426 protein-coding genes, 3 tRNA genes, 9 pseudogenes and 4 riboswitches (2 of these 442 cut by a window edge) are annotated in these 461,373 nt (G+C 45.9%); of the genes and pseudogenes, 74 read left to right on the plus strand and 364 right to left on the minus strand.

The genetic code is table 11. The features are described 5' to 3' along the window. On the plus strand, positions 1–1,209 hold the 3' portion of the coding sequence (locus DCMF_RS29105) for a LysM peptidoglycan-binding domain-containing protein (RefSeq protein WP_214659147.1). The gene continues 123 nt to the left of window position 1, outside the view; 1,209 of the gene's 1,332 nt are visible here — the last part of the coding sequence; its start codon lies beyond the left edge, outside the window; it ends in the stop codon at positions 1,207–1,209. An 83-nt stretch (positions 1,210–1,292) separates the two neighbouring features. Here the strand turns inward: DCMF_RS29105 and ytaF are convergent, their stop codons facing one another. From ytaF to DCMF_RS06440, 29 genes are all read right to left on the minus strand, one after another. After that, positions 1,293–1,931, minus strand: a complete 639-nt coding sequence (gene ytaF / locus DCMF_RS06305; RefSeq protein ID WP_148133635.1) for a sporulation membrane protein YtaF — start codon at positions 1,929–1,931, stop codon at positions 1,293–1,295. A gap of 270 nt (positions 1,932–2,201) precedes the next feature. Beyond that, positions 2,202–2,915: a B3/B4 domain-containing protein gene (locus tag DCMF_RS06310; RefSeq protein ID WP_148133636.1), complete on the minus strand. Its 714-nt coding sequence runs from the start codon at positions 2,913–2,915 to the stop codon at positions 2,202–2,204. Positions 2,916–2,993: 78 nt separating this feature from the next. Next, entirely contained in the window at positions 2,994–3,209 is a 216-nt protein-coding gene (locus tag DCMF_RS06315) for a helix-turn-helix transcriptional regulator (protein WP_148133637.1), read from the minus strand. Between the two features lie 260 nt (positions 3,210–3,469). Then, positions 3,470–4,636 carry a sodium ion-translocating decarboxylase subunit beta gene (locus tag DCMF_RS06320; RefSeq protein WP_148133638.1) on the minus strand — a complete coding sequence of 389 codons (1,167 nt, stop codon included), beginning with the start codon at positions 4,634–4,636 and terminating at the stop codon, positions 3,470–3,472. Between the two features lie 53 nt (positions 4,637–4,689). After that, positions 4,690–4,788, minus strand: coding sequence for a hypothetical protein (locus tag DCMF_RS30440; protein WP_418219625.1), 99 nt, complete (start codon positions 4,786–4,788; stop codon positions 4,690–4,692). 12 nt (positions 4,789–4,800) lie between these two features. Beyond that, positions 4,801–5,214 (minus strand): OadG family protein, encoded by a 414-nt coding sequence (locus DCMF_RS06325; RefSeq protein WP_214659148.1) that lies wholly within the window; start codon positions 5,212–5,214, stop codon positions 4,801–4,803. Between the two features lie 310 nt (positions 5,215–5,524). Next, positions 5,525–5,980: a hypothetical protein gene (locus tag DCMF_RS06330; protein ID WP_148133640.1), complete on the minus strand. Its 456-nt coding sequence runs from the start codon at positions 5,978–5,980 to the stop codon at positions 5,525–5,527. A 302-nt stretch (positions 5,981–6,282) separates the two neighbouring features. Then, complete coding sequence (locus DCMF_RS06335) at positions 6,283–6,507, minus strand: hypothetical protein (RefSeq protein ID WP_148133641.1); 225 nt, start codon at positions 6,505–6,507, stop codon at positions 6,283–6,285. Positions 6,508–7,304: 797 nt separating this feature from the next. Beyond that, positions 7,305–8,462 (minus strand): mandelate racemase/muconate lactonizing enzyme family protein, encoded by a 1,158-nt coding sequence (locus DCMF_RS06340; protein ID WP_214659149.1) that lies wholly within the window; start codon positions 8,460–8,462, stop codon positions 7,305–7,307. 133 nt (positions 8,463–8,595) lie between these two features. Continuing rightward, positions 8,596–9,777 carry an acetyl-CoA C-acetyltransferase gene (locus DCMF_RS06345; protein ID WP_148133643.1) on the minus strand — a complete coding sequence of 394 codons (1,182 nt, stop codon included), beginning with the start codon at positions 9,775–9,777 and terminating at the stop codon, positions 8,596–8,598. A gap of 75 nt (positions 9,778–9,852) precedes the next feature. Next, positions 9,853–10,635: an enoyl-CoA hydratase-related protein gene (locus tag DCMF_RS06350; protein WP_148133644.1), complete on the minus strand. Its 783-nt coding sequence runs from the start codon at positions 10,633–10,635 to the stop codon at positions 9,853–9,855. Positions 10,636–10,655: 20 nt separating this feature from the next. Continuing rightward, the gene (locus tag DCMF_RS06355) at positions 10,656–11,486 is read right to left on the minus strand and encodes a 3-hydroxybutyryl-CoA dehydrogenase (RefSeq protein ID WP_236860306.1); all 831 of its coding nucleotides are present in this window, start codon (positions 11,484–11,486) and stop codon (positions 10,656–10,658) included. A 95-nt stretch (positions 11,487–11,581) separates the two neighbouring features. Then, the gene (locus DCMF_RS06360; protein ID WP_148133646.1) at positions 11,582–13,339 is read right to left on the minus strand and encodes an acyl-CoA carboxylase subunit beta; all 1,758 of its coding nucleotides are present in this window, start codon (positions 13,337–13,339) and stop codon (positions 11,582–11,584) included. A gap of 86 nt (positions 13,340–13,425) precedes the next feature. Continuing rightward, positions 13,426–13,638 carry an acyl-CoA carboxylase biotin carboxyl carrier protein subunit gene (locus DCMF_RS06365; protein ID WP_148133647.1) on the minus strand — a complete coding sequence of 71 codons (213 nt, stop codon included), beginning with the start codon at positions 13,636–13,638 and terminating at the stop codon, positions 13,426–13,428. Positions 13,639–13,849: 211 nt separating this feature from the next. Next, the gene (locus tag DCMF_RS06370; RefSeq protein WP_148133648.1) at positions 13,850–15,370 is read right to left on the minus strand and encodes a tripartite tricarboxylate transporter permease; all 1,521 of its coding nucleotides are present in this window, start codon (positions 15,368–15,370) and stop codon (positions 13,850–13,852) included. A gap of 34 nt (positions 15,371–15,404) precedes the next feature. Further along, positions 15,405–15,851 carry a tripartite tricarboxylate transporter TctB family protein gene (locus DCMF_RS06375; protein WP_148133649.1) on the minus strand — a complete coding sequence of 149 codons (447 nt, stop codon included), beginning with the start codon at positions 15,849–15,851 and terminating at the stop codon, positions 15,405–15,407. A gap of 52 nt (positions 15,852–15,903) precedes the next feature. Further along, on the minus strand, positions 15,904–17,019 hold the full coding sequence (locus DCMF_RS06380) for a Bug family tripartite tricarboxylate transporter substrate binding protein (RefSeq protein WP_148133650.1): 1,116 nt from the start codon (positions 17,017–17,019) through the stop codon (positions 15,904–15,906). Between the two features lie 26 nt (positions 17,020–17,045). Next, positions 17,046–19,220, minus strand: coding sequence for an acetate--CoA ligase family protein (locus DCMF_RS06385; protein WP_148133651.1), 2,175 nt, complete (start codon positions 19,218–19,220; stop codon positions 17,046–17,048). A gap of 60 nt (positions 19,221–19,280) precedes the next feature. Further along, positions 19,281–19,502 carry an acyl-CoA carboxylase biotin carboxyl carrier protein subunit gene (locus DCMF_RS06390; RefSeq protein ID WP_148133652.1) on the minus strand — a complete coding sequence of 74 codons (222 nt, stop codon included), beginning with the start codon at positions 19,500–19,502 and terminating at the stop codon, positions 19,281–19,283. Positions 19,503–19,549: 47 nt separating this feature from the next. Next, positions 19,550–21,085: an acyl-CoA carboxylase subunit beta gene (locus DCMF_RS06395; RefSeq protein ID WP_148133653.1), complete on the minus strand. Its 1,536-nt coding sequence runs from the start codon at positions 21,083–21,085 to the stop codon at positions 19,550–19,552. 320 nt (positions 21,086–21,405) lie between these two features. Then, the gene (locus tag DCMF_RS06400; RefSeq protein WP_148133654.1) at positions 21,406–22,191 is read right to left on the minus strand and encodes an IclR family transcriptional regulator; all 786 of its coding nucleotides are present in this window, start codon (positions 22,189–22,191) and stop codon (positions 21,406–21,408) included. Between the two features lie 162 nt (positions 22,192–22,353). Then, entirely contained in the window at positions 22,354–23,448 is a 1,095-nt protein-coding gene (locus DCMF_RS06405) for an Ldh family oxidoreductase (protein ID WP_214659150.1), read from the minus strand. A gap of 95 nt (positions 23,449–23,543) precedes the next feature. Next, positions 23,544–24,713 (minus strand): UxaA family hydrolase, encoded by a 1,170-nt coding sequence (locus tag DCMF_RS06410; RefSeq protein WP_148133656.1) that lies wholly within the window; start codon positions 24,711–24,713, stop codon positions 23,544–23,546. Beyond that, positions 24,710–24,997 (minus strand): UxaA family hydrolase, encoded by a 288-nt coding sequence (locus tag DCMF_RS06415; protein WP_214659151.1) that lies wholly within the window; start codon positions 24,995–24,997, stop codon positions 24,710–24,712. The genes DCMF_RS06410 and DCMF_RS06415 overlap by 4 nt, the downstream gene beginning before the upstream one ends. A gap of 105 nt (positions 24,998–25,102) precedes the next feature. Continuing rightward, positions 25,103–25,858, minus strand: coding sequence for a GntR family transcriptional regulator (locus DCMF_RS06420; protein WP_148133658.1), 756 nt, complete (start codon positions 25,856–25,858; stop codon positions 25,103–25,105). Between the two features lie 502 nt (positions 25,859–26,360). Further along, positions 26,361–26,684 (minus strand): type II toxin-antitoxin system RelE/ParE family toxin, encoded by a 324-nt coding sequence (locus tag DCMF_RS06425; protein WP_148133659.1) that lies wholly within the window; start codon positions 26,682–26,684, stop codon positions 26,361–26,363. 2 nt (positions 26,685–26,686) lie between these two features. Beyond that, positions 26,687–26,935 carry a type II toxin-antitoxin system prevent-host-death family antitoxin gene (locus DCMF_RS06430; RefSeq protein ID WP_148133660.1) on the minus strand — a complete coding sequence of 83 codons (249 nt, stop codon included), beginning with the start codon at positions 26,933–26,935 and terminating at the stop codon, positions 26,687–26,689. Positions 26,936–27,176: 241 nt separating this feature from the next. Further along, a tRNA-Leu gene (locus DCMF_RS06435) sits at positions 27,177–27,262 on the minus strand. 81 nt (positions 27,263–27,343) lie between these two features. Then, positions 27,344–27,934 carry a hypothetical protein gene (locus DCMF_RS06440; RefSeq protein ID WP_148133661.1) on the minus strand — a complete coding sequence of 197 codons (591 nt, stop codon included), beginning with the start codon at positions 27,932–27,934 and terminating at the stop codon, positions 27,344–27,346. Between the two features lie 298 nt (positions 27,935–28,232). Between DCMF_RS06440 and DCMF_RS06445 the strand changes: the two genes are divergently transcribed. Then, entirely contained in the window at positions 28,233–28,574 is a 342-nt protein-coding gene (locus tag DCMF_RS06445; RefSeq protein WP_148133662.1) for a 3D domain-containing protein, read from the plus strand. On the opposite strand, the gene DCMF_RS06450 is transcribed toward DCMF_RS06445, so the two are convergent. The 9 genes from DCMF_RS06450 to DCMF_RS06490 all read right to left on the minus strand — a co-directional run bounded on the left by DCMF_RS06450 (position 28,571) and on the right by DCMF_RS06490 (position 38,557). Continuing rightward, a complete protein-coding gene (locus DCMF_RS06450; RefSeq protein ID WP_214659152.1) occupies positions 28,571–29,110 on the minus strand; it encodes a gamma carbonic anhydrase family protein in 540 nt (179 codons plus the stop codon). The two genes, DCMF_RS06445 and DCMF_RS06450, sit on opposite strands and share 4 nt — an antisense overlap. 175 nt (positions 29,111–29,285) lie before the next feature. After that, positions 29,286–30,587 carry a glutamate-1-semialdehyde 2,1-aminomutase gene (gene hemL / locus DCMF_RS06455; RefSeq protein WP_148133663.1) on the minus strand — a complete coding sequence of 434 codons (1,302 nt, stop codon included), beginning with the start codon at positions 30,585–30,587 and terminating at the stop codon, positions 29,286–29,288. Between the two features lie 78 nt (positions 30,588–30,665). After that, positions 30,666–31,658 carry a putative heme d1 biosynthesis radical SAM protein NirJ2 gene (gene nirJ2 / locus DCMF_RS06460; RefSeq protein WP_148133664.1) on the minus strand — a complete coding sequence of 331 codons (993 nt, stop codon included), beginning with the start codon at positions 31,656–31,658 and terminating at the stop codon, positions 30,666–30,668. After that, positions 31,655–32,638 carry a porphobilinogen synthase gene (hemB, locus tag DCMF_RS06465; protein ID WP_148133665.1) on the minus strand — a complete coding sequence of 328 codons (984 nt, stop codon included), beginning with the start codon at positions 32,636–32,638 and terminating at the stop codon, positions 31,655–31,657. The genes nirJ2 and hemB overlap by 4 nt, the downstream gene beginning before the upstream one ends. Positions 32,639–32,690: 52 nt before the next feature. Continuing rightward, on the minus strand, positions 32,691–33,620 hold the full coding sequence (gene hemC, locus DCMF_RS06470) for a hydroxymethylbilane synthase (protein WP_148133666.1): 930 nt from the start codon (positions 33,618–33,620) through the stop codon (positions 32,691–32,693). A 1-nt stretch (position 33,621) separates the two neighbouring features. Further along, on the minus strand, positions 33,622–34,911 hold the full coding sequence (gene hemA / locus DCMF_RS06475; RefSeq protein WP_148133667.1) for a glutamyl-tRNA reductase: 1,290 nt from the start codon (positions 34,909–34,911) through the stop codon (positions 33,622–33,624). A 115-nt stretch (positions 34,912–35,026) separates the two neighbouring features. After that, complete coding sequence (locus DCMF_RS06480) at positions 35,027–35,995, minus strand: polyprenyl synthetase family protein (RefSeq protein WP_148133668.1); 969 nt, start codon at positions 35,993–35,995, stop codon at positions 35,027–35,029. Positions 35,996–36,062: 67 nt separating this feature from the next. Beyond that, a complete protein-coding gene (locus tag DCMF_RS06485) occupies positions 36,063–37,532 on the minus strand; it encodes an O-antigen ligase family protein (RefSeq protein WP_148133669.1) in 1,470 nt (489 codons plus the stop codon). Positions 37,533–37,768: 236 nt separating this feature from the next. After that, positions 37,769–38,557, minus strand: a complete 789-nt coding sequence (locus DCMF_RS06490; protein WP_148133670.1) for a hypothetical protein — start codon at positions 38,555–38,557, stop codon at positions 37,769–37,771. A 238-nt stretch (positions 38,558–38,795) separates the two neighbouring features. Here DCMF_RS06490 and DCMF_RS06495 point away from each other — a divergent pair, with 238 nt between their 5' ends. Both DCMF_RS06495 and DCMF_RS06500 read left to right on the plus strand, forming a co-directional pair. Beyond that, the gene (locus tag DCMF_RS06495) at positions 38,796–39,200 is read left to right on the plus strand and encodes an AbrB/MazE/SpoVT family DNA-binding domain-containing protein (protein ID WP_236860205.1); all 405 of its coding nucleotides are present in this window, start codon (positions 38,796–38,798) and stop codon (positions 39,198–39,200) included. Beyond that, a complete protein-coding gene (locus DCMF_RS06500) occupies positions 39,184–39,585 on the plus strand; it encodes a putative toxin-antitoxin system toxin component, PIN family (RefSeq protein ID WP_148133671.1) in 402 nt (133 codons plus the stop codon). The genes DCMF_RS06495 and DCMF_RS06500 overlap by 17 nt, the downstream gene beginning before the upstream one ends. Before the next feature lie 278 nt (positions 39,586–39,863). Here the strand turns inward: DCMF_RS06500 and DCMF_RS06505 are convergent, their stop codons facing one another. Continuing rightward, positions 39,864–40,118 (minus strand): hypothetical protein, encoded by a 255-nt coding sequence (locus DCMF_RS06505; RefSeq protein ID WP_148133672.1) that lies wholly within the window; start codon positions 40,116–40,118, stop codon positions 39,864–39,866. Positions 40,119–40,546: 428 nt separating this feature from the next. Here DCMF_RS06505 and DCMF_RS06510 point away from each other — a divergent pair, with 428 nt between their 5' ends. From DCMF_RS06510 to DCMF_RS06525, 4 genes are all read left to right on the plus strand, one after another. Next, positions 40,547–40,933 (plus strand): type II toxin-antitoxin system Phd/YefM family antitoxin, encoded by a 387-nt coding sequence (locus DCMF_RS06510; protein ID WP_214659153.1) that lies wholly within the window; start codon positions 40,547–40,549, stop codon positions 40,931–40,933. Between the two features lie 38 nt (positions 40,934–40,971). Beyond that, the gene (locus DCMF_RS06515) at positions 40,972–41,289 is read left to right on the plus strand and encodes a type II toxin-antitoxin system RelE family toxin (protein WP_236860206.1); all 318 of its coding nucleotides are present in this window, start codon (positions 40,972–40,974) and stop codon (positions 41,287–41,289) included. Positions 41,290–41,468: 179 nt separating this feature from the next. Further along, positions 41,469–41,678 (plus strand): hypothetical protein, encoded by a 210-nt coding sequence (locus DCMF_RS06520; protein WP_148133675.1) that lies wholly within the window; start codon positions 41,469–41,471, stop codon positions 41,676–41,678. Positions 41,679–41,732: 54 nt separating this feature from the next. Further along, positions 41,733–42,863 carry a GGDEF domain-containing protein gene (locus DCMF_RS06525; RefSeq protein ID WP_148133676.1) on the plus strand — a complete coding sequence of 377 codons (1,131 nt, stop codon included), beginning with the start codon at positions 41,733–41,735 and terminating at the stop codon, positions 42,861–42,863. Positions 42,864–42,957: 94 nt separating this feature from the next. Here DCMF_RS06525 and DCMF_RS06530 read toward each other — a convergent pair whose 3' ends face one another. Further along, entirely contained in the window at positions 42,958–43,842 is an 885-nt protein-coding gene (locus DCMF_RS06530; RefSeq protein ID WP_148133677.1) for a DegV family protein, read from the minus strand. A gap of 321 nt (positions 43,843–44,163) precedes the next feature. Between DCMF_RS06530 and DCMF_RS06535 the strand changes: the two genes are divergently transcribed. Both DCMF_RS06535 and DCMF_RS06540 read left to right on the plus strand, forming a co-directional pair. Beyond that, the gene (locus DCMF_RS06535; protein ID WP_236860207.1) at positions 44,164–44,460 is read left to right on the plus strand and encodes a type II toxin-antitoxin system Phd/YefM family antitoxin; all 297 of its coding nucleotides are present in this window, start codon (positions 44,164–44,166) and stop codon (positions 44,458–44,460) included. After that, complete coding sequence (locus DCMF_RS06540; RefSeq protein ID WP_148133678.1) at positions 44,447–44,779, plus strand: type II toxin-antitoxin system RelE/ParE family toxin; 333 nt, start codon at positions 44,447–44,449, stop codon at positions 44,777–44,779. The genes DCMF_RS06535 and DCMF_RS06540 overlap by 14 nt, the downstream gene beginning before the upstream one ends. A 26-nt stretch (positions 44,780–44,805) precedes the next feature. Here the strand turns inward: DCMF_RS06540 and DCMF_RS06545 are convergent, their stop codons facing one another. The 10 genes from DCMF_RS06545 to DCMF_RS06590 all read right to left on the minus strand — a co-directional run bounded on the left by DCMF_RS06545 (position 44,806) and on the right by DCMF_RS06590 (position 55,858). After that, positions 44,806–46,788, minus strand: coding sequence for a nucleoside-diphosphate sugar epimerase/dehydratase (locus DCMF_RS06545; RefSeq protein WP_148133679.1), 1,983 nt, complete (start codon positions 46,786–46,788; stop codon positions 44,806–44,808). Positions 46,789–47,042: 254 nt separating this feature from the next. Further along, positions 47,043–48,164 (minus strand): XRE family transcriptional regulator, encoded by a 1,122-nt coding sequence (locus DCMF_RS06550; RefSeq protein WP_148133680.1) that lies wholly within the window; start codon positions 48,162–48,164, stop codon positions 47,043–47,045. Between the two features lie 95 nt (positions 48,165–48,259). Then, positions 48,260–48,790 (minus strand): VanZ family protein, encoded by a 531-nt coding sequence (locus DCMF_RS06555; RefSeq protein ID WP_148133681.1) that lies wholly within the window; start codon positions 48,788–48,790, stop codon positions 48,260–48,262. Between the two features lie 469 nt (positions 48,791–49,259). Further along, complete coding sequence (gene galE, locus DCMF_RS06560) at positions 49,260–50,255, minus strand: UDP-glucose 4-epimerase GalE (RefSeq protein WP_148133682.1); 996 nt, start codon at positions 50,253–50,255, stop codon at positions 49,260–49,262. Positions 50,256–51,078: 823 nt separating this feature from the next. Next, complete coding sequence (rfbB, locus tag DCMF_RS06565) at positions 51,079–52,143, minus strand: dTDP-glucose 4,6-dehydratase (protein ID WP_148133683.1); 1,065 nt, start codon at positions 52,141–52,143, stop codon at positions 51,079–51,081. Continuing rightward, positions 52,140–53,012, minus strand: a complete 873-nt coding sequence (gene rfbA, locus DCMF_RS06570) for a glucose-1-phosphate thymidylyltransferase RfbA (protein ID WP_148133684.1) — start codon at positions 53,010–53,012, stop codon at positions 52,140–52,142. Before rfbA ends, rfbB begins: the two co-directional genes overlap by 4 nt. A 13-nt stretch (positions 53,013–53,025) precedes the next feature. Next, a complete protein-coding gene (locus DCMF_RS06575; protein WP_148133685.1) occupies positions 53,026–53,685 on the minus strand; it encodes an LbetaH domain-containing protein in 660 nt (219 codons plus the stop codon). Then, positions 53,678–54,508, minus strand: a complete 831-nt coding sequence (locus DCMF_RS06580) for an HpcH/HpaI aldolase/citrate lyase family protein (protein WP_148133686.1) — start codon at positions 54,506–54,508, stop codon at positions 53,678–53,680. Before DCMF_RS06580 ends, DCMF_RS06575 begins: the two co-directional genes overlap by 8 nt. Continuing rightward, complete coding sequence (locus DCMF_RS06585; protein WP_214659155.1) at positions 54,495–55,400, minus strand: HpcH/HpaI aldolase/citrate lyase family protein; 906 nt, start codon at positions 55,398–55,400, stop codon at positions 54,495–54,497. The genes DCMF_RS06580 and DCMF_RS06585 overlap by 14 nt, the downstream gene beginning before the upstream one ends. Beyond that, positions 55,397–55,858, minus strand: a complete 462-nt coding sequence (locus DCMF_RS06590; RefSeq protein WP_148133688.1) for a MaoC family dehydratase — start codon at positions 55,856–55,858, stop codon at positions 55,397–55,399. The genes DCMF_RS06585 and DCMF_RS06590 overlap by 4 nt, the downstream gene beginning before the upstream one ends. Before the next feature lie 158 nt (positions 55,859–56,016). Between DCMF_RS06590 and DCMF_RS06595 the strand changes: the two genes are divergently transcribed. Next, the gene (locus DCMF_RS06595; RefSeq protein ID WP_148133689.1) at positions 56,017–57,450 is read left to right on the plus strand and encodes a transposase; all 1,434 of its coding nucleotides are present in this window, start codon (positions 56,017–56,019) and stop codon (positions 57,448–57,450) included. A 511-nt stretch (positions 57,451–57,961) separates the two neighbouring features. On the opposite strand, the gene DCMF_RS06600 is transcribed toward DCMF_RS06595, so the two are convergent. From DCMF_RS06600 to DCMF_RS06685, 18 genes are all read right to left on the minus strand, one after another. Further along, positions 57,962–59,392 carry a lipopolysaccharide biosynthesis protein gene (locus DCMF_RS06600; RefSeq protein ID WP_148133690.1) on the minus strand — a complete coding sequence of 477 codons (1,431 nt, stop codon included), beginning with the start codon at positions 59,390–59,392 and terminating at the stop codon, positions 57,962–57,964. Between the two features lie 5 nt (positions 59,393–59,397). Then, complete coding sequence (locus DCMF_RS06605; protein ID WP_148137769.1) at positions 59,398–60,495, minus strand: DegT/DnrJ/EryC1/StrS family aminotransferase; 1,098 nt, start codon at positions 60,493–60,495, stop codon at positions 59,398–59,400. After that, positions 60,479–60,910 (minus strand): sugar 3,4-ketoisomerase, encoded by a 432-nt coding sequence (locus DCMF_RS06610; protein ID WP_148133691.1) that lies wholly within the window; start codon positions 60,908–60,910, stop codon positions 60,479–60,481. The genes DCMF_RS06605 and DCMF_RS06610 overlap by 17 nt, the downstream gene beginning before the upstream one ends. Positions 60,911–60,917: 7 nt before the next feature. Then, complete coding sequence (locus tag DCMF_RS06615) at positions 60,918–61,991, minus strand: glycosyltransferase family protein (RefSeq protein WP_148133692.1); 1,074 nt, start codon at positions 61,989–61,991, stop codon at positions 60,918–60,920. Positions 61,992–62,149: 158 nt separating this feature from the next. Next, the gene (locus DCMF_RS06620; protein WP_148133693.1) at positions 62,150–64,072 is read right to left on the minus strand and encodes an alginate lyase family protein; all 1,923 of its coding nucleotides are present in this window, start codon (positions 64,070–64,072) and stop codon (positions 62,150–62,152) included. Positions 64,073–64,111: 39 nt separating this feature from the next. Then, positions 64,112–65,233, minus strand: a complete 1,122-nt coding sequence (locus DCMF_RS06625; RefSeq protein WP_148133694.1) for a glycosyltransferase family protein — start codon at positions 65,231–65,233, stop codon at positions 64,112–64,114. 14 nt (positions 65,234–65,247) lie between these two features. Further along, positions 65,248–66,492 carry a hypothetical protein gene (locus tag DCMF_RS06630; protein WP_148133695.1) on the minus strand — a complete coding sequence of 415 codons (1,245 nt, stop codon included), beginning with the start codon at positions 66,490–66,492 and terminating at the stop codon, positions 65,248–65,250. Positions 66,493–66,553: 61 nt separating this feature from the next. Beyond that, positions 66,554–67,573, minus strand: coding sequence for a glycosyltransferase (locus tag DCMF_RS06635; protein WP_214659156.1), 1,020 nt, complete (start codon positions 67,571–67,573; stop codon positions 66,554–66,556). Positions 67,574–67,935: 362 nt separating this feature from the next. Further along, positions 67,936–69,156 carry a nucleotide sugar dehydrogenase gene (locus DCMF_RS06640; protein WP_148133697.1) on the minus strand — a complete coding sequence of 407 codons (1,221 nt, stop codon included), beginning with the start codon at positions 69,154–69,156 and terminating at the stop codon, positions 67,936–67,938. Between the two features lie 43 nt (positions 69,157–69,199). After that, positions 69,200–71,056 carry a heparinase II/III domain-containing protein gene (locus tag DCMF_RS06645; RefSeq protein WP_148133698.1) on the minus strand — a complete coding sequence of 619 codons (1,857 nt, stop codon included), beginning with the start codon at positions 71,054–71,056 and terminating at the stop codon, positions 69,200–69,202. A gap of 26 nt (positions 71,057–71,082) precedes the next feature. Further along, complete coding sequence (locus DCMF_RS06650) at positions 71,083–72,339, minus strand: glycosyltransferase family 4 protein (RefSeq protein WP_148133699.1); 1,257 nt, start codon at positions 72,337–72,339, stop codon at positions 71,083–71,085. 95 nt (positions 72,340–72,434) lie between these two features. After that, positions 72,435–73,562, minus strand: coding sequence for a DegT/DnrJ/EryC1/StrS family aminotransferase (locus DCMF_RS06655; RefSeq protein WP_148133700.1), 1,128 nt, complete (start codon positions 73,560–73,562; stop codon positions 72,435–72,437). Then, a complete protein-coding gene (locus DCMF_RS06660) occupies positions 73,562–74,200 on the minus strand; it encodes an acetyltransferase (RefSeq protein ID WP_148133701.1) in 639 nt (212 codons plus the stop codon). The genes DCMF_RS06655 and DCMF_RS06660 overlap by 1 nt, the downstream gene beginning before the upstream one ends. Before the next feature lie 15 nt (positions 74,201–74,215). Continuing rightward, positions 74,216–74,839: a sugar transferase gene (locus tag DCMF_RS06665; protein WP_148133702.1), complete on the minus strand. Its 624-nt coding sequence runs from the start codon at positions 74,837–74,839 to the stop codon at positions 74,216–74,218. Between the two features lie 366 nt (positions 74,840–75,205). Beyond that, positions 75,206–75,293, minus strand: a riboswitch (cyclic di-GMP riboswitch). An 823-nt stretch (positions 75,294–76,116) separates the two neighbouring features. After that, entirely contained in the window at positions 76,117–76,752 is a 636-nt protein-coding gene (locus tag DCMF_RS06670; RefSeq protein WP_148133703.1) for a hypothetical protein, read from the minus strand. A gap of 29 nt (positions 76,753–76,781) precedes the next feature. Further along, the gene (locus DCMF_RS06675; RefSeq protein ID WP_214659157.1) at positions 76,782–81,386 is read right to left on the minus strand and encodes an AAA family ATPase; all 4,605 of its coding nucleotides are present in this window, start codon (positions 81,384–81,386) and stop codon (positions 76,782–76,784) included. A gap of 166 nt (positions 81,387–81,552) precedes the next feature. Then, on the minus strand, positions 81,553–81,825 hold the full coding sequence (locus DCMF_RS06680; protein ID WP_148133705.1) for a Txe/YoeB family addiction module toxin: 273 nt from the start codon (positions 81,823–81,825) through the stop codon (positions 81,553–81,555). After that, positions 81,818–82,060: a type II toxin-antitoxin system Phd/YefM family antitoxin gene (locus DCMF_RS06685; protein WP_148133706.1), complete on the minus strand. Its 243-nt coding sequence runs from the start codon at positions 82,058–82,060 to the stop codon at positions 81,818–81,820. Before DCMF_RS06685 ends, DCMF_RS06680 begins: the two co-directional genes overlap by 8 nt. A gap of 160 nt (positions 82,061–82,220) precedes the next feature. Between DCMF_RS06685 and DCMF_RS06690 the strand changes: the two genes are divergently transcribed. Then, positions 82,221–82,508: a type II toxin-antitoxin system RelB/DinJ family antitoxin gene (locus DCMF_RS06690; protein WP_148133707.1), complete on the plus strand. Its 288-nt coding sequence runs from the start codon at positions 82,221–82,223 to the stop codon at positions 82,506–82,508. Then, complete coding sequence (locus DCMF_RS06695; protein ID WP_148133708.1) at positions 82,501–82,776, plus strand: type II toxin-antitoxin system YafQ family toxin; 276 nt, start codon at positions 82,501–82,503, stop codon at positions 82,774–82,776. Before DCMF_RS06690 ends, DCMF_RS06695 begins: the two co-directional genes overlap by 8 nt. A 207-nt stretch (positions 82,777–82,983) precedes the next feature. Here the strand turns inward: DCMF_RS06695 and DCMF_RS06700 are convergent, their stop codons facing one another. From DCMF_RS06700 to DCMF_RS06720, 5 genes are all read right to left on the minus strand, one after another. After that, the gene (locus DCMF_RS06700) at positions 82,984–83,412 is read right to left on the minus strand and encodes a HEPN domain-containing protein (RefSeq protein WP_148133709.1); all 429 of its coding nucleotides are present in this window, start codon (positions 83,410–83,412) and stop codon (positions 82,984–82,986) included. Further along, a complete protein-coding gene (locus DCMF_RS06705; RefSeq protein WP_148133710.1) occupies positions 83,405–83,725 on the minus strand; it encodes a nucleotidyltransferase domain-containing protein in 321 nt (106 codons plus the stop codon). The genes DCMF_RS06700 and DCMF_RS06705 overlap by 8 nt, the downstream gene beginning before the upstream one ends. Positions 83,726–84,102: 377 nt before the next feature. Then, a complete protein-coding gene (locus DCMF_RS06710; protein WP_148133711.1) occupies positions 84,103–85,314 on the minus strand; it encodes a BREX system ATP-binding domain-containing protein in 1,212 nt (403 codons plus the stop codon). Beyond that, entirely contained in the window at positions 85,314–86,534 is a 1,221-nt protein-coding gene (locus DCMF_RS06715) for a BREX system ATP-binding domain-containing protein (protein WP_236860208.1), read from the minus strand. Before DCMF_RS06715 ends, DCMF_RS06710 begins: the two co-directional genes overlap by 1 nt. 3 nt (positions 86,535–86,537) lie before the next feature. After that, a complete protein-coding gene (locus DCMF_RS06720; protein ID WP_236860209.1) occupies positions 86,538–87,413 on the minus strand; it encodes a hypothetical protein in 876 nt (291 codons plus the stop codon). Between the two features lie 103 nt (positions 87,414–87,516). Here DCMF_RS06720 and DCMF_RS06725 point away from each other — a divergent pair, with 103 nt between their 5' ends. Beyond that, complete coding sequence (locus tag DCMF_RS06725; RefSeq protein ID WP_148133712.1) at positions 87,517–89,106, plus strand: DEAD/DEAH box helicase; 1,590 nt, start codon at positions 87,517–87,519, stop codon at positions 89,104–89,106. Positions 89,107–89,133: 27 nt separating this feature from the next. On the opposite strand, the gene DCMF_RS06730 is transcribed toward DCMF_RS06725, so the two are convergent. From DCMF_RS06730 to DCMF_RS06750, 5 genes are all read right to left on the minus strand, one after another. Beyond that, complete coding sequence (locus tag DCMF_RS06730; protein WP_148133713.1) at positions 89,134–91,116, minus strand: polysaccharide biosynthesis protein; 1,983 nt, start codon at positions 91,114–91,116, stop codon at positions 89,134–89,136. 122 nt (positions 91,117–91,238) lie between these two features. Further along, on the minus strand, positions 91,239–91,454 hold the full coding sequence (locus tag DCMF_RS06735) for a helix-turn-helix domain-containing protein (protein ID WP_148133714.1): 216 nt from the start codon (positions 91,452–91,454) through the stop codon (positions 91,239–91,241). Positions 91,455–91,557: 103 nt separating this feature from the next. Next, positions 91,558–91,710 (minus strand): YvrJ family protein, encoded by a 153-nt coding sequence (locus tag DCMF_RS06740; protein WP_148133715.1) that lies wholly within the window; start codon positions 91,708–91,710, stop codon positions 91,558–91,560. A 104-nt stretch (positions 91,711–91,814) separates the two neighbouring features. Beyond that, complete coding sequence (locus DCMF_RS06745; RefSeq protein WP_148133716.1) at positions 91,815–92,045, minus strand: DUF2922 domain-containing protein; 231 nt, start codon at positions 92,043–92,045, stop codon at positions 91,815–91,817. 131 nt (positions 92,046–92,176) lie between these two features. Next, positions 92,177–92,404 (minus strand): DUF1659 domain-containing protein, encoded by a 228-nt coding sequence (locus tag DCMF_RS06750; protein ID WP_148133717.1) that lies wholly within the window; start codon positions 92,402–92,404, stop codon positions 92,177–92,179. Positions 92,405–92,629: 225 nt separating this feature from the next. On the opposite strand from DCMF_RS06750, the gene DCMF_RS06755 reads away from it, so the two are divergent. Then, positions 92,630–95,863, plus strand: a complete 3,234-nt coding sequence (locus DCMF_RS06755) for a DEAD/DEAH box helicase (protein WP_214659158.1) — start codon at positions 92,630–92,632, stop codon at positions 95,861–95,863. Positions 95,864–95,913: 50 nt separating this feature from the next. On the opposite strand, the gene DCMF_RS06760 is transcribed toward DCMF_RS06755, so the two are convergent. The 36 genes from DCMF_RS06760 to DCMF_RS06935 all read right to left on the minus strand — a co-directional run bounded on the left by DCMF_RS06760 (position 95,914) and on the right by DCMF_RS06935 (position 133,443). Then, entirely contained in the window at positions 95,914–96,216 is a 303-nt protein-coding gene (locus DCMF_RS06760; RefSeq protein WP_148133719.1) for a hypothetical protein, read from the minus strand. 110 nt (positions 96,217–96,326) lie between these two features. Beyond that, positions 96,327–97,316: a hypothetical protein gene (locus tag DCMF_RS06765; RefSeq protein WP_214659159.1), complete on the minus strand. Its 990-nt coding sequence runs from the start codon at positions 97,314–97,316 to the stop codon at positions 96,327–96,329. A 13-nt stretch (positions 97,317–97,329) separates the two neighbouring features. Next, the gene (locus DCMF_RS06770; RefSeq protein ID WP_148133721.1) at positions 97,330–98,736 is read right to left on the minus strand and encodes an MBOAT family O-acyltransferase; all 1,407 of its coding nucleotides are present in this window, start codon (positions 98,734–98,736) and stop codon (positions 97,330–97,332) included. 31 nt (positions 98,737–98,767) lie between these two features. After that, positions 98,768–99,637: a UTP--glucose-1-phosphate uridylyltransferase GalU gene (gene galU, locus DCMF_RS06775; RefSeq protein ID WP_148133722.1), complete on the minus strand. Its 870-nt coding sequence runs from the start codon at positions 99,635–99,637 to the stop codon at positions 98,768–98,770. Positions 99,638–99,739: 102 nt separating this feature from the next. Further along, positions 99,740–100,588, minus strand: a complete 849-nt coding sequence (locus tag DCMF_RS06780; RefSeq protein ID WP_148137772.1) for a UbiA-like polyprenyltransferase — start codon at positions 100,586–100,588, stop codon at positions 99,740–99,742. A 45-nt stretch (positions 100,589–100,633) separates the two neighbouring features. Next, entirely contained in the window at positions 100,634–101,398 is a 765-nt protein-coding gene (locus DCMF_RS06785; protein WP_148133723.1) for a polyprenyl synthetase family protein, read from the minus strand. 248 nt (positions 101,399–101,646) lie between these two features. Next, on the minus strand, positions 101,647–101,877 hold the full coding sequence (locus DCMF_RS06790; protein WP_148133724.1) for a hypothetical protein: 231 nt from the start codon (positions 101,875–101,877) through the stop codon (positions 101,647–101,649). Between the two features lie 227 nt (positions 101,878–102,104). Then, positions 102,105–102,482 (minus strand): adenosylmethionine decarboxylase, encoded by a 378-nt coding sequence (speD, locus tag DCMF_RS06795; protein WP_148133725.1) that lies wholly within the window; start codon positions 102,480–102,482, stop codon positions 102,105–102,107. A 93-nt stretch (positions 102,483–102,575) separates the two neighbouring features. Beyond that, positions 102,576–104,750 (minus strand): alkaline phosphatase family protein, encoded by a 2,175-nt coding sequence (locus tag DCMF_RS06800; protein ID WP_148133726.1) that lies wholly within the window; start codon positions 104,748–104,750, stop codon positions 102,576–102,578. Next, entirely contained in the window at positions 104,743–105,951 is a 1,209-nt protein-coding gene (locus DCMF_RS06805) for a glycosyltransferase family 4 protein (protein ID WP_214659160.1), read from the minus strand. The genes DCMF_RS06800 and DCMF_RS06805 overlap by 8 nt, the downstream gene beginning before the upstream one ends. Positions 105,952–106,079: 128 nt before the next feature. Beyond that, positions 106,080–106,343 carry a hypothetical protein gene (locus DCMF_RS06810; protein ID WP_148133728.1) on the minus strand — a complete coding sequence of 88 codons (264 nt, stop codon included), beginning with the start codon at positions 106,341–106,343 and terminating at the stop codon, positions 106,080–106,082. A gap of 82 nt (positions 106,344–106,425) precedes the next feature. Then, a riboswitch (cyclic di-GMP riboswitch) is annotated at positions 106,426–106,519 on the minus strand. Positions 106,520–106,697: 178 nt separating this feature from the next. Then, the gene (locus tag DCMF_RS06815) at positions 106,698–110,369 is read right to left on the minus strand and encodes a PolC-type DNA polymerase III (protein WP_214659161.1); all 3,672 of its coding nucleotides are present in this window, start codon (positions 110,367–110,369) and stop codon (positions 106,698–106,700) included. 44 nt (positions 110,370–110,413) lie between these two features. Then, positions 110,414–111,055: a glycosyltransferase family 2 protein gene (locus tag DCMF_RS06820; protein WP_148133729.1), complete on the minus strand. Its 642-nt coding sequence runs from the start codon at positions 111,053–111,055 to the stop codon at positions 110,414–110,416. Between the two features lie 57 nt (positions 111,056–111,112). Next, the gene (locus DCMF_RS06825; protein WP_148133730.1) at positions 111,113–112,813 is read right to left on the minus strand and encodes a proline--tRNA ligase; all 1,701 of its coding nucleotides are present in this window, start codon (positions 112,811–112,813) and stop codon (positions 111,113–111,115) included. 141 nt (positions 112,814–112,954) lie between these two features. Next, a complete protein-coding gene (gene ispG, locus DCMF_RS06830) occupies positions 112,955–114,031 on the minus strand; it encodes a flavodoxin-dependent (E)-4-hydroxy-3-methylbut-2-enyl-diphosphate synthase (protein WP_148133731.1) in 1,077 nt (358 codons plus the stop codon). A gap of 54 nt (positions 114,032–114,085) precedes the next feature. Then, complete coding sequence (rseP, locus tag DCMF_RS06835) at positions 114,086–115,102, minus strand: RIP metalloprotease RseP (RefSeq protein ID WP_148133732.1); 1,017 nt, start codon at positions 115,100–115,102, stop codon at positions 114,086–114,088. Next, positions 115,103–116,245 carry a 1-deoxy-D-xylulose-5-phosphate reductoisomerase gene (locus DCMF_RS06840; protein WP_148133733.1) on the minus strand — a complete coding sequence of 381 codons (1,143 nt, stop codon included), beginning with the start codon at positions 116,243–116,245 and terminating at the stop codon, positions 115,103–115,105. Between the two features lie 122 nt (positions 116,246–116,367). Beyond that, positions 116,368–117,444, minus strand: coding sequence for a sporulation integral membrane protein YtvI (ytvI, locus tag DCMF_RS06845; RefSeq protein WP_148133734.1), 1,077 nt, complete (start codon positions 117,442–117,444; stop codon positions 116,368–116,370). Positions 117,445–117,451: 7 nt separating this feature from the next. After that, the gene (locus DCMF_RS06850; protein ID WP_214659162.1) at positions 117,452–118,255 is read right to left on the minus strand and encodes a phosphatidate cytidylyltransferase; all 804 of its coding nucleotides are present in this window, start codon (positions 118,253–118,255) and stop codon (positions 117,452–117,454) included. 17 nt (positions 118,256–118,272) lie between these two features. Next, positions 118,273–119,055, minus strand: coding sequence for an isoprenyl transferase (locus tag DCMF_RS06855; protein ID WP_148133736.1), 783 nt, complete (start codon positions 119,053–119,055; stop codon positions 118,273–118,275). Positions 119,056–119,212: 157 nt separating this feature from the next. Then, positions 119,213–119,377: a DUF362 domain-containing protein gene (locus DCMF_RS06860; protein ID WP_236860210.1), complete on the minus strand. Its 165-nt coding sequence runs from the start codon at positions 119,375–119,377 to the stop codon at positions 119,213–119,215. Between the two features lie 15 nt (positions 119,378–119,392). Then, positions 119,393–119,650, minus strand: coding sequence for a PASTA domain-containing protein (locus DCMF_RS30445; RefSeq protein WP_148133737.1), 258 nt, complete (start codon positions 119,648–119,650; stop codon positions 119,393–119,395). Next, positions 119,619–120,176, minus strand: coding sequence for a ribosome recycling factor (frr, locus tag DCMF_RS06870; protein WP_148133738.1), 558 nt, complete (start codon positions 120,174–120,176; stop codon positions 119,619–119,621). Before frr ends, DCMF_RS30445 begins: the two co-directional genes overlap by 32 nt. Then, complete coding sequence (gene pyrH, locus DCMF_RS06875) at positions 120,148–120,897, minus strand: UMP kinase (protein WP_148133739.1); 750 nt, start codon at positions 120,895–120,897, stop codon at positions 120,148–120,150. The genes frr and pyrH overlap by 29 nt, the downstream gene beginning before the upstream one ends. A 106-nt stretch (positions 120,898–121,003) precedes the next feature. Next, entirely contained in the window at positions 121,004–121,657 is a 654-nt protein-coding gene (tsf, locus tag DCMF_RS06880) for a translation elongation factor Ts (protein ID WP_148133740.1), read from the minus strand. 139 nt (positions 121,658–121,796) lie between these two features. Next, complete coding sequence (gene rpsB / locus DCMF_RS06885; protein WP_148133741.1) at positions 121,797–122,495, minus strand: 30S ribosomal protein S2; 699 nt, start codon at positions 122,493–122,495, stop codon at positions 121,797–121,799. Positions 122,496–122,634: 139 nt separating this feature from the next. Beyond that, positions 122,635–124,029, minus strand: a complete 1,395-nt coding sequence (gene hslU / locus DCMF_RS06890) for an ATP-dependent protease ATPase subunit HslU (protein WP_148133742.1) — start codon at positions 124,027–124,029, stop codon at positions 122,635–122,637. A 66-nt stretch (positions 124,030–124,095) separates the two neighbouring features. Then, the gene (gene hslV / locus DCMF_RS06895) at positions 124,096–124,626 is read right to left on the minus strand and encodes an ATP-dependent protease subunit HslV (RefSeq protein ID WP_148133743.1); all 531 of its coding nucleotides are present in this window, start codon (positions 124,624–124,626) and stop codon (positions 124,096–124,098) included. 76 nt (positions 124,627–124,702) lie between these two features. After that, on the minus strand, positions 124,703–125,608 hold the full coding sequence (xerC, locus tag DCMF_RS06900) for a tyrosine recombinase XerC (protein ID WP_148133744.1): 906 nt from the start codon (positions 125,606–125,608) through the stop codon (positions 124,703–124,705). A 96-nt stretch (positions 125,609–125,704) separates the two neighbouring features. After that, on the minus strand, positions 125,705–127,015 hold the full coding sequence (trmFO, locus tag DCMF_RS06905) for a methylenetetrahydrofolate--tRNA-(uracil(54)-C(5))-methyltransferase (FADH(2)-oxidizing) TrmFO (protein ID WP_148133745.1): 1,311 nt from the start codon (positions 127,013–127,015) through the stop codon (positions 125,705–125,707). Between the two features lie 55 nt (positions 127,016–127,070). Then, the gene (gene topA / locus DCMF_RS06910) at positions 127,071–129,125 is read right to left on the minus strand and encodes a type I DNA topoisomerase (RefSeq protein WP_148133746.1); all 2,055 of its coding nucleotides are present in this window, start codon (positions 129,123–129,125) and stop codon (positions 127,071–127,073) included. 85 nt (positions 129,126–129,210) lie between these two features. Then, complete coding sequence (dprA, locus tag DCMF_RS06915) at positions 129,211–130,317, minus strand: DNA-processing protein DprA (protein WP_148133747.1); 1,107 nt, start codon at positions 130,315–130,317, stop codon at positions 129,211–129,213. 92 nt (positions 130,318–130,409) lie between these two features. Further along, complete coding sequence (gene ddlA, locus DCMF_RS06920; RefSeq protein ID WP_148133748.1) at positions 130,410–131,507, minus strand: D-alanine--D-alanine ligase; 1,098 nt, start codon at positions 131,505–131,507, stop codon at positions 130,410–130,412. A gap of 275 nt (positions 131,508–131,782) precedes the next feature. After that, a complete protein-coding gene (locus DCMF_RS06925; protein ID WP_148133749.1) occupies positions 131,783–132,820 on the minus strand; it encodes a polysaccharide deacetylase family protein in 1,038 nt (345 codons plus the stop codon). 116 nt (positions 132,821–132,936) lie between these two features. After that, the gene (locus DCMF_RS06930; protein WP_148133750.1) at positions 132,937–133,191 is read right to left on the minus strand and encodes a Spo0E family sporulation regulatory protein-aspartic acid phosphatase; all 255 of its coding nucleotides are present in this window, start codon (positions 133,189–133,191) and stop codon (positions 132,937–132,939) included. Beyond that, a complete protein-coding gene (locus DCMF_RS06935) occupies positions 133,192–133,443 on the minus strand; it encodes a helix-turn-helix transcriptional regulator (protein ID WP_148133751.1) in 252 nt (83 codons plus the stop codon). 160 nt (positions 133,444–133,603) lie between these two features. On the opposite strand from DCMF_RS06935, the gene DCMF_RS06940 reads away from it, so the two are divergent. After that, on the plus strand, positions 133,604–134,182 hold the full coding sequence (locus DCMF_RS06940) for a LexA family protein (RefSeq protein WP_148133752.1): 579 nt from the start codon (positions 133,604–133,606) through the stop codon (positions 134,180–134,182). A 123-nt stretch (positions 134,183–134,305) separates the two neighbouring features. On the opposite strand, the gene DCMF_RS06945 is transcribed toward DCMF_RS06940, so the two are convergent. Next, positions 134,306–134,563 carry a hypothetical protein gene (locus DCMF_RS06945; protein WP_148133753.1) on the minus strand — a complete coding sequence of 86 codons (258 nt, stop codon included), beginning with the start codon at positions 134,561–134,563 and terminating at the stop codon, positions 134,306–134,308. 104 nt (positions 134,564–134,667) lie between these two features. On the opposite strand from DCMF_RS06945, the gene DCMF_RS06950 reads away from it, so the two are divergent. Then, positions 134,668–134,937 (plus strand): hypothetical protein, encoded by a 270-nt coding sequence (locus DCMF_RS06950; protein WP_148133754.1) that lies wholly within the window; start codon positions 134,668–134,670, stop codon positions 134,935–134,937. On the opposite strand, the gene DCMF_RS06955 is transcribed toward DCMF_RS06950, so the two are convergent. The 3 genes from DCMF_RS06955 to DCMF_RS06965 all read right to left on the minus strand — a co-directional run bounded on the left by DCMF_RS06955 (position 134,938) and on the right by DCMF_RS06965 (position 139,037). Next, positions 134,938–136,560, minus strand: coding sequence for a methyl-accepting chemotaxis protein (locus DCMF_RS06955; RefSeq protein WP_214659164.1), 1,623 nt, complete (start codon positions 136,558–136,560; stop codon positions 134,938–134,940). Between the two features lie 189 nt (positions 136,561–136,749). Further along, on the minus strand, positions 136,750–137,337 hold the full coding sequence (locus DCMF_RS06960) for a hypothetical protein (RefSeq protein ID WP_148133755.1): 588 nt from the start codon (positions 137,335–137,337) through the stop codon (positions 136,750–136,752). Positions 137,338–137,543: 206 nt separating this feature from the next. Beyond that, complete coding sequence (locus DCMF_RS06965; protein WP_148133756.1) at positions 137,544–139,037, minus strand: sensor domain-containing diguanylate cyclase/phosphohydrolase; 1,494 nt, start codon at positions 139,035–139,037, stop codon at positions 137,544–137,546. A 257-nt stretch (positions 139,038–139,294) separates the two neighbouring features. Between DCMF_RS06965 and DCMF_RS06970 the strand changes: the two genes are divergently transcribed. Further along, on the plus strand, positions 139,295–140,152 hold the full coding sequence (locus tag DCMF_RS06970; RefSeq protein WP_148133757.1) for a methyl-accepting chemotaxis protein: 858 nt from the start codon (positions 139,295–139,297) through the stop codon (positions 140,150–140,152). A gap of 87 nt (positions 140,153–140,239) precedes the next feature. On the opposite strand, the gene DCMF_RS06975 is transcribed toward DCMF_RS06970, so the two are convergent. The 3 genes from DCMF_RS06975 to DCMF_RS06985 form a co-directional block, all read right to left on the minus strand. Then, complete coding sequence (locus tag DCMF_RS06975) at positions 140,240–141,346, minus strand: FIST signal transduction protein (protein ID WP_148133758.1); 1,107 nt, start codon at positions 141,344–141,346, stop codon at positions 140,240–140,242. Positions 141,347–141,360: 14 nt separating this feature from the next. Then, entirely contained in the window at positions 141,361–141,561 is a 201-nt protein-coding gene (locus DCMF_RS06980; protein ID WP_148133759.1) for a hypothetical protein, read from the minus strand. A 349-nt stretch (positions 141,562–141,910) separates the two neighbouring features. Next, positions 141,911–142,990, minus strand: a complete 1,080-nt coding sequence (locus DCMF_RS06985) for a DNRLRE domain-containing protein (RefSeq protein ID WP_148133760.1) — start codon at positions 142,988–142,990, stop codon at positions 141,911–141,913. A 243-nt stretch (positions 142,991–143,233) separates the two neighbouring features. Between DCMF_RS06985 and DCMF_RS06990 the strand changes: the two genes are divergently transcribed. Further along, the gene (locus tag DCMF_RS06990; RefSeq protein ID WP_148133761.1) at positions 143,234–143,557 is read left to right on the plus strand and encodes a hypothetical protein; all 324 of its coding nucleotides are present in this window, start codon (positions 143,234–143,236) and stop codon (positions 143,555–143,557) included. 352 nt (positions 143,558–143,909) lie between these two features. Here the strand turns inward: DCMF_RS06990 and DCMF_RS06995 are convergent, their stop codons facing one another. Then, a complete protein-coding gene (locus DCMF_RS06995; RefSeq protein ID WP_148133762.1) occupies positions 143,910–144,239 on the minus strand; it encodes a hypothetical protein in 330 nt (109 codons plus the stop codon). 115 nt (positions 144,240–144,354) lie between these two features. On the opposite strand from DCMF_RS06995, the gene DCMF_RS07000 reads away from it, so the two are divergent. Beyond that, positions 144,355–145,482, plus strand: a complete 1,128-nt coding sequence (locus DCMF_RS07000; RefSeq protein ID WP_148133763.1) for a GGDEF domain-containing protein — start codon at positions 144,355–144,357, stop codon at positions 145,480–145,482. 401 nt (positions 145,483–145,883) lie between these two features. On the opposite strand, the gene DCMF_RS07005 is transcribed toward DCMF_RS07000, so the two are convergent. Next, positions 145,884–146,069: an S-layer homology domain-containing protein gene (locus DCMF_RS07005; protein WP_214659165.1), complete on the minus strand. Its 186-nt coding sequence runs from the start codon at positions 146,067–146,069 to the stop codon at positions 145,884–145,886. Positions 146,070–146,413: 344 nt separating this feature from the next. Between DCMF_RS07005 and DCMF_RS07010 the strand changes: the two genes are divergently transcribed. After that, complete coding sequence (locus tag DCMF_RS07010) at positions 146,414–146,842, plus strand: hypothetical protein (RefSeq protein ID WP_148133765.1); 429 nt, start codon at positions 146,414–146,416, stop codon at positions 146,840–146,842. Positions 146,843–146,898: 56 nt separating this feature from the next. On the opposite strand, the gene DCMF_RS07015 is transcribed toward DCMF_RS07010, so the two are convergent. Beyond that, positions 146,899–147,477, minus strand: coding sequence for a BglII/BstYI family type II restriction endonuclease (locus DCMF_RS07015; protein WP_148133766.1), 579 nt, complete (start codon positions 147,475–147,477; stop codon positions 146,899–146,901). A 648-nt stretch (positions 147,478–148,125) separates the two neighbouring features. Between DCMF_RS07015 and DCMF_RS07020 the strand changes: the two genes are divergently transcribed. The 5 genes from DCMF_RS07020 to DCMF_RS29110 all read left to right on the plus strand — a co-directional run bounded on the left by DCMF_RS07020 (position 148,126) and on the right by DCMF_RS29110 (position 150,178). After that, the gene (locus DCMF_RS07020) at positions 148,126–148,572 is read left to right on the plus strand and encodes a hypothetical protein (protein WP_148133767.1); all 447 of its coding nucleotides are present in this window, start codon (positions 148,126–148,128) and stop codon (positions 148,570–148,572) included. 193 nt (positions 148,573–148,765) lie between these two features. Further along, positions 148,766–148,951, plus strand: a complete 186-nt coding sequence (locus DCMF_RS07025) for a hypothetical protein (protein ID WP_148133768.1) — start codon at positions 148,766–148,768, stop codon at positions 148,949–148,951. Between the two features lie 80 nt (positions 148,952–149,031). Continuing rightward, entirely contained in the window at positions 149,032–149,346 is a 315-nt protein-coding gene (locus DCMF_RS07030; protein WP_148133769.1) for a hypothetical protein, read from the plus strand. A gap of 20 nt (positions 149,347–149,366) precedes the next feature. Further along, on the plus strand, positions 149,367–149,879 hold the full coding sequence (locus DCMF_RS07035) for an ImmA/IrrE family metallo-endopeptidase (protein ID WP_148133770.1): 513 nt from the start codon (positions 149,367–149,369) through the stop codon (positions 149,877–149,879). Between the two features lie 161 nt (positions 149,880–150,040). Continuing rightward, positions 150,041–150,178 carry a hypothetical protein gene (locus DCMF_RS29110; protein WP_214659166.1) on the plus strand — a complete coding sequence of 46 codons (138 nt, stop codon included), beginning with the start codon at positions 150,041–150,043 and terminating at the stop codon, positions 150,176–150,178. 884 nt (positions 150,179–151,062) lie between these two features. Here the strand turns inward: DCMF_RS29110 and DCMF_RS07045 are convergent. The 8 genes from DCMF_RS07045 to DCMF_RS07080 form a co-directional block, all read right to left on the minus strand. Continuing rightward, entirely contained in the window at positions 151,063–152,172 is a 1,110-nt protein-coding gene (locus DCMF_RS07045; RefSeq protein ID WP_148133772.1) for a stalk domain-containing protein, read from the minus strand. A gap of 772 nt (positions 152,173–152,944) precedes the next feature. Next, complete coding sequence (locus DCMF_RS07050; protein WP_148132669.1) at positions 152,945–154,162, minus strand: IS256 family transposase; 1,218 nt, start codon at positions 154,160–154,162, stop codon at positions 152,945–152,947. Between the two features lie 26 nt (positions 154,163–154,188). Further along, positions 154,189–155,244 carry a type II toxin-antitoxin system antitoxin DNA ADP-ribosyl glycohydrolase DarG gene (gene darG / locus DCMF_RS07055; RefSeq protein WP_214659167.1) on the minus strand — a complete coding sequence of 352 codons (1,056 nt, stop codon included), beginning with the start codon at positions 155,242–155,244 and terminating at the stop codon, positions 154,189–154,191. A gap of 5 nt (positions 155,245–155,249) precedes the next feature. Continuing rightward, on the minus strand, positions 155,250–155,825 hold the full coding sequence (locus DCMF_RS07060; RefSeq protein WP_148133773.1) for a DarT ssDNA thymidine ADP-ribosyltransferase family protein: 576 nt from the start codon (positions 155,823–155,825) through the stop codon (positions 155,250–155,252). Between the two features lie 124 nt (positions 155,826–155,949). Further along, a complete protein-coding gene (locus DCMF_RS29115; RefSeq protein ID WP_214659168.1) occupies positions 155,950–156,102 on the minus strand; it encodes a hypothetical protein in 153 nt (50 codons plus the stop codon). A gap of 120 nt (positions 156,103–156,222) precedes the next feature. Next, positions 156,223–156,432 carry a hypothetical protein gene (locus DCMF_RS07065; RefSeq protein ID WP_148133774.1) on the minus strand — a complete coding sequence of 70 codons (210 nt, stop codon included), beginning with the start codon at positions 156,430–156,432 and terminating at the stop codon, positions 156,223–156,225. 237 nt (positions 156,433–156,669) lie between these two features. After that, the gene (locus DCMF_RS07070; protein ID WP_148133775.1) at positions 156,670–156,960 is read right to left on the minus strand and encodes a hypothetical protein; all 291 of its coding nucleotides are present in this window, start codon (positions 156,958–156,960) and stop codon (positions 156,670–156,672) included. 360 nt (positions 156,961–157,320) lie between these two features. Continuing rightward, a complete protein-coding gene (locus DCMF_RS07080; RefSeq protein WP_148133777.1) occupies positions 157,321–157,899 on the minus strand; it encodes a BglII/BstYI family type II restriction endonuclease in 579 nt (192 codons plus the stop codon). 248 nt (positions 157,900–158,147) lie between these two features. Here DCMF_RS07080 and DCMF_RS07085 point away from each other — a divergent pair, with 248 nt between their 5' ends. From DCMF_RS07085 to DCMF_RS07100, 3 genes are all read left to right on the plus strand, one after another. After that, a complete protein-coding gene (locus tag DCMF_RS07085) occupies positions 158,148–158,645 on the plus strand; it encodes a tetratricopeptide repeat protein (RefSeq protein ID WP_148133778.1) in 498 nt (165 codons plus the stop codon). Positions 158,646–159,320: 675 nt separating this feature from the next. Beyond that, positions 159,321–160,427, plus strand: coding sequence for an exonuclease domain-containing protein (locus DCMF_RS07095; RefSeq protein WP_148133779.1), 1,107 nt, complete (start codon positions 159,321–159,323; stop codon positions 160,425–160,427). Positions 160,428–160,560: 133 nt separating this feature from the next. Continuing rightward, positions 160,561–162,093, plus strand: coding sequence for a YifB family Mg chelatase-like AAA ATPase (locus DCMF_RS07100; protein WP_148133780.1), 1,533 nt, complete (start codon positions 160,561–160,563; stop codon positions 162,091–162,093). 26 nt (positions 162,094–162,119) lie between these two features. On the opposite strand, the gene DCMF_RS07105 is transcribed toward DCMF_RS07100, so the two are convergent. From DCMF_RS07105 to DCMF_RS07135, 7 genes are all read right to left on the minus strand, one after another. Then, positions 162,120–163,424 carry an HD-GYP domain-containing protein gene (locus DCMF_RS07105; protein WP_148133781.1) on the minus strand — a complete coding sequence of 435 codons (1,305 nt, stop codon included), beginning with the start codon at positions 163,422–163,424 and terminating at the stop codon, positions 162,120–162,122. Positions 163,425–163,440: 16 nt separating this feature from the next. Further along, positions 163,441–164,034: a M15 family metallopeptidase gene (locus DCMF_RS07110; RefSeq protein WP_148133782.1), complete on the minus strand. Its 594-nt coding sequence runs from the start codon at positions 164,032–164,034 to the stop codon at positions 163,441–163,443. A 69-nt stretch (positions 164,035–164,103) separates the two neighbouring features. After that, a complete protein-coding gene (locus tag DCMF_RS07115; protein WP_214659169.1) occupies positions 164,104–165,513 on the minus strand; it encodes a bifunctional diguanylate cyclase/phosphohydrolase in 1,410 nt (469 codons plus the stop codon). A 290-nt stretch (positions 165,514–165,803) separates the two neighbouring features. Next, positions 165,804–165,926 carry a cyclic lactone autoinducer peptide gene (locus tag DCMF_RS07120; protein ID WP_148133784.1) on the minus strand — a complete coding sequence of 41 codons (123 nt, stop codon included), beginning with the start codon at positions 165,924–165,926 and terminating at the stop codon, positions 165,804–165,806. 14 nt (positions 165,927–165,940) lie between these two features. After that, positions 165,941–166,513, minus strand: coding sequence for an accessory gene regulator ArgB-like protein (locus DCMF_RS07125; protein WP_148133785.1), 573 nt, complete (start codon positions 166,511–166,513; stop codon positions 165,941–165,943). A gap of 9 nt (positions 166,514–166,522) precedes the next feature. Further along, positions 166,523–166,963, minus strand: a complete 441-nt coding sequence (locus DCMF_RS07130; protein WP_148133786.1) for a hypothetical protein — start codon at positions 166,961–166,963, stop codon at positions 166,523–166,525. Positions 166,964–167,088: 125 nt separating this feature from the next. Beyond that, positions 167,089–167,532 carry a hypothetical protein gene (locus DCMF_RS07135; protein ID WP_148133787.1) on the minus strand — a complete coding sequence of 148 codons (444 nt, stop codon included), beginning with the start codon at positions 167,530–167,532 and terminating at the stop codon, positions 167,089–167,091. 637 nt (positions 167,533–168,169) lie between these two features. Here DCMF_RS07135 and DCMF_RS07140 point away from each other — a divergent pair. Continuing rightward, positions 168,170–169,450: a two-component system sensor histidine kinase NtrB gene (locus DCMF_RS07140; RefSeq protein ID WP_214659170.1), complete on the plus strand. Its 1,281-nt coding sequence runs from the start codon at positions 168,170–168,172 to the stop codon at positions 169,448–169,450. On the opposite strand, the gene DCMF_RS07145 is transcribed toward DCMF_RS07140, so the two are convergent. From DCMF_RS07145 to rimM, 8 genes are all read right to left on the minus strand, one after another. Continuing rightward, on the minus strand, positions 169,447–169,830 hold the full coding sequence (locus DCMF_RS07145) for a YraN family protein (protein WP_335582427.1): 384 nt from the start codon (positions 169,828–169,830) through the stop codon (positions 169,447–169,449). The two genes, DCMF_RS07140 and DCMF_RS07145, sit on opposite strands and share 4 nt — an antisense overlap. Before the next feature lie 55 nt (positions 169,831–169,885). Beyond that, on the minus strand, positions 169,886–170,263 hold the full coding sequence (locus DCMF_RS07150) for a hypothetical protein (RefSeq protein ID WP_148133790.1): 378 nt from the start codon (positions 170,261–170,263) through the stop codon (positions 169,886–169,888). A gap of 95 nt (positions 170,264–170,358) precedes the next feature. Continuing rightward, entirely contained in the window at positions 170,359–171,129 is a 771-nt protein-coding gene (locus DCMF_RS07155; RefSeq protein ID WP_214659171.1) for a ribonuclease HII, read from the minus strand. A gap of 81 nt (positions 171,130–171,210) precedes the next feature. Further along, entirely contained in the window at positions 171,211–172,077 is an 867-nt protein-coding gene (gene ylqF, locus DCMF_RS07160; protein WP_148133791.1) for a ribosome biogenesis GTPase YlqF, read from the minus strand. A 45-nt stretch (positions 172,078–172,122) separates the two neighbouring features. Beyond that, positions 172,123–172,662 carry a signal peptidase I gene (lepB, locus tag DCMF_RS07165; RefSeq protein WP_148133792.1) on the minus strand — a complete coding sequence of 180 codons (540 nt, stop codon included), beginning with the start codon at positions 172,660–172,662 and terminating at the stop codon, positions 172,123–172,125. Positions 172,663–172,811: 149 nt separating this feature from the next. After that, positions 172,812–173,153, minus strand: coding sequence for a 50S ribosomal protein L19 (gene rplS / locus DCMF_RS07170; RefSeq protein ID WP_148133793.1), 342 nt, complete (start codon positions 173,151–173,153; stop codon positions 172,812–172,814). Positions 173,154–173,288: 135 nt separating this feature from the next. Beyond that, complete coding sequence (trmD, locus tag DCMF_RS30320; RefSeq protein WP_148133794.1) at positions 173,289–174,590, minus strand: tRNA (guanosine(37)-N1)-methyltransferase TrmD; 1,302 nt, start codon at positions 174,588–174,590, stop codon at positions 173,289–173,291. Positions 174,591–174,604: 14 nt separating this feature from the next. After that, complete coding sequence (rimM, locus tag DCMF_RS07180; RefSeq protein WP_148133795.1) at positions 174,605–175,108, minus strand: ribosome maturation factor RimM; 504 nt, start codon at positions 175,106–175,108, stop codon at positions 174,605–174,607. A gap of 279 nt (positions 175,109–175,387) precedes the next feature. On the opposite strand from rimM, the gene DCMF_RS07185 reads away from it, so the two are divergent. Beyond that, positions 175,388–176,092 (plus strand): GntR family transcriptional regulator, encoded by a 705-nt coding sequence (locus tag DCMF_RS07185; RefSeq protein ID WP_214659172.1) that lies wholly within the window; start codon positions 175,388–175,390, stop codon positions 176,090–176,092. A gap of 153 nt (positions 176,093–176,245) precedes the next feature. On the opposite strand, the gene mce is transcribed toward DCMF_RS07185, so the two are convergent. The 27 genes and pseudogenes from mce to DCMF_RS07320 all read right to left on the minus strand — a co-directional run bounded on the left by mce (position 176,246) and on the right by DCMF_RS07320 (position 204,569). After that, entirely contained in the window at positions 176,246–176,647 is a 402-nt protein-coding gene (gene mce / locus DCMF_RS07190) for a methylmalonyl-CoA epimerase (protein WP_148133797.1), read from the minus strand. Beyond that, positions 176,647–177,885 carry an NAD-dependent dihydropyrimidine dehydrogenase subunit PreA gene (gene preA, locus DCMF_RS07195; protein WP_148133798.1) on the minus strand — a complete coding sequence of 413 codons (1,239 nt, stop codon included), beginning with the start codon at positions 177,883–177,885 and terminating at the stop codon, positions 176,647–176,649. The genes mce and preA (DCMF_RS07195) overlap by 1 nt, the downstream gene beginning before the upstream one ends. Before the next feature lies 1 nt (position 177,886). Beyond that, positions 177,887–179,236 (minus strand): FAD-dependent oxidoreductase, encoded by a 1,350-nt coding sequence (locus DCMF_RS07200; protein WP_148133799.1) that lies wholly within the window; start codon positions 179,234–179,236, stop codon positions 177,887–177,889. A gap of 53 nt (positions 179,237–179,289) precedes the next feature. After that, positions 179,290–180,495 (minus strand): CaiB/BaiF CoA transferase family protein, encoded by a 1,206-nt coding sequence (locus tag DCMF_RS07205; RefSeq protein ID WP_148133800.1) that lies wholly within the window; start codon positions 180,493–180,495, stop codon positions 179,290–179,292. 40 nt (positions 180,496–180,535) lie between these two features. Then, complete coding sequence (gene hydA / locus DCMF_RS07210; protein ID WP_214659173.1) at positions 180,536–181,921, minus strand: dihydropyrimidinase; 1,386 nt, start codon at positions 181,919–181,921, stop codon at positions 180,536–180,538. Positions 181,922–182,119: 198 nt separating this feature from the next. Next, complete coding sequence (locus DCMF_RS07215; RefSeq protein WP_148133802.1) at positions 182,120–183,718, minus strand: acyl-CoA mutase large subunit family protein; 1,599 nt, start codon at positions 183,716–183,718, stop codon at positions 182,120–182,122. Further along, on the minus strand, positions 183,711–184,139 hold the full coding sequence (locus DCMF_RS07220; RefSeq protein ID WP_148133803.1) for a cobalamin B12-binding domain-containing protein: 429 nt from the start codon (positions 184,137–184,139) through the stop codon (positions 183,711–183,713). The genes DCMF_RS07215 and DCMF_RS07220 overlap by 8 nt, the downstream gene beginning before the upstream one ends. Before the next feature lie 124 nt (positions 184,140–184,263). Then, positions 184,264–184,509, minus strand: coding sequence for an ATP-binding cassette domain-containing protein (locus DCMF_RS30325; RefSeq protein ID WP_335582391.1), 246 nt, complete (start codon positions 184,507–184,509; stop codon positions 184,264–184,266). Then, positions 184,506–184,973: an ABC transporter ATP-binding protein gene (locus DCMF_RS07225; protein WP_335582392.1), complete on the minus strand. Its 468-nt coding sequence runs from the start codon at positions 184,971–184,973 to the stop codon at positions 184,506–184,508. The genes DCMF_RS30325 and DCMF_RS07225 overlap by 4 nt, the downstream gene beginning before the upstream one ends. Further along, entirely contained in the window at positions 184,970–185,740 is a 771-nt protein-coding gene (locus DCMF_RS07230; RefSeq protein WP_148133804.1) for an ABC transporter ATP-binding protein, read from the minus strand. The genes DCMF_RS07225 and DCMF_RS07230 overlap by 4 nt, the downstream gene beginning before the upstream one ends. Continuing rightward, positions 185,740–186,708 carry a branched-chain amino acid ABC transporter permease gene (locus DCMF_RS07235; protein WP_148133805.1) on the minus strand — a complete coding sequence of 323 codons (969 nt, stop codon included), beginning with the start codon at positions 186,706–186,708 and terminating at the stop codon, positions 185,740–185,742. Before DCMF_RS07235 ends, DCMF_RS07230 begins: the two co-directional genes overlap by 1 nt. Positions 186,709–186,725: 17 nt before the next feature. Further along, positions 186,726–187,595, minus strand: a complete 870-nt coding sequence (locus DCMF_RS07240; protein ID WP_148133806.1) for a branched-chain amino acid ABC transporter permease — start codon at positions 187,593–187,595, stop codon at positions 186,726–186,728. Positions 187,596–187,662: 67 nt separating this feature from the next. After that, a complete protein-coding gene (locus DCMF_RS07245) occupies positions 187,663–188,844 on the minus strand; it encodes an ABC transporter substrate-binding protein (RefSeq protein ID WP_148133807.1) in 1,182 nt (393 codons plus the stop codon). Between the two features lie 253 nt (positions 188,845–189,097). After that, a complete protein-coding gene (locus tag DCMF_RS07250; protein WP_148133809.1) occupies positions 189,098–190,564 on the minus strand; it encodes an amidohydrolase family protein in 1,467 nt (488 codons plus the stop codon). 264 nt (positions 190,565–190,828) lie between these two features. Beyond that, entirely contained in the window at positions 190,829–191,824 is a 996-nt protein-coding gene (locus DCMF_RS07255) for a choline/ethanolamine kinase family protein (protein ID WP_148133810.1), read from the minus strand. A gap of 79 nt (positions 191,825–191,903) precedes the next feature. After that, positions 191,904–193,124, minus strand: a complete 1,221-nt coding sequence (locus tag DCMF_RS07260) for a phosphotransferase (RefSeq protein WP_148133811.1) — start codon at positions 193,122–193,124, stop codon at positions 191,904–191,906. Positions 193,125–193,356: 232 nt separating this feature from the next. After that, positions 193,357–194,877 (minus strand): annotated as a pseudogene (gene mttB, locus DCMF_RS29570) ([trimethylamine--corrinoid protein] Co-methyltransferase). A gap of 539 nt (positions 194,878–195,416) precedes the next feature. Then, positions 195,417–195,644 carry a KH domain-containing protein gene (locus DCMF_RS07275; RefSeq protein ID WP_148133815.1) on the minus strand — a complete coding sequence of 76 codons (228 nt, stop codon included), beginning with the start codon at positions 195,642–195,644 and terminating at the stop codon, positions 195,417–195,419. Positions 195,645–195,681: 37 nt separating this feature from the next. Beyond that, the gene (rpsP, locus tag DCMF_RS07280; protein ID WP_148133816.1) at positions 195,682–195,942 is read right to left on the minus strand and encodes a 30S ribosomal protein S16; all 261 of its coding nucleotides are present in this window, start codon (positions 195,940–195,942) and stop codon (positions 195,682–195,684) included. A 90-nt stretch (positions 195,943–196,032) separates the two neighbouring features. Beyond that, entirely contained in the window at positions 196,033–197,391 is a 1,359-nt protein-coding gene (gene ffh / locus DCMF_RS07285; protein ID WP_148133818.1) for a signal recognition particle protein, read from the minus strand. 8 nt (positions 197,392–197,399) lie between these two features. After that, a complete protein-coding gene (ylxM, locus tag DCMF_RS07290) occupies positions 197,400–197,753 on the minus strand; it encodes a YlxM family DNA-binding protein (RefSeq protein WP_236860211.1) in 354 nt (117 codons plus the stop codon). A gap of 159 nt (positions 197,754–197,912) precedes the next feature. Next, positions 197,913–199,223, minus strand: a complete 1,311-nt coding sequence (locus tag DCMF_RS07295; protein ID WP_418219626.1) for an amidohydrolase — start codon at positions 199,221–199,223, stop codon at positions 197,913–197,915. 94 nt (positions 199,224–199,317) lie between these two features. After that, entirely contained in the window at positions 199,318–199,977 is a 660-nt protein-coding gene (locus DCMF_RS07300) for a class II aldolase/adducin family protein (protein WP_148133820.1), read from the minus strand. Between the two features lie 294 nt (positions 199,978–200,271). Beyond that, a complete protein-coding gene (gene mtnA / locus DCMF_RS07305; RefSeq protein ID WP_214659387.1) occupies positions 200,272–201,306 on the minus strand; it encodes an S-methyl-5-thioribose-1-phosphate isomerase in 1,035 nt (344 codons plus the stop codon). Positions 201,307–201,387: 81 nt separating this feature from the next. Next, a complete protein-coding gene (mtnP, locus tag DCMF_RS07310) occupies positions 201,388–202,170 on the minus strand; it encodes an S-methyl-5'-thioadenosine phosphorylase (RefSeq protein WP_148137781.1) in 783 nt (260 codons plus the stop codon). A 3-nt stretch (positions 202,171–202,173) separates the two neighbouring features. Next, on the minus strand, positions 202,174–203,097 hold the full coding sequence (gene ftsY / locus DCMF_RS07315; RefSeq protein ID WP_214659175.1) for a signal recognition particle-docking protein FtsY: 924 nt from the start codon (positions 203,095–203,097) through the stop codon (positions 202,174–202,176). A gap of 323 nt (positions 203,098–203,420) precedes the next feature. Further along, complete coding sequence (locus DCMF_RS07320; RefSeq protein WP_236860212.1) at positions 203,421–204,569, minus strand: peptidase S7; 1,149 nt, start codon at positions 204,567–204,569, stop codon at positions 203,421–203,423. A gap of 397 nt (positions 204,570–204,966) precedes the next feature. Between DCMF_RS07320 and DCMF_RS07325 the strand changes: the two genes are divergently transcribed. The 11 genes from DCMF_RS07325 (at position 204,967) to hypE (ending at position 216,099) form a co-directional block, all read left to right on the plus strand. After that, complete coding sequence (locus DCMF_RS07325; protein WP_148133824.1) at positions 204,967–206,070, plus strand: hydrogenase small subunit; 1,104 nt, start codon at positions 204,967–204,969, stop codon at positions 206,068–206,070. Further along, complete coding sequence (locus DCMF_RS07330; RefSeq protein WP_148133825.1) at positions 206,067–207,962, plus strand: nickel-dependent hydrogenase large subunit; 1,896 nt, start codon at positions 206,067–206,069, stop codon at positions 207,960–207,962. Before DCMF_RS07325 ends, DCMF_RS07330 begins: the two co-directional genes overlap by 4 nt. A gap of 12 nt (positions 207,963–207,974) precedes the next feature. Then, positions 207,975–208,748, plus strand: a complete 774-nt coding sequence (gene cybH / locus DCMF_RS07335) for a Ni/Fe-hydrogenase, b-type cytochrome subunit (RefSeq protein WP_148133827.1) — start codon at positions 207,975–207,977, stop codon at positions 208,746–208,748. An 82-nt stretch (positions 208,749–208,830) separates the two neighbouring features. Beyond that, positions 208,831–209,172: a hydrogenase maturation nickel metallochaperone HypA gene (gene hypA, locus DCMF_RS07340; protein WP_148133828.1), complete on the plus strand. Its 342-nt coding sequence runs from the start codon at positions 208,831–208,833 to the stop codon at positions 209,170–209,172. Continuing rightward, positions 209,172–209,861, plus strand: coding sequence for a hydrogenase nickel incorporation protein HypB (hypB, locus tag DCMF_RS07345; RefSeq protein ID WP_148133829.1), 690 nt, complete (start codon positions 209,172–209,174; stop codon positions 209,859–209,861). Before hypA ends, hypB begins: the two co-directional genes overlap by 1 nt. 16 nt (positions 209,862–209,877) lie before the next feature. After that, positions 209,878–210,870, plus strand: a complete 993-nt coding sequence (locus tag DCMF_RS07350; RefSeq protein ID WP_148133830.1) for a 4Fe-4S binding protein — start codon at positions 209,878–209,880, stop codon at positions 210,868–210,870. A gap of 35 nt (positions 210,871–210,905) precedes the next feature. Next, positions 210,906–211,388 carry a HyaD/HybD family hydrogenase maturation endopeptidase gene (locus DCMF_RS07355; protein WP_148133831.1) on the plus strand — a complete coding sequence of 161 codons (483 nt, stop codon included), beginning with the start codon at positions 210,906–210,908 and terminating at the stop codon, positions 211,386–211,388. 125 nt (positions 211,389–211,513) lie between these two features. After that, on the plus strand, positions 211,514–213,781 hold the full coding sequence (hypF, locus tag DCMF_RS07360; RefSeq protein WP_148133832.1) for a carbamoyltransferase HypF: 2,268 nt from the start codon (positions 211,514–211,516) through the stop codon (positions 213,779–213,781). 2 nt (positions 213,782–213,783) lie between these two features. Beyond that, positions 213,784–214,014: a HypC/HybG/HupF family hydrogenase formation chaperone gene (locus DCMF_RS07365; protein ID WP_148133833.1), complete on the plus strand. Its 231-nt coding sequence runs from the start codon at positions 213,784–213,786 to the stop codon at positions 214,012–214,014. Then, entirely contained in the window at positions 213,995–215,092 is a 1,098-nt protein-coding gene (hypD, locus tag DCMF_RS07370; protein ID WP_148133834.1) for a hydrogenase formation protein HypD, read from the plus strand. Before DCMF_RS07365 ends, hypD begins: the two co-directional genes overlap by 20 nt. Then, positions 215,089–216,099 (plus strand): hydrogenase expression/formation protein HypE, encoded by a 1,011-nt coding sequence (gene hypE / locus DCMF_RS07375; RefSeq protein ID WP_148133835.1) that lies wholly within the window; start codon positions 215,089–215,091, stop codon positions 216,097–216,099. The genes hypD and hypE overlap by 4 nt, the downstream gene beginning before the upstream one ends. A gap of 102 nt (positions 216,100–216,201) precedes the next feature. Here the strand turns inward: hypE and DCMF_RS07380 are convergent, their stop codons facing one another. From DCMF_RS07380 to DCMF_RS30450, 16 genes are all read right to left on the minus strand, one after another. Then, positions 216,202–218,115, minus strand: coding sequence for a copper amine oxidase N-terminal domain-containing protein (locus DCMF_RS07380; protein WP_148133836.1), 1,914 nt, complete (start codon positions 218,113–218,115; stop codon positions 216,202–216,204). A 16-nt stretch (positions 218,116–218,131) separates the two neighbouring features. Next, positions 218,132–219,268: a S1C family serine protease gene (locus DCMF_RS07385; RefSeq protein WP_148133837.1), complete on the minus strand. Its 1,137-nt coding sequence runs from the start codon at positions 219,266–219,268 to the stop codon at positions 218,132–218,134. Positions 219,269–219,483: 215 nt separating this feature from the next. After that, a complete protein-coding gene (gene smc, locus DCMF_RS07390) occupies positions 219,484–223,062 on the minus strand; it encodes a chromosome segregation protein SMC (RefSeq protein WP_148133838.1) in 3,579 nt (1,192 codons plus the stop codon). A 298-nt stretch (positions 223,063–223,360) separates the two neighbouring features. Beyond that, positions 223,361–224,743, minus strand: coding sequence for a monomethylamine:corrinoid methyltransferase (locus DCMF_RS07395; RefSeq protein WP_148133839.1), 1,383 nt, complete (start codon positions 224,741–224,743; stop codon positions 223,361–223,363). A gap of 22 nt (positions 224,744–224,765) precedes the next feature. Further along, the gene (locus DCMF_RS07400) at positions 224,766–225,449 is read right to left on the minus strand and encodes a corrinoid protein (protein WP_148133840.1); all 684 of its coding nucleotides are present in this window, start codon (positions 225,447–225,449) and stop codon (positions 224,766–224,768) included. 20 nt (positions 225,450–225,469) lie between these two features. Then, positions 225,470–226,249, minus strand: a complete 780-nt coding sequence (locus tag DCMF_RS07405; RefSeq protein ID WP_214659176.1) for a dihydropteroate synthase — start codon at positions 226,247–226,249, stop codon at positions 225,470–225,472. 474 nt (positions 226,250–226,723) lie between these two features. Then, on the minus strand, positions 226,724–228,076 hold the full coding sequence (locus tag DCMF_RS07410; protein ID WP_148133842.1) for a nucleobase:cation symporter-2 family protein: 1,353 nt from the start codon (positions 228,074–228,076) through the stop codon (positions 226,724–226,726). Positions 228,077–228,349: 273 nt separating this feature from the next. Further along, the gene (gene xdh / locus DCMF_RS07415; protein ID WP_148133843.1) at positions 228,350–230,956 is read right to left on the minus strand and encodes a selenium-dependent xanthine dehydrogenase; all 2,607 of its coding nucleotides are present in this window, start codon (positions 230,954–230,956) and stop codon (positions 228,350–228,352) included. A 174-nt stretch (positions 230,957–231,130) separates the two neighbouring features. Continuing rightward, positions 231,131–233,410 carry a xanthine dehydrogenase family protein molybdopterin-binding subunit gene (locus DCMF_RS07420; RefSeq protein WP_148133844.1) on the minus strand — a complete coding sequence of 760 codons (2,280 nt, stop codon included), beginning with the start codon at positions 233,408–233,410 and terminating at the stop codon, positions 231,131–231,133. 61 nt (positions 233,411–233,471) lie between these two features. Further along, the gene (locus tag DCMF_RS07425; RefSeq protein WP_148133845.1) at positions 233,472–234,320 is read right to left on the minus strand and encodes an FAD binding domain-containing protein; all 849 of its coding nucleotides are present in this window, start codon (positions 234,318–234,320) and stop codon (positions 233,472–233,474) included. Between the two features lie 23 nt (positions 234,321–234,343). Further along, positions 234,344–234,808, minus strand: a complete 465-nt coding sequence (locus DCMF_RS07430; protein WP_148133846.1) for a (2Fe-2S)-binding protein — start codon at positions 234,806–234,808, stop codon at positions 234,344–234,346. 139 nt (positions 234,809–234,947) lie between these two features. Then, positions 234,948–235,991 (minus strand): BMP family protein, encoded by a 1,044-nt coding sequence (locus DCMF_RS07435; RefSeq protein ID WP_148133847.1) that lies wholly within the window; start codon positions 235,989–235,991, stop codon positions 234,948–234,950. A 24-nt stretch (positions 235,992–236,015) separates the two neighbouring features. Further along, positions 236,016–236,951, minus strand: a complete 936-nt coding sequence (locus DCMF_RS07440) for an ABC transporter permease (RefSeq protein WP_148133848.1) — start codon at positions 236,949–236,951, stop codon at positions 236,016–236,018. Continuing rightward, a complete protein-coding gene (locus DCMF_RS07445; RefSeq protein WP_148133849.1) occupies positions 236,920–238,026 on the minus strand; it encodes an ABC transporter permease in 1,107 nt (368 codons plus the stop codon). Before DCMF_RS07445 ends, DCMF_RS07440 begins: the two co-directional genes overlap by 32 nt. Positions 238,027–238,029: 3 nt before the next feature. After that, positions 238,030–239,547: an ABC transporter ATP-binding protein gene (locus DCMF_RS07450; protein WP_214659177.1), complete on the minus strand. Its 1,518-nt coding sequence runs from the start codon at positions 239,545–239,547 to the stop codon at positions 238,030–238,032. A gap of 397 nt (positions 239,548–239,944) precedes the next feature. After that, positions 239,945–240,163, minus strand: a complete 219-nt coding sequence (locus DCMF_RS30450; RefSeq protein WP_214659178.1) for a helix-turn-helix domain-containing protein — start codon at positions 240,161–240,163, stop codon at positions 239,945–239,947. A 116-nt stretch (positions 240,164–240,279) separates the two neighbouring features. Here DCMF_RS30450 and DCMF_RS07460 point away from each other — a divergent pair. Then, a protein-coding gene (locus tag DCMF_RS07460; RefSeq protein ID WP_148133300.1) for an IS3 family transposase occupies positions 240,280–241,393 on the plus strand; the annotation gives its coding sequence in 2 pieces (ribosomal slippage) (positions 240,280–240,549 and positions 240,551–241,393; 1,113 coding nt in all). Positions 241,394–241,612: 219 nt separating this feature from the next. On the opposite strand, the gene DCMF_RS07465 is transcribed toward DCMF_RS07460, so the two are convergent. From DCMF_RS07465 to DCMF_RS07490, 6 genes are all read right to left on the minus strand, one after another. Continuing rightward, positions 241,613–243,046: a PucR family transcriptional regulator ligand-binding domain-containing protein gene (locus tag DCMF_RS07465; protein ID WP_148133851.1), complete on the minus strand. Its 1,434-nt coding sequence runs from the start codon at positions 243,044–243,046 to the stop codon at positions 241,613–241,615. A gap of 142 nt (positions 243,047–243,188) precedes the next feature. Continuing rightward, positions 243,189–244,373: an NAD-dependent dihydropyrimidine dehydrogenase subunit PreA gene (gene preA / locus DCMF_RS07470; protein ID WP_148133852.1), complete on the minus strand. Its 1,185-nt coding sequence runs from the start codon at positions 244,371–244,373 to the stop codon at positions 243,189–243,191. Between the two features lie 585 nt (positions 244,374–244,958). Then, positions 244,959–246,072, minus strand: a protein-coding gene (locus DCMF_RS07475) for an IS3 family transposase (RefSeq protein WP_148133300.1) whose coding sequence is annotated in 2 segments (ribosomal slippage) — positions 244,959–245,801 and positions 245,803–246,072 — 1,113 coding nt in all. Because the reading frame shifts where the segments join, the coding sequence is not laid out codon by codon here. Positions 246,073–246,092: 20 nt separating this feature from the next. Then, positions 246,093–246,836, minus strand: coding sequence for an NAD-dependent protein deacylase (locus DCMF_RS07480; protein WP_148133853.1), 744 nt, complete (start codon positions 246,834–246,836; stop codon positions 246,093–246,095). 192 nt (positions 246,837–247,028) lie between these two features. Beyond that, complete coding sequence (gene pepV / locus DCMF_RS07485; protein WP_148133854.1) at positions 247,029–248,429, minus strand: dipeptidase PepV; 1,401 nt, start codon at positions 248,427–248,429, stop codon at positions 247,029–247,031. Between the two features lie 29 nt (positions 248,430–248,458). Then, complete coding sequence (locus DCMF_RS07490; RefSeq protein WP_148133855.1) at positions 248,459–249,217, minus strand: aspartate/glutamate racemase family protein; 759 nt, start codon at positions 249,215–249,217, stop codon at positions 248,459–248,461. A 373-nt stretch (positions 249,218–249,590) separates the two neighbouring features. On the opposite strand from DCMF_RS07490, the gene DCMF_RS07495 reads away from it, so the two are divergent. Both DCMF_RS07495 and DCMF_RS07500 read left to right on the plus strand, forming a co-directional pair. Further along, the gene (locus tag DCMF_RS07495) at positions 249,591–250,637 is read left to right on the plus strand and encodes a 2,5-dihydroxypyridine 5,6-dioxygenase NicX family protein (RefSeq protein WP_148133856.1); all 1,047 of its coding nucleotides are present in this window, start codon (positions 249,591–249,593) and stop codon (positions 250,635–250,637) included. Between the two features lie 32 nt (positions 250,638–250,669). Continuing rightward, positions 250,670–251,713: a 2,5-dihydroxypyridine 5,6-dioxygenase NicX family protein gene (locus tag DCMF_RS07500; protein ID WP_148133857.1), complete on the plus strand. Its 1,044-nt coding sequence runs from the start codon at positions 250,670–250,672 to the stop codon at positions 251,711–251,713. A 57-nt stretch (positions 251,714–251,770) separates the two neighbouring features. On the opposite strand, the gene DCMF_RS07505 is transcribed toward DCMF_RS07500, so the two are convergent. The 6 genes from DCMF_RS07505 to DCMF_RS07530 all read right to left on the minus strand — a co-directional run bounded on the left by DCMF_RS07505 (position 251,771) and on the right by DCMF_RS07530 (position 258,597). Continuing rightward, positions 251,771–252,739, minus strand: coding sequence for an ABC transporter ATP-binding protein (locus tag DCMF_RS07505; RefSeq protein ID WP_148133858.1), 969 nt, complete (start codon positions 252,737–252,739; stop codon positions 251,771–251,773). Between the two features lies 1 nt (position 252,740). Beyond that, the gene (locus DCMF_RS07510) at positions 252,741–253,712 is read right to left on the minus strand and encodes an ABC transporter ATP-binding protein (protein ID WP_148133859.1); all 972 of its coding nucleotides are present in this window, start codon (positions 253,710–253,712) and stop codon (positions 252,741–252,743) included. A gap of 13 nt (positions 253,713–253,725) precedes the next feature. Further along, positions 253,726–254,628 carry a nickel transporter permease gene (gene nikC / locus DCMF_RS07515; protein ID WP_236860213.1) on the minus strand — a complete coding sequence of 301 codons (903 nt, stop codon included), beginning with the start codon at positions 254,626–254,628 and terminating at the stop codon, positions 253,726–253,728. Between the two features lie 3 nt (positions 254,629–254,631). Further along, on the minus strand, positions 254,632–255,642 hold the full coding sequence (locus DCMF_RS07520; protein WP_148133860.1) for an ABC transporter permease: 1,011 nt from the start codon (positions 255,640–255,642) through the stop codon (positions 254,632–254,634). Between the two features lie 66 nt (positions 255,643–255,708). Further along, positions 255,709–257,298 carry an ABC transporter substrate-binding protein gene (locus tag DCMF_RS07525; protein WP_148133861.1) on the minus strand — a complete coding sequence of 530 codons (1,590 nt, stop codon included), beginning with the start codon at positions 257,296–257,298 and terminating at the stop codon, positions 255,709–255,711. Between the two features lie 240 nt (positions 257,299–257,538). Next, the gene (locus DCMF_RS07530; protein ID WP_148133862.1) at positions 257,539–258,597 is read right to left on the minus strand and encodes a 2,5-dihydroxypyridine 5,6-dioxygenase NicX family protein; all 1,059 of its coding nucleotides are present in this window, start codon (positions 258,595–258,597) and stop codon (positions 257,539–257,541) included. 218 nt (positions 258,598–258,815) lie between these two features. Here DCMF_RS07530 and DCMF_RS07535 point away from each other — a divergent pair, with 218 nt between their 5' ends. Then, positions 258,816–259,982, plus strand: coding sequence for a PucR family transcriptional regulator (locus DCMF_RS07535; protein ID WP_148133863.1), 1,167 nt, complete (start codon positions 258,816–258,818; stop codon positions 259,980–259,982). Positions 259,983–260,300: 318 nt separating this feature from the next. Here the strand turns inward: DCMF_RS07535 and DCMF_RS07545 are convergent, their stop codons facing one another. The 20 genes from DCMF_RS07545 to DCMF_RS07640 form a co-directional block, all read right to left on the minus strand. After that, the gene (locus DCMF_RS07545) at positions 260,301–261,890 is read right to left on the minus strand and encodes a putative ABC exporter domain-containing protein (protein ID WP_148133864.1); all 1,590 of its coding nucleotides are present in this window, start codon (positions 261,888–261,890) and stop codon (positions 260,301–260,303) included. After that, complete coding sequence (locus DCMF_RS07550) at positions 261,883–262,602, minus strand: ABC transporter ATP-binding protein (protein WP_148133865.1); 720 nt, start codon at positions 262,600–262,602, stop codon at positions 261,883–261,885. The genes DCMF_RS07545 and DCMF_RS07550 overlap by 8 nt, the downstream gene beginning before the upstream one ends. A gap of 260 nt (positions 262,603–262,862) precedes the next feature. Further along, positions 262,863–263,123 (minus strand): stage V sporulation protein S, encoded by a 261-nt coding sequence (locus DCMF_RS07555; protein WP_148133866.1) that lies wholly within the window; start codon positions 263,121–263,123, stop codon positions 262,863–262,865. A 22-nt stretch (positions 263,124–263,145) separates the two neighbouring features. Next, entirely contained in the window at positions 263,146–264,267 is a 1,122-nt protein-coding gene (locus DCMF_RS07560; RefSeq protein WP_148133867.1) for an elongator complex protein 3, read from the minus strand. Continuing rightward, entirely contained in the window at positions 264,224–264,961 is a 738-nt protein-coding gene (rnc, locus tag DCMF_RS07565) for a ribonuclease III (RefSeq protein WP_214659179.1), read from the minus strand. Before rnc ends, DCMF_RS07560 begins: the two co-directional genes overlap by 44 nt. A gap of 274 nt (positions 264,962–265,235) precedes the next feature. Further along, the gene (fabF, locus tag DCMF_RS07570) at positions 265,236–266,471 is read right to left on the minus strand and encodes a beta-ketoacyl-ACP synthase II (protein ID WP_148133868.1); all 1,236 of its coding nucleotides are present in this window, start codon (positions 266,469–266,471) and stop codon (positions 265,236–265,238) included. After that, positions 266,468–267,436, minus strand: a complete 969-nt coding sequence (locus DCMF_RS07575) for an NAD(P)H-dependent flavin oxidoreductase (RefSeq protein ID WP_148133869.1) — start codon at positions 267,434–267,436, stop codon at positions 266,468–266,470. Before DCMF_RS07575 ends, fabF begins: the two co-directional genes overlap by 4 nt. A gap of 77 nt (positions 267,437–267,513) precedes the next feature. Next, entirely contained in the window at positions 267,514–267,750 is a 237-nt protein-coding gene (gene acpP / locus DCMF_RS07580) for an acyl carrier protein (protein ID WP_148133870.1), read from the minus strand. A 31-nt stretch (positions 267,751–267,781) separates the two neighbouring features. Continuing rightward, entirely contained in the window at positions 267,782–268,537 is a 756-nt protein-coding gene (gene fabG, locus DCMF_RS07585; protein ID WP_148137785.1) for a 3-oxoacyl-[acyl-carrier-protein] reductase, read from the minus strand. Position 268,538: 1 nt separating this feature from the next. Further along, entirely contained in the window at positions 268,539–269,480 is a 942-nt protein-coding gene (gene fabD / locus DCMF_RS07590) for an ACP S-malonyltransferase (protein ID WP_148133871.1), read from the minus strand. Positions 269,481–269,590: 110 nt separating this feature from the next. Continuing rightward, positions 269,591–270,529, minus strand: a complete 939-nt coding sequence (gene fabK / locus DCMF_RS07595; RefSeq protein ID WP_148133872.1) for an enoyl-[acyl-carrier-protein] reductase FabK — start codon at positions 270,527–270,529, stop codon at positions 269,591–269,593. 17 nt (positions 270,530–270,546) lie between these two features. Further along, positions 270,547–271,539 (minus strand): beta-ketoacyl-ACP synthase III, encoded by a 993-nt coding sequence (locus DCMF_RS07600; RefSeq protein WP_148133873.1) that lies wholly within the window; start codon positions 271,537–271,539, stop codon positions 270,547–270,549. A gap of 3 nt (positions 271,540–271,542) precedes the next feature. Next, positions 271,543–272,532, minus strand: coding sequence for a phosphate acyltransferase PlsX (gene plsX / locus DCMF_RS07605; RefSeq protein ID WP_148133874.1), 990 nt, complete (start codon positions 272,530–272,532; stop codon positions 271,543–271,545). A 23-nt stretch (positions 272,533–272,555) separates the two neighbouring features. Next, entirely contained in the window at positions 272,556–273,131 is a 576-nt protein-coding gene (fapR, locus tag DCMF_RS07610) for a transcription factor FapR (RefSeq protein WP_148133875.1), read from the minus strand. A 161-nt stretch (positions 273,132–273,292) separates the two neighbouring features. Next, positions 273,293–274,012, minus strand: coding sequence for a diguanylate cyclase (locus tag DCMF_RS07615; RefSeq protein ID WP_148133876.1), 720 nt, complete (start codon positions 274,010–274,012; stop codon positions 273,293–273,295). Between the two features lie 5 nt (positions 274,013–274,017). Further along, a complete protein-coding gene (locus DCMF_RS07620) occupies positions 274,018–274,401 on the minus strand; it encodes a DUF1987 domain-containing protein (protein ID WP_214659180.1) in 384 nt (127 codons plus the stop codon). Between the two features lie 4 nt (positions 274,402–274,405). Continuing rightward, the gene (locus tag DCMF_RS07625; RefSeq protein WP_148133878.1) at positions 274,406–274,963 is read right to left on the minus strand and encodes a SiaB family protein kinase; all 558 of its coding nucleotides are present in this window, start codon (positions 274,961–274,963) and stop codon (positions 274,406–274,408) included. A 196-nt stretch (positions 274,964–275,159) separates the two neighbouring features. Further along, positions 275,160–275,339 carry a 50S ribosomal protein L32 gene (gene rpmF, locus DCMF_RS07630; protein ID WP_148133879.1) on the minus strand — a complete coding sequence of 60 codons (180 nt, stop codon included), beginning with the start codon at positions 275,337–275,339 and terminating at the stop codon, positions 275,160–275,162. Continuing rightward, entirely contained in the window at positions 275,311–275,871 is a 561-nt protein-coding gene (locus tag DCMF_RS07635) for a YceD family protein (protein WP_148133880.1), read from the minus strand. Before DCMF_RS07635 ends, rpmF begins: the two co-directional genes overlap by 29 nt. Before the next feature lie 101 nt (positions 275,872–275,972). Then, positions 275,973–277,166: an acetate/propionate family kinase gene (locus tag DCMF_RS07640; protein WP_148133881.1), complete on the minus strand. Its 1,194-nt coding sequence runs from the start codon at positions 277,164–277,166 to the stop codon at positions 275,973–275,975. Positions 277,167–277,455: 289 nt separating this feature from the next. Here DCMF_RS07640 and ylbJ point away from each other — a divergent pair, with 289 nt between their 5' ends. Next, on the plus strand, positions 277,456–278,646 hold the full coding sequence (gene ylbJ, locus DCMF_RS07645) for a sporulation integral membrane protein YlbJ (protein ID WP_148133882.1): 1,191 nt from the start codon (positions 277,456–277,458) through the stop codon (positions 278,644–278,646). On the opposite strand, the gene DCMF_RS07650 is transcribed toward ylbJ, so the two are convergent. The 16 genes from DCMF_RS07650 to DCMF_RS07730 all read right to left on the minus strand — a co-directional run bounded on the left by DCMF_RS07650 (position 278,636) and on the right by DCMF_RS07730 (position 299,348). Further along, the gene (locus tag DCMF_RS07650) at positions 278,636–279,097 is read right to left on the minus strand and encodes an ATPase (protein WP_148133883.1); all 462 of its coding nucleotides are present in this window, start codon (positions 279,095–279,097) and stop codon (positions 278,636–278,638) included. The genes ylbJ and DCMF_RS07650 overlap by 11 nt on opposite strands. Next, positions 279,097–279,645 carry a 16S rRNA (guanine(966)-N(2))-methyltransferase RsmD gene (rsmD, locus tag DCMF_RS07655; RefSeq protein WP_236860310.1) on the minus strand — a complete coding sequence of 183 codons (549 nt, stop codon included), beginning with the start codon at positions 279,643–279,645 and terminating at the stop codon, positions 279,097–279,099. The genes DCMF_RS07650 and rsmD overlap by 1 nt, the downstream gene beginning before the upstream one ends. 326 nt (positions 279,646–279,971) lie before the next feature. Then, positions 279,972–281,696 carry an NADH-dependent [FeFe] hydrogenase, group A6 gene (locus DCMF_RS07660; RefSeq protein ID WP_148133885.1) on the minus strand — a complete coding sequence of 575 codons (1,725 nt, stop codon included), beginning with the start codon at positions 281,694–281,696 and terminating at the stop codon, positions 279,972–279,974. A 32-nt stretch (positions 281,697–281,728) separates the two neighbouring features. Next, positions 281,729–284,458: an NADH-quinone oxidoreductase subunit NuoF gene (gene nuoF / locus DCMF_RS30210; protein WP_269467158.1), complete on the minus strand. Its 2,730-nt coding sequence runs from the start codon at positions 284,456–284,458 to the stop codon at positions 281,729–281,731. Positions 284,459–284,496: 38 nt separating this feature from the next. Continuing rightward, positions 284,497–284,856 carry a (2Fe-2S) ferredoxin domain-containing protein gene (locus tag DCMF_RS07670; protein WP_236860214.1) on the minus strand — a complete coding sequence of 120 codons (360 nt, stop codon included), beginning with the start codon at positions 284,854–284,856 and terminating at the stop codon, positions 284,497–284,499. A gap of 35 nt (positions 284,857–284,891) precedes the next feature. Beyond that, positions 284,892–285,371 carry an NADH-quinone oxidoreductase subunit NuoE family protein gene (locus tag DCMF_RS07675; protein WP_148133887.1) on the minus strand — a complete coding sequence of 160 codons (480 nt, stop codon included), beginning with the start codon at positions 285,369–285,371 and terminating at the stop codon, positions 284,892–284,894. Positions 285,372–285,932: 561 nt separating this feature from the next. Then, positions 285,933–286,154, minus strand: a complete 222-nt coding sequence (locus tag DCMF_RS07685; protein ID WP_148133889.1) for a hypothetical protein — start codon at positions 286,152–286,154, stop codon at positions 285,933–285,935. A 276-nt stretch (positions 286,155–286,430) separates the two neighbouring features. Continuing rightward, positions 286,431–287,111 carry an alkaline phosphatase PhoX gene (locus DCMF_RS07690; RefSeq protein ID WP_148133890.1) on the minus strand — a complete coding sequence of 227 codons (681 nt, stop codon included), beginning with the start codon at positions 287,109–287,111 and terminating at the stop codon, positions 286,431–286,433. A 97-nt stretch (positions 287,112–287,208) separates the two neighbouring features. Beyond that, positions 287,209–287,478, minus strand: coding sequence for a phage tail protein (locus DCMF_RS07695; protein WP_148133891.1), 270 nt, complete (start codon positions 287,476–287,478; stop codon positions 287,209–287,211). Between the two features lie 184 nt (positions 287,479–287,662). After that, entirely contained in the window at positions 287,663–288,706 is a 1,044-nt protein-coding gene (locus DCMF_RS07700) for a BMP family lipoprotein (RefSeq protein ID WP_214659181.1), read from the minus strand. Positions 288,707–288,861: 155 nt separating this feature from the next. Continuing rightward, positions 288,862–289,068, minus strand: a complete 207-nt coding sequence (locus DCMF_RS07705; RefSeq protein WP_148133893.1) for a hypothetical protein — start codon at positions 289,066–289,068, stop codon at positions 288,862–288,864. Positions 289,069–289,258: 190 nt separating this feature from the next. Then, positions 289,259–293,053 carry a helix-turn-helix transcriptional regulator gene (locus tag DCMF_RS30215; protein ID WP_148133894.1) on the minus strand — a complete coding sequence of 1,265 codons (3,795 nt, stop codon included), beginning with the start codon at positions 293,051–293,053 and terminating at the stop codon, positions 289,259–289,261. Between the two features lie 1,227 nt (positions 293,054–294,280). Further along, a complete protein-coding gene (gene cphA, locus DCMF_RS07715; protein WP_148133895.1) occupies positions 294,281–296,965 on the minus strand; it encodes a cyanophycin synthetase in 2,685 nt (894 codons plus the stop codon). 38 nt (positions 296,966–297,003) lie between these two features. Further along, positions 297,004–297,813, minus strand: a complete 810-nt coding sequence (locus DCMF_RS07720; RefSeq protein WP_148133896.1) for a cyanophycinase — start codon at positions 297,811–297,813, stop codon at positions 297,004–297,006. Between the two features lie 45 nt (positions 297,814–297,858). Then, the gene (iadA, locus tag DCMF_RS07725) at positions 297,859–299,001 is read right to left on the minus strand and encodes a beta-aspartyl-peptidase (protein ID WP_148133897.1); all 1,143 of its coding nucleotides are present in this window, start codon (positions 298,999–299,001) and stop codon (positions 297,859–297,861) included. A 179-nt stretch (positions 299,002–299,180) separates the two neighbouring features. Then, positions 299,181–299,348, minus strand: coding sequence for a DUF2197 domain-containing protein (locus tag DCMF_RS07730; RefSeq protein WP_148133898.1), 168 nt, complete (start codon positions 299,346–299,348; stop codon positions 299,181–299,183). A 132-nt stretch (positions 299,349–299,480) separates the two neighbouring features. Between DCMF_RS07730 and gpr the strand changes: the two genes are divergently transcribed. Next, positions 299,481–300,467 (plus strand): GPR endopeptidase, encoded by a 987-nt coding sequence (gpr, locus tag DCMF_RS07735; RefSeq protein ID WP_236860215.1) that lies wholly within the window; start codon positions 299,481–299,483, stop codon positions 300,465–300,467. A 261-nt stretch (positions 300,468–300,728) separates the two neighbouring features. On the opposite strand, the pseudogene DCMF_RS07740 reads toward gpr, so the two are convergent. The 5 genes and pseudogenes from DCMF_RS07740 to DCMF_RS07760 form a co-directional block, all read right to left on the minus strand. Beyond that, positions 300,729–300,929: pseudogene (locus DCMF_RS07740) on the minus strand (small, acid-soluble spore protein, alpha/beta type); the annotation flags it as partial. Between the two features lie 110 nt (positions 300,930–301,039). After that, positions 301,040–301,240 (minus strand): annotated as a pseudogene (locus DCMF_RS07745) (small, acid-soluble spore protein, alpha/beta type); the annotation flags it as partial. A 422-nt stretch (positions 301,241–301,662) separates the two neighbouring features. Continuing rightward, positions 301,663–303,738 carry an ATP-dependent DNA helicase RecG gene (gene recG / locus DCMF_RS07750; protein WP_148133901.1) on the minus strand — a complete coding sequence of 692 codons (2,076 nt, stop codon included), beginning with the start codon at positions 303,736–303,738 and terminating at the stop codon, positions 301,663–301,665. A gap of 117 nt (positions 303,739–303,855) precedes the next feature. Then, positions 303,856–305,454, minus strand: coding sequence for a DAK2 domain-containing protein (locus tag DCMF_RS07755; protein ID WP_148133902.1), 1,599 nt, complete (start codon positions 305,452–305,454; stop codon positions 303,856–303,858). Positions 305,455–305,468: 14 nt separating this feature from the next. Beyond that, complete coding sequence (locus DCMF_RS07760; protein ID WP_148133903.1) at positions 305,469–305,825, minus strand: Asp23/Gls24 family envelope stress response protein; 357 nt, start codon at positions 305,823–305,825, stop codon at positions 305,469–305,471. A gap of 287 nt (positions 305,826–306,112) precedes the next feature. On the opposite strand from DCMF_RS07760, the gene rpmB reads away from it, so the two are divergent. Both rpmB and DCMF_RS07770 read left to right on the plus strand, forming a co-directional pair. Then, entirely contained in the window at positions 306,113–306,301 is a 189-nt protein-coding gene (gene rpmB, locus DCMF_RS07765) for a 50S ribosomal protein L28 (RefSeq protein ID WP_148133904.1), read from the plus strand. A gap of 148 nt (positions 306,302–306,449) precedes the next feature. Beyond that, positions 306,450–306,677, plus strand: a complete 228-nt coding sequence (locus DCMF_RS07770) for a hypothetical protein (protein WP_214659182.1) — start codon at positions 306,450–306,452, stop codon at positions 306,675–306,677. A gap of 85 nt (positions 306,678–306,762) precedes the next feature. Here the strand turns inward: DCMF_RS07770 and DCMF_RS07775 are convergent, their stop codons facing one another. From DCMF_RS07775 to priA, 17 genes are all read right to left on the minus strand, one after another. Beyond that, positions 306,763–307,413 carry a thiamine diphosphokinase gene (locus DCMF_RS07775; RefSeq protein WP_148133906.1) on the minus strand — a complete coding sequence of 217 codons (651 nt, stop codon included), beginning with the start codon at positions 307,411–307,413 and terminating at the stop codon, positions 306,763–306,765. An 88-nt stretch (positions 307,414–307,501) separates the two neighbouring features. Next, positions 307,502–307,963, minus strand: a complete 462-nt coding sequence (gene ribH / locus DCMF_RS07780; protein ID WP_148133907.1) for a 6,7-dimethyl-8-ribityllumazine synthase — start codon at positions 307,961–307,963, stop codon at positions 307,502–307,504. A gap of 82 nt (positions 307,964–308,045) precedes the next feature. Next, positions 308,046–309,242 (minus strand): bifunctional 3,4-dihydroxy-2-butanone-4-phosphate synthase/GTP cyclohydrolase II, encoded by a 1,197-nt coding sequence (locus DCMF_RS07785; RefSeq protein WP_148133908.1) that lies wholly within the window; start codon positions 309,240–309,242, stop codon positions 308,046–308,048. 19 nt (positions 309,243–309,261) lie between these two features. Further along, positions 309,262–309,918, minus strand: a complete 657-nt coding sequence (locus DCMF_RS07790) for a riboflavin synthase (protein ID WP_148137788.1) — start codon at positions 309,916–309,918, stop codon at positions 309,262–309,264. A 40-nt stretch (positions 309,919–309,958) separates the two neighbouring features. Beyond that, entirely contained in the window at positions 309,959–311,065 is a 1,107-nt protein-coding gene (ribD, locus tag DCMF_RS07795) for a bifunctional diaminohydroxyphosphoribosylaminopyrimidine deaminase/5-amino-6-(5-phosphoribosylamino)uracil reductase RibD (protein ID WP_236860216.1), read from the minus strand. 113 nt (positions 311,066–311,178) lie between these two features. Then, positions 311,179–311,293, minus strand: a riboswitch (FMN riboswitch). 152 nt (positions 311,294–311,445) lie between these two features. Then, positions 311,446–313,923 (minus strand): hypothetical protein, encoded by a 2,478-nt coding sequence (locus tag DCMF_RS07800; RefSeq protein ID WP_148133909.1) that lies wholly within the window; start codon positions 313,921–313,923, stop codon positions 311,446–311,448. 342 nt (positions 313,924–314,265) lie between these two features. After that, on the minus strand, positions 314,266–315,009 hold the full coding sequence (rpe, locus tag DCMF_RS07805; protein WP_148133910.1) for a ribulose-phosphate 3-epimerase: 744 nt from the start codon (positions 315,007–315,009) through the stop codon (positions 314,266–314,268). A gap of 1 nt (position 315,010) precedes the next feature. Next, a complete protein-coding gene (rsgA, locus tag DCMF_RS07810; protein ID WP_148133911.1) occupies positions 315,011–315,886 on the minus strand; it encodes a ribosome small subunit-dependent GTPase A in 876 nt (291 codons plus the stop codon). A gap of 9 nt (positions 315,887–315,895) precedes the next feature. After that, on the minus strand, positions 315,896–317,761 hold the full coding sequence (gene pknB / locus DCMF_RS07815; RefSeq protein ID WP_148133912.1) for a Stk1 family PASTA domain-containing Ser/Thr kinase: 1,866 nt from the start codon (positions 317,759–317,761) through the stop codon (positions 315,896–315,898). A gap of 58 nt (positions 317,762–317,819) precedes the next feature. After that, complete coding sequence (locus tag DCMF_RS07820; RefSeq protein ID WP_148133913.1) at positions 317,820–318,533, minus strand: Stp1/IreP family PP2C-type Ser/Thr phosphatase; 714 nt, start codon at positions 318,531–318,533, stop codon at positions 317,820–317,822. Positions 318,534–318,616: 83 nt separating this feature from the next. Beyond that, positions 318,617–319,678, minus strand: coding sequence for a dual-specificity RNA methyltransferase RlmN (gene rlmN / locus DCMF_RS07825; RefSeq protein ID WP_148133914.1), 1,062 nt, complete (start codon positions 319,676–319,678; stop codon positions 318,617–318,619). Between the two features lie 4 nt (positions 319,679–319,682). Next, a complete protein-coding gene (rsmB, locus tag DCMF_RS07830) occupies positions 319,683–321,065 on the minus strand; it encodes a 16S rRNA (cytosine(967)-C(5))-methyltransferase RsmB (RefSeq protein WP_148133915.1) in 1,383 nt (460 codons plus the stop codon). Next, a complete protein-coding gene (locus tag DCMF_RS07835; RefSeq protein ID WP_148133916.1) occupies positions 321,058–321,750 on the minus strand; it encodes a zinc metallopeptidase in 693 nt (230 codons plus the stop codon). The genes rsmB and DCMF_RS07835 overlap by 8 nt, the downstream gene beginning before the upstream one ends. Beyond that, a complete protein-coding gene (locus tag DCMF_RS07840) occupies positions 321,750–322,544 on the minus strand; it encodes a DUF116 domain-containing protein (protein WP_148133917.1) in 795 nt (264 codons plus the stop codon). The genes DCMF_RS07835 and DCMF_RS07840 overlap by 1 nt, the downstream gene beginning before the upstream one ends. Then, positions 322,541–323,485: a methionyl-tRNA formyltransferase gene (gene fmt, locus DCMF_RS07845; RefSeq protein ID WP_148133918.1), complete on the minus strand. Its 945-nt coding sequence runs from the start codon at positions 323,483–323,485 to the stop codon at positions 322,541–322,543. Before fmt ends, DCMF_RS07840 begins: the two co-directional genes overlap by 4 nt. Positions 323,486–323,499: 14 nt before the next feature. Continuing rightward, entirely contained in the window at positions 323,500–323,946 is a 447-nt protein-coding gene (def, locus tag DCMF_RS07850; protein WP_148133919.1) for a peptide deformylase, read from the minus strand. 13 nt (positions 323,947–323,959) lie between these two features. Then, positions 323,960–326,191 carry a primosomal protein N' gene (priA, locus tag DCMF_RS07855; RefSeq protein ID WP_148133920.1) on the minus strand — a complete coding sequence of 744 codons (2,232 nt, stop codon included), beginning with the start codon at positions 326,189–326,191 and terminating at the stop codon, positions 323,960–323,962. A gap of 155 nt (positions 326,192–326,346) precedes the next feature. On the opposite strand from priA, the gene DCMF_RS07860 reads away from it, so the two are divergent. Both DCMF_RS07860 and DCMF_RS07865 read left to right on the plus strand, forming a co-directional pair. Continuing rightward, positions 326,347–326,421, plus strand: a tRNA-Thr gene (locus DCMF_RS07860). Positions 326,422–326,925: 504 nt separating this feature from the next. Further along, positions 326,926–327,918, plus strand: coding sequence for a Fic family protein (locus tag DCMF_RS07865; protein ID WP_148133921.1), 993 nt, complete (start codon positions 326,926–326,928; stop codon positions 327,916–327,918). A 28-nt stretch (positions 327,919–327,946) separates the two neighbouring features. On the opposite strand, the gene DCMF_RS07870 is transcribed toward DCMF_RS07865, so the two are convergent. The 19 genes and pseudogenes from DCMF_RS07870 to DCMF_RS30590 form a co-directional block, all read right to left on the minus strand. Then, positions 327,947–328,022, minus strand: a tRNA-Ala gene (locus tag DCMF_RS07870). Between the two features lie 54 nt (positions 328,023–328,076). Then, a pseudogene (locus tag DCMF_RS29595) lies at positions 328,077–328,430 on the minus strand (PDDEXK nuclease domain-containing protein). A 49-nt stretch (positions 328,431–328,479) separates the two neighbouring features. After that, positions 328,480–328,680, minus strand: a complete 201-nt coding sequence (locus DCMF_RS29600; protein WP_236860217.1) for a hypothetical protein — start codon at positions 328,678–328,680, stop codon at positions 328,480–328,482. A gap of 4 nt (positions 328,681–328,684) precedes the next feature. Continuing rightward, positions 328,685–328,807: a DUF1016 N-terminal domain-containing protein gene (locus tag DCMF_RS29605; RefSeq protein ID WP_236860312.1), complete on the minus strand. Its 123-nt coding sequence runs from the start codon at positions 328,805–328,807 to the stop codon at positions 328,685–328,687. Positions 328,808–329,324: 517 nt separating this feature from the next. Then, a complete protein-coding gene (mttB, locus tag DCMF_RS07880; protein ID WP_148133922.1) occupies positions 329,325–330,791 on the minus strand; it encodes a [trimethylamine--corrinoid protein] Co-methyltransferase in 1,467 nt (488 codons plus the stop codon). Positions 330,792–331,065: 274 nt separating this feature from the next. Then, on the minus strand, positions 331,066–332,532 hold the full coding sequence (locus tag DCMF_RS07885; RefSeq protein ID WP_148133923.1) for a sigma-54 interaction domain-containing protein: 1,467 nt from the start codon (positions 332,530–332,532) through the stop codon (positions 331,066–331,068). Between the two features lie 128 nt (positions 332,533–332,660). Beyond that, positions 332,661–333,512: a methyl-accepting chemotaxis protein gene (locus tag DCMF_RS07890; RefSeq protein WP_148133924.1), complete on the minus strand. Its 852-nt coding sequence runs from the start codon at positions 333,510–333,512 to the stop codon at positions 332,661–332,663. Between the two features lie 130 nt (positions 333,513–333,642). Further along, positions 333,643–334,440, minus strand: coding sequence for a methyltetrahydrofolate cobalamin methyltransferase (locus DCMF_RS07895; protein ID WP_148133925.1), 798 nt, complete (start codon positions 334,438–334,440; stop codon positions 333,643–333,645). A 12-nt stretch (positions 334,441–334,452) separates the two neighbouring features. After that, the gene (locus DCMF_RS07900) at positions 334,453–335,082 is read right to left on the minus strand and encodes a cobalamin B12-binding domain-containing protein (RefSeq protein ID WP_148133926.1); all 630 of its coding nucleotides are present in this window, start codon (positions 335,080–335,082) and stop codon (positions 334,453–334,455) included. Positions 335,083–335,309: 227 nt separating this feature from the next. Beyond that, a complete protein-coding gene (locus DCMF_RS07905) occupies positions 335,310–335,783 on the minus strand; it encodes a hypothetical protein (RefSeq protein ID WP_148133927.1) in 474 nt (157 codons plus the stop codon). After that, a complete protein-coding gene (pylB, locus tag DCMF_RS07910; protein WP_148133928.1) occupies positions 335,780–336,883 on the minus strand; it encodes a methylornithine synthase PylB in 1,104 nt (367 codons plus the stop codon). Before pylB ends, DCMF_RS07905 begins: the two co-directional genes overlap by 4 nt. Before the next feature lie 195 nt (positions 336,884–337,078). Continuing rightward, positions 337,079–338,032 (minus strand): DMT family transporter, encoded by a 954-nt coding sequence (locus DCMF_RS07915; RefSeq protein WP_148133929.1) that lies wholly within the window; start codon positions 338,030–338,032, stop codon positions 337,079–337,081. 100 nt (positions 338,033–338,132) lie between these two features. Further along, positions 338,133–339,611: pseudogene (gene mttB / locus DCMF_RS29610) on the minus strand ([trimethylamine--corrinoid protein] Co-methyltransferase). Between the two features lie 66 nt (positions 339,612–339,677). Continuing rightward, a pseudogene (mttB, locus tag DCMF_RS29615) lies at positions 339,678–341,147 on the minus strand ([trimethylamine--corrinoid protein] Co-methyltransferase). Between the two features lie 295 nt (positions 341,148–341,442). Beyond that, entirely contained in the window at positions 341,443–342,906 is a 1,464-nt protein-coding gene (locus DCMF_RS07940; protein ID WP_148133934.1) for a sigma-54 interaction domain-containing protein, read from the minus strand. A 140-nt stretch (positions 342,907–343,046) separates the two neighbouring features. Next, positions 343,047–343,339: pseudogene (locus tag DCMF_RS30455) on the minus strand (transposase); the annotation flags it as partial. A 634-nt stretch (positions 343,340–343,973) separates the two neighbouring features. Next, positions 343,974–345,029, minus strand: a pseudogene (locus DCMF_RS07955) (IS110 family RNA-guided transposase); the annotation flags it as partial. A 103-nt stretch (positions 345,030–345,132) separates the two neighbouring features. Then, a complete protein-coding gene (locus DCMF_RS07960; RefSeq protein ID WP_148133938.1) occupies positions 345,133–346,926 on the minus strand; it encodes a reverse transcriptase/maturase family protein in 1,794 nt (597 codons plus the stop codon). A gap of 527 nt (positions 346,927–347,453) precedes the next feature. Beyond that, positions 347,454–347,654: pseudogene (locus DCMF_RS30590) on the minus strand (IS110 family RNA-guided transposase); the annotation flags it as partial. 303 nt (positions 347,655–347,957) lie between these two features. On the opposite strand from DCMF_RS30590, the gene DCMF_RS07975 reads away from it, so the two are divergent. Next, positions 347,958–348,380 (plus strand): type II toxin-antitoxin system HicB family antitoxin, encoded by a 423-nt coding sequence (locus tag DCMF_RS07975; RefSeq protein WP_148133940.1) that lies wholly within the window; start codon positions 347,958–347,960, stop codon positions 348,378–348,380. A gap of 394 nt (positions 348,381–348,774) precedes the next feature. On the opposite strand, the gene DCMF_RS30460 is transcribed toward DCMF_RS07975, so the two are convergent. The 3 genes from DCMF_RS30460 to DCMF_RS07990 form a co-directional block, all read right to left on the minus strand. Beyond that, positions 348,775–349,155: a phage terminase small subunit-related protein gene (locus DCMF_RS30460; RefSeq protein ID WP_418219627.1), complete on the minus strand. Its 381-nt coding sequence runs from the start codon at positions 349,153–349,155 to the stop codon at positions 348,775–348,777. Positions 349,156–349,341: 186 nt separating this feature from the next. After that, positions 349,342–349,800, minus strand: a complete 459-nt coding sequence (locus DCMF_RS07985) for a hypothetical protein (RefSeq protein ID WP_148133941.1) — start codon at positions 349,798–349,800, stop codon at positions 349,342–349,344. A 112-nt stretch (positions 349,801–349,912) separates the two neighbouring features. Beyond that, the gene (locus DCMF_RS07990) at positions 349,913–350,095 is read right to left on the minus strand and encodes a hypothetical protein (RefSeq protein ID WP_148133942.1); all 183 of its coding nucleotides are present in this window, start codon (positions 350,093–350,095) and stop codon (positions 349,913–349,915) included. A gap of 158 nt (positions 350,096–350,253) precedes the next feature. Here DCMF_RS07990 and DCMF_RS07995 point away from each other — a divergent pair, with 158 nt between their 5' ends. Next, on the plus strand, positions 350,254–350,775 hold the full coding sequence (locus DCMF_RS07995) for a DUF3231 family protein (protein WP_148133943.1): 522 nt from the start codon (positions 350,254–350,256) through the stop codon (positions 350,773–350,775). A gap of 567 nt (positions 350,776–351,342) precedes the next feature. On the opposite strand, the gene DCMF_RS30465 is transcribed toward DCMF_RS07995, so the two are convergent. Beyond that, positions 351,343–351,471 (minus strand): ASCH domain-containing protein, encoded by a 129-nt coding sequence (locus tag DCMF_RS30465; RefSeq protein WP_148133944.1) that lies wholly within the window; start codon positions 351,469–351,471, stop codon positions 351,343–351,345. Between the two features lie 117 nt (positions 351,472–351,588). Here DCMF_RS30465 and DCMF_RS29625 point away from each other — a divergent pair, with 117 nt between their 5' ends. Continuing rightward, positions 351,589–351,795, plus strand: coding sequence for a DUF5652 family protein (locus DCMF_RS29625; RefSeq protein ID WP_257790967.1), 207 nt, complete (start codon positions 351,589–351,591; stop codon positions 351,793–351,795). A gap of 85 nt (positions 351,796–351,880) precedes the next feature. After that, entirely contained in the window at positions 351,881–352,132 is a 252-nt protein-coding gene (locus DCMF_RS08010) for a hypothetical protein (protein ID WP_148133945.1), read from the plus strand. 105 nt (positions 352,133–352,237) lie between these two features. On the opposite strand, the gene DCMF_RS08015 is transcribed toward DCMF_RS08010, so the two are convergent. From DCMF_RS08015 to DCMF_RS29120, 5 genes are all read right to left on the minus strand, one after another. Next, entirely contained in the window at positions 352,238–353,884 is a 1,647-nt protein-coding gene (locus tag DCMF_RS08015) for a deoxyguanosinetriphosphate triphosphohydrolase family protein (RefSeq protein WP_148133946.1), read from the minus strand. 483 nt (positions 353,885–354,367) lie between these two features. Continuing rightward, entirely contained in the window at positions 354,368–355,714 is a 1,347-nt protein-coding gene (locus DCMF_RS08020; protein ID WP_148133947.1) for a C45 family autoproteolytic acyltransferase/hydolase, read from the minus strand. Positions 355,715–356,170: 456 nt separating this feature from the next. Continuing rightward, positions 356,171–357,457, minus strand: a complete 1,287-nt coding sequence (locus tag DCMF_RS08025) for an IS110 family RNA-guided transposase (RefSeq protein WP_148133948.1) — start codon at positions 357,455–357,457, stop codon at positions 356,171–356,173. Between the two features lie 419 nt (positions 357,458–357,876). Beyond that, the gene (locus DCMF_RS08030; RefSeq protein ID WP_214659185.1) at positions 357,877–358,488 is read right to left on the minus strand and encodes a copper amine oxidase N-terminal domain-containing protein; all 612 of its coding nucleotides are present in this window, start codon (positions 358,486–358,488) and stop codon (positions 357,877–357,879) included. A gap of 353 nt (positions 358,489–358,841) precedes the next feature. Next, on the minus strand, positions 358,842–359,015 hold the full coding sequence (locus tag DCMF_RS29120; protein ID WP_214659186.1) for a hypothetical protein: 174 nt from the start codon (positions 359,013–359,015) through the stop codon (positions 358,842–358,844). A gap of 582 nt (positions 359,016–359,597) precedes the next feature. Here DCMF_RS29120 and DCMF_RS08035 point away from each other — a divergent pair. The 5 genes from DCMF_RS08035 to DCMF_RS08055 all read left to right on the plus strand — a co-directional run bounded on the left by DCMF_RS08035 (position 359,598) and on the right by DCMF_RS08055 (position 363,581). Beyond that, positions 359,598–360,182 carry a 2-oxoacid:acceptor oxidoreductase family protein gene (locus DCMF_RS08035; RefSeq protein ID WP_148133950.1) on the plus strand — a complete coding sequence of 195 codons (585 nt, stop codon included), beginning with the start codon at positions 359,598–359,600 and terminating at the stop codon, positions 360,180–360,182. Further along, positions 360,179–360,487, plus strand: coding sequence for a 4Fe-4S binding protein (locus tag DCMF_RS08040; protein WP_148133951.1), 309 nt, complete (start codon positions 360,179–360,181; stop codon positions 360,485–360,487). The genes DCMF_RS08035 and DCMF_RS08040 overlap by 4 nt, the downstream gene beginning before the upstream one ends. Continuing rightward, positions 360,484–361,674, plus strand: coding sequence for a pyruvate ferredoxin oxidoreductase (gene porA, locus DCMF_RS08045; RefSeq protein WP_148133952.1), 1,191 nt, complete (start codon positions 360,484–360,486; stop codon positions 361,672–361,674). Before DCMF_RS08040 ends, porA begins: the two co-directional genes overlap by 4 nt. Further along, positions 361,671–362,609, plus strand: coding sequence for a thiamine pyrophosphate-dependent enzyme (locus DCMF_RS08050; protein ID WP_148133953.1), 939 nt, complete (start codon positions 361,671–361,673; stop codon positions 362,607–362,609). Before porA ends, DCMF_RS08050 begins: the two co-directional genes overlap by 4 nt. A gap of 63 nt (positions 362,610–362,672) precedes the next feature. After that, positions 362,673–363,581 (plus strand): precorrin-6B methylase, encoded by a 909-nt coding sequence (locus tag DCMF_RS08055; RefSeq protein ID WP_148133954.1) that lies wholly within the window; start codon positions 362,673–362,675, stop codon positions 363,579–363,581. Between the two features lie 57 nt (positions 363,582–363,638). Here the strand turns inward: DCMF_RS08055 and DCMF_RS08060 are convergent, their stop codons facing one another. The 5 genes from DCMF_RS08060 to DCMF_RS08080 form a co-directional block, all read right to left on the minus strand. Beyond that, complete coding sequence (locus tag DCMF_RS08060) at positions 363,639–364,925, minus strand: anaerobic sulfatase maturase (RefSeq protein ID WP_335582394.1); 1,287 nt, start codon at positions 364,923–364,925, stop codon at positions 363,639–363,641. A 72-nt stretch (positions 364,926–364,997) separates the two neighbouring features. Then, complete coding sequence (locus DCMF_RS08065) at positions 364,998–365,786, minus strand: dienelactone hydrolase family protein (protein WP_148133955.1); 789 nt, start codon at positions 365,784–365,786, stop codon at positions 364,998–365,000. A gap of 23 nt (positions 365,787–365,809) precedes the next feature. Continuing rightward, the gene (locus DCMF_RS08070) at positions 365,810–368,125 is read right to left on the minus strand and encodes a sensor domain-containing diguanylate cyclase (RefSeq protein ID WP_148133956.1); all 2,316 of its coding nucleotides are present in this window, start codon (positions 368,123–368,125) and stop codon (positions 365,810–365,812) included. A gap of 138 nt (positions 368,126–368,263) precedes the next feature. After that, positions 368,264–368,527: a hypothetical protein gene (locus tag DCMF_RS08075; protein WP_148133957.1), complete on the minus strand. Its 264-nt coding sequence runs from the start codon at positions 368,525–368,527 to the stop codon at positions 368,264–368,266. Between the two features lie 12 nt (positions 368,528–368,539). Then, positions 368,540–369,793 (minus strand): DNA polymerase Y family protein, encoded by a 1,254-nt coding sequence (locus tag DCMF_RS08080; protein ID WP_148133958.1) that lies wholly within the window; start codon positions 369,791–369,793, stop codon positions 368,540–368,542. A gap of 337 nt (positions 369,794–370,130) precedes the next feature. Here DCMF_RS08080 and DCMF_RS08085 point away from each other — a divergent pair, with 337 nt between their 5' ends. Next, the gene (locus tag DCMF_RS08085) at positions 370,131–371,702 is read left to right on the plus strand and encodes a catalase (RefSeq protein ID WP_148133959.1); all 1,572 of its coding nucleotides are present in this window, start codon (positions 370,131–370,133) and stop codon (positions 371,700–371,702) included. Positions 371,703–371,736: 34 nt separating this feature from the next. Here DCMF_RS08085 and DCMF_RS08090 read toward each other — a convergent pair whose 3' ends face one another. The 25 genes from DCMF_RS08090 to DCMF_RS08205 form a co-directional block, all read right to left on the minus strand. Beyond that, on the minus strand, positions 371,737–372,072 hold the full coding sequence (locus tag DCMF_RS08090) for a cupin domain-containing protein (RefSeq protein WP_148133960.1): 336 nt from the start codon (positions 372,070–372,072) through the stop codon (positions 371,737–371,739). Positions 372,073–372,402: 330 nt separating this feature from the next. Continuing rightward, on the minus strand, positions 372,403–373,581 hold the full coding sequence (locus DCMF_RS08095; protein ID WP_148133961.1) for an ABC transporter substrate-binding protein: 1,179 nt from the start codon (positions 373,579–373,581) through the stop codon (positions 372,403–372,405). Between the two features lie 135 nt (positions 373,582–373,716). Continuing rightward, positions 373,717–374,421 carry an ABC transporter ATP-binding protein gene (locus DCMF_RS08100; RefSeq protein ID WP_148133962.1) on the minus strand — a complete coding sequence of 235 codons (705 nt, stop codon included), beginning with the start codon at positions 374,419–374,421 and terminating at the stop codon, positions 373,717–373,719. Then, positions 374,409–375,194 carry an ABC transporter ATP-binding protein gene (locus DCMF_RS08105; protein WP_148133963.1) on the minus strand — a complete coding sequence of 262 codons (786 nt, stop codon included), beginning with the start codon at positions 375,192–375,194 and terminating at the stop codon, positions 374,409–374,411. The genes DCMF_RS08100 and DCMF_RS08105 overlap by 13 nt, the downstream gene beginning before the upstream one ends. Positions 375,195–375,224: 30 nt before the next feature. Then, complete coding sequence (locus DCMF_RS08110; protein ID WP_148133964.1) at positions 375,225–377,102, minus strand: ABC transporter permease; 1,878 nt, start codon at positions 377,100–377,102, stop codon at positions 375,225–375,227. Between the two features lie 171 nt (positions 377,103–377,273). Beyond that, the gene (locus DCMF_RS08115) at positions 377,274–377,597 is read right to left on the minus strand and encodes a cupin domain-containing protein (protein ID WP_148133965.1); all 324 of its coding nucleotides are present in this window, start codon (positions 377,595–377,597) and stop codon (positions 377,274–377,276) included. Positions 377,598–377,794: 197 nt separating this feature from the next. After that, positions 377,795–378,193, minus strand: coding sequence for a hypothetical protein (locus DCMF_RS08120; protein ID WP_148133966.1), 399 nt, complete (start codon positions 378,191–378,193; stop codon positions 377,795–377,797). Then, positions 378,153–378,782, minus strand: a complete 630-nt coding sequence (locus tag DCMF_RS08125) for a GTP-binding protein (RefSeq protein WP_148133967.1) — start codon at positions 378,780–378,782, stop codon at positions 378,153–378,155. The genes DCMF_RS08120 and DCMF_RS08125 overlap by 41 nt, the downstream gene beginning before the upstream one ends. A 33-nt stretch (positions 378,783–378,815) precedes the next feature. Continuing rightward, positions 378,816–379,610, minus strand: a complete 795-nt coding sequence (locus DCMF_RS08130) for a dihydropteroate synthase (protein ID WP_148133968.1) — start codon at positions 379,608–379,610, stop codon at positions 378,816–378,818. Positions 379,611–379,688: 78 nt separating this feature from the next. Beyond that, a complete protein-coding gene (locus tag DCMF_RS08135; protein ID WP_148133969.1) occupies positions 379,689–380,840 on the minus strand; it encodes a uroporphyrinogen decarboxylase family protein in 1,152 nt (383 codons plus the stop codon). Continuing rightward, on the minus strand, positions 380,841–381,470 hold the full coding sequence (locus tag DCMF_RS08140) for a cobalamin B12-binding domain-containing protein (RefSeq protein ID WP_148133970.1): 630 nt from the start codon (positions 381,468–381,470) through the stop codon (positions 380,841–380,843). A gap of 72 nt (positions 381,471–381,542) precedes the next feature. Continuing rightward, positions 381,543–381,689 (minus strand): hypothetical protein, encoded by a 147-nt coding sequence (locus tag DCMF_RS29125; RefSeq protein ID WP_214659187.1) that lies wholly within the window; start codon positions 381,687–381,689, stop codon positions 381,543–381,545. Positions 381,690–381,728: 39 nt separating this feature from the next. Beyond that, positions 381,729–382,922: a uroporphyrinogen decarboxylase family protein gene (locus DCMF_RS08145; RefSeq protein ID WP_148133971.1), complete on the minus strand. Its 1,194-nt coding sequence runs from the start codon at positions 382,920–382,922 to the stop codon at positions 381,729–381,731. Continuing rightward, the gene (locus DCMF_RS08150; protein WP_214659188.1) at positions 382,915–383,565 is read right to left on the minus strand and encodes a cobalamin B12-binding domain-containing protein; all 651 of its coding nucleotides are present in this window, start codon (positions 383,563–383,565) and stop codon (positions 382,915–382,917) included. Before DCMF_RS08150 ends, DCMF_RS08145 begins: the two co-directional genes overlap by 8 nt. Positions 383,566–383,621: 56 nt before the next feature. Next, positions 383,622–384,032, minus strand: a complete 411-nt coding sequence (locus DCMF_RS08155; protein ID WP_214659189.1) for a cupin domain-containing protein — start codon at positions 384,030–384,032, stop codon at positions 383,622–383,624. A 36-nt stretch (positions 384,033–384,068) separates the two neighbouring features. Beyond that, entirely contained in the window at positions 384,069–385,295 is a 1,227-nt protein-coding gene (locus DCMF_RS08160; protein ID WP_214659190.1) for a homocitrate synthase/isopropylmalate synthase family protein, read from the minus strand. Between the two features lie 230 nt (positions 385,296–385,525). After that, a complete protein-coding gene (locus tag DCMF_RS08165; protein WP_148133974.1) occupies positions 385,526–386,701 on the minus strand; it encodes an ABC transporter substrate-binding protein in 1,176 nt (391 codons plus the stop codon). A 203-nt stretch (positions 386,702–386,904) separates the two neighbouring features. Further along, positions 386,905–388,050, minus strand: a complete 1,146-nt coding sequence (locus tag DCMF_RS08170; protein WP_148133975.1) for a glycerate kinase — start codon at positions 388,048–388,050, stop codon at positions 386,905–386,907. Further along, the gene (locus DCMF_RS08175) at positions 388,047–389,096 is read right to left on the minus strand and encodes an MtaA/CmuA family methyltransferase (RefSeq protein ID WP_214659191.1); all 1,050 of its coding nucleotides are present in this window, start codon (positions 389,094–389,096) and stop codon (positions 388,047–388,049) included. The genes DCMF_RS08170 and DCMF_RS08175 overlap by 4 nt, the downstream gene beginning before the upstream one ends. An 89-nt stretch (positions 389,097–389,185) precedes the next feature. Further along, on the minus strand, positions 389,186–390,160 hold the full coding sequence (locus tag DCMF_RS08180; RefSeq protein WP_148137794.1) for a D-2-hydroxyacid dehydrogenase: 975 nt from the start codon (positions 390,158–390,160) through the stop codon (positions 389,186–389,188). Between the two features lie 143 nt (positions 390,161–390,303). Next, entirely contained in the window at positions 390,304–391,461 is a 1,158-nt protein-coding gene (locus DCMF_RS08185; protein WP_148133976.1) for a helix-turn-helix domain-containing protein, read from the minus strand. Between the two features lie 25 nt (positions 391,462–391,486). Next, positions 391,487–392,512 (minus strand): MtaA/CmuA family methyltransferase, encoded by a 1,026-nt coding sequence (locus tag DCMF_RS08190; protein ID WP_236860218.1) that lies wholly within the window; start codon positions 392,510–392,512, stop codon positions 391,487–391,489. An 840-nt stretch (positions 392,513–393,352) separates the two neighbouring features. Further along, positions 393,353–394,720 carry a nucleobase:cation symporter-2 family protein gene (locus DCMF_RS08195; RefSeq protein WP_148133977.1) on the minus strand — a complete coding sequence of 456 codons (1,368 nt, stop codon included), beginning with the start codon at positions 394,718–394,720 and terminating at the stop codon, positions 393,353–393,355. Positions 394,721–394,921: 201 nt separating this feature from the next. Further along, positions 394,922–396,295 (minus strand): monomethylamine:corrinoid methyltransferase, encoded by a 1,374-nt coding sequence (locus DCMF_RS08200; RefSeq protein WP_148133978.1) that lies wholly within the window; start codon positions 396,293–396,295, stop codon positions 394,922–394,924. Positions 396,296–396,349: 54 nt separating this feature from the next. Continuing rightward, positions 396,350–396,994 (minus strand): cobalamin B12-binding domain-containing protein, encoded by a 645-nt coding sequence (locus tag DCMF_RS08205; protein WP_148133979.1) that lies wholly within the window; start codon positions 396,992–396,994, stop codon positions 396,350–396,352. 393 nt (positions 396,995–397,387) lie between these two features. Between DCMF_RS08205 and DCMF_RS08210 the strand changes: the two genes are divergently transcribed. Beyond that, on the plus strand, positions 397,388–398,491 hold the full coding sequence (locus DCMF_RS08210; RefSeq protein WP_148133980.1) for a LacI family DNA-binding transcriptional regulator: 1,104 nt from the start codon (positions 397,388–397,390) through the stop codon (positions 398,489–398,491). 404 nt (positions 398,492–398,895) lie between these two features. Here DCMF_RS08210 and DCMF_RS08215 read toward each other — a convergent pair whose 3' ends face one another. Genes DCMF_RS08215 through DCMF_RS08225 form a run of 3 tightly spaced genes read right to left on the minus strand, consistent with a single transcriptional unit; the run spans position 398,896 to position 401,436 of the window. Beyond that, a complete protein-coding gene (locus tag DCMF_RS08215; RefSeq protein WP_236860219.1) occupies positions 398,896–399,669 on the minus strand; it encodes an alpha/beta fold hydrolase in 774 nt (257 codons plus the stop codon). An 11-nt stretch (positions 399,670–399,680) separates the two neighbouring features. Continuing rightward, positions 399,681–400,532: a class I SAM-dependent methyltransferase gene (locus DCMF_RS08220; protein WP_214659192.1), complete on the minus strand. Its 852-nt coding sequence runs from the start codon at positions 400,530–400,532 to the stop codon at positions 399,681–399,683. 40 nt (positions 400,533–400,572) lie between these two features. Continuing rightward, positions 400,573–401,436 carry an SAM-dependent methyltransferase gene (locus DCMF_RS08225; protein ID WP_148133982.1) on the minus strand — a complete coding sequence of 288 codons (864 nt, stop codon included), beginning with the start codon at positions 401,434–401,436 and terminating at the stop codon, positions 400,573–400,575. Positions 401,437–401,625: 189 nt separating this feature from the next. Between DCMF_RS08225 and DCMF_RS08230 the strand changes: the two genes are divergently transcribed. Beyond that, on the plus strand, positions 401,626–402,183 hold the full coding sequence (locus DCMF_RS08230; protein WP_148133983.1) for a hypothetical protein: 558 nt from the start codon (positions 401,626–401,628) through the stop codon (positions 402,181–402,183). Here DCMF_RS08230 and DCMF_RS08235 read toward each other — a convergent pair. After that, positions 402,157–402,957, minus strand: coding sequence for a flavodoxin family protein (locus tag DCMF_RS08235; RefSeq protein WP_148133984.1), 801 nt, complete (start codon positions 402,955–402,957; stop codon positions 402,157–402,159). The genes DCMF_RS08230 and DCMF_RS08235 overlap by 27 nt on opposite strands. Before the next feature lie 672 nt (positions 402,958–403,629). Between DCMF_RS08235 and DCMF_RS08240 the strand changes: the two genes are divergently transcribed. Beyond that, positions 403,630–405,165, plus strand: coding sequence for an ABC transporter substrate-binding protein (locus DCMF_RS08240; RefSeq protein WP_148133985.1), 1,536 nt, complete (start codon positions 403,630–403,632; stop codon positions 405,163–405,165). A 235-nt stretch (positions 405,166–405,400) separates the two neighbouring features. Here DCMF_RS08240 and DCMF_RS08245 read toward each other — a convergent pair whose 3' ends face one another. The 9 genes from DCMF_RS08245 to DCMF_RS08285 form a co-directional block, all read right to left on the minus strand. After that, the gene (locus tag DCMF_RS08245) at positions 405,401–405,724 is read right to left on the minus strand and encodes a DUF4405 domain-containing protein (protein ID WP_214659193.1); all 324 of its coding nucleotides are present in this window, start codon (positions 405,722–405,724) and stop codon (positions 405,401–405,403) included. A 190-nt stretch (positions 405,725–405,914) separates the two neighbouring features. Next, positions 405,915–406,367 (minus strand): ferritin-like domain-containing protein, encoded by a 453-nt coding sequence (locus DCMF_RS08250; protein ID WP_148133987.1) that lies wholly within the window; start codon positions 406,365–406,367, stop codon positions 405,915–405,917. Between the two features lie 94 nt (positions 406,368–406,461). Then, complete coding sequence (locus DCMF_RS08255; RefSeq protein WP_148133988.1) at positions 406,462–406,689, minus strand: hypothetical protein; 228 nt, start codon at positions 406,687–406,689, stop codon at positions 406,462–406,464. 29 nt (positions 406,690–406,718) lie between these two features. Beyond that, on the minus strand, positions 406,719–407,933 hold the full coding sequence (locus DCMF_RS08260) for a Ger(x)C family spore germination protein (RefSeq protein ID WP_148133989.1): 1,215 nt from the start codon (positions 407,931–407,933) through the stop codon (positions 406,719–406,721). After that, entirely contained in the window at positions 407,930–409,030 is a 1,101-nt protein-coding gene (locus DCMF_RS08265; RefSeq protein ID WP_148133990.1) for a GerAB/ArcD/ProY family transporter, read from the minus strand. The genes DCMF_RS08260 and DCMF_RS08265 overlap by 4 nt, the downstream gene beginning before the upstream one ends. A gap of 20 nt (positions 409,031–409,050) precedes the next feature. Beyond that, positions 409,051–410,667, minus strand: coding sequence for a spore germination protein (locus tag DCMF_RS08270; protein WP_148133991.1), 1,617 nt, complete (start codon positions 410,665–410,667; stop codon positions 409,051–409,053). Between the two features lie 369 nt (positions 410,668–411,036). Then, positions 411,037–412,611 carry a sensor histidine kinase gene (locus tag DCMF_RS08275; RefSeq protein WP_335582395.1) on the minus strand — a complete coding sequence of 525 codons (1,575 nt, stop codon included), beginning with the start codon at positions 412,609–412,611 and terminating at the stop codon, positions 411,037–411,039. Positions 412,612–412,616: 5 nt separating this feature from the next. After that, positions 412,617–413,315, minus strand: coding sequence for a response regulator transcription factor (locus DCMF_RS08280; protein ID WP_148133992.1), 699 nt, complete (start codon positions 413,313–413,315; stop codon positions 412,617–412,619). 141 nt (positions 413,316–413,456) lie between these two features. Then, positions 413,457–414,170, minus strand: coding sequence for a GGDEF domain-containing protein (locus DCMF_RS08285; RefSeq protein WP_148133993.1), 714 nt, complete (start codon positions 414,168–414,170; stop codon positions 413,457–413,459). Between the two features lie 245 nt (positions 414,171–414,415). Here DCMF_RS08285 and DCMF_RS08290 point away from each other — a divergent pair, with 245 nt between their 5' ends. Then, entirely contained in the window at positions 414,416–415,135 is a 720-nt protein-coding gene (locus tag DCMF_RS08290; protein WP_148133994.1) for a poly-gamma-glutamate hydrolase family protein, read from the plus strand. A gap of 76 nt (positions 415,136–415,211) precedes the next feature. On the opposite strand, the gene DCMF_RS08295 is transcribed toward DCMF_RS08290, so the two are convergent. From DCMF_RS08295 to DCMF_RS08330, 8 genes are all read right to left on the minus strand, one after another. Then, positions 415,212–416,048, minus strand: coding sequence for a poly-gamma-glutamate hydrolase family protein (locus DCMF_RS08295; RefSeq protein WP_148133995.1), 837 nt, complete (start codon positions 416,046–416,048; stop codon positions 415,212–415,214). 28 nt (positions 416,049–416,076) lie between these two features. Continuing rightward, complete coding sequence (locus DCMF_RS08300) at positions 416,077–416,298, minus strand: hypothetical protein (RefSeq protein WP_148133996.1); 222 nt, start codon at positions 416,296–416,298, stop codon at positions 416,077–416,079. 15 nt (positions 416,299–416,313) lie between these two features. Continuing rightward, entirely contained in the window at positions 416,314–416,766 is a 453-nt protein-coding gene (pgsC, locus tag DCMF_RS08305; RefSeq protein ID WP_148133997.1) for a poly-gamma-glutamate biosynthesis protein PgsC, read from the minus strand. A 43-nt stretch (positions 416,767–416,809) separates the two neighbouring features. After that, positions 416,810–418,006: a poly-gamma-glutamate synthase PgsB gene (gene pgsB, locus DCMF_RS08310; RefSeq protein ID WP_148137797.1), complete on the minus strand. Its 1,197-nt coding sequence runs from the start codon at positions 418,004–418,006 to the stop codon at positions 416,810–416,812. Between the two features lie 518 nt (positions 418,007–418,524). Continuing rightward, positions 418,525–419,157 carry a cobalamin B12-binding domain-containing protein gene (locus tag DCMF_RS08315; protein ID WP_148133998.1) on the minus strand — a complete coding sequence of 211 codons (633 nt, stop codon included), beginning with the start codon at positions 419,155–419,157 and terminating at the stop codon, positions 418,525–418,527. 53 nt (positions 419,158–419,210) lie between these two features. Next, the gene (locus tag DCMF_RS08320) at positions 419,211–420,455 is read right to left on the minus strand and encodes a uroporphyrinogen decarboxylase family protein (RefSeq protein WP_148133999.1); all 1,245 of its coding nucleotides are present in this window, start codon (positions 420,453–420,455) and stop codon (positions 419,211–419,213) included. A 314-nt stretch (positions 420,456–420,769) separates the two neighbouring features. Beyond that, complete coding sequence (locus DCMF_RS08325) at positions 420,770–421,423, minus strand: cobalamin B12-binding domain-containing protein (protein ID WP_148134000.1); 654 nt, start codon at positions 421,421–421,423, stop codon at positions 420,770–420,772. A 19-nt stretch (positions 421,424–421,442) separates the two neighbouring features. Then, the gene (locus DCMF_RS08330) at positions 421,443–422,207 is read right to left on the minus strand and encodes a GntR family transcriptional regulator (protein WP_236860220.1); all 765 of its coding nucleotides are present in this window, start codon (positions 422,205–422,207) and stop codon (positions 421,443–421,445) included. A gap of 295 nt (positions 422,208–422,502) precedes the next feature. Here DCMF_RS08330 and DCMF_RS08335 point away from each other — a divergent pair, with 295 nt between their 5' ends. Further along, a complete protein-coding gene (locus DCMF_RS08335; RefSeq protein WP_257790968.1) occupies positions 422,503–423,390 on the plus strand; it encodes a DNRLRE domain-containing protein in 888 nt (295 codons plus the stop codon). 155 nt (positions 423,391–423,545) lie between these two features. Here the strand turns inward: DCMF_RS08335 and DCMF_RS08340 are convergent, their stop codons facing one another. Continuing rightward, positions 423,546–424,313 carry a TSUP family transporter gene (locus DCMF_RS08340; RefSeq protein WP_148134002.1) on the minus strand — a complete coding sequence of 256 codons (768 nt, stop codon included), beginning with the start codon at positions 424,311–424,313 and terminating at the stop codon, positions 423,546–423,548. Positions 424,314–424,549: 236 nt separating this feature from the next. On the opposite strand from DCMF_RS08340, the gene DCMF_RS30045 reads away from it, so the two are divergent. Beyond that, on the plus strand, positions 424,550–424,675 hold the full coding sequence (locus tag DCMF_RS30045; protein ID WP_257790950.1) for a hypothetical protein: 126 nt from the start codon (positions 424,550–424,552) through the stop codon (positions 424,673–424,675). A 127-nt stretch (positions 424,676–424,802) separates the two neighbouring features. After that, positions 424,803–425,666, plus strand: a complete 864-nt coding sequence (locus tag DCMF_RS08345; protein ID WP_148134003.1) for a divergent polysaccharide deacetylase family protein — start codon at positions 424,803–424,805, stop codon at positions 425,664–425,666. A gap of 123 nt (positions 425,667–425,789) precedes the next feature. Here DCMF_RS08345 and DCMF_RS08350 read toward each other — a convergent pair whose 3' ends face one another. The 10 genes from DCMF_RS08350 to DCMF_RS08395 form a co-directional block, all read right to left on the minus strand. Beyond that, entirely contained in the window at positions 425,790–428,570 is a 2,781-nt protein-coding gene (locus DCMF_RS08350) for an Ig-like domain-containing protein (protein ID WP_148134004.1), read from the minus strand. Between the two features lie 43 nt (positions 428,571–428,613). Continuing rightward, positions 428,614–429,309: a response regulator gene (locus DCMF_RS08355; RefSeq protein WP_148134005.1), complete on the minus strand. Its 696-nt coding sequence runs from the start codon at positions 429,307–429,309 to the stop codon at positions 428,614–428,616. 73 nt (positions 429,310–429,382) lie between these two features. After that, a complete protein-coding gene (locus DCMF_RS08360; RefSeq protein ID WP_148134006.1) occupies positions 429,383–430,465 on the minus strand; it encodes a type II secretion system F family protein in 1,083 nt (360 codons plus the stop codon). A 10-nt stretch (positions 430,466–430,475) separates the two neighbouring features. Continuing rightward, positions 430,476–432,125, minus strand: coding sequence for a GspE/PulE family protein (locus tag DCMF_RS08365; RefSeq protein ID WP_148134007.1), 1,650 nt, complete (start codon positions 432,123–432,125; stop codon positions 430,476–430,478). A gap of 3 nt (positions 432,126–432,128) precedes the next feature. Then, positions 432,129–433,268, minus strand: coding sequence for a type IV pilus twitching motility protein PilT (locus DCMF_RS08370; RefSeq protein ID WP_148134008.1), 1,140 nt, complete (start codon positions 433,266–433,268; stop codon positions 432,129–432,131). A 13-nt stretch (positions 433,269–433,281) separates the two neighbouring features. Continuing rightward, positions 433,282–433,965: a hypothetical protein gene (locus tag DCMF_RS08375; protein ID WP_148134009.1), complete on the minus strand. Its 684-nt coding sequence runs from the start codon at positions 433,963–433,965 to the stop codon at positions 433,282–433,284. After that, positions 433,962–435,722 carry a hypothetical protein gene (locus tag DCMF_RS08380; protein ID WP_148134010.1) on the minus strand — a complete coding sequence of 587 codons (1,761 nt, stop codon included), beginning with the start codon at positions 435,720–435,722 and terminating at the stop codon, positions 433,962–433,964. Before DCMF_RS08380 ends, DCMF_RS08375 begins: the two co-directional genes overlap by 4 nt. A gap of 60 nt (positions 435,723–435,782) precedes the next feature. After that, positions 435,783–437,669, minus strand: coding sequence for a type II secretion system protein (locus tag DCMF_RS08385; protein WP_214659194.1), 1,887 nt, complete (start codon positions 437,667–437,669; stop codon positions 435,783–435,785). 312 nt (positions 437,670–437,981) lie between these two features. Further along, entirely contained in the window at positions 437,982–438,932 is a 951-nt protein-coding gene (locus tag DCMF_RS08390; RefSeq protein WP_214659195.1) for a type II secretion system protein, read from the minus strand. A gap of 32 nt (positions 438,933–438,964) precedes the next feature. Continuing rightward, positions 438,965–440,626 (minus strand): substrate-binding domain-containing protein, encoded by a 1,662-nt coding sequence (locus DCMF_RS08395; protein ID WP_148134012.1) that lies wholly within the window; start codon positions 440,624–440,626, stop codon positions 438,965–438,967. A 551-nt stretch (positions 440,627–441,177) separates the two neighbouring features. On the opposite strand from DCMF_RS08395, the gene DCMF_RS08400 reads away from it, so the two are divergent. After that, complete coding sequence (locus DCMF_RS08400) at positions 441,178–442,386, plus strand: hypothetical protein (RefSeq protein ID WP_148134013.1); 1,209 nt, start codon at positions 441,178–441,180, stop codon at positions 442,384–442,386. Positions 442,387–442,406: 20 nt separating this feature from the next. Next, entirely contained in the window at positions 442,407–443,159 is a 753-nt protein-coding gene (locus DCMF_RS08405; RefSeq protein ID WP_148134014.1) for a prepilin peptidase, read from the plus strand. 24 nt (positions 443,160–443,183) lie between these two features. Here DCMF_RS08405 and DCMF_RS08410 read toward each other — a convergent pair whose 3' ends face one another. The 5 genes from DCMF_RS08410 to DCMF_RS08430 form a co-directional block, all read right to left on the minus strand. Beyond that, positions 443,184–444,623: a C4-dicarboxylate ABC transporter gene (locus DCMF_RS08410; protein ID WP_236860222.1), complete on the minus strand. Its 1,440-nt coding sequence runs from the start codon at positions 444,621–444,623 to the stop codon at positions 443,184–443,186. 178 nt (positions 444,624–444,801) lie between these two features. Continuing rightward, a complete protein-coding gene (locus DCMF_RS08415; protein ID WP_214659196.1) occupies positions 444,802–446,034 on the minus strand; it encodes a molybdopterin molybdotransferase MoeA in 1,233 nt (410 codons plus the stop codon). 214 nt (positions 446,035–446,248) lie between these two features. Next, positions 446,249–446,368: riboswitch (molybdenum cofactor riboswitch) on the minus strand. Positions 446,369–446,806: 438 nt separating this feature from the next. Further along, entirely contained in the window at positions 446,807–448,441 is a 1,635-nt protein-coding gene (gene pruA / locus DCMF_RS08420; RefSeq protein ID WP_335582396.1) for an L-glutamate gamma-semialdehyde dehydrogenase, read from the minus strand. A 153-nt stretch (positions 448,442–448,594) separates the two neighbouring features. Further along, positions 448,595–450,076 carry an aldehyde dehydrogenase family protein gene (locus DCMF_RS08425; protein WP_148134016.1) on the minus strand — a complete coding sequence of 494 codons (1,482 nt, stop codon included), beginning with the start codon at positions 450,074–450,076 and terminating at the stop codon, positions 448,595–448,597. Between the two features lie 470 nt (positions 450,077–450,546). After that, complete coding sequence (locus DCMF_RS08430) at positions 450,547–451,902, minus strand: methyl-accepting chemotaxis protein (protein WP_148134017.1); 1,356 nt, start codon at positions 451,900–451,902, stop codon at positions 450,547–450,549. A 243-nt stretch (positions 451,903–452,145) separates the two neighbouring features. On the opposite strand from DCMF_RS08430, the gene DCMF_RS08435 reads away from it, so the two are divergent. After that, positions 452,146–452,769, plus strand: coding sequence for a hypothetical protein (locus DCMF_RS08435; protein ID WP_148134018.1), 624 nt, complete (start codon positions 452,146–452,148; stop codon positions 452,767–452,769). Between the two features lie 33 nt (positions 452,770–452,802). Here the strand turns inward: DCMF_RS08435 and DCMF_RS08440 are convergent, their stop codons facing one another. The 3 genes from DCMF_RS08440 to DCMF_RS29130 all read right to left on the minus strand — a co-directional run bounded on the left by DCMF_RS08440 (position 452,803) and on the right by DCMF_RS29130 (position 454,483). Then, positions 452,803–453,486, minus strand: coding sequence for an NAD-dependent epimerase/dehydratase family protein (locus DCMF_RS08440; protein WP_148134019.1), 684 nt, complete (start codon positions 453,484–453,486; stop codon positions 452,803–452,805). Positions 453,487–453,862: 376 nt separating this feature from the next. Next, entirely contained in the window at positions 453,863–454,165 is a 303-nt protein-coding gene (locus DCMF_RS08445; RefSeq protein WP_148134020.1) for an ArsR/SmtB family transcription factor, read from the minus strand. 150 nt (positions 454,166–454,315) lie between these two features. Next, a complete protein-coding gene (locus DCMF_RS29130; protein WP_214659197.1) occupies positions 454,316–454,483 on the minus strand; it encodes a trypsin-like serine protease in 168 nt (55 codons plus the stop codon). A gap of 137 nt (positions 454,484–454,620) precedes the next feature. Here DCMF_RS29130 and DCMF_RS08455 point away from each other — a divergent pair, with 137 nt between their 5' ends. Beyond that, positions 454,621–455,997, plus strand: coding sequence for an IS4 family transposase (locus DCMF_RS08455; protein ID WP_148134022.1), 1,377 nt, complete (start codon positions 454,621–454,623; stop codon positions 455,995–455,997). 31 nt (positions 455,998–456,028) lie between these two features. Here the strand turns inward: DCMF_RS08455 and DCMF_RS08460 are convergent, their stop codons facing one another. The 3 genes from DCMF_RS08460 to DCMF_RS08470 all read right to left on the minus strand — a co-directional run bounded on the left by DCMF_RS08460 (position 456,029) and on the right by DCMF_RS08470 (position 458,659). Next, the gene (locus DCMF_RS08460; protein WP_148134023.1) at positions 456,029–456,652 is read right to left on the minus strand and encodes a S1C family serine protease; all 624 of its coding nucleotides are present in this window, start codon (positions 456,650–456,652) and stop codon (positions 456,029–456,031) included. Between the two features lie 207 nt (positions 456,653–456,859). Continuing rightward, positions 456,860–457,792 (minus strand): DUF1848 domain-containing protein, encoded by a 933-nt coding sequence (locus DCMF_RS08465; protein ID WP_148134024.1) that lies wholly within the window; start codon positions 457,790–457,792, stop codon positions 456,860–456,862. 45 nt (positions 457,793–457,837) lie between these two features. Beyond that, positions 457,838–458,659 (minus strand): transposase, encoded by an 822-nt coding sequence (locus DCMF_RS08470; protein ID WP_148134025.1) that lies wholly within the window; start codon positions 458,657–458,659, stop codon positions 457,838–457,840. A 158-nt stretch (positions 458,660–458,817) separates the two neighbouring features. Here DCMF_RS08470 and DCMF_RS29135 point away from each other — a divergent pair, with 158 nt between their 5' ends. Next, on the plus strand, positions 458,818–458,976 hold the full coding sequence (locus DCMF_RS29135) for a hypothetical protein (protein WP_214659198.1): 159 nt from the start codon (positions 458,818–458,820) through the stop codon (positions 458,974–458,976). A 170-nt stretch (positions 458,977–459,146) separates the two neighbouring features. Here DCMF_RS29135 and ppnP read toward each other — a convergent pair whose 3' ends face one another. From ppnP to DCMF_RS08490, 3 genes are all read right to left on the minus strand, one after another. Further along, on the minus strand, positions 459,147–459,461 hold the full coding sequence (gene ppnP, locus DCMF_RS08480) for a pyrimidine/purine nucleoside phosphorylase (RefSeq protein WP_148134027.1): 315 nt from the start codon (positions 459,459–459,461) through the stop codon (positions 459,147–459,149). 89 nt (positions 459,462–459,550) lie between these two features. Further along, entirely contained in the window at positions 459,551–459,745 is a 195-nt protein-coding gene (locus DCMF_RS08485) for a DVU_1557 family redox protein (RefSeq protein ID WP_148134028.1), read from the minus strand. A gap of 3 nt (positions 459,746–459,748) precedes the next feature. Further along, on the minus strand, positions 459,749–461,373 hold the 3' portion of the coding sequence (locus DCMF_RS08490; RefSeq protein WP_148134029.1) for a pyridine nucleotide-disulfide oxidoreductase/dicluster-binding protein. It continues 613 nt past the right edge of the window; the window shows 1,625 of its 2,238 coding nt (coding positions 614–2,238); its start codon lies beyond the right edge, outside the window; it ends in the stop codon at positions 459,749–459,751.

Below are 461,373 nucleotides of genomic sequence, written 5' to 3' on the forward strand. Positions count from 1 at the left end.
CCGGAAATTGACCCCGATGCACTTGAGGTGGGACAGAGAATCTGCATCCCGGGTGCCCAGGGACCCGTAACCTGCGAAGGAGGCACCTTTTATACCATCCGCTCCGGCGATACCCTTCCCCGCCTGGCAACCCGTTTTAACACGACCGTAGATGCTATTCTCGATGCCAATCCCGGCCTTGACCCGGACAGACTTCGGGTGGGGCGCAGAATCTGCATCCCGGCTGCCGAGACACCGGCGACATGCGAAGACGGCACCTTTTATACCATCCGCTCCGGCGATACCCTTCCCCGCCTGGCAACCCGTTTTAATACGACGGTAAATGCTATTCTCAATGCCAATCCGGGCCTTGACCCGGACAGACTTCGGGTGGGGCGCAGAATCTGCATCCCGGCTGCTGAGGCACCCGTGACATGCGAAGACGGCAGATTCTATACCATCCGGTCCGGGGATACCCTTCTCCGCCTGGCCGATCGTTTTAACACCACCGTAGACGCTATTCTCGATGCCAATCCGGGCCTTGAGCCGGAAAACCTTCGGGTGGGACAGAGAATCTGCATCCCGGCTGCCCAGGCACCTGTGACATGCGAAGGCGGCACATTCTATACCATTCGATCCGGTGATACCCTTTTCCGTTTGGCCGATCGTTTTAACACTACTGTAGACGCCATTCTGGATGCCAATCCCGGCCTCGATCCGGAAAGCCTTCAGGTAGGGCGGCGCATCTGCATCCCGGCTGCCGAGGCACCCTCGCCCACCTGCCCGGGACGCACCTATACGATTCGTTCCGGCGACACATTAGTTGTTATTGCCCAACGCTTTGGTGTTACCCTGCAGGCCTTGCTGGCGGCAAACCCAGGAATTAATCCCAGAATGCTCCGGGTCGGGCAGGTGATATGCCTTCCCACCTCAGCCGGAGGAGGAGTAACATGTCCTTACGGTAATGTTTATGTGGTAAGAACCGGCGATACGCTGTCTGCAATTGCCGCACGTTATGGGCTTAGCCTACGGCAACTCCTCGCAGCCAATCCGCAGATAACGAACCCGAATAATATTTCCATCGGCCAATCTATTTGTATTCCACGCGGCATGAGGTCGGCTTCTGATGAATACCCCGCAGCATCTTTCCCATATATCTCCTGCCCCTTTGCACCCAGCTTCAGATGCCTGTATTCCAATTACTACATGATGTCTTTCAGACCCTATTAACATCTTTATTTGAATACCCGCTGAACAAAAAAGGTTATGCCGGTTTTTTTAAACCGCATAACCCTTTTTATTTTATAACCAACTTATTTTAATTTACTGAGGCCTAAAAGCAATATTAACAAACCCGGCACAAAAGATGTCTTTTTAATAAACCGGTTGTTGACACTGCATCTAGCCAGTCTTCCAGCGGCAGATACCATCATAAATTGGCACACACCAACTGAAATTGCTGTTAAAATGGGAGGAAATCCAACCACTGCAAAGGCGAAGCCGGACCCGAGAGCATCCATGGCTAAGGCAAAACCTAGAAGTAACGCCTCCCTAAAGTCAATGATGCCTGATTTGTCCATATCTGCCTTTGTAGGTTCTTTTAAAATTTGAACCAGGATACCTAAAGGCGGAATACGCAGACGCAGCAACAATGTATCCTCTCTCGGCAGGGCCATTTCTTCTTTTTTCTGGACCCAGGCATGAAAAAGCATGAAAAGTCCCATACCGGCCAAAAGCACAGCCCCAATTAGTCTGGCAGTTTCTAATGAAATAAAGATCACCACAATTTTTCCAAAAAACATAGAAACCGCGATAACCACTGAAGAAATGAGATTGATGAGCAGCAAAGAACCCCGAGGTATGATGATATTCTTCAAACCATAAGCAAAGCCCACTCCAAACCCATCCACGCTTACCGCTAATGCAAATAATATCATGGATAAAATCAGCACATTACTCCCTCCCAAACATTTTTGCCTTAACTACTATATGACTTAGATAGGGTATTGTGTTAGTCCGAAAAATGAATGCTTATGCCGGGCGGTCTTTCGAATCCTTTGCGTCGAAGCATTGGACGCGATAGAAAAAGGCTTCAGCTGTCCGAACCAGCTGAAACCCTTGATATTCTTAATATTTGGTTCCCATCCCTATTTTCTGCTATTCTATGAGCCCTATGGATTCCGGCCTCCAGCTACTCTTGTGATGCTATCTAAAGGGTTTTATCAGTCTGCGGAGAGATCTATGGTTTCCGTGTCAGACAGAATAAACTGCCGGGCAGCACCGCCCAAACGGGTAAGGACCAGCTCTTCCAGTTCCGCCAGGGCATTTTTCAGTTCCTCCATGCGGCTTCCGTCCACCAGTTCAATACAAAGGAATGCGTTGGTGGTCTTTTCCGTCAGCATGGTCCGCTGGGCCTCCCGCCAGTTGAAGCAGCGGCAGACGGCACCCGCATCGTCCGCGTAAATCACTTCTCCGGCTAAGGCCGGTTCTTCTGCCTCCGCCCCCAAAGGAAGAAAACTCTCCCCTCCCTGTGCCACAGTGAGCCGCAGACTGCCTGCGACCGCATCCAGGTCCTCGCCGCCGCAGGGGAGGCCATATTTCAGGGAAATGCAGTTGTACAAATCCACCAGCGGGTTAATTGTTCCCACCGGGTTCCCGTTGCTCACCCGTTTCAGCAATGCCTCAATGGAGGAACGGGCGCCTTTCTTTGTCTTGAATTTGCGATAGGCCTCCCGCCATTCGGCGACAACCGGGTTCTGGGCAAACTCCGGATGCTTCAGATGGCGCCGGCTTTCGGCCATGGCGTTTTCCAGCAGTATGGTGAAATCCTTTCCCGGGCCGGGGGAATTGTCAATGCCCCCCACGACCAGAATGCCCAGCCGGAATTTGGGAAAGAGGGTCTTAAAGGCCGGATCGATCCAGAATGTCTTTTTCATTGGTAAATGCCTCCTTGATGAATCTTAACAGTTCGTTTTCCCAGTAATACCAGCCCGCATATGGTTAAAAAGTAAGGATTAATGGTTTTCTTCATTTTGTTCCTCCTCATAAATGAATATTTCTTCAATGGGCATATGAAAATATCTTGCGATTTTAAATGCTAAAAGGATGGATGGGTTATATCGTCCATTTTCCAGGGATCCTATGGTCTGTCTGGATACTCCCAGCACGGCGGCCAAATCTTCTTGTCTGATTCCGCGCTGTTTGCGTATTTCTTCTAACCTGTTCTTCACACTCTTATCCCCCTATGGAAAGCATACTTTACATCAAAGATAGCCTCCCATTCATAGAATGTCAAGAATGTCACGGGGACAGGTCCCTTGACATTGGTCATCGCCACATCAATTCTTTCTTATGTCAAGGGACCTGTCCCCATGACAAAAAAAACTATGTGCGCGGTTCCGGCACCGGCACATAGTTTGGAGCAGGAAAGCTGCCCGGAGGGGGTAGAACCCCTGGTCAGAGCCTTCCTGCGTTTCGTTTCAAAAGTCCCTTATCGATAAAGGGTAAGCAGTACACCTGCCGCCACTGCGGTGCCGATGACACCGGCCACATTAGGCCCCATGGCATGCATCAATAAAAAGTTTCGCGGGTTTTCTTGTTGCCCCATTTTTTGTACCACTCTAGCCGCCATCGGTACCGCAGATACTCCCGCCGCTCCAATGAGCGGGTTCACTTTTTCCTTCACAAATAGATTCATCAGTTTGGCCAACAATACTCCACCGGCGGCCCCACCGGCAAAAGCAAAAGCGCCCAGCAGGAAAATGCCGATGGTTTTCCAATTCAGAAATGCTTCGGCAGTGGCTGTGGCACCAACCGTTGTGCCTAAAAAGATGGTGACAATATTAATTAAGGCATTTTGCACCGTATCGGATAATCTCTCGACCACTCCGCATTCCCGGAAAAGGTTACCCAGCATTAACATTCCAATCAACGGTGTCGCCGGAGGAAGTGTGAGAGAAACCAGAATGGTAGCAACAATGGGAAATAAAATTTTTGTGGTTTTGCTGACCGGTTTCAATTGTTTCATGACAATCTGCCGTTCTGCTTTGGTGGTGAACAGTTTGGCCACCGGGGGAATAATGATCGGCACCAAAGCCATATAGGAATAGGCTGCTACGGCAATGGGACCTAATAAATAGGGCGCCAGCCTGGTGGTAAGAAAGATTGCAGTTGGCCCGTCTGCTCCGCCGATAATGCCGATAGATGCGGCTTCCTTAGGTATGTATCCCAGGAAGAGGGCTCCCCAGAAGGTCAGGAAAACCCCTAACTGGGCCGCTGCGCCCAATAAGAGACTCTTGGGGTTGGCAATTAAGGGCCCGAAATCGGTCATAGCTCCGATCCCCAAAAAAATCAAAGGAGGAAAGATCCCCAGAACATCCCCTTGAAAGATATAGTAGAGCAACCCCCCGACTTCCTTTACAACAGGCAACCCATCCGGTCCCAGCTCCATTACCGGGGGTGCTGTAATCCCGGATATCGGGATATTCGCCAGCAGCATGCCGAATCCGATGGGTACCAGCAACAGGGGTTCAAATCCTTTTTTTATCGCCAGAAAAAGCAGCACGCATGCCACGCCTATCATTAAAACATTTCCCCATGTTAAATTAGCAAAACCAGTTGTTTCTATAAACTGGATAAGACTGTTGCTTAAATCCATACGATTCTTTCCCTCCCTTTAATCAAAACAGGCTTTTACATTATGATCTTAGTTCAGAGTAAACAGCAGGTCTCCCGTTTGAACGCTGTCCCTTTTTTTACAGGAATGGCAGTGATTGTTCCGCTGCCGGGAGACTCTATTTCATTGTCCATTTTTAAATTTTCTCAAGGCCTGTTTCCCTTTTCGATAAATCGCTGGCGTGTGGCAATAACGTCGTTTGTGCCAATAAATGACCAAACCGGCTGACTTCCGGAGGCCCGGCGAATCTCGGTAAATTTAAATTCTTCGGCAGTCTTTCCTGTCAAAGCACAGATGGATGCGGTAATCGCGGCAACAACCGCCGGTGAAATGCTATCCCGGGGTTTAATTTGATTGGTTACAGGCGCTTTCGCCGGACTGGGAGAAACGACTCCCGCCGGTTGCTTTCTTACCTGATGATCCTTTCCCGTTTTTTTTTCAATTGCAGCGTCTACTACGGTATTCAGGATTTTAATGAATATGGAAAGTATGATGAGGACGATGAATACTACTCCCATTCCAATAATTGTGGTTAACACTCCCTCAGACGTATACTCCATGACATGCATTGTTACCACCAGCCCTTTCGTTTCGCTCAGGGCACAAAAACGGCATGAAGCCATTGCCCTTAAGCTTATTTTATTGAAATATGTTGGGTTTACCGGCAAATACAAATCATTCTTTTGCCTTCGTATACAGTATACTTATATAAATGCTATAATTCCAATTTACATAAATTAATCGCATTATAACTTAAAGTTATAGCAATGTCATGGGACCTGTCCCCATGACATTCTGACATTCTCATACAAAACTTAAGGACCGGTTGCCCGGTCCCTTTCTATCATGCTTAACCTTTTCTGAAAAGAATCATCCAAAATCAGTAAATTGATTTAGAAGGGCTCCTATTACTAACCCATAGAAAATAAATGAGAATAATGCAACATAGTTCGTCACTATCAAATGCTGAAGAAAATTTAATCCCAGGGCCGGATATATCACCATAAATACAAAAAGTCCTACTCCTGAACTGACTGATACTGATTTAACATAAAGATAGTCTCTTCCTGTTAATTTTATCAAAATAGCAATAACTACCCCGTTATATCCTGCCATTATTATTGAAGTAATCACCCCAAAAAGTTGTGCAGACCAATAAGTCACCTGTGGAGTATTAAAAAACACATCTGCCATGTCCTTCCAATATGTCCTAGTCTTAATTCCCAGCAAGATAAGTACCAGCAGCAGTAAATTATGAATTATCCCGCCGATCATTCCAATTAACAAACCCGCTACATAAAAATCTTTTATTACAAATCTTGACAAAATATTCACTCCAACAAGTCAGTCTGGGAAACGATAATATTATTATTACCCAGTTAATTCAAATTATCCTATTCCCCTATCCTGGAGAGATTGCTCTCCCGGTTCCTCTTATTCCTCCGTCAGAATGTCATGGGGACAGGTCCCTTGACATAAGAAAAAATTGATGTGGAGATGACCAATGTCAAGGGACCTGTCCCCATGACATTGTCCTCCCTTGTCTTCCCCTCCCTGGCCATGCGGGCTTTTATTTCTTCTATATTTCCACACCTTTCCACCTCTGCTATCGCTAATCCAATAGCGCATCATGACTTTCTTTTCAGCTCCCTTACCTCATTCTGGAGCTGAATTATCTGTTGCTTTAACTCCGTTAATTGACTATTGTCAGGCTGATTACCATTGTTTTCCTCAGTTTTTACCTGCTTTAATAATTCCGTAGCCGCCACAGCTGCTAAAAAATCCCCTAAAGTAACAATCCATGCCGCCAAAACACCCAAGTTATCCGGATCTATCTTTTTAAATAACGACATACTCGTCTCCCCCTTTATAATAATATATTCAAGGAGAGAGTATGTTGCATGCGTAGAGTATCTGATTTCGTTCCCATAGCACGATTAATCCTCGGGTGGTTCCTCTGGTTCCTCATATCGTGCAATCACGGACCATCAGAAGAACTTCCATATTTTTGAAATATAAAGGAAGCAAAGCAAGATTTACCGCAGATCGTTTTAGCCTAAATTGGGGCAAACAAAAAAAAGGAACCTACCCGGTCCTCAAACTCATAAATTCTGATATAGCAAAAAAGGCCTTTAAGGCCTTGATATCATTGATGGTGCGGCGGAAGGGACTTGAACCCCCACAGCTGTTCACCACTAGAACCTGAATATGGTTTCCTTTGGCGCATTTCCAAAAATCCTTGTATTCCAATCATTGCCGGCTATTCTCTTAAAAAAACACGTCAAGTTTTGAAAATGAAACTAAAGATGCTGTTTTTCATTTTTTGAAAGATCATCAAATTGGGGCAATTTAGCTTTTTATCTAGCAGAATATATGACAGAATCAAACTTTGGTCGTATAAAAATTGAAAAAATCAGCAGAGCTTAGAAGTTTTTCAATTGATCACAAGCTTGTAAATATAAAGACCCCTTTTCTAATTTAACTGACATTTGTCTACCTCCGTCAGAGATATAAATAAATTTAGACCTTTTTAAGACCTATCTCAGTAAGTTCTTTACCTAAATCTTAACAGCACCCGGTTTGAATCTCACATTTAATTTTGCAGCAAAATTAAATCCACCGTCATATCGTACATATCACATTACCCATTTCAGCGCACCCTATTTTTATTAATTACTTCCTCATTAATTTCCAGGCCAAACCCGGGCTTGTCATCTAATTCAATATAGCCCTTCTCAAATGATTTAATCGGCAAGGTGGTCAAATCCCATCGCAAGGGATTCCTTTGATCTTTAGACCAGTCACTTTGCATATATTCAAAAATAAAACAATCTGTAAAGGCTGCGGCCAAGTGTAAGGATACTGCCATACATACGGCAGAGGAGCTTCCCGTATGCACCAGGTAGGAGACATTATAGGCACTGGCTAAGCCGTGAATTTTCAAACACTCGGTTACTCCACCGGTCCGGCACGCATTCGGCTGAATAATATCTACCTTTCCTTTGACAATTAAGTCTTTGATTCCGTATCTTAGGAAATGGGCTTCACCACCTGCAATCGGAATATCCAAAGATTCCGACAATCTCCTGTATCCCTCATAATTATCAGGAGCAACAGGCTCTTCAAACCATCTGATGTGATATTTTTCCAATTCTTTACCCACCATTAAAGCGGTTTTGGTATCATAACCGCAGTTGACATCTACCATTAAAGTAATATCTTTTCCCACATGTTCTCTTACTGCCGCTACTGCCATAATGTCTGTTTTATATCCTTGGCCTATTTTAATTTTCATCGCGCTAAAACCTTGTTCCACAAACTTTTGAGCTGTAGCTAGCATAGTCTCCATGCCTCTAAACCTGATAGAAGAAGCATAGGCCCAAATTTTAGAATTGGCACACCCCCCTAATAATCGATACACGGGAAGGTTTAGGGCCTTGCCTTTAATATCCCAAAGAGCTATGTCGATACCGCTAAGCGCCTCAATATAAAAACCTTGGTAGTGCCCTCTGTTCATCATGGTTCCAAAAAGCAATTCCCAAATATACTCCGTATTCATAGGATCTTTTCCCATCAGCAAAGGCTTTACGTATTCTACGATATCCCGGGTTGCAGTGGGTGCCAGCCTGACCATGCATTCACCCCAGCCGGTAATGCCTTCATCTGTTTCAATTTTTACCAGCACGGTACGGTACTCTTTAAACACCACCTTCTCCAACTCATCGGCATAGGGAATACTGATCGGTGCCTTAATGGGATTTTCAATAGGTACAACTAGACTAAAGGCTTCAACATTTGTAATTTTCACCCAAAACCCTCCTCCGTTAATTAGCATACAGCATGCTGAGCCTGTATTTAGCATGCTGTATTATTTAAAAATCCTGCAAATTTTTTATTTTTTTCCTTTTTATTTATTTACACATCCATGTTGAGTCCATTCATCAATTTCTGGAAATAACCATCGCCATTCCCTGTCCGCCACCAATACATAAAGTGGCTAAACCATTTTTGGCATCTCGCCTGATGATTTCATATAGCAAAGTAACCAGAATTCTCGCCCCGCTGGCGCCGATGGGATGCCCCAAGGCAATGGCGCCACCGTTCACATTTACTTTTTCCATATCGAATCCCAATTCTCTTGAAACGGCAATGCTCTGGGCAGCAAAAGCTTCATTGGCCTCGATGAGATCAATTTGATCTATAGATAAACCGGCTTTTTTTAATGCTTTTGTAGCGGCCCCTATAGGCCCGACACCCATAAATGCGGGGTCCACCCCAACCCAACCATAGGATACGATAGTGGCTAAAGGTTTAATCCTCAATTCAATTGCCTTTTCTTCCGACATGATCACTAAAGCCGCCGCACCGTCATTGATTCCTGAAGAGTTGCCTGCCGTAACCGTCCCGTCCTTTTTAAAAGCAGGTTTCAGCTTTTTCATTGCTTCAAAGGTGGCATCACGTCGGGGAAATTCGTCGGTTTCAAAAACCAAAGGATCTTCATTACGTTGAGGAATCATTACCGGGACGATTTCATTTTTAAATTTTCCCTGATCAATGGCAGCCACCGCTTTTTGCTGACTAAAGGCCGCAAAACGATCCTGATCTTCCCGGGTAATCCCGTACCTTTCGGCCACATTTTCCGCAGTAACACCCATATGATAATCATTAAAAGCACACCAGAGACCATCCCGAATCATTTCATCAACAGTCTTATTGTCTCCCATCCGAAGTCCCCAGCGGGATTTTTCCAATAGGTACGGTGCTTGAGACATGCTTTCCATCCCACCGGCCACCACAATATCACAATCCCCTATGGCTATCGCCTGAACAGCTAATGCAACAGCTTTCAGGCCCGACCCGCAGACTTTATTCACGGTCCAGGCACCCGCCGTCTCAGGTATCCCTGCTTTAATCGCTGACTGTCGAGCCGGATTTTGACCCAAACCCGCTTGCAGCACATTACCCATAATCACTTCGTCTATTTGTTCCGGACTCAAGCCTGCTTTAGAAATAGCTCCGTTAATAGCAATGGCTCCGAGATTAGTCGCTTTAATATCTTTCAGTGCCCCGCCAAATTTTCCGATGGCAGTACGAACTGCACCGGCAATCACTATATTCGCCATCCTTGTTCCCCCCATCAATTTCTCCTATAAGGCTTTTAATCTCGCTTGTGCAACTATTAGATCTTACCTAAGGACTTATATACCGTTAAAGTCCGGTTTCCTTTTGGACAAGAATGCTTCCATGCCTTCTTTTTGTTCCTCAGTGGAAAAACACAAAGCAAAGGAATCGGCCTCTAAATCCAAAGCTCTTTCCAAATCCATGCTTTGTCCTCTTTGAACCGCCGATTTGGTCAAACAAACTGCCATATTTCCCTTTTCACTGATGATCTTTGCCAACTCCATGGCTCTTTCCAACAGTTGGTCACCAGGAACAACATAGTTGACCAACCCCATGCTTAAAGCTTCATCACTGCCGACTACCCGGCCGGTAAGAAGCATTTCACTGGCTCTGCCTATGCCGATCAACCGAGGGAGTCTTTGTGTCCCGCCAAAACCCGGCGTAATTCCCAAGCCAACTTCAGGTTGAGCAAACTTCGCCTTTTCCGCGGCAATCCGAAAATCACATGTCAGGGCAATCTCACACCCACCCCCAAAGGCAAGGCCATTGACGGCAGCAATTACCGGTTGGGGCATGGATGCTATTTTTCTAGTCACCCCAAGGCCCAGTTCGGCAAATTCTCTGGCCTCTAAGGGTCTCATGTGCGCCATTTCCCCAATATCCGCCCCGGCAATAAATGCCTTTTCTCCTGATCCGGTGATGATCACCGCCTTGACATGTCGTTTTTTTGCGATACTGTCGAAAGCATTATTCAACTCTTCGAGAGTAGCCCTATTCACGGCATTAAGAGACTTCTCACGGTTAATTGTAATTAATGCTGTACTTTCGCTGAAAACAACCGATATATTTTTGTAGTCCAAAATCTTGCACCCCATCGCTTCTAATATTGATAGAATCCCCGGCCTGTCTTTCGCCCCAAATATCCGGCCTTTACATATTTGCGGAGTAGGGGGCATGGTCGATATTTAGGATCACCGAATCCCTGGAATAAGGTCTCCATAATCGCAAGACAGGTATCTAAGCCGATCAAATCCGCTAATGCCAATGGTCCCATGGGATGGTTTGCGCCCAGCTTCATAATCTCATCAACGGCTTCCGGTTTTGCCACCCCCTCGTTGACGATATAAATCGTTTCATTGATGAGGGGAATCAGAATCCGGTTCAGCACAAACCCTGGAAAATCATTGACCTCAACCGCGGTTTTTTCGATGCTCACACAAAATTCTTTAATCGCGCGAGTGACTTCATCCGTTGTAGCCAGCCCTCTGATTACTTCAACCAACTTCATTACCGGAGCCGGATTCATAAAATGCATACCAATAAATTTATCCGGTCGCTTTGTAAAAGCTGCTAATTCGGTAATAGGAAAAGAAGATGTATTGCTGGCAAAAATTGTTTTAGGATCGCAAATATGCTCCAGCGACTTAAATAAAAGTCCTTTGATCTCTTTGTTTTCGACAATAGCTTCAATAACAATATCCATACCGGAAGCATCCGCCAAGTCAGTTGAGCCGGTAATTCGTCTCATTATTGCTGTCTTGTATTCTTCTGTTATTTTACCTTTGGTCAACATCTTCCCCAGATTTTGATCAATAGAATTAATTCCTTTGACAACCAACTGCTCATCGATGTCATTTAGACACACCTGATAACCGGCTTGAGCAATCACCTGAGCAATCCCGGATCCCATCTGGCCGGCACCAATAATCATTATATTTTTAAAATCCACTGTATGGTCCCTCCTCACCTTTTGATAAATTAGTACCCGGAATATTATTTTCTCCATATGGTCTGATTAAAGTGTTCTTATCCACGGATGGTCCTAGGTAAAATCATTTGGTGGATTGGGGTAATGGATTTAGGATTTTGGTAACAAGCACTGACGAAAGCGGAGAAATACTTTCTCAAATCCGGCAAAGAAACAATTTCGTCCACAAAACCATGTTGGGCGCAATAGATCGGTCGGGACTTGTCCACATAATCTTTTACCATTTCATTCATTTTTTCAATTACGGGCTCCAGGCGTTTTCCTGCTTCCTGTTCTTTCACCAGCCTTCTGGCATATGACGCTACGGCAGCCGTCTCGCCATGCATCACATAAATCTCCGTAAGCGGTGTCCCAAGAGTAAAGGCGTTGTTTTCGTTGGCCTGAGGCCCACCCATGATGTAGTGAGCAGCTGCAGTTCCTTTTCTCAGAACCAGACACATCATGGGCACATCTGTTTTCTCAATGGAATAAATCAGACTCTGGCCTAAGCCTAAGAGATCCGCCTTTTCCGCAATGTCACCCACATCAATACCTGTCGTATCCTGCACCCATATCATGGGCAGATTGTCCCGTCCGCAGAAAGTCACGAATTCACTTTGTTTGATTAAGCCTTGGCGATAGTGCTTGCCGCCTACGCCAACTGAGCCAGCGGGCGCGTATTCCGGATAATTTTTTAAAACCCCCTGTTTATTGCCAATCAATCCTACTGGAAAACCGTTAATTTTGCCAATCCCCGTAAAAACTTCAGGACCGTAATCACTGCGATATTCCATAAATTCGCTATTATCAAGGATTCTCGCTAATACTTGATAAACATCATAGGGACGTTTCTGGACCATAGGCACAATATAGTTTAATTCTTCTGGTGGATACTTAGGTTCTGCCGGCGCTGCTACTTGGAAAAATTTAGGGTCATATTGGGGGATTCCCTCCATGTACTTTTTAATACCATCCAGAACCCCTTCTTCCGTGTCGTGAACTTCCCGAAAATATCCGGTTTCATCAAAATGGATTTCCGCACGTCCAGGTGCTTTTTCATGAAAAGCCTTCGTGGCTTCAATAATTTGCTGGACACCTTCTAAATCAAAGTATCCTTTGGGGTTCATGCCGCCTACAATGCCAGCACCGCCTACAGCAATATTGGCATCCTTATGGGCAAGAAGGATGGTGGGGCTGATTCCATGATAGCCGCCGCCGGCAGGATTCGTGCCATAAATAGCGTTTAAAATGGGGACTCCCAACATATTTAATTCCGCATGCCGATAAAAAGTTGTTCCGTTACCCCGGCGATCCGGATACACCTTTTCTTGTTCCATTAATTTTACGCCGCTGCAATTAAGCAGCCAAACCAGGGGTATATTCAGTCTCTTTGCTAAGTCCGTGACCCTGAGAATGTTTTCTGCCTGCCCGGCGATCCAGGCGCCGGCCATGATTTTATTATCAAAAGCAATAATTACCGCCCATTTACCCCTGATTTGACCCAATCCGTCAATCACCCCGGTGCAGCCTTCCTGGTTGGAAGCCGGATTATACAGGGTATGGAGAGGGCACCAGGTCCCCGGATCGGCTAAGTATTCTAATCGTTCATAAGCAGTCATTTGCCCTTTTTGATGAATCAACTGCGCCGGCAATCCGGAATTTTTTACCGAAGCAACTGCGCCTGCAATAGCTTTCTCCTCTTCTTTAATTAAATCAGCATTCTCTTTGAAACGATTAAGATTGGATTCTCCTAATGGTTTTCCTATGCCTGGCATTTCTGCAAAATAAGATTTTAACGAAGGTTGTTCCCTGAACATGCCACACCCTCTTTCTCTTTTGTCCGTTATGAACTTTTAACTGAATATTTTTAAATGCAGATAAATAAATTTAGATATATTCATGTTTACTCAATAGCTAATAATACGGTCCCCTGAGGTACTGCATCTCCTTCCGATACATTAATTTCCATGACTTTTCCAGAATTTTGGGAGCATACAGGAATTTCCATTTTCATGGATTCAATAATAATGACCTCTTGGTCATTTTTAACACAATCACCTTGAGATACATTGATTTTGACAACTTTTCCAGGCATCGGACTAACTACTTTTTTCATAAAAGAACCTCCTGTTTTTATAGCCTCACGGTATTCACCAAAAAATTCCCAACACGATTTTCTTAAGTAAATATGACTAGGAGCCTGTTTTCATCACTATTGGAAAAGCCCATTCGTTTACTAAATGCAATTAAGTGGTAGGATATAATGCAGTTACGTTCTCCAGATCGGGTTCCAACTGACTCCTAGTTCGCGTCAGAATCTTATAGGATTAGCTTTTTGCTGGACTCTCCTGGGACATAGGATCATCTTTTTTTCTTTGTCTATCTTTTAGCATATTCCATATGGATACAGCAACCATTGCGAGTATCATTATGGTTAGAACCGCTGAAGCAGGCCGAGTAATAAATATGGATAAATTACCGTCGGACAGCATGAGACTTCGGCGTAAATTCGTCTCGATCATCCCTCCTAAAATAAACCCAAGAATTAACGAAGCTAAGGAGAAGTCAAGTTTTTTCATAAAGTATGCAAGAATACCCACAACTAGGGATAAATAGACATCGAATATTAAATTGCGGTCTGTGTACGATCCGACAATAGAAAATGTCAAGATAGTGATAATTAGAGCGTAGTTAGGAACAGACAACGCCCGGGACCAAATTGGTGTCGTAAGGCGCCCCAAAAAATACATAATAATCACCGCTAAAATAAAACCGGCAAACAAACCGTATACCAGTTCTGGAGTCTTGCCGAAAATCTGCGGACCTGGCTGGATTCCATGGATGATAAATGCACCCATAATAATCCCGGTAGTGGGGGAGCCTGGGATACCTAAACCAAGCAGGGGGATAAGCGCTCCGCCAACTGTGGCATTGTTCGCAGATTCCGGAGCCGCAATCCCTTCCGGTGCACCAGTGCCAAAAAGTTTCGGAGTTTTAGATGTTTTCTTTGCAAGACTATAACTGAACCATGATGCCGGCCCTGCTCCCAGGCCGGGAATGATTCCGGTGATTACGCCAATCAACGATCCAAATGTAATAGGCCTTTTAACCTTAAGAATATCCTGTAGTTTTAAATCCATCTTAAAACCAATGGACTGTCCTACGTAACGTTTATTAACCCCATCTGTAATCATTTGGATAACCTCGGAAATCGCAAAAAGCCCGATTAAAATGGGTACAAGGGGCAACCCTTCGAGAAGTTCCATCCTGCCAAAGGTAAATCGGGGCACCCCGGTTAAGGAATCTATCCCTACCACAGTAAAAAGCAGACCAAGGAATACCGAAAGAGTGCTACGCATCACATCCTTCGATGAAAGCGCCACGACAGCGGCTAATCCTAATATGCCAATCAAACAATATTCAGGTGCCCCAAGTTTTACTGCTGCATTGGCCAACGGGGCAGAAAAAGCGATTAGAGCAACCCCTCCTGTGAGTCCACCCACAGTACTGGCAGTTAAAGAGTATCCGATCGCCTTTGCAGGGAATCCTTTCCGAGCCATGGAATTACCATCAAGTACTGTAGCCACTGCCGCAGGGGTACCAGGAATTCCCAATGTAATTGCGGAGATGGAACCACCATATTCTGCTCCCTGATACACAGCAATTAATAGAAGGATCGCTGTAACAGTAGGCAGCTCGTAAGTAAATGGAAGCATTAAAGCTACACCTATTGCAGCGCCCAACCCGGGAAGCGCTCCGACAAACAGTCCGACTAGCGTGCCCACGCATAAAATAAATAGATTCAAGGGTTCAAAACAGTGTATTATTGAAGATACTACCAAATCCAATTATCTCACCCCTGTTATGTAAATTTTAACCATGCTAAAAATTCACCATAATCAAAACACCAAAAACATAATAGATAAAGATTGTGACTCCCCCTGCTAGTGCCAGCCCAATAAGTAGCACTCTAACCTTTTTAAGTTCCTGTTGCTTATAAAAAGCATACAAAGCCATAATGTAGATAAACAACCAAACAAAATATAGCCTATGGGCTAAGGACCAGGCGATAAAAAACGCAATAGTCAGTCCAATGGTGGCAAAAACCTGTTTCTTATTATCGATGGAAACTATTTCATTTTTGGCCTTAATCGTTCTCACTAAAATAATTAAACCGAATACAATGACTAATACTGCCAACGTATTGGGGAAAAATGTAGGACCTAAATTTTCGCCGTTATTTCTAATACCTAAGGATTGCCACAGTGTACCTACTCCCAGAAGAGTAAATAACAGTGATAATACAATAGACCCCATTCGATAGCCCATTTATTTAACCTCCTAAAAAGGGGGGGAAAGCCCCCTTTTGTATTAAGCAAAATTATTTTGCTTGCTCGCTTGCTGCTTTCTGAGCATCTGCAAACTCCTTATTAACAGCAGTTAAAAAGTCTGCGGCCGGTAAATAAGCATCTAACTGCTGTTCGTTTTCCATATACTTGAGCCATTCGGGGTCCTGTAAGGCCTTTTGGAAGGCATCCTGTAATATTTGGATCCGGTCTTCGGGAATACCAGGTAATGCGATTATCCCCCGCCAAAGAATAGATTCCATATCGTACCCTTTTTCCTTTAATGTGGGCAGATCAGGCTGGTTGGCGTTTTTACTGCTGTTCGCAGTAGCCAAAAAGCGCAATTTCCCCGCCTCCATTTGAGCCGTAACATTGCTGCTTGTACACCACGCAGCGTCAACATTTGCTCCCAATACGGCCACCGTCGCTTCATTTCCCCCATCAAACGGGATATACTTATAATCTATGGCAGCTGCCTTTTTAAACAAATCAGAACATACGCTCGCCTGAGAAAAGGCTCCGACGCCCCCGACATTCAGCTTGCCAGGGTTACTTTTGGCGTAAGCTACAAGATCATCAATAGTTTTGAAAGGACTATTGGCTGGAACAACCAAAACCTCCGGGTCGGCATTAATCCGAACAAGGAAGGATATATCCTCAACCTTAAACGGGATTTCCCCTGAAGCCAAGGCATAAACCAGCGAGGATGAATGACTGGCAATAGTATATCCGTCTTTGGCTTGTGACTGCAAATAGGAAAGAGCAATACCACCACTACCTCCGGGCTTGTTAACATATACAAAATTTTGACCAAGATTTTTTTCGACTGCTTTACCTAGAGTCCGGGCAAATGTGTCTGCCCCGGAACCAGGATCAAAAGGAATAACCCAAGTAATAGGTTTTGATGGAAAATCATCTGCAGGTTCACTATTTGCTTCTGAACTTGCGTTTGTGCCATCAGTCGAACCTGCCCCTTGTGATGAACATCCTGCCAGTACCAGTAGTAATCCAAGAAGTAAAGCCAATAAAATACTTGTAACAGGCTTTTTTCTTACATTCATTCTGTAATTACCTCCTAAGATTTTTTCTTTTTGGTCTGCTAAAATTCTGGTATTGCATGCCGATTTTACATCTTGGTTTTCCGCAATCACTCCCTTACCGCCATCTTAGACTCTCATTACTTTATAATAATTCTTGAGTCTACTACTTTAATACCCTGGCCGTTTGCGTTAACCATCACCGGATTAAGATCCATCTCGGCAATTTCCGGCACATAAGAACCTATGGCGGCGATCCGCTGAATAAGGTCTTCCAGAGACTGGGTATCAGCCCTCTCTTGCCCGCGATAACCATTCAACAGTGATGACACCTTGAGTTCCCGCCACATCTGTGCGCCTTCGTCAGGACGCAGCGGCAACACACGCATCGACACATCTTTTAACAGCTCAACCAGGATACCTCCGGACCCAAGTACAAGCACGGGACCAAACACGGCATCCTGTTTTAGTCCACAGATCATTTCCTGCATAGGCTTGGGCTCCATTGCTTGAATTAATACGCCGTTGATACAGGCGGTTGGACAGGCATGAAGCACAGAGGCGATGATCTCCTGATAGGCTCGTATTACATCCTCTTCGCATTGTAAACCAACCCTAACTCCATCCACTTCGGTTTTGTGGACGATATCAGCGGAATCAATCTTCATGACAACCGGAAAACCGATGGCCCCAGCTTTGGTCACTGCCTCATTTTGATCCCTGGCGACCATCATCTTAGGAGAAGGAATTCCAAATAAATGGATCATCCGGAAAGCATCCTCCTGGGTCAGGCACTTGTACCCGGCTTTGCGGGCATTGGCAAGGATCGTTCCAGCTTCCTTCAAAACTGCCTCCGGGGGCGGCGTGACCACCGGTGAGGTGTCTGCAGGCTTGCGCCGCATCCAATGATAGACTCTTGCCAACACTTTAACTGCCTCTCCTATTGATTGAAAGCAGGGAAGCTGTGCCTGGTGAACAGCCTCTAAAATGCGGACCCGCAATTCCTCAATTTCTTTGTCAGGATTGCCGTACAACGCAACATATACGGGTTTGTCCCCTTTGCCAACAGCCAGAATTGCCTGGCATAAACCATTGGCGATATCTTTTCGGTTTTCGTAATTAATAAAAGGCAGCAGGTTAAAATGAAGGATCAAGCCCCCTACTTCCGGAGACTGGATTAGTTCATTAACAACCAGGCCGATAGCCTCACCGCCGCTTTTATTAAGAGCGCTAACCGGTGTATCTGTCGGATTCCCCACCGTAGACCCTGCCGGCATTTTAATGGCCGACATTCTCTCCTTAGAATCCTGTGATAGAGAAGCAAGGGTAAGTCCTCGCTCCGCCAATAAGTCCGTTGCCAGAACGGTATTGCCTCCCCCGTTCCCAACAAATGCAATACCCCTGCTCATAGGGCGGGGAACAAAACCTTGCAGTGCGGTCAAGGTAGCCAAGAGTTCTTCCACACTTTCCACATTTATTCCACCCGCTTGGGAAATCGCACTCTGCCAAATAGCGTTCTCCCCTGCCAGAGAATTCGTATGAGATGCTGCCGACTTAGACCCGAGGGAGGTTCGTCCTCCTTTTAAAACCACCACAGGTTTTGTCCGGCAAACATCGTTTAACACATGAATAAACTCTTGACCCCTGCGCAGGCCCTCTAAGTAAAAACCGATGACATCCGTGTCTGGATCTTGGCCAAAATATTTTAAGAAATCCACAGGATCTAAGTCCAGGCAATTCCCTATGGAAATTAACTTGTTTAAATACAGGCCCCGCGTTTTGGCGCTGGACAACATATCAATACTTAGTCCCCCGCTTTGTGAGGCAATGGAGATTTTACCAACTGATTTTTCCGCTCCGGCTACAAAGTTGAGCTTACCGGGAGCAGAATAAATTCCCATACAATTGGGACCTACCAATCTGGTAGTACCCGCAGTTGCACTTAATAGTTCATTTTCCCGCCTATGCCCTTCCTGGCCGGACTCACCGAAACCACTCGTTAAAATTTGAGCAACCGGTATCCCCTTCTCCATGCAATCTGAGGCGACCTGAACAACCTCCTGCGCCGGAACCGCAATGATGCAAAAATCAATATCTCCCCCGATATTACGCAATGACGAAAAGCCCGGTACTCCGTTTGATTCCTCCCCTCTGGGATTAACAGCATATAAACTACCCTGAAATCCAAACTCTTTTATTAACTTCAGATTGCGGTACGCAAGACTTCGAGGATTGCTACTGGCACCTACAACCGCTACAGATTTAGGATAGAACAGCTTATCTAGGGCAATTTTTAAATCGATGATTTTAATCACTCACCTTTCACCAAAGCTTGCCAACACTTATGACTATTGGCCAGAGCTTCATTTAGGTTGTTAAACTTCAAGGATGACTGCTACGTCTCCCGCTGTTAACCGTTCTCCATGTTTCACCAATATCTCCTTAACAACCCCATTCTCAGGTGCCATTAGAGGCACGAGCATTTTCATCGACTCCACTTCCAAAAGGGTATCGTCTTCATTTACCTGATCTCCCACCTGACAAAAAGTCTCGGAAACTAATCCCGTAATCTCCGCTCTCACTTCCAAAATTGCCATGTTTAGCTCCTCCTGTAATTGTAAAAAATATCACGATATTTTTGCTATTAATAGCTTGTGGGCCAATTACGCAGCAGGTGTTCGCCCACTCCCTTGTTTTTTCCCTTTCTATAAATTTCCAGTGTCCGAATCAAGACAGGCCTCGTTTCTCTGGGATCAATGATGTTATGGCCTTCATAATAAGCTGCCAGTTCGTAAGCAGAAGTACCTCTTGCAATTTCATCTCTTAATTGTTTAAACCGTTCAGGGTCATCTTCTTCCCTAATTCCGTGTAAAATATTAACCCCAACGCTGGGATCCATAAAACTCAATTCTGCACTGGGCCATAGAATAACTTCATGTGAATTCTGTCCGCCGCCCATATTCAAGTAAGCTTGGCCGTAGTCTTTCCTCATGATCACAACCATCTTGGGCACAGTAACCAGGGAAATGGCATTACACCAATTCATAATCTTTCCTGGCGCACCTTGTCTTTCCCCGGCGATACCGATCAGGAAGCCGGGCTGGTCGACCATAAAGACCAGGGGAATATTGTAGGAGTCACATTGCACGAGGAAGCTGGTAGCCTTTCTCATGGCATCGGTATCAATAGAGCCGGCCAAAAATTGGGGATTATTAGCAATAATGCCAATGCTCTTGCCATCTAAACGAGCAAAAGCGGTCACAATGGATTTCCCGAATCTGGGTTTTAATTCAAACAGACTATTTTTGTCTACAATACACTTGATGATGTTCCGTACATCATATACGGCATTTCTGGATTCCGGTAATATGTCCAAGATTTTTTCCGCATCTTCGCCGGAACCTTCAGGTACCGGATATTCCGGGGGTGCCTCGTTGGCATGACCGGGCAGGTAACCTAAGTATTTTTTAATAACATCAATAGCCTCTTCATCCGTGTCTACGGCGATATCTACCAATCCGGTGGTCTCGGTATGTAATCTCCACCCGCCAAGTTCTTCAGGGTCAACGGGCTGATTGATGGCAATAGACGTTACCCGGCTGCTGGCCACGGCCATGGTCGCTCCTTTACGCATCACGGCAAAATCCGAAAGAGCAGTATACCATGTAGATGACCCATAACAAGGTCCTAATAAGGCAGACACCCAGGGGCTTTCCCGCAATCGCCGATACTCATAGGGATCCTGCGCCATGGTGGCCCGTCCCTGAGATCCCATGCGGTCCGGCATCCGGGAACCTGTTGATTCGCCCAGTAAAATTAAGGGAATACCACGTTCAGCCGCTACTTTTTTCATGTGTTTCATTTTCTTCAAATTAGTCGTGCTGCTGGATGCGCCAAGGACAGTAAAATCGTTAACGACGAAGGCTACTTCCCGGCCGTTGACCTTCCCGTATCCTGCTATTTTCCCGTCACAGGGACTCTTCTCGCGCAATTCGGGGCGAATCGATGTGGCAAAAAGCCCCGACTCCAAAAAAGTGCCCTGATCCAGAAGATAATCTATTCTTTCTCTGGCATTCATAATACCTTGCTCACTGCGCTTAGCAAGCTTTTCAGGTCCACCCATGCCTAACGCCTTTTGTTTTCTTTTTTCAAAATCTTCTAGGATTTCTTTATGACTCATGATAAAATTTCTCCTTTCTATATTTTAAGACGCCGTCTTACTTCGTTTCTATTATAGTACTTAATGCTAATAGATTCAATCATTCTTTCTTATATATTTCTGAAAAAAACAATAGCTTGTTAAATGTTATTTTAAAACAAAGGGAATAAACTACTTATAACCATACAGAAATTTAATCTTTTCCCGTAAAAATGAAAAAAGGCAGTCAATGACTACCTTTCTCATACTTTTTATGGAATTTTGATAAACGTTCAGATTACATGCCGGAAGAGCGTTATCCCGGTATCGCTCTGTCCCCCTACCTGGATTCTATCGGGACACTAGCTTGAATGTAGATGCTCACCAGGGATCCACACCATAGTCCGTGAAATTTCTTTTGCTGTCTTCGATATTAACGGGCCCCATTCACGGGCTTTTTCAGCTGTAAAACGATGAACTGGTCCCGAGAGTCCAATAGAGCCTACTAGTTCACCACTTATCGAAAATAAGGGAGCCGCAACCGATACCGAATCGTAAACTCGTTCACCAAGGCTAACAGCAAACCCATCTTCTCTAATTCGTTGTAGCTCTTCCCTAAATTGATTTTTGTCCGTAATCGTTGTGTCTGTTAAACTCGGCAGGCTCTGTTCAGAAATAACTTGATCGAATAACCTCTGTTCAGCAAACGCCAGGATTACTTTACCATTTGCACCAGCATGCAGAGGCAACAGTTTTCCTAACTCTACTGACATTCGTATCTCACTATTACTCTCAACTTGAGCCAGATACATCCGCTTTAGGCCAACTAGCACCGTAAGGGTAGCTGTTTCACCCGTTTGATTTCGAAAGGATTCTAAGTACGAGCGTACTATATCCTGAATCTTTAATCGGTTTAGAAGGCTGCCTCCCCATCTCAAAACTTTAGTCCCCAGTGAATACTGTTGTGTTTTCTGATCATAATATAAAACGCCTGCATCCAATAAAGAAATTACGATTCGATGAATGGTACTCTTCGGAAATTCCAGCATCGTATTAAGGTCAGCCAGACTTAGGTTGGAATCCTCACCCGTGAAACAATCCAAGACATCGACAGCCTGTTGTATAATGGAAATTCTTTTTGTTGTCAATTAACACATCCCTCATTTCAGAAGTACACTTTTCCAGTGTCAAGTTTGGTTTAAGCATTGCATAGATGATATTACCTAAATTATAACATATTACTATTTAAAGGGAAACAAGTCATGTTTAGGCAAAATAAGGCTTATAAATAACCGAAGAATTTGCCTCAATTACATGGTCTTGTTCAATGATCCCTTTCTTATGAATTGTACCCAATCTTGAGGCAGTGATATTTTGAGTTTTGCTGCTAAATCAGCAAGCCTTTGCAAAGTGCCTCGGGATAATGACACCCCTTCCTTAATTTGACCTTCTCTTTTTAATGCTTCAATCTCACCCGGTAGATAAACCTCTCTGAATCCTTCTGCCAATGGGGAATTTTTGATTTCACGATAGATGTGATCCAGAGTCCTAATATAGTTGTCTCTTCCGGCAAAAGCTTCCGGGTTAATGGCCAAAAAAGTATGGGAAACCTTTTGCGGTCGAGAATAATCATAAATATTTGTTACGTTGGTATCCCATTCGCTACCGCTTAATGCACCTGTGAGCAGCGCCACCCATAAAGAAATACCATATCCTTTATGACCGGCCATGGGTAAAAGAATCCCTTTTAATGCCTCCTCAGGATCTACCGTAGGCTTTCCTTCTTCCGTCAAAGCCCAATTCTGAGGAATCTTCTCATTTTTGTGAGCGGCTTCTCGTATTTTACCGGCTGCAACCACACTATTTGCTATATCAAAAATTACGCAAGGAGCCTTTTTACCCCTTGGGAAAGCAAAGGACCAAGGATTATTTCCCAATAACGCCTTTTTGCCGCCCCAGGGAGCCAAGCGCGGCGAAGCATTCGTACAGCAAAATCCTATTAAGCCTTCCCTGGCAATTTGTTCTGTAAAATAACCTGCTCTGCCAAAATGCCCGCTATTTTTTACTACTACAGCTCCGACGCCGTTTTGCTTTGCTTTCTGTGCCGCTAATTTTGCTGACTTATAAGCAGCCACCTGACCTAACCCATCATTTGCATCTAAATAAATACTGGCACTGTTTTCTTTTAAAACCGTTAATGTCGTCGGAACCTTCGTAACCCCTAACTCTATTCTATCTAAATAAGCCGGCAGCCTATCCACACCGTGAGTCGTAATACCTGCTAAATCAGCCTCTATTAAACAATCGGTAAATATCTCCCCATCTTCTTCAGGGATTCCTGAAATTAAACAGCACTTTAAAACTAATTGCCGCAAGCTATCTAAAGCCACATTTTGCTGATCCATTGACTTTAACTCTCCCACTTTGACATTCCTTGATATCATTAATATATCTAAGTAGGGCCCCTCCTTTTAGGGGAACCCTATCTTTAACCCCATCGTTACACAGTGGGCTGAATCTTGGTGTTTGCGTTTTCTATTTGCTCTAACACCTCAGCTCTCACCATCTTGCCGGAAGCAACCTTCAGCATGTCGTCGTACAGCCGGGCAGCGGCCTCGGTCATGCTCTCCTCGCCGCGCAATACCTTTTCCACAGAAAGATCGATATTATCGGCGAAATAAACCACTGTTTTAGGATTAGCAGTGATTTTAATACAGGGAAGAACCGGATGGCCGATACTGTTGCCCACACCGGTGGTAAAGACACACAGTTGGCATCCCGCAGCTGCCAAACCAGTTAAGGATTCGCAAGCCGGAGCCGGAGTATCCATGATATAGAGACCGGGGACTGACGGCGCAGCCGCATAGTCTAAAACATCCATGATCGTCTTAGTACCGGCCTTCACCATACCGCCCAAGGACTTTTCTTCCAAGGTAGTGATCCCGCCACGGATATTATCCGGCACGGGATTGGCTCCCCTAATATCTACGCCTCGGCGTTTTGCTTCCGCTTCCACATTGTTGATTACGTCCAATATCTTTTTTGCAACCTTCGGATTTACGGCCCGAGCAGCTAAAATATGTTCCGCGCCCAGCAATTCCGACACCTCGGAAATTAAAACTGTGCCGCCGGCTTCAATCACTTGGTCAGCAACCATGCCTAAAATGGGGTTGGCAGCCAGGCCAGAAGTCGTATCGGTACCACCGCATTCTACGGCCAGCATCAAAGAGCTCAGATCGCATTCCTCTCTCACCTGCTGGGAGGCATCAATCAGCATTTCCGCGGCAATCCTCGCCCCGGCACAAGCAGTATTTAGGGAGCCGCCGCATTCCTGAACAGTGACAGTTCTTACCGGCTTACCGCAGGCGGCAATAGCACCGGCGAGCAGCCCGGCCGAAGTCGGCTCCAGACTTACCACCAGCACTGCGGCCAGATTGGGGTTTTTCCCCAATCCAATAATGGTCCTTTGGGTTTGCACATTATCCTGGCCGAATTGCCCTCGACCAGCAATCATGGTAATGGGCAGCGCACGTGGTGCCAATTTGCATATAGAGCGTACCACGGGATTAATATTATCCATCGCTGCCAGGACTGCAACCTCATTTCTGACACCGACACTTCCATCACTTCGCCGGTAACCCATAAACGTTTTACGCAAAGAATTGATCATAGCCTATCCCCCCTGCCTCTCTGGCTTTCCACATTATGTACATGCACATAACCGCCTGTTTTGATGTCCTCGGTGGCAATCCCTATCACTTCACCGTATTTGACAATTGGTTGACCTTTGCAAATAGTAGCAAGCGCGAATTTATGCCCCAAAGAAATATCGCGTGCCACTTTCACCCGCTGGATTTCGTCATCTACCATTATTACGGACACTTCTTGTCCCGAAACCAGGTCAACCACAGCGGTAGCGACATTGTCCTTTTCATTCAGCACTATAGCTTCCATACTAATCTCCTTTTTTTAGTTATTTTTTTTATTCCCTTCTTATCAACTCTGTATCATAGATGTGATTGCGCAGAAATAGATAACTCATGAAAAATACTCATCCTTTCATGGATCAATCTTTATCTCCTGAAGCAACGATGTTATATAGCTACTATAATTTTTAGCCAGCATGGACCATTCGCTGTTATTTCTTCCGTAGGATTCGTCTTCATAAATAAGCTTTATCAACCGGTTACCCGCAGAAAGAATATGTTTTCTTGTGTATTTTTCAGCTTTTACTACTTCTCCCTGACGAACCATTTCAAAAATCTGCTCATGTTCCATGACTGATATTTTGGAGTGTTGTTTATTGGTTAGAGAAGAATACCGCATTAACATGCTTTTTGACCTAAGGGGCTCTATCAAATTTCTTAGACGTTCGCTTTCACTGCCTTTTAATAACAAGTCATGAAAATGCATATTACTTTCCACCAGCTGGTTTATATCTTGTGCCTCTTCTGCCTTCCGAGATATGTCTAACTGTTCCATCATGTAGTACAAATAATCCTTACGGCGCTCATTACCAGCACATATAGCTGCGGCTATTCCCTCCAGCGAGGAGCGCAAAACATAAATTTCAGCAATATCCTGTAAAGTAGGACTAAATACCGAAACCCCTTTATTATGCTCGTTACTGAGTAAACCTTCTTTTATCAGCTGCTTCAGCGCTTCTCTTATAGGAGTACGGCTGATTCCTAATTGATCTGCCAGTTCCTTGTCTGTCAAGCGTTTTCCAGGTTGGTATCGTCCTGTCATAATATCTTTCTTAATTTGAAGATAGGCACTGTTATATAATGGTTCAGTCTTTTTATTTATGGGCATAATGAATACTCCTAACAATTATATATTATTTAATTATTCATATACAATTTAATAGATTGTATACAATATTTATAAGATAAATTTGCCTTTATGTCAATGATAAATTTGGTATTTTATTTCTTGTCATCCGTAAGCAAAAAATTTGAAAGACTTTTCTTATTTTTTGGATTTGTTTTCATCTTTCATGCGCCTCCTAATTTCAAGGGCGCTAGACTAATCCGCTAGATTTTAGCAAAAATATCGTGCGTATAAAAAAGGATCCCAGCTTTTCAAGATCGCCGGAACCCTTGATATTATTAAATTTTTGGTGCGGCGGAAGGGACTTGAACCCCTACGGCTGTTCACCACTAGAACCTGTTTTGAATATTCCCCCAAGCCCTCGTATTCCAAGCATTTCCGGCTATTTTCTTTAAAAAAGCACGTCATAAATGCTACTAGATACTCCAAAAAAACCTTGAGAGCGAACCTCATTGCTTGTGACGGACTTTGCATAAATTTTATATTAGTCTTTTGTTAGCGCATCTGAAAATAGAATAGATAAGTAATCACGCATTCCATTCAATACACGATTAACGGAAATAAATTCGCCCTCAATCTTGTAAAATATGAGATAAACACCACATACAAGATAGCGGTAATCTGTTTTAATATTGATCTTAGAGCTTAAAGAAGCTCCCATATTAGGGAAATCCGCTAACTTTTCTATCTTGGTAAAAATTAGGTTTCCTATCTTTTTTGCTGCTTCAGGACTGTCCTCAGCAATATATACTTTTATTTCCTGGACATCAGAAATCGCCACAGGGTTAATTCTTATCTTAAATTTCACGCTCAGACCTCCAAAATATTTTTGAGATCTTCAAGTGTTTTCCATTCCTCTCCGGTCTTAATTGCACCTTCCGCCTCAGAAAGCTTGGATAAAAGTTTTATAACTGCCTGCTGTTTTTCATATTCCTGCATATCCAAAAGAACATAGCGACCTCTTCCGTTTTTTGTTAAGAAAACAGGTTCTCCAACTTGGCAGGAGCGGAGAACTTCGTTATAATTTCTTAAATCTGACACCGGTTTAATATTCGGCATCCTTAACACCTCCATGGAATTGCTGTTATTATTATACCCTAATTTTTCGTAATATTCAACGCAATATTTTACAGCATAATATATTCCATGCTTTATACTGTCACTTTTTAATTTGCTGTTGGGATATGTGACATTTTTTAGAGGCGCTAGACTACTCCGCTAGATTTTAGGAAGAATCTAGCGCACATAACAAAAAAGCAGTCTAATCATCATCTGATTAAACTGCTCTCAAATCCTTATTTGGTGCGGCGGAAGGGACTTGAACCCCCACGGCTGTTCACCACTAGAACCTGAATCTAGCGCGTCTGCCAATTCCGCCACCGCCGCATCCGCAAGAACTAATATAACACAGGGATGTACAAAAATCAAGTAATTTCTTGCCGTTAATTTTCTCCTCTAAAATTTCTCTTACTCACCTTGTTCTTGTTCCTCAGGCGCCACGGTTATTTGTTCGTACAGCTCCTTATCCGACTTATTCACCTTAAAGGAACCGGCAATATCATCGAACAAACTGTTCTGGGTCCGGTAATCCTTAATCCCTGCCGTAAACAGCAGGTAATAGCGCACTCCCGTATAAGGCTCCAGGATCACACCCTTTACCAGCACCTCCTGCTCTTTCGGAATGATTCCCTGAGCCACAAACTGAAAGGCAGTGGTATCGGGTCCGCTCTTGGAGTGGTCCACGATTTTGAGATTCTCAATCTTCTTCCCCAAAGAGGAAACAACTTCTTCGGCCAGCTTATCCAGGGAATAGTAGTCATACCCCCCGATCTCATAGACCAGATTAAAGGATGTGGCCGGTTGCTTACTCACAAAACTTACGGAATCCGCGTCTTCCGTCTTCTTCTCCCAGGCTTTGGGAATGGTAATGGAGTAGCCTCCCTCTTCCTGGTGATAGGTGACCGTTTCCATGTCTTCTAAAGTGATTTTCTCCCCGCAGCCGAATAAGCCGGCTAAAATAATGATCAGGGTCAAGATAAACCCAATGCGTTTTTTCATGATTTCATGTCCTTCTCTATATTCCATGGCTTTTTAATAAAGTCTCATGCTCCTACCCGTCGTCTCACCGTCTCCGTTAATTGTCCCCGTTATAAGAGGGATTGTCAAGTAACTTTTCAACTTGTTTTCCAACATTTTCTAGTTTAAAAGGACCTCCGGAGGCAAAAAATATTTTCGCAAAGGAGGTATAAAAATCGTGAAAAAGTCCATTGCAACAATGTTTGTCATTACCGGACTGTTCCTGAGCTGTTGACTGCCGGCAGTCGCTGCCCAAGAACAGATCTCTGAACAAGCCGTTATGGCCTATTTCTCCTTAGCCGGTTTTCAAATCGGCAGTCCCGTAACGGTAACAGCAACGGCATACGATGCCTGCATCCATTGTTGCAGCAAAAATGACGGTATCACGAAATCCGGAACCAAGGCGGTGGCCAAGCAAACCATTGCGGTGGACCCAAATCTCATTCCTCTGGGCACCAAAGTATTTATCGAAGGCTTGGGCATCTATATTGCCGAAGATACCGGCAGTGCCATCAAAGGAAACCGGATTGATATCTTCATGGAAACACACCAGCAGGCCATCAATTTTGGCAGCAAAAATTTAAGAATCTATATTCTTGAAGAAAAAACACCTCGTATTTAATATGAGGTGTTTCTATTATTTCCCTGCTTATCTTCCTGCTCATATATTTTTCCCCGTTCCACATAGCCTTGCGCCCGGTCCAGGATCGAGGCCACCTGCTCTTCCGTAATCCTTTTCACCACTTTCCCCGGCACGCCCATCACCACCGAGCCGGACGGGATCCTTTTATCTTCCGTAACCAAGGCCCCTGCCCCGATAATGCAATTGTCGCCGATTTCCGTCCGGCTCATAATAATGCTGCCCATACCGATCAAACAGCCGTTTCCAATGGTACACCCGTGCAGGATGGCCCCGTGCCCTACCGAAACATCATCCCCGATGATGGTGGGCACCCCTCTGTCTCCGTGAATCAGGCAGTGATCCTGAATATTCGTCCTTTCCCCCACAAAAATGCCGGAAACATCCCCGCGCAAAGTGGTATGAAACCAAACGGAAGCATCTTTGCCCAAACGCACCTCTCCGATCAGGTTCGCATCCGGGGCGACAAAACAAGCATCTTTCACATCCGGCTCAATTCCTTGAAATGATCTTTTCACTGACTCTTTGCTCCTTCTCACGTTTTTTTGCCCCGCACCGACTGCAAGCCCAGCAGTAATCACTGCTGGGCTTGTCAGTTCAAGGAGGTTTAATGGAGAAGTGAGTGTGTAATCATATTATCTCACCGCTCCATCACAAATATACTGACTTTCCATAAAAAACATTTTCAATTCTTTAGCACAAAGACTGAACATGCTGATAGGCGATTTTCGCGGCGTCCACCGTCTGCTCAATGTCCGCATCAGAATGAACGAGAGACATAAAGCCTGCCTCAAATTGGGAGGGGGCGAAATAAACACCCAGCTCCAACATCTTCTTAAACCAGGCGGCATATTTTTTCGTGTCTGAAGTCGTGGCCGTGCGGTAGTCCACCACCGGAACCTGGGTAAAGAAACCGGAGAACATGGCGCCCACCCGGTTAAACCAGCACGCCACGCCGGCTTCCTCCGCCGCTTTTTTCATGCCTGCCGCTAATTGGGCAGATTTTCTTTCCAGTTCCTCATAAACCCCGGGCTGGGCCAAAATCTCCAGGTTGACGATCCCCGCCGTCATGGCCAGAGGATTTCCGGACAGGGTCCCCGCCTGGTATACCGGCCCGGCCGGAGCCACCATTTCCATAATCTCTCTCTTGCCCCCGTATGCGCCTACGGGCAGGCCTCCCCCGATCACCTTGCCCAGGCAGGTAAGATCCGGGTCAATGCCGTAATAGCCCTGGGCGCCGCTGTAGGATACCCGGAACCCGGTCATCACCTCGTCGCAGATCAAGAGGGCGCCGTACTCTTTGGTCAGGCCGCTCAGATCCTGCAGGAATCCGGGCAGGGGCGGCACACAGCCCATATTCCCCACTACCGGCTCCACAATCACGGCGGCAATGTTTGTCCCTTTCTCGGCAAAGATTTTGCGCAGGGTATCGATATCATTGTACGGCGCCGTAATGGTATTTACCGCCACGCTGGCCGGTACCCCGGGGCTGTCGGGCACACCCATGGTAAGAGCGCCGGATCCCGCTTTGATCAAAAGATGATCGGCGTGACCATGGTAGCACCCTTCAAACTTGACGATCAAATCCCGCTTGGTGTAGCCCCTGGCCACGCGCAAGGCGCTCATGGTGGCCTCCGTGCCGGAATTGACCATACGCACCATTTCCATGGAAGGCAGGGCCTTCATCACCAGCTTGGCCATCTTTGTTTCCAATTCCGTGGGCGCCCCAAAACTGGTTCCCCTGGTCAAACATTCCTGAAGGGCTTCCACCACCCGGGGATGACAATGCCCCAAAATCAGCGGGCCCCAGGACTGGACATAATCGATGTACCCATTGCCGTCTACATCATAAATCTTGGATCCTTCTCCCCGGGCAATAAACACGGGATCTCCCCCCACGGACCGGAAGGCCCGCACCGGACTGTTCACCCCGCCGGGAATATATTGTTTCGCTTCCGCAAATAGCTCCTTGGATTTGGCATAGCCTTGATGCATGCCGGATCCCTCCCACAAAATAATATAGTTTCAAAGCAGCCTGGCACCGCTTCCCTGATCCCCCGCGCGGAACCCCCTCTAGCGGTTCCCGGCCCGGTAAAGACACCAGGGATCTTCCCCCATATAGTCGCCCCCGTGGTAAATGGCGGCCCTTGCCCGGCAGCCGCCGCATTTCACTTTAAAAGCGCACCTGCCGCAGCCGTCCTTATAGTCCAAGGTGCGCAGGGCCTGAAATACCTCATGCTCCGCCCATATTTTACTGAACGGGGTTTCCCGCACGTTTCCCAGGGTCATATCCAGATACGCGCAGGGCTGGACCAGACCCTTGGGGCTGATGATGCAATAATGGGTTCCCGCCAAGCAGCCTCTGCTGAACCTGAGGTCCAGGCCGTCCAGTTTGGCAATGCGCATAAATTGGGGCGCACAGGTAGGCTTCAGCTCAATGGCGACTTCCCGCTGCTTCCGCATCAGCCGGGCCAGCAGCTCTTCATACTGCTCCACCTTTAAGGCTTCCTCCGCCAGATCCTTCCCCCGGCCCGTGGGCACGAGAAAAAACTGGTGGTGCGCCACCGCCCCCATGCGCACGGCAAAATCCGTAATATCCAGGATCTCCTCCTGATTCCAATCCATCACCGTGGTATGGATCTGAAAAGGCAGTCCCGCGTCCCGGCACTGCTTCATCCCTTCCACCGCCCCGGTCCAGGCCCCTTTCATCTTGCGCAGCCGGTCGTGCTTTTCCCCATCCATGCTGTCCAGGGAAATCCCCATCCCCATCACACCCAGCTCTTTTAAACGCCGGGCGGTATCACGGTCGATCAAAGTGCCGTTGGTGCCAAAGACCGTCCTCAGCCCCAGTTTCACGGCATGCTCCGCCAGCTGGAAAATATCCGGCCTGAGCAGGGGCTCCCCGCCGGAAAAGATCATGATCTTAAACCCGGCCTGCTTGATTTCCTCCAGCAAAGCCTTGCCTTCCGCCGTGGACAGCTCGTCCGCCGCCTTGGCGCCCGCATCCCGGTAGCAGTGATCGCAGTACATATTGCATTGATTGGTGGTGTTCCAGGATACTATCACGCTTTTTCCCCCATCCACCGGGCGGCGTCCTTGGCATGATAGGTAATAATCAGATCGGCCCCGGCCCGTTTCATGCCCAGGAGGGCTTCCATGACAATTCTCTTCTCGTCGATCCAGCCGTTCAGGGCCGCTGCCTTGACCATGCTATATTCTCCGCTCACATTATAGACCGCGGTGGGGTAATGAAACTCGTCCTTAATGCGCCGCACCAGGTCCAGATAAGGCAAGCCCGGTTTCACCATCACAATGTCGGCCCCCTCTTCAATATCCAGGGCCGTCTCCCGCACCGCTTCATCCCCGTTGGCCGGATCCATCTGATAGGCCTTTCTGTCCCCGAATTGGGGCGCGGACTCCGCCACGTCCCGGAAGGGCCCATAGAAGGCGGAAGCAAATTTTGCCGAATAGGCCATGATGGGAATATGGCTGAACCCGTGCTGATCCAGTTTCGTGCGGATCGCGCCCACCCGGCCGTCCATCATATCCGAGGGAGCCACCATATCGGCCCCGGCCACGGCATGGGAGAGGGCGGTATCCGCCAGGTAATTCAAGGTCGGGTCATTCAGCACCGTGTCCCCGCTGATCATACCGCAATGGCCGTGGCTGGTATATTCGCACAAACAGACATCGGTGATCACGTATAAGCCGGGAAACTCCTTCTTGATGGCCCGGATGGCCTGCTGGACAATGCCGTCCGGGTCATAGGCCCCGGATGCTGCCTCATCCTTTGTTTCCGGAATGCCAAAGAGCAGCACCGACTTCAGGCCCAGGTGCACCACCTCCCCACACTCTTTCACCACATTGTCCACAGACAGCTGGAAAACCCCGGGCATAGACGCGACCGGGTTCTTCACATTCCGCCCGTAAATGGCAAAGAGGGGGTAAATCAAATCATCAATGGACAAATGGTTTTCCCGCACCATCGCCCGTATCGTTTCGCAATTGCGCAGCCTGCGCAGTCTGGTAATGGGATAGAACATCATCTTAACCTCCTTTTATGTAAAATCGGTATCCGGGTACCGGTTTCCCGGTCCCCTAATGCACCGTTTTTCTCACCTCTTCCAGGATCTGCTCCGCGCCCTGACGGATCAGTATCTCCGCCAGTTCCGCCCCCAGTTGGCCGGCCTGCTTCCGGTCTCCCGTAAGGGAAGAGCGGAGGACGACGCGGCCGTCCAAGCTTGCTACCAGGCCGTGAAGTTCTATTTGGCTGCCCCGGATCTGCCCCAGGGAACCGATGGGGATCTGGCATCCCCCTTCCAGCTTCCGTAAGAAGGCCCTTTCTCCCATAATGGCGTCATAAGCATCGGCATCATTGACCATACCGATCATTTTTAACAGTTCCTCATCGTCCCGCCGGCACTCAATGCCGATGGAGCCCTGGCCCACCGCGGGCAGGCACACCTCATAGGGAATATATTCCGTAATCTTGTCCGCCCATCCCATGCGCTTTACCCCTGCCGCGGCAAGAATAATGGCGTCGAAATCCTCCCGCTCCATCTTGGCCAGGCGGGTGTGCACGTTGCCCCGCAGGTCATGCAAAGACAAATCCGGCCGGTACTTCAAGAGCTGGGCCCGCCGGCGCAGGCTGCTGGTACCCACCTTGGCCCCCCGGGGCAGATCGGCCAGCCGGTACCCCTTATGGGAAATCACCACATCCCCCGGATCTTCCCGCCGGCATACCGCGCCAATCATCAATCCGTCCGGCAGTTTCGTGGGCACATCCTTCATACTGTGCACGGCCAGGTCCGCCTGCCCGTCCAGCATCGCTATTTCCAATTCCTTCGTGAACAAGCCCTTGTCCCCGATCTTGGCCAGGGCCACGTCCAGAATTTTATCCCCCTTGGTTTTAATATCGACAATCCGGAACCGGTACTCCGGCCAAAATCTCTTCAGCTCATTTTCCACCCATTGGGTCTGCCAAAGCGCCAGCGCACTGTCCCGGGTGCCGATGACAATTTCTCTCATGTTATCCTCCCTTGCCCTCCTGTCCTTCCACCTTCAGATTAAATAAATTTTGAAAAATTTCCGCATACAAATGCCCCTGGTTGGTGACCCCGTACCCTTTCAGGTTCACCACCGGGTCATGCATGATATGATTGATCATAGAATTGGCCATACAGTGTACCGTCTTGATCTCCTTATCCGAAAGCTGTCCCAGGTGACGGAGCGCCTGCTCCACCTCGTGATCCCGAATGGCCTCCAATTTTCTCTTAAAAGCCTGAATCGTGGGCACCATAAAACGGGTCCCCAAATATTTGAAAAATTCCTCAATCTCTTGATCGATCAAAGCAGCCGCTTTCACCGCCGCCTGTTTTCTTTCCTCCAGGTTCCGGTCCACCACATGCCGGAGATCGTCGATATCCAGCAAGGTCACCCCCGGGATGCGGCCTACTGCCGGCTCCACATCTCTCGGCACGGCAATATCCACCATAAAAAGGCGCCGCTCTCCCCGGGAAGCCAGGATTTCCTGCACCTGACAGGATCGGATGATATATTCCTGGGCCGAGGTGGCGCTGATCACAATATCCGCCTGCCTGAGACAGCTGTCCAGCTCAGCAAAGGGAACGGCCCGGCCGGAAAACAAAGCGGCCAGTTCCTCCCCCCGGTCAAAAGAACGGTTGGCCACGGTGACGTGCACCGCCCCATGGGACACCATGTGGCGCACCGTCAGCTCGCTCATCTCTCCCGCGCCCACCACCAAAACATTCTTGCCGTTCAAATCGCCCAGCTGCTGCTTGGCCGCCTCCACCGCCGCATAGCTGATGGACACCGCATGCCGGTCGATTTCCGTTTCCGTGCGCACCTTTTTGCCGACGGTGAGGGCCTGCTGGAAAAACATATTCAGCACCGTATTGGTGACGCCGCAATCAAAGGCGGCCTGGTAAGCCTCCCGGACCTGGCCCAGAATCTGGGTTTCCCCCAAAACCATGGAATCCAGCCCCGCCGCCACCTTAAACAAATGCCGGACCGCCTCATAGATGGTACGGACATAAAAATAATCATCCATATCCTTGAAGGACAATCCGGAATAGGCCCGGATAAAATCCTTCACCTGGGCCAGGCCTTTCTCCGCATCCGTGGTCGCCACATAAATTTCGCTCCGGTTGCACGTAGAGAGGATCACACATCCTTCGATGCCCGCCCGGGCTTTCAATGATTGTAAAGCACCGGCCAGGCCGGGGGCAGGAAAGACGATCTTTTCCCGCACCTCCACCGGGGCCGTTTTATCATTCAATCCTACGGAAACGATAAACATTTTTTAAGAATCCTCCTAAAAAAAGGAACTCTCAGGCTTCATCCTGCCCAAGTTTTCTCATCTATTTTATATTCTCCGCCAATCATTGTCAATTTCACCATTCGTCCCCTGCCCTTTAATATTGCCTCTCGCCGATATACTTGGCGATGCGGGCAAAGGTCTTTTTCGTTTTCACATCAGGGAGCTTTTCCAGTTCCTTCTTCGCCTTTTCCAAATACTTTTGGGAAATCTCAAAAGCGTAATCAATGGCCCCCGATTCCTTGATCAAGCGGATCGTTTCCTTGACTTCCTCTGCCGATTTATCCTGCCGGGTCACCAGTTCTCTCAAACGCTCTTTTTCCCGGGTATGCTCCAGGGCATAAATCACGGGCAGGGTAATAATCCCCTGGCGCAAGTCTCCTCCCACCGGTTTGCCCAGAACCTTCTCATTGGATACCAGGTCCAGAATATCATCGGTGATCTGAAAGGCCATGCCCAAATGATACCCGTACCGGGTGAGCGCCCGGGTCAATCCCTCCGGCGCCCCGGTGGCCACCGCCCCCAGCTCGCAGCTGGCCGAAATCAAAAGAGCCGTTTTCCGTTTGATCCGGTAAAGATAATCCCGGAATCGCTGGTCCGCGTCAAAGGAAGCGGAGATCTGCTGAATCTCTCCCTGGCACATTTCCACGGAAACCCGGGACAGCACCCGAGAGATCCTCTGATCCTCATATTGAGAGATGAGCACCAAAGACCGGCCCAATAAAAAATCTCCCGTATGGAGAGAAATCCGGTTGCCCCATTTGGATTTCACCGTCGGCCGTCCCCGCCGGGTCACGGAAGCATCCACCACATCATCATGGACCAAACTGGCCATATGGATCACTTCCAGGGCTACCGCCAGGGGGATCAGCTTTTCCAGGTCGTAATGATAAAATTTCCCCGCCAGCAGGGCAAAAGCGGGGCGAATCCGCTTCCCCCCCGCCCGGAGCAAATGGCCGGAGGCCTTCGTCAAAACCGGTTCCTCAGCCCCAATGTATCTATTTATTTCTTTCTCCACCGTCTTCAGGTCCGAGTGGATATCTTTAAATAATGCCAGATTTTGCAATGCTTCACCGCCACCCTGTACTACTCAATTTATTAAAGAATACCATTTTGCTCCGACCCTGTCTATCCTAAATTCTGACAGTCAATGGCGCCATGCCCCGCACCATGCCGAAAAAACAAAATAAAACCATGCTCAAAGCCTGAAAGGACAAATCATAATCAATGGCTCCATGGCTGCCCAGCATTACGGAGGCGCAAAACAGGGCCCAAACCAAAGCTCTTTTTTCCCCCTCCTGCTTTTGTCCATAGATCCGGCACACCAGATAAAAATAAAGAAGCCAGATCCCGCCGAAAATCGCCAGGCCCACGCTCCCTGTCTCCGTCCACACCTTCAGGTAATGGTTGTGCACCTGGCCCCGGATACTGGGGTTCTCCTTGTACGCCGGATAAATCACCTCAAAAGCCCCTCCCCCCAGGCCCAAGACAGGATGATCCCTGACGATGCGCAAGGCGTCCTTCCACAAGGTAAAACGGGCCTGCACCGAGGACTGATCCAGGTCTATCTTCTGCATCCGGGCCACGATGTGCTCGGGAATCACTTTTACCGGCACAGGATAATTTTTCACCTGCAGCCCGCCGTATCCCACCACGAGGGCGAAAATAAAGAAGAACACCGGATAGACATATTTTCCCTTTTTGCCCCACCGGCTCGCCGCCTGCAGCACCGCCTGCCCCAGAAGAGCGCAGACCAAACCGAAACCCAGCCAAAGGGCTAAAGAGGACAGGTCACTCGCGCGAAAATAGGCCATGATCCGGTAGTTGGCCGCCAGGGCGGCCAAAAGAACCACCACAAAGTGGCCCGCTCCGGCCAGGCCTCTGCCTCCCGGCAATCCCAGAAAAAACAAAAACGCCACAGCCGGCAGGAGCAAAAAAGCTCCCCGGGACCCGGACGCGAAAAACACGGTCATCAGCACATAATTCCCGGCCACGTAGAAATAGCACAGCCAGCGCCAGCCAACAAACCCTGCCGCCGGTCCCCCATCTTCAAATAAATAGATGCCCAGGATCACCAGGGTCCCCAGAAAGGCCGCCAAAGCATTGGGATAGCCAAAAGTGGAAGAAATCCGCTCATTGACAAATCCCCCCTCCAGAGGCACCAGGCCCGCCGCCCCGGCCATACCGGTCAAAGCCACGGCCACTCCGGAAAAATAAATGGCGTTCAGCACCAAAGAGACGCCCTTTCCCTTTTGCGCCAGCTGGTAAGTGAGCCAATAAACCAGGAAATAGCTAAAAGCCTTTCCCGCTTCTTCCCGGGCCAAGGTTGTGTCTGCCGCCCAAAAAACAGCGGCCCCATAAAGGACAAAAAAGGCCAGCACCAAATAATCCAGGGGTTTCTGCAAAAAATCCTTTTCTCCGCGCCATACTTTCCCGCCCAGACTAATCAGAGACAAACCCAAAATAAAAGCCGGCGCCCGCCCCTGCTCCACCCCAAAAAACATTCTATCAACAAAAGGGGAGAGAAAAAACAGCCCGGCAAACCCCAGCATCACCACATGATCCAAGGCATTGATAATTTCTTTTCTTCTTTGATTCATCATTCACTCCACTGATCCCGATTGCGACACAACGCGTTCTCTGATGCAAATCATCGGAAAAATACTTCTGCAATTGGATAATAAATTCCTGCCTACCTCAGCAATTTGATTATTTTTAGGTCATAGAGGGGTCTGTCTTGATCCCACGGTAATAAAATACTAACTCTTACCCTTGAATACCCTCATTACCGGCGCACTTTTGAGTGGAAATTGTCTCGTGTAGGCAGAGTATACTGAGGTTATACCGAATGGTATCTCTCAAAATCATCTATTATTATTTTTAAAAACCTATCTATTCCTAAAAACAGTACTGTGTCGATACTCACCATTAAAGTAGATACAGAAGTACTTAATACACCATCATCAATATAATCAAAAAACTTAGCTCTACCATCACAGAATAATATTATGAAAACAGTAATATAACATATCACTCTTCTCATATCTATATCAAGAGTATTACGTTTTTTCCTTCCATATACAAAATAAATCCATATATTGACTGCAATAGGTAATGTAAAAAATAAATAAAAATAAAAAACTGCTGGTAAATCTGGTATTACGGCAATCTGAAATATTACTACCAATACAATAAACATAAAATATAAGCTGTAACCTTGTTTAAATAATAATACTAATCTTTTAACACTATATAAATTCTTATACTTTTTATATATTGCAAAAAGCTTGTCAATTATAGACGAAAACGACTCTTCTCTATTCCGTAGAATAAAAATCAGCTCTCCAAAAATAAAGATTATAAAAACAGAAATAATTAATACAATCATTTTTAAATTTGTATTTACTCTGAAAGAAATGTATACATTTACTACCGATAACAAAAAAAATATAATTTCAATAATATAAACTGATCTTTTATTTTTGATATGATTACTTAAAAATGTGGCTATCATTTTAGAAAGTTCCATCATTTTGTCAATTATCTTTCCAAAAAAGATTTTCATGACAAGGGCAAGGATTGCTACTGAAAACATGTAAATAATAATTATCAATAAATATTCCGGCATAATTAAATATCCTTTCTTACTTTTTGATATACGTAATATTTTCATCCAAAAAGCATGTTGTTTGCCTTGCCAATGGATTAGCAGCTATTACAATCTATATCTCCAATCTCAAGTTATACCATTTCACCTAACTGTAACGAGTAGAATATTTTAATAAGAATATTACGCCCAAAGGCCCTTATCAGCTTCAAAGGCTTTATGACTACAAATTCTTTCAGCCATTAAGGATCTTGACTTTTTGCCTTTATATAAGTTTGTAAAAGCCAATCCGGGCCCCCCATATTTACACAAATTTACAAGTCGGATTGATTTTTTTAAAGTACTTGAATATAATAAAGTAAAGAATGTAAAGAAAGTAGGTATGGATATGGATATTGCTAGAATTTCTTCCAAGGGGCAAATTACAATTCCGATAGAAATCCGCAAAAGACTTGGCCTTAAAGAAGGCGACAAGGTTGTTTTTATTGAAAAGGATAACAATATCATTCTATTAAATTCAAACAGGCTTGCCTTTGAAGAATTCCAAAAAGAAATGACCGGACAAGCAGAAAAAGCTGACATAAATACCGAACAAGATGTTGTTGACCTTGTGAAAAAGGTCAGACAGCAGATTTGGGAGGAGCGTTATGAGGGTAATGCTTGATACTAATATTCTGATCTCAGCCGGACTATTTGGAGGCACGCATCTCTCTGAACTAACAAAGAGAATCGCTGATGAGTTCAATATTGTACTTAGCAGTCAAATAATCGAGGAACTGCAATTGGTTGTAGCACTGAAATTTCCGAACAGAAAAGCTGCTCTTGATAGGTTTATGCGTAAATTGAGTTTTGAAATTGCCTTTACACCAACAGAAATTGACCCAGAAATATACCCAAAAATAAGGGATAAAAAGGATTATCCGATATTGGCCTCCGCAATAATTGCAGATGTGGATGTATTTATCACTGGCGATAAAGATTTTACTGTTATTGATATTGAGAGGCCTGAAATAATGACAATTTCGGAATTTAAGGAAAAGTACATGTAAACACATTCTAGTTCAAGGTTCAGAAAATAATCATTGAGGCCAAGCTTGACTTTTAAAACTTACATAAGTTAAAAAGTCAAGCCTGACCTTGATAAATTCCAAAATACCGGCGCCCACCGTTGCTGCTGCTCCCCCCTAAAAAAACACTGTTCAACGCTTTATGTTGCATATTTACTTCTCAAAACCCCCAAAAGTGTATCTTTTCTAACCATCCTCAGACTTAAACAACTTTACATGTAAAAAAAGCCCCGATAAACGAGGTTTTAGTTATTATCATTTTATACTAAAATTCTATTTTTAGTGTCTACATTTACACTCTCTGCAATAAATTGGGCCCAATAATGCGAATCATAGTGAAATACAAATGTAGAATCTTTTTTCATAAGATTTTCAAATTTATTTATCATTTTTTCCACATCATGAGGTTTAAAACCAAATTTCTGTTTTAAATACCCTCTGACTTCATTTATATAGTTTTCTTTAAATAATTGACTTCTTTTTTTAACTAAAACTGCTTTTTTTTGTGCCCTCATTGTATTTCACCTCCATCAAGCTTAAACATTCAATAGAGTTATTTGAATGAAAAGATAGTTGATAATTATAAGCTGACCGAAAAATAATTTCTTCCCAGTGATTTTAATATCGATATATTTTCTACAAAGTCTCACATATTAAAATAGAGATTTATTCTACAAAACCAAGGAAATCCCTGCTAAAATTTGTGGAAAAGGCCATGATAGGGGGAGGTTTGCCTCTTTTGTTGATGCCCCGAAAACATTGGTATCAAAATCAGGTGGCAACTCTTCATACTCCTCCCCCCAAAAAGTTAACTAAATTGTTTTATCATGTTTTTCTGTCTAATAATTTACCTAAGAATTTTTAGGTAAATTATTGTATCATCCTTTGTCCTTCCCTAGTATAATATAAAGGTAAGATGAATAACATACAGGGAGAGATCATCATGAAGGCAGGAAATAGTATGACCATAAATGACAATATTCTGAAATTAATTGATCGTTTGGTATCCGTTTCGGATTTTAGCAAAGGCAAAACGGCAAAAATCTTTGACGATATAAAGAAAAATCGGAGTGAGTATATCATCCTAAAAAATAATCAACCTGCAGCAGTGCTGCTTTCCCTGGAGGAATATACTGAAATTGTCGGCAAAGCAAAAAAGATGGAAAGTTTACTTGAACGCATTGAAGAGAGCCGCCTATTAAAAGAGGCAAAAAGGGTAGCCGAAGGATATAACCCACAAGAAGCATACTCCATTCATGATGTATTAACAGAACTTGAAATAACCGAGCAGGATATTGATGAGCTTGAAGATACCGTGGTACTTGAGTGATGTGGACAATTAAATTTTCCCAAGAAGCAAAAAAGTCAATGAAAGATTATGACAAGGCAACACAAAAACAAATATTAGCAGGTATTAAAAAAGTAAGCAGAAATCCTTTCCCACACCCCAATGGCTATGGTAAGCCGCTTGGTCACAAAGGTGGTAATAATTTAACGGGCTTCTTTAAAATCAAGTATAGGGATCTTGGCATACGGGTTGTGTATTCATTGGTTTTGGAAGCAAGCACAATGAACATACTCATTATTTCAGAACGAGATGACAATTACTGCTATCAAATGGCGGCAAGATTATACGAAAAATTTGGCAACAAAGTATTTGAGAATATTTTCAGTGAATTGGAATAGCCGTTTGACTGTCCCTTTTTCATGTTCAGTAGGGTCAGGCCTGATCTTTTGACTTATTAAATGTCAAAAAGTCATGTCTGACCCCACTTTTCTATTTTATAATTGCACAGAATTAAGGTTTCGGTTGACACTCATAAAAACTTTATTTATGATTTCCTTAAATAGGGGATGTATCACAGTTGAGTAAAGAAGAAATGGTGCAATTTATCAAAAATGATCCCGTTGAATGGGCAAGAATAATCATGTCACTGATATTTATCGCGGATGCCGATACTCCGGTAAGGTTATCAGGTCACGAAATGAAAGAAATTTTGGGCAATAAACTGCCCGCAGAAACGCAAGCGGTTAATAACCCGGTGGAAATCCTGGTGCAAAAGCCAAAGGGCTGAATGATGATTAGCGGCAACATATCGCAATAGATAGAAAAAGGTAAGGAAAGCGCAATGAAGAATGTAAAAAATAATATAAAAAGAACCGTATCAGAATTATCTTTGGAATCAAGAATACTGATTATTACTTCATTGGTAGGAATGCTATTTTCTTTTACTTCTGCAATAGGTAATTATCTTTTAGATGCGGGGATTGTCCCAACATTAGCTACTTTGTTTATGGGATTACTGACACTTTACTTTTTTTATTTAGCTTACTTTAAGAAAAAATATATTTTACCGGCATATGGTGCGTTATTTTTGCTTACTTTAATCTTTATACCACTATTATGGATATATAATGGAGGCCTGTCTAGCTCCGTTCCATTTTTCTATCTTTTTATTACCGGCTTATCTGCGATTTTGCTGAACAAGCTTAGATATAAATTAATATTGGGCATTCAAATAGTTGTATTAATCACCTTGTTAATCATTGAATTTTATTATCCGGATTTGATAATTAAATATCATTCAGAAACGGCGGTATTTATTGATAAAGCGGTCTCTTTGGTTCTAATTAGCTTTATCATGTTCATCATGATCATTAAAATCATGAAGGAGTATCACAGGACTATTGACAAACTAAGGTTTGCTCAGGAAAAACTTAAAAAATCAAATGATGTTTTATATCAGGCTTCCATAACCGATGATTTAACAGGGTTATATAACAGGCGACATATTATTAAGTTGTTGTCAGGCCTCATAGAAAGAGACCGTCAACAAAAAGGAATATCCATTGTCATGATGGATATTGATCACTTCAAAAAAATCAACGATACATATGGACATAAAGTAGGAGATCTGGTTCTAACCAAAATAAGCGCATCAATTAGAGAGCATTTTCGCAACACTGATTTTATCGGCAGAATAGGTGGAGAGGAATTTTTAATTCTTATGCCGGATACCAAACTTGAAGTCGCCTTTAATCGGACTGAAAATATACGGAAATACATTGAAGGTTTAAAATGGGATTATGTGCAATTGCACGTTACTATTAGCGGGGGAGTTTACGATTTCAGTGAATATGAAAGTTGCGATACTGTTTTAAACAAGGCAGACATTGCATTGTACCAAGCAAAAAGCAGCGGCAGAAATTTAATTAAGTCGTACCATGAAAGGATTTTTCAATATACTAATTTATCATAACCGCCGGAGGAAAAGACCAATGCCGCCAAGGCCCTGTCAGGCTCAGTCGACATCTTTTTTGTCCCCTCAAGGAAGGGACCATCCTTCTTCTGGCCTACACGCTATTCTCTCCGGCCAAACCGATGCCGATGGAACCGGGTCCGGAATGAGCTCCCACCACCGCCCCCAGCATCCCCCGGTAAATAGGGCCGTCAAAATCCAGCCCGGAACGCAGATATTGGATCATGAAGGATTCTTCCTCGGCGCAGAGGGCATTCTGGGTGCAGATCACCGGGTTGGACACCTGCTTCAGGCGGGTGCCCACTTCATTTACCATGGCGATCAAAGATTTTTTTCGGCCTCTTACCGCCTTCACCGGCCGCACCACCCCGTGCACAAATTCGCATACCGGTTTAATATTGAGAACTTGTCCCAGCAAAGCGGTCGCTCCCCCGATTCTTCCCCCTGCCTTCATATAAAAAAGGTTTTGCACCGTAAAAAGCGTGGTTACCAGGGGAACCATGGCTTTGATTCTGGTGCAGATATCGTCCCAGGATAATTGGGCTTCATGAATCATCTGGGCAATTTTGATTTCCAGAGCCGCCTGACCGCAACTGCAGGTTTGGGAAGGAATCACTTCGATCTGCACATGCTTCCGCTCGGACAAATACCTGTCCCGGGCCAGCACGGCATTGCTGAAGCTGGCTGATAAAGCGGAGGAGATGGTGGTTACCAGTATCTTACGATAACCGTTCCGCCAGGCTTCCTCGAAAGCCTGCCCCCAATCATGCTCATTGGGTGCGGAGGTAGAGGGGGCCTGATCGGGGTGCCTCTCCATCTGCCGGTAAAAATCACCCGTATCGCCGTCGGCATTTTCCCGAAAATATGTATTCCGGTCAAAAGAATAGTAAAAGGGGACTTCCCGGATCTGATATTGCTCCAGGATCTCCCGGGGCAGATTCCCGGCCGAATCAACAAGTTGAGCAATCTTCTCAGTCATATCGTATCTCCTTTGTCAAGCCTGCTCTTTTTATATTGCAGCACTGTATCATCCTAACAGTGTCCGTATCTCTAATATTTCCAACTTTGCCCAAAAACATAACTTGCGCCGATACGGCGCATTGCTATTCCTAATTCCTCTTTTTCTTCATGCACGAATAATAATAGCTCCCAATATTTACACTAAAATGATTATTGGCAACTCCTTTACTTTACCGAAATTTTCTTTGATGCCCCCCACATCTTTCAACAGCTTTAAACGTTGTTTTTTGGGGAAATATATGGTAGACTATTGATAGATAATTGATAGGAGGTTCCTATTATGTTTAACAAATATCGAAGTCCTGGCGTGATGCTCGTTAAGCCGTCATCAGTTATTCGTTCGGATTACAAAACTTTTTCCCGGCTCTGTCACGAAGCAGATGATCCTATCATCATTACCAACAATGGCGAAAACGACCTTGTGGTTATGAGCCATGAAGCTTTTTGCCGTCGTGAAGCATGGATTCGTCTCCAAGTAAAGCTGGCATCGGCAGACAAACAGATTGCCGGAGGTGACCTTGTCGAGCATGACGAAGTGTTTTCCCGGCTGAGGGAGCGCGTTCATGGCGAAGTATAGAATATGCTATACGCGGGATGCGGTAGATGATTTGGACAGCATTTTCGATTATATTTCGGAAGACAACCGAATTGCTGCCGCTAACATGTTGGAACGAATTGAAAATTCAATTTTGAAACTGGCTGGTAATCCTCGTATGGGAAGCGTGCTCCCAGCGAATGATCTGTCGTTGGTCGAGCCAGGATATCGGCGTATTGTTGTGAACCCATATCTCATCTTCTATCGCATTGGCAAAGACGAAATTTTCATTTCCCGTATACTACATTGCCGGCAGGATTGGATGAATCTCTTATTTGAAACCGGCTTTGAAAATGTTTAACAAGCTGCTATCCTGACCCCTTACCCTTAGCTTGTTTCCGCTCCTGCCACCAGCTTTTCGCCCGCTTTTTCCATCCCGGCCCACTGTCCGGCCGTTCCTTTATCTTCCGTATCCTCCAGGGGAGCGTGTCCCTTCGTCCGCTGAACCGGTGCTTTGGGAGCGGCAGCCCGCGCCTCCTTCTCTTTGAATTCCGGCAAAAGCTCCCGGATCATGAGCAGGGCATCCCGTTCGTGCTGGGGCAGGGCTCCGTTGATAATGCGCCCGATAATCTTCTCCTCAATCAACTCGGGCAGAATATTCCCCCGTTTGGCCACAAAAATCCTTTTGTGCGTTGTCGCCGTAAGACCTTCCTCGGCAGTGAGCAATTCCTCGTATAATTTTTCTCCCGGCCTGGTCCCGGTAATCCGGATATCGATATCTTTTCCCGGCTCCAAACCGGACAATTCGATTAAGCTCCGGGCCAAATCCATGATTTTCACCGGTTCCCCCATATCCAGAACAAAGATTTCTCCCCCTTTGGCCATGGCACCCGCCTGGATCACCAGCTGCACCGCCTCCGGAATGGTCATGAAAAAGCGCACCATGTCCGGGTGAGTAACGGTGACCGGTCCCCCCGCGGCAATCTGCCTCTTGAACAAGGGAATGACGCTTCCCGTGCTGCCCAGTACATTGCCGAAACGGACCGCCACATAGCTGGTCTTGCTGATCATGTCCAGGTACTGGATCACCATTTCCGCCAGCCGTTTGGACGCGCCCATAAAGCTGGTGGGATTGACCGCCTTGTCCGTAGAGATGAGGACAAATTTTTTCGTGCCGAACATATCCGCCGCCTGGGCCGCGTGATAGGTGCCCATGACGTTATTCTTGATGGCATCCTCCGGGTTATATTCCATCATGGGCACATGTTTATGGGCGGCCGCATGGAATACCACCTGGGGGCGATAGGTTTTGAAGACCTGAAGCACCGACTTTCTGTCCCGGAGATCTTTCACCAAAGGAATCATATGTACCTGGGGACAAGTTTTTCTCAGCTCCAGATCGATTTCATAGACATTATTTTCACAGGAATCCAGCACCAAAAGGGTTTTGGGCTGATAGCGGCATATCTGCCGGCATAGTTCCGAGCCGATGGACCCGCCCCCGCCGGTGACCAGGACCACCTGGTTCCGGATATAGTGGGTGATGTCGTTCAAATCCACCTTGACCGGCTCCCGGCCCAGCAGGTCCTCCACTTCCACTTCCCGGATCTTATCCACTTTGACCGTGCCGTCAATCAAGTCATAAACTCCGGGGAGAATTTTCACCTTGGCCCCGGCTTCTTTGCAAATGTTCACGATCGCTCTTTTTTCTTTTCCGCTCGCAGACGGAATGGCGATAATGATTTCCTTTACCCGATGCTTTTCGACCAAACGGGGAATATCCCTCCTGGTGCCCAGGACGGATCTGCCCTGCACCATCATGTTCTGCTTGGAAACATCATCATCGATAAAACCGACGATCTCGATACCGCCATTGTAGTGGCTTTTTAATTCTTTCGCCACCAAAACCCCCGCATCCCCTGCGCCGGCGATGAGAACCCTCTTGCTCCCCTTGGCTCTCTTCAGGCCCAGGCCGTAATCCCGGAATAATCTCCAGGCAATCCGGGATCCCCCGATCAGGACGATGCGCAGAATGAACGTGAGGATGATCACGGACCGGGGCAGCGGGAATGTTTCGTTATTCAAAAAGTATCCCAAAAACACGTTCAGTATGCTGCCTAGGCTTACCGCCCCTACCACGGCAATCAATTCGCCGATGCTGGCATATTCCCAGGCCCGGCGGTACAGTCCGAATATGTAAAATGAAACAATTAGAATTCCGGTAAACAGCGGGGCAAAATGAAAAAATGCGGCAAAATATGTCTGGGGCACCTCTCCGTCAAACCGGATCAATAAAGCAAAAATGGTACTTAAATTCACCAAAATCGCATCAATAAGGATCAGAAACAGGGTACGTTGTTGAAAAACCATGGAATAAAACACCTCTTAGAATTATGATTTTGCAGCCCAATAATAACCTGAATAAGATAATTCTGCAATCAGACCCTAAATTCCTCTGTTATAATTTTAAGTTTTGGTAAAAAAGATAAAAAGAAATCAATCTGCTGCATCAATTTCCCAAAAAACACCCTGGGAATTGAAATTAAATCCTGGATATCTATATTCTTCATGAAAATCCCAAATTCCTGTAAGAAAACGGTATTTTTGTGATAAAAGTCCTCCCCTTACACATAGTCCTGGATTTCTTGTGTTCCCATCCCGCCGGGTAAGCCAAAGGAGGAAAAGAAATGGGCATCCAGCGCACACAAAGCTTCGATATCCGCCAGCGCGAATCTTGCCCGGTTCAGGAAGTCTTCCCCCCTTTTTCTGTCTGAGACGATATACTCCAGAGCTTTTCGCATGCCCGCCGGCTTCTCCCAGATGAACGCCTCATCCAAAGGTCCCGCCAGGCGCCATTTTTTTTGCCAGATCTGCTTTTGCAGCCGGGCAGCCCTTTCAGCATCCAGTCTGTTTAATTGGACGCACCGGTCCAAAAGGACTCCCAGAGGAACCTTCCACTCTTTCTTCACTGTCAAAAAATAGTCCGGCTTAGTTCTGATCATCTTATGCCTAAAACTGTCTTCCGGCAGCAAAAAGCTTCCGGCAAAGCGCCGGGCCTTACTTTCCATTTCCCACCGGCGCTCATCATCTGCCCATTCTTCCGGTCCACTATGCCGGTGCAGCACAATATGGCCTAATTCCCGGGCCAGAGCAAAGCGCCCTTTCAAGGCAGAACCTCGATGCCGGTTCACTACCACAAAAGGATGCCCGTTCTGCATTTGAGAGTAAGCATCCACTTCCAGTCTATCCAGATTCATATTCAAAACATAAAATCCATTCGTCTCCAGCACTGCCGTCAGATCATCAATGGGGCCTAAACCCAGCCCCCAGTACCTCCGCAATAATCCTGTCTTTGCATCCACATCGGTATCAGGCGGAAAATCAGGCAGGTTGATATCTTTGGCCAAGGATTCTGAGGTACCCTCCATTTCATGAACCAGCTCATAGGCCCACTTCACGAGAATCCTGGCCAGTTCCTTCCCGCCTTGCTGCCCAGGCTTCAAGGGACTGAAGAATAAAGGGGCGGACCGGTCATATGTGGATAGATCCTCTTTCCCTAAAAAACTTCCCGGGATATTCATCAGCCTGATCAGCTTCTCCAGCACACAGAGAGACGGCTTGGCTCTTCCCTTCTCATGCTGCGAAATAGCTTGGTGGGATATATTGAGCTCATGGGCCAAGGCCTTAATCGTATACCCTCTAACGATGCGGATCTCAGTAAATCTTGACGCATTTATTCTCAACACCTAAACTCCGCACTCCAGTCCTCTGATATTCCTCTTGCTCCTTGACCATGGTTAGATCCTCTTCTACATCATCTGCAAAGCGTCCCCTTGCCGCCCTACTTTCTTAGCTTCCTGTTCACCGACCGGATTATTTTGACGACGCCGGTCAGAAAGATGATGATGAGGGTGCCTGTCAAAGCGCCGGTGCCGTCAATAATCACATCGTTTAGGGAGGAGGTGCGGCCGACAAATTCCTGGTTAAACTCATCCAGTACGGCGATCACCACAGGTAGACTGACGCCCAATAAGAAACCTATCAGCATTTTCTTGGCATAAAGATAGCCAAAGGCAGCGGATAGCATGCCCAGCAAAAAATACATACCAAAATGGGCGCTCTTCCTGACTACGGCATTCGTTGATTGATACTTACTGAAGGGCCAGGTGTTTTTTAGCACGTGCTCCAGCTTCCCATAAAGGTGGGTGTCCGTGATGTCAAAGAGATCATTGACGGTTCTGAGCATTTTCACGGTCATTCCTGATTGGCTATAGGATCGCTCCGGCGGCTGGGAGGAAAAATAAAAGATCATGCCGGTCCACCCGATAAATAAAAGAAAAAGTATCATGCCTAATTTTTTTCTATGCATCATTATTCCCGCTACCTATCTCAGTCAGGATTACCTCCCTGTCTTCTTTTCGCCTAAAAATCATTTTCCTATTTCACTCTCAATTGTTCCAACCGCTCCCAGAAATTCACTGTTACCTTACTCGCCATATTTAAAACTTTCCGCCCAGGAATCCTGCTTTTGATCCCAATATTCAATCAGCCTGTCATATTCCGCGATTTTTGCCTTATTCTTTGCCGATTCCAGCTGGTAGGCATATTCTCTGTAAAACTCATACTTTTCATATCCCTCAGGATCATCCTTTTTCAGATTCTCCTACATATTGCCTGATTAAATTGGAACAAGCGGCCCGGAATAGGATGAATCTACTAAAATCTTGACGTTAAATATAATATAAAATCAACGCTCATGTTTTTTAATTTAAATCCCTTTTTATCTGGACTTCACATAAGAAAAACACAGAAATAAGATTATTAACCTTTAGGAGGCAAGTTTATCCTTCGTAGTTCTTCTCAAACCGCCAAGCATCTCGGCACATATCCACTAAATCTCGTTTAGCAGTCCAGCCCAATTCTCTCTCGGCCTTTGTAACATCAGCATAGCATTCGGAAATATCGCCTGGTCTCCTATCCGTTAGCTCATAAGGCAGATCTAAGCCATTTGCTTCCTTAAACGCCCTCACTAACTGCAATACGCTAATGCCATGACCAGTACCCAGATTATAGATATGCACACCTTTAGTGAGTTTATCCAATGCCGCCACATGTCCCTCCGCTAAATCCATTACATGAATATAATCTCGAACACCCGTGCCATCCACCGTTGGATAGTCACTACCAAAAATACGCAACTTAGCTAACTTGCCTTTTGCTACCTGAGTAATATAAGGCATTAGATTGTTGGGAATACCGGTAGGAGCTTCACCAATCAATCCACTCTCATGTGCTCCTACCGGATTAAAATAACGTAGTAATGCCACCAACCAGTCTGAATTTACTTTAGCAATATCGGTGAGAATCCGCTCACTCATAGCTTTTGTTTCGCCATAAGGATTCGAGGTAGGCAAAAGTTTCATGGTTTCTACAAATGGGACTGTATTCTCTCCATACACCGTAGCAGATGAACTAAATATAAATCGATTTACTTTATATTTCTGACATGCTTTGGAGAGAACCATAGTACTGACAACATTGTTATAATAATATGCTAAGGGTTGTGATACTGATTCACCCACCGCTTTAAACCCGGCGAAATGGATAACACCGTCAATCGAGTGATTGCCAAAGACAGTATTGACCGCTACTTCATCAGTCACATCTATCTGGTAGAAAGTAATTTCATTATTTGTTATCTGTTTTACTCGTTCAAGAGCCTTTGTCCTACTGTTGCAAAGATTATCTGCAACAATCACCGTATGCCCTGCTTCAAGCAAGGCAACACAGGTATGTGAGCCAATATACCCGGCACCACCAGCTACTAATATATTCATTACATGGCTCCTTTTTGTTTAATTTTTGTTTGCACACGTGCTTGGACTAGTACTCTGTAGAATCTTAAAATGTAATAAAACTTTCGCCATTTAGTCTAATTTTTTATAGATATAAATTCAAATGACATATTAAATTTTTAGTGTTTACAGAGTACTAGTAATTTGTCAAACTATAAACATATATAATGTATTATCTTATGGTATACTCTTTTTTGAATAGAGGTGTATATCATACACCAAATTAAGTACCATGTCTGCCATTCAGAAAAAGAGCAAAAAAGTTTTATTTCTAAAGGAACCGCAACAGCCAAGTCTATTATGCATGCCAATTATTGCTGGCTGCCGATGAGAATAGCCCCGATGGAAATAAAAGCGAGGATAGGATTGCTCAATTGTTCCATGTTCACAAACAAGCCGTTTACAACATTTAGCAAAAAGCACCCTTTCATCTCCCTCAAAATATAAAATTCTAGGGATTCGACTTGAGATACTTGTTTAGTTCATCTTGTTTTTAAACTAACTGAACCTTCACCCCTAGGTTTTCAAACGTTTTAATGTATCTTCTGATGGTGATTTGTATTTTTGTATCATCAATATAGTTGGCACCTAAATGTCGATATCTTTAGTGTGTTTTAAGTAAATGGTAGATAGAAGCCAATATGGAATATCTTTGCAGATACTGCAGCATGATTCTTTCCTCGCCCAGCGGCAAGACGATGATATTTAGCAGCTAAATACGTATTTCGTGTATGAGATGCAGCATTTGCTGATTCTACTAAAGCTGTTCACAATGCTTTATTCCCTTGGGTGGTCGTGTTGTCCATCATAAACAACAAGCAGTAGCACAGCCATAATTTTTTTCATAAAACTCCAGATACTCACCTGAAATAACACTACTAATCCAGTCTGCATTATCCAAATACCAATTTATGGTTATTTCTATTCCTTCTTCAAACATTATTTGTGGTTTCCACCCTAGATCTTCTTTGATTTTAGTAGGATCTATCCCATATCTTTTATCATGACCAGGTCTGTCTTTTACATATCTGATTAGGCCTTCATTTATTTCTTTATCTCCTGTTTTTTCTCTTAACTTTCTTAATATTTTTTTAACTATTTCTATGTTTTCTTGTTCATTATGTCCACCTATGTTATAAACCTCTCCGCTTTTGGCCTTATGAAAAACCATATCAATTGCTCTACAATGGTCTATTACATATAACCAATCTCTTATCTGTTTTCCATCCCCATATACTGGTAATACTTTATGAATTAATGCATTGTTTATAATTAAGGGAATTAATTTTTCTGGAAATTGATATGGGCCATAATTGTTTGAACATCTTGTAATGTTAATATTTAATCCGAAAGTAGCATGATATGCTTGTACTATTAAATCAGCACTTGCTTTACTTGCTGAATATGGCGAGTGCGGGTTAAGCGGTGTTTTTTCGGTGAAAAATCCTGTCGCTCCCAATGCCCCATAGACTTCATCAGTTGAAACCTGTAAAAACTTCATGTTTTTGCTTTCGTCATAGTTCTTCTTAAAAACATCTAAAAGTATTTGGGTTCCAAGCACATTAGTTTTTAAGAAAATATGTGGGTTATGAATTGACCTATCTACGTGACTTTCTGCAGCAAAATTAATAATTCCGTATATTTGATTCTCGTTAAATATATTTTTAATTAATTCGGTATCACATATGTCTCCTTTAATAAATCTAAATCTTTTTTTCTCTGTTTCTGTTAACCTAGAAAGGTTGTTAATATTTCCTGCATATGTTAAGCTATCCAAACCTATTATTTTTGAATCTTTATGCTGTTTTAAATAATAATATACAAAATTACTTCCTATGAATCCGGCTACTCCTGTTACTAATAAAATCATTTATTTTCACCTGCAATTCTCAATATATATTGTCCATACTCCGTTTTTTCATATTCCTTTCCCAATTTAATAAGTTCTGCTCTACTTATCCATTTATTGTTATAAGCAATCTCTTCAAGGCAGGCTATATATAATCCTGTTCTCTTTTGAATCGTTTTAACAAAATCAGAGGCATTAGCCAGTCCATCGTAAGTCCCTGTATCAAGCCATGCAAAACCCCTTCCTAAAACCTCCACCTTTAACTTGTTTTCTAATAAATAATCTCTATTTAAATCTGTTATCTCTATTTCTCCTCTTGCTGAAGGTTTTAGACTTTTCGCTTTATTAATTACACAATTATCATAATAGTACAACCCTGGAATTGCATAATTTGATTTTGGATTTTCGGGTTTTTCTTCCAGAGATAATACATTACCACTTTCATCAAATTCAACTACACCAAACTCTTTTGGATTACCTACATAATAGCCGAATATTACTGCGCCTTCCTTTAAAGAAGCAGCTTTATTCAATCTTGGAACAAATCCTTGACCATAAAATATGTTGTCTCCTAGAATAAGACATATATTGTCTCTACCTATAAATTCTTCTCCAACAATAAATGCATCTGCAAGCCCTTTTGGTTTTTCTTGAATTTTATACTTTATCTGTATTCCTAATTTAGAACCATCATTTAATAAGTTTTTATAAAAATCTATATATTCCGGATTAGAAATGATAAGAATTTCCTTTATTTTAGACAGCATCAAGACAGATAATGGATAATAAATCATTGGTTTGTCATATATAGGTAATAACTGCTTGCTAATAGCCTTTGTTATCGGATAAAGCCTTGATCCGTTTCCCCCAGCCAAAATAATCCCTTTCATCTAACCCCTCCACTTATTCTTCTATTCTTCTATGCAATTTTGCAGGAGAACCAACATAAATTACACTATCTTCAATATCTTTTGTTAATAACGAATTGGCCCCTACTACGGAATAATTTCCTATTCTTACTTTTTCCAATACTGCTGCCCCAAGACCAACATCCGATGCATATCCTATTTTTACATAGGAGCTTACATTACAGCCAGCAGATAAATGACATAATTCTCCAATATCATCATTATGGCCAACTACACAGTTTGCCATGACTAGAGCACATTTTCGCAATATTGTAGCGGGACCTACATACGAATTTGCCATAACAAACACACCTGGTTCAATTGTAACATTGTCGGCTACAAACGCATTAGGGTGAACTATCTTCACTAATCTATCCTCTGGAACTTTTAACTTATAAAACAAGTCTCTTCTTTTTTTGCCATGACCAATCATATGAACGGCCCACATAAAATAAAAACCTTTTTCCCCGAATTCATGTACCTGATCTAATTTTCCCATAACTGGGTATCCATTAATAAAATTACCTACTTCATAATCATTTAAATATCCTGCTAATTCATATTCCTTATATCCTTTTTTGTTCATATCTAAAATAGCCGAAGCAATAACTCCACCATTTCCTTCTCCACCCATTATTAATATTTGTTTACTCACTGTCCTTCCCTCCATCTTCAAATTCTTTTATCATTTTTTCGAATCTTTTTATATGAGGGGGTTCAAATATTTTACCATCAATCACAATAACATTTGTTTTATTTTGTTTTATATTTTCATAATATAATTGAACAATCATTTTATACTTTTCCACTGACTCAATACAGATTTTAAATCTTTTATTGATGTAATCTAGTTGAGAAGGATGAATAGCTAACTTTCCATCAAAACCCATTTCGTGTGAATAATCAACTTCTTCCTTAAATAAATTTTCGGAATTTAGATCTGGAAAAATAGTGTCATAACAATACACTCCAAAAGCCTTGGATATATTAAGAATATTTAATCTTGGATATAGCATATTTTCTCGATTTCTTAATCCATTTATCTCTGAGATGTAATCCTCACTTCCAAAAAAAACTCCCATAATTCTAAAATTTTGCAAGGTTTCTTTTAAATCTAATATACCTCTAGGTGATTCAATTAAAATCAATATTTCTTTTTTTAAATTTATTATATTATGCAAAATACCTATATTCATGTTGTCCAAACAAAATTTGGGGATCATAATCCCATTTATCTTTTTTAAATTAATATTTCCTACAATTTTGAAATATTCTTCAGAATTTACCCTTAAATACACATGTTTTAAAAAAATGTCATCAAGTATGTAATTAATATCATTTATATATTCCAAAATATCTTCTTGAATAATTGTATCTTCAAAATCAATAATAACTGCATCTGCATCTAAAATTTTTTTATTATAAAAATATTTATACTTGTTTGCTGGAATAAACAAAAAACTATTACATTTTTTCATATCTCTGCTCTTTTTCCTTAATCACCTTTATTAAATTTAGGACTTTTCTTGCCCTTTTTTCCATTGGTGGACCTATCATTTTTTTACCTAACATTGCTACCCCTGATCCTTCGACCTTTGATTTTTCAATTGCTTCTACAATATCTCTTGATCTCTCGATTTCTTCCTCTCTTGGAGTAAAACATTTGTGCGCAAGATTAATTTGTTTTGGATGAATTAACAAACAGCCTGCAAACCCCATTTCAAAAGAAATATTTTCTTCTTTTTCAAAGCCGTCAAAGTCATCTAATGACAAATACGGTGTATCTATTGGTAAAACACCTGCAGCCCTAGCTGCTAATGCTATTACAGCCCTCGGATAATCAAATGTTAATGGAGGCTCTCCATGCAAACCTTCTAAATCATTTAAATAATCTTCACCACCAAATAATAATGCTATATTTCTACTAGAGGATTTGGCAATATTATATATGTCAAGAACTGCTGATGTAGTCTCAATAAGTGGAGCAAATCGGAAATGACCTTCTATTATATCATTTTCATTTTCCAATTGTGTAATCAAATTATCATAATAAATCATATCATCAGAAGAATACACTTTTGTAAGTACAAATCCGTCTACATCTTCATGTAGTATACTATTTAAATCTTTAAACAGCAATTTACTCTCAATGTCATTCAATCTTACGAATGTAGTAATGTTTTTAAATTTACTTTTATTTAGATAGTCCCTTAAGTTTTGCCTAGCAGTTTCTTTATATGCAAAAGGTACTGAATCCTCTAAATCAAGAATTAGAGCATCGGCATTTGTTTCTAAAGCATGATCCATAAAGCTTTTTTTATAAGTCGGGACAAATAACATACTCCTTAATAAAAATTCTTTATCTTTCATATACATTTTTCCTCTCTTTTTTTTATCAATACGTGACGCCTAAAAGATAACACTAATTCATTATTTTGGTTATAAGCTCTTGTTTCTACATATACAATACCACGATCGTTTTTTGTTTTAGATTCACGAATATTTAAGATTTCTGTCTCTGCTCTTAAAGTATCCCCAATAAAAACTGGTTTTACATGGTCTATTTTCTCATAATCCAAATTAGCTATCGCTTTCCCACTAATATCGGACACTGTTATCCCTACAATCAAACTAAAGACAAAAGTACCTACTACTAATATCTTTCCATGCTGTTGCTTTTTACAGTACTCAATATCTAAATGTACTGGATGATGATTCATAGTTAACAAGGCGAACAAATTGTTATCACTTTCCATGATTGTTTTTGTTTTGGAGTGCTTTATTATGTTCCCCACTTCAAATTCTTCAAAATATTTACCAAAACTCATTTTTATTCTCCTTTTACAATATGGTTATAGACGTTTGCGAAACCTTGCAGCCCTTGAATATCAAGGACTTAAAGCTTCAATTTTAATTGTTCTTCTCCTCTAGATCTTGTAAAATATAGCTATGCACACCAAATTTTACTCATAAAGGAGAAGAACAAATGGTAAAACATTTTTATCAACTTTCTTTGACTGATACGTATCGAGACTGTGAAGAGGTTTTACAAAACAACAAATCAAAATTCCTCGAACTGCTGTCAAAACACATGGATTTATCATCACTTATCCCTGCTCCATTCTATTGGTCCTACTACAAAAGCCTGGGTAGGGACCGGGAGTATTCCCTAACCTCCATGTTAGCAGCTCTTATTCTTCAGAAAGTTCTCGGTATTCCCACGGTTTCACTACTGATTCTTTTTTTACTCCTTTGTCGTGAAGCCAGAGAGTTCTGTGGTTTTTACAAAGTCCCCGACAATTCCCGGTTTACAAGGTTTAAACAGGATTTTGTACTTCAAATCGAATCTCTCTTCCATCATTTGGTTGACGTCACAGAGCCTATTTGCCAAAGCCTTGACGCTAAACTAGCTTCTACCCTGGTGTTCGATACTTCCGGTATTGAACCTTATGTGACCGAGAACAATCCCAAGTTCATCAACGCTCTTATCAAAAAACTGAAACGCGCTTACAAAGATAACCCTGATATCGACGTCTATAAAATGGCCTATGGCCTTATGCCCTCCTGCGCGTCTGCCAATTATCAGGTTAAACAGCTTTACATCAACGGTTGTTTCTGCTATGCTTACAAATTTGCCATTATGACCAATGGGCTTGGCATCGTTAGAAATATCTCGTTTCTCGATGAGGATTTTATGTCCAAACATCCTGAAATCGAAGTAGATAAGAAATCCGACTCTCCGGAGGAGGATAAATCCATTAGCGACTCCAAATCTTTAAAGCCCGTTTTGTCCGATTTCTTTAAACTCCATCCCCAGGTCTCTTACGATACATTTCTCGGTGATGCCATATTTGATTCCTTTGCTACGTATCCCCTACTCCTTGAAGAATTTAAGTTTAAAAAGGTACTAATTCCTTTTAACATTAGAAACTCCAATACCGGTTTGGCTAAGCCCGGTTACAACGAATCAGGCTGGCCTCTTTGCCCAAAAGATTCCTCTAAGGCTATGACTCCTTGCGGATGGACCAGGGAAAAAGGACGAAGTGACAGATTTAAATGGATCTGTCCTGAGACCCACTGGGATGGCAGAAAACGCCTTTGCCATTGTCCTAATCCCTGCACGGACAAGCCCTCTGGCCGAATGATTTATACATCCTCTGGTCAGGATCTTCGCTCGTATCCCGGTATTATCAGGGATTCTGAGGAGTGGATTACGGAATACAAAACCCGGTGCACCATCGAAAGGACGATTCAATTTTTCAAAGATCCAATGGCTGTTGGAAATACCAAAACCTCTGACCGACTCACAATCAAAGCTGATTTGTTTCTCGCAGGTATTACACAATTAATAACTGTTATACTTGCTGATAGAATCCATCAACCTAAATATTTCCGTAGCCTCAAGCCCCTGATCGCTTAAGTTTATACGCTCATAACATCTCTTGTTATTGAGGCTTGTTTTTCTGTGCAGTTTTTTCGAGTTAACCCAAGGTACAATTGATTTCCTCACGACTTTTTTTATTCTTGACGGCAATCGTCACCTTACTTTTTTGTTACTTTCTTACAGTTAATCAATTAGCGGCATTTTGCAAACGGCTACAATATGGTTAATTTAACATAATTAGAAAATCATATGGATATTTTAAAGTGATAAAGCCCACCATGTTAACCAGTATGTTAATAAAAACCAGTCAGTATAAGGGTTACCAAAGTGTTATCCCGTGAAAGCCTATTAATATGGACGATACCTTCCGGTAAAATCTTGTTCCCGAAATTGAAAGGGTGTTTAAAGTGTAAGGGTCCTAGGTGAAATAACTATGTTAAATATAAGCTAAGTCCATATTTACTATAAAGTTAACATGGTCCTATCATTAACAAAGTGCTCATTTGGGGTTAACTTATTCAAATCATGTTAATATAGGTTTAATAACTTATCCTCTAATTGTTATGCTTTTCTTTCCTTTTAATAGTTTAAATGCTTCCTTATAATATAAGAAAAAACATGTTACTAAATATGCTAAGCATAATAAAATTGTATAAATGTTTAAATCATAACAGTTAATTAACACAAATAATAATAAAAAAATTCCAATCATAAAATGAATCTTTTTGCTAAAAGTAACTAGTTTTTTTATTTTAACTACCAATAAAATAGATAATAAATTAGAAATAAAATATCCAATTATTGTTGCTATAGCTGCCCCTTCTATGCCCATTCGAGGTATTAAGTACATATTAAGGATTACATTAATTAAAGCTCCAGCAGACAACATTAAAGGTGAATAAAATGTTTGCTTAATTATTTGAAATTGTGTCCCTAATATTTGATAAAGCATTAACAGAAGCGGTGCTAAAAGCAAGTATGGGAATACTATAACACCTTTAACATAATCTCCTTGAAATAAAAGATTAAATAATAAATCTTTACATATAAATCCACAAACGAAAAAGCAAGTAGAAACAATAAAAAGATTTTCCCAAACTTTTCCCATCAAATCTTTATAATCTTCATCCTTCATTGTAGAAAAAGCAAAATACTGCCACCCCCCCGAAAAAGCCATATGAATGAATTGACTGATACTAGATAATCTCGCTCCGATAGCATAGATCCCCAATTCTGTTGTACCCAGCATATTCGTAATCATTATTCTATCCATAGAATTATATATCCAATAAATTAAAAAAGTAGGTAAGAGAGGTAATCCAATTTTAAAAAGTTCTTTCGCTATTTTTTTATCAAACCTACCCAAGAGGAAAAATCTATTGTTTAGTATCCAAAAAAACAAAATTATCATACCAGTTGTTAAAATACTAGAGTAAATCAAACCGAAATATGAAAAACCTAACCAGATCAATAAAATTGAAATTAAATAACCACCACCGGAACTTAACAAGCCTGAAAACACAAATATTCGTCTTTTATTTTGCATTCTTGTCGGAGCCTGAATGATATTACTATTTGAAGATAAAAACAAAGCTATTGATGAATATATCACTATATTGCTATAAATATCGGTCCCAAAAAACATTTTAGCAAAGGCATCATTAAATAAAATTAATGTAATACATATTATAATTGACGATATAAGAACTATTATTTGAGCAGTCGTAGTTACATTGTATCTTAGTTGTTGATCATCAGTGTCAAAATACTCTCTAAACATAGCATCACTCATCCCTAATATTGCCAAAGGTGTGCCAAAGCCGACAATAAGATTAAACATGTCAAAAACACCAAAGTCAGATGTATTGGGGAGTAGGCTTGTAATTACAGGTAACAGCAGTAGTGGAACTATTTTATTTAATACCTGGATAAAGCCATATGCAAAAAAGTTTTCGAGAAATAATTTTGCTCTACTCAAAACAACTAACCCTCGTATTCGTTTATAATGTTAATTACATAAGAAACTTCTGCTTCCGTCATTCCTTCATATAAAGGTAAACTTATAACTGTATCAGCATAGTTTTCTGTTATTGTAAGATTCCCTTGTTTATGTCCTAAAAAATCATATGCCTTAGAAAGGTGTGGTGGAATTGGATAGTGAATTTGTGTTCCTATTTCATGGTCAGTTAAATACTTCTGTAGTTTTTTTCTATCATCTGTTCTAATGACAAATAGATGCCAAACATGGCCAGCATTCTCTCTAATTTTTGGCAATTTAATGAATTCATTCTTAATTTCATCTAAGTACCTTCTTGATATCTTCTCTCTTTCTTTTTGAAGTTGATTATAATGTGATAACTTAACAGACAATATCGCAGCTTGAATCTCATCTAATCTTGAATTAACACCTAATATTTCATTATGATACTTTATTTTACTGCCATAATTCCTTAACATCTTTATCTTTTCATAAATTAATGGATTATCTGTTACAATAGCGCCGCTATCGCCAAAAGCACCTATATTTTTAGTCGGATAAAAGCTAAAGCAACCAATATCTCCCCAAGCACCTGTTGTGCGATTTTCAAATTTAGCCCCATGACTTTGGGCACAGTCTTCTATTAAATAAAGTTTATTCCTATTAGCTATTTCTTTGATTCTTTTCATATTAGCTGCTTGTCCATAGAGATGAACCACCAATATAGCTTTTGTATTTTTTGTTATTTTTTCTTCAATCCTATTGTCATCTAAATTAAAATAATGGTCCGGCTCCACAAAAACAGGGGTTGCCCCATTTTCTGTGATTCCAAGCACTGATGCAATATAGGTATTGGCTGGAACTATGACTTCATCGCCAATGCCAACGCCCAATGCTCTAAAGGCAAGAATCAAGGCGTCCAAGCCAGAATTTAATCCTACACAAAACTTGGTTCCAATGAAATCTGCAAACTCAGACTCGAATCGTTCAACATTTTTTCCTAGTATATACCACCCACTTTTCAGTGTCTGAAGTACAGCCAGATCGTATTCATTCTGATACTTGAAATATCCCCGGTCCAATTGATTAAAGTTTATTTTCATTTTTCCAATAACCATCCTGTACATTTCTTAAAAATTCATTATAATCTCTAATATAGTCTTCCTCGTAATAATAGTCGGAAGCAGCCACACATAAGACTGAACCTTCTTTTTTCCAATGCATATCATGCCATATACCATTACCGATTAATAAAGCTTTTTCAGGTACATCAAGTAAATAGGTTTCAGTTTTAGTACCATCATTCAAGAACACTTCGATGATCCCGTATGGACACCAAAGTATCTGCTTTAATTTTTTATGTGCATGCATACCCCGTTTTGTATTCACGGGTACATTATACGTGTAGTAGATACGCTTTATATGAAATGGTATCTCCTTATGCAATTCGAAAAAGGATAGGTAGCCAGTAGTTGGGTTACCGTGAGTTGATAGAGATAATATAGCGGTATTTGTCATTATTTTTTCACCTCAACAAATTCCATGTATCAATATATTTTTGTGCTACTTTAATATGGTGATGGAAATCTTCGACAAACAATCGAGACTTCTGTCCTATTTCTATTACACATTTTTTATCTAAAACTAATTTTTCCAATTTTTTAAATATATCATCAACAGAAGGAAGTATGTTTATAATAGGTATATCTGTTCTGCCAAACTCTTGCTGACACTCTGGCTCATTTCCGCTCAATACAACTTTGCCCATAGCCATAGAATATAAAGCATTCATGCCATAACTGTATGATAAAGCTTGATCAATAACAACATTAGTCTCCTCAAGTACCTTAAGATACTTGTTTAAAGGCATTTTCCCATCAATTAATATTTCTACATCATTTGGATATTTTTCTTTTATTTTTAACATAGCTTCTTTTATGTATTTAGTTCCTTTGAATCCTTCTCTAGTTATTCCATGAAATATTTTAATCTTATTATTTTCTATTTTTTGCCTAGTAAATGCTATTTTATTAACGTTTATAGGAAATTGAATAGTGTTTAATAATCTATTGTGTTCTCTGTAAGCTTCTGCATAACTATAGGCTGTTGGTATAATACCATCAACTAAATTCACCACATTTATATTGTTTTCCATAAATTTCTTTTGATTATATGGATTATAACCGTTTAAATCAATTTCAATATGTTCTTCTAATGCACTATATTTTAAGCATTTCAATTTTTTATAGAAAAAATAATCACTTCCACATGATGACATAAACATTTTATTAGAATTTCTTTTTATTTTATCTATTAATAAATAATTATAATTATATTTTAGTCCTCCGAAAACATTATGACCAGTCAACTGAACAATATCATAATTATAGTATTGCTTTAGCTTCCAGAAAGGAAATATCAACTTCTCTATATTTCTAATTAAATAATTCCTTGAACTTGGTATATATAAATCAGTTTTTACAGTATTTCGATATTCATCTCCAGGATTTACCAAATTTATTTCATATCCCAGTTCCAAAATTCCTTCTTTCAAATTTTTGAAAAACCCACTAAATTCACCTAAGAGCAAAATTTTCAATTAATATCATCCCCCAAATAATACAGCTGAATCCAAATGATTTTGAAAACCAACTATTTTTTATGCTAAAAAAATACTTTGATTTTGATGTCTAATTTCGACTTCTGAACTAATATTAAAGTTCAATGAAACATTTAATAATAGGTACAGCTCCCTTTTCAGGGAGTAATATAAATTTTAGTTTGTAGTATTGATTTATTTTTTGCAGTTAATACTAATGAGTTATTGTTTTCAATACAACCATAAGCACTGGAGAATTTAGTGCTTATAATTTCTAAATCATCAAAACTATCAAAGTACATTTTAATCTCTTTTTTATTGCTTTTTAACACAACTGATCCTTTTCCTTTGGTAATATTAATACCTGGAGCAAAATGAAAATATATATAAGAAGAGTGATCTTTACCATTAATAATATAATCTAGTATGCTGATTTCATTTGACTTTCTTATATCTATTTCTCTTTTGTGAATTACCCCTACTTTTCTTTTATAGCCATAATGTTCGCCTAAAAAGTAATTTCTATCAAATATTAAAGTTTTTGCATTTGTCTGATTCTTTATTGAAAATAGCTTTTTTTCATTAAAGTCATTCTGCTCTAGATTATCCACTTTTAAAGTATTATGTGAAATGGTACTTTTAAATAAATTCCTCATTTTATAATCCCCTGTATATGAATATGTTCCTGAATCAACGATAAAATCTTCTCCGGCTATATTTAGTTCAATGCTTAATTGGTCATTATGTGCATGATTTCCAATCCCTAACAAACCACAACGAATAATAATATATATATTATCTTTTCTTAAAGTATAAATACCGCCAAATGGATAAGATATAGAATTTAATCTGTAGCTTTTATCTTTAGGTTTCTTAATATTTTGAAACATCCACAACGAAGCCAAATTATTACCAGAATAACACCTGAAATCGTCTCTATCAAAGTACTCTCCAGCTACACCCAATAGATATCTAAAATCTCTCATTTCACTCCGGCCGTAACCTGTAAACATTATAAACCTACCACTATCCATATCTCCTATTAAAGGTATCAAACCGTTTGGTTTGGTAATATTCATTATTACTTCACACATCTTTTCCAATTTTTTTATATATTTGTCAGAAAAAAATATCCCATTATAGTTACATAATATTGATGTATAGAGTAATAACTCAGTTACTAAACAATGATAAGCTGTAGAAGCTTCATAATTATATCCATCTCCATAAACTTGTTTCTCCATTTCTATTTCTAGTTGAGAAATTGCACATTTTAACCAATCATCTGTCCTATTTTTCTTATAATTTAAGTTTTTAAAATAAAGACCTATCCACACTAATCCCACTAAATCTGATAAATAATGGTTGTTATTAATTTGGCCTCTTTCGAGATTTTTAAAAATAAAATCACCATGCATATATAGCCATTTCTCCAGTTCAACCCAAAAAGAATCTTTATTTTTAATATTTTTAAAGTAATAAATACCAACAATCCAATTACATGCCCTAATCGCAACATCCATGGCATATATCCAATTTATTGACATTAGCATGGGATTTTTATTAATCCAATCATATATTTCTTTTTTAAATTCTTTGGCATAATTTTCATCTTTTGTAATCCAGTATGCTTGACCCAAAATAGGTATATGCTGAAATCTGGATAATTCCCATGGAATTTTTGGATCCGCATTATTAGTTAAATCTATGATTTTTATTTTCTTGTAATACTTATTTTCCCAAGTGAAACCAGATTTAAAATCTTGATTCCATTTAATATCTTCCCCTAAATTTGTATCTCCTGAACCTAAAAGATTAAAAGTATGATTGCATATTTTATCTGCTTGCATAATAATTTCTTTTGTTTGAGATAATTCGTTTAATTTTTTAATATAATAATTTCTATTAGTATTATCAAAAAAAAATTGCATATTAGAGTCCCAATTTTCTAACATTAATTTATCCATAAATAATGGATTCTTTTTTATTATTTCGGCTCTAATTGTATGATACATTTTGCTATATAACTTTTTTGTTATTTTCTTAATGATAAAATTCGTCTTTTGTAAATATTTTTTCATTTATCTAGATCCTTTCATAATCAAAAACAAGGTTAAGCTTTATATATCAATTTTTTGTAAATACTCTTTCAACTTCAAAACTTGTTTTTCCATGCTAAACAATTCTCTTGTATCTGAATCGATTATTTCTTTTATTTTGGTATTTTTGATATTGCATAAAAATTTTATTAGATCATTAACATTGTATAAGATATTACCATCTATATCCAATTTTATTAAAAAAACATATGGTTTATTTTTTAAAATATTCGAGAAATCTCCAATGTTATCAGTTAAAATCAATCCAATTTTTGCATTTAAATAATCTATAATTTTTAAGGGAGAGGATGTTATATTTATCAATGAATTATCTCTAATTATTATGCCTACGTCGTTGAAGCTTAAATGGTAATTAATTTCATGACTTTGTAAGTTGGATATTTTTGTAATATTTAATAAATTGTATTTAGTTATTAATTTAGTAGCCTTTTCATTATTACCTTCAAAAGTATAAATATTAAATTCAATATTTTGATAGTTATCATATATAGATTTTATAAGTTTAAATATCTCTTCTATATTTTGCCATTTTGAGAATCCACCTGAATATACAAATCTAACTTTGTCTCTTTCTACTTTATTATCTGTTACAGGCCAAGTATTATTAAGTAAATCTGTTGATAAATAATTATGAACAACTAGAGCTCGCGTAAAAATATTTGGAATAAAAAAATACTTGGATATAAAGTGAATCTTTTGGTACTCTGTTATAAAACAGTAAAAATCCGCTATTTTCATAGCTTTTTTCTCAATAATATCCAGTATTTTTTTTCTTATATATGACCCATTTCTATAAAATGATTCCTCAGGAATAATTCCTCTAGGTCTAAATATAATTCGGTAATTGACATTGTTTTTAATAATTTTATTAGCCTTAATTACATCCATTATGGTAAAAGTAAAAATAATTGTTTTACTTTTAGAATTAACTATAGAATATTCTTCCAGTGAAACATAAGTTGTGTCTTTTGTCACAACATTTTTTGCTGCTACTGTCAAATCAATATTAAAAAAAGTATGAAATCCAGCATTTTGAATGGTAACAACTAAAGGATATATTTGCCTTTTTGATTGTGGATTATTATCATTTGTATAAAAGAATATATTTAAATCCTTTCTCATTTATGATCCCCCTATTATTTCTTTGTAACGATAGATACATTTCTTGAAGTAATATACATATAAGGTAATGCTGTCATAATTAATAGTAAAGAAAAATCATATCTCGCGGAAATAGTGATTATAACCATTGTTTCGGCAAATAAAAACATACATGTTACTGCCAATCCTATTATTAAAAGATTTTTAATTTTATTATCTGCATTTCTTATTACAATAATATATTTTTTTATTACTAAAAAAATAAAAATACAATATATTAAAACAAATAAAGCTCCATAATCAAACCATAATCTTAAAAATCCACTATGTGCACTGTACATAAAAATATCTCTAAGGGAATTAGTACCTGAACCTAAAATTTGTTTAATAATATTCTGTTGTCCCCAAATGGTGAATACATCATGCATCTTGATATCTCTGCTTCCAATACCACCATTAGCAAATCGTCTGAATATTATGAAATGTCTTGTTAAATAATCAAAAAATAAATAATAACTTCCTACGAGCCCAATAATTGATGATGTCAAATAATACAATGATTTTTTTTTAACTCTAAATAACAGACAAATAATAAAACCGATTATAGTAATGATTAAGGGCGTCCTTCCTCCTGTCATTAATAGCCAATAAATAAACCAAAATATAAGTAATAAATGTATTATATTTTTAGATTTGCAATAATTATAGTAAATAAATATAATACCTATAGAAATATTTAACCCATACATTGTTGAGTTACTAAACCAAGATTGCACTCTTTTATAATATGTTATATCTGGTAATGGAAATAGAGTAAAAATATTTAAATTATCAAGAAATGCTACTATAGTACTTATTAATATAAAAATAATAAAAGTATTAAATAAAAATTCATATATATTTATTAATTCATCTGTACCTAAATAATATGTTCTGAACTGAAGGGTTTTTATTAGTAAATAAATTAAAATAATCATAACAAATATATTCATACTTGTTGAAAAAGCATCGGAATACATTACTGATGAAAATAATACGTAGTAGGAAATAATAATAATACATATATCAAATTGAGTTACTTTTCTTAGAAATTTGTTTTTTTTGATTATAAAGCTATATAATAAATACATTCCTATCCCAGAATATAGAATTATAAGTGCACGATTAGAATATATAGTACCGGTGTTAACACCTGTAGAATAGGTATATAAAAATAATACAATCAAAAGGTACATTCTAACTATAAAATTTTTTAATTTTTTTGTGGTTATTATATTCATGAATCACATAATGCTCCTATATTATTGATTATTTTCCCTTATTGCCCAAAACAATGTAGACTTATTCTTTAAGCAGACGAATAATATCCTCAATATAATTTTCAATTAAATACTCTTCACTTGAATCCTTGGCATTGTGCTTCAATTCGATTAGCCAATCTCTGTTAAAATATACACGTTCAATAGCATATGCAAGTTCCTCAGGAGTATTTTTTTTGAGCACTAGGCCAGTTTTCTCATCTTTAATTATTTCAGAATTAAAATTTATATCACTTACAATTGCAGGAATCCCTGCAATTTTTGACTCTACTAAAACACCGGGTACCCCTTCATTCTTCCACTTAGTAGGAAATAATAGCAAATCATATTGTTGTAACTTATTATATAATTCGTTCTTTTTAGTTGATTTAAAAACTCCACAGTAATGAAGATTAACATTTCTTGTTATAGAAGATTCAAATTTTTGTATATACTTAGGAGCAATATGTCCATAAAAATCAATCGAATAATCTATATCTTTTTGATTTAAAATTGCAGCAGCAGCAAAAATATTGTCTGCACCTTTATCTTCTGAAATAAGTGAAAAGAACAAACATCTTAATTGCTGATTGTCTTTTTGCATTTCCGCATTTATATCTGCTCTTTCCCTACAATTAGGGAATACCGAAACATTATTGACACCAACAGAACTGAGGGCTTTCTGCATTCCATCTGTTTCAACATAAATTCTTTTATATTCTTGTAACAATCTTTGTAACCGCTTATCCTTAATAACCATTTGAGGGAACGTGCCACCCATAACGAGTACAATAGAATTATTCATAATCTTTTTGTTCATAAAAAATAATACAAATGTTAATTTTTTTAATGAATTTTTGCTAATTCCAATTATTAATCCATGCTTTTTTTTTATTATAGTAGTAAAAAGTGAAATTATTCTCAACAATAAATTGTTATTTTTATCATAGAACTTTGACTGTTCAACCTCTATATAGTCAAACAACTTATTAAATAAGAGTTTGTTTTTTATTGTCACACCACCATATGGAGGAGGAAATGCTCCTAAATAAATATATTTCATTATAACCTCCATACCACCTCTTCAGGGCAACGAATATTGGCTTGCCGTACCATAGAGGGGTTCTGTTCTTTATTTTTGTAATACCAAATTTTCAATAAAATTTGCTTACAAACAATATTACAAATAACGAAAAAGTGAATGGCGTACTGTACTATAATGTAAATTTTGTCTCTTCTATCAGTTCCTCAGGTATCACTTATGTTTGCTCTATAAGGATTGCTTACTTTACTTATTTGTTCATACGATTTTTTTCGATTAATCATAAAATATTTTATAAATAATCTCTTTTTACTAACTAATAGCTGCTGTTTGTCCTAAAGATCACCTTTACTTTGTTTTCATCTATATGAATCTATTTTATTTTATAATTTATATGCCTCAACAAAATCACATATATTTTTAGTATCAAGTACAAGTTTGTCCGTAATGAGTTCCATATTCTTTTTGATATGATCATGCCCAACCATAATGACAAGAAGCTCTATTTCATTGATAAAATCCTCAAAATTCATAAACTGATGATCTACAATTCTATTCTTAACAAATGGGTCAAAAACTTTAACTCCAAAAGCTAAATGCTCGTCCATCTTCTCTAATAACTGAAGGGTCGGACTCTCTCTTGTATCATCAACATTTTCTTTGTAAGTTAGTCCGTATAACCCAACTTTTGAAATATCTTTAATACCATGTTTCCTCATGATATATCTGATTCTCCCTAGTACGTGTGTTGGCATAGAATCATTAATCTTCCTAGCTGTTAGAATAAGGTTTGTAAGGTCTGGATAGTCTCCTACCAAGAACCACGGATCGACTGAAATACAATGACCGCCTACCCCTGGCCCAGGTTGAAGAATATTTACACGAGGATGTTTGTTAGCTATTCGTATAATCTCATAAACATCCATGCTGTCCACACGACATATTTTTGCGAGTTCATTAGCAAAAGCAATATTGACATCTCTATATGTGTTCTCTACGACCTTTGACATTTCAGCTGATCTGATATCTGTTACTACAATCTCTCCTTTGCAAAATCTAGCATATAGTTCCTTAACTTTTTTCCCAATCTCAGGATCATCTGCACCAATCGTTCTTGAATTATGCTCAAGTTCATAAATCATATTTCCTGGGATGATTCTTTCAGGAGCGTGAACTAAATGCACATTTTGACCAATAGTAAGTCCTCTTTTTTCTATCTCAGGTCGTATATATTTATCAATTGAACCCGGTGATATGGTTGATTCAATAATTAATATGGCATCTTTTTCACAGACTTCTAAAACGGTATTCACTGCTGAAATAACATACTTTGGATCAAGCTTTTTACTTGTATTAACATAAGGTGTTGGAACAGCGATGATATAAGTATCTGTTTTCTGATATTCTGTTGTAAATTCAATGCCATTTGAAGAAGCTTTTTTGAAAAGCTCCTCTAAGCCCTTTTCTTCAAAAGTGAGTTTACCTTCAGTTAATAAATCTACTATATTCCTATCGTAGTCTGTTCCTATTACCTTAACCCCACTTTTTGCAAACATTAAGGCTGTAGGTAGTCCTATATAGCCCAGTCCGATAATGTTAATCATATAAATACCCTCCTTCAATCTTTTTATCATGTTGTATGCTCTATCAAATAAGTTTTATATCGAACCTTATCCTGCATTTCTTATTATCCATGCTACATCTAACAGAAACACAGTTGATCTCTATATTTTTTAGGTAGTACAAACTTCTGTAGGACTTTTTGCTTACAATATCTCCATTATCAGCCTCTACAGTACATATCAATACGTTATTTTCAAATAACTCAAATCCTCCTCGAACTAATCTCACTTCACACGGAGTGTGGAAATAGAACTCGCAATACTCGCCATTACCATTTATTTCATCTTCTATCGCATACCCATACCCAACTTTACTTATTGCTCTCCTATGTGTATAGCTATTCTTGGAAACCATAGTCCCTGAAAAGCTATCCTTTGTGTACTTCACATCTCTGCACTCTGTCCAATCATAAATCATGAAAGCACCGCGCTTTTTCATCTGATCTTTATCGTCAACCTGCACCGTATTATGAGCTGCTGTTAAAGCCATCTCTTTACCAATCTCACTCGCATATGAATAGGTGCCGCTATCGCAGAAAATATTCTTTCCTTTATGCCATAAGTCAATATGCAGCTCATCCATTTGTGCCGGCCGGGTTCTATAGTCCTGCAAAACGGTCATTAGAAAACCGTCATCGTGATGTAGTGTGTAGAATCCAGATTCATAGAAGGATGAAGGTTCTTTTTTTATACTTGCAAGATGTTCGCTATCGATATCACCATTTCCAAACCAAAGCAGTTCTTCATCATAATCCCCTTGCTCATACAACCGCCTACCTTCGATTAACGAATAAACCGTATTTAATACCGGACGGAAATCTCTATATCCACAGGCCGTGACTGGAAATATCAGTGCGCCATCATTTGGGCCATAATTTGGCATTTCACCGCTTTCGTCTTGCATCTGATACATAAAAACGGCACTTTTTTTAATACGGTCTTTCGTACCTTCCGCTATATACATGTTAGTTCTTTCGCTCAATTTAAAGATACATTCCATTATTTGAAGGGCAAATCTCTGATAATTGAACGAATACTGAATATATCCCCCATCAGGAAGGAATTGTTTTTGCACCTCTTTATCTAACAATCCATATGCTTTATTTAGCCGTTTTTTATCACAACAACACCATGCACCAATAATAAGTCCGCATATTTCAGAAAGAGTATGGTTGTTCTGTATGCATTTATGGGCATAGAAGAAGTTGGCCAGAACCTTTTTATAACATACCTCTACCAGCTTACTTGTGTTTTCCTCATCTTTAACCGTGATAATACCGTAATGCTTGAAAACTGTATAGGCCATCAGCGTATTTATCATCCGAAGGGTACATTCTTGCCCACATTTATAATTGACACCATACGAATATGGATTATCTTTTAACCATTGTTCAAGCTGCTCTGCAAAAGCGTAATAATACTTTTTATCACCAGTTATTAGATAAGCTCTAGAAAAATAGAAAAAATGTGTAAAGCGCGAAGCCTCCCAAACAACCTTAATATCTCCAAGTTCTGCATCAAAGTCCGGTATGCGAAACCACTTAGCAGAACGGTTACTTTCAACTTTCGTGAGAGGGTTGTAATGCCAGTTGATGGGATTGCCGTAGTCTAATTCGATTGATGAAAAACCCGAGATAACACCCTCTATTGCTTTATCAGCCACTGAAACTATTTCAATCTGTTTTTCACGTGATAGGCTACACAAGAAAACTTTTATACCTGCAACATTTAGATTGAATATATTTATCCTTTTTACATGTACTTTTTTCTCAAACAGTTGCTCGGTAGCCGGTATTGCCGTCATCATCTTCAGCTTTGCTGAATACAGTGAGCGATTAATCACCCAAGGTAATCCGTATTCTGTGAAAAGTGATTTTATCATCGCAATACTCCATTTTGGTTGTTTTCTTAAACACTTTCCAGCACATTTATCAATTTTCCGGTTAGGACATTAAAGTCAAAATCCTTTGCGCCCCTCCTAGCATTTCGTCCCATTTCTTCATACTGCTCTTTAGGCATATTTTTAATAAAGAGTATTGTTTCCGCTAGTTCTTCCGGTGTACCTTTCCCCAAAGAAAGCCCACATTTGTATTTTTCCAGAATGCAGTAACCCATCTTAACGGTTGATATAATTGGTTTGCCGGATGCCATATATTCAAACAGTTTATTGGAGCTATTCCCTCTTGCCCAGTTGTACTGGGACTGGGAGTAATTTAGAATGTTAACTGATGATTTGCTCAGGATGTATGGGATAAATTGTTTATTGATATAGCCCTTCATCTTCACGTTGCTGAGTCCTTCATCAATAGCCCTCTGTTGTAACACCGTCTGCTGATTACCGTCACCATAAATTAAGAACTGTATGTCTGTATGCTCCTTTAAAAGTACTGCGGCGTCTAGAATATTTCCTACATTATTTACTGGCCGAATTGCTCCTGCATATACCACATTAAATTTATCATCAGTCAAATCAGCATCATTAATAATACTGTCTTGTGTAGATTTTAGAAAAGCATCCAAATCCACACCGTTGTTAATGTAATAACATTTTTTTAAGTCAATATTACCGCCCTGGACTGTATCCCATTTCTTCTCTTTGATATAATCGACGTCACCTTCTTTGGTAAAAATCAAAGAGTCAGCATTTTTATAAATCCAATGCTCTCCAGTAGTTAGTATCCTACCAAGCACACTGTCCTTTTTTACTTTGTTAAACGAAAATATAGCTTCAGGCCATAAATCTCGCACTTCACAGATGCAAGGAATTTTTAGCTTCTTGGCTATCTGTATGCCAGCAACCATAGTTAGAGGGTGAACACTTGAAGCAAGAATGACATCGGGTTTACCCTCCAATTTTGAGTATGCTTTTGCTACTGAAAACAAATTGAAGTAGAACAAACCCATATTCTTTATTCTATCGATTCCATTACCTAAAGCTACAGTTGTCTTCACAAAAACAAACGGTATATTATTAATCGAATCCGTTGCATATTTTTTCTTTCCTGTATCAATATATTTATTTTTATTATGATATGTATTCGCACCGAAGACAGTAGCTCTATAACCTTGCTTTATGAGGTTCTCTGCAAACCAGTAATGCCGCCCCCCACGGTTTATATACATATCAGTTGCATAATGATTCCATAACCAGATGTTTTTTTTCAAGCTAACCTCCCCTAAGCTCTATACTGCCACAACTCTATCAAAATAGTCTAGCTAGCTCTTAACATATATGGGTCAAAAAATTTTATCATTTATATTCAAAAACAGCTTTTGAACTTTTCTATTATTACTGCTTGGTCTTCACCAGACATCGCTGTCCCTGACGGCAGACATACGCCCTTATGGAATAAGTCAGCCGACACATCTTCAGTATGAGGATAGTACTCGCACTCCTGAAACACAGGCTGAAGATGCATGGGTTTCCACACCGGTCGGGACTCTATGTTATTTTCCTCAAACTTGGTTATGATATTATCGGGTTTTACTTTACTCTGCTGATCCAATATAACTACTGTAAGCCAGTAATTCGGAGTGCCATATTCAGCTACGGGCATTATTTTTATTTCAGATATGTTTGAAAATGCCTTTCTGTATGTATCAAATATCTCCTTCTTACGTTGGATTCTGTCATCCAGGGCTCTAATCTGCCCACGGCCTATGGCAGCCGCTATATTGCTCATACGATAATTGTAGCCGATTTCTTTATGTTCGTAGTGTCTTGCTGGCTCACGAGCCTGTGTAGCCCAAAATTTGATTTTCTTTAGCGCATCCAAATCGTCGGATACCACCATACCACCGCCAGAGGTGGTTATGATCTTATTCCCATTGAAGGAAAATATCCCCATTTTCCCAAATGTACCCGTCTGCTTTCCCTTATATGTCGCGCCAAGTGATTCAGCAGCATCTTCAATCACAGGTACCCCATAATGTTCACATATGGGTAACAACTTCCCATAATCTGCACTTTGTCCATAGAGATTTACTATGATGACAGCCTTAGGCAATTTACCACGCTTTTTAAAACTGACAAACGCTGCCTCAAGTGCGGCGGGCGACATATTCCAACTTTCAGGTTCAGCATCAATAAACACAGGAATAGCCTTTTCATATACTATTGGATTGCAGGTACCAGAGAATGTAAGTGAGGAACAGAATACATAATCCCCCTGTTGGACTCCCAGGTATTTAAGTGCTAGATGGACTGCTGCCGTACCGGCTGATAGTGCCACCGCTCCTTTTGCACCCGTATAACAGGCAACCTCTTTTTCAAAAGCATCCACATGGGGTCCTAACGGTGCTATCCAGTTTGTATCGAAGGCCTCTTGGATGTACTTCATTTCTTCGCCGCTCATATGAGGAGGCGATAAATAGATCCTTTGCATCATTATTGTCTTAACCTCTTTTTCGTTACAGCGGGAACACCCGCTGCAAGTACATTGTTATCTATATCTTTTATTACAGCAGCACCTGCTGCTATGATCGAATTTTCTCCAATATGAACATTGTTCGCTATACTCGAACCCAAACAAATCCACGAATAATCACCCACAGTAACAGTACCTCCCACTCTTGCCCCCGGAGAAATATGAACTCCTTTAGATAAAAGACAATCATGATCTACGCTAGAACACGTATTAATTATGCTCCCTCTTCCCACTCTCGTCCCAGCATTGATAACAGCCCCGGCCAAAACAACTGTTCCACATTCAATTACAGAAAACTTGCTTACAAAAGAGAATGGGTGTATTAGACACGGAACATTGTAACCAAACCTATTCAGCTTATCTACAAGTTCCACCCGGAGACGGTTGTTACCTATTGCAACAAAAGCTTCGTCATACTCACCTTTAAGTTTCTCAAAGTTGCAAAGTTTACCAATCACTGGGTAATCAATTACTATTTCCCCTACCTTTGCAGCATCATCATCTAGAAAAGCAACCTTATGATACAAGCCTGTCTCTAATGCACAGTCTGCTACAACTTTACCATGGCCCCCGGCCCCCAAAATGAGCAGCGTTTTCAAATTACCACTCCCCGATCAAACGCTGAGTTTATTAACATTACCTACAAATTCTTCCATGGTATCCGCTTCGGACTGATTTATTCCTTTCCTGCTTAAGACATTAGCAATTGTCATAAAAAATATTTTAACATCGAGCTTAAAAGAAACATTATCCACATACCAAACATCAAGCTTAAACTTATCCTCCCAGGAAATTGTATTTCGACCATTAACCTGAGCCCAACCGGTGATACCTGGTTTAACCTCATGTCGCCTCCTTTGTTCAGGCGTATAACAATCAAGATATTGAACCAGTAACGGGCGGGGACCAATAAAGCTCATCTTCCCACTTAGAATATTAAAAAGCTGGGGTAGTTCATCAATACTAACTTTACGTAACAGCCTGCCTACCGAAGTCATTCTCTCCATATCAGAAAGCCGTCTGCCGCCTTGTTCTGTTTCAAGCTGCATTGTGCGAAACTTATAAATTGTAAAAATTTTGCCATCCTTGCCGGGACGCTGCTGTCTAAATAAAACAGGACCTTTTGACCCAATCATAATAGCAGCGGCAGAACATGCCATAATCGGCAACAACAGCATTAACAATACCGCCGCAAAAACATAGTCTAATATTGTTTTAATATGTAGGTATGATCTCATGCAAACACCTTTTCATCACAATGGGTATCAAAAACCTTTTGCCATTGAATATGGATTATCTATATATCTTTTAGATAAATAAGGGATCCATAAAGTAAAACCATAAATAATTCTAAATCTTCTTTAACATCCTGTAAACATTTTTATACTTGCATCTTTATAAGATATTTTTATCATTTTGACATAAGTGTTTTCATGGTACCTATCTAACAATACACTCTTTTACGATCATTTTGCGTTAATTAACCGTCTCAAAGTATTTGGTAAGATTTCATAAATATTCTTCATTAAATATAAAATTCCTGCTAAAGGCATATTTAAACACTCTAGACTACTGACTTGATGCAAAATAAAAGCACCTAGAAAAGGTGCAACCTGGCAATCATTACTCTAAAAGAGTTTTAGACCCATAGCTTTGTGTCCTGCCTTTTCAAGCAGTTTACCAATTATGTTCGTTTATTATAACTTTTGCCTATTTATAAAATGGAATGATCACTGACGAATTTTATCACATTCAGGTGTTTTTAGATAGAACTTTCTCCCAAAAAACTGTTTTTTTATAGTTAATTCCTAAGATCTGTTATTTATTTCTATTTTTAAATTAAAATTCCTGCTTCAGAAAAAAGCTTGTTTCAAAACCTCTTTTTTAATCCCAAGTATACTCCTTTATTTAACAAAAGAGCATCACCCGAAAGGGTGAAAAATAAAATTTTGTAAGTAAGGCATAACTCCTATGAATGATTTGGCTTTACTTGCTTATTGTGCAACTACATTTCTACGGTAAAAAAATGGCTAGTTATTCTTTCTGGAACCAACACGCTCTTTCCTGCCTTAGCGAAGATAATTAATTAAAAATTTACAATATTTTAATAATTGTTTTACATTGTAAATAGACTGAAACCACCTTGATAAATCTAATTCCCACTTTAGCACTTCTTTTCATCAAATTTATTATCTTAATATTACTAAAAGTTTTGTATAAAATGTAATGTACTAAAGTACAGTCTTATAAAAAATTAATCCACAATTCCTGCTATATGGCATATTTACCGCCTGGCTACGGTTTTCCATAGTAACTTGCACAGTATTCTTCTCCACTACATAAAATAACACCCCTTATTGTAATGATGTCTTTGATCAAATGTAATGTGCGAGCAAAAAACAAAAACTACCGTTTCAATTAGTAGTTTAATGAGCTTTATTTCGCCCTTTCGGAAACCTGCAACTTTTTAATTCTCATAGATGTGCAACACGCAGACTTATTAGTTACCATCTCATTATTTTTCAACGCCGTCCAAGGAATATGCTTTGGCAAACTGGGCGGGGTATTCCGCCGCTTTCCGGCGCATTGCGCCGTTTTGGATCGTCTCATAGGTCATAAGACTTGTGAAGACGATATAAAACAAGAGGTAAACAAGGATGACGCCGAGGAACAGGAAATTTTCCCCGGTGAAAGCGCAAAACATTCTATAAAAGGAATAGATATTGGGCAGCAGCAGAAACAGGTTTAAAACAGGGTCGGACACCCGGTTGGTTCTAAATTTATGGGGAGAAATAAATTCGGAAATGTACTTTGCGTTCCACATAAAATAGTTCTCCCCGGAGAGCTTGTTGATTTCACCTTCCAGATAAGCGGAATATCCCCGCAGAATGGCGACAAACCGGGAGTAGAAGGAAAAGCGGTAATGGGCCATCATGGAAAACAAGGGTATCACAAAAAATACCATTTCCGCTTCGAACAGCTTGTTCACGCACAGGATATCCGTACCCAACAAAAGAATCACCATGGGCAAAAATTTAACCGGATCATCATCAGCCTTCTTTTGATAAAATTCAATCTTAGTTTGCAATAAGGAATAAAGGTTCAACAGAGAATTGAGCGAGTGACCAGCCTCGGTGCTTGCCTCTTTCATTTCCGGATTCCCCTCCCCTATCATTTGCTTTACCGGTAATTTCCCGTTTCTTCCCCGGCACAGGCCGGGAAAGCCTCTCCCTCCCGGTTTCCTTTCAGCTCTTTCACCCTGGCGGCCACCTGGACTCTGTTAGTTACAGCCAGTTTTCCGTAGATGTTTTTCACATGGGTTTTTACGGTATTTACCGTTAAGTGCAGCCTTTCAGAGATTTCTTTATTGGACAGCCCGGCGGCAATCAGGTCCGCCACCTCCCCTTCCCTGTCGGTGAGGAACTCAACCAGGGGTGGCTGGCCCGTGCTTTGAATCCCGGTGTGATCTCCCGTAAAAATCATTTCCACGGCCTGAAGGCAGGCCATCTGGGTGGATAAGTACTTCACCGTCTCCAGCCGGTCCGGGGTAAACACCCCTGTCATCAGGCTGTTTTCCAGGTAAAGGACCCCGGCCGGGATACCCCGGAACAGCATGGGAAAACAGGCCAGGGACTTGGGATGCACCTTGATCAGGTAGGGGTCCCGGGCAAAGATGTCGGCCGGTTCTCCCCCGTTCACCACCACCGTTTCCAGGGTCCGGGCCACGTAGCGGACCACAGCCCGGGGAAGATGGGAGCATTTTTCCAAAGGAACGGGTTCCGGCCCTTCCACAAAGAGCTCTCCTTCTTTTTCCAGGATCAGGTGCCCCTGGGCCGCCCCGGTGCTTTCCAGGGCAATTGCTAAAAAGTTCTTCAGCAATTTGTCCGGATCCCTTTCTTCGGAGAAGTTTTGCAAGGCTTTCCGGACGGTCAGCAGATCCCATCCTCCGAAGGAATCGCTGTCGCTCACGGAAGACGAGGGAATGACTAAATTTTGTTCCCCTCGGGGCGGATTATCCAGCAGGTGGGGGTACTGCTCCCGGAGGGCGCGCCCTTTTGCCCCCGCCCCCCACCGGTAATAGCCCCGGCAAGCATCCTTTAGATAGGTGCGGGCTACTTTGTTCCGGCCTGCCCCCAGGTAAAACCTGGCGGCCAGCTCATTGGCCAGGGCTTCATTCTGGATATAGCCGTTCTCCTGGGCGGATTGAGCGGCCTGGTCATAGAGATCCATGGCCTCCTGCCCCTGGCCGGTAAGGCGGGCCATTTCAGCAGCCACGAGCAGATACTTATGCCGGAAATTTTCCGGGCAGGAATCCGCCCACTTCTTCATCTGCTTTTGGTTTTTTTGGATCATCTTCCGGTATCTTCTTCTCTTTTCCGGTGCGGCTCCCGGGTAGAGCTGGGCCAGGATCAGGGAATAATAGAAATTGTATTCGGCGGAAAGCAGAAATCCCATCAGGGAATTGATCCTTTTCCCCGCCTCTTCCGCCCACACCAGCCCTTGGGCAAAATTGCCGAAATGGTAGCACATCTGCATTTGGGCAACATCGTAGGTGGCCAGAAGGGTCGGCTCTTTCTGAAAATCCTCTACAGGGATGGGAGGAGATGTTTCCTGCCGTCCCTGTAGCAGGGACAGCATCCATTGATAGATGAGGACATTGTTCATAAGGGCTTCCTGTTTCATTTGCCTGGCAAAGCGGTGGCATTTTGCCGCTTCCTCCTCGATCTCCGGAAGGGGCATGCCGATCAGATACTTGATTTCCAGAATCACGGAGCGGGCATATCCCATAATCAGCACTTCTCCCGCTTCCCGGCTGTACCGGAGGGATTGGGACAAATACTCAATACCCCGCTTTGCATGCTGGGTCCAGTGGGAAATCAATCCCCCCACCACAAAGTAGACCAGGCATTTGGTAAAGCTTTGGCCGTCTTTTTCCGCCAGTCTCAGGGACACCTGCATAAATTCATGGCCGGCCTGATAGTCCCCCAGGACGCAGCCCGCGGTGATGCCATAGCCCAGATATCCAATGGCGGAGCCCACCGTATTGCCGTATGTAACGGAATGATTGCCGGATTTTATGATTACCAGCCCGTGCAAATCGGGATTGCTGGTGTATGCCACACAGGCCAGGAGGATGATGAGTTCCGCCACCTTCCTTTGCACCGGATCCTTCATTTCCGGCAGCCGGGCCAATTTTTCGATGCTTTTACGGCGCATCAGCCATTTGTAGCGCAAAACCTCTTTCAGGTAATCCAGCTTTCCGGGGGCAAGAGGCAGTTTGACGCCAAAGCTTTCCAGGGTGCTGACGCCTAGCTGGACGGCTTCGGTGACTTTTCCCACCCCCGCGTACAGGACCATTTTTAAGCCGTAAACATCGGCCCGGTCCAAGCGGCTTTCCGCCCGGTCCAGGATCAGGTCGAACATCTTCTCGGCTTCCTCCCCATAGGCGCACAGATAGGCACACTGGGCACACTCCAGGTGCAGGTGATAGGCGAGCCGGTAATGCTCCTGCCAGGCCCGGTCCGGGAGAAGATCCAGGCCGGCCTGGAAATAGCTGAGAGCGGCGGCATAGGCGGCGGAAGCTTTGGCCTTCTGTCCCGCTTTCAGGTTGTAACGGGCCAGCTCCAGCCTCTCCCGGGGGTCGTCGATCAAATCCAGGCCGTGGTTCACCTGGTCCATGATGGCGAAAATCTTTTCCTCCAGTTGGTCCGGGCCGGTATGTTTTAAAAGCAGGCGGCCCGCTTTGATATGGAGCTGCTTTTTCTCCTCCTCCGGAATCAAGGCGTAAGCAGCCTCGTGGATCCGGTCATGAAAGAATTCAAAGGCGGGGATGACGGGCCGGACCAGTCCTGCCTGAATCGCGGGCCGGAGGCAGGTTACTGTTTCCCAGGCACTCTGTTCACAGGCCAGGGAGAGGGTTTGCAGGTCAAAGGCGTGGCCCAGGCAGGCCGCCGCTTTCAAAATAGCCCGGCTTTCCCCCGGCAGCTTGCGGAGCTTGGCCAGCATGAAATCGACCACATCCTGAGGAATATCCATTTCTTCCAGGGACGCCGCTTCCCACTCCCAGCAGCCCTCCTGCAGATTAAAACGCAGTCCCTTTTCGTCATAGAGAGACTTTAGGAGCTGGCCCAGAAAAAAAGGATTGCCCCCGGATTTCCGGTGCAGCACTTCCGCCAGGGAAAAGGCCTTTTCTCCGGCAGATTGCAGGGTATCGGCGATATATTGGCCGGCCTGGCTCCGGCTCAGGGGATGAAGCTGAAGATATTGGACGGGAATGCCCCCTTCTTCCATTTCTTTGAGGGTGCGGGCCAGGGGGTGGCTCTCCGGGACCTCATTGTCCCGGTAAGCGCCCATGAGGAGCAGGTAACGGTTCCCCGGGTCTTCGGCCAGGTGCCGGATCAATTGCAGGGACTCGGGGTCGGCCCAGTGCAGGTCGTCCAGGAACAGGATCAGGGGATGCTCTTTTCGGGCACAGACCCGGAAAAATTTCTGGAAAACCATGCGGAAGCGGTTTTGCGCTTCCGCGGGATGGAGAGGCTCGGCCGGGACCTGCTTGCCCAAAAGCAGGGCCACTTCCGGGATCACCTGGGTGATCACGCCGCCGTTCCGGCCCAGGGCCCGGAAGAACCTCTTTCTCCAGGCGGCCAGGTCTTCCCCGCTTTCCGTCATGAGCTGGCGGATGAAATCCTGCAATGCCTGCACAAAGGGGGCGTAAGGCACCTTTTGCCGGAGCTGGTCAAACTTGCCCGAGATAAAGTATCCATTTTCCCGCACCAGGGATTTCATGGTTTCGCCCACCAGCATCGTCTTTCCCGTGCCCCCGTAGCCGTGCACCATCACGGTGCCGGCCTGTCCCCCGCATACCCGGGTAAAAAACCATGCCAGGGTTTCCGCTTCTTTTTCCCGGCCATACAGTTTGCGGGGCAGGTGAAAATGAGGGGAAAAATCCCGGCCGCCCGGCAGGAAAGAGGGCTGGTTCCATGCCGTAAGGTCCCACAAAAGGCCGGCGGTACTCTGGTACCGTTCTTCCGGCGTCTTGGCGAGCAATTTGAGCATAATGCGGGACAGGGCGAAAGGAATCCCGGGGTTTATTTCCTCCGGGGGCACCGGCTTTTGGGTCATGTGCACATAGGCCCATTGGACCGGATCACCGGCCTGAAAAGGAAGCCGCCCGGTGAGGATTTCATAGAAAACCACCCCCAGGGCGTAAAAATCACTGCGGTAGTCCACCGCCCGGTTCATGCGTCCCGTCTGTTCCGGGGACATGTATTCCGGCGTGCCCACCGGGGTGCCGGAATATGGGGTGTTTTCATTTTCCCCGGCAAAAAAAGCCGCCGTGCTGAAGTCAATGATTTTTACCTCCCCGGTATCGGCCTGAATCAGGATATTATCGGGCTTTAAATCCCGGTGGATCACCCCTTTGGCATGGAGCTCCCCCAGGGTGTGGGTGAGCTGCCGGGCCAGGGAAAGAAAAGCGGCCAGGTCCGGGCGGTGCCCGGACAGGTATGCCCGGAGAGACCCGGCCCCCGTATCCTCCATAATCAAGGCCAGGGATGCCCCCGCCCGTTCCAGGCGCACCGGCCTGACGATGCCCGGAATATCCAGATCCCGGGCAATTTCATATTCATACATCAGCCTGGAGACGGCGGCCGGATTGGCCGCTTCCGCCTTCAAAGCCTTGATGACCACAGGCTTCCGGTCAGGAACAGTCTGGCCCCGGTACACGCTGATCCGGTTGTTTTCATGAATTTTTTCACTGATGATATAATCAGCTAGCTTGATCATCTGGTTCGCCTGCCGTCCTTTCCTTGATCCATGCAATTCTTCCCTATTATAAAATATCATATCATAATTTTTCCCAGGAATAAATAAATGGCCTAAAGGATCATCTCCCTTAGACCATTTTTGGTTTTGATCAGTAGTTATTAAATCATGATAAACAACCTGTTTTTCACTCGTAATGTAACCACATACTGATTATCTTTACTGTTTTTTCCTCATTATACACCTGGTAAACTACCCGATGCTGTCGGTTAATTCTTCTTGAATAGGCGCCGCTTAAATCCCCGATTAACTTTTCAAATGGTGGGTAATCAGTAAATGGATTTTCACGTAAGATTTCCAGTATGCTTTTGATTTTATCGCCAAGACCTGCTTCAAACGCAGTTTTCTTGTCTTTCAAGCCCTGTTTTGTATAGACAATTTTCCACTGATCGTTACTCATCTATGTCCTCCACACACTCATCAAGTGGAGTTTTAAGCCCTTCTATTATCTTTTCTCTCATGCCTGGAATAGTACAAAGATAAAAGGTTTCCTGCATTGAGCGATAGTCCTCTTCAGACAAAACTACAACATTGCCACTTTTGCCCGTGATAAATATAGGCTCATGAGTAGTCGTAGCCTCCTCCATCAGTTTAAAAAAGTTATTTCTTGCAGTTGTTGCATTAATAATCGACATATTCACACCTCCCAGAAGCGTACATGTTCCTGTACATATTATATGTCATTATGATGTCCCTTGTCAATGACTAACAGGGTATTTATCACAATCATTCGTGCATAGTATTTACCATGCACATATTTTATGCTACACTGAATATACTAAAGTAAAGGAGTTGATGATTATGGCTAATACAACGAATATAAGCATCCGCATGGACGTTGAGCTTAAAAAACAGGCTGAGCAGCTTTTCAACGAGCTCGGTATGAGCATGACGACGGCCTTTAATATTTTTCTGCGTCAAGCTGTGCGTCAGCAGAGAATTCCCTTCGATATTGCTCTAGAGACTCCCAACGCCGAGACAATCGCTGCCATCGAGGAAGCTGAACGCATCAGTCGCGATCCTTCGGTCAAAGGCTATACTGACGCAAGTAAAATGATGAAGGAGCTTTTGCCCGATGTATGAGATAAAACCAACCAGTCGTTTCAAGCGTGATTTGAAAATCATCCAGCGCAGAGGTTATGATATTAACCTGCTCACAGCGGTTATCCAAACATTGGCTGCCGGGGAGCCTCTGGCAGAAAAACATAAAGATCATGCTTTGAACGGCGTTTGGACAAAGTACAGGGAATGCCACGTCACACCGGATTGGCTGCTCATTTATAAGGTGGAAAATGACATCCTTGTTCTCACTCTTACCCGTACAGGAACACACAGTGATTTATTTTGTTAACCCCGATTCATCCCGCAGTCCATCATAGTGTCGCAGGGACGGGGTTATTGACATAACTTATTAGAGTATTCGGCAATGTCGACAATCCTGCTCCACTGACATCCCCTACATGGCATTACCCTTTTTGCGTACGAAAAAGAGATCAAGCAGAGGAAATGTTCCCTGCTCTACTTTATTTCGATAAGGATTCTGCCAGATGTTTTCTTGTTAATCTTCCGGTTTTTCAATATCAGGCGTAATTCCCTCGATAAGTGCAAGCCTTTGATGGATAAATTCCATTACCCGGTCGGCATCAAGAATAGCTTTTTTCATGTCGCTTTCTGTAATTTCAATCTCAAATGGATATCTCGGCTGTACACCATATAGCGTAAGATTGCCGCACTGTTCACTTATCTCTTCGAAGGACTCATCAATATCAGTACATATTTTACATAATAATTTTAAAATGTGTGTTTTAGGAGGTTCTGTATTCTGATAGATAAGATATCCTTTTAATGCTTTTTCTGCGGCCTGTTCGCAATGATAGCAGACTATTTCCACGGGAACCGGACACATGCTGAGTAAGTGCTTTGCACAGTTAATATCATTCCATGCAAATTTGAGCCACTCTTTGACTATCGTAATTTTATCATCCATACAGCATCACTCCGTCTCTTGCTATTGTCCTTTCGATAGTGGGCAACTGAGAACGCCTATGAAAATCACTGGCTCTGCCAACAAGGATGTCAACAGGCTTCCTCTGATCTTCGTATATAACATTGTTGATGATTTGCGCCGCTTCGAGAGGTCTGATGCCATCATCGGGGATTACAATGTAAAGATCAAAATCGCTGTCTTCTCCAGGCGTTCCATACGCATAGGAGCCAAAGAGGTATATGGCTTCAGTCTGGACTATACTGATAATTGTTTGCTTGATTTTTTCCAGCTGATTACTGGTTTGGATATCCATATCATCACCTGCTTTATCCGTTTATTGTACGGTTGTTGCATAGGGTTAGTCAAGTTAAGGGGCACCCCTTTTCCTTATACCAATATTTTACACTACAGAAAAGTTATTATCAAGAATCGGGCAACCGGCATTCTTGAATTCAACATTGTCTATTTCCGCCTTATGTACCTGATTGGCAAAAGATGGTCGGCACCTTTTCATGATTACGAAAGAAAAAGAGGTGTCAATAATCCCGTCCGAGACCACTGAAAAAGTCACTTTTTTAGCAAATTTATGCCTGCAAACCCGCATAGCTCCGTTTGTATTTTTATAAAAATGGCACTTTTTCAGCAGTCTCACCCCGTCCCCCTGACACACCTCTTTTGAGGTCTCTTATTTTAATCTTTAATATATTCCTCCAAAGAGGGCAATTCTTCATCCGCATACTGGGGCTCCCCCAGATCATTGATCCGGATATCTCCGGCTTGTCCATACTGGTAGCACTGGTCCAGCACTTCTACGGCTGCCCGGATCCGCGTTCTTAACAAATAGCCCCGGTTTTCCGAAGCCTTTAAAATCTGGCGCCCATCCAGATTGGGCTGCCAGTCGTAGGCCCGGCTGTGAAATTCCTGGACCTGCTCCAGCACGGCGAGAATTTCCTCTTCGTTGAGGGGCTGCAGCTGGGGGGCGGTAATAATATGGTTGAGGACCTTTTCCGCCGGCTCGCGTTGGGCCCGGTCCACAAAGGCGGTGGCAAGGTTGTCAAAATCATGCTTGGATTCAATCACATCCTCCCGGTAGGAGGCGCCCAAGGCAAATAAGGTAAAGGTGGATTCCAGCCGGGCATACTGCTCGGGGAATAAGAAGGACGCCATATTGTGATAAGCGGTGAGGCGCGCTTTCTTGCCCAAGCGGCCCAGTAATTCCGTTTCATCAAATAGGATTACCCAGCCGTTATATCCGAGCAGCTTAAAGAGACGGCTGAGCATGGTAAAATAATCCATCGTGTGCCGGGATTTGCTAAAGGGGACGGCAAAGCGAACCGGTTGGGCAAAAATCCTTTTATAGATCTGACGCAGGTAAGTGTTGTTGATAAAATCCCCTTCCAGATCCGCCAGCAGCAAATATTTCTCGTCCGGGTCATCCACATTCAGATAGGACCGGAAGACAAAGAACAGCTTGTCCGTGTCCAAATGCTTGCCGGTAAAGGAGAGCAGGTCCTGGGCGATGGGGTTGTTGGGCGTAATATCCTGCAAAACATGCTGGAAACCCGGCTGCAGGCGCTGGGGCAGATAGGTGTTGCACACCAGCTTATGATAGACCAGATAGAGTTTGTCCAGCGGGGTCTCTTTACTCAGGGAAAGCAGGCTCACCACCATATTGTTGCTGTGGGCCAGATTAAAGACGGTATTTAAAAGATGGGTTTTCCCTTCTCCGTATTTGCCGGAAACAACCATGCCGCTGGAGGCCCCCGTATTTTTGGCCCGGTCCAGCCGGCGGGAGATTTGTTCCATTAATTCCGGCCGGGCGGAGGAGAAATAGTGGCCCACCGCCCGGGAAGAAACCCCTGAGCGCAAGGCTTCGATCACCCTTTGAGCTTCATAATCCATTAGACTGCTCCTTCCTGCAAAGTAGTCAGGACCACCCGCCGGGGCAAAGAGACCTTGCCAAAGCGGGACCTGGCGTGCAGTTCTTCCGCTGTACTTAAGATGAAGGGACAGGCGCCCCGGTCATAGGTATTGATCACCTGGGCCAAGCGCCGGGACATGTCCAGAATAACTTCCGGGGTATACACCTCATCAATCAGCCGGTCCATATCCACAATATCGGCAAAACGGTTAAAGCGCACGTTCTCAATTTCATTTTGAATGCGCATCCACAGCGCCTGGTAGGACTTTAAACCCCGGAGGTCGTCGTCGATCAAACAACGGTCAAAAGAAAAAACAAAAAGAATATTTTTTAAGGTGTCGATCTCATCGATCAGCTCGCGGATGCTTTCGTACGCATCCTCCCGTTTTAAACGGGTATAGCGGATGGTTTCCGTACTGTCGGCATTCACCAGGACTTCCATATTATCAATGGATACCACCAGTCCTTTATAGCCGGCCAGGCAGCAAACCTCCACCAGGGAGCGCAGCATGTGCCTGGCGTTATATTTGGTGATTTTGCTGGGCGACAGGCCCAGACGGCGCAAAGAAGATAAGGAGGCCTCCCGGTTTCCTTCCAGCCAGAGCAGGAGCAATTTGCGGCCGGTTTCCTCCAGGATGGGGTGTCCCAAGACTCCGCCGGTGAGCAAGGCACAGGCCAGGGCAAAATTATTATCAATCAGGGGGTTGGCGAGAAAGAGCTTTTCCAGCTGCTGTCTGATCTCCCGCTTGGTCAAGGGATCCAGTTGCCCCTGAGCGGATAAATAATCCGCAAAGCTGATATTTTCCGGAATCTCCTCCGGGCTGTATCCCAATTGGCGGATGATTTCCCGGCTGCACCGCTGCAAGCGTTCCGGCAGCCGGACCTGGCGCAGGATGGCGGTGTAGATTTCCTTAAAATCATGGAGCCAGATTTCCCGCGCCGAAAGGCGGACCGGGATATAACCCAGATTTCCCGCTTCCAGGTCCAACATCTCTAAAAAGTGGGTTTTGCCGCTGCCGGGGCGTCCGGTGAGAAACTTAATCTTGCTGCCTCCCCTGGCCAGATAGTGGGCGAGGTATTTTTCCCGCCAAAAATCCAGGATAAAATCTTTGCCCACAGAAATTTTTTCCAGCACTTCCCTGTTGCCCGGGGCCTGTCCCTTTTTTAAACAGGCCAGAGCGGATTGCATATCATTCTCCAAGGCTTATCCCTCCTCAAAAAAGCGGATGGTGGCCAGGTACTGTTCCCGGCCGTCTTGGTCCAGGATGCGGATGGACTTGTTGATATTGCGGCTGGGGCCAAACTGGAACTGCCGGCCGTCCTCGGTGGCACGCACTTCCGAAGCATAGAGACGGGCCAGGTCAAAAGCGAAGCTCTGCTGGTCATAATCCCTGCGGAAGCGGCGCATGGGGGTTAAAAGGGTATAGAGACTTTTTAAATAAATATCTCCTCCCGCCGCTGCCGGTGATTTGCCCTGGTTTTGTTTCAACAGCATCAGGTCGTAGGCGACGGCCAGCTCCTTCACAAAACCCTGGGGATCAAAAGCCGCCTTCAACAGCTTATCCCGGCCCGCTTTGACATCCTGGACAAAAGCCAGGGGGCGCAGGCATTGCACCCGTTTGCGGTCCAAATAGAGGTCCAGGTTTTCCGCATCAATCCGGACCCGGAAAGGAAACATCTCAAACACGGGATATTCTCCTTTTATGTCCACGTCCAGGCGGGCACAGCAGGCCAGCATCTGTTCCACAAAGTCGCCGCTTTCCACATACGCGCGAATACCGAAGCCGTCTACCTGTTCCTGCATTTCTTCCATCAGGCTTTCCTGCTCCTTCAGCAGGGTGCGCATGGTGCCCAAATCCTTGGTCCAACTCTTCAGATCACCTTTCTCCATATTTTTGCTGAGGGTTTTGAAAGTTTTCTGCACCGCATTGATCTTATCTTTGAGCTCTTTTTCCCGTCCCGCCATTTGCTTATATAATTCTTCATAATCAGCCATTTTTGTTGCTCCTTCTTGTTCAATTTCCAGTTTGTCCGGTGGTCCCGGCATGTCATTGCTGGTCCTTAGCCTGAAATTCGACACAAAAATGGATTTTCCTCCCTACTTGCCCCCCGGATCCCAAAATGGCATAATAATAGCAGACATGCCTGTAGAAGGCAGAAAAGCAAAGGGATAGGAGAAAAAAGTGTCAAAAAAGCTGTTTCCCTGGCAGGAGGAATGCCTGGATATTTGGTTTGACAAGGGAGGGAAAGGAATTGTCAACGTCGTTACCGGCGCAGGCAAAACAGTCCTGGCCCTGGGCGCTGTCGCCAGGCTGGAAAACCGGTTGGCCGTTGAACAGGCGGGCGCTTTGAAAATCAAGATTGTCGTGCCTAAGGTTTTTCTCGCCCATCAGTGGGCCCGGAACCTGCACGAAGAGCTGGCCGTTCCCCCGAACGACATCGGCTTTTATTGCGGTACGCAAAAGGACCGGCCTACCCGCAAATACATGATCTATGTGGTCAACTCGGCCCGTTACGCTTTATCGGGGCATGTCCTGGCCGATTACCAAAACGGATCTCCCGTCCTGCTCATCGCGGATGAGTGCCATCATTACAGCAGTCCGGAAAATTCCCGGATCTTTGACTTTATTGCCCAACTATCTCCCCGGGATCCGGCTCCCGCCTATTACGCCCTGGGTTTGTCCGCCACGCCGGAAACCGCCGCATTTAACGAGATACTCGTACCGGCGCTGGGACCGGAAATATTTCGCTACGGTTTTGCAGAGGCTTTAAACGCTAAAATAATCAGTTCCTTTGCCATTTTCAATGTGAAATTACAGTTCACGCCGGCCGAAGCACAACAGTACCAGGATTTGAGTGAACAATTAACCCGGGTCCTGGAGAACCTGCTGCACCGCTGCCCTTTCCTGCTGGGCTTAAAGCGGCCCCGCTTTTTTGCCCGTCTGGAGCAGCTGGTCCGGGAGCCGGAAGATGATGAGACGGCTGCTCTGGCCGCTTCCTTGCTCGGCCTGGCCGGCAGGCGCAAAGAAGTGGTCTACCGGGCTGAATCCCGGCAGAGCTGCGTCAGGGATCTTCTGACCCGGATGCCGCCGTCGTCCCGCGTCTTGATTTTTAGCGAAAGGATTGGGATGGCAGATGCGCTCTATGAAGAGCTGAAGTGGCTGTTTCCCGGACAGGTGGGGTGTTATCATTCCGACATGGAGGATTGGCGCAGGAAAAATATCCTGCGTAAATATCAGGAAGGTGAGATCCGGATCCTGGTAGCCTGCCGGGCCTTGGATGAGGGATTGAATGTGCCCGCAACCGATATCGGCATTATTGCTGCCGCCACCTCCAGCAACCGGCAGCGCATCCAGAGACTGGGCCGGATTTTGCGCAGCGCCGATCAAAAACGGATGGCCATCCTTTATTACCTGTATATCGGTTCATCCAACGAGGAGCAAGACCTGGTGGCGGGAATTTCCCGGGACCTGACCGGGATCATCCCCGTCCTTGACCTGGCATATGACCTGAACAGCCGGACTTTCGCCCATGCCGCCTACCAGGCCCTGGTTGACCTGGTACTCGCTTACGCCTGCCGGAAGGGCTGGAAAGGGGAGGCCATCGGGGAAATCGGCAGAAACCTGGAGCGCGGCAAACTAAGCTGCGATTGGTGGCTTTCCGAGCAGGAATGCCGTTTAAAAAGCCGCAGCGCTTCCTCCCGTTCGGAACGCAATTATTGGCTGAGCATGCGCTTGCTGGTGCAGGCCGGTCTGGGCCGCCTGCCCGAATAGGGTGGCCGCCCCGGGCATCTATCTCCCTTAGACCATTTTTGCCGCCATATTCTCTTCCTCTTTTCTCTCCCGCAACCGGTTCTGTACGGTTAACCAATCCCCGGTTTCCCTGTCCCCCCGCCCGGCGCGCCTTTCAGGCTGCCCGCCGGGTTCTTCCGGCAGAGAAGTCCCGGTCTCCTGCTCTTTAAACCCGGGCAAAAACTCCCGCACCATCTCCAGGGCCTGTTCCCCTGTCTGGGGAAGGGACCCGCTCACAATACGGGCAATAATCTTTTCCTCGATCAGATCCGGCAGGAGGGCTCCCGGCCGGGCCACAAAAATCCTTTTATGGGTGGTGGCCGTAACCCCTTCCTCGGCGGTGAGCAGCTCTTCATAGAGCTTTTCCCCCGGCCGGGTCCCGGTAATCTTAATATCAATATCCTTTCCCGGCTCCAGCCCGGACAATTCAATGAGGCTGCGGGCCAAATCCATAATCTTCACCGGCTCACCCATATCCAAAACAAAGATCTCTCCCCCCTTGGCCATGGCGCCGGCCTGGATCACCAGCTGCACCGCCTCGGGAATGGTCATGAAAAAGCGTACCATGGCCGGATGGGTCACGGTAACCGGCCCGCCTTCGGCAATCTGTTTTTTGAACAGGGGCAGCACGCTTCCCGCACTGCCCAGCACATTGCCGAAGCGCACCGCCACATAGCTGGTCTCGCTGACGGTGTCCAGGTACTGGACCACCAGTTCCGCCAGCCGTTTGGACGCGCCCATAAAACTGGTGGGATTCACGGCCTTGTCCGTGGAGATGAGGACGAATTTTTTCGCCTTGAACATATCCGCCACCTGGGCCACATGATAGGTGCCCATAACATTATTCTTGATGGCATCCTCCGGATTGTACTCCATCATAGGCACATGCTTATGGGCGGCGGCATGGAAAACCACCTGGGGACGATAGGCCTTGAAGGCCTGGATTACGGACCTGCGGTCCCGGACATCCTTCACCAAAGAAACAATATGTAAGTCGGGAAAAGCTTTTTTCAGTTCCAGATCGATTTCATAGACATTATTTTCACAGGCGTCAAGAATTAAAAGGGCTTTGGGGTTGTAGGAGGCAATCTGGCGGCACAATTCGCTGCCGATGGACCCGCCTCCCCCGGTGACCAGCACCACCTGGCCCCGGATATACTGGGCAATGCCGTCCAGGTCCACTTTCACCGGATCCCGGCCCAGCAGGTCCTCCACGTCCACGTCCCGGATCCTGCTGATCTTCACCCTGCCGTCAATCAGGTCATAGACCCCGGGGAGAATTTTCACTTTCGCCCCCGTTTCCTTGCCCAGGGCCACGATGCGCCTTTTTGCCTTTCCCGCCGCGGAGGGCATGGCGATAATGATTTCCTGGATTTTATGCCCGGCCGCTAAAGCGGGGATCTCTTCACTGGTGCCCAGAACGGGAATGCCCTGGACGATCACCTTCTGCTTCAGGGGATCATCATCCACAAAGCCCAGGATCCGGATCCCCCCGTTATAGTGGCTTTTCAGTTCCTTGGCCACCAGGACCCCGGCCGCGCCGGCGCCCGCAATCAAGACCCGGCTGCCTTTCTTTTTCTTCTTCAGGCCCAGCCCGTAATCCCGGAAGAGCCGCCAAACAAAGCGGGATCCTCCTGCCAGCACCACAGCCAGGATCCAGTTCAGAATCCAGAAGGACCGGGGAAAAGGCAAGGGGCCCGGAAACCAGACCAAAGACACAATCAGGCTGCCCAGGCTGCCTGCGGTTACGGCTCCGGCCAGGGCCAGCGCCTCGCCGATACTGGCATAGGCCCAGGCTCTCCTGTACATGCCGAAGAAAAAAAAGGCCCCCAGGAAAACAAGGATATAGGGAAACAGCAAATTGCCGAAGTTCTCATAATATTTCTCAGGAACGCCGCCGTCAAAACGGATCCACAAAGAAAACCATAAGCTCAGGCCCAGCAAAACCGTGTCTGATACCAACAAGAATAAGGAGCGCCAGCGATAAACCATTGGGGATACACCTCTGTACTTTCTCCGGAAAATAATGAAATCAAAAAAAGTATAGCGCCATTTTGGCAAAAAAACATCACCCGAAAGGGTGAAAATAGCCATATTTTATACGGGAGAAAAGACTATTCGCAAGAAAAAGGCCGGGAGCCGGCCGATTTTACCAGGTTTTCCTCCAGAAATTCCTGCAGCATTTTGCTGGAAAAACGCTTGTGTCCCCCGACAGTGGTGTAGTAGGAGATGAAACCGTCGCGGCACCAGCGGCGCAAGGTTTTGGCACTGATACCCAGCATTTTGCATGCTTGGGTGGTGTTGATTAAAGGGGATTCATTCTGTTTCATAGGGTACCTCCCGGATCAGGAATGTCTCTGTTCGAACATATGTTCTATGGTTAAATTTTACAGGCTATTACCGGACGTGTCAAGAGCGAATTTTGTTTCTTGATCACCCGTTGCTTTTTAAAAATTCCACCGCCCGGGCCAGTTGCGCAATACTGCTGCTCAGGGTCTCCAGCTTATTCTCGATGCGAATCAGCAGGTATGCGGAAATGGCAATGGGAAAGCCCACATTGCTGATGGTTTTAATCAGTTCATCCATCCTCTCACCTCCTCGTCAAAATTTCCCGGGAACGGTCCGCTCTGTCGCACAGTTGCGGAAAAGAGGGGGACAGCCGCCCGGGTCGGTCGGCTGTCCCCTGTTCTTTATTCCGGGTCATACAGGTCGCTGGTGGTGGTGTCGACGATTTTGGCGTCTTTCTTCGCCACCAGGTTGCCGCCGGCGCTTTGGAAGATGTTCTTCCCGATAAGGGTGTCCATGACCCCTTCGATCTCCGTATTGGTCAGTCCCGCTTTGGGATTGTCCAGGCTGATGCTCATGCTGCTGCCGTCGGCAGCGGCGAAAGTCATGCGCAGCGTTTTTTTGTTCTCGGCCATTTTCCCGTCCTCCTTTCATCAGTGATTTCTTTTCGGTTCCTGCCTGACCATCTTTTTTGTCCTCCGGCCCAGTCCATTACCAGACGATGGTCAAGTCCCCCGGGGCCCAAAGGCCCGGCCCCCTGCTCTCTTTAGGCCTGTTCCGCCAGGTCGCTGTCGTCGATGCGGCTGATGGCGCTGAGGGTGTAGGCAGAGAGTTCGGCAAGGGCAGCGGCCACATCCAGGACATCCTGGTCGGCGGCATCAGTCTTGACCTTGCTGATGGTTTTGCTTTTGTACACCGGTTTGCCTTCCCCGTTCACTCCGGTTTGAAACTGGAGCTTGATTTTGCTCGTGAGCGGCGTTACTACTACGGCCATGATTTTTCCTCCTTTCTTTGCGCTTCTTCCCTTGCGAACATTTGTTCGCTCGGGATGGTTTTATTATACCGGGGCATGAGGAAGGGGTCAACGTGGGCCTTTCGGACCAAGGGAGGACAAAGAGGGCGGATCCGGGACAAGGAAGGACAAAGAAGTGGAAGCTGACTTTCCGGCCGATTTATGCTATGATTAATGTTTAAGATACTAGTAATGAGAGGCTTGACTATGTTCTATCTATCCGACAAAATGATTCAATCCCATTGTGCCGAGGGTATTTATGAAAAAGGCCTGTCCTATTACCATCAGGGCAGGGTGACCCGGCTGCTCTACCGGGAAAAGGACGGGCATTTTACCGCCACCGTCCAGGGCACATCAGCCTATACGGTGCAAATCGGCTTCGACCGGGAGGGCTATCTGAAGCAATATGCCTGCACTTGCCCGGCCTTTCATAAATATTTCGGTTTTTGCAAGCATACCGTGGCCGTTCTTTTGTCCATCAAGAATAACAAGCAGCTGTCCCAGAATGTGGATACATCCCGGGCAAAGCAATTGACCCGGGAGATTTTCAGCTATTTTGACACCGGTGACCCTGCTTACCAGCGGGAACTGGTGCTGGAGCCCACCCTGATTTTTCATTACCGGCCGGGCCGGGGGAGTAAAAATTACGCCTCCCTCACTTTGAGTGTGGGAGAGGAAAGAACCTATGTGGTGAAAAACATCAAATCCTTTTTGGAGGCCATCGGGGCGGGAAAAACGCTGGAATTCAGCAAGAATTTTACCTATGATCCCCATGTGCATTGTTTTAGCCCGGCGGACCGGGAGATGCTCTCCCTCTTTCAGGAGGTCTACCAGGTTTATCATTTGTCTTTGCCCGACCAGTATTTCCGGGGGGTGAAAGGCCCTTTTGAGGGCAAGGAACTGCTCCTTCCTGAGGCCATCCTGAAGAGGTGGTTTACCCTGATGCAGGGCCGCATCTTTTCCCTGCTGCTGCAGGATGTGCTTTACCGGGGCGTCACGGTGCGGGAAGAAGAGATCCCGGTGGTTTTCTCCCTGGAGGAAACCGGGCAAAACCTGGTCCTCCGGTGGAACGCCAGGGAAAATATGGTGCCTTTAACCGGCGGGGGAGATTATTTTTTCTACCAGGGAAATGTGCATCATCTCTCTCATGAACAGCACCGGATCCTGCTCCCTTTCCTGCAGGGGCTGCAGCAGACCTCCGGTCAGGCCCTGGTGTTTTTGAAGGAAGATAAGGAGCGTTTTGTCTCCGAGCTCCTGCCCCATGTGAAAAAAGCCGGACGGCTGGCGATCCACCCCAGTCTGGCCGATAAAATCGTGGAACGGCCCCTCCAGGCGGAAATCTATCTGGACGCGGAAGAGGACCGCATTACCGCCGAGGTGAAGTTTGTCTACGGGGACCGCACCATCAATCCTTTTGCCCCGGACCGGGATCAGGGCCCGGACCCGGAACACATTCTGCTCCGGGATGCGGAAAAAGAAAAAGCGGTGCTGGCCTTTTTTGAGAACAGCCGGTTCCGGGTGGCCGGACCCATGATTTACCTGGAGGAAGAGGAAGTGATCTATGATTTTGTCTACCGGCTTCTTCCGGAACTGCAGCGCCTGGCTGATGTTTTTTACAGCGAGCGCTTTCAGCACATGAGCAAAAAGCCAGCTCCCCATTTCAAAGGAAAGGTGACCCTAAACGGGGAGTTAAACCTGCTGGAACTGGACTTTGAATTGGAAGGGATCAACCGGGAAGAGCTTTTTGCCCTTTATGGGGCGATCCGGGAAAAGAAAAAATACTACCGGCTCAAGGACGGCTCTTTTCTTCCCCTGGCCTCCGAGGAACTGACGGATATGGCCGATTTCTTGGACGGCCTGGACCTGAAACAGGAAGACCTGGCCTCCGGCCGGGTGCAGGTGCCCAAGTACCGGGCCATGTACCTGGACAGCTTTTTTCAGGAAAACCGGCTGCGCCATTTCCGCAAAGACAAGACTTTTAAAGAACTGGCCCAAAGCATCCGGGAGCCGGAGGATACGGACTTCCTCCCGCCTGCCCACCTGGATCCGGTGCTGCGGGATTATCAAAAGACCGGCTTTAAATGGCTGAAATCTTTGGCTTTTTACGGGTTTGGGGGGATTTTGGCCGACGATATGGGCCTGGGCAAAACGGTGCAGGCGATCAGCTTTATCCATTCCGAGCGCCAGACGGACCCGGCGCCGGTCCTGGTGGTGGTCCCGTCTTCCGTGCTCTTCAACTGGCAGGCGGAAATCCGCCGGTTTTCCCCGGATTTGAAAACGCTGGTCGTCTCCGGCACTAAGGAGGAACGGGCCGTCCAGCTGGACGGAGTCCCGGCAGCGGACGTGGTCATCACCTCCTACCCTTTAATCCGGAGAGATATTTCCCGTTACCGGGGCATGAACTTCAGCGCCTGCATCCTGGATGAGGCCCAGTATATTAAAAATCCCAGCTCTTTAACGGCCCGGTCCGTGAAGCTGCTTGCCGCCCGGAACTTTTTTGCTTTGACGGGCACGCCCATTGAAAACTCCCTCAGTGAGCTGTGGTCCATTTTCGACTTCCTCATGCCCGGCTATCTCCCTCCCTATGCGAAGTTTGTGCAAAAATACATAACCCCGCTGAAACAGGGGAACGGGAAAGAGGCCCTGGGGGAATTGTCCCGGAAAGTACGGCCTTTTATCCTGCGCCGTCTGAAACAGGATGTGGAGCAGGAACTGCCGGAAAAAATCGAGTTGAAAATGATTTCCGAGCTGACCCGGGAGCAGAAAAAGGTTTATCTCGCCTATTTGGAGCGCATTAAAGGAGAAATCGCGGGAGAGATTGCGCAGAATGGCTTTGAGAAAAGCCGGATCAAAATCCTGGCCGGCATGACCCGTTTAAGACAGATTTGCTGCCACCCTTCCCTGTTTCTGGAGAATTATCAGGGCGAGAGCGGCAAGCTGACCCAGCTGGCGGAGACCCTGGCGGACTTGCGGGCGGGGGGCCACCGGTGCCTCTTGTTTTCCCAGTTTACCAGCATGCTTTCCATCATCCGGCACATGCTGGACCGGGAAAAGCGCCCCTATTTTTACCTGGACGGCGCCGTGGACGCCAAAGAACGCTTGGAACTGGTGGACGCCTTTAACCGGGGTGAAAGAGATCTCTTTCTGATTTCCCTCAAGGCCGGAGGCACGGGTTTGAATCTGACCGGAGCCGATACGGTGATCCATTTTGATCCCTGGTGGAACCCGGCTGTGGAAGACCAGGCCACCGACCGGGCCCACCGCATCGGCCAGGTGAAAAACGTCCATGTTCTGAAGTTTATTTCTTTGGGAACCATTGAAGAAAAAATCTATGAGCTGCAGCAAAGGAAAAAGGAAATGATCCGTCAGGTGATTGCCCCGGGAGAAACCTTTTTGTCCCAATTGAATGAGCAGGAGATTAAAGAGATTCTGGAAATATAAATAAGAAACTACCGTCCTAGACGGTAGTCAAACCTATATAAATATGTATCTTATGCGGTGCGGCCGGTCAGTTTGTGCAGGATTTCCGTATGTTTCAAGACATGAATGGCGATGACATCGGATTGAGTTTGCAGATTATCTAATTTGTCGTTGACTTCTTTTCTAAACTCTTTCATTTCCGTTCTAAAGCCTGTCATTTCCGTTCTGAAGCCTGTCATTTCCGTTCTGAAGCCTGTCATTTCCGTTTCCATGGATCCCATCCGGTTTTCCAGGGAAACAAACCGGGTTTCAAACCTGTCTTCCATCCCGGTTACTTTGTCGACTAATAATTCCAATAATTCTCTGTCGGTCACCTTTACTCCCCCTCCTATCCTATTTTACTAGATTACCAGAAAATAATAAATAGAAGATAAGTCAGAACGCATGTTCTATGGTTAAATATTACAGGATTAGACAAAAGATGTCAACTTATTTTTTTCTCAGCCATCTGGCGAATAATCTCCCCCATGCGGGGAGCCATTTTTTCAGCGCCCTTTTCATTCATGTGGTTCACGTCCCGGAAGCAGTCATAGGTGAGGCCGGGGAAATCCCGGTAGAGCTTTTTCCGGTGCCGGGCGGCCAGGTCCTCGACGTAGGCGAAAAATTCCTGCTCCTGGCGGCAGAATTTTTCATCTATAATGCGGTCGATCAAAGCCGTCTTGGGCAGATAGACCATTTGCCAGGACAGGTTTTGCCCATCGAGAAACTGGAGCGTTCTTTCCAGGGCCCCGGATTCCGGTCCGGGCAGGCGGAAGTCCAGCAGCCAGGAAGTAGAGAGTTCTTTCGCGTATTTTACCGTGTAATGCTCTTCTGTGCTGTCGCTGACCGGGGCAAGGCCTCCCGGATAGGCATCGGTGTCCGGGGCGGTTTCCCCCCGGAAAACCATCTTCATGGTTTCCCACCACTGCAGGCGCATGCCGTAGGTGTAAGAAAGCCAGCTCAAAACCAGGTCCGCCTTGCGCTCCGGTCCCGGGACGGCGGCCCGGTCCCCGAGCCCGGCGATAAAGCGGAACTTGGGATCATACTGGACGTCCTTGCGGTCAAAATAGTGTTCGTTGACCGTGATAATCACGCCCTGGAGGTTGGGCAGCCGGGGAACCACCTGGCGGAGCAGGTATTCGAAGTCCGTAGGCTTGCCGGCGTTGATGCTCAGGTTAAAGATAGAGCCGGGATCCTGGCCCAGTTCCCGGGCCACCAGGGTGGGCCGGATGGCGTCCCTGCTTTGGGAGTCCCCCAGCACCAGCCAGCGGATTTTTTCTTTGTCCTGACGGTCAAAGATCTTCAGCAAAGAGGAGATCTGGCCCACACTGCTGGTGGGAGCCAGCCCGTAAAAAGCCAGATTGCGGGCAATGAGAAATTCAAAGGCCATCAGGAAGATCAAAAACCAAAAGAAAGATTTCCGGAATATGTTCATAGGCTCACCTTTTTCAGAAACGAAAATAAATAAACTGCTGCAGCCCGTTGGGCAAACCGGCCAGGATCAGGCCGAAAATGAAAAAATAGACCAGGCCCCGGCAAAAAGCGGGCACCTTGGCCCATTGGGCGACGACAGGAGCGGGATTGCTCAGGAAACGGTCCTCTCCCCAGTGGAAAATGCCCAAAAGAGCCACCAGGAGCAGGCTTTTCTTGTTGCTCAGGAGGTCGTTCAGCCCAAAGCCCAGGAACATGTGGCCGATGTAGGTAAAAGCCTTGGGCAGGCTGGGAGCCCGGAAAAACACCCATCCCAGGGTGACGATCTGCCAGGTGAGGAAAACGGACAGGAGATGCCGGGCTTGCTCACTGAGAAAGGCAAAAGACCACCGGGATTTCACCTGGTGGTAAATGACCAGGACCAGACCATGAAAGGCCCCCCAGATGAGAAAGGTCCAGGCCGCCCCGTGCCAGAAGCCGCAGACAGTCATGGCCAGGAAAAGGTTGATATTTCTCCGGGCCGGCCCTTTTCGGGACCCGCCCAGGGGAATATAGATATAGTCCCGCACCCAGCCGGACAGGGTAATGTGCCAGCGTCGCCAGAACTCGGAAGGGTTGCGGCTGAAATAGGGGGTGGCAAAGTTACGGGTCAGCTCCAGGCCGAAAAGTTTGCCCAGACCCAGGGCGATATCGCTGTACCCGGAAAAATCCAGGTAAATCTGAAAGCCGAAGAGATAGGCCCCCAGCCAGGCCTGGAGACCGGAGACGTAGCGGGGACGGGCAAAAAACCAGTCCACCGCCGGGGCAATATGGTCCGCGACCACTACCTTTTTGAACAGGCCCAGGGCAATGAAAAAAATGCCCCATTTCACCAGCCCGGCTTGAAACCTCACCTTTTCCAGCCGGGCTACCTGAGGCAGGAAATCCTTTCCCCGCATGATCGGTCCGGCCACCAGCTGGGCAAAAAAAGAAATAAATACCCAAAACCGCACCAGAGAAGGGGGAACAATTTCCCCGCGGGAAACATCGACCAGGTAGGCAACCAGTTGGAAGGTGTAAAAGGAGATGCCGATGGGGAGAACGAGCTGGCCCAGAATACTGCCCGGGGGCACCAGCACCAGGCCGGTGAGGCCGGTGATCTCCCGGAGCAGAAAAAGGGCATACTTGAAAAAAACCAGGTTGCCCAAATTGATGAGCAGGCCCAGCCAGAGGAAGATCCTTCGCCCCGTGCGGTACAAATAAACCGAGCAGAGGTAGGTGCACACCGACATGACCGCAAAAAGAATCAGGTACCCGGTACCTGCCCAGCCGTAGAAAACAGCGCTGGCCACGCCTAAGATATAGACGCGCCCCTTTGGAAAGGCCCAGTAGAAAAGACTGCTCAAGAGCAAAAGAAAAAAGAATTCCGGTGTCTGAAATAACATGTGCCGTAACCTCGGTTAAATACTTTCCTTCCTATAAGCTCCGGGATTTTTCCCGAATAAAGTCCCCAAAGGCATCCCTCAAATCTTCCCGTTCCAGGGCAAAATCCACGGTTGCTTTCAAAAAGCCCAGCTTGTCCCCGACGTCGTAGCGTTTTCCCTCGAACCGGTAACCGTACATCTTGTGCCGGCCGTTCAGGGTGCGCAGGGCATCCGTCAGCTGAATCTCTCCCCCCGCCCCCGGAGGCTGTTTTTCCAGGATGGGGAAGATTTCCGGCTCAATGATGTAGCGGCCCATAATGGCCAAATTGGACGGGGCTTTGTCCGGGGCCGGTTTTTCCATCAGGTCTTCGATCTCATAGACATTTTCTTCCCTGCCCTGGACTTTGATAATGCCGTATTTGCTTACGTCCCGGTCCGGAACAGGCTGGACCCCCACCACGCCGGAGCCGTATTTTTCATAAACCTCCATCAACTGGCCCAGGCAGGGCCGGCCGGACCGGATCACATCGTCGCCCAGAAGCACGGCAAAAGGCTCCTCCTTGACAAACTTGCGGGCGCAGTAAATGGCATGCCCCAAACCCAGGGCCTGTTTCTGGAACACATAGTGGACGTCCGCCATGCGGGAAATATCCTGGACCATCTCCAGCCACTGGTATTTTTCCTTGCGCGCCAATTCCGTTTCCAATTCGTAAGACATGTTGAAATGGTCCTCAATGGCCCTTTTCCCCCGCCCCGTGACAATGAGAATATCCTCGATCCCGGAGGCCACCGCTTCTTCCACGATATACTGGATGGTGGGCTTGTCCACGATGGGCAGCATTTCTTTGGGCTGGGCCTTGGTCGCGGGCAGGAAGCGGATGCCCAGGCCGGCGGCGGGAATGATTGCTGTTTTAATTTTCATCTTTTCACCTCATCATCGAATCTCAACATTTTACACCCGGTTCCCTGACCTTTCCGGCGCAAGCCAACCCGGGGTTAGCTTTTTTCTGTCCGGACACCGTGTTCAAAAGAGGATATCCACCAGGGCAAAAACAAAGACCAGGGCGCTCAGATAGCCGTTCATATTCATAAAAGCCACATTCAGCTTGCTTAAATCATGGGGATTCACCAGCCGGTGTTCGTGGTACAAAAGAGCCGTGGCCCCCAGCACCCCCAGGTAATAAGGCAGACCCAGGCCCGTGATGTAGCCGGTCCAGGCCAGCAGCACCGGGGCCAGCCCGTGCAAAAAGGCGGAAATCTCCAGGGCTCTCTTCAGGCCAAAGCGGGCGGGAATGGAGTGGAGACCGGTGCGGCGGTCAAAATCATAATCCTGGCAGGCATAAATAATATCAAATCCGGCCACCCAGCAGGTAACGGCAATGCCCAGCAGGCAGGCGGACGCAGGCAGGGTATTGGTGACGGCTACCCAGGCCCCCATGGGCGCCAGGCCCAGGGCCGCGCCTAAAACCACATGGCACAGCCAGGTAAAGCGCTTGGTATAGGAATAAATCACCAGCACAAAAACGGCAACGGGCATTAGCTTCACGGCCAGGGGAGAAAGCTGGTGCGCCGCATAATACAATAAGGCAAAGGACGCCGCCGCATAAATCCACACCTCGGAAGCCTTGAGCAGCCCGGCCGGAACGGCCCTTTGGGCCGTACGGGGATTGAGGGCGTCGATATGCCGGTCAATCAAGCGGTTCAGGCTCATCGCCGCAGTTCTCGCCCCGATCATGGCCAGGGTGATATAGACCAGCTCCCTTGCGCCCGGTACGGCGCGGGAAGCTAAAAAAGCGCCCAGATAGGCGAAAGGAAGGGCGAAGACAGTATGTTCAAATTTAATCATTTCCAAGAATACTTTCAATTTGTGCATTGCGCCATTTTTCTTCTCCGTTTTTATCATTTCCCGGTTCCCGAATTAATACGCCGCGGCACTTTTCTCCACAGGGGCGGTTCCCGGGTGGGGCAAGGCCATTTCCCTGATTTGGTCCACTAATTCCAGCATCAGATCCCGTTCCGGGCCGAAAGGAACTTTTGCGAGCGAATCTTTCGCTTCGTTAAGCAAACCCACGGGAGAAAGATGGCGCTTTTCTTTAATGATGCCCCAGGCCATGCCCAATTTCAGGCCAAACTGTTCCAGGGCCTCTGCCTTTTCCTTGGCGGCTCCCGCCACAGAGCTGCCGATCTTGCAGGCCAGGGCGCTGAGCAGGCCGTGTTCCCGGCGGATCACTTCCAGGCATGCTTCCTCACCGGCTAAGCCGCGATCCAGCACCTCGTGCCGGACCACCCCTCCCTCATTCATCTCGCAGATCACCGAGGCCAGAGGGGCCAGCCATTCCAAAAGGTTATGGTCGCTTAATTTTTTGAAAAATTTACTGAACAGATAATCCCCCACCAGCACGGGAAACTGGGGCGCTTCCTTGGCACAGTCATCGGGAATGCGATTATGGATTTCCTGGGCGATAAAGATGAGCTGGACCACACCGGCCAGGACGGCAGGTTTTTTGAGACAGCCTTGAAAAAGCTTGGCCGACAGCAAAACCAGGGTGGGTCGCAAATAGACATCTATGGGATTCAGCTGAAAGCCGGGAATAAATTCTGAAAGATGCCCGGATTTAAGGTGACAATCTTCTTCGATTTGGGCAAAAACAGCATTAAGCTCGGCTTGGATGGACGTAAGCATTGTTTCCTCCTAGCAGAAAGTAAAAGTCGCATACGGGCGGCAGGGGTTCATTGGTTTCACGGTATCATTTTTATTTCTATTATAGCATTATTTCAGGAAGGATACCTTTCCATATTTTCATACTTCATTTTCCTAATCCGGATACTTCTTCGTATCTGTGATATCATACCCTATTTTTCACATTCCGGCAAGATGGGAAAGAGGTCAGGACGAAATGTCGGGGTTATTGTCTGAATTTCGTTCTTTCATCAATAATTTGTTTTGCGGATGTGCAAATTTTGACCTGTTTTTCTTTCCCTTTGCGGTAATATTTTTTTAAGAAACAAGGAAGCAAGGTGTTTTACATGCCTTACCTGGATAAAACCTTTGACTTCTTGCGCATTTTCAAGTTTTATACGGATGGTGCGGGGGGAACCTATTACCGCTTCTGGTTTATGCATTCTCCCAAACCGATGAAAAAACATCTCACCCGCAGGCATTGATCCTCCGGTTCAAGCCCTTCCCCATCTGCGCCACCGGTCCTCAATGCCAAAGAGCGGGACATGCCCCCATGTCTTGGCGGATATCTTTGTTCTATTCTCTTTTTCCCGGGAAAATCCTCCTGGACAATAAATAAGCCCTTCAACACTTTATGTATTGAAAGGCTTTTATGGAACTATGTGGCTATATGTTTCTCTTGTACAGCCTGGTAAAATAAATATCCCTCCTAAATATTAACAGCTACCTGGGGGAGAAGAACATCCGTACCACGATGAATTTCCTTCGCATCCATGTGTTCCGCCCGGAATTTTTCCACCAAGTAATTACATGCGTCCCAAGGATCGACTTTGTCGCCGCAGGTAAAAACATCTACGGCCGCATACCCCAGTTCCGGCCAAGTATGGATCGCCAGGTGTGATTCGGAGATCACGACCACCCCACTGACTCCCTGGGGACTAAACTTATGGAATACAAATTCCCTCACCTCTGCTCCTGCTTCTAAGGCAGCTTTAACCATCGTCTGTTCAACCCTTTTGATATCGTTCAGCACATCGAACGGACACCCATAAAATTCTGCCAGTACATGACGACCTAAAGCCCTCAACTATCATTCCTCCCTTACTGATTCCCTTTTTACCCCGGGGTTTATTTCAACAGATTACATTTTAGCATAAACAAGGTGATTGTCAATAATATTTTATGGGGTCCGGGTCCCCTGCTCCTTGATCAGTACAAAGATCAGGGGGGCGGCGGCAAAGATGCTCATGGTGGCGGCCGCCACGATGCCGGAATCATTCAAAATCAGGGCCAGTAAGCTGCCGATCACCACACCCCAAAATCCTTTCGTCAAAAAGGGATATTTTTCGCTCACCTTTTTCATCAATCCTACGGGCCGGTAGAAAAGCAGGGCGGTAGCCAGCAGGGTGACCAGGAATACCTGGCTCCAAATGGTCCACCGGATCAGTTTCAGGTTTAAGGCAACTTTTCTCACGATGATATTGTATGCTTCGGACATTCCGTTTGTTCTTACCAAATTAATGGTGCGGCCAAAATGGGACTGGACCCCTACAGCCTGATGGGCATCCCAGAGGGCAAAGGAAACGAGAAAAATAAGCATGCCGGCGGCGGCAAGGGCCAATTGTTTTCTGGAGATTTTTACCGGAAGCATGGAATAAATGGTATAACCGAATCCCACTACTGCCGCAAGGGATCCTCCCGCTTCGCTGCCGATCCTGGGCGAAGCCATCATGAAGATAATCAGAAAGAAGACCCCTGTCGCTGCCCAAAGAAAGATTTTCTGATGCCTGGTGATCTGCAGCAGGGAGGCGGTGGCCATGATCGCGGCGCCAATCCACACGCCCATATATTCATTGCCGATGCCATAGTACCTGGCTCCCCCCATGGGGTCATAGCCCAGTACCGACTTCTGCATCAGAGGGGCCCCCAGGCCCAAATCCACAAGCAGGGTCCCGGCCGTAAGCAAAGAAACCGTCAGAAAAGGGGCCAGGTCATGATACAAAACCGTGGATAGGCACAGTGCCGTCACAGCGACGGTGAACACCAGGCCGGTGAAAATATACCGGCTCAGGGAAGGCCCCGGGAAGGCCCCTAAGATTAGGAAGATTAGAGGTATCGAAGCCAGGGCCAGCAGCACGGGCTGCATGTATCTTGATATTTTTCCCGGATAAAACAAGGATAAGACCGTCACCAAAACCACAATAATCTGCCCTAAAACATACCCCTTGACCAGAGGAGACCGGGCTTTGTTGACAAAAGCCAGCTGGTCGTTGAGGGTAAGCAGGGATGCCAGGGTATTTTGTGCCGGGACCACGCGCACCGGCCGCCCGGACATATCCTCCGGCACAGGCAGCCCGAAAAAATCCAGCACGGTGGGCGCAATATCCGTATTGGCGACAATGCCCTCACGCCGGGTGGTGCCTGAGGTGAGAAATCCCGCCTCCCCGTCTTTCTTCCAATAAATCAGGGGGGTCACCAAATTCCTTTCTTCGATGGCTTCCCGGGAAGGTGTGGGCGCTGCCACCATCACCAGGGTCTGATATTTTTCCACGGTAGGAATGAGGCCGGCGAGAAAGCGGTCAATTTCCCCTAAAGTCTGCTGTTTGCTTTCCAAAAACACCCGGTCCAGAGCCAGATCTTTTTGTTGCACCAGGCGGGTAGTGTCTCCTGTCTCCACGACGATAAAATCCGCTTTTTTCAAGGCATCTTCCAGGGCAACCCCCATCTGGTCATAATTGGCGGACAGGAGAAGCAGGTTCTCCCCGTCTGCCCGCAGCAGCTGTTCTCCCGTATAGGCGAAATCCACCCTTCCCGACCGGTCCATGGCAATTGCCGCCCCGTGCCGGTCGTAACGTTCTCCGCTGTCTGCCGTGCCAATGACCGCAGTTTTCAATCCGGCCCGGTGTAGTCTTTCCCCCAGAAGCCCGGGGTACCCGGTATTGCTTTTTTCCTCATTGCTTCTCAGGATCTCGGCAATGTCTAAATTGACCATGCTGTCCGGATCCGGTACTTGTCCCGTACGCCGCCGGTAAATTTCCCCCGCCGCCTCATCCTGGTAATTTTCCCAGGCCCCGAAGGCCAGTCCCGCCTTGCTGCTCCCTAAAGCGACCCGGCCCGCGCCGATGGTGACACAGCTGTTTTCCCGGACCCGGGACCCGGCCGTATTGGTGTTGATCAGGCTTAAGCCGCCTTCCCGGATCATGCGGTGCAGGGTCGGCATGGGCGCCTCTTTCAGTTCCTGCAGGGTAACATAATCCACCAGCACCAGCACTGCTTTTTTGGCGGGTTGGGCCCAGGCACTTTCCTGGGGCAAGGTCACCAGCAGAATCAGCAGCAAAAACAAGATTTTACGCATGGGCATATCTCCTTTGAAAGCCGGCTATTTCCCGTCCCCCTGCAATCTGCTGATAAAGGTCGTCGGTTTGCCGGACCATTTGTTCGATGGTAAATTGGGCCTGGGCTTTCTGCCGGGCCGCCTTGGCCAGTTTCTCCGACCATTTGGGTCTTTTTAAGAGTTCTAAAATCCCGTGGGCCAGGGCCTGATGATCCCCGGGAGGCACGAGAAATCCCGTTTGCCGGTGGGAGATCAGCTCCGGAATGCCTCCGGCGGCGCTGGCGACGATGGGCCGCTGGGCGGCCATGGCTTCAATGGTGGTAATGGAGAGGCCTTCCGATAAAGAAGGGACAGCAAAAACATCCATCAGAGGATAGATCTCGCTCACATCCGCATAATGGCCGGTAAAGATGATTTTGCCTCTCAGCCCCAGACGCTCGGCCTGGCGCTGCAGTTCTTTTTTCAGGGGACCTTCCCCCACTACGAGAAATTGCACCGTGTCGATGATCTGGGACACCAGGAAGGCCGCCTGGACGAAGAATTCCACCCCTTTTTGGGGAGCCAGACGGGCCACGGTGCCCACCACCGGGGTAATGGGGTTTAAGCCCAACCGTATTTTCAGATAAGGAGAGCTTTTCTTGGTAAAAGAGTCGACGGGGATGCCGTTGTAAATTACCTCGATGTTTTTCTCCTGAATCCCTTCCCAAGCCATGATTTCGGTTTTCAGGGCCTGGGAAACGGTAACGAATTTGTCCGTCTGCCGGGCCAAATATTTTTGCAGGGTGGACAGGAACCGTTTCTGATACTCGGGCAGGGCATATTGATAGATAGAATTATGGACCGTGGAGATTAAATAGGGTCCCGGGGAGGCAAAGGGGCGATGACCCCCGCCGATTTTCCCGGAAGACCGCACCAATTGGCCGGCAATGCGTCCCACCAGGCCCGCCTTCATGCCATGGGTGTGGACCACATCAATATTCAGGCTCTTGATCATATTGACCAGTTTTAAGATACTGTGCACATCCGACCAGGGAGATATTTCTCCTTTCAGGGGACACTCCCTTACCTGAACCCCGGTACCGGAAAGCAGAGAACCCCACTCTTCCCCATCCGGGCAGCAAAGAACGAAATGATATTTTTCTTTGTCCAGGTGCTTTAATAAGGATAAAACATGGTTTTTCATGCCTCCTTCAGCAGGCCGGACCACATGAAGAATATTCATTTTTTTGACCTCGATCATGGTTATTCTTACTAATTAATTAGTGTGGCCCCGAAAAAAAAAAGTATGCAAAAAATACCCCAACATGTATTTTTTGCATACTTTTCAATTGACAAGCAGCTCGTATTCTTCTAGTCTTTTTGATTTGCCAGATTAAGGCATCTTCGGGCGATGTCCAGCTGCACGCTGAGCAGTTCTTTGATGTTCCTCAGGTCATCTGTTCCCATGTCCAAAAGGCTTCTTTTATGGCTGTGGCTTCTGATCATAAATTCCACTTCATCAGAAGCAAAACCCACATCCACCAGTTGCTTTTTTAAGGACTGAATGGCTTCTAATTCCGGAAGCGATGTTTTGGCCTTGTCGGTATTTCCGAACAAACTAAAAATAAAGCTCATGAAAAAACCTCCCCTTGGTGGAAAGATGATGGAATATGACACCATACCAATATCAGGAGGTTGTCCTTTAATATGGCATGGCTTTGGAAACCAGGCTGTCTTATCGCATATGCACATGCGACTTAGACCCTTAGCTTTGCGTCCCCGGCTTTCGCTCAGGTATGCCCTACAAGCCTACGTTTGCATTATACCATATTTCGACAGAAAAAGAGAAGAAAAAATGGAAATTTTTTTCCGAATCATGTTGAGTTGAGTCAGGGGACGGTTCTCTGACTCACTTCTCCCCGAAAAGCAAATCCCGATGAGTCAGAGAACCGTCCCCTGACTCAACCGACTCAACTCAACAACTCATCTCTAGAAAAGGGCCATCTGACTGGTCTGGGGCAGGTGTTCCAGGCATCCGTGGGCGGCCATGATGTCGATCACCGTTTTGCTGGCCCGGCTCCGGGTCCGGATATCGTCCCAGGTGCTAAAGGGTTTTTCACTGCGCGCCTCCACCAAATTCTGGGCCGCGGTGACGCCTAAGCCCTGCAGGCTGGCAAAGGGCGGCAGGATGCCTTCCGGGGTAATTTGAAACCGGGTGGCCGCAGAATGCTCGATACTGACGGGCAGAAGCTTGATCCCTCTCTGGAACATCTCCAGGGCCACTTCCAGGATGATCACCATATTTTTTTCTTTCTGGGACGCCTCGTTGCCTTTGGCTTCGATTTCCTCAATGGTGCGCCAGACCGTTTTGGCGCCTTTGACAATCAAATCTGCGTCAAATTCGTCCGCCCGCACGGAGAAAAAGGTGGTATAAAAGGCTTCCGGGCAGTTTACCTTAAACCAGGCAATGCGGAAAGCCATGGTCACATAGGCGGTGGCGTGGGCCTTGGGAAACATATACTTAATTTTTTTGCACGACTCAATATACCAGGGGGGAACCTGATTCTCTTTCATGATCTCTTCGTACTCGGCTTTGACCCCCTTCCCTTTGCGCACGTCTTCCATGATTTTGAAGGCGGTCTGGGGATCCAGTCCTTTATAAATGAGATAGACCATGATGTCATCCCGGGTAGAGATGGCTTCCGACAGTTTGCACGTCCCTGACTTGATGAAGTCCTGGGCATTATTGAGCCAGACGTCGGTGCCGTGGGAAAATCCGCTGATGCGCACCAGTTCCGAGAAAGAGCTGGGCCTGGTATCCTCCAGCATCTGGCGCACAAATTTGGTGCCAAACTCGGGCACCCCGTAGGTGCCGATATTGGACCGGATCTCCTCCGGCTGTACCTTGAGCATTTCCACGCCGGAAAAGAGGGACATGGTCTCTTTGTCGTCCAGGGTAATTTTTTTGGCATCAACCCCGGTTAAATCTTCCAGCATTTTGATCACGGTAGGATCGTCATGACCCAGAATATCCAGCTTGACCAGACGGCTGCTGATGGAATGGTAATCAAAATGGGTGGTGACGATATCGGACTTGACATCGTCGGCGGGGCGCTGGATGGGAGAAAACTTGTGAATATCCAGGTTTTTCGGCACCACCATCAGACCGCCGGGATGCTGCCCGGTGGTTCTTTTCACGCCGGAGCACCCGGCCACCAGACGGTTGATTTCCGCTTCCCGCACCACGATTTTGTTGTCGTCCAGATAGTTTTTCACAAAGCCGTAGGCCGTGCGTTCCGCAATGGTGGCAATGGTCCCGGCCCGAAAAACGTGATTTTTCCCGAATAATTCTTCCACATATTTATGGGCCCGGGGCTGGTAGTCCCCGGAGAAATTGAGGTCAATATCCGGCGTCTTGTCCCCTTTGAAGCCCAGAAAAGTTTCAAAGGGAATATCGTGGCCGTCTTTGGTCAAAGGATTCCCGCACTTGGGGCACTTTTTGTCGGGCAGGTCGGGGCCGGCGGCGATGGAACCGTCGGTGATAAACTCGCTGTAATGGCACTGGGTGCACAAGTAATGGGGCGGCAGCGGGTTCACCTCGGTAATCCCCATCATGGTCGCCACCAGCGAGGAGCCCACCGATCCCCGGGAGCCGACCAGGTAGCCGTCGTCATTGGATTTCTTCACCAGTTTATGGGCAATCAGGTAGAGCACGGAAAAGCCGTGGGTAATGATAGAGTTTAGTTCTTTATCCAGCCGGGCCTGGACAATCCCGGGCAGATTCTTTCCGTACCTGGCTGTGGCCGTGCCCATGGTCATTTCCTGGACCTGCTCCTCTGCCCCCTCAATTTCCGGAGGATAGAGCTCATGGGGAATGGGCAAAACATCTTCCACCAAATCCGCGATGCGGTTGGGATTTTCGATGACGATTTTGCGGGCCACGTCTGCCTCCAGGTAGGCGAATTCCTGGAGCATTTCTTCCGTGGTCCGGAAATACAAAGGAGCCTGGGTTTCGTCTTCAAAGCCTTTTCCCGCCATCAGGATTTTGCGGTAGATGCCGTCGCCGCTGTCGATAAAATGCACGTCTCCCGTGGCCACCACCGGTTTTTCCATGGTTTCGCCCAGTTCAATGATGGTTTTGTTGAGCCGGATCAGGTCTTTCCTGTCCCCTACTTCGTCCTTGCGCACGAGGAATTCGTTGTTGCCCAAAGGCTGAACCTCGAGAAAATCGTAAAAAGAAGCAATTTCTTTTAAGCGGTCCTCGGGCGCTCCCTGGAGAACGGCCCGAAACAATTCTCCCGCTTCGCAAGCCGTGCCCAGAATCAGTCCCGCCCGGTGCTTGCGCAGCAGGCTCTTTAAAATCCTGGGCGTGCGGTAATAGTATTCCAGGTGGGAGAGAGAAATCAATTTATAGAGGTTTAACAATCCTTCCTGGGTCTGCACCAGAATAATGATATGGGCGGATTTCTGCTTATCCCAGGGCGTATTGCTGCTTTCATCGTCAATCAGGTAGCCTTCCACCCCGTAAATAATTTTGATTTTATATTTCTGTCCGGCTTCATAGGCCTCGGGGAAGGCCTGCACTACGCCGTGGTCGGTAATGGCCACCGCCGGATGGCCCCATTTGGCCGCCAGGGCAATCACCTTGCTGGTATCCACCACACTGTCCAGGGCGCTCATTTTGGTATGCAGGTGCAGTTCCACCCGCTTTTCCGGAGCCAGGTCCACCCGTTCCGGGGCCTGGGCCATGTTGATATCATAGGCCATTAGGGTCAATTCCTGAGAGTACTTGTCCGTCTGCACCGGTCCCCGAACTTTCACCCACAAGCCTTCTTTTAAAGACGCGCAGGCCGCGGCCGGTGTTTTTTCATCGGTAAACAATTTCACGGTGATGGAGTTTGTGTGATCGGTGAGGGCAAAGATCACCAAAGTCCGGCCCGACCTTAATTCCCTTGTTTCCAGGGAAAAAATCCGTCCCATGACCACGGTGTTCTTTTCTTCTTCCACAATACTGTCTAAAGGAACCGGCTCCCCTTTGATCGCCTTGCCCAGGATAATTTCAGATACGGGATCCGGAGCTTTCTTCGTTTCCGGTACCGGCTCGCAGGCAATCCCATTCAGCTGGTCCCGGTCGATTTCTTCACATTGCAGCTCGATATCCCGGGACATGTCTTCCAGCATTTCCAGGTCGGCGCTGATCTTCAGGCTGAACCTTTCCTGGATCACCTGTTCCAGCACCCGGGTGACCCCTTTTTGGACACAGATCTCGATGGCAAAACGGTGCGGCAGCAGCAGCACCAGCCGTTCTTTCCGGCACTGCCATTCGGCCAGGGCCAGCCAGCTTTTGATGCCGCTGATTTTCTCCTCCAAGGCTTGGGTGATATCCGGCCGGAACCGGGTCACAATATCCTCCAAAGAAAGAGACTCTTCCACCACATCAATGGCCAGGGAAATTTCCCGGACCTGAGGAAGCTGGGATCTTACTACCTGGCAAAAAGATGTTTTATCTTCCGGAGAAATGGTTTGGGGAAGCTGCACATGGAGGGTGAGATTTCCCTCTCTTTTATCGATCTCAATTTTTTTGATCCTCATCTGCCCGAAAACAGCTTTGGTCTCCCTGGGGAGACCACTTTGGGCAATTAAGCTTTCCAATTTTGGCATGATACACCTCGATGTCGTTGTAAAAAGCACGGGTACCGGTTATTTCATCGTTTCAGTCCGGATCCCACTGTTTTGGCAATTTCCCAGTACATTTTCATGCGGGCGGCTAAACCGCGGGCCAGGCCCATTTTTTCTTCTTTCATAATATGACTCATCCCGGAGAGTTCCACTTCTTTGATGGCAATATTGTTGTCATGGGCATACTTGGTCAGGGCTACTTCCACCCCAAACCGGCACTCTTCCAGGTCGCAGATTTCGTCCAAAAGGTCTTTCTCCAAGGCCCGCTGGCCCGATAAGTAGGGGGCGACAAACTGAGCCAAATCCGTGGCTAAGCGCCCTTTTTCAAAGATTCCCACCGTCATTTTTACTTCCCCGTGGATCACGGGAAAAATAAGGCTATTCACATGCTCACAGGTGAGGCCGATGAGATCGGCATCAAGAAAAAGAATGATCCCGGTGCGGGAATGGTCCACGCCTACCTTCATGGCGCCCCCTTTGCCCATATTGTCGGGAAGTTCAATGACCCGGGCGCCCGCTCTTCTGGCCACCTCGGCCGTGGCATCGACAGAGCCGTCGCTGACCACGATTATTTCGGCAATGTCGTCCACTTGACATAAAACGGAGATGATTTCGCCGATTGTAGCTTCTTCATTATAGGCTGGGATTATAGCTGTCACAGGTGCCATTTTAATAAGCCACCTCCAAAAGAACTGGACTTGGGAACAAAAAACTGTCTGCCTCGCCTACTTTAAACGATCCTGAATAAACGACAGCACATTTTCCAGATCTACATGCTGCACTTCGCCGGTGGCACGAATCTTAACCTCTACCTTGCCTTCCGCCAGGGCTTTGGCGCCAACCGTAATGCGCAGGGGGTAGCCAATCAGGTCGGCGTCTTTGAATTTGACGCCCGGCCGCTCTTTGCGGTCGTCAAAGACCGCCTCCACGCCCAGCACCAGCAGGTCCTGGTAAATCTTCTCCGCCGCCGCCATTTGGTCCGTTTCCCGGTCGCTCACCGGAACCACCACCACATGGTAAGGGGCAATGGAAACGGGCCAGATAATGCCGTCCCCATCATGATTTTGTTCAATCGCCGCCGCCATCGTCCTCCCGACGCCGATCCCGTAACAGCCCATTACCATTAATTGTTCTTTGCCGTTTTCATCCAGGTATTTGGCGCCCATGGACTTGCTGTATTTGGTGCCCAGCTTGAATATTTGTCCCACCTCGACGCCGCGGGCGGAAAGAAGTTTCTCCCGGCACTGGGGGCACGCTTCCCCGGCTTCCGCCAGACGGATATCCCAGGTCTCGGCAATGGTAAAATCCCGTCCCGGATTCACGTTCATCAGGTGATAGTCTTTCTTGTTGGCCCCGCATACCGCATTTACCAGCAAGGGTACCTCCCGGTCCGCCACGATCCGGATATTTTTCACGCCCACAGGCCCCACAAAGCCTGCGGCAGTACCTAAATGCTTTTGAATCTGTTCATCGGCGGCCATCTCCAGGCTGATACAGTCCAGCCTGTTTTTCAATTTGATTTCATTTACTTTGCGGTCTCCCCGGATCAGCACCAGCACAAACTGGTCGTCCGCCTGATAGCAAAGGGCCTTCAGTGTTTTTTCCGGAGAAATGCGCAGGAACCCGGCCAAATCGTCGATGGTCTTACAGTCCGGCGTATAGACTTCTTCCCTTTCTCCGGGAGCCTCGTCCTTGGGCGTCTCATCCAGGTATGTCCGGGCAATTTCTACACTGGCCGCATAGGAACAGGCGCTGCAGTATATGATTTCCGCCTCCCCGGATTCTGCCAGCACCATAAATTCATGGCTGGCATCACCGCCGATGGCGCCGTTGTCGGCCACCACCGGGCGGAAACCTAAGCCGCATCTGGTAAATATATTCCAGTAAGCCTGATACATGAGGCGATAGCTTTCATCCAACCCGGCTAAATCCCGGTCAAAAGAGTACATATCCTTCATAATGAATTCCCGGCCCCGCATCAGCCCAAAGCGGGGACGGCGCTCATCCCGGTATTTGTTCTGGATTTGATACAAGCGTAAGGGCAGCTGTTTATAAGATTTGATCTCGCCGCCCACCAGATCGGTAATCACCTCTTCATGGGTCGGCCCCAGGCAAAAATCCCTCCCATGACGGTCATGGAGGCGCCACAATTCATCGCCGTATACCTGCCAGCGTCCGGACTGCTGCCATAATTCCGCCGGGTGCACAATGGGCAGCATCAACTCTTGGCAGCCTGCGGCATCCATTTCTTCCCGGATAATATCCATAATTTTTTTCATCACCCGCCAGGCCAAGGGCATATATGTATAAACTCCGGCTGCGGTCTTTCGAATCATCCCCGCCCGCATTAACAGTTGATGGCTGACGATTTCCGCCTCGGCAGGCACTTCCCGCAAAGTCGGGGCAAACATTTGTGAAGCTTTCATTTCTACTTTCCTCCAACTCTTGTTCTTTAGAAATTTATCGGGTACCGGGATCCGGTTACCGGGTACCGGGAAAAACAGGTAAACAGGGAACTGTCTACAGTTAATGCTGTAGATGTCCTAACCTTGTCCTTGCCCTTCTTGTTACTTGCCGATGGTCTTTCCGGCCATCTGCAGGATTTCTTCCACCAAGGCATCCACCAGTTGGCTCTCCGGGAGTTTTTTGATCACTTCCCCTTTTTTGAACAACAACCCCACCCCGTTTCCCCCGGCAATGCCTAAGTCCGCTTCCCTGGCTTCTCCCGGGCCGTTGACCACACAGCCCATCACGGCAACGGTGAGAGGGGTTTTGATCCCGATCCGGTCCAGTTTGTCCTCCAGGGCCCCGGCGATGGTCACCAGATCAATCTGGGTCCGGCCGCAGGTGGGGCAGGAGATCAATTCAATTCCTTCTTTGCGCAAGCCTAAAGCCCGGAGAATTTCTTTGGCCACCACCACTTCTTCTTCCGGGTCGCCGGTAAGAGATACCCGGATGGTGTCGCCGATGCCTTGGGCCAGCAAAGCCCCGATGCCTACGGCAGATTTAATGCTGCCCCTTTTAGGCGTCCCGGCTTCGGTGACGCCCAGGTGAAAGGGGTAATCCACCTTTTGAGCCAACTGCCGGTAGGCTTCCATCATCACAGGTATGGAGGAGGCCTTCAGGGATATTTTAATGTTATTATAATTTAAATCTTCCAACATGCCAATATGTCCCAGGGCACTTTCTACCAGTGCCTCCGGAGCGGGATGTCCATACTTGTCCAACAGCACTTTTTCCAAAGACCCGGCATTGACGCCAATGCGAATGGGCACCTGGTATGCTTTGGCCGCAGCGGCTACTTCCTGCACCCTGGCCTTTCCCCCGATATTTCCCGGGTTCAGGCGCAACCCCTGGACCCCTGCTTCGATCGACCCCAGGGCCAACCGGTAATCAAAATGGATATCGGCAATTAAAGGAATGGTGATGCCGGCCAAAATGCCCGGCAAGGCATCCACGGCCTCCTGATCCGGAACAGCCACCCGGATAATTTCACATCCGGCCTGCTCCAGTCTTTTGATCTGGCCCACCGTGGCCGCCACATCCGCCGTCTTGGTATTCGCCATGGACTGAATGGACACCGGGGCGTCGCCGCCCACCAGGACGGACCCCAATTTAATTTGCCGTGTTTTTCTTCTCTGCATAGGGAAATTCCTCCCTCCGGATGGTAACTTTTTGCCCGGTTACCGTCTTTTTTACTAACTAAACAGTCTTAAAATGTCCTGATAGGTGATGACCACCATCAGGGCCATGAGCAAGACAAAACCGATCATGTGGATAAAATTTTCTTTGGCCGGGTCAATGGGGCGTCCTCTTAACCCTTCCAGGCTCAAAAAGACCAGCCGACTGCCGTCTAAAGCAGGAATAGGGAAAAGGTTAATCAGCCCTAAATTGATGCTGAGAATGCCCGCAAAGGTCATTAAACTGCCCAGGCCGAAGCGGGACACTTCCCCGACCATTTTTACCACGCCCACAGGCCCGGCGACATCCGGGGCAATGGCCCCGGTGATCATCTGCACCAGGGATACGATGATCAGCTTGGTGAAATCATAGGCGTTCTGCAGGCCTAAAACAGTAGCGGAAAAAAGCCCCTTGCGCTCCCAGGACTGCATGATGCCGATCACGCCGTAGCCGCTGGACGGGTCTTTGCGCGGCGTCACCTGAACCGTCTTCACCTGGTTGTCCCGGCTCAAGGTCAGGGTAATTTCATGCCCCGGCTTTTCGTGGATCACGGTAACGATGTCCTCCCAGTTTTCCACCTTGGCCCCGTTAATTTCCACAATCCGGTCTCCCGACCGAATGCCGGCGGCGGCGGCAGGCTGGCCGGAAACCACCTCGCCGATGATGTTGGAATTAGAGGGCACCCCTACCACCATAAAGGCCAGAATAAACAAGGCCAGGGCGGCAATAAAATTCATCAGGGGTCCGGCAAAGATAATGGCCATTCTCTGCAGAACCGTTTTTTTATTAAAACCTCTGGGTTCCTCCTGATCCTGGTCCTGGTCTTCCATCCCCGCCATGCGTACAAATCCGCCCAGAGGGAGCAGTCTCAGGGAGTATATGGTTTCCCCTTTTTGGAAGCCGAAGACCTTCGGCCCCATGCCAAGGCTGAATTCATCCACTTTCACATCGTTCGCTTTTGCCGTAATAAAATGCCCGAACTCATGTACCAGAATCAAAATACCGAAAATAACGATTGACCACAGGATCGACATTTAAACAACCTCCAGTACAGTTTTTCTTGCCCAGCGGTCCGCTTCTAAAATGGCTTCCAAAGACGGGTTCTCTTCCCTTTGGTGCCTGGACAGAATGCGCTCGATGCCAGCAGGGATATCCATAAAACCGATCTTCTTGCTGAGAAAGAGATCGACCAGGACTTCATTGGCCCCATTCATCACCGCAGGATAAGTTCCTCCCTCTCTCCCCGCCTCATAAGCGATGCGCAGGCAAGGGAAGCTGGCGAAATCAGGTTCTTCAAACGTAATGTGAGCTAATTTGGCAAAATCTATCCGTGTTAAATTGTTCTTCCACCGGTCCGGATAGGTCAGGGCATATTGAATGGGAATGCGCATGTCGGTTTTGCCTAAATGACCTAAAATGGACCCGTCCCCGTACTGGACCATGGAATGAATAATGCTCTGGGGGTGGACCACCACGGTGATGTCGTCGTAAGATACCTGAAAGAGCCACCGGGCCTCGATTACTTCCAGCCCTTTATTCATCATGGTGGCCGAGTCGATGGTAATTTTATGCCCCATGTTCCAGGTGGGGTGCTTCAGGGCCATTTCCGGCGTCACCTTTTTTAATTGTTCCCCGGTCAAACCCCGGAAAGGACCTCCCGACGCGGTGAGCAGGATTTTTTCTACGGCTTGGCCGTCTCCTTCAAAACACTGGAAGATGGCGGAGTGCTCACTGTCCACCGGCACGATCCTGATCCCTTTTTCCCGGGCCAGGTTCATCACCAGGGGACCCGCCGCCACCAAGGTCTCTTTATTGGCCAGGGCAATGTTCTTGCCTGCTTCAATGGCTTTTACCGTAGGCAGTAAGCCCACCACACCGGAGACGGCCGTGATCACCAGGTCCGCCGATGCCCATGAGGCCGCCCGGATTAGGCCCTCCATGCCGACCAGGATTTCTCCCGAAAAAAAAGAAATTTTCTCTTTTAAGGCCCCATAACAGGTTTCGTCATAAATGACGACAACCTCCGGCTGATATTTTTTCACCTGCTCTGCTAACAGATCCGTATGCCGATGGGCGGCCAAGGCCACCAGAGAGAACTCTTCCGGAAACCAGTCCACCACCTCGGTGGCCTGACGGCCGATGGAGCCGGTAGAACCGAGCAATGCGATGCGCTTCATATTTTTACTCCTTTTGTCACATGTTCATTCATATCAAGAAAAAAATAAGTTTATACAACCTCAAGATGTTGGTTAAAACTATTGCCTCTATCAATATTATCTGGTATTCCCGGTACCCGAAATCACAACACTTTCTTAATCGCTTTTCCCGTCACCAGGATGGCCGGCCCCAGAATAATGCCCCACACGCCCAGAACCTTGATGCCGATGAAAAGGGCGGCCAAGGTGGCCAGGGGATGAAGGCCGATGTTTTCCGCCACCAGTTTGGGCTCCATGATCTGTCTTTGCACAATGATGATCACATATAAGCAGGCCAAACTGGCCGCCAATTTGTAGCTGCCCCCGATCAGGGTCCAGATAATCCAGGGAACAAATACCATACCGGGACCGAAAATTGGCAGCACGTCAAAAAAACCAGACAACAGGCCCATGGTAAATGCGTAGGGCGCCCCCAGGATGGATAACCCGATCAGGCTGATCACGGTGGTGATGCTGATCAAGGTCGCCTGGGCCCGGAAATAGCCTACGAGAGCCCGGGACAGGTCCGTATAAACGCTGAACGCCCTGCCCCGCCAGGTTTCGGGAAAGAGGCCGATGCAGAATTGTTCCAGTTTTTCCTTGTCCCGGCTGAAGAAAAAGGTGGCCACAATGGTGATGATAAAAATCATAAAGCCGCTGGGCAATGACGTTAAGAAAGAGACCATGCCGTTGATCGCCAATGAAATGAAATCGGTAATCGCTCCGGCAATGCTGGATGCCGCTTGCTGGATCTGGTCCAGCACTTCCGGGCGCAGATTGATGTTGTAATAAAAATACTGGGCCTCAGTGATCAGGGTGTTAAAGATCTGGCTGATGTTGGGAATGTTTTTGGACAGTCCCTGCAATTCCACGATTAATCTGGACGTGATCAGGACCAGAATCCCGGAAATGCCGATAATAAAAGTCAGCAAAACCAGGAGGACCGACCAGCCCCGGGGCATGCGGAGACGCTTGGACAGCAGGTTGACTACCGGCTCAATGAGCACGGCGATCACCGCAGCCAGGATAAAAGGAGCAAACACCGGTCCGATATAGGAAAGGAGGGCCCCGCAAGCCGGCATCAGGTAGTAATAGATGAGATACAGGCTGACGCAAAGGCCGGTCAGGGTGCCTGCCTTGATGAGACGATCCATATTTTTCGACGGGTCCGTCATACGCATGAAAAAATCACCTCAAATGAGAGATAAAGGGTGTTAAAAAGTAGTATACCAGGGGAGCCACCAATGTCAAGCTGTCGAAACGGTCTAAGATGCCGCCGTGCCCGGGGATCAGGCTGCCGGAGTCCTTTACCCCGGCCCAGCGCTTCACCGCGGATTCCAGCAGGTCCCCCACCTGGCCGGCCAGGGATGCCGAAGCCCCCACCAGCAATAAATAGAGGATGGGAACGGAGGGCAAGAAGCCCTGCATGGAAAAGACGACGATCACACAGAGCACCGTACCGCCCATGGCTCCCTCTACAGTTTTGTTGGGACTGATCAAAGGGCTTAATTTATGCCGGCCCCAGAACCGGCCGGAAAAATAGGCCCCGGTATCCGTAGACCAGGAAATGAGAAAGCATAAAAGAAGCTCATAAAATCCCTGGGGGGAAGAGCCCCTGACCAGGATCAAATGTCCCAGGGTCCAGCCTACGATCAAGACCCCCAGCAGGGATAAGGAGATATCATCGATGGTCAATTTGCCAAATACCACACCCAGGGCATGGGTACAAATAATGATAAAGATCAGGGCCTGGGCAAGATGGGGATAGATAAATGCCGCAATAATGAACAAGCCGCTAAAAAGCAATACCCCGAAGGAAGGCCGGTAGCCTTTCCTGCGCATCATGCTACCATATTCATATAGCCCTAAGAGAATAATTATTCCCACAGATATTCTTAACCAGTTCCCCCCCGCATAAGAGATGCCGACGGCCAGGGGGATACCAAGGGCTGCACTGATGATTCTCTGCCAGAGCACCTGTTCCACGCTCACCTTCATATATCCTATTTTTAAATACCGCCATAGCGCCGGTTTCTTTTCTGAAAGTCATAGATGGCTTTATAGAGTTCAGTCTTGTTGAAATCAGGCCAATAGATATTGGTATAATAAAACTCCGCATAGGCCAGCTGCCATAAAAGGAAGTTGCTGATGCGCAGTTCTCCGGAGGGCCTGATCAAAAGATCCGGCTCCGGCTGCCCGGCCGTAAAAAGATGGGCCGCAAACAGGTCTTCCGTTACCTGGCTGCTTTTCAATTTTCCCGCTTCGATCTCTTTGCCGATGGCCCGCACCGCCTCCACAATCTCCATCCGCCCCCCGTAATTGAGGGCTACATTCAGATTTAATCCGCTATTTTCCCGCGTTGTCCGCTCTGCCTTCAGCAATTCCTCCCTGGCTTCTTCCGGCAGTTCGTTTATGTACCCGATGGAGCGAATCTTTATGTTCTGCGCATGAAGCTCGCTAAGCTCATTGCGCAAATATTCCACAATTAAATTCATCAGCACGCTGACTTCTTCTTTCGGCCGCTTCCAATTCTCCGTAGAAAAAGTATAGACCGTCAAAACCTTTATTTTCAATTCCACGCACGCTTCAATAACCTTACGCAGCGCCTCCACACCGTATCGGTGCCCGGCTGTCCGGGGCAAACCCCGTTTCTGGGCCCACCTGCCGTTCCCATCCATAATTATTGCCAAATGCTGGGGTAGTCTAGTCCGGTCCAACTTGGCCAGCCAGATATGCTCAAGATCTTTTTTTTGTTGATTCTTCGAGGAAAAGAATGTCCAAAATTTCCGCACAGCTGAGCCTCCTTAACCTTTCTCGGCGCATTCATCCGTCACAGGAAACTGTCTCGGTACCCTGCCCGGGACGCAGGTGTCAAGGGAACGCTTCTTCTGACACCCCATCCTAAATCATTTTATTAAATGACCCCCTCATTTTGAGGGGGTCCAGCAATTACTCTTCAATTATAGCACCGGTAGGACAAGCGTCAATGCATGCGCCGCACTCCAGGCAAATATCCTGATCAATTACGTAAATGTCACCTTCTTTAATGGCTTCGTTAGGACATTCGCTCATGCAGGTCCCACAGGCAACACATTCATCTGTAATTTTATACACCTATTACACCTCCTTTCAACTACACACCCACTTTTGGAAAGCTAGCATTAATTGTACGTCCTGTCCCGATGCATGTTGTCGAACTACCCGGCAACCTCCCTCAGGCTGTCCGTCCTTAAAGGACTTTGTAATTTCGACAGACTTGACCACAAAACCATGTTGTTCCAAAATTCTTTTGGCTTCCTCGTCGGAGAGTCCCACCACATCCGGTACAGGAACACTTAACATCTCTTGATCCATCTTACACTTCCATGATTTCCTTTTCTTTGGCATTCATGGTATCGTCTACTTTTTTAATAAATTTGTCCGTCGTTTTCTGGACTTCATCCAAAGCTCTTTTGCTGTCGTCTTCCGAGACTTCATGCTCTTTTTCCAGCTCTTTAATCATATCATTGACTTCCCGGCGCACATTCCGCACCGCTACCCGGGCTTCTTCCGCTTTTTTCTTGACCACCTTCACCAATTCTTTGCGGCGCTCTTCCGTCAACTGGGGAATGCCGATGCGGATGACATTGCCGTCGTTGCTGGGCGTCAGTCCCAGATCCGATTTCAAGATGGCCTTTTCAATGGCGGAAATAGTTGATTTGTCCCAAGGTTGAATGAGCAGAAGCCGCGGTTCGGGAACATTAATATTGGCCATTTGATTCACCGGAGTAAGGGCGCCATAATAATCAACCTGAATTTTGTCCAATAAGGCCGGGGTTGCTCTTCCCGCTCTTAATGAGGCTAGGTCTTTTTTTAAAACCTCCACAGTTTTGTTCATCTTCTCATCAGCTTCTTGAACAATTTCGCGAATCATTATTTTCCCCCCCTACATAAGTCCCGATTTCTTCACCTAACACCACTCTCAAAATGTTACCCTGCTGGTTAATGCTAAAAACAATTAAAGGAATTTTATTGTCCTTGCATAAAGATGCTGCTGTGGAATCCATTACACCAAGCCCCTGATTCAGCACTTCCATATAGCTTAAATAATCGTATTTTTTGGCCCCATGGTTTTTTACGGGATCGCAATCATACACGCCGTCTACCTTCTTGGCCATTAAAATGACATCCGCTTCAATTTCCGCCGCCCGCAGAGCCGCGGTGGTATCGGTAGAGAAATAGGGGTTGCCTGTCCCGGCGGCAAAAATCACTACCCGGCCTTTTTCCAGGTGCCGGATCGCCCGCCGGCGAATATAGGGTTCGGCAATTTGCCTCATTTCAATAGCAGCCTGAACCCGGGTATCTACCTCCACTTTCTCCAGGGCGTCCTGCAGGGCCAAGCCATTCATCACGGTAGCCAGCATGCCCATATAATCCGCCGTGGCCCGTTCCATTCCTTTGGCACTTCCGGCAATGCCCCGCCAAATATTGCCTCCGCCCACGACGATGGCCACATCGACACCGCTTCTGCGCACTTCTTTCACTTGTTCCGCAATGGAAGTAATCACATCCTGATCAATGCCATAACCCAAGCTTCCGGCCAGCGCTTCTCCACTCAGCTTCAAAACGATTCTTTTATACTTCGGCTGCCCCATGTAGTACTGCCTCCAGTCTAAACAATATGTTTCTACACTAGGTCAAAAAATCCTTTTTTATAAAAAATGGAGTTTTTCAAAAAAGAGCACACGGTCATGTGCGCTCCTATTTTTTTCCCTGGGTCATGGCTTGTACTTCGGCAGCCAAATCCGATGTCTTCTTTTCAATCCCCTCAGCTACCTGATATCTCACAAACCGGCGCACGGAAATATTTTCCCCGATTTTCGCCACTTTTTCCGTGAGCAATTCCTGTACGGTCTTGTCCGGATCTTTAATAAAGGGCTGCTCCAAGAGACAGACTTCCTTATAATATTTATCAATGCGCCCTTCCACCATCTTATCAACCACTTTTTCCGGCTTTCCTTCGTTGAGGGCCTGGGCCCGGAGAATCTCTTTTTCTTTCTCAATCACGGCCTGGGAAATTTCATCCCGGGAGACAAATTCCGGTTTGGAAGCCGCCACCTGCATGGCAATATCCCGGCACAGTTGACGGAATTCATCCGTTTTGGCCACAAAGTCGGTTTCACAATTCACTTCCACTAAGACGCCGATGCGCCCGCCCCCATGTATGTAAGCTTCTACCAAACCTTCCGCGGCAATGCGTCCGGCTTTTTTGGCCGCTGCGGCCAAACCTTTTTCTCTTAAGATTTCTACGGCTTTCTCCATCTCACCGTTGGCTTCAGTCAATGCTTTTTTGCAATCCATCATTCCTGCGCCGGTTCTTTCGCGTAATTCTTTGACCATTTCGGCTGTAATCATTTCTTAATCGACCTCCATATTTTAGTTATCGGGATCCGGATACCGGTTGACGGGTACCCGGGCACGTCCTCACAAAAAAGGGCAGGGATGTGATAGGGTCATTAGTGCCCTTGGTCATCCCTACCCTATTCCTTCGTTGTTATTCAGCCATAGTTTGACCCTGGTTGCCCTCAATCACCGCATCAGCTATTTTGGCAGTAAGCAGCTTGACCGCCCGAATAGCGTCGTCATTGCCCGGGATGACATAATCCACTTCATCCGGGTCACAGTTGGTATCTACAATGGCTACGATGGGAATGCCCAAACGGCGTCCTTCCGCCACAGCAATTCTTTCTTTCCGGGGATCCACCACAAAAAGGGCGCCCGGCGTCTGCTTCATATCTTTAATGCCGCCTAAAAAACGTTCTAATTTTTCCATTTGGCCCCGCAGCTGGGATACTTCCTTTTTCGGCAGCACTTCAAAGGTGCCGTCTTCTTCCATTTTTTCCAGTTCACGCAAGCGTTCAATTCTTTTCTGAATGGTATGGAAGTTGGTGAGCATGCCGCCCAGCCACCGTTCCTGCACGTAGAACATGCCGCACCGGACCGCTTCTTCCTTAATGGATTCCTGGGCCTGTTTTTTGGTACCGACAAAGAGTATGCTTTTTCCTTCCCCGGCCACACTCTTGACAAAGTTGTAGGCTTCTTCCACCTTACCCACGGTTTTCTGCAGATCAATAATATAGATGCCGTTCCGTTCCGTAAAGATGTAAGGGGCCATCTTAGGGTTCCAGCGCCGGGTTTGGTGTCCGAAATGAACCCCTGCTTCTAAAAGCTGTTTCATGGAAATAATGGACATGTATTTTCCTCCTTTTTGTTTTTCCTCCGGTCCGTCATTTATTCCCCGGGACCTTCAGGCACTCCCCGGGACACATCAGGGACCGTGTGTATTTACACCTCAGACAGTATAGCATAAAGAGACTATAATTTGCAAGTTTTTACAGGATATATTTGCTTAAATCTTCATTTTTTATCACCGATTCCAGCTTCCGTTCCACATACTCCCGGGTAATGGTCACGGAGGAAAGAACGGCATCGGGGGCGTCAAAGAGTAAATCCTCCAGCACCTTTTCCAGGATGGTGTGCAATCTGCGGGCGCCGATGTTTTCCGTCTGGGCATTGACCATATCCGCGATTTCCGCAATGGCGGTAATGCCGTCCTCCCCAAAGGCGATATTGGCGCCGTCGGTTTGCAGCAGGGCCACATACTGCTTAATCAGGGAATTCTGGGGTTCCAGCAAAATCCGCTTAAAATCCTCTTTATAAAGACTGTCCAGTTCCACCCGGATCGGGAAGCGGCCCTGCAGTTCCGGAATCAAATCGGAAGGTTTGGTCACATGGAAGGCGCCGGCGGCGATGAAAAGCATATAATCCGTCTTCACCGGACCGTATTTGGTCATCACGGTGGATCCTTCCACGATGGGCAGGATATCTCTCTGCACGCCGCCCCGGGACACATCGGGCCCGCCGTGGGTATCTTTTCCGGCAATCTTATCGATTTCATCCAAGAAAATGATCCCTGATTGCTCCGCCCGGGATACGCCCTGCCGGACCGCTTCATCCATATCAATTAATTTTTGCGCCTCTTCCTGGGTGAGAATTTTGCGCGCTTCCCCAACAGGCACCCGGCGTTTTTTCTTTTTCTTGGGCAGCATGCCGCCCAGCATATCCTGAAGATTGATGCCCATTTCCTCCATGCCGGTGCCGCCTAAAAATTCAAACATGGGCGGGGTCTGCTCTTCCATTTCCACCTCCACCATTTCCTCTTCTAATTCGCCCCGGTCCAAACGTTCTTTGAGGGCCGCCCTCTTTTTCTTAGCTTCATCCAAAGCCGCACTTTGATTGGCATCAGCCGGCGCCTGGGACATGCCCCCGCCGAAAAACATTTCCATCGGGTTCCGGGAGGTATTTTTCGAAGGCAGGGGAACCAAAAGCTCCAAGAGCCTGGCCTGGGCCATTCTCTCCCCTTTGCTCCTGACCAATTCCATTTTCTCGTTTTTCACCATATGAATGGATGTCTCCACCAAATCCCGGATGATGGACTCCACATCCCGCCCCACGTAACCGACCTCGGTAAATTTTGTTGCTTCCACCTTGATAAAGGGCGCATTGACCAGCTTTGCCAGCCGGCGGGCAATCTCCGTTTTTCCCACGCCGGTGGGCCCAATCATAATGATATTTTTGGGCAGAATTTCATCCTGGATGGCGGGGCCCAGCTGCTGCCTCCGGTACCTGTTCCTGAGGGCTACGGCCACACATTTCTTGGCGTTTTGCTGGCCCACAATGTATTTATCCAGTTCTTTCACAATCTGCCTGGGAGTTAAGTTTTCCATTTCACGCCTCCTTTTCTACTCAGGTCACGCTCCTGTCTTCAGTCTGGCGTAGACAGTCCCCTGCTCTTACAGCTCTTCCACGACGATATTGTGATTGGTATAGACACAAATATCGGCGGCGATTTTCAAAGCTTCTTCTACAATCTGCTTCGGTTCCAGAGAGGAATGGGCGGCTAAAGCCCGGGCCGCAGCCAGGGCGTAAGGGCCTCCCGAACCGATGGCGGTGATATTGTCGTCCGGCTCGATCACTTCACCGGTCCCCGACAGCACCAGCAGGGTCTCCTGATTGGCGACAATGAGCATAGCCTCCAGCTGGCGCATCATTTTGTCCATGCGCCATTCTTTGGCCAATTCCACCGCCGCTCTTTGAAGATTTCCCCGGTATTCCTCCAATTTTTTCTCGAATTTTTCATACAGGGTAAAAGCATCCGCCACAGACCCGGCGAAACCGGTAATCACTTGATTATTATGCATTTTCCGTACTTTTTTGGCGCCGTGCTTCATCACCATATTGTTGCCGAAGGTGACCTGCCCGTCTCCGGCAATGGCCACTTTGCCGTCCCGGCACATGGCGACGATGGTCGTTCCATGAAACATGTTTTTCCCTCCTTTAAAGGTTAGGGGACACACCTCTATATGAGGCATTTCTATCCCGCCGGAGGAATGTCCCCAATTATGCCCTGGGATGCGATTTTTCATAGACATTTTTCATCCGTGCTTTGGTAATGTGGGTATAAATTTGCGTGGTAGACATTTTTACGTGCCCCAGCAGTTCCTGTACGGATCTCAGGTCCGCGCCCCCCTCCAAAAGGTGGGTGGCAAACGAATGCCGCAGGGTGTGGGGGCTGATTTTCCTCTGTACGGAGACTTGGGCCACATATTTATCTACAATATTTCGCACACTTCTGTCCGATAAACGGGTGCCATATTTATTTAAAAATATTCCATCCTCCTGCCCGGAGAATTTGGCGGCGAGACTTAAGCGGCCGCCGGAGAGATAGGTTTGCAGAGCCTGCAAGGCCGGCCTGCCCAGCGGGACAATCCGTTCTTTTGCTCCCTTGCCGAACACCCGGGCATAGCCGATGGCAAAGTCAATATCCCGGATATTGAGGCCCACCAGTTCACTCACCCGCAGCCCCCCCCCGTAGATGGTTTCCAGCAGAGCCTTATCCCGCTGGCCGGCAGGGGAATTGTCGGGCGCATGCAGCAGCGCTTCCATTTCCGGATAATAGAGAAATTGGGGCAGCTTTTTATCCAGTTTGGGGGTGCTGATGTTCAGCATGGGATTGGCCGGAACCAGTTCTTCCCGGGAAAGATAGCGGTAAAAAGAACGCAAGGCAGCAAGCTTGCGCGCCATGGTGGCCTTGTTCAGCCCTTTTTGCTGCAGTTCGGCCAAAAAACGCCGCACGGTCAGGTAATCCGCTTGACCCGGGTCCACCTGGTGCATGTCTACGGACATTTGGGCGGCGAGGAAGCGGGCAAATTCGGCAAGATCGTGGCAGTACCCTTCCAAGGTATGAGGAGAGGCGTTCTTTTCAATTTTCAAGTAGGCCGTAAATTGCTCTATGAGCAGGTCCATATTTATCACCTGAAAAATATTCGGTTTCCGGGTACCGGAAAAGATCTGTAATAAAAAACGTTCCTTGCCCGCCAGCGGGCAACGCGTGTGCGTCCTCTAACGAAGTGCGTCTGCGCAAAACTGGTCCAGTTTTGCCAGTGCTCTTTCCGCCACCCGCCGGTTCTTCTCCTTTTTGTCCCGGATCCGTTTCTCCAGGGGCGGCATCAAACCAAAGGTAATATTCATCGGTTGAAAGTGCTTCGCCTCGGCCGTGGCAATGTAACGGCACAAACTGCCCAGGGCGGTTTCCCCGGGAAAAACCACCGGTTCTTTGCCCAAAGCAAGCCGGGCGGCATTGATCCCCGCCACCAAACCGTTGGAGGCGGATTCAATATAGCCTTCCACCCCGGTAATCTGTCCGGCGAAGAATACCCGGGGTTTTTTCTTCACCTGCAAAGTAGGCTCCAGGACGGCAGGTGAATTGATAAAGGTATTCCTGTGCATCACCCCGTAGCGCACAAATTCCGCCTGCTCCAAACCGGGGATCAAACGAAATACCCGACGTTGTTCGTCCCAGGTGAGATGGGTTTGAAAACCTACCATATTATATAAGGTTGCCGCGGCATTATCCTGGCGCAACTGGACCACCGCGTACGGCTGGACACCGGTACGGGGGTCCGTCAGCCCCACCGGCTTCATGGGTCCGAAAGCCAGAGTCTGCCTCCCTCTTTTCGCCATGGCTTCCACCGGCATGCAGCCTTCAAAATAGATTTCCCGCTCAAATTCTTTTTGCTCGTGTACTTCCGCTGCCGTTAAAGCATCATAAAAAAGCTGGTATTCTTCCTCCGTCATGGGACAATTGAGATAATCATCCTCTCCTTTTCCGTAGCGGGAAGCACGAAACACGATCTTGGGATCAATGGAGTCTGCGGTAACGATAGGCGCTACCGCATCATGAAAATATAGGTAATCCGTGCCGAGCAGACCGGCGATGGATGCGGCCAGATCTCCGGCAGTCAGGGGCCCGCTGGCGACAATCACAATCCCCTCCCGGGGAATCTCCCCCACTTCTTCCCGGTGCACCCGGACCTGGGGGTGGTGCTCCAGTCTTGCCGTCACTGATTTGGCAAAGCCTTCCCGGTCAACGGCCAGGGCGCCTCCGGCAGGTACCCGGTGCCCGTCGGCACAGTTCATAATTAAGGAACCCATCCGGCGCATTTCTTCTTTGAGCAGGCCCACCGCATTCTCCAGGGCATCCGCCCGTAAGGAATTGCTGCACACTAATTCGGCAAAATCCCCGGAATGATGGGCAGGCGTTTGTTTTTGGGGGCGCATTTCAAACAGGTGCACCAGGCACCCTAATTTTGCCGCCTGCCAGGCGGCTTCCGCTCCCGCCAGCCCGGCGCCGATGATGGTGATCTCAGGCATATGTTTACTCCTTTAAAAATATCGGGACCCGGGTACCGGTTCCCGTCTTTTTCTTTTATTTACACTTCGGACAAACAACCGTCTTCTCTTTGTTTCTGCCCGCTTTTTCCACCATTAATGTGCCGCACTGGGGACAAACTTCACCGGTTGGTTTGTCCCAGGATACATATTGACAGGCGGGATAATTGCTGCATCCGAAAAAAGTGCGTCCTTTTTTGCCTTTGCGCTCGATAATTTCCCCGCCGCACTCCGGACATTTCACGCCGATCTCTTTCAGGATGGGCTTGGCGTTGCGGCATTCGGGAAAACCGGGACAGGCTAGAAACTTACCGAATCTCCCCATTTTGTAGACCATTTTCCGGCCGCACTTTTCACAGACCTCATCCGATTCCTCATCTTCGATTTCAATATGCCCAATTTGTTCCTCGGCATACTCCAAGGTTTTCTGGAAGGGGTGATAGAACTCGCCGATCACCTGCTTCCAGGCAATGCTCCCTTCCTCCACCAGATCCAGTTCCTGCTCCATCCCCGCGGTAAATTCCACGTCAATGATTTTGGGGAAATACTCTTTTAATAAATCCACCACTATTTTCCCCAATTCCGTGGGGGTAAATTGTTTTTCCTGCCGCACCACATAGCCCCGGGCCAAAATGGTATCGATGATGGGAGCATAGGTGCTGGGGCGGCCGATTCCTTTTTCCTCCAGGGTTTTCACCAAAGTCGCTTCCGAATACCTGGGCAGAGGCTGAGTGAAATGCTGTTTGGGCGTCAGTTTCTCCAGCTGAAGGGTCTGGCCTTCCGTAACCTGGGGAATAATATCGTCATCCTCTTTGGTATCGTCGTCTTTTCCTTCTATATATACCTGCATGAAGCCGGGAAATTGGATCACGGTGCCGGAAGCACGGAACACATACTCTCCCGCATGAATATCCACGGTGGTAACTTCCAGCAGGGCCCCGCTCATCTGGCTGGCCACGAATCTTTCCCAGATCAGCTTATACAGCTTATATTGGGGCGGTTTCAAAAATGCTTTTACCAGCTCCGGGGTACGGTAAACAGAGGTGGGCCGGATGGCCTCGTGGGCATTTTGAATTTTCCCTTTCGCCTCATACTGCCGGATGGTTTCCGGCACAAACCGGTCCCCGTACTTGTTTTTGATTAAGTCCCGGGCATCCTGCTGGGCCGTCTCCGAGAGGCGGGTGGAGTCGGTACGGATATAGGTAATCAAACCCACCGCGCCTTCTTCCCCCACGTCCAGGCCTTCATATAACTGCTGGGCCAGCTGCATGGTTTTTCGGGCCGTAAAACCCAGCTTCCGGTACGCCTCCTGCTGCAGGCTGCTGGTGGTAAAAGGCGGCGAGGGATTGCGCTTTTTATCCTTTTTGGAAATACTGTCCACCAGATAATCCAATCCTTTGAGCCCGGCCAGAATCCGGTCCATGGCTTCCTGATCGGGGATGGACGCTTTTTCAGTACCGATTTTGAATAGTTTCGCCGTTAAGGCCTGGGTCCCGGTATCAAAATCACCGGTCAGGCTCCAATACTCCTCGGGAACAAATTGCTCGATCTCCGTCTCCCGGTCGCAAATCAGGCGCACGGCCACCGACTGCACCCGTCCCGCACTGAGCCCTTTTTTCACCTTTTTCCAGAGCAGAGGGCTTAATTTATATCCCACCAGCCGGTCCAGAACCCGCCTTGCCTGCTGGGCGTTCACCCGGTCCATGTCAATGGGGCGGGGCTTTTTCACCGCCGCTTGAATGGCCGGTTTGGTAATTTCGTTAAACTCAATGCGGCAGTTTTCCGAGTCCTTCAACTCCAAATACGTGCTTAAATGCCAGGCAATGGCTTCTCCTTCCCGGTCCGGGTCTGCGGCCAGCAGCACTTTGTCGGCTTTCTTGGCACTTTCCTTCAGTTCCTTGAGGGTTTCCCCCTTCCCCCGAATCGTGATGTACTTCGGTTGAAAATCCTGTTCAACGTCTACGCCTAACTGGCTTTTGGGAAGATCTCTGATATGTCCCATAGACGATTTGACGGAAAAATTGCGTCCTAAAAATTTTCCAATACTTTTTGCCTTGGTCGGCGATTCTACAATCACTAGTGTCTTTGACATTCACTCACCTCATACAGGGTCAGATTTACTACACCGGCTTCCGTCCTTTTCCTGTGCACCAGGCACAAAATGGTCTGAAAGCCTCTCAATTTTCCGATAGAACACTTCCTATACTATAATATTTACCAGGTATTTGCCGAATTAAACCTTTGATTTCCCATAACGTTAAGAGGGCAGCCAATTCGGAGGCGCTCAGGCCCGACTGTTCCGCTAAAACGTCAAAATGCACCGTGCCGCACTGCAGCAGTTCTAAAATGCTCCTTTCCGTCTGGGAAAAAGAAAACAGGTTCAGCTCCCTTGCCGATGCCGGGGCAGCGTCATCCATATATTCTTCCAAAACATCCGCCGCTTTTTCCACCAATTTTGCCCCCTGCCGGATCAGGTGATGGGTCCCTTTGCTTAAAGCACTGGTCACCGGTCCGGGAACGGCAAAGACGTCTCTTCCCTGTTCTAAAGCAAAATCTACCGTGATTAAGGAGCCGCTTTTTTCCGCTGCTTCCACCACAATCACCCCCCGGCTCAAACCGCTGATGATCCGGTTTCGGGCCGGAAAATGCTGGGCCAGAGGCGGCGTTCCCAGAGGGAGCTCCGACAGTACGGCGCCGGAGGCGATAATCTGCTCATAAAGGCCTCTGTTTTCCCGGGGGTAAACCACATCCACGCCTGAACCGAGAACGGCCAGGGTTTTTCCTCCCGCTTTCAGGCAGCCCTGGTGACCCCAGGTGTCGATCCCTCTGGCCATGCCGCTGACTACCCAAACATTTTTTTCCCCCAGACCCTGGGCCATTGTTTCCGCCATGAAGCGGCCGTATGCCGTTGCCTTGCGGGAACCGACCAGGGCCACGCACAGGTCCCCCTCCCCGGGCAAGGTACCCCGGTAAAATAATACATAGGGAGGGTCGTAAATATTCCTTAATAATAAGGGATAGGCATCATCCTGCAAAGTAAGGGCCTGGGCGCCGGATTTGAGGAAATTTTCATAAACCCGTTCCACATCCCCTTTCCCCAAGCCTTCTCCGGTGAAAGCCCGCCGGTCATGGCCGGTCCATCCTGGCACGCGCTCCCAAAGATCACTCTGCTGCCAAGCATACTCGGAACTTTGAAAATAGTCAATCAATAATTTTAAATGGCGCTGGCCCATTCCGGGCAGGCTGTACAGAGCCAGAAGATATTTCAGTTCTCGAGGATCCATGGATCATCAACCCTTTTTGACTTTATTCCTTATTATGCCATATTTTTAAAAAAGCGCAACAAAAAAAAACAGGGAAAGAAAAACCCTGCTCTTTAACGTGATGTTTTTAATTGGCGATCCCGGTTAAACCTGGCCAGGGCCAGCTGGATTAATCTGTCAATCAATTCGGTGTAAGAAATGCCGCTGGCATCCCATAATTTGGGATACATGCTGATTTTGGTAAAACCGGGGATGGTATTGATTTCATTAATAATGATCTCGTCTTTCTCGGTTAAGAAAAAGTCCACCCGGGCCATGCCTTCACAGCACAGGGCCTTGAATGTCTTGAGGGCCGTCTGCTGGATCTTGGCCACCAGATGGTCGGGTAAGGAAGCGGGAATTTTCAGGATGGCGCCGTGCTCATCCAGGTACTTGGCTTCATAGGAATAAAAACTGTGCTGGCTGATGATTTCTCCGGGCAGGGAAGCCATGGGGTTTTCATTGCCTAAGATGGAAATTTCCATTTCCCGCCCCACAATGTTCTTTTCCACAATCAGCTTGTGATCGTATTGAAAAGCCTCTGCCACAGCCTGGTCAAATTCCCCTTCATCTTGCACCTTGCTGATGCCCACGGAAGAACCTAAATTAGCCGGTTTCACAAAGAAAGGCACGCATAAATAAGCGGCGATTTCCTGGTAGGTGGGGTTGGGCATCTCCGCATCGGCATATTTATGGAGGAGCACATAAGGGGCAATGGGCAGGTCGCTGTCTCTGAGCAGCCTTTTCATGACATCTTTATCCATTCCTACCGCCGAACCTAATACATCCGCTCCCACAAAAGGGATATTCGCCTGCTTCAGCAGGCCCTGCACCGTACCATCCTCCCCGAAAGGCCCGTGTAGAACCGGAAAAACAACATCCAGGGCGCCGATCAAATTTTTTCCGGCAACCTCTAGGAGCTGATTTTCCCCCGTTCCCAGGACGAGGGCCAGATTCTCCCCCCCGTCGGCATTTTCCACCGGTGCCGGCACACACCCCTTTTCAAAATAATGGTCCAAAAACCATTGTCCCCTTTTGCTGATCCCGATCATCGTCACCTGATATTTATTCTTATCAATGGCATCATAGACATTTTTGGCGGATTGGATCGACACCTCATGTTCCGCAGATTTTCCCCCAAAGAGGATACCCACCTTTATTCTGTTCTCCATTTGAAAACCTCCTCATTGATTCCAATCAGATCTGATCTATTTTACATTTATATGTATTTTTTTCGACATTTATACGTGACATCTTCGGGATCCGGGATGCGGTACCGGTTTCCGGGAAAGATCGGGGTTTCGTTTATGACAACAATGTTTATGGATATTCTGTACCCAAAAAGAAAATCCTCCCCCAGGAGGAATATTTTCCTAAACAGTTTTCGGGATCCGGGTATGGGGCAAAAACTGGGAACTGGGACTGGCTATGGTCTCATGTCTATTGTCTATGTATTGTCCTGGCCAAAATTAGTTTGTTCGGAATCTACGGGAGACTGGGGACTGGTTTCCTCCCCGGTTTCACCGGCCTCGATGAGCTGGGATACGGTCACCAGCCGGTATCCCTTTTCCTGGAGGCCCCGGATGATCTGGGGCAGGGCCTCCAAGGTGCTTTTCCTGCCCTCATGGAGCAGGATAATAGACCCGTCGCTCACATGGGATAATACCCGGTTGACGATTTTTTGAGGGTCGTGGGTATCCCAGTCCCGGGGGTCCACGTTCCATCCTACGCTTTTCTGGTGGTAGCGGTCTGCCGTTCCGGTCACCAGATCATTGTACGCCCCATAGGGGGGCCGGAAAAGCTTGATCTCCACCTGAATATTGCTAAAAGCCAGGGCGGTCTTGCGAAAATCCTCTTGAATGATCTCCAGCTTCTCCAGGGTCAGCTTGGCGTGGCGATAAGAATGGCTGCCTACTTCAAAGCCTTGCTCGGCAATTTTTTGGGCAATCCCGGGATATTTTTCCACTCTCGTGCCCACGAGAAAGAAAGTAGCCGGGACCTGATACGCTTCTAAAGTTTTCAGATACTCGGCGGTCCAACCCGCATAGGGGCCGTCATCAAAGGTAAGGGCGACCAGTTTTCCCGCCTGGGTACTGCCCCGGAAGATAGGCTTGGAGGCTTCGGCCTGGTCCTTTGGGTCTGATGCAGGTGTTTCCTCTTCCTGCTTGGGCGGCGGAGGGGCCGGTTTCCCCGTCTCCGGCACCGGTTTCTCTGTTTCCGCCGCCGGCTTTTCTGTGTCTACCGACGGCTTTTCCTCCCCTCCCTCCGGACCGGCCTCAGGGGAGGCCGGATTCTTTTCCGGAACAGGCGGGCTGGGGCTTTCTGCCGTCACATTGACCGGATAAGCATCCGGGTTGGCATAAAGGTATTGGCTGCCGGGAAACAAGAGCGTAATTAACAGGACGGTAAGCATAAATTCAAACCAAATGGCCATCCTTAAGAAGCGAATATGAGTCTCTTTAATGCATTGGTTAATTTTCCTCACGGTACATCCTCCTGACAGCCTGCCAATGCTTTTGATGAACAATTTCACCTTTGTAAATATAGACGTAAAGGACAGCCCTCAGGTTCGATCTTTTGGTCCATTTTTAAACAAAATTTTTACTTGTGATCCAGGTGATCTATCTCTTTATTTTCCTCCTTTAAACTGCCTTTTTTCCTTTTATAAAAACGGACGATCAGCTTGTCCATACATTCGCTCATTTTAAGTACCTGCCGGCTCTGTAAGTGTGATTTTTCCTTTTCCACAACCATTTCTAAAATCTTTCTTTGCACTTCCAGGTCATCGGGAAAATCTTTTTTACCTTCATTAAAAATCTTTATCAAATCCTTTCCCTTTTTTTGTGTGCGGTTCATTTATCGCTTCCGGTTTCTCTTCTCTTTGGAAAGAGAGCCCTCATCATGAAAAAAGATTTCTTCCACCCCCACTTCAAAAAAGTCGGCAATTTTTTTGGCCAGGAGCAAGGGAGGATTTCGATCACCTGTTTCGATCATGTTATAAAAACTGCGGGAGATGTTCAGTTGGGCTGCTACCTTTTCTTGAGTAAGCCTGATCCCAAGCTCTTTTCCTTTTTGCTTTCTCAATTCCACAAGCCGTTTTCTCAACATATTACCTCCTCTACCGAAACATTTTTCTGGAAATTCCTACAGAATTTATCATACGTCACAAATGGAGACAGTGTCAACTGTTTTTTCCATGTTCCGTTCGTTTGCGTGACTCGGCTTTCCAAATGTCACATTTTGTGATATTATTTTCCTGGAGGTAGATATGATGATTGGTCCATATTTAAGGGAATTGCGCAAGGAAAAAGGTATTTCCCAGTACGCACTGGCCAAAGAATTAAACCTGGGCCGTTCCACCATTACCCAATATGAGACAGGAGACCGCATGCCCGATTATGGGACCTTGCTTAATATTGCCCATTATTTTTCTGTCTCCACTGATTATTTGCTCGGGAACAGCAAGGTGAGAAAAATCCAGGGCTTTATCCCGCTGATTACCTTCGATGAAGATTACATCCCATCGGATCACCTGCACATCTTCCAGGATCCTGCTTCTGCCTACCAACCTGATGAGCTTTTTTACTACCTGGTCCCGGACGACAATATGATCGGCGCCCGGATCATGAAAGGAGATATCGCCCTGGTCAAAAAGCAGGACCAGGTGGAAAACGGCGATATTGCCCTTGTTTCCGTAAAAAATGAGAAAGCAGCTTTAAAAAGAGTGTATAAAAGCCCCGACCATTACATCCTGCACATGGATCATCCCCATTATCAACCCACCTTCATCAATCTCCAGGACGTTGAAATTATCGGCAAAGTCATCGAGGTGCGCTTTAAGTTATAAATTTCCTGGCCCGGAACCGCAAAAAAATATTTGGCCTTATGGGAAAACGACAAGGCCAAATCTAATGTTCTTTGCTATGCCTTTTGCTTCATGGACCAGCCATCGATCTGCGCTGTATACACCCTATTTTCGCAATAAATTGCTCATTTGCCGGACTAAATTGGAAAAGTTGGTATTCAGGATGCCGATCTGATCGCCCAGTCTCCTGATTTCCTTTTCCATCACGGCGACTTTTAGTCCCATATTATTGTTGTCCGTTACCCCGATCACTGCACCGCAAAAGCTGCACTGGACAAACAAAAGTTTTGCCGCCAAATTCTTTGGTTCATTTACCACCACCTCAAAATCATGGCGTCCGCATCTGGGACAGGTCGAAGTCATTTTATCACCTTCTTTGCTGTTTCATATGGATCGTTTAAATGTGATTTACATACCCTAATGGTATTCAGCACAAGCCTGTGATCCTGCTTAGGAGGAAAAATAAAATGATTCAATACTGGAAGCATCAGATAACCGGAGAAATTTACGCAGTGGACATGCTGGACCAGGAAATTACAAATGCCTACGGACCCCTAACGGATACCTATTTCCGCGCACGAATGGCCCGGAACTTAAACTTTAACTATGATCATGCCGTTGATCTCACCTGGCTGAAGCAGCATCAGGATGATTTTTCCCTCCTTCAGCCGGAGCTGCATCCCCTGCCCGGACCTTTCAGTAAAAAGTCCTGGATCATCAGAATGCTCAATAAGTGATTAGAGAACCTTAAATTTCACCGCCATATTCTGCAGATTTTCCGCCATATGGGCGGTTTCGTCGGCGGAAGCGGCAATCTGTTCAATGCTGGCGGCCGACTCTTCCGTTACAGCGGAAATATTCTCGATGGATTGGGCCACATCCTGGACGCTTCCTGCCGCATTGCGGGCAGCCAGGCTCATTTTTTGCACCATTTGATTATTTTCCTGAACCATGGTATAGATCTGCTCAAAAGCCGCCTGGGCATCCACGGTCATTTTACTTCCTTTTTCGGATGCTTCTACCGCTTTGGCAATATCATCCTGGATCACCTTGATCAAGTCGGCAATCTCTTTGGTCGCCTTGCCGGACCGTTCCGCCAGCTTGCGCACCTCTTCCGCCACCACGGCAAACCCTCTGCCGTGCTCCCCTGCCCTTGCCGCTTCAATGGCCGCATTGAGAGCCAAAAGATTGGTCTGGTCCGAAATGTCATTGATCACCGCAAGAATCTCTCCGATTTGGCTGGAGTTCTTGCCCAGCTTCTGCATATTGGCGTTAATGGTCTGCATCCCTTCGTCGACAAAGCCGACTGTGGCTTTTCCTTTGTGGGTGGTATCGGAAGCCTTCGCGGCCATTTCCAGCGCCACTGCGGCGGAATCTACCACAGCAGTAGCATCGCTTGTGATTTTTTCCATGGACTGAGCCACCTGCTGGACATGCTTGGCTTCTTCCTGTATGCCGAGGGAAATCTGCTGGGTGCTGGCCGACATCTGTTGCGAGGCGGATGTCACTTGATGGGCGGTTTGAAAGAGACGATTTAAGATCTCATTTTGATTGGTATTGGTGGCTTTAATCGCTTGTCCCAAGATGCCGAAGGCATCGCGCCGGTTGATCAAGGCCTGCTCAATCAATTTTGCCTCCGTCTCTTTATATTTGCTTTGATGCAGCACAATGCTCTTTTGGATTTCTTTGATATCTTTTAACTCGATATCCATGCCCACCATACCGACAAATTTCCTCTTGATGATGATGGGCAGAGCCACCGTGGTCATCAATACTTTCTGTCCGTCCAGCTCAAAATAATAAGGGTCCGTGATGGTAATCTGGCCGGTTTTTTTGGGCTCCCGGTACCAAGGCTCATCTTCAATATTCGTTAATGCCATCAAATCTACCTGATCCTTGGCCCAATAGTAATAGGGGGTAAACCGCCCTTTATCATAATAATCTACCTTGGTATAATCCGCATCCCTGCCGTCAAAAGCATTGGGCTCCCAAAGCACGGACAGGCCGATAAATTCCTTATTTTGCTCCACCGCTCTTTTTTGTATTTTCAGCACGGCGGCCCGGTCGGTATGATTGTTCTTTTTCATGGCGGCCAGTTCTTGAACCAAATCGCTGCCCAGCTTCACTGCTTTGTCAAGAACCAGATAATCCCCTAAGGATCCCCTTTTTAAATATTCGATGGCGAATTCTAAATTTTTTGAGAAAGAATGGGTTTGAGAAAATGCCAGTACAATGAGGATAATAACACCGATCATCAAAACCGGAAATGCAAAACTCGAATTTCTAAATATCATCCCAATTAAAATCAAAACTGATGATAACAAAATGACCCATCGGTTCTGCATCAAAAGATACTTCACTAAAAAACCTCCTTCTATCTGATATTTTTCTCCCCAAACTTGATAATCCTAAGGGGCAACACCATCCTGTAATTTTTTTATTTCTCCAAATTTTCCAAATTTCCTGCCTCAATTTACATATGAATGGGGTTTCTTGCAAAAAAACAATTATTTTGATCCGGCAACATTTATTGCCATTTTCTCCATTCCTTACTGTTCCGGATCATTTTTTCGGCCTAAGCGTAAAAACAATAAGCTCATCAGGAAATAAAAGGCGCTGAAGATGGTATCATTGGTTAATGCCAATCCCTTCACAAATTCGTCATACCGGATTAAGAGGGGTATTTTTGAAGGTAAAGATAAAGCGTTCAGCACCAAAGGATAATAAAGAAAAATACTCAATACCGTGCTTTGAAGTGCCATTAATCCCAAACAAATGGCGATGGGCTTATGCAGAAAATTCCCCTTCAGACTGTAGAGCCTCAAGGCAATGAAAATCAAAACCGCTCCTTTAGCCAATAAAACCAGGGAACCATAAACAACATGTGTCAGTAAAAAGATGGCGAAGGGCAGCCAGATGGAGAGGGTGATCGGTTTATCCACGCGATCATAATTTAATTCTCTGTGTAAATAAATGCGGAAAAAATACAAAATTGCCCCATAAAAAACCAAACCGATGCCGCTAATAAGAGAGATTCCGACATTTCTCGCCATCTGAAAGGAATCAAAAAAGGCTACCCACATCAAGGCAAAGATGGAAACAAAACCGGCAATCTTATAGATGATAGGATTTTCCATAAAAAAACCTCCTACTGGACCTAATTACATTATAGCCAAGTGTCTTGTCGGAAACGTAAAAATTGTGTCGAATAACAAATTATTCCTTTATTGATATTTATTTCTATGGCAAATAAGTTCCATTTTTCTCCCTTTTTCATACAAAATAAAAAACCACCTCTGGGGACGGTGGCTGCAAAATCGCTTTTCTGTCAGGAATCAATGGTTCAGCTTTTTCCTTTCTCCAACATCATGTGAATAAAAATGGGCACCAGTTCCGGGTCGAATTGGGTCCCGGCACATTTTTTCAGTTCCCTCAATGAATCGCGGAAGGAAAGGGCCTTTTTGTAAGGCCGGTCATTGGTCATGACATCAAAGGTATCTGCAATGGCCAGGATTCGGCACTCAATGGGGATCTCTTCTCCTCTCAGCCCGCAGGGGTATCCGTTTCCGTCCCACCACTCGTGGTGTTTTAAGATCCAATCGGCGATCGGGGCCAGATCGGGAGAGGACAAGGCGATGCGATAGCCAATCTCGCAATGGGATTTCATTTTTTCTCTTTCTTGGGCGTTAAGCTGACTTTTTTTCTTTAAAATATGATCCGGAATCGCCACTTTACCGACGTCATGAAACTGGGCAAACAATTGCAAGTCACTGTATTTTTTCTTGGGGATGCCTGCAATTTCCGCAAAATCCAGGACCAGGCCGCCCAGTCTGATCCCATGCTGCTCGGTAACAATATCCCTTAATTCCAGGGTTTTTAATAAGGTTTTCACAATATGGCTTCGGACACTTTCTCTTTGATGAAGTTTTTCCCGGTACATATTATTGTCCGCATGCTGGTAAAGGTCTTCCAGCCGGGTCTCTTCACAGGTAAAGGCATAGCCGATGGAAATATTCAAAGGCACTTCCGGTTGGGACGCATTATACAGCTTGATGCCATCTGCCAGTCTTTGATTGGATTTTAACATCATTTTTTCGGTGCACCCGGAAAGTAAGACGGCAAATTCGTCTCCGCCGATGCGGGCGACGATATCCGTATCCCTAAAACACTTCTGAATCACTTCGGCAGCGGCCTTTAATAAAAAGTCACCCTTGGCGTGACCGAGAGAATCATTCACCAATTTTAGCCCGTCCACATCACACATAATTAAGCCGATATTTTTGGTGCCCGCCAGGTGAAACTGCTCCATAATTTTTTCAAAATACATACGGTTTTTCAAACCGGTAAGGGAGTCGTGGGTACTGATGAATTCAAGCTGCCGGTCATATTTTTTCCGCTCGCTGATATCCATGATCACCCCTCGAAGCATGGCGCACTTCCCGTCCTTAAAGATGGGAATGGAATGGATCAATGTGGAGAGCCTGGTGCCGTCTTTCTTTTGCAGGACAATTTCTCTCAGGCCCGGTGTTTTTCCCGTCATGAGCGCGTAAATACTTTCCTGGACTGCTTGCCGCTGTTCCGGGATCACGGCTTCCAGAACACTAAAATTCTCTTTTAAGGTTCCCTTTTCATAGCCAAAAAAGTCCCAGGCGGACTCATTAGAGAATAACAGCTTCCCTTCCCTGTCTATTTCGAAGACCACTTCCTGGATGGAATTGAGGATTTCCCAGGACCGGGCCGCGTTTAACTCCAATTCTTTAATTCTCTTTGTTAAATACTGAATCTTTTTGTGAAAAGGATATTTCTTGATCTGCTTGCGCTTAAATTTAAGCTTCATAATATAATCTTTAACCCTCCGGATAAGTAGTCGTTCTTTGTGACTCAGCTTATAATTTCGACTAAATACAGAATTCCCCTGTCTTTAAAGACGCTTTTTGACCCCGGCCGCCTTGCGCCTGCCTGTTTGGACACCTTCCGACGGGCTGCCCCGGGCGGCAATGAAATATTTGTTAAATTATGGAGGAGTTTATTCCCTCCTGTCGAACTATTGCTCATGATCTGCGGGAAATTTAACACAATGGAGTGGTGATAACCATGCAAAATATTGGAATCATAGGGGCGGGAAAAGGAGGAGCATCGATACTGCAGTCATTTCTCAAAATTGAGAGTTTTAAAGTGATTGGGATTTGCGATGTCAACACCAGCGCTCCGGGAATCAGCCTGGCGCAGAGCTTTAGCATACCTATTTTTAACGATATTGCCCAGCTGCTGAAACTCCCGAACATTGATGTGATTATTGAGGCCACAGGAAACGAAAAGGTCCGGCAATCCATCCTCGATCATAAGGCTGCAGAAACAAGCTTAGTAGATTCCCACGCCGCCAATATGATGATGACCTTGGTGGACTCGCGGGAAGACATGATTCATCGCCTGCATATCGAAGCCGAAAACCTGGCGGAAACCGCCGCCAAATTGGAAAGCATCATTAAACAAATGTGTATAATGGTCCAGGAGGTTACGGCTTCAGCCATGGCCATGGCCCAAAGTACGGACGAATTAATGACTTCCGCCCGCGATGCCCGGCTTCATCTGGGGGAAACGAGTGAGATCCTGGACTTTATTAAAAACATCTCCAAGAAGACCAAATTGCTTGGATTAAATGCGGCCATTGAAGCGGCCCACGCCGGGGATCAAGGACGGGGTTTTGCCCTAGTCGCCGAGGAAATTCGCAACCTGGCGGAAAACAGCGGCTCCTCAGTGGAGAAGATTGTCCCCATCCTGATGAACATCGAAAATTCCATGAGTGTAATTACCGAAGGGGTATCACAGGTCGGGGCGTTAACCCAGCAACAGGCCTCGGCAACCCAGGAAGTATCCTCCAGCGTTCAGGAAATCGAGCAAATGGGAGGCTATTTATCCCAGCTGGGGAAAAATCTCGCAGCTCTTTCATAGAAATCAGGGGGAGGGCGGCAAGGCAGCCCTTTGTTTGCCACCCTCCCCCGGTGCCTGCATCATCTTGCTTCCCAGCGGATGCATGATTTATTTAAAGGCAATGATGGTGGAGGTCTGATTAATATGGCCTAAATACGCCTCCCCATAGGTGCTCAGTCCCACCGTGGGAATATCTTTAAAAATGGCGCCGTACTCGGACTGCTGTTTTTTCGCTTCCAGTTCCAGTGTCCTTAGAATACAATGGAAATTGATCAGCCCGGAAATTGTACCCAGAGAGGTTTTTAATTCATGGATTGATTTTCGGGTATCAGCCCCAATCGATGTTCCCGCCAATACCGCCAGCTCCATCCCCTCCAGTATCTGGCAATAAAACCGGATCCGGTCATCAATAATTTGCTGCGGGCTTCGTACAAAGGGTTCCTCATCTATCACCAGGCCCAGGGGATTACTCATAAATTTATCCGCCAGGGAACCGGCGTCCACCCCCAGCACCCTTGCATATTCCTGAGCAGCAGGTCTGCCGTTGAACTCTATCACCTCACGGGCCGACTCATTCACCTTGGTCGCGGTTAAAAGCTGATCGGTCACCTGGAAACTTTGGGTCTTGATAATGGAGAATTCCACCCCGGACTTGACCAAGGCCAGAATAGCCGCGTTGTGATAGGCTTGTCCCTGGGCATACACCCAGGTGCGTTTAAATTGCACATCATCCCCTGCCGAACCGCCCACGAAAACGATATTGGATTTTGATCCGATGGATGCCATGATTCTTTCCTCTGCATTGGATAAGCCGTCAAACAGCACAAAACCAAAATACTTGGCAATATCCATTTCCAGCACGGGGATTTTAAAATGCCTTTCAAAATTATTCATGGCCTGATCCACAGGGTCTTCCTGATCGATCCGGCTGAGAATCTCCACATGGATATCTTCAAAGACGGCTGGGCTAAATGCCATTGCCACAACGGAACCTTTCAGCATTTGATCGTTGACAAGCTCTCCGGCTGTAGAGCACCCAAAGACCACCGATTCCTGGAAGGCATCCTGCATGGCCCTTGATATCTGTTCCGGGAAGCAAGAGGAAGCAAAAAAGATAACCGCCTTGGGGCGCTCTATTTCAATCTGAGATTTGATCTCATTTACTGCAGCAGAAATGTCTTTTTGGGTAGAATAAGCTGTAGATATATTTTTCATTACGAGACCTCCTTCTAAAGTGTAATATTGGCTTGCTTCGCCAAAGAGGTGATTTTTTCAATCACCGCAGGATCATCCGGAGAATTTTCATCATATTTTTGAGGAATAATTCCCTGTAGACAAAGCTTGGACGCAACAAGCCTTTCTAAAACAGCATTTCCCTTGGACATTTGGGAAACATAGCTGTTGATGAGATGTCTAATTTTTCCTGCCATATTCATCCCTCCTTTATCGGCGCTTTGATACTTTTACGATAATATGACAATATTTAACACAAATTTAAAAATTCCTCTAAAATTCGACAAGGAAATTAGGAAATTCAGGGAGAGGAAATTCAGGGACGGTTCTTGAATTGAATTGCATTCAATTCAAGAACGAAATCTTTACCATAATAGGATGAAAAATCGTTTTCTAAGATAAAAACGCATAAAAAAAGTATGATCTTTTTTTGGTATTGCTTAAGCGCCAGACTAAACAACCCAGAAAGAACATACTTTTCTTTTAGTTACAAACATGGGCAGGAAATTCAAGAACCGTCCCTGAATTTCCAATTTCCTGATGTCCTTAGGCTTTATTTGTAATGGTAATCAGGGGATGGGCAGCCCTTTGTAAGGTACTTTGATCCAACGGAATGATGACCTCTATATTCGTTACCGGGATAAAAATGGGCGTATTGCCATTAGAGTCGGAGAGCACCACAACCCCTATCTCATTTTTATAAATTGTTCCAGAGGCCGAAATGATTGATCCCATATATAATTGTACATCTGTTGAAACCGGCAAATAGTCGTGCAAAGCCGTTAGCAGATTTTTATCGCACCCGGGCGGAAAGGCCGGCGGGGTAAGATAGGTGATGGATGGGTTGTATACGGTACCATCCCCTGCATAAATTGCCGTGATTGCGTCAAGAGGAATCCCATATTGCTGTCCGGCGTCATTTAAAAGAAAAATCATTCCATAAGTTCCTTCTGGTGATGAATAAAGCTGATAGGGCCTTCCGGTTACCGCGGAAGGGCTAAACCCTTTTGTATAAACTGCCATGGTACTTGTGGGGTACAATTGAACCAGCTGCTCAATAATATGTGCTAACTGAGCATAGCTGAAGCATATGGCCGTATCTGCTTCCACCGGGGTGCTGGAATAAGTTAAGACTAGCTTAGGAAAATAGTCCTCGTAAACGATATTATCCGTACCGAATTCTACCGCCGTAGTGCCGTCTGAATTGGTTAAGGCAATGCCATAGTTAGGGAAAGTCCCGTCTAACCAACTATTTACAAGTGTTGTGACATCAATTTCTACAACCGTGAATAGATCTGATGTCGTGACATTAATCTGAGACGGTGTCGCCGTATAAGAAGGACGTGTATGATATGTAACAGTATCTGTGCTAAATGGAGATGTTACTCTATTGACAACAACCGGGCTTGGCGCCGCACCGTTTTTTACAATAACAGCCAGTTGGAGCAGAGCGCTCTCAACCGCAGTTACGGGTAATGAAGGCAAAACAACTTGCAGGAGGCTGATGCATTCTTGAAAAGTTGGTTCGGTACCGGTGTAAATCAGGGGCGAAAATGAAAAATCAGTGTCCGCTAGTGCAGACGATACAAAGGTCGTATCAGGTATTCCCAATGTGACGGTTGGCATTTATTTATCCATTCCTTCCTTCAATTTTTTTGTCGCGATTCAAAATAAGCCCTTTGTATCATATGTATTGGGGGGACAGAGTGTTACTGGCTTTAGGTGCGTGAAGAGGCTTTCTTGGGCAGGCAATCGTCACCTGGCACAAATTTTTACCACATTACTGCCTCCTTTGGCACAAAATGCCCTGATTTTTCATAAGATATAATGGTACAAGCCAAATTGCATTAAATAAAAGGAGCAATCTTCATGGACCAACCAAAACATCCTCATTCAATCCTGAGAGAATTTCCTTCTATTTCCGAATACACGACCGGCAAACCGATTGAATGGGGTCAAGGTTTCCTGATCTACAGCACATTTATGGAAGAAGGTTATCATAACTATTGGATTGGCATCGTACGGCTCCGTAACGGACATTATCACCCGGTTTTCAAAAGGGTAAGTCAAATGTGGCTGCGTTCTTCCGGGCAAACGATATTAAATTCCCCTTATATTTACGTGCACTGGAATGATCATTCTGAAATAGAAGAGTGGGAAGCTATTCAAGACAAGCACGAACTTGAAGACTAGCTCCCCCATTTTTGGCCCGGATGATGGAATGGCAGAATAACCTCCGGAACAAATGTTTAGAATCTTGTTTTAAAGGTTTACTTTTTTTACTTCATACTCCAGAGGTATTGTTTGGCGTCTGTTCAACGTGCTAAAATAAAAATGCGTAAAACAACTGGTTAAGTCATTCACAAACCTCACTACTTTACTTTGTTATAATCCTTATCTTTGGTAGAAGCCGTTTTTACAACGGCTTTTTCCTATTCCGGACGTAAACTGTGCTTTTTTATGTTCCAGAGGAATTTTTGTCTGCACTCTTTTCTCTATGGCGATAAATGGGCAAATCATTGGGTATAATATCCTTAACCAATTGTTAAAGGAGTTGTACCGCCATGGATAAAAAGATCCCTGATATTAACAAAACTCCCCAACCGCACCCCCTGAGCTTTCTGCCGCCGAACCAGGATTTTATGCCTGATGACGACGACTCGGAAACCGGCTCACATCCGAGGATGAGTTCCTCAAGTAAAAAGTCCTGGATTATGAAGCTTTTAGGCAAGTAGTAAAAACCAGTGTCTAAAACCGGCCCAAGCCCGGCAAGAATATCCGGCTTGGGCTTCTTCTCCTCTCCCGGTTTTATCTCGGTGCGTTCATCCCATCGTATTGGGTCCGGATAACCGCCGGCAAGAATTGACTTCTTCAACTTCTTGCATTTTGAATCACCCGGATATCCCTTTCAGGGCTTATAGCCTGATAGGTTGATTTAGGGCAGAAAAAAAAGTATATTTAAATTGAAAAAAAATTCGCCGGGAGAATTTATGGTAACGCTTAAAACATTGGATTCCAGTATCCTAGCCCTTATCGTTTTAATCTTAATCTACCTGAATGCTTATAATCGCCTGGAAAAAGGATTCACCAATTACAGGCTGTTTATGGCATTAGTTCAAGCCAACATGGCTTTATTGATCCTTGACATTTTAGCCTGGATTTTCAACGGATTGCCAGGATCTCTCTATACGCTGTTAAATACAGGGTTTAACCTGCTGTTATATATCACGCTCCCCATCGCCCCTATCATATGGATTTTGTATGCCAATTTTCAGGTCTTCAATGATGAGAGCCAAATAGACAAATTAAAACGGTTTTTATTTCCCCTTTTTCTTATTATTGCGGCTGTATCCCTCATTAGCCTTTATACAGGTTGGTTTTTCAGTGTGGATGATCAAAATATCTACCATAGAGGAAGTTATTTTTTGTTTTATGTTTTATTCTGTTTTGCACTTCTGATGTATCCTCTGTCTTTCATTTTTGCAAACCGGCATCTCATCCGGAAAAGCGAGTATTATTCATTAGTTTTATTTATTATCCCTATCATGCTGGGCGCTACTGCTCAAATCTGCTATTATGGGGTTTCTTTTATCTGGTCGGGTATGGCCCTATCCCTCGTGGTACTTTATTTTTATATTCAGGATCGCGGGTTAAATACAGATTATCTTACAGGTGTCTATAACCGCAGGTATTTGGACAGGTATATCAAAGGAAAAATCCGGAACAGCAGAGAGGGAAAAACATTTTCCGCTATTCTCATCGATTTAGATAAATTCAAACAAATCAATGACACATGGGGTCATGATGTAGGAGATGAGGCATTACAGGATACTGTGAGAATATTAAAAGAATGTGTGCGCAATAGTGATTTCATTGCCCGGTACGGGGGAGACGAATTCCTGATCATTATTGACATCAGTACCCGTTACATGCTTGAACAAACCATTGAAAGAATTAAAGCCTGTCTGGAGCGTTTCAATAAAGATAGCCAAAAGCCTTATAAATTGAGCTTCGGCATCGGATATGACGTATATGATGATAAAACAAAAATGAAAACAGACGACTTTTTCAGGCATATCGATACGCTTATGTATCACAATAAAAACACCAGATGTTAAGCAGGAGGCGGACCATTCATCATTTGGCCCGCTTCCAATTTACCACGTGATACCACCAACAATGGTATCTCTCTTTCTGTTCCATTTGTGATAAAAAGCCCTGCTCCAGTAGAGCAGGGCTGATATTTTATATTGACGCAGGGAATATTTTATGAGTCAAATATACATTCGCCAAGGAATTCAAGAACAATTAAAATAATAATCAGATCGACGATATCATCAAAAACATCGCCCTTCCTGTTAAGAAGCCCCAATTTCAGCCTCCTTCCCTTTTGTCTCCTGTTACATCATATGCATGTACAAGGAAGCTGGACACGCCCTAAAGAAAAAAGCCCTGCCGCCGAAGCGAGAGGGCTTATCTCACCCTTAAGACTTCAGTCTTCCGTAAAGGCGAAGGGAAACTACGGCCACCTCTGCCCGAGTAACCGGTTTTCCGGCTCGAAGGCAGCCTCCGAGGTACCGCTGACCACTCCCAAGCCAGCAGCTTTTTCCACGGCAGAGGCATACCATCTTTTCGGATCCACATCTTGAAATTTTCCCGTCTGATTGTCCTCAGGTATTAAATCTAACAGCCTGTAAGTTTTCATAATGGAGATAAGCTTCCTAAAGTTAATATCAAATGAAAAATTCATCTATCCTAGATTGACCTGCCGGAAAGAAAGTCCCGGAATTTTTTCTTATTTTTTTCTTTGTCTATATCTCCCATTTCTTCATTAAAGATCCGGTAAAAGCCCAAGCAATGTTTACCGGAATATTCATTATTTAGGCCATTCTCGGGGAAAATCGCATGATAATGGTGAATAATGAGAGCTCAGGTAATACTTACTTGCATCATTCTCGTTGTATCTATAGTAGTATAATAACCATACATTTTCTGCCCATAAAAAAGCAGAAAAAATAACACAAGAGGAAAAGAATGGAGGAATGTTTTATGAAAAAAGTAACTCGTCTAGGCCTGCTTGTGTGCCTAACTATGGTATTTGCCCTGCTCTCTTCAGGCATGGCATTCGCCGCTAGCGGAACCACATGCCCCCTGAAAAACGCTGGTTCCCAACAAATTCCTGTAGACCAATTACAGAATTCGTTAGGCTCAGGCTCTTGCGCCGGTAATACCGCTTGCGCTGAAAAGTCATGTACTGACTTGAATTCATGTACTCTGAAGAACCTGTGTCAAAATCCTTTGACCTGTCTTTTACCAAACGGGGCAACTAAGGCAGCTGCCGATACCAATACCAGTACTTGCCCTAAAGCAAGCAAAAATACGGTGACCAAGATTGGGAACAGCACGGCAAATGCCAACGCAGTAACCAAGAATGCAAACAGCACTTGCCCCTTATCTAAAATACTTTCCTTAAAGTAACACCTGAACAGGTACCAATAAGGGTTCCGACGGCATAACCGTGGGAACCCTTTCACCTATTCCTCTATGCCAATCAGCCAAATCGGGCAATTCAGCCCAATAGCCGTTAATGTTTTCCGGGCAATATCAAAATAAGCCATTCTGGATATGGCATTTTTCCGGTGCGCAAAGTATTTACCGGGATTGCTCATGACGATCTCGATACCGAGAGACAACCTCCGTTCATAATATGCCAGCCTAAACCCGCAAAAATCTTTAAACATCAGATCTACTTTACCGAACTGGATTTCAATTTGAACTAAGTTTCCGCTAAAATCCTTGGCGAAGTCTGAATGCCAATCTGCTCCCACAGTTGTTGAGGTTGCACATAGTTCCCCCTTGTTCCCGTTGACGATTTGATCTTTGTAGAGAGAAAGACCTAGTTCCGGGGGACAGGTTTCAGTTATGCCGGAAGGGACGCTATGATAATTCCAATCCCGTGACCCCAAAAGCCAAAATAGATCACGGTTTATTTCAGATTGTCTTGTCCGCTTTGGTAACTCTAAAATAGTACCGATCACTTCATTAGAAAGATCAGGGGAAATAGAATTGATATATTCCGGTGAGCAATTATAAAAGAGCTGTTTGTATTTCATTGATTGTCACCTCTCATCTACACAACACCCTGAAACAAGGATATTATTTATAACATTTTTACACCCATCCCCGTTTTCCTGCTTAACCCGGCATCATGCAAAAAATTTGTCTATCCTACGGCCCGCATCTCGAAGAAAGCCGGACTTTGATTAGATAAGATCTGCAAATTCCGTCCGAAATAAAAGGCCCTGCCTCCGAAGAGACAGGGTTTAAAGTTAACAAGAATGTTTATTATTAAATACACAGCAGCACAAGAACTCCAGTACGATTAAAACAATAATTATGTCTATTATGCAATCAAAGCACCCATTTCCTCCACGCATACCCATATGTAGGCCCTCCTTTCGATTTGTTAATACATAATATGCTTGGGAGGAAAAAGAGGACACACATAGATAAAAAGCCCCACCCCGAAGGGAAGAGCTCTTGTACCAGGATCGGAGCGGCTAGAGCCACATCAAACAGGAAGCCGTTTCCCTTAGGACAAAATCACTATTTTTTTGCACTATCGTACAAAACACGGCAACCCAACTAAGGCCTTGCGTTCAATAATTTTTTTCCCTCTAGCGGATAATTTTGAGGCTGGGTCAAGTTGACGATTCATTATTTGTTATCTTAAACTAACTATTAGAAAGAAGGTGTTTTTTATGGCCGGCTATTTTATCAAAAAGCATTATAAAACTAACGACCTATATCCCGGTGAAGATGGTCTTCATTTTAGCAGGCGGGCATACGCTCAAGCGGAAGCCTTCTCCAGCTGTCAAGGATTTCTCCTATATGAAACAAAACAAGGGGATCCGGGGAGCCTAAAAGGTTCCGGTACACTTTACGGATATGGTCACCCCATCGGTAAGCCCGATTATTCGTCATCACCAAGGGTAGCAAATGGGCAAACTTTTCCTTACTCCGTGGCTATCATTATTGAAGGGCAAATGACCGATAGAACTAAAGGGATCTCATTAGATACCCTCAGAAAAAAGTACGGAATTAATATGTGTAGGATTCTTGGAGGGATTGTTCCGGTAAATGAAGATATTTTCCTCGATTTAAAAAAGGAACTGGTTAAAAGAATCCGGGAAGAAAGTAAGGCTTAAGCCATGCACCTAATTTCCTGCTGAATCTGGTATAATATGAAAAATTTGTCTGGTGATAAGATTGACTTGGCTTTGCTAAAAGCTTACACTATTGCTGAGGATGGGTTATCCACCCTATTGATCATGAAACCTAAAAGACCTGCCCTTTTGATAAAGGGGCCGACAAGTCTTAAACTAGAAAAGAGGCCGTAAAGTGATTAGAGCTATTGCATTACTGATAGTTGTTGGAATGGTCCTTTATTTCCTTCTGGAAATGAAGGCAAGACTTTTTCCAAAGGCAGAACGGGAGTGGAAAACTGTTTATCCCACCGACCCCACATTACTGAATGAGCCAAAACTGCCGGAGGATGAAAATCCCGACAAAAATAAAACTAATTAGAGATGTTTTTTACACCCTAAGGCTGATTTGGTTAAGAGAGAATAGAAAGAATCAGGCCGGAAAAAGGAGGGAAAACCACAATGGATAACGAGAAATTTCAAGAATTGGTTTTAAAGAAACTAGATGTCTTTGAAAAAAAATTTGAGCAAAATGACAGATTTCAAGAATTGGTTTTAAATCATATGGCCCATTTGACTCAAGACATGACAGAATTAAAACAAACTGTTGGAGATATTAATGACAGAGTAGGGAAACTGGAAGTCAAAGTAGAGCATGAAGTTATGGGAAAAATAAATGTCCTTTTTGACGTCCAGCAACAACATACCGAACAGCTTAACCGAATTGAAGAGAAAGTCAGTACTCATGAGGAATTTATTATTAAACGGATTAAGTAGAAATCAAGGAAGGTTCCGTGATGATTAACATTCGTAGCCGCATAAATAATTTAGTCAAAAAATACGGCACCAGGGATCCGGTCAAGCCGGTCAAGATTGCGCATGCTCTCGGGATCAATATTACTTATATGCCGCTAAAACCTAATACCAAGGGATTTTTTATCCATATCCGCCGGAATAAATATATTGTGATCAATAGCAATCTGTCCGAATTTGAGCAAAGAATAGTGCTCACCCACGAGTTGGGCCACGCCATCCTCCATTCCAACCGAAAAATTGATATGATCCGGAAGTACACCCTTTTCCCCAAAGGCATCCACGAAAATGAGGCCAATGAGTTCGTGGCCGAGCTGCTAATTCCGGATGTTGATCAAAATTTGCTGGTAGGCATGACATATGATCAAATCGGCCAGTACTTCGGGGTACCTAAGGAACTGGTGATGTTTAAGTTTAATAGAAAAAAGGCCTGCATCTATAAAAGAGGCGGGTCTTTATATTTTGCAACCAATTCGACAAAATATAACATGTTTTGATAATAATTTATTCCTAACTTATTACAAAAATTAGTATCAATTTTTTCTATAATATTAAATAATAAGCGAGGGTGTAAATGATGAGATATGCAATTATTGACAACTCAACGTTAACCGCAGTTCAATGATCCGGAAGTACACCCTCTTCCCCAAAGGAATCCATGAAAATTGCTAAAGAGTCTGTGGCAGAGCTACTAAAACCGGATGTTGACCAGAATTTGCTGGTGGGCATGACTAATGATCAAATCGGCCAATACTTCGGGGTACCGAAAGAACTGGTGATGTTTAAGTTTAAATAACAAGACCAGCTTCTGGCTAAGGAAGTGGGTCTCTATGTTTATGGAACATCATCCAAACTTAGGGTTCAAAGGCTAGTATGGTGAAATTACTTATAATTAGAAAGCACAACTCACTTTGTTTATATGGTTAATAAGATGTTAGCCGTTCTTGAAAATCGGTGCATTCTAAACATTAAGCGAAGTTCAGATGTTGTTTTCTACAAGCCCAGAGCACATGCTCTGGGCTTGTCCGCTGTATGCTGTATATAGGTTTAATTCTTATTAATGGTGCTTTTTTATTATTTCGGCATAATTGTGCATTCCACGTTTTTCTAACTCTTCGACAAAAACAGACCATGGAGGGACATTACTCATATAAGGGGTTGGCCCTGTAGAAAGTCCGCCTCTCGGGCCGGTTGATAAACCTCCTCCCGGACCAGTCGACGACCCACCACCGGGACCTGTTGATAGTCCACCATCGGGCCAGTAGACATCCCTAGTAACTCCATTCCAAGCTGTAAAGATTCGCACTGGATAGACTTTAACAACTTATAATCGAATGGGTAGGTAAAGAGTACCCATTTAGATTTCTGCCCTTCTGGATTTTTTACTTGAAATTCGTACTCGCGCCACGAAAGCGGCGCTTCCACCTCATCATCATTAGTAGAAACCTCAAGATAATCTCCGAAGTAGATACTAGGAAGGGGCCAGAAGAAGTCATTATTCCCAGTTAGTGGATCAACTTCTCCTCTCCGTCGATGCATATATGTGATTTCTGGGATAAACCCTGTTCCTTTAAAGATTATGCCAGCATTTTATGCACGATGAAGGCCGTTTTCATTATATTGTAGCTTTGACTGATTACCTGTTACTTTGAATAACTTAGTTGATTATCCGCTTCTCGTTTATAAATAACTCATAGGTATTATCAGATATTCTCCTGTTTCCGATGAGGGGCCCTTTAGAACTCCAAGGATTTGCCCCTTGCTATCAAAAACAGGTGCCCCACTAGCATAGTCATCAACCGGGGCATTTGTGCCAAATAATTTAATAGGCCCGTTATCTCCGTCAATGGACTGAATACTAGTGATATTACCTTCTACGATCTTTTTATCCGAATTTGACGCTTCTAAAATATATACTGTGTCTCCGGTTTTTACTAAAGATGTATCTGCTTTGTTTATTAAGCTCAGTGGAGTAAATGATTCGTTTTCTGCCGGTAGAACAAGTCTTGTTAGGTCATAATCAGATTTAGCATTCGAAGCATAATCTACATATATCTTATATGGACCTTCTAGCCGGTCTCCTGAAGGATTTACGGAAGTTGCGTAAAGAAAAATTAGGTCGCATTTAAAAGACTTCTTTCTAAATGTTACACTAATATCTTTTTTTTCGGCTAAAAGATGGGCACACGTTGCTACCTGATAATGATTTTTCAAACTTGCATCTAACTCAGCCAAATCAGCAAAAATAAGCCCCGTACCTTGACCACTTTCAGTTTGTATTGAAACTACTGAATCTGACCAATTATTAAGAACTTCTTGTGCAATATCATGGCTATAGTTAATTTTAATCGTACTTGTTTCTTTTTCCCATAATACATTACAATTGAGGATCTTTGAAATTATACTAATAGGTACATAAACACTTCCTTTAATTACCTTAACTGGAGTATCGATAATTATATTATTTCTTATCCCATTATCATTGATTGTTACAACTGTCTCATTCGGATACATAGAGATTTGTTTATATCCATTATTAATATATACATGCCATGGTCCAACTGGACCGTTATACCAAGATTCAGGCTGCCAATCAACATCAACATTAAGCGCTTCTCCAACTGTTCTGATTGGTACCATTACTCTGCCGTTAACAATTTGTGGCGGGTTTTGACACGAAATTATTTTCCCATTTACTATAATTTTAATAGTTTGATTTGCATACGTAGGAATGGCAACTAAACATAAAAGTATAATAATTGAAATTGAGTTGATTAACTTTCTCTTCATAAAAATCCTCCATTCTCAAACTTTTAATAAAGTCTTAGGGAGAGCATCTTTGACTTGGGGAACATATTTATTCGGTCAGACTTCACTTAGCATTCTTGCGTTCCTTCTGAGTCTCCCTGTTCCAGACTATTTATAAACACAAACAATACACGCATAATAAGAATAATCCAGAAATGCACATTATTAGTCTTTACAAAATTAACCTATTTAGAAGAGTGTTTGAAGATTTAAATAGTCGAACAAATATAATCCCACCCTCTTCCAATACATAATTTTACATCATCTTAGTTTTTCCTGCTCAATTTGGAACAATATGAAAAATTTGTCTTGTGTGTTAATCGGACTGCTTGATGAGAAAAAGAAAAGACCTACTGCTGTAAAGCGTAGGTCTTGATTGTTATAGAGCCGGCCCATTCAGTCCACTTGTTAATTGGATTGGCCGGAATCTGCCCGGATGCAACGGGCATGAATGTTAGTTGCAACTTCCAATCATGCAGAAAAATTAAAGGCCTGCTAAAAATTGATGGCCTTCTTATATTCGGGAATGTTTCATATTTCGTGTAATTAGTTATCCCTAACAAGGTTTAAGACCTTGCAATAATGGGTAACATTGTAGTACAGCCAGAAAGACAAGGCTCTGCCGGAGGGCAACCTGAGGGTCTGACTGTGGAACTCAAGCAATTGGAAAGGCAGTCTTAAAGGGCTGCTTTTTCATTGCTTAGATTCCCAACCCGAAAAACTCCGGGGGTTCGGGGGCAGAGCCCCCGAGGAGCTATGCGCTTTTGTTGCCCGACAGACGTTCCTCAAAGAAAATAGACATTTGTCCCATTATTATTCCCCAATCGCGCATGGGTAATCCCCATTTTTTCTCAATTTCCATAATAGATAGGTAAACTGATTTCTTGAGCGCCTCATCGCCGGGGAAGGTGGTCTTGGTTTTGGTAAATTTCCGGAGCATTCGATGAAATCCTTCTACGGCATTTGTCGTATAAATTAGCCTTCTGACATTCTCCGGATACTTAAAATATACCGAAAGCTCGCTCCAGTTATCTCGCCATGACTTTGCTATCTGAGGATATTTTTTACCCCATTTCTCCCCAAATTCCTCAAGATGATAAAGGGCGTCCTCCTCACAGGGAGCCTGATAGACCGTCTTTAAATCCGCCATAATAGGTTTTAAATCTTTGTATGAAACATACTTTGTTGAGTTTCTGATTTGGTGGATGATACAAAGCTGTTGCTCTGTCTTCGGGAACACACTGTTTATCGCCGTCGATAATCCGTTTAAATTGTCATGACACGCAATGAAAATGTCGTTGATGCCCCGGTTTTTCATCTCATTGACCACCGTTGCCCAAAAGCTTGCACTCTCATTTTCGCTGATCCAAATACCTAATATCTCTTTCCTGCCTTCCATGTTAATCCCTAATACTGTATAGGCACACTTGTTGATGATCTTGGCGTCCTTACGCACTTTGAAGACAATCCCATCAAAGAAAGTTACAGGATATATGCTCTCCAACGGTCTTGACTGCCACTCCATCAGCTGCGGCATGATTTTGTCTGTAATGCGACTGATCAGGGCCGGTGATGCGTCTACTCCATAGATATCACGAAGGTGTGCCTCTATATCACGGGTAGACATGCCTTTTTGGTACATGGCTATCACTTGCTGCTCCAGATTGTTGGATTTTGTCTGATATTTCTCTATAAGCTGCGGTTCAAATTCTCCGTTTCGGTCTCGCGGAACCTTGATTTCCGTCTTTCCCATTTGCGTTTGAATCGTTTTTTGGTTGTAGCCGTTCCGGCTGTTTCCGCTCAGATCTCCTGCCGGACTGTGCTTATCATACCCCAAATGCTCATCCATTTCTGCTTCTAGCATCTGCTCAATGGTTCCGCTGAACAGATTTTTCAGCATTGTATGGATGTCCTCCATGCTGCTGCATTCCTGCGCCAATAGTTTTACTAGTTCATTTGCTCTTTCGTTCATTGATAACATCTCCTTTATGGTTATTATTACCAATTACACGAAAGTTTAAACGTCCTCTTATATTCAGTTAAATAATAATTGCCCATTAGATTTATTTGAATTATTCTTTTTTCTGTAAGCCTATTTATTGCTGAAATAATATCTTGCTCAGTAAATTTTTCAGCTTTTTCCACAGACCAATTTTTAAATTCACTTATGATTTCATATTGATTTATGTCTTTCTTCTCTTTTACTATTACACACACAGAAGAAATTAATTCAAGTTCCCAATCTGAGCCAATATCATTAACAAATTCTGTAGCCATAGTGATTGAGTCAGAAAAACTAATTAATTTTCTATCAATACGTTCACTAATTAACATGGTATTTGCAAGTTTTCTTGCCTCTTCAGTAGAAACTTTATAAAATTCTTGAAACTGTTTAATTTCTTTTATTAAAACATCTATTGAATGAGCATGCGGTCCAAATTTATGTTTTTCGAACTTAAAATACTCTGTGTTTGAAAAAATGTTCATAAAAAATCCGGTCTTTTGAATTCGAAGTCTACTAAATTTTTTTAATCTTGGTTTATATTCCATTAGAATTAAATGTGATGCACTTATTTTAGGAGGCTCCGCAACCTTTGATTTAAACGATCCTTTTGAAGGTTCGTAGATTTCAATATCTAACGTATTAGCAAGAGGTTGAAGGTATTTCATTAGTAACTGCTTAACCTCAAACCAACTTAACCCCCCATTTCCACAGCCTAATGGTGGAATCGCTATAGAACTAATCTTTAATTCTGGAATGATTTTTACTAGAGCAATTAATCCTTTTTCAATAAATTCGATCTTTGATTTAGCTCTCCATTTATCTTTTGTTGGAAAATTAATTATTATTTTCCCTTTCTCGCTAAATACATGTAATTTGCCTATTCCAAAAGTTCCATTTTTACATGCCTCAACATAGTCATTATTGTTATTAGGATATTGAAGTTTAAATTGATATGCTATTCCTTTACCCATAAACCCTTCACAATTTACAGTGTTTACAAGGCAATCTGCATTTGATTCCAAAATGTTTCCTACTATAAACCTAAACACAATATTCACCCCAAAAACATACTTCTATTGACATTTATAAAACATGGACTCCTATGTAGAACACTTAAGCAACTTTCCCTAACAATTGTTTTTATTTCGTTAGTTTTTACATAAAATGCATAAAAATCTATTGGCATAATTGTATTTGGAGACAAACATTCTGCCATACAAATATGCCGGCATACGTCATTTAAATAATTCTTTTGATCCATGGTATCCCACTCAATTATACCAAATCCTTCATCAAAATCATATAATTCTAGAGGCCTCATGGCTCTCGGGTGCATAGGAATTATTTGAAAATTATTTTCTCTTGCAAAGTCTCTAGACAAAGTAATATAGATAAAGTCTTTATCAGGATAATCAGTTTGGACTCTACCATCAAATGGATTTTTGGGGAAAAAATGAAACGGGACATATCCATTCAACCCGTTCTCTCGACGAAAATCAATTAGACCTGGCTCAGCAACATCATCAAAGCGTACCATTTGATTGCGAGGTAGTAATCCATTTCGAAGAATAGCTTCCAAATTTTCTAAAGATGTTAAGTGATATAATAACTTTTGGTCGCGTATAGCCATATAAATTCCCCCAATATTATTACCTAATTAGCCAATAATAATCTTTTATTACATAATTTCACACGAATTTTTATTTTCCTGCTCAATCTGGCATAATATGAAAAATTTGTCTTATAGATAATTGTTAGTCGGAACTGCTGGACGGGAACAAAATAATAAGACTTACTGCTGTAAAGCGTAGGTCTCGATTATCATTATGAAAGGCCCACCAGTTGTTTCTGTTACACTGGCCGGATAAACCCGAATGGCTGTCCGGGTCGAGCGAATTCTTTTCCATTTGATCATTCTCCTTTGTTTTTGGGCATAATTAAAGCCCTACTCGTCTGAGTAGAGCTGTACTTTTTAATTAGATTCTGTTATCCAGATATTTATGTTTTTTTGGTGCTCGTCTATGTGATTATTTTTGTTTGAAAGGTTCAACCTTTTTACCAAATCCATTCCCAGCAATATAACTACCACAAAATGGGCAGAAGTAAAGGTGTGCGAGTCCACTAATAAACCACTGGGTTTCATCAAACTCTTCGGTAAATACAAGTACTTCGTGGTCAGGATCAATTTCCTCATATGCATCTTTTAATCTTTCGCAGCAAAAAGTAATTTTTTCCATACTATTTGACCTCCATAACTTAAATGTCACATAACGATTGTATATGCCAAACATCATCGACAGCATATCCTGTCACTGTCATCCATTACATAATTTTACACCCAACCCTATTTCCCTGCTTAATCTGGTATAATATGAAAAATTTGTCTGGTTTCTGTTAACGAAATCTGGATAATAAAAAGATCCTTTGCCTGTGAGCAGAGGACCGATATTCCAAGTTTCATCACCATTCTAGAGTTATGTGGGGTTTGTAAAAATTCTTGAAGCAATTTGATTGTATAACACAATTGGTCCCGTAGTGTCGTTACCAAACCATTTTACAAATACTTTGTAAATCATTTCAGCCAATTCTTGTTGCGTTTTGGCATTTGGAATTACTATTAGAATATCTCTAACCTCTGGGTCATACTCATCAACCGGGGCGCCCCCGTTAATTAGGCCAATTGGATCGACGGAATTAACCGCTTCTCTTATCCTTAAAAATTCCCGTAAATACCCGGCTTTTAAATTATTATTAATCTCTATCATCTTTAATTAATCTCCCTAATCTAAGAAGCCTTATACCTGGCCTTTCTATTATGATTTTCCTATTCTTTCAGCCGACTTATGGTACATTGTTTATAACTTCCTTTAGGAGTCTTTCAATCAAGATCGAAAAACTCTTCAAACTTTTGTTGCACTCCCAATCCCCCTGGTTCATTATAGGTTTCATATCTTAGGGTCAATATAAGCCCCGTTAGCTTTTATTTTAGAATTTACTTTCTTTTATTAAGATAAAAATAATACAATAGGGCTATTATTGTTATTCCTCCCCAAAAAAACCAAGCTACTTTACTTTCCGCAAGTCGCTCCGATACTCCTGGAATATAACCAAACATAATAAACATCCTACTCTTCTATTCCAATCAACCAAATTGGACAATTTAACCCAATCGCCATCAACGCTTTTTGTGCAATATCAAAATATGCCATTCCGGATATTGCATTTTTACGGTGTGCAAAATATTTACCGGGGTTACTCATTACGATCTCAATGCCTAAAGCTAATCTACGTTCATAGCAAGCGATTTTAAAACCACAAAAGTCTTTGAACATAGATTCAATTGTGCCAAACTGGGCCTCTATTTGAACCAGTTTGTCACCATATTCTTTTGCATAATCAGCATGCCAACCAGCACCAAGGGTAGTTGATGTTTCACATAACACCCTCTTATTTCGCCCAGACAATTCTCCTTTGGTCAACGAAATACCTAATTCATCAGGAGAATTATCTGTTAAACCATGAGGAGTAGCATCATAATACCAATCCATTGCCCCTAGTAGCCAAAATAGATCACAGTTAATTTCAGACTGTGTAGGCCTTTTAGGTAATTTTAAAATAGTATCTATCACCTCATTAGAGAGATCAGGAGAAATGGAATTTATGTATCCTGGTGAACAATTATAAAAGAGTTGTTTGTATTTCATTGACTGTCACTCCTCTAACTCTGGAATTATAAAATATATCATTTTACATCCGTCTCTTTTTTCCTGCTGAATATGGTATTGTGGGAAAAATATGTCTATTCTGTGTTGATTATATATACCTTAAAGATTTACACTAATATTAAAGCGACATAAAAATTCTGACCTACTTCATAAAAAAAGTAGGTCTTTTCTATTAGAAATAATTCGACAAAAATAGACATTTTATGACTTGAGAATTGAGGTGTATCATGGATAATCTGTTCGCGATTAAGCAGGAAGCAAACGGGTTAAGGAAAGCAAAAGAATATGAAAAAGCTTTACCGCTTTATAAAGAGTTCTGGGATACAACCGCTGATAAATTTGATGGAACTGGACTATTAAATTGCCTTAGAAAAACTAACAATCTCGAAGAAGCATCCATTTTAGTGGAGGAATTATTTCAAAGATTTCCTGATTTCTCTTGGTGTCAAAAGGAAGTAGCATGGACGTTAATTGCCACAAAATTAACTCTCCCAGTTAAGGCTGAAAAACGAGATGATTTTTTAAATACCGCGCAGAGAATTCTTGATTTAAACTCCGATAATATCACAAAAGAAAGAGTAGTCTTTACAGTAGTCAAATTCTGTAATGAGTCAAAAGATTGGATTCCCTCCAGAAAATGGCTTTTATTGATTGATCCTGATTCACTTTCATCAGACCCAATATTGATTAATGGTAAAAAAGGATGGTCAAAGCATTATTATTAAATACGGCACCAGGGATCCGGTCAAAATCACTATGACAGAACATGGGCAAAATCCACTCCTTTAACATATCTCAAGGATCCAACCTTCACGTTCGGCAATTTCCTTTTCTTCCAGTCTCAAAGGCGGGTGAAAATAATTCTCTAGGATTTCTCGTTGAACCGACTCGCTTAGCCATCTACAAACAGCATAGCATCCTGCCCATCCGGACTCAGTCTTCACATGGATACCTATTCCGATAAATGGATGGATAGACTTCAGCGATCACACTTTTTCCTGCAGGCACATCAAACCCATCAAACGGCCAAAAATGAACTTTATTTCCTAATTCAAGCCTTATAAATCTTAGCCATGGAATCCCAGCATGGGAGGACTTAGCCACTTGTCCCTGGACATCAAATTGGAATACGCTTTTTGCGGAAGGGGTCCATTTTTAACGATTTTAGCCTCTTCTGCTTTTCTTTTCAATTACCGAGCATACGCTTGTCTTTTTACATCTATCCCCATTTTCTTGCCTATCTGGAATAATATGAAAAATTTGTCTAATTAATGTTGAATTATTTTATTTTAAGTCTTACACTATTATTGTCGGTCTGAATTTGTAGGATTGAGGCAAGAACCCGTATCATTCATCTGTAGTAAGTATTGAATCAAATATATTACAAAAGAAGGGATAAAATGCTCTGGATATTAATATTAATTGGCATCATCGGTTACTTATTTTTTCGGTTTAAATCAAAACCTAATTCCCTAAAGGTTGAGCCGGAAACGGAGGTTATCCAAAATCAAAAATTACTTAGCCAGCCTTGTATAAAACAGCCTGTATCTATCAATCCCAAAATTAATATCTTTACAAAAAAGGGCCGCTCTTTATGTAATGATTTTGTTGTACTGGATTTTGAGACGACCGGATTAAGCGCAACCGATGACAAAATAATAGAAATTGCAGCGGTCAGATACATAAACTATGAAGAAATCGACTCTTTTACCACACTGGTCAACCCCGGCATTCCCATTCCTGCCGGCGCTACTGAAGTAAACCATATCACCGACGAGATGGTCCGGCATGCCCCAAGGATCGGCGATGTTTTACCCGATTTAATTAAATTCATTGGAGAATCTATTATCATCGCCCACAATGCATCTTTTGATATGGGTTTTTTTAAATGGAATGCTGCCCAATCAGGGGGTGAGATTAGTAATCCTGTCATCGATACATTAAGTGTTAGCAGAAAGATGTTCCCTGAACTACACAACCATAAACTTGGTACAGTGGTTGAACACCTTGGTATTTCTATTAATAATGCCCACCGTGCCCTTAATGACGCTAAAGCTACCGGCCAAATTATGATACACTGCTTAAGAACACTGGAACGAGAACATCCTGTAATGAAGTTACAGCCAACAAAAGCCGTGCAGCCAGAGCGCATGCAGAAAATGCCTGAGGAAAAAACAGCCGCCTTTGAAATAATCAAAAGTATTTTGCTGAACCACGAAAAACAATGTTCAGATTTGTGTTGCCGGGAGACGAAGTCCTACCTAGTTATTGAAAATGAAGGACTTAAATGGTTTTTAAGAATTAAGCTGGATGGGAAAAAGAAATTTGTGGCTACTGATTTAGATGCGGAGATGATTCAGGAATGGGTCACTGACTACCAAGTTGAAGGTAATACGTCGGTAGGCCGCTCACGGGTTCTTATTAATTCCCATGCCGATCTAGAACGACTCGAAAAGTTAGTAGTGGCATGTTATGAGCAACTTGAGAATCAAAGCAAACCGGCATAAAATGATATGTTTGAGTTTGAGTTTTATTTTTTATACTCAATTAATATTAGAGATTGGAGTTTTTTGAAGGAAAAACAATTATTTTGACGAAATAGCATTTGTTACCATTGATTAGAATAGGTGGAAAAAATTAATGCTGGCTATCATCAATAGCTGTACCGTATACGGAATGTTCGGTCACCCGATTCAAGTGGAAGTAGACGTCAGTAATGGCCTTCCCAATTTTGATATAGTGGGCCTCCCCGACACTTCAGTCAAAGAAAGCAAGGAAAGAGTCCGGACTGCGATCAAAAACTCCGGTTTTAAATTTCCCATGAGCCGGATTACGGTCAACCTAGCCCCGGCTGATCTTAAAAAAGAAGGCCCCTTGTTTGACCTGCCCATTGCTGTGGGCATATTATCTGCTACAGGTCAAATACCACGGCAAGGAAAACTGCGAAATACGGCCATCGTGGGCGAGCTTTCCTTGGATGGTAAGGTCCGTCCGGTGCCCGGGATTTTAGCAATAGCAGACATACTTTCTCAAACGAAAGGACTGGACTCCTTTATTGTTCCTGAAGAAAATGCCTGTGAAGCCGCGTTGATAAAAGGACTGGCGGTCTATCCGGTAACCCGGTTAAAAGATCTCGCCGCATTTTTAGGAGGAGAAGAAGATCTCCTCCCTTTTGCAGTTGATGCGGAAGCACTGCTGAAGGAAGACCATTGTGAGCATTTATGCGATATGGCGGAAGTAAAGGGCCAGCAAGGAGTGAAAAGAGCCCTGGAGATTGCTGCTGCCGGGGGACATAATGTTCTTCTTGTCGGGTCTCCCGGATCCGGTAAGACGATGCTGGCCCGAAGGCTCCCCACCATTCTGCCCTCCCTGACCCTGGAAGAAAGCCTGGAAATTACAAGGATTTACAGCATTGCCGGCTTATTATCCAGAGATCAATCTCTGATTACCACCAGACCTTTCCGGGCACCCCATCATAGTGCCTCCGCGGCCAGTCTGATCGGCGGAGGACGGATTCCCCACCCGGGAGAAATAAGTCTGGCCTGTCATGGCGTCCTTTTCCTGGACGAAATGCTGGAGTATCATAAAGGAATTTTGGAAGCCTTGCGCCAGCCCTTGGAAGATAAATTGGTCACCATTGCCCGGGTAGAGGCAGCTTATAGCTTCCCGGCCAAATTCCAACTGGTGGGGGCTCTTAATCCTTGTCCGTGCGGTTTTTTCGGCGACCCGGTTAAGGAGTGCACCTGCACACCCCACCAAATACAAAAATACTTAGGAAGAATCTCCGGCCCTCTTCTGGACCGGATTGACATTCGATTTGACGTGCCTCGGGTTGAGTACAAAGAATTGGCCTCGGAAATCAGATGCGAGACCTCTGCAGAAATCCGTCAAAGAGTGGAAAATGCCCGGAAAATTCAGGGCGCACGTTTAGCGGGCACCGGCCTCACCTGTAACGCGCATATGGAAAGAAAACAAATCCAAAAATACTGCCAGCCGTCCCGGGAGGCAAAACAGTTGCTGCAAGAAGCCTTTCAACGGCTGAACCTAAGTGCCCGGTCCCACGACCGCATCCTCAAGGTGGCAAGGACCATTGCCGATCTGGACCAATCGGAAAACATTCAACTTCCCCATATTGCGGAAGCAATACAATACCGGGGCTCTCATCTGCTATGACCGTTCTTTCTATTCGAAACAGCTGCTTATGATAAAGAAACAGCAGGGCAGGTTATCCTATACCCGGAGATATTAAGTCCTTTATAAACGCCCAAAGCCTCTTCTTGTGCCACCAAGCGGGCAGAATTGATTTCCGCAAATTTCTCCTCCAGCAACAAAACCACAAAGGGATCCAGATGCCGGCTCTCTGCCATGTGTTGCAGAATCTCTATCACGCGTTTGGGAGCCAGGGCCTGCCTGTAGGGACGGGTCTCGGTAAGTGCGGTAAACACATCCGCCACGGCTAAAATCCTTGATCCCAAGGTCAATGCCTCAGCTTTTAGATGAAAGGGGTAGCCGCTGCCGTCCAGCCGTTCATGGTGAAAAGAAGCCCAAGCGTTGATTACCTCCATTCCGTTAATCTTCTCCAGGATCCGGTAAGAATAATAGGTATGGCTTTTCATAATATGGACTTGTTCAGTCGTCAAAGGCCCCGGTTTTTCTAAGATCTCCGAAGGTATGGCAAGTTTTCCCAGGTCATGTAAGAACCCAGCGATCCGCATCATTAGGCATTCCTTTTCCGAAAAGCCCGCGAATCGAGCGATCGCTTCCCCGCTGGCTGCCACACCGGCGGAGTGGGTAGCGGTAAACATACTTCTAAAGTCAATAATCCTATAAAACAATTTGGCAATGTCCAGAAGTTCCTCTAAATCCAATTCTATAATTTGGGCATCTAATTTGGGGGCTAAGACTGAATCGATAAAGGGAGAAAACAGATCCAGCCAAAACCATTCTTGCTTCGCTAAGGCATTAAAAACATCAACCAGGTCGGGGGAAAACATCTTGCCTGACTCCCCCGTTATTTTATCGATAATCCCCTTTACCTGTCCCAGGATCTCCCGATGCTTGTCCATCAATACCTCAACCCGGTCAGCCAAGTGCAGAATATGGCTTCCCAGAGGAATCCGCTCGGAAAGTGCCGACTCCCGTCTCTCATTCCAATAGACGTGGTGATATCTCACCAAAGGCGCCACGTGAGACAACAATCTAATATCCTTGAGGAATTGGTAGCCAATCTGACTATGTCTGTCGCACTCCTTCGTTTTAACGCCAAAATCAAACTCTAAAGCGCTGATTTTTTCTTCCAGCGACAGTACGCCGCAGTCGTGCAGCAGACCTGCCAAAAGTACCTTCATTCGTTCCTCTTTACTAAGCCCCATCTCTTCAGCAATAAAATACGCGATATAGGCGACCCGCTTTTGGTGGTTAACCATGACCGGATTAATCAGGTCCATGGTATTGGATAAAGCGACAATTAGATCAAAAAAAGATATGCGCGGTTCTTTAATCATAAATGTTTCCTCTATTCTATTCTATGGTAACCGTTTTGGACGTCTGGTCCCAGTTTACTTTCTTTTCCAGTGCCTCCGCTAATTTTCTCACAGGGGCAAAGGTCTCTCCATCAATGATCTTTCCCTCAATGACGATTTTACCTACTATTATTTTGGCAAGAGTCTCTTTATCTTGCGGCTCTTTTTCCTGATAAGAAGAAGTAAAAACTTCCGGTGACCGATACAGATCCACCAGTCTTTTTGCCTCAAACCCTTTCAGTTGAAAATGAGGTTTATCAGGAAAGTTCGTCCATCTCCCACCCCACTCCAATCCTAATGACTCGCCCAAAGGCCCGATCCGGTCATAGTGCTGGGTATCCCAGGTCACCTTGCCGCTTAAAAGGACAGCAATGTCAAAGGCTACCCCCCAGCAATGCAATGACATGGGATAAGAGACCCAGGTGACAATTTTACCCGGTTTTGTCCGCCCCTGGGCATAAAGATCATCCTGTTCTTTTTTAGTGCGCAAGGTTTGGGTGACAAGAAGGTCATATCCTTTAGATTTGGCTAGCCTAAGCAGCTGATGGCACTTTTCCTGCAACTCCGGGTGAAGAAGTTCAATCTGTTTCAAAATACTCCCCCCTCTTTTTCTTTTTTTTCATTCACCCTCCTAAAAACCATTTTCTATTTTAACATTTTTCTAGCTCAGTTGATTTTGCGCCTCATCCATTTCCAGAACCATTTTTTTAAACTCCTTCAGCAATACCGCATCGTAATGAGTTCCGGAATACCGGTCAAGTTCTTCTAAAGCCTGCTCCAAAGACATTCCTGCTTTATAAGGCCTGTCCGTAGTCATGGCATCATAGCTGTCCACAATGCGCAAAATCCGGGCACCCAAGGGGATATCCTCCCCACAAATCCCGCTCGGGTATCCCGTGCCGTCATAATTCTCGTGGTGGTATAAAATAATCTCTTTGACCCGGTAAAATGACTTTAAAGGATCAACAATATCGGCTCCCCAAACCGGGTGCATTTTTAAAAGATTCCACTCGTTCTCATTTAATTTTCCGGGTTTATTCAGGACTTCACGGGAGATCTCCACTTTGCCGATATCATGCAGCAAAGCGCCAAAAGTAATCTCCTGGATCAACTTCGCCTCCACTTCCATCCTCAGGGAAAGGTTTTTCGCCATCTCCATGACCCGTAAAGAATGACCGTAAGTATAACGGTCTTTGGCATTAATGACCATGGTAAAAGCGCTGATGGAATTAAATAATTCTTTCTCTTCTTCTTTTAAAGGCAAACTTACTTCATCAAACACGGAATAATAACTTTCCACCCGGTTTTTACTGACGAATTTCGCCCGGTATAAGGCCTCGTCTGCTTTCTTGATCAGCTTCTCTTTATTATTGGCATTAAGGGGAAACTCGGCAATACCAATGGAAGCAGTCAATTTCCCCTTGGGGAATACATTTACCCCGGGAAAATTGCTCTCTTCAATCCGGCGCCTGATCGCCTCCCCGATGTCTTTCGCTCGATGAATGCCTATGCCAGGTAAAATCACCCCAAACTCTTCCCCTCCGTACCGGGCACAATAGCCAAGTTTCCCCACGGTTTCTTTCAAAATTTGAGCCAAACTGACCAGGACCCGGTCTCCTTCCTGGTGCCCATAAGCATCATTATAATACTTAAAATAATCTATATCTAAAAGTATCAGGCTGACACTGTTATTTTCTTTTTGAGCTTTTTCCAGTTCTTGATCCAATAGATTTTGGAAACTGCGATGGTTATAAATGTCTGTTAACCCATCATGAGTGGCCAGTCTCTCTAACTCGGTGCGAATGCTGTATTCCGTTTCGGTCATATTTCCTAAAAGCCAGGCCAATAAGAAAAGAACGCTGCTGAACACGATGTCAGCATCTATATCAATAAAATGTTTAAAATAGCCTATCATGAATAAGACCGAAGACAAAACAAGCGCTGTAAAGAGTGCCATCCGAACCCCATACTTGAGCGCCATAATAATCACAGGCATTAACAAAACAATTTTAAATAAATCATCATATTCTTTAGACAGAAAAAATACAGCAACTACGATATATATTCCCACGATAGTAACATCCAAAAATACCTGGCTGTTTGAAAATCTAGGACTTATCATTTGAAGCAAAGGGATAAGAGCTAATAACAAAAGAAAGACAATAATAGTATTAGATTTTATATAAAGATCTTCAAAAGAAACGTTAGTTGTTCTAAACAATAAAACCCCCATTAACAGAAAAAATAGCACCTGGGAAATAACAATATAGTTATTAATAAAATTGTTTCGTTTCGTCTCGAAAGATTTCATCATAATCCCCTTATAGAAAATGAGGCGTTCAAGGCGCCTCATTTACAAAGCTATTTTTGTAAACTCTTGGGCAGTTCAGGTTGGTAATGAGCGAAAACACAGGCGAAAACAGAACTAAAAGTTGCAAGAAACGTTAAAACAGACGCCAAGGTAAGAAACAACCATCTTTTCATGATTTTCACCTCCTTTATGTTTTATTTAGGAAAGGAAATAGTGTCGCTGTTTGATAAAGTATCCCTAAAGTAATAGATACTTTTATTAAAACAGCATCCACTGTAACAACCAAACACATCATCAATAATACAAAACAAACCGCACCAAGTTTTAATCTTTTCCGCAAAACGGGGGACTTTATCCGTTTTGCCGCACAGTCCACAGGCGCATAAATTACTACGATTAGTAAACAGATTATTAAAGCTAATAAAAGATACCCATTGTTTACCACCATAACTTTTGACAAATATTTTGCTATTACTGCCAAGGATCCATAGCCCAAGGCACCAAATATTATACACCTTAATGGACTACTCGCATGCGCACCCCCGGAAAACTTCCGGAGCACCCCACCGGAAAGCCCAGCAATCAGGGCAGGAAGAGCAGCGCCAAATAAAGCCCCTACAAAGACTATGGATGCAAAACCTGTTACAGATAAAAGCAATCCTTCAATGGCATAGGCAATGACTTGTTCTTGTTCCTCGTCCAGCCTTGCTTGCTTAGAAATAAATTTAGCACTCGTACTACTTAGTTTTAAATAACTCATAGTGACCTCTTACCTTAACAATCTTTTTACCACAAATGCAGCCAGAAATATCAGAAGGATTTGGGGAATTCCGGTCAAAGTCATTAAAAACTGATTGTTGCTAATTTCATCCCAAGGTAGATGGAATATCACATTGATCCCCCAAAAACAAACAGTTTCCGCTAATATCAAAAATGCATTTCCTAATAAAACAGCAATAATTGCCCTAACTAAATCTATCTTTTCCAAAAAAGTTAACAAAAAAATTAATAATCCGATACCAACGATGGTATGAATTCCAAAAGTAATGGGGAGCATCCGTAGCACATAAAACACACAACCTATTAAAACCCCAAGAAGAACAATCTTTTTCCAGTCTATTCTTGCTTTCGCAATAACAAAAACTAGCGTAACCAAGGCAATACATTCTGGAATACCTTGGAACAAAAGCCCCCATAATGTCAGTTTCATCTTATCCCCTCCATGATGCTTATTTCCGAAATAAATTTCGACATAAATCTATTTATTCCTACTCAAAAAAGAAAATTTATGCAAAACCATCCATAATTGCTAAATTAGAATAATCCACCCAAAGGTTACCTTAATGATATTTTATTAGTAATAAAGGCAACAAACAGCATTAAAATAACCTGTGGTATTCCCGATATAATCATTAAAATTTCGTTATTCCTGATTTGGTCCCAAGACAGCTGGAATAGCGTACTGATCATCCTAAAACAAATTGTTTCAGCGAAAATCAAAAATACATATACCAATATAACAGAAATAACTGACCTGACTAAACTTATCTTTTCTAAATAAACCATTATAAAAATTAATAATGCGATAGCAATGATAGTATGAACACCAAAAGTAATTGGCAGCAAACGAATTAAATATATAAAACAAGCCATGAAAATTCCCATAACAACAATCCTTTTCCAATCCACTTTTGCTTTCGAAATAAGAAAAGTTAATAAGACCAAACTAATCTGTTCGGGAATACCTTGAAATAGGAGCTCCAATAAAGTCATTTTCATTTTTGTCCCCCCTATGATTTTATTCTTAAATTCATCTTCGACATCAATTCAGTTTTTCCTATTTTTAGCAAAAAAAAATTTACTAAATGTTCAATTTATACTAAAAGCTTACTAAAAAGCCTGAAAGAGTAAGAAGTTTTATGGGTTATTGTCTTTTTACGCAAAATATTATACAATCAATAAATAGAAAAAAATTCCTTCTCAAGCTGGACTTTATCAATGGCAGAAGTCAAACCTCATAAATTTTGCACTGATTAAACAAAAAAACGGGGCTTCGTATTTAACGAAGCCACCGTTTAATCCTAATAATGAGGGCTAGATGATGAAATTTTTTCAAGATAGACGGGATGAAACGATAAACCAATACATCTTATTATGTGAAGTGATTTTTTTTCTCTGTGCAGGGATATTTATTTTGCGTTTATCAAATTTAACATTGGATAACTGGTTTACAAGATTTCCAGTATTTGCCTTGCTCATCATACTTTTGGGACTTGTCCCCATGATACAAAAAATAAAAATAAGTAGTTTCCCATATGCTTGGGCTTCAGAGCTATTTGTCGGATTTTTTTATATTGTTTTAATCAGTTTTTTTTTGAGAAATGAATATGAATACATATTTAAGCTGACTTTACTGATGCCGGTAATCATCATGTCCCTGAAATACGGGCTCAAGATGGCCTTTATCGCGGCTTTTTTATCCATTGCCGCCAGCCTGACGCTTAGCTATTTCCAGGGCTTCGCCTCTATTGACGCCGATATCATATTTTGTGAAATCATTCTTTTACTGGCCTGGCTTTTAGGACAAATGACGGAAACGGAATATCAGATCAGATCCAACCTGGAGCAGGAAATAGCGGCACGGAAACGGGCGGAGAATGAACTAAAGGACCAGCTGTGCTTTTTGCAGAACCTGATCGATACGATTCCGAATCCCATTTATTTTACGGACTTAACCGCGGTTTTTATGGGGTGCAATAAAGCATTTGTGGATTTCTTCGGTATGCCGGAAGAGAAAATCATCAATAGATCTATTCATGATATCTTTCCCTGTGATGTGGCTCAAAAATTGAGCAAACCGGATTGTGCCCTTCCTGAATCCGTGCCCTCCGTGGTAGAATTAACCCTTCCCAACGCCCAGGGGGTTGTCCGGGAAGTGATGGTAAATAAGACTGCTTTTTTCAATAATGAGAAAAATGTAGTCGGTTCGGTAGGCATAATTGTTGATATTACCGAGCAAAAACAGTTGCAGAAAGATATGGCTCAAGTGGACAGGCTGAATCTGGTAGGTGAAATGGCAGCCGGAATAGCTCATGAAATTCGAAATCCCATTACAACGGTAAGAGGTTTCTTACAGTTATTTCAGATTAATCTTAATACAACGACTTTACAAAATCACGTTGAACTGATGATTGAGGAATTGGACCGTGCCAATGATATCATCAGGGAATACCTTTCTTTAGCGAAAAACCGGGTGTTAAATGTTACCCCGCAAAACCTGAATTCCATTATCTTATCCATCGCCCCATTGATCGAAGCGGATGCGATTCTATCCGATAAAAACCTGGATTTTCAATTAGGGGATATTCCGGATTCTCTTTTTGATGAAACCCAAATCAGGCAGATGCTCCTTAACTTGTGCCGCAATGGATTGGAGGCCATGACGGCCGGTGGTGTCCTCACCATCAGTACTTTCGAAGAAGGCAAGAACATTGTTTTAACGGTTGAAGACCAAGGCACGGGAATTGACCTGAAGCTAATAGACAAAATAGGAACTCCTTTTGTCACCGGCAAAGAACATGGTACAGGCTTGGGGTTGGCGGTTTGCTACAGTATCGCCACCAGGCATAATGCTTCCATTGCTTTTGAAACCGGACCCCGGGGAACTACCTTTTTTGTCCGGTTCCAAAAAACTTAAAATGCCTCTTCAAATACTTCAATTTTTACTAGATTTCCTTCCCTGTCCAGCTGAACGGCTACGACGCAGAAACTTACCTGCCGATGAAACTGTCTTGTTGCCGCCAGGTAAACCTGGGCAATTTTTTTTACTTTTTCCTGTTTCCGGTAATTCACATTTTCTTGGGGCAATCCAAAAGCTAAGGAGGTTTTGGTTTTAACTTCTACAAAAACTAAAGTCCCGGCCTTTTCCCCAATAATGTCAATTTCGCCAAGCCGGGAGCGGTAATTTCGTTCTATAATCCGATAGCCTCGTTTTTTCAGTCTTTTTCTGCTTCGTCTTCTCCTTTTTTCCCTCTGGCTAATCTGAGAAAAGTCACTTTGGAACCCCCAATTGACAATTTAAAATTACGTTTATTTATAACTGGAGCAGCAGAGCCGAAATCATTGGCTGCACTTATTGATTACTAGCTTCTTTGAGATCATCTATTACCTGTTTTGCTGCACCTTTTATGGTCCCTTCAATCTTAGCAGTACGGTGCATAAGAGTATCAATCTCTCCCCGTTGAACCTCTTTGCTTTCAAGGATTGCCCGCAGCATCAGGCCGTGTTCTTCTTTTATCCCTTTAACCTCTGTTTCTAGTTCATGCAGCCTCTGGCCGTGTTCTTCTTTTATTTCTTTAACATCCTTCTCTAAATTATGCAGCATTTGGCCATGTTCTTTTTTTATTCCTTTAACTTCAGTTTGCAGCTCTTTAAAGTTACTTTTTATCCCTTTGACGTCCCTCTCTACATTATCAAGTTTAGCAAGTATTTCTTTCAAAATCTGCTCCATAGTTATTTTTTCCTCCCGAACTAAAACTTTCTATCTGCTTATCTTTTATTATACCTGTACCCATATGGGATCTCAATTTATTTTTCCACAGCTTGCTATTTTTGAGAGTCACTGCAAGGAACATGAAATGTCATGCGGTGAATACAGGTCCGTCCTAGCCGGGAAATGATCTCAATATGTTCCGGGGTGGGATACCCTTTATGTCGAATGAATCCATAATCCGGGAAACGGCTGTCGTACTGCGTCATCAGCCGATCCCGGTGGCATTTTGCCAGAATGCTGGCGGCGGCAATGGAGGCGCTCCGGGCATCCCCTTTAATAATTGGGGTTTGGGGAATATCCAGACTGCGCAATGAGAGGGCGTCAATGAAAAGATGCTCCGGTCTGAGGCTTAGTTTTTTCACCGCCCGGACCATGGCCAGGCAAGCCGCCTGATAAATATTGATCCTGTCTATGTCATGGGCTCCTACTGCTCCCACTGACCAAGCCAGCGCTTTTTCTTTGATTTCCTTTTCCAATAAATATCTTTTTGGTTCGGGAATCTTTTTGGAATCATTCAGCCCGGATATGAAGCATTCGGCCGGAAGGATCACAGCACCGGCCACCACAGGGCCGGCTAACGGTCCGCGACCTGCCTCGTCTATGCCGGCGATATATTTTATGCCCTTCTCATACAATTCCCGTTCAAATTGATATAACCCTTGAATTCTTTCCCGTTCCCGGCGAAGTTTCTCTCCATGGCCCAAAATCTCCTGGACAAATTTTCTCCGGTCTCCCCTTAATTGTTCGATATCTTCATGGGTAAATTCATACCCGTCCAATAGCATCTGATTTATTTTTTGCACAGACATCTTTTCCCAATTCATCCGGTATTTCCTCCATCTGTATGGTTTCCGGGACCCAAGTTCCGGAAAGGACCGGGACTGTCCCCCGTTCCTTTGTCTCCGCTATCCATTGTCCATGGGCTCTTCTAAAGAAAATCGGCCCAATTTCCCGTTTCTGAACTCCTGGAGCAGCATCACTGCCGTTTGGTCCATTTTGACGACGCCGCCGGTAGCCAGAAAGCCTCTTTTTTTGCCGATTGCCTCCAGGGTTTTGAGGGGATCCGGGTCCACTTCCCCTATTTTATACCGTTCCCTCAGGGTACCGGCATCATGCTCCGCTAAAAAATGCACCAGGTTCCGGGCCACATCTTCCACAGGATAGACCAAATCACTGACCGCCCCGGTTATGGCCAGTTTGAGACCTGTCGCCCGGTCCTCAAACTTGGGCCACAACAACCCGGGTGTATCCAGCAATTCCAACCCTTCGACAACTCGAATCCATTGGGGACCTTTCGTGATACCAGGCTTATTCCCTGTTTTTGCGGAAACCTGATCCGCCATGGCGTTAATAACCGTAGACTTGCCCACATTGGGTATACCGACCACCATGGCTCTTACCGCCCGGCGTTTTCTTCCTTTTGCCTCCAAGGCCGCCAGCACAGGCTCGGCACTTTGTTTCACCATATGTATCAATTCTTTGATCCCTTGTTTCAAAGCCCCGTTTACGGCCACGGCCCCTAAACCTTGAGAGGCAAAATAAGAGATCCATTTCTTCGTTGCCGCCCCATCGGCCAGGTCCTTTTTGTTCAAAACAATCACCCCGGGTTTCTTCGCCAGGAGTGATTTTAAATCCGGATTGCGGCTGCTTTGGGGGATCCGGGCATCCACCACTTCGATCACTACGTCCACTAAATCCAGATTCTTTTTAATTAATTTTTTGGCCTTTGCCATATGGCCCGGGTACCACTGAATGGTCGGGGAATCTTCCATGAAAGTCACAACCTTATCTTTAAATAATTATTCCGGGAGGCAGGTTTAAAGGAGCAGCCTCCAGCGGGGAACCGGCCAATAGAGGATGATCGCCTTTCCCTGAATCCGGTTTTCCGGCAGCGTCCCCCAAGACCTGCTGTCAAAACTGTCCCCCCGGTTGTCACCCAGAACCAAATATTCCCCTTTCGGAATATGGACCGGGCCGAAGTCTTGATAAATCACGCCGCCGGGCAGATAATTCTCTGGATATGCCTTCCCGTTGATAAAAATGCTGTTTCCTTTACCTTCTATGGTTTCACCAGGCAATCCGATTATTCTCTTGATGTAATATTTTTTTTCATCCAAAGGAAATCTGAATACGACAATGTCGCCCCGTTTCGGCACCGAGAGGCGGTAAATGATCTTATTGACAATAATGCGGTCTCCCGGCTGTAAAACAGGATACATGGAGAGCGAAGGAATAAAAGAAGGCTCGAACAAGAACATACGCATCACAATTGCCAGGATCACCGCGAGGGCAATCAACTCCAACCACTCTCCGGGACGTCCTTTGATGAATTGGGCAAAGGAGCCGGCAGGCCTCATAACTGATATTCTCCCATCATGGACATCGCCTCATAAGTTTTCCGAAAAATTTCCTAATAGATAAAATTTCTGCATCAAGCAGCTAAAATCCTTTAACGTATACACCCAGAATCATGTAAAAAGGACTGAATTTCTCCAGTCCTTATCTTTTAGCGGATCTCTTTAATTCTGGCCGATTTACCGGTGCGTTCTCTCAGATAGTAAAGTTTAGCCCGGCGTACTTTACCCCGGCGCATGACCTCGATCTTGTCAATACGCGGGGAATGCAGCGGGAAAGTTCTTTCCACACCGACACCGTATGTTACCCGTCTCACGGTAAATGTTTCCCGGAGGCCGCCGCCTTTGCGCCTAATCACAACACCTTCGAAAATCTGAATTCTTTCCCGGGTTCCTTCCACTACCTTCACGTGAACCTTCACGGTATCACCAGGTCTGAAGGGAGGAATATCTTTGCGCAGCTGTTCTTGTTCGACAACTCTTAATAAATCCATGACCTGCTCCTCCTTCCTTCCAAGACGTTCATAACTGCTTCCTTCATCCGCAGCAGAGGACCGCCCGTACTTCGCAACTCACGCCAAAAGGCGCCGAGATATATTATAGCATACCTATCTGGTACTGGCAATATTCTACCACCATTTTTCCCCGTGCAACCGGTCCAGAATGATGGAAACAGCACTGCGCACGGATAAATGATTATATTCCCCCGGACCGTAAATAGGTTTGAGGATATAATCCGAGCTTTCGATCAGCGACGTTTCCAGCCCCCAACCGGTTCCAAACAAGAGCAGGTAATTTCCCCCCTGCCGGGCCATAGTTTCCCGCAATTCCAAATAGCTTGCCGTTTTGGGGTATGCCTTGGCCGCTGTGGAAATGACTTTGGGCGCCATACCGTACTCATTTTCGATCATCTCTTTCACATCTTGCACAGAATTGGCCAGAGCAATTTTGGTTAAGGCCTGTTTCCGGTCCGGGTTATATCTTGCCCCATATCCCTCCACCCAGTGGCTGATTAAGGTATTGATCAAATCGTGCTGGGCTTGGACCGGCTGCACCAGAAAATACTTTTCCACGCCAAAGGTCGCCGAAGCCCGGGCAATATCGTGCAGGTCCAGGTTTGTAAAAGAAGTATTGACGACTTCCTTCTTTTTATTATAGACCGGATAATGCACCAAGGCCGTAAAAAGGCGGTAGCCCTGCTCCGCCCCTTGCCGGATTTCTCCTAAGAACTTGAGATCTTCCTCATCCAAAGGAGCCTTGGCCAACAGATCCGGACGGTTTGTCCAGGTCTTCAGAAGGGATTGTTTTCTGCGCCAAAGCCGAATTTGCTCGTGATTCCCCCCCATTAACACCTCCGGGACCTTTCGCCCTTCAAATTCCGGGGGCCTGGTATACTGGGGATACTCCAAAAGACCGTCGGAAAAGGACTCCTCATGGGCAGAAGCATCATCGCCCAATACCCCGGGCAGCAGCCGGACCACGGCATCAACCATGATCATGGAAGGCAGTTCTCCTCCCGTCAGCACAAAGTCCCCCACCGACAATTCATCTGTCACGCACAATTCCCGTATTCTCTCGTCAATGCCTTCATAATGGCCGCAAATAAAGACTAAATGGGCTTCCTGGGACAGCTCAAAAGCCTTCTTTTGGGTAAAAGGTTTCCCTTGCGGGCTGGTGAGAATAATCCGGGGGGACCCATCAGCCGTGCTTTTGACCTGTTTCACCGCTTCAAAAATGGGCTCGGGTTTCATCACCATCCCGGCGCCGCCCCCGTAAACCACATCATCCACGATGCGGTGTTTATTAAAAGCAAAATCCCGAATATCCGTAATTCTAATATCAACGATGCCCTTTTCCCCGGCTCTTTTGATGATGCTTTCCTGCAAAGGAGCAAACATCGCGGGAAAAAGGGTCAGAATATCAATCTTCACTTTATTGCCCCCTCTTAATCATCCAGTCCCCTGGGAAGTTCCACTACCATCTTCTGATGATCCACATCTATGGCCAAAACCACGCTTTTTAATGCCGGCAGGAGCAAATCCTTTTTATTTTCCCTTTTCACCACATAAACATCATTTGCTCCCGTTTCCAGGATCTCTTTGACCTGGCCCAGATGCTGGGAATCGGCATCATAGACATCCAGACCAATGATTTGAAAATGGAAAAAGTGGCCCGGGGGAAGTTTTGCCACCTGGTCAGGATCAACCTGCACCAAACTGTTCTTTAATTTTTCCGCCTCTTCCCGGTGATCAAAACCGCAAAATTTAATTAAAAACAAGTCTTGCTGTTCCCGGACCTGTTCAATGTCCAGATAATGATTGACGGCATCCACCCAAACCTTCTTCGTCTTTTTAAAGCGCCGGGGAAAGTCGGTTAAAGGCTGCACCTTGACCTCTCCATGGACACCATGGGCAGCGATAATTTTACCAATGGTGATTCGTTCACTCACGTAGGATCCTCCTCAAAAAAGCCGCGGCCGCGTAACATCAATCGTTTCCTGTGGATTTAGACTGTGTAAATTATAACACAAATTTCCTGAAAGGGAAAAACCCATGAGTATACTTTTCACCTCCCAGCAAATACTACTTTCAATTATTTAATTATTGAACGGATGGGTTTTCCCAAGGATGAACGGGATGCCGATTTTTTTTCTTTTCATTTAATAGAAAATTTGGTAAAATATTTTGTATACCATATGCATAATTTAATATATTATGAGGTGAATCTTTTGGATGAAAAAAGTTTAAAAATTGAAAAAATACCCATTACCAGAACAGAGGTCTTTGAAAAAATGTATACTGCCATCATCTCCGGATATTTTAAGCCGGGAGATCGCTTGGTGGAAAGAGACCTCTCCCATATATTGGGGGTTAGCCGCACCCCTATCCGAGAAGTTCTGCGGGAACTGGAAAGATTAAATCTTGTTAAATCCGAGCCCTATAAAGGAGTCTTTGTCAATATCGTTACGATTAAAGAAGCGAATGATATCTTTGTGGTAAGAAAAAACATGGAAGGGCTTGCCACAAGGCTTTGTGTGGAAAATATCACGGAAGAGATTCTAGAAAACCTGGATAAAAATTTGCTATCCTATCGGGAAGCCCTAAAAACAAATGATGTGCAACGTATGCTGGAACTGGATGACGACTTTCATTCTATTATTTATAATGCCACGAATAATAATATCTTAATCAGCATGATCCACAATTTGCGCACCATGATTAGTTATTTCAGAGTATACTCCCTGCCCACCCGCCAAAAAGAGACTTACCAAGAGCATGAAGATGTATTTCGCGCCATCAAGTCCAAGGATGCGGATCTGGCCGAAAAAGCCATTCAGGATCACATTGCTGCCTTTTGGGTAGAGGTTAAGCACCATATCAATAAGGCCAATCAAGCTAATTTCAACGATCATCCTTCTATGTGCAGCAAATAATAGCCTGTGTAAAATAGAATGAATATAAATTGTACAAAAAAAGCAAGAGCCTTCTACCAATGAATGCATAAAAGGCTCTTTTGCTGGGGTTGGCATATTAATACTTCCACAAAGGAAGAAGTTTACACCCTTATGGGCCTATCTTTGTCGTCCTCAGCTAATTGGCTTCTGACAAAATTCGCTGAGCACGCCGTGCGTATCCTTGGGGTGCAGAAAAGCAACCAAAAAGCCTTCTGCGCCGATATAAGGCTTTTCAGTGACCAATCTGATATCACATGCTGCGGCATTGGCCAAAGAAGCTTCCATATCATCGGTTAAGAATGCCAGATGGTGTATTCCCTCGCCGTTTTTGGCAATAAATTTACCCACCGGAGAGTCCTCCTTTAACGGCTCCATCAGTTCTATTTTAATATTCGCGAAGTGGGCAATGGCCATTTTCATACTGCCGTCCGCAACCGGTTCCGGCACTATTTTTATACCGGGGAATAATTTTTGATACTGGTCTGCTACCGCCGTCAAATCCTTGACGGCAATACCGATATGCTCCACTCTCATCAGTTTAGACCCTCCTTTTTTCCCTCCCGGTCACTATAGTAAATCGCTCCCGGCACGGGACAAGTCAATCTGCATAGGCCACAGCCCACGCAATTATCCTGGTTCACCTCTACCCTTCTTTCCGGGCTGAAGGTAATGGCCTGATAGGCGCCATCCCGGCAGGATACAAAACACCGGCCGCATTGAATACATCGTTCCTGGTTAATATTGGCCTTTAATTGTTGCCCTCTGCTTAAGAATTCCGTTGCAGGCACCAATTTATCCAATGCTGCGCCAACCATCTCCTGCACCTGGCCATATCCCTGTTCTGCCATAAAACGTTCCAGCCCTTCTGTCATATCCTGGATGAAAGAATATCCTTCATACATAATTTGAGTTGCTACCTGGAGCGTGGAAGCACCCAGAAGAATATATTCAATGGCATCATGGGCGCAGGTGACGCCGCCTATGCCGGAAAGAGGCAAATGGAAGCCGGGGGTATGGGCTATTTCGTAAATGCAATATTGGGCCACAGGTTTTATCGCCCCGCCGGATAGTCCCACCGAAGCGGAACATCCCGCAATGGTGGGCAATGGTTTTGCGGTAGCCAGGTTAAAACCGCCGATAGACTTTAACGCATTGATCCCGCTGACGGCTGCCGCCCCCCCATCCTGTGCCGCTTGGGCAATCGCGGCGATGCTGTTTACATGGGGCGTGACCTTGACTAAAATGGGCCGGCTTACCGCTCCTTTTAACCAGCCCAGAACCTTTTGGACTGAATCGGCATTTTGGCCGATGGAGCCGCCGGCTCCGTCGGGACAAGACAAACAAGCTTCAATTGCGTCAGCCCCGGTGGCTGCGGCCAATTTGGCCAGCTGATGCCAGGCTTCTTCCTCAAAAGGAGCCTTGATACTCAGGATCAGCATTCTATCCGGATATTTTGCCTTTACAGCAGCAAAACTGTTCAAGGTATCCTGAACGGATTTGTCTATGCGAAAGTCAAAATTCCCTAAACCAATGGTATTTTTCTGCAACCTTCCGGTACTGCCGCCGGGGCGGATACCGACAAAACGCGGGGACAAGCTGCGGTCCGGCAAATCCTGATCCAGGGAAACGCTCTTCGTTACCGCGCCGCCCCAACCCATTTCAAAAGCCCGGCCAATCATTTCTCCGGTTCTGGCCACAGGAGAAGCCGCCAGAAAAAAGGGATTGGGGCATTTAAAGCCACAAAATTCAATGCCGATATCAATTTTTGCCATTTTAGCATCCTCCCTTTCGCAGCATTTTGTGCATATGCAAAGCGGCCCTTTTTCCGTCAGCCACCGCCCGCACTACCGTAAATGAACCGGATTGGGTCATATCACCGCCGGCAAAAACTTCCGGAATATTGGTGGAGAGAAAATCGTCCACCACCACATGACCGGAGGGATTGAGCTGAATACCCTGGGCAGAGAAAAGCTCCTGCTGTGTGTCAAAGCCAATGGCAGTGACCACCATATCGATGGGATAAGTAAAATTAAATTGATCGCCAAGGGAACACACATTCCATGCCCCATTTTCCTCTGCAAGCACTTTTGAGCGCTGGAAACGGATGGCCGATACCTTGCCCCCTTGTCCCAAGATGGCCTCAGGTATTGCCAGCATATGAAACAGGACGCCTTTTTGCCAAGCATCTTCCCTTTCCTTTTGCCAGGCGGTTACCTCCTTATTGGTGCCGATAAAAAACACATGTACTTCTTCCACGCCTCCGGCAACCAAAGTCCCGGCCACGTCCATGGCCACATTTCCCGCGCCGATGACCGCTGCTTTTTTGTGTTTTCCTTTCAGCCAGCGATTTCCCGTTAAAATTTCTGTGCATGTATAAACCCCGTCCAAATTGCCTCCTGAAATAGAAAGCGTCTTTTCCTGCCATTTTCCACAGGCTAAATAAATGCCCTGAAAGCCAAGCTCTTTTAATGCGGACAGGGTGATATCTTTGCCAAACGTCCGATGAAAATGAATCGGTAAAGCATTGGTGAGCGCCTTCAATTCGGATATCAGCATATCCCGGTTGATCCGAAAGCCGGGTATCCCCTGGGTAAGCCGTCCGCCAAGTGCCCCGGTTTGTTCAAATATTTCCACCTGATAGCCCATTTGTTTTAAATACAGGGCACAGGTAATGCCGCTCGGTCCGGCGCCGATGACCGCGACTTTGCCGTTATTCCCCTGTTCCGGCTGAAAGAGGCTAATATCTCCCGCAATATTTATCCGCTGGACCGGGATTTCCTTCCTATTTAGCGCGGCATTGCCCCAGCCCTCCTGCCTTGCTGTCTCCAGAGCATATCTTTGTAAATTTTTGATATCAATGGGCTGTCCCAGTTTATGGGAAGTGCAATTTTTCTGGCATAAGCTTTCCTGGGGGCAAATTACCCCGCAAATTAATCCGAAAGGATTGTCCTTTTCTATGGTCAGGGCCGCGCCTTTAAAGTCTCCTTTATGGATGAGCCTGATAAACTTATCTACTTCTATACCGGCAGGGCACCCCTTCCTGCACGGGGCGTCATAACATTGCAGACACCGGTATGCCTCCAAAAGGCTGCCCTGCAGCTTTTCTGCTTCACAACCGCTCACTTCTACCCCTCACCTTCCTATCCCAATATTTTTATCCTAAATATCGTTGCGCGTTACTTGTGCTCTTTCCGGACACTGGTGATTCCGGCCGCGATCAGCCCATCTATTTCCTCCGGACTATATTGAGCCGCCTGAAGAATTTCTCTGGTATGTTCCCCTAATAAAGGCGGATAATCGCGTCTCCGGCAAGGAGTATGGGAAAAGAACACGGGAAATCCGATGGTGGGAATTTTACCGGCTACCGGGTGTTCAATGTCCCAAATCATGCCCCGGGCGAGCACATGGGGATCCTTCATCACCTGATCGATGGAATGAATGGGTCCGCAGGGAATTCCGGCACTGTCCAATTTCTCCAGGCATTCCTCCACCGTAAGATCTTTCAGTACCTTTTCTATCTCAGCCGCCAAAGCTCTTTGATTTTTCACGCGGGAGGCATTGTCCTGATACCTTTTATCCTCCATTAAATAGGTCATGTCAAACAAGATACAGAATTTTTCCCATAACATGTCATTCCCGGTACCCATGGTGAACGCACCGTCTTTTACGGTGAAAGCCTGATAGGGAGCATTCTGCGGGCTGGCAGATCCCATGCGTCCCTGAATAGAGCCGTCGGCAAAATAATTAAGCCCTGCCATCATCCCCCAGGCAACACCGGCTTCAAAAAGGGAAGTATCCACCAGTTGCCCTTTTCCGGTCTTCTCCCGGCTTGCTAAAGCAGCCAATATGCCTAATCCGGCGTACAATCCCCCGCCGATATCACTAATAGGATAACCAACCTTTACCGGAGGCCCGTTTTCTTCCCCTGTCACATACATCACGCCGGACATTGCCTGCGCCGATAAATCAAAACCGCCTTTGGGGGCATAGGGTCCGGTCTGCCCGAAACCAGAAACGGAGCAGTAGATCAAACGGGGATTGACGGCCTGCAGGCTCTCAAAATCCAAACCATATTTTTTTAATGTTCCCGGACGAAAATTTTCCACCAGCACATCGGCTGTTTTCACCAGCCTGCGGATAACTTCCTGTCCCGCAGGTTCTTTCATATTCAAGGGCAGGCTGCGCTTGTTACGATTCAGCGCCAAAAAACTGGTACTTTCTCCCTTGATAAATTTGGGCCCGTAAGTACGATAGACTTCCCCTGAGCCGGGCCTCTCTATTTTAATGACATCCGCCCCTAAGTCACCCAAAATCTGGGTGCAATAAGAGGCTGAAAGAAACTGGGTGATATCGATTACCTTTAAACCATCAAGACAATTCATTGTTTCTCCTCCGCCAAATTAGTAGTCTGTTCCTTGTTGATTATCGATAATATGCATTGGGCATGCCAAACACAAACTTCCCTTGATTTCTCGGTCCGGAAAAGCTTCCTTTATCAAATATTTTCATGCCCCGCAGAAAGGTGGTTTCCACCGCCCCGTGCATTTCCCAGCCGTCGAAAGGTGTGAAATCCACCTGCATGCATAATTTATCCGGGTCAACGATCCACTTTTTGCGCGGGTTAAAAATGACAATGTCCCCGTCACTGCCTGGAATAATATGACCTTTCTGGGGAGAGATGCCAAAAATACGCGCCGGATTAGATGTCATCACCTGCAGCAGTTTGGGGAGAGGCAGCTTCCGCTCTGCCACCGCCATGGTATACATGCAGGGCAACAGCAATTCAATGCCGGGTAAACCGGCGGGAATGCCGTCAAAATTATTTTTATTTTCCTGTTTTTGCGCCTTGGTATAGGAGCAATGATCCGTACCAATGGTATCGATATCGCCGGAAATGATCGCCTGCCATAAGGCCTCATTATCCGTCCTGGTGCGTAAGGCCGGATTCAGCACAAATAGCTCGCCTCCCGGCTTTAGGTACTCATCCTCCGTAAAGCATAAATACACGGGACAGGTTTCCGCAAATATCTTTACACCCCGTTTTCTCCCCGCTTTAATCGCTTCCATGGTGCCGGCGCAAGTAACATGGTGCACATATAAGGTGCAATTATTTTGCTCTGCCAGTAAGATGGCGCTTTGTACCGCCATAATTTCACCAAGGGCAGGCCGGGCTTGCGTAAAATATGCCAGTCCGGTTTTTCCTTCCTTTTGAAAACGGCTAATCATATATTCCACAAAATTATCATTTTCTCCATGAATACCGGTGATACCGCCATACTTGGCAACTTCCTCCATGACATGATTTATTTGCCCTTCATTTACCATGCGGTCCCGACGGCTGTATGCCATATATAGCTTAAAGCTGGGAATACCGGACCCAATCACCCCCTGAATATCATCGATCGCGCCTGCTGTCAGATCTGTGATACTCATGTGGAGAGAGTAATCCACATTCACTCTGCCCTCGGCCAGGGCTTTTCTCTTTGCCAGATCTTCATGGACATGAACCCCTTTCGGTTGATCGGCAAAATCAATAATGGTAGTTACTCCGCCTGCCGCAGCAGCCACCGTACCGGTATCAAAGTCATCGGTCATGGGAAATTTGCCGTATTTAATTTCCAGTTGGACATGAGGATCAACGATTCCGGGAAAAATGAACATATTTTCCGCGTCATAGCATGCGATACCCGGGGCATGCAGTTCGGTGCCGATTTGTTTTATTTTGCCCTCTTCAATCAGGAGATCGGACCGGTAAACACCTTGGGCATCAGCAATGATGCCGTTTTTAATCAGTACAGAATTCGTCATAGCTATTCCCTCCTCGCGCATAAAGTCAAGCATGCTTCTTATTTCACCTGACTAACTTGGCGTAAGTCTCCCGCATCATTGGCATTCCGTTAGCGGTCAGGGGACACACCTCTTACAGAGGAATGTCCCCAAATATGCGGGAGTCAAACGCCAACTAAGTCATGCATTAGCAGTTCTAAAACTTGCTAAGAACTTGCGTCAAAAGATCGGCGGCTCATCATATTCCCCGATTTCTTCCCGGAGCACACCGGTGATTTCTCCGATGGTTGCATAATTTTGCACCGCCTCCAGCACCGATGGAAATAAATTGACTTTCTTTTTTGCGGCGTGACGCACCTGGGCTAATGAAGCGGAGACCTTTTTGCCATCTCTCATCCTTCTTACTTCCCCCAATCGGGCCTTTTGCTTCTTCAGCACACTGTCATCCGCCTGATAAATAGGAATGTCTACATTTTTGCTGTTTCTGTCATGATATTTATTCACACCCACCATCACTTTCTCGCCCGATTGAATCTTCCGCTCCATTTCATAAGCCCTGTTTTGTACCTGGCGCTGTATAGAGCCGGTGGTAATACCATGTATCAAACCGCCCTGCTCGTCAATCTCACGCATATAGGCCCATGTTCGTTTTTCCAGTTCATCGGTTAAAAACTCCACATAATAGGAGCCGGCCAGCGGATCAACTGTTTTCGTAATACCGCTTTCGCAGGCCAGAATCTGCTGGGTGCGCAGGGCCAATAAAGCGGATTCCTGGGTAGGCGTGGCAATTGCCTCATCATAGGCCGGGGCATGAATGGCCTGGGCGCCGCCCAGGGCGGAAATAAGACTTTGCATGGTCACGCGCACAATATTGTTGAAAGGTTCTTGGGCAGGCAAAGTGATGCCATTCCCGCCGGCAAAGACGCGGAATAACATGGATTTAGGATTTTTCGCCCCGAACTGTTCTTTCATAATGTGCGCCCAAATTCTGCGCGCTGCGCGATATTTGGCTACCTCCTCAAAGAAGTCGGTTCCTGTCCATAATTCGAAAGAGAGTCTTGGGGCAAAAGTATCGATATCAACGTCACGTTTTAATGTTTCTTCCGCGATCAGGATCGCTGTTTTCATGATAGTTCCCAGTTCCTGGACGGAGTCGGCGCCTGACTCTCTGATATGGTAGCCGGCAATATTGATGGGATTCCATTTAGGTATGTTTTTGGCACAAAATTCAATGATGTCCACACTGATGCGCAGGGAATCTTCCATGGGAAAGATATAAGTTTTTCGCGCCAGAAACTCTTTCACCATATCGTTTTGCGTCGTGCCGCTGATTTGATTCAAGGGTACGCCCTGTTTCAGGGCAGCCGCCACATACATGGCAAGAAGAATAATCGCCGTGGAATTTATCGTGAATGACGTGCTGATCTGGCCCAAATTAATCCCGTCAAATAAGCTTTCCATATCGGCCAGGGTATCGATGGCCACGCCAATGCGTCCCACTTCGTCTTCCACCAGTGCATCGTCGGAATCATAACCCAGCTGGGTGGGTAAGTCCAACGCAACGGAAAGACCGGTTTGCCCCTGAGACAAAAGATATTTATATCTTTGATTGGACTCTTCCGCCGTGGCTAACCCGGAATAAAGCCGCATGGTCCACGTCTTGCCCCGGTACATCGTTTCATAAACCCCACGCGTATAAGGATAATGCCCCGGCAGACCTAACTGTTTTTCATAATCCCACCCCGGCAGATCCTTGGGTGTATACACGGATTTAACAAGTATTCCGGATTCCGTGACAAATTTCTTTTCCTCAGCCATTGTTTACATCCTCCAGATTATTTTTTGAAACCGGATATCGCTCAATCCATGCGGTAATTTCCTGAAAGGCAGAACCTACAGGAAATATGGCGGCAACCCCCATATCTTTTAACTTCATCACATCCTGGGGAGGGATAATGCCCCCGATCACCAGCGGCCAATCCCCAATAGATAACTCTTTCATCTTTTTTAATACCTTATCTGCAACCCTTAAATGGACTCCGGATAAAATACTGAGGCCGATAAAATCAACATCTTCCTGAATTGCCGCATTTACAATGTCATCCACACTTTGACGCAGTCCTAAATATATCACTTCAATACCCGCATCGCGCAAAGCCATTGCCACCAGACGAACCCCCTTGTCATGCCCGTCCAGGCCAGGCTTAGCCAGTAAAATGCGGTGTTTATGATCCGGCATGAATACCCCTCTCTTTCCTATGGATTTAAGATCTTTATTTAGCTGCTTTATTTATCAATATCGCATGGCATATGGTATTCCATAATTGCCTTCTTCATATTTTTAAAACTTTTACATGTCTTTTTTACATGCCTAAATATGCTTTTTGGACATATTTATCACTGGCTAATTGAGAAGCCGGTCCGGATAAAACAACACTTCCTTTTTCCAATACATAGCCCCAATCAGCAATTTTTAAGGCAGCCCGGGCATTCTGCTCTACCAGTAATACGGTGACGTTCTGCCTTTCCGGCAGCTTGGCAATGAGATGAAGGGTATCTTTCACCAGCATAGGTGAAAGGCCTAAAGAAGGTTCGTCAAACAAAATCATTTTGGGCGTAACATCAAGGCCCTGGCTACCGCCAAAGCTTGCTGCTCACCCCCGGACAGGCTCTCTGCCAGTTGATTCTGACGCTCTCTTAAAATATGAAAGGTATGAAACATGTTTTCCATATCGGCAAAAATGCCGTCTTTGTCTTTCCGGGTAAAAGCGCCTAGCTGCAGGTTTTCCAATACGGTCATTTTAGGCCATATTTGCCGTCCCTCCGGACAGTGGGCCAACCCGTAACGGACAATTTTATCCGACGGCAGGCCGCTGATCTTGTGCCCGTCAAAATGAATGTCTCCTTGTGTTATTTTTACCAACCCGCAAATAGTTCGTAAGGTCGTTGTTTTCCCGGCGCCGTTAGGTCCGACAATCGCCACAATCTTTCCTTTTTCCACATCCAGCGTTAAATCATTTAATACTTTGACATTGCCATATCCTGCGTTAACTTGATTTAGCTGCAGCATCATTCTTCTTCCACCCCCGCTCCCAGGTAAGCCTCAATCACTTTTTCGTTGTTCGTGATCTCAGCAGGAGTACCTTCCGCGATCTTTTCCCCGAAATTAAGTACCACCACATGTTGGGAAATTTTCATCACTAAACTCATATCATGTTCAATGAGTAAAATGGTGATGCCGCTATCTCTTAATCCATATATCATATTCATTAAATCCTGGGATTCTGTGTGATTCAAACCCGCTGCCGGCTCATCAAGAAGCAGCAAAACAGGATTCGCCGCCATGGCAACGGCTATTTCCAAAATACGCTGCTCCCCGTAAGACAGCCCCGTACATTTCAATTTTCTTTTTTCATATAAATTCGTGTATTGTAATATTTCCTTAACCCGCTCCCTAGCCTTTTGTTCTTCTAAACAGAATTTTTTATTATGGAGTAAAATATCGGGCAATCTGGTATTAACCCAATTATACGTTCCAATTAAGGTAGCTTCTTCTACGGTTAAAGTAGTAAATACCTTGGTCTTTTGGAATGTAGTGACAATTCCTTGGGAAGAAACCACATGCATGGGCAAGCCAACCATATTCTTTCCCTGAAAATGTATTCCGCCGGAGGATGGCTTCACCAATCCGGTCAGCATGGAAAAGGTGGTCGTCTTCCCTGCCCCGTTCGGGCCAATTAAACTAACAATTTTACCTTGCTCAATATCAAAGGATATATCATGCACAGCCGTCAGTCCGCCAAACCGTTTGGTAAGATTCCTCACTTCCAACAAGCTCATTATTTGGCAACCTCCTTAACTGTTTCATTCTTGGAGAATTTTAAAAAGGCTCTGTTAAATGCGGGCAAAAGACCATCCGGAATAAACAACACCATCAGTATTAAAAGGAAACCAAATATCGGTAAACGCAAATCCTCCGCAAGCCGCAAATATTCAGGCAAGATCGTAAAAATAAATGCCCCTAGAACAGGTCCCCATAATGTTTGCCGTCCTCCCAGCACCGTCATCATTAACAAAGGCAGCATGATCAGGGTGAAACTGCTCATTTCCGGGCTGATAAATTGGGCATAGCTGGCGTATAAGCTGCCGGACAAACCGGCGCAAGATGCGCCTAAAACAAAGGCAAAAAGCGAATAGCGATAGGAACTGATTCCCACAGAGCTGGCTAACAATTCATCATCTTTTACGGCGATAAAGGCTCTGCCTACTTTAGAATGAATTAACCGGCCGGAAATAAACTGCACGAAAATCAGAAATACCAGAACCAAAAAATAGAAGCTCATTTTGGAATCTATCACAAAACCCCCTATAGCCGGGGAAGGGATATTGGCAATACCCATCTGTCCATTCGTTAAACCAACCCAGTTCAGCAATACTAAATGCACGATCGATGAAAAAGAAATGGTCATAATAATAAAGGCTGCGCCGCGCACTCTTAAGCTGATTAGCCCCACTAAATAGCCGATAAATGCGGTAATCATGATCGCTAAAAGCACGGAAATCCAAAAATTAAAACTTAAATTTTTTACCAAGAGGGTAAATGCATAGCCCCCTATGGCGTACAAAGCGGCTTGCCCCAAAGATAAATTGCCCGCATAGCCTAAAATCAAGTTTAGACCTTGTGCCATGATCGCAAAGATAATGGACATAATCGCCAAGTGCATGAGATACGGGTTTTTAATCACGAAAGGTAAAATGAGTAATACGGCTGTCCAGGCAAGAAAACGAATAGCATATTGTTTATTCATCTTATTTCACCCCTCCCTCAACCACTCATCTTGCCGCTGGAACTGGTAAAAATGCCATGTGGTTTAAAGATCAGGACCAGTACCAGCATGATAAAGGCAAAGGCATCTTTATATTCCGAAGATATGTAGCCGCCGCCTAAAGACTCCATCAGCCCTAAAAAATAACCGATCACGATCGCACCGGTAAAGCTGCCCAAACCGCCGGTGACAACCACTGCCCAAGCCACAGAAATAGCTTTCAAGCCCATATTGGGATCAATGGTATAGACAAGTCCTAAAAGCGTACCCGCCAATGTAGCCATGACAGTGCCAATCACCGAACTGAGGGTATATATTTTCTCAATATTGATGCCGACTAATTGGGCAGCATCCCGGTTTTGGAAGGTGGCCCGAAAAGCCCGGCCGATAGAAGTTCTCTTAATAAGCTGCTGTAATGCTGCAATGGCTGCAATACTTGCCAAAATAATAAACAAGCGTACGGGGGTAACTGCTACCTTGCCGATAATTAACGGATCTACAGGGAAAGGATTGGGAAGCATTTTGGGTTCCGGCCCCCACAAATACCGGGCAAAGTTAATCACGAAGATGGACAGGCCAATGGTAACAAGACCATTTACCGTCATATCGTCCCTTACATAGCGAAAAATCAGCACATTTAATAACCAGCCTAAAATTGCTCCGCTGATCATGACCAGAATAAAACCCAACCAAAAGGGCAATCCCAGCAAGCTGATAAAGGTATAGGCGAAGAAGGCTCCCAGCAGATATAATTCACCATGGGCAAAATTCGCCACTTTCATTAAACCGAAAATAATCGTATGGCCTATGGCAATCAAGGCAAATCCGCTGCCCAGTACTAAGCCATTGACTATTAACTGACTAAACATTGCTTTATCTCCCCTTTTTCATAAGGAGGAGAGATGGACCCTCCTCCTTATTGAGTGGATTACTATCTTAGTCGATGCTGACGAGGGCGGAACCCGCTAATTTAGCCGTGCCATTTTCATTATGGGACAAATACATTTCAAACCCATAAGCCTGTCCTTTTTCATTAAATTTTATCGGCCCCGTTAGGCCCTCAAAATTGGAGGCGGCAAGTGCCTCCCTGATTTTAGCCGGGGTGGGTTCTCCCGCACGATTAATCGCATCCGCCAAAAGCATTACAGCGTTGTAATCACAAGCGGCATATTTATCAGGGACTTTCTGATAGAGCTCTTGGTATGCCGGTACAAAGGACTTATTCATGGGCGTATCAATTTCGGGAAGATATTCCACGATCCCGTAAATACCTTCTGCCGCTTGACCGGCATTTTTAAAGAAGTCTCCGGATGACCAGGCTCCCTCTCCGATAATGGGCACATCGATGCCCAGTTCTCTCGCTTGCTGGGCAATCCTAACAGCATTGGCAAGGTTGGAAACCGCATAGATTGCATCAGGATTGCTATTTTTAATTGCTGTTAATTGGGTATAAAGATCTGCATCACTGGCATTCACAACTTGTTCCGTCAGGTTTTTGCCCCCTAATGCGGTAACTGTTTTAGAAAATTCGCTTACAGAATTTCGTCCCCAGTCACCATTTTCGTAAATATAGGCGATATTTTTCACGTCAAGTTTTTCGCAAACTGTTTCCGCAAAGGCTTTGACAAAATATTGGGAAGTTCCTACCGCTCTGAAAAACCAGGTATTGCCTTCCTCGGTTAACTTGGGAGAGGTAGATATGGCACTGATCAAGGGAATCTCATATTTTTTTGCAATTGGCATCACAGCCCCCGTTGAGGAACTGTTAAATGCGCCAATTAAAGCGATTACCTTATCCCGGCTCACCAGCTTTTCCGCGGCGGAAGCGGCTTGGGCGGGATCTGTCGCCGTATCTTCCACAATTAATTTAAGGGGATGACCACCAAGTACTCCCCCATTATCGTTAATAAATTTTACCGCTGCTTCCGCACCACTTTTGGCACTTTCCCCATCAAAAGCTGTGCCGCCGGATAGAGGAAGAACCGCACCGATGATAATGGGTTCTTTCGGGGCGTCTGCATCCGCTTCAGGTTTAGGTGTTTCTGCCGAACTACAGCCCGCTAAATACAGAACCAGGATAGTCATTAGAAGGGCCATTAGCATTTTTTTTAGATTCATTATTAAACACTCTCCTCAATTATAATCTAATTTTGCCAGTGACTGCGTCCCTCGTTTACCACGTCCTCCTTTCTATTAAGTGATCAAAGGGATTAAAAATCGTATGATCGTGTTTGGGAATATGTACTGTTCGGCACAAACCAGTCTAGTTTATCATATCATTTTTCTTAAAACACGGTCTGCCCTGTCTTTACGTAAAGATCTTGGCATATGGTATACAAAATTTAATTTATATCTCACCCTCCCATCACCTTTATTCAAAACCTCTATCATTTTGGGGGATATACGCTTGATAATAATCTATCCCAGTCCGCTTTTTCACATGATCTAAGATCCTTTTCGCTACACGATTGGCATCAGAAATGATATGCTGCTCATCCCCTGTTATCAGGCGGGAATTTTCCACTACCACTCTACCGTTAATAATACTTGTATGCACCAAATGATTATAACCGCAGTAAACCAACGCTCCTAACGGATCGGCCAGGGCACCGCCGTAAGCGATCTGGTTCATATCCACTAAGATAATATCTGCCCCTTTCCCGACCTCTAATGAGCCGATATCATCTCTTTTTAAAACCTTGGCTCCCCCGTTGGTCGCCATGGAGAATACGTCTTGAGGGCCAAACCAATCCTGAAAATCGATGTTGTCATGCATGTTTTTAATGCGGTGGACATACATGGTATTGCGCAATTCGGCAAACATATCTCCGCTATCATTACTTGCGCCTCCGTCTACACCGATTCCGATCGTCACGCCTGCTTTTACCATAGCAGGGATGGGGGCCATAGGATAGCCTAAACGCATATGGCAGGATGGTGAGTGCGTAACGGCTACCCCTGTTCGGGCTAAAATACGAATATCTGATTGCCGATGTTGTGTGGCATGGGCTATGGATGTAGCAGAATCAAACCAGCCGATATATTCCAGCCACTCATGGGGTGTACAATGGTATAACCGGTGACATTTTTCATACTCATCAGGACGCGGATGCAAATGTGTGTGGCATAGTCCGCCATATTTATTAGCTAATATTTTTAAATCCTGCATCAATGGTTTCATTTCAAAAACAGTCGTTGTCGGGCCGACACCTACCCGACTCATGGCAAATTCTCCGGCATCATGATGTTTTTTAAAAGTCTCCGCACAGGCCTGTAAAATTTCCTCCCTGTCTTCCAAAAGCGCTGTATGATCCATGCCAAGCACTTGTTTGATCGCCTCAGGTAAATTTCCTTCCATCACAGGCATACAACCTCGATAACCATGAAAACGCATCCCTAATTCTTTTAAGGCGCGAAATTCCTGGTCCATCAGATTTTTCCGCCCATAAGGGAAAAAGTACATAAAATCCATGGTCGTTGTGCATCCGGTTAGCAGCAATTCTGCCGCCGATAAGCGGGCTGCAGCGTAAACAGCTTCCTCATCAATGTCAGCCCATGCCCCATAAGAAAACAACAGCCAGCGCAACAACCCTCCTTTTTGCGTAATTGGGACATTACGGGTGACATTTTGATAAAAGTGGTGATGGGTGTTAATCAAACCTGGCAATGCTAATTTCCCGGCTCCGTCAATTACTTTATCCGACTGATTTAGCAGCAAGTTTTTACCTATAGCGGCGATCCTATTGTTTTCAATATATATATCTGTGTTGTGCAAATAGGTTTTTTTCGCATCAAAAGGATAAATGTGATCGGCATTTTTAATTAAAATATTCCCCATTATATTCTTCTCCTGATTAGATAGGATACTACACAAGTCTCCATTTTACTTAGTTGTGTGAATATGATCCATAAGATTATGGGTAAAATCATTTTTAAAATTTGGTATACCATATGCAATAATTATATGCTTCGCTCTTTTTTATAAAATTCCTTCTTGATTTCTAAAAATAAATTGATAAATCCTGAAAGTACGAAAAAAGCGGGATACCCCTCAACAAAGGGGCGGCCCGCTTCTTCCCCGTAATTTCAAAAATATTTTTGGTTACCCTATCGCTCCGCCGGAAAGCTTTTGCCCATCTGCGGCGGAGGCAATCCCTTCAATATACCTGTCAAAGTCCTCCATCCCCATATAGCGCAAACACCTGTTAATCCGGGTCATGCCATAATCCCAGTAGTACTCCCGCTCTTTTCCGTTGGCAATCTGCAGGAGAGACCAGGTAGCCCAAAAAAGATCCACGAGAAACTTGTTGATCACAAGCTCCCCATACTGTTCCGGGGACACTTCTCCGCCGAAGTATTCTCTCAGAAAAACCATTTCTTCTTCTACAGACAATTCGTTTTCCGTGGCAAAGTCGCCCAAGTCGTACATGGGGTCGTTCATGCCGCTGTATTCCCAGTCAATTAAAAACAGCCCGGCCTCATTGAGGAGAAAATTTTCCGCCAGGGTATCATTATGAGAGGGGACTAAGGGACGGGTGCTCTTTTCTAAGGCCCGTTGAATCTGATTCTTTTTGGCGTCCAGAGGGGGGAATTCCTCATAGAGGGGAAAATCTTTTTTATGCAGGATCCGGGCATACTGATCCGTCACCTGGCAAGGGTCAAAACGGTTGATAAATCTTTGTCCGCTGCGATGAACCTTCTGTAAAATCCGGGCCGCCTGGCGCAAAGATTCGTGGTCCCGAAAATCATCGGCATGAAAGGTCTTGCTGTGGTCGAGAAATTCACAGACTGCACTGCCGGAGTCTTCATCAAAGTAAAAAATCCGGGCGTTGACGCCGATATCGGACATCAATTGGGCGTTATATTTTTCTGCTTTGCGGTCGATATATTCCGAGGTGCCTTCGCCGTAAACGCGGACAGCATAGGGAACGCCGCCCAGGGTGACCTTATAGTTGCTATTGGTGAGCCCTCCGCCCAATACTTCAATGCGCTCGATGTCTTGGCCGGCAAACAGGGGTACCTTGCTCATGATGCCGAAAATCATGGCCCGATGTTCCAGGCTGATCGAATCATCCACCAGGATTTGCTTTGTTTCCATAAACCTTATTACCTCCCCTTACGTTTCCTACGGTTTTTAGGAGCCCCTCTCCTCTCCCCAGGGCAAAAAAATGAATGGTCTAGATAGTCTGAATTAACTCCCCGATTTCTTCTCGATGTTCTTCAATCCATTTCATCAGTCTCACATTATGCTGCAGGTAAGTCAAGTATTCATAAACATTCAGATTATCCGGGTCTGCATAATAGGCCGTTACATCCCAATTTAAGATATAGATGTTGGCCGCGGCCAGCATGGCGAGGAAATATTCCTTTTCCGTTTCATTCAATGGCTCCAGACCGCCCAGTTCCCTTAATTTTTTCTGATAAGCCTTTAAAAAAATGGCGCATTTGTCCAGGCGCAAGGTGCCGTCTGTGGTGCCGTCGGGCAAGTCGTCCCAGGCGCTGCAAAAATAGGTTAAGGCTTCGCAGACGTCGAATAGGCGCAAGTCGATCTTCGCCCAGTCAAAATCAAAAATCCCCACCACCTGCTCGTCCCGAAATTTTAAATTACCCGGATGAATATCGGAGTGAATCGGATTGTAAGGTAGTTTGTCTACTGCTTCGGCAGGAATTTGAATCTCTTTGATCACATCCATGATCTCAGAAAAATTTTTCAAAAAATAGGTGTGAAATTTATTGTGCGCCAGGCTTAGTTCGGCAAATTCCCGAAAGGTTTCCGGGAGGGTGGGAATAAACTCTAAAATCTTCGGTTCCACTCTTTCCAGATCCTGCGGATCATAGTGCCGGGAAGCGTTGTGGAAAGTGGCTAATACCTCTGCGGAGCTTGCATATTCCTGATCCGTTAAATAGGGGGCATCCCAGGTATATTTGTCCTCTCCGGAAAGAAATTGATAAACGGCAAAATATCTCCCTTCCGGACCTGCGTTGCCCTCTTCAAACAACTGCACAAAGGTTTTCCCTTCTTTCGTCTTGATCAGACCGGCCGCAATATCCAATCCGTGGGCAATGGAAAAGTCGATCAAAGTATGTTCCAGCAGGATTTCTTTTTCGGCGATGCTCTTTTTATACTTGCGCACAAAGCACTCATAAGTCTTGCCCTCTTTTTCCGTATACACCCCAAAACTTTGGTTGACATATCCGCCAAAGATTTCATAAACATCTTTCACTTCGCCCAGGTCGTAAAACCGGAAAACCTCTTTGATTTGGCTGCGAATCAAGGCACGTCCCATTTTTTCCCGGAAATTCGATGCAATATTCGTCAGGCTGTCACTCTGGGTAAATAGACCAAACAGCTCACTTGTATCAAGCTCCGTCAGTTGGAGCATTCGGCTAGTATCCATTTTCCCTTCCTCCTTACAAAATATTACTGTAGATATCATCGTCACAATGTGCAAAACCATGCCATTGGTATACCTTTCCAGGACTCAGGGAAATCAACCCCTGGGGGAAAATTTCTCTCCGGGTCAAGTCAAATATGACTTTTATCTTCCCTGGGTCTTCTCACCCGGTATTGTTGCCCATGCTAGATCAAAGGGAGCCGGCGTCAGCGACTCCCTTTGAAATAAGCTTGCTTTACAGTTTTCCTTTTCTGGACGCTTCCTTTTCTTTCGCTTTGATCTCAGCGGTTTCTGCTTCAGCTTCTTTGACAATTTCCCTGATCTGATCTCGCATCTGATCCGGAAGCGGGGTGGGTTGGAAGTTCTCCAGGATATCCCGCGCCTTTTCGTAAGCTTTCGTCACAATATCTTTCGACCCTGCCGCCTTCCAACCATCCCGGTTGTGCCGGTCCAGCAGAGTGGGCGCCGAGAGCAGGCGGAAATTCCGGAATGTATGTTCATGGCTGATGAATTCACCGCCAGGTCCTACCGACCGGATCACTTCCATCGCCATTTTCTCATCATTTACCGGTATTCCTTTTACACAATGAAGGATCATCTTCACCATTTCATTCTGCATCACCAGTTGAGCGTAGTCCCAGGTCAAGCCGCCTTCCAGCATGCCCAGACCATAAATCATGTTAGCGCCTGCTAACGCTGGTAATAAAGCGGTCAGGGTAAACTCGTGAGCTGCCTGGGCATCGGGTACCTTGCTGTCTGTCTACCCGCCCGCTACCCAACTGGGGATCAGATAAAACTGGGCTATTTTTGCCACCGCCGCACTGAACAGGGCCAGTTCCGGGGAACCTACACAGGCTAGGGTGGTGCGCAAATCCATCATGGCCGTAGAAGAGCCATACACCATGGGATGACCTTTCTTTACCAGTTGGGCTAAAACAAACATACTCAGAACTTCCGCATTATGGGTAACCAGTGTGCCCGCTAAGTGGACACAGGTCGTGCCCCCGGCCAGGCCCATGGGGTTAATTTTCGCCGGTACCCCGCACCGGATGGCCTGGATTAAGGTATCGGTGGAACTCTTGGAATGCACAAGGGGACTTACCGGATCCGTGCTTTGGGAAAAGATGGGTCTTTCCCGAAATTTATCTTCCCCGCCGCATACCAGATAGGCCATCTTGGCCACAGCACGCATATTTTCCGGGCGGTTCATGCCGATATAAGCGTGCTTGGTGCAGTTATTGAAAAAAGATTCGGCAATATGTACTTGCGCCACATCAGGGTCAACCTCTGAAGGGCCTAGAGCCCTTTCAAAAACGATCACGGAATCCATCGCCTCACAAAATCGGGTGACATCATCCACATCCTTTTTTTTGGGTTTGCGCAGTTCATAACTATAGGGGTCAATCATGGTGACCGCTTCCCCAAAATTGACAAATCCTGTTCTATTCCCTTCATTCAACCAGTCATTTTCCGGATTTCGCCCGCAGGCGCGAAAGGTTTTCGGGATCGAGCGCAGAGCGTCTTCAATGAGCCAGGCAGGTATTTTTACGATATGGGTCTTTTTATCAACCTGGCATCCCCCGCCGTCAAAATATTCCACCGCTTCTTCGCTTTCTACCTTCACTCCCACATTCCACAAAACATCTAAGGTTGCCAAATGAATATCGTATAAATCATCCTCGGTAAATAAATTCAGGCCGAGCCCTTCCTTCCGGAATGAACCGGCATGAATCCCTCTTACTGTCAAAAAATCCACCCCCTATTAAGAGATTCATTGACATGAAACGCAAGCTTCTCCTCCAAACATCCAGAAACACCCTAAACTTCTTTCCCCAACATGATCAACCGTACCTTTTCCTCGCCTTCCCCCCTTTAACCTTCGTCTCTGGCGGGATGCTGCCCCATCCCATCCTGGTTGACACTTTTCATAACATTTCCACTCTTATGAACAGTACAGCAATTTTTGTGCCAAGGTAAAATAAGCGGATGCATAAATCTGGAAAAATCAAAAAACAGGTATTGCATGGTAATTTATGGTTGCCTATATTTTTATGACCATTATTATCTATTCAAATTACATCAATAAATGAGGAAAAAATTGAGTCATAAATGACTTTTATTAGTTAAATTTAACTTAATATGGATATATAAAAAAGCCCTGGCGGGCTTTTTCGGGATCCGGGTACCGGTTAACCGGGAACCGGGTAAACCAATTAAATAATATTACCTTACTTGCCGATACCCATCTGGTTCCAAAAACTTATACAGAGTAAAGAAAAGAGGCTTTCGCCTCTTTTACATAATATCAACACTGGCTTTTTTTCCTTCTTTTGTGGCAACCGCCTTCACTACCGTGCGGATTGCCTTGGCAATTCTTCCTTGTTTGCCAATCACCTTGCCCATGTCTTCGGGAGCCACCCGCAACTCCAATACAGTAAGTTTGTCTTTTTCCTCAACCTTTACGGAAACTGCATCGGGATTCTCAACAAGGGCTTTCGCTAAATATTCCACAAGATCCCTCATATTTATCTTATTCCCCCAGTTTCATGGTTAGGACTTATTATTGTTCCGCAAATTTTTTCATCACGCCCGCTTTTTTGAACAGCGCTTTCACCGTATCCGAAGGGGCCGCACCGTCGCTAAGCCATTTGAGGGCCTTTTCTTCGTTAATACTAATTTCTGCCGGCTGCTTGGTAGGATTATAAAATCCGATTTCTTCAATAAAGCGGCCGTCTCTGGGCGAGCGGGAATCTGCCACTACCACCCGGTAAAAAGGAGCTTTTTTCGCACCCATTCTTTTCAGTCTGATTTTAGTTGCCAAATGAATTTCACCTCCTTGCTAAAATGTAGTAAAAACACGGGAACCGGGTTTCTGGTACCGGTTACCGGCAAAAAAATCGGTTTTCAGGTTCTAGTTAAAGAAGGGCATCTTAAAGGGCAATTTACCCTTCTTCCCTTTCTTCATCATGGCACTGCCGCCGAACTGCTTGAGCATTTTTTTGGTTTCCAGGAACTGTTTTAATAATTTGTTGATATCCTGAACCCTGGTGCCGCTGCCTGTGGCAATTCTTTGCTTCCTGCTGCCGTTGATGATTTCCGGGTGTCTCCGTTCCTGGGGCGTCATGGATTGGATCATGGCCTCCATGCGCACAAATTCCTTTTCATCCACCTGAAGGTCTTTTAATTTTTTGTTTCCGCCCATGCCGGGGATCATGCCGAGCAAGTCCTGAAAAGAACCCATCTTTTTAAACTGCTGCAATTGATCCAAAAAGTCCTCCAAAGTGAATTCCGCCTTGCGCAATTTTTCTTCCATCTCTTTGGCTTTTTGGGTATCAAAATTCGCCTGGGCCTTTTCAATTAAGGTCAAGACATCCCCCATCCCTAAAATACGGGATGCCATGCGGTCCGGATAAAAGGGCTCTAAAGCATCCAGCTTTTCTCCCATGCCCGCAAATTTGATGGGCCGGCCGGTTACCGACTTTACGGAAAGAGCAGCGCCGCCCCGGGTATCCCCGTCCAATTTGGTAAGAATCACCCCGTCAATGCCTAATTCATGATTAAAGGCTTCCGCCACATTGACCGCATCCTGCCCGGTCATGGCGTCTACCACCAGCAATATTTCATGAGGTTTGACGGTAGCCTTAATGTTTTTCAGTTCACCCATCAATTCTTCATTAATATGAAGGCGTCCGGCCGTATCAATAATCACCATATCATAGCCCCGCGCCACGGCATGGTCCAAAGCCTGACGGGCAATCTCCACCGGGCTGACCTGGGTACCCAGGCTAAAAACGGGGATGCCCAACTGTTCGCCCAAAACCTGGAGCTGTTTGACCGCGGCAGGACGGTAAATATCACCCGCCACCAAAAGAGGCTGCCGCCCTTGCTTCTTCAAGTAATTGGCCAGCTTGCCCCCGCTGGTGGTCTTACCCGCGCCCTGCAGGCCCACCAGCATCAGCACCGTAGGCGGCTTGGAGGAAACGACAATTTTGGACTGGCTGCTGCCCATCAAAGCGGTCAGTTCTTCATGGACAATTTTGATCACTTGCTGACCTGGGGTCAAGCTTTCCAATACTTCCTGACCAACAGCCCGCTCTTTTACCTTACCGATAAACTCTTTTACCACTTTAAAACTGACATCCGCTTCCAGCAGGGCCACCCGCACCTCACGCATGGCTTCCCCCACATCGGCTTCGGTCAGTTTTCCCTTATTCTTCAGTTTTTTAAAGGTCTCCTGCAGCTTTTCCGCTAGAGAACTAAATACCGCCATCTTCCAACCTACTTTCTTTCCAGGTCCTTCAGTTCCTGGATGATTTCAGATATCTTCTCCAAATAATTCAGATTTGCTGTTTGTTGGGCCAGGGCAGTCAATTCGCCGATACAGGCAATGCGCTGCTGCTGCTCTTTGAATTTCGCCACCAAACCCAGCTTGGCTTCATAGTCTTCCAAAATTTTTTCCGTTCTTTTTAACAGGTCATACACTGCCTGGCGGCTAATGCCGTATTCCTGGGCAATCTCGGACAAGGAAAGGTCATCCCCATAAAACAACTCCATGATTTCCTGCTGTTTCACGGTAAGCAGTTTGCCATAAAAATCATAGAGCATTGCCATGCGGGCCAATTTCTCAATCAAGACCATCCACCCGCCTGTTAAGTATTTTTACTTTACGTATTGTATATGATTAGTATGATTTTGTCAAGACAAAATCATACTGTGGAAATTCAGGGACGGTTCTTGAATTGAATTTTACCAGACGGCCTTGGTTTTTTTCCATCTTCTCGATGCGCTAAACTAACCTACCGCTTTTACCAGCCGTTTCGCGCACTTTTCCGCTTCATAGAGAATTCGCTCTTCATCCAGGGTAAGGACCTGCCGGTTTTCCATAATGACTCTGCCGTCAACAATCACGGTTTTTACATCGGCGGACTGGGCGGAATATACCAGGTGAGCCGCCACATCATGCATAGGATACAGATGGGGTTTGTGGAAATCAATTAAAATGATATCCGCCTTTTTCCCCACGCTAATTTGGCCTATGTCTCCGTCCATTTTTAAAGCTTCCGCCCCATTTCTCGTAGCCATCTCCAAAGCCTGATAGGCCGGGATGGTGGTAGGATCCATCGTTGATACTTTGTGCAGAAGGCTGGCGGAGCGCATTTCTTCCATCATATCTAAATTATTGTTGCTGGAGGCGCCGTCCGTCCCCAATGCTACCGGAATCCCTTTTTTCAGCATCTCCGGCACAGGGGCAATCCCGCTGGCCAGCTTCATATTGCTTTGGGGATTATGGGCCACCCCTACTTTTTTTGCTGCCAGGATTTCTATTTCCTGGGTATTGACGTGCACCAAATGGGCTCCTAAAACAGGGTACTCAAAAAGCCCGATATTATTCATAAGCTGGACCGGCCGTGTCCCGTAAGCTTTTTCTATTTCACCGATTTCAGCAAGTGTTTCGGCCAAGTGAATATGGATTCCTACCTCTAGTTCTTCCGCATATTTCATTACCTTTTTCAGATACTCCGGTGGGCAGGTGTAGGGAGCATGGGGCCCCAACATGGCGGTAATCCGCTCCCCTGCTTTGCCGTGCCAATTTTTGATAAACTGCACCGACTCTTGTAAAGCCCTTTCTCCATTCGGGGCAACTCCGATCATTCCTCTGGACAAAACGGCCCGGATTCCGCTTTCATCAACGGCCCTGGCTACATCATCCATAAAGTCATACATGTCGGCAAAGACGGTGGTACCCGATTTAATCATTTCCAATATGCACAGCATGGTGCCCCAATAAATATCCGGTCCGGTCAGTATTGCTTCGATGGGCCAGATTTTGGTATTCAGCCATTCCATTAAAGGAAGGTCGTCGGCATAGCTTCGGAACAGGGTCATGGCCGCATGGGTATGGGTATTGACAAACCCCGGCAGGGCGACACAACCTGAAGCATCAATAATCCGGTCAAAATCACCGTCTTCAGAAATGTTTCCCACACCACTGATTCTTCCGTTATAAATAGCAATATTTCCGGGCAGACAATAGTCGCCTGTTTCACCGTGGCGCTTGGTCATGGGCATGATCATGGCATCTTTGATTAGGATCTTCACCAAAAAAACACCTCCATCAAATTTTTGCCTCCATGCTACTCAGCATATCGGCATCCGGGTACCGGTTTCCGAGAAACCAAATTTCCCTTCATTCGGTTTACCGTTTTTGTCCATAATATTTCAAAAAGTTTTCCCGCAGCAAATGGGTTTCCTGAGGGCTTAAAATATGGGGGGTACCCAGCATTTTCGCCCCCAAAAATACTTGGGCGCACTTCTCAACCAAAACCGCCACCGTCAAGGCTTCATGAAGGGTCCGTCCGGCGGCAACGACGCCATGGTTCGCCAGGAGAGCAGCATTTCTTTGGTCCAAAGCTTCCACCGCATGCTCGGCTAATTCCCGGGTACCGGGGGGAGCATAACGGGCTACCTGAACAGGCCCGCCAATTAACTGGGCCATTTCCTCCAGAATGGGCGGTATCGGTGACCCGGCAACGGCAAAAGAGCAGGCAAAATTGCTGTGTGTATGTACAATGGCATGAATATCCGGCCTTGCCTTGTAAATTTCCTGATGCATCAACACTTCGCTGGACGGTTTTCTCGTCCCTTCCACAATATCCCCGTCCCGCCCCATGGTCACCAAATCTGCCGGTTTAAGCTCATGGTAGGGCATCCCGCTAGGGGTGACAATAAAATGCCCGGTCTTAGGAACACGGCAGCTGATATTCCCCCATGTCGCCACAACCAGCCTCAAGTCCACCAGTTTTTTTCCTGTATCGATTAATTCTTCTTTCAATTGTCCGGCAGAGTAAATGATCATGAAACAAACCTCCCTTTAAGGTTAGGGGACACGCCTCAATATCAGGCATTCCTTTTTTGCTGAGGAATGTCCCCAATTTATGTCAGGGGACACACCTCGATATCGGGCATTCCTTTTTTGCTGAGGAATGTCCCCAATTTATGTCAGGGGACACACCTCTATATGAGGTATTTCTATCCTGCCGAGGAATGTTCCCAATTTATACAAGAGGTAAGAGGCAAGAAGCAAGATGCTTGACCTTCTTTCCTGGTTCCAGCTTCCCTTTCTTGCCTCTGGCTTCTGGTATCTTGTTTTTTAGTTTTCGGTCCCAACAACTTCACGGACGGCATGCGCATCAGGCCGGTGGATGACCCCTTTTTCTGTAATAATGGCAGTAATCAGCTGATGGGGTGTGACGTCGAAGGCAGGATTGAACACAGGGACATCCACCGGAGCAGTGAGATGTCCAAAAACTTCCCGAACTTCTTTCCCATCCCGTTCTTCGATCGGTATTTCATCTCCGGAGCAGAGGGTGAAATCAAAGGTACTCAGGGGGGCGGCCACGTAAAAAGGAATCTGGTGTTCTTTGGCCAAAACAGCCAAACTGTATGTACCTATTTTATTGGCCACATCCCCATGGGCCGTGACCCGGTCCGCCCCGACGATAATCAGGTCGATGAGTCCCTTTTTCATAACATACCCGGCCATGTTATCCGTGATCAGAGTCACGGGAATCTTTTCCTGCATCAGCTCAAAGGCGGTGAGCCGTGCTCCTTGGAGAAGAGGTCTGGTTTCATCGGCAAAGACCTGAATCTTCTTTCCCTCTTCCCGGGCGGCCCGGATCACTCCTAATGCCGTGCCGTAACCCCCGGTGGCAAATGCTCCGGCATTACAGTGGGTAAGAACCGTTGCTCCCGGAGGAACCAGCTGGGCACCGAATTGGCCGATTTTTTTATTAATCAGGATGTCCTCTTGGAAGATTGCATGGGCTTCTTTCAGGATTCTTTCAAAAAGATCCTCGCAAGTGATCTCCTGCCGAATAATCTGTTTGATCCGGTCCAAAGCCCAAAAAAGATTTACCGCGGTAGGCCGGGATGCGGCCAGGGCTTCGGCGGCCCGGGATAACTCCTCCCGGCATTTATTTAAATCATCCCGGCAGCAGTCCAAGGCGGCTAAAGCCATCCCATAGGCTGCTGCAGCGCCGATGGCAGGGGCGCCCCGGACAACCAGTTTTTTGATAGCGCAAATCACATCATGATAGGTTTGGCAGGAAAAATAGCAAATTTCCAGAGGAAGCTTGGTCTGATCAAGCAATACCAGTTTATTGTCTTCCCAGCGCATGGTTTCCAGCATCATTTTCACCCTTTATCTTACTCAGATTGAAGCAAGTTCTTAACCTGGTAAGTGCTTTTCTTACCGAGTTAGTCAGATTTACAGCTTACCTTCCGCATACCCGCATTTACAATCCCGTGCTTCAGGTAAGATTTCTACCGTGTTCATGAGGAGGGTGGAAAGGTTTTTGCCGTTGGCAGCCATCACGTCCAATACCTCTTGATGGGACAATTCCGTGGGGGAAATGCCTGCGGCAAAGTTTGTCACCATGGCAATGGTGGCATAACAGATCCCCGCTTCCCGGGCGAGCACTACTTCAGGAACACTGGTCATGCCTACCAGATCTCCCCCCAAAATATGATACATGCGGATTTCAGCGGGAGTTTCGAAGCGGGGCCCCTCCGTGCACACATAGGTCCCTTTTTCATGAACCGTAAGGTCCAGGGACTGTGCCGCCGTCGCCAATATTTTGCGCAGACTCGGGCAATAAGGATGGGTCATGTCCGTATGGATCACGCCCAACTCTTCCCCGTCAAAAAAGGTACTTAACCGGTTTTTGGTAAAATCCAAAAACTGGTCCGCTAAGACAAAGTTTCCGGGAGCCATCCCTTCGTTCAAAGAGCCTACGGCCGCCGTCGCTAAAATGCGCCGGACGCCGATTTCTTTGAGGGCCCAAATATTGGCCCGGTAATTGACCAGATGGGGTGGTACGGAATGGGTGGCCCCATGCCGCGCGAGAAAGACAATTTCTCTCCCCTTGTAAGTTCCAAAAACCACCTTAGCCTGTCCATAGCGGTTGGACATAATTTCTTCTCTGATCCCGGTTAGAATGTCCGGATTGTATACTCCTGTCCCGCCGATAATACCAATTTCAGGCGCCATCATTTATTCCTCCTGTCCCATAAATAGTGCATTCACAAAGTCTTCCGCGGCAAAATCTTTTAGGTCCTCCAACCCTTCCCCGATACCGATTAATTTAACGGGAATTTTCAGCTCATCCTTGATGCCGATAATCACACCGCCCTTGGCGGTACCGTCCAGCTTGGTCAGGCAAATGCCGGTCACATCGACGACTTCGCCAAAAATCCGGGCTTGGGAAATGGCGTTTTGGCCGGTAGTGGCATCTAAAACCAGCAGAACCTCCAGGTTGGCGTCCGGCAATTCCCGGCGAATGATTTTCCCCACCTTGCGCAGTTCTTCCATTAAATTGGTTTTGTTTTGCAGCCGTCCGGCCGTATCAACAATGAGGACATCTTCCCGCCGGGAGCTTACTGCTTTACAGGCATCAAAAGCTACCGCCCCCGGGTCGGATCCCTCCTGATGCCGGATTACCTCCACACCGACCCGCTCTCCCCAGACCACCAACTGGTCGATTGCTGCCGCCCGAAAGGTATCCCCCGCTGCGATCAGCACCTTTAAGTGCTCCTTCTTCAACCGGTAGGCCAGCTTGCCGATGGTGGTCGTTTTTCCTGCCCCGTTCACGCCGACAACCATGATCACATTGATTTTGCCTTTTTCCATCTGCAAGGTCTGGTTGTCCCCATTTAAAATGCGGCCAATTTCTTCTTTCAAAACATCTTTGAGCTGGGATGCTTCCTTCAGCTTTCTCTCCTTTACCCGGGCTCTCAGCGCCCCCACCAATTTCAGGGAAGTGTTTACCCCCACATCGGCCTGAATCAGCGTTTCCTCCAATTCCTCAAACAAGTCTTCATCGATGGATTTATTAAAGGTTAAAACACCGGATACTTTCTCAACAAAACCCTGCCGGGTCTTGGTAAGGCCTTCTTTTAATTTGTCAAAAAAGCCCATGCTTTCTTCCTCCTCTTTCCTTCTCGTTATCCTCTTCATAGCTGTTTCAAGGCAAGCGTTTGTCCAATTATTCCCATTCGTAAATAAAGGTTAAGGTATTCTCATCCCTTAACCTAAGCATATTTTACCATATGGTTGGCATCGACGACAACGAGAACATGGGAAATAACTTGCTCTCATGCACAGAAAGACCGTCTACCGTAGAGTCGATAAAAACTCAGGGTTTCCCAGCAGATAATGGACATAAAACGGCTCCTACTGTTTTATGAACCAAAAAGCCGTCCCGTCCTGGTAACCGGTACCCGGATCCCGGATCCCGATCATTACTGAATCTCGATGGACTTACACAATGCGGTGTATTCTTGGGCAATGCCAAATTTACGGTTTCGGATCGCGGCTTCCTCATCTGGGTCATCCGCGGTAAAAAAGGCCTGACTGAGCTGTTCATCTTCATCCGCCAGATCAAAAAGCTTCTCATTCACCTCGATCACGGTCGCCCCTTTAATTTTTCCCTGGGGATCATGTCCGATGGCGATAATGGGCCGATTCCAGCTCCCGGGCCCGGCATTGGCATCGCCGATATGCATGACACCGGTGCCGCCCGGATGGGTATGGACAAAGATCGCTTCAAAAGGCACCAAGGAAGAATAAATATCTTTCAAAGATTTCCCTTGAATATCCACGGCACTTGAAGCCATCATGCGGGAAGGGACATAGCCCATCCCTCCCACTACGATATCACCGTCCCCTGTTACATGGCCTTGCTCATCGATGGTGGCAATAACCGCCACCTCACGCCCGGAGCCTGCCTCAATCGATTTTTGCACCAAAGCCTCCGCCAGATTCTTGTCAATAGAACGGACAGACTTGCGGGCAAACTGGATCCCCGGGCCTCTCATAGCGCCTTCGGGTGTCTCCTGCACCGGGATATCCACTAAAGGCACCTCTTCACTGACGTCTAAATATTCCAGACTCAGTTCCGTTCCCTGCTTCAGCACCTCCCGTTCTTCCGCCATGGTAGAAGCGGATAAAGTCTCGATGTCCACCAGCTCCGATTTGGTCGCCAGATCAAAATACTCTGGCTGGGGCGATACCGACCCTACCCCGGTTAATCCTTTTGATTCTTTAACCCCTACACTCAGCACGGGCAGGTTAAAAAAGTCCACGGCGCTGACGTCCGTGATCAACCCGGTTTTTCCCGGCCGGGACATGATAAAAACGGCATTGGACGGTAAAAAAGTGATTCCTTCCAGCAGCGAACGGTTATGCATGGGAACTACCTTATCCAAAAGCATCCGTAAAGGAACCCCGCTTAAACCGCCATTCACCAAGGGAGTAGTACGGCTGATGTATCCCTCCTCATCGATAAAACCAATGCACCCGGCATTTCTTCCCTGACCCAGTTTCAGCGTTCTGTCCACCAGCCTGTCTACGATACTTCGGGCAATGCCCTTAATCTGCAATGCTTTCACCTCCCATCAAATTGATATTATTATTTCCGGTATATGAAAAAAAAATGTCTTGCCCAGGGCCGGGACATTTTTTAATCTCCTTAATCACCAAAAAATGTCCCGGCAAGCCGCTTCTCCAGCCTGTTTTGCCTTCCCCAGTGCGATGTGTAATTTTTTGCTTTATGTTGAATTTCTTTTGGAAATTTTTGTTGTTCGTATTTACGAACAAATCATTTTACTAAATATACTTTCCGATTCCCCAAATTTGTCCATTTTTACGAACATGTTCGTATTTCCGGGCACAAGGTATTTCAAGGGCTTTGTGGAAAACATCACAAAGCAAAAAAAATTACATCAGAATTCGCTGGAAAAATAGCTGGAAATGAAAGACTGAGTGCTGTTATGGGAGGTGTAACTTGTGGAAAATCAGGAGTCATTATGGAGCAAGTGCCAAAAGCAGGGGATCAGCCGGCGGTCGTTTATCAAATCCTGTGCTGCCGTAACTGCGATGCTGGGATTATCTCCTACGATGCTGCCAAAAGTGGTGGCGGCGGCGGAAAAAGCATCTTTACCGGTGGTGGTCTGGCTGCACGGCCACGAGTGTACCGGCTGCGACGAATCATTTATCAGGTCCCAGTCCCCTCTGGCATCCGACGTGGTTTTGAACATGATTGCCCTGGAGTATAGCGATACTTTGGCGGCAGCGGCCGGTGCGCCTTTTGAACATCATTTGAAAGAAGTGAGGGAAAAGTATGCCGGCAAGTATCTCTTAGCGGTGGAAGGCGGAGTACCGATGGCTGAAGGGGGTATTTATTGCATGGTCGGGGGCAGGCCCTTTGCCACCGCCTTGAAGGAAGCGGCCCAAGGGGCAGCAGCCGTCATTGAATACGGCTCTTGCGCTGCCTGGGGCGGCATTCAGGCCGCCAAGCCCAACCCCACCCAATCCCTCTCGGTGAGCGAAGTGATCAGCGGCAAGCCCATCGTCAAAGTGCCCGGCTGTCCCCCGGTTCCGGAGGTGATGACCGGGGTGATTATGCACTACGCCTTATTTGGCGCCCTGCCCCCCCTGGATAGCCAGGGACGGCCCAAGCAGTTTTTCGGCAACCGCATCCATGATACCTGTTACCGCCGCCCCTTCTTCGATTCGGGCATGTTTGCGGAAAAATTTGACGATGCCGGGGCCAAAGCCGGCTGGTGCCTCTATAAAGTAGGGTGCCGGGGACCGGAAACTTACAATTCCTGCGGCAACCTGCGCTGGTGGAACGGGTTATCCTATCCCATCCAATCGGGACACGGCTGTATCGGCTGCAGCAGCAATAATTTCTGGGATATGGATCCTTTCTACGAGCGCTTGCCCAATATCCCCATTCCGGGAACGGTAGCCAACGCGGACAAAGTGGGCGCCGTTGTGGCCGGAGCCGCGGCGGCGGCGGTAGCTGTCCATGGGGCCCTTTCCGTGGTTCAGAAAAACAAGGGGAAAAAGCTGGAACAAACTAACAGTGTAAGGGGGCCGGAAGCATGAAACGCGTAGTAGTTGATCCCGTCACCCGCATCGAAGGCCATTTGCGCGTGGAAGTAAAAGTGGATGAGGCCACCGGCAAGGTGGAAGACGCCCTGTCCAGCGGCACAGCCTGGCGCGGCATCGAACTGATTGTGAAGGATCGTGATCCCCGGGACGTCTGGGCCTATGTCCAGCGCATCTGCGGCGTCTGCACCACGGTGCACGCCCTCGCTTCCCTGCGGGCGGTAGAGGATGCTTTAGGCATTGCCATCCCCAAAAACGCCAATTATATCCGGAATATCATGGCGGCCAGCCAGAATGCCCAGGATCACCTGATTCATTTTTATCACTTGCACGCTCTGGACTGGGTCAGTCCGGTGGAGGCTTTAAAGGCAGATCCTGCGGCTACCGCCGCCCTGCAAAACACGGTGCTGGAAAAATACCGTTTGCCCCTGGCCGGACCCATTGAATTTGCTTCAGACGCTTACCCGAAAGACTTTCCCAAAGCCACGACCCTTTATTTTCAATCCATTCAGGACAAAATAAAGAAGATCGTGGACAGCGGACAGCTGGGTATTTTCGCCGCCCAATGGTGGGACCACCCGGATTACACCCTATTACCTCCGGAAGTGCACCTGATGGCGGTGTCTCATTACCTGAACATGCTGGACCGGCAGCGGGAACTGGTAGCGGCTCATGTGATCTTCGGGGGCAAGAACCCCCATCCCCACTTTATCGTGGGCGGCATGCCCTGCTCCATTTCCCTCAGTGACATGAATGCATCCGTGAACAGCGAACGCCTGGCTGTGGTGGATACTTCCATCAATCTGGCCATCAACCTGGTCAACTATTTCTATTTGCCGGATCTCCTGGCCGTGGGCGACCTTTACGTGAAAAAAGGCTACGTGGACGGCGGCGGTTTAGCGAAAGAAAGGGTTCTCGGTTACGGGGACTTTCCGGATGAGCCCTATAGCGGCATCGCCAACGGGGATTTCCATAAAAAACTGCTCTTGAGATCCAACGGCGTGGTGGAAGATTTCGGCAAAGGTGTGGCTCAGGCCGCATTCTCCCCCCTGGAAGGAAAAGACTATGCGGATCCGGCCATTTTAACGGAAGGGATCGAACACTCCTGGTACAGCTATCCCGAGGCAAACGGGACCATCCACCCCTGGGCGGGAATTACCCAGCCCCAATACACCGGGCCCAAAGAAGGCAGCCCGGAGGCCTGGACCTATCTGGACGAAGCAGGCAAATATTCCTGGCTGAAAACGCCCACCTGGCGGGGGAAAATGGCCGAGGTAGGGCCCCTGGCCCGTTATATCATCGTCTACACCAAGGTGAAAAAGGGTCTCATTCAGCCCACCTGGGCGGAAAAAATGCTGGTGGACCAGGTAGATGCGGTATCTAAGGTGCTGAACCTGCCTCCCCACGTGTGGATGCCTACCACGGTGGGCCGCACTGCTGTCCGGGGACTGGAGGCCCAGCTCTACGCCTACATTAATAAGTACTATTTTGACAAACTGGTGAAAAATATCCGCAATGGAGATACCGCGGTGGCAAACACGGAAAAATGGGAACCTGCCCGCTGGCCCAAAGAAGCCCAGGGCGTAGGTTTGCATGAAGCTCCCCGGGGCGCCTTGGGCCATTGGATTGTGATCAAAGAGGGCAAAGTGGCCAACTATCAGGCCATCGTCCCCACCACCTGGAACGCCTGCCCCCGGGACAGCAAAGCAGGACACGGGGCATACGAGGCCAGCATGATCGACACCAAGGTGAAGATCCCGGAAAAACCCCTGGAAATTTTGAAAGCCATTCGTGCTTTCGATCCCTGTATTGCCTGTGCCACCCATCTCTATAACGGGCAGGGTGAGAAGCTGAGTCTTGTGCACACTGACCCTTATTTCAAGATATAGGAGGGGACGGCTGTGAGCGAGGAACATCTGAAAAAATATTATGTGTATAGCCCTTGGCTGCGCCTGTTTCACTGGACTATGGTGCTCAGCATCGTCGTCTTATTTTTCACCGGTCTCTATATCGGCAACCCCTTTTTCCTGGGCAGCCAGGGCATTGAACCCACTTTTGCCTTCCAGGAAAGGCTGTCTATGGAAACCATCCGCTATATCCATTTTTCCGCCGCCTTTATTCTGGTTGCCGCCTTTATTCTGCGGATTTATGGATTTATCGTCAACAGGGGGGACCGTTTGTTCCCCCGCTTTTGGCAGGCACAATACTGGGCCGGCATGGTGGAAATGGTTTTGCACTATAGTCTAATCAAGCCCCATCACCGCCCCTATTTGAGGAATCCCCTGGCCCGGACTTCCTATGCCTTCGTCTATGTGATGCTGGCCGTGGAAGGCCTGACCGGATTTGCCATGTATTTTATGATCAATCCGGAGCGGTGGGGCGCGAAAATTTTCGGTCCTCTCAACGATATACTGGGGGGTGAATACTATGTGCATCTCATCCACCACTATGTGGCCTGGCTGATCATTATTTTTGCCATCGTGCATATTTACATGTCGATCCGGGCAGATTTTATGGAACAAGAAGGAGAAATTTCCAGTATGTTTTCCGGGGTGAAAATATTGCCCCATGAACCGGCTGACGGCATAGAAATTTCGAAGTGTATTCACTCGGGTAAGGAGTGCAATTATAGAAATGCTTTTTGTACGGGCTGTGGTAATTACAAGGAGGCTTAGCACTTCTCCGGGAGAACCGGGGCCAGGTTGACGGAACACGGTCTGGACAGAGACATAGGCTAAAAACAAATCAGGTGAAAACATGCATGAAATGGCTATTGCGCAAGGAATTTTGGATATTGCACTGGATCACGCCGCCCAGCACCAGGCCCAAAAGGTGCTTACCATCAGCCTGTCCATCGGGCAAATGACGGGGGTGGAGCCGGAAGCTTTGCTGTTCTGCTTCAACGTTCTGGCCGAGGAAACCATTGCCGCGGCAGCAAAACTGGACATCAACATTTTGCCCCTGGTGGGATTTTGCCAAGGCTGCGGGCAGGAATTTGCCGTGGAAGGGTATCGATTTTTCTGCCCTTCCTGCGGGTCGGCCCAAGTGGAAATCATTTCCGGCCGGGAACTTCAAGTAGCGTATTTGGAGGTAGACTAGTGGAAATTCAGGTGAAAACCAATATTCTCAATAAAAACGACCGCATTGCCGCCGAAATCAACGCCTTCCTAACCTCCCGCGGTATTTTCGCCCTGAATCTTTTGGGGTCGCCAGGTTCGGGCAAGACCTCCCTGCTGGAGCAAACGATGAGGAAGGTGCGGGGGGATCTTCGCCTGGCTGTGATCGAAGGTGATCTTTTCACCTCAAAAGACGCGGACCGCATCGCCCGGTTTCAAGTGCCGGTGGTGCAGATTAATACCGGGGGCGGCTGCCATTTGGATGCCAACATGGTCAAAGGGGCCTTGAAGCAGCTGGATTTAACCGGTCTTGACCTGATTATCATGGAGAATGTAGGAAATTTGGTATGCCCTGCCGAATTTAACATCGGTGAAGACCTGAAGGCGACTGTGCTAAGCATTACCGAAGGAGAAGACAAACCCCTGAAATATCCTTTAATTTTTAAACAGTCGGCCCTGGTCCTTTTAAACAAGATGGACCTCTTGCCCTATACCGATTATCAACTGGCCCAGGTGCGGGAGGATATTGCCGGCATTAATCCCCAGGCTGCCCTCGTTACCCTCTCCTGCCGGACCGGCGCAGGACTGGAGGAATGGGTAGCCTGGTTAAAAGCGCGAGTGAGGGAAAAAAAGCAGAACCGGCAAGGGGAAAACCAGGATAGTCACCTTTGATGAAAGGAGAACCTTCATGGGTGGGATGGTTGGGATTCAGCAGGAGCTTTGCCTCAATAACCGCTACGAAAAGCCGGCGTGCCAGCTATGCCGTCTGCACTGCCCCCAGGGATGCATCCATGGGGATCTCCAGATCGATTTGAAACGCTGTGATGATTGTGGCCTGTGCTTATCTGCCTGTCCGGCAGAAGCCATTGGAGGAGCGGCTTATTCCGGGGAATCTTTGGATGCCCTGATGAAAAGTGCCGAATCTCCTTTATTTTTTTCCTGCTGCCGTCAGGACAGCCAAAGCGGCTGGCCTTGCCTGGGCTTTCTCGATGCCCGCCTGCTCCTGGCCTCGGTTTACAGCGGTCCGGAGGAGGACCGGCAGGTAGTCGTGGATGACCGGGCCTGCGCCCGGTGCAAACCGGCAGTAGCCGCTTATGTGCAGGAACTTTTGAGGGATGTGGGTGAAATGCTCCGGGCGGCCGGAAAAACTCCTTTGATTCATGGAGAGGCTGTGGGCACCGTCAAACGGAGGGAAAAACAGGTCTCCCGGCGCAGCTTTTTTACCGGGATGATCGGAGAGGCCCTCCATGTGGTGCGGGAAATAGCCGGAAACAATACCTGTTGTGAAGCGCTGCCCCGCCAGGCCCTCTTTGCCCGCCATGCCGGCCCCTTCTCTCTTTCCGGGCCCATATCGACCAAGTTCTTTTTTGGTATTGCCATCAGTGATGCTTGCCGGGCGTGCGGGCTGTGCACCCGTATCTGCCCCCGTCAGGCCATAACCGTACAGGATCAGGGGCAGATCCTGGAATTTTATCATCTCCCGCAAAACTGTACCGGCTGCGGCGTCTGTGCCGCCCATTGTCCTCAGGGCGCCCTTTCTTTAGGCCCGGCCCCTGCCTTAGCAAAATATCATGTGGCTACGCGGCCGCTGCCCCGGTGCATCCGGTGCGGCAGTCTCTACCAGCCGGTGGGCAAACAAGTGTTATGTTTGGAATGTTTGTGGAAAGAAACCTGCGATTAGTCCTGCAGTGTTGGGATGAAAGGGAGAAATCAGGAATGGAAAAGATCACGGTATTGGGGATTGGGAACATCTTGCTTCAGGATGAAGGTTTTGGCGTGAGAATGATTGAAGAACTGCACCGGTGCTACCGGTTTCCGGACACCGTGCAGGTACTGGACGGGGGAACGCTGGGTCTGGATTTATTGAGCTATCTCACCGGCACCGACAGGCTTCTGGTCGTTGATGCCGTCTCCGGAGGCAGGCCCCCGGGCTCTTTTTACCATTTCACGGGAGACGAAGTAAAAAGCTATTTTCAAGAAAAGGTCTCCTTGCATGAGCTGGGACTGAAAGACGTATTGGCAGCCTTGGAGATATTAGGGGAGCCGGTAAAGGAAGTCGTGATTCTGGGTGTGGAACCGGCATCCCTGGACTTGGGGCTTGATCTGACGCCGGCTGTGGCCGCCATGGTCGATCAGACCATGAGGGTCCTGATCGACCAGCTGGAAAACTGGCAAGTGGAAACAGTGCCCCTTGCTTAAAAATTAAAAGCATGACCTAAATACTCAGGAGTCGGCATGAAAGAAGGGATGACCGGGAAAGATCCTGAATCCTGAACCTGAGTGCTGAAATCTGAATACCGGATTGTGTGGTGACATCTACGTCCATGAGTGGAAATGAAAGGAAAAAGCGCTTAAGCATTCAAATTACCGGGATCGTTCAGGGGGTGGGCTTCCGCCCTTTTGTCTATAACCTGGCCCGGAGATGCAACTTGGGCGGGTGGGTTTTAAACGATTCCGCCGGGGTGCGCATTGAGGCGGAAGGAGACGCCGGGGCCTTAGATACCTTTTTAGCCGGCTTAAAGTCTCAGGCCCCCCCGATGGCAGTGATCCGCGACATTATCGTCACATCCCGGTCATTGCGGGGAGAAACCATTTTTGAGATTAAACAAAGCCAGGCTTCGGCAGGACGGTCCACCCTGGTCTCTCCCGATATCGCCACCTGTCCCGACTGCCAGCGGGAAATCACCGATCCCGGGAACCGGCGCTTCCGCTATGCCTTCACCAATTGCACCAATTGCGGGCCCCGGTATTCCATTATCGCCGACATTCCTTACGACCGCAAAAGTACCACCATGAAGGATTTTCCCATGTGTCCCGCCTGTGAGGCGGAATACCATGATCCCACAGACCGGCGCTTCCACGCCCAGCCCAATGCCTGTCCGGTTTGCGGCCCTTCTTACCGGCTGCTCACCAAACAGGGAGAAGAGATCGAGGGCGATCCTTTACGCGCAGCACGTGACCTGATCGTTCAGGGCGCCATCCTCGCCGTAAAAGGAATCGGCGGCTACCACCTGGCTTGCGACGGGGAAAATGAAAAAGCGGTAGCGGAACTGAGAGGCCGCAAATACCGGGAGGATAAACCTTTTGCCGTGATGTGCGGCAGTTTGGAGACGGTCCGGGGCCAGTGCCTGTTGTCCACAGCGGAAGAGGACCTGCTCACAGGACCGGCCCGGCCCATCGTTTTGCTCACGAAAAGACAGTCCTACAGCCTGGCCGAATCGGTGGCCCCGGGCAATCCTGCCCTGGGGGTGATGCTGCCTTATGCACCGGTGCACTGGCTCTTGTTGCGCCCGGAGGACATTTGGGTGATGACCAGCGGCAACACCAGTGATGAGCCCATTGCCTATCTGGATGAGGACGCCCGAGACAGATTAGCCGGGATTGCCGATTATTTCCTGGTTCATAACCGCCCCATCTATTGCCGGACAGACGATTCGGTGGCGCGGATTTTTCAAAACAAACCCTATCTGGTGCGCCGGAGCCGGGGCATGGCCCCCGCCCCTCTTCGCCTCACCCGGCCCGGTCCCCAGGTATTGGCCTGCGGCGGCGAATTAAAGAATACCTTTTGTTTGACCAAAGGAGACCAGGCTTTTCTCAGCGCCCACATCGGCGACCTGGAAAATATGGCTACCTTCGCTGCCTACCGGGCCGCCATCGAACATTACCAACGCCTTTTTGATGTCCGGCCCGAGTTGGTGGCCTGCGATCTGCACCCGGACTATCTATCCACCAAATATGCGGAAGAGTTAGACCTGCCCCGGATCGCCGTACAACACCACCATGCCCATATTGCCGGTGTTTTAGCCGAGCAGGGCCGGGAAGAAAAGGTGATCGGCCTGGCCTTCGACGGTACCGGCTACGGCACCGACGGTCATTTGTGGGGCGGTGAATTCCTCCTGGCCGATTGCCGGGAGTTCACACGCCTGGCCCAGTGCCGTTACCTGCCCCTGCCCGGGGGAAGCAAGGCCATTCAAGAGCCCTGGCGTCAGGCTGTTTGGGTGCTCTATGAATTGTATGGCATGGACTTTGCCCGCATGGATCTTCCCCTGGTCCGCCTCTTGCCGGAAGGCTGGCCCTTGATGGTTCAGGCCGCGGCCAAAGGAATCAATACACCGCTCACCTCCGGTGCCGGGCGCTTATTCGATATTGCCGCCGCCCTTCTGGGCATCCGGACCCGGATCAATTATGAAGGCCAGGCCGCGGTAGAATTGGAAATGGCTGCTTCCGGCGCCCCCGGCGCCCTCTTGCCTTATACTATTTCACCGGGGAGTGTCTATGAATTGGATTTCCGGCCCACCTTTGCCGCCCTGGTGGAAAGAATGGTGCAGAAGGCACCCCGGGCGGAACTGGCCGCAGCCTTTCATACCACCCTGGCGGTGGCGCTGGCCGATATGGCCGGGCGTTTACGGAAAGAAACGGGCATTGATCAAGTAGCCTTAAGCGGCGGCGTTTTTCAGAATATCACCCTTTTAAGGCAAGTCTGCCGCCTGCTGGAGAAGGACTTTACCTTACTCCTCCACCGCCGGGTGCCGCCCAATGACGGCGGGCTGGCTTTGGGACAGGCGGCGGTGGCAATAGAAAGGAGCAGATAAAGATGTGCTTAGCGATCCCGGCCCAAGTAATCGAAAAAAAGGATCTCATGGCAACGGTAGAAGTAGGGGGTATTACCAGAGAGGTCAGCCTGATGCTGCTGCCGGAGACTCAGGTTGGTGATTTTGTGCTCATGCACGCCGGTTTCGCCATCCAAAGGGTGGAACAGGAAGAAGCAGAACGCACCCTAGAAATCTTCAAGGAGCTGACCGAACGTGCTGAAACATCCCAGTGAAAATATACGCGAGGCTGCGGCGCACTTGATCCGGGAAATTGACCGTCTGGTCACCAAACCAGTCCGGCTCATGGAAGTATGCGGCACCCACACCGTGGCCATTTTCAAAGCAGGGATCCGGCACCTGCTCCCTCCCCAGGTAGAATTGGTCAGCGGGCCCGGATGTCCCGTGTGCGTCACGCCCCACGATTTTCTCGATACCGCCATTGCCTATAGCCGGCGCCCTGACGTGATCCTGACCACCTTCGGAGATATGCTGCGGGTACCCGGGTCATCCTCCAGCCTGAGCGCGGAAAAGGCCGCCGGGGCCGACATCCGGGTTGTTTATTCTCCCCTGGAAAGCCTGGATATTGCCCGGGCCCATCCCGAAAAAAAGGTAATATTCCTGGCCGTAGGGTTCGAAACAACGGCTCCCACAGCGGCGGCCACGGTGCTCACGGCGGAAAAGCTTGGCCTGAACAACTTTTACCTCCTCTCCGCCCATAAACTGGTGCCGCCGGCTTTGCGCGCTTTGCTCACAGACCAGGAGGCAAAGGTGACAGGATTTTTGTTGCCCGGCCATGTCAGCGCCGTGATCGGCATCCCCCCCTATCATTTTTTAGCTGAGGAATATCAGGTGCCGGCAGTGATTGCCGGGTTTGAACCCCTGGATATCCTGCAGGCGGTCTGGATGCTGGCGCAGCAGATTCATAGCGGAAGGGCGGCCGTGGAAAATCAATATACCCGGGTGGTCCCTCCTGAAGGCAACCCCAGGGCCCGCCAGGTGCTGGCCCAGGTTTATGAGACTACTAATGTAGCCTGGCGGGGGCTGGGGGTGATTCCGGGGTCGGGACTGCAGTTAAATCCCCAGTACCGCTCCTTTGATGCTCTGACCCGCTATCCCATTCAGGTGGAAAAAGCCGCAGAGCCCGCGGCCTGCCGGTGCGGAGAGGTGCTGCGGGGACGGGTAAAACCCTCGGACTGCCTGCTCTTTGGCAAGGCCTGCATTCCGGAACACCCGGTAGGATCCTGTATGGTATCTGTGGAAGGAACTTGTGCGGCTTGGTATAAATATGGTACAGGGAGGTGGCAGATATGAAAAGTGACCGCATCCAGCTGGCCCATGGCAGCGGCGGCAAGCTCAGCCACGACCTGGTGCAGGAGATCATCTTGCCCGCCTTCGCCAATGAAGCGCTGTCCGAACTCCATGACGGGGCTAAAATTACCGTTCAAGGCGCGCGGCTGGCCTTTACCACCGATTCCTATGTGGTGAAACCTCTGTTTTTCCCCGGCGGCGATATCGGTAAATTGGCGGTGTGCGGCACCGTGAACGATTTAGCCATGACGGGAGCCCTTCCCCTTTATCTTTCCGCCGGATTTATCATCGAGGAAGGTTTTCTTTTTGCCGATCTCTCCCGGATTGTTCAATCCATGCGGGCCGCAGCGGAGGAAGCGGGAGTTATGATCGTTACCGGTGATACCAAGGTCGTGGAAAAAGGGGCGGTGGACGGGATTTACCTCAACACGGCGGGTATCGGCATGTTGATGGAGGGAACTGATATCTCCCCGACCCGGGTCCGGCCGGGGCAAGATATCCTGCTCAGCGGCTGTATCGGCGATCACGGGGTAGCGGTGATGGCGGGAAGGCACAACATGGTGCTGCCCCACACTATTGCCAGCGACTGTGCCCCTTTAAACGGGCTGGTAAAAGAAATGCTCACGGCAGTGCCTCAAATTGCCGTGCTGAGGGATCCCACCCGGGGCGGATTAGCGACCACCCTCAATGAAATTGCCCAGCAGGCCGGCGTAGGCATCCTGGTGGAGGAAACAGCCATTCCCGTTCGCCCGGAGGTAGCCGCCGTCTGTGAGATGATGGGTTTTGATCCCCTTTATCTGGCTAACGAAGGGAAAATGCTCATCTTTATCGATCCCCCATACAGTGCCCGGTTGCTGGAGATTATGCAAGGGCATCCCTATGGTCAAGAAGCCCGGATCATCGGCCGGGTAACCACCGCTCCTGCAGGTCAGGTTGGTCTCAAAACCGTCATCGGGGGCGTGAGACTCCTTGATATGCTGGTCGGGGACCAGCTTCCCCGCATTTGTTAGCAAAAGTAAATTCGAGTAAATTCAGGGACGGTTCTTGAATTGAATTCCATTCAATTCAAGAACCGTCCCTGAATTTACCCCTAGTCTTCGTCTTGTTATATGTTATTCAAACTTCATGGATTGCCAAATCTCTTCCATTTCCTGCTGATGCTTTTGGCTCAGACTGAATTCGGGGCAAAAAATATCTACCACATACAAATTACCGTTTTTGTTTAAAAAGTAGCTTTCTACCCTTACCTTGGTCTGATCAAGCTCTACCACATACTTGTATTGATAAACCTTGGTACCTTTGGCCGTAATTAATTGCTTGTCGGCCTCCTGATTGGTGCCCAGTTTGACCCCTTTCGCAAATTCCTCATCAAAATATTCGATCATAGCCTCTAATTGAACATTCTTTAAGACACTAAGACGCACACTAAGCATCGTCTCATCGCTGCCATAGAAAGCGCTGTCCTGATCGTTGTTATCCTCCAGAGGTGTAAAATAGGCCGGTATCTCCATGGACCATTTATACTGGGCATTCTTCTTGACAATCTTGGAACTTGGTTGTTCGATATCATTGGGGTCCATTAAAGGCCCTACCTTTTTCGAATCAGGCTCTGTGAAGGCAAAGGAATTCAAGGCTCTTTCGAATTTTGCCAATTTTTTGGCGTCCTGATAGGTTTCGGCACTGACATGATAAAACACATTATACTTGTAGTTTTTGCCTATCAGGAAGGCATCGCAGGAGTAAACGGTTTCCCCCGATATATTTTGGGTATAGTAAATCTTTTTACACGGTATCCCCTTGATGGTGCCATTTTCTTCTTTGATAATTTTATAATAATCCGGATTCACATTTTCTTCAAAATCCTGATACATCGCTTTTACCCAATCATCCAGGGTATATCCTGCCGGAAAGGAAAACATATGGACGGAAAATTGACTGTTACTTTCCGAACTGTCGCGGGCAACATCAAAAAAATCAATGGTATTATATTTGCTGTAATACTCATCCTTGGTCCATTCCGGTGCCACGTCCAGGGAAAATTTCAGGTTTTTGTCCTCATATTTTCGGAACCCTTCCTGAGATACGTCCGACAAGTCTTCCAACTGACTTTCTGCCCGGTAGTTCAGGGTAAAAGTATCTAAAATCTCTTTATCGATCCCGTTATTCATGTATTTTTCGTAACTGTCCATATACAGGGATACTTCCAATACCCATTGATCCCCCAGATAGTTTCTCACCTCCCAAACATCTTCATCACCTTTAAAGACGGATTTTGTATAGACGCTGGTGTCCTTTTTCCCTGTGGTCTGGGAAACCAGGGTATAATCACTGTATGTATCCCGGTCGGTTGCCATCAGTGAATCCGCCGTATCATCCGCCCGGTCATAAACGGAGATATAAATGACATAGGTGCCGTCTTGGGACTCAAAGTTGGTATGCCGGCCGTCGAAACTCCGGTCCGAGATTTTAAGCCCTTTGGGAAAATTCATTTGCCATTTGTAATAGCTGTCCCCCACTTGGGATTTCACCGTCTTTTTTAGGATCAGGGAAAAGTCCTTGATGCTTTTATCCCCGGCCATCTCCTTGATCACTTTTACTTCCTGGGTTTTGCTGTTAAAAGTACATTCTGCCCCCAAGCTGTCGGCGATGAACTTAACGGGGAGCATGATGATGGTCCCCTTCATGACCGGGCCTTGGGCGATCGTTATTTCCTGTCCGTTGAGAACAGCCTTTTTCTGATCCACGTATAAAGTAATGGTGGTATCGGCATATTTGATAGTGACACTTTTGCCGGCGTCCTTATACTGAATATCTGCCCCAAAGGCTTCCTTAAAGATGTCCGCAGCAACCATCACATTGCCGTTTTCCATAAAGGTGGCCTGGGTTTTGACATTTTTTCCGTTTACTGATACCGTGTCGCTGCCCAGTTTAAAAGAAAGTTCTATGGTGCTGGATTCTGCACTGACAGAGATCACGGAACAAAATAGGATCAATAGGACCATGATGGGTATCCATAATCTTTTCATCTGAAATATCTCCCCCTTATTTATCACTATTTTTTTCTCCCAATTTCACGTTGAGGGACTGAACGGCGCTGCCCCTTTTGATCTTTAACTGCACGGTATCCCCCGGTAAATATTTTTTCATGGCTTCGTTCAAATCAACAAGGGAATTAACCGGAATATCGTCGACGGCATAAAGGATGTCATTTTCTGCCAGCCCGTTTTTTTGCTCCACACTTGTCACCGTCAGTCCGTTAATGGTGGGAAGTCCCACGGTAGCGGCCCAGTCCTCTTCAAATTCCGCACCGAGACTGGGTCTTCTCACTTTGCCGTATTTGGTGAAATGGTCCAGCACATAGTTGATGGTATCGACAGGGATGGAAAAACCCAGGCCTTCAATGCCAGTACCCGCAAACTTGCTGGAGTTTATGCCGATTATTTCTCCTTTCATATTCACCAGGGGTCCTCCGCTGTTTCCCGGATTAATGGCCGCATCCGTTTGAATCAGGCGATAATCGCTTTCGATGGCCCGGTTGACGCCGCTGATGACCCCCAAAGAGGCAGAATTTCGTAAGGAAAAAGAAACAGGCGTCCCAATGGCGATCACTGTTCTTCCATTGATAATTTCTTCCTGTTTCCCAAATTTCGCTACGGTGAGTCCACTTTTTTCTATTTTCAATAAGGCCAGATCACACTCTTCATCGATACATTTTAGTGTGGCTTCATAACCGGTTCCATCGGCGAGAACGACGACAATTCTCTCCATGTCCTTCACCACATGGGCGTTGGTAAGGATTTCACCGTTGCTTTTAATAATGACACCGGTGCCATGGGCAATTAAATCCTTAAATTTGGCACTATAAGTGGCATCATCCTTTAGCCTGCCAATGACGCCGACCACACTGGGGCTGACATTTTTCAAAATCTCCGGAATCAGGTCGTCCTGATTCATCGTGCTTAAAGAAAGAACAGCTTCTTTTTCATCATAGTATGCTTTCACGCCCAGGGCATCTGTTAAGGTATCCACCGATACGTAAAGCTTTCCATTGATTTCTTGGGCAGGAGACGCCGCTTTGTCCCCATTGACCTCTACATGAATCGGGCCTGCCGCATCAGCGGCCCTTGTTATACCTGCTAATAAAAATACGGTGACCACACCGATCAGGAGCTTCTTCATCCTACGTCACTTCCCCCAAACATAGTGAGAGGCCTATTGTCAGTTCCGAAACGACGCCGGAACCGAGACAGGCCTTGAAATCTAAGGTAATGTTGGATGCAATACCCAACACAAAAATTATATTAAAGAAATGAAACTATTTCAAGCCTCCTGTTCGACTAATATTCGACAAAATTTGCGTCATTGATGCTGCCTTTCGGATGCAGGTTAGGAGTTTAAGCACTGATGCCGGACACATCCGCCAGTTTGACGGAGAGGCTTTTGGAGATGCCGTTTTCCTCCATGGTTACGCCGTATAAAACATCGGCTATTTCCATGGTTCCCTGCCGGTGGGAAACCACAATAAACTGGGTTTTGCCGGAAAACTGATGCAAGTGGGCGGCAAACCTGTCCACATTGGCTTCATCCAAAGCGGCTTCGATTTCATCCAGCACACAGAAGGGGCTGGGCCTGACAATGAGAATGGCAAATAATAAGGCAATTCCTGTCAAGGCTTTTTCCCCCCCGGAGAGCAGGGACAAATGCTGCAGTCTTTTTCCCGGCGGCTGGACTACTATCTCCACGCCGGTCTCCAGTAAATTTCCCGGGTCGGTCAGGCGCAGTTCGGCAAAGCCGCCGCCGAAAAGCTGATTAAAGGTGTGGTTGAATTGGTGGCTCACCGCCCAGAAGGTGTCCTGAAAGCGCTGGGTCATGATACGGTCCATTTCTCCGATCACCTTATATAGGGCCTCCCGGGCTTCGACCAGATCTTTTTGCTGCAGGGATAAAAATTGATAGCGTTCGTTCACCCGGTCATATTCTTCAATCGCATTCAGGTTTACCGTGCCCAGGATGGCGATCTCTTTCTCTATTTCACTGATTCTTAAGGCAACCGCTCTTTTGGAAACGATCTCCTTTTTCTTTAAAAGGGCCTGCTCAAAACTGACTTTAAACTTTTCCGCCAGCTTTTCCAGATGCTTCTCCCATTCCATCTCCCACCTGTTTTTCTTCAATTCCCACTGGTGATATTCTTGCTGCAGGAAAGCTAATTTTTTGGCATTCTCTTTGGCGTCCTTCTCCAAATCCCCCAGGCGCTGGCTTTCTGCCGTGCGGTGATGCTTTTTCCCGTTTAACGCCTGCTCTTTTTCTCCCTTGTCCCGGGAAAGGGTCAAAAGAGTTTTTTTCGTTTCCAGGAGTTCCTGGTCCTTCTGGGCCAATTCCTTCTCTAATGCGTATTTTTCGTGCAGTTTTTTCTCGCCCAAAGCGACCAGAGTGTCTTTTTCCTCCCGCAGCCGGTGCAAGGTCCGTTTCACGGCCGTCTCTTCCTGGGTCAAAGCAGCCAGCTTAACTTTAATCTCCGTCAAGCCGTCATGACCTGTGGTGAGATTTTCTTTCCGGATCTTTAGCTGCTCCTGGAAGGTGGAGATTTCTCTCGCCAGATCCTGATTTTTTCCTTCCGCCTGGTCCAGATGCTCCGTCAGGATCCTTTCTTCCCCGCCCAGTTCCTCTTTTTTGCTCCGGTTTTCCGCGATTTCCATGTGCACAGCGGCCAGGTTTTTGCCGGACAGGTCCAGGGCTTCCGTCAGCTGGGCCAGATCCCGCCTGCCCTGGAACAACTCCTGTTCTAACTCTCTTTCCCGGGCCATATTTTTCTCCCGGTCATTTTTCATCCCAGCCATTTGCCCGCGGCAATCTGCCAGCAGCCTCTCGGTTTCTTTTGCACCGGCTTCCATCTTTGCGAGGGTCTTCTTTAATGTTTCTATTTCTCCCATGCGGGAGAGAAGATTACCGGCTTTTTTCTGCTGGCTGCCTCCGGTTAAAGATCCCCCCGGGTTAATCACATCTCCCTCCCAGGTGACAATCTTCGCCTGGTACCTGACGGCCCGGGCGGCTTGCAGCGCCACATCCATATTTTTGACAACAATGATCCGTTTTAAAAGGTAATCCACGGCGGGGCGCACCTTGGCCTCACAGGACACCAAGTCCGAAGCAAAGCCTGTAAATCCCGGGATTTCCTGAACCTTCTGGGCCAAATCCTTATGATCCGGCCGGGAGATGGTGTTTAAGGGTAAAAAAGTGGCCCGTCCTCCCTTGGTTTTTTTTAAAAATTCGATGGCTTCCTTTGCCCCCAAATCCGTATCGGTGACAATATCCTGCAGGCCGCCCCCAAAGGCGGTTTCTACGGCCAGCCGATAGGGTTCCGGTACTTTCACCAGCTCGGCAATCACCCCGAGAACTTCTTTGGTAGCAGGATGCTTTCTTTTCGCAGCCATTAATACGGCTTTTACGCCCGGATAATACCCTTCGTAATCATTCTGCATTTCTGTTAAAAGGTTAAGCCGTGCTTTTGAGGACTGGATGCTTTCCCGTTCCCGGTTGTTCCGCTGCACCAAATCCTGTTCGGTACCTTCCAGGCCGATTATTTGCTCGTTCAAGGCCAGGATTTCTTCCTGAATGGCTTTGATCTCTTTCTCCCGTTCCCGGTTGTGCGCCTCCGTGCTTTGTTTCCGGTCCCCATTCAGCTTGATAAATTCCTCCAGCTCTTTTTCCTGACCGGTTAGCTTGGCCCAAATATTGTCCAAGGTAAGGCCGTGCTGGGCACAATTATTGATTTTATTCCGCACATCAGCGATCTCTTGCATCAGGTCAAAAGCGCTGTTTTTCCGTGCTTCAATTTTTCTTTCCAAGTTCTCAATGCTTTCCGCTTCTTCTTTTTGATTGTCTTCCCGGGCGGCCAATAAGTCCTTGAGATCTTTGATCCTGGTCTCCAGATCCAGATGATTCTGTGTCTCCCTTCCCATCATCTGATCCAGGGCAGAAAATTTCTCTTCTACTTCTTGATGCTCCTCCGCCAGCTTCCCAATCTGTCCGCTCAGGGCATCCTGCCGGGCCAGAGAAAGCTTCACTTCGGCTTCGGTCTGCTCCGCCTGTCCAAACAATTGGTAAAGTTCCTGCTGCATTTGATTGATTTCTTCATCCCATTCCTGAATCTGAAAACGCAGCTCTTCAACGGATGAGTCAAGTTTGGCATTTCCTGCTTCCAGTTGGAACATCTCCAACTTTTTTTGATCCACCGATTCCCGGGCCTCGTTCAATTTTTCCTGAACCTCTTCCATGACGTGGACAACTAAATTGATTTCCAGTTCATCCCCTTCCGCCTTCAGCTTTTTGTAGCTCTTGGCTTGTTCCGCCTGCTCTTTTAAAGGGTCCAACTGGGAAGACAACTCAAAAATGATATCCTGAATCCGGTCCAGGCTTTGTTCCGTTTCCTGAAGCTTTCGGGCCGCTTCCTTTTTCCGGTTCCGGTACTTGACAATTCCGGCGGTCTCTTCGATGATGCTTCTCCGCTCTTCCGACTTGGCGTTCAGAATCTCATCAACTTTCCCCTGGGGAATGATGGAAAAACCGTCGCTGCCCATCCCCGTATCGGCAAAAAGATTTTGCACGTCTTTTAAACGGCAGGTGGAATTATTAATGAGGTACTCACCTTCCCCGGACCGGTAAGTTCTTCTGGTCACGGTCACTTCATTGTAATCCAAAGGCAACAGGCCGTCGGAGTTGTCCAAGGTAAGAGAAACCTCTGCCATGCCTAAGGGCTTGCGTTTCTTGGTGCCGGCAAAAATGATGTCTTCCATTTTGCTTCCCCTCAGCACTCTGGCACTTTGTTCGCCCAATACCCAGCGAATGGCATCCGCAATATTGGATTTCCCGCTGCCGTTGGGTCCCACAATCACGGAAACCCCGGGGCCAAATTCCAATTTCGTCCTATCGGTAAAGGATTTAAAACCGTGAAGTTCGATGGTCTTTAGGTACATGACTGCCTCCAATGGAATGGTGTGGGATTCTTCGGGAACCGGAATCCGGTTTCCGGGAAGGAAACCGGTTGAACAAACCGATGAGCAAATCGTTCCCTCGTCTTTGCGTAATTTTATCGCCTGTTCACAAAAAAAGGTTAAGGTATTTTTTATCCCTTAACCTAAGTATATTTTAACATAATACAGAAATTATTGGCAATGAAAACTGTAGATTGTTACCAGCATAACATCCTCAAAGTGTTGATGTGTAACAGCTTGTCATAATCTGGGAAATATTGTCTTTTTAACAACTCAGTCTTCACTCCATCTTAAGGCCACGTGCAAGCAAATCTTCTTTTACCTTGTGTGCAATGGCCTGCCACTCCGGTGAGGGTGTCAGTGTCTCGATGTCAAAGCATTCTCTGAAGCTTTTTCCTTTCGGCTGATTGCGAATATTATCTTCATATTTGCTCAATAAATACAACACGATCTCATTTGATTTTGCCAGAGTCAAGCCGCCGCAAGCCTTGAATGCATCGGCACAGAACCAGTGCTCCAACGGAGTAATATAATTTTTATAACTCCCCCCGGCTGAACGCGGCCCGGTTGTCATACTGATCCCTGACACAGCTTGTGTGATGAGACCGGCTGTTGTGGCGTAAAGTATTTCTTCTGTGCATGGACCTGCTGTTTGGTTGATAATTTTATCCAGCATCCCGTGGGTATTATGGCTCATCGCCTGCAATGCGATACTTTGAGCCCACAGAGCATGTCGGCCCACAGCGGAATTTATCCTAACATCGTAAAGTGAACAATTGGAAATATCCGCTTGATTGATCGTAAACTGCATTAAATCAGAAGCAATATTGGCAACAGCTGCGCCCTCAGCCGAACCGCTATATCCCCCAATCATGGAGGGGCAGCCGGAACGGACATAACCATTGTAGCCGATGGCAACGACTACTTTATTAAAATTAGAATAATTGGTCTTTAATTCTGCCGGTTGCAGGCAAACCGCAATAGAACGGTTAGATGGCTTTGTTTGGCCGGGAAACCCTCCTAAGATTCCGAATTCAGTGGTTGAAGAGGAGACCGGACAATTGGGCATACCGGAACGTCCCGCTTTCCATAAAGCTTCCGCGCGCAGTTGGTTTTCCCTCAAACCGGCCAAGGTCTCAAAGGGAGTTCCCGCATATACCGGCGCTCCAAATACGGTGTCAATAGACGGCCCCTGGAGAAGGTTCACATTATGGTTGCGAATCATCCCTTCCACAAATTTTACGTAAAGGTCTTCATCGATAGCGATTGATAGAGAACCACAAAACAAGGGCGGATCACTATCTTCCGGCTTACGGGCTTTTAGCGTGACCCGGTCCTGCCCTTCTCCCAATTCCAGAGCAGCCGGGGCATTTTTCAGGGCAGTTAGAATCTCTTCCCTGCTCACCATAATCGCTGTTTCGGTATCGGTACAAAGGACACCAATGGTACTGGCCAGGTCCAGGCCTGCTTGGAAAAACTGGTCAGCCAAAGCAAGATCCTGATTGATAGGAGTCTCGGAGTTAAATCGTTTTTCCAGATCGTACTTCTTAAGTATCGCCCGTACATTCTGCGGGATTACTTTTTGTTCCCACTCTTTTGCTGTGTAATTAGGACCATTTTTAGTACGTTTTAATATCTCAGTTAAATAAACGAGTGATGCCATCGTTCAAAACTCCTTTCATTTATTATTCCGCTACCCTGGGAGCACAACTGCCGGGCGTGCTGCCGGAAGCAATTAATTCTTTGCAAAGCTTTACACAACTCACTGCGGTTCGGCCATAACCATCTGCCCCGATTTCCGCGGCCCATTCTGCCGTAACAGGACCACCGCCCACAATCACATAGTATTTGCCGCGCAATTTCTTGGTCTTTAGATACTCAATCAAATCCTTTTGATAATATGCCGAGGTGGACATTAATGCGGACATGGCAATAACTTGAGCCCCTAACTCCTCAGCTTCCTCAACGAACCGATTCACTTTCACATCAACACCAAGGTCTTTCACTTTAAACCCGTTTAATTGGAGTTGGTTAATGCTTAGGTTTTTGCCAATATCATGCAAGTCTCCCGCTACCGTTCCAAATACCACTTTGCCCGCCATTTCCTGGCTGATGCTGCCGGTATCGGGCATAACCAAAGAGGTTAGGGCCTGCATCGCATCTGCCGAGGCAATCAAGTCGGGCAAAAACAGCTCAAGTTCTTCAAACTTTTGGCCCACAATCTCTAATCCTGCACCTCCGCCCTTTTGAACGATGTCGGCGGGTGCAATACCCAGGTCCAAACAGGTTTGACCCAAGCTTTTTACAGCTTCAATATCTCCGTCCACAATGGCCTGAGCTACTTTTTCCAACATTTGTTCATTGCCCATATTATCCTCTCCTTTTCTTTTTACCTGAACATTTTTAAATAGCGGCGACAACGGAAGTCTTTTCCTGCTAACATATCGCTCGCATAAGCCATTTCCATCATTTCTTGATCCAGCGGGTCAATAATGGCCCCATCCAGACCAGCTGCAGTCAACATTGCCAAAAACGAGCGGTTAATCAATTTCCGTTTCGGCAGACCAAACCCCACATTACTTAATCCACATACAATCTTGGCAAAGGGCACTTTTGCTTTTAGCCCTTGGACGGTATGGAAAACTGTCATTGCTGCTTGCTGATTAACGGCGACTGCATTAACCAGCGGGTCCAAGTAAATATTTTCTTCCGGTATCCCAATATGCCGAAGTCGCTCCGCTAGTTCTATACCGGCGGAGATGCGCTCCTCCGCACGATCAGGAATTTTTTCTCCTGTTTGGCATAGACCAATGACAGAACTCCCAAATTTTAAAGCCAATCTGGAAACATCCTCGAACCGGGTGCCTTCCATGCTAATAGAATTAATGAGGGCAGGTTTTTGGGCAAGTTGAAGAGCCGTAGCAAGAGCATCCGCATTCGTCGTATCGACACAGAGAGGTTTGTCTGTCACTTCTTGTACTAATTCTACCAGCCAGCTCATCATTTCTGTTTCCGTACTAATGAATGTGCCGGCATTAATGTCGATAAAGTCTGCCCCAGATTCTACCTGTAATCTAACCAGCTCTTGTAAGGCAAGGTGATCCTTTGCGGCCATCAGTTCCCGTGTTTTCGGTATACTGCTGTTGAGTTTTTCCCCAATCACAATCACGTTTATCACCTCTTTTCTTTTTCATTTGGCATTGCTCATATATTCGTGTTTTTTATTTCACCGGCCTTCGACAACATTGCCAACAAAAAACACCCCAATCAATTAAAGTTTTGCGTGTTTGCACAAAAAGGCCCCTTTAAGCTCCACTTATGGAAAAGGGGCCGGAGCTTCGATCCCTACCAAGCGCTGCGATAAAAGCAGGCGCACAAAAAAAGGTGAAACGAAAATCTAAGTTCCGTTACACCTCTTTTTGCCGGAGATTTATATTTTGAAGCAAGTTCTTAATTCAGATGGAGATTCTTTTACTCCATCTGAATTTTAGAACTGCAAATGCATGACTTAATTGGCGTTGGACTCCCGCCTAAAAGAGGCGGGAGACTTACGCCAAGTTAGTCAGGTTAAAAAGTAATAATACGATATATGACGAATTTCTGATATCTACCTGATTAGAAGTTATTACCATCCATTGATGGCTTAAGCAATAAAATGGCTTCCTGCGCCGGAATTACTATCTGCTTTCCTATCATTTTCATTTAAATTCAGGAATATATTTAACAACACTGCGACGATAGTTCCGGAAACAATTCCGCTGCCAATGAAAGTTTTGAATAAAGCAGGCATTTGATCAAAAATTCCGGTAACAACAGATATACCGAGTCCTACACCAATTGAAGTAGCTGCAATCAACAGATTATTATTATTTGTTAAATCCGCTTGTGTCAGCATTTTAATACCGGAAACTCCCACCATACCGAACATCACGATCATGGCACCGCCAAGTACAGCCGCCGGTATAATGGTTGCCAATGCCGCAAACTTAGGCAAAATCCCTAATAAAAACAGGATAATTCCTGAAACAACTGTAACCCAGCGGGTTGTAACTTTAGTTAATGCGACAAGGCCCATATTCTGGGAGTAAGTGGTATAAGGAAATGAGTTTAAAATACCGCCTAATATTGTGGCAATGCCTTCTGCCCGAATACCCTTGACAATATCTTGATCCAATATTTCTTTATCACATATTTTGCCGATGCCTAAAAAAACTCCCGTAGACTCGATCATGGTTACGATCGCAACCAAGCACATGGTTATCGTTCCGCTAACCGTTATTTTGGGCATGCCGAAGTTTAATGGCTGCACGATGCTCACCCAGTTCGCATCTGCGACTACCTTAAAATCAACCATACCTAAAAGTCCTGCTACAATAGTACCCAATATGATCCCAATCAACACAGAAATAGCCTGGAAAAAACCTCTGAAAAATTTATTTACGGCCATAATAATACACATTACCAATAAAGCCAGACATAAATTTACAGGAGCTCCAAAAGTCGGGCTGCCAACTCCTCCTGCCACATTTTGCATGCCTATGGGTATCAATGAAAAGCCGATAATTGTTACAATTGAACCGGTAACAACCTGGGGGAAAAACCTTAATAATTTACCATATAGCGGGGCAAAAAGGATCATAAAAAGGCCTGAAATAATAATTGAACCCCAAATACCCAAGATACCGGATTCACTGCCGATTGCGATCAATGGCCCTACCGCTGTAAATGTCACACCAAGTACAACAGGTAATTTGATGCCTGCAAAGTTTCCGATCCCGTAAGATTGAATAAATGTCGCGATACCACATGTAAATAAATCAGCAGCGATTAATAAGGCTAATTGTGTCTGCGTTAATCCTAATGCTCCGGCAATAATGATTGGTATTGTAACTGCCCCGGCATACATTGCAAGAACATGCTGCAACCCTAATACTGATAGCTGACCAATAGGCAACATTTCATTTACTTTTTCGGTATTAGTTCCCACATCAGACATTTATTTCCCTCCCCGAAATAATGTTACATGCCATCCCCTTCACGCATCCGTAATCAGAAATTTGAATTTGTTTGAAGTTCATCACTCCACCTCCGGTATTTGTATTAGCTCTTGATCAAGATGCCATATTTATTCGGGAAAATTCACCTACTACCTTTACCAACCCGAACAAAATAAATTAGAAAATATCTATTATTTTTGTGAATATATGCAATTTATCTTTATATGTAAAAAGATAAAAATTTAACGTTTTTCCTGCCTGATATCGATGGATTAGCTAACTCCATCGCTACATGCAGGTTTAACCGGCTTCCTGTGCAAACTTTTCTTAGGCCGATAAAACGTGTCTTTTAACGGCAGAGTGCACCGCCTTGTTCCATCTAATTTGTAGTAGGCGGAGGCAACTGCGGGAGCAGTGGGTATGGTGCAAATTTCACCGATTCCTTTAGCCCCATATGCCAGCGGTGATTTATTTTTTTCCACAAGAATACATTCTACTTCCGGCATATCTAGGGATCTGAATAAGCCAAGGGTTCCGAACTTCGCGGTAGGTACAGCATCTTTTAACGGGAAGTCTTCTCTCAAGGCATAACCCAATCCCATCGCAACGCCTCCTTCAATTTGCCCCTCCACATTTACCGGATTTATGGCCTTCCCGATATCATGGGCGGCAATTACTTTTTCTACTTTACCCTTCTGGTCCAGAACGACTACTTGGGTGGCATAACTATACGCCACATGGTTCACGGGATGCTCTTTTTCAGAACCCAGGGGATCAGTCACTCCCACGAATTCGCCATAGAATTCCTGTCCTTCCAATTGTGCTAAAGGAACTCTTTTAAGGCTTTCTGCCAAATACAAGGAAGCTTGTCTTACTGCTTCCCCGGTAAACAGCGTCTGCCGGGATCCGGTCGTAGCACCGGAATCTGGCGCTAATACCGTATTGGGCGGAGCAACCTCTACCGTTTCTTTATCCAGCCCCGTTGTTTCACACACGATTTGAGTAAGAATCGTGGCAATCCCTTGACCGATACAGGTGGCAGCACTTTGTAGCTGCACTTTACCATTTACAATGATCAATTTAGCACGTCCGGTATCAGGAACCCCCACTCCCAGGCCGGCATTTTTGATTGCACAGGCGATTCCCGTATACGGACTAGACTCATAGGCATCACGCACTGCTAAAAGGGTTTCTTTAATCGCTGTGCTGTCATCAGCGATTTGTCCTACCGGCAACGAATCTCCAGGATTTAAGGCATTTTTGTACCTAATTTCCCAAGGGGATAAACCTACCCGTTCTGCCAGTATATCCAGGTTTGATTCGCCGGCAAAGGCGGACTGGGCTACCCCAAATCCTCTAAACGCTCCGGCCGGCGGATTATTGGTATATACCCCCAAACCCGTTAATTCTATATGAGGAATGCGATAGGGACCGCATGCATGGGTACATGCCCTTTCTAAGACAGGGCCGCCTAAAGAAGCATAGGCACCGGTGTCAGCCAGGATTTTGGCGACCATCGCGGTTAGGTTTCCCTCTTCGTCACAGGCAGTGGTTACTTCAATTTCCATCGCATGACGCTTAGGATGCACGAAAAGGCTTTCCCGTCGCGAAAGAGTTAATTTGACCGGTTTTTGAGCAGCACAAGCTAAAAGTGCCGCATGATGCTGAACGCTGAGGTCTTCTTTTCCTCCAAAAGCTCCTCCCACATACTTACAAATAACTTTCACTTTCCCATGAGGCTTGCCCAAAATATTTTCCATACTATGCATGTCGTGGTAAACACTTTGGGTACCCACATAAACGGTCAGACCCCCGTCCGGATCGGGTACCGCCAGGGCACTTTCAGGTTCTAAAAAAGCGTGCTCTACAAATGGCGTTTTATAGACTTTTCGTACCACATGCTTGGATTTAGCGATAGCTTCCTCAGGATCTCCTCTTTTCACGTAAGTCTTTTTGAGAATATTTCCCCCCGGATGAAGTTTGGGCGCATTTTCTTTTAGAGCGTCTGCCGGTGTGGTAATCGGCGGTAATTCTTCGTAGTCCACCCTGATCAGTTCCAACGCTTCTTGCGCTGCTTTCTTTGATCTTGCCGCTAAAATAGCTAAAGCATCTCCCACATACCTGGTTTCTTCCCCGGGAGCAACCAAAACAGGCCAGTCTTTGACCAGGTATCCGTCAATTCTGTTGCCGGGAATATTTTCCGCGGTCAATACAACTTCCACATCCGGATGTCTTTTTGCTTTACTGATATCGATAGACTTAATCAAAGCCCGGGGGTATTTTGTCCTTAAGACGGCTCCGTAAAGCATCCCTTCAACGTACATATCATCGACATAATCGGCTGTCCCTAAAGTTTTGGCCCCGGCATCCACCCGATGGCAGCGGTTTCCCACCCGAGCCGAAGTATTTTTTTCTTCATGCTTGGTGCCGTCTCTCAGAGCACCGGCTGCCAGCAAAACAGCCTCTTCAATTTTAATATAACCGGTACACCGGCAAATGTTGTTTTTTAATGCCTTCTTTATTTCTTCCGGGCTTGGATAAAGATTTACATTCAATAGAGCTTTTGCACTCATCACCATGCCTGGGGTGCAAAAACCGCACTGTACGGCACCTGCTTCTGCAAAAGCCCAGGCATATATCTCTTTTTCCCTTTGGCTCAGGCCTTCCACTGTAAGAATAGTTTTTCCGTCAACTTTTGCTGCAGTCAATCTGCACGCTCTCACATTTTTCCCATCTACCAGAATGGTGCAGGCACCACAGGCTCCATCGCCGCAACCGTTTTTTACCGAAGTGAGCCGGGCTTGATCCCGGAGGAAATCCAATAAATTGTCCTCATCCAAAGCATGAACCTTTTGTCCGTTTAACGTAAAATCCGCCACAGCAAAACCTCCTTTAAAAGGTTAGGGGACACACCTCTATTTGGGGCATTCCTATCCTGTCGGAGGAATGTCCCCCAATTAATTAATCATTTTTCAGCAAATGTTTTATCTATGGCAGATTAATTGCATATAAAAGTCCGTATTGCCTTTGACAGAGTTAACCAAAATAATCTGTTATTTCAATTGGTTTTTGTAACTATAGTCATGTTTTTTCTTTATCAACCCATATACCGTTTCCGGATCGGCCGGCAAATGAAAAACACGTACACCCACGGCATCATATATTGCATTCATAATCGCCGGTGTGACGGCAATGGAAGTCGTTTCTCCAAACCCCTTGGCGCCAAAAGGCCCGCTTTCCTCTAAAACCTCTACCGGGGTAATACGGATCTCAGGCATGTCACTAGCTGTTGGTATTAAATAAGTCTGCAAATTTCTGGTTAGGGACTTGCCTTGTTTTGTCTGATAATTTTCCATCAAAGCATAGCCCATCCCCATCACCGTACCTCCCTCGACTTGTCCCTCATAACCTAATAGATTAATGACTTTCCCCGCATCGGGAAATACTTCTGTGACGATGACATCTGTCTTGCCTGTAAGCGTATTTACTTCCACCCCTACTACTTGAGTCAGGTAACCTTGGATATAATGCAAGCCGATATCATGGGTGATATCTGTCTCAGGCATGATCGCCGTTTCCACTACTTTTGCCTTTCCTTGCTTTTGCAACAATGGTACCAGATCAGACAGCATCACCTCTTGTCCGGATTCAGACCGGATTTTTTCACTGCAAAACGATACTTTATCGGCGGGAATGCCTAAAATTTCCGCCCCGGCACGAATTAATAACTCTTTCATTTTTCGGGCCGCTTTTATAACTGCATTTCCTGCAATGTAGGTAGTCCTTGAGGCTGTGCATGACCCGCCGTCAGGTGCTAATGACGTATCTCCATTCACGATCTTAATGTTTCTTATCTCAGTCCCCAACACCTCTGCACCAATAATTGCCAGAGTGGTCATGACGCCTTGCCCGATTTCCTCAGAACTTATCGCCAGGATGAAGGTACCGTCTTCTCTGATTTCCATTGATGCCGTGCTATGGTCAGGCAGCCCCTTCCCCAGCCCATTGGCATGCTGGCACATGGCAATTCCCACACCCCTTTTCATCCAAGGTTTTGTGGTCTGGCTTTTAAATGCGTGCCTATTTTTCCATAATTGAGCATCTTTTGCCGCCTCCAGCGTTTTCATGGCTCCTACACTAGCCGCAACCCGATGGCCGTGTGAATGTCTTTGTCCTGATTTGATACAATTTTTTTGCCGGATTTCGATCGGATCAATGCCCAGTTCATGGGCAATGATATCAACCTGGCTCTCCAGCGCAAAGTGCATTTGGTTATTGCCAAAACCTCTGAATTCACCGGAAATCAGATTATTGGTGTAGACACAATGCCCTTCAAGCTTAACATTGGGGAAGTAATAGGAACCGCAACAGTTTTCCAGTCCAAAAGACATAATCGCACCGCCTAAGGAAGCATAGGGACCGGTATCACAAAGTACATCTACTTCCTGAGCGAGAAATTCCCCCGTTGCCGATACAGCCGTGCGCATTTTAATATGAAAGGGCTGCCGTTTGATTCCTGTCATAAAAGACTCTTCCCTGGCCAAATGGATGAAAACCGGTCTATTTGTTTTCAGGGCGCCTAAAGCTAAGAGGGCTTGCACATTCAAATCATCTTTGCCGCCAAATCCGCCCCCCATGGGACTTGATATCACAATAATTTTTTCTTCCGGGAGATTAAGAATCTTGCCTAGCTGCTGCCGATCACGATAACCATACTGGGCAGGGCAATAGATTGTTACTCCCCCGTCTCCCTGAGGAACAGCGAACCCCCCTTCAGTTTCTATGAATGCATGTTCCTGCCAGGTAGTCGTATAATTTCTTTCTACAACCAAATATGCCCTCTTAAACGCAGTTTCAGGATCCCCTGCGACCGCTTTGTTATGGCGTAAAAGATTCCCCTTCTCATGAATCAGGGGGACACCGGGCTGCACGGCTTTTTCCGGTTCATCAATCACCTCGAGAGGATGGTAATCGACCTTGATATAGGCTAACGCCTGTGCTGCCTGCTGCTCCGTTTCTGCCACAACAAAGGCCACAGCATCGCCGAGAAACCGCACCTTTTTATCGCAAAGAACCGGTTGGTCCGGACATTCAATCCCAAACCCATTCAGGCCGGGAATATCTTGCGCCGTTAAAATACCATGAACGCCTTCTAGCGCTGATGCGTCATTGATATCAATCTTCTCAATCAGAGCATGAGGATATTTCGCCCTGAGAACCCTGCCTACTAGGGCATCCTTAAACTTATAATCCGTCATATATCGCAGTGCGCCGGTAGCCTTTTCCTCGCCATCAATACGCGATATTTTTTTACCGACAAATGAGTACATCATGAGAACCCCCTTTACCAGCGATCTAAACAATCATGGTTCAAACGTCCTATTCATTTAAAATTTATAAAACTCCCAAATCTGCCAGACACATATAGGTCAGGTTGGCCGCCATCTCTTTTCTATAATCAGCCGAAGCGCGTACATCAGATATGGGATGAACAGTCCTAAATATGATGGTTTTTACATCTTCCCACAACAGATTCTGATTTTGGTTCAGCGCTTCTTCTACTTCACGGGCACGGATGGGACGCGGGGCCAATGCGCCATAGGCAATTCTTTTATTCCCGCAACTATCTAGGACTACGGCGGCAGAAGCAATGGCAATGTTTAGGGCATTGCGCGTACCTAATTTTTTAAACATACCCTTCATAATTGAAGATTTAACCGGTATCCGGATTTCACTGATCATTTCGTCACTGCCTAAGGATACTTTTCCTGGGCCTAGTAATAAATCGTCCAAAGGTAGCTCTCTTGTTTTCGCCCTGCTGATTATTTGTACAACAGCATCTAAAGCAAGCAAAACCGGCAAGGTATCTCCCGCAGGAGAAGCGTTCACAATATTACCTCCGATCGTGCCTCTGTTGCGTATTTGCCTGCACCCTATTGTTTGGCAAGCCTGTGCTAATACAGGCACTGTATTGTTGACTACAGTTGATTGGCAAATTTGGGTATGGGTAACGAACGCCCCAATTTTCAATATCCCATTTTCCACGTTGATTTGACTTAACTCAGATTTTAGCATGGTTAAATCCATGATCATCTTGGGATGAATGAACCCATTTTTTAACCGCGGCAATACATCTGTCCCTCCTGCTAAAATCTGAATCTGATCTTTTCCGTCCTGTAAGATTTCTAAAGCATCTGACAATGTTTTGGGATTTTTGATTTCAAAAGCCGAAGGCAGCATCATATCCCCCCTTACAAAGAATTATTTTATTCATTCTCTTGGTTAGCAACCTTATGAATGGCCCGGAATATTTTTTCATAACCTGTACATCTACACAGGTTACCGGACAGAGCTTCTTTTACATCATCCAATGTGGGTTTTTTATTCTCAGACAGCAGCGCTTTTGCCGACATGATCATGCCTGGTGTACAATAACCGCATTGAATAGCTCCTTCAGAAATAAATGTCTTCTGAATGGGATCCAGTTCCGCACCATTTTTTAACCCTTCGGTAGTAGTCACCTGACAACCGTTTACCTGGGCAGCCAAAACCAAACAAGAATTCACTGCCTGTTCGTCTAAGATCACAGTACAGGCTCCGCATTCACCCTGACCGCAGCCTTCCCTGACACTTGTTAAATCGAATACCTCCCTTAGTAAATCAATCAGGCGCATCTCAGATTTCACTTCTGCTTCCACATCCCGCCCATTTAATTCAAATTTAATGAGCACAAGTATCCCCCCCTTTACAGACAAAATATTTTCAAAAATTAGCTGTCCTACGTGGCGACCCTGTCAATAGGGCTGCCCAAAAACCTGATTGGACAGCCCTCTGTTTTCAAATACTACTTCTTTTATATTATCAGAAAAATTAATTACTGGTTTGCTGATCAATAAATTCCACCTGAATGGCACCATTGATGATATCCTGTTCAATCTGCTCCATTTTATCTTGTACATCCTTGGGAACTAGTTTTTCTGCTTCGTGGTAAGGTGCTATTTTTAAAACACCGTCTTTCAACCCATAATTAATTACACCTGCTTTAAATTTACCGTCTTTGATATCTTTTAGCGTTAGCCTGATGGCGTCAGGAATACTTAATATCCCACTGCTTAACACAGTTCCAGGAGCAATATCGTTCTGGTCGGCTGAATAGCCAAGGGCGTAAGCCCCTTTTTCCTGAGCTCCTTTGATCACCCCTACTCCTGCCATACTGGCAATCGGCATGACGATGTCGGCCCCTTTGTTGATCATGGCGATCGCTGTTTCCTTAGCCTTATCGACATCATCCCAGCTTCCAATATATGAATCCAGTATTTCAACTTCCGGATTGACCAACCGTGCCCCTTGTTTAAATGCCTCTATGGGTGCAACAATAGGAGGAACCGGGGCGCCGCCAACAGCTCCGATCTTGTTACTTTTCGTCATCATTCCGGCTAGAGCCCCCATGAGATATCCAGTCTCCTCAGTCTTTAAATTAATGGAGGCCATATTAGGCTCCTGTCCCTGATTGCCCGATACAACAAGAAACTTCACATCAGGAAATTCTTTTGCCACTTTCAGAGCGCCATCTTGAAATTCAAAACCATGACCAATCACAATGTCATATCCTTGCATGGCATAATCCCTAAATGCTGCCTCATATTCAGCAAGGGGTACGCTTTCAGAATAGGCAACTTCAATGCCCAACTCTTTCTTTGAATCCATTAAACCCTGGTATGCACTGGCGTTATAGCCGCCGTCACTGATCGGTCCCGACATGAGCATGGCAACTTTTAAAGTTTTTGCGTCATTGGAAGTGTCTGCTGTATTTTCTTCACCGGTTGTTGAATTTTGGTTACTACCACAGCCAAAGGAAAAAATGAATAGCAAACAACAGATCAGAACCAATCCCATGGTCATATTTTTTTTCATCACTCATTCCCCCAATTAAAAATTTTATCTTTCCCCTTTAATGTAAGGTGTACCGTTACTGGCAGGTTGAACCGCTTTTCCGCCAAAACCAACTAGAACGATCAGGGTAAGTACATAAGGAATCATGAGAAAGAATTGAAATGGCAGGGCTAAGGCAGACTGCATCCTCAATTGAAAGGCATCTGCCAAGCCAAAAAATAATGACGCTGCTAAAACACCAACGGGCGTCCATTTGCCGAATACAACCGCGGCGAGAGCAATAAAGCCGCGGCCGGCAGTCATATTGTCGCCGAAAATACCCAGATTTCCTAATGCTAAGGAAACACCTCCCAGGCTGGCAAATATGCCGCATAACATAGCTGTATGCATCCGGTATCTGAATACGGATAACCCGGCTGAGTCGACAGCTCTGGGATATTCACCGCAAGCCCGGACCCGTAATCCCCAAGAAGTGTGGAAAAGAATGAGATGCACCACCGGGACCATCAATAACGCGGCATAAACAAGCATGTTTTGATGGAAAAGTGTGGGGCCTAAGAAAGGAATCTGGGAAAGTAATGGAATACTAACAGGTTTTAAAGTAGGTACTGATTGAGGCACAGCCGTAATGCCAAAAATAATTCGGAAAAAATAGCTTGTCACACCCAGACTGAAGATATTAATGGCAATCCCGGCCACAATTTGACTGGCGTGCAGTTTGTTTGTGAGAATGCCAAAAAAAAGATTCAGGACAAGGCCCCCAACTACACCTAAAATTAAGCCCATGACGACACTTTTTGTATAAAACGCCCCAATTACCGACCAAAAAGCACCAAAAAGCATCATCCCTTCTATGCCGATATTCACCACGCCGCTGCGTTCAGATAACATTCCCCCCAGCGCCGCCAGCAAAATGGGTATAGACATGCGTAGGGAAGCAGTCAGCAAATCAGCCAGAAAGCTTGTCTCCAAGCCGCTCATCTTTCATCCCTCCCCCCGCTTGCTTTTTTATCAGCTGTGTCGTATAAAAACTGCTCCCCACTACAAAAAGAATTACTAAGCCTTGGATGATAAAAACCAAAGACGTGGGCACTCCCAAAGCTCGCTGCATGATGGTTGTACCGTTTCTTAACGCCCCAAAAAAAATTCCCGCCAGCACCACACCAACCGGATGGGTTTGTCCCAGCAAGGCCACAGCCACTGCCTGATAGCCGTAACCGGAGGAAAAGTTATCAAACAGGCGCTGGGTAAGTCCTGATACTTCCCCGACTCCGGCCAGGCCGGCCAAACCTCCACTGATAAACATCGCAATTAAGATATTTTTCTCCACAGAAATTCCGGAAAAACGGGCTGCTTCAGGATTGACACCAACCGCTCGGATATTAAACCCGCTTACTGTTTTCCACAAAAAAACATAAACAAAAATTGTGGCGATTATGGCCAATAATACCCCGCCATGCAATCTAGTCCCCGGTACTAAAACACTAAAAATGGCGCTTGGGGGAAATTGACTGCTTTGCGGAAAAATACTTCCGGGCTCCCTTAACGGTCCGTAGACGAAGATCCCCACCAAGTAAATACCAATGTAATTGAGCATAATTGTCGTAATTAATTCATTCACCTTATAATGGGTTTTCAACCATCCCGCGATCAAGGCCCAAATACCTCCTGACATAAAGCCCGCCATAATGACCAGGGGTAAATGCAAAAAAATGGGTAAATTTAGTTTAACTGCTACAAATGTAGCCCCTAAAGCTCCTAAAAATATTTGGCCTTCTCCGCCAATATTATAAACCCCGCACCGAAAAGCAAAACTCATGCCCAGGCCGGCTAAGACTAAGGGCAGTGATTTAATCATAGATTCTGTCAAACCTATTCTGGTGGCAAACGCCCCTTTAAAAATTTCATAATAAACGGTCAAAGGATTTACCTTCGCTAAAAGGATAAAAAAAGCGCCGACCAAAAAGGCAAGGAGAATCGATAAAATCGGTACGAATACAATGAGCAATTTTTCATTTCTCACCGGTAAAAAAATGCGCAGTCTATCACGCTTCAAAGGCTACTTCACCTCCCGGGCCCAATTATTGGTCATCCAATAGCCAATTTCCTCAACCTTAGCGCTTTCGATCCTCACTTGTCCGGTAATTTCCCCTTCAAAAATTACGGCTATGCGATCACTTAAACACATAATCTCATCAAGTTCTGTGGAGATTAACAGGATAGCGCATCCTTTATTCCGTTGATCCATGAGATATTTATGAATAACCTCCGTTGCCCCAATGTCTAAACCCCTTGTGGGCTGAACAGCAATTAAGAATTTAGGATTTCTGGTGATTTCCCGGGCCAGTACTATTTTTTGTTGATTTCCTCCCGACAAGGAGCGCGCCTTTGTTTTACACGACGGCGTCTTGATAGAAAAATCTTGCATCATCTCCAGCGCATGTTTCTTCACAGCCTTCCAATTTACCCAACCTTTAGAAGAGAACTTCTTTTTATTGATGTCGGTTAAGACCAGGTTTTCGTCTACACCCATGTCCAAAGCAAGAGCCTGTTTATGCCTGTCCTCGGCAACAAAGGAAATCCCCCGGGCGATTCTCTCCTTTGTGGAAATAGCAGTAATATCAAACTGATTAAAAAAAATCTTGCCGGTGAGGGGCCTTACTCCAATGAGAGCTTCTGCCAGTTCCTTCTGACCGTTCCCGTCAACTCCGGCAATTCCTAATATTTCACCGGGAAAAACCTTTAAAGACAGATTCTTAATCGCTTTCAAACGTTTATCATTTAGCACGCTAATATTTTGCATTTCCGCAACCGGCTTCGTTTCAGCGGGGAGAGATTCCCGGGAAAAGCTTTTCGTCACAGTCCGGTCCACCATTTTCTTTGACAAGAACTGTTCATCGACTTCATCTCTTTGATAAGTACCGACGATACGGCCATCCTTAAGAACAGAGATTCTATCCGCAACAGAAAGAACTTCCCGTAATTTATGGGTAATTAAAATAATCGTTAAACCCTGCTCGACAAAACATTTTAACGTGTGGAACAGGTCGTCTACTTCTTGTGGTGTCAAAACAGCGGTTGGTTCATCTAAGATTAAAATCCCCACCTGCCGGTAAAGGGCTTTAATGATTTCTACTCTTTGCTGGGAGCCAACTGAAATTTGCCAAACAGGAGTGGAGGGATTTACCGCCAGCTTATACCTTTCCGATATTTCCGCGATTTGGTTAAGAACCTGTTTTTGGTCTAACAATAATCCTTTCGTGGATTCCACTCCTAGAATAATATTCTCCCACACAGACAAAGCCCCGGCTAAAGCATAATGCTGCTGAACCATGCCGATCCCATGTTTGATCGCTTCTTTTGGAGAAGTAATGTGAACTTTTTGTTGATTAATGAATATTTCACCCTCGTCAGGCTGATACAACCCATAAAGAATATTCATTAATGTGGTTTTACCCGCCCCATTTTCACCAAGAAGGGCATGAATCATTCCCTTCTCAACAACCAAATCAACATGATCAACGGCTTTTACGCCCGGAAATCGCTTAGATATATTGCGCATTTCAATGAAAGCCAATGTTTGACCCTTCCTTCATAAGAACAAAATTGTTTTATGATGAGATTCTTGATGCGTTGGTACAGAGAATTACTACTTCCGTACGAAATGTGGTGGAAAATCAGCTAAACAAACGGGAAAAGATTTTTTAGGAAAGAAAATAGATGTGATGACTGGTGCAAGTAAGGTTTCAGTTTATGTATCATGTATCATGTATCAATGATTACAGAGTTTAAATTTCTCATAGGTGCATAAAATTCCTTGTGATTTATTCACAAAATACTGATTCATAAATTCATTCTTTTTGTAACAATATGCAAGATCCTTTTCCTTCCTTTCAAATATCAGGTGCCTGAGAAATCAAAACTCCAGCAGCAAAATCACCACCGGAGTTTAAAAAGCAAGGGTATTTATTAAATCAGTCATCATTTATTTTGTTTTCTGCCAAAATAAGGGGATGCAATTTAAAGGCGATTAAAAGACTCAACCTATCTTCTTCTGATCTCAGATTTATTTTACATATTTTTTCAATTGTCTGTAAGCGATAGCGCACGCTATTGGGATGTAAAAACATTTGTTTCGCTGTTAAACTATAATTGCAGCTATTTGCTAAAAATAATTTTAAGGTATCCGTCAATTCAGTATTATTTTCTTGATCAAACCTGATGATGGGTTCAAGGTAACTATGATAAAATATAATGGACTAAGAAAACTAGACAACAAAACAGCCTGATTTAAAGTGTATAATGAGGTATGCGAAAAACATTTACAGGAGAATTTAAAGCCAAGGTTGTACTGGAAATTCTAAAGGAAGAAAAATCCATATCCCAGCTTGCTGCCGAATATGAAGTACATCCAAATCAGCTGTCTAGTTGGAAGAAAGAAGCAATTGAAGGGCTCCCTCAGATACTTGCAGATGGACGCAGGAAGGATGACGAAAAAGAAGATCTAAAAAAGCAAGTGCAAGATCTGTATACCCAGCTTGGAGAGGTCACCGCCCAATTCAATTGGCTTAAAAAAAAATCTGGGATCGACCCTGCCAAGAAGTGAACGGATTGCCCTTGTAGATTTTGACGATCCCGAAATGTCCGTTTTTGTGCAAGCTCAAATGCTTTCTCTCAATCGGAGCAGTCTTTACTATAAACCAGTTCCACCATCAGAAGAGGAAATTCGGCTTAAGCATGCCATTGACGAAATTTATACTAAATCACCCTATTTCGGTTCGAGAAGTATTACGACGGTCTTAAAACGAGAGGGACACTTGGTTAGTCGGTCAACGGTTCAAAAATATATGCGTGAAATGGGCTTGGTTGCAATACATCCTGGTCCTAACCTCAGCAAAAGAAACCATGAACATAAGGTTTATCCATACCTACTTAGAAATATTACCGCCAGTTATCCAAACCATATTTGGGGAACTGATATTACCTATGTCCGCTTACGACGCGGCTGGCTTTACCTTGTAGCATTTCTGGACTGGTATTCACGTTACGTGGTTTCATGGGAATTAAGTGATAACCTTGAAGTTGATTTTGTTCTTTCCGCATTGGAAGCAGGTCTAAAAATCGGAAAACCTGTAATTGCCAATAGCGATCAGGGTAGCCAATTTACATCCAGACGATATATAGATACGCTGATAAATAGTAGCATCCAAATTAGCATGGACGGAAGAGGCCGGGCATTAGATAACATTTTCACAGAACGATTATGGAGATCTGTTAAGTACCAAGAAATATATATTAATGATTATGCAAGCCCTAGAGAAGCCAGGTATGGTATTGGAAGATATCTTGAAAGCTACAACACATACCGGCCACACCAAGCATTGAAGGAACTTACTCCGGCAGAAGTTTACTTTAAAAAATGACTTCTTAAAACCCTGGAAGGGCTCTGCCCCTCCAAACCACCCCGCCCTCGCCGGGAGGCAACCGGTCTGTTATGAACAGACCGGAAACAAAAGGGTCTTGCTGATCAACATGTCAAGGGCAAGCAGCTTCGCTGTCGGCAAAGCCGACCCTTGACATAATATCTAATCCAGTGGAAATAATTAACGGAATTACCAATACGTTTTTAAATAAACTTACAATTATATACAATTATCAAGGAGCGAAAGGTGGTGTGAATACACCTTAAACAGGGTCAAAAAATTGTCTTGACAAAGTAGTCCACCATAAAATATTCTCAATTCGTCCGGTGATTGAGCGGCAAAAAGGATCCTGTAAAAACCTAACTTTTCGAACTGAAAAATTTTTTCAGTTGATCCCAGTGCTATGCCGATTTCTACCGCATGTTTGGCTTCATGAAAACTTTTTTGAAATTGTTTAAAGGTACTGGTCCGGCCAATTCCGATATAAAAATCTAGATTTGATAATTTATTTTTTAATAAAGATAGAAGCTCTTCCGGTAATTGATGATGACTATTTATCTCTGTGGGAACTAGAGCGACAATACCACTACATAAGGTTGCCACAATGATATTGGTTTTAAACTTACTATTAAGATAGCTGTTAATAATCTCAATGATATCTATATGGAAATTATCCAGATTCCCTTTTATTTTAAAGTAGAATATTTTAGCTTCCCTAGGTAAAATCAAGCTTAAGGATTTAGCTCCGACTACTGCCTCTTCCTTTGTTTTGATTTGCCCATTCAGCAAATGTTCAATATACTGGCTGATGTACTTTTGCTGTTCCTGTTCAATTAAATTTAGTCTTTTTACTTCCACTTTGCATGCCATGGCAGCAAAATCCATTAAAAGATAGTCGTTATTATCAAAAGCTCTATCTCTCTTAAACAAAAACAGGTTGCCTTTTATTCTATTCCGGCACCTTAATTCCACACCAATCCATTCAAATAATTCCTCATCATATTCCCAACTATATCGATATATTTGTTCTTGTAATCCACTGTAATTTTCATTCAACAATAAAATTTCAAAATTTGACTTGTTATCAAGAAAATTTGCCGGCAGAAAATTCATGGGATACTCCAATTTGTTTTCATCATAAAATAATGCCACAGAGAAACCCGTCCATGTGCTAAGCAGTTTGGCTATACCTTGTAAACCATCATCATCAGCGCTTTTTAAAAATTGTTCATATACTTTTTCTTTTCGAATAAAAGCCATGTTTTTATGCAACAGCAAATTGCTCATTAAAAACTCCAGCAGATCCGCATAGGCATATTGGTTTGATAAAGAGATAATGGGCAAACCGACTTCATCCGCTTTTTTTTTCATGATTTCAGGAAGTATATAATTAAAAAACCTTAATTTAATACCCAAAGCAGCAACTTTTTTTTCCGCCAATTTTTCAATCACCAGCAGTTGATCTTCCGGGTTATTCAACAAACTATAGGCAGTGGTAACTACTAAAGCTCCTTCTTTCATATATTTGTATCCGTCCGGTGCATCCAGCACATTCACAGAGGTTACTTTATGACAAAGTCCTTGTTCCCCGGCCAATACTTCTGATTCTCTAAAGAAATCGGAATTCAGCAATTCCTGAAGAATTATTTCCATAGGGCAACCTCCTCAACATTATGCTTTTGAATGCATTACGTTTAAAACCTGATTTTGGCTAGGTATAAAATAATACATAGACTATTCCACATTTTTTTTAAGCATCCTGCAAATTCTAAAACATTCAAAATCCTTTCCCTATTTATTTCTTTTTTACGAACTTCTTTATTTCAATACAATCTTTGACGGGGCAAATCGTACTGCATAAGTTACATCCACGGCATCTCCTGGAATTAATAACCGGCAATTTGTCCATATCTAGTTCAATTGCTTGAAAGCCGTTGTCCCGGCATGATATATAGCAAGCGCCGCACTTGATACATTGATGTTTATTGATCGTGCAAGACACTTGAAATTCGCTGTCCTGAAAATCATGGGACGTTCTCTTTATATAAGGTAATGACTTACCAACGAGCTGCTCTAGATTGGTAAAACCCTTTTGATCTAAATATTGTTTCATCCCTTCTATTAAATCACGAATAATTCCGTATCCACTTTTCATAACCTCTGAACAAACCTGTAGGCTCTTTGCTCCAACCAGTATAAACTCTACAGCATCCTGCCACTTTGAAATACCCCCGGCAGCACCTATGCTAATATCCACAGTTTGGGCTATTTCTCCTACGCACCTCAGTGCAATGGGTTTGATCGCATAGCCCGACAGCTCTCCGAAAACGGAAGAACCATTCACGTTCGGATATGGTATAAAGTTATCGATATCTATCCCAATTAAACTTTTTATGGGATTTATCGCCGTTATTCCATTGGCCCCACTATTTTTTATGGATTGTGCAGCATAAGGAATATCAGTAAATAGAGGCGGTATTTTAATGATCACCGGGATACTTTTACTCACCTCTCTAATTCGTTGGATCATCCTACAAATTGCCTGAACATAGTCAATTCCATTTAAGCGGAAAGTATTTAAACTGCATTCAATGATATCGGTACCGGCAGTTTCTAATCGTCTTATTAATCCTTCTATATTTTCGTTCAAATTAACTTCGATGTTTGCAATAATTACTTTATCAGGATAGGCTCTTTTTAAGATCTTAATTTCCCCCTGTACAGCATCAATATGTTGTTGAACATCATCTATCCTCTGCACTGCTATTAATTTGCCTTCTTCACTATAATATCCTGAGATTATTGGACTATTTAATTTCCTGTTTGCTAAGTCCAAAGATGTGGTCCTGATCACAGCTCCTCCCCAGCCCAAATCAAAAGCTCTACCCAGCATTTCTGTAGAATTAGAACATATCGATGTTGATAATATAAACGGATTACAAAACTTAATATCACAAAAATGAATAGATAAATCAGCCATTTTTCTCCCCCATATTTTATAAATAGTGTTCTCTACATTGATTAAAGATCCAAAATTACATTTATGATTTAAATTAACCTTTGACAACTTATACAAAACTTCATGTAATAATCCACTGAAATTTTACATTAATTCAATTGATCTTAATTCTTCACAAAATAAAATTACTTTTTTTAGTTAAATCTTATGCACAGATAAAAAAGCAGTCTAATCATTTTTTGATTAGACTGCGCTCAAAGCCTGATATGATTGTAATTCACGGTTAGCAAGCGGCAACAACTATGGTGGACTACTTTGTCAAGACAATTTTTTGACCCTGTTTAAGGTGTATTCACACCACCTTTCGCTCCTTGATAATTGTATATAATTGTAAGTTTATTTAAAAACGTATTGGTAATTCCGTTAATTATTTCCACTGGATTAGATATTATGTCAAGGGTCGGCTTTGCCGACAGCGAAGCTGCTTGCCCTTGACATGTTGATCAGCAAGACCCTTTTGTTTCCGGTCTGTTCATAACAGACCGGTTGCCTCCCGGCGAGGGCGGGGTGGTTTGGAGGGCAGAGCCCTTCCAGGGTTTTAAGAAGTCATTTTTTAAAGTAAACTTCTGCCGGAGTAAGTTCCTTCAATGCTTGGTGTGGCCGGTATGTGTTGTAGCTTTCAAGATATCTTCCAATACCATACCTGGCTTCTCTAGGGCTTGCATAATCATTAATATATATTTCTTGGTACTTAACAGATCTCCATAATCGTTCTGTGAAAATGTTATCTAATGCCCGGCCTCTTCCGTCCATGCTAATTTGGATGCTACTATTTATCAGCGTATCTATATATCGTCTGGATGTAAATTGGCTACCCTGATCGCTATTGGCAATTACAGGTTTTCCGATTTTTAGACCTGCTTCCAATGCGGAAAGAACAAAATCAACTTCAAGGTTATCACTTAATTCCCATGAAACCACGTAACGTGAATACCAGTCCAGAAATGCTACAAGGTAAAGCCAGCCGCGTCGTAAGCGGACATAGGTAATATCAGTTCCCCAAATATGGTTTGGATAACTGGCGGTAATATTTCTAAGTAGGTATGGATAAACCTTATGTTCATGGTTTCTTTTGCTGAGGTTAGGACCAGGATGTATTGCAACCAAGCCCATTTCACGCATATATTTTTGAACCGTTGACCGACTAACCAAGTGTCCCTCTCGTTTTAAGACCGTCGTAATACTTCTCGAACCGAAATAGGGTGATTTAGTATAAATTTCGTCAATGGCATGCTTAAGCCGAATTTCCTCTTCTGATGGTGGAACTGGTTTATAGTAAAGACTGCTCCGATTGAGAGAAAGCATTTGAGCTTGCACAAAAACGGACATTTCGGGATCGTCAAAATCTACAAGGGCAATCCGTTCACTTCTTGGCAGGGTCGATCCCAGATTTTTTTTTAAGCCAATTGAATTGGGCGGTGACCTCTCCAAGCTGGGTATACAGATCTTGCACTTGCTTTTTTAGATCTTCTTTTTCGTCATCCTTCCTGCGTCCATCTGCAAGTATCTGAGGGAGCCCTTCAATTGCTTCTTTCTTCCAACTAGACAGCTGATTTGGATGTACTTCATATTCGGCAGCAAGCTGGGATATGGATTTTTCTTCCTTTAGAATTTCCAGTACAACCTTGGCTTTAAATTCTCCTGTAAATGTTTTTCGCATACCTCATTATACACTTTAAATCAGGCTGTTTTGTTGTCTAGTTTTCTTAGTCCATTATAAACCTTTCCCAAAACCTCTCCGATGGGTTCATAAATAGCCAGGTGCGCTCTTCTGTCGGCCGGGCTTTTTGATTTGTTGATCAGCACCAGTTTCTTGCCCCGGTAATAATTAATCAGTCCTGCCGCAGGATAGACGACGAGAGATGTGCCGCCGATAATCAGCATATCCGCTTTGCTGATATATTCTGCCGATCGTCTCATGGTTTCGTCATTTAACGGCTCCTCGTACAGCACAACATCCGGTTTGATCATACCGCCGCAGGAACAATGGGGCACGCCCTTGGCATGTTTGATATCCTCAAGACGATACGGTTTTCCGCACACCATGCAAAAATTCCGGTGGACACTCCCGTGCAGTTCAAAGACATTTTTGCTCCCTGCCGCCTGATGAAGACCGTCTATGTTCTGTGTCACAACAGCCTTCAGCTTTCCTCTTTGTTCCAGATCTGCCAGGGCAAGATGCGCCTTGTTGGGCTTTGCATCGGTAAAAAGCATTTTTTCCCGATAAAACTGATAGAATTCATCCGGGCATTTCATGAAGAAGCTGTGACTTAAAATGGTTTCCGGCGGGTACTTATAGCGTTGATGATAAAGGCCGTCCACGCTTCGAAAATCAGGAATTCCGCTTTCGGTGGATACCCCTGCTCCGCCGAAGAACACGATATTCTCGCTCTCTTCAATCATCTTCCTAAGCTTTTCAAGCATATATCCTCCACTCCCTTTTAGCTGTACACACAGGGGTGTTCCATGATTCTTTCCCCTGCCTTATTTCAACAGCATCCTCTTAAGCGTTAAGCCTGTTCTTTTAATATTCTATCTCTATTATCGTCAGATTACAATTAACAGAAATGTAAGGATATTTATGGATGGACCGCAGGCCTGGTATACTGCTATTTTTTATTTTGCCAGTTCCCATAAGGATGCGGCATATATCTTGGTAATTTTTACTAAGTTGTCTATCGATATGAATTCATTTTTTTGATGGGCTAATTCTTTTTCACCGGGAAATACAGGACCAAAGGCAATCATATTTTTAGCCGCCCTGGCATATGTTCCCCCGCCAATAATCATCGGCCCGCTTTGATGGTCATTAGTGGCTTCTGCATATGCGTGCAGCAGCTTTCGCACGAGAAAATGCTCTTCCGGAAAATAAATGGGCGGATCGTGGTCAGTTTGCTCAACTGTAATTCCGGTTCCTTCCAAAGCATGCCAGATTCCGTCCCTTACCTGATCAACTTTGGTTGTGATGGGATATCTAATGTCAACGGTTACCGCAACCCCTTGCGTATTACAGTCAATGATTCCCACATTTAGAGTTAACTTTCCGGATAACGCATCACGAAAGCCGCAGCAAATAGATTCCCCGTGATGTTCTAATCCGATCTTTTCATGATATATCCTGATAAAATCACCCAGGTCATCCCTGATCACGCCAAGCTCGTTTAAGAACAGCATCAGCAAAGAAATCGCATTGATGCCATCTTCCGGCATACTGGCATGTGATGATTCCCCCTTCATCACGAAAACTATTTCTTTCCCATTCTGTTCAGACTTTAAACAGTTCCCAAACTTTTTATTAAACTCTTCGACCCGTTCGTTTATCAATACTTCCTGCCCCGCTACCACCTCTAACACAGCCGTGCATAAATCCGGAACCTGGTTTACCGCCTCCCCGCCTTTAATAGACTTAATTTTAATATTACCGGACATGGGGCGGGCAAATTGCTTTTTTAACTTCAATACCAGAATACCCTTTTCGCCATTGATCACAGGAAAATTTCCATCAGGGGTAAAACCAATATCAAATGCCGGCTCTTTTGATAAATAGTACTTCATTCCCGCAAAACTGGTTTCTTCGTCGGTTCCGAAGACAATCCTGATCTTCTTGCTGCTTTTTATCCCTGATTCTTTGATCGCCTTTAATGCATAGAGTGCCGCTACCGCCGGTCCCTTATCATCTACCGCACCTCTCCCATAGATCCTGCCATCATGAATCTCTCCTGCAAAAGCCGGGAAAATCCAATCTTCTCCTCCCGGCACCACATCCACATGAACCAGCACGCCCACAGTTTCCTTGCCATGCCCGTATTCAGCATGACCTGCATAGCCATCTACATTTTTAGTCGTAAAACCAAAACGATCTGCCAGTGCCAGTACATACATCAGTGCTAAATAAGGCCCTCTACCGAAAGGCATGCCCGGTTCAGGATTCCCCTGAACACTCTTTATTCTGATCAGATCCTGTGTTGATTGAATTAAAGAATCCTGAAAGCGGTCGACTATTTTTTCCAGTTCCACACCATTCACTCCTCTTATTTAATGACACTTTAAAGGCACCTGTATTTCTCACTTAAATTCCACTCGGCTATTTCCCGTTCCGGCGGCGCTTCAAAGGTCTTTACCCTTGACGTCTTCCAATTAAACCGATCCCGCATTTCCCTGAGGTAACCGGCATATTTAACTGCGGCTATGACAGGATCAATCACAGGAACATCCAGATATTTCTGAAGCTCCTCATAAAAGCCCACCTGCATGGTACAACCCAATATAATGACCTCCGCCCCATCGACCTCAACTGCTTCTTTGGCTTTTTGTTTTAACATGCCGATTGTTTTTGCTTCATCGGCATGGAAATCAAGAACGCCAAGGTTTAAAGATTTAAAAGAAGCAAGCCTTTCTTTATATCCATAGTACTGAATATTTTCCATCATCCTGGGAATATGTTTTTCCCGCCCTACTAAAACAGAGAACTTATGTCCTAACAATGTGGCCAGACTAAAAGATGATTCTGCAGGTGCCGTTACCACAGCCCTTTTCACAATTTCCCTTGCCGCATAGAGTCCAGGGTCATAGAAACATCCGATGACACAGGCATCGTAATTATTATCATCCAGTTTTTTAATTAAATGCAAGAGGTCAGGAATAATCACCGACTCATAGTACCTGTACTCCAGATGCAGAGGCCCCCGATCCAGGTGAAAATACTCTATGGCATCACCATTCCCGGTTATTTTTTTTAATTCCTCAATAAGTAACGGGGTGGCACCTTCCGGCCCGATCGGATCAATATACGCGATCTTAGACATAATCATCTCACCTCATCAGAACAGATTTTACTATCAAAGCTTTTATTTAAACCAACTTTATGATGTTAACTGGCAGTATCTAGGTTGTTTAATTAGTTTAACATTGTGTCCTTCTTTCCTTTGTGGTAATTATAAAAAAACAATGTGATTATTGTAATTATTTTATCATTAGGAAACACCTGTCACTTCATGAATTCCCGGACAAATATTGAATAAAATAAAAAAATTATCCGTTGTTTTTGTGATAATTACAATGATGTATGATTTTTTATTCAATATAATTAAAGTTGTAAAAATTCATTCGATTATTCTAGAAAATAAAAATCTTCTCCAAAGAAGAGAAGAAAATTTTATCTTAAGGAGGTTAGGCCTTATGTCGTTTTTGTACGAATATGAATTAGGCAAAGCAGCGGATGTTTTAGTGAGGGAATTGCTTAAACTTAAGGAAGGGGAGACTTTTATCATTACAGCCGATACCAAGAGCGATAAACGGGTTGTTGACGCTACGGCTCGTGCGGCATTTTCTGCCGGCGCTAAACCCATGGTCATATGGACCTGTACACCCCCTGGAACCGGGGCTATGACAGATGACTGGCTACCTTCCAAGGCTTTAAGAGGTGCCTTGCTTCAGGCCGACGCCTGGGTGGAATTTAATAGTATGTATCTTTATTATTCCGAAACATACCACATTGTGATGAAACAAAATAAAAATATGAGATTCTTATGTCTTCCCGGTATGCATGTCGATGTTTTTGTCCGGCTCTTTGCCCAGGTCGATCATCAGGCGTTAGCTGCATTCTTGATAAAAGTGACTGAAATGACCAAAAAAGCCAAAAAGGTGAGGCTTACTACGCTTATGGGGGAAGACGTAGAATTTGAAAACCATCCTGAATGGCCCATCGGCTGCGACACCGGTTATGCAGAGGTCCCCGGCACCTACCAGATGGCCGGCCAAATTGGTTGGTCGCCCAATTTTGATACAGTCAATGGAGTAATTGTTTTTGACGGTTCTTTAGTGCCGCAAATCGGCATCGTGAGCCAACCGGTAAAAGTGTATGTAGAAAACGGTACGATCACCAAATTCGAAGGGGGAAAAGAAGCGAAAGAATGGGAGAACTTCATGAGAAGCTTTAATCATCCCCAAATGTTGCGCGTATCCCATGTCTGCTATGGGTTCCACCCTGGTGCTAAATTAACAGGCCAGATCGGAGAGGATGAACGTATTTGGGGGTGCACCCAGTGGGGCTTTGGCGCTGTCGCCAGTGACATGGTCCCTCCGGACGGTATTCCGGCCCCATCTCATACCGACGGCGTAACCTTAAATACTTCAGTTTGGCTCGATGGACAACAAATAACGGATAACGGCCGGTTGGTTGATCCGGAACTAATCGAACTGGCAAAAAAACTGGGCATGAAATAAGCTTATTGTTTTAGAAGGGTGGTAATGTGAAAATGGACCAAGAATATTCACTGCAAAAAGCCGCCGACACGCTCGTCTTAGAACTTTTTGAAATACGTCCGGGTGAAACTTTTGTCATAACTACTGATACGGAAAGTGATGAACGCGTAGTAGAAGCTACTGCCCGTGCCGCTGCTAGTGCGGGTGCCAAAGTGATGGTGGTTGTCATTCCGGCTCCCCACGGGGTGAGTCTAGCGGCCGATCCGATGTTACCGGTAGAATCTCTGATCGGGATTCTTAAACATGCGGATGCCTGGGCGGAATTTAATAAAAAATGGTTGCTTTATTCTACTCCCTACAATGAAACAATGAAGCAAAATCAACAAATCAGGCATATGTGTTTAACCGGAGCAACGGTTAGTACCATGGTAAACTGTGTGGGGAAAGTCAATTATCCCGTCCTGAAACAATTCGGCGATAAATTAACGCAAAAAATCATCCAGGCAAAGCAGGTGCGGATGACTTCTTCCCAAGGAGAGGATATTTCCTTTGAAAATGTGGCGGGGCGGCCGGTTTTTTGTGACCTTGGCTATGCAAATGACCCCGGCACCCATATGTTGGCCGGCCAAATCTCATGGACACCCGACTTGGAGAGCATCAATGGGGTAATTGTTCTAGATGGGTCAATTGCCCCCGGGATCGGATTGGTGAAAAGGCCGGTAAAAATATGTGTGCGCAATGGAGTGATCACTTCCATTGAGGGGGGACAAGAAGCAAAAATGTATGAGCAGTGGCTAAGAGGATTTAATCACCCGCAAATGTTGTCAGTCGCCCATACCGGCCTGGGATTCAATCCGGGTGCTATGTTATGGGGTGACATTATTCAAGATCAAAGGGTATGGGGATCTACTACTTGGGGATTTGGCAGTATCGGGCCGGACCTGTTTCCTCCCTCCGGAAAACCGGGACCTTCCCACTCCGACGCTGTTTCTTTAAACACTTCAATCATACTTAACGGCAATGATGTTATTAAAGAGGGCGAAGTCATCGATGATGAATTAAAAGGTTTGGCCAGTCAATTGAAAAGAGTTGGTTAAAAAGCAGACAGGGGGACGGTTCTGTCGACCGTCCCCCTGTCTGCCCCCGCGTCTGCTTTATTGCAACAAGTGGCACGCAGCACAGTGGCCATTTCCCAAATCCGCGGTCAACGGCTCTGATTTTTTACACACATCCCTTGCTTTTTTGCATCTGCCGTGGAACCGGCACCCAGCCGGCGGATTTATGGCACTGGGCACATTCCCTTCCAAGACGCTGAGGGAGTCAATTCCCTTTTTAGTAATGTCGGGTATCGCCTTAAACAAAGCTTCGGTATAAGGATGTACCGGGTTTCGGAAGACCTCCTGGGAATTACCGTACTCAACTACCTTACCCAGGTACATTACGGCAATCTTATCTGCCAAATAATTTACCACGCTTAAATCGTGTGAGATCAGGATATATGTGAGGCCCAGCTGAGACCGAAAATCCTTCAACAGGCTGAGAATTTGCGCCTGGGATAGTAAATCTATGGAGGAAGTAGGCTCGTCTAAGATCACTAATTTAGGGTTTAGGGCGAGCGCCCTGGCGATGGCAATTCTCTGTCTTTGGCCCCCGCTGAATTCATGGGGGTATTTGAAAGCATCTTTTTTGAATAGGCCTACCTGTTCCAGTAGAACCTCTACCCTTTTAAGGAGCTCTTCTCCCTCGATTTTCTCATGGACCTTGATGGGCTCACCAATAATATCTATCACGAGAAACCTGGGATCCAGGGACCAAAAAGGATCCTGAAATACGATCTGAATGTCCTTCCGTGTCTTTCGCAGCTCATTTTTACTTAAGCCAAACAAATCTTTACCATCAAATATGACCTGGCCGGAGGTGGGTTCATGAAGGTTTAAGATGGTATTTACCAGAGTTGTTTTCCCGCAGCCTGATTCCCCGACCAAGCCCAGAACCTCCCCTTTCGTCAGGGAAAAGGAGACATTGTCAACCGCTTTCACCCAAGCAGCAGGCTTAGAGAAGAACCCTTTTTTCACAGGAAAATATTTCACTAAGGATTTTACCTCTAAAATATGATTGCTCACGTCAGCGCACCTCCTTACCGGCTTTAAGGCATGATGCATAGTGGGTCCCCATGACCAACTCCAGTTTAACCGCTTTTAATTTACACTCTTCTTTCTTCTCGGCACACACATGGTAATAGGGACATGTTTGGGAATCAGCTTCTTCATCATGAGAAGAAAAATGCTTCCTTTCCATAAGTTGTTCGTCTTTTTTAGGTATGGCATTGATAAAGGCTGCCGTATAAGGGTGCAGCGGTTTGTGCAGCACCTCTTCCACCGTACCCATTTCCACGATTTTCCCCCGGTACAGGATGGCAACCCTTTCGCAGACAGCGGAAACTAACCCTAAGTTATTCGCGATAAAAATAATGGTGATATTCAACTGACGCTGCAAGTCTTTAATCAGCCTGAGAATGCCGGCTTGAATGGTGACATCCAGATTTCTCGTCGGCTCATCGGCGATCATTAGTTCCGCCCCGCAGGAAAGGGCAATGGCAATGATCACCCGTTGTCTCTGACCGCCGCTTAATTCATGCGGGTATTTCTTCATGATATCACCGGCATCAGGAAGCTTAACTAAATCCAGCATTTCCCCTGCTTTTTTCGCTGCCTCTTTTTTGTTTAACCCCTGATGATGGCGGATCACCTCCGTAATCTGTTCCCCCACGGTAAATACCGGATTGAGGGTTGACATGGGGTCTTGAAAAATCAGGGAAATTTTTTTGCCCCGAATCTTTTGCATCTCCTTTTCTTTCTTCGCCAGCAAATCCTCGTGATGGAATAAGATTTGACCCCTTGAAATCACTCCGGGAGGCACGGCTAAAAGTTTTAAGATGGTCAGGGCCAGAACCGTCTTTCCTACACCGCTTTCCCCTACGACACCGAAAGTTTCCCCTTTCTGGATACTTAACCTTTCAATATCCAGGACATTTTTTTCCCCGTCAAAGGTCTTATAGTCAATCTTTAAATTACGAATGGAGAAATAATCATCCATGACTGCTCAACTCCTATTTATTTCTGGTCTTAGGATCCAATATCTCCCTTAACCCGTCTCCTAAAAGGTTAAAGGCCAAAACGGTAATAAATATGGCCATACCGGGGAAAATACTGTACCACCAGGAATCCAGGAAGTAATTCCTGCTTGTGCTGACCATTAATCCCCATTCCGGCTGCGGAGGTTGAGCGCCCAGGCCCAGGTAGCTCAGGGAAGCTATCGTCAATATTACTCCCCCAATATCCATAGATGCTTGGACGATTACAGGTCCCAAACAATTGGGCACGATATGTTGGCATATGATCTTATAGTCAGGGGCACCGATTGATTTAGCAGCTTTGACAAACTGCCTTTCTTTAATAGAAACAGCCTGCCCTCTGATCAAGCGCGTATACCAGGGCCACCAGGAGACCGCGATGGCAATAATAGCATTGTGTAAGCTGGGTCCTAAAAATGCGGCGATGGTAATAGCGAGCAACAAGGAAGGAAAACTTAAAAATATATCGGTGACGCGCATGATCAGCTCATCAACAAACCCGCCAAAATATCCGGCCATGGCGCCGAGAGGCACGCCGATGAGCAGGGCAATGCCGACAGCAATCAGCGACGTTTGCAATGAGATCTGGGTGCCGATTAAAACCCGGAGGAATATATCCCTGCCCATGTCATCGGTGCCAAATAGATGATCCCATGAGGGAGGCAACAGTTTGTACTGAGGATCTGTTGCCGAAGCCATGTGCGCTAATGAGGGAAATGCCACGGGGACGATTACGGCGATGGCCACTAAGATGATAATCGTGATAAATGCCACCCGGGTTAGTTTATTCTTATTTAATAAGTGTACGGACAGTCTTACCTCTTTTAGTCTTGCCAACAGGGCTTTGTAGGAAAAAAGACGCTTGATGATGTGACCCACCCCCTATACTCGGACCCGAGGATCCAAGGCAATGATGATGTCGGCAATGAGATTCAATACGACATAGGCACATGCGGAAAAGATGGTGACGCCTAGAATGGCCGGGTAATCCAAGGATACGACTGCTGTAGCAATATAATTGCCGATGCCCGGCCAACTGAATATCGCCTCTACCAGGAATGTGTTTACCAGGGTATAACCTATGGAAAGGGCCACTACTGTGGCGGTAGCACCTAATGAGTTTTTCAAGGCATATTTCCACAGCACGATCTTTTCTGACAAGCCATATGACCTGGTGGCCTTAATATAATCCTCGCTTAAGATTTCTACCAGCGCGGAGCGGGTCATCCTTGCTACCAATCCCAAAGGATAAAGGCCGATCGTCACCGCGGGCAAAATCATATGTAAAAGGGCATCCTTCAATAAAAAGAAATTTCCTGTAATCAGGCAGTCGAAAAGCAGGAAACCGGTAATATGGGGGACTTGGTAAAGGATGGTAAGTTTGGTGGACAACTGTCCGCCCAGTGGTAAAATTTCTAAGGACCGGTAAAAAATTAGCTGTAAAAAAAGGGCCACCCAAAAGGTGGGCAGGGAAACAGCACCGACTGAGAAGAACCTGCTAAAATGATCAATCCATGAGTCTTTTCTCTTTGCCGAAATCAGCCCCAAGGGAATACCCAGAAAAGTGGCGATCAGCGTAGAGAGGATAACCAGCTCCAGGGTAGCAGGCAGATAGCTTTTTAGTTCTGTCGTTACCGGCTGGTGGGTTCGTAAAGACCGTCCCATATTGCCCTGGAGCAGATTAGCCAAATATTTCTCAAATTGGATGTAGACAGGCTTATCCAGACCTAGTTCAATTACTGCAGCTTTAACCTGTTCGGGGGTGGCCTTGGGACCTACCCACTGGGCGGCGGGGTTGGAAGGCACAATCCGGGTGAGTACGAACGTGGTCAATATGACGCCAAATAAGACAAATACACTAAGGAAAAGCCTTTTCACGATGTATGACTTCAATCTTTCACCCCCTAAAACTGTTATGGAGTTATCCCATAACTCCATAGCAGCTTTTCCCCATTCTTTCTATTCCCGGTAGGCGTCATAAAACCAAACTACGTTGCTGTAAACCGGGTTATATACGTGGCCTTTAAAGGATTTATTGAGCACGTAAACATATTGCTTATCGCCGGCATAAATTACCGGAGCATCATCCAGCAAAATTTCCTGAGCCTTGATAAACATTTCTGCGGCTTTTTCCCTGTCAAGACCGGAAATACTATTTGCCTCATCGATCATCTGATCAAACTCCGGATTCTTATAATAATCCAGATTGAAAAAGATTTCCTTTTCCGTGTGAAATAAAGTATATAACCAGGAATATGGACTGGGCAGATCCGGCCACCAGCCCATCAAAAATACATCCTGCCTGTCCTTTGGATCAGGGTTTTTCGATTTTGCCCACTGGCTTTCCCAAGGCATAGCCTGGACTGCCAAATCAATATTTAATTTTGCCAGCTCCGCTTTGTACAGTTCTGCAATTTTCCTTCTTTCCTCATCTCCGGATTGATAAGTCAGCTCCAGTTGAAAGCCGCCATTGGGATAGCCGGCTTGCGCCAAAAGCTCTTTGGCCTTAGTCAGGTCGTATTGATATTGAAAGAGCTTGTCGCTATGACCCCACATGCCTGCAGGAATAGGTCCGGTAGCCCGTTTCGCCAAATCCCCGAAGGCATACTTAATGACATCGTCATAGGGAAACGCATAGGAAAGGGCTTGCCGGACAGTTTTATTGCTGAGAATTTCATTTTCGGTATTGAAGAAAAGCATCATATTTTCAAATGAAGGCAATATTTTCACGATCACATTGGAATTGTCTTTCAGGCTGGCTAAATCTTCTGCCGGGAGGGTCATGGTGATATCGGCATCTCCTTTTTCCACCAGCTGGCGCCGGCTTGAGGTTTCCGCATTCTTTGCCACCACGGCTTTATCGAAATGGTTCCCTTCCCACCCTTGCCAATAATCGGGGAATCTGGTCATGACCACTTGTTGTCCCATGGTTTGGCTTTCCAGCATATAGGGACCGGACCCGGCTTCATGCCCTTGGGACAGCCAGTCATCCGGTTGTGCAGAAACGGTTTCCGGCGACATGATAAAAGCACAGGTACTTGAAGAGACAATCAAATCCAAAGGAGCAGGACTCTTTAGCTTAAATTCCACCTTGTAATCGTCAATCACATTAACCTGTTCCACCGGGTCCCAAATATAGGACAATCCTTTGCCCAGCCGTTTGGTCCTGTCCACGGAGAATTTCACCGCTTGGGCATTTACTTCGCTGCCGTCGTGAAATTTTACCCCTTTTCTGATCTCAAAAGTCCATGTCAAACCGTCTTCACTTTTGGTATAATTTGTGGCCAGGACATAAATAAATTTGTCTTCTACAGGGTCATACCGGAGAAGGGTTTCGTAAATATTGTTCATAACTATGTAGCCGCTTGATGATTCAACGGAAGGGTCCCAATCGGTGACCGGCTCGGAAAAATAAGAATAATAAGCAATTGAAGGCTCTTGGGTATCGCCCCCGGTCTGGTCGCCACCACCGCATCCGGATAGGAGGGTTAAAATTAAGGTCAACATCAAACATAAAATAAATCCTTTGGCAATGATACCTTTTTTCATTGTTCCACCTCCATACTATTTTGGGCTCCTGCTCCCCTTTACGCGACATTTTATTACCTTTTTTTGCTTGTCTCGGGCATAAACAGACTAATTTGACAATTTAAACAATTATCCTTTGTAATAATTACAAATATCAAATACACTTTTTGTAATATTGTTTATATATTATTGATGATAATGATCCGGGAAGGATCTTCCAAAACGCCATCAAGAAATTCTTCCCGGATAAAGGGGGTAGCCTTATTTACCAAGCTTTTTCGCTAAATTAACAATCTTCTCAGTGGGTCCGACCACCACACCTTTGTCCAGAAGCTGGGCACCGTCGATCCACACGGAACAGTTGAGGTTGATGCCGTCGCTGTGTGTAGCGGCAGGGAGACCGCCGGGAATATCAGGGAGCATATCGTCCGAAATATTACCGAAGCCCCACTCCGTGCAGCCCCATACCCGTTCATCTTCCACAATGTCGCCGGAAAGCAAAGCACCGGGGCCAAAGCCATAACAGATATGGGCCAGACGATACATGCCGGGATCGTGGTAGCTCCTCAGCCAGTCCGCGAATACCTTATGTTCGGTACCTTCGCCAGAGATGTGGGTGATGAAGCCTTTTTCGATTTTCAGTTTGACCGGATTGCTCAACTTGCCCAAGGGAGGTGTGAGAGCACCATCGATGACCATCGTGCCGTTGATCGTATCGAATTCAGGGCACCAGCCGATTTGGCCGGGCATCATGTCAATTTTGCCGGGCTCGGTAATATCACCGCAGGAGCAGTCCACACCACGCAACGGGGAATTGGTAAAAGTCAGGTCGGTACCAGCCGGACTGGTAATGTGAAAGTTTTTGCCCTCCTTCGTAATCGTTGTAACTTCCCACATAAATTCTTTCAAGGCAGCCAGGTCCACTCTGCCGATGTTGCGCATCAGCAGTTCGGGGTTAGCACCGTTCAGACAAATGTAACGCGGCCGTTCGTGGGCAGGACGCTGAAGTGCCCGATCATAAACTGTAGAATAAATCATCCACATATAGTTATATTCGATCCAGATATCGGCATTGGCGATGGCGGCAGCTAAAGGCTTGATAGGCGTGTCGATATCACCGGCTTTTGCCACCCCGCGGGGCGTTTCCTGACGCAGAACCAGAGGGTGCATACCCAGCATCACTGCCGCCTGCGCAGTGGCGTTAACAACATCCATATGGGATTTTGTATCGCAAGTAATCGCGACCGTCTCACCGGGCTTACCACCAAGAATCTCATTGAGTAGTTTGTAACAAACTTTCGTCAACTCAAAATCATACATTTCAGCTACCTCCCTAAATTATTAAAATGATATTGCCCATACCAACAAGATCAAAAAGCTTGCTGCACTTCGGTAATAAGGTAAAGCTAACTAATAATTTGACCATTTAAACTGATATCCTTTGTAATAATAACAAAAATACCATGCAATTTTTGTAGTTTTGCTTTATTATTAATTCAAGTAGAATTCTATCCTTTCCGGTATGGAGGTGCCGCCAAATGTCCGTAACCATTAAGCATGCTTTAGAATTGGATGTCATGAAAAACGCCAAAATCATCGCCGGCGGGTCAGGTATAGGCCGGGTCATCAAAAGGGTCAGCTTTATCGACTCCCCAATCGAGGCCGGTATCTTAGATTTGGATGGAAAATTTCTCATACCGGGTGATTTCTTTATCAGCAGCTTCTTTGCCGTAAAAGACAACCTGGAAAAAATGCTTGAAATTGTAAAAGTATTTTCCTATACCTGTTCCAGCGCATTATGCATCATAAATCAATATCTGACTGAGCTGCCCCAAGAAATACTAGATTATGCAAACGAGCATAGTTACCCCATCATTTTGGTTGATAAGGATGTACCGTATGGAGATATCATTAGAGACATCATGTTATTAATCATACGCGATCAGGAGGATACGATCTTAGAGTTAAAAATAAACAACCTTTTGGAATTAGATTCAAATAGCGATGAGGCAGAAAAAGTTATCTTAGACATTAATAAACACTTTAAAAGATATGTGATGGCATTGAACTGCAAATGCTCTAATTTTCATCTGGAAAAAAACAAATTAGACTTTCTCAAAAACACCATTAATAACATAAAAGAATGGATGTGCTTGAACTACAAAGATACGATTTTAATCATTATGACCTTCGACAGGTATCCCAAAGACAATATCACCGCCAAAACCAAATATGCCATCGAGCAGATAAAAAGCATCCACAGCGGGTTTGTGATAGGTATCAGCAACCTGCATAGCCATCTTGGGCAAGCAAACAGAAGTATCACAGAGGCCATTATCGCTTGTGAATCACATGAAACGATCGGCCATGACATCATCTATTACAAAGAACTGGGAACATACAAACTATTAATGCCTTTAAAGACTAAATCAGAACTACGGGAATTTCATGATGAAATCATCCTTCCCATCATGAACTATGATATGAATTACAAGAAAAACCTGTTGGAAACTGCCATATGTTTTATTGATAACGACGGGAATTATTCCAAAACAGCGAATGAGATGTTTCTTCATGAAAATTCAATTAGATTTAGAATCAATAAAATAAAGGAAATCCTGAACATGCATGACAGGAACCTCATCTTCTATGAACAGTTATCCATTGCCATAAAGATATACAAAATTTTTAAATTAAATTCTTAAAGAAAATAAGGATTCCCTCATGACAATTTTATTGTAGTAATGTAGTAATAAAGAGATATAAAACCATACCGAAAAAGCGAGAGAGCAATCACGCTCCCTCGTTTTTTGTTTGCTTTTAAAGTTGTCCTTATATAAGCGGTTGCAATGATTCTAGTGTTATTGAAACCAATTATAATTTCCGGTCTCAATCAGCTTTTTATGTTAGTCTGGGAACGGATCTGGATCAAACCAGACTATATTTAGGGGTTTATGGCTCCATGAATGTGACTGATTACAACCAAGGTACTGTTTTTGAAATTGTTCCATGATGCATAATGACTACTTTCCGGTTTTGACTACCGGCATATCGCAGCGGTGCAAAATCCCCTTGGAAAGCGCAAAGCAGCCGAGCGCAGCAATCAGTTCCCATATCGCCAGTATCCCAAGCCCAATATAGACGCCGATCCCGCCAAACATGCTGCCAATAACCAGGGCCGCAATCAAGCCGGGCAGCATGATCACGATGACCGCAATGGTGTAAATAAAAATCAGAAGCCCCGCGCTGATATCGGCTTCCGTCCAGCGCAGCGACAGGTAGTTGATGCCCAACAGCAGGAAAGAAAACAGCGTGAATACTACAATAGTCAGCGCGATAAGCAAAACGGGCTCTCCCAGGATAATGCCTGCGATAGAGAATATCGTCAGACTTTCCACCAGGACCTTAAACACGAGTTCCAAATTGCTCCAGACGATTTTACGAAAAGAGCTGTCGGGGATGAGGTATATATAATGCATATAAAGCTCTTTGAGTCCCCGCCCCGTTCCGATGGAAAAAATCTGCATCCACATCAGGATTTGAAGAAGAATCAAAAGCGCGTTGCCTTTGCCTCGCATAAACAGGGCCAAAACAGCCGTGCCCAACACCGTGATGACGGAAGACACGCCCCAAAGGCCCAGCCGGTTGGCCCGGAAGGATTCCCTCAAGTGTTTATAAAAAACAGCGCTTGTCCCCAGCCCGCCTATTCCGGTTTTGGAAACCTTTACTTTTTTCTTCGAGGAGGCTTCTGTGTTGAGCTGGCCTTCGGAGACGGTGCGCTTTCTCTCAAACGCGGTTTCCGTAGCCACAAGCACATCTTCGTAATAATCAGGGTTACTCAAGGCGATATACAGGATCAGCAGCACCCCGGTCAGCACAAGGAGCCCTAAAAACATCAACCCCGTTCCGGTATCGCCGGAAATAAGAGAAACAACACCTTCGGATGCCCAGCCCCCCACCGGAGTCCAGGAGAAAACTGATGAATGCAGCGCGTTCTCAAGCGCCGGAAGAGGAGCGTCTGTCTTGAAAAATTGGAAACAGATATAAGCTGCGAGAGGAAGAAATGCGGCGGCGGAAATGAGCTTGACTGCGAGTTTTCGTTTGGGCTTCCCGTTCGTCAGGCTGTATATAAAGAGCGACAGGATTTGGAGCAGACATACGGCGAGAATGAAGCCAAGCAGTATCAGCAACACCGCATCGTATCCAACACCGAAGCCGTTGCCGAGAGAACTGCTTTGGAACAGAATAAAAAAGCCTGCTAAAAACGCCATCTTTGTCATGCGGACGATTCCATACATTAAAATCAAACGCGGGCTGACAGGGGATACAAAAAGCAAATTTACGTCGCTCATCTCGAAAATCACGTCGCCGTTGGACAACCCCTTTTGTATGGCGGTCACGATAAAAAGCAGTATAAACAGGAAGAAAATACCCTTGAGCCAGACGATATCGTAGGCACCGTTCGAATTCTGATTTGTAAATATGGAAAGGAGGAAAAATCCTACGACCATTGCGACAACAAGTATCCACAAAATCAGTTTCGCCGGCTTTCGCAGGAGTTCCAGAAAGCTGTTTTTTACGCTTCTTGTCAGCAGAAAGACAAGACTACTCATTGGGCGTTTCCTCCCGCTTATGTCCTTCCGTAATGTCGAAATACACATCTTCAAGGCTTTGGCCTGTTTTGATTTCCTCGCGGCGGCAGACGCGCTCAATCCGACCCTTAACCATAATGTAGGTCACGTCCCAGTTTTCCTCCATGCTTTCGATCATATGCGTGCTGACAACGAGCGCGCAGCCGCTGTCCCGCAGCTGCCACATGACCGCTTTCAGTTCCCGGATCCCATGGGGGTCGAGGCCAACGAGGGGTTCGTCAAAAATGACGGCCTTGGGCTGCGGAAGGAGCGCACAGCACACGCTTACCTTCTGCTGCATCCCTTTTGAGAGCTCTTTGCCTAACTTCATTTTTTTGTCATCCATCTCGAATTGGTGCAGCAGCTGTTCCGCTCTTTCCTCCCAAGCAGGCAGGCGGTACGCCTTCGCAACGAACTCCAGATGCTCAGAAACCGTCAGCATCGGGTACAATACGGGAAACTCCGGGACATAACCCAAAAGCCGCTTTGCCTCCACAGTATGGTTCTCATGTCCGCCGATGGTAATTAAACCCTCAAAGCGAAGAAGACCGCAAATAGACTTTATCAAAGTGGACTTGCCCGCGCCGTTTGGGCCGAGAAGCACAGCAAGCTCACCGCTGCCAACCGACAGGTCGATGTTGTCGTTTGCAACCAGTTTTCCGTATTTTTTTGTTATACCTTGAGCGATAATCATAAAATCTCCCTTACTGAAGCAATAATGTAATAAAATCTGTCGGCGCCGTTCATATAAGCTATTATAGCAGGTATTTCTGTATAACGAAAGACATAGCTTCCCCTTGGCGGAAGCTATGTCTTTCGTTATGTCGGGGAAGGGACTTGAACCCCACGGCTGCGCCTCACTAGAACCTGAATCTAGCGAACAGGATCCGATAATATTTAGCGGAAAACGGAAACCCCGTCCCATGCTGGTCCCCGGAAACCGTCTTTTCTCTTTTAACGTTTCTGCACAAAAAATTTGATCGCCGTTTTTACTTCTCCATTGATGACGATATCATTGAACGCAGGAACAAAAACCAGATTGATTCCGTTCGGAGCGACATACCCTCTGCTGATGGCAATTGCTTTGACAGCCTGGTTTACCGCACCAGCGCCCACAGCCTGTACTTCCACTTTTCCTTGGGCTTTGAAAGCTGCTACCAGTGCGCCTGCCACGGCTTTCACATCTGAATCCGCCGCTACTCGTAAAACCTCCATACCCCTTACCCCCTCACCATACTCAATTTGCCATCAGCGCTACAAACTCCCTCAAAAATTGATTTTGGGAGATGGTCCAATCAGGTCCATCCCCATCCATCCGGGAGATACCGACGGTACCTCTCTCCAAGTCGCTTCTCCCCATAATTTTGATGCGGTCCAGATGAAAAAATTTTTTCAAAAATTCCATATTTCTTCGATGCTGGCCTGCGATGATGGAGCAATCACGGGGAGATACCCATAACACAATCTGAGCAGCTGTCTCCCGGGCCAAAAATCCTTTTACCATCATCTGAATCTGCTCCCTGGCCAGCGCAGATTCCACCAACTCGCCAAAAGCAGGATGAAAGGGGCCTGCTGCGACCTGGACGCCGGTTTGAATCTCTCTCGTAGGCTGCAGGCCAATACGAATCACATGAACGCCGGACAAGCAAAAAACAGCCAGCATATCTCTGCTGATTCCAACTGCTTCATCCAAACTTAAAGGATGGTATTTTCCTTCTAGAAAAAGTTTATGCAGGGGTGTCTCTTTTAGCACCAGGGTAGGATAAATTCTTGCCAGATCAGGTCCCAGGCGGGAAATTTCCCGCGCGCCCCGGAGACATTTTTCCCGGTTGTCTCCCGGCAGCCCGGGCATGAGCTGGACCCCGATCTGAAAGCCTTTTTCTTTCAATAAAGAAATCGCCTGATAAACATCTTGGGCCCGATGACCCCGGCCGGACCTTTCCAGGACTTCGTCGTCCAAAGACTGCACGCCCAGTTCAATGGTACCGACCCCCATAGAACGCAAAAAGAGGAGAATGGAAGCATTGATATAATCCGGCCGGGTGGAAATCCTGATCCCGGAAATTTTCTTCTTTTTTAAGGCGGCAAAAGCAGGGGTCAAAAAATATCTCTGCCAGTCCAGGGGCAAGCCGGAAAAACTTCCCCCGTAAAATGCAATTTCGGGAAGAGATTCCTCTTCCCAATCATGAATAGCTTTCTCAATATCTTCGGCTTTCGGATAACCGGACTCTCCCGAGACATGATGCTGATTACAGAACACGCATTGATGGGGGCAGCCTAAATGGGGAATAAAAAAAGGCAGAATATGTTTATGCTCATGAATCATTGCTTTCACCATGGAGATAAGGCCGCCAGACATCCATGTCCTGCAGCGCGGCTTGGGCCGCCTTTTGCTCCGCTTCCTTCTTGTTACGGCCCCAACCCCTGGCTAAAAGCCGTTCCTTGAACTTAACCCCGGCCAAAAACTTTTTATTGTGATCCGGTCCCGATTCCTCCAGAATGATATAAGACACGCCTTCTCCCCCGTGCTTTTGGGTTAGCTCCTGCAGCATGGTTTTATAATCGCCGCAGTCTTTCAGGTCCAGCCCCCGGACAATATCCTCCAACCAGTTAATGACCAGGCTTTTCGCCGTTTCAATGCCGCAACCGAGATAAATGGCGCCTAACAGGGCCTCAAAGGCATCCGCTAAAATGGACACCCTGTCTCTGCCCCCGCACATTTCCTCTCCCCGTCCCAGCAGTAAGTACTCCCCCAGGTTTAATTCCCTGGCCCGCTCTGCTAAAAAGCTTTCACAGACAACGGCCGCCCGCATTTTGGTGAGATCCCCCTCCGGACGTTCCGGAAATTGATGATACAAATAATCTCCCACCACCAGCCCCAATACGGCATCGCCCAGAAATTCCAAACGCTGATTATGGATCAGCCCCTGCTTTTTATGCTCATAGACAAAGGTGGGATGGGTCAATGCTTGATTTACCAAATCATAGCTTTCCAAATCAATATTCAGACTGGCCAGCATTCTTTTCAAATCTTTGATGCGGTTCGGATTCATGATTCTTGCACCTTCTGTGTACATTAATATTCTATATTATTGCCATACCCCATGAATAGTAATCGGTTTCCGGGAAAAACAGATTCCTGTTTCATCGCAGCATCGATGCAAAAACCAGGTCCCGGCAAGCGGACCCGGCTTTTACATCCCAAATGGAGAAACAAATCTATCCTGCTCACATATACAGCCAACTGGGGACAGTCTCTCCCCCTCAATCAAAAATGGCAGAGTAAAGGCCCGGTACCCGGAAACCGTCTTGAGCAATCCAGGGCTCTTAGAACCTCCGAAGCACAATGGTGGCGTTATGGCCGCCAAAACCTAAGGAATTGGACAGCGTCACATTTACTTCTGCCTGTCGCGCCACATGCGGTACATAATCCAGGTCGCATTCCGGGTCCGGGGTGTCCAGATTAATGGTGGGAGGAATCACCCCGTTGTTGATGGCCAGAACGCAAGCAATCGCTTCCACCGCTCCGGCAGCTCCCAAGAGATGTCCCGTCACCGACTTGGTAGAACTGACGGCAACTTTTTGGGCGGCAGAACCAAAGACCTTATGAATGGCCTGTGTTTCTCCTTTATCATTCAAATCGGTGGAAGTGCCGTGGGCATTAATATAATCCACCTCTTCCGGTCTCAATCCGGCATCAGCAAGAGCCTTGGCCATCGATTGGGCAGCCCCTCTTCCTTCGGGAGCCGGTGCGGTAATATGGTACCCATCCGCGGTGGCGCCATACCCGACAACCTCCGCATAAATTTTTGCCCCCCGTTTTTGGGCATGTTCTAAGGACTCTAAGATGAGGATTCCAGCCCCTTCGCCGATCACAAAACCATCCCGGTCCCGGTCAAAAGGCCGGCTGGCTTTCACAGGCTCTTCATTCCGGGTGGACATTGCTTTCATGGAACAAAAACCGGCTACGGACAAGGGTGTAATGGGGGCTTCCGTTCCCCCGGAAAAAATAATGTCCGCATCGCCCCGCTGGATCACTTTAAAGGCATCCCCGATGGCGTTGGTTCCCGAGGCACAGGCCGTAACAATGGTTTCATTAATGCCGTAAGCCCCGAGAGCGATGGAAATCTGTCCGGCAGCCATGTTGCTGATCATCATGGGCACAAACAGGGCACTGACCCGGCCCGGCCCTTTTTCCAGCAAGATCTGCTTCTGGTCCTCCATTGTTTCTACCCCGCCAATACCGCTGCCCAGAATCACACCCACCCGGTTGCCGTCAACCTGCTCCATATCCAAACCGGCGTCCTCTACGGCCATTTTGGCCGCTGAGACTGCGAATTGGGTATAGCGGTCCATGCGCCGGGCCTCTTTTTTGTCAATATAGACAGTCGGGTCAAAGTCTTTTACTTCCCCGGCAATCCGGGTGGTAAACCCGGTGGTATCAAAACGGGTAATGGGACCGATTCCGGAAATGCCATTTACCAGGGAATGCCAAAACGTCTCCTTATTGTTTCCAACCGGTGAAATCACACCGATTCCAGTTACTACAACACGGTTTTTCAAATTGTCGTCGCCTCCTTCGCTGGCAAACCAGCTAATTCTGCTTTGATATTTTCAAAAATCTTCTTCACAGGCAAGATTTCTTTAATTCGTTCCACTTGTTCCCCGCAAAATACCAGGGCATTGTCGATATTTCCCCGTTGGGCATTGGCTAAAGCGTCCAAAATGCAGAAGTTTCTCCCACACTTTTTGAGACAGCCGTCACATGCTTCAGGAGACAAATCTTCATTGTTACATAACCGGTCCACAAAAACGTTTCGCAGGCCTCTTCCCGGCAACCCCACGGGACTTTTAATCACAACCACATCTTCGTGCTTTGCGTTCAGATACATCTGTTTAAAAGCTTGAGAGGCATTGGATTCAACACTTGCCGCAAAGCGGGTGGCCATTTGTACCCCGTTTGCCCCCCAGCGAAAAGCCTCGGCAATGTCTTTCCCATCAATAATACCCCCCGCGGCAATTACCGGAATATTTACTGCCTGCCTCACTTCCGGCACAATCTCCCTAACTGACCGGTCCGTACCTAAGTGTCCTCCGGCCTCTTTTCCTTCTACAATCACAGCAGCAGCCCCTAATTTCTCAGCGATGGAAGCAAGTTTTGCCGATGACACCATGGAAACAATGGGTGTATTTGCTTCGATTCCCCATTTATACATATCCCGGGCTACTCCTGCTCCCGATATCACTAAATCAATGCCTTCATTTAAAGCGGTTTTAACTAGAAGGGCAAAATCCCTCACCGCAAACATTACATTAATTCCAATCACCCCAGAAGAAAGGCTTCGCGCCGCCCGAATCTCCTTCAATAATTCTCCCGGCGTCATACCGGTGGCGGCGATCACACCAATTCCCCCTTCATTGGCTACCGCTGCGGCTAACCGTGAAGTAGAGATACGAACCGCCATACCGCCTTGAATAATCGGTATTTTGGCTACTATTTTATCAATTATCAGCGCAGGTAATTGCATCACTATCCCCCAATCCTATTCCGGTAACCCTTATTTTGAAAAATCCCCGTAGTGGAGCTACGGGGATCTTAATTTACTTAAGCTTTTTGTTTCTCCTTAATGTACTCAACAGCGGCACCAACAGTGGTTAATTTCTCGGCATCCTCATCGGGAATTTCCAAATCAAATTCCTCTTCCAGAGCCATAATCAGTTCCACTACATCAAGGGAGTCTGCATCTAAATCCTGAAATGAAGTCTCCATCGTCACTTCATCTTCATCTTCCACACCAAGTTGGTCGACAACAATTTGTTTAATTTTATCAAATACTGACACGTGATCACCCCCTTTCAAAAATAGATCAAACTTAATTCATGACCATGCCACCATCCACAGCAATAGTTTGACCCGTGATATATGCTGCTTTGTCGGATGCCAAGAACACTACAAGCTCCGCTACATCCTCAGGTTTGCCCAGTCTCTGCAGAGGAATCTGTTTCAGCAACGCTTCCTGGGAACTCTCAGGAAGATTTTCCGTCATGGCGGTAGCAATAAATCCCGGTGCTACGGCATTTACATTAATATTCCTGCTTGCCACTTCCCGGGCCAAAGACTTGGTAAAACCAATAATTCCGGCTTTGCTGGCAGCGTAGTTTGTTTGACCCGCATTGCCCATCAAACCAACCACAGATGCGACATTTACTATTTTGCCATATTTCTGTTTCATCATTAATTTAACCACGGATTTGCAACAATGAAAAGTACCCTTTAAATTAATGTTGATCACCGCATCCCAGTCTTCCTCTTTCATGCGCATCAAAAGGTTGTCTCTGGTAATGCCCGCGTTATTGACCAAAATGTCAATGCGCCCAAAATACTCAGAAACTTCCCGCATCATGGATTCCACTTCTTCGAAGTTGGCCACATCCCCTTTGACACTCAGGGCCTGGCCGCCGGCCTTTTTGATCAGGGACACCACTTCCTCGGCCTCTTCCTGATTGCGGTCAAAATCCACATAATTTACCGCCACCCGGCAACCCTCTTGGGCCAGTTTCAAAGCAACGGTTCTGCCGATGCCGCGAGATCCTCCGGTTACTAAAGCCACCTTGTCCTCTAAACCCATTTTAGCCACACTCCTTTAAAAGTGCAAGTGCATTTTCTAACGACGGGGGATCTTCCACGTTTAAAATACAGGCATTTTTGGCGATCTTTTTGATTAAACCGGTCAAAACTTTTCCCGGGCCGATTTCAATAAAGGTATCGACCCCTGACGCTTCCAGAATTCTTATGGAATCTTCCCATAACACCGGACTGTTTACCTGGTTCGTTAAAGCATCAATAATATCGTTTTTATCCTGGATGATTTGAGCATTGATGTTGGCTACTACCGGAAGGCTGGCATTCTTGATTTCCGCCGTGCTAAGCCGTTCCGCCATAGCCGCTCTGGCCGGCACGAGAAGGCTGGAGTGAAAGGGACCGCTCACAGAGAGCATGATCGCTCTTTTCGCCCCCATCTCTTTCGCCATTTCCACTGCTTTTTCCACGGCAGGGGTGCTTCCGGCGATCACCACCTGCCCCGGGCAGTTAAAGTTGGCCGGTTCCACCACGCCATATGCACCAGCTTTGGCACACAAGGCCTGAATCTGCTCCGGAGACATGCCCAAGACCGCAGCCATGGTCCCTTGCCCGGAAGGGACGGCCCGCTCCATCGCTTTTCCCCGGAAGCGGACTAAGCGTACAGCTTCAGAAAAGCTGAGGGCGCCGGCTGCGACCAGGGCAGAATATTCTCCCAAGCTGTGCCCAGCTACAAAATGAGGCACGATTCCTGCCTCCTGAAGCGGACGCAAACAGGCAACACTTACCGTAAGTAAAGCCGGTTGGGTATTGTATGTTTTTCTTAATTCTTCTTCCGGTCCTTGCCAGCACAGGCCGGTCAAAGAAAACCCCAGCACCCGGTCGGCCTCTTCAAAAACAGCGGCGGCCTGGGGATATTTTTCCGCCATCTCCTTTCCCATGCCCACATATTGGGAGCCTTGACCGGGGAAAACAAAGGCTATTTTACCCATGTTGTACCTCCTTTCATTTCTTCAAAAAATCATCCTGATCATGATTTAGTATTCGTGTTTCTCATCTGTTCCCCGGTTCCCGGAAACCGGTACCCGGATCCCGAATCATTCTATAATTTCTTTAAACGCCCCAGCACCTCTTGGGCTTGGCTCATAATCTCTTCAATAATTTCTCTTGCCGGCTGAATTTTGTGCACCATCGCCGCGACCTGACCGGCCATCACCGAACCCATCTCCACATCGCCGTCAACCACCGCAGCCCTTAAACGGCCGATGCCCAAATTGTCCAGTTCTTCCAGAGAACTATTTTCTTTGATCAGTTTATCATATTCCCTGGTAAGCTTATTTTTAATCACCCGGACAAAATGACCTTCGTACCCGGTGAGAATAGTATCTCTTTCTTTGGCCTTAATCACCGCCTGTTTATAATTTTCATGGGCGGTACACTCTGCTGCGCAGATGAACCGGGTGCCGATTTGCACGCCGGAAGCCCCCAGGGCTAAAGCCGCCACTAAACCCCGCCCGTCATAGATGCCTCCTGCCGCAATTACAGGCACGCTGACGGCATCTACCACCTGGGGAACCAAGGCTAAGGTAGTAATATCCCCTACATGGCCCCCGCATTCCATCCCTTCCGCGATAAAAGCATCCGCCCCGGCCCGTTCCAATCTTTTGGCTAAAACAGGAGAAGAAACAACCGGAATCACTTTCGTGCCAATTTCCTTCAGAGCGGGCAGATGTTTTCCCGGATTTCCCGCCCCGGTAGTGACTACCGGCACCTTCTCTTCTATAACAACTTTGATCGCTTCCTCTAAGTAAGGAGAAAGATAATACACGTTCACACCAAAAGGACAGTCCGTTGTTGCTCTTGCTTTGTGAATTTCCCTGCGCAAAATCTCAGGAGGAGCATTTCCTGCGGCAATAATCCCCAGACCTCCTGCTTCAGAAACGGCGGCAGCCAGCTCTCCCGTAGCCACCCAGGCCATCCCGCCTTGAATAATGGGATACTTAATATTGAGCAAAGGGCAGATTCCTGTGTCTAATAACATGTTTCACCTCCATCAAACTACTTCCACCATTTCAAAACCATGGATCCCCAGGTCAGCCCTGCTCCAAAACCCACCAGCACCAGAATATCGCCATTTTTCAGTTTCTCTTCCCGGTAGGCTTCATGTAAGGCAACAGGAATGGACGCGCTGGACATATTCCCATATCTGTCCAGATTCACATAGGCTTTCTCCATGGGGAGACCCAAGCGCCGCATCGCCGCATCCACAATACGCATATTGGCCTGATGCGGAATGACATAACACACCTCTTCTTTAGACAATCCTGCTTTTTCTAAACTTTTTAGGGCGGCATCTCCCATCACGCGCACGGCAAACTTAAATACTTCGTTGCCGCTCATGTGCAGATAATGGAGGCCCTGGGCAACGGTCTCCGCACTGGCCGGCATGGCCGCAGCCCCGGCCGGTACTTTCAGCAAGTCTCCCCCGGCGCCGTCTCCGCCCAGATGGAAGGAAAGGATGCCCCTTCCTTTTTCCACCGGCTGCAATACAGCAGCTCCAGCCCCATCTCCAAACAAAACACAGGTATTCCGGTCCTGCCAGTTCACCACCCGGCTTACTGTTTCCGCGCCCACCACCAGCACCTTCTCATAAGCACCGCTGGCAATGAATTGGCTTCCTACCGCCAACCCATAAATAAAGCCCGAACAAGCCGCTTCCAGGTCAAAGGACGGTTTTCCCTTCACCCCCAGCTTTTCCTGCAAAATGCACGCGGTAGCAGGGAAGAGCATATCGGGTGTACAGGTGGCCACAATGATCAAATCCAGCTCCTCGGCGGATATGCCGGCATCTTTCAGGGCATCTTGCGCGGCCCGGTAAGCTAAATCCGAAGTCGTCTCGTTTTCCGCCGCAATATGCCTGTGTGAAATCCCGGTCCGCTCCTTAATCCATGCGTCGCTGGTGTCCACTATTTTTTCCAAATCAACATTAGCCATGATGCGTTCCGGGACGTATGAACCCAGGCCTGCAATGCCCACGGATCTAACTTCCATTATTTATCTTCCACCTTCCCCGCTCATAGACTCTTCAATCTGATCGATGAACCGTCCCGCCACACAATCCCTGGCCACCCGGACGGCATTCTGGATCGCCCGGGCCTTGGAACTGCCGTGGCAAATAATGCTTACCCCTTTGACACCTAAGAGAGGGGCACCGCCTACCTCGGCATAGTCCATCATTTTCTTGATCTTTTTCAATCCGGGCATTAATAAGGCTGCTCCTATCTTGCTTCTGAGATTGCTTTCAAATTCTGATTTTAACAAAGAAAACAAGGAGGTGCCCAAACCCTCGGATAACTTCAATAACACATTTCCCACAAAACCATCACATACCGCTACATCATAATTGCCGGCCGGGATATCCCGCCCTTCAATATTTCCCACAAAATTCAGGTTGGCTTTTTTTAATAATTGGTGGCCTTCCACCGTGACCTCATTCCCTTTTCCCTCTTCTGCTCCGTTGGAAATCAGGGCCACTCTGGGATGGGCGATTTTTAAGATCACTTCCGCATAAGTCTTGCCCATCACGGCAAATTGCACCAGCTGTTCCGGCTTGACGCTGGTGTTCGCCCCCACATCGAGAATTACTTTTCCTCCCTGCAAGGTGGGAAACACCGTGCTGATCGCCGGACGATCAATGCCTTTAATTCTTCCGAACTGCAGTAAAGCTGCCGCCATTTGAGCAGCCGTACTTCCTGCCGAAACCACCGCATCCGCCTGGCCGTCTTTCACTAGCTTCGTGGCCACCCAAATGGAAGAATCCTTCTTGTTTCTCAACGCTTCCACGGATTCATCCATCCCCATCACACCGGCCGCATGGCAGATCCGAATGTTTTGGGGAAGTTCCGGATAAGCTTTTTTGAGCACCATCTCATGACCCACCAACAACAATTCCAGCTCCGGAAACATTTCCGACGCTTTCAGCACACCGGAGACGATCTCTCCCGGAGCATAATCCCCACCCATCGCATCAACGGCAATTTTCACAATCACGGCCTCCTCAGTCCCTTTTACACCTTAAACCGGTGATCTTGAACGGATAATACGATTTGTGCCTTAAAAACAATTTCTTGACCCACCTTGGAATGGACTGAAACTAAAAAAGTAGTGCCCCTTTGCCCTTTCACCATGGCCTTAGCCACAATCTTTTCATGCAGATAGACCGATCTTTTATAACGGATGCGGGCACTGCCCGTCAAGACAACTTCTGCCCCGATCACAGCAACCGCAAGGGAATTGGCCTGGGCAAACAAATGGTGGCCCCGGGCGATTCTGGTCTTTTCCAGTACCATATCCTCGGTGATTTCCAAAACAGAAATCCCGCTTTTATTCAGTTCCAAATCAACAAGTTCTCCAACTACTTCGTGAGTACTTAAGGCAGTAGGATTTTGCAAAGCATCCCGGGCCACATGCTTCACCCTTTCCCGGACTTCAGGTATCCCTAGGATTTGCCGGTCCAGGCGAATGGTGGGAATACTCACGCCCAGAAAGCGGGACAATTCTTCGTCCGTCACAAAAAGATTTTCCTCTATGAATTTACTTAAACGCTGATGCCTTTTCAACCGGCCCTTTTGTTTGATACTCACAAATATCACCTTTTAATAATACTAAATATTATTACCTGGTTATAAAATATTATAACGAAATTGGCAAGAGTATGCAAGAAAAAGCGCATACAAAAATACGCGCTTTTTTTCAGTTTCGGAATGGGAAAAAACAAGAGCCCGCTTCCTGGTTTTTTATAGCCTTATTTACCGCATTCTCGAAAACAGTTCCGGGCATCCCCTTTTGCCCGGTAGAGGGCGTCGTCGGCGAGGTTTAATAATGTTTCCGGCGGCATTTCCCCGGTGGGAATGAGCGCCGCTGCCCCTACCGACACCGTCACCCGATCCTTTACCGGGGATGCCCTATGGACAAGATCAAGGGCTTCCACATTGGCCAACACCATTTTGGCGATATGGACTGCCCCATTTAAAGCGGTTTCCGGCAGCAAAATGACAAATTCTTCTCCCCCGTAACGGGCAACCAGATCCCGGGGCCGCTGGACGGCCTTCTGAAGAGCTCCCGCCACCAGCTGCAAGCATTTGTCCCCTTGCAAATGCCCATAGGTATCGTTATATTTCTTGAAATAATCAATATCCACCATGAGAGCGGACAAAAAAACGGCGGAACGGACCCCACCGTGCCATTCTTTCTGGTAGATCTCATTAAAAAATCTCCGGTTGTACAAACCGGTGAGGGAATCGATCTGGGAAATTCTCTTCAGCTTACGGGACAAAGTATTTAATTCACCCTGCATCAGATCAGAGATGCGGACCATACTCCGCATCTGCTTCAACAGTTTTTTATACTCCTCCAGTAAGGCCCGGTAGTGGTTTTCCGCCACAGGAGACTCAAATACCTTGGACAGCAGCAGCTTCTCCCCGTTGGCATAGATCTCGTCTTCTTTGACAAAGATATTGTCCATGAAGCTTACCCCCGAATGATAATATTAAAAGGAAGCTTTTTAATATCCTCTTTGAATTCTTCTCCGCATTCGATGACCGTATCGTTTTTTTTGTCGCAATGCCAGTTGACACTGATCTTTTTGCCATTCTCCACCGCCTTGTCCAGCAGGTCGAAAATGGTCATAAAAACTTTCGACGTGCTGCTGTTGAAATATAGAATCTCAAAATCCACCCTTACTTCTTGGCGATCAATCCCTTCGATAAAGTCTTTAATCCAGTTCAAAATCGGGGCATAGAACTTGGCCGGGTTTTCCGGAAAAGATTCTCCCCGAATGGATAGTATGTTTAAGCCGGCATCCAAGACAATGTGCGGTGTCGACTGGGTTTTCTCAATGATCAGATTTTCCATTTTCTTACCTCCCGACGACGACTTTTGTACTGAAAAATGAAAACTCATCATCAATATTCGTAAAAGAATATTCCAAAGGCTTTCCCGCTTTCCGGGCGATTTCGATCAAGCCCAGCCCGGCGCCCTTACTCCCCGGCTCCGGGTCCATGCGGCGCCGTTCCTTATACAAAACCTTCAGTTGATCCTTGTTTAAGTGCCGGATGGATTCGATTCTGTCTCTCAACGGGTCAATATCACGGTTATAAACCCGGTTGCCGCAGTAAATAAAATAATTGTGGTCATCCTCATGGCCGATCGCCACGATCCCTACCCGTAATTCGCTGTCTGATTCCCGATCATCATCCAGTTTCTCGGCGGAATAATTTAAGATGTTTTGTACCTGTTCAATAAAAATGGAAAATACGGCCTGAGCTGCCGAATTCCCCGCGTCTTCATACTCCAGGTTGCGGCGCAGGGTTTGGCTTACTCCTTCAATACTTGTTTGGGCAATGGGCCCGCTGTAACAAAACAACATATTTTTCGTTTTTAAGTCTTCGTAAAAATCATACAGGTTAATCTGCATGAATCGCTGCCTCCTTAGCCAATGAATATCCCCGATCATAAGTAAATAATATCACAAGGGTAGTACAAAAACTCCAATTTTTTTTAAGGTTTTCTATTTTTTTCTGAACCTTTGCGCCCAAACAGAACAAAACTTGATCGTCCTCCTGTTCCTTCCTTGTGCCAAAAAAAATGCACCTGTTTCCAGGTGCGTTTTTTTATTCAGCTTTGGCTACAACTTCTTTTCCTTTATAATAACCGCATTCCGGACATACATGGTGCGGCGCTTTAAAGGCATGGCACTGCGGACATTTAGACAAAGACGCCTCAGCGATTTTCCAAGTGGCCCGGCGCATTCTTTGATTGGCCTTAGAGGTTTTTCTCTTCGGTACTCCCATTGACAACACCCCCTTCGGTAGAACTCTCTTCAAAAAACTTTTTCAGGGTCATGAAGCGCGGATCAATAGACTCGGAAACACACCGGCACGCAGCAAAATTCAGATTCACACCGCATTCGGGACAGAGCCCTTTGCATTCTTCCCGGCATAAAATCTTCATGGGCAGTTCCAGGAGAATCGTCCGGGAGACCTGGGAAGTAATGTCAATCTCATCCCCTTCAAAAGGGTAAATTTCTTCATCCTTTTCGTCAGAGATCAAATTTGGCTGGTTCGAGAATGTTTCCAAAAAAGGGGCCTGAACCTGGTAAGGTACTGCCTCCATACACCTGCTGCACGGCAATTCAACGGTGGTCGTGACATGACCCCGGAAGACCAGTGCTGCTCCGGTATTTTCCACCTGCCCGGAGAATTTTACCGGCGCAAGCAGTTTAATGGCATCCTCCCCGATGGATAGAACAGGCAGAAACTCTTCCAGATCAACAGGCATAATTTTTCCGGAAATGTTTTTAACCTTACTGACCGCAACTTTCATGTTTTCACCCCATAATTTGGGTTGTAGGCAAACCTATGGCTAATTATATAAAGCTCCCGCCCTAATGTCAAGGATAAAGGTTCTTGAAGAAGATTTTTCGCCTATTTCACCAGTTGGGCGGTATCCCTGGCGATCATTAATTCTTCATTGGTAGGAATAACAAAGATCTTGACCTTGGACCCTGGTTTGGTAATTTCTCTTTCTTGACCTCTCACCTGATTCGCTTCCCGGTCAAAATCCACGCCCAAGAAGGTTAATTTTGCGCAAACAGCTTCCCGCGTCTCAATGGCATTTTCCCCGATACCGGCGGTAAATACAATCACATCCACCCCGTTCATCTGGGCGGCAAAGGCGCCGATAAACCGGACAATTCTTTGATTGAACATTTCAATGGCCAGTTTAGCACGGGGATTTCCTTGGGCGGCGGCCTCTTCCACGTTTCTTAAATCACTGCTCACCCCGGAAATGCCCAGGAAGCCGCTTTTTTTATTCAACAGTTCATCCACCTGATCGATGGTCAGGTGTTCATTTTGCATGATAAATTTGATAATGGCAGGATCCACATTGCCGGACCGGGTGCCCATAATCAAACCTTCCAGGGGGGTAAAGCCCATGGTAGTATCCATGACTTTGCCGCCGTCAATGGCGGCAATGCTGGAGCCGTTGCCCAGATGGCAGGTAATAATTTTTAACTCTTCAATGGGTTTGCCGATGATTTCCGCCACCCGCTGGGAAACATAGCGGTGGGAGGTCCCATGAAAACCGTATCTTCTGATCCCGTACTTTTCATATAATTCGTAGGGCAGGCCGTAAATATAGGACGCCTCAGGCATGGTTTGGTGGAAAGCCGTATCAAAGACGGCAACCTGAGGCACACCCGGCATAATCTGTTCACAGGCCTTAATGCCCAGTATTCCCGGGGGGTTATGCAAAGGAGCAATGGCCACCAGCTTCTCCATCTCTTCAATGACCTTGTCATTAATGAGGGTGGACTTGGTAAAGGTGGAGCCGCCATGAACCGTACGATGACCGACGGCATCGATTTCTTTCATGGAAGAAATTACCCCGTAATTGGCGTCCGTCAAAGCATCCAATACCAGCTTGATCGCTACGGAATGATTGGGGATATCCGTATAAATGACTTGTTTTTCTTTATTTTCCGGCCGATGGGTGAGTAAAGAACCCTCCAAGCCGATCCGTTCTACCAGGCCTTTTGCTAAAACCGATTCGTCCGTCATGTCAAACAACTGATATTTCAGGGAAGAACTACCTGAATTTAAAACCAATACTTTCACGTAATGTACCTCCAAACATTTTGTTATTGTTTTATGTTTCTGCTTCCTATGCAAATGTGCGCAAAAAATGATGAAACCCTTTTTATTACTGCCCAGACCCCTCCCCATATTATTAGAAAAACGATGAAAAATTTTTTTCCATCCCGCCCTTTCCCCAAATATTATAAATGATATATTTCACAAACAAAACAAAAATTTTTTCAATTTTCTCTCTTTCCAAACCAGGTATAGAAAAGACAAACAAAAAGTATATATTAAAAAACTCTCATAACTTTCAAGGTGATGCGCCATGAAAATAGTGATGCCTGCCGTTGCCGTGCTGCTGTGTATTTCCATGCTTGTTTTTCCCAAAGAGACCTATGAAGCTGCCACCATGGGCCTGACCACATGGTGGACCATCGTCTTCCCTTCTTTGCTCCCCTTCTTTATCGTCGCGGAACTTTTCCTGGGTTTCGGGGTGGTTCACTTCATGAGCGTTCTCTTAGAGCCAGTGATGCGGCCCCTTTTCAACCTGCCCGGTTGTGCGGCATTTGTGGTAGCCTTGGGATACTCTTCCGGTTTTCCCATCGGCGCTGTTCTTACCACCAGTCTCAGAAAAGAAAATTTATGCACCCGCTTAGAAGGTGAACGATTACTGGCCTTCACCAACAATGCCAGCCCTTTATTTATTTTTGTGGCCGTTTCCGTGGGGATCTTCCACAATCCTTCCTTAGGAATGATTCTGGCCGTATCCCATTATGCTTCTAACCTCACTTTAGGATTCCTTTTACGATTTTACGGCCGAAAAGATCCGGAAAGATCCTGCGAGCAGGTGGACTGCACCCGTCTGGTGACCAGAAGTATCGAGGCCATGTTTCAGGCACAAAAAAAAGATGGCAGACCCTTAGGCAAACTTTTAAGCGATGCCATTCGCAAATCAATACACAGTCTATCCATGATTGGCGGATTTATGATCTTATTCGCTGTGATCATAAGGATATTGGCCATCTTAGGAATTTCCGGGATGATTGAAAAAGCCCTGGCCCTTTTCCTTTTTCCCTTTCAATTCCCGGACCCTTTGATCAAAGCCATGTCCGGCGGTTTGTTCGAAATGACCTTAGGCACGAAAGCGGCAGGAGAAAGTATCGCGCCCTTTTTTCAACAGGTCATGGCAGCCAGCATGATCATGGGCTGGGGCGGTCTATCCATACACGCCCAGGTAGCAGGCATGATCAGTGAATCGGATCTGCGCTTCTTTCCTTTTTTCCTGACCAGGATCGCGCACATGTTTTTATCCGGTATCGTCGCCTTCTTGCTGCTTTCCAGTCAATCCGCCGCCGTATTTAACCTGCTCATTCCCGAGATCCCGCTAAATCCCTGGGCCTATGTACTCCTTCCCCTGGGCATGAGCATTTTTGCCCTGCTGGTACCGCTGGGTATTGTGTTCCTGTTATTTATCTTCTTAAAAACCACCTGGCTGCTCCTGCATATTAAGCGCTAGTCCGCTGCTGGTGTCCCTGTAATTCTTCTCTTCCTTTTTTAATGGTATAAAGGGCTTTTTCCAAATTAATTTCCAATTGGTGGAGCATATCATTGGCATATACCCGGGCCCCTTGTTTGATCTCATTAGATGTCTTCCTCGCCTGTTGCAGCAGCTCTTCCGCCTCAATCTGGGCCTGTTTCATGATTTGGTCCTCAGAGATAATTTTTCTCGCCTGGTTCTCCGCTTCTTCCAGCATTTTATCGGCCCGCCGCTGGGCATCCTGCAATACCTTTTCTCTTTCCATATTGACAAACTTGGCCTGTTTAATTTCTTCGGGCAGGGAAGCCCTGATGCGATCCATATACTCCAATAAGGCTTCCGCATCAATTAAGACTTTGCCTAACAAAGGAATCCGCGATCCGGAATCAATAATGGTTTCCATTTCGTCCATAAGCTTCATTACATCCACTAAAAAACCCCCTCACTAAACTGATAATACAAAACAGCCGTGTCACCGTAAACCGATTCTTTTACTAAACTAATCACACCCGGATCAGGCAGTTCTTTCTCTCTGGCATTTGTCTCCACCACGATTACCCCTTGAGCGTCAAGCAACCCGGACTGAATAATCAAAGAAACTGCCGGCTGAATAAAACCCCGATTATAAGGTGGATCTAAAAAAGCGATATCAAACCTGCCCTCCAGTTGGGGCAGAACTACGGCAAAATCCCCTAAGATCAACCTGCCCTTGGAACTAAGCCCGGTCGACAAGAGATTTTCTTTGAGAATTAACCAAGGGGCCCGGTTCTTTTCAATAAATACGGCTTCCTGGGCGCCTCTGCTTAAGGCCTCGATGCCCAGTCCGCCTGTCCCGGCAAAAACGTCAAGGATCCTGCTTCCGTCCAGCTTAAAAGCCAATACATTAAAGATAGCTTCCTTCACCCGGTCGGAGGTAGGTCTGGTGGTATTCCCTTTAGGAGCTTTGAGCCTGCGACCCCGAGCTTGTCCGGAAATCACCCGCAAACAAATTCACCCCTTTACCAACAAATTATACCATATTGTTCTTAAAATCACGATATTTTTTATAATACAAAAATATTTGATTTTTTAGTATATTTTTTCCTCCTCAGGGTCAAAATATTTAACGGAAACCACTCAAAGAAGAGCTACAGGTTGTTGTTTTCCAATAACCCTCCCCATGAGCTCTTCCTCCGGTTTCTCCTCTCCCAGGTTGCTGAAAAGCAACCACTATCCGCAGAAACCTTTAAGGTTACTGCGGAATTTTTTTATTATTAAAAAAGCCTGCCTCCTGAAGCAGGAAGCAGGCCTAAATTTATCTGGTGCTAAAATTTGTTTTTAGGTGCGTAACTGGTATGCAGGAGATGATGGGATTTCTCTCCCAAGGGTTCCCCCAAATACTCCTGATAGAGCATCTGCACGGCAGGATTTTGGTGAGATTTTCTCAACTGCATGCCCGTATCTCCTTGATAAATTCCCGCCAGCCGTTTCTCCCGAACTTCCCGGTTGGTAGGGATGGGCTGTCCGCCCCCGCCAATACATCCTCCGGGGCAGCACATAATTTCAATAAAATGATAATCCGCCGCACCGGATGTGATCTTTTCCATTAAAGCCCGGGCATTCGAGATGCCGTGGGCCACAGCCACCTTCACATCGCTGTCTCCCACCCGTACCGTCGCTTCTTTTACGCCGGAGAGACCCCGCACCTGATAAAAATTAATCTCTTCCAGTTGTTCACCGGTGACGATTTCATAGACCGTCCTCAAAGCAGCCTCCATCACGCCGCCGGTGGCGCCAAAGATCAACCCGGCGCCGGTAGAGATGCCCAGGGGAGCATCATAGTCTTCCTCTGGAAGCTGGTCAAAGGAAATGCCGGCTTGTTTGATCATGCGGGCCAATTCCCGGGTGGTGAGCACATAATCCACATCCTGATACCCGCTGTCCCGCATCTCCGGCCGCTGGGCTTCAAACTTTTTGGCTACACAAGGCATAATGGATACAGAGACAATATCCCTGGGGTCGATGCCCGCTTTTTCTGCATAATAGGTTTTTGCCAAAGCGCCGAACATCTGCTGGGGAGATTTACAGGTAGACAGGTGGGACAGCATGTCCGGGTAGAATGTCTCAATAAAATTAATCCATCCCGGGCTGCATGAAGTCATTAAAGGCAGCTTTCCCTGTCCTTTCAGCCGTTTTAAAAATTCGCTGCCTTCTTCCATAATGGTTAAGTCTGCCGTAAAGTCGGTATCAAATACTTTGTCAAAGCCCAACCGCCTTAAAGCGGCCACCAATTTGCCCGTACTGACCTGGCCCGGTGCACAGCCGAATTCTTCCCCGATGGCAACCCGGATGGCGGGAGCAGTCTGCACCACCACATGCTTTTCCTTATTCCCCAGGGCAGACCAGACATCATCGATATTTTCTTTCTCATACAATGCTCCCGTGGGGCAGACCAAAACACATTGCCCGCATTGAATGCATTCAGAATCCGTCAATGCTTCATGAAAGGCGGGACCAATCACCGTCTTCATTCCCCTTTCCAGGGGAACGATGGCCCGAACCGTCTGCACCTTTTCGCAAACACTGACGCAGCGCCGGCATAAAATGCACTTGGCCGGATCCCGGACCAAAGCGGCCGTGGACCGGTCCTTGGGATATTTACTTTTCTTTTGGGCAAAACGGATGTCCCGGATCCCTATTTTCTGGGCCACATCCTGCAATTCGCAATTTAAATTGCGGATACAGGAAGGGCAGCTATAATCGTGATCGCCCAAGAGCAGCTCCAGATTGAGTTTGCGTGCATGCTGCACCCGGGGGGATGTGGTATGGACCGCCATCCCGTCTCCCACAGGGGTGACACAAGAGGCGCTTAAGGTGCGTGCTCCCTCTACTTCCACCACACAGACCCGGCAGGCCCCAATTTCATTAATTTCTTTCAAATGGCAAAGGGTCGGGATCTGAATACCGATTTTTTTTGCCGCCTCTAATATGGTCGTTCCCTTTTCCACTTGTACTTCTTGCTCATCTATCTTTACTGTGACAAGCTCCATCTTATCCCCTCCTCAACTATGTCCGTGCGCCCCTATTTCTTCACATCGCATCTGAGACAACGGCAGGCCTCTTTGATGGCTTCATCTTCCGCATAGCCCAGTTCCACTTCGGCAAATCCGCTCAGGCGCTGGTTTACCGGCAGACAATTCATGGGATGCCTTGGTTGTTCCTTTTCCAGGATTTCGCCGGACAGCTTCCTTTCCACTTCGATTTTGGGAATCACCTTCCCATCTCCCCCCAGATAACGATCGATATTGGCCGCCGCCTCTTTGCCCCCTTTGATGGCCTCCACGACGGTACTGGGACCGGAAATGCAATCCCCCGCAGCGAATATTCCTTCTACGGAAGTCAAATAGGTTTTGGGCGCAACCCCGATCATGCCCGGCTCAATCACCTGAACGCCGGTTCCTTTGAGGAAACCGCGCTTCAGCGTCTGACCGACCGCCACAATCACCACATCCACAGGCATGAGAAATTCCGATCCCTCTACAGGCAAGGATTTTCTCCTGCCGCTGACGTCAAAATTGCCCCGGCGCATGCGCATGCATTCCAAAGCTTTCACCTTGCCGTTTTCCCCAACCACTTGTTTAGAGTTTACAAAGGAATGAATATGAATGCCTTCCGATTCCGCCTCCCGGATCTCTTCCGCCAGGGCCGGCATATCCTCTCTGGACCGCCGGTAAATAATATTGACGTCCTTCGCGCCCACCCGCAGGGCGCACCGGGCCGCATCAATGGCCACATTGCCCCCGCCGATCACCGCCACAGTCTTTCCCGACAGGTTGGGGACAGGCCCCAAGTTGATATTGCGCAAGAAAGTAATCCCGGAGACCACGCCGTCCAGGTCTTCCCCAGGCTGGTTGAGCCTGAGCTCCAGATGGGTGCCCACAGCGATGAAGATGGCCTGGTAGCCGTCTTCTTTCAATTGTTCCAAACGAATGTCTTTTTCCTCACCTATTCCGCAATTGGTGCGGATCTCCACGCCCACCGCCTTGATGGTATCAATCTCCGCCTGCAGTCTTGCCTTGGGCAGCCGGTATTCCGGAATCACCGTCGCCAGCATGCCGCCGACCACCCCTTGTTCTTCAAAAACGGTGACCTGATACCCCTTTTTGGCCAGGTAATAGGCACAGGTAAGTCCGGCCGGCCCGGAGCCCACAATAGCCACTTTCACATTTTTCTTCACTACGGGAACGGTTTCTTCCAATACTCCCTGACTAAAAGCAAAATCCGCGGCAAAGCGTTTCAGATTCCGGATGGCAATGGCATCGTCAATCTTGGACCGGTTGCATTTGCTTTCACAGGGATGGTTGCACACCCGGCCGCAAATTAAAGGCAGGGGGTTATCCCGTTTGATAAACCGGTAGGCGTCCAGATATTTCCGCTGCCGGATCAAATCAACATAGATCGGTATATCAATATCCGCCGGACAGCTGTTGTGGCAAGAAGAGTGGAACATGGTGGCGCACACCGAAGCCCGGCAGTACTTATCTTTAATATGCTCCTCATACTCATGCCTAAAGTAGCGGATGGTGCTCAGCACCGGATTGGGCGCGCTTTGTCCCAAACCGCATAAAGCAGAATCCTTGATACTTTGCCCTAATTCTATTAATAGTTCAATATCGCCTTCCTGACCTTCCCCTTTGGTAATGCGGTCCAGAATATCCAGCATGCGCACGGTACCGCTCCGACAGGCGGTACATTTGCCGCAGGATTCGTCTTTGATAAAATCCAGGAAAAACTTGGCCAAGTCCACCATACAGGTATCCTCGTCCATAATGATCAGTCCGCCGGAACCCATGATGGTGCCCAAAGCGCTTAGGGACTCATAATCAATGGGCACATTTAAATGCTCGGCAGGAATACAGCCTCCGGAAGGCCCTCCGGTTTGAGCCGCTTTGAATTTCTTTCCTCCCGGTACGCCTCCGCCCACATCAAAGATCACTTCGCCCAGGTTTGTCCCCATGGGCACTTCCACTAAGCCGTTGTTGATAATTTTTCCGGCCAAGGCAAATACTTTCGTGCCTTTGCTTTTTTCCGTGCCGATACTGCTGAACCATTTGGATCCGTTCCGGATAATGGCCGGAACATTGGCCAACGTTTCCACATTGTTGATGATGGTAGGCTTGCCCCATAATCCGGATTGGGCGGGAAAGGGCGGTTTGGGCCTGGGTTCTCCTCTTTTCCCTTCAATGGATGCCATCAGGGCGGTTTCTTCGCCACAGACAAAAGCCCCGGCCCCTAAGCGAATTTCCAAATCAAAGTGAAAGCCGGACCGGAAAATATTTTTCCCGATCAGTCCCAAATTTTTGGCGTCCTGAATCGCTTTTTTTAACCGGGCCACGGCAATGGGATACTCAGCCCGGACATAAAAATATCCCTTTTCGGCGCCAATGGCATACCCTGCAATCGCCATTCCTTCAATAACGGCATGAGGATCCCCTTCCAGGATACTGCGATCCATAAATGCCCCGGGATCGCCTTCGTCCCCGTTACAAATCACATATTTTGTGTCTCCGGAAGATTTGGCGGCAAATTCCCACTTCAGTCCGGTAGGAAAGCCGCCGCCCCCCCGGCCTCTGAGTCCTGATTTTTTTATCTCTTCAATCACCTGCGCCGGTTCCATGCCGGTGATCACTTTTTCTAAAGCGAAATAACCATTTTGCGCGATATATTCCTCTATGGATTCAGGATTAATGAGACCGCAGTTCGCTAAGGCAATCCGCTTCTGGTTTTTTAACAACGCATATAACTGAGCCACTGACAATCCCCCTTAGTTCATTTCCCAAGCAGATATTTTTAATAGTTGACCACCCAGTCTTCGTTCACAATGCCGTTGACCAAATACTGTTCCACTATCTGCCTTCCTTTGGCGGCATCGACGAGACAGAATGCCACTTTCTCTTTACCTGGAACCGTCACTTCCACCAGCGGTTCCTGTACACACAAGCCGATACAACCGGTAGGCGTCACTACGACATCGGTTAAATTGCGTTTTTTGATCTCATCCTGAATCGCTTCCATCACTTCTCCGGCTCCCGCGGATATGCCGCAGGTGCCCATACCCACAACGACCTTCTTTTGATTGCTTTTCAGTTCCTTCTCCAGGGTTTGGTTCTTAATTCTTTCCAAATCATGAATGGATTTTATTTTTACCATTTTGTACGCCCTCTTTCTTATCTTTATACGTATTTCTATACGTATTTCTTTAAAACGGCCAGCGCTTTTTCGGGTTTTAACAAGCCATGGGCGTTGCCGTTCACGGTCATCACAGGGCCTAACCCACAGGCCCCCAGGCATCTGACTACTTCCAGCGAGTATTTTCCGTCATCGGTGGTATCCCCCGCCTCAATGCCCAGCTCTTTCTCAAAGCGGTCCAGAATCTCCGGAGAACCTTTCACATAGCAAGCAGTCCCTTTACACATGCACACCTGATATTTTCCTTTCGGCTTAATGGTAAAATGGGAATAAAATGAAACAACGCTATATACTTCTCCCCGTGATACGCCCAGGGCTTTGGCGATCTTCCCCTGGACTTCCCGGGGTAAATAACCGATGATTTCCTGGACCTGATGCAAAACCTCAATTAATGCAGACGGCTGGCCTTGATACAATTGCAGAATCTGATCCAATTGTCCTTGATCCACCGTCCTCTCCTGACAGCATGCTGACATTTCTTCACCTCCCTTTTTCTTTTCCCTGGAAACATTCCCGCCATCACACCTTGTAACTTTCTGATCCCTCCTCTCCATATTGCAAGAATTCAGAATTTAATTACTTATGTATCAAATGTGAATGTTTTCACTTTCACATTGACGCCAAATGGACAGCTTTTACCGAAGGATCCGCCTCTTACTTCTTCCCTTGCATCGGACGATTCCCCCCTTACGTGCATTATTAGCAATTTTTATACCAACCATCAACATTATTTGTTTCCTGCCTGCACCGGTTGCCTAGAATAGATTTGAGGGAAACTTTTTTCGGCTGGCATGTTTGGTAATTGTTCGCTTTTTTGAACGCAATTAACATCTGCAGACCCATTCATTCCGGTAATAAGTACATTATTTTCCTTTTGTTCATATTTTTGAACGTGTTCGCAAATTTTTACACAATCATTCGGGAAAAATGGCACTTTGTGGAAAAATTCACAAATCGTATCCTGGGAGTCCCCCATAAAACAAAGACCTGTCTCTTTCGGACAGGTTTTTCAGGTAAGATTTTTTTTGTATACACCCTTACTTTTCAAACATTTTCAGGCATGCCTGGGCAAACCGGTATTGCTCCTCCAGTTTCCCTTCCAATAGGCTCAGCTTATCTTCGTCCAGCTTCTCCCACTCTTCCATTCCCGTTGCACCAAGGATTATTTTTTTGATGGCATGGGAATTATAGCCGGCATCATAAAGGGCCTGACAAAGAAATTTAATAGAACTGACTTTGTCTTTAGGGAACGTCTCCAAAATCACCCCTCCTCCCCATACTGGGATAAAATATTGTCGGGATTATTTTAAAGCCCGGCTTTTTCATGCAATTTATGTATTTTATCGATATCTCCCCGGCCACCAAACGGGATGTTTTTATGGTTCAAATGCTTTCTTCTTTTATTTTACAATTTTCTACTTAACCACGATTTAACGGATTTTAGGAGTGAAAATGAATAAACCCCTTGTCTATCAATGGTTTAGGAATTATTTTTCAAAAAATCCCTTTTTTCAGTCCAAAAATTTTTTGTTCTCTCATAGATAATAGATGTCCCCAAAAAGATCCTCATCATTGCCGCCGCCGGAAAGCACCGTATCCCATAAGGTTTTCCCCGCCGCTCCATTGGCCAGGGTCCCCTGAACGATGACGCCTTGCCCGACCGCTTTAGCCCCCCGGGCAGGACCGGTGAGTTCGCATCGATCCAAGCCGGTTACCCGGCGCGCATAGGGTGAATTGCCCGCCATGCGCCATACCCCGTTTTGATCCCTTGCTACTTCCAGGATAGAGCCGCCCAGGCTGTACAATAACTTATGAACCTGGTCTGTGCTATAATGGCCTGATCGTTTTTCCCCTTCAACCCACACGGGACTGCTTGATTCATGGCTAACCCAAAGGATTCCCTGAACGGCGGCATTGTTTAAGGGAGCTTCGTTTAAAGGAAAGAAGCAGGGGGAAGCGGCATTGAAACCAAAGGTATCCCCTTTTTCATTGATCGGGTCGCCGTAAGCTGCCACCACATCATATTTAAATCCTGACGGCAAAATCAGCTTGTCCGCTTGCGCAGGCTGAATGGGGGTGAATTGCGCGGAAACCGGGTTGGTACCACCTGCCCATGGGCCGTCGTATTCTGCCGCCGCTGCTTTTGGGGGCTGCGTTCCCAAGCCTGCCGACATGGCTGCCAGGGAAGCCGTTCCTAACCCCACATAAGCCAGCAAGCTTCGCCGGGTTCATCTGATATCGTCAAATTCCATTTTTCTCCTCCTCAAGAATCCATTCCCGTTCTTATCCTCCCGAATACCATGTTTGCCTGATTCATCCTTCCATACCTTCCCTTTCCCCGTCCCCCTGAATTGCGGGCAGGCTCCCCTCCGTGGAGATACAGTAAATCAGGCCGGGAGGCGCCTTTTCCCGAAGGTCGGGTAGAGAAAACTGATATTTTCCGTCCTGCCCGAATTTTGTCCCCATGATCATATACAGCAGAGGGTATTTGTTGATGTCCAGGGACTGGCCTTCACATTTCATCCAGCCCACCGGAATGTCGTCATAAACAATCAGACGGATCTCCCCCAGAATCTGGTTCATGTTAACCGGCTCCTTTCTATAAAAGCGCTATAAAAGCATCCTATTGACGCTCCAATTATACCGATTGGCATTTTATTTTACATGTCACAAACGGCACATCTTTTGAAAAAAATAAAAAAACCTGCCGCTTGCGCGCAGGCTTTTACTGACTTTCTCATATATCTTTGATAGATAGGCGCGGCCCTTATTCATATACGGGAACCTTGATTTCTCCGCCAACAATCTTCTCTTTGATCTCATCCAGCCGGGGTTTGATTCCGGCCAGCAGATCCCGATTGATGTCGTTTTCGGCATAGGTCTCCACACTGTCCTTGATCCCCAGCACGACGTATCCTCCCGCCAGCTTGTTGTCCAACCGGAGTTTGATCACATCATAAACGGCAGTATCAACTCCCTTGAGGATGCTGGTTAAAACGTATCCCCGCTGCGGCTCGGGCACCGCATAACTTTGGTCCGTGTCAGCGCCTATGACCAGTATCTTTTGCGCAGTGGCTGCTTCCAGCACGCCCAGGCCGGAAGCGCCGGCAGCCTGAAAGATCACATCGGCCCCGCTTTTGATCTGGTCCATGGCCAAAACCCGGCCTTTTTCCGGATCATTAAACCCTTCTGTCCCTGAAGCGACATAATTGCTGAATACTTCGATCTTGGGGTTTATATACCGCGCCCCGGCGGCATAACCCGTTTCAAAATTTTTAACGGCCGGGATCTCAGCCCCGCCGACAAAGCCGATTTTTCCGGTCCGGCTTTTCAGGGCCGCGGCAGCGCCCGCCAGAAAAGCGCCTTCATGGTCCTTAAAGGTAACGCAGGTTAAATTTCCCCCGCTTTTCAAGTTGGGCAAATTGTTGTCAATTAAAACAAATTTGGTTTCGGGGTATTCGCCGGCTACTTTGGGCAGCATTTCCGTAAAGTAATATCCCATGGCGATAACCAAGTCCGTTTTGTTTTCAGCCAGCCTGCGCAACTCTTTTTCTCCTGACGGAAGATCCTTTAACACAACCGCCGTGGTTTCAACCGCGCTGCCAAAATCCTTGCCGGCCTTGGCTAACCCATTGTTGGCGGCGTCGTTGAACCCGCCGTCACCCAGTCCCACCGGATCCAGCACCAACCCCACCTGCAATTTTTCAGACTGGCTGTTTCCAGGTTTGGCCTCCCCTTGCCCGCAGCCCGTCAAAAGCATCGCTGCAGCAGTAAATAAAATCAAAATCATCATTCCCTTGGAAGTCTTCAATCCAATTCCCTCTCTTCTTGAAAATGGTATGGCTTATGATAAATTACCTTCGGCAATCGCCTTATTGGCGGCCAGAAGGAGCGACAGCCAATCGGGATTTTGGCCCGAAAGGATATTATCCATAAACACTTTGGCTACTTTCGTCCGCATACCGCTCAGCCAAAAGTACAAAATCTTTTATTTTCGTCAGTGCTTCTACAGTTATAAGGATTTCCGGTACATTTATAGGTGTCCCGATCGCTGCATTCTCCTGAACCAGACATAAATTCGCCGCCGCTCACAGCGCCCAATTCCTCGAGATCCAAGGCTTTCTTCTCCCCTGTCTTATCTTTTCTTTCCTCTGATTTTTCCGACTGATTCATTGTTCCTGTCTCCTTTCGTGCGCGTTTTACGCGCTTCATATTTTTCATTTAAGAAGCAATCATAATCCATTATAAATACTATGGTTTTGTTTTACATGTGGCGAAAGTAATATCTTTTAAAAAAACAAACAAAAACGTTGTTGGCAGGCAGGTTTTCAGATTGCAGGCACCCCCTAGTCCTATATTGGATCTATGTCGGAATAATTTTCAGCTCTTTGGCTCTCATCACGGTTCTCACCCGGTTGTCCGTGTCCAGCTTGGCGTAGATGTGGCTCAAATGGTTTTTGACTGTCCCCAGCGTGATATACAATTCCTTGCTGATCTCGGCATTAGACATGCCTGCCGCCAGCAGCCGGAGTACCTCCAGCTCTCTTTCGGTAAAAGTGGAATTCTCCAATTGGGGCTTGAGCACGGAGGGGATATTCGTCTCCCTGATCTTGGTTTGCCTGCTCAAAAGAGAGGGAACAAAGCCCTTCACAAAGGGAAGCAGTCCATCGCCGAGACCATCCCTGCTGCTTTTTTCCAGGTAAATGATTCCTATGAATACGCCGGAATACCTGACAGGCAGGCAGGCCAGGGAGAAATTCTCCTTATCCGCCAGATAGGGGTCGTTCCAGGCGATGCCGCCTGCGGACTTCTTATCCCAGAGGACTTCCGTTTCCGTCCGGGCCACATAGCGGATCAGCTTGCGGGGCAGACCGCCCAAATGGTTCAGGTTGACGCCCTCCGGATGGGCGCGGGCGGCCTCACCCTTCCTCTGATCGTATTTCAGGAACATTTCATCGGATTTTTCAAAAAAGACGGCGCAATAATCCACCGCCATTTGCTCTATCAGAACACGGAGCAGATACAGATACCCCTCATCCCCGCTCATTTTTTCTATCTCGCCCAGGTGAAACAAAAGATCATGACTTTTATTTTCTATACCCTCCGTTTTGGCAGGCTGCAGGGCAGGCTCCTTTGCAGCAGCTGCCTCCCCGCAGGAAAGCTTCATCTCCCGAAGGATCAGCTCCCCGATATGGTCAGCACCCCATTTTTTATACAGGCGCACAGCCTCCGAAGCATAAAATTCCGAAAGCCTGTCATCCTCATGGTGATATCTCGCTGCCAGCAGATTGGCCAGCGCTTCCAGGGAAAGGTTGCCCTGCTGCCGCGCGAAGACAATAGCCTCCCGGTACGGCTTATCCGAAGCCTTTTCCTGCATAAATACGGTGTCATATTCCGCCTGGGCCAGAAGATAGCGGGCGTAGTGATTGCCTTGGTAAATACCAACGCAATACTTCAGCTCTTTCAAATGCTTTTTGATAATTTTTTTGTTGCGCCGCTGTTCCTTCCCCGATAAATAACGGTGCATAGCAAGCCTCGTGAGAATATTATAAAAAATATATGCCACATCCAGTATGAAGCCCAGAAAAGAAGTCATTACGGACGCGATGCTAACGGTCAGTCCATAGGCTTCTTCTATCTTGCCTGCCAGGTACAGGCGCTCCAGCTCTATGATAATCCCGACCAGCATGATGGTGAGCTCAAAGAGGTCCTTGTCCCCGCTTTCCCGTTCTTCCTCATAAGGCGCTTCCCGCGGCGGCAAAACACCGTTCTTCAGCTGATTGATTTGGCCTCCGTATATGTCACACAGAGATAAGACCACATTGTAGTCCGGACGCTTCGGCAGACGGCGGTAATCGTCAATGATTTGCTGCAGCTCGCCGAGCGGCCTTCCCGTCATGTATTTTGTCATGATCATAAAGGCGCAGGCGTAGCTGCCGTAAAGGGAGCCGCCCTCTTTTTCGCCCTCCTCGACAGATTTTTTCAGGCATTCCAATGTGTCTTCCAGCGAATTTGTCAGATGATACGTAAACGCGCCGAGCAGAAACCATGCGGTGGACTTTGAATCGGAATTCCCGCATTTCTCAATCAGCTCCAAGACGACCTTTTCCAGCCGCCTGCCTTTTTCCGGCTTCCGCAGAACGCTGAAAAGGATGTAGCAGTAAGCAGCGTATGCCGCGGGGGCGTAATCGGAATTCCCGTATCGCGCCGAAAGGACGGCCAGCTTCAGGGCGAATATCGCCGAAAGCCTGTCATCGGTCCTGTTTGCGGCAAGGGCCATTACCGTCAGCGTTTCCAGTATGTAAAGCTGCCTTATTTCCGTAATTGCCGAAGCGCTTGTCAGCCTGCTTATTTTCCTGTCCGTAAACAGCAGCTTGCTCTTTATCAAATCAGGAAGCAGATGCTTCCGGTCAAGCTTGAAACCGAGATGGGTGAGCAACTCCGCCCCAAGCTCCATTACCTTTTCAAAGTCGCCGCCCTGCGCGCAAAGGCGCAGGTACATTCTTTTTATTTTGATCAGGCTTTCCGTCTCCGGGTATTCCGCCATCAGCGCATCAAACCGTTGCTTTGCTTCCTCGGCCTGTCCGCAGATAAACTGGCATTCCCCCATCTCCAATTGGATACGGAGCATCCAGCCACTCTTTTCCTGCGGTTCTTTGCTGTAAAGCAGGTCGGCGCAGCACTCAAAAATCCGGAGCGCCTGTTCCGGCGCCATACCAGTCTTTGCGGCAATGCCGGCCTCGTAAAGCGTATTGACCCACGGCGTTACTTTATCCGGGCTGACGAAGACCCGGTCCGCCTTCAAAAAGTGAGCCGCTATGACAAGCCTGGTGCCTGACTCGGATGTGCCCTTTTGCAGGGAGGCCAGTGTTTCAGCAATACGGTAATGGTTTTTTGACCTTTCTGCGGCATCCATCTCATGATAGGCCAGCTTCAGGATAATATCGTGAGGGAAGCTGTAAATAGGTGCGTCCTGCACCGGGTCCTCCGGTACCTTTTTTATCAGCAGATAATTTCTGCATAGTTTGTTCAGCCGAAAATCCAGTAAATCGTTTTCTGTGTTCGTCAACGCTCTGAGCAGCGGAACAGTTGTACTTCCGCAGCAGGAGATCAGGGAAAGAAGCTCTTTCTCTTTCTCTTCCTCGTCCAGTTCATTGATTTGTCTCAGGATGAGCTGTTCCATGTCGGCAGGCAGGTTCAGCTTTTCCATTTTGCTATGCCACAACACCCATTTGTCCCCCGGAGCGGAATAGGTAAAAGCCTTCTGCTGCATCAGCAGTCTTACTACTCTGTCTATATTAAACGGATTGCCCAGAGTCAGACCGAAAAGTATCCTGATTAAGTGTTCCTTATGTTCAATATTGTCTCCGAACACCAGCCGGACATATTGCTCGATGTCCTCAGGCTGAAGTGCGCCGAGTTCAATCAGTATATCATCACTTTTCGGCAGTTTCGCCGGATTCAGATAAGTTCTGGCAGTATCATGATTCCGCCAGGCCAGCACAAGATAGAGATTTAATGCTCCGCCTTCCTGACATAGGGCTTCAATGATACTGGCGGAAAGAGCATCCGCCCATTGCAGGTCGTCAATAAAAATGATCAAAGGGAACAGTGCCGTGGAGACGATAAACAGCAATTGGCGTACTGCTTTTCTGACCCTGTATTTAAGCTTTTCCAGATTATCCGCATGTACAGCTTTATGTGTTTCAAAAAGTATTTGGGCATAAGGGCAGACAGATAGGATGATACCAGAGTCAGCGCTTAATTTTTGGTTTAAATTGTTTTTGATATGCTTTAAGGCTTCCGTAGGCAGGGTTAGGATATGCCTTACTATCTGTTCAATGATTTCCGAAAAGGCAATCAACGGACTTTGGTCATACTGCCTGAATTTACCGCGCACGTAGGTTGCGCTTCCGACCGTAAATAAAGCTGCGGACCGTTCCACAAAAAAACTCTTGCCTATGCCAGGCCGTCCGGAAACAACTGTTAATCCCATACCGCCTTCCAGAACATGGCTGAATTGCTTTTTGAACAATCCCGTTTCACGGCTGCGGCCAACCATGGTTTTGCTGATTTTTTCTGCAATCATAGATTCAATATCCTTCGTATTGTTTTCAACAGCTTCTTTTATTTCATCTGCCGCAAATGCCTCACTCACATTCTTCACCCGCTCTCTTTTGCAGATACTCTTTGCTTCGTCGGTCGGCTTCACTGGTTTAACGCGAAATAAAGGTCTGACAAGACACCTATGTTTCTCGGTTTCTTATTAAAAAGAATGGAAGCAAAAGAACCGTCCATGATTTCTTTATGAGACATTCCCAATCATTTGTCCAGGTTTATGGGTCGAAAGTTGTCTTTTGGCCAGTTTACAGCTTGATTATATCAGGAAAAAATATCCACGTTAAGACTAATACAAACAAAATCCTTCTGCTGCTCCCGTCTCCTTTCCGGAAAATACGATACTTACGCCATAAATTATAGATAACGCCGCTTTTTTTACATGTGACAAAGGTCATATCTTTTTTAAAAAAGGAAAAGGGAGCATTAGCTTAAACTAATACTCCCTTATTCATGGGAATTTAATCTTTGCATTCCTGGCAGATTGTCGAAACATTGTATTTGAGTTGTTTCGGGTACTTCGCCATGAAACTCAGCCTTGAGCAGAATTTTTGCCGGATTGAGAAAAGTTTTCTGTGATCAGTCGTTAAGTACACAACAGCACAAAAATTCAAGAACGATGAGGATGATAATCAGGTCGATAATGCCCTCGAAATTGCATTCTTCCCGGTGTCCCAGGCCACCCAATATACCCATTAGGCTAGCTCCTTTCTCTTTATTTTTGCGGTTTTAGCAACGGTTGTTAATAAAGCCGCATATGAATTCGAGCACGATTAAAATTATAATCAGATCAATTATGTCATCAAACACTCCACAGTTATTGTTATCGCAGCCGCCGCCCATATTTCATACCCCTTTCATTTAGCTATTTTTGTTTGTCTACAGTACATGTTATGTTTGTCTAGATATCTTTGACACTACCATCACGTGAATCGGGGTAAAAAATTTTTTTTTTTTAAAAGCTCAGAAGACTTTTTCGGGACCTGGGTTCGGCTACAGGGTACCGGAGAAGACCGACCATCCATAGTGCTGCCATGAAAAAAACTCCTTTGATGGCGAAAGGAGTTTTTCCTGGTTGGTGAGAAAGTAACTATTTATCTATGCCATCAGCTCAATTAATAAAAAAAAGCTTGTTCAGAAACCCCCAGATACTAGGTGCAGCAGGCATTTGCACCGCAGGCGCACCGGAGTACGCGGAGCAAAAATGCGCAACTGTACCAAGGTAGATGGGGGTTTGTCAACAAGCTCAGAGATTTTCCCTGCTCAGTTAGATCGACCCTGCCGATGAAAGGTACTCGCGGGTTTCCGGTCTGGCAAACCCCAGGTTCACCAGTTGGGACCCGACGGTGGCCTCTTCTTTTAACAAATGATTGACCAAATCAAAGAGAGGCTCAAATTTCTCATAAAAAACGACGATTAAGTCGCCCGGGGCCGCCTTTTTTACCGCAGCCAGGAGGGCTTCCGTTTCCGACAGGATAATTTCCATATTTTCCTTGGCTGCGCCTCCCTCCATGGCCCCTTGATAAAGCAGCCGGGCTACCTCTCCAGGCTTTCTTCCCCTTAAATCCTGGTCTTCTTTTATAATAAGCTTAGAAAAACCCTGTGCGGAAATTTTTCCTACTTCGATAATGTTCTTGTCCAGCCTGTCTCCGGGGACTCCGATTACGCCAACCAGTCTTTTCGCCCCCGTGGTCTGAAGGAATTGAATCACGGATTGGTATCCGCCGATGTTATGGCCGTAATCCAGCATCACCTGACAATTTTCTAAATTGAAAATATTAAACCTGCCGGGATTAACCGCCGGATCCGGCTTAAAATCGGTTAAACCGATGCGGATAATATTCTCCGGAATGTTGAGACAGCTTAAGGCGGCCACTGCAGCCAGGGAATTTTCAATATTGCACCTGGCTTTTCCTTCAAAAGTGATGGGCACCTCTTTGATATCCACCACCGGTGTCTTCTGCCCTTTTTTGTAAAGATAGAGGATTTTGTCTTCCACCCGGACCGCTGTTCCCCCCGCTCTGATGTGATTTTCCAGCACCGGGTTTTCTTTCATCTGAGAAAAATAAACGATGTTGCATGTGACCCGGCGGGCAATAAAATCCGTCATGGGGTCATCTCCATTGAGCACTGCGAAACCGTCGGATTTAACCGCTTCCACCACCAGGGCTTTCGCAAAAGCCAATTCTTCCAGAGTATCAATACCATCCTGCCCCACATGATCGTCACTGATATTGACAATCACCCCTACGTCCGCCAAATGATAGCCCAACCCTTTTCTGACGATCCCGCCCCGGGCCGTCTCCAGGACGGCCACGTCAACTTCCTTATTGGCCAGGACCAATTGGGCGCTGGAGGGTCCGGTATTATCCCCATCAGAAATACACCGGTTTCCCACATAGGTGCCGCAGGTGCAGGTCATGCCCACTTTCTTCCCCATCAGGGAAAAGACATGGGCGATCAGCCGGGTAACAGTGGTTTTTCCATTGGTCCCGGTAATAGAAACGATGGGGATGCTCACCGGTGTCCCTTTGGGGTATAAATAATCGATGATGTCGGCGGCGACATTTTGGGCCTGGCCCATGGTGGGATAGAGATGCATCCTTAGGCCGGGAGCGGCATTTACTTCTACCACGGCGCCATGGTCAGGCGAAATAGGCTGGGAAATATCCTCCATCACAAAATCGATGCCGGCTATTTCTAAACCGATGATTTGGGCTATTTTAACGGCAAGGAGCGCATTTTGGGGATGCATTTCTCCGGTGCAGTCCCGGGCCGTGCCACCGGTACTGAGATTGCCGTTTTCCCGTAATAGAATTGTTTCACCTGGGGCCGGGATGTCATTCTCCGTAAAACCTAATTTTTGCAGCACGCGCTTTGCCACCCGGTCCAGCTTAATTTTCGTCAAAGGTCTTTCATGACCCATTCCCCTGATAGCACTGCGGTTTTCTTTTGCTACAAGTTCCTTAATGGTATGCACGCCATCTCCCGTAATGGACGCCGGTTTTCTTTCCGCTACAGCGGATACCTTATCCCCGACCACCAATACCCGATAATCTTTTCCTTTGATAAACCGTTCCACCAGCAAAACAGAATGATGTTTTGCCGCGGACCGGTAGGCCATTCTAAGCTGGTTTTCATCCTGGATATTTAAGTTGACCCCCTTGCCCTGGTTGCCGTCATAAGGCTTGAGCACCACCGGATAACCCAGGGACGCCGCTAGCGCTACAGCTGAATCCTCGGTATAGACCAGACCTCCCTCGGGAACCGGTACCCCGAAATCACTCAAAACTTGCTTTGTTAACTGCTTATTTTTAACCAGGTCAACAGAAATACAAGTCGTCCGGTCAGGTAGGGAGGCTTGGATTAAGTGCAAATATTTTCCGTAACTCAATTGGAGGAGGCTTTCATCTCCCAAGCGTTTTACTGGAATCCCCCTCTTTTTTGCTTCCCGGAATATCGCCCTGGTACTTGGTCCCAGCGCGGTATCCGAGGTAATTTTCTTCAGACCATCCAGAAGAGGTTTAACAGGAACAGGCTGGTTTTGGGCCAAACAGGATACAATCTGCAGCGCAGCCTTTCCGCACGCCACCGCGTATGCTTCATGAAAAAACTCATAAATGATGGCATAGGTAGCAGGCTTTTGGACCAGTCTGGTCTTGCCAAAATAAACAGGATCGCCGAACATGCTCTGTAATTCCAAAATCAAATGTTCCGCCACGTGGCACACATAAGTGCCTTCCTCCAGCCTGGTCACAAACCCGCCCTCATATCCCAACGAACAGTGATGCTTTTTGAGCCCGGGAAATAATCTCAGGAGTTCCTCGTTAAATCCTTCTATCTCCTTGGTAGTTTTCTCCGCCAGTCCTCCTGCATCTACCAATAGCTTTACTACCGGCTTATGGCAGTAAATATTCCTGCCGTTGAAAACGTGCACCTCTTTTAGTTCCACCTTCAATGTCCTCCTAATAAAAAGCCCTGCAGGCTTCGTTAATGCATCCTTACTACTTCTCTGCTCTCAAAATCAAAGCCATAACCGCTCGACAAAACATGAATCGTCACATTGGTAATGGCTAATATTTCATCCGGCTTCAATTCCGACACATTGGAGCTCTTAATGGATTTGCCCTCGATCACCGTCACGGCATTGTTCCCCAGCACTTTAAAATAGCCGTCCGGATAAACCATAATCGCCGTGTCCTCATCGATGCCGATGCCCAACATGCCGGGATTTTGTGCCACACCGCACAACAAACGGCCCAGCCTGCCCCTCTGGTCAAAATGCTGGTCAATGATGACCCCTTCCAGGAGATTTAAACCCGGGGCCATCTTCAGCGTACATTTCCGGGCCGGATCATTGCTTAAGCCTTCCACAATCATGGTGCTGCTCATCACTGAGGCCCCGGCGCTGGTGCCGATAATCGCGGTTCCTTTCCGGAAGGAGCGATGTAAGGCCTCATAAGCTTTCGTGCCTCCCAAAATACTAGTAATTCTTAACTGGTCACCACCTGTAAAGAAAACACCGGAAGAAGCCTCAATTTTTTGCGCATTTTCCTCTTCATTGGCCTCATCCCGGGAACTGATATTTAGTATAACCGTATGCTTCGCTCCTAACCGGGAAAAAACTTCTTGGTACACTTTTCCTGCTTCTTCAGGGCGTTGGGTTGCGGTTGTCACAACGGCAATGCGGGCATCTCTTCCTCCTACCGTCCGGACAACCTCCTCCAGAATCTGGCTGTCCCCTTTTTTATCTTCCGCGCCTCCAATGATCACCAAATTCCCCTTTAATTGATCCGCCATGGCAACCTCCGTGACCTTCACCTTCTTGATTTTCCTTCTGTTTATTTATCTCTCATATGTTCCCTTCTTTACAACTTTTTTATCCACGATTAAGTGCTCTCCCCGGCCCAATAACCTGTTAATCTCCAGGTCTTTCCGGCCAAAAACGATGATGTCGGCGTCGCTTCCCGGCACAAGGGCCCCCTTCCTGGGATATAATTTTAATATTTGGGCCGGGTTCATCGTCATCGTTTTCAAGCAGGTCTCAAAAGGTAGCTTTTTCTCCAAAATACAGGCCCGAAAATCCTCCAGCAGGGCCTTTACCTCTGCCACACTGCACGGGGATTCTTTGGGACAGGCGCTGCCGTTTCCGTCCGAGGTGATGGTCACCCGGTCCAGTTCCCTTTCCTCATGGATCAACTTTTCTAAAGCATCAGGCACACTTAAGCCAATTTTCTCTCCTGCCGTCAGGTCAATATTTCCCCCTTTTTTTAAAAGCCGGATGCCTTGGAAAAATAGATTTTCATTCCTGTTGATATGCGTAGGTACAAACATTTCCAGCGGGAAATCGGACTCATCAAGGACCTGGAACAAGGGACCCAGCCCTTCTTTCCCGTCCCCCACATGAATATGGACCACCCCGGCCTTTCCGCCTAACATGCCCCCTGTTCTGGCCTCGGAGGCAATCTCTCTTAAGGATTCTAAAGAGGGGTGAGAGGACCGGTGGTCTGAAATGGCAATCTCCCCCACGCCCACCACCTTGTCGATGAGGGCGATATCCGTGAGCGCTCTCCCGGTCAAGGTAGCCGTAGGAATTCCGTAGCTGCCTGAATAAATATAGGTGGAAATCCCTTCGTCTTCCAGCGCCCGGGCCTTGGCTAAAAGGCCGGAAATACTTCGGGTCACGCTGTCAAACCCTAAGACTCCCACCACGGTAGTAACTCCCGCCCTAGTCAGCTCACTGAACATAATTTCCGGTGTGCGGCTGTGGGGCCCTTGTTCGCCGCCGCCTCCCGCAATATGCACATGCTGGTCGATAAAACCCGGGCAAACAATACAGTCCGTGCAGTCTATCACTTCCACTTCCCGGAAAGCTTTCGGGTCAATATCATCCTCCACCTGGCAGATTTTATCAAAGACGACCAAAATGTCTTTCTGCCCCAGATCGGCCGGATTAAAACAGTAGCCTTTTTTTAATAACTTAAACACAATGCCTCCCGCCAAAAAGCAGCCTACCCACTGAAATTCTTACTTTAATATTTCACGGGAAAATCTAAACTATTCTCTCCCGCCTCATGAAAAAAGAGCAGACACGGAGACGGTTCTGCAACAGAACCGTCTCCGTGTCTGCATGTCTGGTCTGTGTCTGTTTTTGAGACATCCCCTATTTAAATAGGCTTTGGGGGCGCCTGGACGTCTTTGGCCTGGGTCTTAACCCGAAACAAGCAATGCTCGCAAAAGTATGGAGCATCTTTGTTCTTGGCCAATTTGGCATAATCTTTATGGATTTTACATATATCCTCTACCTTACCGCATAAGGAACATTTTACCTGCATAATGGTCCCCCTTAAACAAAAAGTAATAAGTATAGTATTCTCTTCATAGAATTATTTTCCTTCCCTGATCCCAAAGTATAATTTTTCCTAATTCAGTTATCCTAAAAAGAAAAATACAAAGGAGAATCTTATATGCGCAGTATGGATACATTTAAAAAATTGGGCGTTTCATTGGATTTGGCTTTAGAAGCCCATGAACTGCTGAGAGGGGCGACGAAACAGGAAGTGCCGGGAGTAAAAGAAGATAAAGAGAGTTTTGACTTCGCTTCCGTAACAACCGTGACAATTCTGGATGCCCAGGGAGAACAGCTTATGGGTAAACCTCAGGGTACCTATATCACCATTGAAGCTCCCCGGATCCGCTTTGAAGGCAAAGAAATTATGGATGATCTTAGCGAACTGTTGGCGAATAAATTAGAATCTCTCATCAAAATTGGCCCCCAAGGTACGATCCTGGTGATCGGTTTAGGAAACTGGAATGCCACACCGGATGCCTTAGGACCCAATGTGGTTAACTCTACCATGGCCACCCGCCACCTGTACACCTATGCTCCGGAAGCGGTGGGAGAAGGACTCCGTCCTGTATGCGCCTTAGCTCCGGGTGTGCTGGGAATTACGGGTATCGAAACGGCGGAAATCATCAAAGGAGTCGTAGACAGGGTTAAACCGGACTATATCATTGCGGTTGATGCTTTAGCCGCGGCAAATATTTCCCGGATCAGCACGACGATTCAGATCGCCGACACGGGGATCAGCCCCGGATCAGGGCTGGGAAATAAAAGAATCGGTATTAATCAAGAATCCATGGGCGTTCCGGTCATCGCCATCGGCGTTCCCACCGTAGTCCATGCATCGGTGATTATCAACGAAGCCCTGGCCAAGCTGAACGAGCTCTGGTCAAACAACATGCTCATGGCCACATGTGCCCAAAACATTAACCCTGACTTAACCCAGCAACTTTCCGGCACCATGTTTCAGGCTTTTGAAGGCAACCTGGTGGTCACGCCAAAAGAGATCGACGATTTAATTCTCAATGTAGGGAAAATCATCGCTGCAGGGATTACGCAAGCGGCCCATCCCGGAATCAACAAAGAAAATTACCATCGCTATATGCAATAAAAAAAGCCCCCATGGGGCTTTTTTTATTCGGGATTCGGGAACCGGGATCCGGGTACCGGGGAAACCATTAAATCAAATCACTTTACGTGCTGATATCCATTAACTTTTCAAAGATGTCCAAACGGAGTTTTTTCATTTCTTTAGGATTGGCAAAAAAATAAGAAGGGCTGACGCCCTTCTTATTTTTACTTCTACTGTTTCTTAGGCACTCGGCAATTGGGTAGGCGCAGAGCCGTTAATCGCTCCGGACTGCCCGGACTGAAGAGCCTGTTCAGCAAAAGCAACCATCTTCTTAGTCATATTTCCCCCAACATAACCATTCTGACGGGAAGTAAGATTTCCCTTGTCTACCTGGTCATAATTGGCAAGGCCAAGTTCACTGGCAACTTCTAATTTGAATTGATTTAAGGCGGCACCGGCTCCAGGTCTTACAGGTTGATTGTTGTTGTTATTACTAGGCACGAGTGTCTCCTCCTTTTCGTATCATTAGTGTTTATGGGATCATTTAGTCTCTGTTAGCTGGGTCTCTGTGTCATAGCCGAATTCCCGATCGCGCCGGACTGACCTGATTGCAGCGCCTGTTCAGCAAAAGCAACCATTTTCTTGGTCATATTTCCACCAACGTAACCATTTTGCCGAGAAGTCAGATTTCCTTTATCTACCTGGGCATAATTGGATAATCCGAGTTCAGTAGCAACTTCCATTTTGAATTGGTTTAAGGCACCGGATGCTCCACGTCTTACAGGTTCATTATTGTTGTTGTTACTTGGCATTTAGTTTCACCTCCTTTACTGGAATCTGAGATTATTCTTTTCTTTTTTGATTCACTTTATTCTGCTTTTTGACTAACAGTATTTTCCTTAGTGTGATTAAATATTGGAATAATTATTATTTATTCTCTTTTTTGGTCTTTGTTTTGCTTTCCTTCTTTGAGGACGGTGTAATTCCTAATTCTTGCAAAAATTCGTACTTGGTTTTTTCATTGATGCCCGATAAATCTTTTTTTGGGGACAATAAAATCACCTCCCTGATCTATAGTGTGCATTTCTTGAAAAAAACAATACCAGGTAGTTTTCTCATTCAGAGACATTGGTTACCAAAGAAGTAAAAAAAAGCGCAAAAATGCGCTTTTGAACTGGTCGATAAACCTCATGTATCTGGTTGCAGCCGGGCCTTCTTCCTCTACACAGCCGGGTCAGGTGAAAATTTTAAATTTTTCTTGGACCATGGAGCCTAACAGGCTATGCGGGGAAGTCGCCAACCCGGGATCCCGGGCCAGTAATCCATGGGCCTCCTCCCTTACGGTTTCCAGTAAAGAAAGATCTTCAAAAATATTGGCGATCTTTAATTCCGGCAAACCGTGCTGGCGGGTGCCAAAGAAATCTCCGGGCCCTCTCAGCTTTAAGTCGGCCTCGGCAATAGCAAAACCGTCATTGGTACTTTCCATAATCTCCATGCGTTTCCGGCTTTCTACCGTCTTCCCATGATGCATGAGAATGCAATAGGACTGGTGTTCTCCCCGGCCTACCCGCCCCCGCAATTGGTGCAGTTGGGCCAATCCAAAACGCTCGGCATCCCGGATCACCATCACGGTAGCATTGGGCACATGAATCCCTACTTCAATGACGGTGGTAGAAATCAGGAGCTGGATGCGCCCCTGGCGGAATCCCTCCATCACCTGGTCCTTTTCCCGGCTTTTCATCTTGCCGTGCAATAAGGCCAGGGCATAATTTTTAAATTCCCCCCGGGCCAGCCGCTCAAACAGTTCCCCCGCCGCCTGGAGATCAACCTGCTCCGATTCTTCCACCAAGGGACAAACCATGTAGGCCTGCCGGCCTTGATCCAGCTCCTTTCTGATAAAAGAAAAAATTCTTTGCTCTAAATCGTACTTAACGGCATAGGTTTTGATTTCTTTTCTTCCCGGAGGCAGGGTATCAATGACAGACAAGGCCAGGTCCCCATAGAGGGTGAGCGCCAGGGACCGGGGTATGGGTGTGGCCGTCATCACCAAAATATCCGGCTGCACCCCTTTTTTTTGCAATTTTCCCCGTTGCATCACGCCAAACCGGTGCTGTTCATCGGTAATCGCCAAGCTTAAATTTTTAAATCGGACATTTTCCTGGATTAAGGCATGGGTACCAACCAGAATCTGGATCTGTCCGGTTCGGGCTCCTTCGCATAGGGCCTCTCTTTCTTTGCCCGGCGTACTTCCGGTCAGGCAAGCCACTTCCACGCCTAATTTTCCGAACAGGGCGGACAGGCTTTGCCCATGCTGGCGGGCCAATATTTCCGTAGGAACCATCATCGCCCCCTGAAACCCGGAGCGCACCGCTTTGTAAAGAGCGGCGGCAGCCACCACCGTCTTTCCGGATCCCACGTCTCCCTGAATCAATCTGGCCATGGGCTTGTTTCTTTCCATGTCGCGGAAAACTTCACCGATCACTCTTTTTTGGGCTTCTGTGAAGGGAAAAGGCACCGCTTTTTGGAAACTGGTAAAGATTTCTTTATCCTTGTCATGGGAGATGCCTTTTTCTTCCCTGTGGCGGCTGGCTAAAATAGCTAACTGGAGCAAAAGCAGCTCCTCAAAAGCCAGCCTGTGCCGGGCTGCCTTCATTTCCTCCCAGGATTCCGGCAAATGAATGGCCTGCAAAGCGGCAGCCTTACGCATCAGCTGGTGCCGCACCAATAGATCCCCGGGCAGATTTTCCGATACCCTTGGGGCATATTGTTGGACACAACCGGACATGATTTTGCGGAAAATCTTTTGGGGAAGTGTTTCCGTCGTGCCGTAAACGGGCAGGATCCGGGGCCCGGTCGCAGCGTCTTCTTTGCCGATGATTTCATAATCCTGCACCGTCAATTCCAGGGCCTGGTATTTACCATCCACTTTTCCATGCACCATGATTTCACGGCCCTGTTCCAATTGCTTTTTTACAAAGGGTTGATTGAACCAAACGGCAGGAATGGATCCCGTGCCGTCGGCAATCCAGGCTTTTGTGATGCTCAGGTTTCTTCGGGGCTTAAACTCTTTTAAGGCCCCGATGAAACCCCGGATCGTTTCCGTTTGATTCGGCTCCAGACTGCTGATGCATTTTACGGACCTGCGGTCTTCATACCTTTTGGGAAAATACTCCAAGAGTTCTCCCACGTTTTTCAGACCCATTTTCTGCAACAATAAAGCTCTTTGGGGGCCCACATTTTTTAGATACTGCACAGGGGTCGTCAGTTCCTGATCGCCGACCCCGGGATTTTTTTCTTTCCGGTTGTTCACAAGAAACTACCTCGTTTTGCCCTAAAATCTTACTGGGGAACTGTCTGCCCTTTTCGTGTGAAAAGCATAAAAATTCCCCTTTTAGTTTTCTGCTAAACGGGGATATTATCCTTTAAACTATTCCAGGGAAATTAAATAATAATATAAGGGCTGTCCACCATAATGGACTTCTACTTCCACGTTGGGAAAATCTTCCGAGATTCTTGCCGCCACAGCATTGGCTTCCTCCTCTGTGACATGATGCCCATAGAATAAAGTAATTAATTCATGATCCGGCTCCACCATTTTTTCAATGACATCCAAAACCACCTGGTTCACATCCTGGCCGATGATTTCAATGGACCCGTTGACCAGTCCCAGAATATCTTTTTCCTTAATGGAAAAGCCATTAAAGGAGGAATCCCGAACCGCATAGGTCACCTCTCCTGTTTTCACATGGGCAAACGCTTTCGTCATCTCTTCCCGGTTATGCGCTGCCGTCTGGTCCTGATCAAAGGCCAGCATCGCCGCCAAACCCTGAGCAAGAGACTTGGTGGGCACCACGGCGACGGATTTCTCCGATAAGGATTGGGCTTGCTGCGCAGTGAGAATGATGTTCCGGTTATTGGGCAGGACCACCACTTCCCGGGCCGCTACCTTTTCTATGGCGGTCAGAAGGTCTTCCGCGCTGGGATTCATGGTCTGTCCCCCGTTGATCACCGTGGCTACCCCTAAACTGCGGAAAATCTCCGCCAGCCCTTCCCCGGCCGCAACTACCACCACCGCACATTTCTCCTCCGCGGGCGGCCCGGTTAAATCCATGGTTTCCCGGTGCTGTTCCTTCATGTTATCAATCTTGATATCGTGCAAGGACCCTTGGGTGAGGGCAAATTCTAAGATTTCTCCCGGATGATTGGTATGGACATGAACCTTGACCAAATCTTCCGTACCGACGACAAGGAGGGAGTCCCCCTGATCCTGGAATTGGGATTTGATCGTCTCCACAGATAAACGGTCTCCCTTAATGATGAATTCCGTGCAGTATTGAAAAGGAATGGACAGCTGGTCTGCACCGGGTAAGGGAAAATCCCTTTTTTCCTTTCGGGTGAGAGGAGCCTCAATTTTTTCTCCCTGGAGCGCCCGCACCCCCCCTTCCAGAATCATTAAGAAGCCTTTGCCTCCGGCATCGACAACTCCTGCCTGTTTTAAAACGGGCAGCTGATTCGGGGTATTGTTTAAAGCGGCTTGCCCCTGCTCAAGGGCGTATGTAATGACTTCAAAAACATCCTCATTCTGTTTGGCCTCTTTAACTGCAGCGGCCGCCACTTCTCTGCTCACCGTTAGGATCGTCCCCTCCACCGGTTTCATCACGGACTTATAGGCCAGCTCCACCCCTTTTTGCAGGGAAAAAGCAAAGTCTGCGGCAGAAAGAGATTTTTTATCCCCCACCCCTTGGGCGAAACCCCGGAACAATTGAGATAAAATGACGCCTGAATTTCCCCGGGCTCCCATCAAGGCCCCCCGGGAAACCGTATGGGCAACTTGTGCGGCTGAAGAAAGGCCGGTTAAATCCTTCACGGCAGAATTCATGGTCAGGGACATATTGGTCCCCGTATCCCCATCGGGCACCGGAAAAACATTCAGCGCATCGACAACCTCTTTATTTGCAGTCAGAAAACCACAGCCCCCAATGAAAAATTTTTCCAATAAGGCTGCAGTTAATTCCGTAAACTTCAACGTCTTGTACCCCCTTAGTCAACCACTCTCACGCCTTGTACATGGATTTGTACATGATCGACCAGCATCCCGGTATGTTTCTCCACCGTGTACCTGACCTTTTCAATGACGTTGTTGGCTATTTCGGATATTTTTGTACCATAACCGACAATAATAAAAATGTTAATATTGATTTGATCGTTTTTTAAGATCACTTCTACACCCTTGCTTAAAGCTTCCATGCCCAACAATTCGGCAATTCCGTCCTTAATTTTTTGGGAGGCCATACCAACTATTCCATAACACTCCATCGCGGCAATCCCTGCCAAAGTAGCAATCACTTCCCGAGAAATAATGATGTTTCCCATATCGTTGGCTATCACCTTGCCCATATTTCACACCTCCCTAGCTTTACTTATTCTATTATTATTGACACTATGCTTTTATTTTAAAAAAATATCGGTCCTGTTCTTAAAATCTACTTCGACACATTTCACGTTTTTCCCTGCTCCTTGCCGGGGAAAAACAACTTTTCCTCACCCAGGAATAGGGATCAGGGGCCATTTTTTCAAGAAACTCCAATTAGACCTTGCCATCAGGAAGAAGTTTTGCTAAAATATCATAAGGTGTTTAAATCAGCTGGATTCGAAGCCAAGTCATCTGAAGGAGGTGGAACCCCATGGCAGTATGTTCAATTTGCGGAAAAGGTGTCAAAACCGGCATGCAAGTCAGCCATTCTCATATTAGAACGAAAAGAACCTGGAAGCCGAATCTCCAGTCGGTAAAAGCAGTCGTAAACGGTTCACCCAAAAGAATTACGGTATGTACCAGGTGTCTGCGTTCCGGCAAGGTACAAAGAGCCATCTAAGGATTGTACCGACGAGTTCCGGGACCTTGAGAGAAAAATACACCAGAGACGGAAAAAAGCATTATGCTAAAATAATGCTTTTTTTATTTTCACCTCCCCTCACACATTACCCTGCTCAAAAATATTAATATATAAAGGAGCTACGGAGGTGAGCTATTTGAGGACGCATGATGAAATCATGGAAAAAGTCAATTATTATAAACAAAAGTTAGCTGACGCCATGCAAGAAAAAGAGGAGTTTTCTACCACATGTTATCCTGAACTCGATCTTATTATTTTTTCCTTAGTGGATAAGCTCGAAGCCTTGTTATGGGTATTGGAGATAGATTTACCAGAAGGAGACATATTAGACCGAATTGTAGGGTTGAACCATTAAAAAAATAAGGAAGACATAAACAGCCTTCCCGAACACCGGCTGTTGAAAAACCTGTGCCGAAGCATGGGTTTTTCTGATTCCCCCTTTAGTTTCTGGGTTGATCCCAGGCCCGGATCACCAGAGCCATGCCGTCCTTGATCCGAATCGACGCCTCGGCTTCTACCATTTCATTGGAGACACCCCGGGAGGATCCTTGATCAAGGGTGGCATTGCGCAGCATATATTTGAGCCCTTTGGTAAAAATCCCCTTTACCTCAGCAGACAGGGGAATCAGGGAAACAAGATCGCCCGGAGAGCCGGAAAACTTCACTTCTTCTCTCAAAAGCATAATTTCATTTTGCTCATTGACCGCCTTCGCCTGAATATGGCCGGGGATTCGGGCCAGCAGGAATAAGTTGGCCATACTATGATCATATCTGGTTCCCAATACCCCTAAGAGAAGGATCTCGTCCGGGTTTCTCGCCAGACAGCATTTCAAAGCCAACTCCGTATCGGTCATATCCTTCTCTTCCGGATGCTCTTCAAAATGACAGCCGGTATCAGAGAGGGCACACTTCGCTTCCGGGGAAAGAGAATCAAAATCGCCTAAAACGACCTGGGGGATGATCCCCATCGCCAGGGCATGCCGGGTTCCCCCATCGGCACAGATAATAAAATCATTTTCCTGAAGCAGTGATTTATGCCAATGGTAATCGTTCATGTCGCCGTTGGCAATGATAATGCACCTGCTGGTCATAATTATTCCTCCAAGCCGTTAGTTTGGGGACACCGGAAAAATAATTCCCTTTGTCTTTTCCGGGGAACTGGATCCGGTGCCCGGCTCTTTAGATTTGTTTCAAAAGATTGGCCATCTCAATGGCCGCCAGGGCGGCATCCCATCCTTTGTTCCCCGCCTTGGTACCGGCCCGCTCAATGGCCTGCTCAATGGAATCCGCGGTAATGACGCCGAAAATAACCGGCCTTTCTTGCTCCAACCCCACGTGAGCCACTCCCTTAGCCACCTCTGAAGCCACGTAGTCAAAATGGGGTGTGGCTCCTCTAATGACCGCCCCCAAACAAATTATAGCATCATAATTTTTATTTGCCATCTTTTTTGCCGCCAGAGGAATCTCAAACGCCCCGGGAACCCAGACAATTTCAATGTCGGCCTGGGAAGCCCCATGCCGTTCCAGGGCGTCCAGGGCGCCTGACAGCAGTTTTCCCGTAATAAACTCATTAAACCGTCCCACGACGATGCCGAATTTTAATCCTTCCGCTACCAATTTGCCTTCAAAAACCTGTCCCATTCCTATCATTCCTTTCCCAAAAATAAAATTTTATGAAAAAGCCTAAAGGCTTTTCGGGATCCGGGTACCGGTTACCTTTTTTTCAGATATGGAGCATGTGTCCTAATTTATCTTTTTTGGTGGAAAGATAAAACTCATTATTTTGGTTTGGGCACACTTCAATGGGCACCCGCTCCACGACTTGCAGCCCGTATCCTTCCAACCCCTTGATCTTGCGGGGATTATTGGTTAACAGCCTGATTTTTTTCACGCCCAGGTCGGAAAGAATTTGAGCACCGATGCCGTAATTCCTCAGGTCTGCCGGAAAACCCAGGGCCTCATTTGCTTCCACCGTATCTTTCCCTTCATCCTGGAGCATATATGCTTTCAGTTTGTTCAAAAGGCCGATCCCCCGTCCTTCCTGTCTCATATAAAGCAGGATCCCCTCCCCGGCTTCCTCAATCATGTGCAGGGCGGTGGCCAATTGATCGCCGCAGTCGCAACGGATCGATCCGAACACATCTCCGGTGAGGCATTCGGAATGAACACGCACCAAAACCGGCCGGTCCGGGGAAATTTCCCCTTTGACCAGGGCCACGTGGGTATCGCTGTCCACCTCATTTTCATAAGCGACAGCGGTAAAATCGCCGTATTTGGTAGGAAGCTTGGTCATGACGGCCCGGTGCACCAATTTTTCCGTTTTTCTCCGGTAGTGAATCAAGTCGGCAATGGAGATAATTTTTAAATCATGCTTCGCGCAAAACTGTCTCAGCTCGGGCAGCCGGGCCATGGTGCCGTCTTCATTCATAATTTCACAGATCACGCCCGCCGGATAGAGGCCGGCCAACCGGGCCAGGTCAACCGCCGCTTCCGTATGGCCGGTTCTCTTCAGTACGCCTCCTTCCTTGGCCCGCAAGGGGAAAATGTGGCCGGGCTTTTTTAAATCCTCCGGTTTTACGGCACGATCAATGAGGGCTTGCACCGTGGCCGCCCTTTCAAAAGCCGATATTCCCGTGGTGGCATCCGGCCCGTCTACCGACACGGTAAACGCGGTTTCATGGTTATCGCTGTTGTGTTCCACCATCGGTGTCAGCCTGAGCTGGTCGCTTCTTTGCGCGGTTAAGGGCATACAGACCAAGCCCCGGGCAAAGGTGACCATAAAGTTGATCGCCTCCGGGGTGGCCATTTCTGCCGCCATCACCAGATCCCCTTCATTTTCCCTGTCTTCATCATCCACCACAACTACCATTTTACCTTCCTGAATTTCCGCAATGGCTTCCTCAATCCGATTTAAATCCATTTCTCATTCTCCTTTCCCTTCACGCAAAACCATGTTCTGCCAAAAAATCCAGAGAAACCCGGGACGGGGGCTTTTCAGATCCCTGGTCCTGCCATCCCATGAAACGTTCGATATATTTGCCGATCAGATCCCCTTCCAGATTGACTGTGTCGCCTTTTTTCTTATAGCCTAAGGTGGTCACCTTCGCCGTATGCGGGATTAAGGAGACGGTGAAGCTGTCTTTTTTTACTTCCACCACGGTCAGGCTGATGCCGTCCACGGCAACGGATCCCTTAGGGATGACATATTTCAGGAGGGCCGGTCCGGTTTGAATTTCCGTGACCACGGCAATATCCACCACCTGCTGGTTGATAATCACACCCACACCGTCAATATGCCCGCTCACCAAATGGCCGCCCAAACGGTCTCCCAAGCGCAGAGCCCGCTCCAGGTTGACCTTGTCTCCCGTCTTTAATGCGCCCAGGCTGCTTTTTAACAGGGTTTCCCGCATCACATCTGCCTGAAAACTGCTTTTCCCATAATCAACCACCGTCAAACAAACTCCGTTTACGGCGATACTGTCGCCGATATTGAGCTGCTCCAAAACTATGCGTGCGGCTACGGTTATCCTGGCGGAATTCTCTCCTCCGGCCAGCGCAGACACCGTGCCCAGTTCCTCTATTAATCCGGTAAACATTTCTTTCACTCCTTGTCCCAGGTTCTTCCTCAGGCTTTCCCTAAGTGATCCGGTTAAATTTAGGATACCCCACAAAGAGAAAATCCTGTCCCACTTTTTCCAAAGACAGATCCTCTAAAAAAACTGCGTCTTTCATGCCTGAAATGCCGCAACCGCCGATCAGGCCGGGCGCCAGATGGCTGCCGATCAGTTTCGGGGCCACAAAAATATAAAATTTATCCGCCAATTGCCGGTCAAAGAAAGCGCCCGTTATTTCTGCCCCACCCTCTATCAGAACACCGGTAATCCCTTTTTCATAAAGAATCTGAATCACTGCATCCAGGTCTACTTTTCCCCCCGGGCCGGGACATGGGATCACGTCCACTCCCTTTTCCCTTAAAGATTCCGCTTGGGGCGAATTTCCTTGCGCCGTGAAAACCCAGGTGGGACCGGTTTTGGTATCCAGCACACGGGCGTCTAAGGGAACCCTTAAGGAGGAATCGATCACTACCCGGAGCGGGTTTTTTAACCCCGGTATTCTTGTGGTCAGCTGCGGATTATCTGCCAGAACCGTGCCGATGCCCACCAAAATCGCATCATATCTGTGCCTCAGTTTGTGGGCCAGTTCCCGGGCCTCCTTTCCCGTAATCCATTGGGAACTGCCGGTGCGGGAAGCGGTTTTTCCGTCCAAAGTGACCGCCGACTTTAAGGCAAGAAAGGGGCGATGCAGGGTAACATGCTTCACAAACACCTCATTTAAGACCTGGGCTTCCCGTTCCAATACTCCTGTAACCACTTCAATTCCCGCCTCCCGCAGCTGTCTGATTCCTCCTCCGGCTACTTTAGGATTGGGATCTTCCATGGCCACAACCACTTTGGCAACTCCCGCCCGGATCAGAGCCTCCGTACAGGGGGGCGTTCTGCCATAATGACAGCAGGGCTCCAAAGTCACGTAGACGGCAGCTCCTTTGGCCTGATCCCGGGCCATGGCCAAGGCATGCACTTCTGCATGGGGAGTGCCCGCTTTTTGATGAAATCCTTCCCCCACAATCTGGCCGTCTTTCACAATCACCGCTCCCACCATGGGATTGGGTGCCGTCCATCCTTCCCCCTTTCGGGCCAGGCCTAAAGCTCGCTCCATCCATTTTTCATCAGTCAATTTCTTCACCACCTTTGGTTATTGGTGTCCGGCTTCAGGGATCGGAAAAAATAAAAATCCCCGGAGCATCTCCGGGGATTGATTGATACAAGCAAATTTCCGTGCACCAAAAATGCACGAAAACACACCTTCTCCCATCCAGACTTTAACTGTCGACTCCGGAATTGCACCGGATCAGCCAATTGGCTCGCGGGTTATACCGCCGATACGGAATTTCACCGATCCCCGAAGGAACCTATATTTAGTTTTGTCTAATTATAACATGTTCATGCTCAATTTAACAATATTCTTCATGGAAAAAAGTGTTTTGGTTTCCGGTTGTCAGGGGGACACGGTTGTCAGGGGGACAGGTCCCTTGACATTGTTCCTTGCCAATTTGGCATTTGCTCCTACCTGGTGATGCCAAAACCTGTTTCCTGTTCAAAGGAATAACCGAACAATACCCTACCGTCTTCCGTTACGCCATACACTGCGGGACAACCCGCTTTTAATTCCAGTACCGTTTCCGCCTTCAGCGTAGATAAATCCACAATATTGATGGTATAGCGTCTTTCGGCAGGATCGGTATAGTTATCGTCCAACTGGGAAGTATAGGCGATATATTTATCATTGTAGACCATATTGGAGCTCGCATCTATAAGGGGTAACTGCTCAGATGTCATGCTGATTTCTTGGGCCGGCAGGATTTCCCAAGGATCAAATTTTGCCATTGCTACGGTGTAGGCGCTATTTATATTTTTCTCTTCATCATACACATATCCCCATTGGGGTATTTGATCGCTCACGCCCGCCCAATTCCAAATAAAAGGGTGGGTCGCCTCGATCACCCGGGGGGTGACAGGCTTATCAAGGGTGACAATCATCATCCCACGGTCCCCCTCGTAGCCGCCGATCCTTACGGCAACTCCTTTATCCCCATTGATGAAATAAGGATCCATTAAAGGGTAGGATGCTATTCCAAAGTCATCTTTCGCCTTTCCTTCTGCCGGAATATTTTCCGCCAGCAGGGTACTTTTCCGGTTGGAAAGATTGTAAAGATACAGCCCTTCCCCTGCGGTATACACGATACTCTGCAAATCAGCACTCACGTCATAGCGGAAGGAATCATAATGCCAGCGTTTCTCATGGCCGGCTACCAACTCCCGGGGAATGGTTATTTTCTCAGACAGCGCTGTCAGGGCGTGGTCGGTATAACAAAAGCCGTCTAAAAATTTGACGATAACTTTGTCGTCGGTACGGCGTAAGCCAACAAAGCCGTCATCCCCCAATGACACAGGGAGTTTTTTCAGTATTTTCTCCTCGGCCAGATCATAGAGTGTTAAGGATACCGGCGGAAACTCAGCGTCGGACTTGCTTCCTTGCACCAAAAGATGATCACCCACATTCCCGGCGGAAATACCTCCCTCGGAGGAAAGCTGCTCAATCCCAAAATCCGCCAAATTAAGAGAGGTATAGTCACCCTTTAGTACCACATGCTTTTCTGCAGGATAAGTCCGCACCATACGGACAAAATATAATGTGCCCTCCGGCCCTTCCTGCAATGTATAGGTATTGGTTAATTCAACCCTGCCGGTAGATTTTACCCGGCTCTCCATGGTAGCGGTAATGACCCCATGGGAATTTTTTGTCACTTTGCCCAGCCACATGCCCCAGGCATTGCCTTCCTGGTAGCCGGCGGCCTGATCCAGTCTCCTTTTCAGGATGCTGATATTCCAACTATCCTGCTCCTCATGGTAGATTCCTCCGGGAAAGTCGGTTTCAGGATGAAAGCTCTCAATATCTACCATAAAATATTTCTTGATGTATTGGGATAAGGTCTTGTCATCGATCCTGGCATCTCCGTTCTCCAAAAGTTCATAGGCGCCATCTTTCACAATCTGGGGGATTACATAATCTACGGCAGTGAAAACGCTTAACCCGGTTCCATCGGTAAATGGTTCGTTGCCAATACTGGTAATGGCAAAATAAAGATAACCGTCCCACAACCGGGACAGGGCAGCCCCATCCGTAACGGTTTCCTCCGGTATTAAAGAAAAGCTTTTCACGATCCGCTGGGCGTCCTTTTCCGCCACTTTGTCCGTTTCAAAATAAAGATGCACCGCCTTCCCCTTCTCCGCGCTTAAAAAGTAATAATGGGTGTAGCGGACCACCGGATGATCCCCGGAAGAGGCCTGCTGGTCCGCAACCACCTGATAGGCAGGCAAGGCAAGATGATCAATGGACTCCGTGCTGATCACCTTGGCCTGATTGCCGGTAAATTGCTCCGCACCACGGCTTGCCTCATAAGCCACTTCCTCTATCCCGCCCATATTGACGGCACCGTCAAAAAAGCTGATATATGTATTGTCATTCACTCTTGCCCATGACCAAGGGATAAACAAGGTATAAAAATCTCCACTAAATTCATCCGCCTCATAGCTTTCTGCCACCACAAGCTTCCCCTTTTCTTTGGTAAAGCTTAATTCCTCTTTTTTGATAAAGGTGGCAGGATTAGATGTTTTCGTAAGATAGGTAATAAAAGCGGACATCCCCTGCACGTCTATTTCATAGCTTTCCACCCAGGGGCTGGAACCGCCGATCACCCAATTATTGGCATTCCCGCTAATTTCCTGCTGGTAGGCTTTAAATTCCTTCTGCAGGGCCGGGGTCATATCGTCATAACGCAACCGCCCGTCCCGTTGTTTCAATCCTTCCGCCCAACGGCCTGCTACGCGCAGAATTTCTTTCTCCTCTGCCGCTTGACTTTCTCTATTTTGCCAAGCTAGAAAAACCCCTATGGTGCAGGCAACCATTAATATCAGGGGAAAAACAATCCACCCTTTCCCTTTCTTACCCAGGTTCCGTATCGGCCAAAGCCCCTGTTTCATGTTTATCTACCCCCGTAAAAATTCCTTTATGCCTGATCCCTTCCAGGAGACGACGGGCTGACGGTAATCATGACTCTCCTCCTGTTTTATCAGCTAAAAGATAGACTAAAAATCGTTCAAATTTGTTCCAGAATATCAAATGTCAGGGGGACAGGTCCCTTGACATTGTTCCTTGCCAATTGGGGATTTTTTCAAAGTGTCCCATAACATAAAAGGAGGGAACTCGTTCTCCCAGTTCCCTCCGCATCAATCATACCCATCTAAAAGCCTCTGCCTTTTCTTTACATTCATTCTATTTTAATTTTTCGAAAGCAGTAACATCACGAATGGTTTTTTACTTCCCTATATCCCTGGCGCATCCCCGCCGGCCTCCATGGTCCCGCTTTTTTCTCTCCCCGCTTTCAATTCTTCCTGCCACATCTCCACAAAAGTCTTCTCGGCAATCCCTTTTAAATCAGTCGCAGCCTTTTTGATGTCGGTTTGGCCGAAAACAGCGGAACCGGCTACGAGGATATTGGCTCCTGCCTTTACCACGTCGGCAATATTGTCTACGCTAATTCCCCCATCCACTTCAATATCGATATCCAAGGCCTGCTCTTTGACCATCCTTCTCAGCCGGGCAATTTTAGGCAAAACAGAAGGGATGAACTGTTGTCCCCCGAATCCCGGATTGACACTCATGAGCAGCACCATGTCCAGGTCGGGAAGTATTTCTTCAATCATAGATAAAGGGGTCGCCGGGTTTAAAGATACCGCCGCTTTAACCCCCAGTTCTTTAATGTTTTGTATCGTCCGGTGCAGGTGGGGGCAGGTTTCCTGGTGCACACAGATGAGATCGGCACCGGCCACGACAAATTCTTCGGCAAATTGATCAGGATGATCAATCATCAGGTGGACGTCAAAAAATAGATTGGAATGAGGCCGGATATTTTTCACCAGACCGGGTCCGAAAGTAATGTTCGGCACAAAATGGCCGTCCATTACATCTAAGTGGATATAATCCGCCCCAGCCTCTTCCACTAGCTTAACCTGTTCGGCCAAACAGCTGAAGTCTGCCGACAGAATGGACGGTGCCAATTTGATCATGCTAGTATCTCCTCTCGTTTTCGATAACCTCCTGTAAAAAAAGCAGGTATCTTTGATACCTTCCCGGGTCGATTTCCCCCGCAGAGACAGCTTCCTTCACCGCGCAGTCCGGCTCCTGGTGATGAAGACAGGAATGAAAACGGCAAACTCCTGCATGCGCACGGATTTCCGGGAAAAAGGAATCCAAGTCTTCCCGGAGCATAGGAGGCATATCCAGAACCGAAAAACCCGGGGTATCGGCAACCAAGCCGCCCAAATCCAGTTCCAACAGCTCTACATGCCTGGTGGTATGCTTTCCCCGGCCGATTTTGCTGCTCACATGGCCTGTTTTCAGGCTCAATCCCTGTTGCACGGCATTTAACAAGCTGGATTTTCCCGCACCGGAGGGGCCGGTGAAAACGGAAATCTTATCCTTTAAAAGCAAACGAATCTCATCGATGCCTTCACCTGTCTTGGTGCTGCATTTTATTACAGGGTAGCCGGCTTTTTGGTAAATCCGCACCAGTTGATCCGACCGGCCTTCTTCCACTAAATCAACCTTATTAAAAAATATGAGGGGCAGTAAATGATGATGACGGACCATGATTAAAATGCGGTCCAATAAAAGGAAGTCCGGGTCGGGATTTTTCAGGGCAAAGGTAACCCCTACCTGTTCCACATTGGCCACAGGAGGCCGGCGCAATTCGCTGGTCCGGGGCAGAACCTGTTCAATTACCCCTTTGCCCTCGTCTAATAAACTGATGCTAACCCGGTCTCCGGGGAGAAAATTCTGTTTTAACCTGCGGAATTTCCCCCGTAAAGAACACTCCCGGATCTTTTCCCCCACTTTTACGTAGTAAAAGCCCCCATAGCCTTTAATCAAAATACCTTCTTCCATCCGGTCCTCCTATGGAACATCCTTGCTATACACCGATTTGCCGTCAAGGAAAATTTCCACCTTTCCGGTTCCATATACCTGCACATACTGGTCAACCAGGTCGCCCGCTTGGTGCATCTGATCGTATTCATAACGGGTATCTTTTTTGTCCGCGACTAGGATCTGCACGCGATGCTGCTCTCCGTCGTCAGGGATATCCGCGTAAACTACATGGAAAGTCTGGGGTGACGGTCCAGGCCCTGTGCTTACTACCAGGTCAACCGTGCTGCCTTGCTGAATTTGGGTTTCTTTTTCCACACTCTGGCTGATCACCTGCCAGGCAAAATACTCGTCGCTTTCTTTTTGATCTACTTTCCCGGATTTCAGCCCATTATCGGTCAAGGTTTTTTTTGCATCATCCAGGGTCTGCCCCAGCAAATTGGGCATGGAAAGGTATACCGGTTCCGGACCTTTACTGATTACCAGGGATACGGTCGTCCCTTCCGCCACCTCTTCTCCCCCCTCAGGATCTTGGGAAATTACATGATCCAGGGGAACATCAGGGCTAAACTCTTCTGCGGAAGAAGACTTTAGATTGTGGTTACTGATGTCAACTTCCGCATCCCTCCGAACGGAGCCAACCACGTCGGGAACAGTGGTTTGCTTCGGTCCTTCGCTGACCGTCAGATCCACAATGCGGTTTTTCTTTACCGTATCGCCTGCGGTAAGGCTCTGGGTAATCACATGGTCTTTTTCGATAGTGGGATGATTAGTGCGGGCCGCTATACTATATTTTAGCCCGGCTTCTTCCAGTTGTGCCTTCGCCTCAACCAGGGATTTCCCTTCTACATCGGGTACCGTAGTCTCCTCCACGTTGAGAAAATTAATGAGACCCGAGTACCCGGCCCAGATCACGAGCAGAAACAAGAGCACTGCTGCTCCAATCAGGCCCCATTTGGATTTGGGCTTGAGCTTTCTCCTCCGGCGGTGATAATTCTCTACGCCGCCAACCGCCGGGATTTCTACGGTGTCTTCGCTTTCTCCCCGCTGAGATTTGATCAGATTTATCTCATTGGCTCTGCCAAAATATATTTTCTCCAGATCATAGCGCATTTCCCGGGCGGTCTGATAACGGGATTCAGGATCTTTCTCCATGGCCGTAAGAACCACCTGGGAAAGCTCTTCCGGAATTTCTTTCACTAATGCGCTGGGGGATTGGGGTTCATTTTGAATATGCTGCAAAGCAATGGCAATGGGACTATCTCCGGTAAAGGGAAGCTGTCCGGTAAGCATTTCATAGAGGACCACGCCGGCCGAATAAATATCGGACTTGGACCCAATGGTAATGCCCTTTGCCTGCTCCGGGGAAATATAATGCACTGATCCCACAATGGTGCCCGTATAGGTAACCGTGGTTTCACTGGCCGCCCGGGCAATACCGAAATCAGTGACTTTTATCCTGCCGTTTTTCGTCAGCAGGATATTATGGGGCTTAATATCTCTATGCACCACACCGTGCTCATGTGCATGCTCCAAAGCATCCAGAATTTGCATGGCCAGGGGCACAGCCTCGCTCACGGGCAATTTTCCTTTTTGCTTGATATATTCCTTCAGGTTTTGTCCTTCCACAAATTCCATCACTAAATAGTGGAGGTCTCCCTCAAAGCCCACGTCAAAAATACTGACAATATTAATATGGGACAGGCTGGCAACGGATTGGGCCTCCCGACGAAAGCGCCGCACGAAATCTTCGTCACTGGCATATTGCTCCCGTAATACTTTGATCGTAACCATACGGTTTAAGAGTGTGTCCAGTCCTTTATAAACTATGGACATACCCCCTGCTCCCAATTTTTCTTTCACCTCGTACCGGTTTCCAAATAATTTTCCGATCATGGTGCTCACCTCGCAATTCCAGGACGCTTTTCATTGATTCCGCAACCAATCATCATGATCATGGCCGGTTCTCCACCAAAACCGCCGTAATATTATCGTAGCCTCCCCGTTCCAGCGCTAAGCCCACCAATTTATGCACGGCAGTTTTCAGATCATGAAATTGGGTGACGATGTGGACCATTTCTTCCGAACTTACCAAATTCGTCAACCCATCGGTACATAAAAGAAAATAATCCCCGGGCTTCACCGTGATTTCCTTCACATCTACCTCCACCAGGGCACTGCACCCTAAGGCCCGGGTCAAAATATTCCTTTGGGGATGAGACATGGCCTGCTCTTCAGTCAGGCCTCCTTCCCGGACCAGTTCACCGACCAGCGAATGATCTTCCGTCAGGCTGGCAATCTTGCCCTCCCTGATCAGGTAGGCCCTGCTATCTCCCACATGGACAATCGATGCTTTTTGCTCCACAATCCATAACGCCGTCAGAGTAGTCCCCATCCCGGAAAATTCAGGGTTTTTCTGAGCATGCTGAAAAATGCGGTCATTGGCCTGATAAAAAGCCTGACGCAAAATTTCCAGGGGGGTATCCGTCTGTTCCGAGGAAACCACCCGGTAAACAGCATCCACGGCTAAGCTGCTTGCCACCTCACCAGCCTCATAGCCGCCCATGCCGTCAGCGACGATAAAAATTTGCTTTTCCACATCACAGCATACCGCATCTTCATTGTTTTTTCTTACTAAACCGACATCTGTAGCAACTTCTGCGCGCATGTTTCCACCTCTCGATTTGAAGGGTTAGCTAATATTCCCCCAAAAGAAATACTCTGTACGGATATTTATTTCGGCAAGAGAGCTTATTTCTCCTGCTTTTCTACTCGCCGCCTCAGTTGTCCGCAGGCCGCATCAATATCAACGCCTTTTTCTTCCCTGACGACGGCAGTGACACCAAAAGAAGCCAGCTTACCCATAAATCTCTCCACCTGGACCGGGTCGGGACGCCGCATCCCGCTTTCCGGAACAGGGTTGGACGGAATAATATTCACATGGGCCAGCCTGCCCTGAAGCAACCGGCCCAACTGCTCCGCCTCCTGCACACCGTCATTGACCCCTTGAAAGAGGGCATACTCAAAGGTCACCCGGCGTCCTGTTTTTTCCGCATAATAATCTGCCGCTTTCATTACTTCCTCAACAGGATATTGACGATTTACCGGCATTAAGCGACTGCGCAGGGCATTATCTGCCCCATGCAAAGAAACTGCTAAGGTTATGGGCAGTTGGCAGTCGGCCAGGCGGTACATCTGAGGCACCAGGCCACAGGTGGAAACCGTCATGCGGCGCATGCCGACATTCAGCCCTTCCGGGTCGTTTAACAAATGAATGCTTTTTAGCACCGCGGGCAGATTGGCCAGCGGCTCTCCCATCCCCATAAAGACAATATTGGTCACTTTGGAGAAGCGGTTTTGGGCGCAATAGTTTTGGGCAGCCCACACCTGGGCCATGATCTCCCCAGCGGTGAGGTTTCTTTCCATCCCGGAAATACCGGTGGCGCAAAAAACGCAGCCCATTCCGCACCCTGCTTGGGTGCTCACACATACCGTATTCCGGTCCCGGCTGTATTCCCGGTCATAGGTCATTAAAACCGTTTCCACGGTCACTCCGTCCTCATAGGCAAGCAAAAATTTGATGGTATCGCCCATGCGGGATTGGGATTGGGCAACAACCCGGGGACGACAGATAAAAGTGTGCTGCTCCAGGATGTCCCAGGTATTCTTGGGAATATTGGTCATGTCCCGGATCAAGGCAACCCCTTTTCCCTGCACCCAATGGAAAATCTGTTTGGCTCGAAAGGCCGGCATTCCTAATGCGCGGACCAGATTTTCCAGCTCCGTCCGGTCCGAGCCTAATAAATCCTGCACCCGATTACCCTCTTTCCCTTCTTCTCATGCGGGCCATAAACAAGCCGTCCGTACCGTGGACATGGGGAAGCAGCTGGAACATGCCCGAAGCCGCCTGTTCCTTTTCTGCCTCTCCCAGGTCAAAGGAGGCCAACCCATCCAGGGGTTCCAGCAAAAAATCAGGGTGCTGGGCGAGAAACCACCGGACAACGGCTTCATTTTCTTCTGGCGTCATCGTACAGGTGGAGTAAACCAGGACCCCGCCCGGACGTAAAGTTTTTGCCGCCCCGCTGATGATTTTTTTCTGGAGCCCGGCAAGTTCCTCAATATCCTTTTCTTCCTTTTTCCACCGGGAGTCGGGCCTGCGGCGGAGGACGCCCAATCCGGAGCAAGGGGCATCCACCAGTACGAAATCCGCCCATTCATGAAAGAGCGAAGGCAGGTCAGCCGCATCTCCCTGAAAAGTTTCCACAATATCAATACCCAATCTCCGGCAGCTTTCGTTAATCAGGGCCAGCTTATGGGGATAAATATCAAAGGCTTTAATCATACCTTGATTTTGCATCAATTGGGCCCCATGGGTGGTTTTTCCCCCTGGAGCGGCACAGCCGTCAATCACTTGACTTCCCGGTTGGGGTCCCAGAACATGGGCAACCATCATAGATCCCTCATCCTGGACCTGAAACAGTCCTTCCTGAAAGGAGGGCAAGGAAGCAAGCGAGAGCACCCCCTCCAGGATAACGCTTTCCGGGGCGAACCGGCCGGGACGGGCCGCCACCCCTTCCCGGGTCAGGCGCTCTAAGAGCTGATCCCGGGAAATCTTCAGTGTATTGGTGCGCACCGTGACCTGAGGCGACTTGTTGTTGAGGGCGCAAAGGGAAATGGTTTCCTCTTGGCCAAACTGATCCAGCCAGCGGCGCACCAGCCATTGGGGGTGCGAATAAAGGGCGGAAATATGCCCCACCACATCCTGATCCAAAGAAGGAAAAACAATGTTCTCTTTCTCCCGGGAAATAGTGCGCAACACCCCGTTGACAAATTTGACCGTACCGGCATGTCCGTATTTTTTGGCCAAATTCACCGACTCATTGACCCCGGCCCGGTCTGGTACTTTGTTTAAAAACATGATCTGATAGGTGCCCAGGCGCAGGATGAGCAAAATCCAGGGCGGTATCGTCCCCAGGGGTTTCTTGATAAACAGCCCCAGGATATAATCAAGTGTTCCCTGCATCCGGGTACATCCATACACTAATTCGGTAATAAAAGCCCGGTCCTGGCCGTTCCAGTCCCCCCGGTTCAGTACTTTATTTAATTCCAGGTTGGCATAAGCCCCGTTTTGATTCACCTGGTACAGAATGATGAGGGCTGTCTCCCGGGGAGACTGCCCTTTTTTTTCTAACCTATTCATCTCTTCTTCCCAACATTCCGGAAATCACCAGAAGGCGGATCAACTGCAAAATACCCATCAGTGCCGCCGCCACATAAGTGAGCGCCGCGGCATCGAGCACTTTCTTGGTCTGGGGAATTTCCTCCCGGGACAAATAGCCCCCGCCTTCCAAAAGAGCCAAGGCCCGGCTGGACGCATTATACTCCACGGGCAAGGTCACCAGTTGAAACAAAACAACCCCGGCAAAGGCATAGACACCAATTTGGGCCAATCCGGGAAATCCTAAAAGCAGGCCCAGCAAAAGAAGAATCCAGGCCGCAGAGCTGCCAAATTGGGCCACCGGCACTAAACTCGCCCGGATGGACAGGGGCACATACCCCTCATCATGTTGCATGGCATGGCCGGCTTCGTGGGCAGCTACACCGATGGCGGCCAAGGAACTGCTGTGATACACCTGCTCGGATAATCTTAACGCTTTGGCCCGGGGATCGTAATGATCCGACAGTTTCCCCGGAATCACTTCCACCGTAACATCGTCCAGACCCTTTTGATTCAAGATTCTCCGGGCCGCCTGGGCCGCAGTCACGCCGCTCACCGCCCGCACCCGGTAGTACTTGTCAAAGGTGGAAGAAACCTTCATTTGCGCCCATGCCGCAATAATAATCCCGGGAATCAACAGAACAAACGTAGGATCCCAAAAAAACATTATCCCTCAACCTCCCTGTACATTTTTATTTTTTGCCAGCTCTCACTGTTTACTAAGAAAAATTGAATGGCATTTTCCACTTGATTTAAATCCACCGTAGTATTTACACAAGGGCCTTCCGGGCGCATATTACGCACTCCCAGAACCGGTAAAGGATTCACATCAAGAATACCGCTGGTTAAGTCCCGTTCACAAGCAATGGCTACAATAGCCTGGGGACGATACTTTTCAATAAAGCGCCGGGCTAAGGTTCCTCCGGGAGCTACGACCAAAGGCACCCCATATTTTTCCGACAGTTCCAGCAACCTGTGCACGGAACAGCCCCCACACCTTTTACAGTTTTGCACATCCATGGTCAGCTTATGGGGACAACTGCTCTTCTGCAGACAGTGGGGAGCCAGGATCATCACCTGCTCCGGTTCCAGCCAAAGCTTTTTCGTGTGCACCATCTGGTTATTGACTTCAATAAAAGAACTCTTGATCTGGTTTTTATTCATCCCCAACAGGTGGCCGATGCCTAATGCCATGGGGAAAAGCAGGTTGGTAGCCATGCGCATATAACTCTGCATGGAAGGAATGGCCTTTGCCTGATATAAGGTGAGCACCATGCCCACAATACCCACACCGACCAAAGCGACGATACCCAGAAGAAAAATGCCGAATACCACCAGCAAAACCCGGTAGAACACCACATCCCGGTTTACCGCTAAAAACCAGATTAAGATCACTAAACCGATAATCATACCCAAGCTCACGGAAAGAAGGCCGATAAACAGTCTTTTTTTTGTCTTCATAAGCGGTCACTGCCCAAGGTGCGGCCTTGATCTGCGCGGTAGCCCCGGGCAAAAGCATCCGCTTCCATGATCCGCTTGCCTTGGGGCTGCACTTGCGTTAGCCACACGCTGCCTTTCCTGCATTGAACTTTGATGCCTTTCCCGGCAACCACCGCTAAAAGGGTGCCCGGCACGCCGGAGCTTGCTTCTTCCTCCAGCCGGGTCTCCCAAACCTTTACAACCTTGCTGTCAAAAGTAGTATATGCCCCCGGCCAAGGATTCATACCCCGGACCAGATTGTGCACTTCCCGGCTGGTTTTTTCCCAATCCACCCATTCGTGCTCTCTCTTGAGCAAGGGAGCATAGGTGGCCTGATGATGGTCCTGAGGTACGCGGGGTGCCTGGCCCTGGGCAAGCAAAATCAGGGTTTTTATCAAAATTTCGGCTCCTACGGCAGCCAGCTTGTCATGCAACATTCCGGTGGTATCATTTGGTTCAATGGGGATGGATTGCTTTAAAATCATATCTCCCGTATCCATGCCGGCATCCATGTACATGGTCGTAACCCCGGTCTCTTTTTCCCCGTTGATCACGGCCCAGTGGATGGGAGCCGATCCCCGGTATTGGGGCAAAAGTGAAGCATGCACGTTGATGCAGCCTAAGGGCGGAATATCCAACAAAGCAGGCTTCAGAATCTGTCCAAAAGCGACAACCACAATCACTTCAGGAGCTAAGGACCGGATCAGCTCTATGAAGGCAGGGTCATTGACCTTTTCCGGCTGATAGACCGGAATGTTATTTTCCAGGGCTCTTTCCTTCACCGGAGTATAACCGACCTGGTTTCCCCTGCCTTTAGGCCTGTCCGGCTGGGTAACCACGCCCATCACCTGATGGGGAACCCGGAGCAATTGATCCAGGCAGGGTAGGGCAAAATCAGGGCTGCCCATAAATAATACGCGCATTTGTTTCACCACTTCTATTTTAAAGTCTTATCGACAAAAAGAATACCGTATAAATGGTCGATTTCATGCTGCAAGGCCTGGGCAAGCATCCCTGTGCCGGTAATTTGAAAGGTTTTTCCCGTACGATCCCAGGCAGTTACCGTTACTTTCGCCGCCCGCGATACATCCCCTTGGACACCCGGAATGCTTAAGCATCCTTCGTCGCAAAAAACCTCCTCACCCTCTTGGGCGATGATTTCCGGATTGATCAATTCGATTAATCCTTCCCCCACATCAATCACCACCACAGATTTGGAAATGCCAATCTGGGGGGCAGCCAGCCCCACACCGTTTGCCGCCCGCATGGTATCTGCCATATTTTCCACCAATTTGACAACATTGGGGGTAACCTTGGGCACTTTCTTGGCTTGTTCTCTTAATACCGGGTCTCCTATTTTGACAATCTGATAAACAGCCGTCATCAACAACCCCTCTCTACATCATATTTAACGGTTCCACGTCAATCGCGATTAAAATATTCTTATGGGGGAACCCATCCCTCCTGGCCTGCTCCAAGCCCCGGGCCAATCCGCTGCGCGTCCGGGCCAAGTCATTGGTTTTGATCACCATCTGCATGCGGTAGCGATCCTTAATTTTTTCCAGGGGAGCCGGGGCCGGCCCCAGAATTTCCTCATTTGCCGTCAGTTCCGTCCCAATGTACCGGGCCACGATTTCCACGTTTTTGGCCAGAACAGTCAACCCTTCTCCGGAAAATAACACCCGGATCATGGTCCCAAAGGGAGGATACCCGGATGTCTCCCTCTTCATGATTTCATTTCGATAATAGCCGCCGTAATCCTGTTTGCTGGCGGAAATAAGGGTAGGATCTTCCGGACTATAGGTTTGGAGGACCACCTCTCCGGGCAGTTCTCCCCGTCCGGCCCGGCCTGCTACCTGGGTAATCAATTGAAAGGCCCTTTCTCCCGCCCGCATTTCCGGCAAATGCAGGGAAAGGTCGGCAGAGATAATGCCCACCAGAGTAACCTGAGGAAAATCCAGTCCCTTGGCGATCATCTGAGTCCCCACCAAAACATCGATTTCCCCTTTCTTGACCCCAAAATAAATTTCATCATAGGCCCCTTTCCGGGAGGTGGTGTCCGCGTCTGCCCGGGCAATCCTGGCCTGGGGCAGCAGACGTTTGACTTCTTCTTCCACCCGTTCCGTCCCTGTGCCAAAATGCCGGATGGCACCGGACCCGCACTGGGGACAAATATTTGGAACAGCAATACTATACCCGCAGTAATGACATTTTAACCTGCTGTTCCCTCCGTGAGAAGTTAAGGAGATATTGCAGTGGGGGCACTGCAACACAAAACCGCAATCCCGGCAGGAAACAAAGGTATGATATCCTCTTCTGTTCAAAAACAACAAAATTTGTTCTTTCCGGGCAAAACGTTGGACCATTTTGTCCTGAAGCAGCCTGCTGAAGATGGAGCGGTTGCCCTGTCTCAGTTCCTGCCGCATATCAACAATATGAACAAAGGGCAGAGGCCTGTTGGCGATCCTTTTTTCCATGGTAACCAGGCGGTAGGCTCCCTGGACGGCCTGATAATAGGTTTCCACGCTGGGCGTGGCACTGCCCATCACGAAAAGGGCCCCCTGCATCCGGCATCTTTCCTTTGCTACTTCCCGGGTATGGAACCGGGGAATGTTATCCTGTTTATAGCTTTGTTCATGTTCTTCATCCATGATAATCAGGCCCAGATTGGGGCAGGGGGCAAATACAGCCGACCGGGCCCCCACCACGACCCGAATCTGGCCCAGCGCAATGTGCATCCAGGCATCCCGGCGCTCTCCCAGACTAAGTCCGCTATGCAAAACGGCCACTTTTTCCCCCAAGCGGGATTTGAATACCGCCACCAGTTGGGGGGTAAGAGCGATCTCCGGCACCAATACAATCGATTGCTTTCCTAAATAAATCATTTTTTCAATTAACCGGAGATAAACCTCTGTCTTGCCGCTGCCCGTAACCCCAAATAACAGAACAGGTTTTTTCCCCGAGACGTATTCTTCTTCCATCGCCTGCACGGCCGCCTCCTGTTCCTTTGTCAACACCTCAGGAACAGATGTGATAAAATTCTTTACGCCATATGGGTCCCGGTATATCTCTTCCCTGGATACTCTAATCAACCCTTTAGAGAGTAAAGATTTTAACGAGGACCTGGGTGCTCCCGTCTCCGAGAGAACTTGGGAAACCGGGCTGCCATGATGCACCTGGAGATAGTTTACTATTTCTTTCTGTTTGGGTCCCACTTTCATGAGTGGCAAATTACTTCCCGCATCACACAGGTAGGCACAGTCAACCGCTTTGGCGCTTACCTTTTCATTCGCCATTTTCAGCCCCGCCGGCAGCATACACTGGAGGGCCGATACTTTGGGACACATATAATAATCCCCCATCCAGCAGGCTAAATCAATTAAGTCCTTATGAAACAAAGGAGCCGGGGAAAGAACCGCTTGAATTTCCTTGATGCTTTTTACCTCCGGTTCATCGACAAATCCTACCACAATCCCTTCCGATTTTTCTCGTCCAAAGGGCATGGCAACAACAGAGCCAATTTTCACATTTTCCTTCAGCCGATCGGGGACTTGATAATGGAAAATCCGGTCTACCGCCTCAACAGCTTTATTCACAATGACTTCTACAAACTGGCTTCTAACCGGCAAGATTTTCCCTCCCCAAAATTTTTCCACTCAGATTTATTATATCAGAAAACCCCGGCAGACAAAAGGTGCCGGGGCAAAACATGAAAGGATTATACACAAATGATTGATCCTTTTCTTGACGAAACCAGGTTTAAAGGTTACAATATACTACGCAAGCTGATGTGGCTCAGGGGTAGAGCAGCGCACTCGTAATGCGCAGGTCGTGGGTTCAAATCCCACCATCAGCTCCATACATATCAACGGATTCCGGGTTTATTAAAAACCCGGATTTTTGTTTATCTGCCCAAAATGTGCCCAAATTTTCTTCAAAAATTTTTCATTCGGTACACGGAAAAATAATAATGATTAAAACCAGCAAAAAGAAAAACCCGGATTTCTGGGTTAGTTTAACTCATGAAGTTAATTTAATAACACTTGGAGGCGGACTCATTTTCGCCAGAAACAGTGTCACCGTCTGCCCGCCGGCGCGGATAACATTGATCGCATAATACCGAGTCGTCGCCATTGCCTCTTCCATTAATCTCTAGGTATTGGAGACTTTGAAACCGACTTTTTTGCAGCAACTCCTCCGGTCCGGAGGGACGGGGTTGTTAACACAATTACCTAACACTTTGTTGTCAGTAACCCCGTCTCCCTGATGTCCCCTGACAACCTCTGGGGACTCTTCTTTCTTGATATTTTTATACTTGTACGGTATAATATAGTATAAGTAGTGGTTTTAGGGAGGCAGGCCCATGAAGTATGAAGGATATGTTCCCCCATACACGATTACAGACAATATTATTAGCCTTATTGCTGAAATTAGTGAGTTGATCGGCTCTATATCGGTTAGCAGCAACATGAATTCAAACCCAAAGTTGCGTAGAGATAATCGAATCAGAACAATACACGCCTCTCTTGCCATTGAAAATAATTCATTATCACTCAATCAAGTAACAGACATTATCAATGGAAAACGAGTTTTAGGTGCGCCAAATGAAATCCATGAAGTAAAAAATGCTTATGAAGCATACGAACATCTACTTCAGTACAATCCTTTCTCGGTGAAAGATTTGCTGTCAGCACATCGTGTTTTGATGGATGGTTTAGTAAAAGAAGTCGGAATGTTTCGGGTGGGTGGAGTCGGCGTATTTGCCGGAGAAAATCTGGTTCACATGGCCCCTCCCGCTGATCGTGTACCACAGTTGATAGCCGAATTGTTGCATTGGACAAAAAATGCACAAGTTCATCCGCTCATTAAAAGCTGTGTATTCCATTACGAATTTGAATTTATTCATCCTTTTTCTGATGGAAATGGAAGAATGGGTCGCATGTGGCAGACGCTCTTGTTATACCAATGGAAACCGATTTTCGCATGGCTTCCTGTAGAAACCCTTATTAGGGAACAGCAGGAAGAATACTATAAGGTGTTAGCTGCATCCGATCAGGCAGCCGATTCCGGACCATTTGTTGAATTCTTGTTGCAAATGATATGTGATACGTTGCAAGAGATCGCCAAAACCGTACAAGTTCCCGACCAAGTTACCGTGCAAGTCAAAAAGCTCTTAAATGAATTGGACAATGATACATTATCTGCCAAAGAATTGATGGCAAGGGTTGGATTAAAGCATCGTCCCACTTTTCGGGAAAACTATTTATTGCCAGCTTTAGAACAGAAATTGATTGAGATGACGATTCCCGAAAAGCCAAATAGCAGTAAGCAGAAATACCGAAAAACAAAGATCTGAGATCTCGATTGACCTCAGATTTTTAGTTTGGTGGAGATAGTTGGGATCGAACCGGCGACCTCTTGAATGCCATTCAAGCGCTCTCCCAGCTGAGCTATATCCCCTTTATTTCCATATTAACTTTTTTCTATAAATATCAAAGAAAAAACCGTCCTATTCTAACCGTTCCAAATCCTCAATTTCCAAACAACGCGGCGCAAGTCCTCCGGCAAGCCGGAAAACAGCTTGTATTCGCTCACACCAATGGGTTTTGTCATATCGCGCAGCGCATACTCAGCAACCATCTTATTTTTCTCCTTGCACAGAATGATGCCGATGCTCGGGCTATCCACCTCGGTTTTCAGCATTTGTCTACAGCAGAAAGATAGAAGTTTAGCTTCCCGGTATATTCGGGCTTAAACTTCCCGCTCTTTAGCTCAATGACAAAATAGCAAATCAACATAAAGATCCTCATCGCTAATGGTCAAATGATATTGGTTGACGACAAAAGCAAACCCCGCGCCGGGCTCCAACAGGAAGCGAGTGATTTTCCCTGTAAGCTCCCGCTCAAGATCAGCTTCTTTAATACTCTTTCAAGGTAATGAAGTCGAAAACATAAGGATCTTTCAGCGTTTCCTCCGCAAGCTCACTCTGTGGTGATGGCAGGAGACGCTCAAAATTTGCTGTTTTTTCAGCTAGCGCCTGACGAGCGTATAATTTAGTTTCGATTTGGTGGACAAGAATGTTCCGCGACCAGCCAGCCGTTTTCAATAGTTTTTTCAATATACTATTGCTGCTCTGTTTTGTCTTTTACTTTGTCCATAAGAGCCATATGGTGATACCATGTAATTTGTGCAAGCGTCGCTTGCACAAATTCAAAATCAGGAAATTCCGTCGCAAATTTACGCATATATTTAAGATTACGCACAGAAAAGCCTGTAATTTCAATTCCTTGGTATCAACATCGACAACATAAGCAAGATCTTGAATTAATTTTGCTCCAAGGTGTTTTAAATTCCTTCATTTGCAGCTTTGTCTTATTCAGCCTTAGCTCAATATTATTGCTTCTAGCGTCTTCTGGGGCCATTGCCTGTGGATTGTAAATTGTGCCCAGAATATGGATGATATCCGCTTTATAAGGGGAGAGTTCTTCGGCAACTAAAAGTGTTCCCGATTTAACATCTTCATAATATTTTTCTGTCAATGTATTGTCGTCATCAATATAACCGTATCTTATTAAGCCATTGGTTATCTTATTGGCAAGCTTATGATCAATTACCTGTTCATTTAAACCAGCTGCATCTCTAATTACCTTATTCTCAAACAGTTCAAAAGTAATTTCCCTTGGCCTATCCGCAACGACTTCAGCAATTTCCGTTTGAAGCCGACTAAGGCATTTCTTCTTAACGATATCTGTTCCAGGTTTCTTATTTTTTGATGCCTATTTCTTTTTCTACATCGTCAATAATATCGGCCAAGCGTTTTTGAACATTTTCAGGCAAAGGAGCAGGATTAGCATTATTAATCAGCTCAACAGCCTTTTCTCTGCCTTTAACATCTAATGGTTTAGCGCCTGCAGCTTCCCATACACTTCGGGAATCACGGTCAAATAAGTCGGGCCACACCTGGGAATTGCGCATATTTTTGAGAGTATGTTCCGCACTTAAATATTCCCCTTTGGGACCAATCCTTTGGATCAGTCCCAATGCCAATGTATCTTCATTGACAGGAATGCCTCTTAAAATAAATTGTATCGTCTTAAACATGTCATTTTCTGTTACCATCGAACCAAAGTCTACCGCCATACCCCCTGCTAATGTACCGGACCCAAAAATAATATCCGCACCGGCCAAAGCAGGCAGTAAGGAGCTAATCGCTTTTTCATACCCTGCTTGAACGTCGGTGATTTTGCTGTCCGTCCAAGTACCGGGAGCCACGCAAGGTAAATGATAGAATTGGGCCATTCTGGCAGTGGCGGCGCCAAACATGGCGTGTTCCGCACAACCGGTGGCAGCTATCGCTCTTCTCAAATCCATAATGCTGGTACATGAGCCATACCAAAATGGGCAACCTTTTTTAATAATTTCAGTTAACGTTAAGGCAGCAAGGATTTCCGCATTGTGCAAAGCCAAAGACCCTGCCATGGTTACAGGACCGGTTGCACCCGCCAAAACCATGGACATTGCCATCACAGGCTGAGACGCTTTGGCTAATTCAATGATAGGAGCAGTCACAGCTGTGCTGAAAGTCAAAGGGCTTTTCGGGCAGGAACCTGCAGAAATCAAAGGCCGTTCTGCCAATGCCTCCATACCGCCAACAACTTCAGCGGCCATTTTCACAACAGCTTGGGAAGTAATCCTATCCGGCGTTGTTGTCATAATGTGTTTGCGGGTATTGCTTACATGAGATCGAAATGCATGAATGCCTGAGGTATCGGCATGCACATCCATAGGCTGAATGCAATCCCAGCACATAACGAGATTGTCCAATTGATCGATAAGATGAGCGTAGTCATCTAAATCTTTTTTGTAGCTGGGACGGATTTTTCCAGTTTCAGGGTCGTTGACAGAGACTGCAATGCCTACATTCGCGTAACCAACCCTACCAGTACCCATGGGATAATCAAATTTCGGATCCCTTCCTGCAAGGATAAAAGAAGCGGGAGATACGGTAATGGCTTCTTGTACCAACCATTTGGGGATCTTCACGATGTGTTTGTCATGGTCAACTTTTGCACCGGCACCGGCGAAATACGCTCTTGCATCTTCCTCTTCAACATAGATGCCCGTTGAAGAGAGGATTTCCAGGGACGTATTGTGGATGGCTTCTAATTCATAATCGGAGAACATATTTTTTCCCCATAAAGCCCAGTTTTGAGATTGATGATATTGCATGTTTTTCCCTCCTACATAATTTTTAGAGTTTTCTTTAAAAAGGACCGCTCCCTACCCTCCACTGGAATATTTCATCTCTCTCAATTTGTCCAGCAATATTTGTGCCAATAAGAAATGAAATGATAAAACCAAGTTATACCTGATAAGACACGCTTTTTTTTTAAAAAAAATAAACAAAACAACAGAAGGCAACTGAATTATCTCCATTCAGTTGCCTTCTTGTTTTCAGGCACACGTAACTGCATTATTTTAGTTCATGTATTATTTTTATGCATTAAGGAGTCTCACGAACCTCAATACCAAATTTTTTAATTCGATAATGGAGATTTTGACGCCAAATCCCTAAGTCATCTGCTGTCTTAGAAATATTACCCTGATTCTTCTTAAGTGCTTGTTCAATAAATTTCTTTTCATAATCAGCCAAGGTTTTGTGAAGCTCACCGGAATAGCCAGCTTCAAGATGTTGCTCCATTAATTTTCGAATCCTATTCCTAAAATATACCGGTATATGGTCTAGTTTTAATGTTTTTTTATCCCCATCAACACAGTTCATTCCACTCTCAATAATATTCTCCAATTCCCTCACATTCCCCGGCCAATGATATTTCTCAAAAAGCTCAATTAATGCATCGGAAATTCCTTCCACAAATAATCCAAACTCTCGATTGTATTTTTTTATGAAATTAGCACAAAGCACTTTGATATCTTCTTTTCTTTCCCGCAGAGGCGGAATGTTAATCGCCACTGTTGCTAATCGGAAAAAAAGGTCCGGTCGAATTATCTTTTCGTTTTCAATACGAAACGGATCAACATTCGTTGCACTGACAATTTTACAGTTAACAGGTATTTCCATTGTGCTGCCAATCCTTCTGATCACCTTATCTTGGAGAACCCTTAAAAGCTTTGCTTGCACCGGAAAGGGCATAGAATTAATCTCATCTAAAAAGATAGTCCCTCCTTCAGCTTGTTCAAACAATCCGGGAATATCCACCGCCCCGGTAAAAGCCCCTTTAACTGTGCCAAATAGTACACTCTCAAGAAGTGTTTCCGGGATAGCAGCACAATTAATGGGGACAAAGGGTCCTTTCGCATACAAACTGGCATTATGGATTCCATGGGCAAAAAGTTCTTTTCCCGTGCCGGTTTCTCCAATGATTAAAACAGGGGATTTGTGGGTAGCTACTTTACGGGCAAGTAGTACTGCCTCACAAATTTTTTCACTAATGCCGATAATGTCTTCAAGAAGATACTTTGCTCTATGACTTTGATTGTTTTCTTCCCTGAATAGTTTTTTTTGCATTTCCAGTGTCTTCGCGATAAACTCACCAATTTGATTTACATTACGCCCTACCGTATAAACGGCAGAAATTTGGCCCTTATAATAAAAAGGAAATGTGCTGAATAAAATGCTGGTTTTTCGTCCGTCAGGCAAACTATATTCATAATGCTGCTCCACGACAGATTTGCCTGTTTTTCTTACCTTGTTGGTTACTGTTTCATGGAAGAAATACTCTGATGAAAAGGAATATACATCTTCTTCTCTCCTTCCTAATACTTCTTCCCGTTTCATCCCCTCTGTTTTTTCAACCACACGATTATAGAGAATTATTTCCCCGTTTGCGTTGGTAACAAACACTCCTTCATGAATACAGTCCATGATGGTTTTCAGCAGTTGGTTTTCCCATTCCAGTGCCTTGTTTTCCTGTTTGAGTTCCTCAATTATTTCTTTATCATTTTTCATCACATTAATTCCTCCCAGACAACAGTTTAAACAAACTTTTTATATCTGGAAAAAAGGGACTCTAAATTAACTTTTTTATTGTTAATTTTCATATAAATAATATCACACTTTTGTCAGGCAGTAAGCGTCTAAATGTCTGTAGTCAAGCCTTTGGCCATGGAAACAATGGTATCTGCCAATTGGGCTAATTGATCTACGGCAGGTGTCATTTCAGTGAGCACTGCCGCTTGATGATCCGCGACCGTTGTCACCTCTTTGACAGCAAAATTTATTTGTTGTACGGCAGTTTTTATTTTATCCAGGGTCTGTTTAATATTTTTTGTCGCAACCGAACTGGTATGGGCCAATTTACGGACCTCCTCCGCAACAACAGCGAACCCGCGGCCTTGTTCCCCAACACGGGCGGCCTCGATCGCCGCGTTCAGCCCGATCAAATTAGTTTGGTCGGCGATTTTACGAATCACTTGAATAATATCATCTGTTTCCCCAACTTGAGAATTTGCTTCCCGGGATGTACTGCCCAATGCCTGACCGGTGGCAGATAGTTCTTCTGCTTCCGCAGCAACTTGTTGGATCGTGGTCTCAAATGTCTTGATCTGTTGTTCTATAGACTTAGCGATTTCAAGTAGTTTCTCTTTTCTTTCCACTGATTGATAAAGCTCGATACCGCCTACAACTTCATTGTTTTCAAAAATCGGTACCGCCACACAAATATAGGCCACCCCATAAAACTCTTTCGGCACCTCTTCGATTACCCGTACCCTTTTTTGCATGGCTTTGTATACTGCCAATTCCGGTAAGAGCGGTTCTCCCACATAGGTTTCCTTATCAAAATGAAAAGTCCTGGGATTTACATCCCAAATCACCTTTTCTCGATCAAAAAGACATAATCCCACATCGTCAACAGTAAATTGGTTTATATACGGGGCAACTGCCAGAAAATGTTCGAGTATTGCATATAGTTTTTCGTTGCTCGACATTGCTCGCACCACCTTTGTTAAATTTAGCTATGGAAATACAAGCGTCCTGAGTTTTTATCAGCCGGCCCGATCGTACAAAAAGACGCCTTCAGACATATCTGCAGGCGTCTAATGATGCGTCTGACTTTAATTACTCATACAAACCGTTCCTGTGGGCAGTTAAATATTTCATGCAGAACTCATCCTTGCCCAAGAGGGCTTGGGAAGCATAAACAAATCCCATCATGGTCTTGTCCAGGGGATCAAGGATATAGCCGTCCATCCCCATGGTCATGGTCTGAATCATAAATACCTGATTTAAGATTTTCCGGTTCGGCAGGCCATAAGATATATTGCTCAAACCACAGATTCCATGTACCTTGGGATATTTCTGCTTGATGCTATAGATGGTTTCCAAAACTTCCAAGCCCGCCTTATCTCCCGTACTCACCGGCTTCACCAGGGGATCCAGGTAAATGTCATCTTCCGGTACCCCGGCGGTGACCATATCGCCAACCAGTTTATCGGCAATTTTCAATCTGTCCGCAGCAGTTTCCGGCATGCCGGAATCATCCATACAGAGACCGACAATTTTTGCTTTGTACTTCAGTACAAAGGGCAGAATGGTAGCAAAGCGTTCTTTTTCTGCCGTAATCGAGTTGATCATGGGCTGGCCGTTTTTCACCAAAGACAGGCCCATTTCTAATGCTTTGGCGTTGGGGCTGTCCAAACACAAAGGGGCACTTACCTGGGATTGCACCGTTTCCACCAGCCAGGCCATGGTTTCTTCTTCGTTAAAGACCATGGTGCCGCAGTTAACATCGACATAATCGGCGCCGGCATCCACCTGTCTTTGGGCCATATCCTTAATGAAAGCAGCGTCCCTGCTTTCTACGGCAGGTTTGATCGCCTTCCGGCTGGTATTGATCAGTTCTCCTACTATGAGCATTCTTTTTCTCCTTTACTTACCCAATAACTTTTTACAGAGTTCTACAGCAGATGCAGCATCCGGCGCAAATCCGTCAGCCCCGATTTCATCGGCGAAATCCTGGGAGATCGGAGCCCCACCTACGATACATTTGACTTTCAAACCTTCTTCTTTTATTAGTTCAATCGTGTCTTTCATGTGCAGCATGGTGGTGGTTAAGAGAGCAGACATAGCAACAATATCAGGGTGATGTTCTTGAACGGCTGCCACGAATTTTTCCGGGGCAATGTCGATCCCTAAGTTGACCACTTTAAATCCGCCGCTCTCGAGCATCATGGCTACCAGGTTCTTTCCGATGTCATGGAGGTCACCTTTGACGGTTCCGATCAATATTTTACCGACGGAAGGCATATCTTTATCTGCGATCAACGGTTTGACGATTTCAATACCGGCGGCCATAGATTTAGCAGCCATTAGCACTTCTGGCACAAACATCTCTCCATTTTTGAAACGGGCGCCGACAACATTCATGCCGGCGATTAAGCCGTTGTTGATGATTTCCAGCGGGTTAGTACCGGCGGCTACCATGGCCTGGGTTTGTTCTTTTACCTGGGCCTCCTTTCCGGAAATTACGCTTTGGGATAATGCTTCAAAATTTGCCATTCTTTTTTCCTCCTCTAATTTAATCTAAATTTTTTAGTTCGATGACTTATCTGGTAATTTATAAATGATAAATCTGTTTATCCCCCCTTATTTCTTTAGTATTATTTAATCTTGTGCTACAGCATTTTCAGCTCTGGCATATGTCATAGATAATCTAATAAAGTCTTTCACTCACAAACGGGAGCCCCATCCTTGAGTAAGATATGTGGCAGAATATTTGTAATATGTTATGATTCTGGAAAGAGGTCAATATATTCTTTAATTTTACTTTCTTTCATGATCCGGTCAATCACGGTACATCTTTTTTCCCAAGCCTCTTGCCGTGTATGCCCGCTGATGATTAGAGTGGCCACCCACTCCTTTTTTCCAGGGTAGTAATTAGTGATGGCTTCATCAGCACCGAAAAAGTTTGTGTTTAAATTCAATGGACCTGCTTCACCCATGATATGTTCTCCGCACACTTTTACGGTATCCGGAGAAACTGAAATATGCTCGTATATCGCTCCCCGGGTGTTTGCTGAATCAGTTGGCCACTTTATCTTACTGGTAATAAAATTCTTGCCTAAAACTTCCACCATATTAATTCCGCTGGATTTGTAAACCACCGTGGGTGTTATGAGAAATACTTCCCAGCCCGCCTTTTGGGCTAGATATGCTGCTTCAACTCCCTGAAGTTTCCCACCTACGATGGCGGCCCTCATATTACTCCTCCCATAACCCGTTTCACCATACGCTGTCTTTTATTGACCCAATTGATATATTCCATTGCAGAGGCAGGAGCTAGACCAAGCTCCTCCAGTGTTTCCGTGACACGTTTTACCGTCCTGTTCCCATCTTCAATATCAAGATCGCTATTTGATACTCCGGCCAGTCCGGCCTGGGGAGGGATGATGGATGTAACTACATTGGCGCCGGCGTCCAACCTTTGTTTTAGTCCATTAATCCCATCTACATCCAGGGAAGCCGGGATCAAGCGGTCCGGGAACATTAGTCTCATCACGGCAATAATAATTAATTCGCGCATGCGCGAGGGCGGTGTCCATTCTCCCATCGGCGTTTGTTTTTGGGGAACAAAAGTCATTACTCTAACCTGTTCCGCTCCCAGATTTTCCATATTCAGAAGAGAGTTGGCCACATCCAGGTCCGTATCTCCGATTCCGGTGAGAATTCCTTCTTCTATCAACATACCTATTCGATGAGCAGCCTCTTTCGCTGCAAAGCGTTCCTCATAATCCTGATACAGCCTCAATTTGGCATACAATTCGGGGGTATGGGTTTCTTGGTATAAGGCATACCAGTTTACGCCCAGCCTCTTAAATTCTTTCATAATCCTTTGGGGAACGACACCGGGGGAAATCATCAATGGCAGGTCCGTACTCTTTTTTACTTTTTCAATGATGCCGCATAGTTTATCTAGCCTTGCATCACCTAGTATAAATTCCGGGTCTTCCCCCATCGTCAGGTCCAGCAAATGCACGCCGGATTCCGCCAGCGAGGAGGCGGTCTCCACGATCTCTGCTTCATTCTTCCGGTAACGGCTTAAGCTTTGATTAGATTTTCGGTAAAGGCAAAAGCTGCAATCATTCCGGCAATGGGTAGAAAAATAAACAAAGCCATATAAAAATATTTTGTTCTCAAAATGCTTGCAGCGCAGTCTTCTCGCCGTGCTAAAGATTTGACTGATTTCTTCCTGCCTGTTTAATCCCAACAAATAGAGGATTTCTTTTTTTGATAAAGTTATTTCATGATAAGCCCGGTCTAAAATTTGTGCTAAATAATCATAACCATCTATTTGGATCATGGAATCCACCTTCTATCACTTTTAAATAATCCTTTACCAAGACGGAAGACCTGCCGAGGATACCGGGCAAAAACTGGCGGGGAGTCCGGGAGCTGCACCCGGCTGCACGAATTTAGAGTCCGCGTGATCTATCCGATCCACCCCCCCTATTCAGTACAAATCGCGTTAATGTCTATTGCTTAATTAATCATAATTTTAGGTTACAATCTGATTGGCAGGATTTTCAGCCTGTTCCAGCAGTTTTTTTTCCTGAGCACGTTCAGTAAGTTGCAGCCAGGTGAGGGCTGCCAAAACAATGGCAATTCCCAACATCTGGGATCCCATCAGGCTTTGTTGAAATATGACAAAACCTAAAATCGACGCGACCACCGGGTCCAGACTGTACATGATTGTTACGAGGGGAGCCTCTAAATATCCATAGGCAGTTAATAAGAAGTAATAGCTTAAAACCATCGGAAAAATGCCAAACCCTAAGATGGCAAGGATTACCGGGAAACCATGGGCTTGGACATTGGTAACAACCTCTCCAATTACACTCCAGGGAGGATTCATAAAAGATAAAACGATAATGGCAAACAAGTTGGTATACATTAGATATGCGTCATAATCATACCCCAGGTCCACCGCCCACTTACAGAGAAGAAATCCCCCGGCAAAAGAAAGTATTACCAGTGCCATCCAAAAAAGCCCTATGGAACTAGCGGCTATCGTACCAAACACATTTAATATTAATGAGATGCCCAAAATTGTTGCTATGCCGGAAAACACCTTAACTAATGTTATTTTGTTATTCCACAAAAGTCTGGCCGCAATCATGACGATAAAGTAGTTTAAAAAAGTAAGAATGGAGGCAACCGCCAGAGGAACACCTTTACTCAAAGCTACGGCATAGCACCAGGTAGATCCTATTACCCCAATAACCCCTACTAAAACATAGATAATTAGTCCCCTTAGATCAACTTTTAATACTTGGGGCTTCTGGATTAATACCCTGGCCAGAAAAAAGATCACCATCAAGGCTGGTCCTAAAATGGAAATTGCCGTTTCCGTAAACCCGAAACCGATCAAAAAATTTACAAAGGTGCCAAAGGTACCCCAACAAACACCTGCTAATATCGCATAAACAAATCCTTTCATGGTATTACTCATTGACAGCAGCCCCTTTCGTTTTTTGTTTCTTTATTTGATGATGTGTTGTTAGACTGTACAGGCACCTACCCGCTTAGTCTAACAACACAAATACTCCGGGCTATTTCTTGGTTGCCAATACTTTTTCAGCATTTGTTACGATTTGGCGGATTTTGGTAATAACTTCTTCGGGCAATACTTGGGGTTTATGGTGTTCAAGGATTCTTTGAGCCTCCTCGGCAGCTCTTTCTGCCATATCTTTGCTGCCCTTGCTTTTCCAGTCCTCACGGTTATTCCTGTCCATGATTTTAGGTACAGACTGAAGCTGCTTAAATAATCTAAATGTATGTTCTTCACCCAGGTATTGTCCCTTAATACCTACACTATGAATCACATCCACAGCCAGAGTCTCTTCATTCACAGGTACACCGGCCAGGACGGTTTTAAACATTCTGATAAAATCGGCATCCGCAACCACTTGGCCAAGGCTCATGATGATTCCACTGTCTAACATTCCCGGTCCGTAAATCATATTAGCCCCTGCTAATATGGGTAGGATGGCTGTTAAAGTTTTTTCATGGCCAGCTTGCATATCCGGTACCTTGCTGTCAGTCTACCCACCGGCTACTAAACTGGGAACGTTGTACATTCTGCATAAAGCCGCAACCCCTGCACTAATTAAACCCAGTTCGGGACATCCTACCATTGCGGCTGCATTATGTCTCATGTCTAATGTTCCCGTAGAACTGCCGTAAATAAATGGCGTGCCCCTATTAACAAGTTGCGATAGAGTTAGGGCGCCAAGAATTTCTGCATTCATGACTACTAATGCACCAGCCAAAGTAACAGGACCCATACCGCCTGACATCGCCATAGACAAAATCATTGCCGGAATCCGCGCTTTAGCTGCCTCAATTGTGGCGGCCACAGTGCTTTCCGGAATTGTTAGAGGACTAATGGTACAACCCCCAAGCATCATGATTGGGCGTTCCTTAAGATTATCCATACCACCCGCTGCTGCTGCGCCCATTTCTAATAGAATCTGTGCTGTTTGTTTGTTTTCCGGGCTGGCTAAAACGTTTTTGGAGGTATTGGTCAGTGGGGCTTCAAAGCCATGAATACATGCTACATGGGGATCAACATCACGAGCAACCATCGTGTCAAAACAGAAATCATATTCATCCAGGTAATCAACAATCCTTGCACAGTCAGCTATATCTTGCTTGGTCGTTTCTCGTAAAACCCCTGTATATGGGTCTACAATTTCAATACCTAAACCAAAAGGACAAAAATATACTCTACCCTCTTCAAGAATAATGTCATACTTGGGGTCTTTTCCTGCCAGGAAAACACTTGCGGGAGCACTCTTTATGGCTTCTTCAACCATATATCCCGGTATTTTAACCACTTTCTTTTGATGATCAACGATCGCTCCACCCCGTTCAAAATACTCCAAAGCTTCCTCATCAGTAATGTTTAACCCTGTTCTTTCAAGCACTTCCAATGTAGCCAAATGTATAAAATGCAAGTCCCCTTCCGAAAACAACTGTAGGCTTGCCCCAGAAAATGAGGCATATCCGGCGTTCGTGTTTCGTTTCACCAATTACCCTCCCTTAATCAAATTTTCTCTATAAGTCCAACCTGTTGTTCTATCCTCCCTCCCCGGTTATTTGATTCCCAGCTCCTTTTCAATCTGCTCGATAGTTGATCTAATCTCTGATGCCACTTTTTCCGGAAGCGGATCAGGTTTTTGGGTTGCTAGTATATTTAATACCTCTTCCTTTGCTTTTCCAATCAAATTAGGTTTGCCTTGTTCAATCCATGCATCCCTGTTTGTCCTGTCGATCAATCGCGGGGATACATGGGCACTCTTCATGTGAGTCATGGTATGGTCTTCCATCAGGAAGTGACCACCGGCACCTACCTGCTTGATCACATCCACTGCCATACTTTCATCATTTACGGGTATCCCCTGAAGAAGCCTTCTTAGCATCCTAACCATTTCGTTGTCTGCAACATACTGGGCATAACCAAAGGTCATTCCCATCTCTAACATCCCTGATCCGTAAATGATGTTAGCCCCTGCCAACATCGGGAGCATATAAGTTAGAGTTTTCTCATGCCCGGCTTGCAGATCGGAATCTTTACTGTCTGCCTACCCGCCAGCTACAAAACTCGGTAAATTATAGAATTGGGCCAACTTAGCAACAGCACTGCTAATAAGGCTTAATTCCGGGCTACCGACTGTAGCCATCGCTTTCCTTAAATCCAGGTTGGTCGTGGAGCTTCCGTATATAACCGGCGCACCTTTTTGAACTAATTGACTTAGTACAACTCCTGTCAATAACTCAGCATTTTGGGTGACTAAAGTTCCAGCCAATGTAACAGGACTTGTCCCTCCTGCCATTGCCATCGAGACCAGCAAAAAGGGCAATTCGGCTTTTGCGTACTCAATCATACTTTCACAAAGTCCCTCAGACCATGACAAAGGGCTAATTGGGCATCCACCTCCGGTAATAATGGGACGGTCTTTTAATTTTTCTTTACCACCTATTACTTTCCCGGCCATTTCAATTAATACTTGGGCTGAATGCGTGTCCTCGGGGCTGGTAAAAACATGTTTTGTCGTATTATTGATGTGCCCTTCAAAGGAATGGTAACAAACGGTTCTTTGATCTACGTCTCTAGGTATTACCGTGTCAAAGCAAAAATCCATTTGGTCTAAAGCATCTGTGATGGTGGCCAGTTGGCAGATATCCTTTTTGGTTGATTTCCGATATTCTCCATTTTCATCAACAACCATAACCCCGGTTCCAAAAGGAATAAAGTTTACTCGACCGTACTCCAAGATCACATCGTTTTTGGGATCTCTTCCCGCCATCAAAACCTTACCCGGAGCTGTACGTACGGCTTCCTCCACCATATAGGCGGGAATTTTGACATTCTGTTTCTCTCTATCAACTTTAGCTCCACCCTGTTCAAAAATATCCATAGCCTTAGGACTTTGCACATTAATACCTGTTTTTCCCATTACCTCAAGGGTATTTGAGTGAATTGCTTCAAGATCATTGTCCGAAAACAATTGAACTCCACAGCCAACCCATGTGTTATACCCTGCTGCTGTGTTTCTTTTCATAACTTGCACCTCCAATGTTTCAGCATGATGTTAGTTAAATGTAAAAATCAAGGTCTTACTAATCACCTCACAACTTTCTTAAGATAACACTATTAAATAGCAAAAGGTTTGCCAATTATCGCGAATAAAATTGAAACCTAAAAGCCGTTGAAATATAAGGGATTTCCAATTTCTTAAGTTGAATTCCCTCCAATAAAAAAAGGCTAACTGTAATAGAATATTACAGTTAGCCTGGAAAGCTCTTAGTTATAAGGCGTAATGAAATATTACGCGTAATGATTGATTACACCCAAAATTACCTCCCTAAAACCCGATCTTTGTTATCTAGTTTTACCCCTAATTTTTTTATTCGATAATAAAGTGCCTCACGGAAAATACCCAGCTCAGCTGCTGCTTTGGTAATATTCTCGTTGGTTCTTTGCAATGTATCTTCAATTACCTTTTTCTCTACACCCAACAAAATATCATGAAGAGTGCCCGTTTTTGAAAACTCAGTGGCATTATTATTTTTGAATTTTAATAGTCTTTCCTTAAAATATATTGGTAAGTTATCAACACCTAATTCCTCTTGATCACTTTCCACGGAACTTATCGAGCCTTCTAAAACATTTTGAAGTTCTCTGATGTTTCCTGGCCAATCAAACTGATCGAATAATTGTAACAGATCAGGAGAAACCCGCTTCAAAAATAAACCATACCTGGCACAATACTGCTTTAAAAAATAATTACATAATTCTTTTATGTCATCTTTTCTTTCTCGTAAAGGAGGGATATACAGCGTTACCGTGGCAAGCCTGTAAAAGACGTCTGGTCGAATTGTCTGGTTTTTGATTGCAACAAATGGATCAATATTAGTGGCACTAATAATTCTACAATTAATAGGACGTAAAGTTTTACTCCCGATTCTTCGTACCATTTTATCCTGAAGCACCCTCAAAAGCTTTGCCTGGAGCCATATCGGCATCGAATTGATCTCATCCAAAAAAATTGTCCCATCTTCCGCCTGTTCAAAAAGCCCCGGAGCTTCAACAGCCCCGGTAAAAGCCCCTTTGACAGTACCAAAAAGCAAGCTTTCAAGTAAAGTGTCAGGAATAGCAGCACAATTTATCGGAACGAAAGGTCCTTTTGCATATAAGCTTGCATTATGAATCCCATGTGCGAATAATTCTTTACCAGTACCTGTTTCACCGAAAATTAATATCGGTGAATCTTTTTTAGCAATTTTCCTGGCAAATGTCACGGTTTCTCTTATTTTAGGACTTACTCCAACAATGTCGTCTAAAAGATATTCGGCTCCACTATTACAAATATCTGTACTCTGTTTATATGCCAACCTTTTCTTTATTTCTAAAGTCTTGCCGATAAACTCCCCGAATTGATTTAGATCACGCCCTATAGTGAATACCCCGGATAGTTTATTCTTATAATAAAATGGGAAGGAACTGATAATAATGTCTGTTTTCCGGCCATTAGGGAGTAGAAATTCAAAATACTGTTCATATAATGGTTTCCCGGATTCAATAACTTTTTCAGTAACTTGTTCCTGAAAGTTAGCCCCTTGATATACTTCTTTTTCAGCTCTTCCAAGTACCTCTTCTCTTCTCATACCTTCTGTCTTCTCAACTTCACGATTATATAGCTCTATTTCACCCTTTTGATTAGTTGCATATACCCCTTCGTGAATGGTATCAATAATGGTTCTTAATAGCTGGTTCTGTCGCTCAAGCTCCTCAATCTTATCTTTTTCACTGCACTCCACTTTTTGTTCCTCCTCTCGGAACCACTTTGAGGTTTAGCCCAAGAAAAAAGTTAAAATAATATTCTATAATTATTTTTGGTATCCTCCCGTGGATAATAAAGAATAAAAAGAATTACTTTTATTTTCAGGGACATTTAGGATAAGGCTGATCTTCCTCTTTTATCATTAGCAATTAAGTAAATGGACCAGAACCATATTGTTAAATCAAGCTTGCTCCGATGCATCACTGTTCCGGCCGTAACGATGTTTGATGTGCACATTTTCTGCATTCATAAAGCTTCCGGGTAGCTATATAATAATACTCACTATGACCACATTTAGGGCACGTAAAACCTTCCGGCCACCTTTTATCAAATGAATATTTCTCACATGAGTCTTCGGTATTGAACTTTCTTTGGAATTCGATTAGATTAAACTCTTCTGCTGTGGCCATGGATACCCCCTCCCGAACATTAGTTCTATTATTAGAGTATCGAACTGTCGTTCGAAAGTCAATGTTTTTACCAATTTCCTGAGACAAAGTTCAGAATCGAAACGTACGTTTGGTAAGATTGCAATATTTGGGGATGATTTTTTTGCTAAGATGGTATCAACGACCAGAAGATTAAGTAACAAAATAAATAAAATCAGTAAATAGAGCTGTTTTTTAGCAACTCCTACCGGCTATAAAAATTTTAACAATCTCCTTTTTATACGTATTTGTACGTGTTATAATGAATTTGAGAGGTGAGAGTAATGAAACGACGAGATATCGACAAACTATTAAAAGCATCTGGTTGGATCATAACCCCTGGCAAAAGGCACGACATGGCTAAGCATCCCGACAAGCCAGGAATTAAAATCCCCCTCCCACGACATACAGAAATAAACGGGTAAACAGCACAAGGTATCTTAGAGGAAGCGGGGCTCAAATAGCCCCCGTCTTCCGATAAATAAAAAAATAAATGATTTTAATGTTTTTCTGAAAGGAGAATTAGCGTGAAAACATTCTCTGCAAGAGTCGAAGACCCCTGAGCTTAAAAAAGAGTATAGCAAACAAGCCCTAACAGGAACAGAGCTCAGAAAGATTAAGCAGGTAGCGCGATATGTTCTTGGCTTACGATACCATGAGCAACCAAGAGTTTAGCAGCTTGCCTCAAAGCTTTCTCCTTTTGCTTATTACGAAGCTCCGCCGGCATATCAACATGGTAGAGGTCACAAGGATTGAAGACCTCACCGGATTGGAGCATGTGATAAGCGGCTGTGAGAATCATTCTGGCAATGGCGATAATGGCTCGCTTCTTTCCTCGGCGCTTGGCGATCCGCTCATATTTGATGCGGTAGTAAGCGGAAGAATTCGATTTCACAGCGGCATGGGCTGCTTGTACGAGAGCAGGCTTGAGATAAACCCCGGTCCTTGTAATGCGAACCGACTTCTTTTTGCCTGCGGATTGATTGTTGCCGGGCGTTAGACCTCCCCAGCAGCATAAGCGTTTCGAGGATGAGAACTGAGACATATCCGTACCAATCTCGGAGAGGATCGTAATGGCGATGTTACGGTCAACTCCGGGAATGGTACACAATAAGGCAATGGCGCTTTCCAAGGGTGCAGCCAACCTGGCGATGGTTTGGTCGAGGTCAGCAATGAGTTGCTCCACGAAATCCAAGTGTTTGCGGACGAAACGGATGCGTGTCTTCTGTTCCTCTGTCATTTGAAAACCCTCAATAGATTCGATGACCTCGTCGGCTTTCTTCTTCAAGGAGCGTTGCAGCAAGGAAACGCAATGTTTTGGATCGAAGGAATCAGAGTTTACAAGGTAGTCCGTGATGGAAGAGGCAGATTTGCCAAACATATCGGAAACGACAGCATCAAGAGCGACATTGCAAACGGTGAAAGCGTTCTGAAAGCGGTTCTTCTCACTAGACTTACAGGAAACCAGCTTGAAGCGGTATCGCGTATACTCCCGCAAAATACGGATGTTCTTAGACGGGATAAAGCTGCCGGGAACCAGACCGAGGCGAAAAAGATCGCCGATCCACTTAGAATCCTTGACATCATCCTTGTTGCCCTTAACAGCAGCAACCCACTTGGGATTGGCGACGGTAACGTGGATGCTGTCCTCCAGCAAATTGTAAATGGGAACATGTAGGCTAAGCACACAACGCCTTACCAGTAGAGGCAGGTTTTCGTGTGCTCGCCCCCGAACCGTACGTGCACCTCTCGATGCATACGGCTCTCCGTTTGTGTTAGTTTAAAAGCCCTTTATGCAACTTATCATGACACACCGGACAGAGAATGAGAGTCTTGCGATTGAGCTGAAGCATTTTTTGTTCCCATACCGTAGCGCCTGATAGTTCAGACAGTTTTCTGACCTGATGAGTACTGACATTAGGGTCGACGCTTCCGCACCATTCACATTGGTGACTGAGTAGACGGTTCGTAAGTTCTTTGGATTGATACTTCATCGACCTCCCTTTGATTATGGGTTGCTTCCTAAAACCATAATCATATAGATAGATGGTTTTAGACTTGCCGTCGGTTGAGAAGTTTATTTGAAACCGTCCGTTGTGGAAGTATTTCTGCATGATTTTTCGGACACTGCAGTTGTGTTTGCCAGCGAGGGTTTTTAACAGGCTGTATTTCATGATGTAATAGTAATCGTTTAGTACCGATACATTGTCAGCGAGTTTGTAGTACTGATAGAGACCTTGGATTTCCCAGTTATATATCCTGACTATTTCATGGTCAGGAAAATACAGTAAGTCGGGTCTTGCGCATGGTTCCCATGTTTCGGATATTCCTTTTTGGTTGCCGATTTTTAGTGCTTTGTACAGTTTCAGCTTTTTTAGCCAGGCATCCTGTGGAAGATACAGTTTCACCCTTCCGTTGTGCCTGTCAGAGAGCTTGCCGAGTTTATCTTTGGAAGGTGTACCTTTTCTACCTATGGTAATGTCGTATCCAAGGAACTGTGCCTTTTCCTTACCGTGGGTAATTAATGTTTTCTCCTGTGACAGTTCTAAATGGAGCTGTTCAGATAGATAACCACTGACTTTGTCTTTGACTTGTTCTGCTTCCTGTTTGCTGCCGATGATACCGATGATAAAATCATCTGCATATCTCTGGTAGAAGATTCTTTTATAAGAGGAATCCATGGGGTCTGAGCAGGACATGGAAACACAGATGTTGCGAAGTTGTTTAAGACTGCGTATCATTTCCGCTCTTTCCTTGGAGGAGTCAGAGAGTTTCGAGATTATTTTTCGGAGGTGTTGTTCCCTATTCTGGATACGGTTATATTCAGGCGACCGCCTACGCTTTTCATTGCGGTCAAAGGCGTTCTTAAATTCAGCCATGTACTGATCAAATTCATTCAGATACACATTTGCCAAAAGCGGACTGATGGGTGAACCCTGGTGAAGACCTTTATTCGGCTTACAATAGATACCATTTTCTACGTATCCTGCCCTAAGGCACTTCCAGATGAGGCTGATGAAGTATTCATCTTTAATCCTGCGTCTTAGGATGGAAATCAGGATATGATGGTCGATGTTATCAAAGTAACTTTTGATGTCGCCTTCGATGAACCATTTGACACCCGTAAAGTTTATTTTAATTTGGCTGAGTGCTGTATGGCAACTTCTCTCCGGTCTGAATCCATGGGAGGTCTCCGCAAAGGTATCTTCATAGATACTTTCCAGGAGCATTTTGATAACCTGTTGTATGAGTTTGTCGTCGCTGGCTGGCACTCCTAATGGTCTTAGTTTTCCGTTCTTCTTGGGTATATAGGTGCGCCTTGCAGGTTTTAGTTGATATGAGTAGTCTTTCAGACGGCGGATGATGTTATGAATCCTTTTCAGACTCATACCGTCAAAGGTCTGTCCGTCAATGCCTTTACTCATGTTACCAGGCTTCGAGTATGTCTGCTGATACGCCATTAAATAGAGGGAGGGATTATACAGATTTCTATATAACCTTTTATACTGATAGTCTGGCGTAGCTGCGTGGGATTTTAAATTTTCCAAAACAGTTTCGGGATTTCTCATGATGCCTCACGCATCCTTCCTTCGAGCTTTGGAAATCACAAACTGTTCCCCTTCGCCATGTACAGTGCTTTCCACTGCTCAGACTACTATGGGAACTCCGTTGCCATGTCTGTAGCCACAGATTTAGGCAATCCACAGTTCATGTGTGTAACATAGCATGTATCGTGTCAGATAGGATTTTCGTCCTTTTCCGCTTATTGCGGCTGGCCGACAACAGATATTCGTACCGGAACAATACTATGATTCCGATATTGCTGTCGCCCGACGTTTCAATTGTCGTTTCGTCGGTGAGCCGGGTAACCCTCCTCGGACTGTCCTTTAGGCAGTATAGCTTTTATCTTTGTCGATACGTTCATCTTGCCGTTCAGTCGCAATCTGACAATTAGATTGATTCACGGCGTTACCGACATGCGATTGTCCCTGATGTAGGTTTCCCGTACAGGTCAGTCGGTTGATGGTGGCATATGAATATCGATGCCTCTATCCTGCTTGCGGATAGATTGTTACACGCACTGGCTGTGCGCGCAATATTTTCCTGTGCTCTCCATGCAAACGTCAAAGCAGTTGTTGTCAATCAGCCACTGCTTAAAAGCCAGAATGGATTTGTTAAAGGTTGAAAAACGCTTTTTCTTGTAACTCGGAACGATGCCCTGTGTTGTGATGAGCGTGGCGACGAGAAATGTCTTGTGTACATCAACGCCACAACAGATGGGGTAAACGATTCTCAGAATTCTCCCTCCTTGCAATGAAATCGTCTGGGAGAAGGCAGTGACTGGATCGCCGCACATTTAACGCTGAGCTAAAACAATGATTAGCGTGCGGCCTCGTGGCACCACTTATTTGTGCTTGCAAGGCGATCCTTACACTGGTTCTTATACTGATTTAAGCCAAGAGGCAGTCTGCAACTCGCCTCACCGTGCTTTGTAGTGTGCCTTTCCCTTAGAAACATTGTAACGCAGGGGTGTTTACTGCGCATCCCGTTTTCATTACTATTTGTGTCGCCTGCAGTAGGCGGCGAAATGGAGGTTCTTATGAAATATGTTTATCCTGCTATATTTACCCCTTTAGCATCAGGCGAATATGACGTTCGTGTTCCAGATTTACCCGGGTGCATTACATGTGGTAAGGATCTTGCTGATGCTATCGAGATGGCCGAAGATGCAATATCCATGTGGCTATGTGATGCAGAAGATAATCAAGAAACCATTCCATCGCCATCTGAAGGATTAACTGCAAATCCACCCCAATTTATTAATCTCGTCGTTGCAGATACAGATGAATATCGTCGCCAAAATGATAATAGAGCAGTAAAGAAGACGCTTACTATTCCCAACTGGTTAAACTCTCAAGCCGAGAAGGCCGGAATTAATTTCTCACAAACACTTCAAGCGGCACTAAAAAAACAACTTAATATTATAGATCATCCACGTAGTAATATTAAAAAGCAGTCTTAATATGCTACAAGTAATAACAATATGAATCGTGCTATTAAAGATTAGTGGCTGGGCTGCTTTCTCAAGCTCAGCCACTCTTTCTTCTATCGTCATAATTCTCTCTCCAATCTGTTGTTAACCTCGTGTGCTAAACCCCTGACTATATTTCTTATACGGATTTTCGCCTATCTCCGGATCCCGGATGTATTCATCCCACCACTCCCGGAATTTTCGATAATTATGAAGGATCTCTTCATCGGGGCGATCATGGTTCCGCATGGCCAAGGACGAAAAGACATTTGCATATTCTTTGCTTACCGAGACCAAACGCTTTTGATCAGCTGTCCATGAGGTAACGGCGCCGGGAAATATGGTTCCGGTGTTTTCTCCTGCATCCCTAAAGGAGTATATCCACTTATTGCAGAGCAGCACTATTGGGACGAAAAAAGTCTGGGAGCATGCTTTTCAGCGTTTTTATTCTTCTCTGGGGCAGCACTGCCCTTGTTTTCCTTGGCATTTTTGTTACCTTTCGGGGCTCCACGTTTCTTCGTTGTACAACATTCCATTTGTCCCGCTGCTTCCAGATGGCCACAACCTTTTCATTTTCCCCGAGAAGTTCGGCAATTTTACGGTTTGTAATATTTCCAAGGTGTTCTGTCCATAGTTGTTTGGCCTTTTCTCTATTGGGATTTCGCTCACGTGTGCCACTACATATCACCCACCCACTGGGTTTTGAGTTTGTTTTGAGATTTTTTCTTGGAATAAAATCCAAGCCTTCCGAATAAAAATAAAACACCTCCGAATCTGGCAGAAAGCATACAGTTCAAAACCCCTTTTTTCTAAAATCCCAGCTAAAAGACAAATGGGAAAATAAATTAAATCCCAAAAATTGTGTTTTCATAGCAAAGGAAAAGAGCCCGAAGGCTCTTTATTATGTTAAGTATAAGCTTATGAGAACGAAAACGCTTTTCCTCTATAAATCTCAAGGGTCGATAAGAATTCCGGCTACCTCTATACCCAACTGGGTTAGAATCTGAGCTACCTTTAATTGAGATACTGCAAATACTTCACCGATCTGTATTAATTGTTTTCCCGCTCCTTCAATAAGTGCTTCTATGGCTAATGCTGATATTTCCCCTGTTTGTATTAACGCTTCTGAATTAATTCTTACCAATGCTAATGCTACTAATGCTCCTGCATTTTGAGGTGTTAATAAAATCGCTGAAATAAGTTCCGCTAATGTTTTAAAATAATCTTCTTTGGATGCTTCTTCTATTTTTATAGTTTGACCTATTACATTTGCTGCTCGTGCATTAACTTGTCTACTTGCTTCCTCAATTAAACCGTTAATTTGGCGCGATTGTAGATTTTCTTCTTCTAAAATTTTATTTTTAGCAGAACTACCGGCTGCAATAATCCGATCAGTTTTCGTATCGGGCATAATAAATCTCCACCTTATGTTGAAATGCTTGTACAAGTACAATATATATTATGTGAATTACATGAAATGTGTACGCTTCTATGCTTTATACGAAAAATATTTAATTAAGATATTAATTTACTCTGATTCTATATACTCCTTCGGGCTCCGGTCTAACCTCTATGACAAACTTAATTCCCGGGATCCGGTCATGGATTTCCACCAAATCTTTTACTTCAACCGGGTTAGTTCCAAAACAGTAATACTTCTCATCTGGGGCCTTCTTGATACCCTGGATGCTGTTATGTGCTTTCAAAACCGTTACCTCATAGAATTAAATCTGTGCACATGGCATCACTTCCTTGTTTAAAAAGAAAAAGCCTGAAGGCTCAAGTCTCATTTTTCGTGCAAATGAATAGACTGTCAATTATTGAAGCAAACTAAAATTAAATTAATCTATGCGGAGTGTTCACAATGCCCAAAATATTAGCAGGCCTTGAACATATCTCAGATATTGGAAAATCCTCCAGGCAAGAACAGACAGAAATGAATGTTATTGAGGTAGCACATATTTGGGATAGCCTGCTTTCAAGGTATATTGTTTTAGAGGAGACATTAATATTTCAAAATTTTTGTCAAGATAAGGACTTGCAGATTGTCCTTAATTCAGGGATCAAAATTCTAAATCGGCAAATAAAAATATTGGAAAAATATATAGAACATTATGCGATAGTACAACCCAAAAGGTCTCCAAATATTGTTAAATCGACGACTAATCCTGAAATTATTTCAGATGAGTATATCTTTAGAAGAATTTTTGCCGGAATGCAGGCATTTATAGAAGTCCATGCTAGGGCATTTGTTCAAACCCCTTCCCCCAAACTAAGAGAGCAATTTAGAAAGTTTTTGATGGAAGAAATCAACATATATGACACTATGTTTGAGTATGGTAAATTAAAAAATTGGATATCTGAGCCTCCTGCATTTAGGCAATAAATGATCAGTTTAGAAAACGCTTCGGGGTTACCGTGCGGTTTTCTTTCATTCACGCGGGGGAGCACATCTGCAGTTGCAACTCCCCCTTCTCTATTATTTTTCCTGACAACATTTTATGATACAATTATAATATGGCTGATTTATCATGTAAAACTCACCTTTTGATCACGGTTTGATCATGGCTAAGAATCCCGCTAAAGCTCTAATTTCAAGCCATCCACGCCAAAGCGCAAAATACTTAATTCATTAATCATCTCGTTCTTCCATCTCCGTACTGACGCCTCTCCGCAATGGAGCTCATATGCTATGGCAAGAACTTTCTCACCCCAAGTTATTTCTTTCCTCGCCCGGTCAAGATATAAACAATAAATGATGCAGTTTGAATAATTTTCCTATTCCGCTTTACCGGCCGAACACATTTACTTTGCAACATATGACTAATTTGGCAGTTGCAATTATCTTTCCGAATAATCCCATACGGTTTCCGAGGGCATTTAACCATGTACCCTCGTATTTACCTGCTATCTCGCGAATTCCCAGCATAATTTTCTCGCCCATTGCGGCATTTTAGCTGCTGCATGTTATTCTCTGCCCAATAACCTTTTCTGGAGCCTTCCATGACCTGGTTTCAATTTTTTTATATCCCTCAGCAATCAGTGAGGCCCATGGCTGCCAAAGAGTATAATCTTCATGCATTTTTCCTCTCTTTCTCGCTAATTTCTCCGGTCTTCTGAATCCTTTTCCCAATAAGGGGATATACTAAAAAAACTTTTAAAGAAGGTGACCACATTGAACAATTATGTGTATAATCTTGTGCATAATATGAACCCCTGGACGCTCACTCTGATTATTGCCTGGTCCTTCGCATGGAAGGGATGGGCTCTATGGAGAGCAGCACGCTTAAAACACCTAGGTTGGTATATCTTCCTGCTCATATTTAATTTGGTAGGTATACCTGAAATAATCTATATCGCTGTCACAAACAAAAAGTATTCAGAACTTAATAGCAATATTAAATAGTTTCATTGGTACTTGGTTCAGGATCGTCGCATTTATGATCTGTATTAGGAGGTCATCCAGTAGCAGACAATCAAGAACTTAAGCCTTGCTGCGCTCTGTAATTCAAGAAGAATTAAATCCGATTCGCAAAGAAATTGCTCAAGAATTCCAGCAGGTGACTGGTCGTTTAGACCGGCTGGAAACCGGCCAAAAAGAACTTGAAAAAGGGCAAAAGCAACTGCAAAAAGACATCAAAAGCATTAAGACTGAGCTTTACGCCGTCCGGCAAGATGTCTCTAGGTTTTGGAATCGCATTTCAAACATGAAGGATAAGGTTGCTCAGTTAGTACAAAATTAAATTATTTCAGTGATAGCCCTCTGGAACGGGGGTTATTTTTTTGCTCCGGATTAACAAGATGGAAAATAAATTATTTCGAGAAAAAAGAGCCCGGAGGCTCTTTTCCTATTTAATATTCATCTTTATTTGTAAACACTTGTGACCGTAAAGATTATGAAATTCATTGATTGCATAGGAATCAGTCATTCCTGATATATAGTCACAGATTGTCCGCATTAAAAATGGTTTAAAATTATTATCCGTTTGATCCGTTATTAATAGATTACGAAGGTTGCCGACGACCTTTGGTATTAATTCTGAATCATGGATAAAAAAGTCCGGTAATAGCCAATCGTCAATTTTTCGACTCAGAGTTTCATCAAATTTCTTTTGATATTGTATTTTGATTAGATCCTTGTAGTTAGATAGGTATTTATCTTTATACGAATCCTTTGTTTCCTCATACATTTTATCGACAACATCAAATTTACATGTCTTATATAGTTGAACGATTGTTTTATCCGGTAGCTGAAGCGGATTTGCTAAATATGCTTCAAAAAGATGTTTTATTATGTATATACCAATCCCATCCATCCGTTGAACTTCAGAAGATTGCACAATACGATCTCTAAGAAATTCATGAAACTTTTTATCGGCATCCCTGAATTCTTCAGAGTAAGCTATTAAGGATTTGGCCTCTTTGACTGTTAAATGTGATTTAATTTCTGCCCACTCAGACTTATCCCCTGAAAATTTTGAAGATAATCGTTGATAAACATTTCTAATAAGATCTGATAAATAGAGGTTAAATATAAATCTATTGATATCTGAAGTTAAATCATTCCTGTGCTTATTTTCAATAATCTGGTCAAAATTGTTTCGATTAATTGGATCATCACGAATTATATTGGCAAAACATTTATCCAAAATATCTATTACTTGATCTACCGTAATAATTTTCACTTCGAGCGCGTCTTCAATATCATGTTGTCTTTGTGCGATCTCATCTGAAAACGCAACAATGAATGATTCAAATGACCAACTTTTCTTATCAGAATCTTTTAATCTCATAGAATCTCGATATATTTTATAAAAACTTGTACTTCTCCAATATGGTATTTTATCTTCCTTAAAACACTTATCTCCAATTTTACAAAAGTTCTCCGCTTCGGGGCTGTCAATTTTTTGCCCATTTTCATCAAATCTTTTTTTTATGCGACACTTATTAAATATTGAATCAGTATGATTCGCAATTCCATATAGGGTAAAATTAGTTATATTCAGTCCTCGGTTTCTATTTAGGCTTCGCTCAAGATCGACTGCTATTCTGACACTTTGTAAATTGTGTTTAAATCCCAAGTGCGGGAATGATAAGGTAACTCCGTTTATAGGGATACATCCATTCATAATCATACTTAATGCCTCTTCCCCACTATGTCCAAATGGTGGATGCCCCAAATCATGACCAAGAGCAATTGCTTCAGCTAAATCCACATCCAAATTGAAACATTTACAGATTGTTCGCGCAATTTTTGATACTTCTAGAGAATGTGTTAAACGGTTACGAGCGTGATCATGGTAATTTGCCAAAAAAATTTGTGTTTTCCCTCCTAGTCTTCTAAAAGCTCGTGAAAACATTATTCTGTCTCTGTCTCTCGAAAAGTCTGTTCTAAAATCATGACATTTAGGAATCTCATGCTGTCTACGAATTTGTCTTTCATCTGGCCGTAATTCTGAATAATCCCAAAGATAATCGTTTACCCGATTTACCATTTCCAGTCCTCCATCTGATAATGTTATTACAGCCTAAAGATAGCTTTCTGAACTAATACTTTTTTAGCATGCTCATAAACGATTCTACATTTTATGGAAAACTCCTTACCCAAAATTCCGACAGTTTACGACAAAAGAAAAGAGCCCTGAGGCTCTTATTTATTTACATATATTCATTGTTACCAAAGGTACCTCTCCAGAAATCCCTATTTGAATCCCTTCTGTAAGTTATATAATCTAATAAAGCAGGTACTTTCTGACATTTAATTTAATAAATAGCCTGCTCCTTTATCGTTTCGCTGTTCTTTTGATTCCATGGTGGCGCACACAACCATCGTGTTTATCCGAATATATTATTTTGGCGCTAGAGACCCGGTATGGCCAGGACCATAGCCGCCGTTGACGCGGCGTTTCCCGGGGATGAAATCCTGGTCGAGGATGGCGTCTATGCAGCAGGCACGTTTTATTATCAGGCCGGGAGAGTTATTTCTTAGGCACAATAAGAGTCCATGGCTGCGTTGGGCGATCCATCAGCAATCCTCGCTGCCAGTCCCACTGAGGGTGTCTCAGCAGATATCCGTCTGCATCAAACGGCTCCCCGCAGGATCTGCCAAACCTTGCCCAAAAAGAAAAATTTGCGGCCAGACGGCTTGTTACAACCTTGCCGTCTACCGAGCCCTCCGAGTTGTAGGGCTCCCCTCCGGTGATACCGGTAAACTCGTACGGGTCCACATCCGTATGCCCGCACAGAGTGCGGCTGCTCGGATGGTCTTCCCTCTGCAGATAGACGTCAAAATGGTCCGCAATCATGCGTTTGGCAGTATCGATATCGATTTTCCCGTAGCAGTTCCCCATCAACTCGCGCCATCTAATCCTTCTGGCCCCGGTATCCCGTACGTCTGTATATCCTGTGTAGGAGCACTCCAGATTCCGGATCTGGGGGCTTTCCGGAGCGTTAAAACCGGTAAATACGCCGTCTTTGATTTTTTTATAATCACTGTACTCGAGACCCAGCTCAAAACGGGCGATTTCGTTGGAATGGATATCGCCGATCAGCCAGGAATTGGCATATCCGCCGTTATTCTGTTCCTCCATGATCTCAACCCAATGGTCCAGGTCTCGTCCATACTGCATGGCTTTTCGGGCGCGGAAAAACTCCGGCGCTCCCCCTTCCTGGTAATTTTCAAAGCCTTTGATCGTGGTCTCGGTACCGATAATCCCTGCGCCGGTGATAAAGAAATCGGTAAAGCTGTGGATATATCCCGGGGCAGACTGCATCAGCACCCGGTAACCGTCGGCAGGCTCGATATCGAGGATAACGTGGAAATACTGCCCCAAAACGTAATCCAGCCAGGTATTGTGTGCCATGACGATGCCATGATCTTTAGTCGCGTTACCCGTGGCAATAAATGCACTGCAATGACATTGACGGTTTTTACTCTGAATCTTTTTTGCCTGAGACGATGCATTCGGCCACCAATAAAACATCAGCTCCAAAAACCCATTCCAAGCCATGAGCACATCCGATGGGATATGGAAACCCGCTGCTGCGGTTCCTTCTGAAATTCCCCGGATTTCTTCTTGAAATTCACTGTCGATATGGGGAGCGAATAGTTTCGCTGCCGCTTGCGCGAAAAATTCAAAGGTTTTTCCGGTATAAAACATAGAAAACTTCCGCATGGTTTCTATGATCACAGCGAGTTCTTTTGCCAAAGTGTATCCATGCTGAAAACCACGCTCATAGGGACTGCCTTCTATATGAAGATAACTCCAACCGTGTTTCCGATAACAATGAGGTTTGTGAAAAAATTTCTCAATTTCCGGTTTCATATTAGCCTCCCTCTATTATCTTTGTTTTTCTTTGATTATCTCGTTAAACCATAGATTTTTAATTTTAAAAAAATGATTCTCGTGGGTTAATCATGCATTTATGTGCATTTCTGGATGGTCATGTGTATTCTGGCCCAATTGCGCAATTTTCAAGTATTACGGCCAGTAGAATCCACATACTCTCCGGCGGCAACCCTCCCATGTCTCACAGGGTCTTTGCCCTAAATTCCTTCGTACTGCCTGCCCACGAGGTGGATGTCAGTCATGCTCCTATGCTAGGTCTTTGCCTTTATGGAATTTATTCAACCTGACTAACCGGCTCATTTTGTCAATGAACTAAATCTATGTTCCTTTAAAATCTTCGTTTTTTATCTTTACTCGTAACTGTCAATAGTCCTGGTGCAATTCCTGTCTAAGTTATTAAGTCGTGTTTGCAATGTCTTTGTCTTCTGTTTATTATGCTGCCGTCTGCATTGTTTCCGGTCTCCTGATATCGTTCAGCATCTTCTCAGGATCATAAGCTATCTGTTTTTTCAACAGTGCCCAAAATATCCGTATTAGTTTACATGACAGTAGTATTAACGATTGTTTCTTTTTTAACGGATTATCCACCCTGGTTGTATAGTATTGGTGTAGTTTTTTAAATTCCTGATTATTGGCTACTATCGGCAATATCGCCAAGAACAAAAGTGCTCGTAAACGTTTTCGCCCTCGCTTGCTAACGCTTGTTTTTCCTTTGTGTTTACCGGAACTGTTTTCTTTTAAACTCAAACCCGCTAACTTCTGGATCTGTTTTGGGTGATCAAATCTCGTAATGTCTCCAACTTCAGCAATAAATCCCGCCGCAGTCACTAAACCTACGCCTTTTATCTTGAGGATTTCTTTCATACCCGGGATTTGTTTTACCAGCTCTTCTACCAGATCAATGGTCCAGTCATATTGCTTCATTTTCATTTCGTAGTCTTCCAAGATGATCTTAAGATCGTTCTCTCCAGCAGTTATTCCTTCATGGACACCTATTGTTTTTGCTGCTGCCTCCACCAGAGTCATTGCTCTTTTTCTGCCTACAGCACGAATTTTGTCCCTTCGCCAGCGGGAAACTATCTCATCCACACCTTTTTCTAGGATCTTCACCGGTGTCGGAAATTCTTTTAAGACAATCAAGGCAGCTATCCCTTCCCAATCACCAAATACTGTTTTGAATTCCGGAAAATATATGCTCAGCCAACGCTGTACCCTGTTGCGAATAGTATTCATCTGTTTCACTATCTGCCAACGCGTTTCCATGACTATCCGTATTTCACTGTAAATACCTTCAGGGATATATGGCTCCATATACCTGCCATCCTTCACCAGCATAGCAATTGTTTTAGGGTCCTTCCGGTCATTCTTGGTAGGATTGTTATCATCTAATTCTTTGCTCCGCTTTACGTGAAACGGATTCACCAGGACAATTTTTATCCTGTGATCCTTAAGTTGCTGAGCAAGATTAAACCAATAATGACCAGTTGGCTCCATTCCCACTATGACATGCAGCTTAAGGCATTTCTCCTTCAGCTCTTTAACCCAATCACCGAATCCTTGAAAACCTTCTGCACTATTAGAGAATTTGATCAGTTTACCATGTTCGATCCCTCTTTGATCAAATGCTCGGGCAAAGTGGGTTTCACTAGCCACATCCACACCGATTATTAATGTCTTTTCTGTGATTTGCAAAATCTTCTCGTTTTGACTATACTTCATTTTAGGTACCTCCTGTATTTTTTGAATTTGTGCTGCTTGCAGGCATTCGCACAATTCAATTCTACTGTGAGGTACTTGTTCTTTCAAACTTCAAATTTGTTTATTACAGGAATGCTCCTATAATTCCTATTTGTTACTATCATATTCCCAGTCGAATTTAAAAGTTAATCACGAAGCAATTTTAATCCGACGCCTTTTCTTGCTGAATGATAATATCAAATGGATTACTGGTTTTCATAAAGATTTGTAAGGATTAATCGTAACGGAAAAGGGCATAAAAAAACGGGTATATCTCGTCTGAAAATACACCCGCCATTTACAGAAAAAATCCCTATGTAGTTGTTTACGAGGGTTCGATTCCCTTAAGTATGTCAAATAAATGGTCTATGTCATCTATAGAACTAAAAGGCAAGAATATTTTATTCTTCAGTCACTGCATAAATTGCTGTTTTATTTAAAAATTCATCATCAAAGTAAAGTTCTAGCCAATAAGTCCCCTCACATGGAAAATTAACATTCAATAAACCCGTATAGTAAAAGAAAGGCACAAAATAATCCTCAACTTTAAAATCTATGGAATTTTTCTCTGATGAAAGTTCATTTCCAGAAGAATCCTTGATAATAATTTTGTAATTATGAACACCATCACTAACATTATCAAAGCTTGCATAGAAAGGAATCATTTGATCTCCAGTTTGCCAAGCCTTTACATTTACTCCATTTAAATTGGCATTACCCTCGTCATCTTCTGAGCTACCATTAGATATAAGAATTACAGATCCGCTTACTCCACTTTTATTACTATTAATAGAAGCTGTCTGAGTACTGGCATCCCATTTTACATCCAGTCCTAACTGGTCCGAAACAAAACGTAAGGGAACCATAATAGATCCGTTTTGCATAATCGGTTGTACTGATGAAACTGCTTCTTTCCCATCAATTACAATCTTTATATTACTTGCCGCAAATGCTGTAAGAGTCAAAGTTAAAAGTATGCAAATGATAATCCCAAAAAATTTGATTTTTCTCACATTTTTTCCTCCTGTTAATTTTTTTATAATTATTCTACACTTACCCCGTAAAATCCTTACCCAAAATTACGACATTTTCCGACAACAAAGGCAAGAGTCAGGGGACCAAGAGTCAGGGGACGGTTCTCTGACTCATTTCTTATTGGGAAATCAGCATTCTTCCCGAGCTTGTACTCTGACGTAACGCTTATCGGATCATAGCAAAAGAAATCAAACCACCACCACTATATGAATTGCATTCAAAGACAAATAACATTACCTAAAGCTGTTTAATACTTTATTGATTATATTACGGGCAGAAATAAATCGTGGATGTTTTGAGAAAATTTATATTTAGTTCACATGATTACGCATCAATTCTGCTGTTTTTCCTGGGGGAGATTGTTTACCTCCTTCTTGTCTTTTTCCGGATACTGACGGCAATGATCGAGAATGCAATTGCCGTGTTCGTCGGCCATCATGCAATCCTCCATATATTTGACACATCGGTGCCAGCCGTCGTTCTCGTTTACAAATGCCCTGCTCATCAAAAACCACTTTCCTTTCCACCTTATCGTGTCCATTCTTTTCCAACTAATTTCCAAGATAGATTTATCATGTGTTTTAATATTATTCGTCAATTATGATAACTTCCCTTTCTATCGATGTGCCGTAGTCTTAAAAATCTTAAAAAGACCAATAGTTACAACCGCTACCAATATCACCTTATTCAATAACGCGCTTAAGAACAAATCGGCTGGATAGAGTCTGATTTGTAATTAACTTAAAAATTTGACAAAATGATTGACAAAACATGGTTAAGTAGGTATATTTATTTATAATTTAAGATATCAAAAGCACAGACGGAGAGAGTACGTTTCAGCCGAACGTTTCAGCGAGCCGGGGACGGTGTAATCCCGGTACCAGTAGTCTGAACCGGAAAATCACTCCTGAGCTGCGGACCGAACGAGTAATCCAGTAGGCTTCGACGGTTTTCCCCCGTTTCAGGGAACGCATATGATTGTATGCTTGTATTAATGGGTGGTATAGCGAATGTCTTTCAGGCTTTCGTCCCTTTTGGGGACGAAAGCCTTTTTATTTTATCAATTATAATGACTGGAGGAGAAATAATGGCAACCAATGAAATGGTAGAAATTCGTTGGCACGGCCGGGGCGGCCAGGGAGCCAAGATGGCCTGCCTGCTCCTGGCGGATGTGGCTGCTTTAGAAGGAAAATTTGTGCAGGGATTTCCGGAGTATGGACCCGAACGTATGGGAGCCCCCATTACGGCCTATAATCGTATCAGTGAAAAACGGTGTACAATCCATTCCAACATTTACGATCCGGACTATGTGGTCGTAGTAGATGAAAGTCTGCTGGACAGTGTCGACGTTACCGCAGGATTGAAAGCGGGCGGCGCGATCATCATTAACACAGCCAGCTCCCCCCAGGAGATGCGCGAGAGGCTGCAGGGTTGGGACGGAAAAGTCTGTACCATAGATGCCCGCCGCATTTCGGAAGAGAATCTGGGCAAAAACTTACCAAATACCCCGATGCTGGCCGCAGTGGTTAAGGTGAGCGGCGTTTTGGAAACCGAGCGCTTTTTAGCGGATATAGAAGAATCCTTTAAACATAAATTTGCGGCCAAGCCCCAGGTTATTGAGGGGAACATGGCAACACTGAAAAAATCCATGGAGGAGGTACAGATAGGATGATTTATGCGAAGGATATCAATGAACGTACCCCTTGGCAGGATCTGACCCCCGGCGGGGAGATCTACGAACCAGGAACCGCACGGGACTTCAATACCGGTACTTGGCGGACCGACACACCCGTTTTTCACGAGGAAGCATGTAAACACTGTATGCTTTGTGTTCCATACTGTCCGGACAGCTCTATACCGGTGAAGGACGGGAAACGCATGGACTTTGATTATATGCACTGCAAAGGCTGCGGCATCTGTGAGAACGTGTGTCCCTTCCAGGCGATTACAATGGTGACTGGAGGTGCGGCCAGATGAGCAACCGTCTTTCCGGCAACGAGGCTGTAGCTTATGCCATAAAACAGATAAATCCTGATGTCATGGGAGCATTCCCCATCACTCCCTCCACAGAAATTCCGGAATACTTCGCCCAATATGTGGCCGACGGCGAGGTAAATACGGAATACGTAACCGTAGAGTCTGAGCACAGTTCCATGTCCGTGTGCATTGCGTCGGAAGCTGCAGGAGCCAGATCCGTCTGCGCTACTTCATCCTGCGGATTGGCCCTGATGTACGAGCTTTTGTACGTGGCGGCTTCATGCCGTCTGCCTATTACACTGGCCTGCGTCAACCGGGCCCTTTCGGGACCAATCAACATCAACAACGACCACTCAGACTCTATGGGAGCCCGCGATTCCGGTTGGATCCAAATCTATGCGGAAAATAATCAGGAGGCCTACGATAATTTTCTCATGGCCATGCCTATCGGGGAGGCCCCGAGCGTACGCCTACCGGTGATGACCTGTATGGATGGCTTCATTACCAGTCATGCCGTAGAGAATATCGAGCTTCTGGAGACAGATGCTGTACGCAAGTTTATCGGGGAATATAATCCCGAAAACTATCTGCTGAAAAAAGAAAATCCTCTGGCAGTAGGACCGTACGATGTGAGTCCCTATTACATGGAACACAAGGTCCTGGAGGCCGAGGCCATGAAGGCGGCCAAGGCCCGCATACTGGAGGTAGCCGCAGGGTTTGAAAAGATTTCCGGCCGGCGCTATGGCCTGTTTGAAGCATATCAGATGGAAGATGCGGAACTTGCTCTGGTCCTCATCGGATCCAGTGCCGGAACTGCCAAAGCAGCTGTCGACCAGCTGCGGGAGAATGGAGTAAAGGCAGGGCTTGTTAAAATCAGAGTATTCCGTCCTTTCCCTGGCGAGGAACTGGCCCGGGTTCTGGCCCACACCAGGGCCGTAGCCGTCATGGATAAGTCCGAAGGCTTTTCGGCGAACGGAGGCCCTTTATTTGCCGAGACCCGCAGTGCTTTGTATGATCTGAAGGATCGCCCGTATCTGATTAATATTGTTTATGGTCTGGGCGGCCGTGACGTAAAGACCGCGGATATTGAAAAAGTATTCCGCCGGCTGGCTGATATTGCGGTGACCGGCGAGATTGGACCGGTATATACCCATATGGGACAGAGGTCAAAGGAGGAGATAGCATGAACACGGTATATAACCTGAAACGGGAAGTAGAAAAGCCGGCACGTCTCACCGGAGGGCATCGGCTCTGCGCCGGCTGCGGCGCGGGGATTGTTGTGTCAGGGGTTCTGCGTGCCCTGAATCAAGAGGATCGGGCCGTGGTGGTTAATGCTACCAGTTGTCTGGAGGTCTCCACCTTTATGTATCCCTACACTGCCTATATGGACAGCTATATTCATTCTGCTTTTGAAAACTCTGCGGCTACCTGTTCCGGAGTAGAAGCGGCATATAACGCTTTAAAACGCCGCGGCAAGGTGGAAGGAACCGTCAAGTTCATTACTTTTGCAGGTGACGGCGGCACCTATGATATAGGGTTTCAATCCTTGTCAGGCGCTATGGAACGCGGTCATAACATGGTCTACGTCTGCTACGACAACGAGGCTTACATGAATACCGGAATCCAGCGTTCATCTTCAACGCCTCATTTTGCCCGCACCACTACCACGCCCATAGGTGATGTTCAACAAGGTAAGAAACAGAATAAAAAAGATCTGACGGAAATTCTGGTTGCTCATAATATCCCTTATGTAGCTCAGACTGCTCCTATCGGTAATTTCAGGGATCTGCACACCAAGTCTTATAAGGCCATTTATACAGAGGGCCCCTGCTTTTTGAACGTATTATCCCCCTGCCCGCGCGGGTGGGACTACCCCATGGCCAAGCTTTCGGAGATCACTAAGCTGGCGGTGGATACCTGCGTCTGGCCCCTTTTTGAAGTAGAGGAGGGAGTGTGGCATCTGAGCTATACACCGAAGAAAAAGCTGCCCGTAGAAGACTTTCTCCGCCCCCAGGGTAGATTCCGCCATATGTTTCAGAAAGGCAATGAGTGGATGATTGAAGAAGCGCAAGCATATGTGGATCAAAAATGGGAACGCTTGCTTGAGCGTACCGGCGCTTAAACCTAAGGCTGGAAAAAACTCCAAAAATATGATATGATACCTGTTAACAAGGAGGTTTTTCCTGTGGAACAAACAATGTTTACGAATGAGGTCATTTTATCTTGGCTCCAGTATTTTTCACAGCACGTGGAAATCAACCTGGCAAAACTGAAGATGCTGGACATTACAGGGAAGAATAAGAACCTGATTCCGACCGTTATGTGCAATCGGGCTGTACTGGTCTTTACGGACGCCGGACATCCGGATATCTTCTACGACATGTGGAATGCGGAACTGGGGGACTGCGACATCTGGTATAATGAGGGCTCGGATCCATCCGGTGAAATCAAGCACGACAAGCTCTCAGAAATGATCAACCGCGGGATTAATGCCTCTGCAGCTATGTTGATTCTGAATCCTAACGCGGCAACGAATTATCAGATCGGTATTGAGAATAGTCGTTTCTCCTGCGGCTCCGTTCAGTATGTGTGCCGGGAAGTCCGGGCTGTGATCATGAATAAGCTCAATCTGGGGGACCAGGATAATATCTGTATCATCTCAGGTGAGAGCATCGCGGTAGAGGCTGCCATGATCGCTTCTGAAGGCAGTGTCATAGCCGTGGAATATGACCGCAGGGACCGGAATACCATGAAAGAAAATGTTGAGAAATTCGGTCTTAACAACGTAACAATCGTGGAGTCTCTGAAAGATGGCATGCCGGATCATCTGCCGGTGCCGGACATAGCGTTTATCGTGGCTTCCCCAAGGATTGGCAGTGAAATAAAGAGTCTGCTGGCCGTCAATCCTGCCATGGATTTTGTGATCTACACGCTGGACTTCGAAATTCTGACGTCTCTTCCCGCTTTGTTTCGGGAAAACGGCTTGGAGCGCACGGAAGCCATCCATATAGAGGTATCGCGGGTCAACAGCAAAAAGATGGTGGAGCCATTTCCCGCTCCTTGGCTGATCTCCGGCAAAAGCGTTAAAGGATAATATCCGGGTCACTGCTTCGTGAAGATTACATCCATGATCATATATCCTTCATGTTACTCATGGCCGTTTGGACCAGCAACAATGCTTTGCCTTGCGGCCACTGCCGCAGGGACATGGGTCGTTCCGTCCCACACCTCGCCACCGGGCCAGTGACTCGGCACGCAGTTCGGCCATAATGGCGTTAGGAGTTAACCCCCGTTTCCTAAGCTGCATAATTTGTCTCAATGGTTGTTCCGCGTGAGTAAAGAACTGCCGGAAACCGCCGCACAGATAATTAAGTCCACTCTCACCATTCTCTGCTAAAGCGAACCGGTCTTTAGGGCATCCCCCGTTGCATATCTCCAGCCATGCACAAAAACGACATTGCTCAGGAAGGCGGGTTCGCTTGTCGTTACCGAAGCGGCGCTGTACCGGTACGTCAACCAGCGTACTCAGGGGGGAAGTCTCAATGTCACCGATGCGGTGGTCGGGAGTAACAAAGTGATCGCACGAGTACACACCGCCGTCATGCTCAACGATAAGCACCCGACCGCAGGTCGGGGCCATCCAGCACAAGCTGGCCGTCCCCCCTGACCACACCAGGGCCATTTCGGCGAACAGTTGCATATCCAGCCGCCCCAAATCGTGGCGGATCCATTCGTCGAAAACGGTACACAAAAAATACCCATACTCCTCGCCTGTCACAGACTCCGCTGCCACCTGTCCGTCTGTTGTGCGCCGTACGATGGGTATGAACTGGACCCATCCTGTATTAAGGTCTCTAAGCGCCCTGTATATGGCGATAGGTTCTTTTGCGGTTGCGGATGTTACTGTGCACAGCAAATCAGGCTGAATACCATGGGCTTGCAGTCGGCGGACAGCAGCGACCGCACGTTCATAAGTGCCATTGCCGCTGTGGTCTTTTCGGTATTTGTCATGGAGCCACCCAGTGCCGTCTATACTCAGCCCCACATCAAAGCGGGCGTCAGCCAAAAACGAGCACCACGCATCATCAAGAAGAATTCCATTTGTCTGAAGATTGTTCCAGCACCTCCATCCTTCCGGAAGGTATCGCTTCTGCAGGTTCACTGCCAGCCGGTAGAAGTCAAGCCCGGCCAGCGTTGGTTCCCCGCCATGCCAGGTAAACGGCACGATAGGTCCCGGACTTGCCGCTATGTACTGACGGACATACAGTTCAAGCACACTGTCCGGCATGCGGAATTGATGCGGACTTTCATAAAAATGTTCGGTTTCTAAATAATAACAGTAACTGCATTTCAGGTTACAGAGCGGACCGACTGGCTTCGCCATGACAACGAATGGTTCTGAAGCCATAGTAGCCTTCTTGAGGTTTTCCCTTTGCATTTTACCCTACTTCCTCTGGACAAGAATGTCTTTCGGATCATCAGCTATACGAAATGATGCTGCTTATTGCCTTTACTCCGGGTGTCCTTCCGGTTGATTGCGCAGATGTTCTCCAAAGAACTCAAAGACCTTCTGCCATGCATCCATCGCCTGCTGCGGCCGGTACATGCCGTTATGATAATACCAAAATCCGTGCCCCGCGCCATCGTAGCGATAGAATTTATAATCCTTCCCATAATTCTTAAGCTCTTCTTCATGGAGGTTAACCTGTTCCGGCGTAGGTGACCGATCCTCGTTTCCAAACAACCCTAACAGAGGACAACCCAATTGCTGCGTATAGTCAATGGGAGCCACAGGCTGGGCATCCGTCAGATCTTCTTTTCCGGCGACCACGCGGCCACCCCAGCAGTCAACGGCCCCATTAAGGCCACTGATCCTGCATGCCGCGAGAAAAGCATGGCGCCCACCGGAACACATCCCTATTACGCCTACTTTGCCGTTGGAATAAGGCAAAGAATGCAGGTATTCCAACGCCCCCTCACAATCTCCCATCACACTGTCATCGGCAACGCCCCCCGCAGCGCGGGCTTTTGCCGCTATTTCCTCAGGGGACCCGTGTCCAATCCGGCAATAAATGTCGGGACAGACAGTAAGGTACCCATGCTGAGAGAACCGGCGTGAGGTCTCCCGGCAGAACTCGTCCCACCCGGGCATATGAGGGATCAATATGATCCCCGGAAATGGCCCCTTCCCCAGCGGTCGGGAAAAATAGGCGTGTATATGATCTCCATTATGTCCCGTCATTGTGATTGTCTCAGCCAGCATCCCTTCATATTCATCAGTCCTTAATTGATTCCACATAACTATCCTCCTCGCATAGACTTTTAACTATTATACTCTTCCGGCACTTGATCCTCCATGTCCTGTGCGCATAATAAATATTGATTTTTGCCGTGGGTTTTAGCGTTGTACATGGCGATATCGGCGTTCTTTATCAGCGTTTCGGCATCGGTGCCGTCCTGTGGATACAAGGCAACACCCGCACTGGCCGAGATAAAGAATTTCTGCCCATTCAGCAAGACTGGCTTGCGAAGCGCATCTATGATTTTGTCCATAATTTTTGCGGTATCCTTCTTACGGGTTATGCCGTTCAACAAAATGACAAACTCATCACCGCCGAAACGCGCAATCGTATCATCACTGCGGATACTCCGGGATAATCTCTGGGCTGCTTCAAATAGAAGCTGATCGCCCAGTTCATGCCCCATCGTATCGTTAACGGATTTAAAAGAATCAAGGTCCAAAAAGGCGACCGCGATCATCTTTCCAGTTCTTTCCGCCCGCCTGATTGCCTTCTCCATCCTGTCCTTAAGCAAAATACGGTTGGGCAGAAGTGTCAGCTGATCATGATAGGCAATAAAATTTATTTCTTTTTCGGCATCAATCTTGATGATGGCATTGGCAATTATATTCGTAATTACTTCCAAATATGTGAAAGACTCTGAACACCATGCTATTAAAGGCCGGGCTGCGGTGAAAGCCAGAAATCCGATGATGGTATCCTGTTTTTTAACGGGCAAGGCAAGCAGCGCACGAATATCCCGGTCGATCAGCTGATTTTTAAGCTTTTCCGCCGGCGGCATCAGCGCTGTGTCATACAGTTTTACCACATTCCGGGACTCAAATTGCTTTAACAGCATGGATTGCATATCCGATACCGGTTCTTCAAAAAGATCCGATTGCGGCAACATGCCTTCCGCCAGCCACTCGAAGGAATAATGGATGTGTTTCGTATCCGGGTCAAACAAAGCGATATAGGCTCTGTCACTTTTAATAAAGCTGCCGCACCGCTTAAGCATCCCATAAACCTTATCGTTAAAATTTTGCGCGCTTGCCGAGACAAAATCGTGGGAAGTTTCCGATACCAGCATCTGCATACTGATCTGATTGGCATTCTCTTTTAGTCTTTGTACATAAACCTTATTTACGTAAAAAGAAAGGATAGTAGCAAGCCCGATTAAACCAATTCGAACGATATAATCCGCCTCGCCCACCTTTAGCGGAGCGGATGGCATAGCCGCCCAAGTGAGCAGTTGCGTTAAAATTGAGGAAACGATCACAGTAATCAATATAGTACGTCTGTTAAACAGCAGGCAGATGATGATCAGCAAAAAGATAAACGCCCAGATCGTAATGCCCCCATAGTGCACAAACCACAGTGTGACCACCGGAATAATGAAAGAGAGGCCCGCGGCAAGCAGCATTTCTTTCATCGAATCATCCAGTTTTGCCCTGTTGATCAAGAAAATAAAGGCAGTTATGGCAATTAAGGCTCCGCTGAACAGAAAAACCGCAGGCGAGGAAAATTCTTTATATAGTAAAAATTGTACAATCAAATTAAAAATACTTCCAGCAGCAAAGATAAAGCTAATGTACCGGTAGACGTTTGTATAGGCAGACTCATTAAGGATGAGCTCATTCTGATTTTCAGCTTCAGGACGCATAAAGCCATGATACTTCACGGAATAACTGATTGCGGCAATGGGAAAAAGTACGAATACCGGTGAAAATTGCGGTATTCTGATATTCAGGAATACCGGCATCACATCGGTCAGGCTTCCCAATACGGAAGCCGTCAGCAAAGAACCCATCAGTAATTTAACCTGTTTTTTGATATTTTGGTAGGTTGAATTCTTTGCCCATAAGTATATGATAATGTTTGCGATGACTATAAAAATGAGACAATACCCATAGTAGAACCAATCCCATGCATCCGTTTGGGAAATATTGAGCCAGCCCAATTCGTTCCGGATCAGATGGTCCTGATTTAAATGGATAAGCGGAAGATACGTATATGCGAAAATTGTCACTGCCGAAGGCAGATAGAGAAGCAGATAGATCCACCATTTTTTCAGCAGATTGTTCTTTTTGGTCAACAGCAGAATAAAATGCAGCATCATACTGCATATTGTCCCCCAGCCTATGGGCGCGAGACGCCGTCCCAATGCACAGATTTCCTCATTTGCCGCAACGACGGTAACGGCCAAGCCCAGGCACCAAAACAGCATGGCGCAGCCCAAGGCCAGAAATACCCTGTTGATAGGTGTTCTGATATTGTTCTGGATGGCATACAACCCGCACGCGACAGAACTGCCGCCGGTCGCCACCAACAATATGCCGAATACTATAGGATATTCCATGAGCCGGCTCCTTTTTATAGTATGATAAATATCGGCTATAAGGTTAAAAAATTAACTTATTTACAGCACTGTCTATCTATTCTATAAAATCCATTTTTCTCCTCTCTTTCGATTAAAAAACCGTCCTATCGGACGGGTTTAGATTTTCCATAGAACCCACTTACAGGTGCTTATCTCATACTTCAGTTCGTATATTTTCTCTTGCCCAGCAACAAGACTCTGGCACCGGAAAACCATCATGCGGTTGCCGGCAAATTTCTCCTCAGACTTGGTAACAATTCTATCTATTTTGAACACTATATTTGCCCGCTGCTCATCTTTGATCCTGAACCTAAACGGTCTGACATCTCCGGCATCCGTGAACCAAGCGATCATTTCTACAGGCACATTGATTATCTTCATTAAATATCTCCTTTATAAGATGCTGGACATGATGGGGTAATCCTCTTCGCCGACCCCGCCGCTGCGTGCAGAGATTCCGGAATGGGCAAAGGCGGCACGGGTGATTGCCCGGGATCCATGTTTTAATCGGATATTATCGACGGCTGAATCAAGTGCCTTCATCTTTACCGGGTCTTTTTGCGTAAAAAAGGATAGCTGACTATTCTTACCCAGAGACAATGCTGATACGCGCACTCCCAGGTGTCGGACCGGCTCATCTCTCCAAATCTCCCTGAAAAGTTGCTTGGCAATACTGTATATTTCATCGGTTGAGTCCGTGGCATAATGAATTTTTCTTTGCCTCGCGTAAGAGATAAAATCTTTGTTTCGGATGCTAACAGCAACCAGGCTGCAACATAGGCCGGCATCACGCAGCCTCATGGCCACGGTCTCTGTAAGGGATAAGATGAACATGAAGGCAGTTTTTTCATCTGTAACATCAAATGGGGTTGTAGTGCTGTTCCCTATTCCCTTCATCTCCGGCCGGTCATTCCTTACGCTTGACCCCTCAATGCCGTTTGAAAATTCCCAGATCAAGCGCCCGTGACTTTTCAGTTTTGATTCCAGCAGCTGCACATCGCATTTGGCCAGGTCCCCAATGGTATGTATTCCCAAGGCGTGTAATTTAGGAGCGGTAGCCCGGCCCACCATGATCAGCTCCTTAACCGGCAGAGGCCACATTTTCTCCGGAATCTCATCAGGATAGAGGGTATGGACCATATCAGGTTTTTTCAATTCTCCAGCCATTTTGGCGAGAAGTTTATTCACCGATATGCCGATGTTTACGGTAAAGCCAAGCTCATCTCGGATCCGGTTTTTTATTACATTGGCCACTTTTACCGGGTCTCCGAAATGTTTATCCATTTTTGTATAATCCAAAAAACATTCATCCACAGAAAAACGCTGGACCTCCGGGGAATACTCCCGGAGGATCTGGACCATCGCATTGCTGCATTCTACATAAAGCCAGTAATGAGGGGGTACTACAACCAATCCCGGACATTTCTGCCGTGCAGAATATAGTGTTTCCCCAGTCTGAATGTGAAATCTTTTCGCCGGCAGCGACTTAGCCAATACAATCCCATGCCGGCTTTCTTCATTGCCTCCCACCACAGAAGGAATCTCCCGAAGATCCGCCAAGGCCCCATGTTGCAGCCTATAAACAGCCTCCCAGGAAAGGTATGCACTATTGACATCAATATGAAACACTATTCTCTGTCCGTTCACGTTGCCTCACCTCATCGTGATATTGTAGACATATTATAGAACATGTGTTTGGGTAAATGCAAGAAAAAAAGAGCCCTTTTTAGGTCTCGGAGAGCGGTAATTTTTGTTAAATCGGTTTGATTAAATCGGGAGTATCATTTCACTTTGACCTCCCACAATAAAGATCAGCTTCCTGTATAAACGCTGTTGGACATATTTCATTTTGGAATCTGCTAAATATACTGTAGATAACTGATAAACGGTTCTTCTTTTCGTGTCTTCTTACAGAGCATAAAAGGTGCGAAAAAAAGCCGCTGAAGATATGTGTTACAGGATTCTATCGAAAGGAGAACATCTAATGGAGCAGAAAAACGGATGGTTTCTATTGGAATCACAACGCCCTGTGAGAAGCTCAGAATTGGGAAGCAGAGGAATACCCGCCAACCAATCTGTTTCTGAACCCCAAATACCAGGCCAAGGCATAGTTACAAATAATGATTCGGGATTAATAAATCAAAACCCTTCCGCGCCTATACAAAAATCGTCCCCAGAAAACGTGCCGGGAAAACACTACAAGTCCCAGGGCACATCCCCTTCATGGACAAACGACAGAGCTCTTCATACCCTGCACGCGCAGACCGTGGGTAAGAGAGGCCCCTTGTTGGAGCAGGACAGTGTTTTACACGAAACTCTGGAGACCTTTGTTTATACTAAAATTCTTGAAAGACCCGTTCATGTAAAGGGGTTCGGCGCATTCGGAACTTTTCAGACGACGCACGCCATGAGAGAATACACAAAACTTAGCTTTTTAAGGACTCCCGGTCTGCAGGTTCCTGTGATGGTTCGATTCTCTCTGGCAGCAGGCAACAAGGGGACTCCTGACACATCCCGTAATGTGCGCGGTTTCTCTACTAAATTTTACACGCAGGAGGGTATCTTCGACTTACTGTGTAACCATATACCGGTACTTTTTGTGCGCGACGGCATTCGCTTCCCGGAAGCTTTTACATCACTTGCCCCTTCCCCCGTAAACAACCTGATCGATCCGGAGCGGTTCTGGAGATTCGTAGCCCGTGCTCCTGAAGCAACCCATTTTGTGACCTGGCTTTATTCGGACGTAGGTACGATAAAAAGTCTCCGCCATATCCGGGGATTTGGCGTTAACACCTACGTTTGGAGAAATGCCGAGGGCGTACGCCGCTATGTTAAATACCACTGGATTCCCCTTGCCGGAGAGGAGTATATAGACCGGCAGGAAGCAGCCAGGCTGGCTGGGATCAACCCTGATGTGGCAGGACAGGACCTGTATGATGCCATTGAAGCTGGCAATCCCGTACAATATGAATTACGGGTGCAACTGATGGACCCACAGCAGGAAAGCAGCCTGCCCTATGACCCGCTGGACTGTACCAAGGTCTGGGATGAACAGAAGTATCCCCTGTTGCCGGTTGGCCGCCTTACACTCAACCGCAACCCGGATAACTACATGGAACAGGTTGAAAAAGTGGCATTTTCTCCTACTAATTTACTTGATGGCGCCGAATTATCCGACGATAAGCTGCTCCAGGCCCGGGCAAATATTTACTGGGATTCACAGCGCCGGCGGTTGGGGCAGAACTTCCGGAGTATACCCGTTAACCATCAGGAAAACTGGTCGCCGAATAATCAATTGACCAGCGGTATGGGCAGACATATAGAAGGGCAGCTGGTTAGATCGGAGCTTCCTAATCCGGATAATTTTTCACAGGCAGGCCAACGGTATCTCTCTCTTTCGTCCCGGGATCAGAATCATCTGGTGGATAATCTGGCCGCCGACCTGGCCGCCGTCTCTAAGGAGACACAAAGCGTTGTGCTAGGATATTTGCATTCTGCCTCTGCAGAGCTCGGGCAACGGGTCGCCACGCAAATTGCTGTATATACAGGGCGGTAACTTAATGGGCATATATACAGATCTGCAATACTAATCACACAATATATTCTTCCCTGACCGGCGAAAATACTTCCACTAAAACGGAGTCCTCCAGAATCTCCGTAGAGTGCTCCACATTTCCTTTAAAGCAATAACTGTCGCCGGTTTTCAATTCATTCCTTTCCTCGTCCACGATCATGACGATATGGCCGGATATTAGATATCCTGTTTGTTCATGTGGATGTTTGTGTTTAGGTATTGTTTTCCCTTGCTTTAACCTCATTTCAATTAATAGTGTTTTCTCCGCATAGACCATTGTTTTTCGTTCGATACCCTCATTGACTGTGATATACCCGTCCTCTGATCCTTTCCCAATTTTATAATTTTGCATAAATTCACATCCTTTGCTTGGTTTAAATCCCGTGCACCTATATGGGAGTGCAATCAATTCGTTTCATCAACGACCTGCACCAATGTATAAACTTGATGGACACCCTTGGCTTTGGCTAACTGTTTCAGGCTAACAACCCTCTAGGGGCTTTCACATCCGGGCCTGCGCCCATGGCCGGGCCCCAAAATAAAACCATGTGCAGGATGCACACAGTTTTATTAATGATTCAATACCTGGGAAATCATGCCGCTCAGATAGAGCGACCATTTATAAACGCATGCTGAACGCACTTTGCACGGTCAAGAATCATGATGCTGTAAATAAGGCATTTTATTTGATTCTGACAAACTTACCGTTTTCTATCTTAATAAAGTACAAAGATTCTCCTCCGGGGCCATGCTGATCGGGGGCAAAGCTTACATTCTCCTGCAGGCCTCCGTTCCAGTTTTTCATGCTCTCAATCGCCGTAATGACCTTTTCACGGGTTAAATCCTTGCCTGCTCTTTTTAGCGCCTCCACTACAAACTCCGCATTCAACTGTCCATAAAGGGTAAAGGTGTTGGGAGTTTTATCGGAGACATATTTAGTCACAAAATCTTTATGCGCTTTCACCTTGGGGTTGCTGTCGTCGTCGAGCAGAGGAAAGAAAGCGGAAAACACTACACCTTCGGCTGCGGACCCGGCCAGTTTGCTCACAGATATATCTGCGGTTGGGCTATTGGTAATAAATTTCGTCTTTAAGCCTAACTCCGCCGATTGTTTGAGAAATGCCGCGCACATTTTTGTATTGGAAATTAAGATAATAGTATCGGGATTGACATCCTTAAATTTCATCACCGGAATGCTGAAATCGACATCGGTAGTACTATAGGGTATTTCTACAGCAGGCTCTAACCCGTTTCTCTTTAACTCAGCCTGTATCGCGCCAAGGGCCTCTTTACCATAGTCGTCATTTTGATACCACACCCCAACCTTTTTTGCCCCAAAATTTTCTAAGGCATATTGGGTAATGGTCATGGCGTCAGTTGAAAAATTCGGTTGAATGCCAAACACATTGGGATAGGTTAGGATCTGACTGTTTCCGGTAATCGTGCCTACCACCGGGACCTTTTTTTCCGCCAGATAATCAGCCACAGCCATGCTGCAAGAAGCTCCGCACGTCGATACCAGGAACACATTATCATTTTCTACCAGCTTCTTCATTACACCAACCGTTTTGGAAGGATCGTACGCATCATCATAATAAACAAATTTTATTTTCCGGCCGTTTATGCCGCCTTCGTCATTCACTTTTTGATAATAGGCTTCCATGTCTTTGATGATCGTACCATAGGCCGCATAGGGACCGGATAACGGAGCATTTGCTCCGATCAGGATAGTATCGTCAGTGATACCGGGCTCTGGTTCTTGTGTCGGCGTTGTTGATGCCGAATCACTTTGTTGAGCCCCGCAGCCTCCTAACAAAATTACCACCAAGGCCATTATCAAAATTAAAAATCTCTTTGCCATTTTGATTTCTCCCCCCACCTAATTTTTGTTTCCCTTCCATCTATAAGCTCCTTCAATTGGAAAACCCCATTTCCTCCCTTCCCCACTTTGATACCGCCGACCCCTGACGGCAGGGTACTCCCTGCTTACCCATGGCTATCCCCCAAGGTAAGATTTCAGTACCTCTTCATTTTTTTGCAGGATGTCGGGTGTCCCTTCGCAGGAAACGCGACCTGTTTCCAATACGTAAGCATAATCTGAAATAGCCAGAGCCATGCGGGCGTTTTGTTCTACCAGCAAAATTGTTGTCCCATTATGATTAATCTCTTTGATAATGCGGAAAATCTCTTGGACCACAATGGGCGCCAACCCCATCGACGGTTCATCCAATAATAATAGCCTGGGTTTTGCCATGAGCCCTCTGCCAATCGCTAACATCTGCTGCTGTCCCCCGCTCAGAGTACCGGCAAGATTACGGGTTTTTTCCGCCAAAATCGGATATAAACTGAATACATACTCCATATCCTGTTTTACTTGCGCTCTGTCCTTCCGGGTATAGCTTCCTAATAAAAGATTCTCCATCACCGTGGACTCGGGAAAAATTTGGCGGCCTTCAGGAACCATCACTATGCCCTTGGTCACAATCCGTTCCGCAGCAAGCCTGTCGATCCGCTCGCCTAAAAAAGAAACGGTGCCTTGGTAAGGTTTGAGCAAACCTGTTATCGTTTTCAGGATGGTCGATTTTCCCGCCCCGTTAGCCCCCAGGAGAGCCACGATGGACTTTTCCTTCAGTTGAAGAGACACGCCATTCAGGGCCTGTACCCTGCCATATTTCGCATAGATAGAATCTACCTGAAGCACCCTGATCCCTCCTCCTCGCAGCCAAGATAGGCTTCAATAACCTGGGGATTTCTGCAGATTTCATCGGCTGAGCCCTGTGCTATTTTCCGGCCGAAATCCATGACGCAAATCTCGTCGCAAATACTCCTCACCATGGCCATATCGTGTTCTACCACCAGAACCGTAATCCCCCTCGTATCCCTTAATCGTTTGATCAGACTTGACAATTCCTTGGATTCACTGGGATTCATGCCGGCAGCCGGCTCATCCAGCAAGATCAGTTTTGGCTCAGACACCAGAGCCCGCCCCATTTCCACCATTTTTTGCATCCCATAAGGAAGAGACAACACAAGGTCACGCGCATATTTACTTAAGCCGAGCAATTCCATTACTTTCTGAGCTTTTTCAGAAATTTCCCTTTCTTTACGCTTTTTAACCGGGAGGGAAAGTGCTTCACTAAAAACGTTCGTGTCTAAGTGACAGTGCTGGCCGACCAGCAGATTATCCAGTACAGTCATGCTTTTAAATAGCTCCATATTTTGAAAAGTTCTGGCGATTCCTTTCCCGATCACATCATGAGACCTGATGTCCAGAATATTCTGGCCGCCAAAAACGATTCTCCCCTGGTTGGGCTGGTAATAACGGGTAATGCAATTAAAAACCGTTGTCTTCCCAGCACCGTTCGGTCCAATCAGTCCGAATATCTGCCCTTCATTTACCGCAAAGCTTAAAGAATCTACCGCTTTTAAACCGCCAAAATTAATGGATAGATCAACTATTTCCAATATGGTCATCCGCTTCTGTACCTCCTTTGGTGCCGGTGATTAAAAAGTTACTTTAGATCTTTTGATCTTAATTTTATGGAGAATATTTCCCACCTGGTCATAGATAGAAGCCAGGCCTCCAGGGAAAAATAGCGTGACAAACAATAGGGCGGTCCCGAATAATAGCATCGTTAAGCTTTTATTATCGGAAACAATCAAGGGAACCGCTGTCATAAAGATTACCCCAGCCAATACTCCGGCAATGTTTCCGGCACCGCCGAGTAAAAGCATGCATAGGAATATTAAGGAGGTCCAATCGTTAAAATCGCTGGGACTGATAAAGCCTACCATATGGGCATAAAGACTTCCCGCAATCCCGGCAAAAAAGGCGCTGATCACAAATGCCATTACCCTGTATTTGGAAAGGCGTATACCCATGGCTTCCGCTCCTGCCTCACTGTCTCTTAGCGCGATGATCGCTCTTCCCGTTTTGGAATGCAGGATATTGGAAGTGACCATGATCGTAATAATGAGCACAACCAGTACCAGAAAGTAAAATTTAAATTCATTATCAAAGGCAAAAAGGCCTATGGTGGGATGGGGAGGTTTAAGTCCCATGGCGCCGTTTGTAAGTCCATCCCACTTCAGAAGAATTTGGGGCACAGCCGCTCCAAACCCAAAGGTGGCAATGGCTAGATAAAGTCCGGAAAGCCGTATGGCGGACAAACCCAGAAAAAAACCCACCAGACAGGTGATGAAGCCGGCAGCCGGCATCGCCAGCCAAAAAGGAATACCCCATTTCAGCATTAATAAAGCGGAGGTATAGGCTCCTATGGCCAAAAAAGATGCATGCCCCAGAGAGAACTGTCCCAAATATCCCACAATGATATCCAATCCAACAGCCAAAATCATATAGATGCCAATTAAGTTTGCAAAATATAAAACATATGAATTTTGGCGAAAGAGGAAAGGCAAAATTAAAGCCAACCCTAATACAACCAGTTTTTGGAGCGTCGTCCATCCCGCTCTGTTTCCGTTAGATTCTACAGTTCCCTCCGGCACAGACGATTTACCTAACATGCGCACCCGGTTACCCAACAGGCCTTCCGGCCGGATACACAAAACAACCACTAGCAAAATAAAGGCAAAGGTACTCTTAAGTTCATTAGAGAGATATCCCCCCACCAGGTTTTCCAAAACACCCAGGGATAACCCGCCTATCACCACACCGGGGTAGCTGGTAAACCCGCCTAGAACTGCCGCGGTGAAGGCCTTAAAAAGAAATATCGCCATCATATTTGGTTCCAAAAATGTCGTAGGTGCTACCAAAAGGCCGGCAATGCCCCCCAGGACGCCGCTGATAATCCAGGTAATCGTGAAAACCTTGTCCACACTAATGCCCATCAACCTGGATGCCACTGGATTCTGGGATACTGCCCGCATGGCAATCCCCGTCATGGTATACTTAAAGAACAGGTACATCAACATCATCAGTGTTATCGTTATGATAAATATCAGCAGATTGTTTTGGCTAATGACTACCCCAAGAACTGACAAGGGCTCCCCGCTCAGCATATCAGGAAAGGGAAAGGCATCCCATCCCCAGATCCATCCGGCAAGCGCCGTGATGATCATATAAATAGCCAGCGTTGCCATGATAAAACCCGATTCACTTTTAACAGGACGCACAATGTTTCTTACAATAACTCCGAGCAAGGCAGAAAAAACAAGGGCACCCAAAAATGCTGCAGCATAAGGTAATTTGAACCTGGTTAATAGAGAATAAGCGAAAAAAGTTGAAAGCATTGCCATTTGGCCATAAGCGAAATTAACCCGGTTCGATGCTTTATATACGATCACGATGCCTAACGCAACAAGGGCATATAAACTTCCCGATGCAAGGCCGCTTACAATTAACTGTCCCAATGTAACAAACATCTTTCTTTACCACCCCTTTAATAAACAATCTTGATGTCAGATGTACGTCTTGGCTTACTATTCTCCCGGCAGGTTTTTCTGCTGTTCCGACGCCGGGAACCTTCCAGGTACCGTGAGCATGGTAGCCTTATCCCGGCCCTGATAAAGTATGGCGCTATCATCCACCTGCTGTTAGTTATTCAGCAGGTCTGTCCGTAGGGGCGTAAACGCAGAAATGACCACCGCATCCTCCAGCACAACAAATCCGTGAATCATGTTCTTCGGCGCACAATAGCCGTCACCTGGCTTTAAAACCCTGTTTTCGTTTCCGAGTAAAAGCTGAATACTACCCTGTACCATATAGGCTGCCTGTTCATGTTCCTCATGCCTGTGCGGCTCGCTGGTAGCGCCCTTTTTAAAGCAAGATTCTACCAGCATCAGACTTTCGCCGCAACCAATAATCCTATGAACCTTTTGATTTACTTCCTGATGCTGAATATCACTCGTTTCAGTCATTTTATCTCTCCTCCCGGTACAGAAACATCAATAGGCCCCGACAACTGGAATCTGCCTTCTTGCGCTATCAATGATTTTATAAATATTTCGTTTTGATTAGGACTTAACCCTTTGTATAAAATGCTGATTAAAAGGTGCCAAATCTTAAAACCATGTGCAAAATGCATATAATTAGATCGCCCATAAAACATTAAAGGCTAATCAGCGCAAACGTGGTCATGAAGATGCTGATGCGCACAGGCAAGCAACTGATACCCCGGGAAAGTCTGCTTTAGCTTTCGCTCAACCAAAGTCTCCACATGATCCAGCGGGGAATCCGCAAGAATCACATTCAGGTTTAATTCCGGGTGCTCCAAAAGAGCCTCTCTCCACGCCGGCGAGTTCTTCACGTTGACATTTCCGGCTCTGGTGCAGCTTAATAAAGCATAAGCGTCCTTTTCTCTTATCAGAGCCTTGATGTGTCCCGGAACAATTCCTTTCATACTGCAGATTTCAGCAAGCTCCAACAGCATACAGCGCAACTCCTCTTCCAGGGTCAGGGAAGATCGGTGCGGTTCAAATTTTAGCCGGACAGAGCGGCTGATCACATATGGCATGGGCACACAACTCCTTTAAACAGTGTTCCTGAATACCGCCAAGGGCAGAGAGAGCCATAACCTCCGCACCGGTATTCACACTCTTTATGCCGGTGATTACTTGTTCCAGCCCATCTCCATCGCCCAACTCATCTATTTTATTGGCGATGACCAGATCTGCCTCTACCAGCTGCATGGTAATTAATTCCGGCATAATCTCCATGAGCTCCCCCCAGCGGCCGGCATCAACCACAATCACTGTAAACAGGTGGCCAATCCCTTGGCCATACTTTTTCAGGGAATCCAAGACCGAACTGGGCTTGGCAAGCCCCGTCATCTCAATGATCAGCCAATCAGGATGGTACTCCGCTGTTATTTTATTGACCGCTAGGGTCAGCTCACCAGTTAGCGTACAGCACACACAGCCGCCCACGATCTCCTTGACCTGAAAACCTTCCAATGATAGGAACTGATTGTCGATTCCCACATCCCCGACCTCGTTCTCAATAATTACTACCTGCTGCCCCTTCAAGATCTGGTATTCAGCCAGCTGTCTGATCAATGTGGTCTTGCCGGAGCCCAGAAAACCACCCGTTAAAATCACATTCATCCTATCTACCCCTAACGCTGCCGTATTTTCACATCATCCCTCCAGCATTCCCGTGCGAAAACTTCTGGTATATTTTGAGCAGTACTTATCGTGTCCTGTCAAGGCTTCCCCGGCGCAGAGCACAGACAACAGGGCCTTATCCCGGGCATCAATGATGCATGCGTCAAGCCCTACCCTGACCATCATCGATAAAAAAGTCCGATTCAATAGCTTGCGTAATGGCAAACCAAAGCTAACATTGGAAACAGCAGCAATGGTTCTGGCTCCGGGCAGTTCTGCCTTAATCCGGGCCACTGTATCCATTGCGGTCGTGCCGGCCTCTATGTCTGTACAGACACTTAGAATTAACGGATCAAAATAGATATCCGCCCCGGCTACTCCGGCCGCCGTAAGCCGGTGATAGAGATGATGCGCGATCTTCACCCGGTCCGCTGAGGTTTTCGGAATCCCACCCTCCCCCATGCAGAGGGCGACCACAGCACATTTATATTCCTGAAGCAGGGGCAAAATCTCCAAACGTCCCGGCTCGCCGCTAACAGAGTTAACCATTACTTTCTTTGTGCAGATCTTTAATGCTGCGCTTAAAGCATCCAAATTGGAGCTGTCCAGCATCAGCGGTGCCTGTACAACGTTTTGTACTGTCTCCACCAGCCACACCAAATCTTCCCCTTCATCCCCTGAGCCGGTACCTGCATTTAGGTCAAGTATTTCCGCCCCGCAATCCACCTGTTTTTGGGCCAGATTCCGGATAAAAACAGCATCACGGTTCAATACCGCTGCTTTAACCTGGGAAAGGGTAGCATTTATCGATTCACCAACAATCAGCATAGCAATTCTTCCTCCAATTAATAAAAACTACTGAAACCAAGCCGGGTGCCCTGCAGTGATGATGCCAATTCTTCATCCTTAATAGGCGCCGTACTTTTGGATCGCATTCACCATGGCCCTAATGTTTTCGATCTTTGCATCAGGCGGTACACAACAACCCTCCGCCAGGAGGAAGCCGCCCCCTTTTCCTACTTCCGCAAACAGTTTCTTGCAGTATGCGTCAACCTCCTCAGGTTTGCCCAGGGTTAATAAGGAGGGATGTACATCCCCCTTAATAGCGGTATGATCGTGCAGGATCTCTTTCGCCTTAAAAATATCCGTGAAACCATCCAGCTCTATGGTTACCTTACCCGGGGGCAGTTCCTTAAAATAGGGCAGGTTTGCCGTAAAGTCCTGGTCCAGATGAAACAGCACCTGAAATCCTGCCTCAACAAAGGCATGCACCATTTGTTTTAAGTAATGCCAGTAGAACTTCTCGAATTTCGCCAGCGAGATAAAATTCTGACCACCTCTGGTACAGCCGATCCGGATGCGATTTGCTCCCGTGGCTTGAGCGGAAGCTTTCGCTGACGCCAGCGTATTTTCAATTAAATCCGGTAAAGCCGCATCCATGGCATCCAGTACTTTTTGGGGATATCGGTAAAGATCCTTGAAAAATTCCGGAATCGTCCGGGCTGCAGCCAAGAATTCAAAGGTGGGTTTAACGGAGGATGCATTACTAAAGGTAACGATTCCTCTCTCTTTTAAACGTTCAACGGCACGGTCTCTCTCTTCCGTGTATCTCTTCAGTTCCGGCCCGATTTGGTCCGGAGGCAGAAAATCAATATGCCGCGTCCTGAATTCACTTTCAAACTGGCGCCACCCCTTATTAATGATCCCATCATAATCGTCTAAGGTCATAAGTGGCTTGCTTTCGTCAAACTGAATAATCTCATACTCGCCCACATCACGTCCCGGCAGCAGGATTCTGGCAGGCCATCCTGCGGCAAAGGCCAAAGGAGTGAAAGGAGCGGGCGTATGCACGCCGTCCACCTGCAATTCTTCGGCCACGTCGGCTAAAATATTGGCCCCTTTTTCGATATCGCCGGTCAAATCAGTCGTTTTCATGCCCAAATAGCGCGGGGTAAACAGGTCGATAAACAGGATGACGGGTATCCGGTCGGGTATGCCGCAACGAGCCGCCGTTTCAATGCGGTTCAGCCTCTCTTGATACAGTCCTGCACGGGACATCTAATTCACCTCCCGGAGGAGTTTTTGGGCCAAAGTAACCGCGTCCATGGCGATAAAGCCCACCGCATCCGCTCCGATCATCTCACATGCCCGCTCGTCTGTGGGACCGCCCCCTATCATAATCTTTACCTGATCCCGCAGCCCCTCCGCCTTAAAGGCATCGACAATGTCCTTCATACTGGCAAAGGTAGTCGTCAGCAAGCCGGAGATGCCCACCAGTTTGGCGCCGCTTGCTTTTACCGCTTCAATAAACTTAGACGCCGGCGCATCGATGCCCACATCGATTACGTCATATCCGTTACATCTTAGGACTGTGACCACGATATTTTTGCCGATATCATGCACATCACCTTTGGCTGTTCCCATCACGACCGCTTGCCCGCCTTTGTCCCGATCTCCTTTCAAATAGGGTCCGATGATTTCCATAGCCGAACCAAACATAGCAGCTGACATAATCAGGTCGGAGATAAAATACTGTTTTGTTTCAAAAAGTTTCCCAACGGTTTCCATGCCCTTCTGGCATTCCTCGATCAGTGCCAGCGGTTCCTCCTGATCATCCAACCGCTGCTTGATTTGAAGCAAGAACTCTTCCTCTTTAAAATCCGATAAAAGCACATCTAAACCAGCCATATTACATCTCCTCCTTTAATCATTTAGTAGGCGTCTGGCGGAAGCCGCCCAGACTTAGACTTAAAGATCAGGTTAGGCACAAAGCAGGAATAATACAAAGGAAAAGAGGGTATCCTCGCCATTTTCCCACGCATCGGCCAGCATTTTATTGGCAGCAACTGTTTCCGGATATTCTAGACTCTTTTCAGACCAGCTCATTAATAGTTTACTTTCAACCATTATTTTTCACCTCGCCTCAATAGTTTGGAGAGAGCACCTCTAATAAACACCATAGCGTCTCACAGCATCCATGAGGATTTGAACTTTTTCAGGCTTCACATCCTGTACGGACAGCCAGGATTTATCCGTGGTCAGAATGTATCCTCCCCCAGGTGCCGCATCGTCAATTAAACTTTTTGCGTGGGCTTCAATCTCATTAGAACTGCCAAAAAGCAGAAGCTCTGTGGAAAAGTTCCCGGCCAGACACATTTTTTTGCCCAGTACCTGTTTAGCACGTTTCATGTCGACCGTTTCAAATAAAGCAAGGATCTGCCCTTTATCGCCCGGAAGATCTGTTAAATAGTCAAGATAAGCATTCCAATTACCCTGAAAAAAGAGCAGAAAACCATATCCTTCATCGGTAAGAGCCTGAATCAAAGCTTTGAATGTGGGCCAATAAAATTTTTCAAAGGACCGGGGCCCTAAGTATGTGGCCAAATGTAAGGTCATATAAATGAAGGGAAACTTCTGAGGAGGACCCCCGAAGCTATGCTTGGCCCCCTTTATGGCCAGGGGAAGCAGCGCTTCGCAGGCAGAACAAACCTCTTCCGGATACCTTCTTAGGTCGTACATGATATCTTTAAAACCGCGCAGAAAATCGGCAAGCATATCGAAGGGTGCCCTTGCTGAACCGCGCGTAAGAGATAGATTTCCGTAATTGTTGAGCCAACCCTGGGTAAACCCGCGCATGGCTGACCCAAATTTTGTATACAACATGCCCGATTTTGCTAAGGCTATTGCTTGCTGCGGGGCATTTCCCCTCAGTGCCGGGTATTTCCTGGGCAGTATTTTTTCAAAGATAAAAGCAAACGGGTCTTTGATTAATTCCGGATATTCTTCCGCTTCCATATAGGAAACATCAACATACTGCAAGATGGAATCATCCGGACTCTGGCTTCCGGGTGTCGTAAATCCCTTTGCGCTTTCACCCAGCGCCTGGAAAACGGGACCTGGCCTTGCCCCTCCGGCAATGCGCACGCAGTCGAAATCAAAATTCTGCAAAACCTGATTAACGGCGAGATCATACTTTGTATAATCGAAAAAAATATCTTTCATGGTATAGCCGGCATAACCGGCTGCCCAGCTGCCGATGATAATACCCATAAAAGGGACCCGGTCCGGTTGCTCCAGGTTTATCGTTTTCGTTACCCGATCTAATTTTTCTGCATATTTTTTCGCCATGTCATTATTCACCGCTCACCCACCCCTTACAAATCTGAACTCCTTTCGCCGCATCGGTGGTAAAAGCGTCCGCGCCCACAAAATTGCAGGACATTTCTGATACCACAGATCCCCCGATGATTATTTTTAAGCTTTCGCGCAGGCCGGCCTGTTTAATAAATTCCACAGTCGATTTCATCGGTTCTAATGAAGAAGTCAGGAGGGCGCTCATCGCTAAAATCTGCGGTTTTGTCTTTTTGACTTCCTCTAAAAATTTTTCTTCCGAAATATCTACCCCTAAATCTATTACTTCAAAACCGGAAGCTTCCAGCATTGCACCCACGATATTTTTGCCAATATCATGAACATCGCTGCGCACGGTACCAAGGACAATTCTGCCCAGGAATCCGGTTTTACCAGCAAAATTTTTGGGCAATAAGCCGATTATTTGTTCAAAAATATTGGCTGACAGCATTAACTCGGGCAGAAAGTATTCCCCCTGAGAAAATCTGTCTCCTATCATTCCCATACCCTGTTGACAGGCTTTGATGATCTCATTATTCTTTTCCATCCCAAACTCAGGCGTGGAACGAATGATCTCTTGCACCTGGCTCATAACCGACTTTTCATCTAGCTCTACGAGAAAGTTCATCAACTGCTGCACCGACTTGTCCATTCTTATCAGATTCCTCCTTCAAGACTTTTTAGATCCCATGATTTAAGTTTGACTGATCAAGACGATGGCGTGAACAGATTTCCAAAGCGCACCGCCTTAGAGGGATCTTCCGCAACCCTGCTTTCCGGACGATCGGATATCCTTTTGGGCATAAAAATATCCACATCGATCACCGGGATCTCCCCCTTGGCCACCATGCAGTGTTCCACGTTGGGAGGAATTGCCATCAGACACCCTGCTGTCAGATGATGCGGAACGCCGTCTACATAGAAATCACACTCCCCTTGCAGAATAAAAATAAGCTGTTCATAGTCATGCCGATGGGATCCCGGTACATGTCCCGGCGTTACTTCATCCAGTGTAACAGTCACAGCATCCGATCCCTGGAAAGACAGGTATCTTACCTTGTCCCTGAGAGTGGTCCACGCACATTTGTTCCAATCAATTTTTTTCGGTTCTAGCGCCACTTGTCCCGTCCTCCTTCTTCTTGAAATTTGTCTCAACTAGAGGTTCATCGTGTGGCCCTGTCTCACCTCTGTCACTATTTTCAGGAATTCTGCGTCAGTGACAAGTCCTTTCTTGGAAATACCAAGAGCCTTCACCTGATTGAGAACGGCGCGCATTTGCTCCTCACTAAGTCCGGTGATACCAAGTCTCTGGACGGTGGTATGAATAGAGGCGATACCACTTTTCTTGCCCAGCACGATCGACGGCTTCTGTCCTACAGCACTGGGTACGAGTGAATATATGGCCAGGGGTGTTTTCTCAATGAGATCGATCCCTAAACCGGACTCTCTGCAAAAGATGCCGTTTCCCACGATTGGTTTATTCCTGTGCACGGGAATGTTTGACAGTCGCGCAACCAGTCCGGATATCTCCGTCAGGCGGCGATGGTCAACGGAAGTTTTAAACCCGTAAAGACAAAGTAATGACATGACCACTTCATCCAGCGATACATTTCCGGACCGTTCACCCAGCCCGTTTACACACACATGCACCACTTCTGCTCCTGCCTCGACAGCGGCAAGGGTATTTGCCAGACCTAAACCCATATCATTGTGTGTATGTATTTCTATGGGACAAGGGACATGCTCTTTTATAAAACGGACAAGATTTGCTGTAGCTGCGGGGATTAAGCATCCCGATGTATCTACCACGGTAACAGCATCCGGAGGAGATTGCTGGGTCACGGATACTAATAATTTTTCCAGAAAGGTTTTTTCCGCTCTGCCCGTGTCCATCATGAACAAGGTCACTTTGAGCCCTTTTTCTTTGGCATAAGCCAAACCTGTTACTGTGTTTTCTATCGCTTCTTCCTCTGTCCATTTGGCATATTGATACTTTAGTCTGGGCACGCTTGTAGGCATTTCCACAACTACTCTCTTGACTCCACAGGCGGCAGCCAGGTCTATATCAGCTTTAACGGCACGAGTTACGCAAGAGATTTCAGCTTTAAGTCCCAGCCCTGCTATCGCAGTTATCGTTTCTGCGTCTTCCGGTGAGACCATGGGCATGCCCGCTTCGATCCTGTCCACACCAATACCGTCCAGCGCCTTGGCAATCTCCATCTTTTCCGCTAACCGAAATACAACCCCAGGAGTCTGTTCGCCGTCACGCAGTGTCGTATCATGGATCAGTATCTGTTGCGGCATGTTCGGACGGTTGATCACGCCAGGTTCATAGTTAAAGGGACTAACCCAAAAATCATCGCTCATCCACCTTTGGTGCAAATGACTCACCCCCATCAATCCTTTCCCAAAATAATAAAATTCAAACCGGCACGATACCAAACTAAGAAATACATGTAGTTCTAAAAATAATCTTCGCCTAAACCACGGCCTAATCCTGTGTATAAAATGTCATTTATGGCGTAGCAAGTCGAAAAACATGTGCATTTTGCACATGTTTTTCGCTTATGTACGCCATGCAGGGCCAAGGAAACACACAACTCCACAATATTTTATTGGATCCGGACAAACTTCCCGTTTTCTAATTTGATAAAATACAAAGACTCTCCCCCGGGCCCATGCTGGTCGGGACCAAAGCTCACGTTTTCCGCAAGACCTTCATTCCAGTTTTTCATGCTCTCAATCGCTTCAATAACCTTTTCGCGCGTTAAATCCTTGCCCGCTCTTTTTAATGCTTCAGCGATAAACTCTCCGTACAACTGGCCATACAGGGTAAACGAATTGGGGGTTTTATCAGGCGAATACTGCGCAACGAAATCCTTATGCTCTTTTACTCTTGGGTCGCTATCCTTGTCCAGCAGCGGGAAAAAAGCGGCAAAAATCGCTCCCTCGGCAGCCGGTCCGGCAAGAGTGCTCACAGATAAATCTGCCGACGTATAGCTTACTAGAAATTGTGTTTTTAAACCCAAATCGTATGCCTGTTTCATAAATGCCGATCCCGTTTTTGTAGTGGGAATCAGGATCACCACATCGGGAGTAAGCTCTTTCAGTTGCATCACGGGAATACTAAAATCAGTGTCGCTCATATTATAGGGGATTGCCGCAACAGGCTCTAACCCGTTTTTCTTCAGCTCAGCCTTTACCGCTTCCATATCCTCTTTGCCATAGTCATCATTTTGATACCAGATGCCAATTTTTTTAGCTCCAAGTTTTTGTACGGCATATTGGGCAAGGACTGTTCCGTCGGTGGTAAAGTTGGGGAGAATTTCAAATGCGTTCTGATAAGTCAAGATTTGGCTATTCCCGGTAATCGCCATCATGGGAACATTTTTTTCCGCCAAGTAGTCGACCACAGCAGCACAGGGAGATGCTCCTTGGACCACTGTAAGAAAGACCTTATCCTGCTCTACCAGTTTTTTCATGACACCAACGGTTTTGGAAGCATCATAGGCGTCATCATAGTAAACAAGTTTTATTTTTCGGCCGTTTATGCCCCCCTCGTCATTAATCTTCTTAAAATAGGCTTCCAGGTTTGTGATACAGGCGCCATATGCCGCATGCGGTCCGGTTAACGGAGCATTTGAGCCAATGAGAATCGTATCATCCGTGATACCGGGTTCTTGCTCTTGTACAGGTGTTTCTGACGTCGAATCATTTTGTTTAACTGCACAGCCCCCTAACAAAATAACTAACAAGACCATGAACCAGATCGAAAACTTCTTTACCACTTAATTTCTACCCCCTTTATTTTTTACGGCCCTATTAATTTCCATTAGCCCTCTATCTGAAAAAAACCGCATTCCTCCTTTCTCCCTCCTCATAATCTGGCTGTGGTTACCGTAGCTTCCCTTTCCTGCACATTTCTACCCAAAGGAGTACTAAGAAGTATCTCATCAAGGTTTGCAGGTTAGCTTTCAAGCTCTTTAATGCTTCATGGTCTGATTCCCCTGCCGGCAAGAAAAACTCGCACAATTCTTTCAGCGGCTTTTTCCAATAAAGGTTCCGCGTCACGAATAGCCTCAGCCAAACTAATCGGTCCCTCCGTAATACTAAAGATGCTGGTAATGCCATGGTCATAGAGCGCAGAAACATCTCCGGCTAAGCCGCCCGATAAGCACACCACCGGCACACCGTGTCGTTTGGCTAAGCGGGCCACTCCGGTAGGGACTTTTCCGTTCACAGTCTGACTATCTGTCCTGCCTTCACCGGTTATGACCAGATCCGCATTATGTATTAAGTGATCCAGGCAAGCAGTCTCAGCAATGATGTCTACGCCAGGCTGTAGTTTTGCGTTTAAGAAAGCCATCAGTGCCGCTCCCATTCCTCCGGCAGCCCCGGCCCCAGGCAGGTCTTTGACGTTTTTCCCGGTAGTTCTTGCTAATATTTCCGCATAGTGGGCCAAGTTACGATCCAAAAGAGGGATCATTTCTGGTGTCGCCCCTTTCTGAAGACCATAAATTGCAGATGCACCGTCCGGCCCGCACAAAGGGTTGGTAACATCGCAAGCAACTTTAATATCTATTTCTTTTATCCGCGCATCAAGGCCTTGAACATCGATTTGATGCAATTGATCCAGATACCCGCCGCCTTGAGGCAATTCATCCCCCGCTGGGTCCAAAAACTTTACGCCCAGGGCAGCCGCCATACCGGTTCCCCCATCGTTGGTAGCACTCCCGCCGATTCCAATGATCAGCTTCCTGATGTTCCTATCCAGCGCCTCTTTGATCAATTCGCCGGTACCGAATGAAGTTGCTTGAAGTGGGTTACGCCGGTCCGGGGGTACCAGGGTTAAGCCGGAAGCAGCTGCCATTTCTACAACTGCAGTTTCCTGATCAGAAAGTATCCCAAAGGATGATGGCACAGGCTGGCCAAGGGGGCCGGTAACTGTAGTGCTGATAAGAGTTCCGCCCACAGATGCCATAAAAGCATCTACCGTGCCTTCGCCGCCATCGGCCATAGGCACCAGCACCACGGAAAATTCCCGATTTATTTTTTGGATACCCTGTTTAATCGCTTTAGCCACCTCCGCAGCCGTCAAACAACCTTTAAAGGAATCAGGCGCAACAACAATCTTCATTTTTTCACCTCATCCTCCATATCAATCGGACATCCGCTCATCTCCTTCACAACTTGTACAATAGCCTGAAGATTGGCATTTCGCACGGTGAGAGGGACGGCACATTCCGGTCCGATAATTTGAATTCTTGTGATGACTAATTTTTTGACTTGATCTTTAACTCTTTCCGGGGTCCCTTTCATTAACAGCTCTACGTTGTTAAGGTTCCCCGCCAGGGATATCTGCCCGTGCACCGCCTCCATGGCTGCCCCGGCATTCACCTTTGAGTCGAAATGGAAACACTTAAAGCCGGCCTGAGCAATATAGGGCATCCGGTCCAAAGTATTTCCGCAGATATGCAGGATCGTTGGCCCATTGATCTTGCGATTGATCTCCTGATGCACCGGAAAGAGGAATTCCTTATATGTAGCAGGTCCAACCAAATCACCGGTGGCATGGTCGGCAATGGTAACAGCATCTGCTCCCTCCTCAAATTGGGCGTTGGCAAAAAGAACGGTGATTTTTTGTAATTCCCGCAGAAAGTCTCTCACCTTTTCCGGCTCTAAGATGGTATCCATCAAAAAATTTTGGGTCCCATAGGTGTGATAGGCTAAGGTCCAAGGCCCCATGGTTTTGCCAATGATGGCAACTTCGTTTTTGTAGCGCTTTTTTAACAGTTTTACCGCCTTTAACACCGTTTTTATGGGGAGCCTGTCCAAAAAGTCAGGGGGAACCCGAACTTCTTCCGGTTGGCGCCAAATTGGGCCATAATTATCCGGCATAGAAGTCTCGGTACCCCAGTTCATCGTCCCTCCCAAAGCAGCGGTTTCCTGCTGCACGCTGAAATAAGGGCTGACTGTATCAAATTCAAGCAATTCGTGGCCTGCTGCGGCTAAAGCGGCCATTTTATCCGCATCCTGATGTACCCATGGGAAAAAAGCGCCTGTACTTTCCATGGACTCGACTGTTGCCACCGAGGTCGGATTGCCCACACAGGGACGATCAACTTCTTGCCGATTTAAGGCTGCCAGGAACCTGTCTCTACTGTTCATATAAGATAAATTCATTTTTTTCACCTTCTAAGTTGATATTTTTTGCCAAATTACCTTGGACTGTGTTAAACAGATGGTAATGAACAAGACGCATCAAAATAAATTCAGTTATTGACAACATTAACCGGATTTCCGCTCAGGAATTGCTTTAAATTATCGGCGGCAATATTTATCATCCGTCGTCTCGACTCCACCGGAGCCCAGGCAATGTGGGGTGTAATGATGCAATTCTTTGCTCTTAATAAGGGATTGTCCCCTTTGATTGGTTCAGAAGATACCACATCCAGTGCAGCCCCTGCCACTTTCCCGCTGTTCAGCGCCTCAGACAGTTCTTCTTCCACCACCAGCTGTCCCCTGGATGCGTTGATGATCATCACCCCATTTTTCATTTTAGCGATCGTGTTCTTGTTGATGATGCCTTTCGTACTTTCGAGCAAAGGGCAGTGCAGGCTAATTACATCTGAATTTGCCAGTAAATCTTCCAGCCCTACATATCTAAAATGCGCGTTTTCCAGTTCCTTTATCTGGAAACTGTCAACAGCCAGCACATTCATGCCTAAGGCCTGTGCTATTTTTGCCGTGGCTTGACCAATCTTTCCCATCCCAATAATCCCTATTGTCTTGCCGGCAAGCTCAATCAAAGGATACGTCCAGAAACACCAATCCGGGCTTTTTGCCCAATCACCTCTTTTGACGGCTTGATCATGGGCACTCACGTGATTGCACATTTCAAGAAGCAAGGCAATTGTCATCTGTGCTACGGAATCGGTCCCATAGGTCGGTATGTTCGTAACCACAATGCCTCTCTTTCCGGCAGCTTCAACATCAACAATATTGTAGCCTGTAGCTAAAACACCGATATATTTTAAATGTGGCATTGCAGAGAACGCTTCTGCCGGAATAGGTGTCTTGTTGGTAAAGACGATCTCCGCATCTCCGACTCTTCTTACTATTTCATCGAGCCCACTGATATCAAATGCTGTTCGGTCATATACCGTAAGATCGCACAATGCGCTGAGGGCATCCCAGCCCAAATCTCCTGGATTCAATGTATAGCCGTCAAGTATCACTCCTAACATCATCATCCACTCCTTCCTATTGTGTTTGTATTTATTCTATAATAATTAATTCACTACACCCAGGTCTTACACCTATGTATAAATTTCTATATATCCGGCTAGAAACAACAAAACCATGTGCAAGATGCACATGGTTTTGTTTGTCACTTAATTCCCGGATAATTTAACCGGACATATACAGCAGCAAGTTTTGTAATAAAAGCATGCTGAAAAGAGCTTGTCGGATCAAGGCCGGTAATACTTTTGTACTTCTCAATTTTACCCGTCACAGTATTGCGATGTAAGAATGTCTTCAGGGCTGTGCGCCCTAAATTCAGTCCTTCATCAACGAATTGTTCGGCAACGTGGAGCAGTTCCATATCTACGGTACCGTCTTTACGCTTCAATTTATTAAGTGTCGGCTTTACCAAACGATCCACAATAACCGGTGGTAAATTAGCCGCTGAATACTCAATCAACAAATCATCCCAGGTATTGAGGCCTGTTTTGGGCAAAAAAGTCTTACCTAAGGACAAAATGGTCTGAGCCTCTTCATAGGACTTGACTAAATCGGACAAATTTCTATAAATGTTCCCGTACGCGATGCGCAGAGCAAAAATATTACTGGATTCCAAATCTTCATAGATGGATTGGCAGATCCGGTCGGTAGCCAAATAAATCCGCTCGATGTCTTCTACATTGAGAAATGCTTTGATCACTACAATCTGATTATCTCCAAATCGGGCCACAATATCTTGACTGGTTAAATACCGGTTTTCCTTAATTGTCTCGATGACATTGGACTTAATTGTCTCAGCGGAAGCTTCATAGCCAAGATCCAGATTAATATTGAAATACCGGTTGGCTTTATTTTCAAACTCAATTAAGATGACGATACGAGGCTGCCCCACATTGAGCCCTGCTCTTTTCAGATGACCAATCAATTTAATCTCTTCCTGATAAGGGCTGCCTCTGTAAAATAATTCTTTCACAATTCTTTCCTCTTGTCCCACTGCCCTCAGGTCATGAAGTCCCGCAACATATACTTCCATAAAGGCTTCATAGGACGACTTAATCACCCCGAAAAGCATAGCGCTGTAATTACTATTGTCTCCAATGACAATCTTCCATCCTCTCGTAGTAGGCCCTACATCCAGAGAATAGACCATCCCTTCCGGAGTTATATGTATGGTCGTCTCATTGATCCGTTCCGGCTTTGTACTGGCAATGATTACATCCGCCTCATTTAATATGTGGATCGTGAAAGGAACTGTTCCTGCCATATTTTCCAGCAGCTTCTGCAAAAACTCCTGCTCCAACATTTTCTATCCCTCCCATTGACATAACTCATACCTTGGATCTGAAAGCTTGTGCAGTTTTTACTATTTCCACTAAATTACGGTTAGGAACCCTGGTAGGCAGTGCACACTCAGGTGCAATCAACCTAATCCCTTCTTGAATAATGCCGGCAACTTCCATCTTGACATCTTTCGCCTGGCCATAGAGAAGCGTACTTGGGTTATTAATATTTCCGGTAATTTGCATTTTGTCTTTTACAAGCCGGAAGGCCTCCGGGATGGAGTTACGGGAATCCATTTGGAATGCTTTAAACCCGGTTTGGGCAAAAAGTTCCAACCTGTCCAAAACGTTACCGCAAACATGCAGAATAATGGGCACACCTCCTAATAAAGCGGCGCCCTCCTGGTGAATGGGAAGTAAAAATTCCTCATAGACTTTCGGACTAACCAGGTCAGACGTGACATGGTCCGCCCAAGTAAGAATATCGGCTCCTTCTTCAAGTTGTGCCTGGGCAAACAGCAGCGAGACCTCTTTCAGTGAATTAAGCAAGGCCTTTACTCTTTTCGGATCCAAAATTACATCTGTCAACAAATTGGCCACGCCGTAGAGATGATAGGCCAGCGTCCAGGGTCCAATCACTTTTCCGATCACCGCTACTTTTTCCCCATGCGTCTTTTTGAGCATTTTGATTGATTTCAGCAATGATTTAACAGGTTTGCGCTCCAAAAAATTGGCAGGTATCCGAAAATCCTCGGGATCTTTTAAAGGATATTCCAGAACGGTAGGCAAATCATCTACATTTCCCCAGTCCATTTTACAGCCTAGAGCAGCTGCTTCTAAATGCACGGAAAAATAGGGGGTAACTGTGTCAAATCCCAAAATGCTATATCCGGCTGCCGCTAGGGCTGCAGTCCTATCTGAATCAAAATGGGCTTGCGGAAAGTAACTTCCCGATCTTTGCATGCTCTCAAAGGTTGCATTCGAGGTAGGATTGATAACAGCCGGTCTATCTAACTCAAGACCGTTAAGTGCTGCAAATACCCTTTCTTTGGGTGTCATTTTGCTCTTCATCATACTGGAATACCCCCCAGCATCCATTCAGACCCTCAAAATTAGCTAATCTGACCATCAACAATAGTTTAACCTGACTAACTTGGCGTAAGTCTCCCGCATCATTGGGGACATTCCTTGAAGAGGTGTGTCCCCTGACCGCTAACGGCGGGAGTCCAACGCCAACTAAGTCATGCATTTGCAGTTCTAAAATTCAGATGGAGTAAAAGAATCTCCATCTGAATTAAGAACTTGCTTCAATTCGATTATTTTGTCTGGGTTCGGTTTAACAATCTTCCTACTAATTAAATCAAAATGAGGATACCATACCAGAGAAATGTTTTCAAGTTTTCAGGGTTTCAGTAATTAGGTCTACTTGTTTTGGTCTTGGATGATTCCATCCACTGACGACAGTTTCAGGGAGATCTACAATTCTCAGGAATAGCCCTATTGACCGTTTACCATTTTACTTCTGGGTAAAATGACGATACAATGAAATAATTTCATGGAAAGATTTCGGTTTAATTACAGCTTCTACCTATGTACAAAATACTATTTGTAGGAGAACTAACGTCAAAACCATGTGCAAAATGCACATGGTTTATGGGATGCCTCCAGCATAAGTGGGGGCCAAATGGTGAAAGCTCATGACGGGAGTTAATAGCGCCAGCCGTTAACCGAATGATTCCACTTCAACTTAAATGCCAACTCGTCGCAAAACTCTCTTAAGGCTACGCGTCAAACTTGTTTTCAGCAATGATGTATCAATAGTCAATAGCTGACGATCTTTCATAACGATTTTTCCGTCAACCATCGTCAGAATATTAGTTCCGGTATCTATGTAAGAAGTGTGTCCTCTGACCTCTACTCAGCAATCTGACCAACATCCTCTTCCACTAATTTATTCTTCAAGTTGAATATATCTTTATAATTAAACAACAGGTTTACCAGAACACCAACCACTGTTGCACATACAATACCGTTACTGCCAAATAAAACTTTAATCAATTCAGGTGATTTATCAAAAAGACCAGGTACAATGCCAACTCCCATCCCTACTCCAATTGTAAGTGTTACGGTCAGCAAATTACCATTATTCTGATGCAGGTCCGCTTTTTGAAGCATTCTGATCCCGGCAGCACCAACCATTGCAAACATCACGATCATGGCGCCACCTAAAACATCGGTAGGAATCGTTAATGCAAGTGCGGCAAATTTGGGTAAAACACCAAGCAATAAAAGAAAAATACCTGCAACTCCAACTACAAAACGGCTTTTTACTCCAGTAAGCGAGACCAATCCTACATTTTCCGAATAGGTTGTATAGGGATAGGAATTAAGTATTCCGCCTAATAATGTGGAGACACCTTCAGCTCTTAACCCTTTGACAATATCACTTTCTTTAATATCCCTGTCACATATTTCCCCTATTGCAAAAAAGACACCTGTCGATTCAACCATATTTACCAAGCAAACGATGATCATCATGATACAGGGATAGAGAAAGAATTTTGGTGTGTCTAGCGCAAATGGTTTGATCATACTGACCCAGCTTGCGTTGCTAACTGAAGAAAAATTTATCATTCCAAGTGCAGCGGCGATGACTGTCCCGGATACAAGACCGATTAATACGGATATTGCTTGAAAAAAGCCTTTAAAGTATCTATTGGCGATCAAGATTACCATGATGACAAAACCGGCCATCAGATAATGGATGGAGGTACCCCAGTCTTTTGCCTCATATCCGCCCGCTGCATAATTGATGGCAATAGGTATTAAGGAGAATCCTATAACTGCAACAATTGAACCAGTGACAACCGGAGGAAACAGCCTTAACATTTTTCCAAAGACCGGTGCAAATAAAAAGATAAAGATTCCTGCTACAATAATCGACCCGTAAATAGCGCCCAATCCATAAGCGTTACCGATACTGATTAATGGGGCGATCACGGTAAATGAACACCCTAAAAGTACGGGAAGCTTTAATCCCAATAAACTGCTTACACCAAAACACTGTAATATGGTTGCTATTCCGCAGGTAAACAAATCAGCGGCAATCAGCAATGCTATTTGCTCTTGCGTCAGGCCTATCCCGCCTCCAATTATTAAAGGAATTGCCACAGCCGACGAATACATCGCCAAGACATGCTGAAGACCTAAAAGGCTCATTTGATGATAAGGCAATATTTTTTCCACATCGTCTTTATGAATGCTCCCATTTTTACTATCCATTTTTCTCCCTCCTAAATCATAAAATTAACCAGAGCCGGCAAATACAATAGCATATTAGGCCATAAATAAATTTGCCAGAACAGGAACAGCGGTACCTCCTTTCAATATGAATCTCCCCGGGGATGTCTCTCTTTCCGAAGAAATAAAATTTTTCACCCTTGATAAAATAACTTGTCCTCAGTAAAATATTGTCCTTTTCAATTAAAATCGTTTTAATCCCATCGTCTCCAGTTCTGCCCAAATCTGTTGATGAAGATCCAAGTACTCCTGTTTTGGCAATAACGTGTCCAGGTCATAAAGCTCGTGAAATGTTTTTCCTTTAGGGGGATTCTTTGCCAGAAACCGTTCTTCATATTTATTAACCAGCGTCTTAACAATGTCATTTGCTTTTGCCCGCTCGATCTTCGTTGCTGCATAGGCAACCTCTCCCATAAAACGGGACTCCATGGGGGTGCAATAATTGGGGGTAACACCTTGGTTCGGCGCAACTCCAAAACAGTTATTGCCCATAACCGTTGTCCCGATTGTAGCAGCCGCTATTTCGTACAAACACATATCTGTGCATGGCCCGGCGGTTGTTATATAGGAAGCCCAGGCACCCGGGATATGGGTGTGTTTATTCATGGCAGCAGAAGCCAGATTCGTTCCCCAAAGTGCCTGCCGGCTGGTTTGGTTGGGATACAAAGTTTCCATCACACAGCTCCCGCCAATTACAGTATTATAAATCATGGTGCTTGCGAGTTGCTCTGCAATACTGCTGATAACCGCCCCTTCAATCGGTCCTGCCGACCCTCCCACATACCCATTCCCTGTCATACTCACATAGGCGCCGTACTGGTTATAATGTGCAACACGATTCAGGCTTTCGTAGTTTGTTTTAAGTGTGGGCTGGAAGTAGACATTAAAATGATCACTTTTACGATATCCAATATCCTCTCGATCGGTAGCAACATCTGCAATTGCACTGACACCATCTTTCCCCTTAATAGGCATTCCCGGTCTCCCTGCATCAAGGCAAGCTTTTCGATACAAAGAAATGTTATCTAAACAGGCCTGTATTTCAAAGGGCGTTCCCGCCTTCACCATCATACCCCTAAATTTATAGGGGGGAAGCGGCTCAATAGAGTCAATCATGGGATCCATGGCATAAGCTAAGTAGATTTTATAGCGGATATCGTCAGAAACCGGGTTTCCGCATCCGCCGATAATGATGGGAAGAACCCTATCTTCGATCGTACGATGTCCTAATTTCACCTGATCCTTACCGCTGCCCAGAAGCACTGCCGAGGGAGCACGTCTCAATGTATCAAATAGCTCGTCCCTGCCAATTTCAATGACCTTCCCGGAATCTGTATTTAAAACTCCCACCTCAAGTAAAAGTTCAACAGCGGCCAAAAAACTATTGTCAATCAATTCTTCGTCCGTTGGGACAAGGTTTTCGGCATCAAATTTTATGTTGTATTTCTGACATAATCTTTTTACTGTGCGGAATACTTTTAAATCAAACTCTTTTTCGGTAATGGGGATGCCGCTCTCACCTCGGCTAATAACCTCCCAGAATTTTGCAGTTGCCATTTTATACTTCCTCCCATCCTCCTTAAACTTTAGATAAAGCTAAGTTGTTATCTTTTACTCAGCCAAAATTGCTTTGACAGTTTTTACAGCTTCATACGCATCCCTTCCCCCATATGCGTATGCGCCCACATTATTTGCTATTTCGGTATTAACAGAACCTCCGCCAACAATGATTTTGTATTTCTTATCAAGGCCTCTACTCTTAAAAAAATCGATGGTATCCTTCATACTCGGAATAGTTGTCGTCATCGTCGAAGAGAGTGCTACAATACTGGGATTGATTTCCTGAGCTCGTGTAAAGAAAGTTTCTGCCGGAACGTTAATTCCTAAATCAATGACCTCATAGCCAGAGGCAATCCACATCATTTTGACCATATCTTTTCCGATCGTATGAACGTCCCCTTTAACCGATCCCAGAATAATTTTTTCCCCCGTCAGAACAAAATCCTGTTTGTTGACAAGTGCAGGTTTAAGTATCTCGACACTCTTTTCCATTAAATCTCCCGACATAACCAATTCTGGAAGAAACGCCTCTCCTTGAGAAAATCTTTCACCAATGTTTTTCAATAAATCTAACAATACGTTTAAAATGGCTAAAGCATCTACCCCCTCTTCCAGGGCCTTATTAATTGTTTCTTTCAGCGTCTCTTCATTAAAATCATTAAAGGCTGCCGTCATATTTTGTAAAAATTTTTCCATCCTTCCTTTCCCCTTTCATTTCTTAAATAACCAATGATTTCTTGCATTCATTTTGCTTTATTATTCAATATATATTTTCACAATCCTTTTATATATGAAAATTATTTATTGTTTTTTATTTGGATCAGAATCACTATTGTTGCATTTATCCTTACTCGTTATTGGGACTATGAAATATATCCTATGAAAATATTTTCATCATGCGTTTTGCCCGCGGAATGTTTTTTCATCATCTATGATCATGGGCTGAAACTATTATGATGATAATTTTTCATTACCCATGCTTTTTCTCTTTTCGTACGTCAAAAAACTTTAATTCTGAAAAAGCACATGGCTCCCCTCCCCCAAAAATATGGTATACTATGTCTATAATTAAGAAAAATATCAGGTAAGTTGCGGGGGGGAAAAATCATCGATATTAAAAAAAACATTACAATAAAAGATATCGCCATTAAGGCTGGCGTATCAATTTCAACCGTCAGCAGAGTACTGAATAATCCTTCCCTTGTAAAAAACGAAACATGCCAGAAAGTTCATGCTGCAATTAAGGACTTGAATTTTTCATGTAATTCATTACAACTAAGAGACTATCGTGCAGATTCAAAACTTGTGATCATCTTTATGCCAAACATTTTCAGTAATTCTCTAACCGAAATCGCAAGGGGAGCATTAGAAGAACTGGAAAAACACAATATTGATTCCTTGATTTGGAACTCTAATGAAAACATATCTACGGAAATGCGCGGTTTTTCTTTTTTGCAAAAAAACCTCGTTCAAGGAGTAATTTTCATTACCAGCTGCGTTAAAGACATTTCTTTAGAGGACATTTCCGTTAAAATACCTGTTGGGGCAGTAGAAAGAACGGTTAACGAATCTAACGTGGATGTTGTTAACGTCGATACAGAACAGGGGATAGAATTGCTGATTGATCATTTATATGAATTAGGGCACCGCAATATCGGGTTTTTATGTGGTGACATAAGTAGTTCAAACACAGCCGCCAAAACTATGGCGTATAAAAAGGCCCTAGACAAAAAGGGCATTAAATGGGATGCGTCGAGTGTTATTTCATCTGGCTGGACGATGCAATGCGGCTATGAGGGCATCCAACAATTACTTAACTGGCGTCCTCAAACTTCTGCGGTTATCTGTATCACGGATGAATTGGCGATTGGTGCCATCAATGCGATCCAAAACATGGGCTACTCATGTCCCGATGATATTTCTATTACTGGCTTTGAGAATACACCAAACAGCGCCTATCAATATCCAAAACTAACAACCCTTGATTTTCCTGGATATAGAATAGGCGAAATAATCGCCCAAAAAATAGTCAAGCGAATCGAGAACCCTATATTACCGGCAGAAAAAATCTTATTACCGATGAAGTTGATTCAACGGCATTCCACCGGGGTTGCTCGCGATACTGCTAAGATACTCCACTTTTTCACCGGAGAGGAACGCTTAAAGGATAATTTGGGGAAAATTCTAGATTGAAATATGACTGTTCAGCGGAACAATTGGATAGATGCTGGAAGCAGAAATGGATGAGCATTTGGGAGATGATAAACACAGTGCGTCAGCTTTTTTAAGTGGTTTCGAACCTTCCCCGTGATTCCTTGATTTTCGACAAAAAATCTACCATGATTTTAATAAATTTATCCGGATGCTCGAAATGAATATCATGTCCGGATTTTATCGTTATTATCTCATTTTCATTTATTAATCTATGGACCTTTTCAGCATCTTCATCACTGTTAGCTGCATAAAGCACTCCATCCTTGCCATATTGTGTGGCTGCCTTAATATATAGAGAAGGACAGTCTATTTGGGACAAAGTTTCTTCCTGATTAAATCCTTTAAACCACGACCCTGTATAAAAAGTATCCGCAAAGGCTGTATCAAAGTGATCCAGATAAAGGAGTACCATGAATCCAGTTATAGGGAACGTACCATAATTTCAGTGGCTCCCCCGGATGTTCTGCCCGATATTTCTTTGTGCTTTCTGCAGTAAGTTTTCTCAAATTGCCAAACAATCCCCATAAATAACTATTCTCCATATAGTACACTACATAATCATTCGTAGCTGTTTGATTTCTAAAGTTATGTATTATCTCAAAATTCTCACGCCAGGCAAACGTATTCTGCATTTCTTGCGGCTCCACACTAAAAAATGGCGGGTCTTCTAAAACAATCCCTAAAACATCGTCTGGTGCGTTGGCTGCAATCCATGCTGCTAAAATACCCCCGGAAGAATGACCTGATACCACACACGATTCACGAATGACATTTTCTATAAACCAGACAAAATCCTGCCCTATGGCAACACCCGTATACTTTGAAGGATCATGGCTGGATTCTCCATGACCATGACAATCGATGGCATATACGTGATAGTACTGAGACAACCCGGGAAGAACTCTTGAATAATCTTCCCATTCCATAGACTGCCCATGTATTAACAAAAGGGCCGGCCCATTCTTTGGTCCTTCCGCATAATTCAGTACGGTTCCATCATCAAGAGCTACCTGTTTTTCTTCATACCCGGCCGCATATGTTTTCTCTAATGGTTTTTCATCATAATGTATATTTTGATAAGCATAAATGCCAAGAGCACTTGCGGCAGCTACAATGCTTATAGCCAGAATAAGTAAAATTGTATTCAGCACTTTCATTTTCTTCTCCATTATTCCTTATCTATTGTATTAGGTTTGTTAATTTGGAAAATGTATATTCGATAAAGGTTTTTCATGAAATTGTTTGAATAAATCAATTTAAACATAGACTTAGTAAAGCCCCCTAGTCGTTCAATTCTTTTATCATTAGTAAAATACTTCGTTTCTAAATGAGTAATTCCATCTGCATATTTTTTTATTTCCTGCGGTGAATCAAGCCCCCAACGAATGGTTGCTCCCATTTTATTGACTGGATTTTTGTATTGGGATATTTTTACAGATAATAACGAATAGGCATCAAATATGAAAACAGCCCGGTCAAATTTTTTCTGAAATGCCAAAAAAAGCTCCTTCATTTCTTCCTCAGTTAAATACATAGTGAGACCTTCGGCAATGATTAATGTGGGCAAATCACTTCTTGTGATCGTATTCAGCCAGTGCAAATCTGTCACTGATGCAGAAATCATCCGGTAATTTTCGCTTTCGGCATAAAACTTTTTTCGCACCTTTATCACATCAGGCATATCAAGGTCATACCACAGTATAGGTTTTTCTACTACTCTTTCGATTCTACTGTCGAGCCCACACCCTAAGTGCAACACGATTGACCTTGGATTTGACTGTAAAAACTGATTAACATAATCATCAATAATAGCTGCACGTAGGCCCATGTAAATATTTACGTATCTAGATATTTTATTCTTAGAAAAATCATAGTCGATGTTCTTTACGATCTCTTCTGCTTTTTTGTCCGACAATATTTTGCCTTCTCTGCTCATTTCAGCTTTACTATATAAAGGAATAAATAATGTCTCATTTTCTGCTGTGAGAGTTATTTTTTCCATCACCATCAACCTTTCCATTACTTTCCCTTTCTGACTCCATCCAAGAAAACTAAATATCTTATACCTTCTCAGCAAAGACCATCCGTTCGATTGGTGTTGAGGCAAGTACCCGACCAGTAGGTTTAACATATTTCTCGGCCATTTCCGCATAACCAACGTCTTCGATTACCTGCCAACCATACTCTTTAAGAAAATCCGGCCACGCTTCAGGCTCCATTCCGAAAATCCAAATCTTATTGGCCACCCACCTTTTGTAACCTTTTTCCCAGCCATACATAGCCCGGCCATCAAGAAAGTCCTTGAGAACATAAGTGAAAGCAAGACGACTGCCCGGAGCAGCTTTAGCCAGAAAATCAAAAGTTGTTCGAATACCTTTTTCGGTTAGATACTGAGTAACAGCTTCCCATATGAAAAATGTCCGTTTATCCGTCGAGTATCCATGCGATTTCAGAACAGCACCCAAATCTTCACGGTCAAAATCTATGGCAACCAGTCTGACGTGTGAGGGAATGGTTCCAAACATCTTAAGAATCCGGGCCTGCTTTGGTTTGATGTTTTCAGGTTGATCAAGCTCCCAAACAGGTATGTTGGAAAGAGCGGGAAACCGATATGCCCGAGTATCAAACCCTGCGCCCAGATTCACTACCGCATCCATCTGATCAAGTGATTCTATTAGTTTCTCATCGATGTACCGTTTTCGACACATCATACCACCCCAGATGCCCGGTAAGTCTTTCTCAGTTGCTCGAACCATCCAGCTTCTGAGCAAATTAGGCTGCATCAGCCGTACAAAGGCTCTCCCGGATGGCAGTATCTGATAGGCCAAGTCATCTTCCACGATACGTTCTTTTTTGGGAAAGTACTGTTCAATAGCTATCAGAGCTGTTGGACCCGCTCCTGTTTTAGCCGCTTCTTTAGCCATCACATTCATCCCTCTCAATTTTAAGTTTGAACCAACCTGTCCATTATATTTTAAGTCTTTTAAGCGATTGCAATTCCTTCCCTGATTATTTTTATGACATTTTTGATCCTTTTCAAATAAGGAAAGGAAAATATTTCTCTAATAATAAGAAGAGTAAATTCAGAAAATAAATATAGGAGGTGTATAAGTTTGTATAAATTATTGAAATCTATTGGGAAAATGCAAGACACTGTGGTTATCAGCGTTTTAGGTGGACTCATTGGGACAATTCCCATGGATTTGTCAAATTATTTATTATGGAAAAAAGGGAAAACTGAAAACTTATATGGTCATGTAGCCGGTTCTATGCTTGTGAATAAACATAGAACAAATCAAACCAAAAATTTTATTTTGGGGCAATTCTGGCATTACGCTACAGGGGCCGGGTTTGGTTTTCCGGCGTTTTACCTGCTCAAAAAAACAGGAAAAGATCATTTGTTGCTTAAGGGAGCCTCTGTGGGGATCGCCACTTGGGGGATTTTATACAACATTGGGATGAAAGTGGGCTTATATGACGCAGTCACACGACTTACAAAAACAAAATATGCTGCTCTTTGGCATAATTTCTTATATGGAGTTACAACTGTCTATTCGATAGCAAAAATAGCTGATCCCAGTTTATTTCCAGACAAACAAAATCAGGGGACTGAGTCAGGGGACGGTTCTCTAACTCACTCTGACTCACAAAACCTTATACAAAAACCTTGATATAAAATCTCCGATTAAACGGGCAAGGTTCACCTTGATACGGCTTGCTTTATGTGGTATATAAAATTCACAATGGGGTTCTAACCATCCTTTATTTCCCCAGTATACAAAATCAAACAAATCATGCTGCCCCACAGCTTTCTGCCAGTATTTTTGTTGTACTCTAAATACAACAAGCGAATAGAATGAAGGCTTTAAGACTTCCTTGTCCATAATGGCATGAAACAACTTAGCAGCAATTTTTTTGATTCTATGATGATAACGGGCATTAATTTCATCAATTTTCATCAAGGCACCTGTCCGAAACTTACTTCGCGATACAATATGACATCCCCAAGTACTCAGTGCAGTACTTATCGTATTAAGTGCGTGATTAGAAGAACCCATTCCAGATGTGGTAATGACGACCGCCGGTTTTCCTACAAAAGCCGGTCGGTGGCAGTTAAATGCCATTCGGTCAATCCAATTCTTCATGATCCCATTCACATCTTCCACATAAACTGGACTTGCAGTTATGATCCCGTCAGCTTGAAGTATTTTATCTCTGATTGGGAGCAGTTCGTCTTTTAACGGACACTTTGTTTCACCCTTATCAAAGCATATTCGGCAACCGTGACAAGTCTGAATGTCAAAAGACCCCAATGATACTTTCTCTAATTCTAACGGGATATTTTGCAGATTGGCGATAAATAAAACCTGCTCTTCAACAAGCTTCACGATGCGATCAGTATTACCATTTCTTCGATAGCTGCTTACAATGGATAGAACTTTCATAATAATTATGCCCCTTAAATGAAATGGGTACGATGCCACTTTCCTTTTATCTACTTTTAAATAGGTATCCGTGTATTACTATTTGATACCCTAATCTTATAGTATACTCAGAACTACAAATATTAGCAAGCAGTATTCTGTTAAAAGGTGCCACACTTTTCCCGCGGCCAACACACCAGATTCATCTGGGTTTGCGGCCTTTTGTAAAAGCAGAGCAGTCCGATTTCGATGGGACCTTTTAACAACACAACGATAGCCATGATCGTCAGCTAAATAATTAAATCCGGTGGAAAGATGGCCAAGACTTGCCGTACCGGTAATGTTGCCGCATTAATCAAAAAGACGGCCCCGGCAAGATAAAATGCGGTATTATTTTAATACTCTCTCGGAGTCTTTCAGATTGGAATGAGTCAAAGAACCGTCCCCTGACTCACCAGAATGCAAATCAAAAAGGATTTTCCATAAAATTACCGAATTTATTTAAATGATAAACAGGAGGGAGATAGCGGTATATTATTACGGTATTCAGGAATTAAGTTTAAAAAGCTGGATGCCTTTGATAAAAAATAATTAGAGCATAATGGATCGTGCCGTCCTCTAAGACCATTCAGAAGTACAAACAGAATATTATGTGGATATTATTAATTTTTTTAGGGAGGCGTATCTAATATTATGAAAAATAAACTCTCGATTGCAGTTGCTACTTTCATTTTAATTTTTGTTTTTGTTATCCCAACATTTGCTGCTAAAGCACCAAAAGTAGTTTTAAATGGTCAAACCCTTACTTTCGATGTGCAGCCAGCTGTTATTGACGGCTATACTTTTGTTCCGGTTCGAACAATATTTGAAGCATTAGATTGTACAGTAAATTTTGATCCTATATCCCAAACAGTAAGTGCTTTTTCACAAAAAGATGGAACCACAGTAAAGTTGATAATAAATGGGAAAGCATTTATTAACTCAAACGAAGTACTCATCGACGCTCCAGCTAAACTTATATCTGGAAAAGCAATGGTTCCTCTAAGATTTGTCGGTGAATCATTAGGAACTGATGTCACGTGGGACAAAACAAATAACTTAATTCTGATTACAGACAATCATTCATTAGTGCCTTCTAAACCCCTGGAAGCAAATGACGTAAAGATTGGTCTCAATTACGAATTATCAGGTAATGTTCAGATATATGGGGAAAACACGGTAAAAGGTATTGAACTGGCAGCTGAACAGATCAACAAGAACGGAGGAGTTCTTAACGGTTTAAAAATCCAACTAGTTAAAGCAGACAACAAATCCAACTCAAAGGAGGCAGTTTCTGTTCAAGAAAATCTCATAAAAAACCAAGAAATAGTTGCGTCTTTGGGACCTGCAACATCTGCTATTGCGATCGCGGCAGGAGCAATAGCTATGAAATACCGGGTTCCATTAATAACAACTACCGGTAGCGTACCATCGGTAACAGTTAATTCAAGCGGATCGGTTCAGGATTATGTTTTTCGCAACTGCTTTACTGACCCTTATCAAGGAGCTGCCGGAGCAAAGTTCATTTTCAAATCTCTTGGATTAAAGAAAGTCGCAATTCTGGGGGATTCTTCAAGTGATTATAGCAAAGGGATTATAAGTACCTTCGAAAAGTCCATGCAATCTCTTGGAGGAAAAATAGTATCTAAAGAATATTACGTGGGGGGAAACAGCGATTTTCAAGTACAATTAAATAAAATTAAAGATTCAGAAGCAGAAGTGATTTATTTACCTGGCTATTACAACGATGCCGGACAAATTATTAGGCAAGCAAGGACACTAGGTATTGATATTCCATTTGTCGGAGGAGACGGCTGGGATTCTTCAGAACTTGTAACGATCGCAGGTGCAGAAGCCTTAAATAATACTTTTTTTACCAATCATTTTTTATGCAGTGATAAGGATCCTGTGGTCCAGGCTTTCTCATCATTATATAGAAATAGATACGGTGAAAATCCAGACGGTTTTGCCGCACTAGGATATGATGCAATGTACCTTCTGGCAGATGCCATTAATCGGGCAGGGAATGTTAATGGGGAGGATATTAAGGATGCCTTGGCTTCTACAAAGGAATTTAAAGGGTTAATGGGTTCCTTAACCATGGATCAGGACCACAACCCCGTCAAAGATGTATTTGTTATTGAGATGGTAAATGGAGAACAGGTGCTAAAAGAAAGGATTCATCCATAAACCGTTAGTTAACTAAGTTCTAGAAATAGTTATTCAGCTTGAATGCAATTTTTGGAAAGGTAACTGAGTCCTTGAGGTTTAGTGAAAAAAGACCTGCGCCTAATAAAGTAGTAGGTCTTTTCGTTTTGTCCAGAACTTTGCAAATCTTGCCAAATTGTAGCAACAATTTTGGCTGCTGAAAGTCAGGAAGTGAGTCAGAGAACCGTCCCCTGACTCATTACTCTCAAGAGATCTCTTATTGTTTTTTTATCTCGGTCACATACATTTTAAAATTCAGGGCAAAATGAATCATAATCATGAAGACTAGGATATATCCACAAATTTTATGGATTTCTTTCATGTTAAATGTTTGCCCCCCTTGTTCTCCAAATCCTTGAGGATCTTTGGCAGCATCAGTTCCTACAGCGTCGCTTAAAGAATGATTAGATATTGGGGGGCCTCCATTCGGTTGTTGATGGGGTCCGGAGTCCATTATGATACCTGTAACAACGCAAATTAAAAATATTCCTATTAATAATGAAGAAATTACCGGGCGTACCTTACCCGCCTTACCAATCATTTTAATCCACCTCTTCTGCTGTGTATTTGGGGTTATTTTCCTTTCACTTCCCATCTTTGATCTTTATTTTATAGTTGATCTGTTACAAATTCGTTGCTGTATTTTGTCTATTTCATGACTGAACCAATAATTATTTGTTTTCCTTGAAAGGCTGAGGAAATTCCCTGTTAAGAGTATCATGCCGTTCACCCTAAGTTGACTGTACTAATGATGTAGCATGTTTCAGGTTATCTTTAAACCAGAGCAAGTGAAACTCTTCATCAATCATGTTGTGCCAAAGTCTTTTGCATAAATCCGGATACTCCCATGCTTCCATGATCAAAGCCCGGTACATTTCAATGGCTTTATTTTCCACGGCCATCCCTAATTTATAGTGGTTTTCTGCCGTAGTCAAATCTAAGACTACGCCACCTAAAAAACGGCCGGCCAAAGTGGTTAATCCACCTGTTAATTTCGGCACTTCTTCGCCTAATTCTTCCAGTTTGCTTTTATAAAAATCAAGGTGGTGCCTTTCCAGTTCCATAATCCGTTCGTAAGCATGCTCAATATATTCATTTTGAAGGTCAGCTTTTTGTGATTCATACAAGGTGAGCTGAAACATTTCAAGTACATAAAATTCTTTCAATCTTAGAATTAAATCCATTCGATCCACCTGCTTCACTTTTGCATTATTTTTTCTTTAATATGTCCCAAATCTGTCCATTATATTTTCATGGAAAAGAACTCCCTGCCCAACCCTACTTAACTCCTCCAGGCAAGACATTTGCGGCCTGTTTAATCAGGTATTCAATACCGTCTGTAGGGGTGGGTAACTCCACCCCTACCGCCAGGAGGAGGCTGAGGACAAAACCCAGAAGCCATACCATGAAAAAAACTGCCAGCTCAGGCCAAAGCTTTTTTCTGAGCAGTCCGGGCACTTCCCACGCTGCCATGGCCAAAAATGGTAAGACTAATAACAACAACATTTTCCGACTTCTCCTTCTAATCCGCGGCACTATTTGGGTATGTTGGGTTCGGTGCTGAGGCCGGTGCGGCGCAGTTTCGCAGTAACCTTGACCTCCACCTCCACCAAAGGGTACACCTGTCGCCACCGGTCTTTAAGCTCTTGCCATACCTTGGGATATGTTCGATGCACCGCTTCTCCGAACCCGAATATGTCCACCCCGAGTTCGATCTGGGCAATGCGGAGAGTTTTTTTAACCTCATTTTCGATCGCTGCGGCCTGGAATTTCTCCAAAGAATGCCAGGCTGCCGGCTTAGTCAGGTCAACAAGAGACATTTGCTCGCCCAGGTTGCCCTCTTCCTGAATTTCCACTGTGATAGCCGGCACTCCGTTTTCTTTGATTTTCACTTTGATCTTGCTGTTGGCCCGGATGATTTCCAGGCTGACTTTTTCCTTTTCCGCCAAGGGGGAGGGGACTACAATAATGCCGCTTTCCACCTTGCCCAGCACCCACAGCAGCCCCCTGGTTTCATACCTGTCCAGCCAGCCCACAAGCCGGTCCTTGCGGAATACCGCTGCCCCGGTCAATATGGCTTGCATTTTGCTTCCGCTCTCTCCGGCATTTCCCGTTTGACCCATTTTCTTTCCATCCACCAACTCGATACAGGAAGCATAGGGATCTCTGCCCTCAGCCGTCATCATCTTCAGAAAGTCATGGATCCTCACCTCCACCGCCATAGACGTGCTGCCGCTGGTTTTAACCAGATTCTCCAGAAAGAAGGCGGGGAGCCGTTCCAGTTCGCTTTCCACCTCCATGATATCCTTAGCCTGACCCCGGGCAATCAACAGTTTGGGTAAGCGCCGGGGTTCGGCGTCCCGGTCAATCCAATCCAGCAGGGGAGCCAGCCCCTCCCGGGCCATCTCTTCGCCAATAACGAAGACCTTGTCATGGGGCCAAAACAATTTCCGGTCCACCTGCATGGTTGCATTCCGCACAGCATCAAAAACTGTATCCCCGGTGGAGGTCAGTACCAGTACCGGCTTACCGGTGCCGCCCCCTTTGCCTTTCCCCGAAGTGGCGATCTCTGCCGGTTTGACAATCTGCACCGTAACACTGATTTTTCCCTCCGACGTCCGGTCAAATCCGGAAGCTGCCACGATCCCCAAGGTGTTCAGTTCCCGCCAGTCCCAGCAGCCTGCCAAAACCATGGTAAAAAAAAGGAAGACAAAAGTTAATAAAAATAGGCTGGGTCTTTTGCTGATCATCGGCGTTCTCCTCTCTTTCCAGTAACGAAGGCTATGACCAGCAGAATCAAGGGGATGACGGTGTTAAAAAAGAGGGCGTAGTAGGGTGCGACCTTATAAGATGTGAATTCACTGAGGTCCACCAGACTGTCAAACAGCCAAATGGACAGGGCGGTCATCAGGGCGCCTACCGGCAGAACAATCGGGCGATAGGTTTGTAAACGGAACAAATGTCCCAGACCTAACACTGCCAGATAGCAAAAGATAGATACCTTAATCATATTCCCCAACACCCAAATGCCCATATGAAGCATCTCGATCCTCTCAATGATACCGCCTAAGTTCACTAATCTCATCAACCCTAAAGTGGGAAAGGTCCGTGTTTGGGCCTGTGCAACCCCAAAAACTGTGATAATGGAAACGGTAATGATCACAAAAAGCACCGTGTTAATGACAAAAGCGCCGATGACTACCCTGCTAACTCCCCGGGGCTTATTCAGGTAGGGGAGAACCATGGAGATGATCATCATATTATCGACAGGCAGGGTAGAGATGGTAAAAGCGCCATACAACACGGGCGCGATCCCCTTTTCCAGTACCGGGGTGAGGACCTTTAGATCTGCCTCTTTAGCCACTAGCATAACTACCAATAGGATTGTTCCAATAGCAAGAGGAGTGATCATGTCCGCCATTCGTCCCATCACCTCCAGGCCGTTTCTTGCTGCTGAGACGGCGATCACAGCAATGCCTAGAATAAAGACCAGGAGCGGGGTTTCCGGCATGGGCACCGTAGCCATAAATTCCCCGAACTGCCGGAGGGCAATAGCGCCAGTATGAAGAAAGAACCAAATGTACAGTAGCCCTACGAATATGCCGCTCTTTCCCAGCAGTGTCCGGCTATACTGAATTGGACTCAGTCTAGGAAACCGCAGAGCCAGCAGTAAGGCAGGAATTGAAAATAATATCGTTAAAGGTAAGGACAGCGCTATGGCAATCCAGACATCCTGATTTTGGGGCGGTGAGTTTATTGCCGGTACGTAGGTAAAAGCAATGACCAACCGGTTCATGATCAAAAGTAGTAAAACCTGCCTGCCTGTGATTTTTCCCTCTTCCAGCACTTCCTTGCCCTCCTCCTGTTTCACTCGTGACTCTGTTCCTTTTCGGCACCCGGTTTTTCAGGCATCAGGTCAAATTTTTGTCTGACCGGATTTTTCCGTCCGATCAACCGGGGCCGCCGGAACATGGCCCACAAGGGGACGCGCACCAGTACGTCCTTCTGGTCACTGATGGAAAGCGGGGCCAGAGGAAACAGGTAGGGAATCCCGAAAGACCGGAGTGCACACAGGTGTACCAGAAGTCCCCCGATCCCCAGCAAAAAGCCGAACTGCCCCAGGAATGCCGCCAGAATCACCAGCATGAGTCTGATGGTGGCGGCAGAGTCGCTTTGGGAGGGAACTACGAATCCGGCAATGGCAGTTAGGGCGATGACGATAACCATAGGAGCGCCGATGATGCCTGCCCCCACCGCTGACTCCCCGATGACAAGGGCCCCGACAATGCTTACCGCCTGGCCCACCGGGCGGGGCAACCGTACCCCGGCTTCCCGAAGGATTTCATAGATGGCCCCCATCCCCAATGCCTCCAGAATCGCCGGAAAGGGAGTCCCTTCCCGGGCGGCAGCCATCGTCAACAGAAGAGGGGTGGGAATCACTTCCTGGTTAAAGGTGGATAAGGCCACGTAAATCGCTGGTGTGGACACAGTGAGAAAGAAAGCCAGGAACCTGATCCACCTGACCAACGTAGCGTAATAAGGACGGGAATAATAGTCCTCGCTGACCTGAAATGATTCGATAAACAGGTAGGGAACCGTCAGGACAAAAGGAGTGCCGTCTACCAGTATCGCCACCCGCCCTTCCAAAAGCTTGGCTGCCACGGGATCCGGCTTTTCACTATTACCCACAGTGGCAAAGGGGGAAAAGGGAGCATCCTCAATGAAGGCCTCGATATAACCTGACTCCAAAATAGCATCGGTATCGATACTCTTTAGCCGCCTCTTTACCTCTTCTACAATCTTGTTGTTGGCTACACCTTTGAGATAAGTAACGGCCACATCGGTGTGGGTCTGTCGGCCGATGCTCAATCTTTCCATCTTCAGATTAGGATTCTTGATCTTACGGCGTAAAAGGGCCGTGTTGGTACTTAGGGTTTCCACGAAACCCTCCCGGGGACCCCGCACCACCGCCTCGGTATCCGGCTCCTCCACCCCCCGGGACTTCCACCCCCGGGCACCGGCCAGCACAGCAACAGGATAGCCGTCTACAAACACGGCAGCCTCCCCCGACAAAACACCTTGCACCACCTGTTCCATTGAGTAAACTTCTTTTAAATGAGCAATGGTCAGGGTGGAATTCTCGATTACTCTTATCATGTCATCCAGGTCAATCCTCTGTCCGGGCGGACTGAAGCGTGAGTCGACCATCAATGGCTTCAGGAGATTTTGCTGGAGCAGGGACATGTCAACTAAGCCGTCCACAAACACCACAAAGGCCTTGACCTGCTGATCAAGCCCTATGCTGAACTCCCGGATGACAATGTCGGAGCAATCGCTGAACACTTGCCTGATCTGCTGCCTGTTAGCCGCCAGGCGGGAAGAAAAGGGCTGCCCATCCGCGGGCAACAGGCTGCTCTTTCCGCTTAGATGCTCTTTAGCCCTGTGCAGGCGTAGTTTGATCTGGCGGAAAAACTTGTTAAACACGCTTAACCCCTACTGTCCATAAATTTATTCATACAGATTATTTCCATTCATAGCAATATTTATCAGGGACTTTGCTATTTTTTTCAACATCCTATTTTTGCGCAAAATGTACGCAAATAGTTTATCTAACAAAAATAGGCATGGCACTTGTCATAGGCTCACCTGGTCGTTTTGGAGCTTGGTGCACTTAAAAAAAAGAAAAACCCCCGGAAACAATCCGAGGGTAAACGTGGCCCGCCCCTTCTTCCCTTTCCATTCTTACGAGGTGATCTGACGGGTTCGGGTGGAAAGAGTACTTCAGACTTTGGTTGCAGGTCGGCACTTTCGTCCTGCGTCCCAGGCTGATGGTTTTGATACTGCAACAACTACTTATTTCTGGGTAAAAGATGCAAAACTGATGCTAAAAATCGTTCCCTTTCCTAACTGGCTTGCCACATCTATTTTACCTCCTTGCAACTGAACCAGCTTTTTCACAATCACCAGTCCGAGGCCGCTCCCCTGTTCCTGCACATAATTGCTGCGCTGGTTCTTCACCCGGTAAAACCTGTCCCAAATGTGGGGCAGTTCGTCGGGCGGTATGCCAATACCATTGTCCGCAATGGTCAGTACCACTTCTCCTTGCCGGGATTCCATGTCAACCCTGATGGTGCCGTTCTCCGTGGCCCTGATCGCATTCTTGAGCAAATTCCTGATAATCTGTTCCATCCGGTCCACGTCCCCGATCACAGTAGCATCCTCTGTTTTTTTCTCCAACAGGATCGAGGTATTCTTGCTATTGGCCAAACCCTCCATGGATATGACCACCCCCTGGGCCAGAACGATCAAATCTAACGGGAGTTTTTCCACGGTGATATTACCGCTTTCCAGACGGCTTAAAGCCAAGATGTCGTCTACCAGCCTGGTGATATGAATGGTCTGGGTATGTATCGTATCTAAATACTTTCCCAGTAAAGCCCCGTCTTGCACCATCCCGTCACGAATAGCCTCAACAAAGCCCTGAACAGCGGTTAAAGGAGTGCGTAACTCATGAGATATCTCGGAAAATAGCTGGGCTCTTTCATCTTGCGCCATCCGGTTTTCTTCTTGTATTTGCTGCACTGTCATCGTTAATTTATTGAGTTGACCGGTCAAGGCTTTGATTTCATCCAGGGGCTGATCTTCTATGTTCACGACGTACTTCCCGCTGCTGATTTCGGCCACGGTGGTAGCCAAACGAGAAATCGGCCGGGAAATATACATGGCCAGATAAACGGAAATGACAATAATCATCACCAGTATCACCATTCCCCCAATAACCAGGTACAAACGCATTTTGTTTAAAGCAAGATCCAGATTGGATGTGGTCGTTTCCAGCAGGATGCCGTCTTTGATGACGTCCTTATTGTTACCCATGGGGACAACGGCAATCAGGGTAGGCTGGCCTGTCTCCTGATCTACGGACCCGGTAATGGCAATTTCGCCTTTGTTGAGTATTTCCACGAATTTTTCCTCTACCTTACTACCGGGCACAATCTCCTGCTCCACGGAAGTTCCCATAATGTTTCCTGCTCTGTCAAAAACCATAATTCTGGCGTCAAAAATATCCGCCAAAAATTTCAATAAGTCTTGTTTACCTTGGGCCTGATCGCTTGTCTGACTGGCAGGCACAGTCCCCCATTCCTGGTCTGTCTGATGGAGCAAAGCAAAGTTTACCCGCTTGGCCTTGCGTAATAACTCCTGTTGGGCTTGATCATAGGTTACCTCTTTCACGACAAAGCTGGAAAACATCATCAGAACAATCAGACCAAAAACAAAGGCTGTCACATTGGTAAACAATATCCTGGTGTAAATATTTTTATTGAATTGCTCCTGAAGCAAGCGCTTGATGATGAGACAGAATCCACGCAGGGCTTGGATGATCAACCGCAATCTTTTCCGGATCTGCCGTAAATAGGTATTCAGCACGTGGTCTATCCCCCTTTGACAGGAGGTGTAAACTGGTATCCCACACCCCAAACAGTTGTCAAGTATTCTTGAGGCAAGCTTGTCAGCTTGGTCCTCAGCCTGCGAATGTGGACATCCACCGTACGCTGGTCGCCGAAGTAATCATACCCCCAAACAGCCGCCAATAGCTCCTCTCTGGTAAAAACCCGTCGAGGGTTCTGGGCCAGGTGATAAAGTAAATCGAATTCTCTGGGAGTAACTTCTGTCTCCGCACCGTCAACTAAAACCCTCCTGGTATCGGCTTGAATCTCTAACCCCGGGTATTTCAATTTCCAGCACGTCACCGGATCAACCGTTTGGGTACGGCGCAGCACCGCTTTGATTCTGGCTACCAGTTCTCGGGGGCTGAAAGGTTTGGAAACATAGTCATCGGCTCCCATTTCCAGTCCCAGAACCCGGTCCGCTTCCTCTCCCTTGGCTGTAAGCATGATGATGGGGATCATGCGTACCGTCCTTAAATTGCGACACAGAGTAAGTCCATCCTTCCCCGGAAGCATGATGTCCATGATTACCACATCAGGATTCTCCCGGTCGAATGCGGGCAAAACCAGATCCCCATGGTTTACCCCGATCACTTCAAAACCTTCTCTTTCGCCGTACAACTTGACTAATTCCAATACGTTTTGATCGTCATCGACTACTAAAACTTTTCCCAAATACGGCATTATTTCCCTCCCTAAGCGATCTTCCTCCCCCCATAGATAGACGCCCAAGAAAGTCAAAAAGTTCCCCTGCCCATCCAACACTCTATTCCATGCGCTTATACCGGCTTTCCCTCCAAAAGACACATAAACCCCGGCCAGAAATTAGCACGGGGTAAAGGGCAATAATCCGGTTCCTTCAATAAAGAGTGAGCCTTCTATACTTACCACTTGATTCTTTTTCTCTTTTGCTTTATACAATGCTTGGTCAGTCAAGGCGATCAGCCTATCCACGTCCATGTTATCACCAGCACAGGAGGCAATACCTATGCACACAGTAATTTTATAACACGAAGTGCAGTTTTCCACCAGATTTCTAATTCTTTCGGCACAGATTTTTGCTCCTTCAATATTGGTCTCGGGTAGAATGATGGCGAATTCTTCCCCTCCCCAACGTGCCACCGTGTCCATTGCCCTGGTATGGGTTTTTAAAATGTTTGATAATTCGATCAAAACCCGATCACCTTCTAAGTGTCCATAGGTGTCATTAATTTTTTTAAAATTGTCTAAGTCTAAGATGGCCAGGGATAAAGGGCGCTTTGTCCTTTTATAGCGCTCTATTTCATCAGCAAGCTTTTGATCAAAGTATCGCCTGTTTCGCAATCCTGTCAACGGATCGCTGTTTGTATGCTGATACAGCTTTTTCATTAACTTTCCTACTATTACGCCTGTTGATGCTTGAGCAAATAGAATACCCCACCATAATAGCAAATGAATATTACTTGGTGCGTATCTTTCTACAAAAAAACCGCAAATACAGAAAATGAACCCACTTACTGCTAGAATGATGGGAGCAAGCTTGTAAAAAAACTCTTTCATTTACAGCAACCTCCATGTTTTACTAAAATTTCAAAGAGCTTTTTAGTCTTAGCAAGGTAATTATACTGTCAAAATGTTGCCCCACTTTTACAAAATCTTGAAATTATTTTACGAAATTGTTAAAGAATGTTACAAAAACCCTCTTCATTGCCCTGCTTGGTAAGCAGGTATTTGACAAAAGGGAACTATCTTTTTATAATGATAATGGATATTTTTGCGTATCATAAAAAAAGTAGGTGATAGTGATGATTACTGTAGTAATTGTGATCATAATGATGATACTGATCATGATGATCATAAGGAAAGGTCTAAGTGTTAAACGATTTATTGCTTTTTGCGGCCTGATCATATTGATGTTTAACGAGTCCATGGCAGGAGCTTTTTATGACACTTATCACAATTTCAAGGAATTAAGTTTAAATCAACTAAAAGATGTGGACTATAAAGTGGAAACGAATGTGACAGATTCTCCTGTGATCGTGATCGCAATTCATGGAGGGAATATAGAAAAAGGTACTACCGAATTAGCTTATGCCTTATCTTCCCAAAATAATTACAATTATTATTCCTACATAGGTTTAAAATCCAAAGATAATTTAACATTGCATGTAGCTTCGGACAAATTCGATGAACCTACTGCGTTGGAAATGGTTTCCAAAGCTGCAACCACATTATCCATTCATGGTTGTGCCGGCTCAGAAGAATTCACCTATATCGGAGGCTTGGACACCGAATTGGCCGATAAAATAAAAGAATCTCTCACGAATTATGCTTTTACTGTGTTAGATGCTCCGGATAATCTGGCCGGTAGGTTGCCAAACAACATCGCCAATAAAAATATGAACGGCCGGGGAATCCAGATCGAAATCTCGGCGGGCTTAAGAGAAAAGCTCTTATCCGATGATAATGAACGATTGAAAAGCTATCTTTTCGCAATAAGCGAGGCAGTCAATAGTATCCAATAGAAGTTCTCAAAATAAAAGGCAGACAAGCTACTCATGGTAGCTTGTCTGCCTTTTATACAAAAAACAGCTTAGGGGGTTACTCTTCTTCTGTATCTTCAACTAATTCCTCGGGAGTTTTTGCGCCTTTCTTTAATATTTGGTCTACTTTCTTTTCAAAGCTAGGCTTTAATGGGTTAAGCCTACTGAAAAACCCTTGATTCGGTTTGTCAAATTTTTTCAAGACGGTAACTATTCTTGGCCAGTCTTTGCTTAGCGCATTATTGATGGCGCCTGAATAATCCTTTAAAACTAAGGGATAGCTTACGAGCGTATCTCTCAAACCTTTGGAAACAGCGATCTGAACGCCGCCAAGCTGAATACTGCCATTAAACAATTCATTTTTATTCACTATATTGCTGTCCATAATCCCGGCAATGCGATCGGGAATGCTTAAAGTTTGTACGTTATATCCTTTGCTAATAAGATGTAATTTGATCAATTCTGCCAGTATCTTATTCTGACCGCCAATATAGGTAACTTCGCCATCGCCGGCCGCTCCAATAATAGAAACAGTGTAATCTGAATCTTGAACCAAATCGACAGCTTTTGGCTCGTCAAAATTGATAGCTCGCATAAAAAGGCTCCCATTATCAGTCGGTTTAAGTCCTTCAAATAAATAGGTGTTATATTTACCGTACCCGTTCAATGCCTCAGCTAATTCTGAAGTGCCTCTTTCAATACCGCCTCCGTGGATAGCTAAAATTGTTGTATCTTTTCCCTTATCATTAGTTGTAATTTGATAGTCTGAAGGGTCTTCAGCTGCAGCTAGTTCAGCAAAACTCGTATAGCCTGTTGTCAGAGCATATGTGCTGATGCCAATACCAAATGTAAGCAATACCACAAAAGCCAGCACTTTGATCATTTCTTTTTTCATTTATTTTGCTCCTTTCTTAAATCATCCTCTAAAACAAATAATCCACAGCAATAATCACCAGAGTTACTCCCATTAAGGCAAGTGTTTGATAGCTCGTATTTCTCTTGCTGACCTTAATCATATACAGGCATTTTTCTTTCAATGTTAAAGCATTAAAAACCGCAAAGGCTTCATGATGACTCTTTGTTCTGACGACTTTCGATGTGTTTACACATTGTTTGTTTCGTATCAGCCCGTATAGAGTATTCATCTTGCACCTCCTTTCTTATATTTTGACATTTAATAGTATCGAGCACCCGTACGTTACTGCAATCAACAATCCAGTGCTTAAAAATGTGGTTGCTAAACCCTGACGCTGAATTGTGTTCGCTAATAATCCAGGTACAACAATACCAACTGCAGCCAAACCGGAGATATTGCCATAATCAACTGGCAAGATGGTATGGATCAGAAACTGCAACACGACCGCTACTATGATCATGGCTGCAAATTTTCTTTTGCCGTAAAGAATGGTAACTTTACTCACGCCGAAATAAACGATGATATACGTCAAAATGCTGATAAATAGTGTCAGGAATATCGCCTGGGGCAGTTTGATCAGTAAAGTTAAATATCCGGGTACCACCAGACCGGCAGGCAATACTCCTGTAATTTCAGTAAACAACAAGCTGAAAATCACGCCCAAAATGATCACGATGTCTACATTCGTAAGGATCACCTGTCTAACCCCCTTCCGGAATTTTTTGTTTCAAATGAAGTTTCTAAAGCAATTGGGGTATCTGCTCCGTTTCTAGCTGAAATTTTTCGTGAATGATCAGTTCCACTAATTCTTCCCCCCCGCCATGAATGTTTCCCACGCCAAAAATGATTCTGTTCATGAAATAATTTTTAATGACTTGATAAACCTCATGGGGAGACATACCTTCCGCATTGATGTATTTCTGGGGGAATATTTTTTTCGTATTGACTCCTTCCGTGATTGGTTTCACGGTCTCACCCATGGCCACAAGAATATCAATATGCATATTGGGCAAGACCTCTTCGGCAAACTGTAATGTCCGGTCCACGCGATCAGGTCGGCAATTTACAATGACCATGGGGTTTTCTGTGGGATATCCGATCGCTGTGATATGCTCCCAAATCATGCGGGTGGAATTGGGATCATTGGCGGCAAAGCCATTGACAAAATATGTGGGACTTTTCTCGTCTAAGGGATAAATCATTAAGGCACCCGGGTCAGGATTGGCATTTAACATTCCCCGCAACGCCGTATCTTTGTCAATGTTTAATGCTTTGGCCGCAGCCAGCGCAATCGCAATATTCTCCGGAAAGACGATATATTTGAATTTTTCCAAATAACCGGCTGGAATTTCTTTTTCATTGGCAATCAGGATCTGGCTGTTTCTTTTCTTTGCCTCTTGCGTAAAATAATCATTATAACCGCTATCCGCCACAACCAGGGTTCCGTTCCTGGGAATCGTGGCTGTAAAGGACTCGGCAATAAAGTCCAAGGTCGGGCCGCACAAATCCATATGATCTTCACGGACATTCACAATTACACCGATATTTGCTTTCACAAGCTTCTCCTGAAACGTAATCTGGTAATCAGGATTTACAGCCATGCACTCCGTGACAAATGCAGATGCCCCAAGCTTGGCCACTTTTTTAATCACAGTTTTTTGCTCAATAATATTGGGACCTAGGGGGCCGCGTTTGATTGGTTCTTCTTCTTCCTGATTCCAATAAATAATTCTCGCGCTGGTTCCTGTCGTTTTCCCGACAACCTTCACGCCGGCTTCCTTTAAAATAGCGGTAATCAGTCTGGTGGCAGTGGATTTCCCCCTGGTACCGTTTACATTAATTCTAAGCTCGATCAGGTTTAAGTTTTTATTATGTTTTATTTGTTCATAAACGCCTAAAATAAAAACAAAGATAATCAGTACGATAACAAATTGCAAATTCACCCTATCCTTTCTTTAAACAATATCGATTAGATTCATTCTTGCGCTTTGCACCCTGACCTTTCAGTCAGTCTGCCAAATGTTACAATTATAAAGAAAGTTGTCCACTGCTGTATCAACATAGTATCGATAATAAGGAATTTGCGATTTTATCTCCCAGAAACCCGGCCTTCCCTGATTTGTCGAATAAGCAAGAATTTAACTAGATCCGTCCAGACCCTGTCAAAGTAAAGCGCCTCCTTTTTTTGTTAATTGTACTGAAGGAATATGAACCAATGTTTACCAAAAATTAAACATGTTTTACAGAAATATGAAAATTTGCGAACAATCAGCCAGCCATGAAAGGCAAAAAAAGATCCACTGATGCTTTTGTGCACCAGTGAACCTATTATCCAGATCATTTTTCTAATTTTTCCCGACCTTGGAGAACGGTATCTACTTATGGGCTTGCCGATGAACATTCTTTACAACAACAACTAAGCAATAAATTTTCGCCAAGATTTTCCTTCCTTTACTTAGTCCTTAAGCTGGGCCAACAGTTTTTTACAAAGATCAACGCCTTCGGAAGCGTTTCTGCTAAATGCATCTGCTCCTACCAGCTTCATGACATTTTCGTCAATGGGCGCCCCACCGATAATTACCTTTACCTTTGCTCTGAGACCTTCTTCCACCACATTCTCCACCGTTGACTTCATAGAACCGAAAATAGTGGTCAACAAACCGCTCATCGCCAAGATCTGGGCACCCTCATTTTTCAAAGTTTCCAAGAATCTCTCGGCAGGAACATCTACGCCTAAGTCAATTACTTCAAAACCATTGGCCTCAGCAATTGTTTTAAAAATGTTCTTGCCGATATCATGCAAGTCCCCTTTTACCGTCCCCAAAACAATTTTACCTATTTTTTGAGATTTACGCCCTTCCAGCTTAGGAGTAACTACCAGCATTACTTTTTTAAATAAATCCGCCGCAATTAACAATTCCGGTAAAAAATATACTTGGTCCCGAAACTTCTCTCCAATTATCTCCATACCCGTTTGGCAAGAGTTAATAATTTCCATGGGATCACCATGATTGTCTAGGCTGTCCTGAACATATTGAACAAGTTCTTTTTCTTTTAATTCTACAAGTAATTTAGTGATTTCATCCATTCTCCATCGCTCCTTTTGTTTTTAAACATATTTTTAAAAACAATTTCTCATCCTTACCGGTAAACCCCATATTCTTTGGTGAAGTCAAAGAGCGCTTTTAAATTTTCATACTTGGCCTCATCTACAAATGCAGAGGTATCCATGATAAATCCCCCGTCTTTACCGCAAACATCAATCAACTTTTTACAATAATCTTTGATTTCTTGGGGTGTACCTGCATAAAGCAAGGAATTGGGTACATTTCCGGCAATACAGGCAATGTCTCCTAAGATTTCTTTAGCTCGGAACATATCAACATTTTCAAAGTGGTATAAAACCTTTCCTCTGGGTACTTCCCGTAAAAATTCCAAACGGCTGTTCATACTTCCTTCTCCATAGACCACCGGGATCAGTTCTGCATCAATTAAACCATGAATTAATGCTTTTAGACCGGGCCAATAAAAGGTCCGGTATTGTTCATGGGACATAAATTCATCCACACCTTTATGTAAAGGGATCCACACAAAAGGATTCCCGGACGCTTTTGCCCCGCCTACGCCCATTTCAATAGCCACAGGGGTCATCACTTCGATCGCTTTCAATAATTTATCCGGGTTGCGCCGAATATCCATTAAAACAGGAGCAGTCCCCCTCATGGTATCACCTATTAAATCAAAGGGAGCAAAAGTAAATGCGCCCCAGGCAATGGGAAAGCCTTTATCTTTGAGCTTTTCCTGATAGCGAACAATGAAACCAAGCCAGGCAGCCAATTCTTCTGCCCCTTTCATGAGAGCGTGGAGGGAATTTTGCACTTCCGGTAAAGCAAAGGGATAAAAAGAATTGAACCACCCGAGCCAGAGAGAATTTCGGATACCCGATAAATAGCTTAAACCGGAAAGGGAGCCAAAAGATCGGGGAAGCCATTTTGACAGCATGAATCTTGTCGGATCCTGGATCAGTTCATCATACTCCTCCGCTTCCATATATTCGCCTTCCACAAACTGATACATTCTATTGCTCTCTACCCCGTGTCCCGGCCATCTTAACCATTTTAAATCAAGCATTTCCATGGTTTTGGCCGGAAACATTAAAACAGGATCCCATGCTAAATCCGGCTCAAAATTTTCAAAGAACTTGTCATATGCCATTTCAGCTTTGCTGAAATCATTCATGGCCTCTTCGATGGTTACTCCGGAATAATACATGGGATAAGCTTCAATGCATGGGACAAGGGGTACTCTGTCAGGAATTTTTAACGCAATGGCATCTTTTACTCTTTTTAACCGTTCCTCATAAAGCTGTGCCGGGGTTTTACTCATTTTCATACACCTCCATTAAAAATTGTCCGCAACCGATTAATTGGGAAAAACGACAGAATTCCTTCTTCACCTCCTTTGATCAATTGTCAGGATGTCTTAACATGTACCTGGATTTAATTACTATGTTTTGGGAAAATTATCACACAAAACATAGTATTACAACCACAAATAGAGGCTAGACATTATTCTTTTATAAGCAAAAGATCCTTCTTAATTCTTCAATATCTGTCAGGATGTCATGACATGTTCTCGAATAAAATAACTATCTTTTAGGTGAATGTCCGATCCTAAAAACATAGATGTAAACACTTCCCTCATTGTTCATCCTTTTTCGGCACAAGCATCTCAAAAATTTCTTTTGCTTTGGTTCCATTATTGGCAAAATAGTCCGCCCCCACCAGATTCTTGATGGTGTCGTTTACGGGATATCCGCCGATGACGACGGTAACCTCCTGTCGTAAACCTGTTTCCTCCAGAATTCTTATCACTTGGGAAATTGATTCAAAACAACTGGTTAACAGAACGGACAGTGCTAAAATTCTTGATCCGGTTTTCCTGATCGATGCAATAAAGGCCTCCGCGGGAACGTCAACCCCTAGATCATAGACACAGAAGCCGCTGGAACGCAATAAATAAACCACCAGATTTTTCCCTAAATCATGGATATCCCCTTTTACCGTACCAAAGACAATACTTTTTTTCTGTTCGGATTTATTTGCCAAACTTTCGTTTTCTAAGAAATCAAGGCCGGTAATTTTCATCACGCCTTTAATAATGCGCTCAGACATCACTAAATCTGCTAAAAAGTAATGGCCTTCACTATATTTCTTGCCGATGATTTCCACACCGGTCCTGCACTGCTCCACTATTTCAAATGGGCTTTCGCCGGAACTAATTTTTTGCTGCACTATTTCCAAGACTTTTTTTTCATCCAGATTCACAATCGCATCTATAAAATCAATCTTCATATAGTATTGGCTCCACCTTTTATAATTTTTTGTCTTTCTTATGCCAACCACTAAAATTTGTCAGTTTATAACGATCCCCGCGAAAGATTGATTTTCCCCAGCCAATTGGTCTTTCATCAATATCAAAAACGATTTGTTCCACCAAAAATACCGGACTGTTTAGTTCAACATTCAGAAGTTTAGCTTCTTCCTGATTGACCGCGGATACCTTTAATACTTTCTCTGACATGGCGGGAAACAGACTGCTCTGCGAAGAAACCAAATTCGAAAGAGAGTATCCTTCCAACTCCGATTCCAAGATCGGCTTATTCTTGGTATAAATAAAATATTTTTCTTCAAAGACCAATGGTTCATCATCAGCAAAATGAACTACCTTTAAGAATAAGCAATCCGTATCCAAGGGAATGCCTATTTTTTTTTCCAGCATGGCGTCCGACTTAATAATTTCTACCCGAATCAACTTGGAAGAAAGCTTCATTCCCCTTTGCTTTATTTCTTTTCGGAAATCATCCAATTCAAAGGAAATATCATCCAGTTGGGGTACGGAAACAAAGGTACCTTTTCCTTTCAGGGTATAAACAAAGCCATCTTTCGTCAATTCAGCAATTGCTTGTCGTACAGTCGGTCTACTAATCCCATAGATCTTGGCAATTTCGTATTCCGGCGGCAAGCTTTGATTGGGTTGTAAAGTTCCCGAAGTGATTTGATCTTTAAAGATTTTTGCCAATTGATAATACAATGGAATAACAGAAGACTTATCAATGGTAAATGATCCTGTGCTCAAAATTTCCTCCTGAGTAATGGTCTTTCTCAAATTTCATACTTTCTATTGGGACATTATTTTTATAATATTAGACATTTCTGATTATTATACTATTTTTACAGATTAAAATTCTATGTATTTCTTTTAATTCCTGCTCTTAAATAATAAAAAAAGGATGCGTCAGGGAACGGCCTGCCGTCCCCTGACGCAAAATCTTTGCGGCAAGGATATTCACATCTTCAATATATCAGGCATATTATGCATTATGAGCTATCATATGATCAGATGAAAGGAGAGGATCATAATAGCTACAACGATCCATTTACAAGCCACCAATACTTCATTCGTCGAATCATTTCAGCCTGACCTCAATTATGGAAGTTCCTCTGTGCTGTTGGTAGGAAAACTGATAAACGGGGTCCTGTACCGCTCCCTATTAAAATTCGATCTTACTTCCATCCCGTCCGAGGCCTCCATTCTAACGGCCGAATTAACACTCAATATGAATTTTGATTTTAGCGACGCAGGCAAGATCACCCCCATTACCCCTTATGCAGTGGCAGACAGTTGGGACAACACCAAAGTGAACTGGGGCAACCAGCCGGACATCAATAAGGACATCGCTGGCACGACCACCAATGTTACCAAGACCGGGCTCTACTCCTGGAATGTTTTAAACCTGGTAAAAGCATGGCACACCGAAAGCTTGGCCAATAACGGATTAGAGCTGAAAACAAAGGAAAATACCTCCACGGAAGCGAAAAGTTTTCTAAGCGGCAATACCCCTTTACAGAAGCCCGTTCTGACCATTGAGTATGATACCGACCCTCACCCTGAAGATGAAACCAGTGCCAAGCAGGATGAAGCATCAGAGGATGATGAAGTATCCGAGCAGGAAGAAGTATCCGGGCATGAAGATATAACGACCGGAGATGCTGTTCAGTACACGATGGCCATAAATACCTTCAGAAAGGCCACGGTAAGCTTTACGATCAATAATACCAGTACCAACAGTGCCAGTATAGGAATTCAGCATAGTAAGGATGACGCCACCTATACCGAGGAGTTTCGCATCGCATCATTACCAAAAACCGTAAGGACAGTGCACAGCGATATTGATTCAAAATTTAAACGGATCTCCTACCAGTCTGTAATTCCAGGCCGACCTGCCACATTGTCCATTGATTATACGGCCAAAACATAAGATCAAAACATAAGACAATATTATTTTTAACGGAGCCGCCTCCAAAGACAATCTTTGGGACGGTTCCGTTCCGTTTTAGCCGATCAGTCATAAAACCTCCCACCATTAAGCCCTGCCTGCCCCCCCTTTATTTATTACGGACCTTCTTTAGCAGCCTAAGCCTGTTCCAATAGGCTAAAAATCAAATTAAAAACAAGCAATCCTAAAACAACCAGAAAAACCGGCTTGATAATCTTGCTGCCTCTTTTCAGGGCAAGGCCGGAACCGATAAAATTTCCTGCAATCCCGCAAAAAGCGGCAGGAATAGCCAGGGCAAAATAAACCTGCCCGTGGGTCAGGAACAGCACCAGAGCACCCACATTAGAGGCAAGATTCACCAGTTTGGCATTACCGGAAGCGGTAACCAGATCAAGATGCAGCAAAAAGGTATAACTGAAAATGAGGAAGGTCCCGGTTCCCGGACCAATAAAACCGTCATAAAAGCCGATCCCTAGACCGGTGACGATAGACAGGGCAATAACCCGCCGGTTCTTTAAGCTGTCCACTTCATTCTCTGTGCCGAAATTTTTTTTACAGGTAACAAAGGCCCCCACAAGGGGAATTAAGATAACCAGAATGATTTTAAATATATAATCGTCTACATATAAAACAGTTTTGGCGCCTGCCATGGAACCGGCTAAAGCACAGACGATGGAAATAGCCGCCGTCTTGACGTGTACTCTCTTATTTCTCCAAAACCTGATGGAAGATACAATTGTCCCTAAGGCCGAGGAGAACTTATTACACCCTAAGGCCATATGTACCGGAAGGCCGGATGTAATATAGGCAGGCAAAGATATCAGCCCGCCTCCCCCGGCGATAGAATCAATAAGTCCGGCCAGAAAAACAAAAAAGCATACGGTGACGATGACTTCAATTTCCATTTCTCCCTAATCCCTTTTCTTTCTGCAAATTAGCCTAAATGACGATATGATAAAATTGATACTCTTTTAGTTATACTTTAATGTTTTTTAAATTACAACTGCTATTTCGTTATTTTCGATATTTTTCATTTGATTTGTCCAAAAACTCTTTTACATTTATACCTTTATTTACTCTATTGACAGGATGCTTTCATGCGGTCATAGTAGTATTATATTTGTGAAAAGGGGGCATTTTGATGGCGAATGTAACCGGGTCCACCATCTCAAATTTAAGTCCAGAAGTGGCCAAAATATTTGGTATTCCCTTAGATAAACCAAGCAATGCTTCCGATGAAAAGGACGCGTCTCAAGAAAAAAAATAACGACCTCTAAAAGGCTGTCCGGATGGGACAGCCTTTTTTTTACAAAATGGTTCCAGCACTTACCGCTGTTATTTTTTTTTATTTTGCAAAGCATAATTGATATAACGGATTTTTGGGAGTGAGGGAAATGTCCAACCCATATCGAAAGTATTTCCTGCTTAGCTGTTTTGTGATGGGATTTATCTTGCTGACCGGTTTAATCAATGATCCTGTCAAATCCCTCATCATAAAAAATGAAACATTTCCAGGAAAAAACATTGCTCTGGAGGATGGACAAAGAAGTACCGACTTTGATTGGCTTTTGGGAGTCAAAAAGGCAAAAGTCGCCATTGTGATCGACGACTTTGGTCAGTCAAATACAGAAGGGACGAAAGAAATGTTCTCCCTGAATAGACCCCTAACCGTTGCGATCATGCCGAATGTGGAGTTTTCCATATCTTCCGCCGAAACCGCACATCAATTGGGGCATGAGGTGATCGTTCATTTACCTATGGAACCAAAAAAGGGCCAGGCCAGTTGGCTGGGACCCGGTGCTATTACTTGCCAGATGACTCCTGAAGAGATTAAAAAGAAAGCGTCCGAGGATTTTGCTTCCGTCCCTTTCGCTGTCGGATTCAACAATCATATGGGCTCGTTAATTTGTGCAAAAGAGGACTTAATTCGCCCGGTGCTGGAGGCAGCGAAAGAAAAGCATTTCTTTGTATTGGACAGTAGGACAGGTGAAGATTCTCAAGTTGCTGTGCAAGCCAAATATCTGGGCATCCCTTGTATTGATCGGGATGTTTTTCTTGACAATGTCAAAAGCGTACCCTACATTAAGAACCAACTGAATTTATTAGCGGAAAAAGCCCTGGACAAAAGAAGCGCAGTAGCGATTGGGCATGTGGGACAAGGCGGCCGAAAAACAGCACAAGCACTTCGTGAAATGATCCCTGTTTTAGAAGAAAAGGGGATTGAGTTTGTTTACTTATCAGAATTAATCCAAAAATAAGGGCCGAAGGTGAATGAATGGAAAAAAACGCACAACGGAAGAAAGCAATGCCAAATGGCATTGCTTTCTTCCGTTTAAATCTTGCAAGTGCGGGAAAAACATTAGATTGATGCGGCTAAGCACCTATGGAGTGGTAATGACCACGGTGTAAGTAGACTGATCAAACTGAACGTTTCCTCCTAGGGATTCTCCGGCAAAACGCAGGGGAATCATAGTCCTCCCCTTCACGGAAACCGGCGGGGCCTCCAGGGAAATACTCTGGTTGTTCCGGTAGCCGGTAGATTGCCCGATCACCAGCACCACGGTATTTTCATTAAGCTTTGCCGTCACCTTTTTTTCCGCCGGTTGATAGTCAATGGTAGCTTTCATCGATTCAAAAAGGGCCCGGAAAGGAATCATGGTTCGTTCGTTTGTGATATAGGGGAAGGCATCGGTAAAAGTAATATAAGTGCCGTTAATCCGCACCAGGGGGCGGTCCGCAGTCCCTATCATCGGTTTCGTTTCCGTGGTGAAAGACCAGCTGGTTGCTTTAACGCTTGCTTCGTTCGTACTTTTAACTTCCTGAGTAACATAGACAATGTAATTGGTGCCGTATTCCAGAGGAGCGTCCGGAACCAAAGTTACGCTGTTGGCAGAGGAATTATAGTTAACCTTGGCGGGAATCGTTACATCACCGGTACTTTTCTTTAAATAAATATTGGTATTGTTGACGGTATCGGCTTTAAGCGCACCGGAGAAAGAGCAGCCAATAACGCTGTCAAGCTTGACGCCGGCGGCATTGGACGCTGGCTGGATATTATTGGCAGTAATGGTTTCATTCTTAGTTTTAAACTTCCAGTTGGTGGCTGTAAAACTCAGGTTGGCTTTGCTCTTGACGCCGGAAGTAACATAAACAGTATACTCTGTATTTATTTCCAGAGGACTGGCGGGAGTGATGGTTACTTTCTTTTCTGAGTCGCCCAGGCTCACTGCGGCTTTAATATCGGTGCCGGCGCCCGCCTTACGAAGATAGAGGGTTGATTCGGTAACGGTAGATTCGTCCAGCCTCATAGAAAACTCCACGGTAATTTTGCTGCCGGAGGAAATATCGGTGCTGTCGGCGGCAGGGCTGCGGCTTACGATGCGCAAAGTGTCGTTGTCGACTGTGGTGAAATTCCATTGCACCGGAGTAATTTCCAGCCTATCACTATCCTCGACGGAGTCTGAAATAAAAACAGTATACTCCGTGACGACTTTCAGGTCCTCGTCAGGTTTAATTGTCACGAGCCTGGTATCCGTGTCATAGTCAACGGAACAGTCTACATCGGCAGAATTGTCTGCCCGGCGCAGGTATATGTTTTTGTTGTTAACCGAGGACGCATACATCTCCCGGTCAAACTCAAAGGTAATTTTGGCATCCAGAGCAACCCCCTTTGTATTGACGCCGGGACTCCTGTCTGTAACTTTTGCGGTGCCTGAATCTCCTGTTTCAAACAGAAACGAGTAATATTCCACCGGCTTTCCGTCGGAATCCTTGACCTTCTCGGTAACATGCACTTGGTACTCGGTTTCGTAATCTAATTCGGACGAGGGTTTTATGGTCGCTGTTTTCGCGCTTTGGCTGTAGGTAACGGTGGCGGAAATCTTCGAAGTTTCTCCCCTCTCGGTCAGATAGATATTGGAACTGTTGATGGTGGAAGAGCTCATCGACCGGGAAAAGGTAATGGTGGGGCAAATCCCGACCGGGATATTACGCTGGTCGACCTCCGGATTGTGCTTCTTCACTAAGGCAAAAGGCGATGCTTCCGTGGTAAAAGTCCAGATATCGGGCGAAACAGGCAAGCCGCCGGCGTCGTTGACATTTCTTACAATCACCGTGTAAATGGTGGAGTATCCCAGCACACTGTTAGGCGTAATGGTAAGCTCTCCTTTGCCGTCCCCATTGTCGGCGACCTTTGTCAGCCTTGCCGGAACCAGGTTCTGTCCTTGTTTCAAGATAAAAGGCCCGTTGGAAGCGTAGGAGATTTCCTCTGTGCCCAAAGGCTTGTCGATGGTGATCTTAATGACCGAATCAATTGGCACATCTTCCGCGTCGGCCTCGGGACTTCTCCTTTCGATCGCCGGCCTACGCGCAGGATCGGCCGCCGTGGTGAATTCCCAGGACGCCCCGGAAACAGCATTCCCCGCTTTGTCTTTAATCTCGCCGCCTTGCAGGGTTACCTGGTATTTGGTATAATATGCCAGAGCTCCGTTCGGCTTCAGGGTGACGCTTTTGTTGTCGGCGCCCGCAGTCACGGCGCTTGGAACAGCAGCACCGGGAGCTCCGCTTAAGGACAGAGAAAGGCAACCTGAAGTAACGGTAGCAGGGTCAAATGCTTCGTCAAAGGTCACCATGACCGGGGTCGGTTGAGACTCGGATCCGATGCCGACTCCGCTCGCTCCCGGGACGGGAGATCGGTCGGTGATGCGGGGCGCATCAGCGTCATAGACGCCCAGGTTCAGACTGAAGGAATAGGTGTCGGCAAGCGTCTCCACATCCCCTGTTTTGCCGAAAAGCTGGATCTGGATATTGTAAGACTGGTTAGCGGAAAAAGTATAGGGGGAAAAAGCTACGGAGTCTTCCGCTGCAGTTTTGCCGAAGGCCGAAGTGTCCCCTTTCGGATCGGTAATTGACAACTGGGCCCGGTAGCTGTCATAGCCTGCGCGCTCCAAGCCGGCCTGAATGGAATAGGTAAGGGTCCGCACATAAGGAAAATCCACCATTGCACCCTTGGCGCTCACCGGGGTATCGTTTATTTTTACTGAAGTGATTCGGCAGGTTTCCCCCAGTGCGAGAGACGCCGCGGAAAACAGTCCGGACAGTGAAAAAAGCAGTCCGGACAGCAAGACAGCTGCCCATAATCCCTTGATTCGTCTTTTTCCCATGGTAATTCACACCTTCTTTCCCTAATGAAATCCTTTTCAAAAACTATTCCACAAATCTGTACCCGACTCCCCGCACAGTCTCTATCAAAATTTCTTTGCCCCTGTCCAATCCAATTTTTTGCCGCAAATGCCTGATATGAACATCCACTGTACGGCTGAATCCATGGTAGTCATAGCCCCAAATCTCCTCCAGCAAATGGTTGCGTGAAAAAACCCTTCCCGGGTTTGACGCCAGCAGCATTAACAGATCAAATTCTTTCGTGGTCAAAGTCTGCTTGACATCGTTTACGTAAACGGCATACTTCTGCGGATCAATCATTAAATGCCCGCGCACAATTTTTTGTTCCCGATCCGATTTTTCCTCGAACGCATCATTCTGCGCCCTGAGACGGGCTTTGACCCGGGCGACCAATTCCCTGGGACTGAAGGGTTTGGCAACATAGTCGTCAGCCCCCATTTCCAACCCCAGAACCTTGTCAAATTCCTCGCACCGGGCGCTGATCATCACAATAGGAATCTTTCGGGTTGCCTCGTTTTGACGCAGGTAGCGGCAGACTTCCAATCCGCTCATCCCGGGGAGCATCACATCCAAAATAATCAGGTCCGGTTTTACTTCCTTCACCAGTCTGATCGCTTCTTTTCCGGCCTGACAAGTCACAACGTTGAATCCATCCCGCTCCAGGTTATATTTGATCACTTCTAAAATCTCCGTTTCATCATCAACGACAAGAATTGTCATAGGGCACCCTCCTCCGACAACCCAAAATATTAATGATACTACTAGTATTACTAATATTGTCAATATTACTAGATTACTTTGCCACATAACCGGCTAAAATGCCGCCAATCATCCCTGCCGCCACAAAACCGACCATTCCGCCCAGCATCAGCAGCATAATCGGCTCCAAAGCAGCATTCAATCTCTTGATATAATTCTGTAAAATGGAGTAATGGATGTCCGCGATACGGCGCATGGCAGCATCCATCGTCCCCGTCTCTTCCCCAACCTTGACCATATTGCCGACCATGGGAGGAAAAAGCTCTTTTGCTTTGATCATGGACTCGGACAGGTTTTCCCCTAATAAGACCTTGCCGATAAACCGGTCGATTGCTCTGCGCACTACAGCGTTTTTATTAGTTTCCCGCACTGTGCGCAGGGATTCCACAATGGTCACGCCGCTGCTCATCAGTAAAAACATGGTTTTGGAGAACTGAACAATAATATTATACCTGATCACAATGCCAAATAAGGGAAGAAGCATTTTAGCATAGTCCAGATAATACTTTCCCCAGCGGGTACGGTACAGGATAAAAATCGCACCGACAAAAGAAGCAAGGCCAATCGCTATGGATTTTATGTGGGTTTGCGTATAATTGGTAATGGTGACCAGCAGTTTGGTGTTCCAGGGCATCTCCCCGCCCATCATTTCAATAAAGGGAATGATCTTGGGGATCACCCCCAGAACCATAAATCCCACCACGCCCAGCGTCGCCGTAAGCACAATGGCCGGGTAAATCAAAGCGGTAATGACTGCCGCCTTCAGGGTACCCTGTTCTTCTAAAAATTCCGTCACCTGTACAATGGACGTATCCAGCATACCGCTGACCTCTCCTATGCGCACCGTACTGCGTACCGTCAGGGGAAAAATTTTGGGATGCTTATCCATGGCCTCGCTCAGGGATTGCCCGCCTTCTACGGTGGTCTTGATGTCATTGAGCGTAAGTTTAAGTCGTTTGTTTTTGGCTTGCTCCGCCAATATGGCTAAACTGGGTACAATGGGTACGCCGGATTCCACCAGAGCAGCTAATTGTTTGAGCAAGATAATCAATTCCGATGTTTTTACGCTTCCCAACCGGGCCAGAAACCGGTTGACAGCCTGCAAAAAATCGTTCATTCCGGATCACCTACCGTTCTGTAGTCGCGCTAATCACCTCTTCCGCGGAGGTAAGCCCTTGCCGGAGCTTCAGGATTCCGTCCTCCCGCAGCGTCCGCATCTGATTGCTGATGGCATATTCCCTTAGGGAGTCCGGATCCGCTCCTTTGCCCACCAGTCTCTTGAACTCGGTATCCGCAACCAGCAGCTCATAAAGAGCAAGCCTGCCCCGGTATTTCGTGCTCCGGCACTTGGCGCAGCCGCTGCCGGTATAAAACACTTCCTTTTGCTCCGGATTGAGCCCGAGAATTTTCAGCTCGTCCGGGCCCGGCTCATAAGACCTCTTGCAGTGGGGACAAAGCCGCCGGACCAGCCGCTGGGCCAGCACCCCATGGATGGTGGAATTAACCAAAAAGGGTTCGCAGCCCATATCGATCAAACGGACCACCGCACTAATGGCATCATTGGTGTGCAGAGTCGACAAAACCATGTGCCCGGTCAGAGCAGAATGCAGCGCCAGTCTGGCTGTCTCTCCGTCCCTGATTTCTCCCACCATGATCACATCGGGATCCTGGCGCAAAATGACCTTCAAGGCGGTCTGAAAAGTGAATTTCTGGTCAATCTGGGTCTGCGTAATCCCCTTGATGTGACGCTCGATGGGATCCTCGACGGTCACCAGATTTAAGGTGTCCGTCAGCAAGTGATTCATCGCGGCGTAGAGGGTGGTGGTTTTCCCGCTGCCCGAGGGACCGCAGGTTAAAAATATGCCGTGGGGGTATTCCAAGATCTGGTGCATGGTAGCCAGCTGGTCCGGCTCGAAGCCCAGGTTTTCCAAATGCTGTAGCTTTTCCTGGGTAGCCTGGATGCGCAGGCACGCTTTCTCCCCGTAATAGCTGGGCATGATCGATACCCGGGCGGTCACCGGTATCAAATGATCTTCCTCCTGATACTGATAGTGCAGCCCTCCATCCTGGGGAGCCCGTCTTTCGGCAATATTCATGCCCGACATCACTTTAATGCGGGAAATCACCAAACTGATCATAGACGCCGGGAGCAATTCCATCGTTTTTAAAACGCCGTCAATGCGAAACCGGACTTTTAGGCCGTCCGGCTCCGGCTCCAAGTGAATATCGGAGGCCTCCAATGCGATCGCTTTATTTAGTATTTGCTCCACCACCCGTACCGTGTCAAGACTTCCCTGGATACTCTCGGAGATGGAGCTTTCCCAGGCCGGGGCTGCGCCGGCTTCTTCCCCGTGATAAACATTTTTCAGGGCCTGGGCCAGTTCTTCAGCGGACATCATCGCCACCCGCGGCTGTTTTCCCGTAACACGCCTCAGGTTCTCCCTGATCTGGGGAGAGAGGGGCCCGCCCGCTGCCACGATCAGCTCGTTTCCTTCCAGTCGTACCGGCACCACATTGATCCTCTTCGCCATATTCTCCGGAACCAGCGCTTTTGCCTGGGCATCCCCGTTAAAATCAGCCAGGGAAAGATAATCCAGGCCGTAAAACTCGGCCAGGAGGGGATGCAACCGATCCGGGGGAAGGATGCCCTGCCGCGCCAGCAGCATGGCCAGCTGAGCATCCGCCATGGTTTTTTGATTGTGCCGGATGGTTTTAGCCTGATCCTGGCTTAGGGCTCCCTGCTGGATTAAGAAATCTCCCAATCGTTGTTTTACCATCGATTAGTGGCTCCTTCTGGGCAATTTATGTGTATGTAAAGGAACATGCTTTTGGTTTTTTATTTCCTTTTCCGCACTGGCCAGACGGTCCTCAATCAAAGTAGCGCTTTTCGCTGATTGCAGGGCCGTGTCCCGGTCAATCAAGCCCGCCTGGTAAAGGTTCACCAAACACTGCTCCATCGTCTGCATGCCAAGTTTATTTCCTGTTTCAATCGCCATATAAATATGTTCCTGCTTTCCCATCCGGATCAGGTTGCTGATGGCCGGCGTCACCATCATCAATTCAGCGGCCAAAACCCGGCCGGGTTTATCCGCCCGTTTCAGCAGCTGCTGGGAAATTACCGCTTTTAGGGATACGGACAGCTGCTGCCGCACCTGCGCTTGTTCCTCCGGAGGAAAGACGCTGATCATCCGGGTCAGGGAGGAAGTGGCGTCCCGGGAGTGCAGGGTGGAAAACACCAGATGGCCTGTTTCCGCCGCCATAATCGCGGTCCGGATGGTATCCAGGTCCCGCATTTCCCCTACCAGCAGCACGTCCGGGTCGGCCCGCAGGGCGCCCCGCAAAGCGTCCGAGAAGGAAGGCACATCGGAATACACCTCCCTCTGGTTGATCAGGCTTTTTTTTCCATAATGCACATATTCGATAGGGTCTTCAATGGTAATGATATTATGGCTGAAGTTGGTATTGATCAGGTCGATGATGGCGGCCAGGGTGGTTGATTTTCCGCTTCCTGTAGCGCCTGTCACCAGGACCAGGCCCATTTTCAGTTCGGCTAAACTGGCCGCCGCCGGAGGGAGTCCTAAAGTATCCATCCCGGGGATGGTATCGGCCAATTTTCGTACGGCCCCCGAAAGCTGCATCTTCTGGTAATAGATATGGACGCGGTAGCGGCCGATTTCCGGGAAGCCCACGGCGCAATCCACCGACCGGTGCTCCTCCAGAAACTTCTGCTGCCCCGGGGTGAGCAGCTGAAAAAGGAGAAACTTTGTTTCCTCCGCGTTCAAAGGGGGAACTTCCAGGGGCACCAAGCCCCCGTTGGTCCTGAGCACAGGCGCGATATCGGTGCCGATGTGAATATCCGAAGAATCCTTTTCATTCGCTTCTCTCAACAACGCTTTGATCGACGTGCGTATGTCATCCATCGCTTAGTCTCCTTTATAGGCTTATTTCCAGCGCCATTTCAAATTCATCCTTGTTTGGCTCTGCCGACGCACTGCCGTCGGCTTGCTTCTTCTTATCGGCCTGGGCGGCAGAAACCTGCAGCTGATTGATCTGCACCAGCCAAAAAGCCTCCGACAAATCTTTCATAAATTGAACTATGCCGGCCTGGCTCCCCGTTAACACCAGGCTGTACTTATCCCAGGGGAAATAATTGGATGTGGTCGCAACGGGTTCCGTCTTTTTTTTGCTCGTCTTTGAGGTGGTTTTCTTGGTATCCTCGGCGGCTGCCCCGCCCGCTTCCAGCACCCGTTCCATAAACTCCAGTTTTTTCACGCTTAACTCGTTTTTCACAGCCAATTCGTTGAGCAACGCCATGGCCTTGGTAACTGTGGGCTGCTGGTTGGCTTTTTTGGTTTCCTGAAGATAACTGAGTTCCGACTCCAAGAGCCCTAAGTCCCCAGCCGCTTTTTTCACCCTGGCTTCCACCGGGCCGGGATCAGGCGGCGCACCCAACTGGGCAATTTCCCCCCGGGTGACGGTAATCTGCTGGCGCAGCTGGGCCAGATCCTTTTTGGCCGGATCATAAATAAAGGAAAGATAGACATAAAAACACACCGCCAGCAAAACTGCCCCCAACACGTATACTTCCATTTTTGTCAATTTGCGTCTTTTGATCACTTGCCTGCCTCCTTCAACGGCAAATCGGCCACCAATTCCCTGTTCATGACCAGCCTGATCCGGAACACGTATACCTGGATCACCCGGGTCTTGGGCGCGGTCTCCCCGGTATCGTCCAACCCTGTCTCTTCCCCGATCACATCCGGCTCCTCAGCGAACTCAGAATCTTCTTCCGGCGGAAGATCTTCCGGGACAATTTCCTCCCCTTCTTCCCCCATAATCACGCCCTCTTCTTCCCCAATCGTCATTTCCTCTTCCCCAATAATCAGGCCGGAAAAGTTGTCTTCGTACATCTCTTCTCCCGTAAGATCCTCTCCGCTTCCTTCCGGTTCAATTTTTTCTTTCCGGTCTTCCCGGACAATTTCTTCCACCTTGGCAAATTCCGACCACTCGGGCTGCTGCAAAGCCAGAGCCAGGTCATGCACGGAAGTGCTGCTCAGGCTCTCGCCGGCAATCAGGTATTGGTCGTCAGTATCCAGAAGCTGAATATTGACAAAATTCAGATCCTCCGGAGCGTCATCTTTCATGGCGGCCAGGGTGGTATAAAGCAGGCGGTCGTAATCCGGAATACGGTTTTTCAAAAACAGCAGCTTGGTCTTCACAAAAGTTTGTTTTTCATCTAAATCAGCCATTTCTTTCTCTGCAGTGTCTACCCGGGCAATTGCTGCTTTAATGCTGTCCCGCTCCTGGGTTAAGGTTTTCATTTCTTCCGCGGCGCTTTTAATCTGATATTTAATGAACCAGTAATGACCGCCAAAAAACAGGAAGAAGAAAAGCAATATTCCGGCGGGAATCAGATATATTTTATCGCCGTAGCGTTTCACCAGGGGCTGGGCGTCGCTGATACCGATATTCCGGCTGTTCCAGTTAGGGCACAAGAATTCTCGCAGGGCGGCCCCTACCGCTCCGGAGAATGCGCTCCCGGCCCACTGCTCCCCCTGAGCGGCCAAAGGAATACTGAGGAGATAGGGCTCCAATCCCAACCGTTCCTGAAGAAAGAGGCGCACGCCTTCCTCCCTTCCGCCGGACCCGGTAAGCACAAGCTGGCAGTCCTTCGCGTCCAGAGAATCCAAAAATTCATTGATTTCGGAGCCGGACCCTTCATCAGCCCTGGGATCATCCACGAAAGCGGGCAGGCTCAGGTCCAGCGTACGGTAGTCAGTGATCTTGCCCTTTTCCAGCCAGGCCGCCTTTAAGGCTTCCGGGCCCACGTCCAGGACCAGACGTTTTTTCCCCTTCTCCCCTTTATGCAGGTAAAGGGCCGCTACAGGAAAACAAACCTCGGCAGGGTAAATCCGCTTCAGTTTCAGACCCATATCCTCCGCCGTCTCCTTCACCGCCAGGTAAAAGGACTGGAGACAGCCGGTCACCCAAAAGCTGTCGTAGCCTTCTTCCTCACCCAGACGGCCCTTTTCCCAGCCGTTAAAGGTTTCCTCCGGCGCATAGCCGGTAAAAGCTTCACTCTCCCGGACCAGCGTTCCCTTTTTCTGAAAGAAGCCGCTTTTTTTCAGCACGGCTTTTTCCATGGGAACCTCGGTCAGCATCGCCTGAGGGGTCACCAGCACCAGGCTTTGGGGATAATTGGGGATCTGGGCCGTGATCATGGCCAGCTCATTCACACTGGGTGGTTCGTCTATTTCCGCCAGGCGCTTTATTTCATAGCAGTGGCTGACGCCGTAGCGACCCAAACCTTTCAAGGTCACTACGGCGCTGCGCATCACCTCGCCGTCAATTTCCAGGGCAAGTACAGAAAACATTCCTTCTATCAGCTCCGTTCAGAATGTCATGCTAAGGAAAATCCATGTATGGATGTGCATTTACTTGTTGATGGTAAGGATCACCGGCCGGCTTTCATCCTCTCCCGGTGCCAGCCTTCCTTGACCGTCCAGGTATACCCCGGAAAAAGCCATCCTCTTTCCCCTCGGCGGGTTTTCCGGGTTCTCCGGGTCTAGGGGATACTGCTGCCAGACTTCCGCCAGGCGGTAGCCTGCACATCCGCGTAAAAAAGTCAGGTGATATTGATTATAGAGCTCCGCTTCTGTGGGATTGCTGTATACTTCCCCGACAACGCTGACCGCTTTTATTTCCTCCAGTCCGTTTCCCGGGTGAAACCGTATGGCCATGTTGTCCCCTGCGCTGAGTTCCAGCGGTTCTCCCGTATTATTGACCAGCTTGACAAAAAGAGTCATGGTCTCCCGAACGTCCCAGTCGCTGCGCCGGATTTCCACGCCAGGCAGGTCGTCCCCTGTGTCAAATGCGCCGTCCGGTCCCGCGCTGGTCACAGTCAAAGCCTCGCCCGGATCCTGGTCGGGTATCTCCATGCCCCCGCGAGATACCAGGAATAGAAAGCGGAAAGGAGTTCCCCAGGCGTCCTTCAGCGTCTCCGCCTTTCCCGTACCGGAGGGGGGGGCAACATAAGGCCCCCGCCAGCCGAAACCAATACATCTGGAATCATCCTCGCCAAGCAGCGGATTTTTCCAGGGCTCCAGGGTATACTCCTCCTCCGAGGCGGTGCCGTCCCCATTGTCTATCACTTTCACTCCCGGCTGTCCCGTCCAAAGTCCCCGGGGCTGGCCCCCCAGGTAAACATCATCCCCCAGGGTGAACTTATCCTCTTCATTCTCTTCATCGACTAAATACCAATTGGATTCTCCATTGGATTCCTCTTCGGGTTCCTCTTCAGATTCTTCTTCGGATGCTGCATTGGATTCTTTTTTCCACCGGAAAAGGTCCGGCCAGGCGCCGTGATCCTGAATATATCCCCCGTACAACGGCCGTCCCGCAGCGTCGTAATACGCGTCTTTCCCCAGCAAGGCCTCACGGATCTTTTCCAGCTGCTGCTCTGTTTGATCTACCCTGGCATCGTCCGTCCATTCCCGGGGAGAAATTTTCAAAATCACATTATCCCTGTTATGGTCCAAACTTTCATCGTGCGCAGGCTGGGTGCTTTTCCTGTCCGGTCCTTCGCTGACGATATAGACGGTAACCCCGGCCACCCCCTGCGCGGTATAATTGCCTCCTGCGTTAACATAATAAAACGACAGCGCCCGTCCCCAGGCATCGGCCAGCTTCCCCTCCGTCTGCCGCATTTCATACTCCCGGTTCTCCCTTATTTCACTGTCCAGCACCGGGCCGGGAGTCCAGCGTAACCCCCCCACATTATCGGGAAGCTCATCCTTGGGATCGGAAAGGTATGGACCCCGCCAGCGGTCTCCCAATTCCACCGGCTGCTCGGAATTCTCCTGCTGATCGGGATCAGATGCCTTTTTTGACACTACTTTTTTCCACAGTCCCCGGGGCTGCCCCCGGCCCGCGGCAAAGTACTCGTTTTCCGGCAGCCCAAATTTATTTTCAAAAGCTATTTCAAAAGCCGTACTATTTTCAAAATCCTCCTCATTTAGGCTGACCCATTCCCAGGCTTCAAACACCATATCCCAGACGGAAGTATACAGTTCGGGAAGAGCGCCCATATCACCCGCATAACCTCCCACAATCCGGTACCCGTTGGCATCGAAAGCATCATGGCCAATCATCGCCGTACGAATCTCATCCAGCCGGTTCCGCGTATCTTTGACGCGCTGCATCTCTTCCAGCCTGCCCGCGGCCGGAACTGTCATCAGAAGAAACAGGCTCATCACGCCCAGCACGATAATGATTTCCAATAGAGTAAAACCTTGATTTGACCAATCCCGCACTCTTGTCACGACCGTCTTGCTCCTTTTCTGTAATCTGTTAATAGTTATTTTTCCCAGATAGTATATTTTTTCCAAAACGATATATTCGCCTAATATTAGCAAAATCCTTGTGCAAAAACATTAATTATGATATAATTAATTTTTTTAACATTGTATTAGCATTTCTCTATTATATTTAACAATTGTTGAATTGATTTAACAATCATGAAAAACATTTTCCCCACCCTGGCACGGGGAGCCGGGGTGGGGAAAATAGGAAGGGATTTCTTCCTTCCTATCCGGACGCTTTCCGCCTATTAAACTGGGACACTTCAAGCAGCCTTATTCGTTGGTATCCTCGATATTCCAGTTTCCTGTCAGCTCGGTGGGATACATATGGCCTTCGGGGCTCAGCACCAGGAACTGGTGGGACTGCTGCGCCTCGCCCACATTCACCGTAGTGGCTTCACCGGTATCGATTTCTCTTACATCAAGCGTGGTGGCGGCGACTCCCTCCCGGTCCACGGTAGCTTGCAGCCTGGGCAGTACCAGCATATAGTTGTTGTAAGCATACTGGTTGTTGGCTCCGCTCTCGGGGCTGACGGCGGTATTCTGGAGCTGGCCGCTGGTGACCAGTTCGTTTTCTTTGCCCAATCCGAGCACGATACGATAGGACAAGTCAGGATCGAGAATGTGCTGATCTGTCACCAAACTTGTATCCCAGTTGTCTCCCGTATCGGCGCCAGCGGCGACCATCAGCACGGCGACGCCGTCCGCCACCTCAACTTCTTCCAGATAGCTGCCCTCAGGGGTAAGGCCTTCGCCATTGTAATCCGCGTCCACTTGATTGGTCATGTTCCAGTTGCGTACGCGGGTGATGCCCAGATTTCTCAATTCCGTGACTTCCGTACCGCTCAGGTAGTGAATTTTAAGCGGCACCAGGGACTCGTCGTCATTGCCAAAAACAGAATTAAGCGCCTCTTTGCCGTTTGTGGCGTCTCCGTCGCTTACGCCCGGAACGTTATATTCGCCCTCAGCGGTGCGGATCACGAGGTTGGTCAGGTCGTTGGGCAAGCGGCCGGTCTTCTCGTTAAAGGTGGAGGTGGTGGTGGCAATTCTCTGCATATTGGTATCGTCGGTATTTTTGGTGGCGCCCGCAACTACACCGGCCAGCCGGGGAGCGATCATGGCCACGAGGAAGCCCATAATTGCGATGACGACGATCAGTTCAAGCAACGTAAAACCTTTGGAATCCTTCAGGATTCTTCTGCATTTCTGCATCAGCTTATTCACAAGTCTCACTCTCCTTTTTTCTTAAAAATTAATTACAGACCCGAGGTAACGATAGTGTCAAGGATCGCAGGAATTTTGGCCTTCAGGTTGGGCGTCAGGCCCACATAGTTGTTGTCCGTGGCAAATTTGTCTCCAAAGCCTTCTACAACAGCCCAGGTGACAAAGTCTTTCAGGACGAGCATGCTCTTCTTGTGGTCACTCAACTTCAGCGTGCTCGCTTCGTCCAGCGCAGGACGGGTAACAACAGTGTGTGTGCCGCTTAGATTGGTCCAGTCAGCTTTGGCCTTGCCGGCATTCTTTTCGGCGATAATCCAGGTAAAGGCAACAACCGGATAACCGGCCGGGTTGGTGGTGTCCACCGGATGTTTGTACAGGCTGGTGGCATTGGCACCGGCGGCCATAACCGTGCTGGTGGTGGGGAGAACGTAATTGCCCGCTCTGTTCTTGACCCGGTTGATTTCTACATTGCCCTGCGCATCGTTACCTGTTGTAACGTCACCGCGGGAAACATAACCGATCGCGTTGGTGGTGGCAACCGCCGTTTGCGATCCGGCAACTGTTGTAACCACAGTGCCGCCGCCTGAAACGCCGGTTTTTTTCGGGGCTGTCACGAGGTCCGCACCAGTCAGATCCGCTTGCGCTCCGTGGGTCCAGTTCTTGGGAGCGGCGGAAGCAAGCCAGGAGGTGAAGCAGTAGCTGGTTCCGCTGGCTTCCGCACGATAGACCACATTGATCGCCGCGCCGGGCAGATTTTTCGCCACAGCGGGGTTAATGGCTTTAATTCTGGCGTCGTTCCATTTGGTGATTTTTCCTTTATAGATGTCGGCGACGATGTCCGCCGTCAGGTTCAAGCGGGAGCTCCCGATGCCCTGGATATTGGTGATGATGGCCACGCCGCCCATCGCGGCGGGGATCATGGTATAGTTATTCATTTCAGCGGCGGGCAGGGGGTCGTCGGAGCCGGCCCAGTCGTTTGTTCTGCCCATTACACTGTCGATGCCAGCACCGGAACTAGTTTTTGCGTAGGTAGTTTGACCACCCACAATGTCCTTGGAAATCGCGAGATATTTGGTCACCCACGCATCTGCTTTTCCTTGATAGAGATTGTTGGGGAAGCTAGCGCCGCCGCTCTTAAAAGTGGTCTCCGCACCGGCGGCAATCTCCGGCAGGTCCCTGTCGTGGTCTGCTGTCCCATCCCACACATAGTCTTCTGCAGCCGTCTTATCCGCGATGGTGGCGGAATTCGTCCCCAGGGTTCCGCCCAGCAAACGGATGATATCCTGATAGGGCACATAAAGCGTAGCTGCGCCTTGCACCGTCCTGGTAACCGGCGCGATGCGCAGGGTCACTGTTCTCAGGGTGGGGCTCTCGGTGCCTACTCCGTTAGTGAGGTAAGCGTATTTGGTACCGGCGGACACAAACAGCCTCTGGTCACCGTAGGTAATTTCCATGGTGCCGCCGGTAATACTCTTAGGAGTGTTGTCAGGATTCTTTTCATAGTAAGCGCCTATGGCATCGGCCAAAGCCAAGGCTTTAACCATCACAACCTTGTTCACAGTAATGACATTGAGAGGCTGATCGTTGATATTTACGCTTTTAAGCGCAGCCGCATCGGCAACCGGCACAAAGATCATGAAAACCATTGCAAACAAAAGCATCTGGGCACAAATTTGTTTTAAATTTCTCTTTCGCATCGTTTTTTCTTTCCTCCTTAAAAATTACTTGTTTTTGTGTTCTTGGTTAATTTAAACCCGCCGTTGCATGTCTCCGCAAACCGAACGATGATCTTTTATCTTTCCCCGGCCCTTCACCTGCCCGTCCTCATCAAGAAGCCGCTTGTCCGGGAAGTCTTTCCCCCCTTTCCCATTTAACAAAAAGTAATTACGGTGCACCACCATGATCCCATGAAAGGGTTTCACGGTTTTCGTTCGTATTATAAAACCGGATTATAAAACTGGTTCGCAGTCTGTGTTAAAAATTGTAAAATGACGTGAGCTCTCCTGTTATTTTTTGTGTTTCATCCTGAAAGGGACCCTCATGCCAGTGCGGACAAGCATTATGGGGATTGTTTCGGCCTTCTGATGGGGTTAATTGTAAACTCTCATCACATTTTGTTATTTGTATGTAAAATCTATTTAACAAATAAATCATCCCGCCCAAGATCATGTATAATATATCAGAATGTATTCAGCAATTCTCGCAATAAAGAGCCAGGGCATATCACAAGGGAGGGAGCGGCAATCATATGTCGAGAGTAATGAGCAACCTGGAAAGCATAGAATTACAGAGGAATCAACTGTTGGATAACTTCCATGACACGGATTCTTCTGAAAAAGACGGCGCAGAAAAAAAGACTCCTTTCAAAAAAACAGAGTCTTTTTGGGAAAAGTTATGGAGCAGCAAGCGGGGAAAAGTATTATTTGCCTTCATCATCATCCTGGCAGGCGCCGCCGTTTTAGGCCTTTTTCCCATCATACACGCAAAAATACAGGCCCTGGGCCTGGAGGAAATCAGGAAAGCTTTTATTACGGCGGAAGAATCCGGGCGGAACTATTCACGCGGCCTGGCCGCTTTTCAGGAAAAGAAGTGGAGCGAGGCTATTTCCTCTTTTCAAAGTGTGATTGAAAAGGACGCGCATTACCCCGACGCCCAGGAAAAGCTGCAGCTGGCCCTCCTGTTTAAAGCCTCTGCGGCTAATTATGAAAAGGGAGAAAAAGCTGCGGCCGACAAAGACTGGCAGGGGGCGGAAAAATATTTCCGGGAAGTGTCGGCAAAGGATATCCATTACGCCGCCGCTCAAAACCGGCTGCAAACGGTACAGCTTATGATCGCTTCGGCGGAAAACTTCGCCAGGGGCCTGGAAATGTATCAAGCCCGTAACCTGGACGGGGCGCAGATTCTCTTGGAGCAGGTGGACCCCAATGACCAGCACTATCCCGAGGCGCAGGAAACGCTCCGGGAAATTGGTCAACTCCGGGTCGCCGCTTATTTGTCCAGCGCCAGGACCAGGATGGCGGCCGGTGATTTTTCGGGAGCCAGAGCCGATCTGCGGGAAGCCGATTATTATCAGCCAGGCTCTTCCTCTGTGGAAAGCCTGGGGGAAGAAATCGACGCCTTGGAACAGGCCTGGGTAATTGAGAGTTCCAAGGAAGAGGCTACGGTTTTTTCCTACGCGGATTTGAAGGAAAACGCCGATTATCTCGCCGGAGCAAAGATCAAACTGCGGGGCAGAGTGGCCGAGGTAAACGGTGCTTACTCCGTGATGCTGGTTGACATGACCTGCAAGAATAATGTCTGGCGGGACCGGGTGGCCGTATTTTATTACGGAGCCGATGAAATCAGCCCTAAGGATGTAATTACCATTTGGGGAAAAGTGCGGGGAAGCTTTGAATATCCTTCAGAGGCCGGCCCTGCCGTCACCATGCCATCCATCGGCGCAGAATATGTGGAATAACCGGACAGGGTGAGGTGTCCATGATGGGGATGCTGTTTTTCATGACAGGTTTGATCATCGGCAGTTTTCTCAACGTCTGCATTTACCGGATACCCAAGGAAGAATCGGTTTCTTTTCCGCCCAGCCATTGCGGAAGCTGCGGCGCTAATTTAAGGCCCCTTGACCTGATTCCGGTGATCAGCTTTTTGTTTTTAAGAAGGAAATGCCGCTATTGCGGAAGCAGGATTTCCTGGAGATACCCCGGGGTGGAGCTTCTCACCGGAGTGCTTTTCCTTTCTTTTTACCCCATATTCGGGGTTACGAAAACAGTAATCCCTTACTTGTTTTTCATTTCCCTTTTAGTGGTGATTTCCTTTATCGACCTGGACCATTATTACATACCGGACCGTTTGATCATTTTGGGTTTGACGGTCGGAACCGGGTTTCAATTGGGGATGCCTTTTATGAAACTTACCGAATCCTTGTTTGGTTTTTTCATGGGCGGCGGTATTTTATTGCTGATCGTATGGTTAAGCAGGGGGGGCATGGGAGGTGGTGATGTCAAGCTCTGTGCTTTGATCGGTTTTTTCCTGGGCCCCAGGTTATTTTTGGTAGGCTTTCTTCTTGCCGCGCTTTGCGCCGCAGCAGCGGGAATCTGTTTAATGGCGTCGAAAAGAAAAACCAGGAAAGACCCCGTTCCTTTCGGACCTTTTTTAGCGTTGGGAGCGTGGATGTCCCTTCTTGAGGGGAACAATCTGCTTGCTCTCTATGCACGTTATTTTTTCCCCAACTAGGAGGGAGCAGAGGGACGAATACCTTTATAAGATCCCCAGCCACCGGAAAATCGTCAGCATTATCAGCAATACCACAGATGAAATCAGGGCATACTTTCCGTTCCAGTAGGGGCCAACCCGCATGGGCGACTGTCCGGCTAAACCGGCGACGGCAATAATATTGGCCGAAGAAGGAGACATAATTACCCCCATGGACCAGCTGACGGCAAGAATCATTGCCATATAGGTGGGTGTCACTCCGTACTGAGCAGCTTTCACGGTTTCACCGATAATCGTAACGGTGACGATGGGATGAACGCCTAAAACGGCAAGGATGTGACTGAGGGAAACCACAACGATGCTAAAGAGGAGGATGTTGTTGCCGACAAGTAAAGAAAGGATCGAGGGCACATAATTTCCCAAATGGGAGTATGTGATGCTGGCAGCAAATAGTCCGGCCCCGACAAACAGGGTAATTTCATTTTTTAGGCCGGGAAGACAGGTGTGGAAATACTCTCCTTTAAATTCCCGGAAAAATACCGGTAAGCGTCCAATGAAGGTAAGCCAAATCACAGGGAAAATAACGGAGGCAATGGAAACAACAATCAGCGTAGACATCCCGGTGAAAAAGGATACCAGCCCAATCCCGGTGATCAGGGCACTCCCAAAAATGCATAATTCGATGACTTTATGATAATTGATTTCTCCGGACTGTTCCTGGGTTGCCCCGGGCAATACTTCCCCCGTTCCTATTTCTTCCGCCAACGTCACCGCGTATGCCCGGAGTGCTTTCTCACTTCTTTTTTCCTCAACTACCGTCATGATGTAGCCGATCAACCCGGCAATCATCCCGCTGAAGATGGCAAAAGGAAAAAAGAGATGCCATTTTGCTCCGGTCAATTGGATAATTAAGGCAATTGAGGCCGCAGTAGGCGCCCAGATGGTGCACGTAAAAAAGCCCCGGGAAATCGCCGAACAGAGCAGCTTCTTATTGGCGCTGAGATCACTTGCCTTGGCAATTTCATGGACCAGGGGAACAACGGCCAGGTTAACCAAGATACCGAGAAAAGCCGCAATAAAACTTACCAAAAGATAGAAGCGCCTGTTGTTATTCACATAGCGCCGGAAGAATCCCTGTAATGCCTCAAAATAGCCGCCATGCTGGATGGGTATTCTCAGTAAAGGTACCAGCGTAAACATCACAACCAAATACAGGTTCGCTTCCACAGCCTGTGCCCAGATACTTAATGGCGCATGGAAATAAAGAAGAAGCATGATACTCAAGGCAAACAAAAAATATCCGATGACCTTAGACGAGTCCGTAACCGCGATCAAGCTTAAGATGATTGCCAAAGCCGTAAGGATTAATATCAATTGATGGATCAGAACCGATTGAAACAACACATTACTCAGATAGGCAATGGCTATCACAAACGTAAGCTGACTCCGTATTCGTGTCAATAAATTTTCTATGTCTTTGAACACAATTCCGCCTCCATCTCACCCATTTAAAGTTATTGTCCGTTAAATAGGTGGCAGAAGGATACCAGCCAATCCGGCTTCGTTTTCTTGCTGGTCTGCTTATATGAATCACCCAATAAAATAAATTCTATCCCCCTTGTTAATACCTGTCAATGAGAATGTGTAAAATCAAGCAGGTCCCCTATGCTCTTTCCCTGTGATGCGAACCGGGAAAAACTGAATCAAGAAGGATTACCGGTACCATATCTCCCACCTGAATGGGAGGGTGGTCGGGAGAAAGGTCGATCAAAGCATTGCATCCCAAAAATGACCGCATCATACTTGGTTTTTGGCCCGGCAGAATCTCTACCGTCCATCCTGCCTGATCCCATTCCACATGTGCCCTGAGGAAGCTTCGCGCCATACTCTTTTTGGAGAAAGAACTCAAACTGCGCCCCTGAATTCTGGGCAGGACCGGACTAAGTCCCTGCATCATCCGCAGTACGGGGCAGGCAAAAAGTTCAAAACAGACCAAACAGGCGGCCGGGTTTCCCGAAAGCATAACCATAGGCTTACCTTCCCAAAGGGCAGCCCCTACATGGCCTCCGGGCTTTAATTGTACGCCGCTGAAAAGTTCTTGCGCGCCGATTTTTTCCAAAAACCCTTGCCCTTCCGAACGATTTCCGGCAAAAGTCCCCCCGGTTGTAAACACAAGGTCCGACTGGTGAAAAATTTCCTCCAGAGTGGGCCGCATTTCGTCAATTTTCTTGGCTCCCAGCACTTCAAGGGCGGTTACCTGACCCCTCTCCCTGAGCACAAGGGAGGTTAAAAGAGGGCCGTTGCTGTCCCGGGTTTCTCCTGGTTTTGGCACCCCATCGTAGGGGATAATGCCTGATCCGATACTGATGATCAAAACCTTCGGACGACGGAGTACCGATACCTTGCTAATCCCAAAGGCTGCCAATAAACCGACTAATCCGGCGGCGAGACAGGTACCCCGGGGGACCAGCAGGTCCCCGCTTTTAAAGTCCTCCCCCCCTTTTTTTATGTTGCTGCCCGGAATAACCTCTGTGGGAATAAAGGACTTGTTTTCCAACAAAGTACCATGCTCCCATTGCACAACGGCTTCCGTTCCCTGGGGCAATAGGCCCCCCGTACCTACATGAACCGCCTCTCCTGCCTGAAGGATAAAAGGTTTGTCCGGGTCACAGGAATATGGTTCCACCACTTGAAAGCCGCCCTTATGATCCAACCCGCATAGGGCAAAGCCGTCAAAGGCAGCTTGACGGGCAATGGGCAGATCATGTAAAGCATAAAGATCTTCTGCTGTAATACGTCCTAAGGCATCTAATATCGGTACTTCTTCACAGGACACCTGCTTGACAGCACGCACCAATATTTCTTGAGCTCTCTCACATGTGATTTTTTTCATCATCAGATATTTACCCATCCTTTCTATTTTTAACGGCCCTTATTTGATATCCTGGCCTGTCTTTGTAAGCAAGCGCTCACGGTAATATTCCCTTCCTTCGGGCTCCTCTAAATTTTATTTTTCCCAGAAAACTTATGTATGAAAAAATCTCCAACCGAAGTTGGAGACCATAGAGAGACATGTTTATTAAGCGTATGGAAAAATACACTTCATAAACAGGTTCAGCAATCCTACTTCTTTCCAACCACGGGAGGCAAACCCGTTTCCAGGTTTACCCAACGGCTTTTGGCCCTGGCATTTTGCTGTAGGCCCAAAAAGCTCGAAGTCTGCTTGTAAATTTTCAAACAAATTAACCAGTTTCTTTCAGTGTAAACAAAAATAGACCATCAAACAATATCTTTTTTTTTACATTTGTTGAAAATCTTTTGAATTTTTGAAATGTTCACGAGCGCACAAGCTTTTCCCATTGAAGCGAGTCCTTAATTCAGATGGAGATTCTTTTACCCCATCTGAATTTTGACGCAAGTTCTTAACTTGCTAAGTGGTTTTCTTAGCAAGTTTTAGAACTGCTAATACAGCGTGAGAACTGCAAATGCATGACTTAGTTGGTGTTTGACTCCCGAGGCGGGAGACTTACGCCAAGTTAGTCAGGTGAAAATAAAAACAAAAAATCCTTTCCCATGCATATTTTCATGAGAAGGGACTCTTTGCTGGTAAATCATTCTACTGATGCCAAACCTGCCCTGGATTCCCGGCCGGCTTTTTCACCCGCGCCTTATTCTTCCTCCATAAAGCTATATCCGTATTTTTTAGGCGGGTTTAAATTTTCTTTAATTGTTCTTGGGTTGATCCAGCGGTAAAGATTCAGCTTGCTGCCGGCCTTATCGTTGGTTCCCGAAGCCCGGGAGCCGCCGAAAGGCTGCTGCCCAACAACAGCTCCTGTCGGTTTATCATTGATATAAAAATTACTGGCGGCATGGTTCAATTGTTTTTCTAAATTGCAGACCACCCTGCGATCACGGGCGAAGACCGCTCCGGTAAGCCCATAGGGAGATGTCTCGGTGCACTGGGCAACAGTCTTTTCAAATTCCTGATCCGGATAGACATATACCGTTAAAACCGGGCCGAAAATCTCTTCCTCCATGGTTCTAAATCGGGGATTGGTGGTTACGATCACGGTTGGTCTAATGAAATACCCTTCCCGGTCATCAGATTGACCCCCGCAAAGAATTTCGGCCTCCGGGGATTCCTGGGCATAATCAATAAAAGAACGAATCGACCGGAAGGCATTCCCATCGATGACGGCACTCATGAAATTGGAGAAATTCTCTACATCGCCCATTTTGATGGAAGCTACGTCATCCAAGAGCCTTTCCTTGACCGAGGGCCAAATGCTCTGGGGGATGTATGCCCGAGAAGCCGCGGAGCATTTCTGGCCCTGGTACTCAAACGCTCCTCTCACCAGCCCGGTCGCTAGGGCACCCACATCAGCCGAGTCATGGGCCAAGACAAAGTTCTTTCCCCCTGTTTCACCTACAATCCTGGGATAAGCTTTATACTGCCTCAAATTCCCAGCGACTTTCCGCCAGATATCGCCAAACACCTGGGTTGATCCGGTAAAATGGATGCCGGCCAAAGCGGGATCATCCAGCACCATATTTCCTACCTTGCTCCCGGATCCGGGCACAAAATTAATCACGCCGTCGGGCAACCCTGCTTCTTGCAATAACTTCATCACAAAATAGTTGGAATAGACTGCGGTCGAGGCCGGTTTCCATACGACTGTATTTCCCACAATCGCGGGCGCTGTGGGCAGATTGCCGCCGATAGCGGTAAAATTAAAAGGCGTGACGGCAAAAACGAACCCTTCTAAAGGCCGATATTGTAAACGGTTCCAGGAATCTTGGGTGGAGTTTGGCTGTTCCTCAATAATTTGGGACAGGTAATAGGCATTAAAGCGCAAAAAGTCGATTAATTCACATGCCGAATCAATTTCTGCCTGATGGGCCGTTTTACTTTGGCCCAGCATGGTGGCAGCATTTAAGGTACTCCGCCAAGGACCGGAGAGCAGTTCCGCTGCTCTTAGAAAGACGGATGCTCTGTGTTCCCAGGGCATTCTCTCCCATTCATCCTTCGCCTGATGCGCTGCCTCAATCGCCATCGTGATTTCTTTCTCTCCCGCCATGTGGTATTTGGCAAGAATATGATCTTTTTTGTGGGGAATGATGCATTCCCCCATCTTTCCCGTTCTGACTTCCTTTCCGCCGATGATCAGCGGGATCTCGATTTCCCTTTTTTGCAGTTCCTGTAATTTCTTTTTCAGTTCCGCTTTTTCCGGACTGCCTGGCCCATAAGAGAGTAATCCTTCGTTCTGTGGTTGTCTCATCGCAGAAATTGCATTAAACATCATCAATCCTCCCCATTATTTGTATCTTTTTTAGGAAATATATTTTGCGCCCCACCATCCATATATGCTTAAAAGGCTCAACATCCTTGTTATTGTTAATAAATCTGCTTTTTATCTGCTTACCCCTTTTCAAAGCCGGCAGAAAAATCCGGAACCTTAATACGAATTGTCAGGAACCTCATTCAGATTCACAAATATATTCTTTTTTTGTGAATAAAGGTCTAGGGCTTGCTTGTGAACTTCCCGGCCATACCCTGAATCTTTATACCCCCCAAAAGAGGATCCGGGAGGAACAGGGCCAAACTCATTGACCCAGACGGTACCGGCCTGAATACCCCGGGCCACCCGGATCGCCCGGTTGATGTCCTGTGTCCAAACCCCTCCGGCCAGGCCATACCGGGAGTCATTGGCCAGGGCAATCACTTCTTCTTCATCATGAAATTTAATCACAACCAGGACAGGTCCAAAGATCTCTTCTTGCGCAATTCTCATTCTGTTGTCCACATCAATAAAAAGGGTAGGGGCCAGGAAAAATCCCTTTCCATAATCTCCCTCTGTGAGCCGGGTTCCCCCAAAAGCCAGGCGGGCTCCTTCCTGCTTGCCAATTTCGACATAATCCAAATTCTTTTGCAATTGGGCGCCGTCAATGACAGGTCCCATTTTGGTATCCGGATCCAATCCGTTCCCCACTTTGACCAATTTAAATTTCGCAATCAGGCCGTCCACAAATTTTTCATAAATGGCTTCATGGACAAAGGCCCTGGACCCGGCAGAACACACTTGTCCCTGGTTAAATAAAATTCCGGCACAAGTCCCGATTAAGGCCCGCTCAAATTGACAATCAGGAAAAATAATATTGGCCGATTTTCCTCCCAGTTCCAAGGTTGAGGGAATTAATTTTCTTCCGGCAACTTCGCCCATACGCATGCCAATTTCCGTGGAACCCGTGAAAGCAATTTTTCTGATTCTCGGATGGTTAATTAGTGCCTCTCCTACTAATTTGCCACTTCCCGTGACAATGTTTATCACCCCGGGCGGGATGATGTCTTTTATTAATCTGGCCATTTCCAAAATAGACAGGCTCGTATTACTGGCAGGCTTAATAACGGTACAATTGCCCGCCGCTAAAGCAGGGGCTAACTTCCAGCCGGCCATGGACAGGGGATAATTCCATGGAATGATTTGGGCAACAACCCCTAAAGGCTCTCTCGTAAGGATAGAAAAGCAATTTGGGTCGTATTGGATATACCCCCCTTCTTCAGCAAGCAGGCAACCGGCAAAATATCTGAATTGATCAACGACATCGCTTACGTCAAAAAGTGACTCCCCAATGGGTTTCCCATTATCAAGGGTTTCAATGGTAGCCAGAAATGTGGCGTTTTTTTCAATTTCATCTGCTGCCTTGTTCAAGATCGTCGCTTTTTCCTTATTGGATCTTTTACTCCAATCCTGATAAGCATCCCAAGCAGCATTAACAGCCCTGTCCACATCCTCCCCGGTTCCGGAAGCCACATCTGCTAGTTTTTCTTGATTCGCCGGGTTCACAGCAGGAAATACTTTGGATGAGATGGACGGAACAAATTGTCCCCCGATAAACATCCCATACTCTTTTTGTAATCCAATTTCATGAACAGTCATAGGTTTCCTCCTCCCGCCGCCTTTTGGCATTTTGTACGCAACATGATCATTTGTTATTTAAATCACAAATAATTCACCACTCCTTTCTCCTTTTGGATCTAAGATTATTTTCCTTTCAGCAAAAGCAAAGAGATCGTTAACTGCCGTTATATTCAGATAAATATAACGTGGTCTTAAAAAAAACTGCCAGAAGCAGGAATAATTTTACATTATATGCGTGAAAAGATAGTATCTGTTACCAAAAGAATATCATCCGCAACTATACCTGTAAAGTACTTTTTTCTCTCTCATAAATAGCAAATCATCCTCTTGTGTGCGCATGAAAAGTGCCTGACCAGACGACCATTTTTGTTGTCATTATAGAATACTACTGGGCCTTTTTTAATCAAGGCCCAGTTTGTTTGATCCTTTATCCGCCAATAACTCTAAATACCCCCATCAATAAATACACCGGCACATCTTATCCTTCTTTAATTATTGAAGGTAAATTTTTCGGATAATATTTTTAATTCATCTGCCGTCTTGGACAAAACTTCGACAGCGGCACTGACTTCTTCCATGGCAGCTGTCTGTTCTTCGGAGCTGGCGGCGATATTCTGAATAGCACCGCTGATTTCACCGGACGCCGAACTAACCCCTTCGATCTGGTCCACCAGTTCCGTCATAGCAGTCTCAATCCGTTTAAAACTGTTTTCTGCTTCCCCAACAATATTTAATCCGTCTTTGATGCCATGGGTACTTACTTCCATCGCTGCAACGGCGCTTTGAGAAGTTTTTTGCACACTGTCAATTAAATGACGGATTTCACCGGCAGCTGTACGGGATTGTTCCGCCAGCTTTCTCACCTCTTCAGCCACTACGGCAAATCCGCGGCCCTGGTCTCCTGCCCGGGCAGCTTCAATCGCCGCATTAAGGGACAACAGATTTGTCTGATCCGCAATATCGGTGATCACATCGATAATTTGATTAATTTGATTCGATTGCTGGGCCAGTTCTACGACAACTCCAGAAACATCATTATTGGTGCGATTAATTGCATCCATTTGTTTCATAACCCGAGTGATGCTTTCATTTCCTTCGTTAGCTACAGTCATGGCGTGTTCGGCTTTCTGAGACACTTTCCGGGTCCTTACCGATACATCCTCTATAGTAGCTGCTACTTCTCCAATCGTCGAAGCATTCTCTGTCGCCCCGGCAGTTGTTTGCATGGCCTGCGTACTTAATTGACCGGCAGACGTTGCAACGGTTGCAATGCTTTTGTTAATATTCCCCATGACATCACTTAAGTAGTCGAGCATAAGATTAACGCCTTTTATGACTTTTCCCATTTCGTCGTTACGGTCAAAATTAAGCACTACTCTTTCGTTCAGTTGACCATTCTGCACTTTATCCAGCACGGCAAGTGTGCGCTTGAGCGGATCTCCCAGCCCTGCTCCCATGATACACCAATAAATAATACCCCATAAAACAGAAACCCCAATAATGATTAAATCTAATCCTGATAAACTTCCGGAGTAGCCTAAAGGCACCAGGGAAGCATAGGCAATCGGCGCATGGAAGTTCCGGAAAAAGGCCTTTATGGGACCTCCGTATGTGCCTAAGACAGCAGATAAAGCAGGAACAAGAACGGCAATACCCAAAAGAAGCGTTTTGTCTGCGCTCCAACCACTCTTATAGAGTATAATCGGCACCATCGTTACCAGCGCATTCATGTAAATCGCAGGATACAGGAATTTAACAGTAAATTTGGCATTTACGAAGCAATGTCCCTGAATCTTGGTTTTTGCTACTATGTCCGGTTGGTACGTATAATTTTGCATCATCATTCCCCCTAGACTGGTATTAATTTCATCGACTTATATTGTCACATTTCGACATTATTGCCAGAATTCCTTTAGCATTGGGGAAAGTTGGAGAGGGCTTTAATCATCAAAATTATCATTGGCTCAGAAGAGGGCTGCCATCTTATCCTTTTTCTTTTTTACCGGCAAAAACTCCGGCTTCAGGAATGATTTAGCCATATTAGGTTACATTATAATATGATTAAGTGTCATCAAGGAGGCAAAAAAATGGATAAAAGCACCGATAATTTTCGAATTTGGGTAATCGCCGGTATCGCTGGCGTGATCACCAGAGATATTTTCAGCTTAATAGTCAATTTGTTGGGTTTGTCAAAAACATTTATCTGGAATATCGCCGCAGATATATTCGTACACGGTAAAGAAGTTTATACTTTTTGGGGGCATATTCTTGGTTTCATTACCGATATTACAATCGGTGCGGCACTGGGGGTTGCTACCGGATTATTTTTAGAGTGGCGCGGTGCAAAAGATTATCTCCTCAAAGGCGCTGGAGTTGCCCTAATAGCTTGGCTCGGGTTCATTGGTTTAATATTTCATAATATTCCCCAAACAAGATCCATCGCCACGGAGGATGCCTTTTCCAGCATGTTATCCTTTCTTGCCCACCTGCTTTTTGGTCTGGCCACGGTCTGGATCATTCATAAATACGCTTTTCAAAAGGTTCCTCAAAAAAAGGAGGCCCGGGAATACAGGTTCAAACAGCATCTTATTCTCCGGCATGTTCCGGAAGCTGCCAAGAAGCCGATCCGGGTCATCCCGGCTAGGGGAAAGGGATATAAGCATCCCGCCAAGCTGATAAAGGTATCGAGAAAGCTTTCACCAAAGATTTAACCTTTCAAGTCCAGACCAATCAACATGCGTGTTCTATCTAGAAGAATTTGCTGATTTTTCAATATCCTTGTTTTCTAATATCGGTTTATCATAGCCTCTATTGACGCTATGAATCATGGCCATACCCAGTTCTTTCAGAGAAGTAGCGTGCTGAGGGAAAAAACGCCTTAATACGGGATAAAGCCATGAAAGTGCCTGATAATATTTATGGGTATTCTTTAACCCCTTTATGGGATGTATATAGCCCGGGCGAAACATATAGGCGTTTTTGAACGGGAGCCCCAACAGGTCGTTTTCCGTTTTTCCTTTAACTCTGGCCCACATAATTCGCCCCCTCTCTGTATGATCCGTCCCCTCGCCGGACACGTAACAGAAAACCATCTCCGGATTTAATCGTGAAAGCAGGCCTGCCACATATAGGGTAAGGTCATGGGTGATCCGGCTGTATTCCCCTTCTCTCATTCCCACCGATGAAACACCCAAGCAAAAAAAACAGGCCTGATAATGCACTAATTGAGATTCAATGGGAGAAAGATTAAAGAAATTGGTGTGCAATATTTCCCTTAATCTCGGGTGTGAAACACCGCAGGGCCTCCGGTTGATCACTAAGACCTGCTCCACATCCGGATGGCTCAGGCATTGGTGCAATACCCCTTCTCCCACCATACCGGTGGCTCCGGTAATTATCACTCTAATTTTTGATCCTGCGAACGCCATTTTTTGATTCGACCACCCTTCTATTCATATCGCGGGGCCTCTTACCTAAAGCCCATCTCCTGGAATTCCTATCCTTTAACGATTTAAAGCGCATTTCACTGCCTCGCCGGGACGGGCACAAGCATTGCATGAGGTGCATTTCGCCTTGCGGGTGTCTCCCTGTTTCCAGCGTTTTACCAGATCAGCCTGTTTTTTAATTTCAGGCTGGCGATCTGAGTAGGGTCAAATAAAGTTTTCATCTTTCTTTACCTCCTTCATGATCATTTGACAATTTCGGATTACAATTTAATGTTTCTACAACTATCGAAATATATCGACAAAAAAATTTTTCTGCACCGACCCCGAAACAGTCCCTAGGGAACCGTTTTCAAAGGGATTATTTAGACGTATTCCGTAATGATAAAATTTTGCTGACCTCTGTGACCAGCTTTTCATTTACGCGACAAATCAAAAATTTCCCCCTTTTTTCCGTGGTAATCAAGTCTGCGTTCGCTAATTCTTTGATATGATGGGAAATCGTCGGCGCCCCGATGTTCAAACAGTCAATGATGTCCGTCACAAAGCATTCGCCCCCGGTTTGAATACTCGTTTCATGGGCTTGGGCAATTTTTAAATATAATTCTAATCGATTCGGGTTGGAAAGCGCCTTAAATATCTTTGCCATTTGGTTTGTGTCCATTTTACAGCCCCTATACAATTACATTTCGATAAGTTTCGAATTGATTTTAACTTATTCCTCTCTCAATGTCAAGAACAATACTGCCCCTTTTCAGGTAACATTCTTATGAACCTTCATAAAATCTTTACGATGCCTTTACGGTTATACATATCAGAACTGCTCCTGCAATTTTTTCTTCAAACTATCCACGGATATGGCAAAGCCGGTTGCCGGCCCTTCCTTATTTTGCTTATCTAAAGAGGCAAAGACAATCCCTACCACCTTACCCCGACTGTTTATCACAGGGCTGCCGCTGCTTCCTTTATAAATATAACTCAACTTTCCCACCGTCAATTTAGATTGATCTTTGAAAAATTCATATAGTAAACGCACATTAAAATAACAGAAAACCCCCTCGGAATGGTATAATTGAAGTCGACCAAAACCCAATAATACCAGCCGCTAGGAGGTTTCCCATGACCAGTATTATATCAGAAAAAACAAGTAGCGACCAGATGCTTAAGTCTCGTATTGATTGCTTTTTCACCCAGTTAAACCTTTCAAAAATGCTGCTTAAATGCAATTTCTACAAAGAGTCGGGTATCCACTGTACTACAATGCTGAAAGAATTATTTTCGCTGGTCTTTTACGGTAAAAATCTCTATCGAACCTTATCCCTACAAAGCGAAAATATATCTTTTAAGAAAAATACTGCTTATCGATTCCTTAACAACAGCCGTTTCAACTGGGAAAAGCTACTTCAACTGATAATGACACACCTAATATTGCTCATTGATCGGCTAACCGAACAGAATCGTCAATCCGTACTTATTTTTGATGACTCACTTTTTAGCCGTAATCGTAGTAAAAAGGTTGAGTTGCTGGCAAAAGTGTTTGACCACACCAGCCATAAATTCTGTAAAGGGTTCAGAATGTTAACTTTGGGCTGGTCCGACGGGAACACCTTTCTTCCTATTTCCTTCAAATTGTTAAGTTCAACTAAGGACGAAAATGTGCTTTGTGAGGCCAAGTCCATGGACAAACGGACTCTTGCTTACAAACGTCGGGATCAAGCTAGGCAGTCAACTCTTGATGTCATGCTTACCCTTCTTCGTGACGCTAAGGACATACCAGCAAAATTTGTGCTGTTTGATAGCTGGTTCACCATGCCCAAGACCGTGATCCGCGTAAAAAAAGAGCATCGTGATGTCATAGGCATGATCCGTATTACAGAAAAAGTCCATTATCAATACCAAGGTCAGTGGCAGAATGTCAAAGATATATACCAGAGGATTAAACTATCTGATTCTAAAAATATCATCGGTTCGGCTTGCATCAAACTTAGAGAAGATAAATCAGCACCTTCTGACGAATTTATTGATGCTAGAATTGTCTTTATAAAAGACCGCCGATCTGATAATTGGCTTGCCCTTCTTTGTACCGATCTTTCCGTTAGTGAGGAAGAAATCGTTCGAATCTATGGAAAGCGTTGGGATATAGAAGTTTTCTTCAAGGTTTGCAAGTCATATCTTTCCTTGGCTAAAGAGTACCAAGGCCGCAGTTACGACATGCAAGTGGCTACAACATCCATCGTATTCCTTAGATATGCCATGTTATCACAGGAAGCTAGAAACGCCACTGATGATAGAACGTTAGGTGATTTATTTTACTACCTTAGAGAAGAACTGGCAGACATAAAACTCTCGCAATCTCTAATGTTGCTGGTTAATACCCTTCGTCAAGTTCTAACTCAGTTACCTTTGCTCAGTCAGGAAATGGCTGACGAGATTATGAATACATTTTTGAATGCGATACCACATCCTTTAAAACAAAAATTATTGTTGTGTGCGTAACTATATAGATTTTTCAAAGATCAATCAGATATTAACAGCTGGGAAAGTTGTGAATATAACTTTCAATTTTTAAAACAGGCTCCGCCCACTGATCCAGCGTGAGCTGTCCGGAAACCGTTCCCGTAGATGCCACAAAAGGAAAACCCAGAGGATTCCCGATGATGATCACTTTGCTGCCGGGCTTCATATTTGCATCTCTTGCCAGATCCAGCTTAGGCAAATTTTGCCCCTCAATTTTGATTAAGGCCAAATCCACGTCGGGAAAAGACCGCCACTTGGTACTCGCATAAATCTTACCCTGAGAAAACTTTACCAGGACAACTTCCGCGTTATTAACGACATGGGCATTGGTGACGATTAAGCCCTCTGAGTCAATATTAAAGCCGGTTCCCTGGGATTTAACCGTATCGATCATGACCACGGCTTTCTGAAAAGCTTGCACTTCAGGCAGCTGTTTCAATTCCCCGGACTGGGCCAAAAAATTAAGAGGAGGCAGCCCATAATCTTTAAAATAATTGCCCGCAAAAATTGCCAGAAAAGTGACAATTGTGATCAAGCCAATGAATCGGAATACCGGTGTTTTTCTATATTGCGGCTTAGGCTCTGGTATATCTTCTTCCTCAAGGGCTTCATCTTCATTAAGCTCTTCGAACAAATCCGGATCGAGTTCTTCCCTTTGTTTGGCACTTAAAGGGATATCCCAATAGTCGGTTTTCTTATCGATACTGCTCCCCCCATTCCTTGTTCATAGATTCTCATATTGTTCTTTTCGATTAAGAACCCTTTCCTTTATGCTCCAGCGCGCATCATTTTCCTTAGCCTCTTATCACCTGCCTTGGGGAAGGGGTTTAAAAGCAGCGCATTAAAACAAGGATTTTTGTCGCTGCACACAGGATTTAGCTTCTTTTACCATTACCTTGTCTTCCTTGGAAAGCTTACTGCAAAGCAAGGGAGAGTTCTCATCATAATTTTTAATATTTCTTTGAACAGCCTCTTGGCTATAGTTTGCATAGCAGTACAAGCATCCGTGCACACAGGTATTATAGGCGCCAATATCCACACTCGCCAGGCAGCCGCAGGATTTTCTCTGGTTTCTATCTTTTGGGGCCCATATCTTTTCACCCAAAAGCTCTTCGATCAGGATGGGATCGACACATTTTGCCTGCTCAAGTCCATATGCACACAAATCCAGATCCTCTGCACAAGCTTCTATCTTTAGGTGATAAGACTTTGCTATTTGGACCAGCGTTCCGGCCAGATCCCTTTTTTGCTGGTCATCTATTCTGCATACGCCCAGATGATTTAAGTTCTTTTCAGCTTTACGATAAAAGTCCACAAAACTGATGATGCACTTATGGGTATAACCATGCAGTTTAGCAGCAAGAATATCAAAATACTTGATATGGTACGGAACATCCATTTTTTGATTGAGCAGAATCGGGTCATATCTCCAAATTACTCGATTACTTCCGATTCTGTCGGAGAGTCTTTTAAAAATGTGAATGATAGATGCTTTTCTGGACACAGATTGCTCGATTTCAAAATCATACGGATTGATCGTGAAGTGAAAATAATATTGATAATCCTGAAGTAAATGAAGATTTGGGTACATCTTCTCCGGATTTTTCGTCCAGAACACAATACAATCAACGGCATCCCTATTTAAATCAATTTTACTGACCTGGTGCATATTCATCGGGTTCCGGACCAGCACAAATCCTTCTTTAATCCTGTTATAAAACCACTCGCTATAAAATGCCGGTATATCGGTCCTCCGGCTGGCACTAATAATCACATTTCCCCTCCTCCATTCAATTCAGGGACGGTTCTTGAATTGAATTTAGGCTTTAAGAATTTTACAGACCATAGACTGGGAAAGTCCTCCGCACAATTCTCCGATTTCCTTTAGGGTGAGAGAAGAATTCTTTCTTAATTTAATCATTAACTCATATCGTAAACTTTTATCGGTTTTTAAAACATCTATATGAATGCCTTTATCCTGGAGCACTTGGTGTACCACATTTTGAGCAGACGTGTAGGAATCAATATACTCTGCATTTTCTTTAAGAAACAGTAATTTATCTTCCTCTATGTCCATTATTTCCTCATTTGATTCATATTTTAATACATATTTACAGTATTCTTCCAGTGACTTTTTTCTGTTTTCCGACAAGATTCCCAGGACCCTTTCCGTATTTACCAGGCCGGACCAGGTCTTCTCCCTGCCCAAATAACTTCTAAAACTGCTCCATTCATATTCTTCCGGGGACCTGACGATACCAGCTTTTACCGGGTTATTATGAATATAGGCGCTCAGCGCTAGAAGATATCGATCATTCATAACATTTTCACTCTGAAATCTGTCTTGAAATAAATGACCAACCCGTTGATACCTATGATTAAAAAAATAGACATAACTTACGTTGATGCTTTTAATTAACTTGGAAATATCATTTCCATTGTCATTCACCAGCAGATGTACATGATTATCCATGAGGCAGTATGCTTCTAAGATAAAGTTGTACTTTTCCTTCATGCGGTTGAGAATATCGAGGAACCTGATTTTGTCGTCGTCTTTAATAAATATGTTTTTGCGCTCATTTCCCCGCTGGATAATGTGATATGTGGAGAACTCTCCTTTTTCTCTGGCTATTCTTGGCATTTTATTCCCACCCTTAATATAAATATTGAATAACTAAATATTACTATATTCAATTATTCAATTCAAGAACCGTCCCTGAATTTCCACTGGATTCCCATACACCAAGTGGGGTTACCCCACATATGATGGTATATAGCCATTTCTAGGCGGTAAAATCTATGGTTCTAAAAAATATTTCCAATGAGGAGCTTGCGATATTAGCCACCATATTTGCCATTTCCATTTCTAAAGACGTTGCCCCGGATGATGTGAGTATCTTAGGGGATTTTTTTACAATTGTTGGGGATGTTCTTTCACTGCTTGGAGAAGAAAGGTAGACAGGCAAGGAATCTAATTTGTCATCATCTGTAATATGAATATTTTTATGCGCATTTCCCCGCAGGTAATGTGGTATATGGTGTTTTATTCCAGATAAAAATAAAAAAATTGAATGCCTAAATATGAAACCATATTTAGGCATTCAATTCAAGAACCGTCCCTGAATTTCCTATTCTTTGTAGGAGCAGCAGTAGTCGGCCACAGTCTTTAAAATCAGCTTAAACTTGGAGTTTGCCGGAACAATAAAACTGTCGCCCTCTCGATAGGTCTTGAAGGTAGTTTCCCCCGGCAGGCAGACATCCATCTCACCGCCCAATATTTCCATTAATTCTTCTGCACCTGTGCCAAACTCATAATCGCCGGGCAGCATGATCCCCAGGGTTTTTCGCTCGCCGCTCTCCGTGTAAATGGTTCTACTGGTTACCTTGCCGTCGAAGTAGACATTTGCCTTTTTGACGATTCTCGCATTCTTGAATTCCATGATTTTCCCCTCCCGATAATTTATTTATTCAATTTTGGGTATGGTTGGAATACATGTTAAGTAAGTTAGGCGGATTGCTTCAGCAAGGCCGTTTATTTGTCCTCCAGCTGCATTTCCACCTCGGCCATCCGGCCCTTTACCATTTCTTCAGGAATATAGATTTCTCCACACTGGGGACACTTGAGAATATCGGTGCAAAAGCTGTGCCCCAAATAAGTGAAATAGGTTTTTTTCGGCTCCAGCTCTTTTTGACACTGACAGCAAATGATCACTTTGTTTTCCGCCATCGGCTAAGCCTCCTCTATGCTCATGCGGTGGCTGTACCCGTTGATCAGCTCAAAGCCATGGTCTGTAGGCCGGTATTCAACCCAATAAGTAAGATGGCCGATGCGCAAATGTCCTGTGAAATGACCGGACTCCGGGTTGAAGACTTTTCTTCCGCTGCTTTCGCAGTATGCGATCACAGCTTCCAGATCCGTTTCCAATATCATTTCCCGGTTCAGCTTTTCTTTGAGCTGGGGTGCAATATGCAGATTAATGTTATTTTCTCTTTGCTCCATCTTGGCTTCATCCTTCCAAAACTCACTCAGCACTTGGCGTTTGAGGCTGATCCGGTTACTTCTCCGTTCTGTAACGGTAGGCGGCACCCGGCCTGAGTCGTGTAATCCAAACAAAATATCCAATACGTGATAGACTGGTTTTTTAGCGGCGGCAAAAATGTCCCGGCAGTTGATGCAATAGGCGATGAAGGGGTAGTCATTTTCCGTAATTCTTGCTTTGACGACTTCCCGGGCAAAGGAAGGATTGGCGATGGACACCTGACCGCCCCAGCTACAGCACCGGGCAAGTTTTCCCTCGTAGGGCAGGGGTTCCAGACGGAAGCCGGCCTGTTGGGCAAGTTTCCGGATGGTTTGCTGCACTTCCGGTTCCTTCCGGCTGGCACAGGGGTCAAAAACCGAAACGGTTTCTCCGGCCCCGTCCTTCAAGGGGGAAATTCCTAGTTCTAAGATCAAATCATAGAGAAACACGCCCTCAATTTCCGGCAGATATCTTTGAAACATTTGTTTGCACGTGGGACAAGCAAAGACGGCAGTTGGTTTTCCCAGGGAAATCCAATCCTCCCGCAGCTTGGCAATGACTTCCCCGTGCAGGGAATCATCCCCCGCCCAATCGGCGGGAGCGCCGCAACAGCCCAGCATCAGGGCGGTATCGGCATGATGTGCCCGTAAAAAGCGGTAACTTTCCGTCACGTAACGCGGGTCCGAGGCGCCCAGCTGACAGCCGGGAAAAAACACATACCGGCTCTCCTGATACCCGTCCGGAAGCCTGCACAGGGCCGCCGCCTCTCCGTTGGTAAATGCCATATCCCGCAACCAGAAATCATGGAATACCCAGGGCATGGCCTTATTCTCCCGCATCGCCCGGTGGCTGTGCAGGAGAAACTCCCCTGTATCAATGCCCAGGGGGCAAATCTCTTTGCACAGGCCGCACTGGTTGCACGTGGAAATCAGGCGTGTGGCCACGGTACCGTTTCCGTCCAGAGTGCCAGGATGAACCGTAACCTCAACCTCTTCTCCGATCCGTTTCGGGTATTTACCGAAATACCGCATCAAATCACAGTGGCGCATACAAACGTCACAGGAGCATTTCAGGCAGCGCTTTGCCTCATCCACGGCATGGTCCTGGGTGAAGGCTTTCCCTTCAGAAGGCCGCACAGGCGCCAAAGGGGTAATCCATTCCGGGTTGAGTTGAATTCTCGTTTCCCTTTTTTCCTCAGGCTGATTCATACTGCCCGCCTTGAGATACCGTTCGATGGCATTTACCACGTGGAGTCCGTCGGCGATGGCCTCTATGATGTCTCTGCCGCAAAGTTCACCACCCAAAAAAACGCCGGGTTTGTTGCTGGCAAAGGCGC

It is taken from the genome of Candidatus Formimonas warabiya, from assembly GCF_002777255.1.
Taxonomy (GTDB): domain Bacteria; phylum Bacillota; class Dehalobacteriia; order Dehalobacteriales; family Dehalobacteriaceae; genus Formimonas; species Formimonas warabiya.

Coding starts and splice junctions, on each gene's coding strand:
- DCMF_RS06310 (WP_148133636.1), bottom strand. CDS start 2,915: ATGAAAAAGACATTCTGGATCGATCCGGCCTTTAAGACCCTCTTTCCC.
- DCMF_RS06320 (WP_148133638.1), bottom strand. CDS start 4,636: ATGGATTTAAGCAACAGTCTTATCCAGTTTATAGAAACAACTGGTTTT.
- DCMF_RS30440 (WP_418219625.1), bottom strand. CDS start 4,788: ATGGACAATGAAATAGAGTCTCCCGGCAGCGGAACAATCACTGCCATT.
- DCMF_RS06325 (WP_214659148.1), bottom strand. CDS start 5,214: ATGGAGTATACGTCTGAGGGAGTGTTAACCACAATTATTGGAATGGGA.
- DCMF_RS06335 (WP_148133641.1), bottom strand. CDS start 6,507: ATGTCGTTATTTAAAAAGATAGATCCGGATAACTTGGGTGTTTTGGCG.
- DCMF_RS06345 (WP_148133643.1), bottom strand. CDS start 9,777: ATGGCGAATATAGTGATTGCCGGTGCAGTTCGTACTGCCATCGGAAAA.
- DCMF_RS06355 (WP_236860306.1), bottom strand. CDS start 11,486: ATGATTATTGGTGCCGGCCAGATGGGATCCGGGATTGCTCAGGTGATT.
- DCMF_RS06360 (WP_148133646.1), bottom strand. CDS start 13,339: ATGTTCAGGGAACAACCTTCGTTAAAATCTTATTTTGCAGAAATGCCA.
- DCMF_RS06365 (WP_148133647.1), bottom strand. CDS start 13,638: ATGAAAAAAGTAGTTAGTCCGATGCCTGGAAAAGTTGTCAAAATCAAT.
- DCMF_RS06375 (WP_148133649.1), bottom strand. CDS start 15,851: ATGGGCTATCGAATGGGGTCTATTGTATTATCACTGTTATTTACTCTT.
- DCMF_RS06390 (WP_148133652.1), bottom strand. CDS start 19,502: ATGGCAATTTTGGAAGTGAGAGCGGAGATTACGGGATTAGTTTCCGAG.
- DCMF_RS06395 (WP_148133653.1), bottom strand. CDS start 21,085: ATGAGTCATAAAGAAATCCTAGAAGATTTTGAAAAAAGAAAACAAAAG.
- DCMF_RS06405 (WP_214659150.1), bottom strand. CDS start 23,448: ATGGATCAGCAAAATGTGGCTTTAGATAGCTTGCGGCAATTAGTTTTA.
- DCMF_RS06410 (WP_148133656.1), bottom strand. CDS start 24,713: ATGATCAATTCTTTGCGTAAAACGTTTATGGGTTACCGGCGAAGTGAT.
- DCMF_RS06415 (WP_214659151.1), bottom strand. CDS start 24,997: ATGGAAGCTATAGTGCTGAATGAAAAGGACAATGTCGCTACCGCTGTG.
- DCMF_RS06420 (WP_148133658.1), bottom strand. CDS start 25,858: ATGCCCATAAATAAAAAGACTGAACCATTATATAACAGTGCCTATCTT.
- DCMF_RS06430 (WP_148133660.1), bottom strand. CDS start 26,935: ATGCCGAATATTAAACCGGTGTCAGATTTAAGAAATTATAACGAAGTT.
- DCMF_RS06440 (WP_148133661.1), bottom strand. CDS start 27,934: ATGAAAAAACGCATTGGGTTTATCTTGACCCTGATCATTATTTTAGCC.
- DCMF_RS06445 (WP_148133662.1), top strand. CDS start 28,233: ATGGCCTATTTCTCCTTAGCCGGTTTTCAAATCGGCAGTCCCGTAACG.
- hemL (WP_148133663.1), bottom strand. CDS start 30,587: ATGCATCAAGGCTATGCCAAATCCAAGGAGCTATTTGCGGAAGCGAAA.
- hemB (WP_148133665.1), bottom strand. CDS start 32,638: ATGATGTTCTATCCCATTACCAGACTGCGCAGGCTGCGCAATTGCGAA.
- hemC (WP_148133666.1), bottom strand. CDS start 33,620: ATGAGAGAAATTGTCATCGGCACCCGGGACAGTGCGCTGGCGCTTTGG.
- hemA (WP_148133667.1), bottom strand. CDS start 34,911: ATGTTTATCGTTTCCGTAGGATTGAATGATAAAACGGCCCCGGTGGAG.
- DCMF_RS06485 (WP_148133669.1), bottom strand. CDS start 37,532: ATGATGAATCAAAGAAGAAAAGAAATTATCAATGCCTTGGATCATGTG.
- DCMF_RS06490 (WP_148133670.1), bottom strand. CDS start 38,557: ATGCCGGAATATTTATTGATAATTATTATTTACATGTTTTCAGTAGCA.
- DCMF_RS06500 (WP_148133671.1), top strand. CDS start 39,184: ATGAGGGTAATGCTTGATACTAATATTCTGATCTCAGCCGGACTATTT.
- DCMF_RS06505 (WP_148133672.1), bottom strand. CDS start 40,118: ATGAGGGCACAAAAAAAAGCAGTTTTAGTTAAAAAAAGAAGTCAATTA.
- DCMF_RS06510 (WP_214659153.1), top strand. CDS start 40,547: ATGAAGGCAGGAAATAGTATGACCATAAATGACAATATTCTGAAATTA.
- DCMF_RS06515 (WP_236860206.1), top strand. CDS start 40,972: ATGAAAGATTATGACAAGGCAACACAAAAACAAATATTAGCAGGTATT.
- DCMF_RS06525 (WP_148133676.1), top strand. CDS start 41,733: ATGAAGAATGTAAAAAATAATATAAAAAGAACCGTATCAGAATTATCT.
- DCMF_RS06530 (WP_148133677.1), bottom strand. CDS start 43,842: ATGACTGAGAAGATTGCTCAACTTGTTGATTCGGCCGGGAATCTGCCC.
- DCMF_RS06535 (WP_236860207.1), top strand. CDS start 44,164: ATGTTTAACAAATATCGAAGTCCTGGCGTGATGCTCGTTAAGCCGTCA.
- DCMF_RS06540 (WP_148133678.1), top strand. CDS start 44,447: ATGGCGAAGTATAGAATATGCTATACGCGGGATGCGGTAGATGATTTG.
- DCMF_RS06545 (WP_148133679.1), bottom strand. CDS start 46,788: ATGGTTTTTCAACAACGTACCCTGTTTCTGATCCTTATTGATGCGATT.
- DCMF_RS06555 (WP_148133681.1), bottom strand. CDS start 48,790: ATGATGCATAGAAAAAAATTAGGCATGATACTTTTTCTTTTATTTATC.
- galE (WP_148133682.1), bottom strand. CDS start 50,255: ATGAATATATTAGTAGCTGGTGGTGCCGGGTATATTGGCTCACATACC.
- rfbB (WP_148133683.1), bottom strand. CDS start 52,143: ATGATTTTATTAGTAACAGGAGTAGCCGGATTCATAGGAAGTAATTTT.
- rfbA (WP_148133684.1), bottom strand. CDS start 53,012: ATGAAAGGGATTATTTTGGCTGGGGGAAACGGATCAAGGCTTTATCCG.
- DCMF_RS06580 (WP_148133686.1), bottom strand. CDS start 54,508: ATGAAAAAATGTAATAGTTTTTTGTTTATTCCAGCAAACAAGTATAAA.
- DCMF_RS06585 (WP_214659155.1), bottom strand. CDS start 55,400: ATGAAAGATAAAGAATTTTTATTAAGGAGTATGTTATTTGTCCCGACT.
- DCMF_RS06590 (WP_148133688.1), bottom strand. CDS start 55,858: ATGAGTTTTGGTAAATATTTTGAAGAATTTGAAGTGGGGAACATAATA.
- DCMF_RS06595 (WP_148133689.1), top strand. CDS start 56,017: ATGGTAAAACATTTTTATCAACTTTCTTTGACTGATACGTATCGAGAC.
- DCMF_RS06605 (WP_148137769.1), bottom strand. CDS start 60,495: ATGAAAATAAACTTTAATCAATTGGACCGGGGATATTTCAAGTATCAG.
- DCMF_RS06610 (WP_148133691.1), bottom strand. CDS start 60,910: ATGACAAATACCGCTATATTATCTCTATCAACTCACGGTAACCCAACT.
- DCMF_RS06620 (WP_148133693.1), bottom strand. CDS start 64,072: ATGAAAAAATATTTACAAAAGACGAATTTTATCATTAAGAAAATAACA.
- DCMF_RS06625 (WP_148133694.1), bottom strand. CDS start 65,233: ATGAGAAAGGATTTAAATATATTCTTTTATACAAATGATAATAATCCA.
- DCMF_RS06630 (WP_148133695.1), bottom strand. CDS start 66,492: ATGAATATAATAACCACAAAAAAATTAAAAAATTTTATAGTTAGAATG.
- DCMF_RS06635 (WP_214659156.1), bottom strand. CDS start 67,573: ATGAAATATATTTATTTAGGAGCATTTCCTCCTCCATATGGTGGTGTG.
- DCMF_RS06640 (WP_148133697.1), bottom strand. CDS start 69,156: ATGATTAACATTATCGGACTGGGCTATATAGGACTACCTACAGCCTTA.
- DCMF_RS06645 (WP_148133698.1), bottom strand. CDS start 71,056: ATGATAAAATCACTTTTCACAGAATACGGATTACCTTGGGTGATTAAT.
- DCMF_RS06655 (WP_148133700.1), bottom strand. CDS start 73,562: ATGATGCAAAGGATCTATTTATCGCCTCCTCATATGAGCGGCGAAGAA.
- DCMF_RS06665 (WP_148133702.1), bottom strand. CDS start 74,839: ATGAGATCATACCTACATATTAAAACAATATTAGACTATGTTTTTGCG.
- DCMF_RS06670 (WP_148133703.1), bottom strand. CDS start 76,752: ATGAAAGAGGCAAGCACCGAGGCTGGTCACTCGCTCAATTCTCTGTTG.
- DCMF_RS06675 (WP_214659157.1), bottom strand. CDS start 81,386: ATGATCAAGCTAGCTGATTATATCATCAGTGAAAAAATTCATGAAAAC.
- DCMF_RS06680 (WP_148133705.1), bottom strand. CDS start 81,825: ATGAGTAACGATCAGTGGAAAATTGTCTATACAAAACAGGGCTTGAAA.
- DCMF_RS06685 (WP_148133706.1), bottom strand. CDS start 82,060: ATGTCGATTATTAATGCAACAACTGCAAGAAATAACTTTTTTAAACTG.
- DCMF_RS06690 (WP_148133707.1), top strand. CDS start 82,221: ATGATTATGGCTAATACAACGAATATAAGCATCCGCATGGACGTTGAG.
- DCMF_RS06695 (WP_148133708.1), top strand. CDS start 82,501: ATGTATGAGATAAAACCAACCAGTCGTTTCAAGCGTGATTTGAAAATC.
- DCMF_RS06700 (WP_148133709.1), bottom strand. CDS start 83,412: ATGGATGATAAAATTACGATAGTCAAAGAGTGGCTCAAATTTGCATGG.
- DCMF_RS06705 (WP_148133710.1), bottom strand. CDS start 83,725: ATGGATATCCAAACCAGTAATCAGCTGGAAAAAATCAAGCAAACAATT.
- DCMF_RS06710 (WP_148133711.1), bottom strand. CDS start 85,314: ATGGATTATGAAGCTCAAAGGGTGATCGAAGCCTTGCGCTCAGGGGTT.
- DCMF_RS06730 (WP_148133713.1), bottom strand. CDS start 91,116: ATGGTTTATCGCTGGCGCTCCTTATTCTTGTTGGTATCAGACACGGTT.
- DCMF_RS06735 (WP_148133714.1), bottom strand. CDS start 91,454: ATGAAACAGAATGAATCCCCTTTAATCAACACCACCCAAGCATGCAAA.
- DCMF_RS06740 (WP_148133715.1), bottom strand. CDS start 91,710: ATGGATGAACTGATTAAAACCATCAGCAATGTGGGCTTTCCCATTGCC.
- DCMF_RS06745 (WP_148133716.1), bottom strand. CDS start 92,045: ATGGCCGAGAACAAAAAAACGCTGCGCATGACTTTCGCCGCTGCCGAC.
- DCMF_RS06750 (WP_148133717.1), bottom strand. CDS start 92,404: ATGGCCGTAGTAGTAACGCCGCTCACGAGCAAAATCAAGCTCCAGTTT.
- DCMF_RS06755 (WP_214659158.1), top strand. CDS start 92,630: ATGTTCTATCTATCCGACAAAATGATTCAATCCCATTGTGCCGAGGGT.
- DCMF_RS06765 (WP_214659159.1), bottom strand. CDS start 97,316: ATGAACATATTCCGGAAATCTTTCTTTTGGTTTTTGATCTTCCTGATG.
- DCMF_RS06770 (WP_148133721.1), bottom strand. CDS start 98,736: ATGTTATTTCAGACACCGGAATTCTTTTTTCTTTTGCTCTTGAGCAGT.
- galU (WP_148133722.1), bottom strand. CDS start 99,637: ATGAAAATTAAAACAGCAATCATTCCCGCCGCCGGCCTGGGCATCCGC.
- DCMF_RS06780 (WP_148137772.1), bottom strand. CDS start 100,588: ATGCACAAATTGAAAGTATTCTTGGAAATGATTAAATTTGAACATACT.
- DCMF_RS06785 (WP_148133723.1), bottom strand. CDS start 101,398: ATGCTTACGTCCATCCAAGCCGAGCTTAATGCTGTTTTTGCCCAAATC.
- DCMF_RS06790 (WP_148133724.1), bottom strand. CDS start 101,877: ATGCCTGCGGGTGAGATGTTTTTTCATCGGTTTGGGAGAATGCATAAA.
- DCMF_RS06800 (WP_148133726.1), bottom strand. CDS start 104,750: ATGCGTAAAATCTTGTTTTTGCTGCTGATTCTGCTGGTGACCTTGCCC.
- DCMF_RS06805 (WP_214659160.1), bottom strand. CDS start 105,951: ATGAATATTCTTCATGTGGTCCGGCCTGCTGAAGGAGGCATGAAAAAC.
- DCMF_RS06810 (WP_148133728.1), bottom strand. CDS start 106,343: ATGAGCTTTATTTTTAGTTTGTTCGGAAATACCGACAAGGCCAAAACA.
- DCMF_RS06815 (WP_214659161.1), bottom strand. CDS start 110,369: ATGCCAAAATTGGAAAGCTTAATTGCCCAAAGTGGTCTCCCCAGGGAG.
- DCMF_RS06820 (WP_148133729.1), bottom strand. CDS start 111,055: ATGGCACCTGTGACAGCTATAATCCCAGCCTATAATGAAGAAGCTACA.
- DCMF_RS06825 (WP_148133730.1), bottom strand. CDS start 112,813: ATGAAAGCTTCACAAATGTTTGCCCCGACTTTGCGGGAAGTGCCTGCC.
- ispG (WP_148133731.1), bottom strand. CDS start 114,031: ATGCAGAGAAGAAAAACACGGCAAATTAAATTGGGGTCCGTCCTGGTG.
- rseP (WP_148133732.1), bottom strand. CDS start 115,102: ATGTCGATCCTGTGGTCAATCGTTATTTTCGGTATTTTGATTCTGGTA.
- DCMF_RS06840 (WP_148133733.1), bottom strand. CDS start 116,245: ATGAAGCGCATCGCATTGCTCGGTTCTACCGGCTCCATCGGCCGTCAG.
- ytvI (WP_148133734.1), bottom strand. CDS start 117,444: ATGCGTATGACGGACCCGTCGAAAAATATGGATCGTCTCATCAAGGCA.
- DCMF_RS30445 (WP_148133737.1), bottom strand. CDS start 119,650: ATGCCAAAGAAAAGGAAATCATGGAAGTGTAAGATGGATCAAGAGATG.
- frr (WP_148133738.1), bottom strand. CDS start 120,176: ATGATTCGCGAAATTGTTCAAGAAGCTGATGAGAAGATGAACAAAACT.
- pyrH (WP_148133739.1), bottom strand. CDS start 120,897: ATGGGGCAGCCGAAGTATAAAAGAATCGTTTTGAAGCTGAGTGGAGAA.
- tsf (WP_148133740.1), bottom strand. CDS start 121,657: ATGATTACAGCCGAAATGGTCAAAGAATTACGCGAAAGAACCGGCGCA.
- rpsB (WP_148133741.1), bottom strand. CDS start 122,495: ATGTCCATTATTTCCATGAAACAGCTTTTAGAAGCAGGGGTTCATTTC.
- hslU (WP_148133742.1), bottom strand. CDS start 124,029: ATGGAAAACTTAACTCCCAGGCAGATTGTGAAAGAACTGGATAAATAC.
- hslV (WP_148133743.1), bottom strand. CDS start 124,626: ATGTTTCATGGAACGACCATCGTCGCCATGTGCCGGGACGGCAAAGTG.
- xerC (WP_148133744.1), bottom strand. CDS start 125,608: ATGGACCTGCTCATAGAGCAATTTACGGCCTACTTGAAAATTGAAAAG.
- trmFO (WP_148133745.1), bottom strand. CDS start 127,015: ATGCCTGAGATCACCATCATCGGCGCCGGGCTGGCGGGAGCGGAAGCC.
- topA (WP_148133746.1), bottom strand. CDS start 129,125: ATGTCAAAGACACTAGTGATTGTAGAATCGCCGACCAAGGCAAAAAGT.
- dprA (WP_148133747.1), bottom strand. CDS start 130,317: ATGGATCCTCGAGAACTGAAATATCTTCTGGCTCTGTACAGCCTGCCC.
- ddlA (WP_148133748.1), bottom strand. CDS start 131,507: ATGGAGAACAGAATAAAGGTGGGTATCCTCTTTGGGGGAAAATCTGCG.
- DCMF_RS06930 (WP_148133750.1), bottom strand. CDS start 133,191: ATGAACCGCACACAAAAAAAGGGAAAGGATTTGATAAAGATTTTTAAT.
- DCMF_RS06935 (WP_148133751.1), bottom strand. CDS start 133,443: ATGTTGAGAAAACGGCTTGTGGAATTGAGAAAGCAAAAAGGAAAAGAG.
- DCMF_RS06940 (WP_148133752.1), top strand. CDS start 133,604: ATGATGATTGGTCCATATTTAAGGGAATTGCGCAAGGAAAAAGGTATT.
- DCMF_RS06945 (WP_148133753.1), bottom strand. CDS start 134,563: ATGACTTCGACCTGTCCCAGATGCGGACGCCATGATTTTGAGGTGGTG.
- DCMF_RS06950 (WP_148133754.1), top strand. CDS start 134,668: ATGATTCAATACTGGAAGCATCAGATAACCGGAGAAATTTACGCAGTG.
- DCMF_RS06960 (WP_148133755.1), bottom strand. CDS start 137,337: ATGGAAAATCCTATCATCTATAAGATTGCCGGTTTTGTTTCCATCTTT.
- DCMF_RS06965 (WP_148133756.1), bottom strand. CDS start 139,037: ATGAAGCTTAAATTTAAGCGCAAGCAGATCAAGAAATATCCTTTTCAC.
- DCMF_RS06970 (WP_148133757.1), top strand. CDS start 139,295: ATGCAAAATATTGGAATCATAGGGGCGGGAAAAGGAGGAGCATCGATA.
- DCMF_RS06975 (WP_148133758.1), bottom strand. CDS start 141,346: ATGAAAAATATATCTACAGCTTATTCTACCCAAAAAGACATTTCTGCT.
- DCMF_RS06980 (WP_148133759.1), bottom strand. CDS start 141,561: ATGGCAGGAAAAATTAGACATCTCATCAACAGCTATGTTTCCCAAATG.
- DCMF_RS06985 (WP_148133760.1), bottom strand. CDS start 142,990: ATGCCAACCGTCACATTGGGAATACCTGATACGACCTTTGTATCGTCT.
- DCMF_RS06990 (WP_148133761.1), top strand. CDS start 143,234: ATGGACCAACCAAAACATCCTCATTCAATCCTGAGAGAATTTCCTTCT.
- DCMF_RS07000 (WP_148133763.1), top strand. CDS start 144,355: ATGGTAACGCTTAAAACATTGGATTCCAGTATCCTAGCCCTTATCGTT.
- DCMF_RS07005 (WP_214659165.1), bottom strand. CDS start 146,069: ATGAAAACTTACAGGCTGTTAGATTTAATACCTGAGGACAATCAGACG.
- DCMF_RS07010 (WP_148133765.1), top strand. CDS start 146,414: ATGAAAAAAGTAACTCGTCTAGGCCTGCTTGTGTGCCTAACTATGGTA.
- DCMF_RS07015 (WP_148133766.1), bottom strand. CDS start 147,477: ATGAAATACAAACAGCTCTTTTATAATTGCTCACCGGAATATATCAAT.
- DCMF_RS07020 (WP_148133767.1), top strand. CDS start 148,126: ATGGCCGGCTATTTTATCAAAAAGCATTATAAAACTAACGACCTATAT.
- DCMF_RS07030 (WP_148133769.1), top strand. CDS start 149,032: ATGGATAACGAGAAATTTCAAGAATTGGTTTTAAAGAAACTAGATGTC.
- DCMF_RS07035 (WP_148133770.1), top strand. CDS start 149,367: ATGATTAACATTCGTAGCCGCATAAATAATTTAGTCAAAAAATACGGC.
- DCMF_RS29110 (WP_214659166.1), top strand. CDS start 150,041: ATGAAAATTGCTAAAGAGTCTGTGGCAGAGCTACTAAAACCGGATGTT.
- DCMF_RS07045 (WP_148133772.1), bottom strand. CDS start 152,172: ATGAAGAGAAAGTTAATCAACTCAATTTCAATTATTATACTTTTATGT.
- DCMF_RS07050 (WP_148132669.1), bottom strand. CDS start 154,162: ATGAACGAAAGAGCAAATGAACTAGTAAAACTATTGGCGCAGGAATGC.
- DCMF_RS07060 (WP_148133773.1), bottom strand. CDS start 155,825: ATGGCTATACGCGACCAAAAGTTATTATATCACTTAACATCTTTAGAA.
- DCMF_RS29115 (WP_214659168.1), bottom strand. CDS start 156,102: ATGGAAAAGAATTCGCTCGACCCGGACAGCCATTCGGGTTTATCCGGC.
- DCMF_RS07065 (WP_148133774.1), bottom strand. CDS start 156,432: ATGGAAAAAATTACTTTTTGCTGCGAAAGATTAAAAGATGCATATGAG.
- DCMF_RS07070 (WP_148133775.1), bottom strand. CDS start 156,960: ATGATAGAGATTAATAATAATTTAAAAGCCGGGTATTTACGGGAATTT.
- DCMF_RS07080 (WP_148133777.1), bottom strand. CDS start 157,899: ATGAAATACAAACAACTCTTTTATAATTGTTCACCAGGATACATAAAT.
- DCMF_RS07085 (WP_148133778.1), top strand. CDS start 158,148: ATGGATAATCTGTTCGCGATTAAGCAGGAAGCAAACGGGTTAAGGAAA.
- DCMF_RS07095 (WP_148133779.1), top strand. CDS start 159,321: ATGCTCTGGATATTAATATTAATTGGCATCATCGGTTACTTATTTTTT.
- DCMF_RS07100 (WP_148133780.1), top strand. CDS start 160,561: ATGCTGGCTATCATCAATAGCTGTACCGTATACGGAATGTTCGGTCAC.
- DCMF_RS07105 (WP_148133781.1), bottom strand. CDS start 163,424: ATGATTAAAGAACCGCGCATATCTTTTTTTGATCTAATTGTCGCTTTA.
- DCMF_RS07120 (WP_148133784.1), bottom strand. CDS start 165,926: ATGAAAAGATGGTTGTTTCTTACCTTGGCGTCTGTTTTAACGTTTCTT.
- DCMF_RS07125 (WP_148133785.1), bottom strand. CDS start 166,513: ATGAGTTATTTAAAACTAAGTAGTACGAGTGCTAAATTTATTTCTAAG.
- DCMF_RS07130 (WP_148133786.1), bottom strand. CDS start 166,963: ATGAAACTGACATTATGGGGGCTTTTGTTCCAAGGTATTCCAGAATGT.
- DCMF_RS07135 (WP_148133787.1), bottom strand. CDS start 167,532: ATGAAAATGACTTTATTGGAGCTCCTATTTCAAGGTATTCCCGAACAG.
- DCMF_RS07140 (WP_214659170.1), top strand. CDS start 168,170: ATGCCGGTAATCATCATGTCCCTGAAATACGGGCTCAAGATGGCCTTT.
- DCMF_RS07150 (WP_148133790.1), bottom strand. CDS start 170,263: ATGGAGCAGATTTTGAAAGAAATACTTGCTAAACTTGATAATGTAGAG.
- DCMF_RS07155 (WP_214659171.1), bottom strand. CDS start 171,129: ATGAATTGGGAAAAGATGTCTGTGCAAAAAATAAATCAGATGCTATTG.
- ylqF (WP_148133791.1), bottom strand. CDS start 172,077: ATGGAAGATTCCCCGACCATTCAGTGGTACCCGGGCCATATGGCAAAG.
- lepB (WP_148133792.1), bottom strand. CDS start 172,662: ATGAGGCCTGCCGGCTCCTTTGCCCAATTCATCAAAGGACGTCCCGGA.
- rplS (WP_148133793.1), bottom strand. CDS start 173,153: ATGGATTTATTAAGAGTTGTCGAACAAGAACAGCTGCGCAAAGATATT.
- mce (WP_148133797.1), bottom strand. CDS start 176,647: ATGAGAGTGGAGCATATCGGTATTGCCGTCAAGGATTTGACGGCGGTA.
- preA (WP_148133798.1), bottom strand. CDS start 177,885: ATGGCAAAAATTGATATCGGCATTGAATTTTGTGGCTTTAAATGCCCC.
- DCMF_RS07205 (WP_148133800.1), bottom strand. CDS start 180,495: ATGAATTGTCTTGATGGTTTAAAGGTAATCGATATCACCCAGTTTCTT.
- hydA (WP_214659173.1), bottom strand. CDS start 181,921: ATGACGAATTCTGTACTGATTAAAAACGGCATCATTGCTGATGCCCAA.
- DCMF_RS07215 (WP_148133802.1), bottom strand. CDS start 183,718: ATGGCTGAGGAAAAGAAATTTGTCACGGAATCCGGAATACTTGTTAAA.
- DCMF_RS07220 (WP_148133803.1), bottom strand. CDS start 184,139: ATGCCGGATCATAAACACCGCATTTTACTGGCTAAGCCTGGCCTGGAC.
- DCMF_RS30325 (WP_335582391.1), bottom strand. CDS start 184,509: ATGATTTTGTTTGACGAACCTTCTTTAGGCCTTTCACCTATGCTGGTG.
- DCMF_RS07225 (WP_335582392.1), bottom strand. CDS start 184,973: ATGATGCTGCAGCTAAATCAAGTTAACGCAGGATATGGCAATGTCAAA.
- DCMF_RS07230 (WP_148133804.1), bottom strand. CDS start 185,740: ATGAGCTTGTTGGAAGTGAGGAATCTTACCAAACGGTTTGGCGGACTG.
- DCMF_RS07235 (WP_148133805.1), bottom strand. CDS start 186,708: ATGAATAAACAATATGCTATTCGTTTTCTTGCCTGGACAGCCGTATTA.
- DCMF_RS07240 (WP_148133806.1), bottom strand. CDS start 187,595: ATGTTTAGTCAGTTAATAGTCAATGGCTTAGTACTGGGCAGCGGATTT.
- DCMF_RS07245 (WP_148133807.1), bottom strand. CDS start 188,844: ATGAATCTAAAAAAAATGCTAATGGCCCTTCTAATGACTATCCTGGTT.
- DCMF_RS07250 (WP_148133809.1), bottom strand. CDS start 190,564: ATGGGGAATATTTTAATTAAAAATGCCGATCACATTTATCCTTTTGAT.
- DCMF_RS07255 (WP_148133810.1), bottom strand. CDS start 191,824: ATGGAAACAAAGCAAATCCTGGTGGATGATTCGATCAGCCTGGAACAT.
- DCMF_RS07260 (WP_148133811.1), bottom strand. CDS start 193,124: ATGGATACTAGCCGAATGCTCCAACTGACGGAGCTTGATACAAGTGAG.
- DCMF_RS07275 (WP_148133815.1), bottom strand. CDS start 195,644: ATGAGGGATCTTGTGGAATATTTAGCGAAAGCCCTTGTTGAGAATCCC.
- ffh (WP_148133818.1), bottom strand. CDS start 197,391: ATGGCGGTATTTAGTTCTCTAGCGGAAAAGCTGCAGGAGACCTTTAAA.
- DCMF_RS07300 (WP_148133820.1), bottom strand. CDS start 199,977: ATGATCATTTACTCTGCCGGACAATTGAAAGAAGAATTAATCGATACA.
- mtnP (WP_148137781.1), bottom strand. CDS start 202,170: ATGGCGCCTGAAATTGGTATTATCGGCGGGACAGGAGTATACAATCCG.
- ftsY (WP_214659175.1), bottom strand. CDS start 203,097: ATGGGCTTTTTTGACAAATTAAAAGAAGGCCTTACCAAGACCCGGCAG.
- DCMF_RS07330 (WP_148133825.1), top strand. CDS start 206,067: ATGAAACGCGTAGTAGTTGATCCCGTCACCCGCATCGAAGGCCATTTG.
- hypA (WP_148133828.1), top strand. CDS start 208,831: ATGCATGAAATGGCTATTGCGCAAGGAATTTTGGATATTGCACTGGAT.
- DCMF_RS07350 (WP_148133830.1), top strand. CDS start 209,878: ATGGGTGGGATGGTTGGGATTCAGCAGGAGCTTTGCCTCAATAACCGC.
- DCMF_RS07355 (WP_148133831.1), top strand. CDS start 210,906: ATGGAAAAGATCACGGTATTGGGGATTGGGAACATCTTGCTTCAGGAT.
- hypF (WP_148133832.1), top strand. CDS start 211,514: ATGAGTGGAAATGAAAGGAAAAAGCGCTTAAGCATTCAAATTACCGGG.
- DCMF_RS07365 (WP_148133833.1), top strand. CDS start 213,784: ATGTGCTTAGCGATCCCGGCCCAAGTAATCGAAAAAAAGGATCTCATG.
- hypE (WP_148133835.1), top strand. CDS start 215,089: ATGAAAAGTGACCGCATCCAGCTGGCCCATGGCAGCGGCGGCAAGCTC.
- DCMF_RS07380 (WP_148133836.1), bottom strand. CDS start 218,115: ATGAAAAGATTATGGATACCCATCATGGTCCTATTGATCCTATTTTGT.
- DCMF_RS07385 (WP_148133837.1), bottom strand. CDS start 219,268: ATGAAGAAGCTCCTGATCGGTGTGGTCACCGTATTTTTATTAGCAGGT.
- smc (WP_148133838.1), bottom strand. CDS start 223,062: ATGTACCTAAAGACCATCGAACTTCACGGTTTTAAATCCTTTACCGAT.
- DCMF_RS07395 (WP_148133839.1), bottom strand. CDS start 224,743: ATGGCATCACTCGTTTATTTAACTGAGATATTAAAACGTACTAAAAAT.
- DCMF_RS07400 (WP_148133840.1), bottom strand. CDS start 225,449: ATGGGCAATGAACAAATGTTGGAAAAAGTAGCTCAGGCCATTGTGGAC.
- DCMF_RS07410 (WP_148133842.1), bottom strand. CDS start 228,076: ATGTCTGATGTGGGAACTAATACCGAAAAAGTAAATGAAATGTTGCCT.
- DCMF_RS07420 (WP_148133844.1), bottom strand. CDS start 233,410: ATGATGTACTCATTTGTCGGTAAAAAAATATCGCGTATTGATGGCGAG.
- DCMF_RS07425 (WP_148133845.1), bottom strand. CDS start 234,320: ATGATGCTGCCTTCGGCTTTTGAAATCAAAAATCCCAAAACATTGTCA.
- DCMF_RS07435 (WP_148133847.1), bottom strand. CDS start 235,991: ATGAAAAAAAATATGACCATGGGATTGGTTCTGATCTGTTGTTTGCTA.
- DCMF_RS07440 (WP_148133848.1), bottom strand. CDS start 236,951: ATGAGCGGCTTGGAGACAAGCTTTCTGGCTGATTTGCTGACTGCTTCC.
- DCMF_RS07465 (WP_148133851.1), bottom strand. CDS start 243,046: ATGGAAATAATTCTTCAGGAATTGCTGAATTCCGATTTCTTTAGAGAA.
- preA (WP_148133852.1), bottom strand. CDS start 244,373: ATGGCTGATTTATCTATTCATTTTTGTGATATTAAGTTTTGTAATCCG.
- DCMF_RS07480 (WP_148133853.1), bottom strand. CDS start 246,836: ATGCTTGAAAAGCTTAGGAAGATGATTGAAGAGAGCGAGAATATCGTG.
- DCMF_RS07490 (WP_148133855.1), bottom strand. CDS start 249,217: ATGTCTAAGATCGCGTATATTGATCCGATCGGGCCGGAAGGTGCCACC.
- DCMF_RS07495 (WP_148133856.1), top strand. CDS start 249,591: ATGTCGTTTTTGTACGAATATGAATTAGGCAAAGCAGCGGATGTTTTA.
- DCMF_RS07500 (WP_148133857.1), top strand. CDS start 250,670: ATGGACCAAGAATATTCACTGCAAAAAGCCGCCGACACGCTCGTCTTA.
- DCMF_RS07510 (WP_148133859.1), bottom strand. CDS start 253,712: ATGGATGATTATTTCTCCATTCGTAATTTAAAGATTGACTATAAGACC.
- DCMF_RS07525 (WP_148133861.1), bottom strand. CDS start 257,298: ATGAAAAAAGGTATCATTGCCAAAGGATTTATTTTATGTTTGATGTTG.
- DCMF_RS07530 (WP_148133862.1), bottom strand. CDS start 258,597: ATGTATGATTTTGAGTTGACGAAAGTTTGTTACAAACTACTCAATGAG.
- DCMF_RS07535 (WP_148133863.1), top strand. CDS start 258,816: ATGTCCGTAACCATTAAGCATGCTTTAGAATTGGATGTCATGAAAAAC.
- DCMF_RS07545 (WP_148133864.1), bottom strand. CDS start 261,890: ATGAGTAGTCTTGTCTTTCTGCTGACAAGAAGCGTAAAAAACAGCTTT.
- DCMF_RS07550 (WP_148133865.1), bottom strand. CDS start 262,602: ATGATTATCGCTCAAGGTATAACAAAAAAATACGGAAAACTGGTTGCA.
- DCMF_RS07555 (WP_148133866.1), bottom strand. CDS start 263,123: ATGGAGGTTTTACGAGTAGCGGCGGATTCAGATGTGAAAGCCGTGGCA.
- DCMF_RS07560 (WP_148133867.1), bottom strand. CDS start 264,267: ATGTCTGGCGGCCTTATCTCCATGGTGAAAGCAATGATTCATGAGCAT.
- rnc (WP_214659179.1), bottom strand. CDS start 264,961: ATGAATCCGAACCGCATCAAAGATTTGAAAAGAATGCTGGCCAGTCTG.
- DCMF_RS07575 (WP_148133869.1), bottom strand. CDS start 267,436: ATGCAATTACCTGCGCTGATAATTGATAAAATAGTAGCCAAAATACCG.
- fabG (WP_148137785.1), bottom strand. CDS start 268,537: ATGGGTTTAGAGGACAAGGTGGCTTTAGTAACCGGAGGATCTCGCGGC.
- fabD (WP_148133871.1), bottom strand. CDS start 269,480: ATGGGTAAAATAGCCTTTGTTTTCCCCGGTCAAGGCTCCCAATATGTG.
- fabK (WP_148133872.1), bottom strand. CDS start 270,529: ATGTTATTAGACACAGGAATCTGCCCTTTGCTCAATATTAAGTATCCC.
- DCMF_RS07600 (WP_148133873.1), bottom strand. CDS start 271,539: ATGGAAGTTAGATCCGTGGGCATTGCAGGCCTGGGTTCATACGTCCCG.
- DCMF_RS07615 (WP_148133876.1), bottom strand. CDS start 274,012: ATGGACAATATCTTTGTCAAAGAAGACGAGATCTATGCCAACGGGGAG.
- DCMF_RS07620 (WP_214659180.1), bottom strand. CDS start 274,401: ATGGAAAATCTGATCATTGAGAAAACCCAGTCGACACCGCACATTGTC.
- DCMF_RS07625 (WP_148133878.1), bottom strand. CDS start 274,963: ATGCAGATTAACCTGTATGATTTTTACGAAGACTTAAAAACGAAAAAT.
- rpmF (WP_148133879.1), bottom strand. CDS start 275,339: ATGGGAGTACCGAAGAGAAAAACCTCTAAGGCCAATCAAAGAATGCGC.
- DCMF_RS07635 (WP_148133880.1), bottom strand. CDS start 275,871: ATGAAAGTTGCGGTCAGTAAGGTTAAAAACATTTCCGGAAAAATTATG.
- ylbJ (WP_148133882.1), top strand. CDS start 277,456: ATGAAAATAGTGATGCCTGCCGTTGCCGTGCTGCTGTGTATTTCCATG.
- DCMF_RS07660 (WP_148133885.1), bottom strand. CDS start 281,696: ATGGAGCTTGTCACAGTAAAGATAGATGAGCAAGAAGTACAAGTGGAA.
- DCMF_RS07670 (WP_236860214.1), bottom strand. CDS start 284,856: ATGGTAAAAATAAAATCCATTCATGATTTGGAAAGAATTAAGAACCAA.
- DCMF_RS07675 (WP_148133887.1), bottom strand. CDS start 285,371: ATGTCAGCATGCTGTCAGGAGAGGACGGTGGATCAAGGACAATTGGAT.
- DCMF_RS07695 (WP_148133891.1), bottom strand. CDS start 287,478: ATGAACCAGATTCTGGGGGAGATCCGTCTGATTGTTTATGACGACATT.
- DCMF_RS07705 (WP_148133893.1), bottom strand. CDS start 289,068: ATGAATCAGTCGGAAAAATCAGAGGAAAGAAAAGATAAGACAGGGGAG.
- DCMF_RS07720 (WP_148133896.1), bottom strand. CDS start 297,813: ATGGCGGATCAATTAAAGGGGAATTTGGTGATCATTGGAGGCGCGGAA.
- DCMF_RS07730 (WP_148133898.1), bottom strand. CDS start 299,348: ATGCAGGTAAAATGTTCCTTATGCGGTAAGGTAGAGGATATATGTAAA.
- gpr (WP_236860215.1), top strand. CDS start 299,481: ATGCGCAGTATGGATACATTTAAAAAATTGGGCGTTTCATTGGATTTG.
- DCMF_RS07760 (WP_148133903.1), bottom strand. CDS start 305,825: ATGGGCAAGGTGATAGCCAACGATATGGGAAACATCATTATTTCTCGG.
- rpmB (WP_148133904.1), top strand. CDS start 306,113: ATGGCAGTATGTTCAATTTGCGGAAAAGGTGTCAAAACCGGCATGCAA.
- DCMF_RS07775 (WP_148133906.1), bottom strand. CDS start 307,413: ATGACCAGCAGGTGCATTATCATTGCCAACGGCGACATGAACGATTAC.
- ribH (WP_148133907.1), bottom strand. CDS start 307,963: ATGGGACAGGTTTTTGAAGGCAAATTGGTAGCGGAAGGATTAAAATTC.
- DCMF_RS07785 (WP_148133908.1), bottom strand. CDS start 309,242: ATGGATTTAAATCGGATTGAGGAAGCCATTGCGGAAATTCAGGAAGGT.
- DCMF_RS07790 (WP_148137788.1), bottom strand. CDS start 309,918: ATGTTTACCGGATTAATAGAGGAACTGGGCACGGTGTCTGCGCTGGCC.
- DCMF_RS07800 (WP_148133909.1), bottom strand. CDS start 313,923: ATGAAACAGGGGCTTTGGCCGATACGGAACCTGGGTAAGAAAGGGAAA.
- rpe (WP_148133910.1), bottom strand. CDS start 315,009: ATGATCAAATTGGCACCGTCCATTCTGTCGGCAGACTTCAGCTGTTTG.
- rsgA (WP_148133911.1), bottom strand. CDS start 315,886: ATGGAAGAAGGTATTTTGATTAAAGGCTATGGGGGCTTTTACTACGTA.
- pknB (WP_148133912.1), bottom strand. CDS start 317,761: ATGATCGGAAAATTATTTGGAAACCGGTACGAGGTGAAAGAAAAATTG.
- DCMF_RS07820 (WP_148133913.1), bottom strand. CDS start 318,533: ATGCGCGCAGAAGTTGCTACAGATGTCGGTTTAGTAAGAAAAAACAAT.
- rsmB (WP_148133915.1), bottom strand. CDS start 321,065: ATGAATAGGTTAGAAAAAAAAGGGCAGTCTCCCCGGGAGACAGCCCTC.
- DCMF_RS07835 (WP_148133916.1), bottom strand. CDS start 321,750: ATGTTTTTTTGGGATCCTACGTTTGTTCTGTTGATTCCCGGGATTATT.
- DCMF_RS07840 (WP_148133917.1), bottom strand. CDS start 322,544: ATGAAGACAAAAAAAAGACTGTTTATCGGCCTTCTTTCCGTGAGCTTG.
- fmt (WP_148133918.1), bottom strand. CDS start 323,485: ATGCGCGTATTATTTATGGGCAGCCCTGATTTTGCCCTACCCTGCCTG.
- def (WP_148133919.1), bottom strand. CDS start 323,946: ATGACGGCTGTTTATCAGATTGTCAAAATAGGAGACCCGGTATTAAGA.
- DCMF_RS07865 (WP_148133921.1), top strand. CDS start 326,926: ATGAAGTATGAAGGATATGTTCCCCCATACACGATTACAGACAATATT.
- DCMF_RS29605 (WP_236860312.1), bottom strand. CDS start 328,807: ATGCGTAAATTTGCGACGGAATTTCCTGATTTTGAATTTGTGCAAGCG.
- mttB (WP_148133922.1), bottom strand. CDS start 330,791: ATGCAATATCATCAATCTCAAAACTGGGCTTTATGGGGAAAAAATATG.
- DCMF_RS07885 (WP_148133923.1), bottom strand. CDS start 332,532: ATGAAAAATGATAAAGAAATAATTGAGGAACTCAAACAGGAAAACAAG.
- DCMF_RS07890 (WP_148133924.1), bottom strand. CDS start 333,512: ATGTCGAGCAACGAAAAACTATATGCAATACTCGAACATTTTCTGGCA.
- DCMF_RS07895 (WP_148133925.1), bottom strand. CDS start 334,440: ATGCTCATAGTAGGAGAACTGATCAATACCAGCCGGAAGGCGATCAAA.
- DCMF_RS07900 (WP_148133926.1), bottom strand. CDS start 335,082: ATGGCAAATTTTGAAGCATTATCCCAAAGCGTAATTTCCGGAAAGGAG.
- DCMF_RS07905 (WP_148133927.1), bottom strand. CDS start 335,783: ATGAGGGCCGCCATCGTAGGTGGGAAACTTCAGGGAGTTGAAGCAGCA.
- pylB (WP_148133928.1), bottom strand. CDS start 336,883: ATGATCCAAATAGATGGTTATGATTATTTAGCACAAATTTTAGACCGG.
- DCMF_RS07915 (WP_148133929.1), bottom strand. CDS start 338,032: ATGAGTAATACCATGAAAGGATTTGTTTATGCGATATTAGCAGGTGTT.
- DCMF_RS07960 (WP_148133938.1), bottom strand. CDS start 346,926: ATGAGAAATCCCGAAACTGTTTTGGAAAATTTAAAATCCCACGCAGCT.
- DCMF_RS07975 (WP_148133940.1), top strand. CDS start 347,958: ATGAAATATGTTTATCCTGCTATATTTACCCCTTTAGCATCAGGCGAA.
- DCMF_RS07985 (WP_148133941.1), bottom strand. CDS start 349,800: ATGCCCGATACGAAAACTGATCGGATTATTGCAGCCGGTAGTTCTGCT.
- DCMF_RS07995 (WP_148133943.1), top strand. CDS start 350,254: ATGCCCAAAATATTAGCAGGCCTTGAACATATCTCAGATATTGGAAAA.
- DCMF_RS30465 (WP_148133944.1), bottom strand. CDS start 351,471: ATGCATGAAGATTATACTCTTTGGCAGCCATGGGCCTCACTGATTGCT.
- DCMF_RS08015 (WP_148133946.1), bottom strand. CDS start 353,884: ATGGTAAATCGGGTAAACGATTATCTTTGGGATTATTCAGAATTACGG.
- DCMF_RS08020 (WP_148133947.1), bottom strand. CDS start 355,714: ATGAAACCGGAAATTGAGAAATTTTTTCACAAACCTCATTGTTATCGG.
- DCMF_RS08025 (WP_148133948.1), bottom strand. CDS start 357,457: ATGAAGTATAGTCAAAACGAGAAGATTTTGCAAATCACAGAAAAGACA.
- DCMF_RS29120 (WP_214659186.1), bottom strand. CDS start 359,015: ATGAGCAGGGCATTTGTAAACGAGAACGACGGCTGGCACCGATGTGTC.
- DCMF_RS08035 (WP_148133950.1), top strand. CDS start 359,598: ATGGCAACCAATGAAATGGTAGAAATTCGTTGGCACGGCCGGGGCGGC.
- DCMF_RS08040 (WP_148133951.1), top strand. CDS start 360,179: ATGATTTATGCGAAGGATATCAATGAACGTACCCCTTGGCAGGATCTG.
- porA (WP_148133952.1), top strand. CDS start 360,484: ATGAGCAACCGTCTTTCCGGCAACGAGGCTGTAGCTTATGCCATAAAA.
- DCMF_RS08050 (WP_148133953.1), top strand. CDS start 361,671: ATGAACACGGTATATAACCTGAAACGGGAAGTAGAAAAGCCGGCACGT.
- DCMF_RS08060 (WP_335582394.1), bottom strand. CDS start 364,925: ATGCAAAGGGAAAACCTCAAGAAGGCTACTATGGCTTCAGAACCATTC.
- DCMF_RS08065 (WP_148133955.1), bottom strand. CDS start 365,786: ATGTGGAATCAATTAAGGACTGATGAATATGAAGGGATGCTGGCTGAG.
- DCMF_RS08070 (WP_148133956.1), bottom strand. CDS start 368,125: ATGGAATATCCTATAGTATTCGGCATATTGTTGGTGGCGACCGGCGGC.
- DCMF_RS08075 (WP_148133957.1), bottom strand. CDS start 368,527: ATGAAGATAATCAATGTGCCTGTAGAAATGATCGCTTGGTTCACGGAT.
- DCMF_RS08085 (WP_148133959.1), top strand. CDS start 370,131: ATGGAGCAGAAAAACGGATGGTTTCTATTGGAATCACAACGCCCTGTG.
- DCMF_RS08090 (WP_148133960.1), bottom strand. CDS start 372,072: ATGCAAAATTATAAAATTGGGAAAGGATCAGAGGACGGGTATATCACA.
- DCMF_RS08095 (WP_148133961.1), bottom strand. CDS start 373,581: ATGGCAAAGAGATTTTTAATTTTGATAATGGCCTTGGTGGTAATTTTG.
- DCMF_RS08105 (WP_148133963.1), bottom strand. CDS start 375,194: ATGACCATATTGGAAATAGTTGATCTATCCATTAATTTTGGCGGTTTA.
- DCMF_RS08110 (WP_148133964.1), bottom strand. CDS start 377,102: ATGTTTGTTACATTGGGACAGTTAATTGTAAGCGGCCTTGCATCGGGA.
- DCMF_RS08115 (WP_148133965.1), bottom strand. CDS start 377,597: ATGACTGAAACGAGTGATATTCAGCATCAGGAAGTAAATCAAAAGGTT.
- DCMF_RS08120 (WP_148133966.1), bottom strand. CDS start 378,193: ATGCCATATGTGATCAGCCGCTCTGTCCGGCTAAAATTTGAACCGCAC.
- DCMF_RS08125 (WP_148133967.1), bottom strand. CDS start 378,782: ATGAATGTGATTTTAACGGGTGGTTTTCTGGGCTCCGGCAAGACCACA.
- DCMF_RS08130 (WP_148133968.1), bottom strand. CDS start 379,610: ATGCTGATTGTTGGTGAATCGATAAATGCTACCCTTTCCCAGGTTAAA.
- DCMF_RS08135 (WP_148133969.1), bottom strand. CDS start 380,840: ATGTCCCGTGCAGGACTGTATCAAGAGAGGCTGAACCGCATTGAAACG.
- DCMF_RS08140 (WP_148133970.1), bottom strand. CDS start 381,470: ATGGCTGGTTTAGATGTGCTTTTATCGGATTTTAAAGAGGAAGAGTTC.
- DCMF_RS29125 (WP_214659187.1), bottom strand. CDS start 381,689: ATGGTTGAAAGTAAACTATTAATGAGCTGGTCTGAAAAGAGTCTAGAA.
- DCMF_RS08150 (WP_214659188.1), bottom strand. CDS start 383,565: ATGGACAAGTCGGTGCAGCAGTTGATGAACTTTCTCGTAGAGCTAGAT.
- DCMF_RS08170 (WP_148133975.1), bottom strand. CDS start 388,050: ATGAAGATTGTTGTTGCGCCTGATTCCTTTAAAGGTTGTTTGACGGCT.
- DCMF_RS08175 (WP_214659191.1), bottom strand. CDS start 389,096: ATGAATTTATCTTATATGAACAGTAGAGACAGGTTCCTGGCAGCCTTA.
- DCMF_RS08180 (WP_148137794.1), bottom strand. CDS start 390,160: ATGTTAGGAGTGATACTTGACGGCTATACATTGAATCCAGGAGATTTG.
- DCMF_RS08185 (WP_148133976.1), bottom strand. CDS start 391,461: ATGTTGGAGCAGGAGTTTTTGCAGAAGCTGCTGGAAAATATGGCAGGA.
- DCMF_RS08190 (WP_236860218.1), bottom strand. CDS start 392,512: ATGATGAAGAGCAAAATGACACCCAAAGAAAGGGTATTTGCAGCACTT.
- DCMF_RS08195 (WP_148133977.1), bottom strand. CDS start 394,720: ATGGATAGTAAAAATGGGAGCATTCATAAAGACGATGTGGAAAAAATA.
- DCMF_RS08200 (WP_148133978.1), bottom strand. CDS start 396,295: ATGGCAACTGCAAAATTCTGGGAGGTTATTAGCCGAGGTGAGAGCGGC.
- DCMF_RS08205 (WP_148133979.1), bottom strand. CDS start 396,994: ATGGAAAAATTTTTACAAAATATGACGGCAGCCTTTAATGATTTTAAT.
- DCMF_RS08215 (WP_236860219.1), bottom strand. CDS start 399,669: ATGAAAGTGCTGAATACAATTTTACTTATTCTGGCTATAAGCATTGTA.
- DCMF_RS08220 (WP_214659192.1), bottom strand. CDS start 400,532: ATGGAAAGGTTGATGGTGATGGAAAAAATAACTCTCACAGCAGAAAAT.
- DCMF_RS08225 (WP_148133982.1), bottom strand. CDS start 401,436: ATGGCTAAAGAAGCGGCTAAAACAGGAGCGGGTCCAACAGCTCTGATA.
- DCMF_RS08235 (WP_148133984.1), bottom strand. CDS start 402,957: ATGAAAGTTCTATCCATTGTAAGCAGCTATCGAAGAAATGGTAATACT.
- DCMF_RS08240 (WP_148133985.1), top strand. CDS start 403,630: ATGAAAAATAAACTCTCGATTGCAGTTGCTACTTTCATTTTAATTTTT.
- DCMF_RS08245 (WP_214659193.1), bottom strand. CDS start 405,724: ATGATTGGTAAGGCGGGTAAGGTACGCCCGGTAATTTCTTCATTATTA.
- DCMF_RS08250 (WP_148133987.1), bottom strand. CDS start 406,367: ATGGATTTAATTCTAAGATTGAAAGAATTTTATGTACTTGAAATGTTT.
- DCMF_RS08255 (WP_148133988.1), bottom strand. CDS start 406,689: ATGTTGTTGTTATTAGTCTTACCATTTTTGGCCATGGCAGCGTGGGAA.
- DCMF_RS08260 (WP_148133989.1), bottom strand. CDS start 407,933: ATGATCAGCAAAAGACCCAGCCTATTTTTATTAACTTTTGTCTTCCTT.
- DCMF_RS08280 (WP_148133992.1), bottom strand. CDS start 413,315: ATGCCGTATTTGGGAAAAGTTTTAGTAGTCGATGACGATCAAAACGTA.
- DCMF_RS08285 (WP_148133993.1), bottom strand. CDS start 414,170: ATGAAAGAGTTTTTTTACAAGCTTGCTCCCATCATTCTAGCAGTAAGT.
- DCMF_RS08290 (WP_148133994.1), top strand. CDS start 414,416: ATGATTACTGTAGTAATTGTGATCATAATGATGATACTGATCATGATG.
- DCMF_RS08295 (WP_148133995.1), bottom strand. CDS start 416,048: ATGAAAAAAGAAATGATCAAAGTGCTGGCTTTTGTGGTATTGCTTACA.
- DCMF_RS08300 (WP_148133996.1), bottom strand. CDS start 416,298: ATGAATACTCTATACGGGCTGATACGAAACAAACAATGTGTAAACACA.
- DCMF_RS08315 (WP_148133998.1), bottom strand. CDS start 419,157: ATGGATGAAATCACTAAATTACTTGTAGAATTAAAAGAAAAAGAACTT.
- DCMF_RS08320 (WP_148133999.1), bottom strand. CDS start 420,455: ATGAGTAAAACCCCGGCACAGCTTTATGAGGAACGGTTAAAAAGAGTA.
- DCMF_RS08325 (WP_148134000.1), bottom strand. CDS start 421,423: ATGAAGATTGATTTTATAGATGCGATTGTGAATCTGGATGAAAAAAAA.
- DCMF_RS08340 (WP_148134002.1), bottom strand. CDS start 424,313: ATGGAAATTGAAGTCATCGTCACCGTATGCTTTTTTGTTTTTCTGGCC.
- DCMF_RS30045 (WP_257790950.1), top strand. CDS start 424,550: ATGGCGAATGTAACCGGGTCCACCATCTCAAATTTAAGTCCAGAAGTG.
- DCMF_RS08345 (WP_148134003.1), top strand. CDS start 424,803: ATGTCCAACCCATATCGAAAGTATTTCCTGCTTAGCTGTTTTGTGATG.
- DCMF_RS08350 (WP_148134004.1), bottom strand. CDS start 428,570: ATGGGAAAAAGACGAATCAAGGGATTATGGGCAGCTGTCTTGCTGTCC.
- DCMF_RS08355 (WP_148134005.1), bottom strand. CDS start 429,309: ATGACAATTCTTGTCGTTGATGATGAAACGGAGATTTTAGAAGTGATC.
- DCMF_RS08360 (WP_148134006.1), bottom strand. CDS start 430,465: ATGAACGATTTTTTGCAGGCTGTCAACCGGTTTCTGGCCCGGTTGGGA.
- DCMF_RS08365 (WP_148134007.1), bottom strand. CDS start 432,125: ATGGTAAAACAACGATTGGGAGATTTCTTAATCCAGCAGGGAGCCCTA.
- DCMF_RS08370 (WP_148134008.1), bottom strand. CDS start 433,268: ATGGATGACATACGCACGTCGATCAAAGCGTTGTTGAGAGAAGCGAAT.
- DCMF_RS08380 (WP_148134010.1), bottom strand. CDS start 435,722: ATGTTTTCTGTACTTGCCCTGGAAATTGACGGCGAGGTGATGCGCAGC.
- DCMF_RS08395 (WP_148134012.1), bottom strand. CDS start 440,626: ATGCGAAAGAGAAATTTAAAACAAATTTGTGCCCAGATGCTTTTGTTT.
- DCMF_RS08400 (WP_148134013.1), top strand. CDS start 441,178: ATGTCGAGAGTAATGAGCAACCTGGAAAGCATAGAATTACAGAGGAAT.
- DCMF_RS08405 (WP_148134014.1), top strand. CDS start 442,407: ATGATGGGGATGCTGTTTTTCATGACAGGTTTGATCATCGGCAGTTTT.
- DCMF_RS08415 (WP_214659196.1), bottom strand. CDS start 446,034: ATGATGAAAAAAATCACATGTGAGAGAGCTCAAGAAATATTGGTGCGT.
- pruA (WP_335582396.1), bottom strand. CDS start 448,441: ATGATGTTTAATGCAATTTCTGCGATGAGACAACCACAGAACGAAGGA.
- DCMF_RS08425 (WP_148134016.1), bottom strand. CDS start 450,076: ATGACTGTTCATGAAATTGGATTACAAAAAGAGTATGGGATGTTTATC.
- DCMF_RS08430 (WP_148134017.1), bottom strand. CDS start 451,902: ATGATGATGCAAAATTATACGTACCAACCGGACATAGTAGCAAAAACC.
- DCMF_RS08435 (WP_148134018.1), top strand. CDS start 452,146: ATGGATAAAAGCACCGATAATTTTCGAATTTGGGTAATCGCCGGTATC.
- DCMF_RS08440 (WP_148134019.1), bottom strand. CDS start 453,486: ATGGCGTTCGCAGGATCAAAAATTAGAGTGATAATTACCGGAGCCACC.
- DCMF_RS08445 (WP_148134020.1), bottom strand. CDS start 454,165: ATGGACACAAACCAAATGGCAAAGATATTTAAGGCGCTTTCCAACCCG.
- DCMF_RS08455 (WP_148134022.1), top strand. CDS start 454,621: ATGACCAGTATTATATCAGAAAAAACAAGTAGCGACCAGATGCTTAAG.
- DCMF_RS08470 (WP_148134025.1), bottom strand. CDS start 458,659: ATGCCAAGAATAGCCAGAGAAAAAGGAGAGTTCTCCACATATCACATT.
- DCMF_RS29135 (WP_214659198.1), top strand. CDS start 458,818: ATGGTTCTAAAAAATATTTCCAATGAGGAGCTTGCGATATTAGCCACC.
- DCMF_RS08485 (WP_148134028.1), bottom strand. CDS start 459,745: ATGGCGGAAAACAAAGTGATCATTTGCTGTCAGTGTCAAAAAGAGCTG.